Genomic DNA, 461,373 nt, shown 5'->3' with positions numbered 1-461,373 from the left:
CGCGATTGTGCTGTTCAGCATCGGCTCGCTGCTGTGCGCCTTCTCCGCCACGCTCGATGAGCTGATTATGGCGCGCGTGGTGCAAGGCATTGGTGGCGCGATGATGGTGCCGGTTGGCCGCTTAACGGTGATGAAAATTGTGCCGCGCGAGCAATATATGTCGGCGATGACCTTCGTCACCACGCCGGGACAAATTGGTCCGCTGCTTGGCCCGGCGCTGGGCGGGGTTCTGGTGCAGTACGCCAGCTGGCACTGGATTTTCCTGATCAACATTCCGGTTGGCATCATTGGTGCGATTGCCACGCTGACGCTGATGCCGAATTACACCATGCAGACGCGGCGCTTCGATTTCCTCGGTTTTGTGCTGCTGGCCGTCGGCATGGCGACCTTAACGCTGGCGCTGGATGGTCAGCGCAGCGCCGGCGGATCGCCGCTGTTGCTCGGCTTACTGATTCTGGTTGGGGTGTTTTCACTGTTGTTCTACCTGATGCACGGCCGCAACAACGATAACGCGCTGTTCAGCCTGAAACTGTTTGATAACCGCATCTATTCAATTGGCCTGATCGGCAGTTTTACCGGCCGCATCGGTAGCGGCATGCTGCCGTTTATGACGCCCATTTTCCTGCAGGTCGGCCTCGGCTATAGCCCATTCCACGCCGGATTGATGATGATTCCAATGGTGCTCGGCAATATGGGGACTAAGCGCGTGGTGGTGCGCATCGTCAACCTGTTCGGCTATCGCAATGCGCTGGTCGGCGCGACCCTGGCGCTGGCGCTGGTGGTGCTGCTGTTCCCGCTGGTGGCGCTGCTGGGATGGATTTGGCTGCTGCCGGTGGTGTTACTGCTGCAGGGCATGGTCAACGCCATCCGCTTCTCTTCGATGAATACCTTGACGCTAAAGGAACTGCCGGACGATCTGGCTTCCAGCGGCAACTCGTTGTTATCGATGATCATGCAGCTGTCGATGAGTATTGGCGTCACCGTGGCCGGTTTGCTGCTGGGCGCATTTGGCCACGGCGTGGTAACCGACAGCGCGGCGGCGCATCAAACCTTCATTTACACCTATCTGTGCATGGCGCTGGTGATTGCGCTGCCGGCGCTGGTGTTCTGGCACGTACCGAAGGATGTCAGTAAAAACGTTGACCTTAGAGGCAGGAGCAAAGGATGAAGCGGCCGGTAAAATGGGGCATTGGTGCCAAGCTGTTTGCGGCGATTTTTTCCACCTGCATGCTGGTGATCATCACCATGCATTGGGGCGTGCGGCTCAGCTTTGAGCACGGCTTTGTGGATTACATCAAAAAGGGCAACGAGCAGCGCTTAACCCTGCTGAGCGATGCGCTGGCCGATCAGTATGAACAGCACGGTAGCTGGGATTTTCTGCGCAGCAATGACAAGCTGATTTTTTCAATTTTGCGCTCGCTGGAGCAGAATCCGGGCAGCGTGAATCAGTTACCGCCGCACGGCTGGCGCACGCAGTTCTGGATTATCGATCAGCAATACAAAGTGCTGTCAGGGCCGCGCCAGCCGGTGCCGCCGGAAGGTACCCGGCGCAATATCACCACCAGCAACGGCAAAATTGTTGGCTGGGTGATTGCCTCACCGGCAGAACGTCTGACGCGCAGCACCGACATCAACTTTGATCAGCAGCAGCGACGCACCAGCTGGATGATTGTGGCGCTGACCGGGTTACTCGCCGCGCTGGTCACCTGGCTGCTGGCGCGCGGTTTACTGGCACCGGTAAAACGGCTGGTGGATGGCACGCACCATTTGGCGGCGGGCAATTTCGCTACCCGCGTGGAAGTCGGCAGCAGCGATGAACTCGGCCAACTGGGCCGCGACTTCAACCAGCTTGCCAGCTCGCTGGAAAAGAACGAAAGCAACCGCCGCGCCTTTATGGCCGACATCTCCCATGAACTGCGCACGCCGCTGGCGATTCTGCGCGGTGAGCTGGAAGCGATGCAGGATGGCGTGCGCAAGCTGACGCCGGAAGCCATCAGTTCATTGCAAAGTGAAGTGGTGGTGCTGACGAAACTGGTGGAGGATCTGCATCAGCTGTCATTATCTGACGCAGGCGCCCTCGCCTATCGCAAGCAGCCGGTTGATCTGGTCACTCTGCTGGAAGTGGTGGCCGGCAGCTTCGGCGAACGCTATCGCAGCCGCGGCTTAGCTCTTAATCTGGCGTTACCCGCGCAGGCGGAGAGCTTTGGCGATCCCGATCGCCTGATGCAGCTGTTCACCAATTTGCTGGAAAACAGCCTGCGTTACACCGACAGCGGTGGCGCGGTGCAGCTCTCGATGCAGCTGGCGGGCGAAAACTGGCAACTGCGGTTTGCGGATAGCGCGCCGGGCGTTGATCCGGCCCATCAGGCACAATTATTTGAACGATTTTTCCGCGCGGAAAGTTCACGCAATCGCGCCAGCGGCGGCTCTGGGCTTGGCCTGGCGATCTGTAAAAACATCGTGGAAGCGCATGACGGCAGCATCAGTGCGGATCACTCTGATTTAGGTGGACTGCAAATCACGCTAAACTTGCCGTATGTTCCTCACTAGACGCCACTTATGAGCCCGGAAAATAGCGATCCTCTGATCCTTGTTGTAGAAGATGAACCCAAACTGGCGCAGCTGATGATTGATTATCTGCAGGCGTCCAACTATCGCACGCACCACATTGCCGACGGTAACGCGGTGTTGAGCTATGTTCAGCACACGCCGCCGGACCTGATGCTGCTGGATTTGATGCTGCCCGGCCGCGACGGCTTAACGCTGTGCCGCGAAATTCGACGTTTCTCGGAACTGCCGATCATCATGGTGACCGCGCGCACCGAGGAGATTGATCGCCTGCTGGGGCTGGAAATCGGCGCGGATGACTACATCTGCAAGCCGTTCAGCCCGCGTGAAGTGGTGGCGCGCGTCAAAACCATTTTGCGCCGCGTCAAACGTTCGCCGGAAGAGGCGCAGCAGGAATCGCCTCTGCATATTGATGAGAGCCGCTTTCAGGCCAGCTGGCGTGAACAACAGCTGGAGCTGACGCCCGCCGAATTTCGTCTGCTGAAAACGCTGGCGCTGGAGCCGGGAAAAGTGTTCTCGCGCGAGCAGTTGCTCAATCATCTCTACGACGATTACCGCGTAGTCACCGATCGCACTATCGACAGTCACATCAAAAACCTGCGCCGCAAGCTGGAAAGCCTCGATGCGGAACAGCCGTTTATCCGCGCGGTGTACGGCATGGGTTATCGCTGGGAAGCCGACGTCTGCCGCTTGCTGTAGCCTGCAACGGCTTACATTGATCCAGGTCAATTTACATCGGGTGCGGGCCTGCCTACAATTCCCCACCTTTTGCAGGGCCGTATAATGCGGCCGCTGCACCTGCCATCCACGATGGCATGCTGACCTGACATCAGTGAGAAAATCCATGTTTAAACCTGAACTGCTTTCTCCAGCGGGATCGCTGAAGAATATGCGCTATGCCTTTGCCTATGGCGCTGATGCCGTCTACGCTGGCCAACCGCGCTACAGCCTGCGCGTGCGCAACAACGAATTCACCCACGAGATTCTGGCGCAGGGCATCAAAGAAGCCCATGCGCTCGGTAAGAAATTCTACGTGGTGGTCAACATCGCCCCGCACAACGCCAAACTGAAAACCTTTATCCGCGATCTGACGCCGGTCATTGCCATGCAGCCGGACGCGCTGATCATGTCCGATCCCGGCCTGATTATGCTGGTGCGTGAAGCCTTTCCGCAGATGCCGATTCATCTGTCGGTGCAGGCCAACGCGGTCAACTGGGCCACGGTGAAATTCTGGCAGCAGATGGGGCTGACGCGCGTGATTCTTTCACGCGAGCTATCGCTGGATGAGATTGCAGAAATCCGTCAGCAGGTGCCGGAAATGGAGATTGAGATCTTCGTGCACGGCGCGCTGTGCATGGCTTACTCCGGCCGCTGCCTGCTCTCGGGCTACCTCAACAAACGCGATCCTAATCAAGGGACCTGCACCAATGCCTGCCGCTGGGAATACAAAGTGGAAGAAGGCAAGCAGGATGAGATGGGCAATATCGTCGGTTTCCATGAGCCGGTTAAGGTGCAGGAGCCGACTTTGGGCGTCGGCGCCACCACTGACCGGGTGTTCCTGCTGGAAGAGAAGATGAAGCCGGGTGAGGTGATGAGCGCCTTCGAAGATGAACACGGCACCTACATCATGAACTCAAAAGATTTGCGTGCGGTGGCGCACGTTGAACGTCTTAGCCAAATGGGTGTGCACTCGCTGAAAATCGAAGGCCGCACCAAATCCTTCTACTACTGCGCGCGCACCGCGCAGGTTTATCGCCGTGCCATTGATGATGCCGCTGCAGGTAAGCCCTTCGATCCGACTCTGCTGGAGACGCTGGAAGGTTTGGCGCATCGCGGTTACACCGAAGGTTTCCTGCGTCGCCATACCCATGACAGCTATCAGAACTACCAGCAAGGTTTCTCCATCTCCGAGCGCCAGCAGTTTGTCGGAGAATTCACCGGCGAACGTCGCGGTGACTGGGCGCAGATTGCGGTGAAGAATAAGTTTATGCTCGGGGATTCTGTCGAGATCATGACGCCCGAAGGCAACCTCAATTGCACGCTGGAAACCATGCAGAACGATAAAGGATCGGCAGTGGACGTGGCGCCAGGCGATGGACACCGCGTGTGGATCCCGGTCCCGGAATCGGTCAACCTCGCCTTTGCCCTGCTGTTGCGTAATTTCACCGATGGCAACAGCACCTACGATCCACATGGGAAAAATCGCACATAAAGAAAAGAAAATGGCGAAGTTAGAGTAGGATCACAGACCCTTTCTTCGCCTCGCTTTAGAATCTCGCCTGCTGCTAACGAGTAAGAATAAAAGCAGGTAGTACCAGGAACCACCTCATTCACCCGCCCGGCTCCCCCGTGCGGGTTTTCTTTTTTGATCGCCCACCGATTTTTTCGTCGCCCGCCGATAAAGTTCTCTCCCCAGCTATGCTATAACCAGTGCTCTGTCTCTCGCATCAAGGAACTGATAATGCAAAACAAACCGCTGACGCTGCTGATCCTCAACGGGAAAGGCGCAGGTAATGAAGATTTGCGCGCTGCGGTGAATACGCTGCGTGATGAAGGCTTTAATCTGGCGGTGCGCGTCACCTGGGAAAAAGGTGATGGCGATCGTTATGTACAAGAAGCGGTCGCTTTGCAGGCAGAAACCGTGGTGGCTGGCGGCGGTGATGGCACCATTAATGAGATCGCCACCGCGCTGGCGGGATTACCCGAGCAGCAGCGTCCGGCGCTGGGCATTTTACCGCTCGGCACCGCCAATGATTTCGCCACCAGCGTCGGTATTCCCGAAGGGATGGAACCGGCTTTACGTCTCGCGCTGGTGGGAAAAGCCACGGCTATCGATTTGGCGCGCGTGAACGGCGATCGCTACTTTATCAATATGGCGACCGGCGGATTTGGTACACGCATCACCACCGAAACGCCTGAAAAGCTGAAATCGGCGCTCGGCGGCGTGTCGTACTTTATTCATGGTTTGATGCGCGTCGATGCGCTGAAACCGGATCGCTGCGAAATCAGCGGCCCCGGCTTTAACTGGCAAGGCGATGCGCTGGTGATTGGCATTGGCAATGGACGTCAGGCTGGTGGCGGACAAAAGCTCTGCCCGGATGCCTTAATCAATGACGGACAGCTCAACCTCAGCATCGTCACCTCGCAAGAGCTGCTGCCAACGTTGCTGCATTCGCTGACGCGTGATGATGAAAATCCGAATATCGTCACGGCGCAGCTGCAGTCGCTCACCATCCGTTCACCGCATGAGATGACGTTTAATCTGGATGGCGAACCGCTGACGGGAAGTGAGTTTGAGATTGAAGTGATGGCGGGCGCACTTAGCTGCCGTTTACCGCCTCAATGCCCGTTACTTGCTTAACGCACATTACCGTAGCGGCGCGCTTTCAACGGCGCGCAATACATTGCGCCGCTACGATGTTGTTCAGTTAAGTGTGATTACACTTTCATCCAGCGGCGTTCCAGTGAGGAAACCGCGACAGCTTCCAGCACCTTCTGCACCTGCAATCCTTCGGCGAAATCTGGCCACATGCGATCGCCAGCGGCAATGCCATTGATTAAATCGCGAATCTCGACGGTTTTCTGATCGTTGAAACCGATGCCGTGCCCGGCAGAGACGCAGAAGTTGGCGTAATCCGGATGCGCCGGACCGGTCAAAATGGTTTTGAAACCCTGGCGGCCTGCCGGTTCATCGTGAATATACAGCTCCAGCTCGGCCATACGTTCCTGGGTATAACGCAGCGTGCCTTTGGTACCGGTGACCACATACGTCAGGCCCATTTTGCTGCCGCAGGCGATTCGCGAGGTTTCAAACACGCCGTGCGCACCGTTTTTAAAGCGCAGCAAGGCGCTGGCCTGATCTTCGTTTTCCACCGGCAGCAGGCGTGAAGCATCCTTCGGATCCGGACGCTCTTTAATCACCGTCATCATATCGCCGCTGACTTCTTCAATATCACCGACCAAATAGTGCGCCATATTCACAATATGCGCAGCGAGGTCGCCAAGCGCGCCTAATCCGGCCAACGCTTTCTGGCAGTGCCAATCGAGCGGCGTTTCCGGCCGTGCCAGATAATCTTCATTGTGCGTGCCGTAGAAGTGCACCACATCGCCGATTTCACCACGCGCGATAATTTCGCGCGCCAGTTGGCTGGTGGGGTTTTTCATGTAGTTAAAGCCGACCAGCGTTTTAACGCCCGCCTGCTGCGCCGCTTGTACCATCTCTTCCGCATCGGCCACTGATAGCGATAGCGGTTTCTCAGAGTAAACGTGCTTGCCGTTGCGAATCGCTTCCAGCGCCATCTCTTTATGCAGGAAGTTCGGCGCGCAGATATCAACCACATCGATGTTCGGATCGCGCACCAGCTCGTGCCAGTCGCCGGTAGAACGGGCAAAGCCAAAAGTTGCCGCCTGTTTTGCTGCCAGCTCTGGGTTCACTTCCGCCAGCATTTCACGCACGATCTCGCCTTTCAGGGCAAAAACCGTAGGTGCCTGAGCGTAAGCAATCGCGTGACAACGACCGATGTAACCACTGCCAATCATTCCAATTCTGACTTTGTTCATGACTATTCCCGCATTCGCTTAAGAGTTGATCTGGAATATATGTTTCGCTTTTGGCCCCGACAACGGCGAAATGAAATATCTGTGATCATGCATGCGAGGTATCTGACAAAATCGACAAATCAGAATGTAATTTTGCATAGAGATGGTGATCATCGTCACAAAAGATGTTGTATCAGTTGTGATTTTGCCGCGCTGAGTCCGCTCATGGCGCGCAATTGACGCTTTATTCAGCAGTCAGAACGAATTGTGAAAAAGAGTTTTGACAAGGCGAGGGCCGCTCGATAATATGCGCCCCGTTCAAACGATTCCTCTGTAGTTCAGTCGGTAGAACGGCGGACTGTTAATCCGTATGTCACTGGTTCGAGTCCAGTCAGAGGAGCCAAATTCAAAAAACCCGCTCAGGGAAACCTGAGCGGGTTTTTGTCATTTCAGCGTCGCCATTTAAGGTGGCCGTGATTTCCTGGTCGCCATGAATGGCGCCCCTACGTAACTGTTCCTCTGTGATTCTCTTCACAACTCTTTAACGCCGACTTGTATGGTAGTATTAGTGCGCGTATTTTTTCATCATTGCATTCCCGTTGGAGTAGATGATGAAAAGTGTAGTGATTGAGCAACCGGGTGAACTGGTATTAGCAGAGCGTCCGCTGCCGCAACCCGCTGCCGGTGAAGTACGCGTGAAGGTGCAATTTGCCAGCATCTGCGGTTCGGACGTGCATATCTGGCACGGTCACAATCCTTTCGCTAAATATCCGCGCGTGATTGGTCACGAATTCTTCGGCCTGATTGATGCGGTCGGCGATGACGTTGCCGCCAGCCGCATTGGCGAACGTGTGGCGGTCGATCCGGTGGTCAGCTGCGGTCACTGCTATCCCTGCTCGATTGGTCGCCCGAACGTCTGCACAGCGTTGCAGGTGATTGGCGTGCACCGCGACGGTGGCTTTAGCGAATATGCCGTGGCACCAGCAAAAAACGCCTTCCGCCTGCCGGATAGCGTTCCCGACAAACTCGCAAGCATGGTCGAACCTTTCACCATCGCGGCCAATATCACCGCCTTCCTCAAACCACAGCCAAACGATGTGGCGCTGATTTACGGTGCCGGGCCAATGGGCCTCACCGCCATTCAGGTGCTGAAAGGCGTGTATGGCGTTGAACAGGTATTGGTGGTTGATCGTCTGCCAGAACGGCTGTCGCTGGCGCAGGAAAACGGTGCCGATCAGGTGTTCAACAACAGCGAAATTCCACTCGCCGCGCAGCTGGAAGGCGTGCAGCCAACGCTGATTATCGACGCCGCCTGTCACCCTTCGATCCTGGCAGAAGCCGCCGCCCTCGCCTCACCGGCGGCGCGTATCGGCCTGCTGGGTTTTTCTGGCGAGCCGTGCAGCATCACGCAGCAAAGTCTCACCAGCAAAGAGCTGTCGCTGTTCACCTCGCGTCTCAACAGCAATCGCTTCCCGCAGGTGATTGAGTGGATTGAGCAAGGCCAGATCCAGCCGGAGAAACTGGTGACGCACTATTTCCCGCTGGCAGACGTTGAGCAAGCCATGACGCTGTTCGAAAAAGATCCCCGCACCTGCTGCAAAGTGATCCTACAAATGGGTTAAGTTAACCCGCACACCAGGTGTCCCCATGCCGGTCCCTTACCCGCCGGCATTATTACTATAAAAAATGACGATGACGGAGTTTCTATGTTTAAGAACCTGCGCTGGACCCTCGTACTGCTGTTGTTCCTGGTGTTTATGATCAACTACCTTGATCGTATCGCCCTCTCTCTGACGGTACCGCTGGTGGAAAAAGACCTGATGATCAACGCCGAGCAGTTCGGCATGATTTTCGGCAGCTTCTTCTTCGGTTATGCCCTGTTTAACTTCATCGGTGGCCTGGCGACGGATAAATTTGGCCCGACCATCGTGCTCGGCACCGGCGTTGGCATGTGGTCGCTGTTCTGCGGCCTGACCGCGATGGCGACTGGCTTCTGGTCGATGATGATTCTGCGCGTGCTGTTTGGCATGGCGGAAGGCCCCATCTCTGCCTCAGCGAACAAAGCCATTAACGGCTGGTTCCCGAAAAAACAGGCCGCCACCGCAATGGGCTTACTCAGCTCGGGTTCACCGCTGGGTGGCGCAGTTGCCGGTCCGATTGTCGGTTATCTGGCGCTGTCGTTCGGCTGGCGTCCGGCGTTTGTGGTAATCGCCGCGATTGGCTTCGTCTGGCTGGCGCTGTGGTTCTTCTTCGCGTCAGATACTCCGGCGAAAAGTAAGCGCGTATCGGCAGAAGAGCGTGCCTTAGTAGAAAAACTGAAAGCCGAAGAACCGGCCGACGTGATCGACTCAAGCGGTGCCGCGCACGGTTTAGGCTTTTATCTGCGCCAGCCGATCATTCTGGTCACCGCCTTTGCCTTCTTCTGCTACAACTACATTCTGTTCTTCTTCCTGAGCTGGTTCCCGGCGTATCTGGTGCAGGCGCACGGCCTCGATATCAAAGCGATGAGCATCACCACCATGATCCCGTGGATTGTTGGCTTCGTGGGCCTGGCGCTGGGTGGCTGGATCTCCGATAAGATTTTCAACATCACCGGCAAGCTGCTGCTTTCACGAAAAATTGTGCTGGTGGTTTCACTTACCGCCGCGGCGATTTGCGTGGCGCTGGCAGGTACGATAAAAGAGGTCAACTCGGCGGTGATCATGATGTCGATCTCCATCTTCTTCCTCTACATCACCGGCGCAATTTACTGGGCGATTGTGCAGGACGTGGTGCACAAAAGCCGTGTCGGCAGCATCAGTGGCTTTATCCATCTGATTGGTAGCTTGTCCGGTGTGATCGGCCCGGTGGTGACTGGCTTCATCGTGCAGCACTCCGGTAAGTTTGACAGCGCCTTTATCCTCGCAGGTGCGGTGGCTGGCGTCGGCGCGCTGCTGGTACTGCTGGTGATTCGTGAACCTAAAGCCACCAATAAACCGGTTTCAGTGTAAATCTCATGGGGCGCTGAGCGCCCCATTTGCTAAAAGGAATGACTATGTTAGAGCTTGAACGCCTCACCGCTGATGTCCAACGCCCCGCTTACGATCGTAGCCAACTCAAGACCCGCATGGTGCACATCGGCTTTGGCGCCTTCCACCGCGCGCATCAGGCGCTGGCGACCGATAAGCTGGCCGCTCAGGGCAGCGACTGGGGCTATTGCGAAGTGAATCTCAACAGCGGCACGCTGATTCAGGCGCTGCGTCAGCAGGATCTGCTCTACACGCTAACCGAAATGGCGGATGAGAGTTTACACACGCGGGTGATTGGCGTGGTGACGCAAGCGCTGCATGGCAAAGGCGACGGCATTGAGGCGGTGATCGAGGCGATGAGCCAGCCGGACGTGGCGATTGTCTCGATGACCGTAACCGAGAAAGGTTATTGCTACATGCCGTCGAGCGGCAAGCTCAATCCCGATCATCCCGATATTGTGCACGACCTCGCTCATCCTGGTGAGCCACGTTCGCTGCCCGGCTTGATTCTGGCGGCCATTATCCGCCGCCGCGAACGCAATTTGCCGCCGTTTAGCGTGATGTCCTGCGACAATATGCCAGAGAACGGTCATGTCACGCGCAACGTGATCACCCAGTTGGCCGAGCGCCACAACCCTGCGCTGGCTGAATATATCCAGGCGCACATCACCTTCCCTTCGACCATGGTTGATCGCATCGTCCCGGCCATGACCGATGCCGCGTTCGACACGCTGGCGGAACGTTTGGGCAGCCGCGATCCGGTGGCGGTTGAAGCCGAACCGTTTTTCCAGTGGGTCATCGAAGACAACTTCGTTAACGGACGTCCGGCGTGGGAAAACGCGGGCGCTGAGCTGGTCAGCGATGTGCTGCCGTTCGAAGAGATGAAGCTGCGGATGCTCAACGGCAGCCACTCGTTCCTCGCGTATCTCGGTTTTCTCGCCGGTTATGAACACATCAGCGATTGCATGGCCGATGCCAGCTATCGTGCGGCGGCGCGCGCGTTGATGTTGCAGGATCAGGCGCCGACGCTGCGCACGCAAGGCGTCGATCTCGACGCCTACGCTGATTCCCTGATTGCGCGTTACGAGAATCGCGCCATCAAACATCGTACCTATCAAATCGCCACCGATGGCACGCAAAAACTGCCGCAGCGCCTGCTGGATAGCGCGCGCTGGCATCTGCGCAATGGCACCTCGTGCGATTTCGTGTTGCTGGGTGTGGTGGGCTGGATGCGCTATGTCAGCGGTGTGGATGAGCAAGGTCAGGCCATTGAGATTCGCGATCCGCTGAAAGATCAGCTGGCGGACATTGTGGCCAACAGTGAGGACGGTGCGCCACGCGTTAGGGCGTTGCTCGGCCTCAACGCCGTGTTCGGTGACGATCTGCAGCAGCAGCCCGCCTTTGTCTCACGCGTGACTGAACTCTATCAGCAACTGGTTAAACAGGGCGCGCGCGCCACCGTTCAAAGCCTCGTCACACAAGGCTAAGCGCCTGCACAAATGTGTAGCGCAGACGCAGCGTGCTGATTAGACTGAACCTTTCTTAACGGGCTGGCAGATGCCAGCCGTAATACGGATATTGCTGCATGTCGACTGCCTATACCATAACCACCAGCGAACCGGTAAATCAGCAGATCTATCGTTATCTGCGCAAAGATATTGTGACCTGCGTTATTCATCCGGGCTCGCTGCTGTCGGAGAAGGAAGTGTCGGCGCGTTTTAACGTGTCACGTCAGCCGGTACGTGAAGCCTTTATCAAGCTGGCGGAAGCCGGACTGGTGCAGGTGCTACCGCAGCGCGGCACCTTCGTGCGCAAAATCTCCGCTCAGCGCGTGGCCGACGGTCGCTTTATCCGTGAAGCGGTAGAGATCGCCGTGGTTCGCCGCGCCGCGCAGGAGATGGGTGCGACCGGATTGATGGCGCTGGAGCATAACCTGCAGCTGCAGCGTCTCGCCGCTGAACGTCATGACAGCCAGGCTTTCCTGGGGCTGGACGATGAGTTTCACCGCTTGATTGCTGAAGGGATTAATTGCCTGCTAGCGTGGGAAACGGTGGAGAACATTAAAGCTACCATGGACCGCGTGCGCTTTCTGACCCTGAGCGAAGTGTCACCGCCGGAGCGTTTGATTCAGCAGCATGAAGATATCTATAACGCCTTGAAAGCGCATGATGTTGACGCAGCTGAAAGCGCAATGCGCCGTCATCTGCAGGAGATGATTTTGACCATTACGCCGATTGCCGAGCGTAATAGTGAGTGGTTTGAGGCGCCTTGATTTAGTGCTCGCTGTCCCCCTCCTCGGTCCTCCCCCATTAATGGGGGAGGAAGATGCTGCAAAATGTAAGTGTTGAAGCAGCATGTGGCAGCATCTCCTTCCCCCGCTTGCGGGGGAAGGCCGGGATGGGGGACAGCGAGCACAGCCCCCACTCAATCAAGCAATCGTCACATCCTTCGACAAATACACATCCTGCACCGCATTAATCAACTGCACGCCCTCTTTCAACGTCTTCTTAAACGCCTTGCGCCCCAGAATCAGCCCCATGCCGCCGGCACGCTTATTGATCACCGCCGTACGCACTGACTCCGCGATATCCGTTTCGCCCGCAGAAGCGCCGCCGGAGTTGATCAAACCTGCGCGTCCCATATAGCAGTTCGCCAGCTGGTAACGCACCAAATCTATCGGGTTTTCCGAAGTCAACTTGCTATAGACGCGCTCATCGGTGTGACCAAACTTCACCGCGTTATAGCCGCCGTTATTCTCCGCCATCTTCTGCTTGACGATATCCGCACCGATGGTCGCCGCCAGATGGTTGGCCTGGCCAGTTAAATCGGCGCTGGCGTGATAATCGACGCCCTCTTTCTTGAACGCATCATTACGCAGATAGGCCCACAGCACCGTCACCATGCCCAGCTCGTGCGCACGTTCAAAGGCCGCCGAGATCTCTTCAATCTGGCGACGTGATTGTTCAGAACCAAAGTAGATGGTGGCGCCAACCGCCACCGCGCCCAGATTGAAGGCCTGTTCCACGCTGGCGTACAACGTCTGATCGTATTGCGTCGGATAGCTCAGCGTTTCGTTGTGGTTCAGCTTCACCATAAACGGAATGCGGTGCGCGTAACGACGAGAAACCGAAGCCAGCACGCCGTAGGTAGAGGCGACGCAGTTACAGCCGGCTTCAATCGCCAGCTCAACAATGTTTTTTGGATCAAAATAAGCTGGATTGGCCGCAAAGGATGCGCCCGCCGAGTGCTCAACGCCCTGATCGACCGGCAAAATCGACAAATAGCCGGTGCCGGCTAAACGTCCGGTGTTGTACAGCGTTTGCATGTTGCGCAGTACGGCAGGAGAACGATTGTTGTCGATCATTACGCGATCAACATAATCCGCGCCGGGTAAATAGAGGCTATCCGCTGGAATGGTCATGCAGCGATGTTGAAGAAGGCTATCCGCCTCTTTGCCCAATAACTGTACGATGTCCGTCATGTTCGCTCCTGATAAATGGCTGGATTGGAACCGGCCGTTGCCGATTCGCCCCCAACAGCCTGGACCGGAAAGCGCCAGGCTGGCAAATTGCTGACTCCATTTTTCAGACGGATGCGCAGTGAAAAAGCGGCAATCTGGCGTTACGCCCTACCACCATTGATGGAAATGGTGCACCGGCCCAATGCCTTTGCCGACCTCCAGCGAATCGGCGTGCAGCAGCGCCTGTTGCAGCCACGCCTTGGCTTCAGCGACCGTTGCCGCCCAGCAATCATGGCGCGGACGCAACGCCGCCAGCGCGGCTGAAAGCGAGCATCCGGTGCCGTGCGTGTGGCGCGTATTGACGCGCGGCGCGGTAAAGCGCTGACGTCCGTCGCGGGTAATCAGCCAGTCCGGGCTTTCGGCATCGCTAAGGTGTCCGCCCTTCATCAGCACCGCTTCGCAGCCAAGATCGAGCAGCGCATCGCCCTGCTGCAACATGGTTTTCTCATCCTGCGCCATCGCGCGTCCCAGCAGCGCGGCGGCTTCCGGCAGGTTTGGTGTGATCAGCGATACCTGCGGCAGCAGCAATTCGCGCACGCTCGCCACCGCATCCGGCGACAGCAGCGCATCGCCGCTTTTGGCAATCATCACCGTATCCAGCACCACAAACGGCAGGCTGGCCCGTTTCAGCCGCTCGGCGACCACCTCGACAATAGCGGTTTCGGACAGCATGCCTATCTTCGCAGCATCAATGCGCACATCATTCAGCACCGAATCGAGCTGTGCGCCAACAAAATCAGGTTCGATGCGATACACCGACTGCACGCCGCAGGTGTTCTGCGCCACCAGCGCGGTGATGACGCTGGTGCCATACGCGCCCAGCGCGGAGAAAGCTTTGAGGTCGGCCTGAATACCTGCGCCGCCGCTCGGATCGGTGCCAGCAATGGTCAATGCATTGATGCGTTTCATGCCTCGACCTCCAGCGTCCACAGCGTATCGAGGAAAGCAGCGGCAAAGCTGCCTGGCCCGGCGACCTGGCGCGCTGTCTGCTCACCCGCCAGCGACATCACGCGGCAGGCCGCAGCGACATGCTGCAGGCGATCGCCCGGCAAGCTGGTGCAGGCGGCAACCACCGCCGTCAACGCGCAGCCGGTGCCAACCACGCGCGTCATCAGCGGGCTGCCGCCGGGGATGGCGAATGTCTGCACGCCGTCAGTGACATAATCCACTTCACCGGTCACCGCCACAACGGTGTGGTAATCACGCGCCAGCTGCTGGGCAGCGCTTAACGCGATATCGGCCTGATGCAGACTGTCGACACCGCGTCCGCCGCTAGCCTGTTGCGCCAGTGCGAGAATTTCTGAAGCGTTACCGCGAATCGCCGCCGGTTGCAGGCTCAGTAACTGTTGACAGAATGCGGTGCGCAGCGTTAGTGCGCCGACCGCCACCGGATCCAGCGTCCACGGCGTGCCTGCGGTTTGCGCCGCTTGCACCGCCGCCCACATCGCATCACGACGTTCGCGCGTCAGCGTACCTACGTTTATCAACAACGCATCGGCAAAACCGGCAAACTGCGCCGCTTCTTCAGGATCGATCACCATCGCGGGCGAAGCTTGCAGTGCCAGCAGCACGTTGGCAGTAAAGGTTTGCACCACGTCATTGGTCATGCAGTGCACCAGCGGCGCTTGCTGACGCAGCAATTGCAGAGAGTGCGCGAGTTGCGCGGGGGAAAGAAGGTCAGGCTGTTTCATAAGGCTCCCAACCGGCGATCAAGAAGGCGAATGCGGTCAGGCATCTGACTTCCCTACGCTGGCATTATCCAGATCAGGTCGGCGGGTGTATCTCAGCCCTGTATTAAAGGGGCACCCCGAGTCAAAACTACGTTGGCGAGCATAGGGAACAAGTTGGGGTAAAGCAAGTAAACGCCGCTTTCCTGGAATCTGGCTCACAAAGCAACAAATTACACATTCATGTAACTTATTGATAAAACGCCTTAAAACGACGCTTTTTTGCGTGCTGCGTCATACTTTGTAATAAATTCCATTGATAATTCGCGTCGCGAAAAATAGCATCGCCGGCAACTTGTTTCATGACGAAACAATACGGATTTGTTAATTATTCATGGAAGCATCACGGAGGATTTGCTATGCGTCGGATTCCACGCGCGCCGCTCTCTGCGGCCATTGTCTCTGCCCTGTTTGCCGGCACTTTTGTGCCGGTTCCCTCCGCCCACGCCGTGGGTTTTGTCGAAGACGCCACTCTCTCTGGCAATCTGTTTTACTGGCAACGCCAGCGCGATCGCAAAGAGATGGATCCGCAAAAAGGCTCGTACGGTCAGTATGATGCCAATCTGCATCACGCCTCTGCGAATGCCAATCTCGACTTCTCATCCGGTTACGCCGGTGAGGTGATCGGCCTCGATCTGGCAGCGTTTGGCGCGCTGGAGTTAAGCAACGGCGGCCCGGCGGCACCGAATGAAATTGGTTTCAGCAATGCCCGTACGCGCTGGGATGAGGACTGGAGCGGAGATAAGAGCGGCTTAAGTCTCTATAAAGCCGCCATCAAGGCAAAATGGCAGGATAACTGGCTGCGCGCAGGCTATCTGCAGCCCACCGGGCAGACGCTGCTGGCACCGCACTGGAGCTTCCTGCCCGGCACCTATCGCGGCGTTGAGGCCGGCACCACCTTTGATTTTAGCGACGCCGGCGCCCTTTCCGTCTCCTGGATGTGGACTGACGAATACAAAGCGCCGTGGTATCGCGACATGTACAACTTCCGTAAAGCCGATGGCGTGACGGAGATTCCGTGGCTGCAATCCTTTGGTGCCAAATACGATTTTAAAAACGCGCTGGTGCTGGAAGGCGCCTACGGCCAGGCGGCAAATTACATGGATCAGTATTTTGCCAAAGCCTCTTATCAGCTGCCGCTGGCCGATGCACCGTTGCGCACCAGTTATCAGTTTTATGGCGCGAAGGATCGTGACAACAGCGGCATTGGCCAGGTGAACGATGTTTACGATGGCCTCGCGTGGCTGCAGGCGCTGACGTTCGGCTACACGCTCGGCGCGTTCGATTTCCGCCTCGAAGGCACATGGGTAAAAGCCGAGGGTAATCAGGGCTTCTTCCTGCAACGTATGACGCCGTCTTACGCCAGCTCGAATGGCCGCATGGACGTGTGGTGGGATTCTCGCTCAGACTGGAACGCCAACGGTGAGAAAGCGCTCTTCGCCGGTGTGATGGTGGATCTGGGACACTGGCAATTACCTGGCTGGCAAGTCGGTACATCGTACGCCTACGGTTGGGACGCGAAGCCTTCCACCAATCCCCTCTACGACCAAAATCAGCGCCTGAAAGAATCAGCGTGGAGCCTCGACCTGGTTTACACCATCCAGCAAGGCCGCGCCAAAGACACCCAATTCAAACTGCACTACACCCGCTACGACAATCACAGCGATCTTCCCAGCTATAGCGGCGGCTACGGCATCATCTTCCAGGACGAGAAAGACATCAAATTTATGGTCGTCGCGCCATTCACCCTGTTTTGACCCCGATCTGGCAGGAGCCAGAGACTTACCTCCGTGGAGAAGGATAACAACATGAAAAAGTTAAAAATCAGTTTACTGGCGCTGAGCGTGATGAGCCTTGCCGCCTGCAGTTCATCCCCGCGCAGTAATCAGCAGGTCGTCGATCAAATCAGTCAGTTCGGCGTGCAGTATCAGGTCACTGACAACCAGGCGGCCGATCACGGCGTGAACTGCGCGAAACTCGGTGCCGATTGGGCATCCTGCAACACCGCTACCATCACGCTGACCAACAACGGTCCGGCGCTCACCAGTAAAAACTGGGCAATCTACATGAGCAACGTGCACGAAACACTGCGGGTGGATAACGATCAGTTCAAAATGACCCATATCGTCGGCGATTTAACCCGTCTGGAACCGACGGAGAAATTCAAAGGTATCGCGGCGGGTGAGTCGATTGAGATCCCTATCGTCAATGAATACTGGCAGCTGTTTATCACCGACGTAATGCCGCGCTGGTATGTCACCGCCGCCAATGCTACGCCAAAAATTATCACCAGCACCGATACCGAAAACCTCAGCGACTTTGTTAAGCCGTTTGGCGGCCAATGGAAGCGCATTGCCGACGATAAAAACGTGCTAATGCTGCCGCAAAGTCGTTTCACAAAGAATGCCGATGTGGTGCAACTGCCTGCCAGCGCGCTGCGCGGACAAATCACCCCAACGCCGCGTTCGGTAAAAGTTCATGCGGCGGATGTCGATCTGAGCCGTGGCGTTGCCTTGCATCTTGAGGTATTGGCGGACAACCAGGCCGATGCGGTTAAACAGCGTTTCGATTTGATGGGGCTCAAACCGCAGTCAGCGGGTTATGACATTCATACCCGTATCGCCGTCAATCATTTCCACGGCGCAGAGGCGGTTTCCGGTGCGTATGAACTGCGCATCACACCGCGCGGCACCGATATCATTGGTTACGATCATGCTGGCGTTTACTACGGCTTGATGTCGTTGCTGTCGCTGGTGCCGGCTGAAGGTAAACCGATTATCGCCACGCTCGAAGCGAAAGATTCACCGCGCTTTGCCTATCGCGGTGCCTTCCTCGATGTGGCGCGTAATTTCCACAGCAAGCAAGCGGTGCTGCGCATGCTCGATCAAATGGCGGCGTGGAAGATGAATAAATTCCACTTCCACCTGACCGATGACGAAGCCTGGCGTATCGAAATCCCCGGTCTGCCAGAGTTGACCGACGTAGGCAGTAAGCGTTGTCACGATCTGACTGAGCAGCAATGCCTGCTGCCGCAATTGGGCTCCGGTCCGTTCACGAATAACAACGGAACCGGACATTTCAGCCGCGCCGATTATATCGAGATCGTCAAATATGCGCAGGCGCGCAACATCGAAGTGATCCCGGAAATCGATATGCCCGCGCATGCACGCGCGGCGGTGATCTCTATGGAGGCGCGATATCAGCAACTGATGAAAGCAGGTAAACCGCAGCAGGCCAGTGAATATCGATTGGTGGATCCCACGGATACCTCGAATACCCGTTCCGTGCAACTGTACGACCGCACCAGCTATCTCAATCCTTGCCTCGATTCCTCGAAGCGATTTGTCGATAAAGTGATGGGTGAAGTGCAGGCGATGCACCGCGAAGCCGGCCAACCGTTGACCACCTGGCACTTTGGCGGTGATGAAGCGAAAAACATTCGCCTCGGTAGCGGCTACAGCGATGTTAAGAACCCGAAAGCGGGAACGGGCATTTTAGACCAAAGCAAAGAGGACAAACCCTGGGCAAAATCTCAGCTCTGCCAGGCGGTGGTGAAATCCGGCAAGGTGGAAGATCTGGAGCACTTGCCAAGTCACTTCGCGCTGGAAGTGAGCAAGATGGTGAAAGCGCATGGCATTCCGGTGATGCAGGCCTGGCAGGATGGACTGAAAGATGCCGCTGACGCGCACGCCTTCGCCACTTCGCGCGTACGCGTTAACTTCTGGGACACGCTCTATTGGGGCGGCTTTGACACCGCCAACGACTGGACGCTGAAAGATTACGAAGTAGTAATTTCCAATCCGGATTACGTCTACATGGACTTCCCGTATGAAGTGAATCCTAACGAGCGCGGCTATTACTGGGGCACACGCTTCAGCGATGAGCGCAAGATGTTTGGCTTCGCGCCGGACAACCTGCCGCAGAACGCTGAAACCTCGGTGGATCGCGACGGGAAGACCTTTGATGCCACCTCGAATAAGCCGTGGTCAGGCGCATACGGCATTTCAGTACAGCTGTGGAGTGAAACCACGCGTACCGATCAGCAGATGGATTACATGGTATTCCCGCGCCTGCTGTCGGTGGCCGAACGCGGTTGGCATCGCGCGGAGTGGGAGCTGGATTATCAGCAAGGCCGCAGCTTTAAAGGCGGTGAAACCCACTTCGTTAACCAGCAGCAGCGCAATCAGGACTGGCAGCGTTTCGCCAATCTGTTAGGCCAGCGTGAGTTGGGCAAGATGGATAAAGCCGGTATTCACTACCGTTTACCGGTGCCGGGGGCGCGCGTCGAGAATGGCACACTGACCATGAACATTGCGCTGCCGGGTCTGCCGCTGGAGTACAGCCTGGATAAGGGTAAGCGCTGGCAGCGTTATCAACCACATGCTAAACCGGCGATTACGGCTAGCGATAAAGTCTGGGTGCGTAGCGTGAGTCCGGATGGCAAACGCTTCAGCCGCGCTGAAGCACTTTAAAAACTTTCTGCCCCTCGCTGGAGTGCCTGGGGCGAACACTGACAAGGATGTCGATGAAACACTCAACCTTCTCTTTTTATGTTGTTGCGCTGGGTGCCGGTTTAAGCGGCGCCCTGTTCATTCCGACGCTCAGCTTATTTCTAGCCAGTGAACTTAACGTGGCAGCCTGGAAAATCGGCGCCTTCTACAGCGTTAATGCGCTCAGCAGTATTGCGATGAGCTTACTGATTGCCCGTTATTCAGATCGTGTCACGCAGCGTCGCCCGCTACTGCTCTTGTGCTTATTCGCACAGGCGCTCAATGCGCTGCTGTTTATCTTCTGCCGCGATTATCTGCTGTTAATTTCGCTCGGTTCGCTGCTCAATGCTTGCGGCAGTGCGGCGATACCGCAACTGTTCGCGCTGGCACGGCAAACCCGCAGTGACAATGCTTTCAGCGCCATTTTACGCGCGCAATTTTCGCTGGCGTGGGTATTCGGCCCACCGCTGGCATTCTGGATTGTTCAGTTGGCCGGCTTCACCTGGCTGTATGCCGTCATGTTCTTGCTGTTACTGAGCGTGACGCTGCGGGCTATCAGCTTGCCGCCTGGCGAGCGGCTGGCAAGCGCTACTCCTGCAAAGCAACCGGACCGGCAGCCGCTGGGGCACAACCTTTGCTTCCTGATGTTTGCCACCTTACTGGTATGGAGCTGCAGCGCACTCTATCTGATTGCGTTTCCTTTGCATCTGGCAGAGCAGCCAAGCTTGTCTGCCGACTGGAGTGGCGTGCTTTTTGGCCTCGCCGCGGCGCTGGAAATACCGATCATGCTGCTCAGCGCCAGCATGCTCAAACGCTGGGGTAAGAAAACGCAAATGCAGGCAGCCATGCTGTGCGGCGTGATTTTTTATGCGGGGATTTTCTTCAGTCAAAGTTTTATCCCGCTGATGTTACTGCAAATTTTCAATGCCATTTTCATCGCTATCATCGCTACCGTTGGCATGTTCTGGTTTCAGGATTTACTGCAACATCGCCAGGGAATGGCGGCCACGCTGTATACCAATTCGATGTCCATCGGCGTGCTGCTGGCTGGCGTTTTACAGGGAATTATCACCACCGTCTCACCGCTGGCCATCTGGCCGGCAGCCTGTGTGCTGTTGGTGATGTCATTACTACTGATAACAAAGGTCGACAATGTTTAAACACCCTCATTCGTCGCGCACCGCTGCGCGCAACAAAACACATGGAGTGTACGTAAATGAATGTCTTAATTACTGGCGGTGCGGGCTATATTGGCTCACACATTGCCCTTAGCCTGCTGCAGAAAAACCATCGTGTGATCGTGCTGGATAATTTGTGTAATAGCTCACCGCTGGCCTTAACGCGTGTCGAAGCGTTAAGCGGAAAGAAAATGACGTTTCATCAGGGCGATATTCGCCGCCGCGCCGATCTAAATCTGGTATTTAGCCATCAGCCGATTGATGCGGTTATTCATATGGCTGGGCTGAAATCGGTAAATGAATCGCTGCAGAAACCGGTGAAGTATTATCAAAACAATATTGCCGGAACGCTAATGCTGCTGGAAACCATGAAGCAGCATCAGGTGAAAAAACTTATTTTCAGCTCATCCGCCACGGTTTATGGCATTCCGGTAAAGATTCCGCTGTGTGAGAACTGTGATACCGGCAATACCACCAACCCTTATGGCGCCTCCAAATATATGGTGGAGAAGATCATGGGTGAAGTGGTTGATGCACAACCTGAGTTAGCCATTACCGCACTGCGCTATTTCAATCCTGCCGGCGCACATCCCTCCGGCCAGCTTGGTGAGCATCCTGAAGGGATTCCCAACAATTTGCTGCCCTATCTGTTTCAGGTTGCCAATGGACTAAGAAGCCATCTGCCGGTATTTGGTGATGACTATGCAACGCCCGACGGCACCGGCGTGCGCGACTACATCCACGTGATGGATTTAGCCGAAGGTCATATTCAGGCGCTAAATCATCTCAAACCGGGCTATCGCCATTACAACCTGGGTACCGGACAAGGCTACTCGGTGCTGGAAATCGTGCAGATGTTTGAACAGGTGAGCGGCCGAAGCGTGCCGCTCGATATGCGCCCGCGTCGTCCCGGCGATGTCGCCATCTGCTTATCCGATCCCGGTCAGGCGAAAAAAGAACTGGGCTGGCAAGCAACTCGCGGCCTCGAAGACATGCTGCGCGACGCATGGCGCTGGCATACGCAGAATCCGCAAGGCTATGTTGCTCAACCAGCCGGGAGCGAAATCTGATGATGACGCGCGAAACGTTTTTACCTCACTACGAACGCCAACTCGCCGCGCTTAAAAAGCGCTTTACCTATCCCGCGACAGCAGACTGGCAACAAGCATTACGGCAGTTTAAACAGTGGCAAGTGGAACATCAGCCGCACGAGGTGTGCGTTGCGGAACTCTCTTCGATGTTCGCGGTGCCCACCAGCCGACTGACAGGTAATGAATGCACGCTCCATCGCATCTGGCTCGGCGGTCCATCACCACTCAACGTCAACCGCACCATTGCCCAATGGCAACGCGCGATAGAAGCCAGTCGCAGTGATTTCCGGCAAACGCTATGGGTGTGGAATGCACAGCAGCTGGCGGCAGAGGATCGCTTCGTCGCTCAGCAGGGAAACAGCCCCTTTCATGCTGGCACGCTGTTTCTGCCTGATGCGCTGGTGCAGGTCAACAGCTTGAGCGCACTGATCCAGTCATTTGATGGCGCGCTGATCGATGTGCTGCAGCAACTGCATGATAAGCGCTATTACGCTACGCTTTCTGACTTCTTCCGCCTGGCGATTCTCAATCGGTGCGGCGGCGTTTATATGGATGCCGATACACTTCCCGCTCAGCCTGCGACGCTGTTTCTCTGTCATCCTGAACTGCCTGATTTTAAGGCAGAACAGCAGCAAATAAACTGGCTGAATCTCTTCACCGATGAAACCGGCATGATCATCAGTCATCAAAACAATCCGGTGTTGCAGAACTTACAACGGCGGCTCAGTGCGGTGTATCGCGGCTGGCCTCAGCCAATTCCAGCTAAAACACCGGAAAGCGAACGCGCCATCTTCGAACCTTTTTACCAGTTATGGTGCGAGCAATTGCAGGTCACGCAGCTCAGCCATCAGGATTTCAGCCGGTTTGCCGTATGGGGTTTTGATGTTCAGCAGCATCGCGTGAGCGGGATTAAAGGCATGCGCCTGACTGAGGATATTCTCAGCGGTGAACGTCGCCCGCTGAGTGGTGAAGAGCAGCAGCATTATCAGCATACGATTACTCAGCTAGCACAACGCGACTGGCAATTAAGCGATCCTCTGCAGTTAGGTGAACTGGTACCTTTGCTTTCTGAATGCGATATCCTGCAAATTGCTTATGCGCCGCAGCTGCGTGCTGAAATTCCCTATTATCACTATTACGGCGTGCTCTCTCAGGATCCGCAACTGGATAAAGTGAATGCATTATTCAGCGATTTTTTAATTGCGCTTACCGCAAAGAATATTAAAGCAGGTGATTTCTGGCAGCCGATTGATGGTCAGAAAGTGTCGCCACTGATCTTCAAACCGGGAAGTATTACAGACAAGCAAGAACAGCTCGCGATGGCGAAATTAATTTTCACCACCAGCTATCTGGAATACTGCTCGGTCGAGAATATTTATGCCACTGATATAACCACCCTACAGCAGCGGCAAAATATCCAGCCTTTCCTGCAACAGATTGCCGTGATTTATAATCCGCAGGGAAAAATGGTGGGTTTCGTTAACGCTGCGCCGATTCAGGATTACGATCGCATCAAGGTGCAATATGGCTATCGTCAGGAGGTTTTTCCACTGGATGTGGCTTACGACAGTTTCGTGAATCAGCATCGCCAGCCGGACGATTTCTTCATTTGCAGCGTGGCGCTGCAGCCCGAGGAACAGGGAAAAGGCTATTTCAATCAAATTTTGTCAAAGCTTAAGGATCAAGCCAAACAGCAAAAAATGCGCCGCATCACCTTATGCGTCTGGCAATCGAACCCGGCAGCTATGATCTATCGCAAGAAAGGTTTTAAGGTGGTGAGCAGAATGAAACAGGAGGTTGCACGGTTTAGTGATGAAATCGTGTTTATGGCGCTAATGCTGTAATCCTTCCGCGATCAAATAATCCGGTGCGAATCTATTTTTATTCGCACCGGAAGCAACAGAAGCGCGGTGAAATAAGCAAAGTTTTAATCACCTTGATACTTATCAAATTTATTACGCCAGAAAACGGGCCTAATTGCGCTCCGGATTTGAAGATAAACACCGCCCACTCCATTCCGGTAGCGATAATGAAATTAAAATTCTTCAGCTTTATTCCGCATGCACACAAATGGCACAACATCCGTATTTCCCGCAAAGGCGCTATTTCTCCCACCGGGCGAGCCTACTTCTCAACTCATGTTGAAGCACAATGTAAAGGCTGTGGCGAACGGCTGCATAAAATCTATTACCGCGATATTAGCGATGCGCAAGCCATACGCTGGTTAGGCTAATCATTGTTTTTTCAAATAAAAAAAAGCCCCGCAACATGCGTTGCAGGGCTATTGCGTGGCTATCGCAAAACTTATTCAGCCGGTTTGGTGCGAATCAGATAATCAAAGGCGCTGAGTGAGGCTTTCGCGCCTTCACCGCTGGCGATGATGATCTGCTTGTACGGCACCGTGGTGCAGTCGCCTGCGGCAAACACGCCTTTCAGGCTGGTTTCGCACTTGGCATCAATGATGATTTCGCCCATCTTGTTGCGCTCAACCGCACCTTCCAGGAAGGTGGTGTTCGGCAGCAAACCAATCTGCACGAAGATGCCGCTCAGCGCGATTTCGTGGCTGCTCTGGTTGTTACGGTCAATGTAGGTCAGGCTGGTGACTTTGCTGCCGTCGCCTTTCACTTCGGTGGTCTGTGCGTTCAGAATCACATCGACGTTTTTCAGGCTGCGCAGTTTGTCCTGCAGCACTTTGTCGGCGCGCATTTCGCTGGCAAATTCCAGCAGCGTCACGTGCTCAACAATACCGGCCAAATCGATTGCCGCTTCCACGCCTGAGTTACCGCCGCCGATCACCGCAGTGCGTTTGCCTTTAAACAGCGGGCCGTCGCAGTGCGGGCAATAAGTTACGCCCTTGGTGCGATACTGCTCTTCGCCCGGTACGCCCATGTTGCGCCAGCGTGCGCCGGTAGCAATGATGATGCTGCGGGATTTCAGTACTGCGCCAGATGCGGTTTCAATTGCGTGCAGACCGCCCTCTTTCGCCGCCGGAATCAGCTTGATGGCGCTCTGGGTATCAATCACATCAACATCGTAATCATCAACGTGGGCACGCAGAGAACCGGCCAGCTTCGCGCCTTCGGTTTTTGGTACGGAGATGTAGTTTTCAATGTCTACGGTGTCCAGCACCTGACCACCGAAACGCTCGCCCATCAGGCCAGTACGGATGCCTTTACGTGCCGAGTAGATGGCCGCTGCTGCGCCCGCCGGGCCGCTGCCGACGATCAGCACTTCGTAGGCTTCACGTTTGTTCAGCTCTTCCGCCGCGCGCTTGTCGGCGTTGGTGTCCACTTTACCGACGATTTCCGCCAGGCTCAGACGGCCCTGACCGAACTCTTTACCGTTGAGGAATACCGCCGGCACGCCCATCACGTTGCGCTCGGTGATTTCGTTCTGGAACATACCGCCGTCAATCGCGGTATGGCTGATACGCGGGTTCAGCACCGCCATCAGGTTCAGCGCCTGTACCACGTCAGGACAGTTGTGGCACGACAGGGAATAATACGTTTCGAAGTGGAAGTCGCCTTCCAAAGCCACAACCTGATCCAGCAGGCTCTGCGATTCTTTCGAAGGGTGTCCACCGGTTTGCAGCAGGGCTAAAACCAGTGAAGTAAATTCGTGACCCATTGGCGAACCGGCAAAGCGCGGACCGCTCTGGCTGCCTGGGTTAGTGATCAGGAAAGAGGGTTTACGCACCGGACGATCGTTCTCTTCGCGGAAGCTGACTTTGTCTGACAAGCCCGCGATATCGGCCAACAGAGAGCGAATCTCTGCCGATTTGGCGCCATCATCCAATGTGGCAATCAACTCAACCGGTTTCGTTAGTTTCTCAAGGTAAGCCTTGAGTTGGGATTTTAAATTGGTGTCGAGCATAGTGAGTTCCTGTCATGAAAATCGGGTGCCGTAGCACCCGATAGAGAAAGATCGAATGGCAGCTAACTTAGATTTTGCCAACCAGGTCCAGTGATGGAGCCAGAGTTGCTTCGCCTTCTTTCCATTTTGCCGGGCAAACTTCACCTGGGTGAGAAGCAACGTACTGAGCGGCTTTCACTTTGCGGATCAGGTCAGATGCGTCACGGCCAATGCCTTCTGCAGTGATTTCGATCGCCTGGATGATGCCTTGCGGGTCAACGATGAAGGTACCGCGGTCTGCCAGACCTTCGTCTTCGCGCATGATTTCGAAGTTACGGGTCAGCGCGCCAGTTGGGTCACCGATCATTGCGTATTTGATTTTCGCGATGGTGTCAGAAGAACCGTGCCAGGCTTTGTGGGTAAAGTGCGTGTCAGTAGAAACAGAGTAGATATCTACACCCAGTTTCTGGAACTCTTCGTGATGGTCTGCAACGTCACCCAGTTCGGTTGGGCATACGAAGGTGAAGTCAGCCGGGTAGAAGAAGAAAACACTCCATTTACCTTCAACGTCTTTCTCGGTGACTTCGATGAATTCGCCGTTTTTGAACGCTGCGTTTTTAAATGGTTTGATCTTGGTATTAATGATGGACATGGTGACCTCCGTTAAAAGATGTGATGCAGGCTACAGAATTTTCGGGCCAACTTCTAATATGCAGACGTTATCAATCAGATAACCAAAAGCTATCAAAGCGCCGACACCAGATTTCATGCGGCTCGCGGAGGCATTCTACACAAAAAGGGCGCGGTTCTGTCAGGCTTTATCTTTTTGCGGTGAAACTGCTACTTTTATTCAAATACCTTACTGACGGAGCAAATAGGTGCACATACGTTTTTTTGACGAAGCCGATCGGCCTTTTCTGCGCACGCTGTATCTTGCCGCTCGACGCCATAACTGGACGTGGCTGGATGGCGATGATTGGCAGTTAGAAGATTTCGATGCGGTGATTTTGGGCGAAACCGTGCTGGTCGCTGAACTGAATGGGCATCGCGTGGGGTTTGCGGCGGTGCTGGATAATGACAACTTCCTGCATAGCCTGTATGTCGACCCCGATGCGCAGGGACAAGGCGTGGGCAGCGCGCTGTTAGAAAAAGTGCAATCGCGATTTAGCTCGACGGGCGCCTTGAAATGCCTGCAACAGAATCAGGCGGCGATGGATTTTTATCTCAAACACGGCTGGCGGCGCGAAGCGGTTGGCGAGAGCGAGCAGGGAAAATATGTGCTGATGCATTTTCCGCTGGCGACGCGCACCAGCGGAACTGGAAGGCGTTAAACGGCGCGGAACGCGATATCGCCAGGGATAATTTCTCCCTGCCAATAGAGCTGCGCCGCAACGCGACCCGCCAGTTGGCGGTAGAGCGCGGTGAAATCACTTTCCGGACGGCGCACCACGGTCGGTTCGCCATCATCCAGATCTTCACGCAGCGTAATGTGCAGCGGCAACTGGGCCAGCAAACGGGTGCTGTAATCTTCCACTAGCTTCTGCGCACCGCCGGTGCCGAAAATCGGCTCGTGATGTCCGCATTGGCTACAAATGTGCATGCTCATATTCTCGATCACGCCCAGCACCGGCACGCTGACTTTCTCGAACATCACCATCCCTTTACGCGCGTCAATCAAGGCGATGTCCTGCGGCGTGGTGACCACCAGCGCGCCGGTCACCGGCACGTTTTGCGCCAGCGTCAGCTGAATATCGCCGGTACCTGGCGGCATATCGAGGATCAGATAATCGAGATCCGGCCACAGGGTTTCTTTGAGCAACTGCATCAGGGCTTTGCTGGCCATTGGACCGCGCCACACCATGGCGTTGTCGTCGGTGACCAGATAACCAATCGAATTGGTTGCCAGGCCGTGCGCCATAATCGGTGCCATGTGCGTGCCATCCGGCGAGGTGGGACGCTGATTTTCGGTGCCGAGCATATTAGGGATCGACGGACCGTAAATATCCGCATCGAGAATCCCCACGCGCGCGCCTTCAGCGATCAGCGCCAGCGCCATGTTCACAGCGGTGCTGGATTTGCCCACGCCACCTTTGCCAGAACTCACGGCGATGATGTTCTTCACACCGGTCGCGCCCGGATGGTTTTTCACCCGCTTCAGCGTGGCGATGTCGTGGCGCAGTCGCCAGTCAATGGCGCTGGCATCCGTCAGGCGCAACAGTTCGGCGCTGGTTTGCGCTTTCAGCTCTTCAAAAGCGCTGGCCCACGCGAACGGCATCACCAGCTCGATATGCAGCTTGTCATCCAGCAGCGCGACATGGCGCAGGGCTTTCAGCGTGGTCAGGTTATGTTGCAGCGTCGGATGTTCAAAGTCACTCAACACGCCGATAACCAATGCTCGCAGCGCCTCAGGTGAATGATGTTGCTGGGATTGTGAAGTCATCCCCTCTCCTTGTTTATTCATCACGCCAGATTGCGGCGGTGTCTGTTCAATAATATCAGATAGGCGCTAAAAGTGACGTGGATGTCCAGCTGTGTTTACGCCAGAGGGTGCTTCGGTTAACATCTAACACCGATTTTTCTTCAACGGAACGCTACGCAAACATGACTCAAGTCGCTAAAAAAATTCTGGTAACGTGCGCACTGCCGTACGCAAACGGTTCAATCCATCTCGGTCACATGCTTGAACACATTCAGGCTGACATTTGGGTCCGTTACCAGCGAATGCGTGGCAACCAGGTTCACTTTATCTGTGCAGACGACGCTCACGGCACGCCTATCATGCTGAAAGCTCAGCAGCTTGGCATCGCGCCGGAGCAGATGATCGCGGAGATGAAGCAGGAGCACGAAACGGATTTTGCTGGCTTCAATATCAGCTACGACAACTATCACTCGACGCACGGTGACGAAAACCGTCAGCTGTCCGAGCTGATTTATGGTCGCCTGAAAGAGAACGGCTTCATTAAAAACCGCACTATTTCGCAGTTGTACGATCCTGAGAAAGGCATGTTCCTGCCGGACCGTTTCGTCAAAGGCACCTGCCCGAAATGTAAGTCACCGGATCAATATGGCGATAACTGCGAAGTGTGCAGCGCGACCTACAGCCCAACCGAGCTGATCGACCCGAAATCAGTGGTCTCAGGCGCGACGCCGGTGCTGCGCGATTCCGAGCACTTCTTCTTTGATCTGCCCTCTTTCAGCGCGATGCTGCAAGCGTGGACGCGTTCAGGCGCACTGCAAGAGCAGGTGGCTAACAAGATGCAAGAGTGGTTCGAGTCTGGCTTGCAGCAGTGGGATATCTCCCGCGATGCGCCTTACTTCGGCTTCGAAATCCCTGGCGCGCCGGGCAAATACTTCTACGTCTGGCTGGATGCGCCAATCGGTTACATGGGTTCATTCAAAAACCTGTGCGACAAACGCGGCGATATCGATTTCGACGAGTTCTGGAAGAAAGATTCCACTACTGAGCTGTATCACTTCATCGGTAAAGACATCGTCTATTTCCACAGCCTGTTCTGGCCAGCGATGCTGGAAGGCAGCAACTTCCGCAAGCCAACCAATCTGTTCGTACACGGTTATGTGACGGTGAACGGCGCGAAGATGTCTAAATCGCGCGGCACCTTTATTAAAGCCAGCACCTGGTTGCAGCATCTGGATGCCGATAGCCTGCGTTATTACTACGCAGCTAAGCTCTCTTCACGCATCGACGACATCGACCTGAATCTGGAAGATTTCGTGCAGCGCGTGAATGCAGACGTGGTGAACAAAGTGGTGAACCTGGCGTCACGTAATGCCGGCTTCCTGACCAAACGCTTTGGCGGCAAGCTGGCGAGTGAACTGGCCGATCCCGCGCTGTATCAAACCTTTGTGGCGTCCTCAGAGAAGATTGGCGAAGCCTGGGCCAGCCGCGAATATAACCGCGCGATCCGTGAAATCATGGCGCTGGCCGATCTGGCCAACCGCTATGTCGATGAGCAGGCACCTTGGGTGGTAGCAAAGCAAGAAGGCCGCGATGCCGACCTGCAGGCGATTTGCTCCATGGGCATTAACCTGTTCCGCGTCTTGATGACCTGGCTGAAGCCAGTGCTGCCATCTTTGAGCGAGCGTGCCGAAGCCTTCCTGCAGAGCGAACTGAGCTGGGATGCAATTGCCCAACCGCTGCTGGATCATGAAGTGGCGCCGTTCAAAGCGCTGTATGGCCGTATCGAAATGACCAAAGTTGATGCACTGATTGAGGCCTCGAAAGAAGATGCGGCGGCGGCGAATAAGCCTGCAGCAACTGGTCCGCTGGCTGATGCGCCAATTGGCGACACCATCACCATTGATGATTTTGCCAAGGTCGATATGCGCGTGGCGCTGATCGAGAAAGCGGAGCTGGTTGAGGGTTCTGACAAGCTGCTGCGTCTGGAGCTGGATTTGGGTGGCGAGAAGCGTCAGATTTTCTCTGGCATTCGCGCTGCGTATCCGGATCCGTCGGTGCTGGTTGGCAAGATGACCATCATCGTCGCCAACCTCGCGCCGCGTAAAATGCGCTTCGGTATTTCCGAAGGTATGGTGCTGTCAGCGGGTCCAGGCGGCAAAGACCTGTTTGTGCTGTCCGTTGATAGCGGCGCAGTACCGGGCATGCCGGTTAAGTAAGCTAACAAGCCGCCTCAGGGCGGCTTTTTTGTACCTGTTGATCCTGCGCATTGTGGGGTCACCATTAATGGCGACCAGGTCAGACAGTATTGTGATCGCTAGCACGCTAATCGCTTAATGCGTATGATAAAGCGCTACGAATACAGGAGTCTGACATGCCTGCCGTTCTCTCTGCTTGTTGGCGCTATGTGCGCGCCTTCGTCATCATCTATGCGGCGCTTTACGCCGGAATGGGGATTTCTGCCCTGCTCCCAATAACCATTCCCGGCAGCATCATTGGCATGCTGCTGCTATTCCTGCTGCTGGGTCTGCAAATCATGCCGGTTGAGTGGGTGAAACCCGGATGCCATTTACTGATTCGCTATATGGCACTGCTGTTTGTGCCGATTAGCGTTGGTGTAATGGGCTATACCGATATCCTCACCGCGCAGTTTGGGCCGATTGTGGTGTCATGCATTGTCAGTACTTTTATAGTGCTGCTGATTGTCGGGCTCAGCGCAGAGCGCCTGCAGCGCCCGCAGGAGAAGCCGAATGAGTGATGCATGGTGGTCGCTGCCGCTGACGATGATCGCCTATTTTCTGGCGCGTAAACTGGCGGCGAAAATCAATATCTCCATCGTTAATCCATTGTTAGTGGCGATGGCGATTGTCATTCCGATTCTGCTGCTGACTCACCTGCCTTACACGCGCTACTTTGCCGGCAGCAGCCTGCTCAATCAGTTGCTGCAACCGGCAGTCGTAGCGCTGGCGTTGCCGCTGTATGAGCAGATGCATCAGATTCGCGCGCGCTGGAAAACCATCATCAGCGTCTGCTTCATCGGCAGCATCACGGCAATGGTATCGGGCACCGCGATTGCGCTGTGGATGGGCGCAACGCCGGAAATCGCCGCCACCATCATGCCGAAATCTGTCACCACTCCAATTGCGATGGCGGTCTCCGCATCGCTGCACGGTATTCCTGCCATAAGCGCCATCTGCGTGCTTATCGCCGGCGTGCTGGGTGCGGTGTTTGGCCATATGCTGCTCAATCTGTTTAAGGTGAAAAACAAATCCTCGCGCGGGTTAGCAATTGGTAACGCATCGCACGCGTTAGGTACCGCGCGCGCAGCCGAGATCGATTATCAGGAAGGCGCGTTCAGCTCCCTTGCGCTGGTGATTTGCGGCATCATCACCTCGTTACTGGCGCCGCTGCTTTTTCCGCTATTAATGCATTGGTGGGGCTAAAACTTGCGAGAGATCTCGCAAAGTTGAAACAACCCAATCAGCTTGCATTGTCAGAGCGACTTGGATCACATATAAAACGTCAGGCGGCGCATCGCCGCTAACGCGTAACTGAGGTCATCCCATCATGCATTCACGATTCCTAACTGCTTTTTCTGCCCTGCCCGCTGCGCTGCAAGCTGCGATTCAGCCGCTGCTGGATGCGCCGGATTTCCATGGCGTATTGCGTCCGCAGGATGTCGCGCAACTGAAACAGCTTACCGGACTGGATGAAGATGCGCTGGCACTGGAACTGCTGCCGCTGGCGGCGAGCTGCGCCGTGGCAACGGTGTCTCACTTCAATGTCGGCGCGATTTCGCGCGGCGTCAGCGGCCACTGGTACTTCGGTGCTAACATGGAGTTTCTGCATACCCCGCTGCAGCAGACGGTGCACGCCGAGCAAAGCGCGATTACGCACGCCTGGCTGCGCGGTGAAGAGAAGCTGGCGGCGATTACCGTCAACTACACGCCGTGCGGACATTGCCGTCAGTTTATGAACGAGCTGAACAGCGGCACATCGATTCGCATCAGCCTGCCGGGACGTGCGGTTAGCACGCTGGGCGACTACCTGCCGGATGCGTTTGGCCCTGCCGATCTGAACATCACCGAACGTCTGCTGTCGCCGGTCGATCATGGTTTTGTGGTTGCGGGCGATGCATTGCAACAGGCCGCCATTGCCGCCGCCAATCACAGTCACGCGCCTTACAGCCAGAGTTACAGCGGCGTGGCGCTGCGCAGCCAGAGCGGCAAGGTCTTCACCGGTCGCTATGCGGAAAACGCCGCCTTTAACCCCAGCTTGCCGCCGCTGCAGGCTGCACTGATTTTGATGAACATGAGCAACGAAGCGCTGGAGACAATTCAGCAAGCGGTTTTGGCGGAATGTCAGGACAGCACGCTGAGTCAGCTTGACGCGACCCGCGCGACGCTTAAGGCGTTAGGATGTGAGGATTTCTCACTTACTTTAGTTTCGAAAACATCAGTTTAGTGATCCTTTTACCGCTTTTGTGACCTCCTGTTAACAAAAGCTGTACATCTGCAGGAATTTTCATAGGATCGGGCGCCAGAACCTCTTCACTTCAAGATGGACTGGCGTTACCTTTTCCCGGCGATACGTCAGAAAACACTGCAACCGGAGCAAGCACTGCATGGAACTCGACTACGAAAGTAAACGCCCGCTGTATATTCCTTATGCGGGTCCGATCCTGCTGGAATTTCCGCTGTTGAATAAAGGCAGCGCCTTCACCCTCGAAGAACGTAACGAATTTAACCTCAACGGCCTGCTACCGGAAGCGGTAGAAACCATCGAAGAGCAGGCAGAACGTGCCTGGCGCCAGTTCCTGGATTTTAAAAACAACAATGACAAGCATGTCTATCTGCGCAATATCCAGGATACCAATGAAACCCTGTTCTACCGCCTGCTCGACAATCATCTGGAAGAGATGATGCCGATCATCTACACCCCAACGGTCGGCGCGGCCTGTGAACACTTCTCTGAAATCTACCGTCGCGCGCGCGGCGTGTTCATCTCTTATAACAATCGCGACCGCATTGAAGACATGCTGCAGAACGCCACCAAGCAGAATGTCAAAGTTATCGTGGTGACCGATGGCGAACGTATTCTCGGCCTCGGCGATTTGGGTATCGGCGGCATGGGCATCCCAATCGGTAAACTGTCGCTGTATACCGCGTGTGGCGGCATCAGCCCGGCTTACACCCTGCCGGTGGTGCTGGATGTTGGTACCAACAACCAGCAGTTGCTGAACGATCCGCTCTATATGGGCTGGCGTCATCCACGCATTACCGGCGAAGAGTACGAAGAGTTCGTCAATGAGTTCATTCAGGCAGTGAATCGTCGCTGGCCGAACGTGCTGTTGCAGTTCGAAGACTTCGCGCAGAAAAACGCCATGCCGCTGCTGGAGCGCTATCGCGATGAGATCTGCTGCTTCAACGACGATATTCAGGGCACCGCCGCAGTGACCGTCGGTACCCTGATCGCTGCCAGCCGCGCTGCGGGCAGCCGCCTGTGCGAGCAAAAAGTGGTGTTCCTCGGTGCCGGTTCTGCCGGTTGCGGTATCGCCGAACAGATCATCGCGCAGATGAAGTCGGAAGGGTTGAGCGATGATGAAGCACGTGCCCGCGTGATGATGGTCGATCGCTTCGGTTTGCTCACCGACAAGCTGCCGAACCTGCTCAATTTCCAGAGCAAGCTGGTGCAGAAGAGTGACAGCCTGAAAGATTGGGACACCAGCAGCGACTCCATTTCTCTGCTCGACGTGGTACGCAACGCCAAGCCGGATATTCTGATCGGCGTGTCTGGCCAACCTGGCCTGTTCACCGAAGAGATCATTCGCGAGATGCACAAGCACACCAAGCGTCCGATTGTTATGCCGCTGTCGAACCCGACTTCACGCGTTGAAGCGACGCCAGCCGACATCATCGCCTGGACTGACGGCGCCGCGCTGGTTGCCACCGGCAGCCCGTTCTCGCCGGTCACCTGGAAAGGGAAAACCTATCCCATCGCCCAGTGCAATAACTCCTATATCTTCCCTGGCATCGGTTTGGGTGTTATCGCTGCGGGAGCCAGTCGCGTGACGGATTCGATGCTGATGACCGCCAGCCGCGCATTGGCCGACTGCTCGCCGCTGGTTAACGATGGCGAAGGCCCGGTTCTGCCGGAGATCAAAGACATTCAGGGCGTTTCCAAGCTGATTGCCATTGAAGTGGGTAAAGCCGCGCAGCTGGCGGGCGTGGCGGTGGTGACGTCGGAAGATGTGTTGTCGAAAGCCGTCAGCAACAACTTCTGGCTGCCGCAGTATCGTAATTATCGGCGTACTTCGATCTGATAAATCCGTTGCCGGATCATTTAGATCCGGCAACGTTTAAAAAAACGTCAGCCAACGGGCGTTTACTTGCTTCCCCCGCCCGCCTCAAGTAGCCTTTATCCATTCTGAATTCTGCCAACCGAGTGCCCGCGCGCATGATTAAACGCGTTTTCTTTGGTCTGTTTTTCATCATCTTACTGATGGTGGCGACCGCGCTCGGCCTGGATCGCTGGATCAGCTGGAAAACCGCGCCCTTTATATACGAAGATGTCACCTCGTTGCCACATCGTCAGGTCGGCGTGGTCTTGGGCACGGCGAAGTACTACCGCACGGGCGTGATCAATCAGTATTACCTCTATCGCATCCAGGGCGCGTTGAACGCCTATAACAGCGGCAAGGTCAATTACCTGCTGCTGAGCGGTGATAATGCGCAGCAAAGCTATAACGAACCGATGACTATGCGCCGCGATTTGATCAAAGCGGGCGTCGCGCCGTCGGACATCGTGCTGGATTACGCTGGCTTCCGCACGCTGGATTCGATTGTGCGCACGCGTAAAGTGTTCGATACCAACGATTTCATCATCATTACTCAGCGCTTCCACTGCGAGCGAGCGCTGTATATCGCGCAGCATTTGGGCATTCAGGCGCAGTGCTATGCGGTGCCGTCGCCGAAGAATATGTTGTCGGTGCGTTTCCGCGAAGTGGGTGCGCGTTTGGGTGCGCTGGCGGATTTGTATTTGATGAAGCGCGAGCCGCGCTTCCTTGGCCCGTTAGTGCCGATTCCTGCGGTGCATGAAGTGCCGGAAGATGCGCAGAGTTATCCGGCGGTGACGCCGGAGCAGCTTTTGGAGTTGGAAGAGAAACTACAGAAGTGATGTTTGTTCCCTCACGGTTCCCTCTCCCGCCTGCGGGAGAGGGTTGGGGTGAGGGGAAATCCACTACTTCTTACGTGCGTACTTCAATGAATCCAGCGCCACGGCGAAGATGATAATGCCGCCCTTGATGATGTACTGCCAGTAAGGGTTAACGCCGATGTAGGTCAAACCGTAGTTGATCACGGTGAAGATGATGACACCGGTCACCACGCCCGCCACCGAACCCACGCCCCCGGCAAACGACACGCCGCCGACCACACAAGCCGCAATCGCATCCAGCTCATACATAAAGCCGAGGTTATTGGTGGCGCTGCCGATACGGCCTGCTTCCAGCATCCCGCCGAACGCGTAGAACACGCCAGACAAGGCATACACCAGAATCAGGTTGAACGGCACGTTCACACCAGACACTTTCGCCGCTTCCGGGTTACCACCGATAGCGAAGATATTGCGACCAAAGCGAGTTTTATTCCACAGCACCCAAACAAAGACGATGGCAATCACAGCGTAGAAGGTGATAAACGACAGTTTGAAATCACCAAAACGCAGGAAGCCTTGGGCAAATTTGGAGAAGCCAGGATCGAAACCGGCAATTGGCGATGCACCCACAAAGTCGTAATAGAGCGAGTTGATACCGTAAACGATAATCATGGTGCCCAACGTGGTTATAAATGGCGTTACCTTGAGGTAAGCGATGATCACCCCGTTCACCAGACCAATCACACCGCCGATGATGCACACGGTCAGAATAACCACTGGAATTGGCACGGTATCCAGATGCGGGAACACCTTGTTCGCGTTATCCATTGCCTGCAGCAGCGTAGCTGCCACCACCGCCGCTAAGCCAACCTGACGACCCGCTGAAAGGTCGGTACCCTGCGTGACAATCAAACCGGCCACGCCCAGTGCGATAATAATACGCACCGAAGATTGGGTCAGAATGTTACTCAGGTTCATTAAACTTAAGAAGGTTGGATCCTGGAAAATAATAATTGCCAGCAGTACAAACAGGACAACGTAAATGCCGCCCTCTTTTAACCAGGTTAGCGCATTCTTTTTAGTAGTCGCTTTCATGTTAAAGCCCTTGCTTCATTAAAGGTGTAATGACGCTAAACGCAGGATTTCATTCTGCGAGGTCGTTTTGGTATCAACAATGCCTGCTACCTGGCCATTACTCATCACTAAAATACGATCGGTAATACCCAACAGCTCTGGCATTTCAGAAGAGATAATAATGATGCCCTTCTCTTTCTTCGCCAACTCGGCAATAAGTTGGTAGATTTCGAATTTCGCGCCCACATCAATCCCGCGCGTCGGTTCATCAAGCATCAATATTTCCGGCTGCGTTAATAACCAGCGACCAATAATCACTTTTTGTTGGTTACCACCGGAGAGCGAACCAATTTGCGTATGATGACCCGGCGTTTTCACGCGCATCGAATCAATGACCCATTGGGTATCGCTTTTCATGCGTTTATTATCGAGCAGCCCCATGCTGGATTTATACTTTTTAATATTGGAGATAAGCGAGTTAAAGCCTATATCCAGATACGCATAAATACCGGTGGAGCGACGCTCTTCCGTCACCAGCGCAAAGCCGTGGTTAATGGCTTCGTTGGCGCTGTGGTTATTAATACTCTTGCCGTGCAGCTTAATCGTACCGCCTGACTTCTCGCGAATGCCAAACAGGGTTTCGACGATGTCGGTACGCTTAGCGCCCACCAAACCGGCAATACCAAGAATTTCACCTTTACGCAGATCGAACGAGATATCACGAATCGACGGCTGACGCAGTGAGGTTAAATGGCGCACCTCAAGAATGGTTTCCCCCGGCACGTTGGTTTTGTCCGGGAAGCGCTGGTTCAATGAACGGCCAACCATCATCGAGATGATTTTGTCCATGTCCAGACCTTCCAGCGGCTGGGTGGCGATCCACTGTCCGTCACGCAAAATGGTGATCTCATCACACAGCTGGAATATCTCTTCCATCTTGTGCGAGATATACACAATGCCGCAGCCACGATCTTTCAGCTTACGAATAATCGTGAACAAGTGGTTCACTTCTTTTTCGGTCAGCGATGATGTCGGCTCATCCATAATGACGATTTTGGCATCATAGGAGAAGGCTTTGGCGATTTCGATCATCTGCATCTGCGACACCGATAAGGTGGCAACTTTATCGCGCGGATCGATATCAATATCTAATTCATCAAAGATCGCTTTGGTATCGCGATACATTTTATCCTGATCGACAAACACGCCTTTACGTGGATAACGGCCAAGCCACATGTTATCCATGACGTTGCGTTGCAGAACCAGGTTTAATTCCTGATGCACCATGGAAACGCCATTTTCCAGCGCTTCTTTGGAGCTCTTATAATCAATTTCCTCACCCTGAAACAGGATGCTCCCCGTATCCTTTTTATAAATCCCAAACAGACATTTTAATAATGTAGATTTCCCGGCGCCGTTTTCGCCCATTAATGCATGAACAGAGTGCGGCCGCACTTTTAAATTCACATTATCTAAGGCTTTAACTCCTGGAAATGATTTCGAGACATTCGTCATCTCCAGCAGATATTCACGCTGTGTGGTCGGATTCTCACTGGCCATAATTTACCTGGCTAAATAAAGCGTTGGTCAGATGCAATAAGGCGCGGCGAAATACCGCGCCCAGGATGAATTACTTCACAAACTGCGACAGATTTTCTTTATCTACTGGTACGTAAGGAACACGTACGATTTTGTTGTCCATTTTGAAGTTAGTGCCTGCAGTTGGCTCTTTGCCATTGGCCAGATTGTTAGCAATGTCCAGCGTCGCTTTCGCCTGGTTTTCCGCATCGTTCAACACGGTACCGGCCAGCGCGCCTGATTTCACCAGCGCCAGCGCTTCTGGCAGTGCATCGACACCAAACACCGGAATGCTGGTTTTGTTGTGCGCTTTCAGCGCTTCAACCGCACCCATCGCCATCGCATCGTTATTAGCGATGATCACTTCAATCTTGTTGGCGTTCGGGCCAGAGAGCCAGGCGTCAACTTTGTCTTTTGCCTGTGCGGTATCCCACATCGCGGTATCCATCGCCAGCTGCTGCGTTTTCAGGCCGTCTTTGTTCAGGGTATCGATCACGTATTTAGTACGCGCTTCGGCATCCGGATGGCCCGGCTCGCCTTTCAGCAGTACGAACTGGATGGTACCGTCTTTGTTTAGATCCCAGGCTGGCGTGGCTTTCCAGTGCTTCTCAATCAGCTGACCCTGGATGATGCCTGACTCTTTAGAGTCGGTACCGACGTAATACGCTTTCGGGTAGCTGGCCAGCACTTTGGCGTTAGGTTCTTTGTTGAAGAACACCACCGGCACATCGTTGCCACGCGCTTTATCAATCACCACTGCCGCAGCAGCCGGATCCACCAGGTTGATGGCCAGCGCTTTCACGCCTTTCGCCATCAGCACGTCAATCTGGTCGTTCTGTTTAGACTGGTCGTTCTGGGAGTCATTCATCAACAGCTGAATGCCGCCCAATGATTTTGCTTCTTTCTCAATGTCCTTACGCACCATCGACATGAAGTTGTCGTCGTATTTGTAGATGGTCACGCCAATGCGGGTATCGGCGGCGTGCGCAGTTGCACCAAACATCATGCTGGCAACCAGTGCTGTGAGCGTGAAAACCTTCTTATTCATGGTATCTCCGGTTTTTTATGTAGGGCATTTCATTGCGCTATTTGCCTGCGGGCAAACAGCGCCGTCGGTTGTAAACCTGATAATGGGCGGACGCGTAACGCAAAGCCGGGCCACCATCGCAATCCTGACTTCCCTGTAGGTAAACGCTTCCTGAAAAGTGTTGTGAACTATTTCAATCGGCTACTGAAACCGGCTGGGAAGAGGATTTCCCAGCGTTACATGATGTTTCAGTCCGGTAAGACGCTGCCATCATAGTGAGCGGCATGTTAATTAACTGTGAATGCAATCACAGATTGGAAACGGTTACACTGCGCTATCGCCTGAATTAGTGACCGACTCCACAATTTGCCGCTGGGCGACAGAATGGCGACGCACCAGCGTTGGCATAAAGCAGTGTACAGCCAGCTGATCCAGCTCACCTGCGGCACCTTTGAGCGCTAATTCCGTGGCGAGTTTCGCCATAGAAACAATAGGATAACGGACCGTGGTTAACTGCGGATCGGTATAGCGGGAGATGGGAATATCATCAAAGCCAATGACAGAGAAATGCTGCGGAACCTGGATGCCGTTGTCCTTTAAAGCGGTCAATGCACCCGCCGCCATGCCGTCATTGTAGGAAAACACCGCGGTTAAATGTAAGTTACGACCCAGCAACTCCACCATCGCTGCTTCGCCGCCTTGCATATCAGGTTCAGCATGCGCAATCCATGACTCCTGCGGGCGAATTCCCTGTTCTGACAAGGCCTGCAGCCAGCCTTCACGTCGTTGCGTTACATCCTCAATCGGGTGGCTGGAGCTAAGAAAGCCGATGCGTTGATGTCCCTGTTGTAACAACATGCGCGTGGCTACCTGAGCGCCGGTAACGTTATCCAGGCAGACGCAGCGGTGTTCGTAACCGGGAATTGTACGGTTAATCAATACCATACCGGGAACCTGATCCATAAACTGCATCAGTTCGGCGTCTGAAAGCGTTTTCGCGTGCACCACCAATGCGTTACATCGTTGACGTATCAGCACCTCAATTGCGTGACGTTCTTTCTCTTCCTGATGCCAGGAGTTGCTGATTAACACGTGTTTATGCACGCGCTGCGCCACGGTATCAACCGCTTTCACCAGCGCGCCAAAGAAGGGATCGGAAACATCCATCACCACCACGCCGATGGTGTCACTGATTTGCGTAGCCAGCGCCTGCGCGTTGGCGTTCGGGCGATAGCCTAACGCATCAACGGCAGCCAGCACGGCTTCCCGGGTATCGGCGGTGACTGCACTGCTGTTGTTGAGCACACGCGACACGGTGGCTACTGACACACCGGCCTGACGGGCGACATCACGAATCGTTATCATGCAGCTGTTCCACAGAGGCTGAAAATGCGCGACAAGCGCGTAACGGCGCTATTCTGTCAGGGCATGTGGAACGACTACGTGAATCACGTCACAGCAATGAAAACGGTTACATACAATTCTGCAACCTTTGTGATGAACATCATTATCTGAGCGAGGAGGAAGGGTCAGGTTTTCCCGCGGCAAGACGCGTCAGTTTGCGCCAAATCCACTCCATTGGGCCTTGCGGGAAGACGCGCAGCCACAGCACGGAAAACAGGATATTTACCAGCCAGATAGCCGGTACAAAGGCCAGCAGCTGCAGGCGATCGAACCTGAGGAACAGATCAAAGCGGTAGAACAGCGTGGTGCAAATCAGCGTCTGTAACAGGTAATTGCTCAATGCCATGCGGCCAACGCATTGAATGGCGTAGCTGATGCGCGTTGACGCAATTTGCGGCCAGAATCCCAGGCAAAGCGCGGCATAACCGAGGCTGATAAACGGGCTGGCAAGATCGCGCGGCACCTGCAGGAAAAAGCCGGTCCAGCGGAATTCCCAGCCAATCATCCACTGCGCGGCGATGCCGGGAATGGCGATCAGCCAGCCGATAGTCAGCAGCAGCGCCGCCGAACGGCGATAGTGCTGCACGCTAAATTGCCCGCTGAGCCAGCCGCTGCGCATCAATGCCGCACCAATCAGCATCAAACCCGCCAGTTGCCATCCATATTGTGACGCCAGTGCCATCAGGCCTGATGACAGATGATCCAGCCGGTTCTGCACCGCTTCCCAGCCGCCGAGCAGTTTCCAGTAGCTTTCATACTGCAGGTCCGCCGCACCCGGCAGCCAGGATCGCGTGGGATTGGGGCTGGAGACCGCGCCGAAAATCAGCAGCACGCCGCAGCCGACCAGATAGAGTAATGCGCCGGTTTGTAACAACGCGCGGTCGGAAGGCACATCACGCAGCATGCGCCAGATAATCAGCCCAATCAGGCCATAATCCAGCAGGATGTCGCCTTCCCAGAAAAAGATGCCGTGAATAAATCCGAGCAGCACCAGCAGCGTCAGACGCGCCGACATCCAGCGGCTGCCGCGCGGCGCCTGCATATAAAGACCGGCACCAAACAGCAAGGCAAACAGCGTGAGGAATTTCAGCTGCGCCAGGCCATCCATGATCGCCCACGTCCAGGCATCAGGCGTAGCAGCCTCGCCGCGCCACGCCGGATTGAGATAGGCGGCCGATGGCAACGCAAAGCCGACAATGTTCAGCAGCAAGATGCCGAGAATGGCGCAACCACGAATGAAATCCAGCGCGAGATAGCGTTGCATCGAGTGCCCTGACGGAGAGAGGAAATCGGGCAACAGGCTGTTGCCCAAACAGATTAGCTGTGACGAACCGCGCGCAAAAACTCCTGACGCGTGTTCTGGCTGGATTTGAACAAGCCACCCAGTGAAGTGGTGGTGGTGGCGCTGGTAGCATCTTTTACGCCACGTGCTTTCACGCAGTAATGCACCGCATCAATCGACACCGCAACGTTATTGGTGCCGAGCAGCGTTTGCAGCGCCACCAGCACTTGCTGCGTCAGGCGCTCTTGCACCTGCGGACGCTGGGCAAAGAACTGCACGATACGGTTGATTTTCGACAAGCCAATCACTTTCTCTTTCGGGATATAGGCCACGGTGGCTTTGCCATCGATAATCACAAAGTGGTGTTCGCAGGTGCTGGTCAACGTGATATCACGCACCGTTACCATCTCATCCACTTTCATCTTGTTTTCGATGACGGTGATTTTCGGGAAGTTGGCGTAATCCAGACCTGAGAAAATCTCATCCACATACATCTTAGCGATGCGGTGCGGCGTTTCCATCAGGCTGTCATCTTCCAGATCCAGGTTCAGCAGCTGCATGATTTGCGTCATGTGGCCGGCAATTTCGCGTTTGCGCGCGGCGTCATCCATTTCACGCACCGGGGCACGTAACGGTGTTTCCAGACCACGCGCCAACAGCGCTTCGTGAACCAAGGCGGCTTCCTGACTTAAGGTGCTCATTTACTCTTCTCCGACAGGTGATGCGCCCGCGGGTTTTCGCCCACGGGGGAAATTCTGAGCGCGTATTGTGAAATACTCCGCGCCCTTAATCCAGTAATCATTCTGATAAGCTTTTCATCACGTACGGCGACGTAAAACCAGCATTCCCGCAAGGATTAAGCTGGCGCCCGCTACCCATAGCGCGGGTTCCAGCTGATGCCATAGCATGCTGGAAATCCACGACAGCAGCGGACCGCCCAACTGCCCGACCGCATAACCGGTGGTGAGCAAACCGGCAAGATAGCGCGCATGCTGCGGTGCCAGCTCGCGCCCATATTGCAGCGTCAGCTGCACCACACACAGGAAGCCGCCGCCGATCAGCGCTGCGCCCAGCATCAGGCCATTCAAGCCGGGCAGCACAATCGCGGCGATGACGCCCAACGCCTGCGCCCACAACACTATGGCCAGCCGCAGATGGCTGCTGCCCCAGTGACGCGTCAGAATACCTAACACGATGCCGATCACCGCCGCGCCACCAAACACCGGCCAGACAAACTGGGCAAACGCGCTGTCGGGAAAACGCGCCGCCGCCATTTGCGACAGAAAAGTGGCGGGCAGAATGTAGCCAAAGCCAGCGAGGCTGTAACTCAGCATCAGGCGCTTGAGATTGCCATTCAGCACCAGCGGCGATGCAGCGTGATCGGGGCGATGTAACTGGCCGGTGCGCGGCAGGAATCGCGCAATCGCGGCAATCAACAACAGCGCCAGCAAACCGTAAGCCGCCCACGCAAAGGCCGCGCTGACCCCGCTGGCGTGCAGCGCCACCGCCAGCATGCCGCTGATAAAGATGCCGGTGCCGGGCCCGGCAAACACCGCCGCCAGCAAGCCGGGACGTCCGTGATGATGTAGCTGGTCGCTGGCCCATGCCGCCAGCAACACCATCGCCCAGCCGCTGGCCCAGCCAATCAGGAAACGAATCAGGCCATGTAACCACGGACCGCTGACGCAGGCCGAGAGCAGCGTTAAAATCACTGCGCCCCACACGCCCGCCTGTAAACGCCACTCGACGCGGTTGCGCGCACGCATCGCATCAAACGAGCCAAACAGATAACCGAGATAGTTGAGTGCCGCCACCAGACTGGCGCTGGTGAGCGTCAGTTGATGGTCCTGAATCATCAGCGGAACCTGCGGCGTGAAAGCAAATCGCCCAATCCCCATCGCAACCACTAAACTTAAGAACGCGCTAAGCGCGACACGAAACGCCATACCGACCTCAGAATGTTTTATCACTTGTCACTAGCATGCATGACGTTTAAACTCACGAAAAGTGAATAATACTAACCAAGTTGCTTACGAGAAGAGAATATGGATTTAGTACAGCTCCGCATGTTTTGCTCCGTCGCCGAATCCGGTTCGCTGGCGCGTGCCGCCGAGCAACTCCATCGCGTACCTTCTAATCTCACCACGCGTCTGCGCCAGCTGGAAGATGAAATTGGCGTTGATCTGTTTATTCGTGAGAAGCAACGCATTCGCCTGTCGCCGATGGGCCACAATTTTCTTAACTATGCGCAGCGCATCCTGGCATTGAGCGATGAAGCGCTGAACATGGCGCGCGCCGGTGAGCCGGGCGGTAACTTCGCGCTCGGTTCGATGGAGAGCACCGCCGCGACGCGCCTCCCTGCCCTCCTTGCGGCCTATCACCAGCGTTTTCCCGCCGTGGAACTGTCACTGATCACCAATACTTCCGGTGAAATCATCGACAAAGTGCGGGAAGGCACGCTGGCCGCTGCGCTGGTGGATGGCCCTGTGGCGCACGACGATCTCAACGGCTGCATTGCCTTTAATGAGCAGATGGTGCTGATCACCAGCCCGGAACATGCGCCGATTGCCAGCGCGCGCGATGTGCAAGGCGACACGCTGTTTGCTTTCCGCAACAGCTGTTCCTATCGCACCAAGCTGGAAGCCTGGTATCGCGAAAGCCAGACCGCGCCGAGCAGCGTAATGGAGATACAGTCTTACCACGCGATGGTGGCGTGTGTGGCCGGCGGCGCGGGCGTGGCGATGATTCCCGCCTCGGTGCTGGCGCAAATGCCAGCCCGCGCCCGCGTGCAGGAGCATGCGTTACCGCCAGCTTACCGCGATACCGCCACCTGGCTGATGTGGCGGCGCGATGCGTTTACACCCAATGTGGAAGCACTGAAATATTTGATTATTGAACTGTTTGACGATCGCCCGGTTAACGACGAGTTACGGCATCCGCTGCACGTTGCCGAGTGAATTTCTGTTTTATCGACATCACGACCATCGGGGCCACTTACCCCGCATCTACAGGAAGAGGGATTGCATGAAACATGATTAAAACCCGCGCCGCCGTTGCCTGGGCAGCTGGCGAACCGCTGAAAATCGAAGAAGTGGATCTGATGCCACCGCAAAAAGGTGAAGTGCTGGTGCGCATCGTGGCCACCGGCGTGTGCCACACCGATGCTTACACCTTGTCGGGACAAGATCCGGAAGGCGTATTCCCGGCGATCCTCGGCCACGAAGGCGGCGGCGTGGTGGAAGCGGTGGGCGAAGGCGTGACCAGCGTGGCCGTCGGCGACCACGTGATCCCGCTTTACACCCCAGAGTGCGGCAAGTGTAAGTTCTGTCTCTCGGGCAAAACCAACCTGTGTCAGGCGATTCGCGCCACCCAGGGCAAAGGTTTGATGCCAGACGGCACCACCCGCTTCTTCAAAGACGGCAAGCCGATTTTCCACTACATGGGCACCTCAACCTTCTCTGAATACACCGTGGTACCGGAAATCTCGCTGGCGGTGATCAGCAAAGAAGCGCCTCTGGAAGAAGTGTGCCTGCTGGGCTGCGGCGTCACCACCGGCATGGGCGCGGTGATGAACACGGCCAAAGTAAAAGAAGGCGACACCGTGGCGATCTTCGGCCTCGGCGGCATTGGTTTGTCGGCGATTATCGGCGCGAAGATGGCGAAAGCCGGTCGCATCATCGGTATCGATCTCAACACCAGTAAATTCGATCTGGCGCGCAAACTGGGTGCCACCGATCTGATCAACCCAAAAGATCACGATAAGCCGATTCAGGATGTGATCGTTGAACTGACCGACGGCGGCGTCGATTTCTCCTTCGAGTGCATCGGTAACGTTAACGTGATGCGTTCGGCGCTGGAGTGCTGCCACAAAGGTTGGGGCGAATCAGTGATTATCGGCGTGGCTGGCGCGGGCCAGGAGATTTCTACCCGTCCATTCCAGCTGGTGACCGGTCGCGTATGGCGTGGTTCCGCTTTTGGTGGCGTTAAAGGCCGTTCACAGTTGCCGGGCATCGTGCAGGATTACCTCGACGGTAAATTCGCCCTGAACGATTTCATCACCCACAACCTGCCGCTGGAAGAGATTAACGACGCCTTTGATCTGATGCATGAAGGGAAATCCATCCGTACGGTGGTGCATTTTACTAAGTAATCAGGAGACGTTATGGCTTCCACTTTGGAGCTGTTAGAAGAGCATCGCATTTTTGGTGGCTGGCAGCAGCGCTGGCGTCATCAGTCGGCCGTGCTGAACTGTCCGATGACCTTCAGCATTTTTCTGCCGCCGCCGCAGAGTGACGCACCGCCGCCGGTGGTGTGGTTTCTCGCCGGATTGACCTGCAGCGATGAGAACTTCACCACCAAAGCCGGCGCCCAGCGCGTGGCTGCGCAGCTGGGTTTGGTGCTGATTATGCCAGACACCAGCCCGCGCGGTGACGAGGTGGCTAACGACAGCGGTTACGATCTCGGCCAGGGGGCAGGTTTCTACCTCAACGCCACGCAGCAGCCTTGGGCGGCGAACTTCCGCATGTTCGATTACCTCAGCGCGGAGCTGCCGGAGTTGGTGGCGGATAACTTTAAGCTGAGCGATCGTCAGTCGGTGATGGGTCATTCAATGGGCGGTCACGGTGCGCTGGTGTTGGCATTGCGTCTCGGCGGACGTTTTGCATCTGCTTCTGCCTTCGCGCCAATCGTCAATCCTACCGAAGTGCCGTGGGGCCAGAAGGCCTTTGCCGCATACCTGGGTGAAGATCGTCAGACGTGGCGTGAATGGGATAGTTGCCTGTTGATGCGTGACGTGGAACAGCGCTTGCCGATTCTGATTGATCAAGGGGATAGCGATCAGTTCCTCGCCGATCAGCTGCGTCCAGAGCGACTGGAAGCGGTGGCGCGTGAGCAAGGTTTCCCGCTGGAGCTACGCATTCAGCCAGGTTATGACCATAGCTACTTCTTTATCGCCAGCTTCGTGGAAGATCATCTGCGTTTCCACGCGAAGCATTTGTTGGTGTGATGGTGCTGGCTGGCCTCTGGGTATGTGCTGGCTGTCCCCCTCCTCGGTCCTCCCCCATAAATGGGGGAGGAAGATGCTGCCACATGTCAGTGATGAAGCTGCATGTGGCAGCGTCTCCTTCCCCCGCTAGCGGGGGAAGGCCGGGATGGGGGACAGCGTGCACCTAACTACACCAACGTCTCCGCCAGCCCGTCGATCATCACCTGCGGCATGCCGCGAGAGCAGTGCTCGATACGGCCGCGCACGCCATACACCTGCGCCAGCGTCTCCGGCGTAATCACCTGCGACGGCTCGCCGTCCGCCAGCAGATTGCCATCCTTCAGCATCAGCGCGTGATCCGCATGACGCAGCGCGATGTTGATATCGTGCACCACCACCACCGTCACAATATTGCGCAACCGGGTTTCACGACGCACCAGATCCATCACGTGGAACTGGTAGTTAAGATCCAGCGCGCTAAGCGGTTCATCCAGCAGCAGAAGTTCCGGACGGCGAATCAGCGATTGCGCCAGACCCACCAACTGCTTCTGCCCGCCCGAAAGCTGATCGAGATAACGCATGGCTAAATGCGCGATGCCGAGCTGCTCGAGTAGATGCATGATCTCCGCTTCGCTCGAGGCGCTGTGCAAGCCACCCGACGCACGCTGCGCCACGATAATCGACTCCAGCACGTGCAGATGCACGCCCGCCGGCAAACTTTGCGGCAGATAAACCACACGCTGCGCCCGGCGCGCAAACGGCTGGCTCATCAGCTCTTCACCGTTCAGCCACAGCTCGCCCTGCCCTTTGCCCAAACCAGCCAGCGCGCGCAACAGCGTCGATTTGCCGCAGCCGTTGGGGCCAAGCAACACGGTGATTTTGCCCTGCGGCAGCTCCGGCACGTTGAGATCGTCAATCACCTTGCGCTTCGGATAACCGGCGGAGAAATGCTTGAGACGTAATCCCTGCTCCATTACACCGTCCCCCGATGACGCAGAATAATGCTGAGGAAGAACGGCACGCCGACCAGCGACGTCACAATTCCCACCGGAATGATCACGCCGGGAATCAGGTTTTTCGACGCCACCGAAGCCAGCGACAGCACCAGCGCACCGACCAGCGCGCTGGCTGGCAGGTAATAGCGGTGATCTTCACCAAACATCATGCGCGCAATGTGCGGCGCGACCAGACCGATGAAACCAATTGGGCCGACAAACGCCACCGCCAGCGCAGAGAGAATACTGATGCGCAGCAGCGTTGCCAGGCGCAGACGGCGCACGTCGATACCAAAACTCACCGCGCGATCTTCGCCGAGGCGCAGCGCGGTCAGCTTCCAGCTGCTGAGCATCGAGAACGGAATCAGGATGGCAAAGGCGGCGGTTAATACGCCGAGCTTTTCCCACGAGGCGCGCGCGAGGCTGCCCATGGTCCAGAACACCAGGCCCTGCAAAGTATCTTCGCTGGCGATGAACTGCATCATTGAGACTAATGCGTTGAAGGTGAACACCAGCGCGATACCAAACAGCACCACGCCAGAGGTCGAAACTTTGGTCCAGCGCGTCACGCCATCCAGCATCAAGGCGGCAAATAGCGCAAACACAAACGCGTTGGCAGAGATAAACCACTGATCCGGAACGCCAGGAATGCCGATACCGAGAACGATGGCCAGCGCCGCACCAAAGGCCGCCGCCGACGAAACGCCGAGCGTAAACGGGCTGGCAAGCGGGTTATTCAGGATGGTTTGCATCTCTGCACCGGCGAGGCCGAGCGAGAAGCCCACCACCACCGCCATCAAGGCGTACGGTAAACGAATATCCCAGACAATCACGCGCGTGCCCGCATCGACCGCATCGGGATGCGTCAGCGTTTGCCATAAGGTGTCGAGGGAGAGCCCAGCCGGGCCGAGGGTGAAATCAAGAATCACTGACGCTAATATCGCCAGCGCCAGCACGCCAATTAACATCAGTCGCTGGCGCAGTACCTGACGATAACGCGTCATGGTGTCGGTTTCGAGGCCGTTTTCCGCCAGCAGCGTGGCGTCGGTGGTACGCATTGTTCTACCCGTTTCTTGTCGAAATCATAACGGCAGCCACAATAGTGCAGGTGATAATAATTATCAATTCAATCTGAGTAACAAAATCCAAAACAATGCGCAATAAATTGCGCCGCTACTACACGTGCACCTTATTCGTAGCGGCGCGATTTATCGCGCAAGGGTATGACTACTCTTTAAACGTCGGGAACTCCATCTCGCTGTATTTCACGAAGCGCGAACCGCGTGTCAGCTTGTAGCCCAACCAAATAATCAGGAACAGCGGCAGACCAATATAGGTTGCGGCCACGCCATACCAATCAATGCGGTCAGCAAGGAACGCCTGATAGTTCTGACCCAGTGTGATGATCAAACACAGAATAAAGGCGAAAATCGGTCCCAGCGGGAAGAAGCCCGAACGGTACGGCAAATCGGCCAGGTTGTGACCCTGAGCGATATAACCGCGACGGAAACGGTAATGGCTAATGGCGATACCCAACCAGGCAATAAAACCGGTCATGCCTGAGGTGTTCAGTAGCCACAGGTAAACTTCCTGGTTACCAAATTTCGAGCTCAGGAAGCACAATCCCGCCACCACAGTGGTAGCAATCAGCGCGTTACGCGGCACGCCACCTTTCGACAGCTTGCCGAAAATGCGTGGCGCTTTACCTTCGCGTGCCAGGTTGAACAGCATACGCGTTGAGGCGTACATGCCGGAGTTACCCGCCGACAGTACCGCCGTCAGAATCACTGCGTTCATTACCGCTGCCGCCGAAAGCAGACCGGCATTCTGGAACACCAGCGTGAACGGGCTGATGGCGATATCGGTGACATCGTTATGCAGCAGCTTCGGATCGGTGTACGGCAGAATCAGGCTAATGATCAGAATAGCGAAGATATAGAACAGCAGAATTCGCCAGAATACCTGACGCACCGCGCGCGGAATGTTCTTCGCCGGATCCTCAGATTCACCGGCTGCGATACCGATCAGCTCGGTGCCCTGGAAGGAGAAGCCAACGATCATCGCCACGCCTATCATCGCGGCAAAACCACCGGCGAACGGCGCTTCACCCACGGTCCAGTTATGCCAGCCGGCGTTTTCTGCACCGCGCATGATGCCGGTGATCATCAACACGCCAACCACAATAAAGATGATGACGGTGGTCACTTTGATCAGCGAGAACCAATATTCCGCTTCACCGAAGCCTTTGACTGAGATGTAGTTGAGCAGGAACATCAGGCCAAGGAACAGTGCGCTCCAGATCCAGCCGGGCGTGTCCGGGAACCAGTAGTTCATGACGAGCTGCGAGGCGACGAGGTCAACGGCGATGGTCACCGCCCAGTTGTACCAATAGTTCCAGCCCAGCGCGAAGCCGAAGCCTTCTTCAACATATTTTGAACCGTAGGTGGAGAAGGAGCCAGAAACCGGCATAAAGGCCGCGAGTTCGCCGAGGCTGGTCATCAGGAAGTAAACCATCAGGCCGATGAGCGCATAGGAGAGCAGCGCGCCGCCGGGTCCGGCCTGAGAAATGGTGGCACCCGAGGCGACAAACAGGCCGGTACCGATGGAACCACCAATGGCGATCATGGTGAGATGACGCGCTTTTAATTCACGGCGCAATCCAGGTTGTTGTGTTGTTTTTGAGTCATTATGCATGTGTAAACGCTATGCTGGATAAAAATGAGGCGAGATTGTAGCAGCTAGCCCCAAGCTGTATAGCATTCACGTCGGGTTATTAGTTACCTTCATGATCGGCCGGGAATTATTAGCCGCAGCGTGATCAGCGCTGTGATTATTCACGGCAATACGACAGGAAACGGCTCAACGCTTTGGACACATGCTTCTGTCGATGATGGATGCGATACAGCGTGCGCGTCAGGCGCGGCAATGGGATCGCGACTTCCACCAGCGTGCCGGCTTCCAGCAGATCCTCAATCACCCGCCGCGACAAACAGCTGATGCCCATGCCGTGACGCACCGCGTGTTTAATCGCCTCTGAATTGCCTAGCTCCATGCCGAGCTGAAACTGTGGCAGATGCGACAGCAGCAGATAATCAACGATCTCGCGCGTGCCTGAACCGCGCTCGCGTAGAATCCACGGCGCGGCGGCGAGCGCTTCCAGCGTAATCGGCTGCTGCAGGATGGCGGCATCCGGCGCGGCAAACACCACCAGCTCATCTTCCAGCCACGGCTCGCTGATAATATCCAGCTCGTGGCACGGACCTTCGATCAAACCGATATCGACGCGGAAATCCGCCACCGCATTAATCGCATCCTGACTGTTGCCGACGCTTAGCTCCAGCGGCAACGCGGGGAAATCGCGGCGATAGGCGGCGATCATGCCCGGCAGCAGGTAATTACCAATGGTGCTGCTGGCGAACAGGCGAATCGCCCCGTTATCTTCCTTAAACAGCTGTTCGATTTCGCCCGCCTGCTCCATCAAACCCACGGCACGCGGATAGAGTAAACGGCCATGCTCATTCACCACCAGTCGCTTACCGACGCGGTCAAACAGCTGCACACCGAGTTGGTTTTCCAAATCCGCTAACGCGGCGCTCACCGCCGACTGCGACAGCGCCAGCACCTGCGAGGCCTGCGTCGTCGAGCCGCTCTTCAGCACTTCGGTAAACACTTCAATCTGGCGCAACGTGATGTGCATGCGGTTTCCTTTATATTACTTATTCTGGTTAATTATAAATATATTATCAATTTTACTTTTATACCAGCGCAGCGCAGGCTTAGAAAAGAACAGCATGAGATAAGCACACGGCATAAATCATCGCACATTCCGTAGCGGCGCGATTTATCGCGCAATAAATTGCGCCGCTACGGAATGTGCGCTCTTTAATTGTGGTTTTCGTCCGAACCACCGCCGTCCAGCGAGGAGAAAAGTATGGCTGAGTTAAGCGTGAATAAAACCCCGTTTCATCTACATCACTGGCTGCCGGGTTTGCTGTTGACCGTGGCGATTGCCGGTACCGCGGCGTGGTTAAGCAATCAGTCGTGGTTGGCCGGGGCCGGATTCGGTGCGCTGACATTAGCGATTATTTTGGGCATCGTGCTCGGTAACACCCTTTATCCGCAGATGGCCGGCGCCTGTGACAGCGGCGTAATGCTGGCGAAACAGCGTTTGCTGCGCCTCGGCATCATCCTGTATGGCTTTCGTATTACTGTGCAGCAGATTGCTGATGTCGGTCTTAGCGGCGTATTGATTGATGTGATGGTTCTCAGCTCCACTTTCCTGCTGACCTGTTTTATCGGCATTCGTCTGCTGAAGATGGATCGCGAAACCGTGTGGCTGATTGGAGCGGGCAGCAGTATTTGCGGCGCGGCGGCGGTGCTGGCGAGTGAACCTATCGTTAAGGCTGCGCCGTCAAAAGTGGCGGTGGCTGTTGCGACTGTGGTGCTGTTTGGTACCGTTGGCATCGTGCTGTATCCGATGTTGTGGTCGCTGCTGCCAACGGTCAGCGCGGAACATTTCGGTATCTTCACGGGTTCGACGTTGCATGAAGTAGCGCAGGTCGTTGCGGCAGGACACGCGATGGGTGCCGAGGCCGAAAACACCGCCGTGATTGCCAAAATGCTGCGCGTGATGATGTTAGCGCCCTTCTTGCTGATGCTGGGAAGCTGGCTGAAACGTCAGCCTAGCCACAACGCACAGCAACAAGCGATTCGTTTTCCCTGGTTCGCGCTGCTGTTTATTGTGGTGGCGCTGTTTAATTCGCTGCATCTGCTGCCTGCCAATATTGTTGGCACGTTGAATCAGCTGGCCAATCTGCTGCTGGCGATGGCGATGGCTGCGCTGGGTTTGACTACGCGCTTCAGCGCCCTGAAACAGGCCGGTTGTAAACCGTTGCTGCTGGGATTGGTGATGTTTGGCTGGTTAATTCTCGGCGGCGGAGCACTCAATGTGCTGGTGCAACATTTCATGGCGTAACCGCATCCGCTATGATGGGCAGCTTTGCAGCAGCAATCGCCCAATCAGGAGAGCGGCATGAAATATATCGGCGCACATGTCAGTGCATCAGGCGGCGTGGACCAGGCAGTTATCCGTGCCCACGAACTCGAAGCCACAGCCTTTGCGCTGTTCACCAAAAATCAGCGCCAGTGGAAAGCCGCACCGCTGTCAGGAGAAGTGATCGATGCGTTCAAAACCGCCTGCGATCGTTACAACTTCACCTCCGCGCAGATTCTGCCGCACGATAGCTATTTAATTAACCTCGGCCATCCGGTGATGGAAGCGCTGGAGAAATCGCGCGAGGCTTTCCTCGATGAGATGCAGCGTGCCGAGCAGTTGGGTTTGACCTTGCTGAACTTCCATCCGGGCAGCCATCTGAAGCAGATTGAAGAAGAAGCCTGCCTGAAGCGTATCGCCGAATCGATCAACATCGCGCTGGATAAAACCAGCAGCGTGGTGGCGGTGATTGAAAACACCGCCGGTCAGGGCAGCAATCTCGGTTTCCGCTTCGAGCACCTCGCCACCATTATTGAGCACGTGGAAGATAAGTCGCGCGTTGGCGTGTGCATTGATACCTGCCACGCCTTTGCGGGCGGTTACGACCTGCGTACCGAAGAAGCCTGCGCCGAGACCTTCAGCGACTTTGAGCGCATCGTTGGTTTCCAGTATTTGCGCGGCATGCACCTGAATGATGCCAAGAGTACGCTGGGCAGTCGCGTCGACCGCCATCACAGTCTGGGTGAAGGCAATATCGGTAAAACCGCGTTTAGCTGGCTGATGAAAGATAAACGTTTTGACGGCATTCCCATGATTCTGGAAACCATTAATCCGGATATCTGGAAGGATGAGATTGCGTGGTTGAAGTCGGAGCAGCAGGGTTAATTATCTGATTAAACAAAAGGGAGCCGCAGCTCCCTTTTTTTATGTCTGACGAAGATTACGCGGCTTTAACCAGCTCTTCTTCCGGACGTTTCAGGATGGCGTAACCAAGTCCCGCTACCGCAGTACCAATCACAATCGCCAGCAGATAACCCAATACTGGACTAATCGCGCCTGGAATCAGCAGGACGAACAGACCACCGTGCGGTGCCATCAGTTTCGCGCCAATCGCCATGGAAATCGCACCGGTTACCGCGCCGCCAATGATACAGCACGGCAGCACACGCATTGGATCACGCGCCGCAAACGGAATCGCACCTTCAGAGATGAAGCACAGACCGAGCACCAGCGCCGCTTTACCACCTTCCTGCTGACCTTTGTTGAACTTACGACGCGCAACCAGCGTCGCCAGGCCCATCGCCAGCGGTGGCACCATTCCGGCTGCCATAATGGCCGCCATCGGTGCGTAGGTTTGTGAACTCAGCAGACCAACACCAAACGCATAGGCCACTTTGTTCACCGGACCGCCCATGTCGGTACACATCATGCCACCGAGAATCGCGCCCAGCAGCACTGCGTTCGCGGTACCCATATTGGCCAGCCAGGTTGTCAGGCCAGTCATGATGCCCGCCACCGGCTTACCTACCACGTAAATCATCAGCAAACCGGTAATTAAACTCGCCACCAGCGGAATGATTAGAATCGGCTTCAGCGCTTCCATACTCTGCGGCAGTTTCACTTTGCTGCTGAGCATCTTCGCGGCGTAACCGGCAATGAAACCGGCGATGATACCGCCCAGGAAACCGGCGTTAATGCTGGTGGCGATCATACCGCCAATCAAACCAGGCGTCAGACCCGGACGATCCGCAATCGAGAAGGCAATGAAACCGGCTAACACCGGCACCATCAGCGCGAAGGCGCTGCCGCCACCGATCTGCATCAGTGCAGCCGCTAAGGTGCCCGGCTCTTTAAATGCGGTGATACCAAAGGCAAATGACAGCGCGATGCTTAAACCACCGGCAACCACCATCGGCAGCATGTAGGACACGCCAGTCAGCAGGTGACGATAGGCACCGGCTTTCTCTTTACTGTCGCCTTGTGCGCTGGCAGCCTGATTGCCGCTCGGCTGATAGGTTTTCGCTTCGGCCTGCGCTTTATCCAGCTCCTGCGCAGTTTTCTTCAGCGCCAGACTGGTTGAGGTGCGGTACATCGGCTTACCGGCAAATTTCGCCAGATCCACATCGATATCAGCCGCGACGATCACCAGATCGGCCGCCGCCACTTCTTCTGGGGTAATCGCGTTGCCTGCGCCCACAGAACCACGGGTTTCAACTTTCACCCACCAGCCACGCTTGGTCGCTTCGGCCTGAATAGCTTCAGCAGCCATAAAGGTATGCGCCACGCCGGTTGGGCAGGCGGTCACCGCCACGATGCGTTTCTGAGCAGCGCTCTGCGCAGCTACTGGCGCGGCAGCGGTTGCAGCCGCAGGCTGCCAGGTTTTGGCACTTGCTTTGGCTTGATTGATTGCCGCCAGCGGATCGCGCAGCGCTTGCTGCACATCAACCAGCGCCAGCGATTTACCGGCCAGCTCTACGTCGTGCGGCACATTGTGGCCAGCAACCAGCACCAGTTCAGCTTCGGCGGCATTATCGGTCAGCGTCAGGCCAGCTTGTGCCGCCGTCGCGCGTAAACGTTCCAGCGCCAGATGTCCTGACGCCAGTCCCAGTGAAGAATCTTTTATCAGCAGCGTTTTCATTATCGCTCTCCTGCTGTTAGTTAACGGGTTGTAAGTCGACGCGCGCCATCATCGCGGCCAACTGGGTACGATCTTTCACGCCAACGTTGCTTTGGCTAACGGCCATCGCCGCCACTGCCGTCGCCAGACGCAGCGTGTGCTCGCTGGATTCACGCATCAGCAAGCCGTAAATCAGGCCGCCGACCATCGAATCGCCGGCACCGACGGTGCTGACCACTTCGCAGGCAGGCGGTTTGGCGATCCATTCACCGGAGGCATTCACCCACAGCGCACCTTCCGCACCAAGAGAAATCACCACGTGCGCAATACCTTGCTCACGCAGTTCATGTGCAGCACCGATCACGTCCTGCAGCGCAGGCAGTTTGCGACCAGCCCAAATCTCCAGCTCGCGGCGGTTCGGTTTCACCAGCCACGGCGCGGCTTTCAGACCGGCGACCAGCGCTTCGCGGCTGCTGTCGAAGATGATGCAAGGGCACAGCGTGCGTAGATCGCTCATCCATTTAGTGAACGCTTCTGGTGCCACGCCGGCTGGCAGGCTGCCGCTGACGCACACCATATCGAACTGTCCGAGCCAGGTCAGAGAATCGGCGGTGAAGCGCTCCCAATCCTGCGCGGTGACCTCAAAGCCAGAGAAATTCAGGTCGGTCACATCGCCGTCTTTTTCGGTCAGCTTAACGTTGATACGCGTACGGCCCTGCACCACCTGAAAACGGTTGGCGATGCCGAGTTCGCTGAACAGCTGCTGAAAGCCGTCCTGATTCTCTTTGCCGAGGAAACCGCCGACGGTGACATCAATACCGAGATCCTTCAGCACTTTGGCAACGTTGATGCCTTTACCCGCCGCGTGCAGGCCGGTGGTTTTCACCAGGTTAACTTCGCCGCGCTCAATTTCTGGCGTGTATCCGACCAGATCGTAAGCCGGGTTTAAGGTAATTGTTGCGACACGACGGCTCATGCAACCCCCTCGCCTAAACCAGAATTGATCGCTTCTTCAATTGCGTTCAGCGCCTGCTGTGCATCTTCGCCGCTGGCGGTAAAGCGCAGGCGATGGCCTTTTTTCACACCGAGCGCAACGACTTTCATCAGGCTGCGGCCGTTAGCAGGCTTACCGCTGCCATCGAGATTAGTTACGGTGATGTCGCTGTTGAACTGTTTGATGACGGTCACCAGCGCCGTGCCCGGACGCGCGTGCAGACCGTGTTCGTTGCGGATGGTGAATTCAGCGGTCAGCAGCTCGGCAGCTTCATCGACTTCGCTGGTCAGCAGCGCCAGAATACCGGCGGCATCGGCCTTCAGCAGACGTTCAGCTTTGTTGCTCAGCAGCAGGTTGCTGAGATAGCCCAGCACTTCCAGCGGACGCTGATCGTTAGCCGCCACGGTCAGCAGCAGCGCGACGTTTTCGCCCTGATGCTGGAATGGCGCTGCCGCGCGGCTTACGGCCACTGCGCTGCCGAGATTGCCGTTGGCGCTGTCGCTCAGCCAGATGCCCTGACCGAGGCTCAGCGGGGCGCGGGAAATCACGTCAGCAATAAATGACGCGTCCACCGCGCCTGCAGCCTGCAGACGTCCGGCGTTCAGTGCCTGTAACGTGATTAAATCGCTGGCCGCCACATCAACGGCAATCAGCGAGGTATCGAATTTGAATTCTGCCGCCTGGTTTTCGCCCATCAGCAGCGCACGCAGATCTTCCGCCGAGGCGGTTTTTAGCTGTTCAGCAATGCTGTCATCACTTAATACGTGAGTGAGCTGGCGCAGCAACGCGAGGTGTTCATCCGATTTAGCGGCAATACCGATCGCCACATACGCCGTTTGCCCTTCGCCCCAATCCACGCCCTGCGGGAACTGATAAACCTGGACACCGGTTTTCAGCACCAGGTCGCGGGTGTCGGTGGTGCCGTGCGGAATGGCAATGCCGTTACCCAGGAAAGTGGTGGTTTGCTGTTCGCGCGCCAGCATGCCGTTAACGTAGCCTTCGGCCACATTGCCTGCAGCGGTTAACGCAGCGGCAACCTGACGAATGGCCTCTTCTTTATTCTGTGCGCTAGCACCGGTATGAATGGCCTGAACTTCGAGCTGGAACATATCTCTCCTCGCTTGCTGTATTGAATCGTTTCAGCTAGAGGGTGAAAAAATCTGCTGTGCATCGCGGACTTAGCCGGAGTGACAACGCTGAAACGTTTCAGGGAATATGGTACAGCCACGTACAGCAGGCAAGAAAATGCGCGATCTGAGTAGCAGATTTTTGACGTTCCGCACACTTCATGTTGGATTTAAGATTTTTACCGGCAGGCAGGCTGATGCTTTTGCTGTACAGACCAACGGCATTAAGCCCAATTCTTCAGCTAAGCGTCAGCAGTGCTTCAGGGCGCCGTCTCGGCTTCCAGTTTAAGCAGAAATGTCATGGCGCTATCACGGCTACTGCCGCACATTTCGGCGCTGGGCTGTAAGCCAGCACAGACCGCCGGACGCAGCGGTGAACCAAAGATTTTGCAACGCTGTTGCTCATCAAGCTGCACGCAACGCGTGTTGGCCGGCTTGCCGTGCGGCATGCCAGGAATCGGGGACGAGATTGAGGGGGCTGTGCAACAGGCACCGCACTGGTCACGACAAAACATCATGCGCTCCTGCAAGGAATTCGCCGCGACAATAACAGTCCCAGACCGCGAATGCCATGCACCGGCAACAATTTTACATTGGCTGACTTGCCAGTTTTTCGCCGCGCGAGTAACGTGACGCGCATTAACCTCCTGTCAGCGAGAAAACCACCATGCCAAAGGCAAATGAGATCAAAAAAGGGATGGCTGTCACCTGGAACGGCAAACTGTTACTGGTGAAAGACATTGATGTACAGAGCCCAAGTGCTCGCGGTGCCGCGACGCTCTATAAGATGCGCTTTACCGATGTCCGCACCGGCCTGAAAGTGGAAGAACGCTTCAAAGGCGACGATATTATTGACGCCATTTCGCTCAGTCGCCGCGCCGTCACCTTCTCTTATATAGATGGCGATGAGTATGTGTTTATGGATGACGAAGACTACACGCCGTACAACTTCAAAAAAGAGCAAATTGAAGAAGAGCTGCTGTTTATTCCTGAAGGTGGCATTCCCGGCATTCAGGTGCTGACGATGGATGGCCAGGTCTTGGCGCTTGAACTGCCACAAACCGTCGATATGGAAATTGTTGATACCTCGCCGGGCATTAAAGGCGCCTCCGCCAGCGCTCGCTCCAAACCCGCAGGCATGAGCACCGGCTTATCCATTCAGGTGCCGGAATACCTGAGCAATGGCGATCGCATCCGCATTCATATTGCGGAACGTCGTTATATGGGACGCGCTGATTCATAACGTGCTTCCGTCCGGCGCCCGGTGATTGTTATAGTATAACAAGGCCTTGCGCGCCGGATGCCTCTCATCCGCGTGCGATTTATTCTCTTTTTTTGGGAGACCTTTTGTGACGCGCGTAAACCTCATCACCGGATTTCTCGGCAGCGGAAAAACCACCACTCTGCTGCATCTGTTAGCCAATAAACCCGCGGATGAAAACTGGGCGATTCTGGTCAACGAATTTGGCGAAATTGGCATCGACGGCGCACTGCTCGCCGATCGCGGTGCCACGCTGAAAGAGATTCCCGGCGGCTGCATGTGCTGCGTTAACGGCTTGCCGCTGCAGGTTGGGCTGAACATGCTGCTGAAACAGGCTAAACCCGATCGTCTGATTATCGAACCCACCGGCCTTGGCCATCCCAAACAGCTGCTGAATATGCTGCGTGCTGCCGTCTATCAACCCTGGATTCAGGTGGATGCCACCTTAACGCTGCTCGATCCGCGCCAGCTTGCCGACGCACGCGTAGTGGAGAATGAGAATTTCCGCGATCAGCTGGTGGCGGCCGATATCATCGTGGCGAACAAAAGCGATCGCTGGAGCGATAATGATCGTCAGCGTTTGCAGGATTGGCAGCAGCAATTTTTGGGCGAACGTCAGATGGTGGAAGCGGCGTGGGGACACATCGATCCCGCGCTGTTGACTCAACCCGCCTTGGCGGATCGTGCGGTTCCCGATGCAGCACATCACCACCATAATTCACGTCCACAAGGCTTGGCCGCACTGAAACTGGATGGCCAGGCGCGCTGGCGTCGTGCGCTAAATGAAGGCCAGGGCTATGCTTCCTGTGGCTGGATTTTCGATGGTGAAACCGTGTTTGATACGATCAAAGCGCTAGAGTGGGCAAGGCATGCGCCAGTTGATCGCGTTAAAGGTGTGTTGCGCACTGCCGATGGTTTAGTGAATATCAATCGCCAGGGCGACGATCTGTTTATAGAAACCCGCCCTACCACACCGCCGGATAGCCGCATCGAATTGATTCATCATCAGCCTGCTGACTGGAACCTTTTGCAGACCGCTTTGTTGAAGATTCGTTTAAATTAGATGCGTTAGGTTGCCCCGTTGTTTTCACTTTGAGTCTATTTTCTATGCGCGCTTCTCGATTAGTCACCATCCTGCTGCTGAATGCGCTGGGTGTGATGCTTTTCCTTTCATGGTACCTGCCGCCGGATCACGGGTTCTGGTTTGGTATCGATAAAGCCATCTTTTATGGCTTCAATGACCAGATGGTTGATCATCACGGTTTCGCACTGTTAGTGGCCATCACTAACTTCCGCGGTTTCGATGTGGTTTCGCTGCTGGCCATGGGTTTGCTCTATTTAAGCTACTGGCGTCGCGAGACACCGCAAGGTCGCCGCCGTTTGCTGGCCATTGGCATCACGATGCTGCTGAGCGCGGTAGTACTGAACCAACTCGGTCATCTGCTGCCGGTACAGCACTCCAGCCCAACGCTGTTCTTTGAGAATGTGCATCGCGTAAGCGAACTGACCGGCATCCCGGCCAAAGATGCCTCGAAAGATAGCTTCCCTGGCGACCACGGCATGATGCTGATGATCTTCACCTGCTTTATGTGGCGCTATTTCGGCTTCCGCGCGTTTCTGGTGGGGTTGATGATTACCGTGGTGTTTGCTCTGCCACGTGTGATGGCGGGTGCGCACTGGTTTACTGATATCGCTGTGGGTTCGTTGTCAGTGGTGCTGGTTGGCATGAGCTGGTGCCTGTTAACGCCCTTCAGCGACAAGCTGGTGAATTGGCTGAACCGTTCGTTGCCGGGCAAATATAAGCCGCGCACGTAATTGTTAAGCGCGAGTGATCATAGAACAAAAAGTCAGTCGCTCGCGCTTATTTAAAACCTGAATAAACTATTAGCAAACTAACATTATTCAGGTAAAAGAAAAGATTATGATGAAAAACGCGGAACAATAGCCTTAATCCTAAGTTGTCCAGCCCGAACCCTCTTAAAATCGGCCTTAGCGCCAGAATTACCCCCTTATTGCACCGCTGTTTGGCTATTAAATCGCTGCCAATTGCTGATAAAGTCGCCATTGTGTTACAGATTGATTTCACATCGAAAAAACCTTTGAATATTTATATAAAAGCACTCGCCACGCGGTCTGTAATCGGTTAACCTCGAATCCGATTAGTAAGCAACAGCATAAAATGCGGTGCTGAAAGCGACAAAAATGTGTGCATTAACACATTTTAGTAATTAAGGATTTGTCTTAGACGGTCGTACTTATTAATCTCAACCCGTTTTGTCATCTGGCTGACGACATTCTGTCGTAAGGAAATCGAAGGAAAACACGTACAATGGTCAAGTCTCAACCAATTCTGAGATACCTCAGGCGGATCATTCCCGCGGTAGCACTCGCAACACTTTTATCAGCATGCAGCAGTACCCATAACGGTCAGAACGCGAATAACGAGAATCATGAAGTTAACAACCAGAATGGTTTTTTACTTCAAGCGTCTCAGGACGAATTTGAACAGATGGTGCAGAACGTGGACGTTAAGTCCCGCATCATGGAACAGTACAGTGACTGGAAAGGTGTACGTTATCGCTTAGGCGGCGACACCAAACGCGGCATTGATTGTTCTGCTTTTGTTCAGCGCACCTTTCGCGAGCAGTTCGGTTTAGATTTGCCACGCTCAACGTCAGAACAGCAAGACACCGGCAAAGAAATTTCACGCAATAAATTGCGCGCAGGTGACTTAGTGCTGTTCCGCGCCGGTTCTACCGGTCGCCACGTGGGCATCTATCTTGGCAACGATAACTTTGTTCACGCGTCCACCAGCAGTGGCGTAATGATTTCCAACCTGAATGACAGTTATTGGAAAAATCGTTACCGCGAAGCGCGTCGGGTTCTTGCTAAAAACCCAAGCTAACGTATTTCTTTGATGATCCTCTCAGCCAGAGAATCAGAAACGCTGCCCCGGCAGCGTTTTTTTTCGCCCGTAGTTTTTAACTCAAATCCAACCGATAAAAAGTAATTGAGAATCAAAAATATAACGAGACATTCTTCGCGCTCTCGTTATATTCTCGTTGACTTCCTGATACCCAGATATTGCGCTGCAGACACCGTTATCACCGTGGCTGCGGTCTGAAGTGGGTAGTGACCAAACGATAAACATAATAAAAAATGGCAAGACAAGGGGAATGCACTCCATGCCACTGTCAGGGACATTAAAACACCACAGCAGTTATTCACGCCGTATCGCCTGGCATAGTGCGATTATCGGCGCGGCATTCTTTCTGCTTTTTGTCACCGTGCTATTAACACTCACCTGGCAAAAACGCGTACAACAACACGAACAGCTTCTGGCACACAGCCGCGACGATTTACAACAGGTGATAGCAAGCCTGGTCGATACACTTTATCCCTTACAGCAATACACCCAGTTAGCCTGCAACAACGTCAGTCGTGAGCTCACTTCTCGCGCCGCCTTTGCCGGTAATATCCGCGCCATCCTGCTGGTGCGTGATGGCAACGCTTACTGCTCTTCTGCCACCGGCGCTTTTCTGATGCCGGCCAACGATATTTCTCCTGAGTCTGAACTGGAACGCGATCGCGATATGCGCTTGCTGGAAGGCACGCCATTGCTACCGAAGAAACCGGCGCTGGTGCTATGGGTGAAAAATCCAGGTTCAGCCGAGACCGGCCTTTTCGCCACCATGAACATCAGCCTGACGCCTTATCAGCTGCTGGCCTCTTATCATCCCGAAATCACTGGCATGGCGCTGGTGGTCGGCAACAAAGCGCTGTTGAGCGGCAGCAACAACGTGGTACGCGCGAGTGATTTACCGCCATCGCTGCATGAAATAGCCTTTAATAACAGCGATCTGCACTTCGTGCTATTTGGCACCACCTTAGCGCCACGCGATTACTCACTGACGTTGCTGACCGGCATACTCTTCTCACTGCTGATTTCCGCGCTAAGCGGGTTGTTGCTGACGCGACATCAGCGGCCGGGCAAAGAGATCATGCAGGGCATTAAACGCGGCCAGTTTCATGTTGAATACCAGCCGCTGGTCACCGCGCACGATGGACAACCCTACGGCGTGGAAGCGCTGCTGCGCTGGACGCATCCCACTGAAGGCATGATTCCGCCGGATGCCTTTATCAGCTACGCCGAAGCGCAAAACCTGATTATTCCGCTCACTCAGCATCTGTTCACGCTGGTGGCGCGCGATGCCCAGTTTCTCTGTAAACAGCTGCCGCGCGGCACGCGCCTGAGCCTCAATCTCTCGCCGCTGCATCTCGCTTCAGAGAGCTTCCGGCGCGATGTCCAGGCATGGATTAACATCATGCCCACCGATCACTTCAACTATGTGTTTGAAATTACCGAGCGCAGCATGGTCGGTGAAAAAAGCGCGGGAGAAATCTTCGCCTGGCTACATGAGAACAATTTTAAAATAGCGATTGATGATTTCGGCACCGGGCATAGCGCGCTGATCTATCTGGAAAAATATCCGTTCGATTACCTGAAAATCGATCGCGGCTTTGTGCAAAGTATTGGTACAGAAACCGTCACCTCACCAGTGCTTGATGCAGTGCTGCTGCTGGCGAAAAAACTCAATCTCAAAACCGTGGCTGAAGGGGTCGAAACGGGCGATCAGGCGGCGTGGCTGGTGAATCGCGGCGTGACGCATTTACAAGGCTATCTGTTTAGTCGTCCGTTACGCCCCGAAAACCTCGTCAGCTATTATCAACGCCAGCGCGCGCTGAGTTAACATCACGCGAACCCCATGAAACTGCTACCATAAAGTGCGGAACACCACAGGAGATCGCCCCACTTATGCTGCTGCGTCTTGTCACAGCGTTGTTCATTTGTAGCGCCACTGCGCCGCTGCATGCCGCCACCATCAATGAAAGCTATGCCTTCGCTAAGCTGGGCGAGCCGAAATATGCGGTGAATTTCACTCACTACGATTACGCCAATCCCGCCGCGCCCAAAGGCGGCAAGATCACGCTGGCGGTGGTGGGCACCTACGACAACTTCAATCGTTTCGCCTCGCGCGGCAATCCCGGCATCGGTACCGATACGCTGTATGACGGCTTGTTTACCACCTCCGATGATGAACCTGGCAGCTACTATCCGCTGATCGCGGAATCAGCGCGCTATCCCGACGACTATCGCTGGATGGAAGTGTCGATCAATCCTCATGCACAGTTTCAGGACGGAACACCGATTACCGCGCAGGATGTGGCTTTCACCTTCCAGAAATTCATGACGGAAGGTGTGCCGCAGTTCCGCGTGGCGTTTCGTGACGTGCAAGTGAAAGCGCTAAACCGTCTCACCGTGCGTATCGACATGCCGAAACCGGACAAAGATCGGATTCTCAGCTGGCTAACGCTGCCGGTCATCCCGGAAAAATTCTGGCAAAACAAAAAGTTTAACGAGCCGATTGGTTATCCGCCGCTGGCCAGCGGGCCTTATCGCGTCACCTCCTATAAATCGGGTCAGTTTATCCAGTACAGCCGGGTGAAAGATTACTGGGCCGCCAATCTGCCGGTGAATCGCGGGCGTTTTAACTTCGATACTTTGCGTTATGACTATTATCTTGATGACAACGTGGCGTTTGAGGCCTTTAAAGCCGGCGCTTACGATTTGCGCGAAGAGAGTTCAGCGAAGAAATGGGCGACACAATATCGCGGTCGCAACTTTGACAGTCACGCCATCGTCAAATCGACCATTCCCAACACCGTTTCCACCGACACGCAATGGCTGGCATTTAACAACGAAAAACCGCTGTTCGCCGATCGTCGCGTGCGTGAAGCCATCACGCTGGCGTTCGATTTCGAGTGGATGAACAAAGCCTTGTTCTATGGCGCTTATAAACGCACGCGCAGCTATTTCCAGAACACTGAATATGCAGCGCTTGGCTATCCCAAAGCCGAGCAGTTGATTCTGCTGGCGCCCTATAAAGCGCAGCTGCCGCCCGAAGTGTTCAACAATGAGTATGCCCCGCCACGTTCTGACGGCAGCGGTTTCGACCGCGGCAACCTGTTGCAAGCCATGAACTTGCTGAAAGCGGCGGGTTGGGAAATCAGAAATCAGCAATTGGTGAATGTGAAATCCGGCCAGCCGTTCCGTTTCGAATTACTGATGCGCAGCGGTACGCAAAACGACTGGGCGTTGCCGTTCCAGCACAGCTTGCAACGGCTTGGCATCCAGGTCTCGCTGCGCCAGATTGACAGCTCGCAATATCTCCGCCGTATGCGCGAAGGCGACTACGACATGATCCCATCGCTCTATTACGCCATGCCATGGCCCTCGACCAGCTTGCAAACGATTTGGCAATCTCAATTTATTGACTCTTCCTGGAACAGGCCGCGCGTGAAAGATCCCATAGTCGACCATTTTGTGCAGCAGATCGTTGAGCATCAGGGCGATGAGAAAGCGCTGCTGCCGCTCGGCCAGGCGCTGGATCGCATCCTGCTGTGGAATGCCTACATGATTCCGATGTGGTACAGCGCGGAAGATCGCATGGCGTATTGGGACAAGTTTTCCCATCCCGAGATTAAACCCGCGTTTGCTACCGGTCTGGAAAACTGGTGGTACGATGTGAACAAAGCCGGGCGATTGCCGGCCAATCGACGCTGAGGAGCACGGTTTGGCAGCCTATTTTCTTCGCAGGTTACTGCTGATCATCCCGACACTTTGGGCGATCATCACCCTGAACTTCTTTATTGTGCAGATTGCGCCGGGCGGCCCGGTGGATCAGGCGTTAGCCAACGTGCAGTTTGGTCACAGTACCGGCATTCCCGGCTCAGTCGGCGGCGACAGCGGCGCGCGCGGTGCGCTGATGCGTGACAATCCCGGCGACAGCCAATATCGAGGCGCACGCGGACTCGATCCGGAAGTGATCGCGGAAATTAAGCATCGCTATGGCTTCGATAAACCGCTGCTGCAGCGTTACGGTGAAATGCTGTGGAACTACATTCGTTTTGATTTCGGCGACAGCCTGTTCCGCAGCGCATCGGTGCTGCAACTGATCAAAGAGAGTTTGCCGGTCTCCATCAGCCTGGGATTGTGGAGCACCTTGATCATTTACCTGGTATCAATTCCGCTGGGCATCAAAAAAGCGGTGCGTAACGGCAGCGCTTTCGACATCTGGAGCAGCACTTTTATCATCATTGGCTATTCGATTCCGGCCTTCCTGTTCGGCATCATGCTGATTGTGCTGTTCGCCGGCGGCAGCTATTTCGACTGGTTCCCGCTGCGCGGCCTGACGTCACCGCAGTTTGATGCGCTGCCGTGGTACAGCAAAATCAGCGATTACCTGTGGCACATCACGCTGCCGGTGCTGGCTACGGTGATTGGCGGTTTCGCCACGCTGACCATGCTGACTAAAAACTCGTTCCTTGATGAGATCCGCAAACAATATGTGGTCACCGCGCGCGCCAAAGGGCTGGATGAGAAGCGCGTGCTGTACGGCCACGTGTTCCGCAACGCCATGCTGCTGGTGATCGCCGGTTTCCCCGCCACTTTTATCAGCATGTTTTTCACCAGCTCGGTGTTGATAGAGGTGATGTTCTCACTCAATGGTTTGGGCCTGCTCGGCTATGACGCCACTATTCAGCGCGACTATCCGGTGATGTTCGGCACGCTCTATATCTTCACCTTGATTGGCCTGCTGATGAACATTCTTAGCGATCTGACCTACACGCTGGTCGATCCGCGCATTGATTTTGAGGGACGCTGATGCGCTTATCTCCGGTTAACCAGCAGCGCTGGCAGCGTTTTCGCCATAACCGACGCGGTTACTGGTCGCTGTGGATTTTCCTGATCATTTTTGTTCTGTCACTGGGCGCTGAGCTGCTGGCTAACGACAAACCGCTGCTGGTGCATTATCAGCAGCGCTGGTATGTGCCGCTGCTGTTCAACTACAGCGAAAGTGATTACGGCGGTGATTTCTCTACGCCTGCCGATTATCAGGATCCCTGGCTGAAGCAGCGCATCGATCAACAAGGTTGGGCGATCTGGGCACCGATTCGCTTCAGCGACAGCACCATCAACTTCGCCACCGATGTGCCCTTCCCTTCGCCACCTTCGGCGCAAAACTGGCTCGGTACCGATGCTAACGGTGGTGATGTGCTGGCACGCTTGCTGTATGGCACGCGCATCTCATTGCTGTTCGGCATCATGCTGACGCTGTTCTCCAGCGTGATTGGCATCGTAGTCGGCGCGGTGCAAGGCTACTTCGGTGGCCGCATTGATCTGGTGGGTCAGCGTCTGATTGAAGTGTGGTCCGGCATGCCATCGCTGTTCCTGCTGATTCTGCTCTCCAGCGTGATTCAGCCCGGCTTCTGGTGGCTGTTGCTGGTGACAGTGGTGTTTGGCTGGATGAGCCTGGTAAGCGTGGTGCGCGCCGAATTCCTGCGCGCACGTAACTACGATTATATCCGTGCGGCGCGCGCGCTCGGCGTCAGCGATAGCCGCATTATGCTGCGCCACATGCTGCCCAACGCCATGGTCGCCACGCTGACGTTTTTGCCGTTTATCCTGTGCGGCTCAATCACCACGCTAACTTCGCTGGACTTCCTGGGTTTTGGTTTGCCAGTGGGATCGCCCTCGCTTGGCGAGCTGCTGTTACAGGGCAAAAACAATTTACAGGCGCCGTGGCTGGGACTGGCGGGCTTCTTTGCCCTCGCCCTGCTGCTGTCGTTACTGATCTTTATCGGCGAAGCGGTACGCGATGCCTTTGACCCGAGCCGAGGACGCTAAATGAGCCTGTTAACGGTGAATCATCTGGCGGTGGCCTTTCAGGATCGCCGCGTGGTAGAAGACATTTCGCTGCAGATTGACGCCGGCGAAACGCTGGCGCTGGTGGGCGAATCCGGTTCCGGTAAAAGCGTGACTGCGCTGTCGATCATGCGCTTATTGCCGCAGCCGCCGGTCAACTATCCGCAAGGCGAAATTCTGTTTAACGGCCAGGATATTTTGCAAGCCAGCGAACGCACCCTGCGCGGGCTGCGTGGTAACCAGATGGCGATGATTTTTCAGGAGCCGATGGTGTCGCTCAATCCACTGCATAACGTGGAGAAGCAGCTGTATGAAGTGCTGTCGGTGCATCGCGGCATGCGGCGCGAAGCCGCGCGTGGCGAAATGCTGAGCTGCCTGGATCGCGTCGGCATTCGCCATGCGGCATCGCGCTTGCAGGATTTTCCGCACCAGCTTTCTGGTGGTGAGCGACAGCGCGTGATGATCGCCATGGCGCTGCTAACCCAGCCGAAGCTGCTGATCGCCGATGAACCGACCACAGCACTGGATGTGACGGTGCAGGCGCAAATTCTGCAACTGCTGCGCGAACTGCAGCGTGAACTCAACATGGGCATGCTGTTCATCACCCATAACCTCAATATCGTGCGTCAGCTGGCGCACAGCGTCACGGTGATGCGCAATGGCCGCGCTGTGGAACACAATCGCTGCGATATGCTGTTCAGCCAGCCGCAGCAGCCCTATACGCGCGAACTGATCGCCGCCGAGCCGGATGGCGAACCGGTGCCGCTGCTGGATGCGCAACCGCTGTTACAGGTGAAAAACCTGCAGGTTGGTTTCCCGATCCGGCGGGGATTGCTGCGTCGCACCGTGGCAGAGAAGATGGCGCTTAAGGATCTTAGCTTTACCCTGCGGCGTGGCGAAAGCCTCGGACTGGTGGGCGAATCGGGTTCGGGCAAGAGTACAACGGGCCTGGCGCTGCTGCGTTTAATTAGCGCGCGCGGTGAGATCTGGTTTGACGATCAGCCGCTGCATCAGCTGTCGCCAAAGCAGTTATTGCCGCTGCGCCAGCGCATTCAGGTGGTGTTTCAGGATCCCAATTCGTCGCTCAATCCGCGCATGACGGTGCAACAGGTGATTGCGGAAGGTTTAGCGGTGCATCGCCCGGAACTGAGCAGTGCGGAGCAGGAAGCCAAAGTGATTGCGGTAATGCAGGAAGTGGGACTCGATGCCGACAGCCGCTCACGCTATCCGGCGGAGTTTTCAGGCGGTCAGCGCCAGCGCATCGCGATCGCCCGCGCGTTGATCCTGGAGCCGCAGCTGATTGTGCTGGATGAACCCACCTCGTCGCTGGACCGCTCGGTGCAGAAGCAAATTCTCACCTTACTGCGCCGTTTGCAGCAGCAGCATCAGCTCGCCTATCTGTTTATCAGCCATGATTTGCAGGTGGTGCGCGCGCTCTGTCATCAGCTGATTGTGCTGCGTCAGGGTGAAGTGGTGGAGCAAGGTGATTGCGAAACGCTGTTTAACGCACCAGCAGCCGATTACACGCGGCAGCTACTGGCGTCTGCGCAGGGAAAAGATCTAAGTCAGTGACCATCAAAGGTTTCGGCGATAGCGACACCCTGATTTTTCAGGCAGCAGTTGGTCGCGCTTTCGTCATCACGTTGAATCAGCAGGCAAGGCTGCCCTTCACACTCGGCGATTTTGCACTCGACCTGAATTTGCGCCAGCGTCTCCTTCAGCTGGTGCAGAATTTCCAGCGCCGGATGACCATCATGACTCAGCAGGCGCAGCACCACTAAATCTTCGGCATGCACGCCATTCGCTGCTTCCTGACGCACAATTTCACCCGCATGTTCCAGCGACCAGCGATAATGTTGTGGCAAGCGATGCACAACGGAAAGTTGCAGCATAGTTATACGGCCCCCAGAGACGTTAACTTTATTCACGACGACGGCACAACGTGGTGAATCCCAACCTGATTAGCTCTGAATACCAATTCAGTCTGCCTTCTCGTTTTAAACACAAAGCGTGTAGCCAATTTATAATTTGCGAGGCTTCTCACATTTATGCCTATGTTTACCGTGTTCGGCTGCGGTTAACAATCATTTTAGACGCATTATCGTTACTTTTTTATCTCTAAATTTTCACATAATGGAAACATTAAGCATAACGAATGAATGGGGATTAGCGAGTGAGGGAGAAGAATTAAGAGAGGCCAGGTCGCCATTTATGACGACCCTGGGGATGTCACGCCGGCTGTTGAGGCCGCGAAGCATAGGTGAACAGCACAATCGAAATTGTGGCGCACAGCGCAATGGTGGCAACCATCGGCCAGGCGCTGTTAATGCTGACTAATGAGAGCAGCGCGCCGACTAAAGCACCGACGCCAAAACGCAGCGTTCCCGCCAGCGAAGAAGCGGTGCCCGCCATATGCGGAAACTCATCCAGAATCACCGCCATCGCGTTCGACGACACCGTCGAGACGCAGCCAATAAACATCGCCACGCCAAACACCAGCGACAAGAAGCCCAAATCCAGCGCGCTGGAAATCAACAGCCAAACGCCCATCGCGAACTGAATCAACAATCCCATGCGGAACATTTTCACCGGACCAAAACGGCGCACGGCGCGGCTGTTGATCAACGTCATCACGAACAGGAACACCACGTTCAGGCCAAAGTAATAGCCAAAGTTCTGCGGGGAAACGTGGTTTACTTCGATGTAGACAAACGGACCGGCGTTGAGGAAGGTGAATAATCCGGCAAAGGAGAAACCGCTCGCCAGCATGTAACTGAAGGCGCGCTTGTGGCGCACCAGCGCCACAAAGTTGCCCAGCGTGGTCCGCAGATGAAAGCGCTGGCGCTGTTCGGGCTTGAGCGTTTCACGAATTTGCGTCACGACCAGCATGGTGGTGAACAGCGCGGCACCTGCCAGCGTCCAGAAAATAGCGTGCCAGTTCCACAGCAACAGCAGCCAGCCACCGATAATCGGTGCCAGCAGCGGCGCGATGGTGGTCACCAGCATCACGAATGACATCATGCGCGAGAAGTCCTCTTTCGAGTAGGTGTCGCGCATCAAGGCGTTGATCACCACGCTAGCAGCGGCGGCCGATAAGCCGTGCAGGAAGCGCATAAAGATCAGCTGATCGATGGTTTGTGACAGCGCGCAAGCCGCGGCGGCGCAGGCAAAAATTAGCGTTCCCAGCACAATCACCGGTTTACGTCCGTAGCTGTCTGCCAGTGGACCATAAACTAACTGGCCAATGGCGAAACCGAGGATGTAAAGGTTGAGCGTCATCTGCACGCTGCCCGCCGAAACCGCAAACTCATGGGCGATTTGCGGCATGGCCGGCAGATACATATCGATAGAGAGCGGCATCAGCATTGCCAGCAATCCGAGGATGACCACTAAACCGACCGGTGAATTCTTTTCCTTGCGCACCGCGTTCTCCCGCTATTTACGTTGTTTGAGTTCTTCTGGCAGGCCGATGCTGTCGACCTCTTGCTGGGTCAGTTCACGATATTCACCTTCGCCGAGATCTTCATCCAGCTCGATGTCACCAATACGTTCGCGATGCAGCGCTGAGACATGGTTACCCATCGCCGCAAACATGCGTTTGACCTGATGGTAACGCCCTTCGCTGATAGTCAAACGGGCGGCTTTCTCATCGAGAATCTCTAGCACGGCCGGCTTGGTGAGCTCTTTTTCATTGTGCAGTTGTACACCCGCAGCGAACTTCTCAACCAGGACAGGATCGATTGGCTCCTCCACTTCCACCAGATAGGTTTTTTCCAGGTGATGCTTCGGTGAGGTAATGCGGTGTGACCATTGGCCATCGTCGGTCAGCAGCACCAAACCAGTGGTGTCGATATCCAGACGGCCCGCCGCATGCAGCTTGAACGCTGCGGGTTCTTCGATAAAGAACAGCACGGTGGGATGGTCGGGATCGTCGGTTGAGCAGACGTAACCCTGCGGCTTGTTCAGCATGAAATAGCGCGGTCCTTGCTGCACCACCAGCGGATTGCCGTCGTATTCGACTTCATCGTCTGGCTGTACTTTGTATGCCGCATCGCGCACAACTTCGCCGTTGATGGTGACTTTTTTGGCGCGGATTTCGCGTCCGGCGATAGCACGACTAACTTCCAGTTGCTGAGATATGAATTTTTCGAGTCGCATGAATTCGTTTTGCCTGTTACTGCGGGGGAAACTGAAACGGTGTTTTTGTCCGTTAAGAAAGTGTGGGCAGTATAGCTTGATCCTTAGAGTGCTAACAGTAGTGAACCTGCGTTTAACTGGCTTTCATGGCATAATGCGCGTCCGTTCCAGAAAAAAGTTTGCCCCAATGTCATTCTCCCTGCGCCCATACCAACAAGAGGCGGTTGACGCCACCCTCAACCACTTTCGTCGCCATACCACGCCTGCGGTGATTGTGCTGCCGACCGGTGCGGGTAAGAGTCTGGTGATTGCTGAACTGGCGCGGCTAGCGCGTGGACGGGTATTGGTGCTGGCTCACGTCAAAGAGCTGGTGGAGCAGAATCACAGCAAATATCAGGCTTATGGACTTGAAGCAGACATCTTCGCCGCGGGTTTGCAGCGCAAGCAGAGCGAAAGCAAAGTGGTGTTTGGCAGCGTGCAGTCGGTGGCGCGCAATCTCAACCGCTTCGATAGCGCCTTTTCACTGGTGATCGTTGATGAGTGTCACCGCATCAGTGATAACGAAGAGAGCCAGTATCAGCTGCTGTTCGCCCACCTGCGGCAGCACAATCCGCAGTTGCGCCTGTTGGGTTTGACCGCCACGCCCTTCCGTCTCGGCAAAGGCTGGATCTACCAATACCACTATCACGGCATGGTGCGCGGCGATGAGAAAGCACTGTTCCGCGATTGCATTTATGAGCTGCCGCTGCGCTATATGATCAAACATGGCTTTCTGGTGCCGCCGGAGCGCTTAGATATGCCGGTGGTACAGTACGATTTCAGCCGCCTGATCCCGCAAAATAATGGCCTGTTTAGCGAAGCCGATCTCAACCGCGAGCTGAAACAACAGCATCGCGTAACGCCGCATATTATTCGCCAGATTATTGAGTTTGCTGAAGATCGCCGTGGCGTGATGGTGTTTGCCTCAACCGTGGAACATGCCCGTGAAATCCTCACGCTGCTGCCTGAAAACAGCGCGCTGGTCTCGGCGGAAACGGCAGTGAAGGATCGTGACCGCTTAATTGGTGCATTTAAAGCGCAGCAGCTGAAGTTCCTGGTCAACGTTGCCGTTCTGACCACTGGCTTTGACGCGCCCCACGTGGATTTGATCGCCATTTTGCGCCCTACCGAATCCGTTAGCCTCTACCAGCAGATCGTCGGTCGCGGTTTACGCTTGTCACCCGGCAAAACCGATTGTCTGGTGCTGGATTACGCCGGTAATCCACACGATCTTTTCACCCCCGAAGTCGGCGCGCCGAAAGGGGCCAGCGACAATCAGCCGGTGCAGGTTTTTTGTCCCGCCTGCGGTTTCGCCAATACCTTCTGGGGCAAAACTACCGAAGATGGACACATCGTCGAGCATTTTGGCCGCCGCTGTCAGGGCGTGCTGGAAGATGATGAAGGCGAGCGCGAACAGTGTGATTATCGCTTTCGCTTCAAAAGCTGCCCGGATTGCGGCGCCGAGAATGACATCGCCGCGCGGCGCTGCCATCAATGCGACAAAATTCTGGTCGACCCGGATGACATGCTGAAAGCGGCGCTGAAACTGAAAGATGCGCGCGTGTTGCGCTGCGCCGGCATGACACTGGAGCAAGGACGCGATGATAAAGGCGAATGGCTGAAAGCCACCTATTTCGATGAAGATGGCACCAGCGTCAGCGAGCGTTTTCGCCTGCAAACGCCAGGACAACGCAAAGCCTTTGAGCAGCTGTTTATGCGCCCGCATCAGCGCGCGCCGGGCGTGGAACTTGGCTGGCAAACCGCAGCGGATGTCATCGCCTTACAGCCTTTATTGCGTCATCCGGACTTTGTGGTGGCACGCGCAAAAGGCCATTTCTGGCAGATTCGCGAAAAAATGTTTGATTATCAGGGCCGTTATCGCCGTGCCAATGAGCTGCGTTAAGCGGCGGAATCATTTGCCCCTGCAGCATCATTGGGGCTATAATGCCGCCCGCTTTTGCATCCGTAAAAGCAGTTTGAATAACCGTCCTGTTGCTGGGTCGCCTGTAGCAGGAACTATTGAAGAGACATCAAATGTTCACTATTAACGCTGAAGTACGTAAAGACCAGGGTAAGGGTGCGAGCCGCCGCCTGCGTGTAGCAAACAAATTCCCAGCCATCATCTATGGCGGAAATGAAGCACCAATTGCTATCGAACTCGACCACGATGCAGTGATGAACGTACAGGTTAAACCTGAGTTCTACAGCGAAGTGCTGACCATCGCGGTTGATGGCAAAGAAGTTAAAGTTAAAGCTCAGGCGGTACAGCGTCATCCGTTCAAGCCAAAACTGTTCCACATCGACTTCGTTCGCGCTTAATCGCTGAATGAGTTGAAGGTAGAAGGGCCGGTTGCGAAACCGGCCCTTTTATTTTAGGTATAAAAAATAACCCGACATCTTCCCTTCCGAAAAACCCCTGTCTTTCATTTCTCTCTGCCTTCGTTTATTTGAGACTGTTCTTTACCATGAAGCTTGCACAAACCATGGAGAATGCCGTTTTAACATTTCTCCAGAATTTGTCTGCAAGGACTTTAAGTGAAAAAAATACCTGCCTTGGGCTATGGCATCATACTCATCTCATTTTCTGGCTATGCGGGCGTAATGCGTCATGACATTAACGTGCAAGAATACCGTGATTTTGCCGAGAATATGGGTAAATATCGTGTCGGCTTAAGCAACATTCCCATTTTTAAGAAAGATGGCGAGCTGAGTGGTTATCTTGATTTTGCCATGCCCGACCTTAGCAGTGTATCTCGTCGCGGGTTTGCCACATTGATTAATCCATCCTATGTCACCACCACACGGCACGTAACCGCTTTGGGTAGCGTTTCTTTTGGCGGTCCGTCTGCTTATTCCACCCGTTATCTTTTTATTAACCGCAATCAATCCGCCGTCCAGGATAATATCCTGCCACGGTTAAACAAAGTTGTAACCGAAGTCGCGCCAATAGATTATGTGGAACGTAATGAGCTTCAGAAAGGACATGGCTCTCGGTATATTGCTTATGTGCGCGCGGGTGCTGGTGAAATGACACAGATCTCGAATGATCTCACTGAGAAAGAGTTCCTGGCCAGTGCCTATAAATGGTTAGCGGGTGGAACAATTAATATTGACACCATTACCTTCAACAAAGAAAAAAATGACGATTTCTATTGGATTCAATATGAACCTGGCCATCAATATTCATCCGCTTTATCAATATCAACCGGCGGCGGTGACAGTGGCAGCCCTATTTATGTCTACGACAATGTTGATAAAAAATGGAAACTTGCTGGTGTACATTATGGTGGTTATGGTAGCGCAACGCCTTATGGTCGCAAAGTTATCTCAACACGTTTTAATGAAGAATATTTTAATGGGATTATTGCCAACAATATCTCTCCCGATGTCACTGATTTTGCAAATAACGGCCCGATTTACTGGAATGCAGATAAACTGGTTCAGGGTAGTAAAAACTGGGGATGGCAAGGTTTAGACAGCACATATCGTCATTTGGCGCCAGGCAAAGCCAGCCTTATTGAACTTGATGCAACCAAAGATATTCGCTTTAACGGCGCGGGCGGAGACATTATTCTTAATGAGGCCGTCAATCTGGGAGCAGGCAAACTACAGTTTTCTAATAACTACACCCTGAAATCTGCAGAGAATGTGGGCGCAACCTGGGTGGGCGGCGGCGTTGAAATCGATGAAGGGAAAAAAGTCATCTGGCAAGTGAATGGACTAAAAGATGATGATTTACACAAAATTGGCGGTGGCGTCTTACATATTACTGCTACGGGTGTCAATGAAGGCGGACTGAATATCGGCGATGGCACCGTTATTCTGGATCAACAAAAAGATGCGCAAGGAAATCGCCAGGCATTTTCTCGACTGTATTTAGCGAGCGGTCGGCCTACCGTTATTTTAGCGAGCGAAGACCAGGTTAATCCTGATAACATTTATTTTGGTTATCGTGGGGGGACATTGGATCTTAATGGTAATAATCTCATAATGCGAAAGATTAATCACACGGATAGCGGTGCGGCAGTGATCAATCAGAGTGAGTTAACCTCGGCCAGTCTAACGCTTACAGGGTACTCACGTAGCGATATCAACATTAACACCTGGAGCAGTGTCGACATTGGTAATATTGGTGATATTTATGAATATTATAATTCGAGAACGCAACGTAAAGAGTATTTTCAATTAAAAAAAGAGAAGTATTGGTACTTCCCCACAAATCAGCAGGACAATGAAGACTGGAAGTATCTGGGATATGATCTGGTTCAAGCCGTCGATTATCGACTATCGCAGTTAAATGATTTAGTTTTCCGCGGAGACATTGGCACGCGCTCGTCGGATAAAACTAACGGTGCATTGGATGTGAATTTATCTCCGGAGAGTGGAAATACACATTTCGCACTGAGCGGTAATATCCATTTAAATGGAAATATCAACGTCAATAAGGGGACTCTTCTGCTGTCCGGGCAACCCGTTCCTCATGCCGGCGGCCTGATCATTGACAACGATTGGTACACTTCCTCTTTCACCGCCAATAACATTGTAGTCAATGACAATGCACGTTTACAGGTCGGTGAATACGCGCAGGTTAAAGCCGATATCCAGGCGGGCGACAACAGCCAGGTTATCCTTGGCTACCATCCCGACGCTGCTGATGAGCAGCAAATTTTACGCTGCACCTCGCCGGTGCAAAGCACTAAGGGCAGTTGCAAAGTTGCACAGCGAAACGCGGAAGAGTTGCGTTTCCTTCCCGCCAGCTCGGTTGAGGGCAATATCACGCTGGGCGATAACGCATTGCTTCATCTTGGCAAAGTCGATTACCACGGCCACATCAACGACAGTCACTCAGCGATAGTCACCCTGAGCAGTGAAACATTCTGGAATATGAATGGTAACAGCCGCGTGCATCGGATGGATGCAGGTAAAGGCGGTATCATCTCGCTTCTTTCTGCAGATGAAATGGCCTGGACGCCGAAGCTGCTCTCTGTGGAACATCTGACGGCAAATCATCTGCAGCTTGGTTTCGGCATCGCGCCACAGTCCGCCATCAGCGACAGTTTATACATTGGGTCCAGCGTGCAGGGCGGCAGCAACATCCTCGATCTTGGTTTTATGCTGGGTGAAACCTTCCCCAACCGCATCGCGAAAGAGATCGTGCTGGTGAACGCGCCCGCCGGAACCGCGCACGACTATTTCACGCTACCTCCGGTCAAACGCGGGTTCTCGCTCTATACCGCTGATTATCAGGTTGTGGAAGAGAATGGTCGCGTGAAATGGATTATTGCCAAAACGCCTGATCCGGTGTTACCACCCGATCCGGTAATCGACCCCGATCCGGAGACTCATCCCGAACCCGGCATTACGCCTGAACCGGAAGTTAAGCCTGAGCCTGAAGTGAAACCTGAGCCCGAGATCACGCCAAATCCGGGTACTGCAGAAGACTGGTTTGAGATCATTGATAATCAGCCGCTGGTGCAGAGTACTCGCGCCCTGCTCGCTTCGCGCCACTACCTGTTCAGTGAAATCAGCAATATGCTGACCGATCGCGCTCAGCTACTGCGCGGTAACCATGAAAATAGCGGCGCATGGGCCAGCCTCAGCCAAAATCGCGGCAGAATGGATAGCGTAACGTTAAAAGACAGCAGGCTAGAGATCGGTGCCGATGCGCAAGCGGATGCCTGGCTTTATGGCGTGACCGCCAGTTACAGCCTGGGAAATGCCGGGGAAGAAGCCAGCATTAGCCATAAACTGAGCACTCTGGGCCTGTATGCGAGCGGAATGAGCGATGAAGGATGGTTTATGGATCTTGCTGCCAGCTACCTGCATCTGCGTCAGGACATTCACCTTGACCCGGTATTGGGAGTAAAAAGCACCTCAAAAACCAGCCATATGCTGGCAGGCAGTGCAAAATGGGGTAAATCCTACCCTCTGCTGGATGCGTCTTTCACGCTATCGCCTTACCTGAAAGCCAGCGCAGGCTATTTACCGGGATACACGCTGGAAAGCAGAGAGGCCAGCATTGCCCTGAGTTCAGCCATGCCGTGGGGACTCGCGCCGGGTATTGAAGTCAGCAAGCAGGGGCTCGGTACGCTGCTGCCACGCGTGCGATTCAGCGCCACCGTTGAAAAACAATTTTCATCGGGCCGTTCTGGCTCTTCACTAACCCTTGAGGATCGCCACAGCCGGCGCATTTATGGCGCGCTGGACGACGATCGTTATCGGGTTCATCTGGGTTTAGAGGGGAAAATCAGCGACAACTGGTCAGCGAATATTGGCGCGAAGCATAGCTTTGGTGGCAAGTTCCGTACCGATTCTCTCATCAGCAGTGGCATAAACTATTCGTTCTAATAGAAAAGCCGGGCACTTTGGTGACCCGGCTTTTTTCATTTACTGCTGGTGCGGCGTTGCAGCTGATCGCGCAAATTCGGTGGCGTGCCTTTAATGGTCAGCGTGTCGGTGGTGGGATCCCAGAAGATGCGCTCGCCGAGCAGCATGGCATCAAAGTTCAGGGTTAATCCGCCGCCGCTGCCCGCAAACTTGGTCAACTGGCGCAAGGTGCTACGATCCGCTGGGAAGGTCTCTTCCAGCTCGTAACCTTGCTCCTGGGTGAAGGCCTGAAACGTTTTTTCTCCCAGCGGCGGTAATTCACTGGAGAGATCGTGCAGCGCAATCTCTTCGCCGGCCTGCAGCTGATCGTTACAGTAGCTGTAAACCTGCTGACGATAGTTCTGACGCTCGTTTTTATCGAGATCCGATTCGGCGCAGTAATCATCAACCGCTTGCAGCAGCCCACGGTTTTGCGCTTTGGTGTCCAGACCGACGCTAGCGCCAAGGAAATCCATGAAGAAATCCGCTACTTTACGCCCCACGCGACCGCGCAGGAAGGTCAGATAACGGGTGGATTCCGGGTTAGTTTCCCACTCGGTGAGATCGATACGCGCCACAATATCCGCATGATTGATATCGAGATAATGGGTGCTGCTGATATCCAGCTGCTCGTTAACGCGCATGCTCGACTGGCTGTTGAGAACCGCAATCAGCAAATATTCCACGGCCAGATAGCGATAGTGTAAAAACAGCACCACGCCGCCTTCCGCAAACGGATATTTGCTCAGTTCATCACGCAGACGTCCGGTTGCCGCACGGCTAAACGCCAGAAAGTCATCTTCCCCTTTGCGGCAATTACGCAACGCATCGGCCAGTTCGCTATCTTCGTTAAACAGGCCGTAAGCTTTGCTTTTGGCGCTATATACCCGGTGCAGCTCTTCTGCCATCTCTTCAACCGCGCGGGTAGCAGGCAGCAAGGTGTCGCGCAGTACCAGTTCAAGCTGGTTTTCATCACGTTTAACTAACTGATGCAGGGCAATCTGGTCGATATCCAGACTCATGGTAGACTCTCCTTTTAGCTCAGGCGCGTATTCAAACACCGCCCGCAGCCGCTTTCAACTGCCAGCACAAACTGATCGCTCTGCTTGCGATAAAATTGCGGAAAAAAATGCGTTGTTACGGTAATATACCGCCTTTTCACCCTTGATTAGACGACGATATGCCACAATCATCCCGTTACAGTGACGAACGCGTGGAAAAGCTCCTCGCAGAGATGGCGCAGATTCTTGAAAAAGACAAAGCGCCAACCGACCTTTCCCTGATGGTATTGGGTAACATGGTAACTAACTTGATCAATACCAGCGTTTCACCGGCTCAACGCCGCACCCTGGCTCGATCTTTCGCGGATGCGTTGCAGTCATCCGTACGCGATGATAACGCTCATTAATATGCAGATTTGACCTCATAATATGGTAACCAACCGGCAGCGCTACCGTGAAAAAGTCTCCCAGATGATCAGCTGGGGGCATTGGTTTGCCCTGTTTAATATTATCTTCGCGTTAATTTTAGGCAGCCGCTACCTGTTGGTCGCCGACTGGCCCGCGTCACTCGCGGGACGTATCTATGCCTATACCAGCTGGATCGGTCATTTCAGTTTCATCGTCTTCGCCGGTTATCTGCTGATCATCTTCCCGCTCACTTTCGTGGTGATGTCACAGCGATTGCTTAGGGTGTTGTCGGCGATTGTCGCCACCGCCGGGCTGACGTTGATTATGGTCGACAGCGCGGTGTTCAGCCGCTTCCACTTGCACCTCAATCCGGTGGTGTGGGAGCTGGTGATAAACCCTGATCAAAGCGAGATGGCGCGCGACTGGCAGCTGATGTTTATCAGCGTGCCGCTGATTTTCCTCGTCGAAATGCTGTTCGCGACCTGGAGCTGGCAAAAGCTGCGCAGCCTTAATCGGCGCTCGTTCGGTAAGCCGCTGGCTGCGCTGTTTATCAGCGCCTTCTTCGCCAGTCATCTGCTCTATATTTGGGCCGATGCCAATTTCTATCGCCCAATTACCATGCAGCGCGCCAACCTGCCGCTCTCCTATCCAATGACCGCGCGTCGCTTCCTTGAGCGTCACGGTTTGCTGGATGCGCAAGAGTATCAGCGCCGTCTGGTGCAACAGGGTGATCCGGAAGCGTTGTCAGTGCAGTATCCACTGAGTGACATTACCTTCCGCGATGGCGGTACGCGCCACAATCTGCTGGTGCTAACCGTTGATGGTCTGAACAACGCCACGGTGGAAAAAGCGCTGCCGTCGCTTCATCAATTCGCCAGTGAGAACGTGCGCTTCACCCAGCACTTCAGCGCGGGGCTACAGCCGGAAAAAGGGTTATTTGGCCTGTTCTACGGCATCTCTTCCAGCTATATGGATGGCGTGTTAGCGTCGCGTACGCCTTCCGTGCTGCTGAATGCGCTGAACGCGCAAGGCTATCAGTTTGGCTTGTTCTCATCGGACGGCTTCAGCCAACCGCTGTATCGTCAGGCTTTGTTAGCCGATTACTCGCTGCCGCAGGCCGATACCCAACCGAATAGCACCACGGTGACGCAGTGGCAGAACTGGCTCAATGGCCACAAATCAAACAATGCGCCGTGGTTCTCGTGGATTGCCCTTAACGGTGTGACGGTCAATGGCGACAACCTAAAAGCGCGCCAGCGTAGCTATACGCGTCAGGCAAGCGGTGTCGACGAGCAGATTAAGGCGGTGCTGCAAACCTTGCAGGATCGCGATTTGCTGAAAAATACCGTGGTGGTGATCACGGCGCAGCGTGCGGTCAATCTGGATAGCAACGATGACAATCCAGGTAACCGTGCGACGTTACAGGTGCCGCTGGTGGTGCATTGGCCGAATACGCCAGCGCAAACCATCGATCGTCTGACCGATCAGCAGGATGTGATGACCACGCTGATGCAGCGCCTGCTGCACGTGCGCACCAATCCCGCTAACTTCTCGCAGGGTGAAGATCTGTTTGCCGCGCAACGTAGCCACGATTGGGTGGCGAGCAGCGAAGATGGCAAGCTGGTAGTGACCACGCCAACCGTGACGCTGGTGCTGAATAACAATGGCAGCTACAGCGCTTACGATGCACAGGGTAACAAACTGAAAGATCATAAACCGCAGCTGGCGTTGTTACTGCAGGTGCTGACGGAAGAGAAGCGTTTCGTCGCAAACTGATTAATTATGAGGCAGTTAAATGCTGCTCATATTGCAATCGTGCGTAGAAACAGTAATATTCTTCCACGTTCGGCACGTAGCGCAGCCTGGTAGCGCACGGTCATGGGGTGTCCGGGGTCGGAGGTTCAAATCCTCTCGTGCCGACCAAAATCCATAAAAAGCAGCCTTAACGGCTGCTTTTTTATTGTTTCTAATTCGGTCTAAACAAATCGATTTCCGTGCTTATCTATCACCTTCTCACCATCCTCCTTTCTGAATTCGCTCTGCTGCGCATCGGGAAGAATATCGAGCACGGCTTCTGAAGGCCGGCACAAACGCGTTCCCAGCGGGGAGACAACAATCGGGCGGTTAATCAGGATGGGATAATTCAACATCGCCTCGATGAGTTGCTCATCACTTAAACGCTCTTCAGCCAAACCCAATTGTTCGTAGGGTTCGACGTTTTTGCGTAATAAAGCGCGCGCACCGATCCCCATCGCGCTAATCAACGCCTTAAGTTGCTCACGATTTGGCGGAGTCTCAAGATAAAGAATAACGGTAGGTTCAACGCCGCTATTGCGTATTAACGCCAGCGTGTTGCGCGATGTGCCGCAAGCGGGATTGTGATAAATGGTGATGTCAGTCATGGTGCTCTCTTCTTAATGGGACAACGTCAGGCGCAGGGCCAGCGCGCTAAGGGTGACGAGCAGCACGGGCAATGTCATCACGACACCCACGCGGAAGTAATAACCCCAGCTAATGTTGATGTTCTTCTGGTCGAGTACGTGCAGCCATAGCAACGTGGCGAGACTGCCAATCGGCGTAATTTTTGGCCCCAGGTCGCAACCAATAACATTGGCATAAATCATCGCTTCCTTTATCACGCCCTGCGCGCTGCTGGCATCAATCGACAGCGCACCAATCAGCACCGTTGGCATATTATTCATTACTGAAGAAAGCAGCGCCGTCACCAAACCGGTACCCAAGGTGGCGGCCCATAAGCCGTGGCTGGCAATGAGGTTGAGTAAGTCAGAGAGATGTTGCGTCAGCCCGGCATTTTTAAGGCCATAAACTACCAGGTACATGCCGAGCGAAAAAATCACGATCTGCCAGGGCGCGCCGCGTAACACTTTACCGGTGTTAATCGCCTGACCTCTTTTGGCAACGATAAACAGAATTAACGCGCCCAGTGCGGCGATAGCACTGACTGGAATGCCCAGCGGTTCCAGCAGGAAAAATCCCACCAATAGCAACAACAGCACCAGCCAACCGGCTTGAAAGGTAGCGGGATCTTTTATGGCTTCAGCTGGTAGTTTGAGGCGTGAAACCTCATAGCTGGCGGGAATGTCTTTGCGAAAGAAAAGGTGCAGCACTATCAGCGTGGTGATAATAGCGGCAATATCAACCGGAACCATCACCGCCGCGTAAGCGTTGAATCCCAATTTGAAGAAATCTGCGGAAACGATGTTAACCAGATTGGATACGATCAGCGGCAAACTCGCGGTATCGGCGATAAATCCTGCTGCCATGACGAAAGCCAGCGTTGCACCTTTACTAAAGCCCAGTGCCAGCAGCATTGCGATGACGATCGGCGTCAATATCAGAGCCGCACCATCATTGGCGAAAAGCGCGGCAACGCATGCACCGAGCAACACGATATAGGTGAAAAGCAGCCGCCCTCGCCCACTTCCCCAGCGCGCTACGTGCAAAGCGCACCACTCAAAAAAACCGGATTCGTCCAGCAACAGGCTGATGATAATGACGGCGATAAAAGCCGCTGTCGCATTCCAGACGATATGCCACACAGCCGGAATATCGTTTAACTGGATAACGCCGGTCACCAGTGCCAGTAAAGCCCCTATCGTTGCCGTCCAGCCAATGCTCAGGCCGCGCGGCTGCCAGATGACAAACACGATGGTCAAAACAAATATTGCGCCTGCCAGAAACATCACGCCTCCAATGCATTCGAATAATCGAATGTGTTTAATGATTATTCACAACCCGTAGCAGCGGCGTTCTTCAGCGACTCACGCACTTCCTCACGCTGGCTATTCCAGGCCGTATCGATAATCGATGCAGCCCAGGCCGGCATATGCGGAGAAAGGCGATAGTGTATCCACTTGCCTTCACGTCGATCCAGAATCAGCTCAGCATCGCGCAGCAAGGCAATGTGGCGTGAAATCTTTGGCTGTGATTGTTGGGTAACTATGCAGAGATCGCAGACACACAGCTCTCCGGCCTCTCGTAATAATAAAACGATGGTCGTACGCGTTTCGTCGGCAAGCAGTTTGAAAAGTTGAACAGGAAGCATTGGGCCAGGTTCCGGTAAAAAATCTAACACATATGCTAATTCATATATATTAGAAGTAAAGGCAGAATTTAAAGTCTGGTGATTTCATATGTCTTTCATGCAGTAAAGCATTCTCAGATTATCGCCAAAGAAATGCTGTTTATTGGCTTTTAATCAGTAACTTACCGAAAGCAACTCAACCCGAGCCAGATCACATTTCTGGATAAATGTTACAGCGCTTCATCAATTTGAAACAAAACTGTCACAGACTTCTCTTACTCTTAGGGCTCTTGTTTTTTCGATGGAAACCATTATGGTCATCAAAGCAAAAAACCTGCAGGATGCGGAAGAACTCCTGCACTCGGGTATCAATAAAGTTGAACTGGCTTACGATATCGGCAGCGACGATTTCTTCCGTCTCGCCTCGCGCTGGTGCGATCGCGGTGCGCGCATCACCAAAGACCATCAGCACTTCGTGGTGCAGATTAAAGGCATGGCTATTCCGCCAAATAACTAAAAGTAGGCGAGCCCCTTTGGCTTGCTCTCCATCCGGCTGGCTGGTAAAACTACGTTTTCCGTCAGCCGTGATTTTTTATGTTCGCCTCTGAAACGCCGCTTGCCCTGCCCTCTTCCCCGTTTATCCGCGCTGCTGGCATGTCGCTGGATACATTGCCGATCGCCTGGTGCGAATTCGATCAACATCAGTGGCATGCTGAATTGCACCAGGCGTGGCAACTGCCGCTGCCCGCGTCGCTACAGAGCGCGGTGACGAAACGCAAAGCCGAGCATCTGGCGAGTCGCTGGCTGGTGCAGCAAAACTTTGCGCACTTCGGTTTACCGCACTTTGTGTTGTGTAATGCGCCCGATCGTTCACCGTTGTGGCCCGCCGGCATTCAGGCGTCGCTGTCGCATACGCACAGCGTTGCGGTGATGGCTGCGACGCGCGAGCCACTGTGCGTGGGTGTGGATGTTGAGCAGATTATGGCGGAGGAAACCGCCGATGAAACCGCTGGGATGTTGATGAGCCCGGCGGAAAAACAGCGCCTGCTGGCGCGGCCTATGCCCTTTGCCCAGGCCGCTACACTGCTGTTTTCATTGAAAGAGAGTGTGTACAAAGCGCTGTGGCCGCAATTGCATCAGCCAATGGATTTTCTTCAGGCGGAAGTGCTGGAACTGGACGTGCAGCAAGGCCGCGCAACGCTGCGGTTGTGTCAGGATTTTGATGCGTATTTCACCACCAAAGCGCTGCTGCAGGCGCGTTTCTGGCTGGCTGGAGATCGCGTGATTACGCTGCTGACGCATCCGCTCCCGACAAAATAAAAAACCGGCTCAGAAATAAACCTGAGCCGGTGACAACACAAGACGACAGAAAAGTGTTCCAGGGACGCAGAAACGAGGATTTCTGCTGGGAGTGACTTTACTCACTCCGCAACTTCTTGCCCAATAAGGGTTTTTGCTAAGCTTTCCCGGCTGGCGTTAATGGCCGGTATCGGTACGTTGCACCGCATCCAGCGTTGCCATCTCGCGTTCGTTACCAGTTAACTCACTTAGTTGACCTTCGCGCATCTCCAGCAAGCGATCGGCGTGAATAAAGTAGTGATCGTCATGACTAATAGCGAACACCGTTTTACCCGATTCCTGTAACCACGGCAGCAGCTCACGATAGAAGATGCGACGGAAATGCGGATCCTGATCCGCCGCCCATTCGTCGAGCAACAGAATATCGCGCTCTTCGGCGGCTGCCAGCAGCAGCGCCAGACGTTTGCTCTGCCCTTTCGACAGTTGCAGATTAAGCACTCTGTTGCCTTCCAGCTTGAGCTTGTCCTGCATCTTCAGACGCTCCAGCCACTGCTGCACCAGCGCAGGATTGGCTGGCTGCCCTTGATCGCCGATGAGGCGATCAAACAGATGCACGTCGGTAAACACCGCCGAGAAATGTTTGCGATACGCATCGAGGTTTTGCCAATCCACCACCTTGCCATCCAGCAGCAAACTGCCCGATTGCGGCTGATAGAGGCCGGTGAGCAGCATCGCCAGCGTCGATTTTCCGCTGCCGTTGCCACCAATCAGGAACACCAGCTCGCCGCGGCGCAGCGTCAAATTGATCGGCCCAACCTGGAATCCGTGCTCGCCGTAGTGGAAGCAGACGTCGCGCAGCTCCAGCGTTTGCCAGTCGCTGACTTTTGGCAGCGCCTTGAACGTTTCTTCATAGGGCGCCAGTTCAAACCTGTTGAGCTTGCGAAACGCCACCTGCGCGCTGAGCAGCGTTGGCAAGGCGCCGACCGCCGCCAGCAGCGGTGTGCGCAGGAACAGCAGCGTCAGCGAATAAGTTGCCGCCACCGCCGTATTTGCCCAGCCCAGCCCGTTCGCCATAAAGAACACGATGCCAATCGCGCCGAGCATCATGATATTCGACCAGTTCACCGCGCTGAGGTGGAAGGTATCGGCGCGCACGATGTGGTGGCGATAGCTTTTGGCATTCTCCTGATAAACGCTGTCGTAAATAAGCTGCGCACGTTCGCGGTTAAGCTGCAGCTCTTTACGCCCTTCGATAATGGTCTGGAAATCGCGATACAGGTCATCTTCGATTTCACGCAGCTTAGCCATGTGCTGATAAACGCGTGATACCAGCAACCAGCCGCCAACCAGCGTCACCAGCAGCCACAGGCAGGTGATCAACAGCATTTTTGGCGAAAGCCAGGCGAGATAAAGCGCCGAACCGAGCGTAATAATGATGCCCTGAATCAGCTCGGGTAAACGCACGAAGGCGATGGTGATGGCGCGCACATCGCTGGTGAGACCGGCCAGCAGTTGGGCATTGCCAATCTGTTCGATGCGCTCCACGCGCGTATCAAGAATCCGTTTGATGAATTCGCCGCGCAGCCGCCAGACAAAGTGATGGCCGAGCATAGTCAGCGCCAGCTGGGAGCCGAGCGTCACCGCCATTAGCAGGAACAGCTGGCCAAGGAAACTCGGCAGCACCGAAATCGAAGTATTCACCGCGACGATCAGCTCATTATTGATATAGGCAATCAAACCAATACCAAGCACGGCGCTTAACAATGTAAGAAGAATGACGCCAATAAAAGGCCAGCGGTACTGGCGAAAAACGACTTGCAGCAATGCCATCAAAGGGTTCCAGCGGTCAATAAAGCAGCCTGCAGTTTAATGTCGCCTTGGCTGATAGCAAGAATAATTCTCATCTCAAATTTGCCTGAGTAAAATGTTTCTCGCCGCTCGTTTGGTAGCGGCGCGATTTATTGCGAAATGCTTGTCAGATAAGAAGGTATTTTGTTTTGAAAATGCATTATCTGTGCGGGCTCTGACACGTCTGCGCCTCTGGCAAATGAGCCCTTTTCAATAATAAGCACTGAAGTTGATGAGCAGGCCGGGGCCGCTTTTGGGCTGGCAATCCGCAGCGCTGAACGAAGCGAGGAAGCCAGGAGAGCCCGCAGGATGCGGGCGAAAGGCGGAGCCGGGACATGGAAGTCCCGTCTCCGCCGGTCCGTCAGGCAGACGAACGAAGTGAAGGAACCGCGCTAGCGGCGCGAGGACCGCCGGCCCAAAAGTGGCACCGGCCAGCGCCCTCATCACTGGCTTAACTAACATGTATTACGCAATAAATTGCGCCGCCACAAAAATGCCTAAAATGCGCGGCGGAAAGTCAGGTTGAAACGGAAAGCGCCTGCCTGCGGATGAATGCCAGGTTTGAGCGGCAGAATGCCGTGATAACGCAGGCGCGATGGCCCGCCCCACACCACGATATCGCCATGTTCCAGCAGCACGCGCTGGGTGGCGTCGCCGCGTTCGAAACCGCCGAACTGGAATACCGCAGGCAATCCCAGTGAAACCGACACAATCGGCTGGCGCAGATCCTTCTCATCTTTATCCTGATGCAGCGTCAGTTTTGCGCCGGGTTCATAGCGGTTAATCAGGCAGGCATCCGGATTGAAACCGCCAAAGCCCGCTTCGCGCGCGGTTTGCTGCGCCAGCTCGCGGAACAGCGCGGGCATCGGCGGCCAATGGTGTCCGCTGTTGCTGTCTTGCTCGGTATATTGATAGCCGCGCGAATCGGTGGACCAGCCAAAATCACCACAGTTGGTCATCGCCACCGACATGCGATGGCCGCCGGGCGTGATGCGATGGGCAAAGGGATTTTTCGCGGCGATATCGTGAATCGCCGCCAGCAGCGCGTCGGCCTGTTCGCGGGCACGACGTCGCAGAATCACCGCGCCATCCGCCAGCGGTTCCTGCCACGGCGCTTCGTCACTAAATAAATCCAGCATGTGCGCCTCCTTTATTGAGATGCCTGATCGATGAGGAAGGTTTTAAACTGCGGCGACATCCAGTGAGTAAAACCGTCGCCCTGCTTGCTGATCAAATAGACCGCCAGATGCTCTTTTAACGCCAACGCTTTAGCACGTTCGCTGCCGAGCACCATCAAACCGGTATCCCAGCCATCCGCTTCCAGCGCGGTGGTGGCTATCACCGTTGCCGACACCAGCTTGTGCTCAATCGGTCTTCCGGTAGTCGGATCGATGACGTGCGAAATGCGTTTGCCATCCAGTTCATAATAGTTGCGATAGCTGCCGGAGGTGCTAATGCCGTGTCCTTGCAGATCGACGCGCGCTTCCACCGCGTTTTCGCGATCGGTGGGTTTCTGGATCGCCACGCGCCACGGCTGCTGATTAGCATTGACGCCACGGCTCAATACCGCGCCGCCCACTGAAACCAGATAATCGGTGATGCCTTGCTGCTCCATCAGACGCGCCAGATGATCGGTGGCATAGCCTTCTCCCATGGTGGAGAGATCGACATACAAGCCGGGCAGATCTTTCTGCAGCCATTGACCGTTAACGCCCTGAATCACGCGCAGATGCTGCAAACCGGTCCGCGCTTTAGCAGCGGCGATTTCTGCCTCGCTGGGGGTATGCGCCGGTTGCTTCGTCGGGCCAAAACCCCACAGATTGACCAGCGGGCCCACGGTGATATCCATCGCACCCGACGTTTTATGCCCGATTCGCAGCGCTTCAGTGACGATGTCCGCCATGTCAGCGCTTACCGGCTGCGGTGCGTTGCCTTGATACTGATTAAAGTGCGACAGCACCGAATCGCTTTTCCACGTCGAGAGTTCGCCGTCATCGCGATCCAGCTGTTGCTGGATCAGCTGTTGCAACGCCGCTTTACGCTGCGGATCAACGCCGGCGACGCTGACGCGCCACACGGTGCCCATGGTTTTGCCTTCAAGCACCATCGCGGGTTGGCTGCTGTTTTTTTCGCAACCGCTGAGTCCTAATGCCAGCAGGCTAATTAGCAGAATGTTCTGAAAACGCATCAATTCCTCATCTGTAACCCATTACTACAGCCAATTACAAAGCATAACTCGCTTGTAAAGCAGTCTAAAGCTGCTTGATGTTCGATAAACGCTGACACAGGATAACCGGTTCCTGCAACGTTATGCCTACAGGAGCATCAGATGATTTATATAATTATTGCCGTAACCGCCGGGCTGTTTTTTTATGGCAGTTTCAAATGTTGGCAGACGTACCGCCATCGCCTGATTCAGCACTATCCTGCACGCCGACGTTAAATTATTGCACCAGAAAATCACCCTTCTGCACCGCTTCAGCGCTGGCGCAGTGTAGCAAAGTCGCTGCAAGCCGCGTGGCGCTGAGAGCGGTGCGCTGGCATGAATGCTGCATTGTTGAAGATGAGTTGAACTTCAGCGAGGTGCAGAATGGAAAATAGCAAAACACAAAACAGTAAATGGCAGCACTGGCTGAGCTTCTCGGCCTTTACGCTGGCGGGCGTCGCGATGGAAGGTAGCCTGAGCGCCATCGCCAACCCGCCGCCGCAACCGGCGCCCAAAGCCAAAAAATGGCGTGGTATCCAGTAACCTTTACAGTCCCAACTCACTCAGGCCCGGATGATCGTCCGGGCGCGTGCCGGCTGGCCAGTGGAAAAGACGCTGATCTGCGCTGATCGGTAGATCGTTGATGCAGGCGAATCGCTGAATCATCAAACCATCGGCACCAAAGTGCCAGTTCTCATTGCCATAGCTGCGAAACCAGTTACCGCTGTCATCATGCCATTCATAGGCAAAGCGCACCGCCAGCTTATCTTCATGCCACGCCCATAACTCCTTGATCAGTCGATAATCCAACTCTTTGATCCACTTACGCTGCAGGAAGGTCACGACTTCTGCGCGTCCATTGACGAATTCACTGCGATTGCGCCAGCGCGTATCTTCGCTGTACACCCGCGAAACACGCTGCGCATCGCAGCTGTTCCAGGCATCTTCCGCCATGCGGACTTTCTGTAATGCGGTTTGTTGATTGAACGGTGGCACCAGCATGTTATTTCTCCCTATTATGTAGACAGGTCTGTCTACTTGATTCATCCTGCCGTATGTAGACAATTCTGTCTACATGCAAACACAGGAATTTTTATGCTTGAGCCTCTGATCTTTGATGCCACAGCCTCCGCGCGCGATCGTATCTTGCTATGCGCGCAACAGCTGTTTTACCAACAAGGCATTCGCGCCACCGGTGTGGATAAGGTGATTGCGCAAGCGGGGGTGACCAAAGTGACTTTCTATCGTCACTTTCCGGCGAAGAATGCGCTGGTGCTGGCGTTTTTACAGCAGCGCCATCAGCGCTGGATGCTGGCGTTTCGCCATGCGCTGAATCAACATGCGGCATTGATCGATGCGCTGCCCGCGGCGTTACTGAGCTGGTTCAGGGATGACGATTATCGCGGCTGCGCGTTTATCAATACCGCTGCGGAGCTGGGCGACACGTTAGCGGAAGCCAGCGAACTGATTTGTCAACATAAGCGTGAGATGGCGCAGGCGATCAGCGACAAGTTGATGCCCGATCAGCAGGTCAAAACGGCGCAGATTGTGTTGCTGGTTGAGGGCGCGATTGTGCAGGTACAGATTGGCGAGGAGGCGGAACGGGTGGTCGACGTGCTGCGTGCCGCGCTGGATGCGCTGCTGAAAACGGGAGCGTGACCGGCAAGTCACGCTCCATCACCCTTAGAACTGGTAAACCAAGCCCAGTGCTACGACGTCATCGGTATTGATACCGGCTGCGTCGGTGAAGTTGTTGTCGTCCAGCAGGTTGATCTGGTAATCAACGTAGGTCGACATGTTTTTGTTGAAGTAGTAAGTTGCGCCTACATCAATGTATTTCTTCAGGTTCTGGCTGCCGTAACCTTCGATGTCAGAGCCGCGAGAAGAGACAAACGCCAGAGATGGACGCAGGCCGAAGTCGAACTGGTACTGTGCCACCAATTCCCAGTTATCCGCTTTGTTGGCGTAACCGTAAACGGTGCCGCTATCGCTGGCGCCGAAACGCGTCGCGTTGTATGAACGGCTGTACATTGCGGCCAGGTAAACGTTGTTAGCGTCATACTTCAGCGCACCGCTGTAAGCTTCGGCTTTATCACCGCGACCCAGGATGTTGGCGGTACGTGGATTGTTACCGTTCTGGTTATTGGTACGGTCAGACTGGAACATCGCTGCACCAATACCGAAACCTGAACCCAGATCGTAAGTGGTGCTCAGGCCGTAGCCGTCACCGTTCTCGCCCAACACATCACGACCAGAGCCAGTAGATTCGGTTGGGTTATCGTTTTTGCCTTGATACTGAACCGCGAAGTTCCAGCCATCGACTAAACCGAAGAAGTTGGTATTACGATAGGTAGCGAGGCCGTTGCTGCGCTGGAACAGGAAGTTGTCCGCGCCGTAGGTATCGCCACCGAACTCTGGCAGAACGTCAGTCCATGCGCCGAGATCGTACATCACGCCGTAGTTACGGCCGTAATCGAATGAACCCGCATCACCAAATTTCAGACCGGCAAAACCAACACGCGTATAGCTGTTCGCGGTGCCTTCGCTTTCTGCGGTGTTCAGTGCAGCCTGGTATTCCCACTGGCCGTAACCGGTCAGCTGATCGGTCACCTGAGTTTCACCTTTGAAGCCAAAACGCAGGTAAGACTGGTCACCGTCTGAGCCAGAGTTGTCAGAGAAATAATGCAGACCGTCCACTTTGCCGTAGAGGTCTAATTTGTTGCCATCTTTATTGTAAATTTCAGCTGCGCTTGCTGATCCTGCCACCAGCAATGCAGGAATCATCAGGGAGAGAACGCGACGTTTCATTTTTATTACCCTCTTTAATGTGCCTTTATTTTTGCCACTGCGAACTGAATGATTAAAAATTCAGCCGGCAAGCCATTGTTATTTTATGTTGGGCAATAATCTATCACGAAAATGCTACTAAATTTCCAAAACTGTTTCAGTGTATTAAATAGTTATTTCAGGATGTAAATTCAGGGGAACTAATAACCAGCACAGATAGGTAAAAAATATAGCACTTTTTGACAACATATATTTTAATTGTTTAAAAACATCAAATTACATGAGTTACATTTCCGCACTGAATGACAAAACTCTAAGCCATCCAGAGCATACAATTATCCCCGCTATCATCATTTATTTCATTATTACCTTCATTCACCCCGAATGTTTTGATTTACCCTAATTTCCCGCCGGACCAGATGGTCCGGCATTTTTTTTGCCCGCAATTCAGACATCGCCTTATATTGCGTAAAGTTAATTACGCAGGTTAAATTAACCACAATAACTGCCGCGCATTATATGTCTCTTTTCGCACATTTCGTTAAATTCATAGTCTTAAATCGGCAATGTTAATTTCGGGGCGTAACAAAGATCGCTGCAATATTTGCCGGCGCATATTGTTAACGCTCACGCAGTGATTCCCTGGCTTTATTCAGCGGTTTAAGCAAATAATCCATCACGGTTTTCTGACCGGTTTTAATCTCAACATTCGCCACCATGCCGGGCATGATGGCGAACCTGCGGCCGCTTTTATTGGTCAGCTCGGCTTTTTGCGTGCGTACATAGACGCGATAGTAAAACTCGTCGTGCCGCACTTCGTCCTGCAGCGTATCAGGCGAGACGGTTTCGACTTCCCCGTGCAGATCGCCATAAATCGACGCGTCGTAGGCGGTGATCTTCACCACCGCGGGTAAACCCGGCCGGATATAGCCGATATCGCGTGGATTGATGCGCGTCTCAATCAGCAATTGATCCTCCAGCGGCACAATCTCCATCAGCTTGCCACCCGGCTCCAGCACGCCGCCCACGGTGGTGACGCGCACATCCTTCACAATGCCGCGCACCGGCGAAATCAGCGTAGTGCGCGTCAGCAGATCCTGTTTCCCTGCCGCCACCTGCAACTGCGCATCCAGCTCACCGTTGTTCTTCACCTGCTCTTCATGGGCTCGCACGTAATAATCGTTGCGCGCTTCGTCGATTTTGCCGCGCAGATCGCTAACCTGGCGACGCAGGCGAATCACATCCACCTTACCCGCCGCGCCGCGCTGCATCAGCGGCTCCGTCACGTTGAGTTCTGCCTGCACCAGCGCAAGGGATTGCTGCAAATTGCCGATGGTCTCGACAAAATTCTGCCGCCGCGCCTGATAGAGCTGCGTTTCGCGCGCCACCAGTTCGGGATGTTGCAGGATATCGGCGCTGAACCTCAGCGGCGTGTCGCTGAGCTCGGCCTGTAAACGTTCAGAGGAGGCACGCAGCGTACGCACCCGCGCAATCGCCTCACCAAAGTTGGTTTGAAAGCGCGTAGGATCGAGTGTTGCCAGCACCTCGCCGCGCTGCACGATATTGCCTTCGCGCACATTGAGCTGTTTGACGATGCCGCCATCAAGGCTATCAATGATCTGCGCGCGGCTGGAAGGCGTGACTTTGCCGATGCCGACCGTGACTTCGTCCAGCACCGCAAAGTACGCCCACAGCAGAAACAGCAGCAGCGCCACCACGCACAGCCAGATGATCGCCGAGGTGCGACGCTCACGCCGCGTCAGATCTTTATCCAACAGCACCACGCTCATGCCGCATCTCCTTTTTTACTGGCGGCGTGGCGCAGAATCTCGTCGCGCGCGCCATCGGCCACGATGCGGCCGTTATCCATCACAATGATGCGATCAACCATGCGCAGCAGCGCGGGACGATGCGTGACCAGTACCAGCGTGCGCCCGGTGACCCATTGCGCCAGCTGACGAATCACCTGCGCTTCCAGCTGTTCATCCATCGCCGCGGTCGGTTCGTCCAGCAAAACCACCTGCGGCTGGCGCAGAATCAACCGGCTGAGCAGCACCATTTGCCGCTGGCCGCCGGACAAGCCGCGTCCGCCTTCATGAATAATGCGATCAAGGCTGGCGGCGTCCTGCTGCACCAAAGCTAACGCGCCGCTAATGCGCAGCGCCTGCAGCATCTCCTGCTCGCTGGCGTGCGGATTCCCGAGCAGCAGGTTCTGGCGCAGCGTGCCGAAAAACAGCCGCGCATCCTGCGACAGCCAGCCAAGCTGACGCCGCAGATCGACCGGATCGATGCAGGTGAGATCGACGCCGTCCACCAGCACTTTGCCCTGGCTGGCGCGCGCCTGACCGGCCAGCATCTTCAGCAGCGTCGATTTGCCCGCGCCGACTTTACCGAGAATCGCCACGCGTTCGCCGGGCGTGATCTGCAACTGCGGAATGTTGAGCACGCTATTACCGCTCTCCTCTTCGTAGCGGTAATGCACATTTTGCAGCAGATAGTGGCCGCTGAGCACCGGACAGTGCGCCAGCGTGGCGTGATCGGGTTGGTCGAGCGGCTTCTTTAACAGTTCATCCAGCCCTTTCATCGCCGATTTCGCATGCTGCCAGCGCGAAAACACCATGGTGAGCTGCATCAGCGGCGCGATGGTGCGTGATGAGAGCAAGCTGCACGCCACCAGCGTGCCGGTGGTGATCTGATTGTCGAGCACCAGATAGACGCCGAACACCAACATGCCGGCATAGGTGAGCTGCTGCACGCTAGCCGACCAACCGGTGAGGCGCGCGCCCCACAAACGTTGCTGATTGCTGATGGATGCGCTGACTTCGTGTGTTTGCTCCCACTGGCGCTGAAAATAGGGTTCCGCTTGCAGCGCTTTGATATCCTCTACACCTTCTAAGGTTTCCACCAGCACCGCCTGACGCAGCGCGCTTTCGCGTAGCCCTTCCTGCGCCAGCCGCGCCATCGGGATCTGCACCAGCAAGCCAGGAATGACGATCAGCGGGATTGCCAGTAACGGAATCAGCACCAGCCAGCCGCCAATTGACGCCATGATCAGCAGAAACAGCAGCACAAACGGCAAGTCGGCGGCGGCATTCACCGTGGTGGACGTCAGCAGCTCGCGGACCTGATCAATTTCACGCAGTTGGGCAATAAAGGAGCCGGTGGAACGCGGACGCGCTTCGTTGCGGATGTTCATCGCCCGCGCAAACAGCATGGCGGATATTTTCAGGTCGATGCGTTTGCCCATCAGATCAGAAACCTGGGTGCGCATGAGGCGAATCAGATACTCAATGGCGGCCGCCAGCACCACGCCGGCGAACAACACCCACAACGTTGGCAGCGACTGCGCCGGAATCACCCGATCGTACACCTGCATAGAAAACAGAATGCCCGCCAGCGCCAGCACGTTGCCGACCAGCGAGGCCAGGCTGATCTCCGCGATGCGCCGCTTCATGCCACGAAAGTGATGCCAGAACCAGTGCGGCTGATACGGCTGTACAAACTCGTCGATGCGCGCATCACGCGCCCGCGCCGCCACACCAACGACGCCAACCTGTATGTCGGCCTGCATGAGCAAATCCTGCAGCTGACCTGCGCGCACCACATCACCACTTTCACTCAGCCAGTAACGCACGCCACCGTTGCTATCCACCTCTTCTATCAACGCCACGCTGCCGTTTTCCAGCAGCAGCAATACCGGCACAATTTCCTGCCGCCAGCGCAGTTTGCTGTGCGGCACCAGCATCAAATGCAGGCCTAACAGCCGGGCTAAACGTTCTAACTGTTGCGTCGGGGCCAGATGTTGAAACCAGCGCATCTGCTGGCGCAGCGTGCTGCCGTCCGCCGGTTTACCGAAGCGTGCCGCCACGCGCAGCATCGCCGCGATGCCGTTGTCGCTGTTAAAGGGTTGTGCTGTCATCCCTGTTGTCCCGTGAGCAATGAGAGTGGGCTGGCAACCGCTAGCCGATGTTGCTAGCGGTTGATGGCGGATTACGCCAGGTTCTGAACCTGATGTTGCTGCAGATGGTCGCCGAGGGTGTAACTGCTATCGCTGGCGTTGTAGTGACTCTCCGTGGCGCGCGCATCGCTGGGTTGAGCGGCGGCGCTGTCGCCTGCGTCGACCAGCAGCGTATTCAGCGGCTCGCTGCTGACGCTGGCGGCCACCTCATGGCTATCGATGGTCACCGGCTGCGTCGCCGTCGCCACATTGCCTGCTTTGTCCTGCGCGCTGACCTTCATTTGGTAGCTGCCATCATCCAGCGGTGCCAGCTGACCCGCCAAAATGGTCAGCGCCCAGTTGCCGTCGGCTTTAACCGTGGCGGTGTAACTCTGATCGCCCAGCGTCAACGTCACAAGGCTGCCCTGATCGAGATGGCTACTGCTGCCCTGAATCAGATGCCAGCTATTCAGCTCCGCCGCATCCAGCACCCCGTCGCCAAACGGTTGATTCAGCGTAATGGTCGGCACCTGATGCGTGGCAACGTTGAACAGGTTCTCAATAATCTGCGTGTCGTGGTTGCCGTACTCATCCCAGCGCGTGGCCAGCGCCGACACTTCGCCATCCGGCAGCGCCTGCAGGTCTTCGGCGCTGATGGTGACCATGCCGTTGACCGGCGTGTAGTTTTTGCCGTTGAGCGTCAGCTCCTTCACGCCTTCGAGATAGAAACTGAGATCGTGCTGCGCTTCCTGCTGATTCAGCGTGGTATCGCCGCCAATATTGATTTCGTAATAGATGTCTGGCAGTTGGGTAACCACGTTCAGTTCCAGCATTGCGTCGGTGCTGTTGCCAGCGCCATCCTGCGCATACACCCGGATTTCGCCCAATGAAATAAAGCTCGCCACTTCACTGGCCGGAATCGTTACCTGCCAGTGACCGTCGCTGCCAATCTGCGCGTGATAGACCGCATCTCCACTGCACAGCAACAGCTGCTGGCCCGGTACCACCACCGAGAGATCGCCGCTAAAGGTGAGATCGTTTTGGCTCTCTTCTTTATTGATCACGTTGTCTACTGTGACCTTATCGAAGCTGATGTGCGGCAGGCTGCTAACGTGGGTAATTAAGGTGACATCCTGCAGATAAGCGGTGGTTTTGCCGTTAGGATCGGTAGCGCTGACTTTCAGGCTGTAGACGCCATCCTGTAACGCCTGAAGATCCTGTGAAGGAATAGCGGCGGTCCATTCGCCTTTATCGTTAACGCCGCCAGAGTATTTTTTCCCGGCTAAAATCACCGTGATATGGCTGTTCGCCGGCATGTGCGTAACACTGCCGTGCACCTCCACGCCGTAAATGCCTTCTGCCACGCTGACCGCGTTATCACCGCTGATCGGATCCAACGTCAGCGTAGGCTTGATGGTTTTATCTACGTAAACCCCAAAGCCCACCTGCGTATCGGTGCTATTACCGGCTTTGTCGGTGAGGGTTAGCGTCAGCGAATAAGCACCGTCGGACAATCCGTTGAGCACCGACGGCGGCATCGAAGCATTCCAGTAACCCCATTTATTTACCGTGCTGTGCCAGACTTCGCCGTTAAAGGTCAGCGTTACGGTGGCGCCTGGCTCAGATTCGGCGCGACCTCGCAGGTGAATATTCCTGCCGGATTCCCATGCGGCAATCACGCCATCTTGTGCAATAGGTTCATAAGGACGTAACGGCGCGGGCGGCGTAGTATCCACGCTGCGCGTTTGCAAAGATGATGTGTCGTCTGCCAGCGGATAAAGAGTGACCGCAGAGTGCAGAATCGCCGCTAATTGTTGTTCGGATTGACGTGAAGACATAGGTAACCTCGTTACAGGGAAGGTATTGCAACGGTCATTAAGCTTATTAATGTTTTAAGCGTACCGGTGCGCCATACAGGCCATTAATCAATGGCCCGCTTCGCCTGATGAAAACGGGTTACCCGCAGGTAACAAGGACTAAAATAAGGCACAGCAAAATTCTCCCAAAGGGGGAGAAATAATCTCGATCTCGCTATATTCCGCATCGGGAGCTGATGGGATGACTAACATATCGGTTTTATGTGGTCGCTGCCTATTGGCGAAAATCCGGAAATGCATGCTTTGCGACAGCGCCAAAAAATTGACGTCCAGGCCGCATGTGGCGCGGAATCTTTCATCAGTATACTGCATCATTCGGCAGAAAAAATTTTACTTAAGTCACTCCAGTAATGATTGGCACATGCCAGGAAAGTTCTGGAAAAGCGCAGCGATGCGTAAAAAATCGGTAATATGCCTGTTTCTGGCGTTTAATCGCTGCCATCTGATAGGGTCTGATGCGCGGTGTGACATGCGCTTTGATGCTAAACTTCGTCGCTTCACCCGCTAATGAAAACTACTCCTTATGACAGCACTGGACGCCGCGCCGCAAAATAAATTGCATCACCGTGTCAACCTCGGGACACGTATCGTTTTCCTCATCGCTGGATTGGGCATGTCCGCATGGGCACCGCTGGTGCCGTTCGCCAGCCAGCGTCTGGCATTGAGCGGCGCATCATTGGGCGGTTTGCTGCTGTGTTTGGGAATTGGCTCGCTGGCGGCGATGCCGATTACCGGCGGTTTGATTGCGCGCTTCGGTGGTCGTCGGGTGATGTTGTGCTCCACGCTGGTGGTGCTGGCGATGTTACCGCTGCTGGCGACGCTTAATGTGATGTGGCTGATGGCCGCCACTTTAATGGTATTTGGTGCCGGACTCGGCATGCTGGATGTCGCAATGAACGTGCAGGCGGTCGAAGTGGAAAAAGCCGCACGCAAGCCGATGATGTCCGGTTTCCACGGTTTCTTTAGTCTCGGCGGAATTATTGGCGCCGGCTCCGTCAGCCTGTTACTCGGCAGCGGCCTGACGCCGTTGCAAGCGGTTGGCGCGGTGATGGTGCTGATTGTGCTGCTGCTGGTGTGGAGCCTGCCGACGCTGATGACCGAACGCCTGCATCAGCCCGATCAGCCGTGGCTGGTTATTCCGCGCGGTTGGGTGGCATTCCTTGGTTTACTCTGCTTTATCCTGTTTCTTGCCGAAGGTGCAGTGCTGGATTGGGGCGCGCTGTTGCTGCTGCAAAGCCCGGAGATGAGCCCGGCGCACGCCGGTTTAGGTTATGCGGTGTTCTCGGTGGCAATGACCATTGGTCGTCTGACCGGCGATAAAGTGATTCAGCGCTTCGGCCGTTATCCGGTGATGTTGACCGGTGCGTTAGCCGCTGCCGCAGGCATGACGTTGGCGGTGTTGCTGCCGTGGCCGCAAATTGCGCTGCTGGCTTTCCTGCTGGTAGGTTTTGGCCTGGCCAATACGGTGCCGATGTTGTTCAATGCTGCCGGGAATCAACACGATATGCCGTCGAATCTGGCGATTTCGGCCATGACAACGTTAGGCTATGCAGGTATTCTTTCAGGTCCGGCTTTAATCGGATTAATTTCCCAGTGGATCAGCCTGAGTGGTGCATTTTTGCTTATCGCTCTGCTGCTGCTGGCCGTCGCTGCCAGTGCCCGACGGGTTGCGCGCTAATTCCATGATCCTGAGACACTATGCTGCCTTATAAATTTCCACTGACATCCGGCAATGTAACGCGCTTTTTCGTGGTGTTTAACCTGGTGCTTTTTCTGGCGCTGGGCGCGATGGTGCACAACAGCGTGAATGCCTGGATGACAGAGAAGCGCTATGCGATGACCGATTTGGCGCGTGCGATGCAGAAACGCATCGATGCGTCGCGCTTCGCTACGTGGCAGATCTATGAGAACCTGGCCACCAGCGCCGCCGGTTCGTCGCCGAACAGTAATCTTCAGGAAACCCGCCTGCGCCCGGATGTCTATTATCTGGAAAAAACCCGCCGCAAAACCGAAGCACTGATTTTCGGTTCGCACGATAGCAGCACGCTGGATATGACCATGCGCATGTCCAACTATCTCGATACGCTGTGGGGCGCGGAAAATCCGACCTGGTCGATGTACTTCCTCAATGGTCAGGATAACAGCCTGATTATGATCTCCACGCTGCCGCTGAAAGACATGGCGACACGTTATAAAGAGAGTGCGATCAATTCGCTGGTTGATAGCCGCCGCGCCGAGATGCTGCAGCAGGCCAATGCGCTGGATGAGCGCGAAAGCTTCTCGCCGCTGCGTCACTTCGCCTGGCAGAACGATCACTACTTTACCCTGCGCACCACTTTCAATCAGCCGGGCCATTTAGCCACCGTGGTGGCATTTGATTTGCCGGTTAACGATCTGATTCCGCGTAATATGCCGCTGGAGAACTTCCAACTGCGTCAGGACGCGACGCAAACGTCGACCACCAACACCACCACCAGCGACGACACCAGCAGCGAAAGCACGCACGTGGCGCTGGTAAACCCGAATCTGGAGATCGCCGCCTCGCTGCCTAGCACTTCGCTGCAGCTGGTATATCGCGTGCCGCTCACCAGCCTGGCGCTGGATACGCTGCATAATCTGATGTGGCCGCTGCTGATCAACCTTGTGCTGTTTTTACTGTCGATTGCGGGCATTACGCTGCTGCGTCAGCAATCGCTGCGCCCGAACGAGAATCAGAGCGCCGAGCTGGATTCGCTGCGCATGCTTAACGAAGAGATCGTCGCCAGTTTGCCGGTCGGTTTGCTGGTGTACGACTTCGCCACTAACCGCACGCTGCTCAGCAATAAAATCGCTGAACATCTGTTGCCGCACCTGAATCTGCAGAAAATCATCAATATGTCCGATCAACATCAGGGCGTATTGCAGGCGACCATCAATAACGAAGTGTATGAAATTCGCCACGCGCGCAGCGTGCTGTCGCCGCATACTCAGCTATTTATGATGCGCGATCAGGACCGCGAATTACTGGTGAATAAGAAGTTGCAGAAGGCGCAACAGGTGCTGGATCGTAATCACCAGATGCGTCAGCAGTTAATGCATAACCTCGGTCACGCCCTTAATGGTCCACTGCAAAGCATGGTTAAGCAACTAGTACAACTTAGCCAGCGTGACGATGACGAAAGCGTGCTCGATCTGCTCGACGAGAGCCAGGGTTTGGCGCGCCTGGTGGATGACATCGTGCTGCTTAATCGCCTGGAAGCGCATGACTGGTCGCCTGATGCCAGCGTGTTCAACCTGCAGGATATGCTGGACGAAATCGCGCTGGAAAGCCTGCCGCTGCTGCGTCGCAAAGGTTTAGCGCTGGTGGTGAATAACCATTTAGCCAATGACGAGATGCGTTTTGGCGATCGTCGTGCGCTGCGTAAAGTGCTGACCACGCTGATGCACTATTCGCTGACCACCACGCGCTGGGGCAAGATTTCGCTGGAGATCAAAACCAGTGAAGACAAGCCCAATCAGGTCTTGCTGCAGCTGGTGGATACCGGCTCCGGCTTGAGCGTCGATGAACTGGCGAATGTCGATTTCCCCTATCTCGGCGACACCACGCAAGATCGTTTTGGCCAGGCGTCCGGCATGGCATTTTTCCTCTGTAAGCAGTTGTGCAAACAGATGGGCGGCCAGCTGGAGATCATCGCTAAACCCGATATCGGCACACGCTACAATATTCAGCTGCCGCTGGCGTTAGAGCAGCAAGGCGAGCAGGAAGAGAAACTGCTGGAAGGGGTGACCGCGTTGGTGGATATCGCCGTAGAAGACGTACACAAGATCGTTTGTCGCCACCTCGAAAACTGGGGAGCGAAATGCCTGACCTCGGATGAGCGTTTAACTGGTCAGGATCATGATGTGCTGGTGACCGACGATCCGGCGCGCCTGAACGGCTGGGCGCTGCTTCTGGCCGGTGACGAAATGGGTCATCACGCGTTGAACGATCAGCAATTCCGGGTCAACTTCAATCTCAGTAATGCACTGCTTGATGCGCTGCTGGCCCTGATTGAAAAGCAACTTTCTCATGATTTGTTAGAGGAGAGTCGCGAAGATGAAGAAGCCACGCCGCTAATGAGCGGAGGCTATTTCCAGCTGTTTACCGAGACAGTACCGCCAGATGTGAAGAGACTGTATACTGAAGCGGCGGAAAAGGATTATCCCTCGCTTGCTCAGACAGCACATCGCCTGAAAGGCGTGTTTGCCATGCTCAATCTGGGTTCAGGTAAACAGCTTTGTGAAGCGTTAGAACAACACATTAAAGTATGTGACGATTTAACCATTAAAAATACCACCAGTGAAATTGACGCTTACGTCAGCCAACTGCTGCAGCAAGGTAACCAATAAGATGAATAACTTGAACGTAATTATTGCCGATGACCATCCGATCGTTCTGTTCGGTATCCGTAAGTCACTGGAACAGATTGAATGGGTTAACGTTGTAGGTGAGTTTGAAGACTCAACAGCACTGGTAAACAGCTTGCCCAAACTGGACGCTAATGTCCTGATTACCGACCTCTCCATGCCAGGCGAGAAGTACGGTGACGGTATCACCCTGATTAAATACATCAAACGTCACTATCCGGACCTCTCGATTATCGTTCTGACCATGAACAATAACCCAGCGATCCTGAGCGCGGTGTTGGATCTGGATATCGAAGGGATCGTACTGAAGCAAGGCGCACCAACCGATCTGCCAAAAGCACTCGCGGCTCTGCAGAAAGGCAAAAAATACACGCCGGAAAGCGTGGCAAAACTGCTGGAGCGCATCAGCGCCGGTGGTTACGGTGACAAACGTCTGTCGCCGAAAGAGAGTGAAGTACTGCGTCTGTTCGCAGAAGGTTTCCTGGTGACTGAGATTGCTAAGAAACTTAACCGCAGTATCAAAACCATCAGTAGCCAGAAGAAATCAGCCATGATGAAACTGGGCGTGGAAAACGATATCGCGCTGCTGAACTATCTCTCTTCTGTCAGCGCCACTCAGGTCGACAAAGAGTAATACGAATGGGCGGCGTCTTCTGACACCGCCCATTTTTTAGTATCCGCTTTACGCCTCTACCCTGCCCTTTCTGACGCGTTCCGCATACACCGCCAGCGTACTTTTCAGCACATCCAGCGTGACCGGCTTCGACAAACAGTTATCCATGCCCGCATCCATACAGCGCTGCTTCTCTTCCGCTAACGCATTTGCCGTGACGCCAATCACCGGGAAAGTATGTCCCAGCTGACGCAGACGTTGCGTCAGGCGATAACCATCCATATTTGGCATGTTCACGTCGCTCAGCACAATATCGATATGGTTGCGACTCAGCACGTTCAGCGCATCAACGCCATCCTGCGCGGTTTTGGTTTGATAGCCGACGGTGCCGAGCTGTTCTGATAGCAGCATGCGGTTGATCGGATGGTCATCAACAATCAGCACGATAATATCTTCGAAGGTCGCGGCGGCTTTTGGCGCGGTTAACGGCAGCGGCGTGGCGGTTTGGCTATTAATGTTGATGCGGTAGATGCGGCCCAGCAGCTGCGGCAGATCGTGGAGCATCGCGCTGCTCTGAATCCATTGCCCCGGCGAGGTTTCGTGCGGCATATCGATGTGTTCACCACAGATACGAATATGTGCGCGTCCAGTTTGCGCGGCAGGTTCATCGTGATCGCTGATGATCACATCATCAGCCGCCGCCTGGCCGTGGTAATACGCTGCCTGAATGCCCTGCTGTTGCAGCAGACGCAGCAGGAAGCTGGCGAGATACTCATTACGCATATCCAGCCAGATGGCTTTTTCCTGCAAGCCGTCGAGCAGCGGTGGCGCCGCCAGCTGACGCGGAATAGATCGGAATACGCACGATAAACTGGCTGCCCATGCCCGGTTCGGAATCGACTTCGATATCGCCGTCCATCATGTTGATCAGCTTTTCGCAGATCGCCAACCCTAAGCCGGTTCCCTGGAAATTACGCTGCACGCCAGAACCCACCTGGAAGAACGGATCGAACAGGCGCGTTACCTCTTTGGCCGGAATACCGACGCCGGTATCGCGTACGCGGAATGCCAGATAACCCTCTTTAACGTAAGCATGCAGGATGATGCAGCCGGTATGCGTGAATTTAATGGCGTTGTTCAGCAGGTTGGATATCACCTGCTGCAGACGCATGGCGTCGCCATCCATAATCAGCGGCACATCGTTTTCGATAAACACATACAGCGCCAGGCGCTTACGCACCACCAGCGAGAGATAGTTGCTGGCAATATGATTGACCACTTCACGCGGCGAGAACGGATGCGGTTCAATTTTCAGCTGTTCGGATTCGATCTTCGAGAAGTCGAGAATGTCGCTGATGATCTTCAGCAACAGGCTCGACGAGTTGTTCATCGCCGTCACCAGTGAATCGACGCCTTTCGGCAGCACTTTGGTTTGCAGCAGATCGAGGTTACCGATAATGCCGTACAGCGGCGTGCGCAGTTCATGGCTGACGGTGGCGAGGAACATCGATTTCGACTGGCTGGCTTGCTCGGCCGAGTGCGCCATCTCCTGCAGCGACTGCTCCATACGCACGCGCGCCGAAACATCCACCAGCACGCAAATCGCCACGTTTTCATTACGGTAACGCGAATGCACAAAGCTGATTTGCAGGTTGGTGTTGCTGCCGGTCAGTACATCGACAAAGTTGACCTGCTGACCGCCAATGATTTCATTCAGACGCTGGCGATCTTCCTGCGTCAGCAGCGTCAGATAGTTATGCGCCAGTTCGTTACTCAGAATGTTGGTGCCGTCGCTGGTGCGCAGGATACAGATGCCGACCGGCGCCGAGGCGACAATCTTGCGGTTGAACTGCTCGTGCTCCTCCAGCCGATGCGCATTCTCCTCGGCCGGCAGGAACATGCGGCGCTCAAAAATCCACGCCAGCGTGAACAAAATCACCGCGGTTAAGATATTGAGTAGCAGCGCGTTGATCAGCATCAGCTTGAGCTGATCGGTTAACACGTCGGTGGAAAGCGACCACACCACATTGAGATTCGACGGCGGCAGCGGCTTTTTCAGCACCAGCTGGCGATAGCTGTCGAGATAGCCGAACCAGGTGCTGTTATCCGGCAGATCGTCGAGCGAGTAGCCCGGCCCGCCGCGACGCGAACTGATCAGCGGACGGTAGTTTTCATCGGTGATGGTGGCCACCAGCGGCAAACCGCCCGGCTGAATAAACTCATCAAGGCGAATATTCTGCTCCACGCCCAGCAGCGCCTGCAGCTTGTTCGCCACATATACCGGCATCACCATATAGAAGTTGCCGACGCCCGGCTGCGCGCTGCTGGTGATCCAATACATCGGCTGACGGCGCTCTTCTTCATTGCCGTTGCGATAGTGCAGCACGCGTTCGCGCAGCGCTTTCAGGCTACGTTCACGATCGACCGAATTGTTGCTGCCGATGGTGAAATCCGCCAGACACTGATTCTCTCCGCCAATGAAGAACACGCGGTTCAATTCATACGCCGAGGCAAAATTGCTTTTCCAGTAATTGATGTAGTAGCTGAGCGAGTCCAGCGAGTTACGCCAGGTATTGCTCATTGACGTGCAGTCGCCATCGGAAAATAGCGGCGTGAACTGCGGCAGCGCACCTTTGCCCGGCGGCAAACCGTTGAGCACATCCAGACCATTAGCGCTGCTGCTCAGGCGATTTTCGGTGATGTATTTCAGCTCGCGCATCACGTCCGCCGAATGGCGCACGTACCACTCAGCCTGACCATAATTGGCGGCAAACTCCTGACGCACCGCGTTCTCTTTCTCATGCAGCACGTTGATGATGTAGAAAGTGGTCAGCAGCGCACCCAGCGCCCAGAGCAGCAACGCCAGCGCACGAAACAGATAGCGCGAAATTCGAAGCGTAGTGCGAAAGGAGACAAGATATTTCAAAAGAGGCTCACTGGCGGTAAGAGGTTATCAGGATGTTGAAAAGCTTCCATACACTAGCTTTATCGGCCCTAAAAAGCCAGCTAGCCCGCGCCTTTAGGGGAAAACTCAGATAAAAAAACGGCAGGCCAGTTTCCTGACCTGCCGCTTATTAAAGCCGTTACGAATTACTCTTCGTCGTCAGCTTCTGGTGCATCGTCGTCGCTGTCCACTTCCGGCGCGGTATCCTCCTCGCCTTCCGCTACGCTGCCGTCGATGGCGTCGAGTTCTTCCTCTTCCACCGGCTCCGCGACGCGTTGCAGACCCACCACGTTTTCATCTTCCGCTGTACGGATCAGAATCACGCCCTGAGTATTACGGCCTACCACGCTGACTTCCGATACGCGAGTACGCACCAGCGTACCGGCATCGGTGATCATCATGATCTGATCGCCATCCACCACCTGTACCGCGCCGATAACCGGTCCGTTACGTTCGGTGACTTTAATCGAGATCACGCCCTGCGTCGCACGCGACTTGGTTGGATACTCGCTGTTGGCAGTACGTTTACCGTAACCGTTCTGCGTCACGGTGAGGATCGCGCCCTCTTCGCGTGGCACAATCAGCGACACCACTTTGTCGCTTTCAGCCAGCTTGATACCGCGAACGCCCGAAGCCGAACGGCCCATCGCACGTACCGCCGTTTCAGCAAAGCGCACCACTTTACCGGCGGCAGAGAACAGCATCGCTTCGTCGCTACCGTTGGTCAGCGCCACGCCAATCAGCTCGTCATCCTCACGCAGGTTGATGGCGATGATGCCCGCGCTACGCGGACGGCTGAACTCCTGCAGCGCGGTTTTCTTCACGGTACCGCTCGCAGTAGCCATGAAGATGTTGAAGCCTTCGGTGTATTCACGCACCGGCAGAATGGCGGTGATACGTTCGTTGGCTTCCAGCGGCAACAGGTTAACGATTGGACGACCGCGCGCACCACGGCTGGCTTCCGGCAGCTGATAGACCTTCATCCAGTAGAGACGGCCGCGGCTGGAGAAGCACAGAATGGTGTCGTGGGTGTTGGCCACCAGCAGACGATCGATAAAGTCTTCTTCTTTAATACGTGCGGCGGATTTGCCTTTACCACCGCGGCGCTGGGCTTCATAGTCGGTCAGCGGTTGGTATTTGACATAACCCTGATGCGACAGCGTCACCACAACGTCTTCCTGATTGATCAGGTCTTCGATGTTGATGTCTGCACTGTTCGCGGTAATTTCAGTACGACGTGCGTCGCCGAACTGATCGCGCATCAGCTCCAGCTCTTCACGGATTACTTCCATCAGGCGCTCAGCGCTTTGCAGGATGTGCAGCAGCTCAGCAATCTGATCCAGCAGCTCTTTGTATTCGTCGAGCAGCTTTTCGTGCTCGAGGCCGGTCAGTTTCTGCAGACGCAGATCCAGAATCGCCTGCGCTTGCTGTTCAGTCAGATAATATTGACCATCGCGAATACCGAACTCGGCTTCCAGCCATTCCGGACGTGCAGCGTCATTACCGGCACGTTCCAGCATCGCGGCAACGTTACCCAGATCCCACGACTGCGCCAGCAGGCCCAGTTTCGCTTCGGCTGGCGTTGGTGCACGACGAATCAGTTCGATGATCGGATCGATGTTAGCCAGCGCAATCGCCAGGCCTTCAAGGATGTGAGCACGATCGCGCGCTTTACGCAGTTCGAAAATGGTACGACGCGTAACCACTTCACGACGGTGACGCACGAAGGCTTCGATGATGCCTTTCAGCGTCATGATCTTCGGCTGGCCCTGATGCAGCGCCACCATGTTGATGCCGAAAGAGACCTGCAGCTGTGTCAGCGAGTAGAGGTTGTTGAGAACCACTTCACCCACCGCATCGCGTTTGATCTCAATGACAACACGCATGCCGTCTTTATCAGATTCGTCACGTAGTGCGCTGATGCCTTCCACGCGCTTCTCTTTCACCAGCTCGGCGATCTTCTCGATCAGACGCGCTTTGTTCACCTGATACGGCAGTTCGTGCACGATGATGGTTTCACGGCCGGTCTTGGCATCGGTTTCCACTTCGCCACGTGCGCGAATGTAAATCTTACCGCGCCCGGTGCGATAGGCTTCTTCAATACCACGACGACCATTGATGAAGGCCGCCGTCGGGAAGTCTGGCCCGGTGATGTGTTCCATCAGGCCTTCAACGGTGATGTCTTCATCTTCGATAAACGCCAGACAGCCGTTGATCACTTCCGTCAGGTTGTGCGGTGGAATGTTGGTTGCCATACCAACGGCGATACCGGAAGAACCGTTTACCAGCAGGTTAGGAATTTTAGTTGGCAGGACTTCAGGGATCTGCTCGGTGCCGTCATAGTTCGGCACGAAATCGACGGTTTCCTTTTCCAGGTCAGCCAGCAGCTCCGAAGAGATCTTTGCCATGCGGACTTCGGTATAACGCATCGCTGCGGCGGAGTCGCCGTCGACCGAACCAAAGTTACCCTGACCGTCAACCAGCATGTAGCGCAGGGAGAATGGCTGGGCCATACGCACGATACTTTCGTATACCGCGGAATCGCCGTGCGGGTGATATTTACCGATGACGTCACCGACCACACGGGCGGATTTTTTATAGGGTTTATTCCAGTCGTTGCCCAGTTCGCTCATGGCAAAAAGCACACGGCGGTGTACCGGCTTCAGACCATCACGCACATCGGGTAAGGCTCGGCCAACAATGACCGACATGGCGTAATCGAGGTAGGAGTTTTTCAACTCTTCTTCGATATTGACCGGTGTAATTTCTCTCGCAAGGTCGCTCATGGAGCCGCTATCCCTCTACATAATCCCGGATTTAAAGGTGCGAAAGTATATCACATTGCTTCCCTTCGGTGAACGTTAACCAGGCCTTAATCCCGCTTTTCCTTGAGCGTGAGAGATGCGTTCGCGTGAGTTAAGCGTTTATACTGAGGGAATATTTTGTCTGGAGTGATGATTCAATGAGTGAACAACCGCAGGAAAGCCGCCAGAACGTCGACCACGCCGAGATCGCCAAGTTTGAGGCCGTGGCATCCCGCTGGTGGGATTTAGAGGGTGAATTTAAGCCGTTGCACCGTATTAACCCCCTGCGACTTGGCTGGATAGCGCAGCACAGTAATGGCCTGTTCGGCAAGAAAGTGCTCGATGTCGGCTGCGGCGGCGGCATTCTGGCGGAGAGCATGGCGCGTGAAGGCGCTGAGGTTACCGGCCTGGATATGGGCGCTGAGCCGCTGGAAGTGGCGCGTCTGCATGCGCTTGAGAGCGGCGTTAGCGTTAACTACGTGCAGCAAACCGTGGAAGATCACGCCGCAAGTCACGCCGGGCAGTATGATGTGGTGACCTGCATGGAGATGCTGGAGCATGTGCCGGATCCGCGCTCGGTAGTCTTAGCCTGCGCGCAGCTGGTGAAGCCCGGCGGCGAAGTATTTTTCTCCACCATCAACCGCAATCCAAAAGCCTGGCTGCTGGCGGTATTTGGTGCCGAGTATGTGCTGCGCATGGTGCCGCGCGGGACGCACGACGTGAAGAAATTCATCCGTCCCGCCGAGTTGCTGAACTGGGTGGATGAAACCCCGCTGCGTGAAAGAAATATGATTGGCCTGCACTACAATCCGCTGACCAACCAGTTCCGTCTGGGTCGCGGTGTCGATGTGAACTACATGATTCATACGCATCGCCAGGAGTGATGTCATCCTTTGCCAGAGGCGCTGGCGCGTCTGCTGCGGCAAAAGGGCCATTCGCAGCGCTAAGGCTTTTACGTTGGGTCAGGAGCCTCACGCAGGGATGCGTGAGGCAGTTCGGGGCCGGCCAGGATGGCCGATCCGCGAACGGTCCGTTGGCACGACGTGGAAGCCGAAGGCACCGCGCTAGCGGCGCGAGGACGGCCCGTGACGCAGCAGATGTGTCAGAGCCCGCACCAGATTTCAAGCAAAATGCTTTCTTAACTAACAAACATTACGTCATTCATGGCGACCTCTTATCCCCTAATTTTGGCCCTATCCAGATCAATTTCCTTTTAGACGCGTACCAGCCTTTTTTATAGGCTAAGCAAGTCACAAAAAATTCATAAGCACTTTTAGATAAGTTCGCTGCTGGCGGCCTTGTCGGAGCTTTTTTTGTCTAAGAAAATTCCTGAAGCGCGGTGGTTGAGCAAGAAACACGCGTCCGATCATAAAGTGAAAAAAAAGTGCTGAGCGGTTGACACTAAGTGCAGGCCTTGCGGCATGCGGATCCAGGATTTTAGCCAGCCGGTAATGACGATTTTTTAGTGAAAATCAACTCTTGTTAAGAAGAGATTGCTGACTAGAATACTCACCATATTGTTGTTCAAACTTCCCGCACCCCCTATATATAGTGTTTATCCACAGGCTTACTCACAACGAGCGGCTTGTGCATAAACCTTGTGCATACATGGGGGATAAATACGTCATTCATGCATGGACAGGTAAAAACGCGACATGAACCAAAGTCTGCTCGTTACTAAACGCGATGGCCGCCAGGAGCGCATTGATCTCGACAAAATTCATCGTGTACTGGATTGGGCAGCCGAAGGGCTGAACAATGTTTCAGTTTCACAGGTTGAACTGCGCTCACACATTCAGTTCTACGATGGCATCAGAACTTCTGACATTCATGAGACCATCATCAAGGCTGCCGCAGACCTGATCTCGCGTGATGCGCCGGATTACCAATACCTGGCTGCGCGTCTGGCTATCTTCCACCTGCGTAAAAAAGCCTACGGCCAGTTTGAGCCGCCGAAGCTGTACGATCAGGTGGTGAAAATGGTTGAGATGGGCAAATACGACCGCCATCTGCTGGAAGATTACAGCACCGAAGAGTTCGAGCAGATGGACGCGTTTATCGACCATTGGCGCGACATGAATTTCTCCTACGCAGCGGTTAAGCAGCTGGAAGGGAAATATCTGGTGCAGAACCGCGTCAGCGGCGAAATCTACGAAAGCGCCCAGTTCCTCTACATTCTGGTGGCGGCATGCCTGTTCTCTGGCTATCCGCGCGAAACCCGTATGGATTACGTGAAGCGCTTCTACGATGCGATCTCAACCTTCAAAATCTCGCTGCCAACGCCAATCATGTCCGGCGTGCGTACGCCAACGCGTCAGTTCAGCTCTTGCGTACTGATTGAGTGCGGCGACAGCCTCGACTCTATCAATGCCACCTCTAGCGCCATTGTGAAATACGTTTCGCAGCGCGCCGGTATCGGCATCAACGCCGGCCGCATTCGTGCGCTGGGTAGCCCGATTCGCGGTGGCGAAGCGTTCCACACCGGTTGTATTCCGTTCTACAAACATTTCCAGACTGCCGTGAAGTCTTGCTCACAAGGCGGCGTACGTGGCGGCGCAGCGACGCTGTTCTACCCAATGTGGCATCTGGAAGTTGAAAGCCTGCTAGTGCTGAAAAACAACCGCGGTGTTGAAGGCAACCGCGTGCGTCACATGGATTACGGCGTACAGATCAACAAACTGATGTACACCCGCCTGCTGAAAGGTGAAGACATCACGCTGTTCAGCCCGTCTGACGTGCCTGGCCTGTACGATGCGTTCTTCGCCGATCAGGACGAGTTCGAGCGTCTGTACACCAAATACGAGAAAGACGACAGCATCCGCAAGCAGCGCGTGAAAGCCGTTGAGCTGTTCTCACTGATGATGCAGGAGCGTGCGTCAACTGGCCGTATCTACATTCAGAACGTCGATCACTGCAACACGCACAGCCCGTTCGATCCAAGTATCGCGCCAGTTCGTCAGTCGAATCTGTGCCTCGAGATCGCACTGCCGACCAAACCGCTGAACGACGTCAATGACGAAAGCGGCGAAATCGCCCTGTGTACGCTGTCTGCCTTTAACCTGGGCGCGATTAACAGCCTTGACGATCTGGAAGAGCTGGCCACCCTTGCGGTGCGTGCGCTTGATGCACTGCTGGATTATCAGGATTACCCCATTCCGGCAGCACAACGCGGCGCCATGGGCCGCCGTACGCTGGGTATTGGCGTGATCAACTACGCGTATTACCTGGCGAAAAACGGCGTGCGTTACTCTGATGGCAGCGCCAATAATCTGACGCACAAAACTTTCGAAGCCATTCAGTACTACTTGCTGAAAGCCTCGAACGAATTGGCGAAAGAGCAAGGTGCGTGCCCGTGGTTTAAAGAGACCACTTACTCGCAGGGCATTCTGCCGATCGATACCTATAAAAAGGATCTCGACGCGGTGTGCAACGAGCCGCTGCATCTGGATTGGGAAGGCCTGCGTAAGTCAATCACCACGCACGGTCTGCGCAACTCAACGCTCTCTGCGCTGATGCCGTCTGAAACCTCTTCGCAGATTTCGAACGCCACCAACGGCATTGAGCCGCCGCGCGGACACATCAGCATCAAAGCATCGAAAGACGGCATTCTGCGTCAGGTGGTGCCAGAGTATGAGCGTCTGAAAGACCAGTACGAACTGCTGTGGGAAATGCCGTCCAACGACGGTTATCTGCAGCTGGTTGGCGTGATGCAGAAGTTCATCGATCAGGCGATTTCGTCGAACACCAACTACGATCCGAGCCGCTTTGCGAATGGCAAAGTGCCGATGAAACAGCTGCTGAAAGACCTGCTGACCGCGTACAAGTTCGGCGTGAAAACCCTGTACTATCAAAACACCCGCGACGGTGCAGAAGATGCACAGGACGATCTGGCACCTTCCATTCAGGATGATGGCTGCGAAAGCGGCGCATGTAAGATCTAATCTCATCTTGTCAGGGCCGACATTGGTCGGCCCTCTTCACATTTGGACTCAAAATGGCTTACACCACATTCTCGCAGAACAAAAATGACCAGCTAAAAGAGCCGATGTTCTTTGGCCAGTCCGTCAACGTTGCCCGTTTCGATCAGCAGAAATATGACATCTTTGAAAAGCTGATTGAGAAGCAGCTCTCCTTCTTCTGGCGTCCGGAAGAAGTGGACGTCTCGCGCGATCGCATCGATTACCAGGCGCTGCCGGAGCATGAAAAGCACATCTTCATCAGCAACCTGAAGTATCAAACGCTGCTGGACTCGATTCAGGGTCGTAGCCCGAACGTGGCGCTGCTGCCGCTGATTTCCATCCCTGAGCTGGAAACCTGGATTGAAACCTGGGCGTTCTCCGAGACCATTCACTCGCGCTCCTACACGCACATCATCCGTAACATCGTTAACGATCCGGCGGTGGTGTTTGACGATATCGTCACCAACGAGCAGATTCTGGCGCGCGCCGAAGATATCTCGAAGTACTACGATGACCTGATCGAGATGACCAGTTACTGGCATCTGCTGGGTGAAGGTACGCATCAGGTCAACGGTAAAACCGTTACCGTTAACCTGCGCGATCTGAAAAAGCAGCTCTATATCTGCCTGATGAGCGTCAACGCGCTGGAAGCGATTCGCTTCTACGTCAGCTTCGCCTGTTCATTTGCTTTCGCCGAGCGCGAGCTGATGGAAGGCAACGCCAAAATCATCAAGCTGATTGCACGCGATGAAGCGCTGCATCTGACCGGCACCCAGCATATGCTGAACCTGCTGCGCACCGGTGAAGACGATCCAGAGATGAAAGCCATCGCCGCGGAGTGTCGTGATGAATGCTTCGATCTGTTCAAGAAGGCAGCCGAGCAGGAAAAAGAGTGGGCAGACTACCTGTTCAGCGGCGGCTCGATGATTGGCCTGAACAAAGACATTCTGTGCCAGTACATCGAGTACATCACCAACATCCGTATGCAGGCGGTGGGTCTTGATCTGCCGTTCCAGACGCGTTCCAACCCCATTCCATGGATCAACTCGTGGCTGGTGTCGGACAACGTACAGGTTGCACCGCAGGAAGTTGAAGTGAGCTCGTATTTGGTCGGTCAGATTGATTCTGAAGTGGGCGAAGACGATTTCGACGGCTTCCAGCTGTAAGCATGAGCCGCTCTGTTGTTATTCTGCGTAGCTCCGGCTCCAGGCTGGAGTGCGCAGAAGATCACCCTAATCTGCTGGCGACGTTGGAAGCCAATAATCTGTGCGTTGAGTTTCAGTGTCGCGAAGGCTACTGCGGCTCTTGCCGCATGCGTTTGCTGAAAGGCGAAGTGGATTATGCCGAAACCCCGTTGGCGTTTGTGCAGCAAGGCGAGATTTTGCCGTGCTGCTGTCGCGCCAAAGGGGAGATTGAGATCGAGCTGTGATTGACCAGGCCGCCATTGATGGCGACCTGGTGACCAATCAGCGTTTCACCGTTTCCAGCACATCAATCCAACCGTGACCGGTGCTGACTTCACTGCCGTGCAGCCAGCGACGCAACATGTTCATCGCCATCATCGCCACCACTTTCTGCCGCGTTTCCACGTTATGACGTCCATGAGTGAACTTTACGCGTTGGCCCCAGCTGGCTTCCGGCGTATGCAGCGCAATCGATACTTCGCCTTCCACTAAATTTCCCACCGACAACGCCAGCGCCGCGCCCTGCTGTTTCGCCCAGTCACGCGTGCGCGCAACCTGCGCTTCCAGATCTTCATGCTGCGGCGGCAGAATCTCTGCTTTGCTGAGCGCCACGTCCGCAGCGGCCAGCTGCCAGTTAAGTAAGCCGGCGGTGAACTGCTCGCTCAGCGCCAAATGGAAGCCACGCTGCTGCAACTCGCGCGCCAGCAGCGCCGGTAAACCTTCGGTGCCTTCAAAAATGGTGCATTCAGCCAGCAACAGTTTTACCTGCTGCCACACTTGCTCCATCGCCACGCGCTGGCTGGCGGGTCCGGTGAGTTTAATTTCAATAATCGGCATCGATGAGCGATAGCCCATCACCACGCCTTCCGGCAGCAGGAGCGGCTCCAACTCGGCGGCAATGTCACTTTCCCCACGCCCAAAGGTGGTGAGGCGCAAACACAATGGTGGCTCAGGCAGTTCAAAGCGTGCTTTGAGGCGCGGAATAATCTCCTGCTCAACCATCACTTTAAATTCCGACGGCACGCCAGGGGTGAAGAAAATCCAGCAGCGATTGAGCTGCAGCGCGAAGCCGCATGCGGTGCCGACCGGATTATCGAGCATCTCAGCAATGGCGGGGATTTCTGCCTGCTTGCGGTTGCTCGGCGCCATCACACGTCCGCGGCTGGCGAACCAGTCTTCCATTTTTTCCAGCCAGGCTTGCTGGATAACTAACTCGCTGCCGCTGGCAATGGCTGCGGCCTGCGCGCTGAGATCGTCACTGGTCGGTCCTAAACCGCCATTCACGATCAGCACGTCAGCAATCTGGCTGCGGCTCTGCAGCGCCTCCACCAGCGAGGTCATTGCATCACCGACGGTACTACGGCTGGTCATCGGCAAACCGTGCTGGAACAGCACATCGGCCAGCCACGCGGCGTTGGTATCGACAATCTGCCCATGTAACACTTCATCGCCCGTTGAGAGCATTTCTACACGTATCACGTTGCGTTCTCCTTTTCCCTGTCGCTTTACTGTAGGAAGCGCGCAGGCGAAACACAATTGCGGATGATGCGAAACAGGGATTTAGCGGGAAAAGCGGCGAGGCAATCAGGAAGCGGGCGCGAAGCGTGTCGCGCCCGTTGGAACTTAACGTCGAGCCAGCAGTAAACCGACAAACAGGCCAGCGGCAGCACCGATGCCAATCCCCTGCCACGGTTTTTCATGCACATAATCATCGGCGCGATAGGCCGCATTCTTGGCACGATAGTAATAGCTGTCTGACGCCTGGCTAACGCGCGATTTCACGTCTTCCAGCGCTTGTTCAGCTTTGAGTTTCAGCTCGATATATTTCTGATCGGCCGGATCGCCTGATGCGCGTAACACTTCTTCCAGCGTTTCCGTTAGCAGCGCCAGGTCGTCGTCAAGGTGCGTTTCAAATTGATCTGAAGATGACACTATGTAGTTCCTCCATGTTCCTTGCTCGTTGTGGTTTAACTATAGTCATAAATTGCAGATTTGCTGGGAGGCGATTGCAAGGTTTTCACCGAGTTTCATCCACCGCAGTGCAAAGTTGTGTCATGTACGCTGCCGCTACGCGAATTCTGCTTCGCTTATTTGATTAATCTGATAAATTTTCCGCAGACTGAATTATTTATTTTCACGACTGTCGTAACCCCCTGTAGTCAGACGCTTCTCGTCTTACGAGAGTCAAAATACACCCGAGCAGCTAAGGATTAGATTTCCGGCATGAATCGTAGAAAATTTATGAAAGCGTCCATGGCCCTCTCCGCTGTTAGCGGCATGACGGGTCTCTCCACGCTGTTTGCACAATCCGCCTGGGCCGATGATGGTATCGCCGACGGTACCGCGGTTCGCTTCGATTTCGACTCACTGAAAAAGAAAGCCTCCGCGCTGGCAAAACAGCCCTGGGGCGGCGCCCCCGGCCCCTTGCCCGACACCCTGGCCAATCTCACTCCGCAGGCCTATAACGAAATTCAGTACGACGCCAATCACTCGCTGTGGAATAACATCCCCGATCGTCAGCTGGACGTGCAATTCTTCCACGTCGGTATGGGCTTCAAGCGCCGCATCCGCATGTTCTCGGTCGATGCCCAGAGCCGTGAAGCGCGTGAGATCCACTTCCGTCCGGAGCTGTTCAATTATCACAACGCCAACGTTGATACCAGGCAGCTGGTCGGTAAAACCGATCTCGGCTTTGCCGGTTTCCGTGCGTTTAAGAAGCCTGAACTGGCGCGCCGCGATATCGTCTCTTTCCTTGGCGCCAGCTATTTCCGTGCGGTTGATGAAACCTTCCAGTACGGCCTCTCCGCGCGCGGCGTGGCGGTCAACACCTTCAGCAACGGCAAAGAAGAGTTCCCGGACTTCACCGCGTTCTGGTTCGAAACACCAAAAGCGGATGACACTACTTTCGTGGTCTACGCCCTGCTGGATGGCGCGAGCGTCACCGGTGCCTACAAGTTCACCATTCACTGCGAGGAGAAACGCGTAGTGATGGAGGTGGAAAACCATCTGTTTGCACGTAACGACATCCGCCAGCTTGGCATTGCGCCAATGACCAGCATGTTCAGTTGTGGCACCAACGAGCGCCGCATGTGCAACACTTACCATCCACAAATCCACGACTCCGATCGTCTGGCGATGTGGACCGGTGAAGGCGAATGGATTGCACGTCCGCTGAACAACCCGCAGCGTTTGCAGTTCAACGCCTATCAGGACGAAAACCCGCGTGGTTTCGGCCTGTTGCAGCTCGATCATGACTTCAAAAATTATCAGGATGTGATTGGCTGGTACGACAAACGTCCAAGCTTGTGGGTGGAACCGATTGGTAAATGGGGCAAAGGCGCCATTAACGTGATGGAGATTCCAACCACTGGTGAAACGCTCGATAATGTGGTGTGCTTCTGGCAGCCTTCAGAACCGGTGAAAGCCGGTAGCGAGTTCAGCTTCCAGTACAAACTCTACTGGAGCCAGTTGCCACCAGTGCGCAGTGGTTTGGCGCGTGTCGATGCCACGCGCACCGGTATCGGCGGCTTCCCGGAAGGTTGGGCGCCAGGCGAACACTTCCCGGATACCTGGTCACGTCGTTTTGCCATTGATTTTGTTGGTGGCGATCTGAAAGCCGCAGCGCCGAAAGGTATTGAGCCGGTGATTACCGTTTCAGAAGGCACATTCAAGCAGGTTGAGATTCTTTACGTCGAGCCACTCAACGGTTACCGCATTCTGTTTGACTGGTATCCAAACAGCGACTCGACCAAACCGGTTGATATGCGCCTGTTCCTGCGTACCAAAGATGAGACGCTGAGTGAAACCTGGCTTTATCAGTACTTCCCGCCGCCGCCAGATCAACGTAAATACGTTGATGACCGGCAGATGACGCCAGGCTGATGATTGACGGCGAGGAGCAATCCTCGCCGTTATGCTTTCTGCATGCCGATGTGGGGAATCTCATCTTCCATATACACTTCGGTCACCGCTTCAAAGCCCAGACGACCGTAGAAACCTTCCAGATGTGCCTGCGCAGAGAGATAAATAGCGCGCTGCGACCAATACTTTTCACAGCTCTCCAGCGCCTTCTCCATCAAGCGATAGCCCAGCTTCAAACCGCGTGCTTCTTCAGAAACAATCACACGACCAATCATTACCGGCGCAGAGTCTAGCGCTGGCGTTAACACGCGCGCATAGGCCAGCAGCTTACCGTCGAGAAATCCGAGAATGTGGCGATTTTCGGCAGCTAGATCCTGGCCATCAATATCCTGATAAGGACAGTTTTGTTCCACGATGAAGACATGATTGCGCAGTGCCAGCAAAGTGTAGAGTTGTTGCGCTGTCAGTTCACTGTGGTGGCAATCAAGCCAAAGCATTTCCATGGTGCTTCCTTGTCTGAGCGAAAAAAGGGATCCGATGAGAATATCACACCGGCTATGCCAAACGCAGTGAACAGCATCGGCAGCTGAAAACCTCGTGGTGACTCTGTGCTCAACCTCTCACTACGCTGTGAACTGCAGGCAAAAAAAATCAGGCCCGCAGGCCTGATTCAGTGATGACGCGTAACTGTCTTACATTAGCGGCTGAGCCATCTGCACCAGTGTAATCAGCGGCTGCGGATAAACACCGAGCAGCAGCACCAGAATCGCAGAGATCAGCACCACAACGCCGCCGGCCGTAAATGCCCAATTGGCTTGCGTATCGCGGTTGTGCAGTTCCGGCGGACTGAGATACAGACTCACCGTCACACGCAGATAGTAATAAAGCCCAATCGCACTACCCGCTACCACCGCACCACTCAACCACCACAGATGTGCGTTCACACTCGAGGCGATAACGTAGAACTTACCGATGAAGCCGAGCGTCATTGGGATACCCGCCAGTGACAACATCATCACCGTCATTACCGCAGACAGAATCGGACGATGCCAGAACAGACCACGATAGGAATAGAGCGTATCGGCATCCGGACCGCGATATGGGCTCGACATCAGGCTCACTACGCCGAACGCGCCAAGGCTGCTGAACAGGTAACCGGCCAGATAAACGCCTGCGGTTTCCAGCGACAGCTGATGGGTTTTCACCGCAATCAGCGCCACCAACAGATAACCAAGGTGCGCGATAGAGGAGTAACCGAGCAGACGCTTGATGTTGCTCTGGGAAATCGCCATCAGGTTGCCGAACAGAATCGACGCAAAGGCAATGATACCCAGCACGGTACGCACCGCTTCACTGTCAGTGACGGGCGCGTACATGAACAGGCGCATAATCACACCAAAGATGGCGATCTTGCTGGCGGTAGCGAGGAAGGTTGAAACCGGCGCTGGCGCCCCCTGATAAACGTCTGGCGTCCACAGGTGGAAAGGAACCAGCGACAGTTTAAAGCCCAGTCCGATAATCATCATGCCCAGACCGAGCAGCAACAGCGGCTCCTGAATCATGCTATCGCTCAGACTTTTACCCAGCTGCACAAAGCTCAGGCTGCCGGAATCAGCATAAATCAGCGCGATACCGAACAGCAGGAACGATGAGGCCGCCGCCGACAGAATGGTGTATTTCAGCGACGCTTCCAGCGAACGTTTCTGGCGGAAAGCATAACCAATCAAACCAAACAGCGGCAGTGACAGCAGTTCGATACCGATGAACAGCGCTGCCAGATGATTGGCGCTCGCCAGCACGATCCCGCCGAGTGCTGCAATCAGCACCAGCAGATAGAACTCATCTTTGTTGTCCGGGAAACCGGCCAGCCACGGATAAGCGAAGGTGCAGGTGGCTAAACTCGCCAGCACCACCAGCGCGGTGTAGAACATCGAATAGCCATCAACGCGCAGCAGCGGCGTGACGTCCATCGCTCCCGCCTGGCCTACAAACCACAGAGAAAACAGCGCAATGTTAAGTCCGATCACCGTCAGCGTGGCATTAACAAAGTGATTGCGTCGCCACGCAATGGACAGCATCACCACCACCACCGTCAATCCGACGATCAACAGCGGCAGTAACGCGATCAGATGTTGAGGAGTTATTGTCATGGCGAATTACGGCCTTGTAGTTGAAATTGAAGCGGTAAACCACTGCTGAATATTGCTCATCGCAGCATGGGATGTGTCGAGGATCGGCTGAGGATAAATCCCCAGCAGCACCAGCAACACCACCAATACGCCGATAGTCATGAACTCACGCGGTGACATGCCTGGCAGCGGATCTTTCGACTTTGCTTCGCCGAAGTAAGCGCGCTGCATCATGATCAGGGAGTAAACCGAAGCAAACACCAGACCAAAGGTTGCAATGACGATAATCACCGGCACCACCTGGAAGCTGCCGGTCAGAATCATAAATTCGCCAACAAAGTTACCGGTGCCCGGCATACCGAGGTTTGCAACCGCGAAGAACAGTGACAGACCCGGAATCCATTTGATACGTGACCACAAGCCGCCCATCTGACGCAGGTCGCGGGTATGCAGACGCTCATACAGCTGACCACACAAGATGAACAGTGCCGCAGCAGAGAGACCGTGCGCAATCATCTGAATCACCGCGCCCTGGAAGGCCAGCTGGCTGCCAGTGTAGATGGCGATGAGCACGAAGCCCATGTGCGAAATAGAGGTGTAAGCGATCAGTCGCTTGATATCAGTTTGTGAGAATGCCATCCACGCACCGTAGAAGATGCCGATGATACCCAGCCACATGGCAATCGGTGCGAACTCTGCTGACGCATTCGGGAACAGCGGCAGGCTAAAGCGCAGCAAACCGTAAGCCGCAGTTTTTAGCAAGATACCTGCGAGGTCAACTGAACCAGCGGTTGGTGCCTGGCTATGCGCATCGGGTAACCAACCGTGTAATGGCACCACCGGCATTTTCACCGCAAAGGCAATAAAGAAGCCAAGCATCAGCAGATATTCAACGGTGTGCGACATCGGAGTTTTCAGCAGCTCTTCGTAGCTGAAAGTCCATACGCCGGTGGCGTTGTAATGGACAAAGACCAGCGCCAGAATCGCCACCAACATGATCAGACCCGATGCCTGGGTGTAGATGAAGAACTTGGTCGCCGCGCTGATACGCGTTTTACCGTCGGATGCTTTATGGCCCCACAGTGCGATGAGGAAATACATCGGCACCAGCATCATTTCCCAGAAGAAGAAGAACAGGAACATATCGATGGAGAGGAACACGCCAATCACACCACCGAGAATCCACATCAGGTTGAGGTGGAAAAAGCCCTGATATTTCTCAATTTCGTTCCAGGAACACAGCACCGCCATCAAACCGAGCAGTCCGGTCAGCACCACCATCAGCAGCGACAGACCATCAATTGCCAGATGGAAGTTGATGCCAAAGCGCGGAATCCACGGTACGGAGAAAGTCGATTGCCATTGCGGAATGCCCGCAGCCTGCGTCAGTGAATAGCCTCCCTGCAACCACAGCTGCAGACCAAGCGCTAGCGTCAGGCCCATGGTGATCATGGCAATCCAGCGCGGAACTTTTGCGCCAAGACGCTCCGCAAGCCAGCAGAGCAAGCCACCGACAAAAGGTATGATAATTAGCCAAGGTAATAACACGGCAAACTTCCCTTTTTATTGCCTTACTTCAGGCAATTTTTGACATTCTAATTGGGCGAGCGAACCCGCCCCGCTCATCAATCTTTAAATCACCAGCAGCAGCGCCAGCACCACAACGGCACCCACACTCATCGAGGCCACGTACCAGCGCAGATAACCGTTTTCGCTCACCACCAAACCTTTGTTACCAACACGCGACAGCAGCGCAGGCAGGTTCATCAGTGAGTTAAGCGGATCGCGCTTCAGCAACCAGGCAATGCCGAGATAAGGTTTTACAAACACCTTGTCATACAGCCAATCGAAGCCCCAGGCCGCGAACCACCAGGTGCCGAAGAAACGACCCGGCGCGCTGTTAGCAATACTGGTCACCAGTTGACGTTTACCCAGCCACAGAGCTGCTGCGATCAGGATACCGACAATGGCCACCACGCCTGAGGTGATTTCCAGCATCACTTTGCCGCCTTCACCAAACTCGTTCTGCGGCAGAACACCCGCCAGAGGAGGCGTGATCAGCGCACCAATAAAGGTGGAGAGCACCATCAGAACAATCAGCGGCAGGTGATGCGTAATGCCTTTACCGGCGTGAGCATGAATTTTCTCTTCACCGTGGAACACGATAAAGATCATGCGGAAGGTGTAGATCGAAGTGAGGAATGCACCCACCAGACCCGCCACCATCAGATTGATGTGACCATTCGCCATCGCACCAAACAGGATTTCATCTTTACTGTAGAAACCTGCGGTGATCAGCGGCAGCGCAGCCAACGCGGCACCGCCCACCAGGAAGCAGACATACACCAGCGGGATGCTCTTACGCAGGCCACCCATTTTGAAAATATTCTGCTCGTGATGGCAGGCCAGAATGACCGAGCCTGAAGAGAGGAACAGCAAGGCTTTGAAGAATGCATGCGTCATCAGGTGGAAAATCGCCGCGTCCCATGCCTGTACGCCAAGCGCGAGGAACATGTAGCCGATCTGACTCATGGTGGAGTAAGCCAGCACGCGTTTGATGTCGGTTTGCACCAGCGCAGCAAAACCTGCCAACACCAGGGTAATCGCACCAATGATACCCACCAGATGCAGCACTTCCGGCGTCAACAGGAACAGACCGTGGGTACGTGCAATCAGGTAAACACCGGCGGTTACCATGGTCGCGGCGTGAATCAGAGCCGAAACCGGGGTTGGACCGGCCATCGCATCCGCCAGCCAGGTTTGTAATGGCAGCTGTGCAGATTTACCGACCGCGCCACCCAACAGCATCAGGGTTGCCCACTGCAGCATGTGGTTGTCTGCAGCGAAGTGCGCGGGTGCCAGTTCCACCAGTTCGCGGAAGTTTAGCGTGCCCAGCTCGTTGTAGAGGATGAACAAGGCGAAAGCGAGGAACACATCACCGACACGGGTGATGATAAAGGCTTTCATCGCCGCTTTGCCGTTCTCTGGATTGCTGTAATAGAAGCCAATCAGCAGATAGGAGCACAGGCCCACGCCTTCCCAGCCGAGATACATCAGCATCAGGTTATCGGCCAGCACCAACACCACCATGCTCGCGATGAACAGGTTGGTGTAAGCGAAGAAGCGCGAATAACCCTCTTCACCACGCATGTACCATGAAGCGAACATGTGGATGAAGAAGCCAACGCCGGTGACGACGGACAGCATGGTCAGAGAAAGACCATCCAGCACCAGATTCACTTTAATGTCAAAGTTGCCGACGTGAATCCAGGTCCACAGCGCCTGAGTGAACGGCTGCTGACCCTGATTGAAGAAGTCGAAACCGGCATAAATAGTGGTTAATGCGGCAAGACCAACAGAACCCATACCGATTGCTGCCGACAGGTTCTCCGACCAGCGACCGCGTGAAAACGCCAATAGCAGGAAGCCAATCAGCGGAAATAATACGGTTAAATAGAGAAGATTCATCCGCGCATCTCGCTCACTGTGTCAATGTTCAGCGTCTGACGACGACGATAGAGCTGGAGCAACAGCGCCAGACCAATACTCGCTTCCGCCGCCGCAAGGCTGATCGCCAGGATGTACATCACCTGACCATCAGCTTGTCCCCAATAGCTGCCTGCTACCACCAGCGCTAACGCGGAGGCATTGATCATGATTTCCAGACCAATCAGCATAAACAGGATGTTACGACGCAGCACCACGGAGGTCAGGCCGAGAACAAACAGCACAGCGGCCAGCATCAGGCCGTGTTGTAACGGGATCATGCGTGATCCTCCTTATTTGCTTGCGCATCAGCTTGACGATTGCTCAACACTTCGCCGTGACGCTCTTCACGTCCAATATGGAAGGCCACGACCAGACCCGCGAGCAGTAGCATCGATGCCAATTCAACCGCCAGAACATAGGGACCAAACAAGCTGATACCGACTGCTTTCGCGTCGATGACGGTGCCATCAATGCCCTGATCGGTTGCCGTGCTAATCGCGTAAATCATCACTGCCAGCAGCAGTAAAGAGACGATGCCCGGACCAATCCACAGCGAAGGTTTGAGCCACTCGCGCTCTTGATCCTGCTGAGTTTTGCCGAGGTTCAGCATCATCACCACAAAGACGAACAGCACCATGATGGCACCCGCGTAAACGATGATTTCCAGTGCACCGGCAAAGTAGGCGCCCATTGAGAAGAACACGCCGGCAATCGACAGCAGCGAAACAATCAGGTACAGCAGCGCATGTACCGGATTGGTGTGGGTGATGACGCGCAGCGTCGTCAGCACCGCCACCAGTCCGCAAAGATAAAACGCAAATTCCATACCTGGCTCCTTAAGGTAACAACCCTTTGACGTCGATCGGCTTGGCTTCGTTTTCCGCTTCGCCCTTCTCTTTTCCGTCGATCGCCATACCAGCCATACGATAGAAGTTGTACTCCGGATATTTACCCGGACCGGAAATCAGCAAGTCTTCTTTCTCATACACCAGATCCTGACGCTTAAACTCACCCAGTTCGAAATCGGGTGTCAGCTGAATCGCGGTGGTTGGGCAAGCCTCTTCACACAGGCCGCAGAAGATGCAGCGTGAGAAGTTGATGCGGAAGAACTCCGGATACCAACGTCCATCCTGCGTCTCGGCTTTCTGCAGTGAGATACAGCCGACAGGACAAGCTACCGCGCATAAGTTACAGGCAACGCAACGCTCTGCGCCGTCCGGATCGCGCGTCAGCACGATACGGCCACGGTAACGCGGCGGCAGATAAACCGGTTCTTCCGGATACATTTGGGTTTCGCGCTTGGCGAAGGCATGCATGCCTATCATCCAGATACTGCGCACTGTCGTGCCGAAGCCAACGACAATATCTTTTAAAGTCATCTCAATGTCCCTTACTGCGCGGTGTACAGAATCACTGCGGCGGTCGCCAGCAGGTTCAACAGCGTCAACGGCAGACACACTTTCCAGCCGAACGACAGCACCTGGTCATAGCGTGGACGCGGCAGCGCAGCACGAATCAGGATAAACATCACCATAAAGAACGCTGTTTTCAGAGCGAACCAGATGAATGGCGGCAGGAACGGGCCGTGCCAGCCACCGAAGAACAGCGTCACGATCAGCGCTGAAACGGTGGTGATCGCCACGTATTCACCGACGAAGAACAGGCCGAACTTCATACCGGCGTATTCGATGTGGTAACCGTCCGCCAGTTCCTGCTCCGCTTCTGGTTGGTCAAACGGATGACGGTGACATACCGCTACGCCCGCGATGCAGAAGGTAAGGAAGCCGAAGAACTGAGGAATGATGTTCCACAGATGCGCCTGGCTTTCGACAATGGCATTCATATTGAACGAGCCGGCTTGCGCCACCACGCCCATCAGTGAAAGACCAAGGAACACTTCGTAGCTCAGCGTCTGCGCCGATGCACGCATCGCACCCAACAGTGAGTATTTGTTGTTACTCGACCAGCCAGCGAACAGCACCGCATACACCGCCAGGCCCGCCATCATCAGGAAGAACAGCAGACCGATGTTCAGATCGGTGACCATCCAGGTCGGCGAAACTGGCACAATGGCGAAAGCCAGCAGCAGCGATACGAAGGCGATAACCGGTGCCAGCGTAAAGATGAAGCGGTCGGTAAACGGCGGAACCCAGTCCTCTTTAAAGAACATTTTGATCATGTCAGCAGCCAGCTGCAGCGAGCCGCCCCAGCCAACACGGTTTGGTCCATAACGGTTCTGCCACAAGCCGAGCAGACGACGCTCGGCGAAACTCATGAAAGCACCACAACCGACAACCACCAACAAGATGACCAGCGCTTTGCCGATGTTGATCAGGATTTCAATAACGTCCGGTGTCAGCCAACTCATTGCGCGGCCTCCTGCAGTTTGTCAATGTGCGCACCTGAGAGGAACGGCGGCACGCCCGGCATACCGAGCGGTAAACCAACCTGCCCTGCTTGCAGCGACGCAGAGAAACGTACCGGCAAGCGCAGTGTTTCGCCTGCACACACCAGCTCAACGGAAGCACCGCTATTAACGCCCAGTTTCTCAGCATCAGCCGGGTTGATCACCAGCGTGGCCGGTGACATGCGTTTCTGGAAGGTGGTTGAGCGCTGGGTCATCTCCTCGCTACCAAACAGCTGGTAGTAAGGTGCGACGCGCCACTGGCTGCCTTCAACGAAGCTTTCCGGAATGGCGGTAAACCACGGCAATGAACGATCGCTGGCTTCAAACAGACGCACACCCGGATCGCCATGACGCAGTTTGCCGCCCACTTCAGCCTGGAACTTGTTCCATGCCTGCGGTGAGTTCCAGCCCGGCGCCCAGGCAAATGGAATCTGCGAACGCGGTGCGCTGGGCTGGTTGTTCCCTTCCATCGAGAAGGCAAACATGGTGTCTTTATCTTGCGGCTGACGCGGTTCATGCACGCTGATGTTGGCGCGCATCGCTGTACGGCCACTGTTGCGGTGCGGTGAACGTGCCAGTTTTTGACCGCGGATACGGAAGCTGGCGTCTGGCGCAGCATCCTTAATGCCTTTCAGCTGTGGCAGCGCCGCAACGGTGGCATCAATCACGTGATCCAGCTGAGTCCAGTCGATGTGACGGCTCTCAACCGCGCTGTGCAGCGAACGCAACCAGCGCCAGCTCTCTAGCATCACTACGCTGTCATCGTAATAAGCGGGATCGTAAACCTGGAAGAAGCGCTGCGCGCGGCCTTCGTGGTTGATTGAGGTGCCATCGCTCTCCGCAAAGCTGGCGGTTGAAAGTACCAAACCGGCTTTTTCCAGCGTTGCGGTACGCTGATGATCGACCACAATCACGTTAGCGGTAGTATCGAGCGCCGCATCCACGTTGGCTTTCGGTGCATGACGATAGAGATCGTTTTCCAGCACCACCAGCGCATCGGCTTCGCCTTTGCTCAGCTGTTCCAGCGCGCTGTCCAGCGATTGACCGCCCATCAGGCCGAGGCCAAAGCTGTTCGCCGCACCCGCGAGGAAGGTAATACCGACATCGGCACCGCGCGCTTTCAGGGCTTTTGCCACGTTAGCAGCAGCTTCAATCATCGCGATGCTACCGGAATGGGTACCGGAGATAATCAGCGGTTTTTTTGCACCTGCCAGCGCCTGAACCACCACATCAACTTTGCCGTTGAGTTTGCTGTCGAAGCCGCTGACTGCCGGCGCGCTTTCATCCAGTGCATTGGCAATCGCGAAGCCGAGACGAGCTTGATCTTCCACCGGTGCGCGATAGCTCCACGCAGCGATATCATCCAGTCGGGTTTCGTCGACGTTGGTTACGAACAGCGGATGTTTGGCATGCTGACCGATGTTAAGGATTGCCGCGATCTGCCAGTCAGCCACTTTCTGTGCCGCAGCCATCTCACGCGCTTTACCTTTTACTGCCTGACGTACAGACAACGCCACGCGCGCGCCAACCTGAGTCAAATCTTCGCCCAGCACCAGCACCGCATCGTAGCTCTCAATTTCGCGCAGTGATGGCGTGTAGATGCCGCCGTCCTGCAGGACTTTTAGCATCAGCTCAACGCGAGCTTGCTCACCGGCTGGCATTCCGGTTGAGAAGTTTTCTGCGCCAACCAGCTCACGCAACGCGAAGTTGCTTTCAATGCTGGCGCGCGGAGAACCGATACCGATCACTTTTTTCGCCCGACGCAACACATCCGCCGCCGCATTCACCGCTTGTTCAGCATTCAGGCTGACCCAATCGTTGCCGCGTTGCTGTACCGGATGACGTGGGCGATCTTTGCGGTTGACGTAGCCGTAACCGAAACGACCGCGATCGCAGAGGAAATAGTGGTTTACGGTGCCGTTATAGCGGTTTTCGATACGACGCAATTCGCCATAGCGTTCGCCCGGGCTGGTGTTACAACCCACGCTGCACTGCTGACAGATGCTTGGTGCGAACTGCATATCCCATTTACGGTTATAGCGTTCGGAGTGCGTTTTATCGGTGAAAACGCCGGTCGGACAGATTTCCACCAGGTTACCGGAGAATTCGCTTTCCAGCGTGCCATCTTCCGGACGACCAAAATAGACGTTGTCGTGAGCGCCATAGACGCCAAGATCTTTGCCATCGGCATAATCTTTGTAGTAACGCACGCAGCGATAGCAGGCGATACAGCGGTTCATTTCATGAGAAATGAACGGGCCGAGGTCCTGATTCTGGTGGGTACGTTTAGTGAAGCGATAACGACGGAAACTGTGTCCGGTCATTACCGTCATATCCTGCAGATGGCAGTTACCGCCCTCTTCGCACACCGGGCAGTCGTGCGGATGGTTGGTCATCAGCCATTCCACCACGCTTTCACGAAACTCTTTCGCTTCGCCATCGTCGATGGAGATAAAGGTGCCGTCCGACGCTGGTGTCATGCAGGACATGACAAGGCGACCGCGGGTATCTTCGGCATTCTGGAATTGCTTCACCGCGCACTGGCGGCAGGCCCCTACGCTTCCCAGCGCCGGATGCCAGCAAAAATAAGGAATATCAAGGCCCAGAGAGAGACACGCCTGTAGCAGGTTGTCCGCTCCGTTCACATCATATTCTTTACCGTCTACATGGATTGTAGCCATAGTGAACATGCTTCCGTAAGGCTCGCCCTAAGACGAGCGTTAAACATCTAATTCTTTCCCCACGCCATGTCGGCATGAGGTGAATTCCGTGTACGGCGGCTGATTACCAGCGCGCTTTCAGCAGGTTGGGCTGAATACCGCCGATAGCTCGGGTATTGCCAAACACCTGCGGCGCAATGCCAGCTTCAAACTCTTCACGGAAATATTTAATCGCGCTCTGCAATGGTTCGACGGCGCCCGGTGCGTGGGCACAGAAGGTTTTGCCTGGGCCAAGCTGGCGGCAGAGTTGCTGCAGGGTTTCAATATCACCCGGCTGACCTTTCTTCTGCTCCAGCGCTCGCAGGATCTTCACGCTCCATGGCAATCCATCACGGCACGGCGTACACCAGCCACAGGATTCGCGCGCAAAGAACTCTTCCAGATTACGCACCAGCGAAACCATGTTGATTTCGTGATCAACCGCCATCGCCAGCGCAGTACCTAAACGGCTGCCAGCTTTGCCAATACTGGCAAATTCCATCGGCAGATCGAGATGCTGATCGGTGAGGAAGTCAGTTCCTGCGCCGCCTGGCTGCCAGGCTTTGAATTTCAGGCCATCGCGCATGCCACCGGCGTAATCCTCAAGGATTTCACGTGCGGTGGTGCCGAACGGCAATTCCCAGACGCCAGGATTTTTTACGCGGCCAGAAAAGCCCATCATTTTGGTGCCGGTGTCTTCGCTGGTAGAGATGTTTTTGTACCAGTCAACGCCGTTAAGGAAGATGGCAGGCACGTTCGACAGCGTTTCCACGTTGTTCACGCAGGTCGGCTTGCCCCACACGCCGGCACTGGCCGGGAATGGCGGCTTAGAGCGCGGGTTCGCACGACGTCCTTCCAGCGAGTTAATCAGTGCTGTCTCTTCACCGCAGATATAACGACCTGCGCCGGTGTGGACGATCAGCTCGAAATCAAAACCGGTACCAAGAATATTTTTGCCGAGGTAGCCCGCTTCGGTAGCTTCAGCAATCGCGCGACGCAGATTAACGGCCGCTTCGATGTACTCACCACGTAAGAAGATATAGCCACGGTAGGCTTTCAACGCGAACGCACTGATCAGCATGCCTTCCACCAGCTGGTGCGGCAGTTGCTCCATCAGCAAGCGGTCTTTGTAAGTGCCCGGCTCCATTTCATCGGCATTACACAGCAGGTAACGGATGTTCATGGATTCGTCTTTCGGCATCAAGCTCCACTTCAGGCCGGTGTTAAAGCCTGCACCACCGCGGCCTTTCAGGCCGGAGTCTTTTACCGCCGCGACGATTTCGTCCTGGCTGAAATCTTTCAACGCTTTTTCTGCGCCGACATAACCGTTTTTACTGCGATATTCATCGATCCAGATCGGCTGCTTGTCGTCACGGAGACGCCAGGTCAGTGGATGCGTTTCCGCAGTACGAATGATCTGTTTAATGGTCATTGATACTGCTCCAGCAAGTTGGCGATGCCTTCAGGCGTCAGATGAACGTGGGTATCTTCATCCACCATCATGGTTGGCCCTTTATCGCAGTTACCCAGGCAGCAAGTTGGCAGCAGCGTAAAGCGTCCATCCGCCGTAGTCTGGCCCGGCTTGATGTTCAGATTTTGCTCCAGCGCATCCTGAATCCCCTGATAACCCGTGATGTGGCACACCACGCTGTCACAGTAGCGAATAACGTGACGGCCAACCGGCGTACGGTAGATTTGGCTATAGAAAGTCGCTACGCCTTCAACATCACTGGCTGGAATCCCCAGAACATCTGCGATGGCGTTAATCGCGCCGTCCGGCACCCAGCCACGCTGTTTCTGCACGATCTTCAACGCTTCGATCGAAGCGGCGCGTGCATCTTCGTAATGGTGTTTCTCGTGCTCGATAGCGTGGTGCTCGGCCTCGCTCAGCACGAAGACCTCAGTAGGGTCGATGGTGTGAATAGCAATTTTTTGATCGTGCATAATTAGCGGTCCACGTCTGACATAACAAAATCGATACTACCGAGGTAAACGATCAAGTCGGATACCAGGCTGCCGCGGATCACCGATGGGATCTGCTGCAGATGCGGGAAGCTCGGCGTACGCACGCGGGTGCGATAGCTCATGGTGCTGCCATCGCTGGTCAGGTAGTAACTGTTGATCCCTTTGGTCGCCTCAATCATCTGGAAGGATTCGTTGGCCGGCATGATTGGGCCCCACGAAACCTGCAGGAAGTGAGTGATCAGGGTTTCAATGTGCTGCAGCGTGCGCTCTTTCGGCGGCGGCGTTGTCAGCGGATGGTCCGCTTTGAACGGGCCTTCAGGCATGTTGTTCAGGCACTGTTCCAGAATGCGCAGTGACTGCCACATCTCTTCCATTTTCAGCTGCACGCGGGTGTACGCATCACTGATGCCAGCGCCAACCGGAATTTCGAAATCGAAGTTTTCGTAACCTGAATATGGACGCCATTTGCGCACGTCAAAATCTAAACCAGTGGCGCGCAGACCTGCGCCGGTGGTGCCCCACGCCAGTGCTTCATCCATGTTGTACGCCGCAACGCCTTGCGAACGGCCCATCAACACGGTATTGCGCAGTGCGGCTTTGTCGTACTCTTTCAGACGCTTCGGCATCCAGTCGAGGAAGTCGCGCAGCAGACGTTCCCAACCTTTCGGCAGGTCATGCGCGACGCCGCCGATGCGGAACCACGCCGGGTGCATACGGAAACCGGTAATCGCTTCCACCACATCATAAATTTTCTGACGATCGGTAAAGGCGAAGAACACCGGCGTCATCGCGCCGACGTCCTGAATAAAGGTGGAGATATAGAGCAGATGGCTGTTGATGCGGAACAGTTCAGACAGCATCACGCGGATCACATTGACGCGATCCGGCACGGTAATGCCCGCCAGTTTTTCCACCGCCAGCACGTACGGCATTTCGTTCACGCAGCCGCCGAGGTACTCGATACGGTCGGTGTACGGAATGTAGCTGTGCCAGGATTGGCGCTCGCCCATCTTCTCCGCGCCACGATGGTGGTAGCCGACATCGGGAACGCAATCGACGATTTCTTCACCATCTAACTGCAGAATGATGCGGAAAGCACCGTGCGCAGAGGGGTGGTTCGGACCGAGGTTGAGGAACATGAAGTCCTCATTAGTGGTGCTGCGCTTCATGCCCCAATCTTCAGGCTTGAAGGTCAGCGCCTCCATCTCCAGATCTTCTTTCTGCTTGGTCAGCTCGAAGGGATCGAACTCGGTAGCGCGCGCCGGATAATCTTTACGCAGTGGATGGCCTTCCCACGTCTGCGGCATCATGATGCGCGTCAGGTGCGGGTGACCATTGAAAGTGATGCCAAACATCTCCCAGGTTTCGCGCTCATACCAGTTGGCGTTAGCGAAAATTTTGGTGATGGTTGGCACATTCAGATCGTTTTCAGATAAAGCGACCTTGAGCATGATGTCGCGGTTGCGTTCAATTGAAAGCAGGTGATAGAAAACGGAAAAATCCGCGGCGGGCAAACCGGCGCGGTTAGTGCGTAAACGCTCATCAAAACCGTGTAAGTCATACAGCATGACATAGGGCTTTGGCAGCTTGCGCAGGAATTCAACGATTTCTAATAGCTGTTCACGCTTCACCCAGACAACTGGAATCCCGGTGCGGGTAGCCTGAACGGTAAAGGCATCCGGCCCAAAACGGTTACGCAGCTCGCCGACCACTGGGTCATCCAGGTGATCGCGGGTTTGCCATGAAGGCTGAGCGAGATCTTGCGTGGTTAAATCAGTCATACGTTACTCACCATTCCGGCCTGTAATCAGGCGCTCAAAAGAAGGCGTCAGGATGGCGGCGCACATTAAATTGTGGTGTTTTGCTGTGGCCGTGGCTCCATCCGTGTACGGGAAGCTTAAACTTCGTCTGGCGATCTCAGGTTGGTGACGGCAATACGCTCGCCACGCTTTCTTTCACGCTCTGGCTGCATATTGGCGCGATAAACACCCTGATCACCGACCACCCAAGACAGTGGACGACGCTCTTTGCCAATAGACTCGCGCAGCAGCAGCAATGCCTGCATATACGCTTCTGGACGCGGCGGGCAGCCAGGAATGTACACGTCAACCGGCAGGAATTTATCCACCCCCTGCACCACCGAGTAGATGTCATACATGCCACCCGAGTTAGCGCATGCGCCCATGGAAATCACCCATTTCGGCTCTAGCATTTGGTCATATAAACGCTGAATAACCGGCGCCATTTTGGTAAATGGCGTACCGGCGATCACCATGAAGTCAGCCTGACGTGGCGAGGCGCGCATAACTTCGGCGCCAAAACGTGCCACGTCATGCACTGCGGTGAAGGATGTGGTCATTTCCACGTAGCAACAGGAAAGGCCGAAGTTATACGGCCAGAGTGAGTTTTTACGACCCCAGTTCACCATGTCATGCAGGGCGTGCTCGAGCTTGCCCATGTAGACGCTACGGTGAACGTGTTGCTCCAGCGGATCGGTAACCGTTTCCTGTTTCTGTAGAGGATAACGATCGTTATCGCCGCCCCCGTTCGGGTCTACGCGTGTCAGCGTGTAGTCCATCTTATTGCCTCGCTTTTACTGCTTATGAGGGTTGGTGTGGCTGTGACTGACCGGGACAGATTTGACCACTACGCGACGACGCGCAGGAGCCCAATCCAGCGCACCGATGCGCACCAGATAAACCAGGCCTGCCAAGAGCACCAAAATGAAAATTGCGGCTTCGACAAAGCCGACCCAACCGCTTTCGCGGATGGAAGTCGACCATGCGTATAAATAGAGGGCTTCGACGTCGAATATGACGAAGAACATCGCAACCAGATAGAATTTTGCAGAGAGGCGAATATGAGTGTCACCGACCGACTCAATACCCGATTCGAACGGGGTGTCCTTGTGTCGCGCACGCGCACGACCACCTAACAACCAGCCCCCGGTCAACATAAAGGCACACAGGCCGAATGCGATAACGATAAAAACAATAAATGCCCAGTGATGAGCGATCACTTCTGTAGTTGTCGACATACTCTTTGCTTACTCATCAAAAGTGGTGATGGCATCCTGCGCTGTTGCAGCAAACACACCACATCGATTCAAGGGAAGGATAAAAAACCTTATAAATTTTGCTGTCATTAGCAATAAAGCAGCAATTTTATAGGGGTTTTTACTCCTTTCTATAACCTTTTGTCAACTTTGACAAAAGTATCCAAACATTATTTTACAGCTGCATCATATTATTAACATTCAACCCTCTGAGCGCCAGCTAAATCGCTTCAGTTTGTGAGGTTAATTTTAGTGTAGCGGGTATTCACATGCGTGGATCGTGCATTTAACAATCATATTTTGACAGGTCTCGCCCGAGATTCCCCCCCCTTATCAGGGGTATTTTTTTGATCTAAAGCACATAACTGGGTTTTATGCTGCAAAAAACAGCGGAGTGGACGGGCAATTGCCCTGGGAAAGTTGGCACGAATTGATAAAATCATTCCATGTGGAGCAAAAATGGAACACATTTCATTTTTAAGATGTTGAGTGAAATCTTTTTCTGGAAATCGCTCTAAAAAGGATGTGTTAAAAGGCATAAAAAAAGCCTTAGCGGATAATTATCCAGCTAAGGCTTTTTTTTATCAGTTTTAACAATTAACCGGTATTCCAATTGAGAGGAATTACCAGTAACTGCAACCCTTACTCTTCATCATCCAGTAACAAGGTACCGTCTGGATTAGCACTCAGATTATAAGGATCGTTGGTGGACTGCATGGCATTGAAGATCGCCAGCGCCAGTTCGTTATCGCTGTCTGGATTACGGCACAGCAGATACTGGGTGTCAGGCAATACTGGCAAACCTTCTGCCGCGCCCATCACGCGCAGTTCTGGACTCATCATCTCAACAGGACGCGCTGTCACACCCAAACCGGCTTTAACCGCTGCACGGACGGCAGCCAGCGTTGAAGCAACATAGGAGATGCGCCACGGAATGCCAGCCTCGTTGAGGTGATCAATGGCCATATCACGATACGGGCTTGGCTCATCCAACAGAACCAAAGGAATGGCCTCTCCACGCTGGAAGATATAATCTGCCGCGCAGTACCACAATGTTGGTGAAGTACGCAGTACCTGATGAGTAAAGTTTCCTGGGCTGGACGTGGTCACAACCAGATCTACTTCACCTTGATTAAGCATTTCCATCATGAACGGGTTGCGCTTAACACGCACATCAATGGCCAGCTTCGGATAGACCGACGTTACGCGGTTAAGCAGGAACGGCAGAATGGTATCTGAGGTATCATCTGAAGCGCCAATGGTCAGAACGCCCTGGATGTTGCTGTACATTAAAGAGGTGCAAGCTTCGTCATTAAAACGAAGGATTTTCCTGGCGTAACCCAGCAGTTGAATGCCATGCTCCGTCAGCAATTTATTACGTCCATGTCTGGCAAACAGCTCTTTACCTACCAATTGTTCCAGACGTTGCATCTGCTGGCTCACTGCTGACTGCGTTCTGCACACGGCGGCAGCGGCTGCTGCAAAAGTGTTCAGATCGGCAACGGCAACAAATGTACGCAGCAGATCGAGGTCGAGATTCAGTATCGGACGATTTGCATTAGTCATGTTTTTTCTTCACTTATAAGATTTTTTAAAACTACTACCCTGGTGTATTACCCGACTTATCAAAGAGATAAGAGGCAATGGTGCTTAATGACAGCCCTGTGTGGAGCTGCCATGAAAAAAATTTTGTCAGGCGGATGCCGACGATCGCACCACTCTGAGATCAGAGCAGCGTCGTCATTATAGACAGCAGAACTTCTGGGCCGAAAACGTAAGTCGTACAGGTGCTGGAAGCTGCGTAGTTGTCTATGTATCCCGCGTAAAGTCCCTGCGGGTTAAAAAGAAATAACATCATGTTATGTAGATGCGAAGCGATAAAGTGCATCAAATAATAAATTATACTTAATCATTTTTACGCTATAAATGGAAATGTTTTTGTTCAAAACATCGCAATTTTTGACCAAAAGCCTTTTCGTACACATCCTGCCATAACGCTGCTCTTTTTTTAACCCCCCCAGGTTCTGAATCTCAAACACTTGCGTTAAAGATACAGCACAAATGCTATTTTACGCGTGTTTTACACTGCGTTGGAGCTAATGATGGTGCTTAATCCTGCTGATAAAAAGTGTATGAGAATGAACTCTATTTTATGACACCAGATAGCGCTTAATCATTACCAGACAATTTTTCGCCATCCAACAAGATTCATTTAACTATTTCGTCTGGTCGCTAATGTTTTTTTAAGCCAGTTTTGACTGAAAAATTTCTGAATAGTCTCGGATGTCGATGGAAGAAGGCATTTACACGTCAGGCACACCTTACCAGCGTTTAATATTAACATTCTTCACATTTGTGGACTAATGAACCAGATTAATCGATTTCCAATGACTTTTACGCCACGTGAAAGGGGAAAAAATGGCAAACACGCCAAAACCAAGCGCTGCCCTTCTTTTGTTAAGGTGAGAAGAGTAAATTGGGCGAGTTTGATTTTTGGTGGCAGGTTAAAGGACTCTGCCCATAAAGGCGGTAACAATGAATTTTCAAATTGATAAATCCGGCAAGCTGGAAAATGTCTGTTATGACATCCGTGGCCCGGTACTGAAAGAAGCTAAACGTCTCGAAGAAGAAGGCAACAAAGTTCTCAAGCTGAACATCGGCAACCCTGCCCCGTTTGGTTTCGAAGCACCTGATGAAATTCTGGTCGATGTCATTCGCAATCTGCCGAGCTCGCAGGGTTATTGCGATTCAAAGGGGCTGTATTCGGCGCGTAAAGCGATCATGCAGCATTACCAGGCGCGTGACATGCGCGATGTCACTGTCGAAGACATCTATATAGGTAACGGCGTATCCGAACTGATTGTGCAAGCGATGCAGGCATTGCTCAACAGCGGTGATGAAATGCTGGTGCCTGCGCCGGATTATCCGCTGTGGACCGCTGCCGTTTCATTGTCGAGCGGTAAAGCGGTGCATTATTTGTGTGATGAATCAGCAGGTTGGTTCCCTGACCTGGATGATATTCGCAGCAAGATCACCCCGCGCACGCGTGGCATTGTCATCATTAACCCGAATAACCCGACCGGCGCGGTTTACAGCAAAGAGTTGTTGCTTGAAATTGTTGAAATTGCGCGCCAGCACAATCTGATTATTTTCGCCGATGAAATCTACGACAAGATTCTCTACGACGAAGCACAACATCATTCGATTGCTGCGCTGGCCCCCGATCTGCTGACGGTGACCTTTAACGGCTTGTCCAAAACCTATCGCGTGGCGGGTTTCCGTCAGGGCTGGATGGTTTTGAATGGTCCGAAGAAACACGCCAAAGGATACATTGAAGGGCTGGAGATGCTGGCGTCGATGCGCCTGTGTGCCAACGTTCCTGCACAACACGCGATTCAGACCGCATTGGGTGGATATCAAAGCATTAGTGAATTTATCGCGCCCGGCGGACGTTTGTATGAACAGCGCCAGCGTGCGTGGGAATTGATTAATGATATTCCCGGCGTCAGCTGTGTGAAGCCGCAAGGTGCGCTCTATATGTTCCCGCGTATTGACGCGAAGAAATTCAACATCTTCGACGATCAGAAGATGGTGCTGGATTTCCTGTTGCAGGAAAAAGTGCTGCTGGTTCAGGGCACCGCGTTCAACTGGCCGTGGCCGGATCACGTACGCATCGTTACGCTGCCGCGCGTGGACGATTTGGAAATGGCCGTCAGCAAGTTTGGTCGTTTCTTACAAGGGTATCGCCAGTAAATTGTGACGCGTATACTGTTCGCATTTCGGGGAAAAGATATCTTCCCCGCCGTGCGAACAGGAACCTTCCATGACTCGTAGCCATTTTTTCGCCCACCTCTCCCGTCTCAAACTGATTAACCGCTGGCCATTAATGCGCAATGTGCGCACTGAAAACGTTTCCGAGCATAGTCTGCAGGTGGCGATGGTTGCTCACGCGCTCGCCATCATCAAAAACAAAAAGTTTAACGGCAACCTCAACGCCGAGCGCATTGCCATGCTAGCGCTGTATCACGATGCCAGCGAAGTACTGACCGGGGATTTACCGACGCCGGTGAAGTACTACAACGCGCAAATTGCGCACGAATATAAAAAGATCGAGAAAATTGCCCAGCAGAAACTCATCGATATGCTGCCGCCCGAACTGCAGGACGCTTATCGGCCGCTGATAGATGAACACATGCATAGCGAAAGTGAACAATCCGTGGTTAAGCAAGCGGATGCACTTTGCGCCTATGTGAAGTGTCTGGAAGAGTTGTCGGCGGGTAATAACGAGTTTTTGCTGGCCAAAGCGCGCCTGGAGAAAACCCTGACGCAGCGGCGCTCGCCGGAAATGGATTATTTTGTTGAGGTGTTTATTCCCAGCTTTAGCCTATCGCTGGATGAAATCTCACAGGATACGCCGCTGTAAAAAAACGGGCCGCAGCGGCCCGTTTTTTTATGCGGTGATAGAAAGGGTAAATTCACCGCTATCTTCTTTAGTGACATTTAACGGTTCAAGCGAAGCGACGCGGAAGGTGACTTCATCAATGCGCGGCGCATCGGCTGGCGCATTTATAGCGATCACCGCACTGCCCGCATCCAATCCTGAAATGATGCCCGCTGGCGCATCCTCAACCACCACGCATTGCGTCGCTGAAAGCCCCAAACGCTCGGCGCCCAGCAAATAAGGCTCGGGATTCGGCTTACCGTGCTTGATGTTCTCCGCAGTGATGAACACCTCTGGCATGGGTAGATTGGCGGCTTTATGGCGCGCATAGGCAACAGGGATCGACCCCGATGTGACAATCGCCCATGGGATCTGCAACTCGTTCAACGTTGACAGTAACGCTAATGCGCCCGGAATCGCCTGTACGCCATGCGTGTCTTCCGCTTCGAGGCGTTCAAGCCAGAGAAATTCCGCCTGAATCGCCTCTTCAGATTGTCCCGCCATGAAATGGCGCAGCGAGTTGATCGCAGGCTTCCCATGGATATAGCTCAGGACCTCTTCCGCAGACAAACCATGGCGCTCACCCCACAATGACCATGCGCGAATCACAGCAGGCAGTGAATCCACCAGCGTACCGTCTAAATCAAACAGAAAACCCCTGTACTTCACGCGTCGCTCCTTATTCAGGCATTGATAATCTGCGCGATCTCATTCGCGCTGAGATGATATTGACGCGGACAAGTGTGCCACACCGTAAGCATGCGTTGGTATTTTTCCCACATCGGCGTTTGGGCATTGAAGCCGTGTGTGCCGGAATCAAAATGGGTATAGCGCCCTTCAACGTTCACCATAAAACGCACGTAGCCGAGATAACGCGCTTCGGTGGCCGCATCAAAGCCGAGAAACGCCAGGCGACGCTCATCAATCGCGCTGCCATCTTTGAGGTTCGACCACGAAACATGCAGCGCATGATGCATTTCCATAATATCGATCAGTAAGCGACAGGTCGCTTCGGTTAGCTCGCCGAATTCCTTATCGAGCTCGCGTAACTGCAAGCCATAGCCGCGTTCAATAATGGTTTGATAACGACGATAGCGCTCGGCGTTATCGGGTTCCAGCATGGCCATCATTTTGTATTGATTGGAGAGGATCAATCGTTGTGCGTGGGTCATTTCCATGGTTTGCTCCCGGGCCAGGCGGCCGCTTAAGATTTAAACAATGAAGAAATGATTACACAAGGAGAGTGATGCGTGTATGTCCGCACCACTTTTCTTTGATTTGAACCGGGATTTGGCTCAAATTCTCTGGCAGGTAAAAGCGTCCGCGGATCAAAGATCGTCGAGGAAAGTGCGATCAAGCTGTTTAAACGCGCGCTTCAACACATCGGCGAGCGACTGATATGTCGGCTTACCGTCAACGGGTGCAATCGCCTGCCCCGCTTCTTGCAGTTTGGTACGCACTTCATGGAACCACTGCAGCAGCGTCGGCGGCAACGGCGTTACCGAACGTTTACCTAACCACCATAATCCTTGCATCGGCAGGCTGCAGGCAAACAGCGCGGTGGCAATTGCTGGACCAAGTTGTCCCCCCATCGCGATTTGCCATGTCAAGGTGAAAATCGCCAGCGGCGGCATAAAGCGAATGGCAAAACGCGTTGCATTCACCACGCGATTTTCAGGAAATACCGGCGCCAGGCGCTTGTCTGCAGGCCAGGTCTTCATGTATCGCTGTCCGCGCTGGAACAAGCCGAACCAGCCGGGTTTGTCTGTCTCATTCGCCATGATAGACCTCAACTAAATCTGCAATATTTAAAATAAACCGATAACTACACAACTTTACGTGACATCCTTCAAAAGTTTTTGTCTTTGCGGGTGACAGTGAGTATTCTGACGCCGTTTGAGTAACATTACCGGAAGCTTTAGCTCAATAAAAGAGCGGCCAGAGCCATGTTTCGCTAAGTGCTTATCAAAAATAAGCGTAAAATCACCAAAATTTTTTGCATGTCACTGAATTTTTGACTAGCACATGATGTTTATCATTAACCTACCAGCTTTCATGGGCTACGCTGTTAGTCTGATTGCGTTTTTTTTAGCCACTATTTAACAAAAATAGGTACTTCCATGTCGACGAAGTTAGTTCTGGTTCTGAACTGCGGCAGTTCTTCACTTAAGTTTGCCATCCTTAACCCTGTTACCGGCGACGAATACCTCTCCGGTTTGGCTGAATGTTTCCATTTACCGGAAGCACGTATTAAGTGGAAACTGGACGGCAGCAAACAAGAAGCTCAGCTTGGCGCGGGTGCGGCACACAGCGAAGCACTGAATTTCATGGTCAAAACTATTCTGGCACAAAAACCAGAGCTTTCGGCACAAATCGCTGCAATCGGCCATCGTATTGTTCACGGCGGCGAGCAGCTGACCAAATCAGTCATCATCGACGAATCTGTTATTCAGGGCATCAAAGACGCCTCTTCTTTTGCGCCGCTGCACAATCCTGCGCATCTGATCGGTATAGATGAAGCGCTGAAAAACTTCCCACATCTTTCTGATAAAAATGTCGCGGTTTTTGACACCGCATTCCATCAGACAATGCCGGAAGAGTCCTATCTCTATGCTCTGCCGTACAAATTGTATAAAGAGCACGGCGTTCGTCGCTACGGCGCACACGGCACCAGCCACTACTATGTGACGCAGGAAGCCGCGAAAATGCTGAACAAACCCGTTAGCGAACTGAACGTCATCACCTGCCACTTGGGTAATGGCGGTTCCGTTTCTGCTATTCGCAATGGTCAGTGTGTTGATACTTCCATGGGCCTGACGCCATTGGAAGGTTTGGTGATGGGCACGCGCAGTGGCGACATCGATCCTGCGATTATCTTCTTCCTGCATGATGCCCTGGGCATGAGCGTTGATGCCATCAATAAGTTGCTGACCAAAGAGTCTGGCCTGTTAGGTCTGACCGAAGTCACCAGCGACTGCCGCTATGTGGAAGACAACTACAGCACCAAAGAAGATGCTAAGCGTGCGATGGATGTGTTCTGCCACCGCCTGGCGAAATACATCGGCAGCTACACTGCGCTGATGGAAGGCCGTCTGGACGCCGTGGTCTTCACCGGTGGTATCGGTGAAAACGCGGCGATGGTGCGCGAGCTGGCGCTGCAGAAACTGGGTCTGCTCGGCTTCGAAGTCGATCACGAGCGCAACCTGGCAGCACGCTTCGGCAAATCGGGTTTCATCAACAAAGAAGGCACGCGCCCAGCCGTGGTGATCCCAACCAACGAAGAGTTGGTGATTGCTCAAGACGCCGCGCGTCTCACCGCTTAAAAACACTTCTCTCCGTCAGCTTAGGCTGACGGAGTTGTTTTAGACAGTCTGCAACACCTGAGAGGTTTCTATCGTGTCACGTACAATTATGCTCATTCCTACCGGCACCAGCGTCGGTCTGACCAGCGTCAGCCTCGGCGTGATCCGTGCCATGGAGCGCAAAGGCGTGCGCCTGAGCGTATTCAAGCCAATTGCCCAGCCACGTGCGGGTGGCGATGCGCCAGACCAAACCACCAGCATTATCCGTAAAAGCTCCGCAATTCCTGCCGCAGAACCGCTGCAGATGTCACGCGTTGAGTCGCTGCTTGGATCTAACCAGCAAGACGTGTTGATGGAAGAGATCATTGCCAACTATCACGCAAACGCTAAAGACGCGGAAGTGGTGCTGGTTGAAGGTTTGGTCCCCACGCGTAAACATCAGTTCGCATCTGCTCTGAACTATGAGATCGCTAAAACCCTGAACGCCGAAATCGTCTTCGTGATGGCGCTTGGCAACGATTCTCCGGCGCAGCTTAAAGAGCGTATCGAACTGACGCAAAGCAGCTTTGGCGGCAGCAAAAACAAAAACATCACTGGCGTGATCATCAACAAACTGAATGCGCCGGTGGATGAGCAAGGTCGTACGCGCCCGGATCTGTCAGAAATTTTTGATGACTCCTCTAAAGCCAGCATCGCCAACATCGATCCAAAGCAGCTGTTTGCCAACAGTCCGCTGCCGGTGCTGGGTTGTGTACCGTGGAGCTTTGATCTGATCGCCACTCGCGCCATCGATATGTGCCGTCACCTGAACGCCGATATCATCAACGAAGGTGAAATCCAGACGCGCCGTGTGAAATCTGTCACCTTCTGTGCGCGTAGCATTCCACACATGCTGGAGCACTTCCGTCCGGGTTCACTGCTGGTAACCTCCGCCGATCGTCCTGATGTGCTGGTTGCCGCCTGTTTGGCCGCGATGAACGGCGTAGAAATCGGTGCAGTGCTGTTGACCGGTGGCTATCAGATTGAAGCGCCCATCGCACGCCTGTGCGAACGCGCGTTCCAGACCGGCCTGCCGGTGTTTATGGTGAAAACCAACACCTGGCAGACGTCGCTTAGCCTGCAAAGCTTTAACCTCGAAGTCCCGACTGACGATACGCAGCGCATCGAGAAAGTGCAGGAGTACGTAGCTAGCTTCATCAATGAAGATTGGGTGGAATCGCTGACCGCCACGTCCGAGCGCAGCCGTCGCCTGTCTCCACCGGCATTCCGCTACCAGCTCACCGAGCTGGCGCGCAAAGCCGGCAAACGCATCGTGCTGCCAGAAGGCGACGAGCCGCGTACCGTCAAAGCGGCAGCAATTTGCGCCGAACGCGGCATCGCTACCTGTGTGCTGCTCGGCAATCCGGAAGAGATTCAGCGTGTTGCGGCGGCGCAGGGTGTTGAACTCGGCACAGGCATCGTGATCGTGGATCCAGAAGTAGTACGTGAAAACTACGTGCCACGTTTGGTTGAGCTGCGTAAGAGCAAAGGCATGACCGAAGTGGTGGCGCAGGAGCAGCTGGAAGACAACGTGGTGCTCGGCACCATGATGCTGGAGAGCGGCGAAGTTGACGGTCTGGTCTCCGGCGCGGTTCACACCACTGCGAATACCATTCGTCCACCGCTGCAGCTGATCAAAACCGCGCCAAACAGCTCGCTGGTGTCGTCAGTGTTCTTCATGCTGCTGCCGGAGCAGGTTCTGGTGTATGGCGACTGCGCCATCAACCCGGATCCCAATCCAGAACAGCTGGCAGAGATCGCGATTCAGTCTGCCGATTCAGCCAAAGCCTTTGGTATCGATCCACGCGTCGCGATGATCTCCTACTCAACCGGTAACTCCGGTGCCGGTAGCGACGTAGAGAAAGTGCGTGAAGCCACGCGCATCGCGCAGGAAAAACGCCCGGATCTGGTGATCGATGGTCCGCTGCAGTACGACGCCGCGATTATGGAAGACGTCGCCAAATCCAAAGCGCCAAACTCTGCGGTTGCCGGCCGCGCTACCGTGTTCATCTTCCCGGATCTGAACACCGGTAACACCACTTACAAAGCGGTACAGCGTTCTGCCGATCTGATCTCCATCGGACCGATGCTGCAAGGCATGCGTAAGCCGGTGAACGACCTGTCGCGCGGCGCACTGGTGGATGATATCGTCTACACCATCGCATTGACGGCGATTCAATCGCAGCAGGCCGAAGGCTAATCCCCTTTCCCGCCCACCAAAAAAGCATGCACTTCGGTGCGTGCTTTTTTTTTGCCCCGTACTTCACTGGCATAAACCTCACGCTGCGCTAACACTGATTGAAGTCTGCCGCTAATTGCGAGGTGAATAATGAGCAACAGTGATGTGCACCGCCGTCGTTTACAAGCCACGCCGCGCGGCGTAGGTGTGATGTGTGATTTCTATGCGGTGAAAGCCGAGAATGCCACGGTTTGGGATCAGCATGGCCGCGAATACACCGATTTTTCCGCAGGCATCGCAGTGCTTAACACCGGGCATCGTCACCCGAAAGTGATGGCTGCGGTGCAACAGCAGCTAGAATGCTTTACCCACACCGCATTTCAAATCATCCCTTATGAGAACTACATTCATCTCGCTGAGCGACTAAATGCGCTGGTGCCGATTAGCGGGCCGGTGAAAACCACCTTTTTCTCAACCGGTGCTGAAGCGGTCGAAAACGCGGTCAAAATCGCGCGTGCGGCCACCGGTCGGCCCGGCATCATCGCCTTCACCGGCGCGTTTCATGGCCGCACCAATATGACAATGTCGCTGACCGGGAAAGTGGTGCCGTATAAAACCGGCTTCGGCCCCTTCGCCAGCCCGGTGTTTCACGCGCGCTATCCCAACGCGCTGCACAAGGTCAGCGTGAGCGATGCGCTCGACAGCCTGGAAGCGATTTTCCGCAGCGATATCAGCCCGCAGCAGGTGGCAGCCATTATCTTTGAACCGGTTCAGGGCGAAGGCGGTTTCTACGATGCGCCGCCAGAGTTTGTCGTTGCGCTGCGGGAGTTGTGCGATCGCCACGGCATATTGCTGATCGCCGATGAGATCCAGAGCGGTTTTGCGCGCACCGGCAAGCTGTTCGCCAGCGACTATTACGCCGTGCAGCCCGATATCATCACCATGGCGAAAAGTCTGGCCGGCGGTTTCCCGCTCTCGGCGGTATCGGGACGCGCAGAAGTCATGGATGCGCCAGAACCCGGCGGCCTGGGCGGAACCTATGCTGGCAGTCCACCGGCGATTGCGGCGGCGCTGGCGGTGTTAGACATTATCGAAGAAGAGGCGCTGTGCAGCCGCGCCAACCAGCTTGGCAGCCGATTAAAACAGACGTTGCAGCAAGCAGATTGTAAAGCGCTGGCGGAGATTCGTGGTTATGGCTCAATGATGGCGGCGGAATTCAATGATGCGGCGGGCAAGCCGTCGGCGGAGATTGCCAAAGCTATTCAGCAGCAGGCGCTGGAAAAAGGTTTGATTCTGCTAACCTGTGGCGTGTACGGCAACGTGATCCGCTTCCTCTATCCGCTGACTATTCCCGATGCGCAGTTCGAGGATGCGTTAGCACTGTTGGCGGGGATTCTGCGGGAGCATTAACAATGGTGTGTATAAGGTCGCCAAAAATGGCGACCTTACGGCAGGATTACGCTTCGCTGCTCTGTTTACGACGTGCAGCATCACTGTTTCGGCTCAGCCACAGCGACAGCGCCTTAAGCGAATCATCGGTGAACTCGTCACAGCGCGCGGTGATCTCTTCCGGCGTCATCCAGAAGATCTCATCCACTTCCTCTTCCTGCATGGCAAACGGGCCATGGGAAACGCAGCTGAACAGCCCGCCCCATACGCGGCAATGCTGATCTTCAAAATAGAACTGGCCGTGTTCGGCGAATGGAACGGCCGCGATACCCAATTCCTCTTCCGCTTCACGACGCGCCGATTCCAGCAGGTCTTCCCCACTCTGCACCACGCCACCGGCAGTGGCGTCCAGCATACCCGGCATGAAGTCTTTGATTTCAGTACGACGCTGCACCAGAATTTTGCCCATGCCATCGTGCACCACAATATAAGTAGCGCGATGACGCAGACACTGCGCACGCATCTGCGCACGGCTGGCCTGCGCAATGACTTCGTTCTCTTCGTTAACGATATCAACCCACTCGATACCGTCACCTGCCGTTTGATCCACCATCCGTAACCCTTTTCTGTTTTCGGCGTGCCCAGCACGCGCCTGTTTGCCATGCTTTATTAGAATGAGCGGTAAGGTAAAGCGTTCTTTTCGCCATCGCAAGGCGCATCGTGCTCAGCGTGTTTTACCCGATTCCGCTAACCAGAGTTGCACCGAAGCACGCTGCCACTGGAACTCAGCATAGTGTTGTAGCTTCACCGGCAGCGCATCGCCGTGCAGCGCCAGGCGATTAATCATCACGGCTAAATCGGTATCCGCAATCGACCATTCGCCAAACAGATTTTGCTGTCCATCAGGCAAAAGGCGCTGCACCGCAGCAATGAGTTTGTTGGCAGCTTGCTCACCCGCCGGCGTAAGCGGCGCAAAGCGTTCGCCGGCGAACAGCACTTCGGTTGGACGCTCCGAGCGTAGCGCCATTAAGTCGCTGCGCAGCCATGCCTGCACTTCGCGCGCATGCGCCCGTTTCTCACGATCGCGCGGATAGAGCCGCTCGAACTCTGGCGCCGGAAAACGCTCTTCCAGATACTCAGCAATCGCTGAAGATTCCGTCAGCAGCACATCATCGATTTGCAGCGTCGGCACGCGGCAGGTCAGCGACAGCGCGCGGTATTCCTCATCCCACTGCGCATTCCGCGATAAATCGACGCGCTTGAGGGTGAAGGGAATGCCCTTCTCGGTGAGCGCAACATAAACCGACATGGCGTAAGGGCTGAAAAAGCAAGAATCTGACCACAAAGTAATGGTTGGATAATTCATTGGCTGCCTCAGAAAAGCGTCAGGTGTGCATCATGTTTACCGATTTTTATTTATTAAGGCAATGGTGCGCTGGTCGGATCTTTAGCGGCTAAGACCAGCGCTGACTTTTCCTTTTTCTTCATAAGCGTAAGCCGAGTCACGCCACGCGCACGCTTCTCTTCTATGCTCAATCTGAGCAGATAAAAAATGACAAGGAGGCTCAACATGCATTTACTGATCACCGGCGGCACCGGCCTGATTGGCCGCCATCTGATTCCGCGTCTGTTGCAGCTTGGCCATCAGGTGAGCGTCGTCACGCGCGATGTCGCCGCCGCACGCGAGAAACTCGACGCCAGCGTAGCGCTGTGGTCCGGCATCAATCAGCAAACCGATTTAAACGGTATTGATGGTGTGATTAATCTTGCGGGCGAACCGATCGCCGATAAACGCTGGACCGAACAGCAGAAGCAGCGGCTGTGCGAAAGTCGCTGGCAGATCACCGAGCAGCTGGTCTCGCTGATTCACGCCAGCAGCAATCCTCCGCAATTTTTGATTTCCGGCTCGGCTACCGGCTTTTATGGCGATACCGGCGACCTGGTGCTGACCGAAGAGGATCCGGGCCAGGATGAATTTACCCATACGCTGTGCGCACGTTGGGAACAATTGGCGTTAACTGCACAGAGCGATCGCACGCGCGTCTGTTTGCTGCGCACCGGCGTGGTGCTGGCGAAAGAAGGCGGCGCGTTATCGAAGATGAAACTGCCGTTTAAGCTTGGCGTAGGCGGTCCGATTGGTAGCGGCAAACAGTATTTACCGTGGATTCACATCGACGATTTGGTTAACGCGCTGCTGTGGTTAATCGATCACTCTGAACTGCGCGGCCCGTTCAACATGGTTGCGCCCTATGCGGTGCGCAATGAGCAGTTCGCCGCCACGCTCGGCCATGTGATGCATCGCCCAGCCTTTATGCGCACGCCCGCCAGCGCCATCAAGCTGATGATGGGGGAATCAGCGGTACTGGTGCTCGGCGGCCAACATGTGTTACCGAAGCGTCTGGAAGAGTCAGGCTTTGGTTTTCGCTGGTACGATTTGGAGGAAGCGTTGCGGGATGTCGTGTAGGGGCGCCATTAATGGCGCCCGCCTATCACAGATTAACTCCTTTGCTGCGCCACGCGTGATTTCACTGCCGCCGGTTCATGCGTATGTCCCGGCTGCGGCACGCGGATGATAAAGGTCAGCACGCCAGCAAACACGTACAGCGCGGTATACGCCCACACCACGCCGACGATATCGAAAAACGGCAGCAACACCGACGCAATCGCGGGCGCGACAAAATTACTCAGTCCGGCCGACAGGTTATAAATCGACACGGCGGCGCCTTTGTGATGCGGCTCCAGTGTCGGAAACACTGCGGTCATCGGCACGAAGGCGGCGACAAAAATTCCTAACATCACCGCCGGAATCAGCGCCACCCAGAAGTTATGTCCGGCATACAGCGGCAGGTAGTAAAACGCCAGACTGGAGATGGCCATACCGAGACAGCCAAACCAGCGCACCTGACGGATCCAACCCAGCTTCTCGCCGGTAATGCCCCAGAAGATGTTGGTAAAAATGGTAACGAAAAAGAACACCGCCCAGATTTGCAGCCATTCGGAAATGGTAAAACCAAGACGATCAACGAACAGCAGCGGCATGATAATGGCGAAACCAAACAGTGACAGCGTATTAATGATGCGAATCAGGCAGGCATAAAACACGTGCTGGTTGGTAAACAGAATAGTTACCGCCCGCGACATTTCGGTCATTTTATCGCGCATCGGCAAATTGACGCGCGAACGATCAACCGGCACATGGCGCAAGCTGAAATAGGCCAGCACGCCACCACAGGCAACCCAAATAATCGCCAGCCACAGCGTACCGGTTTCGCCGAGCATCGGGATGGTCAGACTCGGTAAATAGCTGCCGACCACACCGATACCGACGGAATACATTGCCCAGAACCAACCGGTGGCGGCCGCCAGTTTTTCACGCGGCAGCACCTGCACCAGCATCATCATGAATGAGTAAATGAATAGCGGATACGCCAGGCCGCGAATGCCGTAGAACAGCACCATCAGCGGATAGTTGCGCATGCCAAGACCCAACGACATAAACAGCGTGTGCATGACAATCCACAGCACGAAGCCAATCATCATGGCACGCTGGGGCGTAATCAGTTCCGCTACCACGCCCGATGCCCACGCCGCTAGCGCTGCCGCCAGTCCGTAGAAAGTAAATACTACCGCCGACTGCGCTGGCGTGAAGCCCATATCGGTGATGTGACGCGACAGAAATGCCATTTCAAAGCCGTCACCCGCCATAAAAATAGCGATGGCGAGGAAGCCCCAGAACATCTTTTTCGGTAAGCCAAACCAGTAATCATTCGATTGCATCTCATTCATCCTCTGTCTGGAATTATTCAGGCAACAACACTCGCGCCTGCTGCTGTTGTGCATAGAGCGTGCGGAACAGCTGCAATCGCTGCTGCAGCACCTTGCCGCGCGCAGCATCTGGTTGATATCGCGCCTGTACTGGCAGTTTGAGGCAAACTTCGCTCTCCACACCACCCGCAGCCAGCCACGCCAGACGCGCTGCCCCCAAAGCGCCGGACGCGCTGGCGGGATGCGTGACGATCGGCAGTTGCAGCACATCGGCGATCAACTGCGCCCACAACGTGCTGCGCGCCCCACCGCCGGTCAGGCTGCACTGCTGAATCTGGCGCTGCGCATCACCAAGCACCGCGAACCCGTCGGCCAGACCAAACGCTACGCCTTCAATTACTGCGTAGCCGAGCAGCGCACGCGGTGTTTCGTGGCGCAGATTGAAGAAAGAACCGGAGGCGTCAGGATCGTTGTGTGGCGTGCGTTCACCGGAAAGATAGGGCAGAAAAACCGGGGCATGACGCCGCTGCTCTTCACTGAGCTGTGCCATCTCTTCCATCAGTTGGCTTTCGGTAACGGAAAGCAGATTACACAGCCAGCGCAGGCAGCTGGCGGCACTGAGCATCACACTCATCTGGTGCCAGCGTCCGGGCAAGGCGTGACAAAAGGCGTGCACGCCCGATTGCGGATCGGCCAGCAAACGATCGTTGACGACAAAAATCACGCCGGAGGTACCCAGCGAGATAAAAGCATCACCCGGATTAACCGCGCCGACACCAACCGCCGATGCGGCATTGTCGCCACCGCCGCCCGCCACGCAGACCGCGGCCGACAAGCCCCATTCACTTGCCAGATCGGCTTTCAATGGGGCGCTCACCGCGCTGCCTTCCACCAGCGCCGGCATATTGGCGCGCGTAAGACCGGTGATGGCTAACAGTTCGTCGGACCAGTCGCGCTGAGCCACATCGAGCCACAACGTGCCTGCCGCGTCTGAAGGTTCACTGATAAATTGTCCGGTTAAACGCCAGCGTAGGTAGTCTTTCGGCAATAGCACTTTATCGATGCGACGGAAAATCTCAGGCTCATGTTCTGCCACCCAACGCAGTTTAGGTGCGGTGAAGCCCGGCATAATCATATTGCCGCTGAGCTGCATCATTTCCGGATGTTGGGCACTGAGCGCGGCACATTGCGGCGCGCTGCGCGTGTCATTCCACAGAATGCACGGGCGCAGCACCTTGCCCTGCGCATCCAGCAGCACCGCGCCGTGCATCTGCCCGGACAAACCCATCGCGCGAATCTCGCTCCAGGCCAGCGCGTCCTGCTGGCGCAATCCAGCAAGGACATCACTGCACGCTTGCCACCAGCGCTCGGGATCCTGTTCTGCCCAGTGCGCATGCGGGCGCTGCACGTTGAGCGTGGCGTGATTCGAGGCAATGATCTCACCCTGCGCATTGATGATCAGCGCTTTGAGCTCGGAGGTGCCAATATCAATCCCAAGATACATAACGCGCTCCTTACACCGCAGCCAGCATGCGTTCTGGCTGTTTCAGCCACAGTTGCAGATCCGCCACGCTGCGCGTCACCAGCGCATGAAACGCCTTGTCCTGTGCCAGTTCGCCAAATAGCGCGCTATCGCTGAGGAAAGCGTTCAGTGCATCGGAGCGGCTAAACTGCTGGCGCAGCGCATCGGCTTGCAGCACGCCATCCTGATAGGTGTAAGGCAAATCATCACTGGCCCAGCGTTGCAGGAACAGGAAGAACAGTGCAGGCAGCACGGCCGTGGCCGCCGGTTCTGCGCCACGCTGATAGCATTCGCGCAGTGTTGGCGTCACCATGCCGGGGATTTTCGACAAACCGTCCGCGCCAACACGTTGATTGGTGTCTTTAATGTAGGGATTGCTAAAACGCGCCAGAACCACATCGCGATAATCGGCTAAATCCAGCGGGCTCGGCGACAGCGATGGCATCACATCCTGGGTCACGTAGTCATAGGCCAGTTGGTAAATCGCCGGCTGACGCGTGCTGTCATCAATGTAATTGAGGCCAATCAGCGTGCCTGCCCAGGCAATCGCCGCATGCGTGGCGTTAAGGATGCGGATTTTCGCCTCTTCCCACGGCAATACCGATTCCACTAGCTCAACGCCAACCTTCTCCAGCGCCGGCCGACCGGCAATGAAGTCATCTTCAATCACCCATTGAATAAAGGATTCGGCCATCACCGATGCACCATCCTCTTTACCCGTAGCGGCTTTAACGCGCTCTGCCACATCCGGCGTTGGACGCGGCGTAATGCGATCCACCATGGTGTTGGGCGAGGTGGTATTTTCGCGCACCCAATTCGCTAAGGCGTTGTCACCTTTGGCGGTAAGAAACGCGAGGAAGCCGTGACGGAAACGTTCGCCGTTGTGGCGCAGGTTATCGCAGTTGAGCAGCGTAACGGGCGCGCCACCGTTGGCCACGCGCTGCGTGAGGATGCGTGCCAGCGCGCCATAAATCGTGCGGATGTCGCCTTTCACATCGGCCTGCACATCCGGTTGCGTCAGGTCCAGTTCGAATTCCGGTGTCAAATAGTAACCGGCTTCGGTGACGGTAAAACCTATCACGCGGGTTTCACTTTTCGCTCCCTGCTCCACCAGCGCGCTGATGTCGCTATCCCACGGCAGGATTTTGCGCAATGACGTGATGGTTTCATAGGCGCGTTCGCCATCGGGTGTAACGGTTTCCAGCACATATTCGCCCTCTTGCGCAGCGAGTTGCTTTAGCAACGGCGCGGCATCATTGCGGATATTGCCGAGGGCAATGCTCCAGCTGTCATCGCCCTGCTCGCGTAGTTTATGCAGATACCACGCCTGATGCGCGCGGTGAAAAGATCCTGCGCCGATATGCATCCACACTGATTGATTGGTCATAGTCGCCTCAAAATAAACATTTGCCACGATTAAGGGCATTTGCCCGATGAGGCGTAGCATAGTGCGAGCGAGCAGCCTTGTTCTGCGAGCTCAGTCACAATTAATACTTTTGCTCTTTTTTAGGGCTTTTGCTCAGTTAACACTTCATCGGCATCTCGCGTTAACATGGCGCACCGGTTTTGACGGAACAGCGCGATGAGCAGAGAAGAGAAAAAACAAGAACTGGCAGCACGTGCGGCCTGGATGTATTACGTGGCGGGCGTGACGCAGCAAGAGATTGCACGCGCGTTAGGATTGTCACGTCAGGTGGCGCAGCGATTGGTCTCCAGCGCGCGTGAAATGGGCATGGTGAGCGTAAAGATTGATCATCCGGTTACCCATTGCTTGCATCTGGCGCGCGACGTTCAGGATAAATTTGGCCTGCAACTGTGCCGTGTGGTGCCATCCGCTAATCTGGATGATGACGCTATTCAGCAGATGCTGGCAGTGGAAGGCGCGGCGGTGATGGCGCAATACATCAGCGAGGAGCAGCCGCAGGTATTTGGCATTGGTTCCGGTAAGACGCTGCGCTCGATGATTGATGCGCTGCCCTGGGTTGAGCGACCGCAGCATCAGTGCGTTTCGATGATTGGCGCGATTGCGCGGGACGACTCGGGTACGCGCTATGACGTGCCGCTGAAGATGGCGGAGAAGATGCAGGGCAAGTATTTCTTCATTCCTGCGCCGCTGTATGCGGATACGCCTGAAGATAAAGAGATGTGGATTCAGCATCAGGTTTATCAGCGCGTGACGTTACGCGCCTTGCAGGCGAATGTGGCCTTCGTTGGCATCGGCGAAGTGCAGCCCGGCTGCCCGCTGCATGCCGAAGGCTTTATCACCGATGCGCAAGTTGCTGCGCTCAACGCGCGCGGCGTGGTGGGCGAAATGCTCGGGCACTTTTTCAATCAGCAAGGTGAACGCGTGTGGGGTGAAACCGATGAACTGCTCACCAGCGTGTTGCTGGAGAGCCAGACGCAACGCCAGATTATTGGCTTTGCCGGCAGCGAGCGTAAATATCCGGCGATTCGCGCGGCGTTGCAGGGCGGCTGGGTGTCAGGTCTGGTGACCGATGAGGATACCGCGCTGAAGTTGTTGCGGGGGTAGAGGGTGCTCGCTGTCCCCCACCTCGGTCCTCCCCCATAAATGGGGGAGGAAGATGCTGCCATATGTTCGTTCTGGTGCTGCATATGGCAGCGTCTCCTTCCCCCGCAGGCGGGGGAAGGCCGGGATGGGGGACAGCGGGCACAAAACTACTTCAACGATCCCTTCAAAAACTGCTGCAAACGTGGGCTTTTTGGATTGCCGAACAGCTCATCCGGCGTGCCCTGCTCTTCAATTTTGCCCTGATGCAGAAAGATCACATGATTAGAGACGTGACGAGCAAACTCCATCTCGTGCGTTACCACCACCATGGTTTTGCCCTCTTCCGCCAGTTTCTGCATAATGCGCAGCACTTCGCCGACCAGTTCCGGATCGAGCGCAGAAGTGGGTTCGTCAAACAGCAAGACTTCGGGCTCCATCGCCAACGCCCGCGCAATCGACACGCGCTGCTGCTGACCACCGGAAAGGTGCACCGGATATTTGGCACGCGCACGCGCATCAATGCCGACTTTATCCAGATACTTGATCGCACGCTCACGCGCTTCCGCCTTGCTCAGCCCCAGCACCTGAATCGGCGCTTCGGTAACGTTGTCCAGCACCGTCATGTGGCTCCACAGGTTGAAGTGCTGAAACACCATGGTCAGGCGCGTGCGCAGCATACGCAGCTGCTCTTTGTTCGCGACTTTCAGTTGACCATCGGTGTCGCGCACCAGATTGATCTGCTGGTTGTTGACCGCAATGGTGCCTTCGCTCGGTTTCTCGAGGAAGTTAATGCAGCGTAAAAAGGTACTTTTCCCGGAACCGGACGAGCCAATAATGCTGATCACATCGCCGGCATTTGCCTGCAGCGATACGCCTTTCAGAACTTCATGTTCACCGTAACGTTTGTGCAGTTCGGTAACGCTTAATTTATTGTCAGCCATAGTGATACTCAATGCGATGAAGAAGGTTTTACGTGCGCCAGGAAGCGTTGTTCAGCTTTGCGGAACAAGCTAATCAGCCCGTAAGAGATAATCAGATACAGCACCGCAGCGATGCCAAACGCGGTAAACGGCTGATAGGTGGCCGAGTTGATATCGCGCGCGATTTTTAACAGATCCGGCACCGTCGCGGTAAACGCCAGCGCGGTGGAGTGCAGCATCAGGATCACTTCATTGCTGTACGCCGGCAGCGCGGTGCGCAGTGCCGAAGGCAGAATGATGCAGCGATACAATTTAAACGGCGAGAAGCCATAGGCGCGCGCCGCTTCGATTTCACCGTGCGGCACCGAACGAATCGCACCGGCAAAGATTTCGGTGGTATAGGCGCAGGTGTTCAGCGTGAACGCCAGCAGCGTACAGTTCAATCCACTGCGGAAGAAGGCGTTCAGCAGCTCGGTGCCCTTCACTACTTCCAGCGTGTACATGCCGGAGTAGAACACCAGCAGTTGCACATACAGTGGCGTGCCGCGAAACACATAGGTGAACAGCCAAACCGGCGTGGAGATAAAGCGGTTAGAGGAGACGCGCGCAATCGCCAGCAGCACCGCGAGCGAACCGCCAATCACCACCGAGATGATCAATAACCACAGCGTAATCGCGATGCCGGTAAAACGGTAACCATCGGTCCAGAGCAGCTGTTTCCAATACTCCTGAATAATCTCAATCATAGCTCTGCCCTTTTCACACCCACCGTGTAGCGACGTTCAAGCCACCACAGCACGCCATTCGACAGCGTGGTAAACACCAGATAAATCACACCTGCCACAATGGCGAAGTAGAACGGCTGCCAGGTACTTTTACCTGCCAGCTGCGTGGCTTTCACCACATCTTCCAGCCCCAGCAGCGAAACCAGCGCCGTGGCTTTGAGAATAACCTGCCAGTTGTTGCCGATGCCCGGCAGCGCAAAGCGCATCATGGCCGGGAACAGAATGCGACGGAAGGTTTGCGAGCCGGTGAAACCGAAGGCGGTTGCCGCTTCGATCTGCCCTTTTGGCACCGCGAGGAACGCACCACGGAAGGTTTCAGTGAAGTAGGCGCCGTAGATAAAGCCGAGCGTGATGATACCGGCGACCATCGGGTCGATATCAAATTGCGCCAGTCCCAGCGCATCAGTGAGAGTATTCAAGGCGATCTGCAGACCGTAGAAGATCAGCAGCATCAACACCAAATCGGGCACACCGCGGATTAAGGTGGTGTAGCCTTCAAACAGCATCGCCAGCGGGCGACTGCGGGAAAGTTTGGCGCCAGCGCCTATCAAGCCGAGCACCACCGCCAGCAACACGGAACTGAGCGCCAGCTCCAGCGTCACAAGGGTGCCCTTGAGGATTACTTCGGAATAGCCATACAACATGGGTTCAATCCTGTCGTGAGGGTAAGTTACAAACGCTGCCCAACTGACGGACAGTCCTAACCGGGGAATTTGAATCGCAGGATGGATGGCGGCAAGCGTATGAAGCCGGGCAGTTTACATAGGTAAGCGCCCGGAGTGAATACTTATGTGCAACCTTCCTGCCTTTCACAGACCAGGATTAGGAAACAGGATAATTAATCGCCGTACACGTTGAAATCAAAGTACTTCTTAGCAATCTTGTCGTAAGTGCCGTCTTTACGCATCTCAACAAAAGCTTTATCGATCGCGGCCTTAAGATCGGCATCATCTTTACGCAAGCCCATACCGGTACCGACGCCAAAGATCTTGTCGTCTTTCACTGCCGGGCCGGCAAACGCATATTTAGCGCCAACAGGCTGCTTCAGGAAACCTTCGCTCGCCTGCACTTCGTCCTGGAACGCGGCATCAATACGACCGGCATTCAGATCCTGATACACCAGATCCTGGTTAGCGTAAGGCGTAACGGTGACACCTTTTGGCTGCCAGTACTCTTTTGCATAGGTTTCCTGGGTGGTGCCCTGCAGCAGACCGATGTTTTTCCCTTTCAGGGATTCAATGGTCGGTTGCAGCGTAGAACCTTTCGGAGCCACTAAGCGCGCGTTTGCCGCGTACAGTTTTTCAGAGAAGTTAATCTCTTCCTGACGCTTTTCGGTAATTGACAGAGAAGAGATGATGGCGTCGATCTTTTTCGCTTTCAGCGACGGGATCAGCGCATCGAAATCACTTTCCACATAAGTACATTTAGTCTTGATACGTTTACAAATTTCGTTCGCCAGATCGATATCAAAGCCCACCAGCTGACCTTGCGCGTTCTTGGATTCGAATGGCGGATAAGTCGGGTCAGTTCCGATGCGCAGCGACTGCGGCACAGCGGCGAAGACGCTCGCGCTACTTACCATTGTCAGCATCAGAGAAAGAGCCAGAACTCGCTTTTTCATAGTTAACCCTCAAGTGAAGTGCTTATTGTTATGTGGTGCGTGATGTGTTGGTTTGCGCTGTAAGCTGTGCACGTTTCATGCCAGTTGTGCGAATTGGCTAAACGCTGCGCAAGCGCGCTAAATACTGCGCCGGTTAGCGGCGCAAGCACTTAGTTTGTGAGGGAAATATAACAGTGGTGTGAGGAAGAAAAAGCGACATTGTTAACTTTTGGTGCACAAGATGCACGAAGAGTGATCGCACACGCGAATTTGCACACGAGCAGTGCATTAATGCACCATTATGCGCCACTCCAGCGAGTGAAAAGATCTTCTGGCAGCTCAATATCGAACTGATCGAGCACACGATTCACCGTTTGATCGACTAAATCGCCGATCGATTGCGGACGATGATAGAACGCTGGCACCGGTGGCATGATCAGCGCGCCCAGCTCTGCGGCGGTGGTCATCATGCGCAGATGTCCTAAATGCAGCGGCGTTTCACGTACACACAGCACCAGCTTACGCTGCTCTTTAAGCACCACATCGGCGGCGCGGGTCAGCAAGCTATCACTGTAGCTGTGCACGATCCCTGACAGCGTTTTCATCGAGCACGGCGCGATCGCCATGCCGAGAGTCTTGTAAGATCCGGATGAGATGCTGGCGGCGATGTCGCGCACGTCATGCACCACATCGGCCATCGCTTGCACCTCGCGCAGGCTGAAATCGGTCTCCAGCGCCAGCGTTTGCCGCGCGGCGGGGCTGATCACCAAATGGGTTTCCACCTCCGCCAGCGGTTGCAGCACTTGCAACATGCGTACGCCGTAGATCGCGCCGCTGGCGCCGGAAATACCAATGATCAGTCGTTTCATAATTCAGCCTTGCAGGTTCAGATTGCGGCAATGATAGCGGCTCACTGAACAAAAATACAAAAACAAACAGGGCGGGATTGCGCCCGCCCTGCTTTTACTCTGCCATAACCTCTGGCTTAGCCTTCGTTGTGCAGCTCCAGACCTTCCACTTCTGTCTGACGCGCGATGGCTTTGGAATCGTCATTACGCAGCGACTGCAGATACTCAAGGTACTGTTGATCGACATCTTTGGTGACGTAGATGCCGTTGAATACCGAGCACTCAAAGTTGGCGATATCCGGGTTCTCTTCACGCACCGCTTCAATCAGGTCGTTCAGGTCCTGGAAAATCAACGCATCCGCTTTAATCAGCTGGCAAATCTCATTCACTTCACGGCCATGCGCAATCAGTTCGGTAGCGCTTGGCATATCAATGCCATAGACGTTCGGGAAACGGATCTCTGGTGCCGCCGAGGCGAGATAGACTTTTTTCGCGCCCGCTTCACGTGCCATCTCAATGATCTGCTCGGATGTGGTGCCGCGAACGATGGAGTCATCCACCAGCAACACATTCTTATCACGGAACTCAGCACGGTTGGCGTTCAGCTTACGGCGAACGGCGCTGCGGCGCTGCTGCTGGCCGGGCATGATAAAGGTACGGCCAACGTAGCGGTTCTTCACGAAGCCCTGACGATATGGCTTGTCGAGGATGCGTGCGATTTCCAGCGCGATATCGGTTGAGGTTTCCGGAATCGGGATCACCACATCGATATCCAGATCTTCCCACTCGCGGGCAATTTTGTTACCCAACTTGGTGCCCATACGCACGCGTGCACTGTACACCGAGATTTTGTCGAGGAACGAGTCCGGACGCGCAAAGTAGACGTATTCGAACAGGCACGGATTGGTTTTCGGGTTCTCGGCGCATTGACGCGTAGAGAGCTGGCCCTGCTCGGTGATGTACACGGCTTCGCCAGGCGCTACGTCACGAATGAACTCGAAGCCCAGCGTATCCAACGCGACGCTCTCTGACGCCACCATGTATTCGGTGCGGCCATCGGCGATAACGCGCTTGCCCAGCACCAGCGGACGAATACCGTTGGGATCGCGGAAGGCGACCATTCCGTGTCCAATAATCATTGAAACCACTGCGTAAGCGCCGCGCACCTGCTGATGCACAGCCGCCACCGCAGCAAAAATGTTGTCAGCTTCCAGCGGATAGTGCTGAAAACGGTCCAGCTCCTGCGCGAAGATATTCAGCAGGATTTCGGAATCTGAGGTGGTATTAACGTGACGGCGACCCGTTTCGAACAGCTGTTTACGCAGTTCGTGGGCGTTAGTCAGGTTGCCGTTATGCGCCAACGTGATGCCGTAAGGAGAGTTCACGTAGAAAGGTTGCGCTTCAGAGGCGCTGGAGCTGCCTGCCGTTGGGTAGCGCACATGACCAATCCCGATGTTGCCCTGCAGACGCTGCATATGGCGCGCTTCGAACACATCGCTGACCAGGCCGTTGGCTTTACGCAAACGGAAGCAGTTAATAGCATCGATGGTACAAATGCCGGCGGCATCCTGCCCGCGGTGCTGAAGCACCGTTAACGCGTCATAGATTGACTGGTTTACTGGCATGAAACCGGTGATACCAACAATACCGCACATATTGTCATTTCCTCATTAGCCGCACTCCCGATGGTGTCACCGGGGTAAAAAACTCGACGTGCTTTTCAGGTAATCGAAAAACCACCTGATGATGTAACTGAACTGGGGAATGAGTTGCGACTGTTGCCAGTCCGGGCTTTTAGAAAAGCCGGTGAATGTATCGAGAAAGAACAGCATAGCAGACACGATCAGCACACCGCGCAACGCCCCGAAACAGACACCCAACACCCTGTCGGTTCCCGACAAGCCGGTTTTTTCAACCAGCGAGCCGATCACATAGTTCACGATGGCACCCACAATCAGGGTGGCAACAAACAACACCGCGATAGCGATGCCGTTGCGAACCAGTTCGTCGTCAAAACCTGTAAACCAGACTGCAAGGTAGGCGTAATAATGACTGGCGACAAAAAACGCGCATCCCCAGGTAACGAGAGATAAGGCTTCCCGGACAAACCCGCGAATCAGGCTGACCAGAGCCGAAAAACCAACTACCGCAATAATGACGTAATCAATCCAGATCATGAACTCTTCCAGCCCAGTGCTATCGCACCCCTGCATCCAGTTCGGGGCGCATTCTAACAGAAAAAGAAAACGTTTGCGTAGGGTTTTCCGGTTCTGTTTCCGCAAAAAGGGCGATGAAAAAAACTTTCCTCGCCCTGTGTATTATCAGTGATTTAATCCACTGATATTCAATGATTTTCCTGTCGCGCTTCGCTACAAAAATTTTGTAAAGCCGCGCCTTTTTCTGCTATTGGCGCGGCTTATCAGCGCGTTATCGCGCGCTATACGGTTTCACCACGCCACCGAGGCCGGAGATGCTTTGCAACTCACTCAGCGAGCCTTGCAGCTTCGCTTTATTGGCATCCGGACCGACGTAAATGCGGGTGATTTGTCCCTGCACCGGCGTAGACGGCACGGTAAAGGCGCGATAACCGGAAAGACGCAGCTGCGCCACAATCTCGCTCACTTTCGCCGCATTCTTCAGCGCTCCGAGCTGCACCACGAATGCCTGACCAGCTGGCGCTGCCGGTTCACTCTGCTTCGGCGTTTCCACCGGTTTCGACTGCTCTACCGGTTTCGGCTGCTCGACGGGCTTCGGCTTAGCTTGCTCCACCGGTTTTGGCTTCGGCTGTTCAACCGGCTTCGGTTTCGGCTGCTCGACCGCTTTTGGCTTCGACTGTTCCACCGGTTTCGGCTGCACTTGCTGATGCACCGGCGGCGGCGTGACCACGCTGGGCTCGCTATTCTGCGTGGGCTGTGCGCTGCCGTTGGTGGCGGTTTTACCACCGTTCTGATTCTGGGCCGCGCCCGCCCCTTCCGGCGGCTGCGCCGGCAAGGGTTGCGTCACCGGCGGCACCATTTCGCTATCCTGCTGATCGTCCGGTTTTGGGCACCAGCGGAATGGCGGCGAACTCTTCTTTATAATGTTTCTTCTTACCGTCTAGCAGGCCGGGCAAGACGATGACACCAATCGCCACCAGAATGACCGTACCGACTAAGCGATTTTGGAACTTACTTGCCACTGCCGTTCTCCGCTGCCATCGATTCCATAACCTGCGCTACGGTGTGGAAAGAGCCACACACCAGAATCACATCTTCGGGACGCGCCTGCTGACGCGCCGCTTGCCAGGCTGCATCAACGTTGCTGTAAGCCACACCGCCGTCCAGATGAGCCAGCAGCTCATCGGCGGAGGCACCGCGCGGACCGTCGAGCGGCGCGCAGTACCAACGATCAACCTGTGGTGCCAGCGCCGCCAGCGTGCCCGCGATATCTTTGTCGTGCAGCATGCCGACCACCGCATGCACTTCACCGCTGTGCGGCTCTTCAGCCAGACGCGAAGCCAGATAATAAGCGGCATGCGGATTGTGCGCCACATCGAGAATGACGCGCGGCGCTTCGCTGACGGTCTGGAAGCGCCCCGGCAAAATCGCCAGCGGCAGATGCTGACGAATAATCGCTTCGCTTACCGTTAAACCCGACGCACGCAGCGCGGTCAGCGCGGTGGCGGCATTGGGTAACGGCACCTGCGGCAGCGGTAAATCGCGCAGCTCGCCGTGCGCATCCTGCAACGTCCAGCTGGTACCCGTTTGCTGCCACTGCCAGTCGCGATTGCGCTGCAGCAACACCGCGCCCTTCTCCGCTGCAACGTCGGCGATGGTGCCCGGCATATCGGCTTCACCGACAATTGCTGGTTTACCTGCGCGGAACACGCCGGCTTTTTCCCGGCCGATACTTTCACGATCCGGACCCAGCCAATCGGTGTGGTCGAGCGCGATGCTGGTGATCACTGCCACGTCGGCATCGACAATATTGGTGGCATCAAGACGTCCGCCCAGGCCGACTTCAAGGATCACCACGTCGAGATTCGCCGCGCGGAACAGATTGAAGGCCGACAAGGTGCCGAACTCAAAATAGGTGAGCGAAATATCACCGCGCCCGGCTTCAATCGCGGCAAAACTGGCGCTGTGCTGCGCTTCATCCAGTTCAGCGCCCTGCACCCGTACACGTTCGGTGTAACGCACCAGATGTGGCGAGCTGTAAACGCCCACGCGATAGCCCGCGGCCATCAATAGCGTTTCCAGCGTGCGGCAGGTGGTGCCTTTGCCGTTGGTGCCGGCGACGGTGAAGACAAAAGGAGCGGGTTTGAGCAGGTCGAGGCGTGCGGCGACGCGTTGAATACGATCCAGACCCAGTTCAATGGCCTGCGAATGCAGATGCTCAAGATAATGAAGCCACGTGGCCAAAGGCGACGTGGCTTGAGGAAGGAGAAGATTATCCATGTGTCCCGTTTACTGATTTACGGTGCATTGGTAAAAAGGCGCATCGCTGCGCCTTTCCGTTGCCTGTCAGGCTTCGTTGCTCTCCGGCTCAGCCACATTTGGCTGATCACCATCCAGCTGCGGCGCTGGCAGGTTCATCATTTTCGCCAGCAGGCTTGCCAGCTTAAAGCGCATTTCCGGACGACGGATGATCATGTCGATTGCGCCTTTCTCGATCAGGAACTCACTGCGCTGGAAGCCCGGCGGCAGTTTTTCACGCACGGTCTGCTCGATAACGCGTGGACCGGCAAAGCCAATCAGCGCTTTCGGTTCCGCCACGTTGAGATCGCCCAACATCGCGAAGCTGGCTGAAACGCCGCCCATGGTTGGGTCAGTCAGCACGGAGATATACGGCAAGCCGCGCTCCTGCATTTTCGCCAGTGCCGCACTGGTTTTCGCCATCTGCATCAGCGACTGCAGCGCTTCCTGCATACGTGCACCGCCTGACGCGGAGAAGCAGATCAGTGGGCAGTTGTCTTCCAACGCCTGCTCAACGCCACGCACAAAGCGCGCGCCAACCACTGAACCCATTGAGCCGCCCATAAAGGAGAACTCAAAGGCCACAGCAACAATTGGCATGCCGTGCAGCGTGCCTTTCATCGCCACCAGCGCGTCTTTCTCACCGGTGTCTTTCTGTGCGGCGACCAAACGGTCTTTATACTTCTTCGAGTCGCGGAACTTCAGTAGATCTTTCGGTTCCAGCTCGCTGCCCAGCTCAACCAGCGAACCTTCATCCAGCATGCTATGCAGACGCTCACGGGCGTGCATGCGCATGTGATGGTCGCACTTCGGGCAGACCTCGAGGTTACGCTCCAGCTCGGCGCGGTACAGCACCTGCCCACAACTATCGCACTTGGTCCACACCCCTTCCGGGATGCTGGCTTTGCGCGTTGGCGTGGCAGTGCTTTTATTCAGTATGCGTTCAATCCAGCTCATTGATGACCTTTCTATTTAATGCTGACCTGGTCCAGTCTTCTCATTGCTGCTGAAATCACCTTCAGCAGGCCGTAAATGTCGCTCATTAAACCACAACCCGTTCACGCTGTGGATAAAAATCTGGTAACGAGCTTACTGCGACTTCTGCTGGCGGCGATGACGCCACACTTCAATTACGCCTGGCAGTATAGAAACCACGATGATGCCGACGATCAGCAGCTTCAGGTTCTCCTGCACAACCGGCAGGTCGCCAAACAGGTAACCAGCGTAAGAGAACAGCAGCACCCACAGCAGTGCGCCCGTCACATTGTAGAGCGCGAAGTGGCGATAAGACATGTGTCCCATCCCCGCCACAAAGGGGGCAAAGGTTCGCACGATTGGTACAAAGCGCGCAAGTATAATGGTTTTGCCGCCGTGGCGATCGTAGAACGCGTGGGTTTTATCCAGGTAACTGCGACGGAAAATTTTCGAATTCGGGTTGCTGAACAGCTTCTCACCGAACAGACGACCAATCGTGTAGTTCACCGCATCACCGAGGATGGCGGCGATCACCAACAGCGTTACCATCAGGTGAACGTTGAGATCGTTACCCGGCAAGGCCGCCAGCGCACCGGCAACAAACAGCAGGGAATCGCCTGGCAGGAACGGCGTGACCACCAAACCCGTTTCACAGAACAGAATCAGGAACAGAATGGCGTAAATCCAGATGCCGTACTGCGCCACCAGCTCGGCCAAATGCACATCAATATGCAGAATAAAATCGACTAAAAAGTGGATGAAATCCATATAACCACAACTCCCCTAACACCCAACAATTAACGGTTAATCCGCGAGGAACAACGGTCCCAACGCAGGCTGAGGTAATGCAAAGTGGGATGGATAATCCACCGCTACCAGATAAAGGCCTTCGGCTTTGGCGGTCGCCGCCGCCAGCTTACGATCTTTGGCCGCGAGCAGCGTCGCCATCCACTCTTCCGGCTGGTTGCCGGTGCCGATTTCCATCAGGCTGCCGACAATATTACGCACCATGTGATGCACAAATGCATTGGCTTTGATATCCACCACCACATACGGCCCATGACGCGTGACGTTGAGATGCATCACGTTGCGCCAAGGCGTGCGTGACTGACACTGCACCGCGCGGAACGAAGTGAAGTCATTCTCACCAATCAGCGCCTGACCAGCGCGCTGCATCTTCTCTGCATCCAGCGGATGGTAATAATGGGTAATGCCATTGCCCAGAATCGCTGGACGCAGCCGATGGTTGTAAATCACGTAGCGATAGCGGCGTGCCGTGGCGCTAAAACGCGCATGAAACTCGTCCGGCACCGCTTTCACCCAGCGCACCGCGATGTCATCGGGCAGATTGGCATTCACACCCAACGTCCACGCTGCGTCAGCACGCGGTGAGGTGGTTTCAAAATGCACCACTTGTCCGGTGCCATGCACACCAGCATCGGTCCGGCCCGCGCAGAACACCACCACCGGATGATCGGCCACTTTCGACAGCGCCTTTTCCAGCTTTTCCTGCACGCTGCGCACTTCATTTTGCCGCTGCCAGCCGTAATAACGGCTGCCATCGTATTCAATACCCAACGCCAGCTTAAACGTTTTCCCTTCAGGCAACATTAATAGAAATACTCCTGCACCAGTTTCTCAGCCGTTTTCACCGCCATCAGTGCACCGCCGAAGCGGATATTGTCTGCCACAGACCAGAACTGCAGCAGCTCTGGAATGCCGTAATCGTTGCGCACGCAGCCAATGCTCAGCACGTCGCTGCCGGAGGCATCGCCCACCTGCGTGGGGTAATCGCTCTCTTCACTCAGGTTGATATCACCGGAGCGGCCCAGTTCATCGCGCGCTTCTTCAGCGGAAAGCGGACGCAGATTCTCCACGTGTACGATCTGCGCATTGCCGTAGAACACCGGCGCCTGCACGCTGCTTACCGCGATCGGCAAACCTTCGTCCTGCAGCACTTTACGTACCTGCTCAACCACGCGACGTTCGCTCTCGACGCTGCCATTGCTGTCCGCCAGCAGCGGCAAAATGTTGAACGCCAGCTGGCGGCCAAAATAGTGCGTTTCCGCCGGCACGCCGTTCAGCAAACGCGCACTTTCACCGGCCAAACCTTCAACCGCCGCTTTACCATGGCTGGAGGCCGCAATCAGGTTGGTAACCTGCAAACGGCTCAGACCAGCCAGATCCACCAGCGGTTTGATTGCGCACAGCAGCTGGCTTACCAGGCTGTCGGCAACGGTAATGATGTTGCGATTGCGGTAATCCGCCAGCACCTGTGGATTCACATCCGGCACCACCAGCGGCACATCCGGTTCGAGCGCAAACAGATCGCTGCTATCGATCACCAGACAACCCTGGCTGGCGGCTTCTTCGGCATAGCGCGCCGAGGCTTCACGACCCGCAGTGAAGAACGCCAGCTGCACTTGCGTCCAGTCAAATTCGGCCACGTCCTGCACCAGCACGGTACGTCCCTCAAAACGTTTGTTCTCACCGGCACCGTTTTCACTCGCCAGCAAATACAACTCACCAACCGGGAACTGGCGTTCAGCCAGCAGTTCCAGTACAGCGTTCCCTACTGCGCCTGTTGCGCCCAAAAGCGCGATATTCCAGCCGTCAGACATGTTGGTTACTCCAGAGATTGACACAAAAACAGAAGGCGATGAAAACATCGCCCGAGATTTAGGAATTATCCCCCGCAATAGTGCAGGTGATTGAAATTTCTTTACAAACTGGCGCGGAAGCCAAGCTGATTGAGCATCGCCGCCGTCTCCGCATCATCGCAATGCACCTGCAGCGATGACCACTCACGACGCTCTTGATATTGCTTGCGCAGGCGATCAAACTCGCCTGGCTTTGCCGCCACTTTACGCAGTGGCGCATCGTCGCGGCGCACATCATACACCAGATGCACTAAGCGTTTTAGCGTTGGCTGATCGAGCTTGCCGCGCAGGGTGACAGAACCGAATTCAGGTGCCGGCAGCAGGCTTTCCAGCGCCACCTGCTGCGGCTGGCCGATAAAGTCGCACCAGGCTTCAAACACTTGCGTGGTGCCGCGCGCTTTACCTTCCAGCGTGTAGCCAGCGATATGCGCGGTGGCGATATCCACTTTATCCAGCAGATCGAGCGACAGATCCGGCTCCGGCTCCCACACATCCAATACCACGCTAAGATCGTGGCGCATCTTCAGCACTGCCAGCAGCGCCGCGTTATCTACCACCGCACCGCGGCAGGCGTTGATCAGAATAGTGTTGGGTTTGAGCGCCATCAGCAGCGCCGCATCGGCCAAATGCCAGCTTTTATACGGGCCATCTTTAAACAGCGGCGTGTGGAAGGTCAGGATGTCGGCCTGCGCCACCAGATCATCCAGCGAATGGAAGGTTTCCTGATCGCCACGATCGGCGCGCGGTGGATCGCACAGCAGCGTTTTCACGCCCCAGGCTTGCAGACGCTTCTGCAGGCGGCCGCCAACATTCCCCACGCCAACAATGCCCACGGTGCGATCGCGCAGTGCAAAACCATCGCGCTCCGCCAGCAGCAGCAGCGAGGAGAACACATACTCCACCACCGCAATGGCATTACAGCCAGGCGCCGCAGAGAAGCTGATGCCTGCCGCCGCCAGTGATGCTTCATCAATATGATCGGTGCCGGCGGTCGCGGTGCCGACAAACTTCACCGGCGTACCGGCCAGCAGTGCCGCATTCACTTTGGTGACGGAACGCACCATCAATCCGCTGGCGTCCTGCAGCTCAGCTTCTGGCAACGGACGGCCGGGCACCGTGAGCACATCGCCGGTGCGGCTGAAGAGTTCACGGGCATAAGGCATATTTTCATCGACGAGAATTTTCACTGCGGCGGTCCTGTCTGCAAAAATTTAAGGCGCGTATTTTGCCATAAAGCCGGGGATTAACCTAACCGACTACGATAGCGATCGGGCGTGGTACCGGCCTGCTGCTGGAACATCACAATGAGCGCCGACGCCGAGCTGTAACCCAGCTCGTGAGCGATGCCCTGCACGCTGCAACCCTGCTCCAGCAGCGCGATAGCACGCAGAAAGCGTAAACGCTGCCGCCATTCGCTGAATGACATATTCAACTGCTGCTGACAGCGTCGCGCTAGCGTACGCTCGGTGGTGAACACGCGCTTCGCCCATTGTGCCAGCGTGGTGTTATCGCCGGGATGCGCTTCAAGCGCGCGCAGAATCGGCGCGAGGAATTTGTCATCCGACATCGGCAAATAGCTGTTATGCACCGGCGCCAGACGCAGGCGATCGATCAACACTTCACACATGCGCCAGTCGGCTTGCGTTTGCGGCTGCTCCAGTTCACGGCGGGCAAAATCATTCATGATGGCGTGCCCAATGGCATCGACATGCAATAAACAGGCTTTATCCGGCAGGCCCGCGCAGAGATCGGCGGCAAGATTAAAGGTGCGAAAACGCGCTTCGTTGTGGTTGTAACTGCTGTGACGATGGCCGGCCGGAATCCAGATTGGGATATCTGCGGGCGTCAGCAGACGTTCGCCCTCCACTTCCATCTCCAGCACGTGGCTGGTGACGAAAATCACCTGGCCCCAATCATGCGCATGCGTGAGGTATTCGGTTTTGGCGTTGACCTCGTCATAGCGCATGAAGAAGCGCAGCAAAGGCGCATCAATCGGCGGCTGGTATTCGACTTGTAGATTCATTCTGTCCGGTCACTAACAAATGTTGTCCGATTTTAACTATCTGCGTTAAACCGGTCAAACGTAAACTATTCGCGATTATTTGAGGAGCTGTATCATGAATTTACTGTTTCCGCTGATCGCAGTGCTGATCTGGTCGATCAACACTATCGTCAGCAAACTCTCGGCGGGAAGTATCGATCCTGCGGCGATCTCCTTCTATCGCTGGCTGCTGGCGCTGGTAGTACTAACACCGTTTTGCCTGCCGGGCGTGTGGCGCCATCGCCACACCATTAAAGCCAACGGCTGGCGATTGCTGTTCCTGGGTCTGCTTGGCATGGTGCTGTATCAAAGTCTCGCCTATTACGCGGCGCACAGCGTTTCTGCGGTGATGATGGGGATTCTCGGCGCGACCATTCCGCTGCTGACCATTCTGCTCAGTCTGGTTGTGCTGCGCCTCGCGCCAACGCGCGGCATTCTGATTGGCGGCGTGCTGTCGTTCGCCGGTTTGGTATGGCTGGTGAGCGAAGGCAATCCGGCGCAGCTGCTGAATCAACGGCTCGGTAATGGCGAATTGATGATGCTGGCGGCATCGACCTCGTACGCCTTGTATGGCGTGCTGACCAAGCGCTGGGCGATTCCGCTGCCGACCTGGCAAAGCCTGTATGTGCAGATTTTCTTTGGCGTGCTGCTATTGCTGCCTGGCTTCCTGCGCGCGCCGGATGTCACGCTCAACGAGCACAATCTGCCGCTGGTGCTGTATGCCGGGCTGTTTGCGTCGATCATCGCGCCGTTCCTGTGGATCCTTGGCGTGCAGCGTCTGGGCGCCAGCACCACCAGCATTTTTATGAACTTCGTACCGGTGTTTACGGCCATTATTGCCGTGATGTTCCTGCATGAGCAGCTGCATGGCTATCACTGGATTGGCGGCGGCATGACGTTAGTCGGCGTTATTCTGGCGCAACGGCTGAAAACCCCGCTGCGTAAGCCGCGTAGCGCGACCCTTCCCGATTCCGCCGCCTGACTTTATTATCCGGAAAGGCCGCAGCCCCCGTGGATTTCCTGGGGGCTTTTGCTATGATGTGGCCTCTTTTTTCCGGCGCACCCGGATCTGACCCGTTTTCAAGGATTCCGCCATGCAACCTCTCAGCGGTCCCGGTGTGCCCGCGGGCGATCGTTCCCCTTTATCTCAGGCCACTGGCCCAACGCGACCCGGCGGTCCAGCCGGTGAGCAGCCGCTCTCTCCTGCCCAGCGCACCACGCTGGAACGTCTGATTGTTCGCATTATGTCTTTGAGTACGCTGAAAGCGCCGGAACTCTGGGCTGGCGTGCGGCATGAAGTCGGGGTAAAGAGTGAGGCGGAGCTGCAATCGCGCCACTTTCCGGCGGCGGAGCAGCATCTCAACGGTCGCTTAACCCAGGTGCAAAATAGTCTTGCTACGCGCCAGCTGCTGCAACAGCTGCTGGAAAAATTGCCGCAGGGCAATAATCGCCAGGCGGTGAGCGATTTTATTCGTCAGCAGTTTAACCAAACGGTGTTGAGCGCGTTGTCGCAGGATCAGCTGCGTCAGGTGCTGACGATGTTGCAAAACGGTCAGATGGCGATCCCGCAGCCGCAGCAAACGCGCGTGTCCGATCGCAGCTTGTTGCCGGCAGAACAGCAGTCGCTGAATCAGCAGGTGACGCGCCTTGCAGCGAAAACCGGTGAATCGCCGGTGAAACTGCTGGCCGATACGCTGAAGCTGGTGAATCTGAAAAGTGGCGATCCGATTCCCTCACGCCACTTCCCGCTGCTGACGCAATATTTGCAGGTGCGCCAGACGCTGGCTCAGCACAGTGCGCCAACCTTGCAGATGCTGGAAACCTCACTGCGTCAGCCGTTAACCCATGATGAGCAGCGACTGCTGGAAGATTACAGCCAGCAACGTTTCCAGGTGCTGCCGACCACCGTGCTGACGCCAGCGCAGACGCAGGATCTGCTGAATCTGCTGTTTAGCCGCCGCGCCGAGAAACTGCACGAACAGCCGCTGGCCGATAGCGAAATTCGGCCGCAGCCAATCTGGTCGCCGTTTATTCAGATGTTGCCGCAACCGCTGGCGCAGCGCCCGGCACTCACGCTGATTGCCGGTATCTTCCTGTTTATCTTCCTGCTGTGGCTGTTTATCTAGCAGCCGCAGTTGGCAGCGGGCGTGGCGAGTGGCCACTCACCCGCTGCCGCGCCCCACGCCATCGGATGGCCATCGCGTTTCCAGAAATCCAGCCCGCCAATTAACTCTTTAACCTGAAAACCCAGCGACGCCAGCTTGAGCGCGGCTTTGGTTGAGCCGTTACAGCCGATGCCGTCGCAATAGGTGATGTAAACTTTGCTGCGATCGAGATGCGCCGTGGATTCCGCATTCATGGTGCGATGCGGAAACGAAAGTGCACCGCAAATGTGTCCGGCCTGATAAACCTCGTCAGAGCGCGCATCAATCACCACGATCGCCGTGATGCCCTGCGCCAAATCCTCTGCTAAATCCCACGCATCGGTGTAGTACGCCAGTTTATGTTGCAGATACGCCACGCTCTCGCTGGCGCTAACGGGGGCAATTTTTAAGACCGCTGACATCGCATTCTCCTGTTGTGATTTCCCCGCAGTTTACGGCAAAGTGGTCTGCCTGTTGATACCACTTCCACCATAGTGATAAGACCACCGTGACCACATCATTTCTCGCGCTGTTTAGCCATCAAACTCAGGGCGGTTTACGTGAGCGACTGTGCAATACCTTGCGCCAGGCCATCGCCAATGGGCATCTACGGCATGAGCAGAAACTGCCGTCCAGCCGCCAGTTAGCCACCGACCTATCGCTGTCGCGCGTTACGGTGGAGGCGGCGTATGCGCAGCTTGAAAGTGAAGGTTATCTGCAGCGTCACGGCGGACGCGGGACGTTTGTTTCGATTCGCATGGCGTCGCCCACCAGCAAAACCTGCACCGAACGCTCACCACACTTTTCTCAGCGTGGCCTGCAGGTTTTGGCAACGGGCGGCTGTCAGGATCCGCCCTTTCCACACGCCTTTGCCGCCGGTTCACCCGAGTTACGCGCCTTCCCACATACGCAGTGGCGTCGCATCAGCAATCAGGTGCAGCGCTCGCTGGGCAGCAAAGTGATGGGTTACGGCGATCCGCTTGGATTGCCATCACTGCGGCAGGCGGTGGCGGATTATCTGGCGCTGTCACGCGGCGTGCACTGCACGGCGGAGCAAGTGGTGATCCTCACCAGCTCACAGCAGGCGCTGTAGTTGCTGGCATTAATGTTCCTTGATACGGGTGACGAAGTGTGGCTGGAAGAGCCGGGTTATCCCGGCGCGCGCAACGCGTTTCTTGCCGCCGGTGCGCGCTGTCGCGCCATGCCGCTGGATGCAGAAGGCGCAGTGCCGCTCAGCGGCAGCGCGAAACTGGTCTATCTGACGCCGGCGCATCACTATCCCACCGGCACAGCAATGAGTCTGGCGCGGCGCTTGCAGTGGCTGGCGTGGGCACGGCAGCAGGATAGCTGGCTGATTGAGGACGATTACGACAGCGAATTTCACTACGAGGATCGCCCGGCTCCGGCGCTACAAGGATTAGCCGCGGATGGTCGGGTGATTTGCCTCGGCACTTTCTCCAAAACGCTGTTCCCGTCGCTGCGGCTGGCGTGGATGGTGGTGCCGCCACAACTGGTGGAACCATTGGGCCGCGCACGCAGCGTGATGGATGGTCACAGCGCGTTGCTGCCGCAGGCGATTTGCGCAGAGTTTCTGCAACAAGGCCATTTCGCCAGCCATTTGCGCCTGATGCGCCAACTCTATCGCAGCCGACGTGACTGCTTGCTGCAGCAGATCGAAACGCGCTTAACACCCTGGCTTGAGCCGCTGCCGGCGGCTGGCGGCTTACAGTTAGCGGTGCGGCTGATGCAAGGGGATGAAGCGCGCTTAACCGCCGAGGCGAAAAAGAGCGGATTATTGCTGCCGCGCCTGTCGCCACTTTATGCCGGTGACGTGCAGCAAGCGGGCTGGCTACTGGGCTTTGCGGCGCTGACACCCGGGGAGATTGTCAGCGCCTGCGATAAGCTGGTTACGCTGTTGTCGCAGCCCGCGCAAACCTCCAGGTAACCAGAATGCCCAGCGCCGCACAACAGGCTCCCGCGACATAGACCGAGCCGTAACCCAGCGCCGTCGCCAGTAAGCCGGTCAACGGGCCGCTGGCACCGTACGCGATATCCTGAAATGCAGAAAAACCGCCAAGCGCGGTGCCGCGAATCTGTGGCGATACGCGCTTGATCACTTCAACGCCCAGCGCCGGGAAGATCAGCGAGCAGCCGCAGCCGGTTAAAGCCGCGCCAATCAGCGCCATCCAGCCGGAAGTGGCGAACGCCAGCAGCAGCAGACCGGCGGTTTCCACCAGCAAAGAGATCATCGCCACTTTTACGCCGCCGTGACGATCCGGCAAGCCGCCAAAGAACACGCGCACCAGCACAAACGCACAGCCGAAGGCGGTCAGCGCGAAACCGGCATTGCCCCAGTTTTCCGCAGCAAAATAGAGTGACGTAAAGGTGCCGATCACCGCAAAACCGGTGCCCTGCAGCGCCAGCGCCAGTCCCGGCTGAAAGATGGTTTTCACTACGCTAAGCAGCGATGGCCGCTCGCCGCCCACCACCGGCACTTTGCGGATCCAGCCATTTATCGCCAACGACAGCAGCGGCAACAGCAGCGCAACCGCGCCGAGAGCAGCAAAGCCGCCGTGCTGATTGATCAGCAAGCCGAGCGGTGCGCCAGCCGCCAGCGATCCATAAATCGCCATGCCGTTCCATGACATCACTAATCCGGAACGTTTGCTGCCCACCAATCCCATGCCCCAGGTCAAATTGCCGGTCAGCAGCAGGCTTTCGCCGAATCCTAACAGCAAGCGCCCTACCGCCAGCAAACCAAACTTCATCCACGGAGAAGCTGGTAACAACGCGGCCGCCAGATACGCCACGCCCACCAGCGCGATGGCCAGCATGCCGTGCTGGGTGGTGAGTTTCGCACCGTGTTGATCGGCTCGACGCCCGGCAAAGCTGCGCGTCAACAGCGTGGCGAAGAACTGTATTCCCACTGCCACGCCAACCATCAGGTTGCTCATACCGAGTTCATGATGGACATACAGCGGGATGACCGGCAGCGCGAGGCCAGCGGTCAGATAGGTGAGGAATACCGCAAAGGAGGTGCAGGCCAGCGGCATAACGGATTGCGTTTGCGCGTCAGCAGTCGTGGTCATGGTGGGTCGAACTCCTTGTAATAACCAGACACGCGCTTGCTGCCAAAACAGAAACGGGATATTTGGTTCACACTAAGCTAAAAGTGATAATTTTGTTTCGTATGGAGTGGGAGTGTAGGCAAGCTGAAGGTGGAATGTCAAAACAACAAGGGCCGGATAACCGGCCCTTGTGATATTGCTAGCATAATCAGGTCTCCATGAATGGCGATCCTACGGGATTATGCTGGCAACTTACGCATGATACTTACGCATGGTCAGAGTGGCGTTAGTCCCGCCGAAGCCAAAGCTGTTCGACATCACGGTGGTCAGCGCTTTATCAGTCGGTTTGGTCACGATGTTCAGACCTTTGCCCGCTTCATCCAGCTCTTCCACGTTGATGCTTGGCGCGATGAAACCGTGCTCCAGCATCAGCAAAGTGTAGATCGCTTCCTGCACGCCCGCCGCACCCAGTGAATGACCGGTCATGGCTTTAGTGGCAGACAGTGATGGGCAGTTATCGCCGAACACTTCGCGAATCGCACCCAGCTCTTTCACATCACCAACCGGCGTAGAAGTGCCGTGGGTATTGAGGTAATCGATTGGGGTATCCAGACCTTGCATCGCCATCTTCATGCAGCGCACTGCGCCTTCGCCTGAAGGAGCTACCATGTCTGCGCCATCTGAGGTTGCGCCGTAGCCCACGATCTCAGCATAAATGTGTGCACCACGTGCCAGAGCGTGCTCCAGCTCTTCAACCACCACCATACCGCCGCCGCCAGCGATAACGAAGCCGTCACGGTTGGCATCGTAAGTACGTGAGGCTTTTTCTGGCGTTTCGTTGTATTTGGTCGACAGTGCGCCCATCGCATCGAACTCACAGGCCATTTCCCAGCTCAGCTCTTCACCGCCGCCAGCAAACACAATGTCCTGTTTACCCAGCTGAATCTGCTCAACCGCGTTACCGATGCAGTGTGCAGAAGTAGCACAGGCTGAACTGATGGAGTAGTTCACGCCGTGAATTTTGAACGGGGTTGCCAGGCAAGCAGAAACGCCTGAACCCATCGCCTTGGTCACCACATAAGGACCGACCGCTTTCAGGCCGCGTGGGCTACGCATGGCGTCAGCACCAAATACCTGATAACGCGGAGAACCGCCGCCAGAACCGGCAATCAAACCCACACGTGGGTTTTGCTGATACTGTTCTTCAGTCAGGCCAGAGTCTTTGATCGCTTCGGCCATTGAAAGGTAGGCATAAATAGAGGCATCACTCATAAAACGCACGATTTTGCGATCGATGAGCCCGTTGGTATCCAGTTTGACGTTGCCCCATACGTGGCTGCGCATACCGGCATCTCTCATCTCTTCAGAGAAAGTAATACCGGAACGGCCTTCACGCAGAGAAGCCAGCACTTCTTGCTGGTTATTACCAATGCTGGAAACAATACCCAGGCCAGTAATCACTGCACGTTTCATTCAATAATCCTCGTTCCACATATTTGGATGTGGTGCACTCTAGCGTACAGTTGTAAGCCGAACAAGTCCGATCAGCCATTTCCCTTTGTAAATTTGCGTCATGTGACGTCTATCGCTAAACTCGCGCCACTGCCTGAAATATGAGCCTTTCCCGTGAAATTAACCCCGGTTGAACACGCCCAAATAAACTGGAATGAACAGGGTACACCTGTGTCCCGAGCGTTCGGCGACGTCTATTTCTCCAACGATAATGGACTGGAGGAAACGCGCTATGTGTTCCTTGATGGCAACCATATTCCGCACCGTTTTGCTGAACATTCACGCGATTTATTTATTGTCGCCGAAAGCGGTTTTGGGACTGGTCTGAACTTTCTTACCCTGTGGCAAGCCTTCGATCGCTTCCGCAATGAGCAACCCAACGCCACTTTGCAGCGTCTGCACTTCATCAGCTGCGAGAAATTCCCGCTGACGCACGCCGATCTGGTGGCTGCGCATGCCCATTGGCCGGAGCTAAAGCCGTGGGCCGAACAGCTGCAACAGCAGTGGCCGCAGGCGTTGCCGGGTTGTCAGCGCCTGCTGTTTAACGGCGGCGAAGTCACGCTGGACCTCTGGCTTGGTGATATTAACGCGCTAATTCACACCTTTGATGACAGCCTCAATCGTCAGGTGGATGCGTGGTTCCTTGATGGCTTCGCGCCGGCAAAAAATCCGGAGATGTGGACGCCAGATCTGTTCGCCGCGATGGCGCGCCTCGCCCGGCCGGGCGGCACGCTGGCGACTTTTACCGCGTCGGGGTTTGTGCGACGTGGGTTGCAGGACGCCGGTTTCAGTATGCAGAAGCGCAAAGGCTTTGGTCACAAGCGTGAAATGCTGGTCGGCGTGCTGGAGCAAGCCGCTGCATTGCCGCACAGCCAGCCGTGGTATGCGCGCCCGCCGGCAGGCAGCAATGAAGTGGCGCTGATTGGCGGCGGCGTCGCCAGCGCAGTATTGGCGCTGGCGCTGCTGCGACGCGGTTGGCGCGTAACGCTCTACTGCGCCGATGACGCGCCCGCGCTGGGCGCATCCGGCAATCGTCAGGGCGCGCTCTATCCGCTGCTGAATCAGCACGATCCCGCGCTGGCCACCTTCTTCCCGGCCGCTTTTGGTTTTGCCCGACGTCTGTATGATCGGCTGCCAGTGGAGTTTGAGCATGACTGGAGCGGCGTGTTGCAACTGGGCTGGGATGATAAAAGCGCGGAGAAAATTGCGCAGATGCTCAACATGGCATTGCCGCATGACATCGCGTACGGCGTTAATAAAGAAGAAGCGCAACAGCTGGCGGGCGTTGAACTTGATGTTGGCGGGATTTTTTATCCGCAAGGTGGCTGGCTGTCACCTGCACAGCTGACCAGCAATCTGCTGGAGTACGCGCAATCGCGGGGATTACGCCTGCACTGGCTGCATCGCGTCACGCAATTAACGCGCGATGAAGATCGCTGGACGCTGCACTTTAGCGAGCAGCCGCCGGTGCAGCATTCCCAAGTGGTGCTGGCGAATGGTCACGCGTTGCTGGAACTTGAGCACAGCAAAACGCTGCCGGTGTACGCGGTGGCGGGACAAGTGAGCCACGCGCCGACTAATACGTCGTTGGGCGCGCTGCGCACCGTGCTGTGTTACGACGGCTATCTCACGCCGGTCAGCCCGAACTTCGCCACCCATTGCATCGGCGCCAGCTATCATCGCGGCGATACCGCCACAGATTTCCGCACCGACGATCAGCAGGAGAATCGCCAACGGCTGATTAACTGTCTGCCGCAGAGCCAATGGCCGCATCAGGTTGATGTGTCCGATAACCAGGCGCGCAACGGCGTGCGCTGTGCCACGCGCGATCATCTGCCGATGAGCGGCAGCGCGCCAGATTATGGAGCGACACTCACGCAATACGCCGATCTGCCAGAACAGCGTGCGCGCGGTGCAAGCGTAGCCGATGCGCCGGTGCATAACGGTTTGTTTGTGTTGGGCGTATTAGGTTCGCGTGGTTTGTGCAGCGCACCGCTGGCGGCCGAAGTGCTGGCGGCGCAGATGAGCGGCGAACCGCAGCCGCTGGATGCAGCCACGCTGGCGGCGATGAATCCAAATCGCTATTGGGTGCGAAAACTGCTGAAGGGTAAAAAAGCGGGTCGATAATCTGCGGGGCGAGCGATCGCCCCGAGACGTTAAGCGGTTTGACGTGCCTGCAGGAACAGATTGTCCCACATGCCGGTGACCAGCGCCTGATCGCGTGGTGACAGTTCGCCAGCAGCAATGGCTTTTTGCAGGCTGTTGGTGACGTGAGTTTGCAGCGCTTCCGGCGTGTGTTCACCGCTCAGCTCAATCTCCGCCACTGCCAGGGTCAGATGACCACGCAGATAGCCGCCTGCAAACAGCTCGTCATCGCTGGCGTGATCGACCATGTCATCAATCAGGGCCAGAATGCGGGTTTCAAATTCTACGATCATCTCTTCCTCTCTTCTTATAACCTTCGCGGATTACAGATCTTCCGGCCAGGGGAATTGTGCCGCCGTCAGTGGCGGCGTGCCGTAATAATTCGTCAGTGCATCGATGAAGCGAGCTGGTCGTGCCGGAATGCCCTGCTGCAGATACGTCATCACCTGTGCATGCACTTTGCGCTGAAACGCTATGCGATCTGGCTCACAATCGCCTTCGAGATTGTCACAACTTACGTTGAAGGGAAAGCCCGCCGCCACGCAGAATAACCACTCCAGCGCCTGCGGTTTTACCTCAACCGATTCGAACTGGCTCTGCGTTTGCGCATCGCGTCCGTCCGGACAATACCAATAACCAAAATCCACCAGCTTGCGGCGCGCTTCACCGGCAATGCACCAGTGGGAAATTTCATGCAGTCCGCTGGCGTAGTAGCCGTGCGCGAACACCACGCGATTCCACGGTGAGGTTTCATCCGCTGGAAGATAAATAGGTTCGTCGTCGCCTTTAATTAGACGGGTCTGAAAATCGTCAACGAAGCAGCCATCAAAGATGGCAATCAGCTGATCGTAATGGTGTGTTGTACTCATAATTTTTAATCTTTAAAAAAACCGGCGCCATTGTCGCATTGGCAGCCGGTCTTGACGAGTGTTGGATTACAGCGTGGCCAGCCAGGCCATCAGTTCTGCGCCATGACTGTCCCATAACAATTTAGCGCTCATTACCGCAGAAACGATCACTACCATGGGGCGAATCAGTTTCTGACCACGGCTCAATACCAGCCTGGCGCCGAGGCGAGCGCCGATAAAGGCGCCGAGCAACATAATCGCGCCGGTGCCCCACACCACTTTTCCGCCGAACATAAAGAACAGCAAACTGCCAAAATTCGAGGTGAAATTTAGGATTTTGGCGTGGGCGGTGGCTTTCGCCAGATTGAAGCCACACAGCGTAACAAAGGCCAGCGCATAGAACGAGCCGGCGCCGGGACCAAAGAAGCCGTCGTAAAAGCCGACGCAGCCGCCGCCTACCAGCGCATAGGGCAAACCGTGCAGACGACGTTCGCGATCGGCTTCGCCCAAACGCGGCATCAGCAGGAACCACAAACCGATGCAGATCAGCAGCAGCGGTAAGATTTGGCGCAGCACATCCGCTTGTAAGTGCTGAATCAGAATAGTGCCAGCAATCGCGCCGAGGAAGGTCATGGCGATATTCAGCCACTGCTCGCTCAGATTCACCGCACCACGTCGGATGAAATAGAGGCTGGCGGAGAACGATCCGCCGACCGATTGCAGCTTATTGGTGGCTAACGCCTGTGCAGGCGACAACCCGGCAGCCAGCAAAGACGGCACGGTAAGCAGGCCGCCGCCGCCAGCGATCGAATCGATAAACGCCGCCAGCACTGCCACAAAAAACAGCACGCCGATAATCAGCGGGCTGACAACGAACCAATCCATTGAAATACCTACAGAAGATGCTTATCAAGTAAAGCCTGGCAAGACGGCGGCAATGGCGGCGGCGTTTTCTTCACCGGCGGCGTGCTGCCTGGTTTTTTCGGCAGGAACCAGCTGTCCAGCTCAGCGCCACAGCCATCGCCCGCTGGTTGAGGTGCCTGGTCTTCACATTCAAGGCTCCCCGCCGGACAACGCAGACGCACGTGCATGTGCGCGCGATGGGCGAACCACGGACGCACTTTATTCAACCACGCGCGATCGCTGCCAGCATCGGCGCAAAGCTGCCTTTTGATTGCCGGATTGACGAAGATACGCGTCACTTCATCATCTTTCGCCGCCAGTTTAATCAGGCTATCGATTTGCGGCTGCCAGTGACGCGCAATCACCTGTTTATCATCGGCAGAAACCAGATCGAGCGGCTGCGGCTTGAGCAATTGCTGCGCCGTCCAGCGGGTTTTCGGCAGCTGCAGCCAGATATCGACGTCTAAACCCGTTTGATGGCTGGCGTGGCCGCTGCTAAAACGTCCACCCGCCGCCATGCCCATATCGCCAATCAGCACTTGTCCCAGCTGAAGCTGATGAACCTGGGTGCTGAGACGCTGAATAAAGGCGATCAGATCGGGATGGCCGAAATAGCGGCGCTGATCCTGGCGCATCACCTGATAATTGGGTGAGTTAAGCGGCAACTGCTGCGCACCCACAATACAGCCGTTGGCGAAACCGCCAATCGACTGCGGGCTGCCGGCAATCGGCTGATGAATTTGCTGCCACGGCGTGGCAGCAACGGCGGCCGCACTGCATAGCAGCGCGGCACAGATAATGAGCAGACGGCGCATCATCGGGTTTACCAGCGCGGAACGCTGCTGTTGACGTCACCGTTTTGCGCACGCTGGCGCAGCAGGTGATCCATCAACACAATCGCCATCATCGCTTCGGCAATCGGCACGGCGCGAATGCCGACGCACGGATCGTGACGACCTTTGGTGATCATCTCGACTTCTTCACCCTCGCGGGTGATGGTGTTGCCCGGCACGGTGATGCTGGAGGTCGGTTTCATCGCCAGATTGGCGCTAATGGTTTGGCCGCTGCTGATGCCGCCCAAAATGCCACCGGCGTGGTTGCTCTGGAAACCGTTGGCACGGATCTCATCGCGATGCTGACTGCCGCGCTGGTTGATCACCGCGAAACCGTCGCCGATCTCCACGCCTTTCACCGCGTTAATGCTCATCAGCGCATGCGCTAAATCCGCATCCAGACGATCAAATACCGGCTCGCCCAGGCCCGGCGGCACGTTCTCTGCCAGCACGGTAACTTTGGCGCCGATGGAATCGCCCTCTTTTTTCAGGCCGCGCATCAGCTCATCCAGCGCTTCCAGTTTGGAGGCATCCGGGCAGAAGAACGGGTTCTCTTCCACGATGCTCCAGTCTTTCAGCTCGCAGGCCACATCGCCAATCTGCGCCAGATAGCCGCGCACCACGATGCCGTGCTTCATCTGCAGATACTTCTTGGCAATCGCCCCTGCCGCCACGCGCATCGCGGTTTCACGCGCCGAAGAGCGGCCGCCGCCACGATAGTCGCGCAGGCCGTATTTCTGCTCGTAGGTATAATCGGCATGGCCAGGACGGAACAGATCTTTGATGGTGCCGTAATCCTGTGAACGCTGGTCGGTGTTCTCAATCAGCAAACCGATTGAGGTTCCCGTCGTCACGCCCTCAAACACGCCAGACAAAATTTTCACCTGATCCGGCTCGCGGCGCTGCGTGGTATAGCGCGAAGTGCCAGGACGACGACGATCGAGATCGTGCTGGATGTCGGCTTCCGTCAGCGGAATGCCGGGTGGCACACCGTCAACGATGCAGCCCAGCGCAATACCATGCGACTCGCCAAAAGTGGTTACGCGAAAAACTTGTCCGATGCTGTTTCCGGCCATGCTGGTTCCTTGTTGCGATGTTGCGGGCGAGCGCTCGCCCTCTTATTTAGTCTTTGTAAAATGAGAAGTGATGCTGTGCCGCCACGATTTGCTCGCGCGTCAGCATAAACACGCCGTCACCGCCGTTATCAAACTCCAGCCAGGTAAACGGCACGTCTGGATACTGATCGATCATGTGCACCATGCTGTTACCCACTTCGCAAATCAGCACGCCTTGTTCGGTGAGGTAATCCGGCGCACAGGCCAGAATGCGACGCACCAGTTTCAGGCCGTCGCTGCCCGCCGCCAGACCGAGTTCCGGCTCGTGGCGATATTCGTTCGGCAGATCGTCCATATCTTCCGCATCCACGTACGGCGGATTGGTGACGATCAGATCGTATTTCACCTGCGGCAAGTTGCGGAACAGATCGGCGCGGATTGGCGTGACGTGGTTCAGCAGGCCGTGCTCTTCAATGTTCTGCTCGGCGACAGCCAGTGCATCGGTGGAGATATCGACTGCATCCACTTCCGCTTCCGGGAAGGCGTAAGCGCAGGCAATGGCGATGCAGCCGCTGCCGGTACACATATCCAGAATGTGATGAGGCGAATCGCTGATCAAACCGGCAAAGCGGTTCTCAATCAGTTCACCAATCGGTGAACGCGGCACTAATACGCGCTCATCAACGTAAAATTCGTGGCCGCAGAACCAAGCTTTGTTGGTGAGATACGCCACCGGAATGCGCTCGTTGACGCGGCGAATCACGCGCTCAACAATGCGATGACGCTCGCTGGCAGTCAGGCGCGCATTGCGCATATCTTCTGGAATATCCAGCGGCAGCCACAGCGTTGGCAGAACCAGTTGGACTGCTTCGTCCCAGGGATTATCCGTGCCGTGGCCGTACCAAATGCCTGCCGCCGAAAAACGGCTGACAGCCCAGCGCAGCATGTCCTGAATGGTGTGCAGTTCATTCACTGCCTCATCGACGAATATCTTGTCCACGTAGCCCTCCGCAGGCCATAAAATCAATCGGCCGATAGTGTGCCACGAAGCCGGGCAGAATTCAGCGCAGCGAGGCGAAAAAGCTGACATTTGTTAACAGTAACGGTTAAGGTATGCCACCGGCTGTTTAACCAGCCTTTTCTGACCCAATCACAGAGCCATGAGTAAGAAAACGCCGCTAAGCCAGGACGATCAGGAGATGTTCCGCCAGTTAATGAGTGGAACCCGCAAGCTGAAACAGGACACTATCGTGCATAAACCGGTAGTGAAAACGCGCGAAGTACCGCTTAAACGCCTGCTTTCAGAACAGGTCGATAACAGCCATTATTTTTCAGACGAGTTTCAGCCGTTGCTGTCGAGCGAAGGTCCGGTGCGCTATGTGCGGGCGGATGTCAGCCATTACGAGCAGAAGAAATTGCGTCGTGGCGATTACACGCCGGAAATTTTTCTCGATCTGCATGGCTTAACACAGATGCAGGCCAAGCAGGAGCTCGGCGCGTTGATTGCCGCCTGTCGCCGCGAACATCTGTTCTGCGCCAGCGTGATGACCGGGCACGGCAAACACATCCTCAAGCAGCAAACACCGCTGTGGCTGGCACAACATCCGCATGTGATGGCGTTTCATCAGGCACCGAAAATGTTTGGCGGCGATGCCGCACTGCTGGTGCTGATAGAGGTAGAGGAGTGGCAGCCGCCTGAATTGCCGTGACGTGCCGCGCTACAAAAGGATAGGGCCGCGTTTGCGGCCCACAGAGAAATGTATAACTTTAGGGAATTAAATCGCTTTAGCCAATTTTGACGGGCTGACCTGCCACTCCAGCTTGCCTTCGCAGGCCTCTGCATCAAAGTTTACGCAGGCTATTGCCGAGGTCGCGAACATCGGCGGCGCTTCCTGCGGGCAGAGTTCAGACACCAGATAACCCACCAGCGGCAGATGCGAAATCACCAGCGCCGATTTAACCCCTTTTTGTGCCAGCGCCTGCAGATAGCAGGCCACCATGCCCGGATCGCCGCCCGGCGTCAGTTCCGGCAAAATATCCTGCCCTTCTGGCAATTTCAGGGTTTCGCGCACCGTGGCGAGCGTTTGCTCGGCACGCAGGTAAGGACTGACTAATACCCGATCAATTTCTGGTGTTTTGCCGTTGAGCCAGCTCGCCATCGCTCTCGATTCATCACAGCCACAGAGTGTGAGAGGTCGAACGGAATCACTCGCTGCTTCCAGAGCTGCATCGCCATGACGCATGATAAAAACTTGCATAAAGCACCGCTGTTGTTTGTCGATATCGGCCGGTACCACAGCACCAGACGCTTCATTCTGCGAATGAACGGTGTGTTTTACCCCAATGGCTTCAGTATAGTCAACCGGTTGTTTATTAAATAAGCATATCTCAGAATGGTGCCGCGCTTACCGCTGCACTGCCCGCTGACTAACCCGCTGAATCTGTGCGCCTATTCACGATTGTGCAGAAGTGTAAAAATTCGTTTGCTGTTCTGACATTGCGATCAGCGCCTCACTCGGCGCAAAACGCTCGCCATGTTGCTGCATTAATGACCTTAATGCTTTGACGATATCGCCAATGCCGCGCTGATCCATATAGCGGAACGGACCGCCAAGGAACGGCGGAAAACCGATGCCAAATACCGCCGCAATATCGCCATCACGCGCGTTGCGGATCACCGCTTCATCCAGACAGCGTGCCGCTTCGTTCAGCATCATCAATACGCAGCGATCTGCGATCTGCGCTTCGCTCTGCCTCGCCTGCGGTTTAATATTCAGCAGTGAATAAAGGGAAGCATCGACTTTGCGTTTTCCCGGCCAGCGCGAACGTTGATAGAGGTAAAACCCTTTGTGATTTTTGCGCCCTTTTCTGCCGTCGGCCAGAATGGCGTTCGCGGCGTTGGGGGCGCTGAAACGTAAACCGTAAGCCTGCTCAAGAATCGGGCTGATTTTGCTGCCAACATCAATGCCCACTTCATCCAGCAGCTGCAGCGGCCCAACCGGGAAACCAAACTTCACTAGAGCGCGATCGATATGCTCAATCGGCTCACCTTCCTGCAAGCAGTGCATCGCTTCATTTATATAGGGCGCGAGAATGCGGTTAACGTAAAAGCCGGGACGATCCGCCACCACCACCGCCGTTTTGCCCTGCTGACGCGCCAGCTGCACCGTGTTCGCCAGCGTTTGCGCCGAGGTATTGGCGTGAGGAATTACCTCCACCAGCGGCATTTTGTCCACAGGACTGAAGAAATGCAGACCGATTACGTTTTCAGGCCGCTGGGCTTTGGCTGCGATATCAGCAATTGGCAGCGACGAAGTATTGGAGGCGAAAATGGTGTGCGGCTGGCAATGGCTTTCGATTTCGCTGACCATCTGCTGCTTGAGCGCCAGATCCTCAAATACCGCTTCAATCACCAGATCGCGCTGGCTGAACCCTTGGTAATCGGTGCCACCGCTGATGCGCGCCATCTGCTGCTGGCGTTCGGCGGCTTTTAGCTGACGCCGCTTCACCTTGTTGCTCAGCAGATCCCAGCTGTATTGCAGCGCATGATTCACGCCGACCAGATTGATGTCTTTAATGCGCACCGGCAAACCGGCTTTCAGCGCCGTAACGCTGGCGATGCCGCCGCCCATCAAACCGCCGCCGAGCACGCCAATCTGCTTCAGCACTTGCGGCTCGACACTGGCCATCGACTCTTTCTTTAAGGCCGTTGAGGCGAAGAACAAACTGCGCAGCGCGGCCGATTCTGGCGTCATCGCCAATTGGCCAAAGGCGCGTGCTTCCGCTTCATGCCCGGCGCTGCTGCCCTGCTCCAGACCGATGCGCACCACGTCGAGAATACGGTCAGCCGCAGGATAGTTGCCCTGGGTTTTGCTGTGAGTCTGCCGCTGCGCCAGCGAGAACAGCACCTGACGCGCGATCGGTCCCTGCAGCAAACGATCGCGGCGCGAAAGCTCCCGGCGCGCGCCTTTTCCTTTATGTACGCGCGCAAGCGCCGTTTCCAGCAGAATTGATTGCGGCACCGCGTCATCGACAATCCCCAGCTTGAGCGCCTGTTTAGCGCGCAGCTGTTTGCCGGTAAGGATCAGCGGCAGCGCCTGCTGCGCGCCAATCAGGCGCGGCAAACGTTGTGTACCGCCTGAACCCGGCAGCAGACCGAGCTGTACTTCCGGCAAACCGAGGCGCGTTTTGTCATCCAGCGAACAGATGCGCGCATCGCAGGCCAGCGCCAGTTCCAGACCGCCGCCGAGGCAGGCACCGTGAATCGCCGCCACCACTGGAAACGGCAGCGCGGCAATCATCGCCATCACATCTTGTCCCTGCTTTGCCAGCGCCTCAGCTTCCTGCGCCGTTTTGCAGTTGGCGATCATGCTGATATCCGCACCAGCAACAAAGTTGTCTGGCTTGCCGGAGATCAACACTAATCCAGCCAACTGCTGATGGCTGCGCGCTTCGTCCAGCACCGCTTTGATCTGCGGCACAAACTCGGCCTTCAGCGTGTTCATCTTCTCGCCCGGCACATCGATGGTGATCACACCGACGTGGTCGAGGCGCATGTGTAAATGAAAGGCGGATTCACTCATTATTCGGCCTCCAAAACCATTGCCGTGCCCAGGCCGCCCGCCGCGCAGGCGGTGACCAATCCCAATCCGCCACCGCGCCGCCGCAGTTCCTGCAGCGTTTGCGTGATCATGCGTGCGCCAGTGGCGGCAAACGGATGACCATAAGCAATCGATCCGCCAAGCACGTTAAAGCGCTCTTCATTGACTTCACCTAACGCATGCGGACGATTCAGCACCTCGCGCGCAAAGCGTTCGTCACGGAACATTTTCAGGTTGGCTAAGGTTTGTGCGGCAAAGGCTTCGTGCATATCAATCAGCGTCAGATCGTTGAGCGTGATGCCGGCGCGCTCCAGCGCCAGCGGCGAGGCGTAGGCCGGTCCAAGCAGCATATCCTGCCAGACATCAATCGCCGTAAAAGCATAGCTGCGCAGATAGCCGAGCGGCTGAATGCCGAGTTCGCGCGCGCGCCCTTCACGCATCAGGATCACCGCTGCGGCACCATCGGTCAGCGGCGTGCTGTTGGCGGCGGTCACCGAACCGTGGCGACGATCAAACGCCGGGCGCAGTTTGGCGTAATCGGCGGCGCTGGCGTTGAAGCGAATATTGTTGTCCTGCTCGATGGGCGCTTTCCACGGCGGCACAAATGCGGGCATCACTTCCTGGCTTAACACGCCCGATTGCCAGGCGCGCGCCGCATGCTGGTGCGAACGCAGCGCTAACGCGTCCTGCTGTTCACGCGTGATGCCGTGACTTTTCGCCATCTGCTCGGCGGTATCACCCATGCGTAATCCGGTGGAATACTCCGTTACCGCCGGTGGCACCGGCAACAGATCGCGCGGACGCAAACGACGCAGGATGCTGAGTTTTTGACTAAAGCTGCGCGCTTTGTTGAGATCCACCAGCGCACGAGCCAGAGTTTTACTGACGCCAATCGGCAGCACCGAGGATGAATCCGCGCCACCGGCAATGCCGGCATCGATGGTGCCCGCCATTAAACTTTCCGCCACGTTTGCCACCGCCTGAAAACTGGTGGCGCAGGCGCGGCTAACGCTATAGGCATCGGTATGCACGCCTAATCCGCTGCTCAGAACAATTTCACGCGCAATGTTGGGAGCTTCCGGCATCTGCACCACCTGGCCAAACACCAGTTGATCGATAAACTCGACCGGTAATTCGCTGCGCGCCATCAGTTCGCTGATCACCATGCGCCCCAGCTCCAGCGCGGGAATGCCGTGGAAATCTGTAGCCTGGCGGGCAAAAGGGGTGCGTAATCCGTGGGTTATGGCGATACGTTCGCCCTGACGCGTCAGCAGCGGCTGCGCTTTGCTCATTGCAATCACCTGTATTTTTCGACCGGGGCATCATTGCCAAACAGGTCTGACCTGATCATCAGTGTTAACTAAGTGTTGCTAAGTAGCCAATAAGCAGAGGAAAAAAGTGCGAGGGAATACACGAAAATGAGTTAAGGCTGCCGAAGGGGTTTCGGCAGCGGCATGATTAGCGTAGGCCGAGCTGGAAAATCAGGGTTTCGGCCTGGCAGGCAAAGGTGAAGTCGATAGACAGGCGCACCGCGTCGCCTTCATTGGCAAAATCCGCGCGAATATCGCAAGGATCGGATTCCACCTGACGCGCGCGCTCAGTCAAATGCGCCAGCATCGCTTCCGCCGCATGACGGTCGGCAAATACGCCAGACCAGCTTGCGGTGCAATCGGTGTTATCCATCACGGTTCCCACATCGACACAGCAGCAGGCCGCCGTTTCGTTGGCATTACACTTTTTAATGGCATCAGTCATGATTCTCTCCTGACGATATTTTCAACATAATCGGATTATTTTCTGCCGCAAAGTGTACGCCTGCTGCGTTTTCACATCCACGATCAAGCCGCTAAGTGACGAATATCACACTAAAAATTGATCCACAGCAAAATTGAACGTTATGTTTAAGTCGAACCGCTAAGATTTTGTTAAGCAGATCTGATTTTATCGATCAAATCAGAAATATTTAAAAAACAATATTGCAACAAATACACAGGTCGGACCTATACTCGTCGCACTGGTCTGATATGTGGTTTTGCCATCAGTCCCTACAATTCGCCGCTCTTTGTTACGCGACGTAACAACGTTAAATAATAAATCTAGATGAGGTTGTGGTCATGAACCATAAAAACCTGTTTGCAAAGTCAGCTGTGGCAGCTGCAGTAACGCTCGTCTGTTCTCATGTTTACGCCGCGGGCTTTCAACTGAATGAATTCTCAGCAATTGGTTTAGGTCGTGCATATTCCGGCGAAGGTGCGATGGGTGATACCGCCGCCTCTGCCAGCCGTAACCCGGCAACCATGGCATTAATGGATCGCCCTTCTTTCTCTATCGGCGCGGTTTATATTGATCCCGAAGTGGATATTAGCGGTCAGAGCCCGACAGGTCGCAGCCTCGATGCCAAAAATATCGCCCCAAATCAGTGGATCCCTAATCTTCACTATGTGCACCCAATTAACGATCAGTGGTGGATTGGTGCATCTGCGACCTCAAACTATGGTTTAGCAACCGAATTTAATGACGGCTATACCGCAGGTGGTTATGGCGGCAAAACCGACCTGATGACCGGTAATTTTAATATCAGCACCGCTTATCGACTGAATGAGAATTTCAGCTTCGGTATCGGCTTTGATGCGGTCTACGCAAAAGCGAAAATTGAGCGTTATGCCGGTGAAGCAGGTGCCGTGGCAGGATTGCCAGCCGATACCCAGATTGCGCATTTAAAAGGTGATGAATGGGGTTACGGCTGGAACGCCGGCATCCTGTACGAAGTGGATAAAAATAACCGCTTTGGCTTTACCTACCGCTCAGAAGTAAAAGTCGACTTTGACGGTGACTACAAGAGCAACATCCCCACCGCCTTTAACGGTACACCGCAGGCCCTGGCTTTAGGCCTGCCTTACGGCACCAGCGGCACCACAATTCCGGGTTCTCTGACTTTGAATCTGCCAGAGATGTGGGAAGTGTCAGGCTGGCATAAAGTGGCGCCGCAATGGGCGGTTCACTATAGCCTGACTTATACCAGCTGGAGTCAATTCCAGGAGTTGAAAGCCACCGGCAGCAATGGCCAGACGCTGTTCTATAAGGATGAAAGTTTCCACGATGCCTACCGTATCGCGTTGGGTACCACTTACTTCTACGATGATAACTGGACCTTCCGTACCGGCATCGCCTTTGATGACAGCCCGGTTCCGGCCGATAAGCGTTCTATCTCTATCCCGGATCAGGATCGTCTGTGGCTGAGTGCCGGTGCGTCTTACGCCTTCAATGAAGATGCTTCTGTCGACCTGGGTATTTCTTACATGCACGGTCAGAAAGTCACCGTGAAAGAAGGCCCGTATACCTTTAACTCTGAAGGTAAAGCCTGGCTGTACGGCGCGAACTTTAACTACAAGTTCTGATACGTAGCTTGATAAAAAAAGGCGACTCATTGAGTCGCCTTTTTGTTTTATTCAGAATCGATATCTTTCAGATCGTCCTGAATCGCACTGGCGTTCGGATTATCTTCCGGCTTCAGCTTACCGCCGTTGGCAATAAAGTCATGTCGCTGGAAGTAGGCATTACGAATAAAGGCGTACGGATCTTGCTGCTGACGCAAAATGGCGTCCGAATCCAGCAACTGCGCACGGGTTTCAATCCCTTCCAGCGTCCATTTACCTACCGAGATCGGCCAGCTCAACCAGCTTAAGACCGGATAGAGCGTATCAACGAAGTCACCGCCATCTTCACGGATGGTGAAGCTACCGTAGGCCGGCAATTCAACATACGGGCCGTAACCGACGCCATAACGTCCCAGCGTGCTACCAAAGCGATGCGGCACTTCACGCGCCAGTGCCGGATTGGCTTTGCCCGCCACGTCGATAAAGCCACCCAGCCCTAACACGGTGTTCAGGAAGAAGCGGGTAAAGTGGATGCCTGCCTGGCGCGGTTCACCCACCAGAATGGCGTTGACCATGCTGGCGGGCTCTTCAACGTTGGATAACACATTACTGATGCCGCTACGTGCCGGCACCGGCACGTAATCGCGCCAGGCGACTGCCACCGGACGCAGAACATACGGATCCAGCACGTTGTAGTTGAAGTTAAACATCGTGCGGTTAAAGCCTTCCAGCGGATCGCTGCGCTGCGCAGGTTCCGTATTTTCAGCCGGTTTTGAGCTGGCACAACCCACCAGCAGTAAGCTGGCTAGCGCCAAACCGGTCAGGCGGTTATTCATTCTTCTCTCCCTGTGCGGATCAGTAAGGTATCGCTTCAGGGCTGCTGTTGATTAATTTCCACAGCCAGTTGCTGATGACCATCCCAGGGTGTGACCGCGCTTAAACCCAACCAGTCGCCAGACTGTGGATTGGCACTGCCATCGCGCGAAATGCGCACCCTGACTTGTACCTGATGCTGTGCCGAAAGCAGGCGATCGGGCATCATGGCATTGCTGTCATCGAGCGTGAGCGATAACGGAAAGTGGCTCAGCGGTAAACGCTTCACAGCCACAGGCACCGGTGAAACACCGTCAGACACAGAAATATACAACACTCCGCCTTGCGGTAACATTTTTTCTGCCGGCGGCGTCAAACTCACCGTCAATGCCAGGCTGCTATTTTGCTGTCCCGCGTCGGTTTTCGCTTGTTCAATGCTGCGCTCGATCATGGTGATGCGACGATCGCCTGCCGGTAACAGTTTCAGCATCACCTGCCATGCACCAATCGCCTCGTTGTACTGCTGCTGTTCAAAGGCGTTAAACGCCAGCAGACTCAGCGTGCGCACATCGCTGTGATCGCGTTTAAGCAGCGCTTTCAGCAACACGTTGGCCTGACGGTTATCCTGCGGATCGCTGGAGCGCGTCAGCACTTCGGCATAATCCTGCTGCAGTTCGATATTGTCTGGCGCCAGCTGTAGCGCATGTTCAAATGCCTGGCTGGCATCGGTAGCATTATTCAGCACCATCCCTAAGCGGCCCAGCATCGCCCAATCGTTGAGGTTCGTTGCGTCGTGCTGCAGCGAACTGCGCAGACCCAGTTGCAGACGCGCCAGCTCTTCCATGGTTAGCGGCTGAGCTTTAGGATCCATCACGCGCGCGCGTAACGCAGGATACTCCTGTTGTACGCTGACGAACGCGGTTTGTTGCGTGAGACCGCCGGTTTTCAGATACATGCCAACCGACACCACCAGCAGCACAATCACGCCCGGCAGCAACACCCAGCGACTGCTGCGATGAATGGTCGCGGCATCCTGCTGCGGCACATCGGTTAACAGCGTTTGTTGCAGTTCGCGCACCATTTCCGGGCGCTCAGCCACCACGCCCTCTTCTTCATCACGCTCCAGCTCGCGCAGGCGTTGCTGATAGAAATCGGTGTTGAGACGATCGCGATCGCCACTGCTGGCCTCGCGCTGACGCCAGCCAGCACGCAGAAACAGCGCGATAGCCGCCAGCAGTAAAATAATCAGGGTAATCCAGAATCCAGTCATTACGGCTTCCCGTCACGCTTGAGTAACGCCGCAAGGCGCTGTTGTTCACTGTCGTCGAGTTCGCTACGCGCTTTGCCGCGACGATTACGCAGAATAATGATCAGCGCGCCCAGCACCACAAACAGCGCTGGCCCCACCCACAAAATCAGCGTGGAAGGCGTTACCGGCGGCTCATACGTCACGAAATTACCGTAACGCGCCACCATGTAATCAATGATCTGCTGGCGGCTTTCGCCCTGCTTCATCAACTCGTAGACTTTGAGACGCATATCCGACGCGATCATCGCATTGGAATCGGCAATGCTGTTGTTCTGGCATTTCGGGCAACGCAGCGATGCGGTGAGATCGCGGTATTGTTCTTCCTGCTGCACCGAATCGAACTGATAAGTATCAATCGCCGCCCACAGGCTGGTGCTGAGCAGAATGCCCGCTAACAGTAGAAGCAGCCGTTTCATACGCCCGCCTCCTTGTTGTATTTGTCCCACAGCGGTTTCACTTCTTCGAGCCAGACGCGATCGTTCATGTCGCCTGCGTGGCGATAACGAATGATCCCTTTGCCGTCGATCAGGAAGGTTTCCGGTGCGCCGTAAACGCCGAGATCGAGACCGAGCATCCCGTTGCCGTCATACAGGCTGAGCGCATAAGGATTGCCCAGCGTATTCAGCCAGGTCACCGCTTTGGTGCGATCGTCTTTATAGTTGAGGCCAACCACGCGAATGCCTTTTTCCGCCAGCGTGTTGAGGTATTGATGCTCCGCGCGGCAGGTTGGGCACCAGGTTGCCCAGACGTTGAGCAGAATCGGTTTGCCGTCGGTCAGCACCTGCTGATCGTAGATTTTGCCCGGCTGATCCAGCGCTTCCAGTTTGAATACGGGTACCGGCTTGCCGATCAACGCTGATTCGAGACGCGTTGGATCATCGCCGTTGGCGTTGCGCGACAGCTGCCACAGCAGCGCCGCAGCCAGCAGCAAAAATAGAACTAACGGGATAAACAGGATTTTTTTGTTCATGCCAGCTCCTCGCGCTGCTCTTTTTTGCGTGAGCGATAGCGCGGATCGAACAGGCAGAACAAGCCGCCCACCGCCATAAACACGCCGCCGTACCAGATCCAGCGCACAAACGGTTTGTAGTAAATCCGCACCGCCCACGAACCGTCATCCAGCTCTTCGCCCAGCGCCGCATACAGATCGCGGGTGAAACCGCCGCTGATCGCCGCTTCGGTCATCATGGTGCGCGCGGCTGCATAGAAGCGTTTTTCCGCCTGCATCACCGCCTCCAGCTTGCCGTTGCGCGTCACTTCAATCACCGCCACGCCGCCGCTGTAGTTCGGCCCTTGCAGGTTGCGCACGCCGTGGAAGGTAAAGTGATAATTGTGGATATCAACGGTATCACCCGCCTTCATGCGCACATCACGCTCAACGCTGTATTGGGTGCTAAAGGCGATACCGACCACGGTCACCGCCACGCCTAAATGCCCCAGCACCATGCCCCAATGGCTGCGCGATAGATGGCGTAAACCTTTGAAGAAAGAGTGGCGATGGGTGGCGCGCTCGTGCAGTTCCATCAACGTCAGCATGATCACCCAGATCGACATCAGCAGGCCGATAACCGTCATCGCCTCAATGCGATCCTGCAGCAGCCACGGCAGGGCGATCGACAGAATCAGCGTCACCAACAGGCCCACGCCAAGGCGTTTCCACAGTTTCTGTGGTTGGTCACGACGCCAGCGCACCAGCGGACCGATACCGAGCATCAGCGCGAACGGTGCCATCAGCCAGGTAAACATGGTGTTGAAGAACGGCTCGCCCACCGAGATGCTGCCGAGACCGAGCTGTTTATGCACCAGCGGGCAGCAGCGTACCGAGTAACACCACCAGCATCGCGGCGATCAGCAGCACGTTATTACCCAGCAGGAAGGATTCGCGTGACCAGGCTTCGCTCTGTACGCGGCTGCGCACCTGACCACCTTTCAGCGCGTACAGCAGCAGCGAGCTGCCAATCACAATCACCAGGAAGGCGAGAATAAACATGCCGCGCGCCGGATCGGAGGCGAACGAGTGCACGGAAACCAGCACGCCGGAGCGCACGAGGAAAGTGCCAAGCAGGCTTAACGAGAACGCGGTGATCGCCAGTAACACCGTCCACGACTTGAAGCTGCCGCGCTTTTCCGTCACCGCCAGCGAGTGCATCAGCGCTGTTCCGGCCAGCCACGGCATAAAAGAGGCGTTTTCGACCGGGTCCCAGAACCACCAGCCGCCCCAGCCGAGTTCGTAATAAGCCCACGCCGAACCGAGCACGATACCGATGGTCAGGAAGACCCACGCGGCGGTGGTCCACGGACGTGACCAGCGCGCCCATGCGGTATCCAGACGTCCGGCCATCAGCGAGGCAATGGCAAACGCAAAGGCCACCGAGAAGCCGACGTAACCCATGTACAGCAGCGGCGGATGGAAGATCAGCCCGATATCCTGCAGCATTGGGTTGAGATCGCGCCCGTCAATCGGGAAGTTTGGTAAGGTGCGGGTAAATGGATTCGAGGTGAGAATGATAAACAGCAGGAAGCCGAGATTAATCATGCCCATCACCGCCAGCACGCGTGCTAGCGCATCCTGCGGCATCCCGCGACTGAAGATCGCCACCGCCAGCGTCCAGGTGCTGAGCAGCAGCACCCACAACAGCAGTGAACCTTCGTGCGCACCCCAGGTTGCCGCGATGCGATAATAGACCGGCAGCAAGGTGTTGGAGTTGGTGGCGACATAGCCAACGGTAAAGTCATTCACCACAAAGGCGTGCACCAACACCACAAAAGAGGCGGCGACACAGATAAACATGCCCCAGGTTAACGGGCGCGCCATGGCCATCAAACGCGCATCCTGCCGCGCAGCGCCCCACAACGGATAGACGCTCAACAGGAGCGCTAAAGCCAGCGCCAGACACAGCAGAAAGCTACCAATTTCTGGCATCATGATTGCGCACCCGACTGCTGATAGGCTGCTGCAGGTCCTGTGTGATTCTTCTTCATGGCATCTTCAATTTCGGGAGGCGTATATTTTTCATCGTGTTTCGCCAGCACTTCTTTGGCGTTCACCAGATTGCCCTCTTCCAGCACGCCTTGCGCTACCACGCCTTGCCCTTCACGGAACAGGTCCGGCAGAATGCCTTCATAGGTCACACTGACCACGCCGTTGGCGTCATACAGTTTGAAAGAGACGGCGAGCGTTTTCGGATCGCGCTTTACGCTGCCCGGCATCACCATGCCGCCAATGCGCAAGCGCTGGCCCGGCTCAGGCTTCTGATGATCTTCACCTTTGCCGTTGATAATTTCACTCGGGGTATAAAACAGGTCGATGTTGGAACGCAGCGCGTACATCACCAGCGCAGTCGCCAGGCCAAGCCCGATCAACACCGCGATCGCCACATAGAGGCGATTACGACGACGGATATTCACACGGATTCTCCCGCTGCTCCACTGGCAGCTTTTTTCGATTTAGCCGCGCGAATGCGGCGCTCCCTGGACTGACGCTGGCGAATTTCCGCCAGCAAACGGCGGCGGAACAGTATGGTGTGCAGCACCAGACCGAATAACGGGATCAACGTAAGGATAACGGCGAGCCAGACGTAAAAGGCATAGCCGCCCATGGCGAAGAAATCGCTCCACGATGCAAAGGCTGGCGTCATGATTTGCTTCCTCCCTGCGCCACATCAATCGCCCACGGACGATGACGCTCGGTGAATAGAATTAAATTGCGCAGGCGCATTAAGGTCAGCGCACCAAACACCAGCAGGTAACCGAGAATGGACCAGCGCAGCGGTGTGCGCATGCTTGGATCGATAGCCTGCTGCAGAATGCCTGATGAGCCCTGATGCAGCGTGTTCCACCATTGCACCGAGAAGTGAATGATCGGCAGATTAACCACGCCAACCAGAATCAAAATGCCGGCGGCGCGCCCGGCGATGCGGCGGTCTTCAAAGGAGTGATACAGCGCGATAACGCCCATATAGAGGAACAGCAGCACCAGCTCAGATGTCAGGCGTGCATCCCAGATCCACCAGGTTCCCCACATCGGTTTACCCCAGGCGGAACCGGTAATCAGCGCGATAAAGGTGAACACCGCGCCAATCGGTGCCATCGCCGCTGAGACCAGATCGGCCATCTTCATCTGCCACACCAGGCCGATAAATGCCGCAATAGCCATTGACGCGTACACGCCCATTGACCACATCGCTGCAGGCACGTGAATGTACATAATCCGGAAGCTGTTGCCCTGCTGATAATCCGCCGGTGCAAAGCCGAAGCCCCAGACCCAGCCGAGTAACAGCGTGCCAACACCCAGCACCGCGAACCACGGAATCAAGCGACCGCATAGCTGGTAAAGCCGCTCAGGCTTTGCCCACTGGTGTAACCATTTCCACATTTTGCATAGCTCACAATAAAGAGAATTCAGATTTCGACCGCTCTGGGGCGGCACGAATTAATGCAGACTGATACGCAAGGCCGCTGCCGTCGCGAACGGCGACAGCGTTGCGCTTACCGCCAGCATCGCGCCAAGAATCGCCAGATAACCCCCGATCGGCAATCCCATTGCGGCGGCATCAATCGCCGCGCTGGCAAATATCAAAACCGGTATCGACAACGGCAATACCAGCAAACTCAGTAATACGCCGCCGCGCCGCAACCCAACGGTTAATCCGGTACCAATCGCGCCGAGAAAACTCAGCGTTGGCGTGCCAAGTAATAACGTCAATGCCATCGCGCGCCAGCCGGCAAAATCCAGCGACAGCAACAATGCCGCCAGCGGCGACAATAAAATCAGCGGTAGCCCGGTAATCAGCCAGTGCGCAATCACTTTGCCCAGCACCGTGATCGGCAGCGGCGTCGGCAACAGAAGTAGTTGCTCAAGCGAACCATCAAGAAAATCGTCACGAAACAGCCGTTCCAGCGCCAGCAATGAGGCGAGTAACGCGGCAACCCACGCCACGCCCGGCGCAATCCGCGCCAGCTGCTGTGGCTCCGGTCCGATACCTAACGGAAACAGCGTGATAACAATCAGGAAAAACCACAGCGGATTGATCACTTCCCCGCCGCTACGAAAGGCGATTTTTAATTCACGCTGAATGACCCGGCCTAACATCAAGCCCACTCCGAAGTAAGACGAATTTTACGCACGCGCGCGCTGTGATCGGGCAGATCCTGATGCGTGGTCAGAATCACCGCTCCGCCGTTATCGGCATGGCTGACGAATCGCGCCATTAATTTTTCCACACCGCCTTTATCGATGGCGGTTAAGGGTTCATCGAGGATCCATATCGACGCTGGGCTAAGCCATAAGCGTGCTAATGCCACGCGCCGCTGCTGTCCGGCGGAGAGTTGTGCCACCGGCACCTCTTCAAAACCCAGCAGATCGACCTGCTCGAGCGCAGCAAAAATCGCGTCTTCTTTGCTGCTACCGTGCCAGAAATGCAGGTTCTCCAGCGGTGAGAGTACCGATTTCACGCCGGGGTGATGGCCAAGATAGAGCAGATTTTGTTGCCATACTTCGCGCTGTTGACGAAGGGGCTGTGACTGCCACGTTACGTCGCCCTCTTCCGCCCGGCTTAATCCGGCCAGCAGGCGCAACAGCGAAGTTTTCCCGGCTCCGTTTGGCCCTTCAATTTGCACAATGTCACCCGGTTGCACGCGGAAGCTCAACCCATGAAACAAGGTTCGCTCATCACGAACGCATGAGAGATTAATGACTTCGAGCATAGAAGGGAGAATCGCGGCAATGAATGAGGCGGGGATAATACCACATTGAATCTGTGGGCCGAAGTCTGTGAGCTGGCTCCCACTTACCCCAAATGGGGTATTCGTGCGCCCCAGATCAACAAATTGCTCAAAAATCCAACTCAGTTAAAATTTCGTTACTCTTAATTTGAATCTTCGTAACAAATCGACCTTGCAAAAACCAGCTACGCTTATGACGCAATGGCATTATCACCTGAGGAAAACATGAAACAATCACCATCGATTTCAAACAGTGACAACGATGTAGAGAGTGATGAGAAGGAGCAAGGCAAGGAGATAGAAGTCGATGAAGATGCCCTGCCCTCGCAGGCTGCGGCGATTCATGAAGAGATACGCCAGGATGGGGAAAAAGAACTCGAGCGTGACGGCATGGCGCTGCTCTGGTCCGCGGTTGCGGCGGGACTGTCAATGAGCGCTTCGCTGATGGCGAAAGGCATTTTTCAGGTCCATCTTAAAGGCGTGCCGGGCGCATTTTTACTGGAAAATTTGGGTTATACCTTTGGCTTTGTCATCGTGATTATGGCGCGCCAGCAACTGTTTACCGAGAATACCGTTACCGCCGTTTTGCCGGTGATGCACAAACCGACCGGCAGCAACTTTGCGCTGCTGTTACGGCTCTGGTGCGTGGTGCTGCTCGGCAATCTGATTGGCACTGCATTGGGGGCGCTGGCCTTTAATCATATGCCAATATTCGACGATGCGACGCGTCAGGCCTTTACCGCCATCAGTGAAAAAGTGATGGTGAACTCCCCAAGCGAAATGTTCGCTAATGCGGTGATATCAGGCTGGATTATCGCCACCATGGTATGGATGTTCCCGTATGCGGGTGGCGCAAAGATTGTAGTGATTGTGATGATGACCTGGCTGGTGGCGTTAGGTGATTTAGCGCATATCGTGGTCGGTTCAGTCGAGGTGCTGTATCTGGTGTTTGCGGGCACGCTGCCGTGGTACGAATTCTTTTGGCCATTTGCCTTGCCTACGCTGCTTGGCAACATCACGGGCGGTACGCTGATATTTGCGTTGATCAGCCATGCGCAGATTCGTAACGATATGAGTGAAGCGGCGAAAGCCAAAGCGCGTGCGGAACAGAAGCGGAAAGAGAAGCAAAAACAGGCGTAAGCCTGGTCTTAAATTGCTGATAGATTGAGCAAACAACCGCTGCATAGTTAAAATCAGGTTCGCGGTGCGCTATACTGCGCGCCCGGCGTCTCCTTAGTTAAATGGATATAACGAGCCCCTCCTAAGGGCTAGTTGCAGGTTCGATTCCTGCAGGGGACACCAGATTTTCATCGTTCTCCCGCCTAAAACAGCCATCTCGCCAGAGCAAGTGTCAGTCCAGCGGTGCTCATTATTCCCGCCACAATCCATTTCGTTTGTTGATTTATCGCCTGATGAAGATCGCTTTTAGTGGCGTAGTTCGATTTAATCTCCGCAATATCCGTTTTCATCAGCGCCATATCGGTTTTGATATCGTCGATATCCGCTTCAAGCTTTGAAACGCGCTTTTCCATGTTCACTCCTTGATCATCAATTCACTCAAAACAACCAGCGAGCCAGTGCCAGCGTCATACCTGCGGTACTCAGCATCCCCGCGACTATCCATTTTGTCTGTTTGCTCAACTCCTGATGAATTCTCCCAATATCCTGATGCACTTTGCCGATCTCCTGATAAAGATCGCTTTTGGTGACGTAATTCGATTTGATCACCGCGATATCCATTTTCATTTCATGAATATCCGCTTCCAGCTTTGACACGCGCTTTTCCATAATTATGGCTTCTCGTAACTTGTTATTTTAATCAATGGGATAGATTGAATTTCCTGCAAAGCATCCTACTCCGAAATCCATCGAAAAAATGCCTCACTGAGTGTGAGAATGCCTAATTGAGAGGTGTGTTCAGAAAAAAACAGGGGTTCTTGCAGCCGATTACAACGTTTTAAAAGTGAGATCGTAATTAGACGTGATCTTGGCGCCATGCCGATGGCGTCACGCCATGCAGCTGACGGAAGCGGTTACTGAAGTGACTCGAGGAGTGAAAACCGCAGCGCAATGCGATTTCTGTTAGCGGTAAACGGCTGAATTTCAGCAACTGCAGCGCCGCATCCATGCGGCGGCGCATCACATATTGATGCGGGGCCTCGCCAACGCTGCTGCGGAACATGCGGGCAAAATGGTATTCGCTCAGCGCCGCTTCAGCTGCCAGTTGCGCCAGCGTTAATGGCTGATCGAGCTGCGCATCAATATACGCCATGACTCGCCGCAACACGGCGGGCGCCAGTCCGCCACGCACCTGCGGCGCTTGCCATTGCACATCGCTGTAGCGTTGCAGCAGATGCGTCATCAGCAACGTTGATGCACTGCTGAGCATCAATTGGTTCGCTGGCTGTTGCCAGTCGGTGCTCAGCAAGAAGTGGCGATAAAGTTGGGTGATGCGATCGTCCGCCGCGAAGATCTTTTCATGCAGATTGAGCCGCGACGGACTGCGATCCCAAATCTGCTCGCCCAAATGCCGCAGATGTTCGTCGGTGCAATAGAGATGCACAAACGACAAATCGGCGCGAATATCCCACACCGATTCTACCCCGCTGGGCATCAGGCAAAAGCGATCCGGGCCGCCGCCGTTGCGCCAGCCGTTTTGGGTTTTATGCCAGGTTTCATAGCCGTCGGCGGTATACAGGCTCAGCGTATGATGATCGCTAAGATTGGTGACGCGATCGCCGCTGTTAAACCAGGCCGCCAGCTTAATGCCGCTCGACAACTGCACACTGTCGCGCAGCTGCGCTTTGTGGCGCTGCAGCATGTTGAAGGTCTGGTAATCGGCCATGGTTCATATCACTCGAAGTTCATGAGCGCCCAGTGTACGGATCTCCGCAGACAGAAAACAGGTCACAGCCGGACACAGAAGTAAAAAGCGCAAGATTTTGCAATTGCCGCGCAAAAACGTGCAAGCCGCAGGTTGCTTTTCACGCCACACTGCGGGCCAGATTATGTCGGAGAGTGCGCTATGAATGTGATGTTATACCTTGCCGTGGTGATGATTTGGGGAACCACCTGGATTGCCATTTTCCTGCAGCAGGAAGCGGGCGATACGCCCGTTTTAGTGGCGGTATTTTGGCGTTTCTTACTGGCGTCGCTGGTGATGCTGGTGATCCTTAAACTGTTGCGTCGCCTGCGAATACTGGATAAACGCGATCATCTGTTTTGTCTGCTGCAGGGCTGCTGCGTGTTTGGCTTCAACTTTGTCTGCTTCTATCATGCTGCCGCGTGGATCAGCAGCGGACTCGAGTCGGTGATTTTCTCGATGGCCGTGCTGTATAACGCGCTTAACAGCTGGATCTTCTTCCGTCAGCGCCCATCGTTTCGCCTGTTGCCAGCGGCGGTGCTTGGCCTGGGCGGTATTGTCGCACTGTTCTGGAATGATATTCAGGCGGCGCATCCGGCTCCACAGTTGCTGTGGGGCGTGGGCCTCAGCGCGCTTGGCACGCTGGGCTTCTCCTTCGGCAATATGATTTCGCTGCGCCATCAACGCCGTCAGCGTGATGTGTTGACCACCAATAGCTACGCGATGCTGTATGGCGCTTTGGTGATGGCCGCACTGGCATTAATCAACGGCGATTCGCTGGCGCCAGCGCTGAATATGCAGTGGTTAGGCGCGATGAGCTACCTGGCGATATTTGGTTCGGTCGTGGGATTTGGGGCCTACTTCACGCTGGTGGGCCGTATTGGTGCCAGTCAGGCCGCTTACAGTACTTTGCTGTTCCCGCTGGTGGCGCTAACGCTCTCCACGCTTTATGAAGGTTATCACTGGCATAGTAATGCGATTATCGGATTGGTGATGATTCTGGCGGGGAACATGGTGATGTTTGTACGCTGGCCGACGATGGGCCGATTACGGACTGCATAAATAACGAGAGCGGGCATTGCGCCCGCTCTTTTGTTCCTCTAGCGCCAGCCCTGAACGCCGATATTGAGCTGGTGAGGTTTAGTTATGGCTTTTCTGGCAATCCAGTAAAGCAGGACGCGTTCATCATCTTTGTCGCGGTCGGCCATTGCCAGTAATTTCAACGACAACGTGGATTTATTCACTGGTTGATGCTCATCGCTTAACTCGATCACCGCCTGACCGATAATGCAGCAAACCTCATCCTCATTTGACGCGGATTCATATGTTCGGTCTTTCATATTTCCTCCTTTTGAATGAATTTTAAGCCTGGCAAACATCCACAACTTTGCAGGCGATATGGCGTGATCGATACAAACACTTACAGATGGTTACCCGTAGCAACCGCTACGGCTTAAATGACATCACTTACTGTCATCACAATGTCATTCATACCCGCTTTACTGCATTTCGTTCCACCATCCGGTTCATTCACGCCTCTGCATCCCCCGCACGCGCGAGAGCAATTTATTATCTCCACAGATTCCGCTTTCTCGAGTGAGAGATAAAAATGACAACAGCAACCCCCGCGAATGACCAACGTACCCGCATGCTCACCCTTATCGGCACTATTATCACCCAGTTCGCTTTGGGCTCGGTTTATACATGGAGCCTGTTTAACGGCCCGCTGGCAAATAAGCTGAATGCGCCGATCAGTGAAGTGGCTTTCTCGTTCGGTTTACTCAGTCTTGGCCTGGCGATTGCGTCATCGCTTGCCGGGAAATTGCAGGAGCGCTTTGGCGTGCGCAACGTCACCATCGGTGCGGGCATGCTGATGGCGGTAGGTTTCTGGCTGACCGCGCATGCCGATAATCTGATGATGCTCTACCTCAGCGCGGGGATTCTGGTGGGATTGGCCGATGGCGCCGGTTATCTGATGACGCTCTCTAACTGCGTGAAGTGGTTCCCGGAGCGCAAAGGGCTCATTTCCGCCTGCTCGATTGGTGCGTACGGTTTGGGTAGCCTCGGCTTTAAATTCATCTGCGGCGCACTGCTGAGCGCACAAGGTCTGGAGAATACCTTCATGATCTGGGGCGTGCTGGCGATGAGCATGATCATTGTCGGCGCGTTGCTGATGCGTGACGCACCGATGCAGAAGAACAGAAGTAATACGCAGCTGGAAGCCAAAGATTACACGCTGGCGCAATCGGTGCGTTTACCGCAGTACTGGATGCTGGCGCTGATGTTCCTCACTGCCTGCATGAGCGGCCTGTACGTGATTGGCGTGGCGAAAGATATCGGTGAAGGCATGGTGCATCTGAGCGCGCAAACCGCCGCCAATGCGGTCACGGTGATTGCAATTGCCAACCTCAGCGGCCGTCTGATTCTTGGCGTGCTCTCGGATAAAATGGCGCGCATCCGCGTGATTACGCTGGCGCAAATCGTCTCGCTGCTGGGCATGAGCATTTTGCTGTTCACCCATATGAGTGAATCGACCTTCTTCCTCTCCTTAGCTTGCGTGGCCTTCAGCTTCGGCGGCACCATTACCGTGTTCCCATCGCTGGTCAGCGATTTCTTTGGCCTGAACAACCTGACCAAAAACTATGGTCTGATTTACCTGGGCTTCGGTATCGGCAGCGTGCTGGGTTCGCTGGTTGCTTCCGCCTTTGGCGGCTTCACCGTCACCTTCAGCCTGATTATGACCTTGCTGGTGATTTCGCTGGTGTTGTCGCTGAGCATCCGTCTGCCAAATCGCCAAAACGTGGCAGAACCTTTACTGCATAATTAAGTTCGCTGGGATGCCGCACGAATATGCGGTATCCCATTTCTCCACAATTGATCCACAATAAAACGTTAATTGAGAACCACTATTATTAAGCCTTGCCTTTCGGAGTAATCTCGTTATTATTATCAGGCATTCAGCTTATTCCGATTGGTTTATTTTACACCGCGACTTTTTTAGCATTTAATTGACACACTCCGTAATACATTCCGTAATAACTCTACATTTCCTGCATCTTCACTCCACTATTCCCCTGTAATCTGGCGTCATTGGAACAGAGGAGGACTCTCCATGAAGAAAGTGATTAAGCTTGCATCGGTTGTAGCCATTATGACGATGTTGAGTGGCTGTATTATCGATCATCATCGTGGAGGCGGCGGCCCAGGCTGGGGCCATCATGGTGGTGGCGGCGGCTGGCATCATGGGCACGGCGGTCATGGACACCGCAGATAGTTGGGCAAAGCACACACAGCAAATAATAAGAAAATAAAAAGGGCGGGAAATTATCCCGCCCTATTTTTTTAGCTTTTTACCGCGTAATTACATTGATACCAGGCTTTCTTAAGTCCGGGCAAATGGCTATTTTGCGACGGCAGTGATTCCACCTTATCAAATCCACGCTGGCTGCAATAATTCGCAAGGTCGATCTCCATTGCGTCTTTATTCAGCGTGTGCGGATCGTAACGATACTGCACGGTATTTGAGCTGGTATCTTCATCAACACGCTCAAATCCTCCTGGTTTGCTGACGCTACAACCCGCCAACATAAAAAGCGCCAATGCGCTAATAAGCATTTTTTTCATTAGGGTTTCCTCTTGAGCGTTGCAGTCTAAAAGGCAACGCCGCGCTTATCTATAGGAATAAAGCGCGAAATGTCCGGGATTAGTGAAGCTTTCGCCAATCAAATCGATAAAACCAAACGGTTTCACTTATCAAGGTAAGGGTGCGATTATCTGTTCAGACAAAACGAAGTCTGCACCACACCAGGTGAATTAATAATAAACATACTGATAATGACCTTCATGCCCGCGCTGAGCGGGCTTTTTTTTGCCTGCTAACCGGTAAGGCTGACCATCTTACGTAAAAGATTGGCCGCTTGTTTGTCAGGCAATGCGAGAATGCCGCTATAGAGATCAATCGACATCGCGCACATTGCGCCGCGATCAACCGCGGTATCCGCCGGCATATTCAGCTGTTGCAGCCGATCGCCCCACTTGCCATACAGTTTTTCCACCACGCTTTGTAAATCGCGCTGCGCCGCAGCCTGATCCAGCGGCTGTTCATTGCCGGTACTTTGCTGCAACAGCGTTTCGAGTGCTTGCGCATCGCGCTGATTCAGTTCCGGTGACAACACCTGTTGCAAATTGACGCCGCCATTCACCTGCGGATAGAGGAAACGGAAGCAGCGCTGCGGTTCCTGCTGCTGCAACGCCCGCATCTCCTCGACCGAGACGCGGATGTAATCAATGATCGCCGCATCGCTGGCGCGCGTCAGACGCTGATTAACCAGATCCATCAACCAGCCGCGCATATCCCCCAGCGCCTGATTGGCGGGCACACCTTCCAGCCGTTTATGCAGCAGCTCGCGATTAAGCAACTGCCACAATGCAGGTTCCTGAATTTTTAGCAGACGATAACCGGGCGCAAGGCTGAGTTGGGTTGCGACCTCTTCCATCAGCGCCTGCCGCTCCTGACGTGGATGAAGCCAGCTGAACCACAGTAAATTCGCCAGTATTAGCGGCAAGATAAACAACAGAACGCCTTGCCACAGTCGCAGCGAGGTGGTGCGCACCAGCAGAATAATAATGATCGCCAGCAGCGCGAACGCCGCTAGCGTAATCGGAAAAAGCGAGAGCATCGAGCGGGGTTAATCCTTACGTACATCAATTAAAACGGGGCAATTGGCGCGTTCAATCACCGCAGCGCTGACCGAACCTTTCAGCAGACGATTAAACGGCGACAGATGACGGCGTCCCATGATGATCATGCTGGCATGCAAAAGTGTGGATTGCGCCACAATGGTTTCCGCCGCTTCCCCCGCCAGAATCAAACCCTTTGCCGCCACGCCCGCACGCAAAAGCGGCGCCAGCGCGTAGCGCACCACCATTTCGGCGGTGTTCTGTTCATCTTTCGCCGCCACAAAATCATCCGGATCTTCACCGGCATCAATCTCTATCGGTTGATTACAGGAGGAGTATGCGGGATCAACGCAGCACAGCACCGTGACCTGTGCCTGATGCGCCAGCGCTTGTTCAATGGTCAACGCAATCACTTTTTCCGCCACCGGAGAGTTATCGATGGCCATCAGCAAAGTTTTCATCAGTTGGTTATCCTTCCACAGCGGTCATTTTGCCAATTTCACGAATCAAGGCGTCTTTGCACTTGATGATTTGCTCACGATAATGCGCTTCCTGCTTATGAAAACGCGCGGTCGGCACCAGTAATGAGATGGAGAAGCGGCCAAACAGCGTATCAATGGCGACCGCCATGGTCGAAATGCCCTCCAGCGTCTCACCGCGATCGATCGCCAATCCGCTGGCGCGTACCTCGGCAATCAGCTCCAGCAATTGCGGCAGCGTTTTCACCGTCATCTCGGTTAACTCTTTATAGGCTTCGCCCACCATCACGCGCACATCTTCATCGCTCTCCAGCGCCAGCAACGCGCGGCCGCCCGATGTGCTGTAAAGCGGCAAATTCAGCCCGATGCGCGGCACCACGCGCAGTTCGCGCGAGGCCACCACATAATGCACGATCGCCAGCTGCGTGCCGCTGGCCCGCGCCAGCGATACCGTTTCATTAATATCGGCAGAGAGTTGTTCGAGGAATGGACGCACGATTTCCACCACGTCGCTGTGCACGCTGGAGATCAGCTTGAGCAGCGCCGGACCGAGACGTAACCCGCCAGCACCGCTGCTGCGCACCAGCTGTGCACTGTCCAGCGCACCAATAATGCGCTGCACCGTCGAGCGTGGCAGATCAACCACCTGCGCAATTTCACCCAAACTCATGCCGCCGGGATGTTCACCCAGCGCATTCAGAATTTTTGCCGCACGCGCGATGACCTGAATGCCACCCGCTTTTTCATCCTCACGGCTTGAGGGAAGTTCAACCATGATGCGTTCCTTTTTGGCCTGCCCTACTTTAACGCGAATGATCGCACTTTTACACCCTGTATCACATTGCAATACAGCATATCGATATGTAAGATGCCACCTGTATCACATCGCAATACACTGCACCAACATTATAACGAGAAGCCTGCTATGAACGCCCAGCCCATTGCGGCTCCGGCCCCCCATCCGTTTACTCTGCGCCTGGCGCTGGGATTGGTTGGCGTGCTGATTGCCGCGCTCACATCGGGATTAAACGATCGCGTCACCGATATCGCGTTAGCCGATATCCGCGCTGCCATCGGCATCAGTTACGATCAAGGCAGCTGGATCATCTCCGCGTATCAGGCCGCTGAAGTGGCGGCAATGATGATTGCGCCCTGGTTCGCCGTCACCTTTTCGCTGCGCCGCTTTGCGCTCACCGTCTCCGCTGGTTTTATGCTGAGCGGTCTGCTGCTGCCGCTGATGCCTAACGCCACGCTGTTTATCGCCTTGCGCGTGGTGCAGGGGTTATTTGGCGGCGCGCTGCCGCCAATGCTGATGACCGTTGCGCTGCGCTTTCTTCCGCCGCCGATCAAATTATACGGTTTAGCCGGATATGCGCTGACCGCCACCTTCGGTCCGAATATGGCCGCTTCGCTGGCGGCGTTCTGGACCGATGACGTCAGCTGGCTGTTTGTCTTCTGGCAAGTGGTGCCCGCCATGCTGATTGCCATGCTGCTGATTAGCTGGGGTTTGCCGCAGGATCCGCTGCGCCTTGAGCGTTTTAAACAGATCGACCTGTTCGGCATGCTGACCGGCTGCTCCGGTATGGCGCTGTTGATTCTGACGCTGACGCAGGGCGAACGACTCGACTGGCTCGAATCGCCGTTATTTTGCGGCCTATTATTCAGCGCGCTGGCGTTGCTGACTGTGTTCTTTATTAATGAATGGTTTCACCCGCTGCCGCTGTTCAAATTGCAGATGCTGGGGCGGCGCAATCTCGCGCACGGCTTGCTGGTGCTGGCGGGCGTGCTGATTCTGTCGCTGTCAGGTTCGGCGTTGCCGTCGGCCTATCTGGCGCAGGTACAAGGCTTCCGCACACTGCAGTTCGCCCCGCTGGCGTTGACCATCGGATTGCCGCAGTTGCTGATCGCGCCTTTTGTTGCCGCGCTGCTGAATATTCGCTGGGTGGATTGCCGCTGGATGTTGACGGCGGGCGTAGCGCTGTTGGTGACGTCCTGCCTGATGGGCATGCACATCACCACCGATTGGGCGCGGCAGAATTTCTGGCTGATTCAGATTTTGCAGGCGTTCGGCCAGCCCATGGTGATTTTGCCGGTGCTGATGAGTGCCACCAGCGTGGTTGCACCACCAGAAGGCCCCTTTGCCTCGGCGATGTTCAACACGGTGCGCGGTTTCTCCAGCATCGCCGCCAGCACGCTGGTGGAATGGTTTATCAGCCACCGTGAAAAATTCCACTCCAACGTGCTGGTCGATAGCGCCGCCAGCCGTTCATGGCTGATGACGGCGCCGAACAGCGCACAATCCAGCAGCAGCATGCCATTGCTGCCGGACGGCAGCGCCAGCAGCGCGGAGAACCTCAGCGGCTTCGCCACCTTGCTAAAACAGCAGGCGATGGTGCTGAGCCTGAGTGATTGCTACCAGATGCTGATTGCCTTCGCCGCCCTGCTTGTACTGTTAACCGCCTGGCTGCCAAAACGCGTCTGGCCACCACAAACACTGATTCAACCTGTTACGACGACGTCGAGATAATTGATATGCAAGCTTTTGCTTTGAAGAGAACGGTGCTGTTGAGCGCCTTATTACTGGTGTTATTAGCGATGGCTTTTTTTGTCTGGTCATCAATGACCGGCAACGATCACCGCACCACCGATGCCTACGTGAATGCCGATTACACGCTGGTTGCGCCGAAAGTTTCCGGCTACATCGCCAGCGTCAACGTGCAAGACAACCAGCGCGTAAAGGCCGGCGAACTGCTGGCGACACTCGACGATCGCGATTACCGCGTGGCGTTAGAGACCGCGCAGGCCAATTTGCAGGTCAGCGAGGCGAAGCGTTTGAGTAGCCAGGCGCAGCTGGAACAGCAGCAATCCACTATCGACCAGGCGAAGGCCACGTTAGCGGCGAGCCAGGCTTCCGCGCAGTACGCCGGACAAAGCGCTGCGCGTTACAACCAGCTGTATAAAAGTGGCACCATCGCCGCAGACGATCAGCAAAAAGCCAACTCAACGCAGCGCTCCGCCTCGGCTACCGTCCGCCAGAGCGAAGCGGCGCTAGCTTCCGCCGTCAAGCAAGTTGGCGTGCTACAAGCTGCGGTGCGTCAGGCCGCTGCCGATGTCGCTGCCGCGCAGGCCAGCGTCGATCAGGCGCAGCTCAATCTTTCCTACACGCGGATTGTGGCGCCGGTGGATGGCATGGTCGGTCAGCGTTCGGTGCGCCTCGGCGCCTACGTTAGCGCAGGCACGCGTTTGCTGGCGGTGGTGCCGCTGCAGCAAACCTATATCACCGCTAATTATCTGGAAACCCAGCTGGCGGATGTGCAGCAAGGGCAGAAAGTGAGCGTGAAGGTGGATGCCTTGCCAGGCAAGGTATTTAGCGGCCGCGTCGACAGCATTGCTCCGGCGACGGGCGCGACCTTTTCCGCCATTTCGCCGGACAACGCCACCGGCAATTACACCAAAGTGGTACAGCGTTTACCGGTGAAAATTGTGCTCGATGAGAACCAGCCGGATCTGGCAAAACTGCGCGTGGGAATGTCGGCGATACCGGAGATTGAGACCCGCTGAAAATGTGAGCAATATCTCAGAAGTGGCCTATTTATTTTTGGGACAAATCCGCGTAAATTAGCCCTCGATCCTGTTTCGGGCTTGCCTGGAGCGACCTGAGAAGAAAGCGTGTAGCGATGATGAACTCCACCTTTCTCTTATTCTGTTCGGGTTACGCGGGTTTGGGATCGCCCGCCGGGTAGCCGCTCAGAGGAGTTGTTTTGTGAGATACGCTTTGATGGGAATATCTTTCTTCCTGTTGCTTTGGGTCGGTACTTTTGTACTGATGCTGTAGAGCCGCCAGGCGGGGCGACGCTGAGTCGCCCCACTTAATGGTTATTCCTCTTCTTCTTCCAGCGCTTTCACCGTTCCCGGCAAAATGCCATCGGCACGGAACATCGATTTAATCCCCCGCACCGCCTGACGAATACGATCGCTGTTTTCAATCAGCGCGAAACGCACGTGGGTATCACCGTAATCACCGAAACCGATGCCCGGCGAGACGCACACTTTGGCTTCCTGCATCAGTAATTTGGCGAACTCCAGTGAGCCAAGATGCGCGTAGTGATCGGGAATTTTCGCCCAGACGTACATCGACGCCTTCGGCAGATCGACCATCCAGCCCGCTTCGTGCAGGCCTTTCACCAGCACATCGCGGCGGCGTTTGTATTGTTCAGCGATATCGCGCACGCACTGTTGATCGCCTTCCAGCGCCGCAATCGCCGCGACCTGCAGTGGCGTGAAGGTGCCGTAATCGTGATAACTTTTGATGCGTGCCAGCGCGGAGACCAGCTCTTTGTTACCGACCATAAAGCCGATGCGCCAGCCCGCCATGTTGTAGCTTTTCGAGAGGGTAAAGAATTCTACCGCCACATCACGCGCGCCTGGCACCTGCATAATCGACGGCGCTTTCCAGCCATCGTAGGTGATATCAGCGTAGGCGAGATCGTGGATGACCAGCACGTTGTACTGCTTCGCCAGCGCGATGACGCGCTCGAAGAAGTCGAGCTCAACGCATTGCGCTGTAGGGTTCGACGGGAAGCCGAGAATCATCATTTTCGGTTTGGGATAGCTTTCGCGAATCGCCCGCTCCAGCTCGTTGAAGAAATCAACGCCCGCTACCAGCGGAACAGAACGCACCTGCGCGCCGGCAATGACCGCGCCGTAAATGTGAATCGGATAGCTGGGGTTCGGCACCAGCACGGTGTCGCCGTGGTCGAGCGTGGCCAGCATCAAGTGCGCCAAACCCTCTTTGGAGCCGATGGTGACAATCGCTTCCGATTCCGGATCGATCTCCACCTGATAACGGTCTGCGTACCAGCGCGAAATCGCGCGACGCAAACGGGGAATACCTTTCGAGGTTGAGTAACCGTGCGTGTCTTCGCGCTGCGCCACCTGGCAGAGTTTTTCGACGATGTGCGGCGGCGTTGGGCCATCCGGATTGCCCATCGAAAAATCGATGATGTCTTCGCCGCGCCGACGCGCAGCCATCTTCAATTCAGCGGTAATGTTAAAAACATACGGGGGAAGGCGTTCAATACGCGAGAAACGACGGGGTGTGCTGTTATCAGCCATGATGTCCTCTGGTTTACGTAAGCGCCCGGACCGTCCGAGCGACGTGGGTCACTGTGGTGACCGCACCAAGAACATAACGCGCTGATAACAAGATTGTCGAGAGCAGACGGAAATTTTTTTAATGTTGCGGATTCAGGCGGCCAAACACCCAATCGCTTACCCATTGGCCGTTTAGCAGATAATTATCCCGCAGCGTACCCTCAAGGACGAAACCATTCTTCTCAAGAATGCGGCGCGACGGCCAATTCCCCTCAATCACCATCGCTTTCAGCTTATGAAATTCTGCCTGTAGCAAAAACTGGCACAGCGCGTCGAGCGCTTCACTGCCATAACCCATTCCGGTAAACGCCGCGCGCAGCATGTAACCCACTTCGGCCTGACGATAAGGATGCCACTCGGCGCTACAGCCAAACAGGCCAATCGGCTCGCCGGTTTCCCGGATGCGCGCCACCAGACACAGCATATGAAAACTGCTCGCCTGCCATGGCGCCAGACGCTCAGTAAAGCGTTGACGAATATCGTTTTCATCCGGGATTTCACTGACCCACGTCATGGTCGCGCGGTCCTGATGTACCGCTTTGAAAATCCGCCAGTCTTCAGGTTGAAGCCGACTGAGGGACAAACGTGGCGTGAGTAATTGCATGGCTGAGCTCCCCTTTTTTATCCGGCAACATAGCAAACCGGCGTATTGACAACCAGCGGTCGGCGCACGCTTTCGCTAATCCTCTTTTTGTTACTCAAGTTTTCCTCTTTTGGCGGATGTCGCTATTTATGGCGACCAGGCATGCTCAAAATTGATCCCGGCTACGAGAAAGGTCTGCAGATTGCCGTGGCGCTGGCGGATCGTGACCACATTTTTTATCATAGCCTCCCGTTTCTTGCCTGAGAGATGCCCTTGCCTTCCCACTTCGACATGCTGCTGGCGGTTTTTGACCGCGCGGCGCTGATGCTGATCTGTCTGTTCTTCCTCACGCGCACGCGGGTGTTTCGTCAGCTGTTGCAAAAAGATGAGCATTCGGTGCGCGAAAAACTGGTGGTGACGGCAATATTCTCGCTGTTTGCGCTGTTCAGCACCTGGTCAGGCATTAACGTCGACGGCTCGCTGCTCAATGTGCGCGTGATTGCGGTGATGTCCGGCGGCATTCTGTTTGGTCCGTGGGTAGGCATCGCCACCGGCGTGATTGCCGGTTTGCATCGCTATCTAATTGATATGGATGGCGTCACGGCGGTGCCTTGCCTGATCACCAGCATCATTGCTGGCATCGCTTCGGGCGTGATTAATCGCCGGGTGAATAAAGAGCAGCGCTGGCGCGCCGGTATTCTTGGCGGCATGTTGTGCGAAAGCCTGACCATGCTGCTGATTGTGCTGTGGGCCAAGCCAATGACGCTGGGACTGGCGATTGTGTCCGAGATTGCGCTGCCGATGATTTTGGGCGCATCGAGCATCGGTTTAATCGTGCTGCTGGTGCAGAGCGTCGAAGGTGAAAAAGAGGCGATTGCGGCGCGTCAGGCCAAGCTGGCACTGGAGATCGCCAACAAAACATTGCCGCTGTTTCGCCAGGTTGATAGCCAGTCGCTGCATAAAGTGTGCGATATCATCCGCACCGACATTCACGCCGATGCAGTCGCCATCACCAATAACAAACAGATTCTCGCTTACGTCGGCTACGGCGAGCAGAACTATCACAACGGCGATGATGCCATCAGCCCGACCACCGCGCAGGCAATCGCTAGCGGTAAAATCATTATTAAAAACAACGACGAGGCGCATCGCACCAAAGATATTCACTCGATGCTGGTTATTCCCCTTTGGGAAAAAGGGGAAGTCACCGGCACGCTAAAAATCTATTATCGCCGTGCGCATCGCATCACCGGGTCGCTGAAAGAGATGGCGATTGGACTGTCGCAAATCATCTCCACCCAGCTGGAAGTCTCGCGGGCTGAACAGCTGCGCGAGATGGCGAACAAGGCAGAATTGCGCGCACTGCAGAGCAAAATTAACCCGCATTTCCTGTTTAACGCCCTGAATGCTATTTCCTCTTCGATTCGCCTTAATCCGGACACCGCGCGCCAGTTGGTGATCAATCTTTCGCGTTATCTGCGTTACAACCTCGAACTCAACGATGACGAGCTTATCGATATCAAGAAAGAGTTGTGGCAGGTGAAGGATTACATCGCGATTGAGCAGGCGCGTTTCGGCGATAAGCTGTCGATGATTTATGACGTGGATGAAGATCTGCACTTCACGCTGCCCAGCCTGCTGATTCAGCCGCTGGTAGAGAACGCGATTGTGCACGGCATTCAGCCTTGCCGCGGCAAAGGCGTAGTGACGCTGAGCGTGAAGGATTTAGGCGATCGGGTGCGCGTTGCGGTGCGCGATACCGGTGATGGCATCAGCGATGATGTGATGAGCCGCGTGGCGCGAAACGAGATGCCCGGCAACAAAATTGGTCTGCTGAATGTGCATCATCGCGTTAAGCTGCTCTCCGGCCAGGGTTTGGTCATCACCCGCCATCATCCCGGCACGGAAATCGCCTTTACGCTTAGCAAGAATGGCCAGCGGCTGCCTGCCCCGCTGCGCCCCACCACGGAAACCGCCACGTGAAAGCCATCATCGTTGAAGACGAGTTTCTCGCCCAGCAAGAGTTAAGCTGGATGATTCAGCAACACAGCCAAATCAGCGTTGAGGCCTGCTTTGATGATGGGCTGGAAGTGCTGAAATATCTGCAGAACCATCGGGTAGATGTGATTTTCCTCGATATCAACATTCCTTCGCTCGATGGCATGCTGCTGGCGCAAAACATCAATCAGTTTGCCCACAAACCGCTGATTGTGTTTATCACCGCGTGGAAAGAGCATGCGGTTGAAGCGTTTGAGCTGGACGCGTTTGACTACATTCTCAAGCCGTATCATGAGTCGCGCATCATGACCATGTTGCAAAAACTGGAAGCCAGCGCGCAACAGCAGTTGCAACCACAAAACGCAGCGGTCAACTCGCAACAAACCGTCAATCTGGTGAAAGATGAACGCATTATCGTCACCGATGTCAACGAGATCTATTACGTTGAGGCGCACGAGAAGTTGACGTTTGTGTATACGCGGCGCGAAGCCTATGTGATGTCGATGGTGATCAGTGAGTTTTGCAGCCGTTTACCGGAACAGCAGTTCTTCCGCTGCCATCGCTCTTACTGCGTCAACCTGAGCAAGATTCGTGAAATCGAGCCATGGTTTAACAATACCTATTTGGTGAAGTTGCGTGATTTGGATGCGCAGGTGCCGGTGAGTCGCAGCAAGGTGAAAGCCTTTCGGCAGTTGATGAGATTATAAGGCGAACGGCGGATGCCGCTCGCCTGCGTGTTTACAGCTCGCGGCCCAACACCTGACGCAGGTGCGCACCGGCGCCGAGTAAGCCCGGCTGATCGTGAGTGATCATATATACCGGAATATCGACCAGGTAATCGCGGAAGCGACCTTTATCTTCAAATGCCGCGCGGAAACCGGAGGCTTTAAAGAAATCGAGGAAGCGCGGCACAATACCGCCCGCGATATAAACGCCGCCGAAGGTGCCCAGATTCAGCGCCAGGTTGCCGCCAAAACGGCCCATAATCACGCAGAACAGCGACAGCGCGCGACGGCAATCAATGCAGGTATCTTTTAATGCGCGTTCGGTAACATCTTTAGGCTTGAGGTTTTCTGGCTCACGCTCATCAGACTTCACGATGGCGCGATACAGATTGACCAAACCGGCACCGGACAGCACGCGTTCCGCTGAAACGTGGCCAATCTCCGCGCGCAGCACTTCGAGAATTTCACCCTCTTCTTCGCTATTTGGCGCGAAGTCGACGTGACCGCCCTCGCCCGGCAAGCTGATCCAGCGCTTATCCACGTGCACCAAATGGCTGACGCCAAGGCCGGTGCCCGCACCATAAATCGCGATAGGCTTGCCTTCAACCGGCGCTCTACCGCCGAACTGAATCACTTCCTGTTCGCTCAGCATCGGAATCGCCATGGAAACGGCGGTGAAATCATTAATGATTTCCAGGCTTTCCAGCGCCAGATGCTCTTTCATCACTTTGGTCGAGAACGCCCAATCGTGGTTGGTCATCTCCACCCAATCGCCGGTAATCGGACAGGCAATGGCGATACAGGCGTGCTTAATGTCCTGTTTTTGCTCGTCCAGATAGTGGCGAATCACCGCTTCGAGATTGTCGTAGTCTGATGTTGAGAAAGTTTGGGCTTGCGAGATAGCGCCGTTTTCTACCTCACACAATGCGAGACGGGCATTGGTACCGCCCACATCGCCGACCAGGGCGTATGTTGTCATTCTTCTGCTGCTCCGCTTGGGTCATAAACAATTGCAGGACACTATAAAAGCCTGCCAATAAAACAACAACGCCCACCTGCACGATGGGCGTAATCCATTCAAAGATGCTGCACAGCCTACCGATCACCTGCCCGACTTCCCAGCGGCAACTTTCCGAAATTTAGCCACTATTACGCTGATGCAATGCGGCGGTGACCTTACGCAGCAGCGGCGGCAAGTCCTGTTTGTCCATCACCACTTCCACCAGCGACAGACGTCGATTCCGCATTAATTGTTCCATCACCGCGTCGAGTTGCACCGTTTCGCTGACGCGCCAGCTTTGCGCCGCACACTGCTGGCTCAGCGCCTGCGGTAGCGCGGTCCAGTTCCATTGCGCGATATCATTGTAACGTTGCTCAGCACCGTGAATCGCGCGCTCAACGGTATAACCCTCATTATTAATCAAGAAGATAATCGGCTGCTGGCCGTCGCGCAGCATCGAACCTAACTCCTGTATCGTCAGCTGCGCAGAGCCATCGCCAATGATCAGGATGACCCGCCGATCTGGCTGCGCGGTTTGCGCACCAAAAGTGGCGGGTAAAGTATAGCCAATCGATCCCCACAGCGGTTGCACCAACAGTTGTGCATCCTGCGGTAAACGCAGCGCCGCCGCGCCAAAGGCCGCAGTGCCTTGATCGGCAAGGATAATATCACCGGGTTGCAGGAAGCGCTGCATCGCCTGCCAGAATGCCTGCTGACTGATTACCGCCGCAGCAATTTGCTCACCTTCCTCGCACTCAGGCGCATCTGCCAGCCGCCAGTGCGCGCAGTGACGCTGATAAATCGGCGTCAGCGCCGCCAGCGCCTGCTGCATGCTCAACGGCGCAAACACCTCGCCAGCGACCGTGGCCTGAAACGGCTGCAGATCGATCACGCGCTCGGCGGGCAGATTTTGTGTGAAGCCAGCGGTTAAGGTGTCGGTAAACCGCACGCCGACGCAAATCGTAACGTCGGTATCTTCGATGGCCTGACGCACCGCATCGCTGCTGCCTTGCGCGGCATACGTACCGACGAAGCCCGGCTGCTGCTCGTTCAGCACGCCCTTGCCCATCAACAAGGTGGCGGCAGGAATCGCACGCAGCTGGCGCAACGCCTCAAGCTGCGGCTGCAACTGCCAGCGTGAGGCCAGGAAATCGGCCAACAGCGCCACGCGCTGCGCCGGTGCCAGCAAGCGTTCTGCCGCATCGGCAAAGGCCACGGCAACCTGCTGATGGTTATCTGCGGCTGTGGCTTTTTCCTCTGATAGCGAAATCTCAGCCGCCGCCACATCCACCGCCAGCAATAAATAGCCGGGACGATGTTGCGTTAGCGCCTCGCTGATAACGCGATCAATCTCAGTCACTGCGTTTTCCGCCGTCAGCACCGCCGATGCCACACTCACTTCCTGCGCCATACGCAGGAAGTGACCAAAATCGCCGTCGCCCAGCGAATGGTGCACACAATCGCCCTGCTGTTGCGCCTGACTGGCGGGCGCGCCAACGATATGAATCACCGGCACATATTCGGCATAGCTGCCGGCAATGCCGTTGATAGCGCTGAGCTCGCCGACGCCAAAGGTGGTCAGCAGTGCCGCCGCACCGTTGCAGCGCCCGTAACCATCCGCCGCATACGCCGCATTCAGTTCATTGGCACAGCCAACCCAGGCAATGTCGGGATGCGCAATCACGCTGTCGAGAAATTGCAGGTTGTAATCGCCGGGCACGCCGAACAGATGACGGATGCCAGCTTGCTGTAATCGGTGCAGTAAATAATCGCCAACGTTCGGGTTTTTCATCGACAGCTCCTTGTTAAGGGGATAATCACGAGTATTAGCGATGTGGCTGAATTGGCGAGATATTCATCATCGTGGCGTGGTGATTTGTGGCAAGCATTCGTTACGACGACAGATAATTCTGTAAGTTGCGATCTTCGGCGCGTTTCGCCTTAGTGTAAACGCATACACTGATATGCTGATGTCACTTTCTCCCCTATGAGACAGGAACGCTGCATGAGTGCTTTTCCCCATCCCGAACGTTATCAACAGATGCAATACCGCCGCAGTGGCCGTAGCGGCCTGAAGTTACCGGCGATTTCACTGGGTTTGTGGCATAACTTTGGCGACAGTACGCGCGTCGATAACAGCCGTGAACTGCTGCGCCATGCCTTTGATCGCGGCATTACCCATTTCGATCTCGCCAATAATTACGGCCCGCCGCCGGGATCGGCGGAATCCAACTTTGGTCGCATTCTGCGCGAGGATTTTCAGGGACTGCGCGACGAGCTGGTGATTTCAACTAAAGCCGGTTACACCATGTGGGACGGCCCATACGGCGATTGGGGTTCGCGCAAGTATCTGATTTCCAGTCTCGATCAAAGCCTGAAGCGCATGGGATTGGAGTACGTTGATATCTTCTATCATCACCGCCCCGATCCCGAAACGCCGCTGGAAGAGACCATGCGTGCGCTGGATCAGGTGGTGCGTCAGGGCAAAGCGCTGTATGCCGCCATCTCCAACTATCCGGCAGACAAAGCCGCCGAAGCGATTGCGATTCTGCGCGACCTCGGCACGCCTTGCCTGATCCACCAGCCGCGTTATTCGATGTTTGAACGTACGCCTGAGCAGGGTTTACTGGATGTGCTGGGCGACAACGGCGTTGGTTGCATCGCCTTCTCGCCGCTGGCGGGTGGCGTGTTAACCGACCGCTATTTGCAGGGTATTCCACAAGACTCGCGCATCGCCAGCGGCAGTAAGTTCCTGAATGAAAACCAGCTGACGCAAGAGAAGATGGAAAAAGTGCGTCAGCTGCAGGCGATTGCCCAACAGCGCGGCCAGAAGCTGGCGCAGATGGCGCTGAGCTGGGTGCTGCGCGATGCGCGTGTTACCTCGGTGCTGATTGGCGCCAGTAAAACCACGCAAATTGATGATGCGGTTGAGATGTTGAGCCAGCCGAAACTAAGCCAGGATGAGATCGACGCCATCCACAATATCTTAGTGTAAACGTTTACCCGCCCGGCATTGGTCGGGCGTTTTCCGCAGCAGAAAATTCTCATTTCAGATTTCCCTCAGCGTTTTCAGACGGATTCTCAAGGCTTCCCTGGTCCGATGTGGCAAACTAGCGCAACGGTGGCAGTTATAAGCTACTGAAAAGGAGAAGTTATGAAACGTGCCATTTTGTTTGCCGCCTTGCTGGCAACCTTATCCCCATTGGCTATCAGCACAGCACAAGCCGACAGCGCCACCATCAATTTGGGTCCGGGCGTTACGCTGCATCTCGGCGATCGCGATCGTCACGGTAATTACTGGGACGGGGGGCGCTGGCGCGAGCCGCGCTGGTGGAACGATCGTTATCAGTACAACGATCATCGCTGGTGGCGTCACGAAGAGTGGAAACGTCATCGCGCCTATGAACGTGAGCGCGAACGCCGCTGGCATGAGCGTGAACGTCGTGAACATCACCGCCACGATCATCGCCATGATGATCGTCGAGGTCACCACGATCACCATCATCACTAAACAAAAAATCCCGCACAATGGCGGGATTTTTCTTTTCTCTGGCAGTTACCAACCGAGCGCTTCGCCGACCAGCAAATAGAGATTGAGGGCGATCACCAGCACCACAATCAGCCGCCCGGCATTTTGCATCAGGCGTGAGTTCACCATCTCATCGCCCATCAATTCGCGGTTGCCGGTAAAGGAGAGCAGCGGAATCAGCGCCAGCGCGATACCGAAACTCAACAGCACCTGACTCATTACCAGAATGCGCGTGGGATCCCAGCCCGCCCAAATTACTATAAAAGAGGGCAACATGGTGATAGTGCGGCGGAACCACAGCGGAATGTGGAAACGGATAAAGCCCTGCATCACCACTTGTCCCGCCAGCGTGCCAACCACGGTTGAGGAGAGACCAGCAGCCACCAGACTCAAACCGAACACAATCGCTGCCGCTTCACCCAACAGCGGTTGCAGCGTTAGGTATGCCTGATCGAGATCGACGATGCTGGAGTGACCGCTAAAGTGAAATGCCGCAGCGGCGGTGGCCATCATCGCCAGATTCACAAAGCCAGCGATGGTCATGGCGATAGCCACATCCAGCTTGGTTGAACTGTAACGTTGCGCCTTGCTGCCTTTATTGCCGTGCTGCGTCAGCGCCGAGTGCAGATAAATCACGTGCGGCATAATGGTGGCGCCTAACACACCAGCAGCGAGGAATACCGCATCCGATGTTGGCAGCGATGGCAGCGCCATGCCAACCACCAGCTCACTCACTTTAGGCTGGGAGAAAAACAGCTCCACAATATAAGCCGCCGCTACAAACAACAGCAGACCGCCAATCACCAGTTCCAGCGGCTTCTGCCCGCGACTTTGCAGCATCAGAATCAGGTAGGTCGCGATACCGGTTAACACCGCACCCTGCAGCAGGGAAATGCCAAGTAATAGCTTGAAGCCGAGCGCCGCGCCGATAAATTCAGCGAGATCGGTGGCCATGGCGATGATTTCCGCCTGCACCCAATAGAACCACACCGCCGGACGCGGGAAGCGATCGCGGATGTGTTCTGCAAGATTTTTGCCAGTAGCAATGCCCAGCTTGGCGGACATCAGCTGGATCAGCATCGCCATGACGTTGGCCCACACCACCACCCATAACAGCTTGTAGCCGTAGGCGGCGCCGGCCTGAATGTTGGTCGCGAAGTTGCCGGGATCGATGTAGCCAATCGCCGCAATAAAGGCGGGGCCCAGCAGCGCGAGTTTGATCTTTCTGGCTCCGCGAGCGGCGCGCTCGGCGGTGCGGCTTTCTAGCATAGTTTTACCCTGTCCTAATGCTTGTTGACCTGTCCAGATTAAGGGTCATTCAAGGCAGATGAAATTTGGTTATAGTTATTGTAGTAATAGATGGTGCTATAAAGTATAGCCATTGCTATACATTGCGGTAAAGTCAGTTCTTGCTAAAAACAAGTGCAACGCAAAAGACTCTACTCTTGGGTTATTTTATAGACAATGTTTTTGTGGATATTTCTTGTGATGAATTTGTAATAGGGTTGTGAGCGGTCAGACTTATCTGAGAAAAAACGCGATAGCGAATACTTATAATGTGGTTTTGATCTCGTTTTTAAGTAACGCGTTACATAGAATACGCAACAAAATACAACCCTCCTCAAATTTGGAGCCGACATGTCCCATGTTTTGCATTTTCTTTTAGCACTAGTGGTGGTAGCGGTGCTGGCCTTGCTGGTCAGCCACGATCGCAAAAGCATCCGTCTTCGTTATATCGTTCAACTTCTGGTAATCGAAATTCTGCTGGCCTGGTTCTTCCTGAACTCCTCCGTCGGTCTCGGCTTTGTGCAGGGCTTCGCAGGATTCTTTGATCATCTGCTCAAATATGCCGCCGAAGGCACCAACTTCGTGTTTGGCAATATGAGCGAAAAAGGTCTCGCTTTCTTCTTCCTCAACGTGCTTTGCCCCATCATTTTCATCTCTGCGTTAATCGGTATTTTGCAGCATTTCCGCATCTTGCCGTGGGTGATTCGCGGCATTGGTACCGTGCTGTCCAAAGTAAACGGTATGGGCAAACTGGAATCCTTTAACGCCGTGAGCTCTCTGATTTTGGGACAGTCAGAAAACTTCATCGCCTATAAAGATATCCTTGGCAAAATGTCACAGCGCCGTATGTACACCATGGCAGCGACTGCCATGTCGACGGTTTCGATGTCAATTGTCGGCGCCTACATGACCATGCTGCAGCCAAAATATGTGGTGGCCGCGCTGGTATTGAACATGTTCAGCACCTTTATTGTGCTGTCGCTGATAAACCCTTACCGCGTGGATAGCGAAGAAGATCTGCAACTGCAGGACCTGCATAAAGGCCAGAGCTTCTTCGAAATGCTGGGCGAATACATCCTCGCCGGTTTTAAAGTTGCGATGATTGTTGCCGCAATGCTGATTGGTTTTATCGCCTTGATTACCGGTCTGAACGCGCTGTTCGACCTGATTTTCGGCATCAGCTTCCAGGGCGTGCTGGGTTATGTGTTCTATCCATTTGCATGGGTGATGGGTGTTCCTTCACACGAAGCGCTGCAGGTGGGCAGCATCATGGCCACCAAACTGGTTTCCAACGAATTCGTGGCAATGATGGATCTGCAGAAAATCGCCGGTCAGCTGTCGCCACACTCGGAAGGTATTCTCTCGGTGTTCCTGGTCTCCTTTGCTAACTTCTCCTCAATCGGGATTGTGGCGGGCGCGATTAAAGGTCTGCACGAAGAGCAAGGTAACGTGGTTTCACGCTTCGGCCTGAAACTGCTGTACGGCTCAACGCTGGTGAGCGTGCTGTCAGCCGCTATCGCTGGTCTGGTATTGGCCTTCTGATATATGGGGCGAGCTGCGGCTCGCCCTTCTCTTCTTAATTATTTCAATCGGTTCTAATCCGCGTCGCTTCCGCTTTTCCCCCGCTATTACCCGCTTCACTGTTAAACGCAAAACCTTTGCACAATATTGAATTTCCGTTCACACCGCCTGCGCCCGTAGTTTTTCTCCATGACGTCACTTCAGGAGAACCGCATGAGCATTCAATTCCTTGGCATGATTGGCCACCGCCTCGCTTCCGAAATCATTCCGGCTAGCGGCCCGCTGTTCGATAAAGAGTACATTGCGCGTTTTGCGCGGGCGCATGAAGACGCCGGTTTTGATCGCATTCTGGTGGGCTATTGGTCGGATCAGCCGGATGGTTTTCTGGTCACCGCGCACGCGGCGGCGCACACCTCGACGCTGAAATTTTTGCTGGCGCATCGTCCCGGCTTTGTCTCGCCGACGCTAGCGGCGCGCAAACTGGCTTCGCTTGATCACCTCACCGACGGTCGCTTAGCGGTGCACATCATCAGCGGCGGCAGCGATGCCGAGCAGCGCCGCGACGGTGACTTCCTCAATAAAGCCGAGCGCTATGCGCGTAGCGATGAGTTCCTCACCGTATTGAAGCAGAGTCTCGAATCCGCGCAGCCGTACGATCATCAAGGCCGGTTTTATCAGGCCGAGCAGGCGTTCTCAGCCATCAAACCGCTGCAGAATAAACTGCCCATCTATTTTGGCGGCTCGTCGCAGGAGGCGATTGATGTTGCAGCACGCCATGCCGATGTGTTTGCGCTGTGGGGCGAGCCGCTGAAAGGCGCGGAAGAGACGGTACGCAACTTGCGTGCCGCTGCCGCCAGACAGGGCCGGGAAATTAACTTCAACATTTCGTTCCGGCCGATTCTTGGCACTACTGAAAAAGAAGCCTGGGAACGTGCGGAGCACATCCGCGCCACGGCCGAAAAACAGCTTAACGAAAGTGGCTTTGCCTTTGGTAAGGCGAAGCCGCAGAGCGTTGGCGCGCAGCGTTTACTCGCCGCCGCCAATGAAGGCGATCGTCTGGATAAAGTGCTGTGGACCGGCGTCGCAAAACTGGTTCAGGGCGGCTACAACTCCACTGCGCTGGTGGGAACGCCGGAGCAAGTTTCCGATGCACTGCTGGAATATTATCGCCTTGGCATTCATAGCGTGCTGATTCGCGGCTTCGATCCGCTTAACGATGCGGTGGAATATGGTCGCGAGCTGATTCCGCTGACGCGCGAGAAAGTCGATGCGCTCTCAGCCGCCGATAAAAGGAGCGTCTGAAGCTTATGAGCCAGTATCAGCACCAGCGCCTGCGTGATTTTGTCACCAATCTTGCCAACTTGCTGGATGCACAGCCGGAGGAGGCCACGGTGTTGCAGCGTGGCAGCACGTGGCTTGGCGAGTTGATTCGCCACGACGACTGGCTGGACGACGCCTTTACCCAACCTCATCCCGAACACTATCAACAATATTTGTTGTATGCCGATGCGCAGCAACGCTTTTCGGTGGTGAGTTTCGTCTGGGGGCCAGGCCAGCAAACGCCGATTCACGACCATCGCGTATGGGGACTGATTGGCATGCTGCGCGGCGCAGAGATTTCACAATCCTGGCAGCCGGGGCCAAACGGATTGCAGCCGGAAGGCGCGCCAGTCCGACTCGATCCCGGCCGCGTTGAAGCGGTGTCGCCGACGGTAGGCGATATTCATCGCGTCAGCAACGCCTATGACGACCGCGTCTCCATCAGCATTCACGTTTATGGCGCCAACATTGGCGCGGTCAAACGCGCGGTCTACCGCGAAGACGGCAGTGAAAAAACGTTTATCTCCGGTTACAGCAACCGTTACTTACCGAACATTTGGGACCTTTCACATGACTAAACCGGTTTTCCCTTTACGCCAGGCGGCGGAAATTATTGAGGCCCTGCGTCAGCAGCAGGAAGTGGCGATTGTCGATGTGCGCGATGAAGCGCTGTTTGCCACCGCGCATCCGTTGTTTGCGGTGAATATTCCACTGTCAAAACTGGAGCTTGAGCTGCTGGACCGCATTCCGCAGCGCACCACCGCGATCACGCTGTATGACGGTAACGAAGGCCTGGCGCAAACCGCTGCCGAACGGATTGCCGCGCTGGGTTACAGCAATGTCGCGCTGCTGGCAGATGATTTGGCCGGCTGGCAAGCGGCGGGCGGCGAACTGTTTATCGACGTGAATTCACCCAGCAAAGCGTTTGGCGAACTGGTTGAGCATCACAATCACACACCTTCTTTATCTGCGGACGAGGTGCATCAGCTGATTAACAGCGATGCTAACGTGGTAGTGCTCGATGCGCGTCGTTTCGATGAATATCAAACCATGAGTATTCCAGGCGCCACCAGCGTGCCGGGCGGTGAACTGGTGCTGCGCGTGCGTGACATCGCGCCATCGCCGGAGACCACGGTGATAGTGAACTGCGCCGGCCGCACGCGCAGTATCATTGGTACGCAATCGCTGGTGAACGCCGGGATTCGCAATCCGGTGTTCGCACTGCGTAATGGTACCATCGGCTGGACGCTGGCCGGGCATGCACTGGATATAGGTCAGTCGCGCCGCTATGGTGAGGCCAGCGAAACCGCACAGCGTCAGGCGGCGAACAATGCGCGCATCATCGCCGATCGCGCCGGTGTGGAACGTATCCCACTCGCCACGCTGAAACGCTGGCAGCAGGAGACGCGCACCACTTATCTGTTTGATGTGCGTGGTGCCGACGAATACGCCGCCGGGCATCTGCCTGGCAGCCGCCATGTGCCGGGAGGTCAACTGGTGCAGGAGACCGATCATTACGCCAGCGTGCGCGGTGCGCGCATTGTGCTGATTGATGATGACGGCGTGCGCGCCAATATGACCGCATCCTGGCTGGCGCAGCTTGGCTGGCAGGTTTCGGTGCTGGAGGAGCTGCAGGCCAGTGATTTCAGTGAACGCGGTAACTGGAAAGCGCAGGTGCCGCCCGTCGCTCAACCCGAATTCATCTCACCGCAGCAGTTAGCGGAATGGCTGCAGGAAGGACAAACGCAGGTACTGGATTTCACCACGCGCGCGAACCATCTCAACAGCCATATTCCGGGCGCGGCCTGGTTGCTGCGCTCTACCCTGCAGCAGCAAGGCAAAGCGTTGTTGCCGGAGGCACGTCGCTATGTTCTGACCTGCGGCAGCAGCCTGCTAGCGGGTTATGCGGTGCAACAAGTGGCTGAGATGACCGACAAGCCGGTGTTTGTGCTGGAGGGCGGTAACGCTGCCTGGCGCGAAGCGGGTTTGCCGACGGAGCAAGGAGAGCAGCAACTGCTGTCCCCGGCCATTGATCGCTATCGCCGCCCGTATGAAGGCACCGATATTGAAGCGGGCGTGATGCAGGCGTATCTGGACTGGGAATACGGTTTGGTGGCGCAGCTGGATCGCGATGGCACGCACGGTTTCCGGGTGCTGCAATGGCAGCCGCAGGCGGTTTCGGCCTGAGGATAATTTGCGTGGTGAGTGATGAGGTCGCCAAAATGGCGGCCTTTCAAACGACAAAATCGCAATTTACTGCGTTGCGTTTAAGAAGGTGATTTTTTGAATGTGTTCAGAAAGAACAGAGATTTGGTGGAGATAAGCGGGATCGAACCGCTGACCTCTTGCATGCCATGCAAGCGCTCTCCCAGCTGAGCTATACCCCCACATCTGGAAATCATTTTTCGGTCAAACCGTTGGGAGCGGTTTGGTGGAGATAAGCGGGATCGAACCGCTGACCTCTTGCATGCCATGCAAGCGCTCTCCCAGCTGAGCTATACCCCCGAACCGAAAAACTGCCGAGTAAACTCGACGGACGGGATAATATGAAACCGCCCCTTGAGTGTCAACGTCAAATTCTCGTTCTGTGTTTGATCGCTGAAAAAGGCGTCAACCCCGCGTCAGCATGGCTTTTTTTTCAACACGCCATCCCGCTTCGCGACTATTTATATGCACCATCCGGCAATGCTTCCCCACTCCAACCTCAACCCTGCGTTAACTTTAGGTTAAAGATGTTAGAAGCAGTCTTGTTTTCGTTAAAAGTGCGTGTAAAACTTAGCGCGCTAATTAACCGGTCATCCTACCAGGGTGTTCTCTCAATGACCGGCCAGCAACGTCCCCATTAATCCATAAAAGAAAAGTGAACTATGTCGCTGCATACACCTAAAGAGATCGCCCAACTGGCGATTCAAGCTGGCGTGGCTAAAAGCCGCCTGCCTATCTCCACCTTGTTGATTCTTGGCTTTATGGCCGGTGCGTTTATCGCCACTGGCTTCCTGCTCGATCTGCATGTCATTAACCAACTGCCTGCTGAATGGGGTTCATTCGGCGTGCTGCTCGGCGCTGCGGTGTTCCCGGTCGGGTTGATCATGACGGTACTGGCGGGCGGCGAGCTGCTGACCGGCAATATGATGACGATGCCCATCGCCTGGTTCGCTCGTCGCATCAGTGGCTTCAGCGTTCTGCGTAACTGGTTTTGGGTTACCCTCGCCAATTTCATTGGCAGCGTTGCGGTTGCATGGTTCTTTGGTCACATGCTGGGCATGACCGAAGGCGATTACCTGAAAAAAACCGTGGCGATTGCGCACGCAAAAGTGAATGCCGATTTCCTGCACGCCTTTATTTCCGGCGTGGGCTGCAACTGGCTGGTGTGTCTGGCGGTGTGGCTCGCCTTCGCCAGTAAAGATGTGGTAGGTAAAATTTTCGGTATGTGGTTCCCGGTGATGGCGTTCGTGGCGATTGGCTTCCAGCACGTCGTCGCAAACATGTTTATTGTTCCGGCAGCAATTTTTGCCGGGCAGATGAGCTGGGCGGAATTTGCGCCAAACGTGATCGCGGTGTTCCTCGGTAACGGCGTGGGCGGTGCAATTTTTGTTGGCCTCACCTATTTCATCGCTTTCCGTCCGGAACAAGCCGCAGTGAGCCAGGCGCAATAACCTAATTTTGCCTTTTGTTGGAGAGCAGAAGGCATTTTCTGTTCAGGTTACTTTTCCCCGTTACGTTTTGTTGTAATATGTAGAACTAATGTATTTAACAGGGACAGCATCGTGAAAAAGGAATGGCTTACCCCCGAGGAGCTCGCGCAGGAAACGGGCTACAGTCGGCAAACGGTGAATAAATGGATCAAGCGTGAAAACTGGACAACCACGCCAAAGCCCGGTGTTCAGGGCGGTAAAGCGCGATTGATCCATATAGATGAGCGCGTAAAGAGCTTTGTTCAATCCACCCGCCACGCGAACGAACCGGCGGCTAATTACGGTGCACAACAAAATACGTTACCTGCGTTATTAATAAATTCTGTCCAGCAAATGACGGCAGCGGAGCAAGAGCAATTTGCGGCGTTGTTGTTGCGGGAGGGAATTCGAGGCGTACTGGAACGTCTGGGGATTCAGGAAGAATAAATAAGCCGGAAGCAGATGCTTCCGGCTTTTTCATATTATGCGTTTGCTTCGCGCTCCGCGATGAATGCCAGCGCTTTTTCGATTCGCGCAACGCTGCGGCTGCGACCAATCGCTTCCACTGTCACATCCAGCGCCGGTGACTGACCAGAACCGGTCACCGCTACACGCAGTGGCATACCGACTTTGCCCATCCCCAGCTCCAGCTCATCTGCCGCAGACTGAATTGCATGATGCACATTCTCTGCTTTCCAGTTGCTGTCGCTGATTGCAGCCAGTTTGTCGCGCACCACTTCCAGCGGCTGACGCGCGACCGGACGCAGATGCTTCTTCGCCGCGTCAGCATCAAAGGCTTCAAACTCTTCATAGAAGTAACGACAAGATGCCGCGATCTCTACCAGGGTTTTGCAACGCTCGCCCAGCAAGGTAACCAGCTTTGCCAGCTCAGGACCGGTGCGGGTATCAATCTTCTGCTGTTCAATATGCCATTGCAGCTGCGTAGCAACGTACTCCGGCGGCAGCGTATTAATGTAGTGATGATTCAGCCACTGCAGTTTTTCAGTATTGAAAGCACTGGCCGACTTACTCACGGCATCCAGAGTGAACAGCTCTGCCATTTCCGGCACGCTGAAAATTTCCTGATCGCCATGTGACCAGCCAAGACGTACCAGATAGTTGAGCAGCGCTTCCGGCAAATAACCGTCATCACGATACTGCATCACGCCAACAGCGCCATGACGTTTGGACAACTTCTTACTGTCATCGCCGAGGATCATTGATACGTGCGCGTAGGTTGGCACTTCTGCACCGATCGCTTTCAGAATATTGATCTGGCGTGGCGTGTTGTTGATATGGTCTTCACCACGAATCACGTGAGTGATGCCCATATCCCAGTCATCCACCACCACACAGAAGTTATAGGTGGGTGAACCGTCGGTACGGCGAATGATCAGGTCATCCAGTTCCTGATTGCTGAATTCAATCGGACCACGAATCTGATCGTCAAAGATGACAGAACCGTCCTGCGGGTTGCGGAAGCGCACCACGCACGGCTCATCAGCGGCGTGATGTTCATGGCTGTCGCGGCAGCGACCGTCATAACGCGGTTTTTCGCCTTTTTCCATCTGCTCTTCACGCAGCGCATCGAGACGTTCTTTGCTGCAGTAGCATTTATAGGCCGTGCCCGCTTCCAGCATGTCGTCGATCACCGCGTTGTAGCGATCAAAACGCTTGGTCTGATAATACGGACCTTCATCCCAGTTAAGGCTCAGCCAGTTCATACCATCCATGATGGCTTCAATGGCTTCCGGTGTGGAACGCTCCAGATCGGTATCTTCGATACGCAGAACGAATTCGCCTTTGTTATGGCGAGCATAAAGCCAGGAGTAAAGAGCAGTACGAGCACCGCCTACGTGCAGATAGCCCGTTGGGCTGGGTGCGAAGCGAGTTTTGATTTTCATTCAGCATTGCCTTAAATGCGCAGGTTTGATTGTCTGGATGACAAAAAAACGGGTTAACGCGAAAAAACAGTGCGCACATTCTAGCAGGTGAGGCTGATTCCTCAATGATTGTCGCGGTGGCATCCCGGTTTGCTGTGCGCTTTTCTGCTAATAAAACCAGCACATTGGCGAAAAGCGCCCCACGATGATTATTTTTAAAGCGAACGCACATTTAAGTTTTAAAAACCGTTGACTCACTTTGAAGGATCCCTATAATGCGACTCCACACAGCGGGGGTGATTAGCTCAGTTGGTAGAGCATCTCCCTTACAAGGAGGGGGTCGGCGGTTCGAGCCCGTCATCACCCACCACTCTTTAGAAGGTTTAAAGATGGCCCGCAGTGAACAAGAGATAAGATATGGGTGATTAGCTCAGTTGGTAGAGCATCTCCCTTACAAGGAGGGGGTCGGCGGTTCGAGCCCGTCATCACCCACCATATCTTAGTCAGATGACACTCTTGTTAAGCAGTACCGAAGTGGGTGATTAGCTCAGTTGGTAGAGCATCTCCCTTACAAGGAGGGGGTCGGCGGTTCGAGCCCGTCATCACCCACCACTTCGGGTCGTTAGCTCAGTTGGTAGAGCAGTTGACTTTTAATCAATTGGTCGCAGGTTCGAATCCTGCACGACCCACCAATGTAAAAAGGCGCCCTAAAGGCGCCTTTTTGCTATGCGTTAAATCTGTGGTTAATGCGTTAAATCCCAACGAACCCTTTTCGCAAGTTTAACACTCCCTGCCCTCAAGCCTCCTTATACTCTGACCGATAACGATAATGGTCTATTGCAAGGAGAAAACCATGTCTATATCCAGCGTAGGTAGTGTCAGCACCGCAAGTAGCGGCGGCGGTTCTACCTCAGAAATCGCCAGCCTCTATAAACAAATTCAATCCATCACTAAGCAGCTGAAAGATCTTTCCAGCGACGATACGCTCACCGATGAGCAAAAGTCTGAACAGGAGCAGATGCTGCAATCACAGATTCAAATGATTGAAGCGCAAATCGCGCAAATTGAGCAGCAGCAAGCTGAGAAAGCGCAACAGAAACAGGAAGCACAGCAACCTGCGGCCACCAAAGCTGATGGTATTAACCGCCCAACTGATACCAATCAAATCAACGTGTACGTTTAAAACGCCGGCTTTAGCATGCGTTGTTGCGTCAGCAGGGCTGCCTGCTGGCGCACTTCCTGCCAGATCGCTTCTGCGGCGGGTGTCAGCGAGCGGTTTTTGCGCTTTATCAGCATCAGGCTGCGATTAATTTCCGGATAAAGACGCCGCACCGTGAGTTTGCGTCCTGACGGCAACGGCAAGGCCAGCGCAGGCAGAATGCTGATGCCAATTCCCGCTTCCACCATCGGATAAAGCGTAGCGGGATGACCGATTTCCTGCACCACATGCACACTCAACGCCAGCTGTTGCAGCGCGGCATCAACTAACACGCGACTGCCGGAAGCATAATCCTGTAGCACCATATTGCGTCCCGCCAGCATCGACCATTGCGCCTGTTCAATTTGCGCCAGCTCGTCATCTTCATGACACAGCAGTAAAAAAGGCTCCTGCAAAATCTCTTCGCTGTCGAAATCAGTGTCGTTGAGCGGGCCAATTACAATGCCAAAATCAACCTCCGCATTGCGTACGCTTTGCAGCACCCATTGCTGTACGCGGTCATGCAGGATGACGCGGATATCCGGATAGCGCTGCTGGCTGCTGGCCAGGCACTGCGGCATCAGATGGGCAGAAGGCGTTTGGCTGGCGGCAACACGCACCGTGCCGCTGCGCTGTTCGCCATAGCTGCGCACATCCAACACGGTGGTATTGAGGTCGTCCAGCAGACGATTAAGCCGTGTGGCCAGCTGCTGCCCCGCCTCGGTCAGCATTACTTCCCGCGTAGTGCGATCGAGTAAGCGCACGCCCATTTCCGCTTCCAGCTCTTTAATGCTATGGCTGACCGCCGACTGACTTAAACCAATCGCTTGGCCGGCCAGACTGAAGCTGCCGTGATGCGCCACCGCGACAAAGGTACGCAACTGACGTAAGGTGTAATTCATCGATATCGCTCATAGATTGATGCAATAAATCAATTTTATTTCTAAACCCAGCAGGCGCACAATCAGCACCATCATTTTTTTAAATTTAACCGGATTTTAACAATGGGATTTTTACGCCTCGATCCGATGATGATTAAACTCATCATTACCGTGCTGCTGGCCAGCTTTATTCCTGCCAAAGGCGTCTTTGTCGATATCTTCGAATATCTGACCACCGCCGCCATCGCCCTGCTGTTCTTTATGCATGGCGCCAAACTGTCGCGCGAGAAGATCATTGCCGGCAGCAGCCACTGGCGTTTGCACTTGTGGATTATGTGCAGCACCTTTGTAATTTTCCCGATTATTGGTTTGCTGATTGTCTGGTGGCATCCGGTTAACGTCAGCCCGGAGATTTACACCGGCTTTATCTATCTGTGTATTCTGCCAGCGACCGTGCAATCCTCAATCGCCTTCACCTCAATGGCGGGCGGCAACGTCGCCGCTGCGGTCTGTGCAGCTTCAGCCTCCAGCCTGCTCGGCGTATTTGTCTCGCCGCTGCTGGTGAATCTGGTGATGAATGTGCATAGCGAAATGCCGGGCAACGGTCTGGAGCAGATTGGCAAAATTATGCTGCAACTGCTGGTGCCGTTTGTTTTAGGACATCTGTCGCGTCGCTGGATTGGCGCGTGGGTCGAGAAGCATCGCAGCCTGATTGGTAAAACCGACCAAACCTCGATTCTGCTGGTGGTTTACTCCGCCTTCAGTGAAGCGGTGGTGAACGGCATTTGGCATCGCGTGGGCGTGGATACCTTGCTATGGATTCTGGTTGGCAGCGTGCTGGTGCTGTTTATCGCACTGGCGATTAACCTGGCGGCATCGCGCCTGTTTGGCTTCAGCCGTGCGGACGAGATTGTGGTGCTGTTCTGTGGCTCGAAAAAGAGTCTGGCGAACGGTGTCCCGATGGCCAACATCCTGTTCCCGGCCAGTTCCGTGGGGATAATCGTGCTGCCGCTGATGATTTTCCATCAGGTGCAGTTAATGGTGTGTTCTTTCATTGCCCAGCGCTACAAAGCCGGCAATGAAAAACGGCTGGCGCAGCAGCAAGTAGAAGCGCAGAAGTCCTAAATATTACGGCCCGCAAAAGCGGGCCGTTTTGTTATTCATTGCGCTTGAGCGGTTTGATTAAACCTTCCAGCCCTTCGATCTTGATGGTCAGCGTCAGCTGCATCAATTCGCCTAACTTACCGGCCGGGAATTCATCTTTGCGAGCGAACCACAGCAAATACTCCTCCGGCACATCAATCAGCGCTCTGCCCTTGTACTTGCCGAACGGCATCACGGTATTGGCGATTTCAACCAGTTGCTGTTTATCCACATTACGCTCCGAGCAGGCGAATCATTTCCGCTTCGTCGATCACCGGAATGCCGAGCTCCTGCGCTTTCGCCAGCTTGGAACCGGCCGCTTCCCCCGCAATCAGCAAATCGGTTTTCTTCGACACGCTACCGCTCACTTTAGCGCCCAACGCTACCAGACGCTCTTTGGCATCATCGCGATTCATCTGCGACAGAGAGCCGGTCAGTACCACGGTTTTACCGGCAAATGGACTATCAATTTCTTCGACATTGACCACTTCAACCTGCGGCCAGTGCACGCCAATCTCTTCAGTAAGATCGCGAATAACGGCGCGGTTGCTCTCTTCATCCATAAAGTTACGCACATGCGTCGCTACCACTTTGCCGACATCCTGCACTTCAATCAGCGCATCGAGATCGGCGTTCATCACCTTTTCCAGCTCGCCAAAGTGATTGGCAAGGTTGGCGGCTGTGGCTTCGCCCACTTCGCGAATACCCAGTGCATAGAGGAAACGTGCTAGCGTGGTGGATTTGGCCTTTTCCAGCGCATCAACCACGTTCTGAGCCGATTTAGGGCCCATGCGATCGAGTCCGGTTAGCTTACCGGCAGTAAGGCGGAACAGATCGGCTGGCGTTAAGACGTACTCTTTCTCCACCAACTGATCGATGATCTTATCGCCCATGCCATCGACATCCATCGCACGACGCGAAACGAAATGTTTAAGCGCTTCTTTACGCTGCGCGCCACAAATCAGGCCGCCGGTGCAGCGCGTCACGACTTCACCTTCCACGCGTTCAACGTCTGAACCGCACACCGGGCAATGACCTGGGAAGACGATTTCACGCGTCTCTGCCGGGCGCTCCGATTCCACCACGTTGACCACTTGCGGAATCACGTCACCGGCGCGGCGAATCACCACCTTGTCGCCAATGCGCAAACCCAGTCGGGCAATTTCATCGGCGTTGTGCAGCGTGGCATTACTTACCACAACGCCCGCAACCTGAACCGGCTCCAGACGCGCGACGGGCGTAATCGCGCCGGTGCGGCCCACCTGGAATTCGACATCGCGCACGAACGTCATCTGTTCCTGCGCCGGGAATTTAAAGGCCACAGCCCAGCGCGGCGCACGCGCCACAAAGCCGAGCTGCTCCTGCAGCGCCTGCGAATCGACCTTGATAACCACGCCATCGATATCGAAGCCGAGCGACGGGCGCTCCTGCTCAACCTGACGATAAAACGCCAGCACCTCATCGGCGCTGTGTGCCAGGCGAATACGATCGGTGACTGGCAATCCCCACGCCTTAAACTGTTGCAGACGTTGCCAATGGCTGGCAGGCATTTCACCGCCTTCCAGCAGACCAAAACCGTAGCAGAAGAAGGTCAGTGGACGTTTAGCGGTGATGCGTGGATCGAGCTGGCGCAGTGAACCGGCTGCGGCGTTGCGTGGGTTAGCAAAGACTTTCGCGCCGGTGCGACGCGCTTCTTCATTCAGCTTTTCAAAACCGCTTTCGGTGATAAACACTTCGCCACGCACTTCAACGCGTGCGGGGATGTTATCGCCATGCAGACGCAGCGGAATGGCGTGAATTGTGCGCACGTTCGCCGTGATGTTCTCGCCGGTGGTACCATCTCCGCGCGTCGCCGCACGCACCAGCAGGCCATCTTCATACAGCAAGCTCACGGCTAGACCATCCAGCTTGAGCTCGCAGCAGTAAGTCAATTCGTCAGTGCTTTTAAGGCGATCCTGCACGCGTTTATTAAAGGCAAGGAAGCCCGCTTCATCAAAGGTGTTGTCCAGCGACAACATCGGCACTTCATGACGCACTTGCTCAAAAGTGGCTAGCGGTGCCGCGCCCACGCGTTGGGTGGGTGAATCAGGGGTAATCAAATCAGGATGTGCGCTTTCCAGCTCACGCAGCTGAACCATCAATCGGTCATACTCTGCATCCGGAATTTCCGGCGTATCCATCACGTGGTAGAGATATTCGTGGTGACGTAACGTGGTGCGCAGCGCGGTGATCTGCTCCTGAACCGATTTCATAGTCTCTTATCCGATAAAAAACCCCCGACAGGCGGGGGTTATATTTGTTTTGACTCAGCTAACGGCGATTAACCGATAACTTCGCGAATACGCGTTTTGTAGGTTTCCAGCTTCTGCGGCGTCATCATGCGACGCTCATCATCCAGCACCACGCCGCCTACATCATCAGCGATACGCTGCGCGGATTGCAGCATCAGCTTGAAGTTCTGATTCGCATCGCCGTACGACGGCACCATCATGAAGATCGAGACGCCAGGCGTAGAGAAATTCCCCATTTGATCCGGATCGAATGAACCCGGCTTCACCATGTTCGCCAGGCTAAACAGCACCGGACCGCTGCCGGCTGGGCTAAGATGGCGATGGAAAATGTTCATCTCACCAAACTGGAATCCGGCCTGCAGGATGCCCTGCAACAGCGCTTCACCGTTCAGTTCGCCGCCCGCATGTGCAGCGACGTGCAGCACTAATACGGCCTCTTTTTTACTGCCAGGCGCAGCAGCCGCTGGCTGTGGCGCTTCTGGTTGATGTGCAACTGGCGCTTCAGGTTCGAATTCTGGCTCTTCTGCGGCGAGGAATTCAGGTGCAGGTTGAGTCGCGAAAAGCGGTTCGTTATCCAGCAATGGATCGGCCTGAATTGGTTGTGGTGCAGGCGCTGGCGCTGGCTTCGCCACTGGCGCTTGCGGCGCAGCCGGCTTACGCACGTCTGGCTCGTTATCCAGCAGCGGATCGCCTAATAATGGGTCAGCCTGACGTGATGCCGGTTGACGTACAGGTTCAGGCGCACGCGGCGCGCTCGCTGGACGTGCAGTGAATTCAGGTTCTTCATCCGCATCACGAGGACGACGTACACGGACTTCGCCGACGCCATCATCTTCTTCGCTCAGCAGATCTTCATCGGCTTCTTCGCGCTGTTTCAGACGTTTGTGCGGGCGATCACGAAACACGGAGGAGCGCTCTTTACGGCTGGTCCACAGTCCATGAAGTAGCAGCGCTATTATGGCGATCGCGCCAACAACGATTAATATCAGACGCAAATCCTGCATCATTGTATTCTCTGTTGTTCCAATACCTTGCCACCACGGCAAACTTTATCCTCTAACTGTATTTGCCCAGCTAAACAAGTGCAAGTCTGTGCAGTATTTTCTGACAAATTAGATAGCTGCCCCACGCTTTTTTGCTGTTTTTTCGCGCAAACACTGCCTGAAGCCGATAAAAAGCCAGGTTATGATGGTCGCGCCGCTATATTTAGGAGAAAGGCTCGCTATGCCCGCAGGAAATTCGGTCTCAACATTTAATGGTGTTCACTACTTCGCTGAAGGATGGAAACTGGTGCGCCTGCCCGGCATTCGTCGCTATGTCATCATGCCGCTACTGATCAACATCGTGCTACTTGGCGGTGCCTTTATCTGGTTGTTTCAGCGCTTGGGGCAGTGGATCCCGGCTTTAATGTCACATATCCCTGACTGGCTGCAGTGGCTGAGTTATCTGCTATGGCCGCTCTCAGTGATTTCGATTGTGTTGGTATTCAGTTACTTCTTTTCGACTCTGGCAAATCTGATTGCCGCGCCCTTCTGTGGCTTGCTCGCCGAGCAACTTGAAGGGCGATTGACCGGAACGCCATTACCAGATAGCGGTTGGGTGGGCCTGATAAAAGACATACCGCGCATCATGAAGCGAGAGTTTCAGAAGCTCGGCTACTATTTGCCGCGTGCGCTTGGTTTGCTGTTGCTGCACTTTATCCCCGGCTTTGGACAAACGGTGGCGCCAGTTCTATGGTTTTTATTCAGTGCGTGGATGTTGTCCGTGCAGTATTGCGACTACCCATTTGATAACCACAAAGTGAGTTTCCAGCAGATGCGCCAGGCGTTGCGCCAGCACAAAAGCGCAAATATGCAATTTGGTGCGCTGGTTAGCCTGTTCACCATGATCCCGATTATCAATCTGGCGATTCTGCCGGTTGCGGTATGCGGTGCAACGGCCATGTGGGTGGATCGTTATCATGCACAACATGCACGCCGCTAAAGCTTTAAATCGTCTTATGCATTTTTGCGTAAGGCTTATGGTTGTGCGCTATATAGATATGCGATTTCTTTCCTTCCGCACATCATTAGAAAAGGTATGCTCTGAGGGTTCCCAATATTTCATACAGTTAAGGACGAGCTATGAGTAAGATCTATGAAGACAACTCTCTGACAATTGGTCATACGCCGCTGGTTCGACTGAACCGCATCGGTAACGGCCGCATTCTGGCTAAGGTCGAGTCGCGCAACCCGAGCTTCAGCATCAAATGCCGTATCGGTGCCAATATGATTTGGGACGCGGAAAAACGCGGTATTTTGAAGCCGGGCGTTGAGCTGGTTGAACCAACCAGCGGTAACACCGGTATTGCGCTGGCTTACGTCGCCGCAGCGCGCGGTTACAAGCTGACGCTAACCATGCCAGAAACCATGTCAATTGAGCGCCGCAAGCTGCTGAAAGCGCTGGGAGCTAACCTGGTGCTGACCGAGGGTCCCAAAGGCATGAAAGGTGCCATCGCGAAGGCGGAAGAGATTGTCGCCAGCGATCCGGACAAATATGTGCTGTTGCAGCAGTTCAGCAACCCAGCCAACCCGGAAATCCACGAAAAAACCACCGGTCCAGAAATTTGGGAAGACACCGACGGCGAAGTGGACGTGTTTATTGCGGGCGTGGGCACCGGCGGTACGCTGACAGGCGTGAGCCGCTACATCAAGAATACCAAAGGCAAGACCGAGTTGATTACCGTTGCCGTTGAGCCAACCGATTCACCGGTTATTGCTCAGGCACTGGCGGGCGAAGAGATCAAACCAGGCCCACATAAAATTCAGGGCATCGGTGCCGGCTTCATTCCTGGCAACCTTGATCTGGAATTGATCGACCGCGTAGTGGCGATCACCAATGAAGAAGCCATTAGCACCGCCCGTAAGCTGATGGAAGAAGAAGGTATTTTAGCAGGTATCTCTTCAGGTGCTGCCGTTGCTGCCGCGCTGAAGCTGCAAGAAGATGAAGCCTTCGCCAACAAGAACATCGTGGTGATTCTGCCCTCCTCTGGCGAACGTTATTTAAGTACCGCACTGTTTGCCGATCTCTTCACTGAGAAAGAACTCCAGCAGTGATGCTTAAAGTCTGAAACTGACGAAAAAAGCACCCGAATGGGTGCTTTTTTGTGGTGCAGATCTCACTTTTATCACCAGACAGATTGCTTTCAGTGATGCGGCTCTGGTATTTAAGCTTCCAATTATTTCGGTGCCTGAAATTAATCTGCCTTTGAAGTGGATCAAGCTGAATCGATTTACTGATTTGGCGAAACGGCGAATCACGGCATAATGAGAAGAGTGACGCATTCGTGCAGTTTTTGATCTGTCACTGTTAATGACGTACTCATTCGAGCGCATTTTATGGTGAGCTTAAAGCCATACCAGCGCACCTACACAGGCTAAAGTTACGGCTCCAGGCTAGACTTTAGATCCATAACACCAAACCTGATAAAGTTGGGGAAATAGAATGTTCCAGCAAGAAGTTACCATTACCGCACCTAACGGCCTTCATACTCGTCCTGCAGCCCAGTTCGTTAAAGAAGCAAAGGCTTTTAATTCAGAAATCAATGTGACCTCTAATGGCAAATCTGCCAGCGCGAAAAGCCTGTTCAAACTGCAGACTTTGGGTCTGACTCAAGGTACGGTTGTTACGCTGTCTGCTGAAGGTGAAGACGAGCAGCAAGCGGTTGAGCACCTGGTCAAGCTGATGGCTGAGCTGGAGTAACCGGCTCAGTTCGCAACTAAACCGACCCCTTTGCCCCATTGAGTGCAAATATCTTGATCGCGGACAATCTGTCCGCGTTATTGCATCTTTAGAGTACTGCTCCGCGACAGTGGCGACGCATCGGGTCAATGAGCCATCGTGATTAAAAGGTAGGGTTATGATTTCAGGCATTTTAGCATCACCGGGTATCGCTTTCGGCAACGCACTTTTGCTGAAGGAAGATGAGATCGTCATCAGCCGTAAAAAAATTACTGACGATCAGGTTGAGCAGGAAGTTCAGCGCTTCCTCGATGGACGCAGCAAAGCTGCTTCACAGCTCGAAGCCATTCGCATTAAAGCCGGTGAAACCTTCGGTGAAGAGAAAGCGGCGATCTTTGAAGGTCACATCATGCTGCTCGAAGACGAAGAGCTTGAGCAGGAAATCATCGACCTCATCAAGAAAGACCACGCTACCGCGGACGCCGCTGCTCACACCGTGATTGAAGGCCAGGCCGTTGCACTGGAAGAGCTGGATGACGAATACCTGAAAGAGCGTGCGGCTGACGTACGTGATATTGGTAAGCGTCTACTGCAGAACATTCTCGGTCTGCACATTGTCGACCTGAGCGCGATTGCTGACGAATCTATTCTGGTGGCGAAAGATTTAACGCCGTCAGAAACCGCACAGCTGAACCTGAAGAAGGTGCTGGGCTTTATTACCGATCTGGGTGGGCGTACTTCTCACACCTCGATCATGGCGCGTTCGCTTGAGCTGCCTGCGATTGTCGGCACCGGCAACGTGACTGCCACCGTGAAAAACGGTGATTTCCTGATCATTGATGGCGTGAACAACAAAATTTACGTCAATCCAACTGATGACGTGCAGGAAGAACTGAAAGCAATTCAGACTCAATATCTGTCTGAAAAGCATGAACTGGCGAAACTGAAAGATCTGCCAGCCATTACGCTGGACGGCCATCAGGTTGAAGTCTGCGCTAACATCGGTACCGTGCGCGATGTCGCCGGTGCAGAGCGCAACGGCGCGGAAGGTGTTGGCCTGTATCGTACCGAGTTCCTGTTTATGGACCGTGATTCACTGCCAACCGAAGAAGAACAATTCCAGGCGTATAAAGCCGTGGCTGAAGCCGTGGGTTCGCAGGCGGTTATCGTGCGTACCATGGACATCGGCGGCGACAAAGATCTGCCTTACATGAACCTGCCGAAAGAAGACAACCCGTTCCTCGGCTGGCGCGCGATTCGTATCGCCATGGACCGTAAAGAGATTCTGCATGCGCAGCTGCGCGCGATTCTGCGTGCATCCTCATTCGGTAAACTGCGCATCATGTTCCCAATGATCATTTCAGTAGAAGAAGTTCGCATTCTGAAAGGCGAACTGGAGCTGTTGAAAGCGCAACTGCGTGAAGAAGGCAAATCCTTTGATGAGACCATCGAAGTCGGCATCATGGTTGAAACGCCAGCATCCGCAGTGATTGCTCGCCATCTGGCGAAAGAAGTCGACTTCTTTAGTATTGGGACAAATGACCTGACGCAGTATACTCTGGCGGTCGATCGTGGTAATGATTTGATTTCACACCTCTATAACCCAATGACGCCGTCTGTTCTTGGCCTCATTAAGCAAGTGATCGACGCATCACATGCCGAAGGGAAATGGACCGGCATGTGTGGTGAGCTGGCTGGTGATGAACGTGCTACACTACTGTTACTGGGAATGGGGCTGGACGAATTCAGCATGAGCGCCATTTCAATCCCAAGCATCAAGAAAATCATTCGTAATACTAATTTCGAAGATGCGAAGGCATTGGCGGAGCAGGCTCTGGATCAACCAACAGCGGATGATTTGATGAATTTGGTCAACAAGTTCATTAAAGAAAAAACGCTCTGCTGATCCACGGACGCTAGCCTCAAATTACTGCTTAGGAGAAGATCATGGGTTTGTTTTCTAAACTTTTTGGCGAAAAATCAGAGAGCGCGTCAGGCACTATTGATATCGTTGCGCCTCTGTCAGGCGAAATCGTAAATATCGAAGACGTACCTGATGTGGTATTCGCTGAGAAAATCGTGGGTGACGGTATCGCAATCAAACCAACCGGCAACAAAATGGTTGCACCGGTTGATGGTACTATCGGCAAGATTTTCGAAACTAACCACGCATTTTCAATCGAGTCTGATAACGGTATCGAACTGTTTGTTCACTTCGGTATCGACACGGTTGAGCTCAAAGGTGAAGGTTTCAAACGCATCGCTGAAGAAGGCCAGAAGGTTAAGAAAGGCGACGTGGTGATCGAGTTTGATCTGGCACTGCTGGAAGAGAAAGCGAAATCCACGCTGACGCCGGTTGTAATCTCGAACATGGACGAGATTAAAGACCTGATCAAACTCTCCGGTCAGGTAACTGTGGGCGAGACTCCGGTTATCCGCATTAAAAAGTAAGCTTCGGCTGATTCGTGAGAATTGCAAAACGGCACCCAATGGGTGCCGTTTTTTGTTTACTTAACTCTGTATGTGCGAGGAGCGGTCAGGACGACGGGTCAGATCGTAAAGACGGCATAAACCGTCCCTGGGCCTCGGCCCGCGCCGTCCATGGCGCGGGACGCTTTACTCCTCTGCCCCGTCGTCCTGCCCGGTGTAGCAAATGTGCGCGTTATCAGGAAAAATCATTCCTGTTTCCAGCGCGGTAACCTTAACGTTAACTCCAGACCACCTTCCGGGCGATTTACCGCCTGAACTTCGCCGTGATGCGCCAGAATGACCTTACGCACAATCGATAACCCCAAACCGTAGCCTTTGCCCATCAGCGGAGAATTAACCCGTACAAAAGGATCGAAGATGCTCGAAAGCTTCTCATCGTCCACGCCCGGCCCTTGATCGCGCACGCTAATTGCCAGCCACTGATTTTCCGCCTGCAGCCGCACGTTGATGTGCTGCCCTTTGTGCGAGAATCGCAGCGCATTACGCAGCACATTCTCCACACCACGACGAATCAGTTCCGCATTGCCGTGAACAGTGTAATCCGCATTTTCATCCACCTGGAAATCGACAATCACGCCGGGAATCTGCGCTTCGTAGCGCACATCGGTCACCACCGCATGCAGCAGGCCGGTAAGGTCGAAATATTCTTCTCCCGGCATACTTTCGTGCTCAGCGCGCGAAAGCGTCAGCAGCTCGCCAATCATCTTGTCGAGGCGTCGGGCTTCCTCATCAATGCGATTGAGCGAGGATTCGACGGATTCCGGCGTCTGCCGCGCCAGGCCGGTCGCCAGCTGCAAGCGCGCCAGCGGTGAACGCAGCTCGTGGGAGATATCATGCAGCAGCTCCTCACGCGCTTTCACCAGCGTATCGAGGCGCTCCACCATCGCATCAAAATCCTGCGCAACGTTCGAGAGCTCATCATGGCGTTTGCGCATCACCGGATAGAGCCGTACCGACAAATCACCGCTGGAGACGCGCGCAAAGCCCTCACGCAGCTGCCGCATGGGTCGCGTCAGGTTCCACGCCAGCAGCAGGCTAAACAGCAGCCCCAATGCGCCAGCGAAGGTAAACATCGGTTCGGGGATATTCAGGATGCGGCGCGGGCGGCCGCCGCCCATTGAGCTGTCTTCGCGCAGACCTTTAACGTCGTAACGCAGCTCGTACTGTTTGCTATCCTGCCCTTTTACCCAACGCACAATTACATCAGGAAACGGTCCCTGAAAGGGTTCGTTGATGCTTTCTGGCGGCGCATTGTTGGGCGTCGCAGCGGGTTTTTCGTGCTGGATCACCGAGAAGAATTGCCGATCGTTCGGTTCCCAGTCGGCCATCATGTCATCAAGCGAGCTGGGACCACCGCGCTCCAGCACTGAAACCGCTGACGCCATTTGCAGATTAACGATACGCCGAATCGCCACTAGCTCTGGCGGCTCATGTCGATTACCGGAGAGCGTAAAGCCAAGCCACAACAGTTGGCTGATGATGACAAACACAATCCAGAAGCCCAGCAAAATTTTCCAGAACATGCGGCCGCGATAGCTGTGTTTCATCGAATGCGATAACCAATACTGCGCACAGTTTCAATGTTGACGCTGTCGGCGGTTAAGGCAGCCAGCTTTTGACGGATGTTGCTGATATGCACATCAACGCTGCGATCGTAAGCTTCGCGCGGACGGCCAAGGCCTTTTTCCGACAGCTCATCTTTCGACACCACGCGATCCGGCGCACGCAGCAGCAAATCCAGCAAGTTAAACTCTGAAGCCGTCAGATCGAACGCTTTGCCCTGCCATTCGGTAATACGCGTGGCGGGATTGAGGCTGAGATCGCCCCAGCGCAGCAGCTCTTTCTTATCCGGCAGCGGAGTCTGATCTTCAAAGCGACGCAGCACGGCGCGCAGACGGGCCACCAGTTCACGCGGATAGCACGGTTTCGGCATGTAATCATCCGCACCCATTTCCAGGCCGATCACCCGATCAATATTGTCGCCTTTCGCCGTCAGCATAATTACCGGTAATCGGCTGTTCTGCCGCACCTGGCGCAGCACATCGATGCCGCTCATATCAGGCAGCATGATGTCGAGAATCATTGCGGTATAGTTGCCCGATAACGCGCCTTCCACCCCGGCGCTACCGGTTAAAACCAGTTGTGTTTCAAAACCTTCAGCAATCAGGTATTGGCTCAACATGGTGCCAAGTTCTACATCATCATCAACCAGCAGAATTTTCATCGTTATCTCTCGTGTAAATTGCCGCTATTTTGTCCTGAGTCCACAACGAACGCAGCCGGTTTTACGCGATCCTTACGTTGCTTACGTCAGACGATTATTACGAAGACTATAGACAAAAATGGCCTGGACGTACCATCACAGTACGCGCAGGCCAAATCATCGGTGGGAAAGTGGGATCAGTGGAAAACGCCGGTTGAGAGATAGCGGTCGCCGCGATCGCACACAATCGCCACCACCACGCTGCCAGGCTGGGCCGTGGCGATACGCAATGCGCCGGCCACCGCGCCGCCAGAGCTGACGCCACAGAAAATCCCTTCACGCTGCGCCAGCGCGCGCATGGTCTCTTCCGCCTCGCGCTGCGCCATATCTATTACCTCATCCACTAACTCCGGACGGAAAATACCGGGCAGATAGGCTTCAGGCCAGCGACGTATGCCGGGAATGCTGCTGCCCTCTTGTGGCTGCAGGCCGATTATCTGCACCGCTGGCGCGAACTCTTTCAGGTAACGCCCAACGCCGGTAATGGTGCCGGTGGTGCCCATGCTGGAGACAAAATGCGTCATGCGGCCAGCGCTTTGCTGCCAGATTTCCGGGCCCGTGGTGAGATAGTGGCCCAGCGGATTATCGGGATTGTTGAACTGATCCAGCACGCGTCCTTCGCCGCGATCGGCCATCGCCTGCGCCAAATCGCGTGCCCCTTCCATACCCTGCTCGCGCGATACCAGCAGCAATTCAGCGCCATAGGCGCGCATCGCATCCTGGCGCTCCTGACTCATGTTATTGGGCATCAGCAGGCGCAGCTTGTAGCCTTTCATCGCGGCGATCATCGCCAGTGCAATGCCGGTATTGCCGCTGGTGGCTTCAATTAAGGTATCGCCCGGTTTAATGTCACCGCGCAACTCCGCCTGATGAATCATCGACCAGGCCGCACGATCTTTGACGGAACCGGCTGGATTGTTGCCTTCCAGCTTTAGCCAGATCTCGCTGCCGTTATCAGGCGTCAGGCGCTGCAACTTTATCAACGGCGTATTGCCGATGGTATTTTCCAGTGTGGTCACGGTTTAATTCCAGACGAAAGAGGGGCAAATAAAACGGGCGGGAAAGTCCCGCCCGAAGGAGTGTCAAAAATATCAGGCGCTCTCGGCAAAGGCAACCGGGCGCAGCGGCGTAGTGCCATGGTAAATTCGCGCCTGTTGCAGGCCAACGAACAGGCGTTCACCACGCACCGGCGCATGGTGATCGCCGTCGAACACCACGGAGAACACCTCGCCCTGCCAGCCGCTCGGCTGAACGACTAACTGCCAGAAGTGGCCGCGCGGGCTGATCTCCAGCACCTGCACCGGCAAAGGCGTTTCCAGGCTGCTCTGGCGTGAAATATCGATCTCCCACGGACGCAGGAACAGTTCAACTTCGCCCTGATGCGCAGGCGTGTAGCCCAGCGACCAGCGATGCGCGGCCACATGGAACTGCGAGCCGTGTACTTCGCCTGTAAAGCGATTCACTTCGCCAAGGAATTCCAGCACAAAGCGCGTCGATGGATCGCGCCATACGTCATCTGGCGTGCCAACCTGTTCGATGTTGCCCTGGCTCATCACCACCACGGTGTCCGCCACTTCCATCGCTTCTTCCTGGTCGTGGGTCACGAACACGCTGGTGAATTTCAACTCTTCATGCAACTGACGCAGCCAGCGACGCAACTCTTTACGCACCTGCGCATCCAACGCGCCAAACGGCTCATCCAGCAGCAGAATTTGCGGTTCTACCGCCAATGCACGCGCCAGCGCTACACGCTGCTTCTGTCCACCGGACAACTGTGCCGGGAAGCGGTTGCCCAGATGGGAAAGTTGTACCATCTCAAGCAGACGCGTAACGCGCTGTTTGATCTCAGCAGCACCTGGACGTTCGCGACGTGGCAGAACGGTAAGGCCAAAGGCGATATTGTCGAACACCGTCATGTGGCGGAACAGCGCGTAGTGCTGGAACACAAAGCCCACCTGACGATCGCGCGCATGGATGCGGCTGACGTCTTTGCCATTGAAATGGATCTGTCCGCTGTTCTGATGTTCCAGCCCAGCGATAATGCGCAGCAGCGTGGTTTTACCAGAACCGGATGGCCCCAGCAGCCCCACCATCTTGCCGGAAGGAATATCCAGAGAGATGTCGTTAAGAACCGATGTGCGGTCAAACGATTTATTGATTTGTTTAATCTCAATGCTCATGATTTTCCTCCTGTAGGCGCTTCTGCTGATGCTCTAATCGCCACTGCACCACGCTTTTCAGAAACAGCGTTACGATTGCCATCAGGGTCAGCAGCGCGGCGGCAGTAAAGGCGCCCACGGTGTTGTAATCCTGATGCAGTAATTCAACCTGAAGCGGCAAGGTATAGGTTTCGCCGCGAATCGATCCCGAAACCACCGAGACCGCACCAAATTCGCCAATCGCACGTGCGTTGGTTAGCACCACGCCATACATCAGCGCCCAGCGGATATTCGGCAACGTCACGCGGCGGAACATCTGCCAGCCGGATGCGCCAAGCAGCACCGCCGCTTCATCTTCGTGACTGCCCTGGCTCAGCATCACCGGCACCAACTCACGCACCACAAACGGACAGGTAACGAAGATGGTGGCCAGCACCATGCCCGGCCAGGAGAACATAATCTGAATATTATGCGCATCCAGCCAGCCACCGGCAGGACCGTTGACGCCCCAGAACAGCAGATACATCAAACCGGCAACCACCGGCGACACGGCAAACGGGATATCAAACAGCGTCAACAGCAGCTGGCGGCCGGGAAAGGTGAAGCGCGTCACCAGCCACGCCAGCAGCGTACCGAACACCATGTTGACCGGTACGGTAATCAGCGCCACCAAAAGGGTCAGCCAGATGGCGTGCAGCATGTCGCCATCTTTCAGGTTACTCAGCGAGGCAACCCAACCCTGGTTGAGCGCTTCCCAGAAGATGGAAACCATCGGCACCACCAGCAGCAGGATGGAAACCAGCGCACCGATGCCAATCAGCAGCCACTTGCCCCAGTTGATTGGCTGGCGGTCGGCGTGGTTGATGTGTGAAATCTCCGCCATCAGTGGCCTCCTAAGCGACGGCCGAAGCGGCTCTGCAAGGTGTTAATCGCGAACAGCAGCAGCAAAGAAGCCGCCATGATCACCGAGGCGATGGCGCTCGCCGCCGGATAATCAAACTCCTGCAGACGCACGAAAATCATCAGCGAGGTCACTTCCGTTTTCCAGGCGATGTTGCCGGCGATAAAGATCACCGCGCCGAACTCACCGATGCTGCGGGTAAACGACAGCGCAGTGCCGGCCAGCAATGCCGGCGCCACTTCTGGCAGCACCACGCGACGGAAGCTCTGCCAGCGCGTTGCGCCCAGCGTTTCCGCGGCTTCTTCATATTCCGGACCTAACTCTTCAAGCACCGGCTGCACGGTACGCACCACAAACGGAATGCTGGTAAAGGCCATCGCCACAGCGATGCCGAGCCAGGTGTAAGAGACTTTTATATCAAAATGCGCCAGCCACTGACCGTACCAGCCGTTGACCGAAAACAGGCCCGCCAGCGTTAAACCTGCCACCGCAGTCGGCAGCGCGAACGGCAGATCCATCAAACCATCCAGCAGCGTGCGGCCGGGGAAGCGATAACGCGTCAGAATCCACGCCATCAGCATGCCGAAGACGGCGTTGAACAGCGAGGCCACGCCCGCCGCCAGAATCGTCACTTTATAGGCGGCGATCAGCTGTGGATGGCTAATCACCGCCCAGTATTGCGCCAGCGTCATTTGCGACAGCTGCATCAGCAGCGCGCTGATCGGCAGCAGCAGAATCAGACAGGTGAAGAGTAAGCTGGTGCCGAGGCTCAGTCCAAAGCCCGGCAAAACACGTTTTTGAGCGAGCGCGAACATTAACCGCGCCCCGCTGCCAGTAATTTGTCCAGCTCACCGTCATTGGCAAAATGGACTTTCATCACGTTATCCCAGCCGCCAAAGGCGTCTTTGACGTTGAACAGTTCTGTCTGCGGGAAGCGATCTTTCTGCTCCGCCATCAGCTGCGGGTTATTCACGCGATAATAATAATTGGTGATGATTTTCTGCGCTTCAGGCGTGTAGAGATAATTCAGATAGGCTTTGGCCGCGTCGGTGGTGCCGTTGTGCTCGACATTTTTGTCGACCCACGCCACCGGGAACTCCGCCAGAATATTGGTTTTTGGCACGATCACTTCGTAGTCGTCTTTGCCGTACTGATTACGGATGTTATTCACTTCCGATTCAAAGCTGATCAGCACATCGCCCAGACCGCGCTCGGCAAAGGTGGTGGTCGCACCGCGACCGCCGGTATCAAACACTTCAACGTTCTTGAGGAACTTCGCCATAAAGGCTCTGGTTTTGGCTTTATCTTTGCCATCCGCCTGATCGGCAGCGCCCCACGCGGCGAGATAAGTGTAGCGGCCGTTACCCGAGGTTTTTGGGTTAGGGAAAATCAGCTTCACGTTATCGCGCGCCAGATCGGCCCAGCTGTGAATCTGCTTCGGGTTACCTTTACGCACCAGAAACGCCATGGTGGAGTAAAACGGTGAACTGCTGTTTGGCAGACGTTGTTGCCAGTCAGCGGGAATCAGTTGGCCTTTGTCGTGCAGCACCTGCACATCGGTCACCTGATTGTAGGTCACCACATCGGCGCGCAGCCCTTGCAGAATCGCCAGCGCCTGCTTAGAGGAACCGGCGTGCGACTGCTTGATGGTCAGCTTGTCATTAGGATGGGCAGCGTCCCACTGTTTTTCAAAGGGTGCATTCAGGGCAACGAACAGTTCGCGCGAAACGTCGTAAGAGCTATTCAGCAACTCGGTCGCTTGCGCCGCACCGGCTAAAGCACACGACAGCGCGATACCGCCAAGCCATTTTTTCGAAATCGGAAGTGTCATGCTGCACCCTGAAAGACGGCAGTTAAGCCAATGCCATTAGATGCTGTCAGTGTATTTATAACTCAGGGGAAAGCTGTAACGGTTTTATATATCGTTTAGGGATTTCAAAGTCTAAAAAGGCATAAGACGGCGGGAGAGTTTATGCGGCGAATGGAAATGTAAATCGGCATTAAGCGATTCATTGCGCAATAAATTGCGCCGCGACAAATAAGGGCTGATATCCGTAGCGGCGCGATGAATCGCGCCAGGTTGACCTTAATACAAAGAGGTTACAGCGTTTGCAAAGCATCCAGCGACGGCGCAAAAAAGTAGCTGCCGCTAACCGGTTTGGTGAAGCGCAGCATGGCGTCCATTTTGCCGTCGCGCTCGCCGAACATGCTCAGCAATTGCTGCTCAATATTGTAGAGACGATGACAGTAAGAGATGAAGTACAGCCCATGCGTGCCACTGGCGCTGCCGTATGGCAGGCTTTGGCGCAGAATTTTCAGCCCTTTCCCCTCTTCTTTCAGATCGACACGGCTGAGATGCGATGTCGCAGGACGCTGATCGCCCGGCAACTCTTCATCCGTCTCTTTAGTACGGCCAATAATCGCTTCCTGTTTCTCCACCGCCATGCGGTTCCACAGCTTAAGGTTGTGCTCCCAGCGCTGGGTAAACACATAGCTGCCGCCCGCATCCGCGCCTGCGCTGATAATCGCGACCTCCTTGCGCGCTTCGCCCTGCGGATTTTCCGTGCCATCGACGAAGCCCGACAGATCGCGATTTTCAATCCAGCGGAAACCGTGCGTCTCTTCTTCGATATTGACCGCAGCGGCAAAGGCGCTAAGTGCCGCCTGAGCCAGCGCGAAGTTCACGTCATGTCGTTGGGATTGAATATGGATCAGCAAATCGCGCTGCGTGGCAGGCGCAATGCCTTTACCAAGCGCGGCGAAAGCTTTGAGTTCAGGTGCAGAAGCGTTGCCTTGCAGATCGCGCCACAGCGCATCACCAAAGGCGATCACCGCGCCCAATCCGGCATCACTGAATTGCGTCTGCAGCGCTTCAAGCTGCTGTAAGAAGAATTTGCTGCCCTGGCGCAGCGCGTCAAGATCGCCCGTGACGCGGGCTTCGAGCCAAATGGCGAAACGGCGGTGCTCCAACAGGATCCCGCTCTGAAACTGAGACATTGCAATGCTCTCCGGCATGAAGGTTAGACGATGTTTTTTTCGCCCGCATCATACCGGAAAGCCTCACTCTTTGAGCGGGTTTTTAAGCAAGTTTTATCTGGTTTAACGCTGCCAAACGATCTTGCTGATTTTCCAGCTTTTCAGGGTATCGTCCGAAGGCATCAAACCTTCCGGGCCATGCCATTCACCGCTGTAAATGTAGGAGATGTGCTGGCTGCCCGGCGCACGGCACTCAACATCGCGAGCATCAAGACCGGTGACCATTTTGCAGTTATTAAAGGCTTTGCTGAACTTGTCGCTGAACAGATCGCCGATCTTGCTGCCGTCCGCCGCTTTGGCATCGGCATCCTGCACTTCAATGCGCTCAACGCTGCTGCTGCCGTTAATCACCAATTTAACCTTGTCGCCATCCAGCGCCTGCCAGAAATCCACCACCTGACCATTCTGCGTGCGCATGCCCTGACGCAATTTGTAATCGCCGTTCAGCGCTTTATGGATGGCGTCTTCCGACATTGAGGTGGTGCTCGTCAGGCCCGCAACGCCTTGCTCGGTGACCTCCAGCGATCCACCAAACCAGCCGAGTGGATTGAGCGCCGACCAGTGATAGCTAAGCGGATTGTACCAATGGCTTTCGCTATCGCTCGCGCTGCCAGAGGAACCCGAACTGGCGCAGCCGGCCAGAACCATGCTGCTAACCAGCAGTGCGTGACGAACAACTTTCATGAAAACTCCTTGATCTGCTAAGCCGATTGGCGTGCCTGTTGGAGTCACAAACCGGCAAAAAGTTTATTCGACCTGCTGATGTTCCGGCAGAAAGCAGTCGCGCAGGCGAGGTTGCGTTTGCAGCCAGAACAACGCCAGCAGGTCAAACAGCGTCAATAACAGCGGCAGCGGCGAGTCGGGAAAGGCGCCTTGCAGCAGGCTGGAACCCTGCCACAGCAGGCTGACAAGTAGCGATACGCTTAATACATGACGCCAGCTTTGCCACAGGCGCGGCCAGCGCTGGCGATAGCCGGTCAGCAATAAGCCGATAGCCGCCGGAATGCCTAACGCCAGCCCCAGCCAGAAGCTTTGGCGGTCGGGATAGAACAGCGCCAGCAAATCATTGCCCTGCTGGCGTGATGCGCCCGCCATCACCAGCAGCAGCCAGGTGCGCGCCTGCAATAATAGGATCAGCCAGAAAAGAAACGGCAGCCGCAGCTGCCCTTTCGCATCGTACTCTTCGGGAAGGTATTTCAAACCGACCCTCAATACTCGCGATCTTCAATCAAACGCTTGCCCAGCAGCAGCGAGTCCACCGGCTCGTATTCGAGCTTTTCGTAAAACGCCACCACCTGATCGTTCTCTTCGCGCACCATCAAATTGATTTTTGGGCAACCGCGCGCAATCAGCTTCTTCTCAAGACGATTCATCAACGCATTGGCAAAGCCACGGCCCTGATAATCAGGATGCACCGCCAGATAGTAGACGGAGCCGCGATGGCCGTCGTAGCCGCCCATCACCGTGCCGACCACTTCGCCACCGACTTCCGCGACCAGAAACAGTTCCGCGTCGTGGTTCATTTTGCGTTCAATGTCCAGCTCCGGATCGTTCCATGGGCGTAACAAATCGCAACGCTCCCAGAGCGTGATCACTTCTTCAAAATCTTCCTGGCGGAAAGAACGGATTTCCATCGACGTTACCCTGCTGTTAGGCACAATTCGCTGATTATCACGCATTCTTTGCCAGGCGCAACCCTCACGCGTGACAACGGAGCAAAAAAAGCGCGACATTGCTGTTAGTCTGTTGCAATAGAAAGTAAACACTTGAAATAGTTGCGAGGTCGCCGACTGGCAATTGTTACGCTATAACACGGGGCAGGATTTACCTGCCATGGCCCCGTAAATGAAGAAGATTTCACTGCTTAAGCGCCTTACCAATCGTCGCCAACTGATACTTTCCGGTTTAGCGCTGGCGGTGTTATCACCGCGTGCGGTGCAGGCCAAAGAACAGAACAGCGATTTGCGCGTCAGTCCGCGTCATACGCCACCGAAACCTGCCAGCAACGGCAAACGTATCGTGATGATTGATCCCGGCCACGGCGGCATCGATTCCGGCGCCGTCGGCGAAGAGGGTTCGGAAGAGAAACACATTGTGCTGGCGATCGCCAATACCGTGAAGACGCTGCTGCAATCGCATCCACGCATCGAAGTGCGCCTGACGCGCGACAGCGACCACTTTATTCCGCTCTATCAGCGCGTCGAAATCGCCCACCAGCACGGCGCTAACCTGTTTATGTCGATTCACGCCGATGGCTACACCAGCCCGGATGCTAACGGCGCATCGGTTTTTGCCCTTTCCAATCGCGGTGCCAGCAGCGCGATGGCGCGTTACCTTTCGCAGCGTGAAAACGATGCCGACAAAGTGGGCGGTGCTGAGGTGCAGGATAAAGATCATTACCTCAACCAGATTCTGTTCGATCTGGTGCAGACCGATACCATTCGCAACAGCCTGACGCTGGGTAAACACGTCCTCGATCAGATTCGCCCGGTGCATCATCTGCACAGCCAGCACACCGAACAGGCCGCGTTTGCGGTGCTGAAATCGCCGTCGATTCCTTCGGTGCTGGTGGAAACCTCCTTTATTACCAATCCGCGTGAAGAGCAGCTGCTTGGCACGCAGGCGTTCCGCCAGAAAATTGCCAGCGCCATTGCCGACGGCATCACCCGCTACTTCGATGAGGTCGATCGTCGCGAAGCATAGTCTTTATCCTGTGGTAGAATCGCGGCAAATTTCCGGAACGAGTGACTGATGAGCAATCCCGATATTTCCCGCGTCAAAGCCTTTTTGCTGGCGCTGCAAGATGATATTTGCGCCCAATTAGCGGCGGAAGATGGCAAGGCGAGCTTTGCCGAAGATGAGTGGCAACGTCCCGGCGGCGGCGGCGGACGCAGTCGCGTATTGCGTGATGGTGCGGTGTTTGAACAAGCCGGCGTTAACTTCTCGCACGTGCACGGCGATCAAATGCCCGCATCCGCCACCGCGCATCGTCCCGAACTGGCTGGCCGCAGCTTTGAAGCGATGGGCGTGTCGCTGGTGGTGCATCCATCCAATCCTTACGTGCCAACCAGCCACGCCAACGTGCGCTTCTTTATCGCGGAAAAACCGGGCGCCGATCCGGTGTGGTGGTTTGGCGGTGGTTTCGATCTCACGCCATATTACGGCTTCGAACAGGATGCGCTGCACTGGCATCAAACCGCGCACGATCTGTGCCAGCCGTTTGGTGAGGAGGTTTATCCGCGCTACAAAAAGTGGTGCGACGATTACTTCTACCTCAAGCATCGCGACGAGCAGCGCGGTATCGGCGGCCTGTTTTATGACGACCTGAACACGCCCGATTTCGATTACTGCTTCGATTTCATGCAGGCAGTCGGCAACGGTTTTGCCAACGCCTACCTGCCGATTGTGGCCAGGCGCAAAGCGCTGCCGTGGGGCGACCGCGAGCGCCAGTTCCAGCTCTATCGTCGTGGTCGCTACGTCGAGTTCAATCTGGTGTGGGATCGCGGCACGCTGTTTGGCCTGCAAACCGGCGGCCGCACCGAATCCATTTTGATGTCGATGCCGCCGCTGGTGCGCTGGGAATACGATTATCAGCCAGAAGCCGATTCCCCCGAAGCCGCCTTGTACCGCGATTTCCTGCCAGTCAAAGATTGGTTGAAGCTACATAATTAACAAACCGCACACCCCGTAGCGGCGCGATTTATCGCGCAATGAATTGCGCCGCGAAAAGGTTTGCAGAATTTCATTGCGGCGCAACACATTCGCCAATCAAGTCGTTACAACGGCTCGGTCTGCGCCTCCACCACCGCTAACGCCACCATATTCACGATGCGCCGCACCGAGGCGATACGCGTCAACACATGTACCGGCTTGCTGATCCCCATCAACACCGGTCCCACCGTGACACCTTCGGAGCAGGAGACGCGCAGCAGGTTATAGCTGATACGCGCCGCTTCGACGTTCGGCATAATCAGCAAATTCGCGGTGCCTTTCAGCGGGCTGTCCGGCATCAGTTCACGGCGAATGCTCTCGACCAGCGCCGCATCACCGTGCATTTCGCCGTCAATCTCCAGATCCGGGGCGCGTTGCTGAATCAACGCGAGTACGTCGCGCATTTTGCGCGCGCCCGGCGCATTTGAGGTGCCAAAGCTGGAGTGCGACAGCAGCGCCACGCGCGGTTCAATGCCGAAGCGTCGCACCGTTTCCGCCGCCAGCAGCGTGATATCCGCCAGTTGTTCTGCGCTGGGATCTTCATTAACGTAGGTGTCAGCTATAAAGGTATTGCCGCTCGGCAATAGCAGCGCATTCATCGCGCCCGCCACCTTCACGTCCTCTCGCAGCCCAAACACTTTCTCCACCACATCATAATGTTCCTGATAATCGCCGATGGTGCCGCAGATCAGCGCATCGGCCTCACCGCGATGCACCATGATCGCGCCAATCAGCGTAGGATTGCCGATCACCGCGCGCTGGGCAGTTTCCGGCGTCACGCCGCGCCGTTTCATGATCTGGTAATACTCATTCCAGTACTCTTTGAAACGTGGATCGGACTCGTTATTGACGATCTCAAAATCTTTGCCCGCCTCGATCTTTAAACCCTGCTTTTGCAGACGCATAGCGATGACATTCGGCCGGCCAATCAGAATCGGCTTCGCCAGCCCTAACGTCACCAGCTCCTGCGTGGCATGCAGCACGCGCACCTCTTCGCCTTCTGCCAGCACCACGCGATTGGGATCTCTACGCGCCTGCGAAAAGATCGGCTTCATAAACAGGTTGGTTTTATAGACGAACTCGGTGAGCTGCTCACGATAAGCATCAAAATCCTCAATCGGTCGCGTGGCGACGCCCGATTCCATCGCCGCTTTCGCCACCGCGGGCGCAATCTGCACGATTAAACGCGGATCAAACGGTTTGGGGATCAAGTATTCCGGGCCGAAACTCAGATCCTGATCGTCATACGCCGACGCCACCACATCGCTCTGTTCCGCCTGTGCCAGCGCCGCAATCGCGTGCACCGCCGCCAGCTTCATCTCCTCATTAATCGCCGTGGCACCCACATCCAGCGCGCCACGGAAGATAAACGGGAAGCACAACACGTTGTTCACCTGATTGGGGAAATCAGAGCGCCCGGTGCAGATAATCGCGTCGGGCCGCACCTGTTTGGCCAGCGGCGGCATGATTTCCGGCTCGGGATTGGCCAGCGCCAGAATCAGCGGATCCTGCGCCATCTTCTGCACCATCTCCGGCGTCAGCGCTTTGGGGCCGGAACAGCCAAGGAAAATATCCGCGCCGCCAATCACCTCGTCCAGCGTGCGTGCGCCGCTGTCGGCCACCGCATAGGCCGCTTTGGTCGGCGTCATATTCGGCTCGCGATCGCGATAGATCACGCCTTTGGAATCGCACACCACAATGTTGTGCTGCTGCATGCCGAGCGCCACCAGCAGATTCAGGCAGGCAATCGCCGAGGCACCTGCGCCGGAAACCACCAGCCGCACCTCGCTGATGGCTTTTTTAACGATGGTTAAGCCGTTGAGCACCGCCGCGGTACAGATGATCGCCGTGCCGTGCTGATCGTCGTGAAATACCGGGATCTGCATGCGCTCACGCAGCTGTTGCTCAATATAGAAACACTCGGGCGCTTTGATATCTTCCAGATTGATGCCACCAAAAGTGGGTTCCAGCGCGGCAATCACCTCAATCAACTTATCGGGATCGCGCTCATCGATTTCGATATCAAACACGTCAATGCCGGCGAACTTTTTGAACAGCACGCCCTTGCCTTCCATCACCGGCTTACTCGCCAGCGCGCCAATGTTACCCAGCCCCAGCACCGCGGTGCCGTTGGAGATCACCGCCACCAGATTGCCACGCGCGGTGTATTTGCGCGCCGCCAGCGGATCGGCGGCAATTTCCAGACAAGGCGCAGCGACGCCGGGCGAATAGGCCAGCGCCAGATCGCGCTGCGTGGCTAACGGTTTGGTGGGTGAAACCTGAATTTTTCCGGGCGTAGGGAATTGATGAAAATCGAGCGCGCTTTGCTTGAGTTGATCGTCCATTGGGCATCCTTTGGCATCGCTAAATAGGCATTCAGTATAGGAATGTGCGGCACAAAAGAGGGTGAAGGCGCTCAAAGAACGCACAGACTGAAAGGCACGGATTGCCACCGCTTCGCCTGCGGGATCGGCACAGCCTGCTATCCTTATTGATGGCAAAAAGCGTAGCTGAACCGTTTAGGCCAGTCCTCCTTTCACTATCGCACCTCTTAAGCGCCACGACGCCACAATCAGAGAAAACGCATTTTCTTCGTGTAACGTCTGTAGCACTGTGTTGGACCAATACTTAACAGGAATGGGTGCAACACCTTTGCCCACATTATTGCTAATCAAGGAGTTAAGTGATGAACCAGCTAGATGCATTGAAACAATACACCACCGTGGTGGCGGACAGCGGCGATATCGAATCCATTCGCCATTACAATCCAGAAGACGCGACCACCAACCCCTCATTGATTCTGAAAGCCGCCGGTCTTGAGGGTTATAAACATCTGATTGATGACGCCATCGACTACGCGAAAAAACAGGGCGGCAGCAAAGAGACGCAAATCATCAACGCCAGCGACAAAGTGGCGATCAACCTCGGTATGGAAATTCTGAAAAGCATACCGGGCCGTGTTTCGACCGAAGTGGATGCGCGCCTCTCCTTCGATCGTGGCATGTGTGTCACAAAAGCCGAGAAGCTGGTGCGTCTGTACGAAGAGCACGGCATCGACCGCTCACGCATTCTGATCAAACTGGCGTCAACCTGGGAAGGCATCAAAGCCGCTGAGGAGCTGGAGAAAAACGGCATTCAGTGCAACCTGACGCTGCTGTTCTCCTTCGCTCAGGCGCGAGCCTGTGCCGAAGCCGGTGTGTTCCTGATTTCGCCATTTGTTGGCCGTATTTACGACTGGTACAACACCCGCAAAACGATGGATCCGTATGTGGTCGATGAGGATCCGGGCGTGAAATCTGTGCGCCGTATCTACGATTACTACAAGAAGCACCGTTACAGCACCGTCATCATGGGCGCCAGCTTCCGCAAAGTGGAACAGATTCAGGCGCTGGCCGGCTGCGACCGTTTGACCATTTCCCCTAACCTGCTGGAAGAGCTGGCCAACAGCGACGCGCCGCTGGAGCGTAAGCTGGAGCCATCAACCGAAGGTTTCCATCAGCCGGCTTCACTTTCAGAAGCGGAATTCCGCTGGGAACACAATCAGGATCCGATGGCGGTAGAAAAACTGTCAGACGGCATCCGTCAGTTCGCCGTCGACCAGCAGAAGCTGGAAGACGTGCTCTCTTCTCGTCTGTAATCCGCACTCACTCTTATGGCGGATGGGCATTGGCTCATCCGCTATCGCCAAATCACAAGGGAGAACCTTATGTCTTCACGCAGAGAGTTGGCTAACGCAATTCGTGCACTCAGCATGGATGCGGTACAAAAAGCAAATTCCGGGCACCCAGGTATGCCGATGGGCATGGCAGATATCGCCGAAGTGTTATGGCGCGATGTGTTGAAACACAATCCCAACAATCCGGCGTGGGCCGATCGTGACCGCTTTATTCTTTCCAACGGTCACGGCTCGATGCTGCTCTACAGCCTGCTGCATCTCACCGGCTACGACTTGCCGATGGAAGAGTTGAAAAAATTCCGTCAGCTGCACTCTAAAACGCCGGGGCATCCCGAACTCGGTTACACACCAGGCGTGGAAACCACCACCGGTCCGCTCGGCCAGGGCCTGGCCAACGCGGTGGGTTTAGCGATTGCCGAACGCACGCTGGCGGCGCAGTTTAACCGTCCCGGCCACGACATCGTCGATCACCACACCTACGTGTTTATGGGCGATGGCTGTTTGATGGAAGGCATCTCGCACGAAGTGAGCTCGCTGGCCGGTACGCTCGGTCTCGGCAAACTGATTGGCTTCTACGATCACAACGGCATCTCCATCGATGGTGAAACCGAAGGCTGGTTCACCGACGACACGCACAAACGCTTCGAAGCCTACAACTGGCACGTCATCGGTAGCGCAGAAGGTATCGACGGCCATGATTCGGCAGCGATCGCTGCGGCGATTAAAGAGGCGCAAAGCGTTACCGACAAGCCGTCACTGATTATCTGTCGCACCACTATCGGTTTCGGCTCGCCGAACAAAGCCGGTAAAGAGGAGTCGCACGGCGCGGCGCTGGGCGAACAAGAAGTGGCGTTGACGCGGCAGAAACTGGGCTGGCACTATCCGCCGTTTGAGATCCCGAAAGAGATTTATCAGCAGTGGGATGCCAAAGAAGCGGGCGCGCAGCGCGAGAAATCCTGGGATGATAAGTTTGCCGCTTATAAAGAGGCACACCCCGAGTTGGCGCAGGAATTTACCCGTCGTCTGAGCGGTGAAATGCCGGCTAACTGGAGTAGCGAAGTGCAGAAGTTTGTTGAAGAGCTGCAGGCTAATCCACAGAAAATCGCCAGCCGTAAAGCCTCACAAAATACGCTGGAAGTGTTTGGCAAGCTGCTGCCAGAATTCCTCGGCGGCTCAGCGGATCTGGCACCCAGTAACCTCACCATCTGGTCGGGCTCAAAATCGATCAAAGAGGATACTGCCGGTAACTACATTCACTACGGCGTACGTGAATTTGGTATGACGGCGATCGGCAACGGCATCGCGCATCACGGCGGCTTCGTGCCATACACCGCTACCTTCCTGATGTTCGTCGAGTACGCGCGTAATGCGGTGCGCATGGCGGCGCTGATGAAGGCGCGTCAGGTGCTGGTCTATACGCATGACTCCATCGGCCTCGGCGAAGATGGTCCGACACACCAGCCGGTTGAGCAGATTGCCAGCCTGCGCGTTACGCCAAACATGAGTGTGTGGCGTCCGTGCGATCAGGTGGAAACCGCCGTGGCGTGGCAAGCCGCCGTTGAGCGCCATCATGGGCCAACCGCGCTGATCCTGTCGCGTCAGAACCTGCTGCAGCCAGAGCGTAGCAAAGAGCAGGTGGCGAATATTGCGCGCGGTGGCTATGTGCTGCAGGACAGCAACGGCACGCCGGATGCGATCATCATCGCCACCGGTTCGGAGATTGAAATCGCGCTGGGCGCGGCAGATAAACTCACCGCTGCTGGCCACAAGATTCGCGTGGTTTCGCTGCCGAGCACCGACGTGTTTGATAAGCAGGACGTTGCGTATCGCGAATCGGTGCTGCCATCCGGCGTGAAAGCGCGCGTGGCGGTCGAAGCCGGTATTGCTGATTACTGGTACAAGTATGTTGGTCTGGATGGCGCGATTGTCGGTATGACCACCTTTGGTGAGTCAGCCCCCGCCGGCAAACTGTTCCCGGAATTCGGTTTCACCGTCGAGAACATCGTCAGCCATACTGAAGCTTTACTCAAGCCGCACTAATCGATCTGGCCCTGCGTCTTTTTGGCGTAAGGGCCATTTTTTGATCACAGCCTGAAACTGAAAAAAATCCGCCCTGCCCCCTTCACGCCTCGCGCAAACTGATTACTATAAGCTTTCCTCCGATTCTTATAGCGGACGCTTTCCCGTTGAAAAAACGTACTCCTTTTTTACTGGCCTTAATGGTTACAGTGCTTCCATTAAAAAGCATGGCGCAGTCGTCGCCCGATCCGCTGTTGGCATCGCAAATTGTTGATCGCTACGCCGAGCACATTTTCTATGGCAGCGGCGCAACCGGCATGGCGCTGGTGGCGATTGATGGCAATCAGCGGGTTTTCGCCAGCTTTGGTGATACGCGCCCCGGCAACAACGTGCGTCCGCAGCCCGATTCGGTGATTCGTATTGCCTCGCTCAGCAAGCTGATGACCAGCGAAGTGATGGTGAAGATGGCCGAACGCGGTCAACTGCGTCTTGACGATCCGCTGAGCAAATACGCGCCGCCTGGCGCGCGCGTGCCAAGCTATAACGGCCAGCCGATTCGCCTGATTAACCTCTCCACCCACACCAGCGGCCTGCCGCGCGAGCAGCCCGGCGGTAAACCGCATCGTCCGGTGTTTGTCTGGCCGACCAAGTCCGATCGCTGGCAGTGGCTGAGCGGAGCGGCATTAAAGGCCGCGCCAGGCACCAATGCCGCCTATTCAAACCTGGGCTTTGATCTGCTGAGCGATGCGCTCGCCAAAGCGGCGGGCATGCCCTATCCAGCACTGTTCCAGCAGTTGATAACGCGTCCGCTGGGCATGAAAGACACCACCTTTACGCCGTCACCGGATCAGTGTCAGCGTCTGATGATTGCCGAGAAAGGTGCCAGTCCGTGTAACAACACGCTGGCGGCCATCGGCAGCGGCGGCGTTTACTCAACGCCAGACGATATGGGCCGCTGGATGCAGCAGTTCCTTAACTCGGCGGTGAATCACCGCACGCCGCAAATTGATCGCCTGCAAACGCTGATTTATCGTCGTGACCAGCTAACCAAAGTGGAAGGCATGGATGTGCCGGGCCGCGCCGATGCGCTGGGCATGGGTTGGGTCTATATGGGGCCGAAGGAAGGTCGTCCGGGGATTATTCAGAAAACCGGTGGCGGCGGCGGCTTCATTACCTATATGGCGATGGTGCCGCAGCACAACGTCGGCGTGTTTGTGGTGGTGACTCGCTCGCCGTTAACGCGTTTCACCCCGATGAGTGATGGCGTGAATAATATGCTGACCGAGCTGGTGGGTAATCAGTCGGGTTCACCGATGACGGTGCAAGCCATCCGCTAACTGGGTTGTGGTGCAGGCTGTAGCGGCGCAATTCATTGCGCGATAAATCGCGCCGCTACGGAATGTGCAATGATTTAATGCTGCACGTGGTATTAACGCGACTGCACCGGATTTTGCGATTCAGTAACCCATAATGTTGGCCAATCCTCACTACTGTGCCACGCATCGCAGGTCTTCTCTTCCGCATACTCCGCCAGCACAAACTCGTTGCCGTCATACTGCCAGCGCGTTGCCACGCCGCAATCCCCCAAACCACGTCCTTTACTGAAGGTGTAGAGCAATCCATGGCTGGCATCAAATTCCGCGTTCACCAACTCCAGCTGATTATCCCCGCGTGACGGCGGCGTAAACGGCAGCGTTAAGCTCAGACCGCGCGATACATAAGGCTGCGTGCGCGTCACTTCAAAGGCCAGATCGATCACGTTATACGCACCGGTTTCGCAGCTGATCAGCAGCAGCGCTTTGCTGTCGGTCAGCGGCGACACGCTCACTTCACGCCGCAGTGGATCGAGCGAGCAGTTATCGGTATTCACCCGCCAGGTACCAAAATCAATTAAACCGCTGGTCTCTTCCTGCGTCAGCGGTGGCGGCGGCGGTAATGGCGAAGGTAACGCCGGCAACGCTGGCTGCGGCGGCACATCCCACTGCACGCGGTCGCCACGCTTCACCCAGGCGCTGGCACCGTTGACGCGGCCCTGCACGTCATCCATCAACAGTAATGCCGCCTTCATACCGCTGAGCGGAATGGTGGCGTTGGCTTTATAGGTCAGCTGCAGATTTTGCGCATCCAGCGTCTGCGCCAGAAACTCGTCGATGGCGATAGCATTACTGGTCGCCAGATGATGCGGTTCCACCGTCCAGTGTTTAAGGTCTGGTGTGAGACGGCGTTGATCGAGTAGCAGGTTATCCTTGAGCGGGCCGCCCGGCAGCTCACCGCTGTAGGCGCTGCCGTAATCAATACGCAGCAAGGGACGATCGTTGACGCCAGCATGACGTGAGAGCGTCATTACTAAGCCGTTGTCACCGGGAAAACTGCGTGCCACGCAAAAAGCCGCGTTGTTACAAGTCAGTTGCCAGTCAGAAAATGACTTTTGCAGTGGCTGAGCCTGAACGCACGCGACAAAAAGAAAGGGCAATAAAAGCAGTAACTTCATCCAATACGACATCAAAAAATCGGTCCCCAAATTCCTGGAAAGAAAATAATAGCGCAACGGGAACGCTGTCAGCAGGCCTAAACTGTGAGCCGGCCCTAAAAGCGAGGTTAACCGCTGAAAAAGCCGTCACCTGTGGCGAACGGGTACTGGATGGGGCAAGCGCTCATCATCCGTTTTGACCGATTACTGCTCAATCGGATTCGTCGGACTCTTGTTAACTCATCACAAAACGGTCAAATACACACAAACGGTCACAAGCGGTCATGTTAGGTTAAATCCATGTTTTGGATATGCAACGCGCGTAGAACGCGGATTTCGCGCCATTAGGCTTATTTATGTGAGTCATATCACTTAATTTTGATAACCAGACATCTCATTTACATATAAGACAGATCCAGATCACTCTAATCAGCTAAGGCGTTTTGGTGACTGTGGACTCGTGCGCAGCCCACACTTTCTAAATGCGCTATCCAGTAATTTATAGCCATCGGAGGTTAGTTATGTTGCCGATTGAAAGACAGCAGCGAATTATTGACGAATTAAATTTAAATGGTCGGGTCATTGTCGCTGAATTAGTCACGTTATGTCAGGTTTCACAAGAAACTATTCGGCGTGATTTAACGCAGCTGGAGAAACGTGGTCTGTTACAACGCAGTCACGGTGGCGCGGTACCAGCAAAACGACAGGCCGCCAACATTCAGGGAAATACGCGAGGTGTTAACGAGTATGAATTATCTTTCCGCCAGAGAGTCAATGAACATGTTGATGCAAAAATGGCCATTGCCAAACGCGCACTCGATTTCATTAGCCCCGGCGATTGTATATTACTCGATAGCAGCACCACTTGCTGGTATTTAGCGCGACAGCTGCCGGATATTGAATTAACGGTATTAACCAATTCCATCAGGATTGTGCAAACCCTTGCGGCGCGCGGCAGCATCCGCACCATCTGTCTTGGGGGAGAATATTCTGACCGTTATGAAGATTTCCACGGCGTCGTCGCCGAGCAACCGCTCAGGGAATTTCAGATTAATAAGATCTTTTTCTCCTGTAGCAGTTTAGGCAATGATGGTTATTTACGTGAAGGTAACGAAAACAACGCACATTTAAAACAGCAAATGTTATTAGCAGCGGAAAGAAAACATCTGCTGCTGGACGGAAGTAAATTCCTGCGGCCCTCATTCGCGCGTATTTGTCATTATCGCGATGTGGACTTTCTCATTACTGACCAATTAAAAGACAAAGAGCTGGAACAAGAATTAGCGTGGAACGGCGTCAATATTATTGATTGCTCCCAGCGCAGCCATTCTATGCAGCTAATAAAAAATTAAATCGGAGTCTTTATGAAAAAACATCTTATCGCCTGTTCTCTGCTCGCCCTGTTTGCCGCCTCCGGCGCGCAGGCTGCTGACAAATTACGCATGGGCATCGTGGTGAAAATTGGCGGTATTCCGTGGTTCAACGCCATGGAAGCGGGCATCAAGAGTGAAGCGGCGAAACGCGGCATTGACGCGTGGATGGTGGGACCAACGGCGGCCGATCCGGCTCTGCAGGTGCGCGCTATCGAAGATTTGATTGCCCAGAAGGTCGACATCATTGGCGTGGTGCCAAATGACCCGAAAGTACTGGAACCGGTGCTGAAGCGCGCCCGTGATGCCGGCATTGAAGTGATCACCCACGAATCGCCGGATCAGAAAGGCGCTAACTGGGACTTCGAACTGGTGGATGCGCCGACGCACGGCATCAACCATATGAAAGCGCTGGCGAAATGCATGCATGAAGAGGGCAAATACGCCATGTACGTCGGCAGCCTGACCGTGCCGTTGCACCAGCAGTGGACCGACGCCGCGCTGAATTATCAGAAAGAACACTATCCGAAGATGCAGATGGTCACCGACAAGTTTGGCGTCGGCGAATCGCTGGATGACTCGATTCGCACCACTAACGAACTGATGTCCAAGTATCCGGATTTGAAAGGAATTATGGCCTTTGGTTCACAAGGTCCGATTGGCGCCGGTCGCGCGGTGATGAACCGTAACAAGATCGATCAGGTCTGCGTAATTGGCGCCTTTAGTCCTGGCCAGGGCGCATCGCTGGTGCAGCGTGGCGCGATCAAAGGCGGCTACATCTGGAATCCACAAACCGCAGGCGAAGTGTTCGTACGTATCGCCGACATGATGCAGAAGAAAGAGCCAATCACCGACGGAATGACCATCGAGGGTTTGGGCAAAGTGAAAGTTGACGAGGCGACCCACACCATCCTCGGCAACAACACCGAAAGCCTGGACAAAGAGAACCTGCCAAAACTGGTGAAAATGGGGCTGTAATGATGAATGAGGTGATCCCACAGACGCTGATTGCGCTCGACAACCTGTCGAAAACATTTGGTGGCAACCGCGCACTGAGCGATATCTCGCTGACCTTACTGGCTGGCGAAGTGCACTGTCTCGCTGGCACCAACGGCTGTGGCAAGAGCACCTTAATCAAAGTCATTTCCGGGGTGCACGCCCCGGATAGCGGCAGCCGCATCACGCTGGGCGACGGCCCGAGCTTTCCGCGTCTGACCACTCGCCAGGCGCGTGACTTTGGCATCCAGGTGATTTATCAGGATCTGTCGCTGTTCCCCAACCTCAGCGTGGCGGAAAACATCGCCTTCGAGCACAACCTGAATAGCCTGCTCGGCTGGCATCGCAAAGCCAAACTGCGTGAAACCGCGCAGCGCATCATTGATGAACTGAAGTTTGAACTCGATCTCGATGAGAAAGTGGCGTCGCTGTCAATTGCGCAGCGTCAGCAAGTGGCGATCTGCCGCGCGCTGGTCGCCGATGCGCGGCTGGTGATCATGGATGAGCCGACGGCGTCGCTGACGCGCACCGAAGTGAATCAGCTGCTGCGCACCGTGCGTTACCTGAAAGACAAAAACATCTGCGTGGTGTTTGTCAGCCATCGACTGGATGAAGTGCTGGAGATCTCAGATCGCGTGACGGTGATCCGCGACGGCCGCAAAATGGGCTGCTGGCCCGCCAAAGCGATGACGCCGCACCATCTGACCGAACTGATGACCGGCCTGAAGCTCGACTATCAGCTGAAAACGCCGACGCGCCATGACGATCGCCTGATCCTCGAAGTCGAAAAACTGACGCGCGCCGGACAATACCATGACGTTAATTTCAAACTCTATCAGGGCGAAGTGCTGGGCCTGTGCGGCCTTTTAGGCTCGGGACGCACCGAACTGGCGCTGTCGCTGTTTGGCATGACCAAACCGGATAGCGGCAAGATCTGGCTCGACAGCAAACCGGTGCGCTTCCGTGGGCACGAAGATGCGATCAAAGCCGGCATCGGCTACGTCTCCGAAGATCGCTTAACCCTGGGTTTGGTGCAGCAACAATCGGTGGCCGACAACATGGTGCTGCCGATCCTCGACAAGCTGCAAAACCGTTTCCACCTGATTGATGAATACCGCAAGAACAAGCTGATCCTGCAGTGGATTCAGCAGCTTGGTGTACGCGTCGCCGATCCCAATCTGGCTATCTCCACGCTCTCCGGCGGCAACCAGCAGAAAATCGTGCTGGCGAAATGGGTGCTGACCCAGCCGCGCATCCTGATCCTTGATTCGCCCACCGTTGGCGTGGATGTCGGCGCTAAAGCCAGCATCTATCAGCTAATTCATCTGCTGGCGAAAGAGGGTTTGTCGATCATCCTGATTTCCGACGAAGTGCCGGAGGTTTGGTACAACTGCGACCGCATCCTGCACTTCCGTGATGGCACCGTTCATGCCGAATACCAACCCGATACCGTTGAGCAACAGCAGCTGGCGGAGGTGATCAATGCCTGATTTTTCTCGTTTACGTCCGAGCTCCAGCCAGGGCTGGCTGGCCTGGGTTTTGCTGGCGTTCATTGTGTTTTTCTCTGCCGCCAGCGATCAGTTCCTGACGGTGCAAAACCTGCTGGATCTGGCAGAAAGCTACGCCGTGACCGGCATCTTTGCCCTCGGCCTGTTTGTGGTGCTGGTGACCGGCGGCATCGATATCTCCTTTGCTGCGGTGGCGTCGGTGGTGCAATACCTGATCGCCTCGCTGTTTGTGCAGTTCCAGTTTGATAACGCCCTGCTCAGCATCCTGCTGGCGGTGGTGTGCGGCACGCTGTTTGGCGTGATCAACGCCCTGCTGATCACCACGCTGCGCGTCGTCTCGATCATCATCACCATCAGCATGCAGTCGCTGCTGTTTGGCCTGTTGATGTGGGTAACCGGCGGCAAAAGCCTCTATTCGCTGCCGGACTGGTGGATCACGCTGCGCAGCGTGCTGCCATTCACCTGGCAAGGCAACAGCTTCCAGATTGGCTTGCCGCTGGTGACCATGCTGGTGATTGCCGGACTCACCGCGCTGCTGCTGAACAAAACCAATCTCGGTCGCCAACTGTATGCGGTGGGCGGCGATGCGGAATCGGCGCGCCGCATCGGTATTCGCGTCGGTCTGATTCATGTCTTCGCCTATGGCTGGCTGGGTGCCATGGCGGCGATTGGCGGCTTGGTGCAGGTCTATCGCATGGGCGAAGTGGTGCCAAATGCGCTGGTCGGCGGCGAGCTGGATGTGCTGGCCGCCACCGTTCTTGGCGGTGCCAGCCTGATGGGCGGCAAAGGCACGGTGAGCGGCACGCTGATGGGTGTCTTTCTTATCGCCATCCTGAAGAACGGCCTCAACCTGATTGGCGTCTCCAACTACTTCATGAACATCGTGGTGGGCGGCGTCATCATGGTGGCTATTGCCGTGACTCACTACAAAAAACGTAAAGAAACTGATGTCAGTTTCGTCTAACGGGAGCCGCATCAACATGAAATCACTCTCTGCTCTGCGTCCGGACGGCACCAATATCGGCCTGATGCTGTTAATCGCGCTGGCGCTGGCGATCTTTACCGTCATGTTGCCGGGTCGCTTTCTCACTGATTCTACCTTTATGAGCATGGCATTTCAGCTGCCCGAGCTGGGCTTGCTGACGCTGGCGATGTTTATCGCCATTCTCAGCGGCGGACTGAATCTGGCGATCATCGCCACCGCCAACCTGACGGCGCTGTTTATCGCCTGGACGCTGATGCGCGCCCTGCCCGCCGATGCCGGCACTGGCATGCAACTGCTGTGGCTGTTTATTGCGATTATCGGCGCGATGCTGATTGCGGCGGTGATCGGCGTGATTACCGGCGTGATGGTGACGCGCATCGGTGCGCACCCGATTCTGGTGACGCTCGCGACCATGATGACGCTGAACGGTATCGGCATCTGGCTGACCAAAGGCGCGGCCGTCAGCGGCATGCCGTCGGTGGTGCAGGCGCTCGGTTCCAACACGCTGCTTGGCGTTCCGCTGCCGCTGTGGGTGTTCCTGTTTGCCGCCGCGCTGCTGGCGCTGTTCCTCGGCAAAACCCGCGCCGGTAAATGCATCTATATGGGCGGCAGCAACATCAACGCCACCTGGTTTAGCGGCATCAATACGCATCGCATGGTGATTCTGGTGTACGTCATCTCCAGCCTGCTGTGCGTGTTGGCCGGTTTGATCATGATGGCGCGCTTCAACTCGGCGCGTATGGGTTACGGCGATGCGTATCTGCTGCTGACGGTGCTGGCCATTATCCTTGGCGGCACCGACCCGAATGGCGGCTTTGGTCGCGTGACCGGCGTAGTGCTGGCGCTGATCGCCCTGCAAGTGCTCTCCACCGGCTTCAACCTGATGAACATCAGCCAGCACGTTAGCCTGGCAATGTGGGGCGCGGTGCTGATTGTGGTGTTGGCCTTCAAACAATTCAAAACTCGCTTTAACGAACATCGTGCCGTCAAGCTCAGCAAACTGGCGGCGGCGCTTAACCCTTTGACCGAAAAAAAGGAAGTATGATGCGTATTCAAGTCTCCCCGTCGTTGATGTGTATGAATCTGATGGAGATCAAGCACCAGCTCGCCGTGCTGGACTCCCGCGCCGACTTCCTGCATATCGACATTATGGATGGTCATTACGTGAAAAATATCACGCTGTCACCGTTCTTTATTGAGCAGATTCGCCCGTTCACCAAAGTGGCGCTGGATGTCCATTTGATGGTCGAGCAGCCTACCGATTTCATAGAAGTGATTGCTAAAGCGGGTGCCGATTACATCTGCCCGCACGCCGAAACCATCAACCGCGATGCGTTCCGGGTAATCAATATGATCCGCAGCTTCGGCAAGAAAGTGGGTGTGGTGCTCAATCCCGCTACGCCGGTCTCCTTTATCCACCACTACATTCATCTGGTGGATAAGATCACCGTGATGACGGTGGATCCCGGCTACGCTGGACAACCGTTTATTCCGGAAATGGTGCAGAAGGTACAGGAGCTGAAAGCGCTGAAGCAGGCCAACGGCTATCAATATCTGATTGAGATCGACGGTTCCTGCAATACCCGCACTTATAACACGCTGGTCGGTGCGGGCGCAGAAGTGCTGATTGTCGGCACCTCCGGTCTGTTCAATATTCACGACGATCTGGAAACCGCCTGGAATATGATGCGCGAAAGCATTGATGAGGCTCAGGGATTGGCGCAGGTATCCGCATGAAAAAATGCTGGCTCGGTATCGACATTGGCGGCACCGGCACACGTCTGCAGCTGATGGAAGAGGAGCGCGTTTGGTCGAGCTTCCGTAAAGTGCCGACGGCCAGCTGGGCGCAGCAGCCTGATGCACTTAACGCGTTGGGCCAGTTAATCAGCGAAACGCTGGAGCAGCAGCCGGTTAGCGGCGTGATGCTCGGATTACCCGGCATTCTCAGCCGTGACCGCCAGCAGGTGATTTCGCTGCCGTTTATTCAGGCGCTGGACCAGCAACCGGTTGCCGCGCGGCTCACCGAACGCCTTGGCGTACCGGTGGCGATGGACAAAGATGTTAATCATCTGATGCTGTGGGATTTACTGCAGCTGGAGCAGCTGCCAGACAGCGCGGTGGGTTTGTATCCCGGCACCGGCATGGGCAACAGCCTGTGGCTTAACGGCCAGTTTTATCATGGTCAACACGGTGGCGCGGGTGAGCTTGGTCATGTGCCTGTTGCCGGCAACGATCTGCCCTGCCCGTGCGGCAATCGTGGCTGTGCGGAAACCGTGACGTCGGGCCATTGGCTGAGTCGCTGGGCGAGCACCCATGTGCCGGAAACCAACATGTCGGCGCTGTTTACCCAGCATCGTGAGCATCCGGAGCTGCAGGCTTTTGTACAGCGGCTGGCGCAACTGATTGCCACCGAGATGAACATACTCGATCCGGAATACCTGATTCTGGGCGGCGGCGTGCTGGCGATGGCGGACTTCCCGCTGGCACAGCTGCGCAGCCAGATTCAGCAGCATCTTCGTCCACCCGCCACGCGTGAGGGTTTGAAGATCGTGTTTAGCCAATCCACCGACCACACCGGTTGTCGCGGTGCCTGTTTAGCCGCCGAACGTCTGTTCAGGAGTGCATGATGAAAGGAAAAGTGTGTGTGTTTGGCTCGTTCAACCTCGACGTAGTCGCGGTAATGAACCGCTTTCCGATGCCGGGCGAATCGCTCACCGCCCATACCAGCATGATGGGACCGGGCGGCAAAGGCGCGAATCAGGCGACGGCCGCGCTGCGCGCCGGCGCGCGCGTGCACTATATCGGTAAGATTGGTAATGATGACTTCGGCATGTTTGCGCGTCGCCATCTGGAAAAGACCGGTTTCGATGCCATTACCTTGTTTACCTGCAAGGAGAAACCGACCGGCAATGCGCTGATTTATGTCGCCGGTGACGATGCCGAGAACATGATTTCGGTCTATCCCGGCGCGAACACCACCGTAACTGCCGCCGAGGTGACGCGCTGCCAACCCACCGTTGCGGCAGCCGATATTCTGCTGGTGCAGCTGGAGAATAATCTCAGCGCCATTCAGCGCATGATCGACAACGCGCGCGCCGGTGGCACCTTTGTGATTATGAATCCTGCGCCGTGGCAGAAGGTCACCGATGCGCTGCTGGCAAAAGTGGATTTGCTGACGCCTAACAGCACCGAAGCGATGCAGCTGACCGGCGTGAAGGTCACCGACTTCGCCAGCGCGCATCAAGCCGCAGAGAAGCTGCATCGCAAAGGGGCGCGTCAGGTGATTATTACGTTGGGGGTTTGCGGTGCGTTGCTGTCAGTAGCAGACCAGCCGCCGCTGCGTATTCCGCTGTTCCCGGCTCAGCCGCTGGATACCACCGGCGCGGGCGATGCGTTTAATGGCGCACTGGCGGCGCGGCTGGCTTCCGGCGATGAACTGCCACAGGCGGCGCTGTTTGCTTCAGCTTATGCTTCGCTGTGTGTGGAACGCTCCGGTGCAGCGCACTCGATGCCTTCGTATGCCGAAGCGCTGGCAAGATTGCAGGCGTATCCGCAATGTGTCCCGGAAACGTTGGGAGAGTGTGTGTAAGGCAAGATGGCCACACATTGCTGTAGCGGCGCAATTTATTGCGCATTTTCACCTCGATGAAAAGGTCAAAAGAGCGCAATAAATTGCGCCGCTACGGTCAAAACTACGCCTGCAACCAACCGGCGATCTGCGCATGCTGCAGCAGCATAATGGCTTTACCGTCACGAATGCGGCCATCTTTCACCATCGCCAGCGCCTCCGGGAAACTCAGCTCCAGCACGGTAATCTCTTCATCCTCAACGCCACCGCCCTTGTTGGCGCGCTGTGCATCGCTGTATTCCGCGGCGAAGAAGTGGATCAGTTCAGTCACGCCGCCCGGCGACATGTAGGCTTCAAAAACTTTATCGACCTTACCCACCTGATAGCCGGTCTCTTCTATCGCTTCTTTGCGGATGCAATCTTCCGGCGAGTCGTCATCCAGCAGCCCGGCGCAGGTCTCAATCAGTTCGCCACTTTCATTGCCATTGACATAAGTGGCAATGCGGAACTGACGCACCAGCAGCACGCTATTTTTTTCAGTGTTGTACAGCAGGATGGTGGCACCGTTTCCGCGATCGTACACTTCTCGCTTATGGCGCACGACTTCGCCGTTGTTGCGGGTGAGTTCGTAGGTGAAGTTGCGCAGCACAAACCAGTTTTCTGACAGCAACTTGTCTTTGATGATGTTGATCTTTAACGACATAACCGCTCCACTGCTAAATTGAGGGAGCCTGAGATGATAGGCCGAAGCGGTGGGGAAAACTATCTGAATTGTGAGGCCGGTCGCCGTGATGGGCGCTCCTGACTCAGTGCACAGATTGTAGCGGCGCAATGGGTTGCGCGTTAAATCGCGCCGCTACGGATTGTGCAGTGGTTTGATGCGCTGCGGTAGTGATCGGCATTACGCCAATTTATGCCGCGTTGTTAGGCCTCAAAAACCGTTGGGTTGGTCTTTCATATCGGGCAGATGGTGCGCGATACCTTTGTGGCAATCGATACAGGTTTTCCCTTCCTCAACTGCTTTGCTGTGCATCTTCGCGGCGACGGTTTTCTGCGCGGTGAAATCCATATAATCGAAGTTGTGGCAGTTACGACACTCCTGCGAATTATTGTTTTTCATCCTGCGCCACTCGTTTTGCGCCAGCTTGATGCGATGATCCTCGAACTTTTGCGGCGTATCAATGATGCCGAAAATCTTGGCATACACCTCTTTGCTCGCCTGGATCTTACGCAGCATTTTCGGGCCCCACTCGTGCGGCACGTGACAATCCGGACAGGTGGCGCGCACGCCGCTGCGGTTGTTGTAGTGCACCGTCTGCATATATTCCTGATAGACGTTATTACGCATCTCATGGCAGCCGATACAGAACTGCTCGCGGTTGGTCATCTCCATTGCGGTGTTGAAGCCGCCCCAGAAAATGATGCCGCCAGCAAAGCCCAGAATCAGTAGCGTACCGAGCGCCAGACGGCTCGGACGCCGCCACCAGCGCCAGATGCGCAGAAGTTTCTCTTTCATCATGTCCTCACTTACCGAAGCCGTCAGCCGGTTTGAAGGTGTTTTCCACCACCGGTTTGGCATCGGTTTGCGGTACGTGACACTGCAGGCAGAAGTAGCGACGCGGCGACACGGTGCTGCTCACCAGTCCATCGCGATCGGTGAAGTGCGTTGGGCTAACGCGTGGCGCGCCGGTGGTGAGATAGCTCTGCGTGCCGTGACACTGCAGACAACGGTTCACGTTTTTCGTCACCTGATAGCCATCGACGCTATGCGGGATCACCGGCGGCTGATTCACGTAGTTCAACGGCTTGCGGCTCTGCTCTTTGGGCTGATGAATGGTGCCCTGCTGCGTGGCCGTCACTTCCGGTGACTGATTGAGATCGACGCCGTTGTGGGCGTAAACCGTGCCGCCCAGTATCAGGGCGGCCAAAGTAACAAGTGTGATTAAGGGTTTCATTGCATCCTGCCTTAAATTTTAACCAGCTTGACGGCGCATTTTTTGTAATCGGTCTGCTTCGACAGCGGATCGGTGGCGTCCAGCGTGACGTTGTTGGCCAGCACGCCCGCATCAAAGAACGGCATAAATACCAGACCTTTGGGCGGCTGATTGCGACCGCGCGTTTCCACGGTGGCAAGGGTTTCACCACGACGCGACACTACGCGGACTTTCTCGCCGCGACGGAAATTGCGCTCTTTGGCATCCAGCGGATGTATATAGAGTAGCGCCTGCGGCACTGCGCGGTGCAGCTCCGGCACGCGACGCGTCATGGTGCCGGTGTGCCAGTGTTCCAGCACGCGACCGGTACAGAACCACAGGTCGAACTCTTCATCCGGCGATTCGGCTGGCGCTTCGAAAGGCAGCGCAAAAATGGTGGCTTTACCATCCGGCTTGCCGTAGAAACGCACGCCTTCACCGGCTTTGACGTAGCTGTCGTAACCTTCGCGATAGCGCCAGCGCGTCTCTTTGCCATCCACCACCGGCCAGCGCAGGCCGCGCGCCTGATGGTAAGCATCGAACGGCGCAAGATCGTGGCCGTGACCGCGACCAAAGCTGGCGTACTCCTCGAACAAGCCTTTCTGGATGTAGAAGCCAAACTCGCGCGCTTCATCATTCAACTGATCATCTGCCACTTCACTCAGTGGGAATTGGTTGACCTGGCCGTTGGCGTACAGCACATCAAACAGCGTTTTGTCGCGCAGCTCCGGATTCTGCGCCAGCAGCGCTTCCGGCCACACCTCCGCTACCTTGAAACGTTTGGAGAAATTCACCAGCTGCCACAGATCGGATTTTGCGTCGCCCGGCGCTTTCACCTGCTGATGCCAGAACTGAGTGCGACGCTCGGCGTTGCCATACGCGCCCTCTTTCTCCACCCACATCGCAGTGGGCAGAATCAGGTCAGCCGACAAGGCGCTGACGGTGGGATAGGGATCGGAAACCACGATGAAGTTGCGCTCATCGCGCCAGCCCGGCATACGCTCCTGCGTCAGGTTCGGACCGGCCTGCATGTTGTTGTTACACATCACCCAGTAGGCGTTGAGCTTGCCATCTTTCAGCGCGCGATCCTGCGCCACGGCGTGCAAACCAATTTTGGCCGGCACCGTGCCCTGCGGCAGCTTCCACAGCTTCTCGGCGGTGGCGCGGTGTTTGTCATTATTGACCACCATGTCCGCCGGTAAACGGTGCGAGAAGGTGCCGACTTCACGCGCCGTGCCGCACGCCGATGGCTGGCCGGTGAGCGAGAACGGACCGGTGCCCGGACGTGAAATTTTGCCGGTCAATAAGTGCAGGTTGTAGCACAGGTTATTGGCCCACACGCCGCGCGTATGCTGGTTGAAGCCCATGGTCCAGTACGACACCACGTTGACTTTCGGATCGGCATACAGCTCGGCGAGGGCGATGAGTTGATCTTTCTCCACACCGCTCATTGCGCTGGCTTTTTCCACCGTGTACTCAGAGACAAACTTCGCAAACTCGTCAAAGCTCATCGGCGTGGATTCGCCGCTGTCCGGGTTCTTCGCCGAAGCCTGACGCGGATCGGTGGGGCGCAAACCGTAACCGATGTCGGTCACGCCTTTGCGTAGCGTAACGTGGTTCTGCAGGAAGGTTTTATCGACCTTGTTGTTCTGAATAATGTAGTTGGCGATGAAGTTGAGGATCGCCAGATCGCTCTGCGGTGTGAACACCATCGCGTTGTCGGCCAGCTCAAAACTGCGATGACGATAGGTGGAAAGCACCGCCACTTTGACATTCTCACTGCTGAGACGACGCGCGGTAATACGTGACCACAGAATCGGATGCATCTCCGCCATGTTCGAGCCCCACAACACAAAGGCGTCGGCCTGCTCGATGTCGTCGTAGCAGCCCATCGGTTCGTCCATGCCGAAGGTGCGCATAAAGCCAACCACCGCTGAAGCCATGCAGTGACGCGCATTGGGATCGAGATTGTTGGTGCGGAAACCGGCTTTCATCAGCTTGGAGGCCGCGTAACCTTCCCACACCGTCCACTGACCGGAACCGAACATGCCGACCGAATCCGGGCCGTTGGCTTTCAGCGCCGCTTTGAACTTCTCTTCCATGATGTCGAAGGCTTGATCCCAGCTGACCGGGGTGAACTCGCCCTCTTTGGCATATTTACCGTCGGTCATGCGCAGCAGCGGCTGGGTCAGACGATCTTTCCCGTACATGATCTTCGGCAGGAAATAGCCTTTGATACAGTTCAGACCGCGGTTCACTTCTGCCTGCGGATCGCCCTGCGACGCCACTACGCGGCCATCCTGGGTGCCAACCAGCACGCCACAGCCGGTGCCGCAGAATCGGCACGGCGCTTTTTCCCAGCGAATTGGCGCAGCCAGCGAGGTCGCGGCTTTGGTGACGGTGGGAATGGTGAGTCCTGCAGCCGTTGCAGCAGCAGCCGCCGCATTGGCCTTCATAAAATCACGACGACTTATGCTCATGATGCTTCCTTACAAGGTTCTTCAATTTCGTCTTGCTGGTGATAGACCAGCGATACCGCCAACACGCCAGCGATGTTGCGGCTCTCTTCAATATTGCGCAGCAGCGCGGCGCTATCCGCGGCACCCAGCGTTACCGCCAGCGTGCCGCGCGCGGCGTCTTCCGCGGCGATGTCGCAATCGGCAAAGGCCAGCAGCGCACTTTTCACGGCGGGAATCGACGCCGGTCGCGCCTGAATCACCAGGCCGCAGACGTGCCAACTGTTTTCATGGTTCATGATGTAATCCTGTGGCTGAGACCGGGCAAGGCGCGATGCAGGCGCCGCAACCGGTGCAATGCTGCGGAAGGGTTTCAGGCTGTGCGATGCCGTTCGGCATCAGGTGAAAACGGATGGCTTGCTGTTCACAACTCTCCTGACAGCTGCGGCAATTCACGCCAAGGAAGGTGATGCAGCGGTTGTCGATGCGAATGCGCTGTGGAAACGGCTCGGTTTCACGCGCGTGGAACAGCGGCTGCGGGCAAGCGTCCACGCACGCGGCGCAAAACGTGCATTCATCCTGCAGAAAATCGAGGTGCGGCACTTCACCGACAGCCAGACGGATGATGTGGGTTTCGCAGGCCGAGACGCATGTGCCGCAGCCATCACAACCCTTCTCTCCCCGCCACCATGGCAAAGCGATGCCGTCAGCAGACGCTACGCGCTGCCCGGTAAAGAGTTCACGTCGCGACAGCGCCATCGGTTCACCTTAAACGGGGGAAAGAGAGATGGTGCGTAAAATAACCTGACGCTAAAGAGGGCTATATCACCCCAAAGGGGTAAATCCCGACGTGGGATCAAGTGAAGGGGAATTGAAATAAAAACGGGGGCCAAAAGGCCCCCGTAGATGAGAATCGCTACGATTAACGCGCGTTATCGTCCGCCAGTTTCGGCGATACATCATCCTGGTCGTCAGCATGATGTTCGTGCTCTTTCATCGCTTCGGCATTAACGCGTTTGCGCACGCCAAACCAACCCAGCACGAGCACCACGGCAATCAGGGGAATCGAGGCGATGGTGTAAGTGCCGTTCGGATAGTCGAACGCCATCAGCACCAGCACGCTCACCAGGAACAGCAGCGTCAACCAGGAGGTGAACGGCGCCCACGGTAGCTTAAAGCTGACATCTTCGGCTTTGCCCTCTTTGATCGCTTTGCGCAGACGCATCTGGCACACCACGATAAAGGCCCACGACGAGATGATGCCGAGTGACGCCACGTTCAGAACGATTTCAAACACCTGCGACGGCACATAGTAGTTCAGCACCACGCCGATGATGTAAACGGCAACGGTGACCAGAATGCCGGCATACGGCACCTGCTGCTTGCTCATCTTCGACATAAACTGTGGCGCAGAACCGCCCATCGACATGGAGCGCAGAATACGGCCGGTGGAATAGAGACCTGAGTTGAGGCTCGACAGCGCGGCGCTCAGCACCACGATGTTCATTACGCTACCGATATAAGGCACGCCCAGTTTGGAGAAGAAGGTCACGAACGGACTTTGCCCCGCCTGATAGGCATTCCACGGCAGCAGCAGTACCAGCAGCACCACGGAACCGACGTAGAACAGGCCGATACGCCAGATCACGCTGTTGATGGCTTTTGGCAGCATGGTCTTGGGATCTTTACATTCGCCTGCTGCGGTACCCACCAGCTCAATCGAGGCGAAGGCGAACACGACGCCCTGCACCAACACCAGCGCTGGCAGCAAGCCGTGCGGGAAGAAGCCGCCGTTATCGGTGATCAGATGGAAGCCGGTGGTATTGCCGTCCAGCGGTTTACCGCTGCCGAGGAACACCACGCCGACAATCAGGAACACCACGATAGCCAGCACCTTCACCAGCGCGAACCAGAACTCCATCTCGGCGAACCACTTCACGCCGATCATGTTCATGGTGCCGACAATCGCCAGCGCGCCTAGCGCAAACACCCACTGCGGCACATCGCCAAACGCGCCCCAATAGTGCATATAAAGCGCGACTGCGGTGATATCGACGATACCGGTCATCGCCCAGTTAACGAAATACATCCAGCCCGCAACGTAAGACGCTTTTTCCCCAAGGAATTCACGCGCATAAGAAACAAAGCTGCCGCTGGAAGGACGATGTAACACCAGTTCGCCCAACGCTCGGAGGATAAAGAAGGAGAAGATACCGCACACCAGATAAACCAGCGCCAGTGCAGGACCGGCCATTTGCAGGCGCGCGCCAGCACCGAGGAACAGACCGGTACCGATAGCACCGCCGATGGCGATCATTTGTACCTGGCGGTTACCCATTGCTTTGTGGTAACCGCTGTCGTGCGAGTTGAGCCAGCGTCTTTTCGCAGCGCGTTGTTCGGCTGCGGTTTTTTTAGTTGATTTCATAGCTATCCTGTTTGTCCTGACCATCAATCACCGCGTAACCAAACGATTGCGTATGGCGGTGCGAAATGGGGTAAAAACCCGGTGTCACAGCGGCGGAACGATGTCGCGTGGCGGGGTGGGAATTTACGGCGATGAATCCTACCCGTTCTGCAAGAACGAAGCAAAAAATACCGCCAGGCTGCACAAGATGAATTGTAATAATCCGTCGCGGTGCACAAAAAAACCGGCCAGAGGGTTGACCGGTAAAGGGATGGCTACAGGGATAACTACTGGAGGGAATTAACGATAAATCTCTGCGGTGCCGCTCCACAGGCTGGAATCACCTGGGGTTTGTACACCAATAACGCGATAGCCGCTGGCACCTTCCTCTTGCGCTTTTTGCGACAGATGGCGCGTTGCGTCATCCAGCGAGCCGCGTACGCCGCTGATGGAAACGGTGCCCGCGCTTTGCAGGTTTTGCGCTTGCGTAGCGCTTACAGGCTGGGCCGCCAGCGTCGAGAAACTTGCGGTGGCAAGCAGTGCAGCAGTCAGAACGGCATAACGTCTCTTCATGTGATGCTCCTGTTGTCTTCCGTTAAGGGTTAAGCGTTACAGGACTTATTATCACGCAGGGAATGAAAACCAGGTTGAGCAAGCCGTAAAGCCGTTTAATAATTCGCCAGCTTAGCGCGGGTTATTTAGAGAAAGGTAAAGAGAAAGAGTTTTCTCTGTTAAAAGTAACCTGATGTGACGAGATGTCACTCGCCGTCACCGCACGGCTGCCCTATAATCCCCCGCTCTTACAAGGGTTATTACTGTGATTGTGAAACGTCCCGTTACTCGTACCATTGCGCGCGCACTCAGCGTGATTGTGCTGCTGTCGCTGTTGACCACCGGGCTGGCGCTGATGACGCTCTCCAGCAGCCTGCGCGATGCCGAAGCGGTGAATGTCGCCGGATCGCTGCGCATGCAGATATACCGTCTGGCGTGGGACAGCACGCGCGATCCGCAGCAGTTGGATCATCACATCCAACTCTACCGACAAACGCTGGAATCCCCGGCGCTGCAGCATCTGGAGCGCGCGTGGGTACCGCTTGAAGTGAGTAGCCGCTATCGCTATCTGCGTCACAGTTGGCCGATGCTGCAGGAGACGTTGCAGCCCAGGCGAGCACAAATCTACCAGCAGCGTGTCGCGGGCTACGTCAGCGAGATCGACCGCTTCGTGCTGGCATTGCAGCATTATGCTGAACTGAAGATGCATCTGGTTGCCGCCAGCAGCCTGTTCGGTTTTCTGGCGATTGTGGCGCTGGCGTTGTGGACGATTCGCTTTATCCGCCGCAACGTGGTGCGACCGCTCAACGCGCTGGTGACCGCCAGCCAATATGTTGAGCAGGCGAATTTCGCTTTTCCGCCGCTGCCAGTGCAACAGCCGAATGAACTGGGTGTGCTGGCGCAGGCTTTTACTACCATGGCCGAACGGCTGCATTCGCACTATCGCCTGCTGGAGTGCGCGGTGCGTGATAAAACCGAAGATCTCACTCAGGCCAATCGCACACTTTCTCTACTGTATGAAAGCTCACAAATTCTCACCAGCAGCCCACCCAATCCCGAACTGTTTCAGGGATTGCTGCGTCTGGTACAGCGCCGTGAAGCGTTGACGGTGCTGAAAATTGATAGCGAAGGGATTGAGTTTCAGGCCGGTGTGGCGGCGGATGAGGTGAGCTGGCAGCGTTTGCCGTTGATGCAGGAAGAACAGCGGCTGGGCGAACTGTGCTGGCAAACCCACCGCGCACCGCCCGCCGACGAACTGATGCAGAGCCTGGCGAACATGCTGGCGCGCGCACTGTGGATTTGGCAGACGCAAAAGCAGTATCAGCAGATGCTATTAATAGAAGAGCGCGCCACCATTGCGCGCGAACTGCACGATTCGCTGGCGCAGTCGCTCTCTTTCCTGCGCATCCAGCTGGCGCTGCTGCGACGCAATGTCGATGGGTCGCAACCGCAGGCGCTGGCGATTATCGCTGATTTCGATCGCGCGCTGGCCGAAGCCTATCAGCAGTTGCGCGAACTGCTGACCACCTTCCGTCTGACCATCGAACAGGCTGATTTGGTGCAGGCGATGCAGGCGATGATTGCGCCGCTGCAGGAGCAATCGCAGGCGGCAATCGACTTCGATTATCAGCCCGGCTTGCAGATGCTGGATGCGCAGCAGCAAGTGCATGTGCTGCAGATTGCGCGCGAAGCGCTGCTCAACGCGATTCGCCATGCGCAGGCGCACAATATTCAGATTCACTATCAGCGTGTCGCTGATGAGGACCACTTACTGACCATCGAAGACGATGGCTGCGGCATCAGCAGCCTCGAAGAGCCGCCAGGACATTATGGTCTCACCATCATGGCGGAGCGCGCCGCGCGATTATCCGGCACGCTGATGATCACCCCGCAGGCGCAAGGCACGCGCGTCACGCTGCGTTTTCCACCGCGCCCGACGTACCGGTTGAGCTGACAGATTATAGAGCGCACCTGCTGTAGCGGCGCGATTCATCGCGCAATAAACTGCGCCGCTACGGCAGATGCGTTAATGAAAGAAAGTTGCCTTTGATACTGGAGATATTATGGCTAACCCTTCCCTGACTATTATGATCGTTGACGATCATCCACTGATGCGCCGTGGTATTCGCCAGTTGCTGGCGCTGGAGCCCCGGCTGGACGTGGTAGCGGAAGCCAATAATGGCACTGAAGCGCTGGCCGAAGCACGCCGTTTGTCGCCGGATGTCATTCTGCTGGATCTCAACATGAAAGGCATGTCCGGACTGGACACGCTGAAAGCGCTGCGTAATGAAGGCATCGCCGCACGCATTTTGGTGCTGACGGTTTCCGATGCGCGCAGTGATATTTATGCGATGGTGGATGCCGGTGCCGATGGCTATCTGCTCAAGGACAGCGAACCCGAACTACTGCTGGCGCAAGTGATGCGCGGCGCTAAAGGTGAAAACGTGTTTAGCGAGGTGGTGGCCGATTATCTGGCGACGCGCCAGCCGACGTCAAACCCGTTCAAACAGCTCACCGAACGCGAACTGGATGTACTGCAGGAAGTGGCGCGTGGCTTATCGAATAAGGAAATTGCTGCCACCTTGCATATCTCCGAAGAGACGGTAAAAGTGCACATTCGCAACCTGCTGCGCAAGCTGGATGTCCGTTCGCGCGTTGCCGCTACGGTACTGTGGCTCGAAAGCCGACATCTGTAGTCGCGCACAAAAAACCGTCACTATATTTACACTTTCTCCATAATTTACTCACGATTCTCTAATTTGTGCCGCGTAGAGTGTCTGCAGCAGGAGTCTTTCGAGAGAGCAGTTTGCACTCCGCCAGCGTGACGCCGTCCGCGCATCGCGCTCATCATAATAAAAGTAAAAAATACGCAGTTGAGGAGTGTCGGTTTCATGTCGAATTTCTTTATCGACCGGCCCATTTTTGCCTGGGTTCTGTCTATTCTGCTCTGCCTGTGCGGTACGCTGGCGATCATCTCGCTACCGGTTGAGCAATATCCCGACCTCGCGCCGCCTAACGTGCGTATCACCGCCAACTATCCCGGCGCATCCGCGGAAACGCTGGAAAACACCGTTACGCAAGTTATCGAACAGAACATGACCGGCATCGATAATTTGATGTACATGTCCTCCAACAGCAGCAACACCGGCCAAGCCCAGATCACCCTCACCTTTACCGCTGGCACTAACCCCGACGAAGCGCGCCAGCAGGTGCAAAACCAATTGCAAAGTGCGCTGCGTAAGTTGCCTGCGGCGGTACAGTCACAAGGTGTGACGGTGAATAAAACCGGTGACAGCAATATCCTGATGATTGCCTTCGTCTCTACCGACGGAAGCATGGACAAACAGGATATTTCAGATTACGTCGCCAGTAACATTCAGGATCCGCTCAGCCGTGTTGATGGCGTCGGCCAGGTGGATGCTTACGGCTCGCAATATGCGATGCGGATCTGGCTCGATCCCAACAAGCTGATTGCCTACGCGCTGACCACCGAAGACGTGGTGAGCGCGATTGAATCGCAAAATGCGCAGGTAGCGGTGGGTCAGGTAGGCGGATTGCCGTCGGTGGACAAGCAAGCGCTCAACGCCACGGTGAATGCGCAGTCGATGCTGCAAACCCCGGCGCAGTTCAAAGCGGTGACGCTGAAAACCAACAGCGACGGCTCGGTGGTGACGCTCGGCGATGTGGCGGATGTGGCGATGGGCGCGGAAAAATATGACTTCCTCAGCCGCTACAATGGTCAGGCGGCATCGGGGCTCGGCATTAAGCTGGCTTCCGGCGCCAATGAGATGAACACAGACAAACTGGTGCGTGAGCGTATTGCTGAGCTGTCGCACTACTTCCCGCACGGGCTGGAAGCCAAAGTCGCTTACGAAACCACGCCGTTCGTTAAGGCCTCGATTAAAGACGTGGTGAAGACCCTGCTGGAAGCGATCCTGCTGGTGTTCCTTGTGATGTATCTGTTCCTGCAAAACTTTCGTGCCACGCTAATTCCAACTATCGCCGTGCCGGTGGTGCTCCTCGGCACCTTTGCGGTGCTTTACGCCTTCGGCTACAGCATCAACACCCTGACGATGTTCGCCATGGTGCTCGCCATCGGCTTGCTGGTGGATGACGCTATCGTGGTGGTGGAAAACGTCGAGCGCATCATGAGTGAGGAAGGTCTGTCGCCGCGCGCAGCCACGCGTAAGTCGATGGGACAGATTCAGGGCGCGCTGGTTGGCATTGCGCTGGTGCTGTCGGCGGTGTTTGTACCGATGGCGTTCTTTGGCGGCACCGTCGGCGCCATCTATCGCCAGTTCTCGATCACTATCGTTTCGGCAATGGTGCTGTCGGTATTGGTGGCGATGATTCTGACGCCCGCGCTCTGTTCCACGCTGCTGAAACCGCTGGAGCAAGGCCATCATCACGGTCGTCGTGGCTTCTTCGGCTGGTTTAACCGCACCTTCAACGCCAGCGCGGAACGTTACGAGCGCGGCGTCGCCAAAATTCTGCGTAAAGGCGGCCGCTGGCTACTGCTCTATCTGGCGATTATCGGCGTGATGGCGTTCCTGTTTATTCGTCTGCCCACCTCGTTCCTGCCGCTGGAAGATCGCGGCGTGTTCCTGACGCAGGTGCAATTGCCGGCCGGTTCGACGCTGCAACAAACCTCGAACGTGGTGGCGAAGGTCGAGAATTATTATATGACTCAGGAGAAAGACAATGTGGTTTCGGTGTTCTCCACCATCGGAGCGGGTCCTGGCGGTAACGGTCAAAACGTCGCGCGCCTGTTCGTTCGCTTGAAAGATTGGGAGGAGCGTCCGGGCAGCAATCGCACCTCTTTCGCCATCATCGAGCGTGCGACAAAAGCCTTCCACAAGATCAACGAAGCGCGCGTTATCGCCAGCAGCCCGCCCGCGATTACCGGCATGGGCAGTTCGTCAGGCTTCGATATGGAGCTGCAGGATCACGGTGGCATCGGCCACACGCGACTAATGGCAATGCGCGATAAGTTACTGGAGATGGCTGACAGCAATCCGGCGCTGTCGCGGGTACGTCACAACGGCCTCGACGACAGTCCGCAGTTGCAGATTGATGTCGACCAGCGCAAAGCGCAGGCGCTTGGCGTGTCGCTGGATACCATCAATGACACCTTAACCACCGCCTGGGGTTCAACCTACGTTAATGACTTCCTCGATCGCGGCCGCGTGAAAAAAGTCTACGTGCAGGCAGCGGCTGAGTTCCGCATGCTGCCGGAAGACGTGAATAAGTGGTATGTGCGTAACAACAGCGGCAGCATGGTGCCCTTCTCTGCCTTCGCCACCAGCCATTGGCAAACCGGTTCACCGCGTCTGGAGCGCTACAACGGTTACTCTGCGCTAGAGATTGTTGGTGAAGCGGCGAACGGCGTCAGCAGCGGTACCGCGATGGACGAGATGGAGAAACTGGTTGGGCAGCTACCGCTGGGCGTAGGCTTCCAGTGGACCGGCGCCTCCTATCAGGAGCGCTTATCCGGTTCGCAGGCGCCGGCGCTGTATGCGATTTCGCTGCTGGTGGTATTCCTGTGTCTGGCGGCGTTGTATGAGAGCTGGTCAATTCCATTCTCAGTGATGCTGGTGGTGCCGCTCGGCGTGGTGGGCGCGCTGGTGGCAACCTGGATGCGCGGGCTGGAGAACGATGTCTATTTCCAGGTGGGCTTGCTCACGGTGATTGGCTTGTCGGCGAAGAATGCCATTTTGATTGTCGAGTTCACCAATGAGATCAACAGTAAAGGCCGCGAGCTGATGGAGTCGACGCTGGAAGCCTCGCGTCAGCGTCTGCGCCCGATCCTGATGACTTCGCTGGCGTTTATCTTCGGGGTGCTGCCGATGGCCATCAGCAGCGGTGCCGGTTCCGGCAGCCAGCACGCGGTGGGTACCGGCGTGATGGGCGGGATGATTTCCGCTACCGTGCTGGCGATTTTCTTTGTGCCGCTGTTCTTTGTGGTGGTACGCCGTCGCTTCCCGCTGAAAGAGAAGCCGCACGATTAAGCAGACCATTGCGCCGCTACGGTTTGTGCGGATATCAGGTTCCGCGCATATCAAGTGCACACACTTGTCGCGACGTGATTCATCGCGCGCGGTTAAATGAATAAAAAAGCCGCCATGAACATTCATAGCGGCTTTATTGTTGTGTGTGGTAAGAATTACAGCAAGTTGGGAAGTGCCCTGCTTTTCTCTTCACGCGTTACTTACGTAACATCGCTTCGATGAATTCTTTCCAGTTTCCCATTTCGGTGTCGACCATAAAACCCTCTCTTATTGTAGCGGCAATTCTACGCCGTTTTTTTCTGGTGGTGAATACGTTTCCACCTGTTATCACTATCGGCAAAAGCGTAGAAAAGCTTCAATCTTTTGAAATTGCGTACTGACGCACATTTCAGCAACTCTATAATGCGGCAGGAAAAATGGCTGACTTAAATCGGCTAGCAGAAATCTGCGCTTAAGATAATCCTTAGTGGCTTAATGATGTCGCAGGCAATTATTAAGTGTGTAAGTGAAAGCGCTTCCTGGCCCTAAGTAATAAAATTTATAACGGCTTAAGGGTCATGAAAAATGGGTGAATAAGGCCGGCTTTCACTGTCAGCGCTCACAGCCCTTAGAGCGCTGTGGTAAACTCGCGCTTTATTTTTTACTCAACGGGAATAAGCGATGACAGCGCAGTGGGTGATGTACGGAATTAAAAATTGCGACACGATTAAAAAAGCACGCAACTATTTAGCGTCTTCCGGTATCGACTACTGTTTTCACGACTATCGCGTGGAGGGCATTGACGACGCGCTGCTGCAATCGTTTATCGATCAACTCGGTTATGAGGCGCTGCTGAATACGCGCGGTACCACGTGGCGCAAGCTGCCGGAAGCCGAACGCGACGCGGTAAACGATGCCGCCAGCGCCAAAGCGGTGATGCTGGCGCAGCCTGCCATCATCAAGCGTCCGGTGTTAGCCGCGCCGAATGGCGATCTGCTGGTCGGCTTCAAAGATTCCCTTTATTCCGCCTTTATCCAGGAGAAGTCATAACATGTTCTGTCCGGTTATTGAGCTGGCTCAGCAGCTTATCCGTCGCCCGTCACTCAGCCCGGATGATGCCGGTTGTCAGGCGCTGCTGATTGCGCGTCTGGAAGCCATCGGCTTCACGGTTGAGCCAATGCACATTGGCGATACGCTGAACTTTTGGGCGACGCGCGGCCAGGGCGAAACGCTGGCGTTTGCCGGTCATACCGATGTGGTGCCGCCGGGCGACGCCAACCGCTGGATCAGCCCGCCGTTTGAACCCAGCATCCGCGACGGCATGCTTTTTGGCCGCGGTGCCGCCGATATGAAAGGTTCGCTGGCGGCGATGGTGGTGGCAGCGGAACGCTTTGTGGCCGCTAATCCGCAGCATAAAGGTCGTCTGGCGTTTCTGATTACCTCCGATGAAGAAGCCAGCGCGGTTAACGGAACGGTGAAAGTGGTTGAGCGCTTGATGGCGCGCAACGAACGCATGGATTATTGCCTGGTCGGCGAACCATCGAGCACCGAGATTGTGGGTGACGTGGTGAAGAATGGCCGTCGCGGCTCGATGACCGCGAATCTCACTATTCATGGCGTGCAGGGCCACGTAGCCTATCCGCATCTGGCGGATAATCCGGTGCATCGCGCCATGCCGGCGCTGAATGAGCTGGTAGAAACCGTGTGGGATGAAGGCAACGAATTCTTCCCACCGACCAGCATGCAGATCGCCAACGTGCAGGCCGGAACCGGCAGCAACAACGTAATTCCTGGCGAATTCTTTGTGCAGTTCAACTTCCGTTTCAGCACGCAGTTGACCGATCAGATGATTAAAGATCGCGTGGCGGAGCTGCTCGATCGTCATCAGCTGCGCTATACGCTGGAGTGGAATGTTTCCGGCCAGCCATTCCTGACATCACGCGGTAAGCTGGTGGATGCCGTGGTGAACGCTGTGGCGCACTATAATGAAATTAAGCCGCAGTTGCTAACTACCGGCGGCACCTCCGATGGGCGCTTCATTGCGCGCATGGGTGCGCAGGTGGTGGAACTGGGCCCGGTGAACGCCACCATTCATAAGATCAATGAGTGCGTGAAAGCGTCAGATTTGCAGATGCTGAGCCGTATGTATCAGCGCATCATGGAACAGCTGATCGCCTAAGCGCGAAAGGAGAAAGGGGATGGAATTCTTTAAAGAGTACTGGTGGATCCTGGTGATCCTGCTGATGGTTGGTATTTTGATGAACGTTTACAAAGACCTAAAACGTATCGACCATAAAAAATTCATGGACAACAAACCGACGTTACCGCCGCATCGTGATTTCAACGATAAATGGGATGACGAGGACGACTGGCCGAAAAAGAAATAATCGTCATATCGCAAACGGCGCGATAACTCGCGCCGTTATGCATCCTGCTACATCATCATCACCACATCATCATCGCCCGGCTTCGCACCGCTCAGCGCCTCATCGAAGTAACGACGCGGCACGGTATAACGCAGATGATTCAGCGCCAGCTCCATGCTGCGATCGTTAATCGCGTGCGGTAAATCTTCCACCACATCCAGCGTGACATCGCCGCCCAACGAAATCAGACGTTGCTTCGCCTCTTCGGCGTGCTGAAGCGGGATCTGTTCGTCGTAATCGCCATGAATCAGATGAATGGTGTTACGCGTGCTGGCCCGCAACGGCAACGTGGCATAGCGGCCGCTGAACACAATCGCGCGTCCCGCCAAATCCGGCTGCGCTTTCATGCCTTCCAGCACCATGATGCCGCCCTGGGAAAAGCCCACCAGCGCCGTGGCTTCGGCACGCACGCCGCTCTCTTGCTGCCAGTGACGGACCGATGCCACGAACTCAGGCATGATCGTATCCACGCCCTGCTGTTCCGAACGATCGTGCGGCGGAATATCGGCAAACCACTGACGTCCTTGCGGCACGCTGCCCGCGTAAGGTGCGCCGACCGACACCACCAGCGCTTGCGGGAACGCTTTCGCGAACCAGCTACCAATCTGCGCCATCGAATCCGGGTTGTCGTTGATGCCGTGATACAGCAGAAACAGCTGTGCTGCACTGCTGGGTTGCTGAACAATTACATATCGTAGTGCCATAAGATCCTCCTCAAATCACTATACGCCGCTGCTGGCACAGAGATATCGGGAAAATTTGAACGAGATAATGGATTTATTGCAATGAACGCAGCCGCTGCGCCGCGTCGGGATTGAGGCGAATCAATGCTGCGCCAGCTTCCGATCGCAGCTGGTTTATCAAGGCTTTACGCCCGCTGAGACCGGCATGTTGCGCGGCATCGGTTAGCGTCTGTTTTTGCAGCAGGATGGCATTCAACAACGGTGAAGGAGACTGGCGCACCAGCCGCTGTAGCGCCGCGTAGCTGGCTTCGAACGGGCGCTGCGCCCAGGCAAAACCGGCCAGCAGCGCCCAGTCATCCTCGTTTAGCTGCTGGCTGGCATCGCTTGCCAGCGTTAACGGCAGCTCAATAATCGCTTGCAGCCACGGCCAATCACGCGCCAGGCGCTGCGCTGCCTGCTGTTGTAGCACTTCACCTGCCGCCGAGATTGCCAGCATCGCCATCGCGGCATAGCAGCCGCTGCTGGCTTCGCGCTGCGAGCCAATCCGCACCAGCGTAAAACCGCAGGCGCGCCAGAAGCGCCACAAGGACTCGGTGTAGCCGAAACTCACCGAGAGATAATCACAATTCTGCGCCTGCTGACGCGCGGTGGCCACTAGCGCTTTGCCGATCCCACGCTGACGCTGTGACGCCTGCACCGCAATCCGGCTAATGCGCAGTGAGCGCAGCGTTGCCGCCTGCGCGAAACCGGCATGGGCCGCCAGCGATTGCGCCACCAGATTGCCACGCGGCCGACGATGACCGGCCCACACCGCGTCAGCCAATGGCTGATCCAATCCGCCCTCTTCCACCAGCCACAACGCGCCGGTTACCTGTTCGGCTGCACCCGCCAACCAAAAACGCATGCCGGGCGCATCCAGCATGCGCCGCAAATCCAGTGGCGAGGTGCGATAGTGCGCGCTGGCAAGCAGGCGATAGCCCGCTTCCAGCGCCGTTATGTTGTGTTCCGGCGTTGCCGGATAAATCGCGATCTCACCGCTTGCGCGGCTCTCCTGCGCATCTTCAAATAGCAATGCCTGGCTGAGCCATTGCTCCAGCGGATCGTTCGGCGACCAGCGCAAAGGCTCGTCGAGCTGGAAGAGGCGCACATCCGGCAAGGTGGCGCAGAAGCGCAGCATAAAGCCGCGTCCGGTGCCTTCGTAACCTTGCACGGTGGTGATAAGCAGCACGCGCGGGAAACGTTGCACCAGCTGTTGCAGGATGGGCGCGGGAATGGCGGCCGCTTCATCGACAATCAACCACTGCGCCTGAGGCGTCGCTTCCTGCGCGAGAACGGCATCGGGCGCCATGAAACTGAAATGCTCACCTGCAAACGCTGCCAGCACCGCCGTGGAGACTTTGGCCGGCGCCGTGACTAAACAGTGTTGATTGCGCTGCGCTAGCATGCCGGCCAACGCCGATTTGCCGCGACCGCGCGCGGCGGTGATCACTGCCACGCCCGGCGGCATCGCTTCAAGCTGTTCAAGGATTTGCATCTGCTGCTGCGGCGCCTGACAGCGCCAGTTGGGCAGATGCGTTTCCACAGGATAACGCACCGCTTGATGCTGACGTTGCAACATCACCTGCGCGTCTTGCCGCATCAGGGATTGCAGATGGTGGATAAAGTGCGGCGTGGCGATCGGTTCAGCGACATCCGCCCAGCGCAAGCTGTCGGCATCGGTTTGCCTGGGCCAGCTTTCCCAATCAGGCGTTAACAGCAATAACCAGCTGCCCGCGCGTAAGGTTCCGGCCAGTGCTGCAAAAGCTTCGGCGTGAAAACCGCGGCGGGCATCAAATATCGCATGCTGGAATTCACGCCCCAGCAAGGTGCGTAAAGCAGCGGGCGCAACGGCGTGCGGGAAATCGGCGCTGTCGCTCACCGTCAGCCAGTCGCCGGGCAGCGCGGTGTGCCAACCTGTGGCCTGCTGCTGCGCCCACTCCGCATCACCCGCTATCACGCAAAGGCGCCGAATGCCTGCACGCTGCATCGCCGCCGTTTGTTCAACCACGGAGATCACTTGCTAGCGAAGGTGTTGCACTGGCCGGGATCGCCGCTATCGAAACCGCGTTTCAGCCAGGTGTAACGCTGCTGAGAGGTGCCATGGGTGAAGCTATCCGGCACTACGCGGCCCTGACCTTTCTGCTGCAGACGATCGTCGCCAATCGCTTCAGCCGCGTTGAGTGCTTCCTGCAGATCGCCCACTTCCAGAACGTTTTGCTGCTCCATGTAATGGCCCCAAACGCCGGCGAAGCAATCCGCCTGCAGCTCCATTTTCACCGACAGCTGATTCACCTGCGCCTGGCTCGCGCCCTGCTGCATCTGGCGCACTTTTGGCTCAATGCCCAGCAGCTTTTGTACGTGATGACCCACTTCATGCGCAATCACGTAACCTTGCGCAAAGTCGCCACCGGCGCCGAGTTTGGTTTTCATGTCATCGTAGAATGACAAATCGATATACACGGTTTGATCGGCAGGACAGTAAAACGGCCCCATCGCCGATTGGCCGGTACCGCAGTTGGTACGCGTTGCCCCGCGATACATCACCAGCTTCGGCGGCACATACTGTTTGTTCATCTGCTGGAACAGCTTGCTCCAGGTATCTTCGGTGGTCGCCAGAATCACCGAGGTGAATTTGGCATCTTCGTTGCTCTGTGCGGTGTTTACCTGACGCTGCTGCGACGTTGGCGCGACACTGCCGCCGCCTTCCAATAACGCGGTGAGGTCGTAGCCGTAATAGCCGGCAACAGCGACCACCACCAGCAAGATAAGGCCGCCTTTGCCGCGTGGAATGCGGATTTGCCGTCCCCCGCCGCCGCCAAGGCCAGGTGAATCATTGCGTCGATCTTCTACATTGTCGCTTTCACGACGCCCTTGCCAGCGCATGGTCTAACTCCTTTAAACATGTTTGGCATGATTTTAGTTGGCGGCAGCGGTAAGCACCAGTGTTGTAGTGACAGCACGGTAAGAATGAGAGAAACGGTGTCGTGATAAAGGAGGAAAGAATTTGTAGGGGCGCGATTTATCGCGCAATGTCTGGAAGGTGCACCGACCGTAAAAGAGCGCGATAAATCGCGCCGCTACGGGCCGGTGCAAACAGGACTTAATCCAGCTTCACACCCAAACGCTGTGCAACTTCTTCGTACGCTTCAACCAGGCCGCCAAGGCTCTGACGGAAACGGTCTTTGTCCATTTTATCCATGGTGTTTTTGTCCCACAGACGCGCGCCATCTGGCGAGAACTCATCGCCCAGCACCACTTCGCCGTTGAACAGACCAAACTCCAGCTTGAAGTCGACCAGAATCAAACCTGCGTCATCAAACAGTTTGCTCAGCACATCATTGGCTTTAAAGGTCAGCTCTTGCATGCGTGCCAGATTCGCTTTGCTCACCCAGCCGAAGGTTTCGCAATAGGATTCGTTGACCATCGGGTCGTGTTTGGCGTCATCTTTCAGGAAGAGATCAAACAGCGGTGGATTGAGCACAATGCCCTCTTCCACACCCAGACGTTTTACCAGCGATCCTGCCGCTCGGTTGCGCACCACGCACTCCACCGGCACCATCTCCAGCTTTTTCACCAGCGCTTCGTTATCTGACAGCAGCGCTTCCATCTGGGTCGGAATGCCCGCTTCCTGCAATTTGGTCATGATGAAATGGTTAAACTTGTTGTTTACCATTCCTTTGCGATCAAACTGCTCGATTCGTGCACCGTCTCCTGCTGACGTATCGTTGCGGAATTCAAGTACCAGCAGATCCGGATTATCGGTGCTGTATACGGTTTTCGCTTTACCGCGATACAACTCAGCTCGCTTTTGCATCTTGTTAACTCCAAACATGAAAGAACCCGTGTTCAGCGGTGTTTCACCGCGCGCCGATTGCGTGACGCAATCGTTTACTTCGCCGGGCGCTATTATGCCAAATCCAAAACAAAAAGGCCGGAGAATCTCCGGCCCTTTGGCAATTTATTTCAGCGCACCTTGAATCACCTGCACCAGCGCGTCGTTCTGCGCCTGGGTTAGCACGTGACCTTTCGGATCGATGAACTGCAGACTGCTGCGGTTATCCAGATCGCCAACCTGCAACTTGTAATCGCCGTTTGGCAGTTCTGGATCTTTGGCGCCAATCTGATCCCACACGCCGCTGCCCGGCTGTTTGTAGGTCACTTTCAGGCTGCCCTGCGAACGGTTGTCATCTGTGATTTCCATGCCCACGCGTTTCAGCGCCGCAGGCAAACGCTGCCAGGTGACGTTAAACGGTGCGCGCAGAATCAACAGCGGTAAACCGGTGTCATCCGCGCCGCTCTGCACATCAATCTGTCCGGTGGCACGGTTGGCCGCCGCATCCTGGCTGGCAGAATCAACTTTATCCAGACCGGTGCTGATGTCGTTCAACATCTGGCCGGTATAGCGTTGAATCTGTGCCGGAGAAGTAACGGCTTGACCAGACTGCTGCAGTTCCAGCAAACGTACGGTCAGCACTTGCTGATAGCTCTGATTCTGCACGCTGATCTGATAGCGACCGCGATACTGGTTATCTTCGTCAGCACGGTTCCACTGCACCCAATCGGTGGTCAGCTGTTGCGAAGCGTCATCACGCTGGGCAATCGGGAACTTGTAAGACTGAATCACACCCACAACCTGCGACCAGATAGAACCGCGGCTGCTTTCCACGGCCAGCACGCCCGTGTTACCGGTGAACTGCGCACGCGTGCCGTTCAGCAGCGCCAGCGGCTGGGCTGGCGGACGAATATCCAGCTCTTTGCCAACCGCGCCTTTCGCCACGCTGTGCGGAACATCGTAATCGCCATTCTGCAACGGCAGAATCATGCCCGCGGGTGCTTTTAAATCATGCAGCTCAGGCGCCTGCAGGTAAGATTCATCCCCGCTGACCTGGCGCTTATAACGCTGATCGTTGGAACACGCTGTGAGCAGCATCAGGGTGGAAAGGCCCACTACCGTTGCCAGCGTCGAGCGCTTAACTGAATAACTCATTGATTCTCCCTAAATTATCGCAGACCTGCTTTAATCAGCGCTTGCGCCGTTTTCGTCTGACCGGCTTCGGTCAGTGGCGTCATTGGCAAGCGCAGCGTGTCATCCGCGATTAATCCTAGCTGTTTTGCTGCCCATTTCACCGGGATTGGATTGGGTTCACAGAAAAGCGTCTGGTGCAGGTGCATCAGACGCTGATTCAGGCGACGCGCTTCGGCGAATTTGCCCTGTTGCGCTAAGGCACAGAGTTCAACCATTTCACGCGCTGCAATGTTAGCCGTGACCGAAATTACGCCTTTGCCGCCCAGTTGCATGGAGTCCAGCGCCGTAGCGTCATCGCCGCTGACGATGATGAACTCATCATTAACCAGCTCTTGGATCTGTGAGACACGCGATAAGTTCCCGGTGGCCTCTTTGATTCCGATAATATTTTTAATTTCGGCCAAGCGCGCGACGGTTTCCGGCAGCATGTCGCAACCGGTACGCGAAGGAACGTTATACAGCATCTGCGGCAGATCGGTACTTTCCGCAATAGCTTTAAAGTGCTGGAACAGACCTTCCTGCGTCGGACGGTTGTAATAAGGCGTGACCGTTAAACAGCCCACCACACCGCTGCCGGTAAAGCGTTTGGTCAGAGAGATGCCTTCAGCCGTGGCATTTGCGCCGGTGCCGGCTATAACCGGAATACGGCCATCCGCCAGTTCCAGGGTTTGCATAACCACATCACCGTGCTCGTCATGGCTGAGCGTGGCTGATTCGCCGGTGGTGCCAACAGAAACAATCGCCGCGGTGCCGCTGGCAACATGATAATCAATCAGTTTTTTCAAACTTTCGCGGCAGACATTACCTTTTTCATTCATTGGCGTAATGAGCGCAACAATACTTCCGGTGAACATGGGCTATCCCCTCGACAAACAAGTGCCTCATGTTACGTTTTACATTGAAAGAAAAGCAAGCGAGCCACGCCATTCCCGCGCTTGTCAGCAGTTTTTTTTATGTTTACCTTATAGTTATTAGCGAACGTACAGGAAATGCCATTTTGTCGCAGTCACAGCCTCACCATCTGGTGATCACCGCACTGGGCGTTGATCGTCCGGGTATCGTCAATACCATCACCCGTCACGTCAGCAGCTGCGGCTGCAATATCGAGGACAGCCGTTTAGCAATGCTGGGCGATGAGTTCACTTTTATCATGCTGCTGTCCGGTAGCTGGAACGCGATCACCCTGATTGAATCAACGCTGCCGATGAAAGGTGCCGAGCTGGAGTTGCTGATTGTAATGAAGCGCACCAATGCGCGCGCCACGCCACCGATGCCCGCCACCGTATGGGTGCAAATCGAAGTGCCGGATTCACCGCATATCATTGAGCGCTTCACCGATCTGTTCGATAAACATCAGATGAACATTGCCGAACTGGTGTCCAGAATTAAACCGGCGCAGGATGGCGTGGCACCGACGCTCTATATTCAAATAACGGCGCACAGCCCGGCCAATCAGTTCAGTGCGCCCATCGAGCAGGCTTTCAATCAGCTGTGCGAAGAACTGCATGCACAAGGCTCAATTCGTCTTTATAGTGTCACCGACGATGCTAACAGCACCGTTTAATCAGGCTCCGGGTTATTTCGCCACACACTCTGCCGCTGCGGCAAACCGTGTGGTGAAATAACCCTGACGGTAAACACCACCTGGCACTTTTGCTCTTGATGGTGTATTACCCACAGCATGTAAAAAAATGGAGAGTTGTGATGAATCCACTGAAAGCCGGTGATACCGCACCGAAATTTAGTTTGCCCGATCAAGACGGCGAACAAGTAAATTTGGCCGACTTCCAGGGACAGCGCGTTCTGGTCTATTTCTATCCGAAAGCCATGACGCCGGGTTGCACCGTGCAGGCTTGCGGTCTGCGCGACAACATGGATGAGTTGAAAACTGAGGGCGTTGTTGTGCTGGGTATCAGCACCGACAAAGCGGAGAAGCTGTCACGCTTTGCCGATAAAGAGCTGCTGAACTTCACGCTGTTATCGGATGAAGATCATCAGGTGTGCGAGCAGTTTGGCGTCTGGGGCGAGAAAACCTTTATGGGCAAAACCTATGACGGCATTCACCGCATCAGCTTCCTGATTGATGCCAACGGCAAAGTTGAGAAAGTGTTCGACGATTTCAAAACCTCCAATCACCACGACATCGTGCTGGATTATCTGAAGTCAGCCTGAGGTAAACGGGTGCGCAGGCCGCACCCGGAGCGTTAATGCGTAATGCTGCTGACCAACGCATCCTGACCGGAGATCATCACGCAGTTGCGTCCGGCATTTTTCGCCTGATAAAGCGCGGCATCGGCCTGCTTGAGGCTCTGCTCCTGCGAACCACTTTCCGGCTGCCAGTCGGCAATGCCCACCGACAGCGTGACATTGCCAACCTGATCAATCCAGTTTTCTGCAATGCTGATGCGCACGCGCTCGGCCAGAATGCGTGCGTCTTCCACCGACGTCGCAGGCAGCAACATCAGGAACTCTTCCCCGCCGTTACGGCACACCACATCGGTTTGACGGGCGCTGCTGCGTAAGGTTCGCGCCACATGTTTAATCACCTCATCGCCGACGTCATGACCGAAGGTATCGTTGACCCGTTTGAAGTGATCGATATCCAGCGCCAGCACCGAGAACGGTTGGCGCATGGTGGCGAAGTAGTCGAGCACCGCGCTCAGGCCTCGACGGTTAAGCAGATTGGTCATGGGATCGCTCTGCACTTCCGATTTCAGGCGACCAATCTTATCCTGCACTAAACCAATACCTGTGAGCAGCGCGCGTTTGACCTGCGCCGCTTCGAAATACCAGGCGCGAATGCCGCCAATCTCGTTCGACACGCCCTGGGAATCCATCTGGCTGGCTTTGCGCGCCAGTTGCCACAGCGGCAGCGCAATCAGACGCGCCAGAATCACCGCCACCAGCAAGGTCAGCAGCGCAAATGGCACCGAGTTTTTCAACACTTTGAGCAGCAAGCCGGTGAGCGGCGCCAGCGTCACATCGGTGGGTTTCAACGCCACCACCATCCAGCCGGTGGTGGGCACGATGGCGTAACCGGCCAGCTTAGGCACGTTCTCTTCCGTCAGTTGCACTTCACCGTTGGTTTTCTCCTCGCGCTGGCGATCGCTAACGATGCCCGGCACGCTTTTACCAATCAGCTGGGTATTCTGGTGGTACAGCACCTGATTATTGCGATCCAGCACGTAAACATGCGTGCCATCGCGATAGAACTGCTCGCCGAGCAGCGCATTAAGGATGCTTTTCTTCTTCAGATAGATGGTGCCGCCGACGTAGCCAAGGTAACGTCCGTCTTTGCTCCAGATCGGCCAGGAGACAAACACAATCAAATTATTGGCGGCGGAGATGCTGGGTTTGCTGACCATCGGCTGACGCTGCGCCAGCGCTTCACGCGAAGCCTGGCTGGTGAGCTGCATGCCTTTCAGCATCAGCGATTCGGGTGAAATGGCTTTCACGATGCCGTTGCTGTCCACCACCGCCACCGAGTTAAAGCTATTAGTTTGCTCACGCAGGCGATTGACTTCCTGCTGCGCCAAATCGGCATCATCAAAATCATTGCCCAGCTGCGTCGCGCTGTAGTGCAGCTGCGACTGAGCCAGCTGAAAGAAGACCTCCGTCGTCGCCGCCAGTTTGGTGGCGTAAGCGCGATTGGCTTCGAGGGTGCTTTCGATCAGGACCATACGTTGTACGCGCCAGGTGGCGTACAGCGTGTTGGCAAGTGTGATGACGATGCTGGTGATCGCCAACAGCGCGATCAGCGTGCGCAGGTCAGTTTTTGGCCGCAGGCGCGTTAGCATAGCGCACCGACCTTAGTGAATAGATTCATCGATATGTGTGCCTGACAGTCTTGTTATAGTTGGATGCACTTGCCCTGGTGAGCTAACGGGCGATTGTACACCCACAACGCAAATTGAGCACGAAGCATCCTGTCAGCCACACACAATTCTTTCTCTACGCTGGCGCTAATCGATCAAACCGTTGGCATCGTAAAACGGCCACGGACCGGGATAATCGCCGATAGCACACAAATGCGTGCTCATGCCCTGCTGCGCATGCCAGCGATGCAGCAGAAAACCGGGCGGCTCCAGCACAAAATTCGCCGGTGCATTTTCCGCGAGATCAAACGCCACCTGATGCGATACACCCGGCGCCACGCACGCCAGCGTACCGGCAAAACGCGCCTGCACCGAGCGGTGCAGATGACCGCTCAGCACGCGTTCCACCTGTGGATGGCGCTGGATAATCGCCGCCAGCGCCGCCGGATTGCGCAGCGGCTGGTTATCCATATGTTCGATGCCGCAAAGAAACGGCGGATGATGCAGCATCACCAGCGTCGGCAACTGCGGCTGGCGCTGCAACTGCTCATCAAGCCAGCGCAGCTGCGCTTCATCCACATAGCCCCATGGCTGCTGCGGCACGCTGGAATCGAGCGCCAGCAGCTGCACGCCTTTCACCTGCATCTGCCAGTTCAGGGTTGCTCCGTGCTGCAGATAGTGATGATCCGGAAACGCCGCACGCAGCGCCTGGCGATCGTCGTGGTTGCCCGGCATCAGCAGAAACGGCAGCTGCAGTTGGCGCAGCGCCTGCTTTAACGTTTGATACTCTGCCGCGGTGCCGAAATCGACCAGATCGCCGGTAATCACCACCATGTCGGGGCGCGGCGCAAGGCGGTTTAGCGTCTCAATCACCCGCAGTAGCGCGGCTTGAGTGTCGACTTTTTTGTAGGATAAACGGCCGTTGGCCTTGATGTGTAAATCGCTGATTTGCGCGATGAGCGTCATTGCTTCAGACACGAATTTTTTCCTTTGGATGTTTAAGCGCGGCGGTCGCCATTTATGGCAACCGGGCCAATTAAGAAAACTGCAGCGCGGCGTCCTGCGCCAGCGTCCAGCTCACCGCTTGTCCGGCATGCCAGGTTTCACGCGCGTGGCGATCCACCTGAATGGGCGTCGCCAGCCCGATGTCGATCATCAACCGCTGCGACGCGCCCAGAAAAGTGCTGGCAACAATAAAACCCTGGCGCGGATAACGCTCATCGCTGGCCAGCAGTACATCTTCCGGGCGGCAAAAGCGCTGCGGATGGCCGCGCGTATCCACATCTACGCAGTTAATCGCACCCACAAAATCGGCGACAAATTTTGACGCCGGATGCTGATAAATTTTCTGCGGCGTATCGATCTGCACCAAACGTCCCTGCTCCATCACCGCAATACGGTCGCCGAGCGCCATCGCTTCCTGCTGATCGTGCGTCACGTAAACGGCGGTGATCGCCAGCTTCTTCAGTAGCGCGCCGATCTCCAGACGCAGACGATCGCGCAGGCGCGCATCCAGCGCCGCCAGCGGCTCATCAAACAGCAGCACTTTGGGCCGCGCGGCTAACGCGCGCGCCAGCGCCACACGCTGCTTCTGGCCGCCGGAGAGTTTGTCGATGCTACGCTGCGCCAGCGCGGTGAGATCCACCAGCGCCAGCATCTCCTGTACGCGCGCTTCCCGTTCGGCACGCGCCACGCCCTGCACTTTCAGGCCGTACGCTACGTTTCCCGCCACATTGAGATTCGGAAACAGCGCGTAGTTCTGGAACACCATGCCGACGTTGCGTTTTTCAATCGGTAAGGCGGTAACGTTGCGATCGTCAAACCACACTTCGCCGCCGACATCGCAGCTCTCCAGCCCGCTGATAATGCGCAGCGTGGTGGTTTTGCCGCAGCCGGACGGCCCCAGCAGCACCAGCGTTTCGCCGGCATGGACAGTAAGATCGAGCGGTTGCAGCGCCTGATGATGATTAAAATGACGTGCGCAGCCGCGCAGCGTCACGGTAACGGCCGCAGGGTTCATGCTGCCTCCTTGTGTTGGCGCGAAACCGCGCGGTTAAGCCAGTGATTCACGGCATTGAGCATCAGCAGCAGCGGCAGAATCATCAGAATGAAAATCAGCGTGTAGGCGGAACCCACTTCCAGCCGCATTGAGGCATAGCTGTCGGCAAGGCCAACCGGCAAGGTTTTGGTCAGCGGCGTGTGCAGCATCCATGTAATGTTAAATTCACCCACCGACAGCGTGATCACCATAAACGCGCCAGCAAGAATGCCGTTGCGGCAGTTCGGCACCACCACGGTAAAGAAGCGCTGCCACCAGCTGGCGCCGAGGCTGGCCGATGCTTCTTCCAGGCGCGGCATATCCACCGCCTGCATCACCGCCAGCACCGGCCGCATCATAAACGGCAAGGTAAACAGCACGTGACCAATCAGGATGAACAGCCAGCTGTCACGCAGGCCGGAAAACTGGCCGTAGAGCAGAATGATGCCAAGCGCGGTTGCCAGACCGGGCAGCGCCACCGGCAGCATCAAGCACTCTTCAATACGCGCCGCCCAGCGGCCCGGCGCTTTCAGCAATCCCCACGCAGCGGGAACGCCAATCACCAAGGTAACCAGCAGGCAGAACAGCGCGATCAGCAGCGACAGCCAGAAAGTATCGGCGTACATCAGCCACACTTGCTCCACCCACTTCAGCGTGAAGCCGCTGCGCAGGCCGATGAAATAGTTATTGGTGACGCCCGCCAGCATCGACAGCACCACCGGCACGATCATAAACAGCGCGGTGATGGCGGTGATCAGCAGTTGCAGGCTAAACAGTCCACGACGTTTCATGATTGCGCCTCCTTAGCCTGCGCCAGACGGCGCGCCAGCATCAGCGCCAGCCAGGCGAATCCGCCCATCAACACTGACAGCGCGGCGGCGGTGGCGAAGTTGGCGTAGTTGGTGAACTCGCCGTAAATGGTCAGCGGTAGCACCGCCAAATCGGTGCCGAGCGTAAAGGCGGTGCCAAAAGCGCCCATGCTGGTAGCGAAGCACAGCGCGCCGGTGGAGAGCAGCGCCGGTTGCAGGCCGGGCACAATCACATCCCAGGTGATGCGCCACTGGCTGGCGCCGAGCGAACGCGCCGCTTCTTCCAGCGAGCGATCGAGTTTTTCACTGGCTGCTACCAGCGTGACGATGGCGCGCGGCAGCGAGAAATAGAGGTAACCGATAAACAGACCCGCCAGCGAATAGGCCAGCGTCCAGCGCTCATGCAGCAAACTCATACTGATTTGCGCCAGCAATCCCTGACGTCCAGCCAGCATCACCACCAGAAAACCCACCACCACGCCGGGAAACGCCAGCGGAAAGGTCAGCAACGCCAGCAAGGTGCCGCGCCCGGCAAAGCGCTGGCGTGCCAGAAAGCAGCCGACGATAGCGGCGATGAGTAACGTCACCAGCGTCACCGCCAGCGACAGCAGCACGGTGTTCAGCAGGCTCAGCAGATAGTGCGGCTGCGTGATCACCGTCCAGTAACCGCTGTGCTGGGTGCTGCGATCGTCCTGCATGCCGATTTGCAGCAGGCGGGCAAACGGCAGCAGCCAGAAAGCACAGAAGAACAGCAGCGCGGGCAGCGTCAGCCACAACCAGCGGCTGCCCGGTTGCGTAGGTATCTGGCGGCGCGAGGCCGCCAGCGTGTCAGCCATCGACATTAACGCATCTCGCTCAGGTATTTCGCAGAGAAGGCCTTCTGCGCATCGGCCATCTGCTGATAGTTCACGGTGTGCGCACGCGCATAATCGCTGTCTGGCAGGAAGAATTTCTTCGCGTCAGCGGACATCGCCGAGGTGCGTACCGGACGCAGGAAGGCATTGGCCCAAATCGCCTGACCTTTATCCGACAACACGTAGTCGATCACTTTCTTGCCGTTGTCTGCGTGCGGCGCGTTCTTCACCAGGCTGATGACGTACGGCACCGTAACCGTGCCCTCTTTCGGGATCACAAAGGCGACATTGGCGTGATCTTTATATTTCGCACGGTAGGCGTTGAAGTCGTAGTCGAGCAGGATCGGAATCTCACCGGAGATCAGGCGCGCGTAGGCGGTCTGCTTCGGTACGATCGGCTGGTTAGCCTGGAGTTTTTTGAACCATGTCAGCGCGGGTGTAAAGTCCTGCATGTTGCCGCCCTTCGCCTGGTTGACCGCCACGGCCGCCACGTAACCGACAAAGGCGCTAGCCGGATCGAGGTAGCCAATCATGCCTTTGTATTCAGGCTTCAGCAGATCGTCCCAGGATTGCGGCACCGGTGCGCCGCCCAGCGCATCAAGGTTTACCATAAAGCCCATGGTGCCGGAGTGCAGCGCCACCCATTTGCCGTCGGGATCTTTCATTCCGGCTGGGATCTCGTCCCAATGCGCGGGCTTATAGGCGCTGATGACACCGGCGCTATCCGCCTGGATGCCAAAACTGACACCGTAATACACCACATCTGCCACCGGATTGCCCTGCTCCGCCACCAGCTGCGCCAGCGCCTGGCCGGAGTTTTTATTGTCCTGCGGCACCTGAATGCCAGTGTCTTTAGCAATAGCGTTAAGCTGGGTTCCCCAGTCCGCCCATTCGGGAGGACAGTTGTAGCAAATCGCCGTATCGGCGGCCTGCGCCAGCGAACTGAACAGCGAACCGGCGGTGAGTGCGAGCGCCCCGGCAATCATTGTGACTTTTTTCATGATGGTTCCCTGATAGTGGCAATGGAAGAAAAAGAGGTTGCTGGCGCGGCGATACTGGCGCCGAGCCTTAATCGATGTGGCAGCACGCGCGTGCCGCGGCTGGCTTGTTGTAACAGCATGTCGATCGCACCGGCGCCGAGCATGTCAGCTGGCTGGCTTACGCTCGCCAGCGACGGCGCGATGTGCTCGCCGATATCGATGCCATCAAAACCCATCACCGACAGCTGCTGCGGAATGCGCACTCCGGCGCGCGCCGCCGCACCAATCAGGCTGATGGCGAGCAGATCGTTGGTGCAGATCACCGCGCTGAGCGGCGTGTCGCCACTCAGCTGCGGCTGCAGCAGCGCGAAATCAGATTGGGTATGGCTGGGCATTTCGAGTACCGGCAGCGCGCGCAATCCGGCCTGCTGCATGGCATCGCAATAGCCCTGATAGCGCAGACGGGCGCGATCCGATTGCAGCATGGGACCGGCCACCATACCGATGTGGCGATGGCCGAGCTGCAGCAGGTGTTCGGTGGCTTGCTGCATCGCCTGGCGGTTATCGACGCAAATTGCGGGCCAGTGCGTGACCTGCGGCACGTTATGCGTCAGAACAAACGGCATGCTGGCTTGATGCAGCGTATGCAGGATGGCGCTGTTGTCGGCGTCGGCGACGGTAAGAACCAAACCGGCAACGCGCTGGTTCAGCATGTGCTCCACCATCGCCGCTTCCCGCTCGGGCTGATAATCGCTGGTTGCCACCAGCAGACCGTAACCGGCGGCACGCGCCTGACGCTCCATCGCTTGCAGTTGACGGGCGAAAATCGGATTCAGCAGCGACGGCAGCAGCACGCCGAAGGTGGTTGAACTTTGGGTACGCAGTTGGCGAGCAATGTGATTGGGGCGAAAGCCGAGCTGCTCAGAGGCGCTCAACACCTTTTCCAGCGTGTCAGCTCGCAGCAGATGCGGATCAGAGAATGCGCGGGCGGCGGTAGCGCGAGAAACGCCAGCCAGTTTGGCCACGCTGATTAAATCGGACATGTTCGCCTCGTAAAGTGCCAATGAGATCGATCTCATTGGCGCTTAAAGTAGCGGCGAACTGTGACAGCAACATCGCGGATAAATGACAGCGGGATGACAGCAGCGCGAACTGCTGTCAGGCAGAAATCAGAGCATCAGGAAGGCGTAACCTTCGTTCTGCAGCGACGCCACGGTGGTGCCGCTCGACAGCGTGTGGGTGACGCGCGTATCGATCCAGTTGCGCTCCAGCTGATGGAAAGCCACCGACTGATCGCAAATGGTCACCTTCACGCCAGCTTTTTTCAACTCATCAATCAGCTTGAGATTGGGGTTATCGGTGCCGTAGGTTTTGCGGAATTGCTCATTATTCAACGCCGCAGGAACCGCATCGCTGTTAATCGAGACCACAAATTTCAGCTGATCGAGCGGTACGCCCGCCGCGTAATAGAGGTTGGTGACGCGTGCCACGCGCTCCAGCCCAAGGTTCGGCTGACGCACATCGCCTTCATTACGGTTGATCTGGAAGACGATTTTATTGCTCAACCCTGGCGTGGTGGCCGGATTGTAGTCCGGCACATTCACAAAGTGGATTTTGCCGTAACCTTCGATCGCCGGCGTGCTCCAGAAATCAGCCGGTTCACTTTTCTTGTCAGCAAATTTGTCGCTAACCTTGTCGACCAAATCGGGGAGCTGTAATACATTGCCGCCGACAAACCCTGCCAGAGCCGCAATAACGATATAGGATGCTGGATGCATTTCACTTCTCCTGTGCCTGAAATTTACATCTGTAAGAGTGCATAACCTTGATTTTCCAGCGTCGACACGGTGGTCGGGCTGGAGAGTGCATGAATCACCGATGGGTCAATCCACGCTCTCGGGAAGTGATGGAACGCCACCGACTGATCGCATACGGAAACCTTCACGCCCAACTTATTCAGTGCGCCGATCAGCGCCAGATTGGGGTTGTCCGCCTGGTAGAACTGCTGGAAATGCGCGTTATCCAGCATCGCTGGCGTGGCATCACCGGTGACCGATACCACAAAGTGCAGGTCGTCAGCGGGCACGCCCGAAGCGATATAGAGATTGACCACGCGCGCTACGCGCTCCAGTCCAAGATTTGGGCGCGTCATCTCCCCTTCACTGCGGGTAATTTGAAACACCACTTTGTTGCTTAAACCGACCACCGGTTTGAAAGCCGCATCCGGTTCGTAATGGATTTTGCCGTAGCCGTCGACGGCGGGCGTGCTCCAGAAGCCGTCGGGATCGGTGGGTGCAGAGGAAAAATGGCTGACAACACGCTGATACAGGTCATCACCTTTACTCACGGTGGCGCCAACAAAGCCACCGACAATTGCGATAAGGGCGTATGAAACTACAGAACGCATAAAAACTCTCCGGCTTACACTGCGCGTCAATTCACAGTCCGTTTGAATAAAGTGCCTTATCTATACCACAGCGTGAGCAAGGCAAAAGTCCTGTAGTGACGGGCTGTCCGGCGTTTTCATTGCGTGAAAAATAATTAGCAAGGTTAATTGAAAAAGGGTTTCGATTGTCGCTTTGGCAGGAGTTGAGAAATGCGTGGCCGTGAAATTGTGATCCTAATACAGAGGGAATAAGTTTACGTGCGTTTAAAATCCGTCCGATGATAACTGTGTAGAATGCTCTGTGCGTCGTCTTCACGATTAAAAACACTGATGGATAAAGCGGGCCAACACCGCTGATTTGCCGCCGCTTTTCAGAGTAAACCTGGAAAAGTTCATGCCAAATTCAATAATTTTGAGCAACTTTACGTAACTTTAACTTCTGCGGATAAAGAAGCCTGTTTAAATCGCGGCGTGCTATTCAATTTTTTGCTGCAATTTCGTCATGCTGTAACCCTTTTTTCATTTAAAGCTCATGAATCTTCATCGTTTGCTTGTCGCCGCAGTCTGGTTAAGATAGAGCGCGTTCCGCAAAGGGAAAAATAGTGCAGAACATTTGAACCACTTACCTGTCCAATTTTGGGTGACATTTACAGGATCAAGGCATGTTTAATCGGTTGAAAAAATCAGTGCTGGCGGCCCTTATTCCTACGCTGCTGCTGACGCCTGCGCTGAGTGCGCGCGCTGACGTTAGTGATACGCTGCCCGACATGGGCACCACAGCAGGTTCAACGCTTTCGATTAATCAGGAACTGCAGATGGGCGACTTCTACGTGCGCCAGCTGCGCGCCAGTGCGCCTCTGATCAACGACCCGCTGTTGAATCAATACATTAACGAGCTTGGTCAGCGACTGGTGGCGCATGCCAACTCGGTGCGCACGCCGTTCCACTTCTTTTTGATCCAGAACGACGAACTCAACGCCTTCGCCTTCTTTGGCGGCAACGTGGTGCTGCATTCATCGCTGTTCCGCTATACCGATAACGAAAGCCAGCTGGCGTCGGTGATGGCGCACGAAATCTCGCACGTCACGCAGCGCCATCTGGCGCGCGCCATGGAAGAGCAGCGACGCACTGCGCCGCTGACCTGGGTCGGCGCATTGGGATCGATTCTGCTGGCAATGGCCAGCCCGCAAGCCGGCATGGCGGCGTTGACCGGTACGCTGGCGGGTGCGCAGCAAGGCATTATCAGCTTTACCCAGGGCAACGAGCAGGAAGCCGACCGCATCGGTATTCAGGTGCTGCAACGCGCCGGATTCGATCCGCAAGCGATGCCGACTTTCTTGCAGAAGCTGGCGGATCAGAGCCGCTTCTCCTCCAAGCCGCCGGAAATTTTGCTGACGCACCCGTTACCCGACAGTCGCCTTGCCGATGCGCGTAACCGCGCCAACCAGATGCGTCCGGTGGTGGTGCAATCGTCGCAGGATTTCTACATGGCGAAAGTGCGCTCGCTCGGCATGTACGCCACTGGCCGCAATCAGCTAACTGATGACCTGCTGAACGAATACGCCAAAGGCAACGTGCGCGAGCAGCAGGCGGCGCAGTACGGCAAAGCGATACAGTTCCTGCAGGCCAAAAGCTTTGATAGCGCCAAACGGGTGATCGCCCCGCTGCTGGCGAAGCAGCCGGATAACGTCTGGTTCCTTGATATCATGACCGATATCGACATCGGCCTGAATCAGCCGCAGCAGGCGATCGCCATGCTGAGCAGCGCCAAAGGCAGCAGCAGCAATCCGGTGTTGCAGTTGAATCTGGCTAATGCCTATGTCGAAGCGAAGCAGCCCGCCAACGCCAGCCGCATCCTCAATCGCTACACCTTTGCCCATCCAGACGATGTTAACGCCTTTGATCTGCTGGCGCAGGCCTCTGCGGCACAGGGTTTGCGCGATGAAGAACTTTCGGCGCGCGCGGAAGGTTTGGCGCTCAACGGTCAGCTCGATCAGGCGATCTCCACCTTGAGCAGCGCCAGCGCGCAGGTGCCGCTCGGCAGCCTGAAACAAGCGCGCTATGACGCACGTATCGACCAGTTCCGTGAACTGCAGAAGCGTTTTAAGGTTTATCAAAAAGGATAAGAAGATGGTCAGCATTTATCACAACCCGCGCTGCAGCAAGAGCCGCGAAACGCTGGCGCTGTTGCAGGAGCGAGGTATCGAGCCCGATGTGGTGCTTTATCTTGAGACGCCGCCCGATGTCCCCACGCTAAAACGTCTGTTGAAACAGCTCGGCATGCACAGCGCGCGCGAACTGATGCGGCGTAAAGAGGATTTGTATCAAGAGTTGGCTTTAGCGGATAGCGCGTTAAGCGAGGTTCAGCTGCTGCAGGCGATGGTGGATCATCCGAAACTGATTGAACGCCCGATTGTGATCAAGGGCGAACAGGCGCGTATTGGTCGTCCACCCGAAGCGGTGCTGGAGATTATCTAAAGCTCCAGCGCTTCTTTAACAAAAGGAATGGTGAGTTTGCGCTGGGCGCTGATGGAGGCGCGATCGAGACGATCCAGCGTATCAAACAGCGTGCGCATCTCACGGTCGAGGCGTTTCAACAGGAAGCGCCCGACATCTTCCGGCAACTCAAAACCACGCAATCCGGCACGCAGCTGCATCGCCTGTAATTTGTCGTCATCAGAAAGCGGCTGCAAACGGTAAATCTGTCCCCAGTCGAGACGTGAAGCCAGATCCGGTAAGCCGAGATTGAGCTGGCGCGGCGGTCGATCGCCGGTAATCAGCAAACGCGTTTTACCGATTTCCAGAATACGATTGTAGAGATCAAAGATCGCCATTTCCCACTCCGGATCGCCCGCGATGCACTCGATATTATCGATGCACACCAGCGCCAGATTCTCCATGCCTTCCAGGACTTCCGGCACAAACCAGGTGCGCTTATCCAGCGGCACATAGCCCACCGCTTCGCCGAGCGCCGAGAGTTCCGCACAGGCGGCATGCAGCAGATGACTGCGGCCACCGCCTTCGCGCGACCAGAAATAGAGATAGCTACCGTGTTGCTGAGAGAGTGCGCCTTGCAGCGCCGCCAGCAGAGACGTGTTTTCCCCCGGCCAGAAACTGGCGAAGGTTTCATCATCGGGTAAATAGAGTGGCAATGAGAGCTGTGCCGGCGTGTTCAGAAGTACCTCAACGGATGAGCGGGCAGAAAACCGCGCAAGTTTATCACGATCTTTGCCGGAGATGAACCGGGCTTCCCTGCCCGGCTTGCAGCCTTAACTTTCGCGCTTCTCTTCAGCGTCCAGCACCACCTCTTCCGGGCGCAATACGCTGATTAAACGGAAGATCAGCGCCAGACCCACGCCTACAATAGTCGCCAACGCCATGCCTTTCAGCTCGGCCGCGCCGATATGCACTTTGGCACCGCTCACGCCGATGATCAGGATCACCGAGGTCAGGATCAGGTTCTGCGCTTTGTTGTAATCCACTTTAGACTCGATCAGCACACGAATACCGGACGCGCCAATCACACCGTATAGCAACAGCGATACGCCGCCCATCACCGGCACAGGAACCGCCTGAATCGCCGCCGCCAGCTTGCCGACGCACGAGAGCAGAATGGCAAAGATCGCCGCGCCGCCAATTACCCAGGTGCTGTACACGCGGGTAATCGCCATTACACCGATGTTCTCGCCGTAAGTGGTGTTCGGCGTGGAGCCGAAGAAACCGGAGATCATGGTGGATAAACCGTTAGCGAACATCGAGCGGTGCAGACCCGGATCGCGGATCAGATCTTTCTTCACGATATTCGCGGTGACCACCAAGTGACCCACGTGCTCGGCAATCACCACCAGTGCGGCTGGCAGAATGGTCAGCATCGCCACCCATTCAAAACGCGGCGTGTAGAAGGTTGGCAGCGCAAACCACGGCGCATTTTCCACCGCGGTCCAGTCCACAATGCCCATCGCGTAAGAGAGCGCATAGCCGACCAACACGCCGACTAAAATCGGGATGATGGCGAGGAAACCACGGAACAGCACCGAACCAAACACGGTGACCGCCAGCGTCACCATCGAGATGATTACGGTTTTGCTGTCTGGCGATGTGCCGTCAGCAGGCAGTAAGCCGGCCATATTCGCCGCCACGCCCGCCAGTTCCAGACCGATAACCGCGACAATCGCGCCCATCGCTGCCGGTGGGAACATCACGTCCAGCCAGCCGGTACCGGCTTTCTTGACGATTAGCGCCACAATACAGAACAGCAAACCGCAGAGAATAAAGCCGCCCAGCGCCACTTCATAACCCAGCGGCAACAGCAGCAGCACCGGCGAAATAAAGGCAAAGCTCGAACCGAGATAAGCCGGGATTTTGCCCTTACAGATAAACAGATAGAGCAATGTTCCAACGCCGTTAAACAGCAACACCGTGGCCGGGTTGATGTGGAACAGAATCGGCACCAGCACGGTTGCGCCGAACATGGCGAACAGATGCTGTAAGCTGAGTGGGATGGTTTGTAACAGCGGTGGGCGTTCGCTAACGCCGATTGCACGACGAGTCATTATTATCCCCTATCCTCTTCGTTCTTCGAGCCATGGCTGCGTTGGCTGCTCTCGTTCACCCGAATCACTTACTTAAGTAAGCTCATCGGGATGAACTCGTTTGCCGCCTTGCCCTGGCTCGAATAACTCGAGGATGACAATGTTGTGTTTTTGCCAAAAAAAAGCCGACTCTCTGGCCGGCTGGTTTCTTTTATTTGGTTCCGAAAATCTTGTCCCCGGCATCGCCGAGTCCAGGAATGATGTAGCCCTTCTCGTTCAATCCCTGATCGATAGATGCGGTGTAAAGCTCCACATCCGGATGCGCTTTCTCCAGCGCGGCAATACCTTCAGGTGCGGCCACCAGCACCAGCACTTTAATGCTGGTACAACCGGCTTTTTTCAGCAGATCGATGGTGGCGATCATCGAACCGCCGGTTGCCAGCATCGGGTCGACCACCAGCGCCAGGCGCTCTTCGATGTTCGAAACCAGCTTCTGGAAATAAGGAACCGGCTCCAGCGTCTCTTCATCACGATACACGCCCACCACGCTGATGCGCGCGCTGGGAACGTGCTCAAGCACGCCTTCCATCATGCCAAGACCCGCACGCAGAATCGGAACCACGGTGATTTTTTTACCTTTGATCTGATCGATTTCAACCGGACCATTCCAGCCTTCGATGGTGACACGCTCGGTTTCCAGATCGGCGGTGGCTTCATAGGTCAGCAAGCTGCCCACTTCCGAGGCTAGCTCGCGGAAACGCTTGGTGCTGATATCATGCTCACGCATCAGGCCCAGTTTATGTTTGACCAGCGGGTGTTTGACTTCCACGATCTTCATGATTGTTCTCCCGGAATTGAGTTGAGCTAAAAAAAAATCGCCGGATTATACCGCCTTTTCGCTGCTGCGCCACTTGTCATCGGTCAATAGCCTGCCTCATCTAAGGATTGGCGAAAATCTGAGGCGATGCAAAGGCAGCATGAGATGGGACTCGCAAACGTTTGCCTGCGCTGTTAGAATTGCCGCGCTTAATTTTTGCCACCAACCGCAACTCGCGTGGGGATTCCGCAGTGACCGACAAAACCTCTCTCAGCTACAAAGACGCCGGTGTTGATATCGATGCTGGTAACGATCTGGTTGACCGTATCAAAGGCGTAGTGAAAAAAACCCGCCGCCCGGAAGTCATGGGTGGATTGGGCGGATTCGGCGCGCTCTGTGCGCTGCCGCAGAAGTACCGCGAGCCGGTGCTGGTCTCCGGAACCGATGGCGTCGGCACCAAGCTGCGTCTGGCGATGGATCTCAAACGCCACGACAGCATCGGCATTGATCTGGTCGCGATGTGTGTGAACGACCTAATTGTTCAGGGTGCTGAGCCGCTGTTCTTCCTCGATTATTACGCGACCGGCAAGCTGGATGTGGATACCGCGTCATCGGTGATCACCGGCATCGCCGAAGGTTGCTTGCAGTCGGGTTGTGCGCTGGTCGGCGGTGAAACCGCTGAAATGCCGGGCATGTACCACGGCGAAGATTACGACGTGGCGGGTTTCTGCGTCGGCGTGGTGGAAAAATCAGAGATCATTGACGGTTCGAAAGTGCAGGACGGCGACGTGCTGATCGCGCTGGGTTCCAGCGGCCCACACTCGAACGGTTATTCACTGGTGCGCAAGATTCTTGAAGTCAGCCAGACCGATCCGGCCACCAAACAGCTGGATGGCAAATCACTGGCCGATCACCTGCTGGCGCCAACCCGCATCTATGTGAAAAACATCCTTAGCCTGATCGAACAGGTTGATGTGCATGCGATTTCGCATCTGACCGGCGGCGGCTTCTGGGAAAACATCCCGCGCGTGTTGCCAGATAACACCCAGGCGGTGCTGGAAGAGAGCAGCTGGCAGTGGCCGTCAGTGTTCAGCTGGTTGCAGCAGGCAGGCAACGTTAGCCGTCACGAAATGTACCGCACCTTTAACTGCGGCGTGGGCATGGTGATTGCGCTGAGCCCGGCAGAAGCCGATAAAGCGGTACAGCTGATGACCGACGCGGGCGAAAAAGCGTGGAAAATCGGTGTGATTAAAGCGTCTGATTCAGAAGAGCGTGTGGTTATCAATCCATGAAAAAACTGGTTGTACTGATCTCCGGCAACGGAAGCAATCTTCAGTCCATCCTCGACGCCTGCGCAAGCGGGCGTATCAACGGCAGCGTCGCTGCCGTTTTCAGTAATAAAGCCAGCGCCTATGGTTTAACGCGCGCGCGGGAAGCCAATGTCCCGTCACATGCGTTAGCCGCCAGTGATTTTGCCGACCGCGAAGCCTTTGATCGCCAGCTGATGCAGGAGATTGATGCTTACGCGCCAGATCTGGTGGTGCTGGCCGGTTATATGCGCATCCTCAGCAGCGCTTTTGTCGCGCACTATCATGATCGTCTGGTGAATATTCATCCGTCGCTGTTGCCGAAATATCCGGGCTTACACACGCATCGTCAGGCGCTGGAAAACGGCGACGAGGAGCATGGCACCTCAGTGCATTTTGTCACTGACGAGCTGGATGGCGGACCCATTATTTTGCAAGCGCGTGTGCCGGTGTTTGCTGGCGACAGCGAAGACGAGATCAGCGCGCGCGTGCAGCATCAGGAACACGCGATCTATCCGCTGGTGATCAGCTGGTTTGTTGATGGGCGTTTGCAGATGCGTGAAGGTAAAGCATGGCTGGATGGTCAGTTATTACCGACGCAAGGCTATGCTCACGATTGAATGTTATGCATATTCCGAAGCGGCGCGATTTATCGCGCATTTCGATGGCAACATCGTGCCCATCCGGGCATTGCGCAATAAATTGCGCCGCTACAAATCGCAGACTTTTTTAACCAAATCTTCCCGTAATATAATCTTCGGTGCGCCGCGCTTTCGGTGAGGTGAAGATTCTGTCGGTTTCGTCAAACTCTACCAACTGACCGTTGTGCATAAACGCGGTGTAATCCGACACGCGTGCCGCCTGCTGCATATTGTGCGTCACCAGCACCAGTGTGAAATGCTGCTTCAGCGTGGTCATCAACTCCTCGATCACCAGCGTTGAGATCGGATCAAGTGCCGAAGTGGGCTCATCCAGCAGTAACACTTCCGGCTCGATGGCAATGGCGCGCGCAATCACCAAACGCTGCTGCTGGCCGTTAGAGAGCGTTAACGCGTTCTGCCCCAGCTGATCTTTCACTTCGCCCCACAACGCCGCCGCGCGCAGCGCACGCTCACAGGCTTCATTCAGCACGCGACGATCGCGCACGCCCTGCAAGCGCAGGCCGTAAACCACGTTTTCATAGATCGATTTAGGAAACGGATTCGGCCGCTGGAACACCATGCCAATGCGGCGACGCAGCGCGGGAAGATCCTGATTCGCCTGCATCACCGCGTAATCACCGAGCAGAATCTCGCCTTCAATGCGGCAGCGATCGATCACATCATTCATGCGATTGAAACAGCGCAGCAGCGTCGATTTGCCACAGCCGGAAGGACCAATCAACGCCGTGATGCGGTTCTTCGGAATCTGCAGATCAATGTTATTCAGCGCCTGGCGTTCGCCATACCACAGCGACAGCTGATTAACGCTAAGGGCAATGTCGTAATCGGGCGTCATCAGAAACCTTTTTAGTGCGTCATAATCCGGTAACGCTCACGCAGCCGATGGCGCAACGCCATCGCCAGCAGATTGAGCGACAGGATGATCACCACCAGCAGCAAAGCGGTGGCGTAAACCAGCGGTCGATCAGCATCGATGTTGGGGCTCTGGAACGCCAAATCGTAGATCTGAAAACCGAGGTGCATGAATTTGCGATCGAGGTGCAGATAAGGGAACACCGCATCAACCGGCAGCTCCGGAACCATCTTCACCACGCCCACCAGCATCAGCGGCGCGGTTTCTCCGGCCGCACGCGCCACCGCCAGAATCAAGCCGGTGAGCATGGCCGGTACCGCCAGCGGCAGCACCACGCGCCACAGCGTTTCTGCCTGCGTTGCGCCCAGCGCCAGCGATCCCTGACGCAGATTATCCGGAATGCGCGACAATCCCTCTTCGGTGGCAACGATCACCACCGGCAGCGTCAGCAGCGCCAGCGTCAGCGCGGCCCACAGCAATCCCGGCGTACCAAAAGTCGGATTGGGTAAGGCGCTGGAGAAAAACAGCTGGTCGAGGGTGCCGCCAATCAGCCAGACAAAGAAACCGAGGCCAAACACGCCGTAGACAATTGACGGCACGCCCGCAAGATTCACCACCGCGATGCGCACCAGCCGCGTCAACGCATTGCGTCCGGCGTATTCGTGCAGCCATACCGCCGCGATGACGCCGAGCGGCATGACGATGATCGACATCAACAGCACCATCAGCACGGTGCCAAAAATTGCCGGAAACGCCCCGCTCTCGCCGCCACCGGAAGTCGGTGAATCGCTGACGAATTGCCAAATCTGACCGAAGAAGTGCAGCGTTTTGTTGGTTAAGGTCATGGCATTCGGATACCACGCATCCACCACCTGCGCCAATGGGATGGTGTGATCCACGCCGTTCACATCGCGCAGCACCAGCGTATCGCGCTGACTTTCGTGCTGCAGATGAGTTAACTGCTGCGCCAGCGCGTTAAAGCGGCGCTGTAACGCCGTGCGATTGGCATCAAACTCAGACTGCACTTCCAGGCTGAAGCGGCCGTTACGCTGCTGCTCATCGGCCTGCTGCTGCAAGCTTTCCAGCTGTGCATTAAGGCGCGCCATCTCAATGCGGCGGATGTTACTCGCCTGGCGCAGCTGCTCATGTACCTGCTGCAAACGCTGATGCAGCAAGGCATCGCGGCTTTGAGCGGTCATGACTTCGTTATCCTGGCGCAGCTCCACCAGCCAACCATAGGCGTTGCCGCCGTTGCGGCGCTGCAGCACCAACACATCAGCAGGACGACGGGTTTTCGCCTCGCCCTGACTGTAGAGCACGCGGAAATCCGGCGCGGCAAAATCACGGTTGCCGGTTTTCACCACATAGCGCCACTGTTCGCCCTGCTGCTGCTTTTGCAAGGTTTCACCCAGTACCATCACCGGGCTGCCTTGCGGCGGCTGGAACTGATATTGATCGACCGGCTGCGGCCAGAAGGCACGCACGCCCTGCCAGCCGAGCAAACCAATCAGCAAGGTAAACGCCAGCAGGCAAACCGCGACGGCGCCGGCGGTGAGCCAGCGCCAGCGATCGTTTTGTTTCATTGCCGTCATCCGTGGCCCTCATGCTGGCTGTAGCGTTGGCGCAAGCGCTGACGAATCAACTCGGCGATGGTGTTGATCACCAAGGTGAAGATCAACAGCAACAACGCACTGAGGAACAGAATGCGATAATGCGCGCTGCCCGCTGCGGCTTCGGGCATCTCAATGGCAATGTTGGCGGAGAGCGCACGCAGGCCAGCAAATAAGCCGCCTTCACTAACCGGCGTGTTGCCAGTGGCCATCAGCACAATCATCGTCTCGCCGACGGCGCGGCCAAAGCCAATCATCAAGGCGGCGAAGATGCCCGCCGAGGCACCCGGCAGCACCACACGCGTCAGGGTTTGCCACGGCGTGGCGCCCAGCGCCAGCGAGCCCTGCCCGAGCGCGCCCGGCACGCTGAACAGCGCATCTTCCGATAAGGTGAAAATCAGCGGCACCAGTGCAAAACCCATCGCCAGCGCAGCAACTAATAAGTTGCGCTGTTCGTAATGCGCTAAACGCTCGCCAATCTCCGGCCAGAACAGCGTTGGCAGCCACAGCGTCAGCAACGTCACCACTAACAGTAGCGGCAGCAGCAGAATCACTTCAAAACCGGGACGTCGCCAGCTGGCCGGCAAACGCGGACTCAGCACGCCGCACAATAATAAGGTCGCGGCCAACACCGGCGGCAGTAGCAGCACGCCAACCAGCGCGGTGCTGATGTGCGGTGCCAGCCACACGCCAGCGATTAAACCAATTACCACGCTGGGCAGCGCGCCCATCATTTCGATCGCCGGTTTCACCCAGCGACGTAAACCCGGCGACATAAACCAGGCGGTATACATCGCGGCAGCCAGCGCCAGCGGCGTGGCAAACAGCAGCGCCAGACAGGCGGCTTTCAGCGTGCCCAGTACCAGCGGCATCAGGCTGAACTTGGCTTGATAGCTGTCGCCCGCCGCGGTGGATTGCCATACCCAATCGGCCTGCGGATAGTTTTCGTACCAGATTTTTTGCCACAGGTTGCGCCAGGTGAAGTCCGGCCACGGGTTATCCAGCGCAAACTGTTGCCATTCCCCGGCGCGTTCAATGATCAAGGCATCACCGTGCGGCGCGAAGGCCAGTGCCTGAATGCCCGGTGCCAGCTGACGCGTTAAAATCGCGCCCTGCTGCTTGCTGGCGAACAGCTGAACCGTGCCCTGCGCATCGTAAGTGGCAAACACGCGGCGCTGCGGCTCCGGCGTTATTCCGCGCGCCTGCTGGCTGCCGTTGAAGGTGTGAATCTGTTGTAAGCGCGGCCCATTATTACTGGCGATAGCGAACCATTGCTGCACGCCCTGCGCATCCTGAATCAGCAAGGTGCGTCCACCGGCCAGCATATGCAGGCTTTGCGGCGGCAGATTGAGGGTTTGCGTTTCACGTAACTGTGCGCCATCAGATGTGATTTGCCACACGCGCAGTAAGCGCCCGCTGCTGGCGTAGAGCAAGGTGCCATCCGGCGACAGCAGCAGATGATCGGCCTGCTGCTGGGGCAACAGGATCTGATTCACTTTTTGCTGATTTTCCAGCGTCAGCAGGCTGATGCCGGCTGCGGTTTGCGCCGCGATCAACCATTGATGGTCGTTGAGAGCGGTCAGCGCCATGTTACTGACCGGGCCTTGCGGTAAGCGCAGTGGACGATCGCCGAGCGGGAAGCCCCATTCGCCGCTGCCGTTGCGGATAACCGGTTGCATTAACAGCAGTTCGCCCTGCATATTGAGCAGCACGCTGCGGTTATCAAAGCTTGCGATCGCCGCATCGGGTTTGCCATTCAGCGCCAGTGCGGGAGCGGCAGGTTGACCATCAAGCGGAATAAAGCGCGCTTCGTTGCGGCTGATGCGCCAGCCTAAATGGCCGTCGCTGCCCATCGCCAGCATTGGGGCTTTGTCCCACAGCTGAATATTGGTGGTGGCATGCATTCCCGGCGCGCTAAACAGCGGCAACACCACCCAGATCAACCAGAAGAACAGCAGTAACATCAGCAGCAAAATTCCCACGCCGCAAGCTGTGACGACGCGGCGCACTAAATTATCAGTGGCGCGTCGACGACGGTCGCTAAAGTGGACGGGAATACGATTTATGCTCATGCAGGCCAGGTTACCGGTGGAAACAAGTCGCTATGTTGCCCGTAGCTGATTGATAAGACAACCTTTGACGTTGGACAAGCCTGCCATACTCTCGCCATAATGGTGACGGACACTGAGCGGTAACGCATTTTTGCGTCTTTTCCGCCGGACATTCCGTCCAGCATCAGCATCTCGGAGTCAGAATGGGTCAGGATAAGCTGTATATAGAAAAAGAATTAAGCTGGTTAAGCTTCAATGAACGTGTGTTACAGGAAGCCTCGGATAAAAGTAATCCGCTGATTGAACGCATGCGCTTCCTCGGGATTTACTCCAATAACCTCGAAGAGTTCTATAAAGTGCGCTTTGCCGATCTCAAGCGGCGAATTCTGATCAGCGAAGAGCAAGGCAAACCGACCTCTTTGCGGCATCTGTTAAAGAAAATTCAGCTGCGGGTGCAGAAATCGGATCAGGAGTTTGATGCGCTCTACAACGATCTGCTGCTGGAAATGGCGCGTAATCAGATCTTCCTGATTAACGAACGTCAACTGTCACCGAATCAGCAAGAGTGGCTGCGCTACTACTTCAAACATCAATTACGCCAGCACGTTACGCCGATTCTGATTAACCATGACACCGATCTGATCGAATTCCTGAAAGACGATTACACCTATCTGGCGGTGGAGATCATTCGCGGCGACGATATTCGTTATGCGCTGCTGGAGATCCCGTCAGATAAAGTGCCGCGCTTTATTAACTTGCCGGCTGAGTCGCCACGTCGGCGCAAGCCAATGATTTTGCTGGATAACATCCTGCGCTATTGCCTTGATGAAATTTTCAAAGGCTTCTTCGATTACGATACGCTAAATGCCTATTCAATGAAGATGACGCGCGACGCCGAATACGATCTGGTTACAGAGATGGAATCGAGCCTGCTGGAGCTGATGTCGTCGAGCCTGAAGCAGCGTCTCAATGCCGAGCCGGTCCGTTTTGTTTATCAGCGCGATATGCCGGATGCAATGGTGGAAATGCTGCGCCATAAGCTGTCGATTTCGAACTACGATTCGATTGTGCCCGGCGGCCGCTACCATAACTTTAAAGATTTCATCGGCTTCCCGAACGTTGGTAAAAGCAATCTGGAAAACCGTCCGCTGCCGCAGATTCGCCACATCGGCTTTGACGGCTTCCGCAACGGTTTCGACGCCATCCGCAATCGCGATGTGCTGCTCTACTATCCGTATCACACTTTTGAGCATGTGCTGGAGCTGCTGCGTCAGGCCTCGTTCGACCCGAACGTGCTGGCGATTAAGATCAATATTTATCGCGTAGCGAAAAACTCGCGCATCATGGATGCGATGATTCACGCCGCCTATAACGGTAAGAAAGTCACGGTGGTGGTGGAACTGCAGGCGCGCTTCGATGAAGAGGCCAATATCCGCTGGGCGAAACGCCTGACCGAAGCGGGCGTGCATGTGATCTTCTCCGCGCCGGGTCTGAAAATTCACGCCAAGCTGTTCCTGATTTCGCGCCGTGAAGGCGAAGAAGTGGTGCGTTATGCGCATATCGGTACCGGGAACTTCAACGAAAAAACCGCGCGCATTTATACTGACTATTCATTGCTGACCGCCGATGCGCGCATCACCAATGAAGTGCGTCGCGTGTTCAACTTCATTGAGAATCCGTATCGTCCGGTCACCTTCGAGCATTTGCTGGTGTCACCGCAGAACTCGCGCGACGTACTGTATAAGTTCATTGATGCCGAGATCGCCAACGCGCAGCAAGGCAATCCTGCTGGCATTACGTTGAAGATCAACAACCTGGTGGATAATGGTTTAGTTGATCGACTTTACGCCGCCTCGTCGGCAGGCGTGAAAGTGAATCTGCTGGTGCGCGGCATGTGTTCGCTGATTCCTGATTTACCGGGCATCAGTGAAAATATTCGCATTACCAGCATCGTTGACCGCTATCTCGAACACGACCGCGTCTATATTTTTGAGAACGGCGGCGAGAAAAAGGTGTTCCTCTCTTCCGCGGACTGGATGACGCGTAACATAGACCACCGCATTGAAGTAGCCGTGGCGATTCTTGATCCCCGCGTGAAGCAGCGCATATTGGACATCATCGCCATTCTGTTTAGTGATACGGTGAAAGCCCGCATCGTCGATAAAGAGCTGAGTAATCGTTATGTGCCGCGCGGCAACCGTAAAAAGGTGCGTTCGCAGCTGGCCATTTATGACTACATCAAGAAACTGGAACAACCCGAATAACGCCTATGCCAATCTCACATAAAAGTACGCCGAAACCTCAGGAATTCGCGGCAATCGACCTCGGATCGAACAGCTTCCATATGGTCATTGCCCGCGTGGTGGATGGCGCTTTGCAAGTGCTGGGACGCCTGAAACAGCGCGTGCATCTCGCCGATGGGCTGGATGCGCACAATCGCCTGAGCGAAGAAGCGATTGAGCGCGGGCTGAGCTGTCTGGCGTTGTTCGCCGAACGTTTGCAGGGCTTCAGTTCCGCCAACGTGACGATCGTCGGCACGCACACGCTGCGTATCGCCAGCAATGCGGAAGAGTTTCTGCAGCGCGCGGCCGAGGTGATTCCCTATCCGATCGAAGTGATCTCCGGCAACGAAGAAGCGCGTCTGATTTTTATGGGCGTGGAGCACACGCAGCCGGAAAAAGGCCGCAAGCTGGTGATCGATATCGGCGGCGGCTCCACCGAACTGGTGATTGGGGAAGACTTTGAGCCGCAGCTGGTAGAGAGCCGCCGCATGGGCTGCGTCAGCTTCGCCAATCTCTTCTTCCCCAAAGGCGAAATTACGCCAGAAAACTTCCGCCGTGCGCGCCTCTCCGCTGCGCAAAAGCTGGAAACCATGGCGTGGCAATATCGTTTGCACGGCTGGCAATATGCGCTGGGCGCGTCGGGCTCCATTAAAGCGGCCTGCGAAGTGCTGCTGGCGATGGGCGAAAAAGAGAAGCTGATTACGCCAGAAACGCTGGAATTGCTGACCAGCGAAGTGCTGAAGCATAAGTCGTTTAATGCGCTGAGCCTGCCGGGCTTGTCGGAAGAGCGTAAGGCGGTATTTGTACCGGGCTTAGCAATTTTGTGTGGCGTGTTTGATGCGTTAGCGATTCGCGAGCTGCGTCTCTCTGACGGCGCACTGCGTGAAGGCGTGTTGTATGAGATGGAGGGCCGTTTCCGTCATCAGGACATTCGCAGCCGCACCGCGCAAAGTCTGGCAAATCACTATGCGATTGATAGCGATCAGGCGCGTCGCGTGCTGGAAACCACCGAGAAGCTCTATTTGCAGTGGCAGGAGCAGAATCCCAAGCAAGCCAATCCACAACTGTCGGCGCTGCTGAAATGGGCTGCGCTGCTGCATGAAGTGGGATTGACCATCAATCACAGCGGTATGCAGCGCCATTCGGCTTACATCCTGCAGAACTCCAACATGCCGGGCTTTAATCAGGATCAACAGATGCTGTTGGCCACGCTGGTACGTTATCACCGCAAAGCGGTGAAGCAGGATGAGATGCCGCGTTTCACCTTGTTTAAAAAGAAACAGTTTCTGCCGATGGTATTCCTGCTGCGTCTTGGCACGCTGCTGAATAATCAGCGCCAGGCGACCACCAAACCGGATTCGCTCAAGCTCAGCACCGACGACGGCCACTGGACGCTGACCTTCCCTGCCGGCTTCCTGAGCCAGAATACGTTGGTGCAGCTGGATCTGGAGCGCGAGCAAGCTTACTGGAATGATGTCACCGGCTGGAAACTAATGCTGGAAGAAGAGGAGTAATGCGGGCAGCTGGCCCGCAATTTGGTTATGACGACACGCCCCGATAACTATTACGCTGAAAAATACGGCCTCACGCCGACCCATTCTGAAGTGCTGGCGGCCCTGCCTCATCTTGAAGTAGGGAAAGCACTGGATTTGGGCTGCGGCCAGGGCCGCAATAGTCTGTTTCTCAATCAGCATGGCTTTGACGTGACGGCCTGGGACAGCAATCCCGCCAGTCTGGAGCGCCTGAACAGCATCATTGCGGAAGAGAATCTACAGAACATTCACACCGAGCTGTGCGATCTCAATAGCGTGCGCTTCAACGGCGACTATCAGTTTGTGCTGTCGACCGTGGTGATGATGTTCCTGCAGCCGGCAACCATTCCGCAGCTGATTGCCGATATGCAGGCCAGCACGCGTAAATATGGCTACAACCTGATTGTGGCGGCGATGGATACCGATGATTATCCCAATACGCAAAACTTCCCGTTTGCGTTTAAATCCGGTGAACTCAGCCACTATTACCGCAACTGGCATATTGTGAAGTACAACGAAGAGGTCGGTGAACTGCATCGTCGTGATGAAAACGGTAACCGCATTAAAACCCGTTTCGCCACGCTGCTGGCGCAGAAAGCCAGTTACTGAATTAACGGCCGCTTTGTGCGGCCATTCGATTGTCTGATGTCGATCAGTGCGCTGAACCTTTTTCGCTCATTTTTCACACAGCGATTGCTTTAGCGATCTAAGTGTGACTAAATATTGCCTCCGCCCATCGGGCATTTACAGGAACCACCCCGCGTGAACAGCGCTATCTCTGCACGAAGACGTCCCAAAACTGGCACCATGACCCGCATTGTTTTACTGGTCAGCTTCTTAATTTTGTTCGGCCGCCTGCTTTTCATCATTCCCGGTGCCATCGAGCATCATCAGCAAAAGAAAGCCATCCCTGAACCGGTCACGCTGAGCACCAGTGATTCGCGCTAAATAATTTGCGGGTCGGCTGTCGCTGCTAAACATTGTCCTTTGAGACAATGCTGCTTTTTACGTCTTGTTACCCGCAACGCGCTACACTGTGAGCTGACTTTACAGACACAAGGAACGCGTTATGTCTGCTTCGCATTCACAAAAATTAGCTGAAACCCGTCATCACATTCTCAACCTGCTGCTCAACGAGCACGATCTGGTTGATGTTCTGCTGGATAAATCCGTCGATCTGAATGCCGCCGAACTGCGTGATATCACCGACTGGCGTCATGAATTAGAGCGTGAGCTGCAGCAATTGCACGCCGCGGATTTAGCCGACATCCTCGAAGCCTTGCCGGAAGAAGAGCGTCAGGCGCTGTGGCGTTTAGTGCCGACGGCGCAGCGCGGTCACGTTCTGGTTGAGGCTTCAGAAACCGTTTGGGCCAGCCTGACGGAAGAAATGTCTGATCGCGATATTCTGCACGCCATCGAGCCGCTGGATATCGACGATCAGGTATATCTGGCGCGCTACCTGCCGCGCGATTTAACCGGACGTCTGCTCACCACCCTTGAACCTAGCCTGCGCGCGCGACTGATGAGCGTGATCGAGCTGGATCGCGATCGCGTCGGGCAGATCATGGATTTCAATATCCTGACGGTGCGCTCTGACGTGACCTTAGCCACGGTGCAGCGCTATCTGCGTAAAGGCAAAAAAATGCCTGACGGCACCGATAAGATCTTTATCACCGACGAACAAAATCAACTGGTAGGTGAGTTAACGCTTACTGATATTCTGCTCAACAAACCGAAGATGCTGGTCGCAGAAGTGATGAATTCGCATCCCACCACGTTTCAGCTCAACGATAAAGCGGAAGACGCCGCCAGCGCTTTTGAACGTTATAACCTGATCTCCGCTGCGGTCACCGATGCTCAAGGCAAACTGATTGGCCGTATCACCATTGAAGACGTGGTCGATTTGGTGAACGAAGAGAACGAAAGCAACATCCGTAAAATGGGGGGTATCAGCCAGGGCGAAGACGTGTTTGCGCCGGTGCGCAAAGCGGTGGGCAAACGCTGGGCCTGGCTGGCGGTTAACCTGTGTACCGCATTTGTCGCTTCGCGCGTGATTGGCCTGTTCGAAGCCACCATATCGCAGCTGGTTGCGCTGGCGGCGCTGATGCCAATTGTCGCCGGCATCGGCGGCAACACCGGCAATCAAACCATTACCATGATTGTGCGTGCGCTGGCGCTGCATCAGGTTGAACCGGGTAATTTCTCGTTCCTGATCATGCGTGAACTCGGCGTGGCATTGATTAACGGCCTGTTCTGGGGCGGCATTATGGGCGGTGTCACCTGGCTGATGTACGACAACCTGCAACTCGGCGGCGTGATGATGCTGGCGATGGTGCTGAACCTGCTGCTGGCCGCGCTGATGGGCGTGCTGATTCCGTTAATCATGACCAAAATGAAACGCGATCCCGCCGTTGGCTCTAGCGTGCTGATCACCGCGATCACCGATACCGGCGGATTCTTTATCTTCCTTGGTCTGGCGACGATATTTTTGCTGCATCATTAAGGCTTTAAACAGTGTGCGTAACGTTGCAGCATCTGCTGTAAATTGAGTTGCAACGTTGCGCGCGCCAGTTCACTCAGTGCTGGATTGACCCGCGTTGAACCACGCTGATTTAACCACTCCAGCACATCGATTAAATGCCATATGGCTGTTTTTCCATCATGAATCGGACGCGGAAACTGCGGGCTATGGCTGAGCATCAGCTTGCGCATGTTCTGCCGCGAAACTCCTATCAACTCTGCGATATCCGTCAGCCCGACTAAATCTGGCGCGGCTTCAATCAGTTCCGCATCTGGCAATGCCTGAAAAACATCCTCCAACGCGCTGCGCACCGCGTCCTGTGCAGTGCTGGCTTCGCGGCAGAACGTCATGCTTAATTTTCCCGCCACACCCGCGCCAATTAACGCATCAGTGCAGCCTTGCGAACCGAGCCGTTCGATCACTTCATCGATGTCGCTCTCATCGTTGAGCTGAAAACGCAGCGTAAACTCAAATTCCATGTTTCACTCCTCGTCACTTAACCCGCTGAGGGTTTTCACTGCAGTTATCCACCACGCGCCGTAACAGTTTGGCATGGGTTTCAGGATTTTTTGGCGTACTCCAGATGCAGGTAATGCAGTAATCCCCACATCGACACTCTGTCGAATTATCTGGGCAGTACATCTTGCCCCACGCATGGTGACCGCCAACGGCAATCTTCCAACCTCTCGCTTCTGCATATCGCAAAGCCTCTTCGACCGCTTTATGCGGATGCCGCTTCCTCTCTGACATCGCTGGCTACCTTATGCTCACCGCAATAAGTTGTCAACTGACAACCGCGAAGTGTTTCGGTACTATTTCAGCGGCGAATGCTGCAGAAAATAACCAGAACGGTCTCAACGCGCTTTGATTCAGTTTTGTGCTGGAAGACAGCGCACAAAATCAAGCGCACAGCGCCTGAAGTGCATATAGACTCTGTTGTTATCACTGACCTGAAGGAGAAGAAGCATGTTTAACGTGGATGATTTTGTGCAGTCTAAGACCGGTGGCCCAAAGATGCAGGTGCTGCGCGTGGAAGGCGATATGCTGTGGTGCGCTCGCGTTGACGATCACATCAAGCGTGAAATTGAAGTCAGAGCCGATAGCGTGAATCTGTATCACGAAGACGGCGATTTCGGCGTCTGTTAAAAAAATGGCCCCAAATCGGGGCCATTTTTAGGGATTGTCTCGCTGCACATTATTCTGACCGATGCCGCCGATAAACGGCAGACGCAGCCTAAATGGTGTGAAATCCAGCCCCATGTTTAATCCCAGCAAGTTCACTTCCAGCCCCTCTTCCGCGCCAACCGTCACACCCAACACGCCCAGCAGGGAAAGCTGCACGCCGCGACCTGAAGGTGGTAAACCTACCGGATTAAGCAGCGAGCGATAATCTTTGCCGAGCGCGTTAGCCGGTAGATCCAACTTCAACGCCGGAACCTCGCGGCCGATATGCGCCATAAAAGTATTGCTGTTGGGTCCCGGCCAGGCGTGATACGTGGTCGGCCAGGGATAGGATTTAATGGCCGCTTCGATCTGCGGAATCATCGCTTCTGCGCTACTGCCGCGATGCTCAACCAGCAGACGCGGCTTCGCACCGTACCAGTAACCATCGGGAAGATTGCTGTTACGACGCACTTTATCGCCGCTGCCCCAGCTAATCACTTCGTAACGGTTATAGCGGGTTTCACCGGCGCGCTTGAAGATAATCCACGGATGCACCGCCACCGCGCCCTTCCAGCCATAAGTCGGCGCAGCATAAACCTGCACGATAGCTTCTGCCGCATAACGCTGCGGATCCGGTGCGATACCGGCCGAATCGCGCCTTGCGGATGCCCAGCCACCGCGTTCAGAGGTGAGCTCACCGCTTCGCGTTGCCTGCGCCAAGCTCGCGCCTAAGGAAAGCAAGATGATGCAAAGAAAAGAGATCAGTACGGCTTTAAAAGGCAACATCGACGGCATCCTGATGAGTAAAAATCAACCGCTATCTTGCATCGAAACGGTGGGATTTGTATTCACGAACTATGCGATACATTTAGCCGCATGATTTGCCATCAGAAGGTTTGAAAAAAAAGCCCGCAATTAAGCGGGCTTCGTTTTTACGCAGTGATCAAAGCAGGATTTATTCCCACTCAATCGTCGCAGGTGGTTTACCTGAAATATCATAAACCACGCGGGAAATGCCGTTAACTTCGTTGATGATGCGGTTAGAGACGCGGCCGAGGAAATCGTACGGCAGGTGCGCCCAGTGCGCTGTCATGAAGTCGATGGTTTCCACCGCACGCAGTGAAACTACCCAATCATATTTACGACCATCGCCCATCACGCCAACAGAACGTACTGGCAGGAACACGGTGAACGCCTGGCTGACTTTGTTGTACAGGTCAGCTTTATGCAGCTCTTCGATGAAGATGGCGTCTGCACGGCGCAGCAGGTCGCAGTACTCTTTCTTCACTTCGCCCAGCACGCGCACGCCCAAACCTGGACCTGGGAACGGATGACGATACAGCATGTCGTACGGCAGGCCGAGTTCCAGACCGATTTTACGCACTTCGTCTTTGAACAGCTCTTTCAGCGGCTCAACCAGGCCCATCTTCATCTCTTTCGGCAAACCGCCCACGTTGTGGTGCGATTTGATCACGTGCGCTTTACCGGTGGCAGAAGCCGCCGATTCGATCACGTCAGGATAGATGGTGCCTTGTGCCAGCCACTTCACGTCTTCCAGACGCAGCGCCTGCTCGTCAAACACCTCTACGAATACGCGGCCGATGATTTTACGTTTGGCTTCGGGATCGTTCTCGCCCGCCAGCGCATCAAGGAAGCGCGCTTCTGCCGCAACGTGCACGATGTTCAGACCGAAGTGGTCACCGAACATTTCCAGCACCTGCTCAGCTTCATTCAGACGCAGCAGGCCGTTATCCACGAACACGCAGGTCAGACGCTCGCCGATGGCGCGATGCAGCAGCATCGCGGTCACAGAAGAGTCCACGCCGCCAGACAGACCGAGAATCACTTTGTCATCGCCAACCTGCTGACGAATACGCTCAACCGCATCTTCGATGATTTTGGCTGGTGTCCACAGCGCTTCACAGCCGCAGATGTCACGAATGAAACGCTCAAGCATGCGCAGGCCCTGACGCGTGTGCGTCACTTCCGGGTGGAACTGCACGCCGTAGAATTTCTTCTCTTCGTTAGCCATGATGGCAAACGGACAGGTTTCGGTGCTGGCAACGGTTTCGAAACCGGCTGGGATGGCGGTGACTTTGTCGCCGTGGCTCATCCAAACGTCCAGCAGCGGTTTACCTGCTGCGCTAATCGCATCTTCGATGTCACGCACCAGCGCGCTCTGAGTCAGCACTTCAACCTGCGCATAACCAAATTCGCGCTCGTTAGAGCCCTCAACCTTGCCGCCCAACTGCATCGCCATGGTCTGCATGCCGTAGCAGACGCCCAACACTGGCACACCCGCGTTAAACACGTATTCCGGCGCACGCGGGCTGTTCAGCTCGGTGGTGCTCTCCGGACCGCCAGAGAGAATGATGCCGTTCGGGTTAAACTGGCGAATTTGCTCTTCGGTGACATCCCACGCCCAGAGTTCGCAGTAGACACCCAGCTCGCGCACGCGGCGCGCAACCAGCTGCGTATACTGAGAACCAAAATCGAGGATCAAAATGCGATGTTTATGAATATTTTCAGTCGTCATTGAGGCGTTTCCATTGGGATGGACTTAATAATAAAAGCGCCCGGCGGGTGCCGGGCGCTAAATTTTACGGGATTATGAACCCATGCGGTAGTTTGGTGACTCTTTGGTGATGGTCACGTCATGCACGTGGCTTTCATTGATGCCCGCGCCGCTGATACGCACAAACTCCGCTTTGGTGCGCAGATCGTCAATGGTCTGGCAACCCGTCAGGCCCATGCAAGAGCGCAAGCCGCCCATTTGCTGGTGCACGATCTCTTTCAGGCGGCCTTTGTAGGCAACGCGGCCTTCGATACCTTCCGGTACCAGTTTGTCAGCGGCGTTATCGCTCTGGAAGTAACGATCTGAAGAGCCTTTGGACATCGCGCCCAGTGAACCCATACCGCGATAAGACTTGAACGAACGGCCTTGATACAGCTCGATTTCGCCCGGAGACTCTTCGGTACCAGCCAGCATAGAACCGACCATGACGGCCGCTGCGCCTGCTGCAATCGCTTTAGCGATGTCGCCAGAGAAGCGGATGCCGCCATCAGCGATAACCGGAATGCCGGTGCCTTCCAGCGCGGCAACCGCATCAGAAACCGCGGTGATCTGTGGCACGCCAACACCAGTGACGATACGCGTGGTACAGATTGAGCCAGGACCGATCCCCACTTTCACCGCGCTCACGCCGGCCTGCGCCAACGCCAATGCGCCTGCGCCGGTGGCAACGTTGCCGCCGATGATTTCCAGGTTCGGATATTTTGCACGGGTTTCACGAATACGCTGCAGCACGCCTTCAGAGTGACCGTGTGATGAGTCAATTAGCAGCACGTCAACACCGGCAGCAACCAGCGCATCAACGCGCTCTTCATTGCCCGCACCGGCACCAACCGCAGCGCCTACGCGCAGACGGCCTTCCGCATCTTTACACGCGTTAGGTTTACGTTCGGCTTTTTGGAAGTCTTTAACGGTGATCATGCCCAGCAGGTGGAAGCTGTCATCAACAACCAGCGCTTTCTCAACACGTTTTTCATGCATTTTGTGCAGCACAACTTCGCGTGCTTCACCCTCTTTCACCGTTACCAGGCGCTCTTTAGGGGTCATCACTGCGGAAACTGGTAAGGTCAGGTCGGTAACAAAACGCACGTCACGGCCCGTGATGATGCCCACCAGCTCGTTGTCGGTGTTCACGACCGGGTAGCCGGCGAAGCCGTTACGTTCGGTCAGCTCTTTCACCGCCGCCAGCGCGGTAGTTGGCAGCACGGTTTGTGGATCGGTAACGACGCCGCTTTCGTGTTTTTTCACCTTACGAACTTCATCCGCCTGGCGCTCAATTGACATGTTTTTGTGAATAAAGCCCAAACCACCTTCCTGCGCCAGCGCAATTGCCAGACCGGCTTCGGTCACGGTGTCCATTGCAGCGGAGAGCATGGGGATGTTCAGACGGATGTTTTTCGTCAGCTGAGTGCTGAGATCAGCGGTGTTCGGTAAGACAGTGGAGTGAGCGGGAACGAGCAGAACGTCGTCAAATGTGAGGGCTTCTTTAGCGATTCTTAACATTGCAATATCTCCACCTGGGGGCGATTAAAACAGATAAAATATTGCCGCGGCATTATACAGGCCGAAACCGATTGCCTCCAGTGTTTTTTCAGAAAATGTCTTGATCCTCAGGGCAAGCAATGTAGTATCAGTTGATTAACCCTCTGATTTAAAATTTGATCTACATCACATGTCGCTACCGCCAACCGCCAATATTTTTACCGTCAGCCGCCTGAACACCACGGTGCGCCAACTGCTGGAAAATGAGATGGGCCTGGTGTGGCTCAGCGCTGAAATTTCAAATTTCACTCAGCCCTCTTCCGGTCATTGGTACTTCACGTTGAAGGATGATGGCGCACAAGTGCGCTGCGCGATGTTCCGCAACAGCAATCGTCGCGTCACCTTCCGTCCGCAACATGGCCAGCAAGTGTTAGTGCGCGCCAGCATCACGCTGTATGAGCCGCGCGGCGATTATCAGCTGATTATCGAAAGCATGCATCCGGCCGGTGAAGGCTTGCTGCAGCAGCAATTCGAGCAGCTGAAAGCGCGTTTAGCCGCGGAAGGCTTATTCGATCAACAGTTCAAACAGCCGCTGCCGGATCCGGCGCGTCAGGTGGGCGTGATTACCTCCGCCACCGGCGCGGCGCTGCACGACGTGCTGCGCGTGCTGCATCGACGCGATCCTTCACTGCCGGTGATTATCTATCCCACCGCGGTGCAAGGTGTGGATGCGCCGGCTGGCATTGTGCGTGCCATTGAGCTGGCTAACCAGCGCGATGAGTGTGATGTGCTGATTGTCGGTCGTGGCGGCGGTTCGCTGGAAGATTTGTGGAGCTTCAATGACGAGCGCGTGGCGCGGGCGATTTTTGCCAGCCGCCTGCCGATTGTCAGCGCCGTTGGGCATGAAACCGATGTCACTATCGCTGACTTCGTAGCGGATTTACGTGCGCCGACGCCGTCTGCTGCGGCAGAACTGGTGAGCCGTAATCAGCTTGAACTGTTGCGTCGTTTGCAGTCGCAGCAGCAGCGCATGGAGATGGCGATGGATTTCTATCTGGCTCAGCAGCAGCGTCGCTTCACGCGCATTCAGCACCGCTTGCAGCAGCAGCATCCACAGCTGCGTCTGGCACGCCAGCAAACCGCGCTCTTACAGCTGCAGCGCCGTCTCGGTGAAGCAATGGACCAGCGCATGCGTGTGGCCAATCGTCAGCAGGATCGCCTGCTGCAACGCCTTAACGCCCAGCAGCCGCAGGGACGTATTCTGCGCGCTCAGCAGCAGCTCCAGCAATGGCACTATCGCTTACAGCAGGGCATGGAGAAGCAGCTCAATCACAATCGTCAGCGCTTTGGCACGCTGGCGGCACAGCTGGAAGGCGTGAGCCCGCTGGCGACGCTGGCGCGTGGCTTCAGCGTAACCACCGACACCCAAGGTCAGGTGGTGAAGAAAACCCAACAGCTGAGCAAAGGCGACTTGCTGCGCACCCGGCTGGACGATGGCTGGGTGGAAAGCCAGGTTACCGCACTCGAACCGCAGAAATCCCGGAGCCGCAAAGCGCGTTCATAGCGGGAAAACTATACTTCTGGCATGTACCTAAACGGCCAGGAGTTTTTTTATGTCTTACAGCGTTATTCCTCCCTACATTCTGCGCAATATCATTGATAACTGCTCCGGCGCGCAACAAGACTACGCGCGCCCGCACCCTCACCCACGTCCAGCACTTGATGGGCGAACATAACGCTAAACCAGCAAGCACCGCCACCGCTCAGCCAGGCACGGTGCTGCGTGCTATCTATGACGCCGAAGGAACGCAAAATCTGCCCGGCACGTTGGTGCGCGAAGAAGGCCAGCCGGGAAATGGTGATGTTGCAGCCGAAGAAGCCTGGAACTATCTCGGCATTACCTACGATTTCTTCTGGCAAATCTACCAACGCAACTCGCTGGACAATAAAGGCCTCAAGCTCGATGGCACCGTGCATTACGGCAAGGAGTATCAGAACGCCTTCTGGAACGGGCAGCAGATGGTGTTTGGTGACGGTGACGGCGAGATTTTCAATCGCTTCACTATCGCGCTGGATGTGGTGGCGCACGAGCTGACGCACGGCGTGACAGAAACCGAAGCGGGATTGATCTATTTCCAGCAGGCAGGCGCGCTGAATGAATCGATGTCTGACGTGTTTGGTTCGCTGGTGAAGCAATTTCACCTCAAGCAGAGCGCCGATCAGGCCGACTGGATTATCGGCGAAGGTTTACTGGCGCAGGGCATCAACGGGCGCGGATTGCGCTCGATGTCGTCACCGGGAACGGCTTACGATGATCCGGTGCTGGGTAAAGATCCGCAACCGGCCGATATGGCGCACTACATCGAAACGCGTGACGACAACGGCGGCGTGCACCTCAATTCCGGCATTCCCAATCGCGCCTTTTACCTCGCCGCTAAAGCGCTGGGCGGCTTTGCGTGGGAACAGGCCGGTCAAGCCTGGTACGACACGCTGTGCGACAAAACGCTGCCGCAGGATGCCGATTTCAGCACCTTTGCGCGCTTTACCGTGCAGCACGCCAATCAACGATTCAACAGCTCAGTGGCGGAAAAGATTCAATCCGCCTGGCAGCAGGTAGGCGTAACATGGACATCCAACTGACCGATGACGCAATCATCGAGCTGGCGCGGGAAGGCGGAATCGCTTTTATCCCTAAACTGCGCGGCGAACGGCGCTTTGCGCTGGGGGAACTGCCGGAACCGCAAAAGCAGCGCGTCTGCGAAGTACTGGAACAGGCAATGCCGTTGGGGGAAACGGAAGATCAGGCGGCAAATGTCGGTCGTGGCGATCAGCGCTACTACCGCATTCAAATCACCTATGCTACCCATCGCGAAGCGGGAAGTTTCGTGATTTTAATTCCCGAACAACTGGCGCCCCCCGAGCTGCAATCGCTGTGGCGAGACGGTGAATAGGTTATCGGAGATCTCTCAAGGCAGAGCGTAACTGATTGACTATACTCATTATGTGGCTAGCTAGTCCACGTCGAAGAAAACACCCTTAGATGAGGTCTCTGCTATGACACAAAAAAAGCAACGAGGTGGTGCCGGGAACTTTGCAGAGGACCCGGAGCGCGCCAGGGAAGCCGGTAGCGCTGGCGGCAAAGTCAGTGGGGGTAATTTCAGAAACGATCCTGAAAGAGCCAGGGAAGCTGGAAGAAAAGGAGGTCAAAAAAGCCGTCGCCCTTCTAAGCAGCAGTAATTAAGGTGCCTTAAAGGAAGAGATGTGCCACGGAGGGTTATAAAAAAAGGCCGACATCATGATGTCGGCCTTTCTCTTTTTTTAACTTACTTGCTGTCTGGCAGCGCGTAAGCAATCACGTAATCACCACGGTCTGGCGACTGACGTGCACCGCCTGCGGAGATCAGGATGTACTGTTTGCCGGTTTTCGGCGAAACGTAGCTGATTGGACCGCCCTGGCTGCCGACCGGCAGACGTGCTTTCCACACTTCTTTACCGGTTGAGCTATCGAAAGCGCGCAGATAGTAATCCTGCGTACCCGCGATGAACACCAGGCCACCCTGCGTTGCCAGCGTGCCGCCTAAGGTCGGCATACCAATTGGCATTTTCGCGCGCATTTTGATACCAAACGGACCGGTATCTTCTACCGTACCCACTGGCACCTGCCACACGATCTGACGGGTTTTCATGTCAATCGCTGACAGCGTACCGAACGGCGGAGCCTGGCACGGAATGCCCAGCGGCGACATGAAGCGGTTTTTGTTCACCGCGTACGGTGTGCCTTTCAGCGGAACCGCACCCATACCGGTGTTGATAGCTTCACCACCGTTGCTGGCCGCCGTTTTGCTGGTGTCTTGTGGGATCATCTGTACCCACAGGCCCAGACGCATGTCGTTAACGAACATGTACTGGTTGTTCGGGTCAAACGAGATACCGCCCCAGTTCATACCGCCCAGTGAACCTGGGAAGCTGAGGGATTTATCGGTATCCGGCACGGTGAACAGACCATCGTAACGCATGCCTTTAAAGGCAATACGGCACGCCAGCTGATCAAACGGTGTTGCACCCCACATATCCGACTCCGTCATTTTCTGGTTGCCGATATTTGGCATTTCCACAGAGTGCGGCTGAGTTTTGGTGTACTGCTCGTTCGGGATGTGACCCTGCGGCATCGGCAGCTCTTCAACTTTGGTCAAAGGCTTGCCGGTCAGGCGATCCAGCACCCAGATCATGCCGGTTTTCGCGCCGATAACGACGGCTGGCTTGTTGGTGCCATCCTTCATCGGGAAGTCGACCAGGCTCGGCTGCATTGGCAGGTCGAAGTCCCACAGATCGTTATGCACGGTCTGATAAACCCACTTCTGCTTACCGGTGGTGGCATCCAACGCCAGGATTGATGCGCCGTAAGTGTGATCCAGTTTGGTACGGTTCGCACCCCACAGATCCACTGACGAGCTACCCATCGGCAGGAACACGGTGTTCATTGCCGGATCGTAAGACATTGGCGCCCACGAGTTTGGCGTACTGCGGGTGTAATTTTTACCCGGCATCAGCACCGCATTGGGGTCGTCGTTGCCTGGGTCAAACGCCCAACGCATCTGACCGGTGATGACGTCAAAACCACGCAGCACGCCGCCAGGCATGTCGGTCTGTACGTTATCGGCGACACGACCACCCACAACAACAGTGGTGCCGGCCATCGCTGGCGGTGACGTCAGCTGATATTGCGGATCTGGCGCACTGCCCAGACCGGTTTTCAGGTCAACCACACCGTGCGTACCGAAGGTGTCGCACAGCTCACCGTTGTCGGCGTTGATAGCAATCAGACGCGCATCAATGGTGTTCATCAGAATACGACGCTGACAGGTGTCGCCAGCAGGCAGCACAGCGGCAGTAACCGGCGTTGAACCCGGCTCGGTTGGCTGCTGCAGCGGTTTAGTCGCATCGAAATAGGCTAAGCCACGGCAGCGGTTCCACACTTCTGCCTGCGCGTTGATTTCGCGTTTCCAGATTTCCTTACCGCTGTCTGCGGCAACCGCAATCACATTGTTATGCGGGGTGCAAAGGAACAGCGTGTTGCCCACCTGCAGCGGGGTTTGCTGATCTTCCGCACCGTTACCGGTTGGGCTGATTGGCGTATCGCCAGTTTGGAAAGTCCAGGCGACCTGCAGGTCTTTCACGTTGTCGCGGGTAATCTGATCGATGGCAGCGAAGCGGTCGCCACCCGGCGTACGGCCGTAGCTGCTCCAGTCTTGCTGAGGTTTTGATTTATCGACCGGAATCAGCGGCAGCTGTTTACCGTCAAATGCCACGGTAGGATGCGGCTGGAACATCTGCACGAAAGTCGCCACCATGCCCACCACGATCACCGCAGACAGCACATAAGAGACTTTCGCCAGGGAGCTTTTGCCTTCGCTTTTACGCAGGGCTGGCCAGGTGAGGAATGCAAACAGCATCAAGCCGGCCGGCACCATCAAGCGCGAGACCAGCGGCCAGAAATGCAGGCCTGCATCAAACAGTGACCAAATCAGCGTGCCAGCAAACACCAGAATAAACAGGGTGACGGCGGATGATTTGCGACGGAAGAACTGAATGGCCGACAGCAACATAACGATACCGGCGATGAGGAAGTACCAGCTGCCGCCCAGCGCGACCAGCTTGCCGCCGCCGATTGCGAAGAACAAGCCGATTGCCAGCAAGACCAGGCCAAACAGTACGGACCAGATGCTCAGCCCTTTGCCGGGACGAGCGGAATTTTCTGCCATAACAAAAACTCTCCTGAAAAAATAAAGCGCTGGCGCCGATAAATCTGTGGCAGCCGATGACAAGGCCCCAGCCGCAGCGGGAGACAGGAACTATTCCGTTACGCTTTATTTTATATCTATTGATACGGGTGCAATGCCCGTGATTCGGCGCTTGTGAGCGAGGACACAACGTAGGTGAGAGTGATTCTCGCGACAAGGCGGCAGGATTGTACCACCTGGTACAATAAAAAGTGAATATCCATAACGCGGCAGTCACTGGTTAATAGCATTTTTGCTACAAATCCAGGCGTAACTTGTTAATAACTCTAGGCGTGGAATCCGGAGTTTTTAATCTGCGATGAAGTCAGGCGTAAATTCGACGCGCTTTTTCGAGATGAGACCGTCGCCGTGCTGACAAAAGTAGTCGACAGCGCCACAGGCTTTCAGCACTTGTAACGGCTGATGGCAATCCGGGCATAAGGCGATACGATCGAAATGACGTTCACAATTGGGGCAGTCAAAACCGGTTTCACTGAGAGTGAGTGGTTGCTGACAGGTTGGGCAGGAAAAGTTCATCCATTATCCTCTGCGCTTTGGATGGCGGTCGCCATAAATGGCGCCACTACAAGTTACAGGTGAAAAAAAAGGGCCCTGCTGGGCCCTTCTCATCTTAACGCTTGTTCTTCTTCAGATGCGACATCAGACGCTGACGTTTACGCTGCTGCGTTGGCGTCAACAGGTTGCGTTTGCCCGCGTACGGGTTATCGCCTTCTTTGAACTGAATGCGAATCGGCGTACCCATAACGTTGAGTGAACGACGGAAGTAGTTCATCAGGTAACGCTTATAGGAATCAGCCAGATCTTTCACCTGGTTGCCGTGAATCACCACGATTGGCGGGTTATAACCACCGGCGTGCGCATACTTCAGCTTCACGCGGCGACCCCGCACCAACGGCGGTTGGTGATCGTCGGCGGCCATGGTCATAATGCGCGTCAGCATTGCGGTGCCCACACGTTTGGTAGAGCAGTCGTACGCTTCGGTCACCGATTCGAACAGGTTGCCGACGCCGCTGCCGTGCAGGGCGGAAATAAAGTGGATGCGCGCAAAATCGATAAAGCCCAGGCGGAAGTCCAACATCTCTTTGACTTCATCTCTGGCTTCCTGCGTCATGCCATCCCACTTGTTGACCACGATCACCAGTGAGCGCCCACTGTTCAGGATAAAGCCGAGCAGCGAGAGATCCTGATCGGAGATTCCGGCACGGGCATCAATCACCAGCATTACCACGTTAGCATCTTCGATCGCTTGCAACGTTTTGATAACTGAGAATTTTTCGACGGTTTCGGTGATTTTACCGCGCTTACGTACGCCAGCGGTATCAATCAGGACATACTCACGTCCGTCACGTTCCATCGGAATATAGATGCTGTCGCGCGTGGTGCCCGGCATGTCGAAGACCACGACACGGTCTTCGCCAAGAATGCGGTTAGTTAGCGTTGACTTACCCACGTTCGGGCGGCCAACGATAGCGAGTTTGATTGGCAGTGTGGTTGGGTCGAAATCTTCTTCTTCCTCTTCCTCCAGCGCCTTCTCACTCTCTTCTTCTAAATCGGCCCAATAAGCAGCGTTCTCTTCTTCTTCAGTGAGCTCGACTTCTGGAACGATTTCTTCCATCCACGGCAACAGTGCGGTTTCCAGCAGGCTGTTAACGCCGCGGCCATGCGAAGCTGCAATGGCGTGAATCTCGCCTAAGCCCAGCGCATAGAAATCCAGCACCGCCGCTTCCGGGTCGATACCGTCAGTTTTGTTGGCGACAACAAAGGTGGCTTTCTCACGGGCACGCAGATGATTAGCGATTTGCTGATCCGCCGGCATTACGCCCGCGCGCGCATCCACCATAAACAGCACCACATCGGCTTCTTCAATCGCCAGCAGCGACTGCTCCGCCATGCGGTTTTCTACGCCCTCTTCGGTGCCATCAATACCGCCGGTATCAATAACAATGAATTCGCGCCCTTCCACTTCGGCGCGACCATATTTGCGATCGCGAGTCAGTCCAGGAAAATCCGCCACCAGCGCATCACGTGTGCGTGTTAAACGGTTAAATAGCGTAGATTTTCCCACATTGGGACGCCCAACCAGCGCGACCACAGGTACCATAACACTTGCCTCAGTTTTTAAAATAATTCGCCCGAATGGCGTGATTATAACGACATTTGACGCCAGGCGTCAGGCTGAAGGCGCAAAGAATACCATGCCTGACTAAAAACGAAACGGCCCCTGACGAATCAGGAGCCGTGTAAGCGAGCGGGAAACGCGTTCCCGCAGAGCCAAATCCTTAACGGGTGATGGCGTAAACTTCTCCGCCTTTCGCCTGGATCAGCAGCTTGTCACCGGCAACAACCGGTTCAGTCTGGAAGCCATCGCTGTCCAGTTTCTGCTGCGCCACGAAGCGGCCGTCAAGGGTGTTAATCCAGTGCAGATAACCTTCGCTATCACCGACAACCAGATAACCGTTGAACAGCACCGGCGAGGTCAGATTACGATGCAGCAGATCGCTTTGACGCCAGATGGCTACGCCACCATCAGCATTCAGGGCAATCACGCGGTCATCCTGATCGACCAGATAGATACGACCCGCATCCACCACCATGTCTTTCACGCCGCCAATCTCACGTTTCCACAGCACCTGACCAGAACGCAGTTCCAGCGCGGTGAGGTTACCGTTATACGCCAGCGCATAAACCACACCGTTTACCACGACTGGCGTAGTATCGACGTCGCTCAGGCGATCGATTTCCGTGGCGCCGCTTGGCTGCGAAATACGCTGCTGCCAAATCAGCTGACCTTGATTGACGATGACTGCGCTCACGCGGCCATTATCGCCACCCACAATTGCGCCACCAAAGGCCACGGTCGGGGCTGATTCACCGCGCAGTGACAGCGCAGGCATATCAAGATTAACGGTCCATTTGATCACGCCAGTGCTCTGATCAAGGCCTTGCAACATACCGTTGCTGGTGTGAACCAGCACTAAACCGTCGCTCACCACCGGACGCGACAGCGCTTCACCGGCGACCTTGGTCTGCCAGGCGATGCCACCATCGCTGGTATTCAACGCAAATACCTGACCACGTTCGCTACCGATGTAGATGCGGTCGCCGCTGGCGGTGACGCCGCCAGAGAGCAGTGCCGAGATGTTTTTCGAGAAGAAGCCGGTTTTCTCAGAGAGATCGACTTTCCATTTCTCTTTACCATTGCTGGCATCAAGCGCTTTAACCACACCAAAACGATCCGCAGCATACACGGTACCGTCCAGCCAGGCTGGATGCAGATTGGAATAGAAATCACCAACGCCATCGCCAACCGAGGTGCTCCACGCGGTCTGCGGCGTAAACTGGTTTTCCACTTTAGGCAGCGGGGCCATTTTCACTACATCTTCTTCGCCGCTGAACAGCGAGCAACCGCTGAGCAGAGTGACTGAAATCAGCCCTGGCAGCAGGTATTTACGTAATTCCATGTGCGCTCTCTTGACTGGCTTAACTTAAGTTATTCATCTTCATCTGCAGCATTTGCTTCAGCGCGGGAGAGGCCTGCGATTCAGCACCTTTGCTCCAGGCATCACGCGCGCCCTGCTTATCGCCTTTGCTCAGCAGTGCTTCGCCACGAATGTCCGCCACAATGGCTGTCCAGCCATCACCTTTAACATTGTTAAGGGTAGAAAGTGCGGCATCGGCCTGACTTTGCTGCAACTGAATGCGAGCCAGACGCAGGTTAATCACCGCCTGCAGGTTGGCATCTTTGGTATCTTTCAGCCCACTCTGTAACAGAGTGATAGCTTTATCGAGCTGATTAGTTTCAACATACTGCTTAGCCAGATCCAACGAAGCCAACGCACCATAGGTGTTGTTGTTTTCGCTGGCGAAAGTGGCGACCGCTTCCAGCGAATCAGGCTTGTCCGCCTGCATCGCACTGGTCAGCTGTTGATATTCGGCTGATGCCGCTTTATCGGTGCCTTCCTGATGACTGGACCAGAAACGCCAGCCACCCAGCGCAGCGATACCGATGATTACGCCAACGGCCAGAAATTTGCCATTGTTGGCAAAGAACTGACGCAGCGCGTCAACTTGTTCGTTTTCGTTGCTGTAAACTTCCACGCAATCCCTCTCTTTAAAATGGCTATTGCAGTGCTGCGCTTACTGCAGCAGCGTGCGCAACGTTGCTGCGGCGTCGCTCTGAGCCAGCGTCTGTTGATCGCCGGTACGCAGGTCTTTCACCACAACCTGGCCCGCTTTCACTTCATCTTCGCCCAGCACCAGCGCAATGCGTGCGCCCCACTTGTCTGCACGGGCAAACTGCTTCTTGAAGTTACCGCCACCAAAGTTGGTCATCATCTTCAGTGCCGGATCAGCATCACGCAGTTTTTCCGCCAGTTGCATCGCGGCGGACTGAACGCCCTGCCCCGAAGCGATAACATAGACATCAACAATGCGCGTCGGTTCAAATTCTGGATTAACTGCTTGCACCAGCAACACCAGACGCTCCATACCCATGGCAAAACCAACCGCTGGCGTGGCACGTCCACCCAGCTGTTCAACTAAACCATCGTAACGTCCGCCGCCGCACACGGTGCCCTGCGAACCGAGGCTGCTGGTCACCCATTCAAACACGGTACGGTTATAGTAATCGAGGCCGCGCACCAGGCGCTGGTTAATGCGATAGCTAATGCCCGCGTCGTCCAGCAAGGCACACAGGCCGCTGAAGTGCTCGCGCGACTCCTCATCAAGGAATTCGCCCAGCGTTGGCGCATCGTTTAACAGTTTCTGGATGTCAGGATTTTTGCTGTCGAGCACGCGCAGTGGATTGGTGTACATGCGGCGTTTGCAATCTTCGTCGAGTACGTCCTGATGTTGCTCAAGGAATGCCACCAGCGCGCTGCGATAGTTGGCACGCGCGTCCAGCGAACCGATAGAGTTCAGCTCCAGCTCAACATGCTCGGCAATACCCAACGCTTTCCACCAGCGCGCGGTCATCATGATCAGCTCAGCATCTACGTCCGGGCCTTGCAGGCCGAAGACTTCGACACCCATCTGATGGAACTGGCGATAACGACCTTTCTGCGGGCGCTCGTAGCGGAACATCGGGCCGGTGTACCACAGACGCTGTTCCTGATTGTACAGCAGACCGTGCTCGATACCGGCGCGCACGCAACCTGCTGTGCCTTCCGGACGCAGCGTCAGGCTTTCGCCGTTGCGGTCTTCAAAGGTGTACATCTCTTTCTCAACCACGTCGGTGACTTCACCGATTGCGCGGCTGAACAACGGGGTGTGCTCAACGATTGGCAGACGGATTTCACTGTAACCATAGCTGGCCAGCACCTGCTTAAGGGTGCCTTCAATACGCTGCCAAATCGCGGTATCCGCCGGCAGGTAATCGTTCATCCCGCGAATCGCTTGAATATTCTTCGCCACGTTAGAATCTCTTAAGACAAAAAAACCTGAGCGGCATCATACCTTATGAGGATGAAACCGCACAGGTTCAATCACAAACTGGCACGCGACAGGCGCGCACCACGATTATTTTTCCAGCTGCTGCACGTTGATACGGCGGCTTTCATCCAGCATGCTGGCTTTAGCGCGAATACGCGCTTCCAGCTGGTCGATCATGTCGTTGTTATCGAGACGATCGCGCTGGCGCACACCATCTTCGTAGAAGCCGCTTTTCTTGGCTCCGCCGGTCACGCCGAGGGTAGAAACTGTCGCTTCACCCGGACCGTTCACCACGCAACCGATAATGGAAATATCCATCGGTGTGATGATGTCTTCCAGCCGCTCTTCCAGCGCATTGACCGTACCGATGACATCAAACTCCTGACGCGAACAGGTCGGGCAGGCAATAAAGTTGATGCCGCGGGAGCGGATGCGCAGAGATTTGAGGATATCGTAGCCGACTTTCACTTCTTCAACCGGATCGGCCGCCAGCGAAATACGCAGCGTATCGCCGATGCCTTCGGCCAGCAGTAAACCTAAACCGATCGCCGATTTCACGGAACCCGCACGCGCGCCGCCCGCTTCGGTGATACCGAGGTGCAGCGGCTGATCGATGGCTTTCGCCAGTAAACGATAAGATTCAACGGCAAGGAAGACGTCAGAGGCTTTGACGCTCACTTTGAACTGATCAAAGTTGAGGCGATCAAGATGATCCACATGGCGCATCGCGGATTCGAGCAGCGCCTGCGGCGTTGGCTCGCCATATTTTTCCTGCAGATCTTTTTCCAGCGAACCGGCATTAACGCCGATACGGATCGGAATGTTGTAATGACGCGCACAATCCACCACCTGGCGAATACGCTCATTGTTGCCGATGTTGCCTGGATTGATACGCAGACAATCCACGCCATATTCAGCGACTTTCAGTGCGATGCGATAGTCAAAGTGAATGTCCGCGACCAGCGGCACGTTGACTTGTTGCTTAATCAGTTTGAAGGCTTCAGCCGCATCCATAGTGGGAACGGAGACGCGCACGATATCAACCCCGACGCGCTCAAGCTGGCGAATCTGGTTAACGGTGGCGTCCACGTCAGTGGTGCGGGTGTTGGTCATTGACTGAACGGCGATGGGCGCACCATCGCCAACTGGCACCTTGCCGACGTAAATCCGTGTTGATTTGCGACGGATGATGGGTGCTTCGTTATGCATATTCTCTCTCCACAATTACCCGGAAAGCGCGCTGCGCGTTATTGCGCACCCAGCGTCAGACGGGCAACCTGGTTATTACGGATAAAACGACTTAAATCAACGGGCTGATTCTGATATTGCACGTCAACCGCACCCGGTGCGCCAATTTTCAGACGATACGGAGCCGTTCCGGACAAACTCAGCTTACCGCCGCTACGTTGCAAACCGCTGAACAACTTCTTGCCGGTCGCATCGCTGACTTCCAGCCAGCAGTCGGCTTTGAAGTTCATTACGATGGCATTCGGATCGCCTGCCGGTTGGCTGACTGCCGCATTCGCGGTAGGCATTTGACCAGCAGGAACACTGTTTGCTGGCGCCGGAGAGGTCGCCGCTGGCGGCGCCGTATCAATCGGAGCCTGGCTTGGCGAAACCACGGCGTTGTCGCTGCCGGTGGTTTGCGCATTGTTGCTCATGCTCGACGCAGGTGCGCCGGCGTTGCTTTCAGGCGTGGCCACTGCGCCAGCACCGTTATCGACTGGCGTACCGGCAGCGTTAGTATCCGCATCGGTATTGCTGTCGGTGCTGTTGTCGCCCAATGGAATGGACTGGCTATTGTCGCCGCTGCCGTTTTGATCGGCCATCGACACCAAATCAGCCTGTGACGCTTTATGGTTCTGCCACCACCACGCACCGGTCAAACCGACTACGACGAAAATCACCAACCAGGTGAAGATCATCAGCCAGCCATCGCGCTTTTTACGACGCTTACCCAATGAGAAGCTCTGCATCGGCTCGATCCTGGCAGCGCGCACCGGAGCCTGTTTTGCCATCATCGGCAGCAGGTCATCTTCCGGCACATGCACCAGACGGGCATAGGAGCGAATGTAACCGCGCAGGAATGTCGAAGCCAAATCAGCAGGTGACTTATCCTCTTCAATATCACGCACGGTAGTAAGTTTCAGGCACAGGCGTTCAGCGACGTTTTGCTGGGTCAGCCCCATCTGCTCACGGGCCAGACGCAGGCGTTCACCTGTGGAATGTACTGCAGAATTCTCTTGAGTGGCTTCAGTATTCATTAGCTAAATAACGCTGGTACTGTATCGATTGTGGAAAACTTCGCGCCAACCGGTCGCCATAACGTGTAACGTCAGCAGCGTTTCCCTGTTGCGCGGCGAAACGTATCTGTAACCACAGGCTCTCTGCCGTTGCGGGCAAACGCTGGTGGTACACTTCTAAAAGCAGCGGAACCGACTGCTGTTCCTGCTGTTCAAGCCGCCTTTCCACTTCCCTCAGCAGTTGACTGCCCTGCTCCGGTGCGGCATCCAGCGCGTAACCTAACTGCTCGCGCGCTGAGGCACTCTCATCAGCCTGCAGGTAACAATAGCCCGAAAACAGGAATGCATCCTGACGAGCATCGATTTCCTGCGCCTCAATTGCCAGCTTAAACTGTTGATGCGCTTCGTCATACTGCCTTAAACCGCAGAGAAACGCACCGTAATTGTTAGCCACATAACCATTCAGCGGCGCTAACTGCTGCGCCTGCTGATAGTGCCAGCGGGTTTGTGCGCTGTTCAGCTGCGCCTGCGCCACACGGGCCAGGGCCAACGGCACGCGATAATCTTTCGGCGCTGCCTGCTGAGCACGCAATAAATTGCGCTGTGCAGCGGCATAATCCTTCACCGCCAGATAATGCAATCCGAGCTGCAGACGGATATCCGCTGCACTCTGCTTTGCAGGATGATTGACACAACCGGTTACAACAAAGCCAGCCAGAATCGCGGCGGGTAATCCTTTATGCATTTCAGTCTCTCCATGAAAAATATGCGGAGAGACTGACATGAGTTACGCCCGCTGAATATCAGCAGGCGCTGGCTTTCAGAGCGCCTTCACAGAGATGGCTTCGCCCGCCATTTTCTTACGCAGCGTACGCTTGGTACGGTCAATCACATCGCCCGCCAGCTGACCACAAGCGGCGTCGATATCATCACCACGGGTCTTACGCACGATGGTGGTGAAACCGTAATCCATCAGCACTTTGGAGAAGCGGTCAATACGGCTATTGGAGCTACGACCATACGGCGCGCCCGGGAAGGGATTCCACGGAATCAGGTTAATTTTGCACGGCGTCTCTTTCAGCAGTGCCGCCAGTTCATGCGCATTGTCGGTGCTGTCATTGACGTGATCCAACATCACATACTCGATGGTCACACGGCCCTGATTGGCGTTAGACTTGCCGATGTAGCGTTTGACCGCCGCAAGGAAAGTCTCGATGTTGTATTTTTTGTTGATCGGCACGATCTCATCACGAATCGCATCGTTCGGCGCGTGCAGTGAAATCGCCAGCGCTACGTCGATCATATCGCCCAGCTTATCCAGCGCCGGCACCACGCCTGAGGTTGACAGCGTAACGCGACGTTTTGACAGGCCGAAACCGAAGTCGTCCAGCATGATATCCATCGCCGGCACCACGTTGTTCAGATTCAGCAGCGGTTCGCCCATGCCCATCATCACCACGTTGGTGATCGGGCGCTGACCGGTAATTTTCGCAGCACCGATGATTTTCGCGGCGCGCCATACCTGGCCGATAATTTCTGATACGCGCAGGTTGCGGTTAAAGCCCTGCTGCGCCGTCGAACAGAATTTGCACTCCAGCGCGCAGCCTACCTGCGAGGAGACACACAGGGTTGCGCGATCCGCTTCCGGGATGTAGACGGTTTCAACCAGCTGGTCGCCCACGCGAATCGCCCATTTAATGGTGCCATCGGTGGAACGCATCTCTTCCGCCACTTCCGGCGCACGGATTTCAGCGCGCTGCATCAGCTTACCGCGCAGCACTTTGTTGATGTCGGTCATCTGCTCGAAATCATCGCAGCAGTAGTGGTACATCCACTTCATGACCTGATCGGCACGGAACGGCTTTTCGCCCATCTCAAGAAAGAATTCGCGCATCTGCTGACGGTTAAGATCCAGCAGGTTAATTTTTTCGTTTTTTGGGGAAACAACCACGGGGGAAGCGGACGACGGCGTCACAATCTGTTCGGACATAATGTTCTCTGGCCTCGTTGTTACACGTTACGGCTCTGGTTAATAGTAGGAAAAAAACAGCGCCCTCGCTGAGGCTGGCTCAACAAGGGCGCATAATTGTACTACATCTGCTGCATGATGCCAGGGGAACCGTTTAACAGAGGTTGAACAGCTGTAAAGACGGGTGTCCGCTCAGGCCATCAACGCACTTAGCGAGTGCGTGGGCAGACTTCGTTTTCTGCGAAGAAGTAGGCGATTTCGCGTGCTGCAGATTCAGCAGAGTCAGAACCGTGGGTCGCGTTCTCGGTGAAGCTGTCCGCGTAATCCGCACGCAGAGTCCCTGCCAGCGCGTTGTCTGGGTTAGTTGCACCCATCAGATCGCGGTGACGCTGAACGGCGTTTTCGCCTTCCAGTACAGAAACCACAACCGGACCAGAAGTCATGAATTCAACCAGACCATCAAAGAATGGACGGCCTTTGTGCTCAGCGTAGAAGCCTTCAGCCTGCTCTTTAGTCAGGTGCAGCATTTTTGCGCCAACGATTTTGAAGCCCGCGCTTTCAAAACGGTTATAAATTGCACCAATCACGTTCTTAGCGACGGCGTTTGGTTTCACGATTGAGAAAGTACGTTCGATTGCCATGTTGACCTCTAGTTAGCATCCTGAAGAATCCGGGAGCTCCTCCCGGTAAGAAAACGCGCCGATTATAGGGACATCATGGCGCGTTGCCTATTAGCGATTTGCGGAATTATTGAAAATAATTGATTTTTGTCGGGGCACGCAGGCAAAAAGTATGCCATATCCATGCACTCAACCGCGGATAAATGACACCGATGAGAGCTGCCCCGCTTCATCCATCACCACCAATTGATAACTGCCCGGCTCATCCAGCACCAGCGCGGCACTCTTGTTACTCACGTCACGCTCCAGCGGCTGCCCGTTTAAAAACCACCAGCGCTGCTCACCTTGCCCGCCCTGCACCGCGACCGGCATCACCAGCACCACCTTACCCGGCAGCGGCTGTAGGCGCTGTCCGTTAATCACACCGGTAATCACCATCGGCGGCGCATTGCCCTGATTGAGCGGCGGACAAGCAGGATCGATCGGCGGTAAGCGCTGCGCACGGCGTTCAGTAACCGGCAGCCAGGGTTCAAGCGGCAGCGGCCACATCAGGCGCTCCCGACTTTGTGCATCCGGGCAATCTGCCGCCACACGCCATCCCCGGCTGTTCTGCCAGTAGCGCTGACGCAAGCCATTGACGCCTTCCTGCCCCGGCGCCAGCAGCGTCGGTGGCACGGTTTGATTCAACACCCAACTCTGACGACGCTGGCGACAGTTTTCGTCGCCGGGAGGCAATGGCTGACCGCCAGGCCAGCAAATGCTCATGGCGCTGACCGAAAGCGGACGCGGATCGCGCGGCGCACCGCTCACCGGCATATGTCCCGCCAGCACATTATTGACCTGATTCATCACCGGCACCGCCGAGGCAAAACCAAATTGCCCGGCGACCGGCGTGGCATCCGGCCGCCCAACCCACACGCCAATCAGATAGCGCGGCGTGATGCCAATCGTCCATGCATCACGGTAGCCGTAACTGGTACCGGTTTTCCACGCCAAAGGCGCAATCTCCGCCACCGCGCCGCTGGCCGGAGGTTGCGCCGCGCCAGCCAGAATGCGCCGCACAATCCATGCCGCGCCCGGCGACAACAGCGGCCTCTCCTGCAGCGGCTGTGTTGTCAGCCAGCGCAACTGCGCCGCATTGCCGTGACGGGCAAAGGCGCTGTAGGCCGCCACAATCTCATCCATGCGTGCGCCGGTGCCGCCCAGCACCAGCGACAGATTGGGCTCTGCGCCAGCGGGAAAGCGCAGATTCAATTCCACGTTACGCAAGCGCGCGGCGACACTTTTTGGCCCCAGCGCATCCAGCAACTGCACCGCCGGGAGATTGAGCGACCGCTCCAGCGCAGCGCTGGCGCTCACCGGCCCGTGAAAGCCCGAGTCAAAGTTGCCGGGACGATAGTCACCGAAGCGGCGCGGCACATCCTGCAGCAGTGATTCGCCATGAATCAGCCCATCATCCAGCGCCATGCCATAGACAAAAGGCTTCAGCACCGATCCCGGCGATCGCACGCTGGAGATCATATCGACATGACCAAAACGGCTGTCGTCATTGAAATCCACCGATCCGACATAGCCGCGCACTTTCATGTTTTGGTGATCCACCACCAGCAGCGCCAGCGAGGTGCGCGGCGGTAAGTTGTTTTTCAGCGACGTCGCCAGATTCTCCAGTTCGCGCTGCAGCGACACATCAATGGTTGAGGTGATTTTGTTGTCGGGTGACAGCGACAATAGGCGGCGGGCCAGCAGCGGCGCACGTTGCGGCATCTGGCGCGGCGGCAGCCACACTGCTTCTTGTTTGATATCGGCGACATCCTGCGCTGACCAGACGTGATATTGCGCGAGGCGATCCAGCACTTTATTGCGTGCGGCTTCGGCGCGCTGTGGCCAGCGGTCCGGACGCAGGCGGCTCGGCGCCTGTGGCAACACCGCCAGCAGCGCCGCTTCACCTTGGGTGAGCTGGGACGGCGGTTTCCCCAGCCACATCCAGCTCGCCGCGCCAACGCCCTCAACCGTGCCGCCAAAAGGGGCGCGATTGAGATAGAGCGTGAGGATGTCGCGTTTAGAGAGATGATATTCGAGCTGCAGCGCGCGCCACGCCTGCACCACTTTTCCGCGCAAGGTGCGCGGTTGCGGATCGATAAGCCGCGCCACCTGCATAGTCAGCGTGCTACCGCCGGAAACCACGCCGTGATGCAGCACGTTCTGCCCGACTGCACGCATAATCGCCATCGGATTGATGCCGGGATGATGCCAGAACCAGCGATCTTCGTAGGTCAGCAGCGCCTCAATATAGGAAGGCGAGACATCCTCCAGCGTCACCGGATAGCGCCAAATGCCTTGCGGGTCAGCAAAGCGCCACAGCGGCGTACCGTCTTCGGCCACCACCACGCGCGCCGGCTGTAACTCATGCAGCGGTAGCGGTGTAAGGCGATCCAGCAGCCACAGCGCGGCCAGCAGCAGTAAAAAAAGCGGCAGCCAGCGCCACCGCTTTAGTCGCTTACTTCCAGACATCAATGCTTAGCGCACATTGAGTTTTTCCGGCGTGCTGCCAATCGCGCGCCATTCCGGCACATACATCGATTCCACCTGCGGCGGCGGCAGGCGATAGCTGCCCGGCGTCACCGCACGCGCCAGATACAGCAGCGTGCCCGGCGTGTAGCCATCGAGCGCCAGCGCGGCGACAAAGCGGTCGTCACGGAATTCGATGTGCTTGATGTTGGCTTGTTGCATATCCATCATGCTCTCTTTCAGCGCATCGGCACTGTCGCCTAAACTGGCGCTGCTGTCGCTCAGGTTCTGGTTTTCCAGCTCCAGTCCGGCAGGCAGCAGATCCACCACCAGCGCATCACTGACGCGCTCGCTGGCCGCGACTTTAAGCCGCACCACCAGCAGCTCGCCACTTTTCAGGTTGGTGAGATCCGCCGGCTTACCCTCCAGCGTGAAGTACTCACGACTGATCTGCAGCACGTTGCTCATCGGCGACGGTGCGGTGCGCGGATACCCCACCACATTCAGCGTGCCGTAAAGCGGCGATGCGTTGTCGCTTTTCACCGACACGCCCTGACGCAGCTGATCTTCCGTCATGCCAATATTGAGCGGCTGATCACTGCTGAGCGGTTCCGCTTTACCCTGCAGTGTCGCCTGCCAGCTTTCGCCTTTATGCTGCTGCAAGGTGCGGGCGGCGAGGAACAAGGCGTTGTTTTCCTGAGTCGAGAACCAGCGCTGTCCGTGTACGGCTTTCGCCAGATCGATCAGCAACGGACCTTGCATCTCCGGCAGCAGCTGGTTTTCTGTCAGCAGCGACAGAATCAGCGCGCGATCGCGCACCGGGCTGCCGTAATCGCCGAGCCAGCTGTTGGGTTTACGTTCCAGGCCAATGCCCTGCGCCAGCGCCAGTTGTGCGCGCTGTTGATCGCCCATCAGCTTCAATGCCACGCCAAGCTGCACCATCGCCAGGCCCGATTTAGCCCGATCGCGTTTTTCATACAGCGCACGCAACGCACCGAGCGGCGCCTGCTGCTGACGCGCCAGCACCAATCCGGCATAAGCCTGCACGCTGAAACGCAAGCCATCGGCATCGCTGCTCCAGCTGGTTTCGATCTGCGCGGGATCCTGCAGGTAGCGCAGCAGACGTTCGTCGGCACGGGTAATCACGCCATCCGGCACGCTGTACCCGGCTTCGCTGGCGCGCAGCAGGAAATCGGTGACGTAAGCCGTCAGCCAGAACTCTTCCTGACTCTCCTTGCTCCACAAACCAAAGCTGCCGTTGCCGCGCTGCATGCCGGCAAGACGCGCGATGCCGGTATCAATTGAGGCGCGACGCGCTTCATCGTTACTGGTTTTGATGCCCATCGCCGTCAGCTGCGCATGATTGGTGAACACCGACGGCCAAATACCGCTGGCGGTCTGTTCAAGGCAACCATAAGGATAGGCATACAGCGAACGGATATAGCTGGCGATATTCAGCGGTGGACGGTTACTGAGCGACAGCTGTCCGCTCAAGGTATCCTGCTGCAAGCCATTGAAGGCGCTGGCCATCACCTGCCAGTTCTGGCCGGTTTGCATCACGTTATCGAAACTCAGCGTTTGTGCCGGATACGCCGGTCGCACACCAATTTTCCATTTACGCTCGCTCGCTGCCAGCGTTTCACCCGGCAAACTCATGCCGGAAACCCTGACCTGTACCTCGCCTTCACCGAAGCCGCCCAGCGCTTTGACTGGAATTTGCAAGGTGGTGCGCGCGCCTTGCGCCAGCTGCACGCTGGCAGGGATTTTGCCGTTCAGGGCGATCTGGCCGCTGGCGCTGACGTTGATTTTCAGCGCTTGCGGTTGATCGGTGAGGTTAGTGAGATCCAGCGCCAGCGTGGATTGATCGCCGCTGGCCAGGAAGCGCGGCGTCGCCAGTTCACTGATCAATGGCGCGGCAACCACCAGCTTACGATCGGCCGACCCGAAGCTGTCGTCGCTCCACACCTGCGCCATCAAACGCAGTTCGCCGTTAAACGCCGGAATCGGCAGTTCCAGCGTGCCTTCGCCATTGGCATCCAGCGTTACGGGCTGCAACTGCTGCGCCACGATCTGCACATCAGTGACCGGTTTTTTGCCGCCGCGCGACAGCGCATCCGCATCGTCGCCGTCACCACCAAAGCGCAGCGCGGCCAGTTTGCCACCGCCTTCAATCAGTTGACCAAACACATCGTATTGATCGGCGTTATAACGCTTGCGGCCAAAGAACGCTTCCCACGGATTCGGGGTTTTGTAGTCAGTGATGTTAAGCACGCCGCTGTCCACCGCCGAGAGTAATACCTGAACCTGCTTCGGCAATGCGCCACCTTCACGGCTGGCTTTGACCTGCACTTTTAGCGTCTGCTCAGGACGGATCTTATCCGGCGCGTCGAGCGCTAAGCTGAGGCGGCGCGCTTCGGTCGCCATCGGCAGATGCAGCAAGCCCACCGCGCGTTTCGGCGTGACGCCGCTGGCCTTGTCGCCGTCGCGCACCACGATGGCGCTGAGATAGAGATCGTGTCGCTTCCAGCTGTCGCTAATCGGTACATCAATGGTTACGCCGCCCGCCGGAACCTCCAGCGGTTGCCACCACAGCGTGCCGCTGCTGGATTCCACCATCAGATAGCCTTTGCCGGCAGCAGGCGATTCCACCTGCACATGCGCGGTGTCGCCCGCCTGATAGGCGGTTTCATCAATTTTCAGTTTGACCTGATCCGGACGCAGCGCGCCGGTGCCGTTGGTATTGTCCTGCCACCCATATCCGGCCTGGAAGCGTACGCTGCTAATAATGTTGTCGCCGGCATGCACTTCCAGGCGATAGGTGCCCCACTCCACCGGGAAACTCACTTTTTGGTTGCCGCCCGCCGCAATAGAGATGCGCTGCTGATCCTCCTGCAGATCCTTTTGATCGAAGCGCGATTGCCAGCCTTCGCTATCAGAGAAGCTCCAGTAATAGTCGCGGCGTTCGTGGATCAGGCGCACATCAAGATCTGACGCCGCCAGTTTTTCGCCCTGCGGATTGGCGTAGACCACGTCGAATTCCGCGAGGCTGTTTTCTGCCACGGTCGGCTCATCGTGATAACGATCGCTGCGATAGTCATATACCGATTCACTGCTAAACAGCGGACGGATGCCGGGCAGCGCCGCTGCCGGCCAAATCGCCTGAGTCGCGCGGCGCGTCACCGGACGGCCGCCGGTTTCCAGCAGGCTGGCTTGCAGAATCAGATTGAGCGGCGAATGGCTCTCTTTCCAGCTGCTCTCAACGTTAAGCTGCAGCTTGCCGCTCTCATCCAGCTTCTCATCCACATCATCGAGCGAACGTTTCAGCTCTTCAGTGATGTCGCCAAATTGATAGCCGGGCAGCGCGGCCACCGCTTCACGCGCAGGACGCAGCAGCAGCTGCCCTTGCAGCTCGTTACCCGCAGCCGGCGCGCCGTACAGATAGCGGCCTTCAACAGCAAAGGTGACGTCGTCATCCGGCGCCAACGGCTGCGCGCTGTTGGTCAAATCCAGCGCCATGCGCTCCGGCAGGAAGTCTTCGACGTGGAACGGCCAGCTGCGCGGCTGGTTGTCGCCACTGTTCATACGCAGCGTCCATTCGCCGGTCATCGCCGCAGCCGGTATCGCGAAGCGATGTTGATAGACGCCGTTCTCCGGCTGCCAGACAAAGGTCTGCGACACTTCGCCATTCGGCTGCACCACGTCGGCTTTCACCGGCTGCGGCGGCAACGGTTTGCCATCTGCATCACGCAGCAGCGCGTTGACGATCACCGTTTCACCCGGACGATAGAGATCGCGCGGACCAAATACGAACAACTGTTTGTCGTAGCCTTGCGGTCCATCAATCGGGAACTCCGCCAGATCCAGCGCCGGACGATTAAGATCGATCAGCGAGGTTTGGTCCTTTTGTGTCGCCAGCAGCAGCTTGCCTTTAGCATTCGCCGGTAAGCGCAAATGACCGTTGCTGTCGCTGGTGCCACTGGCGAGTTGTTTGCCTTTTTCATCCAGCAGCTGCACGCTAACGTCACCAAGCGGCGCGCCATTGGTCAGGCTTTGGGCAAACAGTTCCAGCTGTTCAGGGAATTGGTGCAGCGACAAACCGATGTCGCTCAACGTAAACAGTGTCGCCGGTTGCGTGTAGTTGTAGGTTCCGGCCTGTTTCATCACCGCCAGATAAACGCCCGGCTGCTTCAGCGCATCGACATCGCCCAGCGGCAGCTGCATTTTCTCGCGCGTGTTGCGTGCCGGATTAAGATCGAAGCGGGCGCCGTAAACCAGATCGGCATTTTTCAGCAGCTCGCGTGATTCCCAGTACGACATATTGTTGCCGTAATTCCACTGCGCTAGAAAATCGGCCAGCGAGGCGTTTTTCACGCGGAAGAAATCGACGTCGACGTTATTCACATTCAGCGCCAGCACCGGCAATCCCTGCGTCAGACGCAGCGGCAGCAGCGATCCGCGACTGGCAAAACCCACCATCGGCTGGATATCGCGCGTGGTGAGCGATTGGCTAAACGATTTCGATAAGGTGCTGCCATCGGCCGCTTTGAGAGCGGCATCGACGTTAACCGTCAACTTGCGCGACGGTTCAGGATGACGAAAACGCAACGCTTTACCGTTTGGCGCCAGCTCCCAGCCGCCATCAACCTTGCCGCTTTTCTCATCGATAATCTGCACGCGCGCAGCGAAATCCTGCTTCGCTTCAAGCGGCGTGTTGAAGGTCAACACCAGCGCGGCGGCGCCGTCGAGTTGCAGCTCGGAGAGATCGATAACTGACAGCGATTTCTGCGTTGCTGTTGCGGTTGCCGCTTCCTCCGCGTGTATCGTCAAGGTCCCGCCGCCCAGTAATCCAGCACCGAACAGCGCGCTGAGCAGCAGCCGGTTAAAACGTTTTGCCATGGTAATTCCCTCACCAGTCCCAGAAGTTAAGAAAACGTCATTCCGCGCAATTTCACATCAACCCGCCAACTTTAGCAATCACACCCTTGAGATAGCGTTCACATTCCCGGAGACTGGTCGTTTCCCGTTTGCTGAGAAGAGGTTGCTATGACAGCCATGTTTGTGTCCGCTGATTGGTTGAAAGAACATTACATCGAGGAAACATTGCAGGTGCTTGATGCCCGCATGTTACCGCCTGGCCAGGAAGCCGTACGTGATGTGCAGGCTGAATATCTGGCTGGTCATCTGCCGAATGCGCCGTTCTTCAATATTGAAGCCTTGTCCGATCACACCAGTGCTTATCCACACATGATGCCCCGCGCCGAATCCTTTGCGGTGGCAATGCGCGAATTGGGCGTCAGCCAGGACAAACATCTGGTGGTGTATGACGAAGGCAACCTGTTTTCGGCTCCGCGTGCGTGGTGGATGCTGCGCGCCTTTGGCTGCGAAAACGTGTCGATTCTGGCCGGAGGATTACAGGGCTGGAAGGCAGCCGGTTTCGATGTCGCCACCGGACCGGTTAGTTTGCCGGAGGGTGAATTCGAAGCGACTTATGATAGCGCACAGGTGAAACGTCTGACCGATGTGCTGCTGATCAGCCACGAAGGCGGTGCGCAGATTGTCGATGCCCGTGCGGCGAACCGTTTTAACGCCGAAGTGGATGAACCGCGTCCGGGCTTGCTGCGCGGGCATATTCCCAACAGCCTGAACGTGCCGTGGAACAGTTTAGTGGTAAATGGTGAATTGAAACCGGCAGCGGAACTGCGCGATCTGTTTGCTCAGGCGGGGGTAAAACTGGATCAGCCGGTGATTGCCAGCTGCGGTTCGGGTGTCACGGCGGTGGTGGTGATTCTGGCGCTCACCTCGCTGGGTGTGCGGGATGTGACGCTGTACGACGGTTCGTGGGGCGAATGGGGCAGCCGCGACGATTTACCGATCGAGAAGTGATAGCAGGTCGCCATCAATGGCGACCGCGCATTATATAATCCGCTGACTGCCCTTAAAATCGCGCAGGAAACTGCCCCAGCGACGTTCATAGAACGGCGTGATGTGGGCAGTAAAGAAGTGGCTCACGCCGCGATCTTCATTAACCACTTCACAGATATCAATGGGCGCATCATCCGCAAGCGTATCCGTCGCTACACCGCCCGCCGCCTGAATAATCTCATCGATATCGCTATCAGCTTCGATACCAATCAGCAGGTTCGGTGCTGCGCTAGCGCTTTCACGAATGCTGGCGATGTAAGCACGGCGTACCTGTTTGTACTTGGCAAACAGTTGCGTTAACGAATCAATCATCTGCGCTGGCGGCTCGGCCACTTCGGACAACAGCAACGCATGACCGCCTTCCAGCACGGTTTGCTGGCTCAGCGCACTGCCCTCTTCGCCAATCAAATGGGCGATTTCACCCGGCGAAAACTCTTTACCCGCAGGCAGTTTCGGATTGAGGAACAGCGTTTCGCCTTGCGTGATTTCAAACAGCGTGCGCACCGGCATGCGCAGGTAAGGCTGTTCATCTTTGATGGCCTCGCCCATCGCCTCTTCCGAGGTGAAGAACGGGATCACGCTGCCGCCACCCTCTTTTTCCCAATGCTGTAATTCGACCGGCGAAGTCGCATCAAACTGTTCGGCGGGACTTTCGCCTGGCACCCACACATCGGCTTCCAGCAGCAGCTGGAAAAATTCCGGACGGTGCGCAGGCTCAGTAGCCGCCAGCTTCAGCACCTCTTCAAGACGGTTACTCATTTGTCGTATTCCAAAAAAGACGGCAAGCTTGCACCTGCCGTGATGAGGATTATTTCAGTAACAGATTGGCGACGGTGCGTACACCCAAACCGGTCGCACCCGCGGACCACTGATCCACCGCGCTTTTGCGGTACGTCGCGGAGCAGTCAATGTGCAGCCAGCCTTGCTGATATTTGCTGACGAAATGCGACAGGAACGCCGCCGCACTGCTGGCACCCGCCGCATGTGACGGGCTGGCGATGTTATTCAGATCGGCAAAGTTCGAAGGCAGATGGCTGCGATGGAACTCGGCCAGCGGCAGACGCCAAAATGCTTCGTTTTCGCCGGTCGCGCTGCCAAGCAGCGATTCCGCCAGCACATCGTCAAAGGTAAACAGCGCGTGATAATCGTTACCCAGCGCGGTTTTCGCCGCGCCGGTCAGCGTTGCCGCATCGATCAGCAGTTCAGGATTTTGCTCGCTGGCATCGATCAGGCCATCGGCCAATACCAGACGACCTTCCGCATCGGTGTTCATCACTTCCACGGTTTTACCGTTGCGATAGCGAATGATGTCGCCCAGACGGAAGGCGTTGCCGCTGACCATGTTGTCTGCGCAGCATAGATACAGCTTCACGCGCTTATTCAGACCGCGTGAAATCGCCAGCGCCAGTGCGCCAGTCAGCGTTGCCGCGCCGCCCATATCAGACTTCATTGAGTCCATGAAAGCGCTCTGCTTCAGGCTGTAACCGCCGGTATCAAAGGTGATGCCTTTACCGACCAGACAGGCGTAAACCGGCGCATCTTCATCGCCAGTTGGATTGAAATCCAGCGCCAGCAACACCGGTGCGCGCGTGGAGCCGCGGCCCACGGTGTGGATACCGGCGTAACCCTGAACACGCAAATCGTCACCTTTGGTGATGCGATAGCTGACTGCTTTGCCGCCCACTTCGTTGATCAGATCAACCGCGTTGTGCGCCAGCTGTTCCGGGCTAAGATCTTCCGCCGGCAGGTTGATGGTGTCGCGCACCCAGTCAACAATCTTCAGACGACGTGCAAATTCAGCCTGATCGTCCTCATTGAATTCCGGCCACTCGACCTGACGTTTGCCTTTCGGGCTGCGGTAGCCTTGCCAGAACGCCCAGCACTTTTCCACATCCCAGCCTTCGCCCTGCAGCGAGACGTGACGAATGCCCTGGCCGTCCAGCTTGCGCCCCGCGCGCTGGATGCTCATCAGCGCGTCTGCGCCAGTCAGGTGAACGGTCATGCCACTTTCGTTGCTGCTCAGCAGCGCTTTGTCACCCCAGCGCGCATCGGCGGCCTGGGAGCTGAGCGTAATTATCATCGGTTGTGTTGTCATCGCGTGGCTCCGTTTGCGTTAGGTGTCACCTTGCGCCAGAACCGGCGCAAGGGGTGCATGAATTAGCGGGCGTTTGCCGCAGGCGAAAGTGCCCGCAGACGTGTTACCGCTTTGTTGACCAGCTCGATAGCGTACTCAATTTCCTCTGCGCTGGTGAAGCGTCCGAGCGAAAAACGCAGCGAGCTGTGTGCCAGCTCCTGCTCAACGCCCATCGCGCGCAGCACATAGGAAGGTTCGAGACTGGCCGAGGTACAGGCGGAACCGGATGACAGCGCCAAATCTTTCAGCGCCATAATCAGCGATTCGCCATCGACGTGGGCAAAACTAATATTGAGGATGTTCGGAGCGCCCTGCTCCAGCGAACCGTTGAGGTTCACGTTACCCAATTGACTAATACCGCGCCACAGACGCTGGCGCAGCTCGGCCAGACGCGCCATTTCGCTGCTCATCTCTTCACGCGCAATCCGGTAGGCTTCGCCCATGCCGACAATCTGATGCACCGGCAACGTGCCCGAACGCATGCCGCGCTCGTGACCGCCACCGTGCATCTGTGCATCAATTTGCAGACGCGGTTTACGACGCACCCACAGCGCGCCGATGCCTTTCGGTCCATACAGCTTGTGCGCTGAGAACGACATCAAATCCACCGGCAGTTCAGTGACGTCAATCGGCAATTTGCCGACGCTTTGCGTGGCATCAACGTGAAACAGGATGTCACGCGCACGGCACAGCGCGCCGAGTACGGCGATGTCCTGAATCACACCGGTTTCATTATTGACGTGCATCAGCGACACCAGCACCGTGTCGTCGCGCAGTGCAGATTCGAGCATCTGCGGCGTAACGATACCGTCGCTGCCCGGCTGTAAGAAGGTGACATCAAAGCCTTCGTGCGCCAGTTGCTGGCAACTGTCGAGCACCGCTTTGTGTTCGGTTTGGCTGGTAATAATGTGTTTGCCGCGCGCCTGATGGAATTGCGCGGCACCTTTGATCGCAAGGTTGTCCGCTTCGGTCGCGCCGGAGGTAAAAACGATTTCACGGGGATCGGCATTGACCAGCTCAGCAACTTGATTGCGAGCCACATCAACAGCTTCTTCAGCCTGCCAGCCAAAACGGTGGGAACGGGACGCGGGGTTACCGAAAGTGCCATCCATTGTGAGGAACTGCATCATTTTGGTGGCAACACGCGGATCCGCAGGCGTAGTGGCTGCGTAATCCAGGTAAATCGGTAATTTCATTGCGCTAAAACTCCGTATAAAAAATCATACGTCTTTATAGCACATTCGGCCTCGCCCGTATGAACAGGAAAGGCCGAAGGAGAACGGATTAAGCGCGCAGATTAACGTTGATGGTTTCTTGCACACGATGCTGCTGGAAACGACGATTGTCGACGGTATTCTGACGATCGGCCACTTCGAGGATTTCCTGATTATTCACCAGTTCCGCCAGCGTGATGTTGTTGAGGAAGTCGCTGATGCGCTCACTCAGATCACGCCACAAAACGTGGGTCAGGCAACGCTCGCCGCCCTGGCAGCCCTCTTTGCCCTGGCATTTAGTGGCATCGACAGATTCGTCAACTGCGGTAATAACCGCGCCCACAGCAATCGCGCTTGAATCTTTGCCTAACAGATAACCGCCACCTGGACCACGAACGCTGGCCACTAATCCATGCTTACGCAGACGTGAGAATAACTGCTCCAGATAGGACAATGAGATGCCCTGACGCTCAGAAATGTCAGCTAGCGGCACCGGGCCCTCATTGGAGTGCAGTGCAACGTCCAGCATAGCGGTTACGGCATAACGTCCTTTGGATGTCAGTCTCATAGCATACAACCTCGTAAGCGTCCGTCCGGTTATCGGCGGGTTATCTGAAGAATTGACGCCAGTCTGACATTCCTGAGTAAAACGGTCAACTATTTAACCAAGTAAATTGCTCAACTATTTAACCAACTGTTTTACTCAACTATTATCCACATTACCTTTGCGCTTTTCGAACGATGCCATCATGCCGCGCAGGATGTTCAGTTCGTCGCGTTCGGGGCGCGCACGTGTATATAAACGACGCAGCTTGCTCATCACCTGACTTGGCGTGCCTTCACGGATAAAGCCGCTGTTCAGCATCATCTGTTCGATGTGCTGATAGAAGCGCTCCAGATCGTCAACCAGCGGATACGGTGATTCGACCGGCTCTTCCGTCGGCGCGGCTTTTTCCTGCGCGTCCAGCCAGGCCATGCGCACTTCGTAAGCGATAATCTGCACCGCCATCGCCAGATTCAGTGAGCTGTATTCGGGGTTAGCCTGAATCGCGACGTGATAGTGACATTTCTGCAACTCTTCATTGGTCAGGCCCACACGCTCGCGGCCAAACACCAACGCCACCGGCGCCTGCTGGCCCTCTTCCACGCTTTTAATGCCGCACTCGCGTGAATCCAACATGGGCCACGGCAGTGAACGTGAACGTGCGCTGGTGCCAACCACCAAACTACAACCGGCAATGGCTTCATCCATGGTATCGACAATGCGCGCATTACCAATGACATCGCTGGCACCGGCGGCGAGGGAAATGGCCTGTGAATCTGGTTTCACCAGCGGATTGACCAGATAAAGGTTGGTTAAGCCCATGGTTTTCATCGCGCGTGCGACGGAGCCCATGTTGCCGGTGTGCGACGTTTCTACCAGTACGATTCGGATATTCTGCAGCATAATTAGAGGCGGTCAGGGAAATGATGGCGCGCATCCTAACATAAAAAGAGGACATTTGCTGAACACGCTGATATACTCCGCGCCGTTTTCCCCGTTCTTTAACATCCAGCGAGAGATACCGATGCATCCGATGCTCAACATAGCCGTGCGCGCCGCGCGCAAGGCCGGAAATTTAATTGCCAAGAATTATGAAACCCCGGACGCTGTCGAAGCCAGCCAGAAAGGCAGCAACGACTTCGTTACCAATGTTGACCGTGACGCAGAACGTCTGATTATCGAAGTAATTCGTAAATCGTACCCGAAACACACCATCATCACCGAAGAAAGCGGTGAGCTGGCGGGCGAAGATCAAGACATTCAATGGGTAATCGATCCGCTGGATGGCACCACCAACTTCATCAAACGTTTACCACACTTCTCCGTTTCTATCGCTGTGCGCATCAAAGGCCGCACCGAAGTGGCTGTGGTTTACGATCCAATGCGCAACGAACTCTTTACCGCCGTACGCGGTCAGGGCGCTCAGCTGAATGGCTATCGCCTGCGCGGCAGCACGGCGCGCGATCTGGATGGCACCATCCTGGCGACCGGCTTCCCGTTCAAGTTAAAGCAGCACGCAACCCCTTACATCAACATTGTTGGCAAACTGTTCACCCAGTGCGCTGATTTCCGTCGCACCGGTTCGGCGGCGCTGGATCTGGCTTACACCGCTGCAGGTCGCGTTGATGGTTTCTTTGAGATTGGCCTGAAGCCGTGGGATTTTGCGGCGGGCGAACTGCTGGTGCGTGAAGCGGGCGGCCTGGTGACTGACTTTACCGGCAACCACGGTTACGTGATGTCAGGTAACATCGTTGCGGGTAACCCACGCGTAGTGAAAGCGATGCTGGCATCGATGCGTGAAGAGTTGAGTGAGGCGCTGAAGCGCTAGAAGCGAGAAGGCGGCTGAATCAGCCGCCTTTTTTTGTTACCGACGTTCGTGGCTTAATACCTGACGCGGTTGCGTCCTGCGACCCACGCGCCCCAGCAATGCTGCCAGTACTGCTTCAATCACCAGCATAAAGAAGGTGAACCAGCTCGCTTTCGCCGTTGCGGCCGCCGCTTGCTCAGCCACTTCACGGGCTTTTTGCTCCGCCTGCTGTTTCAACTCCTGATACTGTTGCACGGCTTTTTTATAGCTCTCCTCGGTTTGAGTTACTATCTGCTCAACCTCTTGATCGCTTTTACCGGTGCGCGCTTTGATAATATTTTTCAGCGCATCACGATCGGCAGCTTGCAATGTATCTGAGTGACGATTCATAACGCCTTTCAACCAATTAGCCAGATCATTATCAGCATTCTGTGGATTTTGTGCCGTTTGCTCTGCTTGATTTTGCGCGTTATTGGCTTCGTTATTTACATCCTTTTGCAGATTCTCAGGTTGTAATTCTGTCTTGCCGGTTTGACGCAGTGTAGTTTGTAATTCGTTTTTTAAATCATCTAAATTGATATTACTTTCCTGCAGCTTCTCTTTTGCCATATTGGTCAGTGATGGCGCCGCTGCGGAAATTCCATTACCCACGGCATTTACGCCGGCGCCTAAAATATTAAACGCACCGCCAATAACGCCAGTCGCCAGGGTAATCGCGAGCCATAATGTCAAAATGGTGCTAACACCAAACATCAACAAACCATGCATCGCCCCTTCGCGCTGCGCCAGACGCCCCGCAACGTAGCTACCTACGCCCATGGCAATCAGCATACTCACGCCGGTCCAGATTAACGCGCCGGTTCCCAGATGCTGCAGCGGATTTTGTTCCTGTTGTGGATCGATGGTTGTTGCACCAATCGCTGTACCCAATATCCCCAATAAAATATGAATGATTAGCGCAGCGATAACGCCGGCAAATACTGCGCTCCATGAAATACGTTTTAATGGTAGGCCGCCATGCACGTCGTGCACCGTATCTACGCTGCCATTATTAATCCGAGTTTCAGGCATCGTTTTCTCCTCGCAGAATATTTCGCTGAAATTTTATAATTGCTAATCCACCAGGATATTGACTGGTGTAATTGAGCTTAGACAGAGAAATCTATTTTCACCAGCGCGCTAAGCGGAGATATTTAATTAACTGTTGAGGGTGAGAATACTTGCAACAGTGGAATATTTACACTACCCAAATATCCTTAATGTCAGAAAGGACGAACTCCACCGCCGATGCCCGGCGAGGCACTTTGCCATAATGCAACGCCCGCAACGATTAACAGCACGCTACCTAACATGGCGAGCAGCGGCACCAGCAGCCTGGTCGCAGGATGAGTACCGCCGGCCTGCCCTAAGCGCTGAGCCAGCAGACGGGAGCGCTGCACTAACAAGCCGAGCGCCGAAACCGTCACAGCAGTGCCCAACGCCATCGCCACGGCAGAGGCGACGCCCCACGCATACACACCAATCACTTTGGCAAACAGCAGCATCATGATGGCGCCGGAACAGGGCCGCAGCCCCATGGAAAACACCACCAGCGCCTGCGTTTTAGCGCTAACTGCCTGATCCATCTGCGCAGCGCTGGGCAGATGCGCATGTCCGCAGCCGCAGTGTTCATCGTGCTGATGCGCTGGGCGAATAGCGTGGATCTGCAACTTTGGCTGAGGACGCCATTGCTGGCGCAGCGACCGCAATGCACGCCAACCGACCCAAATACCCAGCGCGACGACTAACAGATAACTGCCCTTTTCCAGCCAGTAACTGCCGAGATGCATCTGACGCGACGAGGTTTGCAGTACCACCAGCATCAGCGTTACCAAACCAATCGCCACGCCGCCCTGCAGCAAAGCAGCCAGCAACGTTAGCTTCATGCTGGTTTTCAACTTTGCCGGATGGGTGGCAAGAAAGGTAGTGATCACCACTTTGCCGTGTCCCGGCCCCAGCGCGTGCAGCACGCCGTAAGCGAGGCTGAACAGCATTAGCGCCACGCCCGCCTGCTGCGGTTGTTCAGCCACCTGCTGCAAAAGCTGCGTCATTTCGCGATTGAGGATTTTTTGCCACAGCACGCTTTGCAGCAAAATCTGCGACCAGTGCTGCCACAGCAGCACGCCCGCTAGCAGCAATAACGCCGCCATCAGCCACAGCGGCCATAAACGACGTGAACGGGAGGGAAGCGAAATCAGTGACATGTCAGTGTCACCGTTTGTGCGAATTGCTGGCCAAGATCCATATCCTCTGGCGGCGCATCGGCTTTATCCAGCGACAGCGCATATTGCTTCAGCGAGTCATCCGGTTTCGGCGTATGCAGATCGATCTGGCAATGCGATTTAACGGTGTCGTCCATGGTTAATGCCTGTGGATTATCGTAATACATATCAACAAAGTAGCTGGGATCAAAAGTCTGAATGCGATACTGCTTCGCGCTCAATAATTGCGGCTCGCCAAACGGCACGATAAACTCCAGCACCGCTTTGTTGCCGTTGCGCGATAAGTTGTACTCTTTCGGCAGATTGAGAAACTTGACCCGATTTCTGTCCTGCCACACTTCGGTGAAATAGTGCTGACCGAGCACATTTGCCATCACCTGCGCCGCCAGCTTTTTCCACACCACATCACCGGGCTTGGCTTTACCTGCGTCGTATAACAGATCGGCGGAGGTTATCTCATCCATGGTCCACACCATTTTCATGCCGCTAAGATGTTGGTTGTCACTGATGAACTCGGTTTTCATGTCAATGAAGCTATGCGGATGTGACCAGGCTGCGGTGCTGAACAACAGCGTAAACGTAATGAGTGCAATTTTCATGTGTTATAAAGTAACAATTTTAAAGTGAAGTGTAGAGTGGCCCAGAAAAATTGTGACCCGCCCTAAAGCTCTGAACAAAAGTCACGACAAAGTGCAAGGTTACCGCGTGGAGTTAGCTATTCTTAGCTCAAAAGTGACCTGCGGATAAACCATTGATGAGTTCTGCACCCTCCTCTGCACCACTCTTCAGCCGTTCCCAGCGTCGTTGTCATCTGTTACTGCTGCTATTTCTGCCCGCTCCCGCGTTGACGCTTGAAAAGCTCTGCCAGTTAAATGGCGTGGCGCCTGTTGTCGCCCGACAGGATATCGCGGATGTGGGAGAGGAGATACAGCGTTACCATCAACTGGAGCTACACCAGATGGTCGATGGCAGCTTTCGCATACACGGGACGGAACTGGACAGGCGGCTGTGCCTGATCCACTGGCTGCGACGCGCGCTGCGTTTGTCGCAGGATTTTGTCTGCGAGCATTTTGCCCCGGTGCTGCGTCAGCGCCTGAAAGTCCTGAAAATCGAGAAAGCGTTGTGGGATGAAACCAACCTGCAGGCGCTGATTCAGCACTGCAGCCTGCGTCTGGCGCGCGACTTCAGCCCGCGCGACCGCCTGTTTCTGCAAATATTCATGAAGTATGCGCTGTGCCAGCGCCAAAACGCCTTGTTCAATGACGGACAGCGCGCGTGGCTGGCGGAAAAAGTCGAACGTGCTGCCGCCGACGACGTCATCCATCACTGGCAGAAGCGCTGCCACTTAGCGCCGGATGTAAGCGAGACCGACTTCTGGACGCTGCTATTTAGCCTGATTCACGCGCCAACCGCTACGCAGCTGGAGCATCCGCAGGCAGTAAAGCTGATGCAGTCAGTGGAAGCGCTGATTGCGCGCTTTGAGCAGTTGGCACAAACCACCTTCAGAAATCGCGCCGAACTCACTCAGCAACTCTTTACGCATCTGGCGCAGGCGCTGGATCGCAGTCATTTTGCCATCGGCATCGATAACAGCGTGGCGCTGGATGTCGCACGGCTCTACCCGCGTCTGCTGCGTACCACGGAACGCGCACTTGAGCATTTCAGCCGTAACTTTGCCACGCGCTTTAGTGCTGAAGAGATAAGTCTGGTGGCGGTGTTATTTGGTGCCTGGCTGATGCAGGAGAGTGCATTGCAGGAAAAGCAAGTGCTGCTGCTGACGGGCGCGGATGCGGCGCTGGAGCAGTTGCTGGAGCAGCAGCTGCGGGAAATGACGCTGCTACCGATCAACATCAGCTATCAGGACGTCGTGCTTTTTCAGCGTGAAGGCGCGCCGCGCGATATCGCGCTGGTGATTACGCCGTATGCCATTTCATTGCCGCTGTTCTCACCGCCGCTAATTCAGGCGGAGCTGCCGCTGAGTCGTCATCAGCAGCAGCGTATTCTCCAGTTGCTGGAGAATTAAGCGGCGCGCGGACGCAGGAACAGCGCCGGCAGCGCCACTAACGCCATCACCCAGAACAGATGTCCTTGCAGATGCGTAAACAGCACGCCGCAAATCATGGTCATCACCGCAATACCGCCGCCCATGGCCAGCGCCGAATAGAGCGATTGCAGACGAATCACTTCCGCGCCTTTGCGCGCGGCAATAAACCGCATCGCCGCTAAATGGCAGACGGTAAAGCTGCCGCAGTGCAGAATTTGCGCCACGATCAGCAACGGCAACGCGGTGCTGGATCCCAGCATTGTCCAGCGGATAATGGCGCACACACCTGATAACAGCAGGAGATCGCGCGCACTCCAGCGGCGGAACAGTCGGCTGCTGAGAGCAAAAATGATGATTTCAGCCACCACGCCCAGCGACCACAAGTAGCCAATAATCGACGCGGAATAACCGCTCTCCTGCCACCAGATCGCGCTGAAGCTGTAGTAAGCCGCATGCGCGCCCTGCAACAATGTCACGCATAACATGAAACGCCACACCGCATTTTCGCGCAGCAAATCACGCCATGCCTGCCAGCCACCATCGGTTGACGTCTGACGTTCACTACCCTGCGGCTTCGTCGCTGGCGTTAACATCATCCCACCTAACATGCCGATCGCGCCCAGTGACAGCAGCACCAGAATCGCCTGCGATGAGAACGCCGTGACAAGCATGCCGGTTAAGGCAGAGCTGATGACAAACGCCAGCGAGCCCCACAAACGAACCGGGCCATATGTCAGACCAATTTGCTGCGTCCAGGTGGCGGCCAGCGCATCACTCAGCGGCACCAGCGGTGAGAAAAACAGGTTGAAGCCGATCATCACGAACAGCAGCCACATCCACTGTTGTCCCAGCCAATAACCGATAGCGAACAGGCACGTCATCAGCGCCAGCAAGCGCAGCGCAGTGATCAGCTGTGAGGGATTTTTTACCTGCGAGGCAATCAGCAAACTGCCGACAAAGCGCGCCACCATGCCGCACCCCAGCAGCAGACCGATTTTTTCTGCATCGAGTCCGGTGCCTTTGAGCCACACGCTCCAGAAAGGAAGGTAAATGCCGTAACAGAAGAAGTAAGTGAAGTAGCCCAAACCGAGCCATTTGGCGGAGCCGATTGCCATATTCCCTCCAGCAAAAATGCTGCTGAGCAGCACGAGTGGGCGCTACTTTGTCAGAGCACTGCTGCGACGGCAATAAAAAAGGATGGCTTGCACCATCCTTTTTTGCACTGCATCGAGAAGCGTAAAGCTTACGCGTACACCGGCAGACGGCTGCAGATTTCCAGCACTTTCTGTTTGGTACGTTCGATGGTCGCTTCGTCGTTGATGTTGTCCAGCACGTCAGCGATCCAGCCAGCCAGCTCGCGAACGTCAGCTTCTTTGAAGCCACGACGCGTCACCGCTGGGGTACCGATACGCACGCCAGAGGTCACGAACGGGCTCTTCGGATCGTTAGGTACGCTGTTTTTGTTCACGGTAATGTTGGCGCGGCCCAGAGCGGCATCGGCTTCTTTACCGGTCAGGTTTTTGCTGACCAGATCGATCAGGAACAAGTGGTTGTGTGTACCACCGGAAACGATGTTGTAACCGCGCTCCAGCAGAACTTCCACCATCGCTTTCGCGTTCTTAGCCACCTGCTGCTGATAAGTCTTGAACTCTGGCTCCATCGCTTCTTTGAACGCCACCGCTTTACCGGCGATCACGTGCATCAGAGGACCGCCCTGACCACCCGGGAACACCGCGGAGTTCAGTTTTTTATACAGCTCTTCGTCACCGTTTTTCGCCAGGATCAGGCCGCCGCGCGGACCCGCCAGGGTTTTATGGGTGGTTGAAGTCACGATGTGGGCATGAGGAACTGGGTTCGGATAGACGTCTGCGGCGATCAGGCCCGCAACGTGTGCCATATCGACGAACAGGTAGGCGCCAACGCTGTCTGCGATTTCACGCATTTTGGCCCAGTCGCACACGCCAGAGTAAGCAGAGAAGCCGCCGACGATCATTTTTGGCTTGTGGGTTTGTGCCAGCTCAGCCAGCTCTTCGTAGTTGATTTTGCCGGTTTCATCGATGCCGTAAGGGATAACGTTGTACAGCTTACCCGACAGGTTTACCGGGGAACCGTGCGTCAGGTGACCACCGTGCGCCAGGTTCATACCCAGAATGGTGTCGCCTGGCTGCAGCAGCGCGGTGTAAACCGCGAAGTTGGCCTGAGAACCGGAGTGCGGCTGTACATTAGCGAAATCTGCGCCGAACAGCTCTTTAGCGCGATCGATCGCCAGTTGCTCAACGATATCGACGTATTCACATCCGCCGTAATAGCGTTTGCCCGGATAGCCTTCGGCATATTTGTTGGTGAGCTGTGAACCTTGGGCCTGCATTACGCGTGGGCTGGTGTAGTTTTCAGAAGCAATCAGTTCAATGTGCTCTTCCTGACGCACTTTCTCTTGCTCCATAGCCTGCCACAACGCGGCATCATAATCGGCAATGTTCATATCACGCTTTAACATCCGGACTCTCCTGACTCAGCTAACTTTTTAACGGCAGTTTAGGCCCCGGCTAGGGGGCGAAGGCGAACAGTGTAAACGGTTTTGACAGGTGACGGTAGCGTCAATCCCCTCTTTTTGCGCAAACGATTGGCATGGCGCTGGAACGGGTTTTTTACGCTTTTTTGCAAGCCAGAAAATCACGAAATTTGCTCACTTTCATGGCGAAAGAATTTCAGCTTTGCGCGCCAGCCCGCACCTTTCTTGCTTAATCCTTAATCACAACAAGGGATTTACAGGCGCTTCGATTACTCATAAGATGTATTTAAAATACATGTTTAAATTCACTCTGAGGATTTCACCATGCTCGACGCGCAAACCATCGCTACCATCAAATCGACCTTGCCCGCCATTGCCCAGGTTGGACCGCAGCTGACCGGCCATTTCTACCAACGTTTACTGACGCAACATCCTGAACTGAAAAACGTGTTCAACATGAACAATCAGCGCAGCGGCAATCAGCAGGAAGCGTTGTTCAACGCCATTGTGGCTTACGGCAGCAACCTGGAAAATTTGGCCGTGCTGTTGCCGGCGGTGGAGAAAATCGCGCAGAAGCATGCCAGCCTGAACATTCAGCCCGAGCAGTATGCGATTGTGGGTGAAAATCTGCTGGCGACAATTGATGAGCTACTGCATCCGGGTGAAGAAGTGCTGACCGCATGGGGCAAAGCGTACGGCGTGCTGGCTGATGTGTTTATCCAGCGTGAAGAAGCCATCTATTCGGCCTCCGAAGAGAAAACCGGCGGCTGGCGCGGTGCGCGTGATTTTCGTGTTCGCGCTATCAATCAGGAGAGTTCGGTGATCAAGAGTTTTGAACTGGTGCCAAACGACGGTAAGCCGGTGGCAACCTTTCTGCCAGGGCAGTATCTGGCCATCAGCCTACAACCGGCAGGCTGTGAAAATATTCAGCATCGCCAGTATTCGCTGACGCACCAGCCAAATGGGCAATTTTATCGCATCGCGGTTAAACGCGAAGCGCTGGGCAGCGTGTCGGGCTGGCTGCATGATCGTGCGCAGGTGGGCGATATCGTGCAATGCGCGGCACCAGCCGGTGATTTCTTCCTGCAGGCTGAAGCCGCTACGCCGATTACGCTGATCTCTGCTGGCGTCGGCCAAACTCCAATGCTGGCGATGCTGGCTACTCTGGCGCAGCAGCAACATCCGGCGGCGGTTAACTGGCTGCACGCCGCGGAAGCTGGTTCGCAGCATGCGTTTGCTGAAGAGGTGAAATCCCTCGGCGCACGCCTGCCAAACTTCACCAGCCACGTTTGGTATCGGCAACCAGAAAGTGCCGATGTCGGACGTTACGACGCTCAGGGCTTGATGGATTTGGCGAGCGTGTCCTCCGCGCTGAACCAGGCCGATCGTCAATTCTGGATCTGTGGCCCGCTACCGTTTATGCAGTTTGTCGCACGTCAACTGGTCGATGCCGGCATCAATGCCGATCGCATCCACTACGAAGTATTTGGCCCGCACAAGGTGCTGTAAAACAAAAAAGCCTGCGCAAGGCAGGCTTTTACAGGCAATGCGCGAAGGGGCTTAAATCGCCTCTTCGTCCTCTTCACCGGTACGGATACGCACTACGCGCGCCACGTCAAAGACGAAGATTTTGCCGTCGCCGATTTTGCCGGTCTGCGCGGTTTTCATAATGGTTTCTACGCAGGTATCGACGATATCGTCACCTACCACCATTTCGATTTTCACTTTTGGCAGAAAATCGACCATGTACTCAGCGCCGCGATACAGCTCAGTGTGACCTTTCTGGCGACCAAAGCCTTTCACTTCACTGACGGTCATCCCGGTGATGCCTACTTCAGCTAAGGCTTCACGTACATCATCGAGTTTGAATGGTTTGATAATTGCATCGATCTTTTTCATGACAGATCCTTTTTTACTCCCTCCATGATGGACGGATACCGTTAGTATAATTGTTCCTGACGCTGCCGCAGCAAGCTACTCTTTAAATTCGCTGGCGTCCAATTCATGGCGCGACAGCAGCTTATAGAATTCAGTGCGGTTACGTCCAGCCAGACGCGCAGCGTTGGTGACATTTCCTTTGGTCATCTGCAGCAGTTTACGCAGATAGTTCAGCTCAAACTGATTTCGTGCTTCGACGAAAGTCGGCAGCGCGGTATTTTCCCCCGCCAGCGCCTGTTCAACCAGGGCATCACCGATGACCGGCGCGGTACTCAAGGCGACGCACTGTTCAATCACGTTGACCAGCTGACGTACATTGCCCGGCCAGACGGCGCTGACCAGCCGCTTCATCGCATCAACCGAAAAGCTACGCACGAAAGGTTTATGGCGATCGGCGGACTGACGCAGCAGATGATTCGCCAGCAGTGGAATATCTTCAGCGCGCTCGTGCAGCGCAGGAATTTTCAGGTTCACCACGTTAAGACGATAGTAGAGATCTTCGCGGAAACTCTTCTTCTCCATCGCTTTGGGCAAATCGCGGTGCGTCGCGGAAATAATCCGCACGTTGATATCCAGATCGCGGTTGCTGCCTAACGGCCGCACTTTGCGCTCCTGCAGCACACGCAGCAGTTTCACCTGCAGCGCCTGTGGCATGTCGCCAATCTCATCAAGAAACAGCGTGCCGCCTTCCGCTGCCTGGAACAGACCTTCACGTGCGCTGACCGCGCCGGTAAAGGCGCCTTTAGCGTGGCCAAACAGTTCGGACTCTAAAAGTTGTTCCGGCAGCGCACCACAGTTGATGGCGATGAACGGCTTGGTGGCGCGCGGGCTGGCGGCGTGAATCGCCTGCGCCAGCACCTCTTTACCGGTGCCACTTTGGCCGTTAATCAATACGCTGACGTCAGATTGCGCTACCATGTGCGACTGCTCCAGCAACCGCAGCATCTGCGGATTGCGCGTCACAATCGCTTCGCGCCAACCGTCATCGCTGATCGGTGCGCGCTGGGCCAGCGCTTCATCTATTGCTTTATACAAAGCGTCACGATCGACCGGTTTGGTCAGAAAACTGAACACGCCTTGTTGCGTGGCGGATACCGCTTCCGGGATGGAACCGTGCGCGGTGAGAATGATCACCGGCAAGCCAGCATGACGTTTCTGCACTTCGCCGAACAGCGCCAGACCATCCATTTCGTCCATGCGCAGGTCGCTGATCACCAAATCGACCTTCTCTTTCTGCAGATGGCGCAGGGCTTCCGGCCCGCTGGCGGCCGTCGCCACCTGATAGCCTTCGCTGCTCAGACGCATGCCGAGCAGTTTCAATAAGCCCGGATCATCATCCACCAGCAATAAACGCGCGGCTTGTTTCATGGTTACTGATCCTCACTTTGCACATCGCTGCCGCCGTGCGATGTGTCGCTGCTATCAGGCGCTTTACGCGACGACAGCTGGCGTTCAATGTCGGTTAAACGCTCTAACTTGCGTTGGGTATCGGCCAGCGACTGACGCATTTTGGTTTGCTGCTGGCGCAGGTTATCCATCTCCGCGTCATTGCTCTGCTGCAAAGCGGCGTAGCGTCCACGCGCTTCGCTCAGCTCCAGTTGGGCCGCCTGATTGCTGCGCCACAGCTGTAGCAACGGACGCACCGATGCCGGATAAGCCGCGCTGTAACCGTCTAAGGTAGTGACGAAATCACGGCGCTCAACTGGCGTGACGTTACCGTTCGCGAGCAAGATGCCCTGCTTGAAGGCGCGCGCCCAGCCTTGTACCGGCCAACGACGCGCTTCTGCACGCGCTTCGGCCGGCGATAAGCGCTCGGCGCAATCCATGGCGCGCTGCCAATAGAGCGGATTGCCTGCAGCGGCTGGCGTTTCGATTTGCCACACGTTTTGGCAATCGGTCGCCAGATAATCCGGCAGGCGTACCTCCGGTTCAGGCACGCTAACGCCATTATGCTGCGTACGATCTTGTGACGGTGCCTGGCAGGCGCTGAGGCCGAAAACCAGCACTGCACTGGCCACAAGTTTGAATAGGGTTAGTTTCATTAATCAGGCATTCCCGGCGCTGGTCGTCAGAATGATACGAAAACAGACATCCGCATCCTTGCGCGTTACCAACTGCAGATCGCCGTGCATCCTGCGCAGACAATCTTTGGCGATGCTTAAGCCCAGCCCGCTGCCTTTGACCGGCCCTTTGCGCTGTTGGCTGCCCTGATAAAAGGGCTCAAAAATCATCGCCTGCTCTTCAGCCGGAATCGGTGTGCCGGTGTTTGCCACCTCAATCCACACCTGGTTGCCCTTCTGCTGGCTCTGCAGCCAGATGTTACCGGATTCACTGCCGTAGTTCACGGCGTTCGAATAGAGGTTGTCGATCACCCGCTGCAGCAGCGTCGCTTCCGCCAGACAATGATGCACTTGCAGATCAACGTGGGTGGTCATCTCACGCGCATTGGCTGGCAACGAGTGCACTTTTACCACCGAATCAATGATCTCATTTAGCGCCACGGGCTTCAGCGCCATCGGTCCATCGGCCAGCTTGCGGTTGTAATCGAGCAACTGCTCAATTAGCCGCTGTAAATGACGGCTGCTGGTATCGAGAATCGCCACCACTTCCTGCTGCTCGGCATTCAGTGGTCCAGCGACCTGATCGGCCAGCAGTTCTGTGCCTTCACGCAGACTGGCAAGCGGCGTTTTCAGCTCATGCGACAGGTGGCGCAAAAATTCGTGGCGCTGCTCTTCCAGCCAGCTTAACCGCTCACTCAGCCAGACGATGCGCTGCCCCAACGAACGGATCTCACGCGGACCACGGAAACTGCCGCTATCGCCCAGCGCCTTACCTTCGCCCAATCGATTAATCATGCGTTCAACCCGCTTCACCGGACCGATGATCATCCCCGTGAACAGCAAAACCAGCACCAGGCTAATCAGGAACAGAATCAGCGCCTGCCAGCCAAAAAACTGACCGCGATCGGCGATTTCACGCTGCAGCTGTAAGCCGCGCGAAAATACCACTTCACGCGTTGCCTGCACCATTTGCGTGTTGGTATCGGAAAAACGCTCCAGCGCGCTGGCGGCTTGCGCCTCAGGATTGCCGTTATCGCACTGCAGTTGCTGCAGCGAAGGCAAGGTGGTTTGCAGCACTTTGAAGGAAGGCAGATCGGGCAAACTGGCAGCGTGACTGCTGAGCATTTGGCCGTAGCGCGTCCACTGCGTTTGATACAGCTTCGCCAGCGACGCATCGCCGAGCACGCAATATTGGCGGTAGCTGCGCTCCAGCTCCAGCGCGGTACGCGCCATCGCTTCGCTGCGACGCACATCGGTAAAGGTATTGCGGTTGGTATCCGCCGCCTGGTTGCTTAACGCCGAAAGACTTTCCCACGCTTGCCACGCCAGCACCAGTAACGGTAGCAGTACCAGCAGGAAAGCCATTAACACTAACTGCCGCAGGGATCGGGGAAACAGACGCCATTTCATCACAACCGCGCTTCCTTAAATGTGAGCTGCAGGCATGCTAGCGAAGTATCAAAACGGAAGAAAGGCCAGATATGAAAACGGCAGGCCTTTTGGCCTGCCGTGAGAGCGACGCCGCAGCATCGCTTGCAAAATAGGTGGAGCCTAACTCAACGTTGCGTCCGATGTTTGATAACGTTGCAAAGCAAACGATTATCGGTGAGGTGGACGACAGGCTCCGTTTGGTGCGTCATTCGGTTTTTATGAGCTCAGCCGCTGAAGCGGGGCAATCATAAACAGGTGAATGAGCCACTTAGGGATTATAGCAAGTATCGTGCCAATAAATAAATAGCGCTTATTATCAGAGAAATGCCTGAGATGAAGCGCTCTCCCAGAGAAAAGCGGACCGGACGGTCTGTGAAAAGTGTCGCTTATTAGCAACGTGTTTGTCGTGGCAATTTACTGGCCATATAAATCAATGAGTTAAATGTCACCTTTTGACGACAACGTATTGGCGGGATTGTCGTTATTTTCCGACAGTTTAGAGATTATGCGGATTTCAGTAAGGTCGCCATGAATGGTGGACCTGCAAAACGCGCAGAATAAAAAAGGCCGCTATTTAGCGGCCTTTGTTTTGCTTATCCCAACTGCTTACGCGCGTTGCGGAAGATACGCATCCACGGGCTGTCTTCGCCCCACTCTGCCGGATGCCAGGAGTTGCTCACGGTACGGAACACACGCTCTGGGTGCGGCATCATAATGGTGACGCGTCCGCTCTCGTTGGTTACCGCAGTGATGCCGTTAGGCGATCCGTTCGGGTTAGCCGGATAGCTTTCTGTCACTTTGCCGAAGTTATCGACGAAGCGCAGCGCCACCAAACCTTTGCTCTCCAGCTGTGCCAGATGCGCGCCGTCACGCACTTCGACAAAACCTTCACCGTGTGATACGGCGATTGGCATATGCGATCCGACCATGCCATCCAGCAGCAGCGATGGGCTCGCCGCTACTTCAACCAGGCTGAAACGCGCTTCGAAACGCTCGGACTGGTTGCGCACAAAGCGTGGCCACAGCTCGCTTCCCGGAATCAGCTCGCGCAGGTTCGACATCATCTGACAACCGTTACACACGCCAAGTGCCAGCGTTTGTGGACGATGGAAGAAGTTTTCGAACTCATCACGCACGCGACCGTTGAACAGGATGGATTTCGCCCAGCCTTCACCCGCGCCCAGCACGTCACCGTACGAGAAGCCACCGCAGGCGACCAGCGCCTGGAACTCTTCCAGACCGCGACGGCCCGCCAGCAGATCGCTCATATGCACGTCAACTGCAGTAAAGCCCGCACGATGGAAGGCGGCGGCCATCTCTACGTGTGAGTTAACGCCCTGCTCACGCAGCACTGCCACACGCGGACGTGCGCCCGTCGCAATCATCGGTGCCGCAACATCTTCTTCTGGCTTGAAGGTCAGATGGACGTTCAGACCTGGGTCGTTATCGTCTTTCTTAGCTTCATGCTCCTGGTCGGCACAGGCTGGGTTATCACGCAGACGCTGCATCTGCCAGGTGGTTTCTGCCCACCAGGTACGCAGCGTGCTACGGCTTTCGCTGTACACCGCGCTGTCGCCAGAGCGGATCACGAAGCGATCGCCTGGCAGGGCTTTACCAATCACGTGCAGGTTAGCGCTCAGACCGTGGTCAGCGAACACCTTCTCGACGGCTGCACGATCCGCTGCGTTGATCTGCAGCACCGCGCCCAGCTCTTCGGTGAACAATGCGGCTAACGCATCGCTGCCCAACGCGGCAATATCGGCTTCGATACCGCAGTGACCGGTGAAGGCCATCTCCGCCAGCGTGACCAGCAGGCCGCCGTCAGAACGGTCGTGGTAAGCCAGCAGTTTCTGCTCGGCCACCAGCGCCTGAATGGCGTTGAAGAAGCCCGCCAGCTGCGTAGCATCACGCACGTCGGCAGGCTTGTCGCCCAGCTGACGATAAACCTGCGACAGCGCAGTCGCGCCAAGGGTGTTCGCGCCGTTGCCGAGATCCACCAGCAGCAGCAGGTTGTCTTGATCCGCCTGCAGCTGCGGCGTCACGGTGCGACGCACATCTTCCACGCGCGCAAAGGCGGTGATCACCAGCGACAGCGGCGAGGTCATTTCGCGCTGCTCAGTACCTTGCTGCCAGCGGGTTTTCATCGACATCGAGTCTTTGCCCACCGGAATGGTGATACCCAGCGCGGGACACAACTCTTCGCCGACCGCTTTAACCGCCGCGTACAAGCCCGCGTCTTCGCCTGGATGACCGGCGGCGGCCATCCAGTTCGCAGAGAGCTTAACGCGTTGCAGCGAACCAATGGAGGTTGCGGCGATGTTGGTCAGCGCTTCACCGACGGCGAGGCGACCTGAAGCCGCGAAGTCGAGCAATGCGACGGGTGCACGTTCACCAAGCGAGAAGGCTTCACCGTGATAGCTATCGAGGCTGGCGGTGGTGACGGCGCAGTTCGCGACCGGAATCTGCCACGGTCCTACCATCTGATCGCGCGCCACCATGCCGGTTACGCTGCGGTCACCAATGGTGATCAGGAAGGTTTTTTCCGCCACGGTCGGCAGGTGTAGCACGCGATTCACCGCATCCGCTACGCTAATCCCGTCACGCTGCAGCGCTTCGCCGTTGGCCTGCTGGCTGGCAACATCACGCGTCATCTTCGGTGTTTTGCCCAGCAGTACGTCGAGCGGCATGTCGATTGGCTTGTTGTCGAAATGGCTGTCGGCGAGGTTCAGATGCAGCTCTTCGGTGGCTTCACCGATGACCGCATAAGGCGCGCGTTCACGCTGACACAGCTCGTCAAACAGCGCCAGTTTCTCCGGCGCGACCGCCAGCACATAACGTTCCTGCGACTCGTTACACCATACTTCCAGCGGACTCATGCCTGGCTCATCGCTTAGGATGTCGCGCAGGTTGAAGTTACCGCCACGATTACCGTCGCTCACCAGCTCTGGCATGGCGTTCGAAAGGCCGCCCGCGCCGACGTCGTGGATGAACAGAATCGGGTTGGCTTCGCCCAGCTGCCAGCAGCGGTCGATCACTTCCTGGCAACGACGTTCCATCTCTGGGTTGTCGCGCTGTACTGACGCAAAGTCGAGATCGGCATCCGATTGGCCTGATGCCATTGACGATGCCGCGCCACCACCCAGACCGATGTTCATAGCCGGGCCACCCAGCACGATCAGCCTGGCGCCGACCACGATCTCGCCTTTCTGCACGTGATCGGCACGGATGTTACCGATGCCGCCCGCTAGCATGATGGGCTTGTGATAGCCGCGCAGCTCCACGCCATTGTGGCTGTTAACGCGCTCTTCGTAGGTACGGAAGTAGCCGTTGAGGGCTGGACGACCAAATTCGTTGTTGAACGCCGCGCCGCCCAATGGACCTTCGGTCATGATATCCAGCGCAGTGACGATGCGATCCGGCTTACCGAAATCCTCTTCCCACGGCTGTTCAAAGCCTGGAATACGCAGGTTCGATACCGAAAAACCGACCAGACCGGCTTTTGGCTTCGCGCCACGTCCGGTTGCGCCTTCATCACGGATTTCGCCACCAGAACCGGTCGCGGCACCCGGCCACGGTGAAATGGCGGTTGGGTGGTTATGGGTTTCGACCTTCATCAGGATATGTGCGGCTTCCTGATGGAACTCATATTCGCCCTTCTGCGCATCGGCGTAGAAGCGGCCAACCTCAGAACCTTCCATTACCGCAGCGTTGTCTTTATAGGCAGACAGCACGTGCTCAGGATTGTGTTCAAAGGTGTTCTTGATCATTTTAAACAGCGACTTCGGCTGCTTTTCGCCGTCGATAATCCAGTCGGCATTGAAGATCTTGTGACGACAGTGCTCGGAGTTTGCCTGCGCAAACATGTAGAGCTCGATGTCGTTTGGATTGCGGCCCAGCTTAGTAAAGGCATCAAGCAGGTAGTCGATCTCATCATCGGCCAGCGCCAGACCCAGCGTGGTGTTGGCCTGCTCCAGCGCGCTGCGGCCTGCGCCCAGCACGTCAACGCTTTTCAGCGGCTGCGGCTGATGGTGAGCAAACAGCTGCTGCGCATCGTTGAGATCAGCGAACACCGTTTCCATCATGCGGTCATGCAGCAGGCTCGCCAGCTGCTGCCACTGTGCTTCCGTCAGCTCAGGTGCCTGCACATAGAAGGCCATACCGCGCTCAAGACGCAAGACCTGTGGCAGATCGCAGTTATGGGCGATGTCGGTGGCTTTCGATGACCACGGTGAAATGGTGCCGGGACGCGGCGTTACCAGCAACAGACGCCCTTGTGGCGCGTGTTCGGCGAGAGAAGGACCGTATTTCAGCAGGCGTTGCAGGCGGGCTTGCTCATCCGCGCTGAGCGGTGCACTAACATCGGCAAAATGGACGTACTCGGCGTAAATATCACTCACCGGAAGGTGAGCGTCCTGAAAGCGGGTCAGCAGTTTGTTTACACGAAATGCCGACAGAGCGGGCGAACCACGCAGAATTTCCATCATTAAAGATCTCTCGTCTTTGAAGTGCCGGGCGACGCTTCATTGGGCGCAACAGGGGAAAACGGGCGGTATTATAGAGAAACAGCTCGGGTTACGAAACCGTTTGCGCATAAATTCTGGCACCTGGCGTTTGGCTGAATTTTGCACAATTCTTGCTATAAAAGTTGCCCTGCCCCTTTTTGTTGCGCAAAATGCCCCTCGCTCTGGGAGTTAAAACAACATAAATACTGCCTTTAAAAGACAGAGGCCTGTGAGCCATTACGAGACAACTATTTGAAACGCCTAAAAATAAACTATCTGTTTATCGGTCTGATCACCGTGCTACTTGCGCTAGCATTGTGGCCTTCAATCCCGTGGTACGGGGGCGGAACAGACGCGCTATCACAGATCAAATCACGCGGAGTGCTGCGCATCAGTACCGTTAACTCTCCGCTGACTTACTACACCATTAACAATGCACCAGCCGGTATGGATTACGAGCTGGCGAAGCGCTTCGCCGATTACCTTGGCGTGAAACTGGAAGTTGAGGTGCGTCCTAATCTCGGCGATCTGTTTGACGACCTCGATGACGGTAAAGCGGATTTGCTGGCCGCCGGCTTGATCTACAACAGCGAGCGCCTCGCGCACTACCAAAGTGGCCCGAGCTACTATTCGGTGTCGCAGCAGTTGGTGTACCGCATTGATAAGCCTCGCCCGAAGAATCTTGGCGATCTCAAAGGCCGCCTGATTGTGCAGTCCGGTTCGGCATATCTGTCAACTTTACGTTCCGCCAAAGCTGACAGCTATCCCGATCTCGACTGGGCGATCTCCACCGATCAGGGCCAGAAAGCGCTGCTTGAAGCGGTTGCTGACGGCAAACTCGATTACACGGTGGGCGATTCGGTTACCATCGGCCTGCTGCAGCGCATTCATCCGCAGCTGGCGGTGGCGTTTGATGTGACCGACGAAGAGCCGGTCACCTGGTACTTACCGCGTAACGAAGACGACAGCCTGAGCGCGGCGATGCTCGACTTCTACAGCCAGATGGGCGAGGAAGGCACGATGGCGCGGCTGGAAGAGAAGTATCTCGGCCACGTTGGCACCTTCGATTACGTTGATACCCGCACCTTCCTGCGCGCCATTGATAACACGCTGCCGGATATCAAACCGCTGTTTGAGAAATATTCCGCCAGCATGGATTGGCGTTTACTGGCGGCGATTTCTTATCAGGAGTCGCACTGGAATCCACAGGCCACATCGCCAACCGGCGTGCGCGGCATGATGATGTTGACGCGTAATACCGCCGACAGCCTTGACGTCAACGATCGCCTCGATCCCGAACAGAGCATTCGCGGCGGCAGCGAATATCTCAAGCGCATGATGGAGAAAGTCCCGGAAACGATTCCTGAAGATGAACGTATCTGGTTCGCGCTGGCGGCATATAACATGGGCTACGCGCACATGCTGGACGTACGCAAGCTGACGGCGAAACAGGGCGGCAATCCGGACAGCTGGGCCGACGTGAAGCTGCGTTTGCCGATGTTGAGCCAGAAGCGCTATTACACGCAAACCACCTACGGCTACGCGCGCGGCCACGAAGCTTATAACTACGTGGAGAATATCCGTAAATATCAGATCAGTTTGGTGGGATATTTGCAGGAACAGGAGAAGCGTTTAGCGCAGCAGTCGGCACTGGAAGCGGAGTTAGGCGCCGGTTATCCGGCGGTCGAACCGAAAATTGCGATGAATTAACCGGTGCGCTGCGCCTGACGCAGCGCCTTCTTCTGCTCGCGACGCATGCGGAAAAAGTCACTCAGCATCCCGGCACACTCTTCCGCCAGCACACCGCAATCAATCTGAATTTGATGATTCATGCCGGGATGACCAATCACATCCAGCAGTGAACCGGCCGCGCCGGTTTTCTCATCTTTAGCGCCGTACACCAGCCGCGTGATGCGGCCGTGCACCATCGCACCGGCGCACATCACGCAGGGTTCCAGCGTGACATACAGCGTGGTATCCAGCAGACGATAGTTTTCCAGTACTTTGCCGCCCTGACGCAGCGCCATGATCTCGGCATGTGCGGTAGGATCGTGCTGGCCAATCGGCCGGTTCCAGCCCTCGCCAATCACCTTGTCGCCCTGCACCAGCACCGCACCAACCGGCACTTCGCCCTGCTCCCACGCGCGCTTCGCCAGTTCCAGCGCATAACGCATCCAATATTCATCAGTTTGTGGGTTCACCGGGCAACTCCTGCGGGCAATAAAGGCGGCGCATTATAGCGATGCTGCGGCTGGAATCGAAGCGTTATTCCAGCTGTTGCAGCTCACCGCGCGGCGTGACGCGCCAGCGGTGCTGACAGAAGAACAGCAGCGGGTTGTCCTGTTTGCTGTCGCTGTAGCCGCTATACAGTTGCAGCGGCGTGCCGATTTTCTCCTCCAGCTGTGCCACCTTTTCATGGCCGAGGCAGCGCATCGACAGCAAACGTCCGCCGCGGCCCGGTTTCATCTGGCTGGCAATCAGCTGTACGCGCGGTAAGAAGGCCGAGTCGAAATAGACTTGCTCTACCAGCGACTGCGGCGAACCGGTAATTAGCCAGACATCGGCATCGCTGCTGCTGAGATAGTCGGTGAGTCGCTGCTGCACCACCGGAAACGCAGTAACACGCTGGCGGAACCACTCAGCGAATTCAGCCTCGCGTTGGCGCAGACGTTTTTCGCTGTGGCCAAAGGTAATCGCCCACAGTAATAAACTCATTGGCCAGCGTGCGGCGCGGCCTTTGATCAGCATGCCAAGACCAATCACCGGTAACAGCGGCACCACCAGCAGCAGATTGATCGGCTGACGTCGCAGCAGATAGCGCATAAAGGTGCCAAACATGTCTTGCTGATGCAGCGTGCCATCGAGATCGAAAAACACCACGCGTCGTTGTGTACCCTTTGTCAAACAGCACTCCTTCTCTATCCTTCGTGGTTTCTGCACTACAGTGTAGCCAGCTTCGGCGTTCAGGGCGAAAGCTGCTATTTTTAATTCCAGTGACTACAATGCCATTTGAATAGTTTATTCTTCGCGTTTACGCGCTGTTTGCGGATAAAGGAATTAAGGATCGAACCATGAGTTCATTGCTGCGCATTCGTCAGCTCTACCCTCGACTGGCGCTAAATGAGCGCCGGCTGGCGGATTTTTTGCTGTCGCAGCCGGATCGTGCACGGCATCTCAGTTCACAAAAACTCGCTGAGGAATCGGGCGTTAGCCAGTCCAGCGTGGTGAAGTTTGCCCAGAAGCTGGGCTACAAAAAGGGTTTCCAGCGCTGAAGCTGGCGCTGAGCGAATCGATGGCCGATCGCGATGCGATTACCGTGCATAACCATATTCTCAGCGACGATCCGCTGAAAGTGGTCGGCGAAAAGCTGCTGACCGAAAAGATCTCGGCGATCCGCGCCACGCTGGACATCAATAGCGAAGAGAAGCTGCTGCAAACCTTGCAGCTGCTGAAAAATGCCAATCGTATTTTGCTGGTTGGCATCGGCGCGTCCGGTTTAGTGGCGAAAGATTTTTCGTGGAAGCTGATGAAGATCGGCATCAATGCGGTGGCGGAGCAGGATATGCACGCTTTGCTCGCCAGCGTGCAAGCGATGGCGCCGGGCGATGTGCTGCTGGCGATTTCCTATACTGGCGAACGTCGCGAAATCAATCTGGCGGCGCAGGAAGCGGCGCAGGTCGGTGCCGATGTGCTGGCCTTTACCGGCTTTACGCCGAATGCTCTGCAGCAGTGCGCCACGGTTTGCCTCTACACCGTGGCGGAAGAGCAGAGCACGCGCAGTGCGGCGATCTCGTCGACCAGCGCGCAGCTGGCGTTGACCGATCTGCTGTTTATGGCGCTGGTACAAAACGATCCTGAACGCGCCTCCAGCCACATTCGCCACAGCGAAGCGTTGGTGAAAAAGCTGGTCTGATGAGATCAGGCGCGTATAATACCCGCGCCTTTTCTGCTGTTATTGGACTTCTGCCATGGCCTTGCTCATCACCACCAAATGCATCAATTGCGATATGTGCGAACCTGAATGCCCAAACCAGGCAATCAGCTTAGGCGACGCGATCTATGAAATTGATGTCGACCGCTGCACCGAGTGCGTGGGCCATTATGATGTGCCGACCTGCCAAAGCGTCTGTCCGATTGATAACACCATCATTACCGATCCACAGCACCCGGAAAGCCGCGAGGCGCTGTGGGAGAAGTTCGTGGTGTTGCACCCTTAGTTCTCGATAATCACCGTTGCGCAGGCGTAATGGCGTTCATCCGCTAACGTCACATGCACATGCTTCACGCCGAGCTGGCTGGCAATCACCCTGGCCTGCTCAAAGAAACGTAATCCCGGTTTGCCCAGCGCATCGTTGTACACTTCGAACTGATTGAAGGCCAGGCCACCGCGAATGCCGGTGCCAAACGCTTTCGCTGCCGCCTCTTTCACCGCAAAACGCTTAGCCAGAAAGCGCACCGGTTGCTGGTGCGCCTGATATTGCTGCCACTCGGCTTCGCTTAATACGCGACGCGCCAGACGGTCGCCGGAGCGCTCAATGACGCCAGCAATGCGCTCGATCTCTACGATATCGCTGCCGAGCCCGAGAATCGCCATTAGCGACGCGCTTCCCGCATCAGCTGCTTCATTTCGCTGACCGCATCGGCCAAACCGCTGAACAGCGCGCGACCAATAATCGCATGGCCAATATTCAGCTCGTGCATTTCCGGCAATTCAGCAATCGGCTGCACATTGTGGTAAGTCAAACCGTGGCCGGCATTGACTTTCAGGCCCAGACTGGCGGCGAAAGTCGCGGCTTTGCGGATGCGCGACAGCTCAGCCTGGCGCGCGAGACCTTCGGGCGCTTCGGCATAGGCACCGGTGTGAATTTCGATATAAGGCGCGCCGCTGGCAACCGCCGCTTCAATCTGGCGGTGATCGGCATCGATAAACAGTGACACCAGAATGCCGGCGTCGCTTAACAGGCGCACCGCAGCATTGATTTTATCCTGCTGACCCGCCACATCCAGCCCGCCTTCGGTGGTCACTTCCTGACGCTTTTCCGGCACCAGACAAACGAAGTGCGGCTTGATTTCGCAGGCAATGTCGATCATCTCGTCCGTTACCGCCATCTCCAGATTCATGCGCGTCTGGATGGTGTCACGCAAAATGCGTACATCGCGATCGGTGATGTGACGGCGATCTTCACGCAGATGCACGGTAATGCCGTCAGCGCCGGCCTGCTCAGCAACAAACGCGGCCTGCACCGGATCGGGATAGTTTGTACCACGTGCGTTACGTACGGTGGCAATGTGGTCAATGTTGACGCCTAACAGCAACTCAGCCATGACAATCCTTAAATGTGTTCAGTGTGTTTGCAGTGTACTGCGCTGAATATATCAGGCGGTACGACCAGCGCTAGTCGTTTGCCACATCGGGTTTCTTTTTTGGCACAAACTGGCGAAACAGTTCCTGACTCTTCAGCGGTTTGCCACCAAGATAGGGCTTCAGCGCCATGCGCGTAAAGCGTTTAGCGGCGCGCAGAGTATCGGCATCGGGGAATTCGCGCTCCCACAACGCACGCAGCTGGCGGCCGGTAAAGCTGCGTTGATTGACCACCAAACTGGCGATAAAACCCTTCTCTTCCCGGTAGCTGTAGGTCATGCCATCAGCCACCTCTTCGCCGCTGCCGGCACAGTGCAGAAAATCCACGCCGTAACCGAGATGCCCGAGCAGCGCCAGCTCAAAGCGGCGCAGCGCCGGTTCAGGCGAGCCGTTGCCTGCCGCCAGCGTTTGGATGCAATTCAGGTAATCAAAGAACATATCAGAGAAGGGAATTTGCTGCTCCAGCACGCGCGACAGCAGCTCGTTGACGTAGAGCCCGCAATAGAGCGTAATGCCGCTGAGCGGCAATGCCAGCGAAACGGCTTCGGCATTGCGCAGCGTTTTGACATCACCGCGTCCACCCCAGCGCACCAGCAGTGGCGTAAAGGGTTGCAGTGCACCTTTTAGTTGTGAGCGGCGCGAGCGGGCGCCTTTGGCAAGGACGCGGACGCGCCCTTCGCTTTCGCTAAACAGATCGAGGAGTAGGCTGGTTTCGCTGTAAGGGCGACTATGCAGCACAAAGGCGCGTTGCCAGCCTTCCATTACTTAACCTTCGTCAGAGTAACCTAAGCTGCGCAGCGCACGTTCATCGTCCGCCCAGCCCGATTTCACTTTAACCCACAGTTCGAGATGCACTTTCGCTTCAAACATCTCTTCCATATCTTTACGCGATTCAATGCCGATGGTTTTGATCTTGGCGCCTTTATTGCCGATGACCATTTTCTTCTGGCCTTCACGCTCAACAAGGATCAGGCCATTGATGTCGTAGCCGCCGCGATCGTTCGAAACAAATTGCTCAATTTCGACGGTAACGGAGTAAGGCAGTTCAGCACCCAGGAAGCGCATTAACTTTTCACGGATGATCTCAGACGCCATAAAGCGCTGCGAGCGGTCGGTGACATAATCTTCCGGGAAATGATGCTCAGATTTTGGCAGGCATTTGCGCGCAATCGCCGCAATCGCGTCGACATTTTTGCCGCTTTCCGCTGAGATAGGGACGATTTCAAGGAAGTTCATCTGCTGGCTAAGGAACTGCAGATGCGGTAACAGAATGCTCTTATCCTGGATGTTGTCGACTTTATTGATCGCCAATACCACCGGAACTTTGTTATCACGCAGCTTGTTGAGCACCATCTCGTCGTCTGGTGTCCAGCGCGTGCCTTCAACCACAAAGATCACCAGCTCAACGTCACCAATGGAGCTGCTGGCGGCACGGTTCATCAGGCGGTTGATCGCCCGTTTCTCTTCCATGTGCAGCCCTGGCGTATCCACGTAGATCGCCTGATAAGCGCCTTCGGTGTGGATGCCCATAATACGGTGACGCGTGGTTTGCGGCTTGCGTGACGTGATCGACACTTTCTGCCCCAGCAACTGGTTCAGCAAAGTGGATTTACCGACGTTTGGTCGGCCTACAATCGCGACAAAGCCGCTATATGTTTCGAGTTCGCTCATTCGAGTCCTGACTTGGGCAGCGCCGCTTTCGACGCTGCAATGTGACTATTTATTCGAGGCCAAGCTTAATTAACGCCTGTTCGGCGGCTGCTTGCTCGGCTTTACGGCGGCTGGAGCCAATGCCCACCACCGGTTCTGCCATGCCACTCACCTGACAGTGAATGGTGAATTCCTGATCGTGGGCTTCGCCACGCACCTGTACCACCAAATACGACGGCAGCGGCAGATGACGTCCCTGCAAATACTCCTGCAGGCGCGTTTTCGGATCTTTTTGTTTATCGCCCGGACTGATCTGTTCCAGTCGTGAGTGATACCAGTCGAGAATTAACTTTTCGACGGTTTGAATGCTGCTATCGAGGAAGATGCCGCCAATTAAGGCTTCAACGGTATCCGCGAGGATCGATTCACGACGGAAACCGCCGCTTTTCAGCTCGCCCGGACCGAGGCGTAAACATTCGCCAAGGTCGAACTCTCGCGCCATCTCTGCCAGCGTATTGCCGCGCACCAGCGTGGCACGCATACGGCTCATGTCGCCTTCATCCACACGCGGGAAGCGGTGATAGAGCGCATTGGCAATCACGTAGCTGAGAATAGAATCGCCAAGAAATTCAAGACGTTCATTGTGTTTGCTACTGGCGCTACGATGCGTCAGTGCCTGCTGCAATAAATCCGGATGAGTAAAAGTGTAGCCCAGTTTGCGCTGCAGCTTGTTAATGACGATGGGGTTCATGCTATTCCAGTTGTTCTGTGCGCCTATCACTGCATACGAAACAGGGCTGAGGTTCCAACCTGTTCTGTTTCGTGTGCACTGGCCTCCCGAAAGAGAGGCCAACCTTTTTTGAAGCTAATTAGTGAATCCCACCAATGCGGCTAAAGCGCACGCCGGTCGGCCACTGTCCTTCTTGTTTCTCGAAGCTCATCCAGATGGCCACCGCTTTGCCGACCAGATTCTTCTCGGGCACAAAGCCCCAGTAGCGGCTGTCGGCGCTGTTATCGCGGTTATCACCCATCATGAAATATTGCCCTTGCGGCACAATCCAGGTCGATTGCGGCTGGCCCGGCTGCTGATAATACATGCTTGCCTGACTTTGCGCTTCGTTTACCAGCAAGATATCGTGCGTTACGTTGCCCAATGTCTCTTTGCGGGTGCCGAGACGCAGGCCGCCCTTCATGGTTTCGCCCTGTGGCGCCTGGAAGAAGCCGTTGCCGGTTTCATTGCCATCAAAGCCGCTGAAGGTTTGAATGAAGTTGCTTGGCTCAACGTTAGTGTAAGTCACTGGCAGCGCCGTGTCGCAACTGCCGCTGCTGCAACCCGGATTGATGGTCAGGGTTTTGCTGTAAGGATCAAACACCACTTTATCACCCGGCAAGCCAATCACGCGCTTGATGTAGTCCACGCTGGGATCTTTCGGGTATTTGAATACCGCGACATCACCGCGCTGCGGATGGCCAGTTGGAATCAGCGTGGTTTGGGTAATCGGATCTTTAATACCGTAAGCAAACTTCTCCACGAGGATGAAGTCGCCAATCAGCAGCGTTGGCATCATTGAGCCCGATGGAATCTGGAACGGCTCAAAAATAAACGAACGCACGATCAACACCACCGCCAGCACCGGGAACACCGATGCGGTGGTTTCAACCCAACCCGGCTGCGCGGCTACTTTCGCCAGCGTTTTACTGTCGAGTGCGTTGCCGGCCTGCGCTTGCGCGGCAGCCTGCTTCGCACGACGCGCCGGTGCCCATTTAAAGCGATCGATACACCAGATAACGCCAGTGATCAGCGTTGCGATCACTAAAACCAGGGCGAACATGTTAGCCATTAAAAATCCTTATTTGCTGTCTTTACCGACATGCAGAATGGCAAGGAATGCTTCCTGCGGCAGCTCAACGTTGCCGACCTGCTTCATTCGCTTCTTACCGTCTTTCTGCTTCTGCAACAGTTTCTTCTTACGGCTCACGTCACCGCCATAGCATTTCGCCAGGACGTTTTTACGCAGCTGTTTTACCGTTGAGCGAGCGATAATGTGGTTGCCGATTGCCGCCTGAATCGCAATATCGAACTGCTGACGTGGGATCAGATCTTTCATCTTCTCCACCAGGTCGCGGCCACGATATTGTGAGTTATCACGGTGAGTAATCAGCGCCAGCGCATCAACACGTTCTGAGTTAATCATCACGTCGACACGCACCATGTCAGAGGTCTGGAAACGTTTGAAGTTGTAATCCAGCGAAGCATAACCGCGCGAGGTTGATTTCAGACGGTCGAAGAAGTCAAGAACCACTTCCGCCATCGGAATCTCATACGTCAGCGCAACCTGCTTGCCGTGGTAAACCATGTTGGTTTGCACGCCACGTTTTTCAATACACAGCGTAATGACGTTGCCGAGGAACTCCTGCGGCAGAAGCATGTGACACTCAGCAATCGGCTCACGCAGCTCGGCAATATTATTCAGCGGTGGCAGCTTCGACGGGCTATCAACATAGATAGTTTCACCGTCGGTGGTTTCCACTTCATACACTACGGTTGGTGCAGTGGTGATCAGATCCAGATCGTATTCACGCTCCAGACGTTCCTGAATGATCTCCATGTGCAGCAGACCAAGGAAGCCGATGCGGAAACCGAAGCCCAGCGCCGTTGAGCTCTCTGGCTCGTAGAACAGTGACGCATCGTTCAGGCTCAATTTGCCCAGCGCATCACGGAACGCTTCATAGTCGTCAGAGCTGATCGGGAACAGACCGGCGTAAACCTGTGGCTTCACTTTCTTGAAGCCAGGCAATACTTTCTCCGCCGGATTGCGTTGTAAGGTCAGCGTATCACCCACGGGTGCGCCGAGAATGTCTTTAATCGCACACACCAGCCAGCCTACTTCACCGCAGTTCAGCTCGTTGCGATCAACACGCTTCGGCGTGAAGATGCCGAGACGGTCAGCGTTGTAGCTTTGACCGGAGCTCATGACTTTAACTTTGTCACCTTTACGCAGCGTGCCGTTCTTAATACGAATCAGCGATACCACGCCAAGGTAGTTATCGAACCAGGAATCGATGATCAGCGCCTGCAGCGGACCTTCCGGATCGCCTTCTGGCGGCGGGATGTCACGCACCAGACGTTCCAGCACGTCGGGCACGCCGACGCCGGTTTTCGCCGAGCAACGCACCGCATCGGTGGCGTCAATGCCGACGATATCTTCAATCTCTTCCGCTACACGTTCTGGATCGGCGGCAGGCAGGTCGATTTTGTTCAGTACCGGTACCACTTCCAGATCCATTTCCATTGCGGTGTAGCAGTTTGCCAGCGTCTGAGCTTCAACGCCCTGCCCTGCATCGACCACCAGCAATGCTCCTTCACACGCCGCCAGCGAGCGGGAAACTTCATAGGAGAAGTCAACGTGACCGGGAGTATCGATAAAATTGAGCTGGTAAGTTTCACCGTCCTGCGCTTTGTAATCGAGCGTCACGCTCTGCGCTTTAATGGTAATGCCGCGCTCGCGTTCCAGATCCATGGAATCCAGAACCTGCGCCGCCATCTCACGATCGCTCAGGCCACCACAAATTTGAATCAAACGGTCAGAGAGCGTTGATTTGCCGTGGTCAATGTGAGCGATGATGGAGAAATTTCGTATGTGCTTCATTTATATGAATATCTTCACGTAGAAAATCAGTGGGAAACTTGAGCACGAACACATTCAGGAAAGTGAGCTTAACCCGGAACCCTGTCGGCCTCATTAATGACGACGCATATTACACTGTTAACGCCGCGCGTTAAAGAATGGAACTGTGGGGAATCGCAACAGATTTCAGCGGTTAAGCTGATTGGGAAAGGCCGCATCAAACGCGGCCTGGACGGGGATCAAGCTTCGCTTTCCACGCGCAACGCATCAGGCGGTAACGCAACGCTGAGAATCACCGGCTGGAAAGCCTCGCGATCGCCGAAGAGTTTGGATACCCCTTTCGCCACGATAAAGCCGCCAATGCCGCCCAACAGCGCGCCACAGGCCGCAGCCAGATCGCTGGCGAACAGCATCTGGAAGATGCCAGCCACTAAAAACAGGCCAAACAGCGGCGTCATGTAAACCAGCAAGGCAGAGCCCAGCAGGCTGCTTTCGCGGATGCCTAACTCAATGCGCTGGCCGGGTTGCAACGGCTCCGCGCTGGCGATAGTCATCACGTGGGCATTTTTCGGCCCCAGCTGATTAAGCGCATGGCTGCCGCAGCCTTTACGCGCCGAGCAGCTGTTACAAGACGTTTTCGCTTCCGTGTGCAGAGTGGCAATGCCTTCTTTCCACGCCACCACGGTGGCCCATTCTTTCATCATTTTGGTGAACCCGAATCTATGCTGTCCGCAATACGTTTGGCAGTGGCTGGCGGTAACTCGCCCACCACCGTGATTTCGTTATTATTGCGCACTTCTGTCTGCACCGTGCGACGTCCAGTGCGCAATGCCTGCACGCTGCTGCTTTTATCTGCTGGCGTAACATTAATGGCAAAGCTAAACAGGCCATCGCTGTACAGGCGCGATTCGACAGTTTTGTTCATCGACGGAATATCGCGGCGACTTTGTGAGATCAGTTTCATGCCCGCCGGAAGCCAGTTTGGCTGCCAGCTGAGTTCCACTTTGTCACCGGCCGGTAACGACAGCGATGGCGGCAAGTTGGCCTTCTCCAGCCCTTGCATCAGATTGCGTACGCCTTCGTCGACGGCAAAGCTGATGACGCGGAATTGTTCCAGCGTTTCACCGTCCCGATCAAGCAGATCGATACGCAGCGGCAATTTAGTGTCCACATCCAGCCACACGACATAGCTGTAGCGCGTGCCATCGCGTGACACGATGCGCACCACTTCGCACATCTGATCGGCCATGCGCGAACGGCCCACCGGAATGAAATCGTAGGCCTCACCCAAACGGGAGAAGTCGGCGAACATCAAACCAGGTAAAGCATCGATAATGTGATTGCCCGGCAGCGAGAAGGGATCTAATCCCGGCTCGAAATAGCTGATGTCGTTTCCGCGCTGAATCACTTCACGGCGCGGCCCGTCCATCTGCAATAGTTGGGCGAAGATACGATTGTCGATAACCGCGTGGCGATAACGCAGAGATTCAATGCCGAGACGCGAGACATTGATGTAGGCAAATTCGTAGTTGAGGTTCTGGCTTGCCTGCTCCATCTGTTGCAACAACGCCCCGGACGCAGAGGTCTGCGCCGAGGCGATAGATGAGCAAAACAGGCTGCCTGCCAGCAGGCTAACGGCACACCAAAGCTGCTTCATTACTGCTGCTGAGTTCCTAACGACTGATTTCCGGGAACATTAGCCTGAGCCTGTTGCGGATCGTTTTTCTCAAACTGAACCTGATCGGCATGCAGACGACGTTGCAGTTCATAATCCTGCAGCATGGCATTCACGCGGCGACGCTGTTCCTGCACCTGCTGATTAGAGCTGTTGGTGTCGAAGGCTTCAGAAGGCACGCCTAAGCTGACCGGCGACGCTTTACCCATCATCGGCAAGGTATTGAATGCCGGTGAATCAGACGCTTCAGTCGCGCTGCCGGTTGGTGAACTGTTGTAGTGCTGAACACCGACAATCACCGCCAGTGAGACGCACGCAGCAACACCAACTTGCGTCAGCTGTGCCGCCCAGCTGCCACCACGACGCCAGAACGGCATCTTCTCGTAGCGTGACGGTTCAGGCTGCGCTTCAGGGATCAGCGAAGTGACTTTGCGTGCCGGCTCGTTTTCGATGGCCGCCGCCACACGTGCGGAGATATCAAAATGCAGCACTTCTCCGATATCACCGCGTAAGGTGTCGCGAATGAGATGGTAGCTTTCCCAGCTGTGCTGAAGATCCGCATCCTTCGACAACGATGCCAACAGCTCGTTATCTAAAGTTTCACCATCCATTAAAGCGGAAAGTTTTTCTTTCTGCATGCCTTGGTACCCTTCCAGTAGCCGTTATCACTGACGTTGGATAAGCGGTTGAACTTTATTATCAATAGCCTCTCGTGCACGGAAGATACGCGAACGTACGGTACCGACCGGACAATCCATGATGACGGCAATCTCTTCGTAACTCAGACCATCCAATTCCCTGAGGGTAATGGCCATACGAAGATCTTCGGGAAGCGCCTCAATGGTACGAAAGACGATTTGTTTCAGTTCTTCAGACAACATTAAGTTCTCAGGGTTCGAAATTTCTTTCAGTGCACCCGCACTTTCGAAATTTTCCGCATCGATAGCATCCACATCACTGGATGGCGGACGTCGCCCCTGAGCAACCAGATAATTTTTCGCTGTGTTTACCGCGATGCGGTACAGCCATGTATAAAAGGCGCTGTCGCCACGGAACGATTCCAGTGCGCGATACGCTTTAATAAAAGATTCCTGAACCACATCAGGCACATCGCCTGACGGAACATAGCGTGAAACCAGGCTCGCCACTTTATGCTGGTATCGAATCACCAGTAAATTAAAGGACTTTTGATCTCCCTTCTGAACCCGCTCAACGAGAACCTGATCCGTTAACTGCTCGCTCATCCGAGGTAATATCTCCCCAAAACTTTTTTATGCGTAAGTGAACTGCCAGCACATCTCATTGTTCTGAGCAAGCATGCGCTTAGAGTGGCCCTTTGGCCCGAAGTTCACTACGACCAGAATTTTCCGTATCGGAACCACGACATCATTGTTGTTGATTGTCTTTCAGTGTAGCGACTTGCCACGCTGGTGGTGTCTTTTGCGGCACCGATAATCGCTGGCAGAGTACCTTATGACGCCGTCATTTTCACCTTTATTCCCTGAATTTTCAGAGTGTTTGATATAAAAAACACATTGTGCTCAATTTCAGAGTTAACTCACTGAATACACGCTACTATCTCTACCCGCTGAATAATTTTTCCGCGCAGTTGGTTCAAAATACTTCACAGCACCCCCATCACGGCTTATGCTCAAGCCACCTTTTGTTTAGTAAATTAAACATCATGACTTCTCTCCCGGAATATCAGTGTGATGTCCTCATCGTCGGCAGCGGTGCGGCAGGTTTATCGTTAGCGCTGCGCTTAGCGCCGCATTATCAGGTTACCGTGCTGAGTAAAGCGCAGGTGAATGAGGGCTCAACGCTGTATGCGCAGGGCGGGATTGCGGCGGTGTTTGATGAAACGGACAGCATCGAATCACACGTTGAAGACACGCTGGTTGCGGGTGCCGGCTTGTGCGACCGCGATACGGTGAGCTTTATCGCCAGCAACGCGCGTCACTGCGTGCAGTGGCTGATTGATAACGGCGTTGCCTTCGATAAAGAGCCGCAGGCTGAGGGTGAAGCGCGTTACCACCTCACGCGCGAAGGTGGGCACAGCCATCGCCGCATTCTGCATAGCGCCGATGCCACTGGCCGCGCGGTGGAAACCACGCTGGTAAGCCAGGCGCTGAGCCATCCTAACATCCGAATTATTGAACGCACCAATGCGGTGGATTTGATCCTTTCCGATAAGCTTGGCCTGCCCGGCAAGCGCCGCGTAGTTGGCGCGTGGATCTGGAACCGTAAACGTGAACAGGTGGAAACCTGCCGCGCGCGCGCCGTGGTGTTAGCCACCGGCGGCGCAGCAAAAGTCTATCAGTACACCACCAATCCGGACGTGGCCTCTGGCGATGGCATTGCCATGGCGTGGCGCGCCGGTTGCCGCGTAGCGAACCTCGAATTTAATCAATTCCATCCCACCTGTTTATTCCATCCACAAGCGCAAAACTTCCTGCTGACTGAAGCGCTGCGCGGTGAAGGTGCCTGGCTGTTGCGTCCTGACGGCACTCGCTTTATGCCTGACTTTGATGAGCGTGCCGAGCTGGCACCGCGCGATATTGTGGCGCGCGCCATTGACCATGAGATGAAACGGCTGGGCGTCGATTGCATGTATCTCGACATTAGCCACCAGCCGGAAAGCTTTGTGCGCGCGCACTTCCCGATGATTTACGAAAAATTGCTGACCTTTGGCCTCGATCTCACTAAACAGCCGATTCCGATTGTGCCAGCCGCGCATTACACTTGCGGCGGCGTGATGGTCGATCAGCAAGGCCGTACAGATGTTGACGGACTGTATGCGATTGGCGAAGTGAGTTACACCGGCTTACATGGCGCAAACCGCATGGCGTCCAACTCCCTGCTCGAGTGCCTGGTTTACGGTTGGTCTGCTGCTGAAGATATGATCGCCCGCTTGCCGGACATCGCGGCGGTAGAACATCTGCCCGCGTGGGATGAAAGCCGCGTTGATGATGCCGATGAGCGCGTAGTAATCCAGCATAACTGGCATGAACTGCGATTATTCATGTGGGATTACATGGGAATTGTGCGTACTACCAAGCGTCTGGAGCGCGCACTGCGGCGCATTAATTTGCTGCAACAGGAGATTGACGAGTACTACGCGCACTTCCGCCTCTCTAACAATCTTCTTGAGCTGCGCAATCTGGTGCAGGTCGCCGAACTGATGGTGCGCTGTGCGCTGGAGCGCAAGGAGAGCCGAGGGTTACACTTTACCCTCGACAATCCCGATCTGCTGGATGAAGCGTTACCGACCATTCTGCAGCCCGAAGCTAGCGGAACAGGTAAAAGTCTTTCACCAGGCTGAGCCAGTCTGCTGAATAGCTTTTATCTTCATCACGAATGGCGAGACGTTCCAGCAAGGTTTCGCCGGCGGAGGGAGAAAAGCCTAACACCACGCGATTCGGCGGGCGCTGCGCATAGGCGGCGACATCGTAGCGATAACGCAAATGCCAGCCATCCGCCAGCGCCAGTGAAATCAATGCTTCGCCAGCTTCAGCCGGCAGCACCACGCAAAATAGCCCTTCTTCTTCAATCAACTGGGCGGCACAACGCAGCAGCGTCAGATGGTCGAGCGTGGCGGTGCTGCGTGCGGTATCGCGCGCGACACTGCCGGTTGCCATACCGGGCGCAAAAAAAGGCGGATTACTGACGATGAGCGAAAAGCGTTTTTCACACTGTTCGCTCCAGCTGACAATATCCTGATGGTGGACGTGGATGCGATCCGCCCACGGCGAAGCCTGCATATTTTCCTGCGCCTGCTGCGCTGCGCTGGCTTCCAGTTCGACGGCATCAATCTCTACCGAATTGGGCGTACGTTGCGCCAGCATCAGCGCAATCAAGCCACTGCCGCAGCCAATATCGAGGATGCGACGCGCGCCAGCTACTGGCGCCCAGGCCCCGATTAACACGCCATCGGTGCCGACTTTCATCGCACAGCGATCGTGCGCCACGAAAAATTGCTTAAAGGTAAAACCGTCTTTTCTTAACGTCGGCCGCGCATGCGGCTGGTCCTGAGACATACTTCACTACCATTGAATTTTTTACTGCCGGAAGTGTAACGTGGTGGCGATGGGAATTCACCTGCGCCGGTAATACCTACACAAACAGATGAAGATTATATTCGTTCTGTCTATAATCAGCGCCCCAAACTGAGGTAGACCATGACCGTAACCACATTCTCCGAACTCGAACTCGACGAAAGCCTGCTACAAGCTTTGCAGGAAAAAGGCTTCACTCGCCCTACTGTTATTCAGGCCGAGACCATTCCTGCCGCGCTGGAAGGCCGTGACGTTCTGGGTTCGGCTCCAACCGGGACGGGGAAAACTGCAGCGTTTTTGCTGCCCGCTTTACAGCATTTGCTCGATTTCCCGCGCAAGAAATCAGGCCCACCACGCATTCTGATCATCACCCCAACGCGCGAACTGGCGATGCAGGTTGCCGATCACGCGCGCGAGCTGGCTAAACACACGCATCTGGATATCGCCACCATCACCGGGGGCGTGGCGTATATGAACCATGCCGAAGTGTTCAGTGAAAACCAGGACATTGTCGTCGCGACCACCGGCCGTTTGCTGCAGTACATCAAAGAAGAGAACTTTGACTGCCGCGCCGTAGAAACGCTGATTCTCGATGAAGCTGACCGCATGCTCGATATGGGCTTTGCGCAGGACATCGAAACCATCGCCGCAGAAACCCGCTGGCGCAAACAGACGCTGCTGTTCTCAGCGACGCTGGAAGGTGAGCACATCAAAGACTTCGCCGAGCGTTTGCTTAACGAGCCTGTGTTTATTGAGGCCGACCCAAGCAAAAGCGAACGCAAAAAAATCCAGCAATGGTATTACCGCGCCGATAATTTAGAGCATAAGAACAAGCTGCTGATTCACCTGTTGAAACAGCCAGATGCCACGCGCGTCATTGTGTTTGTGCGCAAACGTGAGCGCCTGCATGAGCTGGTTACCTGGCTTCATGAAGCGGGCATCCGCACCAGCTATCTCGAAGGCGAAATGGTGCAGGTCAACCGTAACGAAGCCATCAAGCGTATGAATGATGGCCGCGTGAAGGTGATGATTGCCACCGACGTTGCTGCGCGCGGTATCGACATCGACGATATCTCGCACGTGATTAACTACGATTTGCCGCGCACCGCTGATACCTATCTGCACCGTATCGGTCGTACCGCGCGTGCGGGCCGTAAAGGTACCGCGATCTCGCTGGTTGAAGCGCACGATCACGTGCTGCTGGGCAAAATCACCCGTTACATCAACGAGCCGTTAAAAGCGCGTGTGATTGATGAGCTGCGTCCAGAAAGCCGTGCGCCAAGTGCTAAAGTGACGGGAAAACCGTCGAAAAAAGCACTTGCGAAGCGTCAAGAGCGTAAAGAGAAAGAACAAGAGAAACCGCGCGTCAAACAACGTCATCGCGATACCAAAAATGTGGGTAAACGCCGCAAGCCAAGCGGTAGCGATGCACCAAAGTCTGGTGCGGAATAAAACAGCACTCGTTGTAATTAATCGCCTCTTTTGAGGCGATTTTTTTGTTTTAAGCGTAGCGAAAACGCGCTTTCGCTATCATCCGCCCTGAAGAACCGTTCTTTTAAACTCGCCAGATAAAAAAAGCCGCGCCAATCAACATTGGCGCGGCTTGTATTGCTGTGTGTCTTTTCGTCAGCGCTGCAATTACAGGCTTTCGGTGAATGTACGTGTAATCACGTCACGCTGCTGCTCTGGCGTCAGCGCGTTAAAGCGCACGGCATAGCCGGATACGCGAATGGTCAACTGCGGATATTTTTCCGGATGATTGACGGCATCTTCCAGCGTTTCGCGGCGCAGCACGTTAACGTTCAGGTGCTGACCACCTTCGATGCGCACCTGCGGTTTCTGCTCAAGTGGAATTTCACGGTAAGCGATTTCGCCGAGATCGCTGATAGCAACAACCTGATCTTCTGCGAAATCCCCTTTGGCGCACAGGCAGCGCGCTTCGGCTTTATCATCGTCCAGCAGCCAGAATGAGTTCAACAGCTGTGGATTATTTGCCTGAGTAATTTGAATACCGGTAATCATAGTAGGTCTCCAGGGCTTTACGCTGTCGCAACTGGGCAGCGAGGTTCATAAGGTTTTGGAATGCTGTGGTATATCACTGCAGGAAAAGCGCCGTTTTGACCTGTATCAATTTCGTCCGGTCAGGATTACAAACTGAAAACCTAACAAATTGATTCATAAAAACTTCGCTAATTAAAATTTTACGTAAATATTCAAATTATTTTTACCCTTCTGCTGTTGAGTCCGACACGTTAAGCTAGGCGCACTATTTTGCAGGGAGTCAACGATGGCTGAGAAGCTGACCTGGCACGACGTGCTGGCTGAAGAGAAAGAGAAACCTTACTTCGTGGAAACGCTGAAAGCGGTGGCCAATGAACGCGCTGCCGGCGTAACGGTGTATCCGCCGCAGAAGGATGTGTTTAATGCCTTTCGGCTGACCGAACTGGGCGATATCAAAGTGGTGATTTTGGGGCAGGATCCCTATCACGGCCCGAATCAGGCGCATGGTCTGGCTTTTTCCGTTCTGCCCGGCGTGGCGATCCCGCCATCATTACTGAATATGTACAAAGAGCTGGAGCAAGATATGCCTGGCTTTGTGCGTCCTACGCACGGTTTTCTCGAAAGCTGGGCAACACAAGGCGTGATGCTGTTAAACACCGTGTTAACGGTGGAAGCCAGTAAGGCGCATTCGCACGCGCGCTTTGGCTGGGAAACCTTTACCGATAACGTCATCAGCGCCATCAATCAGCATCGCGAAGGGGTAATTTTCTTGCTGTGGGGTTCGCATGCGCAGAAGAAAGGCAGCATCATTGATACGCAACGTCATCATGTATTGAAAGCGCCACACCCTTCTCCGCTCTCCGCGCATCGTGGCTTTTTTGGCAGTAAACACTTCTCGCAGGCGAATGCGCTGCTCAGTCAATCGGGCCAGTCACCGATTGACTGGATGCCGGTGTTGCCTTAATAAACAAACGGCCGCATTAAGCGGCCGTTGTTATTACAGCGACAGATTAGCCTTTGGCTTTGGTCACTGCCACCATCGCCGGACGCAGCAGGCGACCATTGAGGGTGTAACCGCGCTGCATCACCATCAGCACGTGATTTGGCGCCATATCTTCTGATTCCATCATCGACATCGCCTGATGGATCTCTGGATTGAATGGCACATTGGTTTCGCCCACCACTTCCACGCCAAACTTACGCACCGCGCCCAGCAGCGACTTCAGCGTCAGCTCGATACCTTCGATCATCGAAGCCAGTTCAGCGTTCTCTTTGTCTGCCACTTCCAGCGCGCGCTCCAGGCTATCGATCACGGGCAGCAGCTCGTTGGCAAATTTCTCCAGCGCAAATTTATGCGCTTTTTCCACGTCCATTTCAGTACGGCGACGAATATTTTCGATCTCCGCCTGCGCACGCAGCTGTGCATCGCGCACGCCGGTTTGCGACACGGCTAACTCGGCTTCCAGTTGCGCGATACGCTCATCACGCGGATCCACCTCAGCGGTTGTCTCTGCGTCCACGTGCTGCTGATCCTGTTGAATTTCGTCTGAGACTTGCTCGTTTGGGGTGTTCTGTTCTTTACTACTCATGAATTTCTCCGCGTTTTGCACATTCATCTCGCTGGTTGGCTTATTATGGGGATCAGTTTGACGGTTTCAAGTAAACCCATCACATTGCCTGGCCGTTTTGGCTTATAAGGAACTCGCGCTAAATGAACAAACACTTTAACTGCATCGGGATTGTCGGCCATCCGCGCCATCCTACTGCGTTAACCACCCATGAAATGCTCTGGCGCTGGCTAACGGCAAAGGGTTATGAGGTGATTGTCGAGCAGCAGATTGCGCGCGAACTGGATTTGAAAAATGCCCAAACCGGCAGCCTTGCGGATATTGGTCAACGCGCTGATTTAGCTGTGGTGGTTGGTGGCGATGGCAACATGCTTGGTGCTGCCCGTGTGCTGGCGCGCTATGACATCAAAGTGATTGGCATCAACCGTGGCAACCTCGGTTTTCTCACCGATCTCGATCCGGACAATGCGCAACAGCAGCTGGACGATGTGCTGCAGGGCGATTACTTCGTCGAGAGCCGCTTCTTGCTGGAGGCGCAGGTATGCAAAGAAGCGTGCTCGCCGCGCATTGGTAGCGCCATTAATGAAGTGGTGCTGCATCCCGGTAAAGTTGCGCATATGATTGAATTCGAAGTCTATATTGATGAGGTGTTTGCCTTTTCACAGCGTTCCGATGGTTTGATTATCTCCACACCGACCGGCTCCACCGCCTATTCGCTTTCGGCGGGCGGCCCTATTCTGACGCCGTCGCTGGATGCGATTACGCTGGTGCCCATGTTCCCACATACGCTTTCTGCGCGTCCGCTGGTCATCAACAGCAGCAGCACCATCCGCCTGCGTTTTTCTTCCCTGCGCAGCGATCTCGAGATCAGTTGCGACAGCCAGATTGCCTTGCCAATTCAGGAAGGTGAAGATGTCCTGATCCGCCGTAGCGCCAATCATCTCAATCTTATCCATCCTAAAAATTACAACTATTTTAATACCTTAAGTTCAAAGTTGGGCTGGTCTAAAAAATTGTTCTGAAAATCAGCGCTGACTACTTTACTGTATAAAAAACCAGGATATACTGTACGTAAAACCATATCTGTTTTTACATACAGGTGATTCTATGCTGGCACAACTGACCATCAGTAACTTTGCTATCGTTCGTGAACTGGAGATCGATTTTCATCGTGGTATGACGGCGATCACGGGTGAAACCGGCGCAGGTAAATCTATCGCCATCGATGCGTTGGGCCTGTGTCTGGGCGGCCGCGCTGAAGCAGATATGGTGCGTCAGGGTGCCAGCCGCGCTGATATCTGCGCCCGCTTCCAGCTCAAAGCTTCGCCTTCCGCACAACGCTGGCTGGTGGAGAATCAGCTGGATGAGGGCAATGAGTGTCTGCTGCGGCGTGTGATTAGCGCGGATGGTCGTTCGCGTGGCTTTATCAACGGCACATCGGTGCCGCTGTCGCAGTTGCGTGAACTGGGCCAGTTGCTGATTCAGATTCACGGCCAGCATGCTCACCAGTTGCTGCTCAAATCCGATCACCAAAAACATCTGCTGGATGCGTATGCAGCCCACGATGATTTGCTGTCTGAAATGCGCCAGCACTATCAGCGCTGGCATCAGAGTTGCCGCGCGCTGGCACAGCATCAGCAGCTTTCGCAAGAGCGTGAATCTCGTCGCGAGCTACTGCAGTATCAGTTGAAAGAACTCAATGAATTTGCCCCGCAGCTGGGCGAATTTGAACAGATTGATGAAGAGTACAAACGCCTGGCGAACAGTGGCCAGTTGCTGTCCACCAGCCAGCAAGCGCTGCAAATTCTCGCCGATGGGGATGACACCAACCTGCAGAGCCTTCTTTATAGCGCTCGTCACATGCTGGGCGAACTGGTGACGCTGGATAATAAAGTCAGCGGCGTGTTCAATCTGCTGGAGGAAGCCGCGATTCAACTCAGTGAAGCCAGCGATGAACTGCGCCACTACTGCGAACGTCTGGATCTCGATCCCAATCGTCTGCATGAGCTGGAGCAACGTCTGTCACGGCAGATTGCATTGGCGCGTAAGCACCATGTCTCACCTGAAACTTTGCCGGTGCTTTATCAGCAGCTGCTGGATGAAGCGGAATTGCTTTCGCAACAAGAGAGCGATCAGGAAACTTTGCAGTCTGAAGTTGTCGCCCACCACAAAGCCGCGTTAGTCAGCGCTGAAAATCTGCATCAACTGCGCGAGCATTCCGCTCAAGAATTGAGCCAGCTGATCACGCAAAGCATGCGCACGCTGGCAATGCCGCACGGCCAGTTTGCGATTGTGCTGGAGTTCAATGCCGATCAACTCACCGCAGATGGTGCAACGCGCATTGATTTCCGCGTTACGACGAACCCAGGCCAGCCGCTCCAGCCGCTGGGCAAAGTGGCATCCGGCGGTGAGTTGTCGCGTATTGCTCTGGCGATTCAGGTGATTACCGCACAGAAAATGGAAACACCGGCAATGATCTTCGATGAAGTAGATGTTGGCATCAGCGGCCCAACCGCCGCTGTTGTCGGCCAAATGCTGCGTCAGCTGGGCGAGTCAACGCAGGTGATGTGTGTCACGCACCTGCCGCAGGTTGCCGGCTGCGGTCATCAGCACTTTTACGTCAGCAAAGAGACCGATGGTGCGGTGACAGAAACGCATATGCAACCGCTGGATAAACGCGCGCGTCTGCAAGAGTTAGCGCGTTTGCTGGGCGGCAGCGAGGTGACGCGCAACACGCTGGCCAACGCTAAAGAACTTTTAGCCGCCTGATACCGCACTTTTTTCCCGGCTGGTGGTCATATGCTTGCTCTGTAGAGGTTTCAAATAGCGAAAAGGTTTATTATCATCGGCAGTTATGTCGTCTGAGTAATAAAGCCTGCCGCAGGCAGAGTTCAGAATTTGATGGCAAAAAAATAGCCTGCTGAAAGGCGTTTGGCCCCAGAAAAGGAATGTATAGATGCGCTGTAAAACGCTGACTGCCGCGGCAGTAGTAATGTTGATGATGACCGCTGGATGTTCCACCCTTGAGCGCGTTGTGTATCGTCCGGATATCAATCAGGGGAATTACCTGGTCGCCAACGATGTGTCGAAAATTCACAACGGCATGACGCAGCAGCAGGTTGCCTATACGCTCGGTACGCCGATGATGCGCGATCCGTTTGGCAGCAACGTTTGGTATTACGTGTTCCGTCAGGAACCTGGCCATGAAGGTGTGAAACAGCAAACGCTGACGCTGACCTTTGACAGCAACGGAACGCTGACTAACATCGACAATAAGCCGAAGCTCTCTGGCAAAGAAGGCTAAGTGAACGGCAATAAAAAAGGCGCTTAAGCGCCTTTTTCGTTTTTACTTTCCGACTATTTCTTCTCAGCTGACCGCTCTGCGCGTTGACGCCGTAACTCTTTCGGGTCGGCAATCAGCGGACGATAGATCTCAATGCGATCACCATCCTGGACGGCATCACCCAATTTTACCGGGCGGCTATAAATCCCAACCTTATTCGAGTTCAGGTCAATATCTTTACGCAGTGACAGCAACCCCGAAGCCTTAATCGCTTGCTCCACAGTTGCGCCTTCTTCAAGCGTTACAGCACGCAAATACTGCTTATCTGGCAGTGCGTAAACCACTTCCACGCTGATATCAGGCACGATAAACCTCTTTTGCGCGCTGACTGAACGCCTGCACCATGCTATTTGCCAGCTCTTTAAAGATGCGGCCGAACGCCATTTCTACCAGCATATTGGTGAACTCAAAATCGAGGTTCAACTCAACCTTACAGGCATCATCACCTAATGAAGTGAAATGCCAGCCGCCGGTCAATTTACGAAACGGGCCATCAACCAACTGCATCAATATGCTTTGGTTGCTGATCAGCGTGTTGCGCGTGGTGAAAGTTTTACTGATGCCCGCTTTCGAGACATCAACGGCCGCGGTCATTTGATCTCCGCTGTTATCCAGCACGCGACTGCCGGTGCAGCCCGGCAGAAACTGAGGATAAGCATCCACGTCATTCACAAGACGGTACATCTGTTCAGCGCTATAAGGGACCAGCGCTGAACGGCTAATCTGGGCCATAATGGTTCCTGTTCATCACAAAACCATTGAATAATACCATTTTCAGTCACCAAACAAAAATTCACGGCTTTGCTTGCTGTGCTAAAATGGAGTGTTTTTTACCGCCCTGCAGGACAGGGGATGCGCCCATAAACTGAGTGATGTAGACTACGCCGCACTATGACAAAGAAAAAAGTTAACAAACCCGGTTCAGCCACTATTGCCCTCAATAAACGCGCACGTCATGAATACTTCATTGAAGAAGAGTTCGAGGCGGGTATGTCGTTGCAAGGATGGGAAGTCAAATCACTCCGTGCCGGTAAGGCTAACATCAGCGATAGCTACATTCTGTTGCGCGATGGTGAAGCTTACCTGTTCGGCTCTACTTTCCAGCCGCTGGCGGTTGCTTCAACGCATGTGGTGTGTGATCCCACGCGAAGCCGCAAGCTGCTGCTGAAACAACGCGAACTCGATTCGCTGTACGGTCGCGTCAACCGCGAAGGTTTTACCGTGGTTGCGCTGTCGATGTACTGGAAGAATGCCTGGGCCAAACTGAAGATCGGTGTGGCACGCGGTAAGAAAGAGCACGACAAGCGTGACGACGTGAAAGAGCGCGAATGGAAGATGGACAAAGCGCGTATTATGAAGAATTCAAAGCGTTAAGCGCTGGATTTTGGCGTCGCTTGTCTGTAGTATTGAAATTTCTTGGGGCTGATTCTGGACTCGACGGGATTGTGAAGCCTTAGGAGCATGCCGAGGGGCGGTTTGCCTCGTAAAAAGCCGCAAAAAAATAGTCGCAAACGACGAAAACTACGCTTTAGCAGCTTAATAACCTGCTTTGAAGCCCTCTCTCCCTAGCTTCCGCTCTTAAGACGGGGATCAAGAGAGGTCAAACCCAAAAGAGATCGTGTGGATGCCTTGCCTGGGGTTGAAGCACTAAATCTAATCAGGCTAGTTTGTCAGTGGCGTGTCTGTCCGCAGCTGGCCGGCGAATGTAAAGACTGACTAAGCATGTAGTGCCGACGGTGTAGTAATTTCGGACGCGGGTTCAACTCCCGCCAGCTCCACCAAAATCCTTCGAAGATGATTCCAGAGTCATCCGTAGAAGTCCTGAAAGCCCGCACGGCATAAGCCCTGCGGGCTTTTTTGTGTCTGTAACCTTCCGAGACGATCTGCCTGAATCCAGAGATAATTGGTACACGAATTGGTACACGCTATAATGTGTACCAAAAACGTGTACCAATTATGGACGGAAACCAGTCATGGCGCGGATGACACGCCCACTCACCAATAACGAAATCCTCAAAGCTAAGCCTCAAGAGAAAGACTTCACACTGCATGATGGCGACGGCCTTTTCCTACTCGTCAAAACATCAGGTAAGAAGCTGTGGCGTTTTCGCTATCAGCGACCAAATAGCAGCAGTCGCACAAATCTCAGCCTTGGCTCTTACCCTGCCCTAACGCTCGCTGTCGCACGCCAAGTGCGTGATCAACATATGTCGCTGCTTGCGCAAGGGATCGACCCGCAGAAGCAGCAAGAGGAAGTATCAGAACAACTGCAAATCGAGCTAGATAGTATTTTTTCCGTAGTCGCCGGAAGGTGGTTCCAGCTTAAGAGCAAAAGCGTTACCGAGGATTATGCAAAGGATATTTGGCGATCGCTGGAAAAGGACATCTTCCCTAATATCGGTGAGATCCCTGTTCAGACGCTTAAAGCCAGGACGATTGTTGAAGCACTAGAGCCAATTAAAGCTCGTGGCGCGCTTGAGACAGTTCGCCGGTTGGTGCAGCGCATCAACGAGATCATGATTTTTGCAGTCAACACAGGGTTGATTGACGCGAATCCTGCTTCGGGCGTTGGTATGGCTTTTGAAAGGCCAAAAAAACAGAACATGCCAACGTTGCGACCGGAAGAACTGCCAAAGCTAATGCGCTCATTAGTAATGTCCAATCTATCAATCACCACTCGCTGTTTAATCGAGTGGCAATTACTCACCCTGGTACGGCCGTCAGAAGCTTCAGGAACAAGGTGGGCTGAAATCGACTTCGATTTAAACCTTTGGGTCATTCCAGCGGAGCGCATGAAGGCAAAGCGCGAACATATCGTTCCTCTATCAAAACAAGCTCTCGATATTCTTGAGGTTATGCGGCCTCTGAGCGCCAACCGGCAATATGTGTTTCCGAGCCGAAACAAGCCCAAAGAGCCAATGAATAGCCAAACAGCGAATGCGGCATTAAAGCGAATAGGTTATGGCGGTAAGTTGGTTGCTCATGGTCTGCGTTCCATAGCGAGCACAGCTTTGAATGAGGCGGGTTTTAATGCAGATGTTATTGAATCAGCTTTGGCTCATTCAGATAAAAATGAAGTACGTAGAGCATACAATCGAGCAAACTATTTGAAGCAAAAGATTGAAATGACAGCCTGGTGGGGTAATTTTGTATATAGTTGATGTAGTCTAGGTTTCATGGCCTGCCAAGCAGGCCCAAAATTTAACAGAATATTTCACCAATTATAAAGTCTCTTAAATCTTTCAACTCATTGGCTTTTGCCATCAAATCCAATTTCTTCATTTCATTTAACCCCTTAATTACATCTGGAACTTTTTCATTGCTAAGCAACTCCTCACACCTCGTGATTTGTCGCTCAATCTCTGGTAGTCGCTCATTTATTTTCAGAAGTTTTAAAGAAGGATTTAATTGAGTTTCAAACCTGATAATCGCATCATATATCATTTTAATTTCATGGCTAGTTTTAGAGTGCACAATATTGTAGCTATTTTCATTGAAAGCATGATGTTCTTGATTTTGCACACTCCAGTTTAAAAGATTCCTTTTTATTATATTTACCTGTAGATCTCTTCCGTTCAAACTCTTGATCAAAGCATCATACATACTTTCCAAAGAAATTTTTATATAGTTTGGATCCTGAAAATTTCTAGATGAAAAATTACCCGTGATCCCCAATGAAAGATCTACGCAATGTTTTGCTGCTAGGGATTCAAACCAGATTCTACAATAAATCAGTGCTTGCCTGACATCATAATACTTGAGGCTTTCTGCTATTTTGTCTTCAAATGAAACCTTCTTATCTAATATGAATACAGATCCTTTATCACAACCCAAAACAAAACTTTTGAAATCCAATTTATCTTGACGACACCTGTTACTAAACATCTCCCAAAAGAAACGGTCATGAGTTGTAACTATTAGTTGAGCTTTCTTAATATAAGGATCATTAATAAAAGTATTGACTATATTGCTTCTATGTTCAGTATCTATAGCATTTACAACATCATCAAAAACGATGAAGCTTAATTTTTTCTTCTTAGCTAAGGATAACAATATTGATAAACCAAGTACTTTAAGATGCCCTTCTGATAGACATACAAATGCATCATGGACAATACTTTGGATGGTTATTTCAATTCTGTACTGTTTCATTGTATCGTCATAGTTGAAATTAACTGCCTGAATCAACTCAGAATCATCTTCATGGAAATTTATTTTATTGTAATAGTAAACCACATCTTCATTAAGCCCTGATATTATTGACTGCTCCCTTTCTTTTTTAAATTTATAAGCCTCAAAATATAGATTTGTATAATCAATTTTTAGGTTATCTAAAAAAGCGTTGTATTCAGTATCACATTCAGCTTGCTGCGTAACTAAAGATATCTGTCTATAATTTTCTTTAATAGCTTTAGATTCAATCAACATTGCACGTTTAAATCCACGAATATTATCCATGCATTCAGATATTTCTTCTTTCCTAGCCTTTATTTCAACCATATTACTTTCTATTCGTTTTAATACTTTATCTGACTCCCATACTGCTTTATTATGAACACTACAACGTTCGTTGTGTTTAATTATTTTAGATGAAAGACAACACACCTCCTCAATTATCAATATTGCTTTATCTATAGACTCCGTATCCAATTCATCAGTTATTGCCAAAGAGATTAAACTTTCGTGACTAACAATGCTTTCATCTTGAAGAGGTGAATGTTTATATAATTCCACTTGTTGTTTAATTGAATTAACACACTTGGATATATTTGAACTGACTTTCGCCTTTCTTTTTTGGAGGGAGGCGATACTCTTAAGCCGCTTTATGCAGTTTTTCGCATTTACCAGCGGATTTACGTAAACTTCACTAAGCTCTGTGCGACATAATGGACATTCATTAAAATCATTTTTTTCAAGCACACTCTCTGCCATCTTATATAGCTCTAAGTAATCAACTTCATCTCTAAGAGCTAAATACTGCTCATTTATTTTTTTAGAAAATAGTAAAACCTTTTTTAAGTGCGCTATAAACCTATTAATTGCAATGTCGTCAATTATATATGATAGCTTTCCTTTGGAGTAAATTTCTTTTTTCTCTTTATAAAAAGCACATCTTTCATCGAATCTATCAAGAAAATTTCTTGTTAGAGAACTAGCATATCTTACGGGCAACCCTGCTGACTTCATAATATTTAGTATATTTAAAATCTCGCTTCCGATTTTGTTTTGATATTCTTTATGTCTGGTTTTAGAAAATTCCACATCACGCTTTAAGTCATTTTTTTTGGATATATTTGAGTTCTTTTTCAGCTTTAACACATCGAAACTTTGGGGCTGAACTAACTTATCGAAAAATTCATCTAATTGTTCCAGCCCAACTAATGAGGCCAAAACATCTTTTTGTGCAAAACGAGTATCATTAGAACCTAATAAAGAAAACTCCTGAAGCCTATTTCTATCGATAAAACAAAAAAGATTTTCGCTTGATGAGTTTATCTTCTCACCATTATCCGCATTTGCTTCAAGTATGAGTTTACCATTTCTTTTTATATACTTAGCTAAAGATGTCTTCCTTCTCTCAGCTTCTTTAATTGTTCCCGTGCAAGCATATTCTATAGCTTCGCAAAGGCTAGTCTTCCCTCCACCATTAGGAGCAAAGAATATGTTTATTTCTTTATGGAATTGAACCAGTGCACCTTTATCCTCTAAAGATAATGCATTGAACCCTCTGAAGTTATTAACTTGCAGCGTACTGATCTTCGCCTCTTCTTTTTTAAATGCTTTTAAATCTAACCTGTCTTCTTCAAATCTTTTGTAACTTCTGAGCCAATGATTGTAACGCTCACTCATTATTGGCTCTTTTTTGGTAATTCTTTGCTGTAACATCTGGTTTATTTTTTTTGGGCCATTACGACAATTAATAAGTAACCATAGTAACAACCCTCTTTCGCGGCTTTCAAAAGCAGCAGAAGCCTTAATAAAATCAACGATATGAACATCCACTTTTCATTCCTCGACTGGTATCAATAAAGTCATATTTCTAAAATATTGATTAGATGTAAAGCTATCTTTTCTAGTAGTTGTAATTTTAAATACGGGTTCGCGCGCAATGCTATCCCCCCCTCGCCTGCCCGCTTTATGCACCGCTTTTCATGCAGGTGCATAAAGCCACCTGAGCCGCGCCCCGTATGGCTTCAACGCATCCCGCTGACGCATGGTGTTGCATGCGAATCCATGCACCTTATGCATGCACGGCTCTTTACAAATCGGCTTGCCAGAAAAAAGGCTCTCGAATGGCGAATAGCAGACACAAAAAAGCCGCTGTGTGATCAGCGGCTGTTAGGATTAATGAGTGATTCGAAATGCTGAGCCGTATCGGCCTAACGTCTGCCGTTCTTTAACCGGTATCGGCGCAACTTCCTCAACTGTTTCCGGCGGTGGCGGCGAGGTTATGACTTTCGTGATGCTCTCGTTCGTCTTAAACGTGCAGGAGCAATCCAGATTCGTGCACTGGTGATAACGCTCTTTTACCTGCTCGGACATATAGCGGCTGGATTTCGCGTGCGCCGGGCTTTTGCAGTAAGGACAGTGCATCATTTCTGGTCGTCCTCCTGAAGTTTTAAACGCTGCGCCCGGATTGATTCTGCCAGCTTCTGACGGCGTAAAGGACGCGAATAAAGATCCATATCAACGCCCGTTAGAGCCGGACGACGAACACCGATGGCTTCCAGTAATGGAGCTTCATTTAAAATACTTTCAGGCAGCGCGACCGCAGCTCGCGTCAAGGCTTCCCCAATCAGTCCAGCGATATCGCGGATCGGGTCGCGATCGTCTCCGACAAAGGTTGGGGCAATTTTTTCGCGCTGAATGCGCAGCTTGATCGACCATAGCAACGAAGGGCTGACGTTACGCAGTGCCGATTCCCAATGCGAGTCAGCAAACTCAGTAAAAGCATCTTTATGTGCTTCAACGTATTTTTTACCGCTGGTACAACAGCACAGCACGGCGTACTGCTTATCCAGCTCCAGTTCCTTCAACAGTCCCGCGAACTCATCAGCCAGCTCGCGGTTGGCAATACGCTGAGTATGCTCGGTGCGAAGCTCCTCCGTGAGATTACCACGCAATTTTCGAAAATTAGTGCGCCAGTTGCTCTCAGCCTCCTTGCCTGCCTCAATAGCGGCCTGACGCTCTTTTTCGCAGCGAGTGATGTTGGCGACAACGCTATTAAATTCCGTCATCTGCGCAGTGTGTTCAGCTCGCGCTTTTTCAAATCGAATCAGTGAGGTTGGTTTGTTTTCTGCTGTGCTCATCGTTGTCTCGCATCGTCTGTAAAGGATGAGGACATTCTGTCGTGCACCAACGGACAAATCATTTCATTGCTTTCTGCCTGTCGCTCAGCAAACAAACCCAAAATTGAGGCTGGAACATGCTTCAAAGACTTTTAGTTCTTATATAACTATTCACTACTGTTCACTAAAGAAAAAAAGATAGTAAATACAGTAAGTAAAGTGGTGAACAGTTACAAATAAAGTCTTCACTCAGTGTTCACTAGTCTTCACTCCCCTCATAATACAGCCTTTTTCTGGCGAGCTTTTTTTAGAATTTTTTCTTCTTAGGATCTTTTTTTGATAACCAATGTTCAGTGGATGGCAAATGTTGGCAATTCTTTGGCAAACGTTGGCAAACAGCAGGTTACAGAACGCTCAATTGCTCATTCATCAGCAAACAAGGGGTTGTTTACATTAGGTAAAATATTCTCAAAATAGGGAGTTACCCAAAGACACACCCGGAACCGGACAGCACCGGCCGGACTCATTATGAGGTAACACCATGCATGCAGTTTCAGCCCCTTCAACCCCAATGACGCCATTTACTGGTGATGTTTCTTATCCCCGCGATCGCTTTATGCGCCTGCCGGAAGTGATCAACACCTGCGGCCTGTCCCGCTCAACTATTTACGACTTAATCAGCCGTGAGCAGTTTCCGTCGCAGATTTCCCTAGGCGGTAAAAACGTTGCCTGGCTGGCCTCTGAAATTGATGGCTGGATGCAGTCACGCATCGCACAGCGCGCCGGAGGTGGAGCATGATCACGCTGAATTTCAACACCAGCTCATTTCCTCTGACCAAAGATGAAGCAGCCTTCATTGCTGAAAGCCTAACAAACGCACTCAGTGATAAGCCCCCAACCTCACCTTCTTTTAATAGCGGGATGCACGGCCATATTTCGGTAATGGGCAAAAAAGCTCACTCGAGAAAACACATAACGGGCAAAGCTGACAGCAAACGCCGATCAAATCCGCAGCAGTCCGATCAAGGCCTGACCGATTGCTAAGGAAAATGCACCAATGAACGAAAAAAGCCTTTTATCTGGCGAGCGGTCGTTATACAGTTTTCGCGCTGTCGCAAAATCGGCAGCCGGGCGTAGGAACCCGAGTTACTTCAAGGCGACAATACACGCGCCATGCGTGTTTTTTTATGTCGTTGCCTTAGTGCACCAGCTTTCAGCGTGGCGGTCTGTGAACCGTCATGCCTATCAGGCAATGGTGGCTCAGGCGGGGCAGCCTTCGGGCTGGCCGGTGTCCTTGAAGGCCGGTATTCCTACCCCCGTCTGGGCTACCACCATTGAGTGTAGGAACTCCGGTGGTAGTTATTACAACTACTTCAAGGAGACTGCCATCTTGGCTACGGTTATTAACACCGCTCATCCCAAATTCACCTTTATTTTCGCCGCTGTGCGCCGCACCGATCGCGCTGCCCGTCCCTGTATGCTGCGCTTTGCGGCAAAAGACGAGCGCACAGCCCGCGCCAACTTCATTCGCGACTATGTCCTGTGCTTCGCTGGCCGCGTGCCAGTAAAAGCGGTGATCGCATGAACACCCTTTCTCAGCGCCTAAATAATCAAGACACCTATCCCATTCCACACGCCGACTTTCTTCGTTTGCAGCACGCGCACTCTGTTGGAGTCACCGTTCTCGACATGTTCGAATCGGTTAACAGCATGAGCGCCAGCGACTGTGTTCCGGATGGTGTAGCACTCGCGTCGGTCGTTGCCCTTCTCACCGACCAGCTCGGCAAAGTTGTTGAAACCTGTGAATCCCTTATGTTTGCCACGGAGGCTCGCCATGATGACTGCTAATAATTCCTGCTTACCTGTTGAAGTCCGCACCGCCGTTTACCGTCGTGCGCTGGCACAGGGCTATCTCAACGCCTGCAAAACGCTGGGCATCACCGTTTCGGCCACGCTCGACGAACTACAGATGACGATAGCGCTCGAGCTGGAAGGATTTTACGTGCGTCGTCACGGCGCAGAGGCCGGAATGGAAATGGCCTGCACCATGCTGGGCGATATGGTTGAGCCTGACCTGCTCACCGCGCCGCCTCGCCTGACTCGTCTTGGCGCGACCATGATGGATGAACTGTTTTGCAGCCAGCTTGCCGCGACTCGTCGCGCCACGTTGCACTGAGGGAGATACAGCAGATGAAACACATTGTCTCTGACACGGTAAAAGCGGCGGCCGGATTCTGGCCGCAACTGCTGCCCGCACTCGGCATCAGCATTCACGCCAGCGGCAGACATAGCGCATGCCCGGTTTGCGGCGGTAAAGATCGTTTCCGTTTTGATAATCAGGACGGGCGCGGAACGTGGCACTGTAATCAGTGCGGAGCCGGTGACGGCCTGAATTTGGTCGAAAAGGCGCTCGACGTCAGCGCCAAAGAGGCGGCAATCAAAATCGCCGATATGCTTGGCGCGCTGCCACCGGTATCAAAAGCACCGGTGAACACCGTTGATAAAGCAGTCGCACAATCCGAGGCCGCCGCACGGGCGCAGAAGTTGCTCGCCGCCGCCGTTAGCCGCACGGATAACGCCTACCTTTTATCGAAAGGGCTGCACAGCAATCAGGCGTTAACGCTGGCTGCGAGTTTGCGCTGTGGCGGTATCAGTTTTGCAGTTGGCGATCTGCTTGTGCCGCTGACCGACGAAACCGGCAACGCCGTTAACATCCAGCTAATCAGCGCCGCTGGCGACAAGCGCACCTTGCCCGGCGGACAGGTGAAAGGCGCTTATCACCTTGCAGGCGAGCCGGACAGCAAAACGCTGTGGCTCACCGAAGGCTATGCAACCGGCCTCACGGTGCAGCGCCTGACCGGGCAACCTGTTTATGTGGCGCTAAGCGCCAATAATCTCCCAACACTTGCCGCGCAACTGCGCAAAACCAATCCTGATGCGCTGATGCTGATTGCCGCCGATCGCGACGACAACGGCACAGGCCATCTAAAGGCAGAGGAAGCCGCGAAAGTCTGCAAGGGTAAGGCCGCTTTACCACCGGAAACTGGCGACTGGAACGACGTCTGGCAGGTACAGGGCGACATCGCGACGCAGGCGCTACTCACCGCCTTCACTCAGCCTCATAAGCCAAGCCCGTTCGAGTCCGTGAGCGAGGCCGACCTTAAAGCCATGAGTGCCAGCGAAAAGGCGGAACTGCTGGTCGATCACTACGGGCAGGCACTAGCCGTGCCGCCCGTCGGAGAGGAAATTTGCCGCTATGAGAACGGCGCGTGGCAGGTGATGCCGGTGCAGATGCTGCGCCGCGAAATCGCCGCGCTGTTTCAGAAGGTGCGCGCACCGTTTTCAGCAGCCGGGATTGGTAGCGTACTCGATACGCTCAAGCTGATGGTGCCGCAGATGGGCGAACCGGCGCGCCGCCTGATTGGTTTTCGTAACGGGGTATTTGATACGACTAACGGCACATTCAGCCCGCACCGCCGCGAGAACTGGCTGCGCACGGTCAACAGCGTGGACTACTCCGCACCGCGTCCGGGTGAAAATCTCGCAGACCACGCGCCTCACTTTTACCGCTGGTTAACGCGGGCGGCCGGACATAATCACGACAAGCAGGAGCGCATCCTCGCGGCGTTATTCATGGTGCTGGCAAACCGCTATGACTGGCAGATGTTCCTTGAGGTAACTGGTCCAGGTGGAAGCGGGAAAAGCGTTTTAGCGTCGATCGCCACACTGCTCGCTGGCCGCGATAACACCACGTCAGCCACCATTGATACGCTGGAATCATCGCGGGAACGCGCCAGCGTTGTAGGCTTCTCGCTGATTATTCTGCCCGATCAAGAGAAGTGGAGCGGCGATGGCGCGGGAATTAAGGCGATTACCGGCGGCGATGCGGTAGCCATCGATCCCAAATATCGCGATCCATACTCAACTCAAATCCCGGCGGTGATTCTGGCGGTGAACAACAATCCGATGCGTTTTAGCGATCGCAGCGGCGGCGTGTCACGTCGCCGGGTAATCCTGACCTTCCCGGAGGTGATACCGGCGAAAGAGCGCGATTCGCAGCTACTGGATAAAATTAGCAACGAGCTGGCCGTCATTGTGCGTCATTTGATGCAGCGCTTCGCGTCACCTGACGAAGCGCGCGAGTTGTTGCAGGCGCAACAGTCGTCCGGCGAAGCGCTGGAGATAAAACGCCAGGCTGATCCGCTGGTCGATTTCTGTGGCTACCTTATGCCGTTGAGCACACCGAATGGGCTGTTTATTGGTAACGCCAACATTCGCCCGATTAACCCGAAGCGCTATCTCTATCATGCATATCTGTCATTTATGGAATCGCGCGGCCATCAGCACCCGCTCAGCCTGACGGCTTTTGGCCAGGCGGTGCCACAGACGCTTAAAGAGTATGAGCGCGTGCTGCTCAAGCGCCGGACGAATAACGGTATACAGACCAATCTCATCTTGCATGAAGACAGCGAGGCCGATTGGCTGCCAGGATTAAACTAGTGCTTCATTTAACATCGACCGGCTTAGGCCGGTTTATGCATTTAATGCAACTTAAAATATCAGGAAAACCAAAAAACAGAATCTTTAATGCCATTCCCTCACTTGTTTACACTCGTCATAGCTTAGTCAAAACAACTCAGTAACATTTACTTGAGTTTTCTATCGAGTGCAGGCATTGTTACTGCAAAAAATTAGGCCATAGTTAACTAGCACAGAGCATGTTAATTTAAATGTCATTGGACAACGCAGTGCGCTTTAAACGTCACCTTCAAAAAATCATTTTATAAATATTGAACATTAGAATCGCCATGCAAATTATATCTATCCAAATTCAGAAAAATAACAAGTAAGGGTTTTAAATGTCCGAAGAGCAGGATTTTTTTGATCGTATTTTGGCGGAAGCACCTAATGCGCGACGTGCTAGCCAAGGTGTATTGATTGAAAGTGGAAATGTTTTATTGCATTTAACAGGTGTAATCAAGCACTCTGACCTAGAAGGTTTAAGTGATGACGCTTCTTTCTATGCTTCATTTTGCAGCAGGGAAGATATAGAAAGAATAAAGAAGCCGAAGGTTTTAAGTGACTTCTTACTGCAAATTAGAGCAGAAGCAATTGTTGACAACCCTAGGTTAATTAGAGTATTCAGGAAAAGAAAAGGAAATAAAAAGGATTGGTCACTTGATGAATACTACAAGAGTAAATTCAAAGAGAGCATTTATCTAAAATCATTATCTAAAGGAAATCAAAAAAAATTAGAAAAGATACCCGCCGGAAGTGCTTATCTTGATAACGTAAACGCTACATGTATGAAAACTGTTTCCGGAAACATAATAGCAATATCTGAATCACTTGAAAATTACCTCTATTTTATGAATATATTTTTCTATGGAGATGATTTTGGTCTGGACCAAGCTGACACATTTAGTGCGTATTTAATTGCCCAAAGAATTATGGCAGGGCATGAATCTTATGATTTTGATTTGGATTCGAGAGGAGAGCTGCCCACGCACTTTGAGGATTTCTTACAGTCCCTAACTAATTTGCAATACCAGTTTATTCTTGGACATGAGTACGCGCACCACCTTCTAGGCCATTTGAACGACTCAAGATTATTTAAAGAAGATCTTTCTATTATGTTAAACGCATATCAAGGTGATATGAAGATTCAACACTATAAGTATTCACATAAACTTGAATATGATGCAGACTGGCATGCCATAAAAAACATAAAAGGAAACTCTCTTTACAAAGGAGATATTGCCAACGCTGCCTTTTTAACATTAATGTATTTTGAAACAAGCAGGCTAATTCTCGATTATACAAACCCCATGAGGGGTTCAATTCACTCGTCGCATCCAAGCCCTACAGACAGAATATTAAAATTAAGGTCAAGATTAAACAATAAAAGAGGTTTTTCAAGAGAACAACTTGAGAACAACATTGAGTACCTTACAAAATACACAGACCACTTTCTAAAAGAATATCTTGCTTTTAACTTTGATAGTTTTGAAAAGTATGGCTCAGTGTATCTACCGAATTACAAAAAGAAATTATTATTAGATAGAGTCGAATTTTAAAATAGTTAGGCCTTCTTTTTTAAATAGAAGGCCTAACTTATAATCCCTTCATATATCGCAAACATTACCGAAGAAATTAATATATTCGAAAAATATTTTCCTTTACCCATGATGGCCACTAAATTAATAATAGTATCTTTATGTGCGTTTTTTGTCTTTATGCTCTCAATAATATTATATGCACGCTCCGTAACTGGCTGCCCTACAATATACCGCACTAAATTAACTCCACTAGTCCAGTTTGGCGATTTTTTGAATTCTCAAGTGAAAGGGATCACCTACGGTGCACACTAGTGTACATCCACTCTAAAGCCCTTCACTATCTAACAATATGAATTTAATGAATAAATACCAAAAGTGAACAGTGTGAACACTTTTCCCTAAAATCATTTTTTTTGGATTTTAAGCTGGCCGTTGGTTATCCTAGCGCAGCCGTTCCGGGGTATGAGATCCAATAATTGGTACACGTTTAGGTACACGGAACAAAGTTGAATTAGATAAAAACATCTAAATACATGAGCTTGCGAGTTTTGTTCAGATTCCGCCAGCCCACCAAAATTCTCCATCGATGATCACCAGAGTCATTCGATGAAGTCCTAAGAGCCCGTATGGCGCAAGCCTTACGGGCTTTTTTGTATCTGGACTCTTTCAAGGCGACTCGCATGAAAATCCCAAACCGACTCCAGCCTCTCGTTGATGATGGCCTGGTAGATGAAGTACTACAAAGACTAAGAAGCGGCAAAGAAGCTGACGTTTATACCGTGTTAACGGGCGGCAAAATCCAGTGTGCCAAAGTGTACAAGGACGCCACACAACGAAGTTTCAAGCAGGCTGTGCATTATCAGGAAGGGCGCAAAGTGCGCAACAGCCGTAATTCACGTGCGATGCAAAAAGGGTCGAAATTCGGGCGCAAGCAGCAAGAAGAGACCTGGCAAAGCGCGGAAGTTGATGCGTTATTCCGCCTGGCGCATGCTGGCGTACGCGTCCCGCAGCCCTACATTTGCATCGACGGCGTTTTGTTGATGGAGCTGGTCACAGACGCAGAAGGTCTGGTTGCGCCACGCCTGAGCGATGTGTTCCTGACTGAAGAGAACGCCCTTAAGGATTTCGATACCATGATCCGCAATATCGTGCGCATGCTGTGCGCCGGCATTGTTCATGGCGATCTGTCGGAATTCAACGTGCTGCAGGATGCCAACGGACCGGTGATTATCGACTTGCCACAAGCGGTTGATGCCGCGGCAAACAACCACGCTGAATCGATGTTTGAGCGCGATGTGAACAACATCACCGCCTATTACGGGCAATATGCTCCGCAGATTTTGCAAACGCGCTATGCGAAAGAGATCTGGCAGTTATATGAAGATGGAAAGCTGACGCCAGAAACGCCGCTCACCGGTCTCTTCGTAGAAGAGGTGCATGAAGTGGATATGAACTCATTGATGGATGAGATCATCGCCGCCGAAGATGAGTTCTATGATCGTCAGCGCGCCGCTAAAGAGCGCGACGAAGAGTAGAGGCGGCTCCACAGCTCAGGCAGGCTGGCGATAAACGCCTCGACTATCGCGTGTTTATTGCCACCCGGATTCCACAACGTTACCAGCGTAACGTTCAATCCCTGATTGCCAACCTCGGTACGCAACCGTTGCACGTTGCGCCACTGCTATGCTGCGCCAGGCAGATAGCAGATTAATATTGCAGAGCCACCGCTCAGGTGGCTCTTATCCCTTCCTGCAACAACCTAAAATGCTATCTACTGGTGATTTTGCCAGCGAAACTAGACCTTTTTCATTCCTGGTTTATTCTTAAATCTTTCCATCCCGGCCTGTGCCAGGATGATTACCTGAGACGACATATTTCATGAAAGAGGGAATTATGAAAAAGACCATTATTGCACTGTCAGCCATTCTGATGGCATCTTCGGCTTTTGCCGCGACCACACATGCAACTGATGAAACTGTCGCTAACGCGCAGGCCGGTGCGAACACCGCTAAAGAAAAACTGCATCAGGCGCAGAACGAAGGTAAAGAGCAGCAGCTGAAAGCGAAGCATGCGGCAGAAGGTAAAAGCGATAACCTGACCAGCAAAGCCAGCGAAGGTACGCAGAAAGCCTGGAATAAAACCAAAGAAGGTTCTGAGAAAGGTTGGGATGCCACCAAAGAAGGCACGCAGAAAGGCTGGAATAAAACCAAAGAAGGTGCCAGCGATCTGAAAAAGAAAGTGACTGAATAACGTTCTTCGCTCAATCCAGAGGCCGCGTTTGCGGCCTTTTTTATTGCCTGTTTTTCCTCAACTTTGCATCTTTAACGCTATCCCCTTAGACTTTACCCAACACTCCATTAACCAATAATGCTCATGTCTGACAACTTTACCCGCCAGCCGCTGCCCTTACCCAACGGTCATAACAAAGTCCTGTTGCACTCCTGCTGTGCGCCCTGCTCGGGCGAAGTGATGGAAGCAATGCTGGCTTCCGGCATCGATTACACCATCTTCTTCTACAACCCAAACATTCATCCGCTGAAAGAGTATGAGCTGCGTAAAGAGGAGAATATCCGCTTTGCCGAGCAGTTTGGCGTGCCCTTTGTTGATGCCGATTATGATAAAGACAATTGGTTTGAGCGGGCGCGTGGCATGGAGTGGGAACCGGAACGTGGCGTGCGCTGCACCATGTGTTTCGACATGCGCTTTGAACGCACCGCGCTGTATGCACATGAAAACGGTTTCCCGGTGATCACCAGTTCACTCGGTATTTCGCGCTGGAAGAATATGCAGCAGATCAACGACTGCGGCGTGCGCGCGGCGGCGCACTATCCCGATATGCTTTATTGGGAGTTCAACTGGCGGAAAGGTGGCGGCTCGTCACGCATGATTGAGATCAGCAAGCGCGAACGTTTCTATCAGCAGGAGTATTGCGGCTGCATCTACTCGCTGCGCGACAGCAATCGCCATCGTGTAGCTAGCGGCCGCGAGCGCATTGAGATCGGCGTGCAGTATTACCAGCCCGACGAAGAGTGACGAAGAGTAAAGAAAAGGGCAGGAAATCCTGCCCTTTTTTCATTAACGAAACACCAGCGTTAACACCACCATGACAACCATCATCATTATCAGGTGAAACACCACCTTATTGAGATTGCGGTTACGCATTTCACCTCCATGTGTTTAAAACCACTGGCCAAAGCGCTTGATGTAGAGCATTTTCATGCCCTGCGCGACCACGCAATAACCGAGCAGCGTTGCCACCAGCCATGGGAAGTAAGACCATGGCAGCGGCACCAATCCCACCATCGCACCCAGCGGTGAGAACGGCAGCAGAATGCCGGCGATCATCACACACGCAGTGGTCAGCAGCACCGGCAGCGCCGCACGGCTCTGGATAAACGGAATCTTTTGCGTGCGCAGCATGTGCACCACCAGCGTTTGCGACAGCAAGCCTTCAATAAACCAGCCGGACTGGAACAGCGACTGCATTTCTGGCGTATTCGCCGCGAATACGTACCACATCAGCGCAAAGGTGGTGATATCGAAAATCGACGACGTTGGCCCAATCCACAGCATAAAGCGTTTGATATTACGCGCGTCCCATTTACGCGGCTTACGCAGGAACTCGCGGTCCATTTTGTCCCACGGCAGTGCCAGCTGAGACAGATCGTACATCAGGTTCTGAATCAGCAGATGAATCGCCAGCATCGGCAGGAACGGAATAAAGGCGCTCGCCACCAACACCGAGAACACGTTGCCGAAGTTCGAGCTGGCGGTCATGTTCAGGTACTTAATGATGTTGCCGAAGGTTTCGCGTCCCTTCATTACGCCCTCTTCCAGCACCATCAAATCTTTTTCCAGCAGGATGATATCGGAAGACTCTTTAGCGATGTCCGCCGCGCTATCGACGGAAATCCCGACATCAGCATCACGCAGCGCCGGCGCATCATTAATCCCGTCGCCAAGGAAGCCAACGGTGTGGCCCTGCTGCTGTAGCGCGCGCAGGATGCGTGATTTCTGCAGCGGCGTGAGTTTAGCGAATACCGCACTCTGTGCGGCGGCGTCTGCCAACTGCTCGTCGCTCATCAGGGCAATTTGGTCGCCGGTGACGATCGCGCCGCTGTCGATGCCAACCTGCTGGCAAATGCGCGCGGTCACCACCGGATTATCACCGGTCAGCACTTTGACGCTAACGCCATTGTCGCGCAGCGCACCGATAGCTTTGGCGGCGCTCTCTTTCGGTGGATCAAGGAAGGTCAGCAGCCCTTCTACCGTTAAGCCTTGCTCATCCGCCACGCTCAGCGGCTGCTGTAAACCTGGCTCCGCCAGCACGCGACTCGCCACCAGCAGCACGCGGAAACCCTGCTCATTGTATTGATGTGCCAGCGCCAGCAGTTCTGCACGACGCGTTTCGTTTAGCGACTGCACCAGTTTGCCTTCACGCTCGGCAGTCGCGATGCTCAGCATCTCTTCCACCGCGCCTTTGCAGATCAGCATCTGTTGATTGAGACGACGATCGCGCACCACCACCGAGACGCGACGGCGAATGAAATCGAACGGCAGCTCATCCACTTTGATATAGGTATCGCTTACCGCTTCGCTGACGCGGTTTTTGCCGTACTGCAAAATGGCGCGATCCATCAGATTCAGCGTGCCGCTTTGATAGTGGCTGTTAAGCCAGCTCAGCATCAGCACGCGTGAGTTCTCCACGCCAGCACAATCCAGATGATGCTCCAGAATGATGTTGTCCTGCGTCAGCGTGCCGGTTTTGTCGGTGCAGAGAATATCCATCGCGCCGAGGTTTTGAATCGCATTCAGACGTTTGACGATCACTTTACGCCGCGACATGGCGATGGCACCTTTCGCCAGATTGGAGCTGACGATCATCGGCAACATTTCCGGCGTTAAACCTACCGCTACCGCCAGCGCAAACAGTGAAGCATCCAGCCAGTCGCCTTTGGTTAGGCCATTAATCAGCAACACCACCGGCACCATCACCAACATGAAGCGGATCAGCAGCCAGCTCACGCTGTTGACGCCGCGGTCAAAGGCGGTTTGTGCGCGATTACCCACAATCGATTTCGCCAGGCTACCGAAGTAAGTTTCGCTGCCGGTTGCCACTACCACCGCTTTGGCGCTGCCGCTGGACACGTTGGTGCCCATCAGGCAGACGCTGCCCAGTTCCAACAGCGATGTGCCCTGTTCGCTGGCACCGCTGCTTTTGCTGGTGACGTGGCCGGTGACGTCATACTTCTCAACCGGTAACGATTCGCCGGTCAAAATCGCCTGGCTGATAAACAGATCGCGTGAATCCAGCAGCCGCACATCGGCTGGCACCAAATCCCCCGCCGACAGATAGATGATGTCACCCGGCACCAGCGTGGCGATATCGACTTCCTGTTTGAGCGGCGCTTGCTGCGCTGACTCACGACGCAGCACCGTGGCGGTGGTGCGCACCATCGATTTCAGCGCCTGCGCCGCTTTATTGGTACGGAACTCCTGCCAGAAGCGCAGCAAACCGCTGAGCGTTACCATCGTCACAATGATGATGACACCGGTCAGATCGGTCTCCTCGCCGTTGCGCAGCGGCAGCCAGAAATCAGTGAAAAAGCTCACCAGCGCCAGCGCCATCAGGACATAGATAAACGGATTGTTGAATGCCTGCAGCAACTGCAACAACGCCGGTGGCGCTTTGTCGTGTTCGACCTGATTGCGGCCGTATACATCCAGGCGCGCCTCGGCTTCACGTTCACTCAGGCCAAGCGCATCGCTGCGCAGACGCACCAGCGTTTCGTCGGCAGTAAAACCGGCTTCATCTTCAATCAGGTAACGCGGTGTTTTTTGACGCGGCTGGCGCGTGGTGTTCCAGGCTTTTTTGTCCTGGTTGAGTTTCATGTCAGTCATAGTGACATTCCTCTTTATTACGGCAATAAAAATCCCTGCGTGCGAGGCACACAAATTAAATTAACGGCAATGCGTTTGTTAAATTAAAAATAACCTGTCGGGAATTTCCATATCACCTCCCGGAAATTAAAGACGAAAAGAGTCGCTCGCAAAATAACGAGTAATAAATAAAGACGAAGGTAAACACCACGCAATCGAACAGCGAAAAGCCGTCTAATGTGCAGCGTCAATCAGCACGCTGAAGTTAAGCGCGCGTATCGAGGCGGAGGGAAAAGTGTGTTAAAAATCATGTGCATGATGATATCCCCACGGGCTTTGGCCCGTTACAATGTCGTTTAAAGGGAACAATCATCAGAAAAGAGAGGATTGCTGCCCGCCGTGTTGGCAAGCAGCGACAAAAAAGTTCGCGCGTCAGCTTGCCTTGTGATGCCAACTAAAAGGGTGACTGTCCAACTGAACTCTCCTGCTTTGAAATTGCGGCCATTATATTCTGGCAAGTAACGAAGTAAAGTTAAATATCGGTTAGTCACCAATCATTTATATTCCGTTGCAGTTGAGTTGATATTACCTCACATGCACATTCCGTAGCGGCGTGATTAATCGCGCGATTTTGCGTTAACGATCCTGCACCCAAAGCCCTTCCACACATTGCGCAATGAATTGCGCCGCTACGGAATGTGCGGTTTTCCCTTATAACTGAACCATGCGTCTTAGATCATTAATGCATATGCATAGCCTGAAATTGACTATTCTTCACTGCTGCGCTCTCGTAAACTCGCGTTACTTTTTTTAGGCAAGGAAACAACATGAAAAAAATTATTCCATCACTGCTGGCGTTATCGCTGGTAGCCGCCTTCTCGGTTCAGGCAGCGACGCCGAAAGATACGCTGGTGATCGCCCAGTCTACCGATGATGCCGACAGCTTCGACCCTGCGCAGGGCTTCGAGCTCACCACGGTGCAAGCGTTCACTAACATTTATCAGCGCCTGGTTCAGTCAGATCCCACCAATCCAACCGATTTGCAGCCAACGCTGGCCACGTCCTGGCAAGCGGGCAGCGATAATCGCAGCCTGACGTTTGAACTACGCAAAGGTGCTCAGTTCGCCAGCGGCAATCCGCTGCGTCCGGAGGATGTGATCTTCTCACTGGGTCGCGTGGTGAAACTCAACCTCGATCCCTCCTTTATTCTTACCCAACTTGGCTGGAATAAAGACAACGTCGATACCTTCCTGAAAAAGGTTGATGAGAACCACGTACAGATCAGCTGGAGCGCCAACGTCAGCCCGGCGTATGTGCTCAGCCTGCTCTCCGCGCCAGTCTCTTCAATTGTTGATGAGAAAACCGCGCAGGCCAACGCGAAGAACGGTGACTTCGGCCACGCGTGGCTCGGTACTCACTCTGCCGGTAGTGGCCCGTATCAGATTCGTAAAGTGGTGCTGCACGAAGCGATTCTGCTGAGCGCGAATCCAACTTCGCCAGCGGGTGCTCCGAAACTGAAAAATATCCTGATCAAAAACGTTCCGGAACCGGCTGCACGTCGTCTGCTGCTGGAGCAGGGCGATGTGGATATCGCGCGTAACCTCGGTGCGGATCAAATCGCCTCGCTGAAAGGCAAAGCGGGCGTGAAGACCGAAGCGATTCCGATGGCTTCTCTCTATTACATCCAGTTCAACATCGGTGAAAACCCGGTGCTGAAGAACCCGGCGCTGTGGGAAGCAGCTCGATACCTATTCGACTATAAAGGTATCGCTAACGACCTGCTGAAAGGCCAGTTCGATGTGCATCAAACCTTCCTGCCGAAAGGCTTCCTCGGCGCAATCAACGACACGCCATACACTTACGATCCTGAAAAAGCCAAAGCGATTCTGAAGAAAGCCGGTCTGACCAACGTCAGCTTCACGCTTTCCACCAGCAACCAGCCGCCTTACCTCGATATCGCGCAGGCGCTGCAGGGCAGCTTTGCCAAAGGCGGCGTGAAGGTGGAAGTGCAACCTGGCCTGAGCTCTGAAGTCTCGACCCGCGTGAAGGCGCACAAATATGAAGCCACCCTCAACGCCTGGGGCGCAGACTATTTCGATCCCAACACCAACGCCGCGTCCTTCGCTTACAACCCGGAAGATGGCAGCAAAACCGTGGCTTACCGTTCTGACTGGCACATCCCGGAGCTGAACAAGCAAACGCTGGCCGCCACCGCCGAGAGCGATAACAACAAGCGCGTCGAACTCTATCAGGCGATGCAGCGTGAAGTGCTGAAGAACTCGCCGTACGTGATTGGCTTGCAGGCGAAAAACCTGATTGCGCTGCGCGACAATCTGCAAGGCTATGTGCAGGGCATCAACCCGGACATGGTGTATTACTCGCAGGTTTCTAAGTAATGGCAGTGTCAGCTTCACAGGCCGGGTTCGCCCGGCCACTTTGGCAACGCGTTAGCCACATCGTCACCAGCCTGCTCTCGCTGCTGGTGACGTTGGTCGGTTTGTTAGCGTTCACTTTTATGCTGTCGCACCTTTCGCCAGTCGATCCGGTGCAACAGATCGCAGGCGATCACGCCAGCGAAGCCACCTACGCGCAGGTGCGACACGATCTCGGTCTTGATCAGCCGGTGCTGGTGCAGTTCTGGCGCTATATCAGCCATTTGGCGCGCGGCGATCTCGGCTTATCGCATCTGACCAATCAACCGGTCAGCGCCGACCTGATGCGCACCTTCCCGGCCACCATTGAGCTGGCCACCTGCGCGATGATTTTTGCCGCGGTGTTCGGCATTGCCTTAGCGCTGCTGGCGGCGTGGAAGCCGGGCAGCATCATCGATAACGTGGCGCGTTTTGTTTCGCTACTCGGCTACTCGGTGCCGGTGTTCTGGCTCGGCTTGCTGGGTTTGCTGCTGTTTTATGCCGTGCTGCACTGGTCCGCCGGACCGGGCCAGCTTGACGACATCTGGATCTACACGCTGGAGCCAAAAACCGGCTTTGTGCTGATTGATAGCTGGATGTCCGGCGATCCCGAGATGTTCCGCAATGCGATTGCCCACTTGTGGCTGCCGGTGGTGATTCTCGGCCTGCTGGCGATGGCGGGTATCACGCGCCTGCTGCGCGCGGCGCTGCTGGAAGAGAGCAGCAAAGAGTATGTGGTGCTGGCGCGTGCGAAAGGTGCCAGCCGTGGCCGCATTTTGCTGCGTCATATTTTCCCCAACGTGCTGGGCACGCTGATTACCGTTATCGCCCTCTCCTACGCCACGCTGCTGGAAGGTTCGGTACTCACCGAAACGGTATTTGCCTGGCCGGGCGTTGGTCGCTACATGACTAACGCGCTGTTTTCCTCCGATGTACCGGCGATTCTCGGCTCGACCTTGCTAATTGGCAGCTGCTTTATTCTGCTCAACGCGCTGGCCGATGCCCTGACCTGGTTAACCGATCCGAGAACCCGATGACTCAACAACTCTCTGAACTGGAAACGCTGCGTCCGCGTCGCCGACGCGCGCGCGTGACCTCGCTTACCATCGGCCTGACGCTGGTGCTGATTGTGGTGGCGATGGCGTTGTTCGCGCCATTGCTGGCGCCTTTCGATCCCAATGCGCAGATCATCTCCCAGCGTTTGCAGGCGCCATCGGCGCTGCACTGGTTTGGCACCGATGGCTTTGGCCGCGATCTGCTGTCACGCGTGATTTATGGCGCGCGCCCCACGCTGCTGTTGGTGTCACTGATTCTGGTGCTGACCATTCCGGTTGGCCTGCTGGTCGGCATCACCGCCGGTTACGTGGGCGGCTGGACCGAGCGCGTGTTGATGCGCATTACCGATATCTTCCTGTCGCTGCCAAATCTGGTGATCGCGCTGGCGCTGGTCGCCATGCTCGGCCCCGGCTTGATGAATGGCGCACTGGCGCTGGCGCTCACCAACTGGCCGCCGTTTACCCGTCAGGCACGTGCGGAAACGCTGGCGCTGCGCCGCAGTGATTACCTCGCCGCCGCGCGCATGCAGGGCATCACCGGCTTGCGCCTGATGTTTGGCCACATTCTGCCGCTCTGTATGCCAACGGCGGTGGTGCGCGCTGCGCTGAGCCTCGGCGGAATCATTCTTTCAGCGGCTGGCCTCGGCTTCCTGGGTATGGGCGTGCAACCGCCTACCGCCGAATGGGGTTCGATGGTGGCAGAAGGCAGTAAAGTGATCTTCGACCAATGGTGGGTTGCCGCCGCACCCGGCGGCGCGATTCTGTTCGCCAGCCTGGCGTTTAACCTGACAGGCGATGGCCTGCGTGACCGACTGGATACTCGTCATGCCAAATGATCTGTTAATTGATGTACAAGGCCTGACGATTCGCAGCGATGATGCGCTGCTGGTCGATAACATTGGCTTCCAAATTGGCCGCGAGCGCGTGGCGCTGGTGGGTGAATCCGGTTCCGGTAAATCACTCACCGCACGTACGCTGATGGGCTTGCTGTCACCTTCGCTGCACTTGCAGGCCGATCGTTTGCAGATTGTCGACACCGATGCGCTGAGCCTGCGCGAGCGTGACTGGATCCAGCTACGCGGCAGTAAAGTGGCAATGGTGATGCAGGATCCGAAATATGCGCTCAATCCCACGCGCACCATTGGCTGGCAGGTGGAAGAACCGCTGGTGCTGCACCACAAATTGAGCGGCGCTGAACGTAAAGAGAAAGTGTGCGAGATGCTGGATGCGGTGGGCTTGCCCGACCCGCGTCAGCTGATGAAACGCTATCCGCATCAACTTTCTGGCGGCATGGGGCAACGCGTGATGCTGGCGATCGCCCTGATCACCGATCCTGAACTGCTGATCGCCGATGAACCTACGTCGGCGCTCGATCACGCGATGCGCGATCAGGTACTGGCGCTGATTCGTCGTCTGGTTGAACAGCGCAACATGGGTTTGCTGCTGATCAGCCACGATCTGCAACAGGTTTCCGAGCACTGCGAACGTGTGATGGTGATGTATCAGGGCCGCGTGCTGGATACCTTGCCGGCGTCCGAACTCTCCAACGCCAGCCATCCTTACACCAGCACCTTGTGGGCCTGTCGTCCGAGTAAAGCCACGCACGGCGAGCGTTTGCCGGTGCTGGATCGTGCCGCGCTGGAGAAGAATTATGATTGAGTTAGCGAACCTCAGCGTTTCGCACAAGCAAGGTTACGAGCTGCGCACCGTGGTGCACGATGTGTCGCTGCAGGTCGCGGCCGGTGAGTGTTTTGGTCTGGTTGGTCCGTCCGGCTGCGGCAAGTCGTCGCTGCTGTGGGTGCTGGCGGGATTGAATCCGCACTGGAGCGGCAGCATGTCGCTGGCGGGCACCGCCGTGCAGCCCGGCAAAGCGTTTACCGGCCAGCTGCGCCGCGATGTGCAGATGGTGTTTCAGGATCCCTACGCTTCGCTGCATCCGCGCCATCGCCTGCGTCGCACGCTGGCGGAACCGCTGAAAATGCTCAAACGTGATAACATCAACGACCGCATTAATGCTGGATTCCGCCATGTCGGGCTCGATCCGGTGCTGGCGGATCGCTATCCGCATCAGCTTTCAGGCGGTCAGCGTCAGCGCGTAGCGATTGTGCGCGCCCTGCTGCTGGAACCGAAGATCCTGCTGCTGGATGAGCCGACCTCGGCGCTGGACATGTCGGTGCAGGCCGAGATCCTCAACCTGCTCAACGATCTAAAGCAAAAAGATGGTTTAACCATGGTGCTGGTCAGCCACGATCCGGATGTGATCGATCACATGTGCGATCGCGCGGCGCGTATGGCGCAGGGCCGCATCGTGGAGCAACATTCAACAACAAGGAACACCGTATGACGGTTAAGTTACGTCCGCTGGAGCGGGAAGATTTACGCTTTGTGCACCAATTAGATAACAACGCCAGCGTGATGCGTTACTGGTTTGAAGAACCGTACGAAGCGTTTGTCGAGCTTTCAGACCTGTATGACAAACATATCCATGACCAAACCGAGCGTCGCTTTGTGGTGGAGCATGATGGACACAAAGCCGGGTTGGTGGAGTTGGTCGAGATTAATCACGTGCATCGCCGCGCTGAGTTTCAAATCATTATCGATCCTTCCCATCAGGGCAAAGGCTTAGCCACCAAAGCGGCAAAGCTGGCGATGGATTACGGCTTTTCGGTGCTGAATCTCTACAAACTCTATCTGATTGTCGATGAAGAGAATAAGAAGGCGGTGCATATCTACACCAAGCTGGGTTTTGAGGTGGAAGGCGTACTGAAGCACGAATTTTTCATCAACGGCGAATACCGCAACACCATCCGCATGTGCATTTTCCAGCAGCAACATCTGGCGCAGCATAAAAGCGCCAATGCGATGGTGAAGCCTACCGCGCAGTAACTCAAACTGTTGAATGATTTGTAGCGGCGCAATTAATTGCGCTGTTTTTTTTCGCGGTAAGATTGCGCAATAAATTGCGCCGCTACGATCGGTGCGGGCTTATTAACCCCGCGCGCCGACGACGTTCAGCTTCGGCTGCGGATGTTCTGGTTTGAGATCGTACATGCCGCCGTAGAAGGGATCGACCAGCAGCCAGCCGGGGAAGCCCAACAGCGGAATATTGCCGAGCAAATACCACAGATTGGCATTGGCCTCGATCGGCAAGGTTAGCGGCACGTAGCCCGGACTCTCCAGCATCACCTGATAGTGCTTCTTACCAAAGTAATTCCCGGTCGATTTCGCCAGCTCGACGGTTTGCGGCGTATAGCCCTGCGCCACCGCGCGGCCGGTCTCATCCTGCACGGTGAAACGCGCGCCTTGAGGCAGGGAGTCGATTTTCACCGGTTGCGTTTCAGTGCCGACAATGGTGGCGCAGCCGCTCAGCAGCAGCGCACAGGCAGGAAAAAGAGGTCGCAGGTTCATAGCAGGTCCACTTCAGCATCAGATAGGACAGTGTAAACTGCCCTTCTGTGCTTAATCGCGCTATCACTGATGATTTTCTGCGCTTTATTGCGGTTGACAACAGGCAGCAATCGCCGCGATATCCTGCGGCGTGGTTCGGCAGCAGCCGCCAATCAGACGTGCGCCCGCCTGCTGCCATTCAGCGAATTTGTCATGCAGCGTGCAGCCCGACGGCGCGGAGTGCCAGGTTTTGCTGCTGGCATCGTACTGCTCGCCGGAGTTCGGATAGACCAGCATCGGCTTATCACACAGCGCCTGGAAGCGGCGAAGAGCGGGCGTTACGCTCTCCAGCGCCACGCAGTTGATGCCAACCGCCACCACCTGCGGTGCCGCATGCACCAGCTCAGCCACTTTGCTCAACGGCGTACCGTCGCTGATGTGTTCGGCATCGCGTAGGGTAAAGGAGAACCACGCGCTACTAGCAGGGAATTCGGCCAGTAAACTCACCAGCGCCTGCGCTTCGGTAAAGGACGGCAACGTTTCACAGGCCAGCAGATCGACACCCGCTTGCAGCAACGCCTTCACGCGCGGACGGTGGAACGCTTTCATCTCCTCTTCCGGCAGCGCGTAATCACCGCGATACTCCGCACCATTGGCCAGAAAAGCGCCATACGGCCCGACCGAACCGGCCACCAGCAAGGGCGCGGTGCTGGCGGAAGATGCGCGATAGTCATCACGCGCGCGCTGCGCCAGCTGTACGCTCTGGGTGATCAGTGCCAGCGCCTGCGCTTCATCTAAGCCGCGCGCGGCAAAACCCTGCGGCGTGGCTTGGTAGCTGGCGGTGATCGCCACATGCGCGCCGGCAGCAAAGTAGTCGTGATGCACCTGATAAATCAGCTCAGGATTTTCCATCAGCACTTTGGCCGACCACAGCGCATCGGTCAGATTGCAGCCGCGCGCCTCCAGCTCGGTCGCCAGCGCGCCATCCAGAATCAACGTGTCAGTTTGGGTTAGAGCCTGCGCGATAGGATTACGCGACATCGTTGGCCTCCTCAGCCTTAAGGGATGACTTGCGTCGTTGCGTGACATCGTATGCGGCATAGCAGAACAGCACAAACGGAATGCCGCACCACAGCGCGATACGCTGCGACGGATCGAACGCCAGTCCGACGCACGCCAGCAGGCATAACAGGAAGCCCAGAATCGGCGTCAGCGGATAGAGCGGCGCGCGATACGCCAGCTGTTGTAAGCTGCCGCCCGCCTGCAGATGGCGACGACGGAACACATAGTGCGAGGCGCAGATGCTGAGCCACACCGCCACCACGGCAAAACCGGAAATCGCCGACAGCGCCACAAACACTGTGTCCGGCGCAATCACACTGGAGAACAGCGCCAGCAAGCCGCCAATCATGCTCACGGTCAGCGCCAGCACCGGAATGCCACGACGGTTGACGCGCGCAAAACAGCGCGGCAGCGTCTTCTCATTAGCCAGCGACCACAACATGCGGCCAGAAGCATACAGGCCGGAGTTGGCGGCGGAGAGAATGGCGGTGAGGATCACGAAGTTGAAAATATCCGCCGCGTACGGGATGCCGATCTTTTCAAACACCAGCACAAACGGGCTTTTGACGATCCCGGCCTGATCCATCGGGATCAGCGCCGCCAGCACAAATACCGTGCCGATAAAGAAGATGATCAACCGTGCGACGGTGGTGCGGATCGCCAGCGGCAGCGCTTTTTGTGGCTGCTCGGTTTCACCGGCGGCGATGCCGATCAATTCTGTGCCCGAGAAAGCGAAGTTGACCGCTACCATGGTCATCAGAATCGGCAGCGTGCCGTGCGGCAGCCAGCCGGAAGCGGTGAGATTGTGTAATCCCGGCGCAGCGCTGCCGTCTTTCATCGGGATAAAACCAAAGATCGCACCCGCACCGAGAATGATAAAGGCGATGATGGTGATCACTTTGATGATGGAGAACCAGAATTCACCTTCGGCAAAAAAGCGCGTTGAGACGATATTCAGCAGATAAATAGCGATGCAGAACACCAGACACCACGTCCACACCGGCACGCTTGGGAACCAATACTGCATACAGAACCCGGCGGCGGTCAGGCTGGAACCCAGCGCCACCGTCCAGGTGAGCCAGTAAAGCCAGGCGACGGTATAACCGGTGGCCGGACTGAGATAGCGCGCGGCATAGACGTGGAACGCGCCGGTTTCCGGCATCGCTACGGCCAGTTCGCCGAGACAGACCATCACCAACCACACCACCAGCGCACCAATCAGATAGGCCAGCAAGGTGCCGGCTGCACCGGTGGTTGAGATGATGTAGCCGGTATTGAAGAACAGCCCGGTTCCGATCACACCGCCCAGCGACAGCATCACCAGATGCCGTACCTTCATGGTGCGCTTAAAGTTTTCCTGTGGAGGCGTATCCTGAGTTTGCATGATATTTATCCGTATGGACGTCTGAACATCTATATGGACACAAGGTTATACGCGTCAGCGTGCGGATTTGCAACGGGGCAGAAGGAGAGGATTGAGTCAGGGTTTGCGGCCCCGCGTGAAACGGGGCGCAAGTTCAGGCGCCAAATACGCCTTGCAGATAACGCTCAAGCGCAACGCGCGAGCTGAAGCCGTGCGGAATGCCGTAATGCTCCTGCGAATCGCCCATTAAATAGAGTGGGAATTGCGTGTAGTGATCGCAGGTTTTCATCTCTGAAGCCGGTTCAGCAAAGCTCTGGCTTTTCTCTTTCAGCGTCGGGTGAATGATTAAGGCGGTCCGTCCCATACGCGCTTCGCGATTGACGTACACATAGTTTTCGCCGCGACGATAACCGTAAATTTTTGGCGTTTGGGTATCCATTTCGAAGCCCACTTTCTCAAGTACGCGCGCTACCTCATCTGGTCGTAAATACATGCTTGCTCCTCTCTTCTCACAGCCCCGCAACCTTACAGCAGCAAGATGGCATGGGCATTCGGAATTTTCCCTAAAGCCTGGCACATCCCTGCGTTTAATCACGCTTCGTCTACACTAAGTATTACGTGTTAAATCAAAGGGAGCTAAAAAATGTTTAATCGAAGCGCAAAAAACGATGACATTGATATCAATCAGGATGTAAACGAACTGGCCGATTCGCTAGAGGCGTTACTTAAATCTTATGGCAGTGAAGCTAAAGACGAAGTTGATAATGCCCGTAGCCAGGCGCAGGCGCTGTTAAAGCAGACGCGTGCCAAACTGAGCGGCGGACAGAGTCGCGTATCGCAAGCGGCACGTGATGCGGGTACGCAGGTTGACGCCTATGTCCACGACAAGCCGTGGCACGGCGTGGGCGTCGGTGCGGCGATAGGCTTAGTGCTTGGCGCGTTGCTGGTGTCTTCACGCCGATAAGCATGTGTTCGTTGATGCAATGAGCCTCGCTGATGCGGGGCTTTTTTGTGGGCGCGAGATAGTGCGCGCTTTCCCTCACCCTAACCCTCTCCCGCAGGCGGGAGAGGGAATAGTTAGCTTGATTAGCGCCTTCTCCCGCAGGCGGGAGAGGGAATGTTTAGGTGGCGTTCAACTGTAACACCTATGCTGGATCGGCTCCTTCTCCCGCTTGCGGGAGAAGGCTGGGATGAGGGTCAAATCGCACAAAATCCAACCACCTCTCCCATCTCATTCCCTTTACAAAAAATTTTTCCGGCCTGGAAGGCGCATGATCTCTGGTCTTAGCGAATATCCGAAGATCAAAATCACAAAACCCTATATCTGGTGGGCTTGACCCTTTTACCCACTACATCTAGTATTCAACCCATCAACTAACTACCAAATGTCGTCAAGGACGAAGTTCGATGCAAACAGGAATTTGCTTCGTATCTCGCAATCTGACCGCAATCAAAGGGAAATACGAATCATGCGCATTATTATTTACACCAAAGACAACTGTGTCCAGTGCAATGCGACTAAAAATGCCATGGACCGCAAAGGTATCGACTATCAGCTGATCAACCTTGATACCCAACCTGAAGCCATCGACAACCTCAAATCTCTCGGCTATCGCCAGGTGCCAGTGGTGATGACGCAAGACGATCACTGGAGTGGCTTCCGTCCCGACAAAATTGCCAGCCTGCGCCAGCTCGCGGCCGTCGGGGGATAAGCCATGTTTCCACTGGTCTATTTCTCTAGCCAGTCGGAAAACACGCACCGATTCATCACGCGTCTTGGGCTGCCTGCCCGCCGCATTCCGGTTGACGGCAAGCAGCGCCTGCATATCGAACAGCCCTACATTTTAGTGGTGCCGAGCTACGGCGGCGGCAGTTCGCGCGGTGCGGTGCCGAGACAAGTGATTCAATTCCTCAATGATGATGCCAACCGACGCGGGATTCGCGGGGTGATCGCTGCCGGTAACCGCAACTTCGGTGAAGGCTATTGCCTGGCGGGCGACATCATTGCGCAGAAATGTCAGGTTCCCTATCTCTACCGCTTTGAGCTGATGGGAACCCCCGACGATATCGCTAATGTAAAAGCGGGAGTGACCCAATTTTGGCAACGACAGACACCCTAAACAGCTCGCTGACTGATTACCACGCGCTTAACGCGATGCTGAACCTGTATGACGCCGATGGCCGCATCCAGTTCAGCAAAGATCACGAAGCGACGCGCCAGTTCTTCCTGCAGCATGTACAACCCAATACCGTGCCGTTTGCCTCGGCAGGCGAGCGCCTGCGCTATCTGGTGGCCGAAGGCTACTACGAAGCCGAGGTGCTGAATCAGTACGCTTTCGATTTCCTGTGTCAGCTGCACGATGAAGCTGATGCGGCAGGTTTCGCCTTTCACACCTTCCTCGGGGCGTGGAAGTTTTACACCAGCTACACGTTGAAAACCTTCGACGGCAAACGCTATCTGGAAACCTTCGAACAGCGCGCCTGCATGGTGGCGCTGACGCTGGCACGCGGCAATGAAACCTTAGCGCGCGAGCTGCTGGCGGAAATGCTGAGCGGTCGCTTCCAGCCGGCTACGCCAACTTTCCTTAACTGCGGTAAGCAGCAGCGCGGTGAGCTGGTCTCCTGCTTCCTGCTGCGCATCGAAGACAACATGGAATCGATTGGTCGCGCGGTGAACTCGGCGCTGCAACTGTCGAAACGCGGCGGCGGCGTAGCGTTCCTGCTTTCCAACCTGCGTGAATCGGGCGCGCCGATTAAGCGCATTGAGAACCAGTCGTCCGGCGTAATTCCGGTGATGAAGATGCTGGAAGATGCGTTCTCCTACGCTAACCAGCTGGGTGCGCGTCAGGGCGCAGGCGCGGTATGGCTGAATGCCCATCACCCGGATATTTTCCGCTTCCTTGATACCAAACGCGAAAACGCCGACGAGAAGATCCGCATCAAAACGCTGTCGCTCGGCGTGGTGATCCCGGATATCACCTTCCAACTGGCGAAAGAGAATCGCGATATGGCGCTGTTCTCGCCGTACGATGTCGAGCGCATCTACGGCAAAGCCTTTGGTGATATCAGCATCAGCGAGCATTACGACGAGATGCTGGCGGACGATCGCATCACCAAAACCTACATCAAGCCGCGCGATTTCTTCCAGACGCTGGCGGAGATTCAGTTTGAATCGGGCTACCCGTACATCATGTTTGAAGACAGCGTGAACCGCAGCAACCCGATTGCCGGGCGCATCAACATGAGTAATCTCTGTTCCGAGATTTTGCAGGTTAACAGCGCCAGCGAATTCAATGACGATCTTAGCTATCGTCGCGTCGGCAAAGATATCTCCTGCAACCTCGGCTCTCTCAACATTGCGCATGCCATGGATTCGCGCAATCTGGCGCAAACCGTGGAAACCGCCGTGCGTGCACTGACCGCCGTTTCCGAGATGAGTGAGATCAATTCGGTGCCTTCGGTGGCGGAAGGCAATCGCCGCTCGCACGCGATTGGCCTCGGTCAGATGAACCTGCATGGTTATCTGGCGCGCGAAGGCATGGCGTACGGTTCAGAAGAGGCGCTGGATTTCACCAATCTCTATTTCTATTGCGTCACCTATCACGCCGTGCGCACCTCGAATCTGCTGGCGCAGGAGCATCAGAAGAGTTTCGACGGTTTCGCCGAGTCGAAATACGCCAGCGGCAGTTACTTCGATAAATATGTCGAACAGCGCTGGCTGCCGCGCACCGCGCGCGTGGCAAAGCTGTTCGCCGATGCCGGACTAACTCTGCCAACGCAGGCCGACTGGCAAGCGCTGCGTGCAGCGGTGATGCAACATGGGCTGTACAACCAGAACCTGCAGGCGATTCCGCCCACCGGTTCGATCTCGTACATCAACCATGCGACCTCCAGCATTCACCCGATTGTGTCGCGCATTGAGATCCGTAAAGAGGGCAAAACTGGCCGCGTCTACTATCCGGCACCGTTTATGACCAACGACAATCTCGACCTCTATCAGGATGCGTACTCCATTGGGCCGGAAGCGATTATTGATACCTACGCCGAAGCCACGCAGCACGTCGATCAAGGCCTGTCGCTGACGCTGTTCTTCCGCGACGACGTCACCACGCGCGATATCAACAAAGCGCAGATCTACGCGTGGAAAAAAGGCATCAAAACGCTCTATTACATCCGTCTGCGCCAGATGGCGCTTCAAGGCACCGAGGTGCAGGGCTGCGTCTCCTGCTCACTGTGATGAAAACTATGCAACTCAAACAAATTCAAGCGATTAACTGGAACCGCATCCAGGACGAAAAAGACCTCGAAGTGTGGAACCGACTGACCAGTAATTTCTGGCTGCCGGAAAAAGTGCCGCTCTCCAACGATTTGCCAGCGTGGCAGTCGCTGGACCACCAGCAACAGCAGCTGACTATTCGGGTGTTTACCGGATTGACGCTGCTCGACACCATCCAGAACGTGATTGGTGCGCCGGGTCTGATGGAAGATGCGATTACGCCGCATGAAGAAGCCGTGCTGTCGAACGTCTCCTTTATGGAAGCGGTGCATGCGCGTTCGTACAGTTCGATTTTCTCCACGCTGTGTAATACCGCAGATGTCGATGCGGCGTATCGCTGGAGTGAAGAGAATGAAGCGTTGCAGAACAAGGCGAAGATTGTGCTGGAGCACTATCGCGCCGAGGATCCGCTCAAGAAGAAAATCGCCAGCGTGTTCCTTGAATCATTCCTGTTCTACTCCGGTTTCTGGCTGCCGATGTATTGGTCAAGCCGTGGCAAGCTGACCAACACCGCAGATCTGATTCGCCTGATCATTCGCGACGAAGCGGTACACGGCTACTACATCGGCTATAAGTACCAAAAGTCGCTGGAAAACGTCGATGCTGGCCGCCGCGAGGAGTTGCAGCAGTTTGCGATTGATTTGCTGCTGGCGCTGTACGAAAACGAAGTGGTGTATACCGAAGCCTTGTACGGTGAAGTCGGTTGGGCGGAAGAGGTGAAAACCTTCCTGCACTACAACGCCAATAAAGCGCTAATGAACCTCGGCTACGAAGCGCTGTTCCCGGCCGAACTGACCGCCGTGAACCCGGCGATTTTGTCCGCGCTGTCGCCCAACGCCGATGAAAACCACGACTTCTTCTCAGGTTCAGGCTCCTCTTATGTAATGGGGAAAGCCGTGGAAACCGAAGACGAAGACTGGAATTTTTAATACGCGTCATAGTTCGCGTTGCCTGGCGGCACCTACTTTTGGCACAGCAGCGTTGACTGCGCCCACTCTTCCCAGTCCCATAGTTCACTATGCTGCTGGGTCGAGTGGGCTTGTCGCCTTGCTGTGACGCGAATTATTTAGCGTATTGATTCAGTGATAATTAATTTTTAAACCAATCTTATTTCCGCTCTTCTCACCCATTTATTTCACTTATATTTCTTCTTTTTGGATTGATTTTCGGCCGCTCTGCACCAGAAACAGTCTGAAACGCACATAAATTCACTTCTCAAATGCAAAAAATTAATCCGCGCGCATCCCTTGTGAGCACTGGCGATTTTAGCGATTGACTGCTGCGCGCGCCGCCGAATATCGCCCTTCAGGGTTGTCAGATAATTTCACTATGTTAGGGTATAGGGCGCTTAATTTTACTCAGGACCACAACAAGAAATAGTTAAACATTTAACCGGGAAATTAATTACTGCATGGCAATTAAACTCGAAGTAAAGAATTTATATAAGGTATTTGGGGATAATCCCGAAAAGGCATTTAAGCTGATCGATAAAGGCGAAAGCAAAGAGAGTATTCTGGCAAAAACCGGCCTCTCTGTTGGCGTCAAAAATGCCAGTCTGGCCATTGAAGAAGGCGAGATCTTCGTCATCATGGGGCTTTCAGGTTCAGGTAAGTCCACCATGGTTCGCCTTCTCAATCGTCTGATCGAGCCCACTCGCGGCCAGGTAATCATAGACGGTGTCGATATTGCCAAAATATCGGAATCGGAACTGCGTGAAGTCCGCAGAAATAAGATCAGTATGGTATTTCAATCCTTCGCGCTGATGCCACACATGACTGTGCTAAATAATGCCGCCTTTGGCATGGAATTAGCCGGCATTCCCTTAGCCGAACGTCAGGAAAAAGCGCTGGAAGCATTGCGTCAGGTTGGCCTGGATAATTACGCCCACTCTTATCCCGATGAACTTTCTGGCGGCATGCGTCAACGCGTTGGATTAGCCCGCGCATTGGCGATTAATCCTGATATTTTATTAATGGATGAAGCTTTCTCAGCACTTGATCCGTTGATTCGTACCGAAATGCAGGATGAACTGGTAAAACTGCAGGCCAAACATCAGCGTACCATTGTATTTATTTCTCACGACCTCGATGAAGCGATGCGTATTGGCGACCGTATTGCCATTATGCAGGGCGGCGAAGTGGTACAGGTCGGCACGCCGGATGAAATCCTCAATAATCCTGCCAACGATTATGTGCGCACCTTCTTCCGCGGCGTCGATATTAGTCACGTGTTTAGCGCCAAAGATATTGCGCGTCGCAGTGCGGGTTCTCTGATCCGCAAAGCCGCCGGTTTTGGTCCGCGATCCGCCATCAAGCTGCTGCAGGATGAAGATCGCGAATATGGCTACGTGCTGGAGAAACAGAAGTTTGTTGGCGTGGTGTCCACCGATTCATTGAAAGCCGCGCTGGCGGCCGGTGAAGGGCTGGATAGCGCGCTGCTCGACACGCCCTTAGCGGTTCCTGCCGATACCTCCCTGAACGATCTGCTGTCGCATGTGGCACAAGCGCCCTGCGCCGTGCCGGTAGTCAGCGAAGAGAATCAGTACGTCGGTATCATTTCGAAAAGCATGCTGTTGCGTGCTTTAGACCGTGAAGGAGCCTAATCATGAGCGAACAAACAGCGAATCCGTGGGAAAGCGCCAGCCAAACCACCCAGCAACCTGCCACCACTGATACCAGCCCCGCCGCCAGCAGCAGCGATCCCTGGGCGAGCGGCGGTGCCGCGCCTGCAGATAGCAGCTCCGGCAGCGCCGATGCATGGGGCGATCCCTCCGCCGCCAGCAGCGGTGGCCACGATGCCGCCAGCAATGCTGCCAGCAGCAGCAGCGACTGGCTGAGCAGCGCACCCGCTCCCGCGCCGGAACATTTCAACCTCATGGACCCGTTCCATAAAACCTGGATTCCGCTTGATAGCTGGGTGACTGAAGGCATCGATTGGGTGGTCAGCCATTTCCGTCCGGTGTTTCAGGGCATTCGCGTGCCGGTGGATTACATCCTCAGCGCGTTCCAGCAGTTACTGCTCGGCATGCCCGCGCCGGTAGCGATTGTGGTGTTCGCACTGATCGCCTGGCAGATTGCCAGCCCGGCGATGGGCGTTGCTACGCTGGTCTCGCTGATTGCCATTGGCGCGATTGGTGCCTGGTCGCAGGCGATGGTGACGCTGGCGCTGGTGCTAACCGCCCTGCTGTTCTGCATCATCATCGGCTTGCCGCTCGGCATCTGGCTGGCGCGCAGTGAACGTGCCGCGCGCATTATTCGTCCGCTGCTGGATGCGATGCAGACCACGCCAGCCTTCGTCTATCTGGTGCCGATCGTCATGCTGTTTGGTATCGGCAACGTGCCGGGCGTAGTGGTGACCATTATCTTTGCGCTGCCGCCGATTGTGCGCCTCACCATTCTAGGGATTAAGCAGGTACCAGCCGACCTGATTGAAGCGAGTGAATCCTTCGGTGCCAGCCCGCGTCAGATGCTGTTCAAAGTGCAGCTGCCGCTGGCGATGCCGACCATCATGGCTGGCGTAAACCAGACGCTGATGCTGGCGCTGTCGATGGTGGTGATCGCCTCGATGATCGCGGTTGGCGGTCTCGGTCAGATGGTGCTGCGCGGCATTGGTCGCCTGGATATGGGCCTCGCCACCGTCGGCGGCGTGGGCATCGTGATCCTCGCCATTATCCTCGATCGCTTGACGCAGTCGATGGGCCGCGACAGCCGCAGCCGTGGCAGCCGTCACTGGTACAGCACTGGCCCGCTCGGTCTGCTGATGCGCCCTTTCAGTAAAAAAGCCTGATTTCAATGGGCGGTCCGCTGCGGCCGCCCGTCTTCGACGTAACACGTAAAATAAGGAATGACTATGCGCAAGACAGCTCTCATCGCCGCCGTCCTGACGACGTTCGCCGCGACGCACGTGTCCGCCGCCGACCTGCCCGGTAAAGGCATCACCGTTAAACCGACGCAGAGCACCATCTCTGAAGAGACCTTCCAAACGCTGTTGGTGAGCCGCGCGCTGGAGAAACTCGGTTATACCGTTGAGAAGCCAAGCGAGATTGATTACAACGTGGCGTACACCACCATCGCAGCCGGTGATGCCACCTTTATTGCCACCAACTGGCAACCGCTGCACGACGATATGTATAAAGCCGCGGGCGGCGATGCGAAGTTTTATCGCCAGGGCACTTACGTCGGTGGCGCGGCTCAGGGTTACCTGATCGATAAGAAAACCGCCGAGCAGTATCACATCACCAATATTGAACAGCTGAAAGATCCCAAGATCGCCAAACTGTTTGATACCAATGGTGATGGCAAAGCGGATTTGACCGGCTGTACGCCAGGCTGGGGCTGTGAAGCGGTGATTAATCACCAGATTGATGCCTACAAGCTGAGCAACACAGTGGAGCACAATCAGGGCAACTACTCGGCGATGATCGCCGATACCATCACGCGCTTTAAACAGGGCAAACCGGTGTTTTATTACACCTGGACGCCGTATTGGGTCAGCGACGTGCTGAAGCCGGGTAAAGATGTGGTATGGCTGCAGGTACCGTTCTCTTCACTGCCGGGCGAGCAGAGCAAAGTCGATACCAAGCTGGCGAACGGGGCTAACTACGGTTTCCCGGTGAACACCATGCATATCGTCGCCAACAAAGCCTGGACCGAGAAAAATCCGGCCGCGGCAAAGCTGTTTGCTGAGATGAAGCTGCCGATTGGCGACATCAACGCCGAGAATGCGGCGATGCATGCGGGCCATGCTTCTGAAGCCGATATCAATGGCCACGTTGATGGCTGGATCAAAGGTCACCAGGCGGAATTCGATAAGTGGATTCAGGACGCACTGGCGGCAGCGAAGTAACGCATTTACATTAGCGTTGGTATTGTAGCGGCGCGATTTATCGCGCCGTTTTTCATGCAATCAATCCACTTTAAGAACTCAGCGCAATAAATTGCGCCGCTACGGCAAAACGGCTGCCTCCCCCTTTTCCTTTCCCCCGATAAGCGAAGCGTGCGCTATAGCGCACTGGTACGTCCTGTTAATTAACACACCATTGAAATAATTTTTTCGGTTACTATTACCTACAAATGATTATCTCTCTTATCCGCACGCAATGACTGCTTCCCGTTTAGCGATCAAATTCCATCACTTAGGCTGGTGTCGCATTCGCGCGGGCGTTGTTAAGAGCATGTTAATCAACACCTTGATTTACGTGGATAAGCGGCGCGCGAAAAGTGTTTAGAAATCGTAAAGATGGTTCTAAACCGCTGAGCAATACTATTCATTAATGATTGGGTTTGTTATGGTTAGCAGCGCAGTTATTCACCAGAGTTATTTTTTCTCGCGAAATTATTTATCTGTAAAAAGGTTTCCCGAGATGAATTGATGGCATCGGCTGCCTGTATGTTCAGGTGGGATGTCAGGGCAAAATGCCCAGGGTTAAGGAACAACCTGGAATGTCAGATGTTGACTATGTGATCGTGCTAACAATCACCTGCGGAAATTGTGACTACGCTTAATCTGTCACCATCATTACTATACCAGTTGCAACTAAGAGGTTTTTTTAAAATGGAAAGTTCGTTTACTCCCATTGAACAGATGCTTAACATCCGTGCTAACCGCCATAAAGATTTTCCGCTGCAGGAGATCATTTTGACCCGCTTGTGCATGCACATGCAGGGTAAACTGCTGGATAATCGCAACAAAATGTTGAAGGCGCAGGGAATTAACGAGACCTTATTCATGGCGCTGATTACCCTTGATGCACAGGAAAATCAGAGCATTCAGCCTTCAGAACTGAGTTCTGCCCTCGGCTCTTCACGCACCAATGCCACGCGTATCGCTGATGAGCTGGAGAAGCGCGGCTGGATCGAACGTCGTGAAAGCGAGAACGACCGTCGCTGCCTGCATCTGCATTTGACCGAAAAAGGCAATGAATTCCTGCGCCAGCTGCTGCCACCGCAGCATCAGAGCCTGCAATACCTGTGGTCTTCGCTCTCTACTAACGAGCAGGATCAGCTGGAATCGATTACCCGTAAGTTACTTAACCGTCTCGATAAAATGGACGAAGATCAGGTTATCGCTTCCCTGTCGCGCTAATAGCAAGAAGTGCGACACAATCACCTTCCGAAATCGCTATTTTAATCCCCTTTTGTCCGGCCAGCGCTTAAGTGCTGGCTTTTTTGACTCGGGCAACCGTGTTGAAGGATCGGCACATCCCGACTAAATGGAAAACGTGGAGAACGACATGAGTGCGACAGCGGAAGCTCAAAGCCCGCAACAGCCAGCGAATAAAAAGAAGAAGCGCAAAGGTGTGCTGATCCTGCTGGCTATCGTGTTTGTAATTATTGGTGTTTCGTATCTGGCTTACTGGTATTTGGTGCTGCGTCACTTCCAGGAAACCGATGATGCGTACGTGGCGGGCAACCAGGTGCAGGTGATGGCGCAGGTTTCTGGCAGCGTAAACAAAGTGTGGTTTGATAACACCGACGTGGTGAAGAAAGGCGACGTCCTGGTGTCGCTGGATAAAACTGATGCCGAGCAGGCGTTTGAAAAAGCGCAGACCGCGCTAGCTACCAGCGTGCGTCAAACCCACCAGCTGATGATCAATGGCAAGCAGTATCAAGCTACCATCAAACTGCAGCAAACTGCGCTGGAACAGGCCGAAGCTGACCTGAAACGCCGCGAGCCGCTGGGCGCGTCTAATCTGATTGGCCGCGAAGAGCTGCAACACTCGCGTGATGCCGTAGCGACAGCCAAAGCGCAGCTGGATGTGGCAGTGCAGCAATACAACGCTAACCAGGCGATGATTCTGAATACCTCGCTGGAAAATCAGCCCGCGGTACAGCAGAGTGCGGCTGAGCTGCGCGATGCCTGGCTGGCGCTGCAGCGTACTGAAATCCGTAGCCCGATTGATGGCTTCATTTCACGTCGCAGCGTACAGGTTGGCTCGCAAATCTCCACCACCACGCCGCTGTTGGCGGTGGTGCCGTCCACTAATCTGTGGATCGATGCAAACTTCAAAGAGACCCAGCTTGCGGGTGTACGTATCGGTCAATCGGCCACGGTGATCAGTGATATCTACGGCGATGACGTGGAGTATCACGGCAAAGTGGTGGGTCTGGATATGGGTACCGGCAGCGCCTTCTCGCTGCTGCCTGCGCAGAACGCCACCGGTAACTGGATTAAAGTGGTCCAGCGTCTGCCGGTGCGTATCGAGCTGGATCCGAAACAAGTGGCGGAACATCCGCTGCGTATCGGCCTCTCCACGCTGGTGAAAGTGGATACCCAAAATAAAGAGGGTGCCACGCTGGCCAGCACCGTGCGTTCGCAAGCCGCGTATGAAAGTAATGCGTTGGCAATCGACCTCGCGCCGGTTAACCAGCTGATTACTGACATCGTTCGTGCCAACGCTGACTAACGCCGCGGGAGGCTGTTATGGCACAAAAACCGCTTGAAGGTGCGCCGTTAGTCCTGATGACCATCGCCCTGTCGCTGGCGACGTTCATGCAGGTACTCGACTCCACCATCGCTAACGTGGCGATTCCGACCATCGCCGGTAACCTCGGTGCCTCGAACTCGCAGGGCACCTGGGTGATTACCTCTTTCGGGGTGGCGAACGCCATCTCGATTCCGATTACCGGTTGGCTGGCCAAGCGCATCGGTGAAGTGAAGCTGTTTACCTGGTCGACCATCCTGTTTGTATTGGCGTCCTGGGCTTGCGGCATGTCCGAAAGCCTGGAGATGCTGATCTTCTTCCGCGTCATTCAGGGCGTGGTTGCCGGTCCGCTGATTCCGCTGTCGCAGAGTTTGCTGCTGAACAACTATCCGCCAGCGAAACGCAGCGTGGCGCTTTCGCTGTGGGCGATGACGGTGATTGTGGCACCGATCTGCGGTCCGATTCTCGGCGGCTGGATCAGCGATAACTATCACTGGGGCTGGATCTTCTTCATCAACGTACCGATTGGTTTGGTGGTGGTGTTACTGACGCTGCAAACGCTGCGTGGACGTGAAACCAAAACCGAAATCCGTCGGATCGATATGGTGGGGTTGGTACTGCTGGTGGTGGGCATTGGCTCGCTGCAGGTGATGCTGGATCGCGGAAAAGAGCTCGACTGGTTTAGCTCAACCGAGATCATTGTGCTGATGGTGGTCGCCGTGGTGGCGCTGCTGGTGTTGCTGGTGTGGGAGCTCACCGACGACCATCCGATAGTCGATTTGTCGTTGTTCAAGATGCGCAACTTCACCATCGGCTGTTTGTCGATTAGCCTGGCCTATATGCTTTACTTCGGCTCGATAGTGTTGCTGCCGCAGCTGTTACAGGAGGTATATGGCTACACCGCTACCTGGGCCGGATTGGCGTCGGCACCGGTGGGGATTCTGCCAGTGATCCTGTCGCCGATCATTGGCCGCTTCGCCCACAAGCTGGATATGCGTAAGCTGGTGACCTTTAGCTTCATCATGTATGCCGTCTGTTTTTACTGGCGCGCCTACACGTTTGAGCCGGGGATGGATTTTGGTGCATCAGCGTGGCCGCAGTTTATTCAGGGCTTTGCGGTGGCGTGCTTCTTTATGCCGCTCACCACCATTACGCTGTCAGGCTTACCGCCAGAACGCATGGCGGCGGCATCAAGCCTGTCGAACTTCGTGCGTACGCTGGCAGGTTCCATCGGTACCTCGATTACTACCACCATGTGGAGTAACCGTGAATCGATGCATCATAGCTATCTGTCGGAGTCGGTGAATCCGTACAACGTCAATTCACAGCAGATGTATGACCAGTTGCAAAGCATGGGCATGACCCAGCAGCAGGCCTCGGCATATATCGCGCAGCAAATTACCAATCAGGGTCTGATTATTTCAGCGAATGAGATCTTCTGGGCATCGGCGGGCGTGTTCTTGATCTTGCTGGTGCTGGTGTGGTTTGCGCGTCCACCATTTGGTGCGGGCAGTGGCGGCGGTGGCGCTCACTAAGCGAGACAAACAAAAACGGGCCTTGCGGCCCGTTTTTTTATGCGTTCTGACGCCACCATTCGGCGAGCAGAATACCGGTTGCCACTGACACGTTGAGGCTTTCAACGTTGCCGGTGCCACCAATCGACAGGCTGAGATCGCCCTGCTGGAAAGCGCTGTCTGACAGACCTTCGCTCTCCTGACCCAACACCAGCACCATTTTGGCAGGCAGCTCAGCTTTCGCCAGCGGTGTGCCTTCGTGGCTTGAGGTGGTAACGATGGTGTAACCCGCTTTACGGAACGCTTCCAGGCCATCGGCAAAGCTTTCGCCGCTGATTGCCTGTACGTGTTCAGCGCCACCTTCGGCGGTACGTACTGCCGCACCTGACTCCAGCAGCGAAGCATCATTCACCAGCAAACCTTTCACACCGAAGTGCGCGCAGCTACGCATAATGCCGCCAAGGTTGTGCGGGTTGCTGACATCTTCCAGCGCCAGCACGCAATCTTTGGTGGGGGCCTTGGTCAGCCACTCGGTAACCGGCATGCCCATACGTTTTTTGATGATGAAGCACACGCCACCGTGGTGTTCAGTACCTGAAGCTTTGGTCAGCTCAGCATCTTCAACCACATGATAGGCTTTGCGGTTGGCCGCCAGCCAGCGCAGGGTTTCACGGAAACGCGGTGTTACGCTCTGAATAAACCAGGCGCGCACGATGCTTTCCGGACGGCTCAGGAACAGCGCCTGACAGGCATTTTCACCGTAGACGCGCGTCTCTTCCTGACGCTGACGGCGAATCTGCTCGGGATCGATGACCGGCTTATTCGCGACATCATCCAGTTGGCTATCATCCGCGACCGGCGGACGAGAAACGGTGCGCCACGGCGAATCACCGAAGCTGCGGTTGTCGTCACCACGATCGTCACGACGACCAAAGCTGCGACCGCGTTCGGTATTACTCGCACCGCGCGGTGCCGAGCTGCGTGCGCCGCTACGGCCACCTTCTTCATTATTACGTGCACCGCTGCGAGGACCAGAACGACGATTATCTTCCTGGCGCGCAGCAGGACGGCCGCCTTTGCCGGTACGGGGATTCGGCTTTTGACCACTCTCCTCATCACGTACGTACATCACTTTTACCTTGCCGCTTTTGCCTTTAAATTCGTCGTTCATCTGTTCCTCCAGCATTGAGAGCGCGAAGATTACCTGATGTGTCGGTGCTTAGCTATCAACTATTGAACCTATTGGGCAATCCAGATTGAGCATAGCACTCAACCTTTTCATAATGTCCGGCAATCATCAGATTTACAGGTCCGGGTTGAGGTAAATATGAATACAGTTTGTGCCTCCTGTCAGGCAACCAACCGCGTGCCCGAGTCGCGCATGGCTGATGGAGCAAAATGTGGTCGTTGCGGCGGCGAGCTATTCAACGGTGAAGTCGCCAACGCGACCGCAGCCACGCTGGATAAGTATCTGCAAGACGATCTGCCGGTGGTGATCGACTTCTGGGCGCCGTGGTGCGGCCCGTGCGTTAACTTCGCACCGGTGTTTAAAGATGTCGCCGACGAGCGGCGCGGCAAGGTGCGCTTCGTGAAAGTGAATACCGAAGCCGAACCCGCGCTTAGTTCGCGTTTCCGCATTCGCAGCATTCCTACTATTATGCTGTTCAAGAACGGCGAGATGGTCGACATGCTGAACGGCGCAATGCCGAAAGCGCCCTTCAACGAGTGGCTCGACGAATCGCTGTAAACCGCTGATGGCCAGCCGCGTGCTGGCCTTCCTTATTACCTTTCCCGGCTAATTCCATTACACTGGCGTTTTTTCTCCTGCCTGCGAATTTATGTTTGAAAATGCCGTTCTGCGCTTACGTGCGCAACGTTTAGCGCGCGCCACGCGCCCGTTTCTTGCGCGCGGTAATCGTGTCATTCGTTGCCAACGCTGCCTGCTGCCGCAGAAAAACTGTCTGTGCGCCACCATCCAGCCTCAGCAAGCGCGCAGTCGCTTCTGTCTGGTGATGTTCGATACCGAGCCGATGAAGCCGAGCAATACCGGAAGGTTAATCGCCGATGTTTTGCCGGACACCGAGGCGTTTGGCTGGTCACGCACCGAGCCGGATGCCGCGCTGCTGGCGGCGGTGAAGAACGCCCATTATCAGCCGCTGGTGGTTTTCCCGGCGTCTTACGCAGATGCCGATCGCGAAGTGCTCACCAGCCCGCCGCTCACCGGCAAACCGCCGCTGTTTATTATGCTCGACGGCACCTGGACGGAAGCGCGCAAGATGTTCCGCAAAAGTCCGTGGCTGGATGCGTTGCCGGTGATGTCGCTCAACGTGTCTGCGCCCTCGCGCTACACGCTGCGCGAGGCCCACGGCGAAGGCCAGCACTGCACCGCCGAAGTTGCTGCCGCGCTGCTGGAACAGGCCGGGGATCTCGCCGCCGCCGCAGAATTGCAGCACTATTTCGCCCGCTTCCGTCATGCTTATCTGGCGGGGAAACCGCATCATCCGATTCATGCTCTGGAAGAAGCATTGAGTAGCGGAATCTGAAGCTGGCTCTCAGCCTGCGATCGGCGAATCGGCACGCGCGCTAAAAAGCGTTTACAATCATGCCAATCTTGATAGCAGGAGCGGATGATGAGCCAACGCGGACTGGAAGCGCTGTTACGACCTAAATCAATCGCGGTAATCGGTGCGTCAATTACACCGGGGCGCGCCGGCTACTTTATGATGCGTAACCTGCTGGCCGGTGGATTTAGCGGTCCGGTATTGCCGGTAACGCCGAAGTATAAAGCGGTGAGCGGCGTGCTGGCCTGGCCGGATATCGCCAGCCTGCCCTTCGCGCCCGATCTCGCCATCATCTGTACCCACGCCAAACGTAATCTCGAACTGCTGCAACAACTGGGCGAAAAAGGCTGTAAGGCCTGTATTATTCTCTCGGCGCCATCCAGCCAGTTGGAAGAGCTGAAAGCCTGCGCCAGTCAGTGGCAAATTCGCCTGCTTGGGCCCAACAGCTTAGGTTTGCTGGCGCCGTGGCAAGGGTTGAATGCCAGCTTCTCGCCGGTGCCGATTGCTAAAGGTCGCATTGCTTTTATTTCGCAATCCGCCGCGGTTTCTAACACCATTCTCGACTGGGCGCAGCAGCGTAACCTCGGTTTCTCCTGGTTTATCGCCTTGGGTGATAGCCTGGATATCGACGTTGATGATCTGCTGGATTTCCTCGCGCGCGACGGTAAAACCAGCGCCATTCTGCTCTACCTCGAACACCTCAGCGATGCGCGTCGCTTTGTTTCCGCTTCGCGCAGCGCCTCGCGTAATAAACCGATTCTGGTGATAAAAAGTGGTCGCAGCCATCAGGCGCAGGCGATGATCGGTACTCACAGCGGACTGGACGCTGCCTGGGATGCGGCGATTCAGCGCGCCGGTTTACTGCGCGTACAAGATACGCATGAACTGTTTACGGCGGTTGAGTCGCTGAGCCATATGCGTCCATTACGCGGCGATCGACTGATGATCATCAGCAACGGCGCGGCCCCGGCGGCGCTGGCCCTGGATGAACTGTATGCGCGCAACGGTAAGCTGGCGACGTTAAGTGACGAAACCTTGCAGGCGCTGGCCACCCTGCTGCCAGAAGGCGTTGGCCGCGGCAATCCGCTGGATTTGAAAGATGACGCGACACCAGCGCGCTATGTCGCCTGCATTGAACGGCTGCTGGATAGCCATGAACTTGATGCACTGATGATCATTCATGCGCCAAGCGCCGTTTCACCTTCGAGCGAGACCGCCGAGCAGATTATCGCTGCGGTTGCCAAACATCCGCGTGGCAAGCAGGTTACTTTGCTGACGAACTGGTGCGGCGAATACTCTTCGCAGAGTGCACGACGCGCGTTTACTCAGGCTGGCATTCCCACCTGGCGCACACCGGAAGGTACCGTTACCGCTTTCATGCATCAGGTGGAATATCGCCGCAACCAGAAGCAACTGCGTGAGACGCCCGCGCTGCCGATTGGTTTGACGCAGAACAGCGCGCAGGCGCATCAGCTGATTCAGCAAGCGCTGGATAAAGGCATCACTACGCTGGACACCCACGAAGTGCAGCCGGTGTTGCAAGCTTATGGCCTGGCGACGCTGCCCACCTGGATTGCCAGCGACAGCGCCGCGGCTGCCAGCATCGCCGATCAGATTGGCTATCCGGTCGCGCTCAAGCTGCGTTCGCCGGATATTCCGCATAAGTCGGAGGTACAAGGCGTAATGCTGTATCTGCGCAGCGCCGCAGAGGTGGAACAAGCGGCTGAAGCCATTTTTGATCGCGTGCGTGAAACCCATCCACAGGCGCATATTGATGGTTTGCTGGTGCAGAGTATGGCGAATCGCGCCGGAGCGCAGGAGTTGCGTGTGGTGGTCGAACAGGATCCGCTGTTTGGTCCTATCATCCTGCTGGGCGAAGGCGGCGTGGAGTGGCAGCCCGACAAGCAAGCCGCCGTGGCTTTGCCGCCGCTGAATATGACGCTGGCGCGCTATCTGGTGATTCAGGCGATGAAAAGCGGCAAAGTTCGCAGCCGTAGTGCGTTGCGACCACTGGATATCACCGGGCTTAGCCAGCTGTTAGTGCAGGTTTCAAACCTGGTGGTCGATTGTCCGGAGATTCAGCGCCTGGATATTCATCCGCTGCTGGCATCAGCTGACGAATTCACGCTGCTGGATGTCACGCTGCAGCTGGCGCCTTTCAATGGTGATAACGAAACACGGCTGGCGATTCGTCCTTACCCGCATCATCTTGAAGAGCAGGTGCAGCTGAAAAATGGGCAATATTGCCTGTTCCGCCCGATCCTGCCGGAAGATGAACCGCAGCTGCGCGCCTTTATCGCCCAGGTAACGAAAGAAGATCTCTACTATCGTTACTTCAGTGAAATCAATGAATTCACCCATGAAGATTTGGCGAATATGACGCAAATTGATTACGACCGCGAAATGGCGATTGTCGCTATACGGCAGCACAACGGCGTCGACGAGATCATTGGCGTAACACGTGCGATCTCCGATGCCGATAATATCGATGCTGAATTCTCCGTGCTGGTGCGGTCTGACCTGAAAGGCTTGGGCATGGGCAGGCGCTTACTGGAGAAGATGATTCGCTATACGCGCGATCATGGCCTGCAACAATTGAACGGTATCACCATGCCAAACAATAGCGGCATGATTACGCTGGCGCGAAAGCTCAATTTTCGCGTGAATATTCAACTGGATGATGGCATTGTCAGCCTGAATTTGCCGCTCGGTGATGTCATCAGCTAACCTGTACAGAAAGGTAAAATTCCTCCTCTACAGGCCGGTTGATGGTATTATTTACCGTTAGGATCATGATTTGATGGCAAAAGGCCATGCAATGAACAGAGAAGAAGTGCACTGTGATGTTGTCTAAATTTAAACGTAATAAACACCAACAACACCTCGCACAGCTGCCTAAACTGTCACAATCCGTATCGGATCTGACGACGCTTTACTCGCCTGCCGAGTTTCGCGAAACCCTGCTGACGAAAATTGCCGCAGCAGAAAAGCGTATCTGTATCACCGCGCTGTATCTGGAGAATGATGACGGCGGTCGGGGAATAATGCAGGCGCTGTACGCAGCGCGTCAGGCACGTCCGGAGCTGGATGTATGTATTCTGGTTGACTGGCATCGTGCGCAGCGTGGTCGTATTGGCGCTGCTCGCGGCGTGACCAACGCTGACTGGTATTGCGAAATGGCGACTCAGCACCCGGATATCGCTATTCCAGTTTACGGCATTCCGGTTAACACCCGCGAAGCGCTCGGTGTGCTGCATCTGAAAGGGTTTATCATTGATGATACGCTGCTCTACAGCGGCGCGAGCCTGAACGATGTCTATTTGCATCAGCATGATAAATACCGTTATGACCGTTATCAGCTGATCCGCAATCCACAGCTTACCGATACCATGTATGCGTGGATCTGCGAAAATCTCAAGGATTCCGATGCGGTTAACCGGCTCGATAAAACTGAGCGCCCTTCCAGCCCGGAAATCAAAAACGAAACACGTCAGTTCCGTCAGGAGCTGCGCAGCTTTAACTATCAGTTTACCGGCAATGCAGATAATGATTGCCTTGCCGTCACGCCGTTGGTTGGCTTGGGCAAACGTAGCCTGCTGAACAAAACCATTTTCCATTTGATGCCCTGCGCTGAGCGCAAGCTGACGCTGTGTACGCCCTATTTTAACCTGCCGGCCATTCTGGTGCGTAACCTGATTCATTTACTGCGTCAGGGTAAAGAAGTTGAAATCATCATTGGCGACAAAACGGCCAATGACTTCTACATCCCGCCAGAACAGCCGTTCAAGATTATCGGGGCGCTGCCTTATTTATATGAGATTAACCTGCGTCGCTTCCTGAGCCGTTTGCAGTATTACGTCAATAATGGTCAGCTGACGGTACGCTTGTGGAAAGATGGCGAAAACAGTTATCACCTGAAAGGCATTTGGGTGGATGACGAATGGATGATGATCACCGGTAACAACCTCAATCCACGCGCGTGGCGACTGGATCTGGAAAATGCGGTGCTGATTCACGATCCGCTGAATCAATTGGCCGAGCAGCGCGAAAAAGAGCTGGCGCTGATTCGTGAGCATACTTCCGTAGTGCAGCATTATCGCGAGCTGGAAAGTATCTCCGATTATCCGGCAAAGGTGCGCAAGCTGATTCGTCGCCTGCGCCGTATTCGCATCGATCGCTTGATTAGCCGTCTGCTATAGCCGATGCGTGCGCCTATCCTCTGCGTGGTTTTGCTGTGTAGTGGATGTGCGCATGTCGCCCAGGATAACTGGACCGGCAAAGACAAAGCGCAACACTACTTCTCTTCTGCTGTTCTGGCTGCTGCAGGAAGCGAGATTTCTCAGCATCAAAATCACAGCCGCGGGCAGAATTTGCGTTTCGGCTTTCTGTTTTCGTTAAGTTTTGGTGTGGGGAAAGAGTTATATGACAGCCGCTCAGCGGGGAGCGGCTGGAGTTGGAAAGATCTTAGCTGGGATGTCGCCGGCGCCGCCAGCGGTATCGCACTGTGGAATCTCAGTCAGTAATTACAGCGCAATCCCCTTCCCTTTGCGATGCAGCATCAGCGATACCAGGAATGCTAAAGCGCCCATTGCCGAAACATACCAGAAGAAGCTGGTTTCGATACCTTCCCTTTTCAGCAGTAAGGCTACGTACTCTGCCGAACCACCAAAAATAGCATTCGCCACCGCATAGGAAAGCCCAACGCCCAGCGCGCGGACTTCCGGCGGGAACATCTCTGCTTTCAAAATGCCACTGATAGCGGTGTAGAAACTGGTGATGATTAGCGCCAGCATGATCAAGGCAAATGCCAGCCAACTGCTTTGCACATTTTGCAGCAGTAGCAGAATCGGAACCGTACAGATAGCTGCCCCCGCACCAAAAATCATCATTGAGGCACGACGACCAATCTTGTCTGACAGTGCGCCAACTATCGGCTGAATCAACATAAATACCAACAAGCAACCGGTCATTAATCCACTGGCACTGCGCGCATCCATCCCGGCAGTATTTACCAGATATTTTTGCATGTAGGTGGTGAAGGTATAGAAGCTTAGCGAACCGCCTGCGGTAAAGCCCAGCACCATCAGAAATGCACGGGTGTGATTGCGCAGTAATCCCGTAATGCTGCCGGCGTCACGATGTTCACGGTGTTTTTTCTCTGAAGTTTCGTTGAGAGAACGACGTAACCACAATGCCACCACAGCGAGTGCCGCCCCGAGGAAGAACGGAATACGCCAGCCCCAGCTGCGAAGTTCTTCATCGCTGAGAATTTGCTGTAAGACTACAACGGTAAGCACCGCTAACAGTTGGCCGCCGATGAGCGTCACATATTGGAAAGAGGCATAAAATCCTTTTCGTCCTTCCAGTGCTACTTCGCTCATATAAGTGGCACTGGTACCGTATTCCCCACCAACCGATAATCCCTGAAACATACGTGCCAGCAGAAGAATGACAGGCGCGGCAAGGCCAATTTCTCCGTAGCCCGGTAGACAGGCGATCACTAATGATCCCAGACACATCATGCACACTGAGATCAGCATTGAGGCTTTGCGACCGTGACGATCGGCAATATAGCCAAATAACCATCCGCCGATCGGGCGCATCAGAAAACCAGCTGCGAAGACGCCTGCTGTTTGCAGCAACTGGGTGGTGGTATCACCGCTTGGAAAGAAGACATGGGCAAAATAGAGTGAGAAGAAGGAGTAGACGTAGAAATCGAACCATTCGACTAAGTTGCCGGATGATGCGCCGACAATCGCCCAGATACGCTTTTTACTGTCGGCTGCCGTTTCAGATATAGCCACTTTTTGTTGTTGTGAGTCAGTCATGCTTACCTCTTTTCCTTGCGAATAATTAGCGCCAAAGGATTGAGTAAAGCATCTATTAACTGGTTGCGGGAATTGTCTCTGTTCCTGGATTACAAAATGTGATTGCCGCGAAGTTTTTAGTGCAATTTATTGCTGATTTTCATGCAAATTCAGCCATCTGCCGGCTTTAATTCGCTATATGCAGACGTAAAAAAGCCCCGGACTCTCGTCCGGGGCTTCTTCACTATTTGATGCCTGGCAGTTCCCTACTCTCGCATGGGGAGGCCCCACACTACCATCGGCGCTACGGCGTTTCACTTCTGAGTTCGGCATGGGGTCAGGTGGGACCACCGCGCTAAAGCCGCCAGGCAAATTCTTGCTGCACGAAACGAATATTTTTCACTGATGCCGCGTTGCTCCCCCTCGCGTAACTCAGTCACATACTTCAGTATGCTCCCTCGCTCCGTCTCGGTCGGCGCCTCGCCTCAGCGTAAAATCTTCGCTTCCGCTAATTCTTTATCCGGTAAAACAAGCTGAAAATCCGGTCTCTCAGACCAAAACGCCTCTGGCGTTGTAAGGTTAAGCCTCACGGGTCATTAGTACCGGTTAGCTCAACGCATCGCTGCGCTTACACACCCGGCCTATCAACGTCGTAGTCTTCAACGTCCCTTCAGGACTCTCAAGGAGTCAGGGAGAACTCATCTCGGGGCAAGTTTCGTGCTTAGATGCTTTCAGCACTTATCTTTTCCGCACTTAGCTACCGGGCAGTGCCATTGGCATGACAACCCGAACACCAGTGGTGCGTTCACTCCGGTCCTCTCGTACTAGGAGCAACCCCCCTCAATTCTCCAGCGCCCACGGCAGATAGGGACCGAACTGTCTCACGACGTTCTAAACCCAGCTCGCGTACCACTTTAAACGGCGAACAGCCGTACCCTTGGGACCTACTTCAGCCCCAGGATGTGATGAGCCGACATCGAGGTGCCAAACACCGCCGTCGATATGAACTCTTGGGCGGTATCAGCCTGTTATCCCCGGAGTACCTTTTATCCGTTGAGCGATGGCCCTTCCATTCAGAACCACCGGATCACTATGACCTGCTTTCGCACCTGCTCGAGCCGTCACTCTCGCAGTCAAGCTGGCTTATGCCATTGCACTAACCTCCTGATGTCCGACCAGGATTAGCCAACCTTCGTGCTCCTCCGTTACTCTTTGGGAGGAGACCGCCCCAGTCAAACTACCCACCAGACACTGTCCGCAGCCCGGATTACGGGCCTACGTTAGAACATCAAACATTAAAGGGTGGTATTTCAAGGTTGGCTCCACGCAGACTGGCGTCCACGCTTCAAAGCCTCCCACCTATCCTACACATCAAGGCTCAATGTTCAGTGTCAAGCTATAGTAAAGGTTCACGGGGTCTTTCCGTCTTGCCGCGGGTACACTGCATCTTCACAGCGATTTCAATTTCACTGAGTCTCGGGTGGAGACAGCCTGGCCATCATTACGCCATTCGTGCAGGTCGGAACTTACCCGACAAGGAATTTCGCTACCTTAGGACCGTTATAGTTACGGCCGCCGTTTACCGGGGCTTCGATCAAGAGCTTCTCCTTGCGGATAACCCCATCAATTAACCTTCCGGCACCGGGCAGGCGTCACACCGTATACGTCCACTTTCGTGTTTGCACAGTGCTGTGTTTTTAATAAACAGTTGCAGCCAGCTGGTATCTTCGACTGCCTTCAGCTCCATCCGCGAGGGACTTCACCTGATGACAGCGTGCCTTCTCCCGAAGTTACGGCACCATTTTGCCTAGTTCCTTCACCCGAGTTCTCTCAAGCGCCTTGGTATTCTCTACCTGACCACCTGTGTCGGTTTGGGGTACGATTTCGTGTTACCTGGAGCTTAGAGGCTTTTCCTGGAAGCAGGGCATCAGTTACTTCACCACCGTGGTGGCTCGTCGTCACGCCTCAGCCTTAAGATACCCCGGATTTACCAAAGATATCAGCCTACACGCTTAAACCGGGACAACCGTCGCCCGGATAACCTAGCCTTCTCCGTCCCCCCTTCGCAGTAACACCAAGTGCAGGAATATTAACCTGCTTCCCATCGACTACGCTTTTCAGCCTCGCCTTAGGGGTCGACTCACCCTGCTCCGATTAACGTTGAACAGGAACCCTTGGTCTTCCGGCGAGCGGGCTTTTCACCCGCTTTATCGTTACTTATGTCAGCATTCGCACTTCTGATACCTCCAGCATGCCTCACAGCACACCTTCGACGGCTTACAGAACGCTCCCCTACCCAACAACGCATACGCGTCGCTGCCGCAGCTTCGGTGCATGGTTTAGCCCCGTTACATCTTCCGCGCAGGCCGACTCGACCAGTGAGCTATTACGCTTTCTTTAAATGATGGCTGCTTCTAAGCCAACATCCTGGCTGTCTGTGCCTTCCCACATCGTTTCCCACTTAACCATGACTTTGGGACCTTAGCTGGCGGTCTGGGTTGTTTCCCTCTTCACGACGGACGTTAGCACCCGCCGTGTGTCTCCCGTGATAACATTCTCCGGTATTCGCAGTTTGCATCGGGTTGGTAAGCCGGGATGGCCCCCTAGCCGAAACAGTGCTCTACCCCCGGAGATGAGTTCACGAGGCGCTACCTAAATAGCTTTCGGGGAGAACCAGCTATCTCCCGGTTTGATTGGCCTTTCACCCCCAGCCACAAGTCATCCGCTAATTTTTCAACATTAGTCGGTTCGGTCCTCCAGTTAGTGTTACCCAACCTTCAACCTGCCCATGGCTAGATCACCGGGTTTCGGGTCTATACCCTGCAACTTAACGCCCAGTTAAGACTCGGTTTCCCTGCGGCTCCCCTATACGGTTAACCTTGCTACAGAATATAAGTCGCTGACCCATTATACAAAAGGTACGCAGTCACCCCATAAAGAGGCTCCCACTGCTTGTACGTACACGGTTTCAGGTTCTGTTTCACTCCCCTCGCCGGGGTTCTTTTCGCCTTTCCCTCACGGTACTGGTTCACTATCGGTCAGTCAGGAGTATTTAGCCTTGGAGGATGGTCCCCCCATATTCAGACAGGATACCACGTGTCCCGCCCTACTCTTCGAACTCACAATCTGTGCACTTTCGTGTACGGGGCTATCACCCGGTATCGCGCGACTTTCCAGACGCTTCCACTAACGCACAAACTGATTCAGGTTCTGGGCTGTTCCCCGTTCGCTCGCCGCTACTGGGGGAATCTCGGTTGATTTCTTTTCCTCCGGGTACTTAGATGTTTCAGTTCCCCGGGTTCGCCTCGCAACACTATGTATTCATGTTGCGATGATGCACTGGGTGCACCGGGTTTCCCCATTCGGACATCGTCGGCTGTAGCGGTTCATATCACCTTACCGACGCTTTACGCAGATTAGCACGTCCTTCATCGCCTCTGACTGCCAGGGCATCCACCGTGTACGCTTAGTCGCTTAACCTCACAACCCACAGGCGTTTTGCAACGCGCGCAGACTGCAAGCATTTGAGAGACTCGAACGCGCTGTTATTCATTTCTTATTACGGAGAAATGAACCAACGCGTCGTTTCAATTTTCAGCTTGTTCCGGATTGTTAAAGAGCATAATACTTCGCAGCACACCGTTTCCGGTTTGCTCTGAAGTATTGTTTTGAGTCACTGTAATGGTGGAGCTAAGCGGGATCGAACCGCTGACCTCCTGCGTGCAAGGCAGGCGCTCTCCCAGCTGAGCTATAGCCCCATACAGTTACTGCAGAGACCACTACTACCACTCACCAGGAGTTCCGTTTTTGACAAACGGTAATTTCTTTTCAGGCAAGGCAAAGTGGCGCGACGTATAGTTCACTATACGAGCGGCGCTTTAACGCAGCATGAGAAGAAATTTGGTAGGCCTGAGTGGACTTGAACCACCGACCTCACCCTTATCAGGGGTGCGCTCTAACCACCTGAGCTACAAGCCTGTAGAGGTTTTTTCTGCTCGTTACTTTCTATCAGACAATCTGTGTGAGCACTTCGCGGGAAGGTATCTTCAGGTAAGGAGGTGATCCAACCGCAGGTTCCCCTACGGTTACCTTGTTACGACTTCACCCCAGTCATGAATCACAAAGTGGTAAGCGCCCTCCCGAAGGTTAAGCTACCTACTTCTTTTGCAACCCACTCCCATGGTGTGACGGGCGGTGTGTACAAGGCCCGGGAACGTATTCACCGTAGCATTCTGATCTACGATTACTAGCGATTCCGACTTCACGGAGTCGAGTTGCAGACTCCGATCCGGACTACGACGCACTTTATGAGGTCCGCTTGCTCTCGCGAGGTCGCTTCTCTTTGTATGCGCCATTGTAGCACGTGTGTAGCCCTACTCGTAAGGGCCATGATGACTTGACGTCATCCCCACCTTCCTCCAGTTTATCACTGGCAGTCTCCTTTGAGTTCCCGGCCGAACCGCTGGCAACAAAGGATAAGGGTTGCGCTCGTTGCGGGACTTAACCCAACATTTCACAACACGAGCTGACGACAGCCATGCAGCACCTGTCTCAGAGTTCCCGAAGGCACCAAAGCATCTCTGCTAAGTTCTCTGGATGTCAAGAGTAGGTAAGGTTCTTCGCGTTGCATCGAATTAAACCACATGCTCCACCGCTTGTGCGGGCCCCCGTCAATTCATTTGAGTTTTAACCTTGCGGCCGTACTCCCCAGGCGGTCGACTTAACGCGTTAGCTCCGGAAGCCACTCCTCAAGGGAACAACCTCCAAGTCGACATCGTTTACGGCGTGGACTACCAGGGTATCTAATCCTGTTTGCTCCCCACGCTTTCGCACCTGAGCGTCAGTCTTTGTCCAGGGGGCCGCCTTCGCCACCGGTATTCCTCCAGATCTCTACGCATTTCACCGCTACACCTGGAATTCTACCCCCCTCTACAAGACTCCAGCCTGCCAGTTTCGAATGCAGTTCCCAGGTTAAGCCCGGGGATTTCACATCCGACTTGACAGACCGCCTGCGTGCGCTTTACGCCCAGTAATTCCGATTAACGCTTGCACCCTCCGTATTACCGCGGCTGCTGGCACGGAGTTAGCCGGTGCTTCTTCTGCGGGTAACGTCAATCGGTGAAGCTATTAACTCCACCGCCTTCCTCCCCGCTGAAAGTACTTTACAACCCGAAGGCCTTCTTCATACACGCGGCATGGCTGCATCAGGCTTGCGCCCATTGTGCAATATTCCCCACTGCTGCCTCCCGTAGGAGTCTGGACCGTGTCTCAGTTCCAGTGTGGCTGGTCATCCTCTCAGACCAGCTAGGGATCGTCGCCTAGGTGAGCCATTACCCCACCTACTAGCTAATCCCATCTGGGCACATCCGATGGTGTGAGGCCCGAAGGTCCCCCACTTTGGTCTTGCGACGTTATGCGGTATTAGCTACCGTTTCCAGTAGTTATCCCCCTCCATCGGGCAGTTTCCCAGACATTACTCACCCGTCCGCCACTCGTCACCCGAGAGCAAGCTCTCTGTGCTACCGTTCGACTTGCATGTGTTAGGCCTGCCGCCAGCGTTCAATCTGAGCCATGATCAAACTCTTCAATTTAAGTTTGATTTGCTGAAACCAGTTCAGCGATGCTCATCTGTAAAACGTCATAATGAATTTCATTATGTGTTCACTCGTGAGGCTTTGATATTTTTTTGCGTCCGGAGACGCGGATATCAATCCTGCGAGTGCCCACACAGATTGTCTGATAAATTGTTAAAGAGCGTTGCGAACAGCGACTGAACCGTCTGTCGCGAGGTGGCGTATACTACGCTACTCTCCTTCGGAGTCAAACACTTTTTTCAGCGTTTTCATCCGGCGGGATGAATTTCTTCACTCCCTGCCAAGCCGTCTGCGTTGCCGCTTTGCCGTCTCAGTGGTGGCGCATTATAGGGAGTTCATTTCAGCTGACAAGTGCTAATTTGAAGTTTTTGCGCGACCGCTCACTTTCCAGGCTATACGTTGCAAAAAGCAGCTAATTCTTGCATAAAGGCAAAAAAAACGGGCCCGCGGGCCCGTTTAAATCGGAAGGGATTACTGATGAGCAACGATCACATCGTCTTTTACATCCATTTCGATGGTTCTTCCCGGAACCAGGGCACCAGAAAGAATTTGCTGAGCCAGCGGGTTTTCAATCTGCTGCTGAATAGCACGTTTCAATGGACGCGCACCATAAACCGGGTCGTAGCCATTCTCGCCGAGCAGTTTGAGCGCCTCATCGGAGATATGCAGCTGATAGCCACGCTCCTCAAGACGTTTATACAAACGTTGCAGCTGAATCTGCGCAATTGAAGCAATGTGTTTTTCGCCCAATGGGTGGAACACCACCATGTCATCGATACGGTTGATAAACTCTGGGCGGAAATGCTGCCCCACAACCGTCATCACCACCTGTTTCATCTCCGCATAATCCAGAGAACCGAAACGTTCCTGAATAAGATCGGAGCCAAGGTTCGAGGTCATGATCACCACGGTATTGCGGAAATCGACCGTACGGCCCTGTCCATCGGTTAAGCGACCATCATCCAGCACCTGCAACAGAATGTTGAACACATCAGGATGCGCCTTCTCCACTTCATCCAGCAGAATCACCGAATAAGGCCGACGACGTACCGCTTCGGTCAGATAACCACCCTCTTCGTAGCCGACATATCCCGGAGGTGCACCCACCAGCCGCGACACCGAGTGTTTTTCCATAAACTCGGACATATCAATACGCACCATCGCGTCATCGCTATCGAACAGGAAGCTGGCCAGCGCTTTACACAATTCGGTTTTCCCTACTCCCGTTGGTCCGAGGAACAGGAAGGAACCAATTGGACGATTCGGATCGGACAAGCCGGCACGACTACGACGAATCGCATTCGAAACCGCTTCTACCGCTTCGTTCTGGCCAATGACGCGTGAATGCAAATCCTGCTCCATACGCAGCAACTTGTCGCGCTCGCCTTCCATCATGCGTGCGACAGGAATTCCGGTCCAACGCGCCAGTACATCGGCGATCTCCACATCCGTTACGCGATTACGTAACAGCTTCATGGTTTTACCTTCAGACTGCGTAGCGATGGCTAACTGTTTCTCCAGCTCCGGAATTTTACCGTACTGCAGCTCAGACATCTGACCCAGGTCACCAACGCGACGCGCTTGCTCCATCGTCAGGCGCGCTTGCTCCAGCTCTGCTTTAATGTTTTGCGTGCCGGTTAATGAGGCTTTTTCCGCTTTCCACTCCTCTTCCAGCTCAGCATATTCACGCTCTTTCTGGTCAAGTTCACTTTCCAGCATTTCCAGACGCTTCACGCTGGCGTCATCAGACTCTTTCTTCAGCGCCTGCTGCTCAAGTTTCAACTGGATGATGCGGCGCTCAAGGCGATCAAGGGATTCAGGCTTCGAATCCATCTGTAAACGAATGCTTGAGGCCGCTTCGTCTATCAGGTCGATGGCCTTATCCGGCAGCTGACGATCGGAGATGTAACGATGCGACAACGTCGCCGCAGCCACAATCGCCGGATCGGTGATCTGCACATGATGGTGCAGCTCATAGCGTTCTTTCAGTCCGCGCAGAATGGCAATGGTATCTTCGACACTCGGCTCAGCAACGAAGACTTTCTGGAAACGACGTTCCAGCGCCGCATCTTTCTCTATGAACTGACGATACTCATTCAACGTAGTTGCGCCGACACAGTGCAACTCACCACGCGCCAATGCGGGTTTCAGCATGTTGCCGGCATCCATGGCGCCATCGGCTTTACCTGCGCCCACCATGGTATGCAGTTCGTCGATAAACAGAATGACGTTGCCTTCCTGCTTCGCCAAATCGCTAAGCACGCCTTTGAGGCGCTCTTCAAATTCACCGCGGATATTTGGCGCCCGCCACCAGCGAACCCATATCCAGAGCCAGCACGCGACGGCCTTTCAGCCCTTCCGGTACTTCGCCATTGATGATGCGCTGCGCTAAACCTTCGGCAATAGCCGTTTTACCGACGCCGGGTTCACCAATCAGCACCGGGTTATTTTTGGTACGACGCTGCAACACCTGAATGGTGCGGCGAATTTCTTCATCACGACCGATAACCGGATCCAGCTTGCCGAGTTCGGCACGCTCTGTAAGGTCGATGGTGTATTTTTTTAATGCCTGACGCTGATCTTCAGCCCCTTGATCGTTCACGCTGTCTCCTCCCCGTATTTGCTCGATGGCCGCAGAGAGTTTTTCCGGAGTCGCGCCAGCTGATTTCAATAGATCAGCCAGCGAGCCACGTGAATTAAGGGCCGCCAATACAAATAATTCAGATGATATAAAGTTGTCGCCGCGCTTTTGCGCCAGCTTGTCGCACAGATTGAGTACCCGAATCAGATCGGCGGATGGCTGCACATCGCCGTCCGTGCCTTCAACCTGAGGTAGTCGATTAATCGCTTGTTCAATGCTGGTACGCAGGCCAGCCACGTCGGCACCCGCTGCGCTGAGCAACGGACGCACCGATCCGCCTTCCTGGTTGAGCAATGCGCTCATCAAATGAAGGGGTTCAATGAATTGATTGTCATGTCCCAGAGCAAGGGACTGTGCATCGGCAAGTGCCAGTTGAAATTTATTAGTAAGACGATCCAGACGCATAATTCCTCCCATTACAGGTCAAAATGCTACTGGAGATTAAATGAGGTCATCCCTCAAATTTTTCAAGGTTAATGACCTGAGTTGTGAGCAAAAAATACGCTAACTGGACCGTCTTGTGGCGTAAGGTTATCTCAGCCAAATCAAAGTTGCCATACGCCCGGTGATTCCGTCGCGTCGGTAGGAGAAAAAATCATCGCGCTCATGGAAGGTACATCGCGTTGAACCGCTGATGGAATGCACGCCGGCGGCCTGCAGACGCTGACGCGCCAGCAGCCAAATATCGGCGAAGTATTGGTTACCCGCCGGGCGGAAAGCCTCTTCCGCTTGTGAATCATGGGCCATAAATGCCGTTCTGACTTCCGAGCCAACTTCAAATGCCAGCGGCCCAATTGCCGGACCAAGCCATGCATGAATGTCATTTGGCGCGCAGTGAAACTGTGACAACGTCTGTTCCAGCACGCCATTACAGAGTCCACGCCAACCGGCATGTGCTGCCGCGACTTCACTGCCATCCTTGCTGCAGAACAGCACCGGCAAACAATCCGCCGTCATCACTGCGCAAACCACCCCGCTTTCACGCGTGATTGCGGCATCAGCGCGCGGCAGCGGATCGCTGGCGGGTAAACGCGCAACCACTTGACCATGGATCTGATCCAGCCATTGCGGCATTGCAGGTAACGTCAGTTGTTCAACCAGGCGTTGACGATTCTGAGCAACATGCGCCTCAGCGTCGCCAACATGCCCACCAAGATTCAACGAATCCCATGGAGCAGCGCTGACGCCGCCGTAACGCGTGGTGGAACATGCCCGAACATGCTGCGGCGCAGGCCAATCCGGGATGATCCATTCACTCATAGCCAATCCATCTGATCGCGGAATTCAAGGGTATCGGCTTTCAGCGCATCAATTAAATCGACCATATCCTGCGGCAACGGCGCGTGCCATTCCATCTCAATACCGGTGATTGGGTGATAGAGACGTAACATCGTGGCATGCAGCGCCTGGCGATCAAAACCCCGTAGCGTAGTGATGAAAGCTTCAGATGCCCCTTTTGGCGGACGTGGACGGCCACCGTACAGCGGATCGCCCACCAGCGGATGGTTGATATGCGCCATATGCACACGAATCTGATGGGTACGACCGGTTTCGAGACGCAAACGCAAACGCGTATGGGCACGAAAATGCTCCATGATGCGATAGTGCGTGGTTGCCGGTTTACCCATCGGGTGCACCGCCATGTGCGTACGTTTGGTTGAGTGGCGCGCCATGGGCTGATCCACCGTACCGCCCGCAGTCATGGTGCCAATAGCCACCGCTTCATATTCACGCGTGATATCGCGCAGCTGCAGCGTTTCAACCAGATGCGTTTGCGCAGGAACGGTTTTCGCGACCACCATCAAACCGGTGGTATCTTTATCCAGACGATGAACAATGCCTGCACGAGGTACGTCAGCGATCGGTGGATAGTGATAAAGCAGTGCGTTAAGCACTGTGCCATCAGGATTACCGGCGCCAGGATGTACCACCAAACCGCGAGGTTTGTTAATGACCAGAATGTCGTCATCTTCATAGACGATATTCAGTGGGATGTTTTGCGCTTCCCAGCGTTGCTCTTCTTCGATCTCAGCATCAATCGAGACATGCTCACCGCCAAAAACTTTTTCTTTTGGTTTATCGATGATAGTGCCGTTGACGCTGACTCGGCGCTCAAGAATCCATTCTTTTATGCGAGAACGTGAATAATCAGGGAACAATTCTGCCAAAGTCTGATCTAAGCGTTGTCCAAGCTGTGCTTCGGACACCGTTGCGGTGAGTTGAACTTGTTGTGCCATATACAGCTTCTTCGTTAACGTTGGGTTTTCACGGCGATGCCGTTTAATATAATGTGCTATCGTACCTGGTCATAACTGGGAGCTATACGGACAGCTTCTGCTACAACACTTTGAGGATAATCATTTCGTCATGACGCGTATGAAACATCTGGTGGCTGCTGCCACACTGAGCCTGAGCCTGGCGCTTGTGGGTTGTTCTGGCTCATCAGATCCAGTCCCGGACAGCCCGCCGTCTGAAATTTACGCCACGGCCCAGCAAAAGCTGCAGGACGGTAACTTTAAAGCGGCGATTAAGCAACTGGAAGCACTGGATAACCGCTATCCGTTTGGTCCTTACTCGCAGCAAGTACAGCTGGATTTAATCTACGCGTATTACAAAAATGCCGATCTGCCACTGGCGCAAGCCGCTATATCTCGCTTTATGCGTCTGAATCCAACCCATCCGAATATCGACTATGTCATCTATATGAAAGGCCTGACGGATATGGCGCTGGACGATTCTGCACTGCAGGGCTTCTTCGGTATCGATCGTTCCGATCGTGATCCGACGCACGCTCGTGATGCTTTCCGTGACTTCTCGCAATTACTGCGCGGTTATCCAAACAGCCAATATGCTGCGGATGCGCAGAAACGTTTGGCATTCCTGAAAGAGCGCCTGGCGAAGTATGAACTCTCGGTGGCGCAATTCTATACCAAGCGCGGTGCCTATGTCGCTGTTGTTAACCGAGTGGAAACAATGATGAAGGATTATCCGGATACTGAGGCGACCCATGAAGCGTTGCCGTTGATGGAGAATGCTTACCGCCAGCTGCAGTTGACGGCTGAAGCCGACAAAGTGGCAAAAATCATTGCGGCAAATAATCAGTCCTGATTATTACACCCACAAAAAAGCAGCCCATGAGGCTGCTTTTTTTATGCCACTTTGTGGATAATTCAGCAGTTTTACAGATTTATCGCTGCAGTTATCCAGTCAATCATGCGCCCTTCCCCAGTCGTCTTCAAGTATTTCCCGCCACTTTCCCGGCCTTTCTCACAATTAAGCGGCATTGACAAAAAGTGACATTTCAATGTGATTTAGATCACACATTTTCTTAATTTCCGCGGTATGCTGGACCTACCCACACGGAAATGACAGAGAGGTTTAACTATGATTCTGAACATTACCAGCAAACAAATGGAAATCACCGAGGCCATCCGTAACCACGTTGAAGAGCGTCTCGCCAAGCTGGAAAAATGGCAAACACATCTGATAAACCCTCACATTGTGTTATCGAAAGAGCCGAAGGAGTTTGTGGCTGATGCCACCATTAATACGCCTAACGGTACGCTGGTTGCCAGCGCGAAACATGATGATATGTATACGGCCATCAATGACTTGATTGCCAAGCTGGAGCGACAACTCAATAAAGCGCAACACAAACCCGAAGCCCGTCGCGCCAACAGCAGTGTGAAAGATTTTCTTCCTACGGAATAAGCAAACATCTTTAGTAACGCGCCTCCGGGCGCGTTTTTTATTGACAGCTTTAAATCACTGCGGTTACTCTCAAGCCACTTTATTTATGGAAACAATCATGAAACATCTGCCGTTCTTCTTCGCATTCTTTTTTACCTTCCCCTGATTGGGAGGCGATTCGTCATGTGAAAATGAATGCGAAGACGAACAACAAAGCCTCCCAAATGGGAGGCTTTTTTATTGGACATTTTACAGGTGAGCCCTATGAATCCCGAAAATCCGCTGCTGGCATTACGCGATAAAATCAGCGCCATTGATGAAAAACTCTTAGCGCTTTTGTCGGAGCGTCGCATACTGGCCGTTGAAGTTGCGCAGGCTAAACTGGCAACGCATCGCCCTATCCGCGATGTTGAGCGTGAACGCGCTCTGCTGGAAAACTTAATTTCACTGGGTAAAAAGCATCAGCTTGATGCGCATTACATCACTCGCCTGTTTCAGTTGGTGATTGAAGATTCGGTTCTTACTCAGCAAGCCTTGTTGCAAAAGAATCTCAACCATCCACATGCTCACGCACCGCGCATTGCATTCCTCGGTCCGAAAGGTTCCTACTCACATCTTGCGGCGCGCAAATACGCCACCCGACATTTTGATTCAATGGTTGAGATCGGCTGCCTGAAATTCCATGACATCATCCATCAGGTGGAAAGTGGACAAGCGGACTACGCGGTGATGCCGATTGAAAATACCAGCTCTGGTTCGATCAACGACGTTTACGATCTGCTTCAGCAAACCACGCTATCGATTGTGGGTGAACTGACCATTCCAATTGAGCACTGTGTGCTGGTCAACGGCAGCACCGATTTGCAGCAGATCGAAACGGTATATAGCCATCCACAGCCATTCCAGCAGTGCAGCCAGTTCATTAATCGTTTCCCGCAGTGGAAAATCGAATACACCGAAAGCACCGCTGCAGCGATGGAGAAAGTGGCAGCGATGAATTCACCAAAGGTTGCCGCATTGGGTAGCGAAGCGGGCGGTGAGCTGTATGGATTGCAGGTGCTGGAGCGCAATCTGGCCAATCAACAGCAGAACCACACGCGCTTCATCGTGCTGGCACGCAAAGCGATCGAAGTTTCGGGTCAGGTTCCAGCGAAAACAACATTGATCATGGCAACGGGTCAACAAGCAGGCGCATTGGTGGAAGCGCTGATGGTATTACGTAACCACGGCCTCATCATGAGCAAACTGGAAAACCGTCCCATCAACGGCAATCCGTGGGAAGAGATGTTTTATATTGATGTGCAGGGCAATCTGCAGTCAGAAAATATGCAGCTGGCGTTAACCGAGTTGAGCGGCTTAACCCGTTCATTAAAAGTTCTTGGCTGCTACCCAGGCGAGAATGTGGTGCCGGTTGAGCCGCGCCTCTAAGCAAAAAGGCATCCTCACGGATGCCTTTTTTTTTACTGCCGGCTGTCGTTCGCCGATCGCAGCATGCTTCTGCTTTCGACCAGGAAGCGTTTCGCGTAATCACCAAACCAGTGTTCGACGCGCTCAAAGCTATCGATAAAGGCTTGCTTATCGCCCTGCTCGAGCAGTTTGATCGCATCGCCAAATCGCTGGTAATAACGTTTAATCAGCGCCAGATTGCTCTCCGAGGACATGATGATGTCCGCGTAAAGCTGTGGATCCTGCGCAAACAGACGTCCAACCATTGCCAGTTCAAGGCGGTATATCGGTGAAGATAGCGCCAGCAGCTGATCCAGATTAACGTTCTCTTCCGCCAGATGCAGACCGTAAGCGAAAGTCGCAAAGTGACGCAGTGCCTGAATAAACGCCATATTCTGGTCGTGCTCAACGGCACTGATACGATGCAGCCGCGCGCCCCAAACCTGAATCTGCTCAAGAAACCACTGATAAGCTTCCGGCTGACGGCCATCACACCAAACCACAACCTGCTTTGCCAGGCTGCCGCTGTCCGGGCCAAACATCGGATGCAAGCCCAGAACCGGTCCGGTGTGCGCGGCCAGCATCGCCTGTAGTGGGCGATTCTTCACCGAAGCCAGATCGACCAGAATGCAGTCTTCTGGCAATTTCGGCAGCTCACCGATGATTTGCTCGGTCAGATGAATTGGCACACTGATGATCACCATGCCCGCATCTTTCAGCAGCTCGTCAGAGCGTTCCCAATCGCCTTTATCCAGAATGCGGACCTGATAGCCAGAAAGCGTCAGCATCTTTTCAAAAAGACGCCCCATCTGGCCGCGGCCACCTACAATCACCACCGGACGCAACGTCGGACACAGCGTTTTGAAGCCTTTGTCATTTTCATGTGCATAGGATTCACGCATCAAACGACGCAATACATCTTCAATCAAGTCCGGCGACACGCCGAGCGCTTCAGCTTCCTGGCGGCGTGAAGCCAGCATGCTGGCCTCACGCTCAGGAACATAGATCGGCAAACCGTAGCGGCTTTTAACTTCCCCTACTTCGGCTACCAGCTCCAGTCGTTTTGCCAGTAACCCAAGCAGTGCTTTATCTACTTCATCGATTTGATCGCGTAGCGCGGTCAGTTCAGCCACCATGACTCATTACACCTCGTGTGACAGACGCGCCGACAGCACTCCCTGCAGATCCTGATGGATTTCACGCAGCAATGTTTCAGTGGTTTCCCAGTTGATGCAGGCATCAGTGACGGACACACCGTATTTCATTTCGCTACGTGGCTGTTCAGAAGACTGGTTGCCTTCATGAATGTTGCTTTCCAACATCAGGCCAATGATGGAACGGTTTCCATCTTTAATCTGCGCAATAGCCGATTCGGCTACGCCAGGCTGGCGACGATAGTCTTTATTAGAATTACCATGGCTGCAATCTATCATTAAGGCCGGACGCAGTCCCGCTTTCAGCATCTCTTTTTCACACTGAGCGACATCTTCTGGACCGTAGTTAGGTGCTTTACCGCCGCGCAGAATCACATGTCCATCTGGGTTACCCTGCGTTTGCAGCAAGCAAACCTGGCCGGCCTGATTGATGCCAACAAAACGGTGCGGCATTGCGGCGGCGCGCATGGCGTTAATCGCGGTGCCCAGGCTGCCATCCGTACCATTTTTAAAACCAACCGGCATAGAAAGGCCTGAAGCCATTTCACGGTGGGTTTGTGATTCGGTGGTACGCGCACCAATCGCTGACCAGCTAAACAGATCGCCAAGATATTGCGGGCTATTCGGATCCAGCGCTTCGGTCGCCAGCGGTAAACCCATCTCCACGAGATTAACCAGCAGTTGACGCGCGATATGCAGGCCAGCTTCCATATCAAACGAGTTGTTCATGTAAGGATCGTTGATTAACCCCTTCCAGCCGACGGTGGTTCGAGGTTTTTCAAAATAAACGCGCATAACGATGTACAGCTGATCCTTCAACTGTGCAGAGAGAGATTGCAACTGACGGGCATAGGCAAGTGCGGCTTCAGTATCGTGAATCGAACAAGGACCACAAACCACCAACAGACGCGGATCGCGGCCCGCAATAATGTCGGCAATGGTTTGGCGAGAAGACGCAATTTGCGCTTCCTGCGCCGCAGTGAGCGGGAATTTGGCTTTCAGCTCTTGCGGGGTAATCAAAATTTGTTCGTCGGCGATATGCACATTGTTCAGCGCGTCTTTTTGCATGATTGCGATCCTTTTTACTCGTTTATGCGGTTTGGGATCCTCACTGAGGATGGCGCTTACTTTATCACACCCTGTACAGGTTGCAATCCACCCATGTACACATTTATTACCACATCAAATAAAAAACACAGGTAACATTAAAATAACCATCAAAATCAAATACATAATTGAATTGACGGCAGAGCGAAAGTGTAAACTAAAAGTTACATACAATTATGTTCTGATGATGCTCTCAAATAAAAGTTTGGTATAACATTTTGATTTTCATTATTTTCAGGAAACATACACTTTCCATCTTAGGGATGATCCTGCGCCCTTATACGCCCATAAAAAAAGGGGCTGGCCAAATGGCCAACCCCTTGTTTGCTATTAACTTTGAGAAGTCGCTTACGCGCCAAGACGCTCTTTGATACGAGCTGACTTACCGGTACGCTCACGCAGGTAATACAGTTTGGCTTTACGCACAGCACCACGACGTTTAACAGCAATGCTGTCAATTACTGGAGAGTGAGTCTGGAAGACACGCTCAACACCTTCGCCGTTAGAAATCTTACGAACAGTGAATGCAGAATGCAGACCGCGGTTACGAATAGCGATAACCACGCCCTCGAATGCCTGCAGACGCTTCTTAGAACCTTCTACGACCCATACTTTCACTTCCACGGAATCACCCGGACGGAATGAAGGTACGTCCTGCTTCATCTGCTCTTGTTCAAGTTGCTTGATAATGTTGCTCATAATTAAATCTCTTATCCTGGGTAAACTGATAGTGAGGGAAGATTACTCTCCCGCCTCATCGTTTTGTTGCTGCTGATGTTCACGCTGGAACTCATTTAGCAACCGTGCTTGCTCTTCAGTCAGAGCCAGGTTTTCCAGAAGTTCAGGTCTTCTTAGCCAGGTACGGCCTAACGACTGTTTCAGGCGCCAGCGGCGAATATCGGCATGGTTGCCCGACAGTAAAACTGGCGGAACTTCCATCCCTTCTAACACTTCAGGTCGGGTATAGTGCGGGCAATCCAGCAAACCATCCGAGAACGAATCCTCATCGGCTGACGCCTGTTTTCCCAGTACGCCGGGAATAAACCGGGCGACCGAGTCTATCAACGTCATGGCTGGCAGCTCACCGCCACTGAGCACGTAATCACCGATTGACCATTCTTCATCAATCTCAGTGTGAATCACGCGCTCATCTATCCCTTCATAGCGACCACACACCAGAATCAACTTCTGATGGGTCGCCAGTTCGCAAACGCCCTGTTGGTCCAGTTTGCGTCCCTGAGGTGAAAGATAAATCACCTTAGCACCTTCTCCCGCCGCTGCTTTCGCTGCGGAGATGGCGTCCCGTAAGGGTTGCACCATCATCAACATTCCCGGTCCGCCGCCGTAAGGACGATCGTCCACGGTACGGTGCCGGTCATGCGTGAAGTCACGAGGACTCCAGCTTTGAATGTCGAGCAGGCCATTTTTTACTGCCCGGCCAGTTACCCCGTACTCGGTAATAGCGCGAAACATCTCTGGAAACAGGCTAATAACACCAATCCACATCGCGTTCGCCGTTACGTTACCGGATTGTCCGGAGATCAAAAACCAGGATCCCAATCTACTTCAATAAGGCCAGTAGAGAGATCGACTTTCTTGATAACCTGTTCATCAAGAAACGGGATTAACCGCTCTTGCGCACCGAATGCATCCTTCAGGTTTGCCTTAACGACGAGAACGTCGTTCGATCCGGTTTCCATCAAATCAATGACTTTGCCCATCTCGTAGCCTTCGAGGTTCACTACTTTCATTCCCATAAGGTCTTTCCAGTAGTAATCGCCTGCTTCCAGCGCTGGCAGCTGCGTGGAGTCGACCGTAATTTCGCAATTGGTCAACTGTGCCGCAGCGTCCCGATCGTCAATGCCTTTGACTTTGATGATCAGGTCCTGATTGTGGTGCTTCCAGCCCTCGAGTTCGACCTGCTGCCATTTACCGGCGCGCTGGATGAACCAAGGTTGGTAGTCGAAGATGCTTTCAGCGTCTTCAGTGGAGGAAAACACTTTGAGCCAACCCCGAATTCCGTAAGCCGCGCCCATTTTTCCCAATACAATCGGGTTAACGGGAGGCTGCCCGGCAGGTTTAATGCTCATGCTCACCACCGTGACAGATTAAGCTGCTTTTTTTGCTTCTTTGATCAGCGCGTTAACGCGATCAGAAAGCGTTGCGCCCTGGCCAACCCAGTGCTCAATACGGTCCAGATCCAGACGCAGACCTTCAGCCTGACCAGAAGCGATCGGGTTGAAGAAACCTACGCGCTCGATGAAACGACCGTTACGAGCATTGCGGCTGTCAGTGACGACGACCTGATAGAACGGACGCTTTTTAGCGCCGTGACGTGCCAAACGAATTGTTACCATAACATCCTCATTAGTTAATAAAGCGCTCGGGCCCCATCGAGGAACGGGGCCCGAGCGCGATATAAAAAGCCCGAAAATTTTACTCATTTTGGCGCAAAAAGCAACCTAAGCGTGCCAAATTTCCGGCTTTATGACGGCCGCCTCAGCGACCAGGGAATCCAGGCGGCATCATACCTTTCATGCCACGCATCATTTTGGCCATGCCGCCTTTCTTCATTTTCTTCATCATGCGCTGCATATCATCGAACTGTTTCAGCAGTCGGTTGACATCTTGCACCTGCATGCCTGAGCCCAACGCAATACGACGTTTGCGCGACCCCTTGATAATTTCTGGCTTCTCACGCTCTTTACGCGTCATCGAATTGATGATGGCTTCCATGCGGACCAGCACTTTATCATCCATCTGCGATTTCACGTTGTCAGGCAGTTGCCCCATGCCCGGCAGTTTGCCCATCAGGCTCGCCATGCCGCCCATGTTACGCATCTGCTTCAACTGCTCAAGGAAGTCGTTGAGATCAAAACCGTCGCCGGTTTTCAGTTTCTTCGCCAGTTTCTCCGCCTGATCGCGGTCAACTTTGCTCTCAATATCTTCGATCAGCGACAGAACATCGCCCATGCCGAGAATGCGCGACGCAATACGCTCTGGATAGAAAGCTTCCAGCGCTTCGGTCTTCTCGCCCATCCCCATAAATTTGATTGGCTTGCCGGTAATGTGACGAATCGACAGCGCCGCACCACCGCGCGCATCACCATCGACTTTAGTCAGGATCACACCGGTCAGCGGCAGCGCTTCGTTGAAGGCTTTCGCGGTGTTGGCGGCATCCTGACCGGTCATGGCATCGACCACAAACAGGGTTTCCACCGGATTGATCGCGGCGTGTACCTGTTTGATTTCGTCCATCATCGCTTCATCGACGTGTAAACGACCGGCGGTATCCACCAGCAGCACATCGTAGAATTGCACTTTGGCTTGTTTTAGCGCGTTCTGAACAATATCGACCGGCTTTTGACTCAGATCGGACGGACAGAAATCCACGCCGACCTGGCCAGCCAGGGTTTCCAGCTGTTTGATCGCCGCAGGGCGATAAACGTCAGCAGAAACTACCAGCACTTTTTTCTTATGCTTCTCGCGCAAGAATTTACCCAGTTTCGCCACGCTAGTGGTTTTACCAGCACCTTGCAAACCTGCCATCAGCACCACGGCTGGCGGCTGAGCATTCAGATTGAGCGCATTATTTTCAGCGCCCATCGCCGCAACCAGTTCGTTGCGCACGATTTTGATGAACTCCTGGCCTGGCGTCAGGCTTTTGTTCACATCGTGGCCAAC

405 protein-coding genes, 11 tRNA genes, 3 rRNA genes, 1 other RNA gene, 7 pseudogenes, 1 riboswitch and 1 other annotated feature (2 of these 429 cut by a window edge) are annotated in these 461,373 nt (G+C 55.0%); of the genes and pseudogenes, 185 read left to right on the top strand and 242 right to left on the bottom strand.

What is annotated here, in order from left to right:
- The 5 genes from mdtD to yegS form a co-directional block, all read left to right on the top strand.
- Positions 1 to 1,168: the 3' portion of a multidrug transporter subunit MdtD gene (gene mdtD, locus Q3H59_RS06990; protein WP_309833978.1), read on the top strand. 239 nt of this gene lie to the left of the window's left edge; 1,168 of the gene's 1,407 nt are visible here — the last part of the coding sequence; its start codon lies beyond the left edge, outside the window; the stop codon is at positions 1,166 to 1,168.
- Positions 1,165 to 2,550 carry a two-component system sensor histidine kinase BaeS gene (gene baeS, locus Q3H59_RS06985; RefSeq protein WP_101763347.1) on the top strand — a complete coding sequence of 462 codons (1,386 nt, stop codon included), beginning with the start codon at positions 1,165 to 1,167 and terminating at the stop codon, positions 2,548 to 2,550. The genes mdtD and baeS overlap by 4 nt, the downstream gene beginning before the upstream one ends.
- Positions 2,551 to 2,559: 9 nt before the next feature.
- Entirely contained in the window at positions 2,560 to 3,267 is a 708-nt protein-coding gene (gene baeR, locus Q3H59_RS06980; RefSeq protein ID WP_101763346.1) for a two-component system response regulator BaeR, read from the top strand.
- A gap of 145 nt (positions 3,268 to 3,412) precedes the next feature.
- A complete protein-coding gene (yegQ, locus tag Q3H59_RS06975) occupies positions 3,413 to 4,780 on the top strand; it encodes a tRNA 5-hydroxyuridine modification protein YegQ (RefSeq protein WP_309833975.1) in 1,368 nt (455 codons plus the stop codon).
- 249 nt (positions 4,781 to 5,029) lie between these two features.
- Positions 5,030 to 5,929, top strand: a complete 900-nt coding sequence (gene yegS, locus Q3H59_RS06970) for a lipid kinase YegS (protein WP_101763344.1) — start codon at positions 5,030 to 5,032, stop codon at positions 5,927 to 5,929.
- A 77-nt stretch (positions 5,930 to 6,006) separates the two neighbouring features.
- On the opposite strand, the gene Q3H59_RS06965 is transcribed toward yegS, so the two are convergent.
- Positions 6,007 to 7,128, bottom strand: a complete 1,122-nt coding sequence (locus tag Q3H59_RS06965) for a Gfo/Idh/MocA family oxidoreductase (RefSeq protein WP_309833973.1) — start codon at positions 7,126 to 7,128, stop codon at positions 6,007 to 6,009.
- Positions 7,129 to 7,434: 306 nt separating this feature from the next.
- On the opposite strand from Q3H59_RS06965, the gene Q3H59_RS06960 reads away from it, so the two are divergent.
- From Q3H59_RS06960 to Q3H59_RS06940, 5 genes are all read left to right on the top strand, one after another.
- Positions 7,435 to 7,510, top strand: a tRNA-Asn gene (locus Q3H59_RS06960).
- Between the two features lie 208 nt (positions 7,511 to 7,718).
- Positions 7,719 to 8,729: a Zn-dependent oxidoreductase gene (locus tag Q3H59_RS06955; RefSeq protein ID WP_309836648.1), complete on the top strand. Its 1,011-nt coding sequence runs from the start codon at positions 7,719 to 7,721 to the stop codon at positions 8,727 to 8,729.
- A gap of 84 nt (positions 8,730 to 8,813) precedes the next feature.
- Positions 8,814 to 10,097 carry an MFS transporter gene (locus Q3H59_RS06950; RefSeq protein WP_309833971.1) on the top strand — a complete coding sequence of 428 codons (1,284 nt, stop codon included), beginning with the start codon at positions 8,814 to 8,816 and terminating at the stop codon, positions 10,095 to 10,097.
- 44 nt (positions 10,098 to 10,141) lie between these two features.
- Complete coding sequence (locus Q3H59_RS06945) at positions 10,142 to 11,602, top strand: mannitol dehydrogenase family protein (RefSeq protein ID WP_309833969.1); 1,461 nt, start codon at positions 10,142 to 10,144, stop codon at positions 11,600 to 11,602.
- 98 nt (positions 11,603 to 11,700) lie between these two features.
- A complete protein-coding gene (locus Q3H59_RS06940) occupies positions 11,701 to 12,387 on the top strand; it encodes a GntR family transcriptional regulator (protein WP_101763339.1) in 687 nt (228 codons plus the stop codon).
- A gap of 156 nt (positions 12,388 to 12,543) precedes the next feature.
- On the opposite strand, the gene fbaB is transcribed toward Q3H59_RS06940, so the two are convergent.
- From fbaB to thiM, 3 genes are all read right to left on the bottom strand, one after another.
- Positions 12,544 to 13,596, bottom strand: coding sequence for a class I fructose-bisphosphate aldolase (fbaB, locus tag Q3H59_RS06935; protein ID WP_101763338.1), 1,053 nt, complete (start codon positions 13,594 to 13,596; stop codon positions 12,544 to 12,546).
- 147 nt (positions 13,597 to 13,743) lie between these two features.
- Entirely contained in the window at positions 13,744 to 14,544 is an 801-nt protein-coding gene (gene thiD, locus Q3H59_RS06930) for a bifunctional hydroxymethylpyrimidine kinase/phosphomethylpyrimidine kinase (RefSeq protein WP_280171874.1), read from the bottom strand.
- On the bottom strand, positions 14,541 to 15,326 hold the full coding sequence (gene thiM / locus Q3H59_RS06925) for a hydroxyethylthiazole kinase (RefSeq protein ID WP_280171875.1): 786 nt from the start codon (positions 15,324 to 15,326) through the stop codon (positions 14,541 to 14,543). Before thiM ends, thiD begins: the two co-directional genes overlap by 4 nt.
- A gap of 33 nt (positions 15,327 to 15,359) precedes the next feature.
- Positions 15,360 to 15,455: riboswitch (TPP riboswitch) on the bottom strand.
- A gap of 266 nt (positions 15,456 to 15,721) precedes the next feature.
- On the opposite strand from thiM, the gene Q3H59_RS06920 reads away from it, so the two are divergent.
- From Q3H59_RS06920 to Q3H59_RS06895, 6 genes are all read left to right on the top strand, one after another.
- Positions 15,722 to 17,119, top strand: coding sequence for a chitoporin ChiP (locus Q3H59_RS06920; RefSeq protein ID WP_309833964.1), 1,398 nt, complete (start codon positions 15,722 to 15,724; stop codon positions 17,117 to 17,119).
- 51 nt (positions 17,120 to 17,170) lie between these two features.
- Entirely contained in the window at positions 17,171 to 19,834 is a 2,664-nt protein-coding gene (locus Q3H59_RS06915) for a beta-N-acetylhexosaminidase (RefSeq protein WP_309833961.1), read from the top strand.
- 53 nt (positions 19,835 to 19,887) lie between these two features.
- Positions 19,888 to 21,012 (top strand): sugar efflux transporter, encoded by a 1,125-nt coding sequence (locus Q3H59_RS06910; protein WP_309833959.1) that lies wholly within the window; start codon positions 19,888 to 19,890, stop codon positions 21,010 to 21,012.
- Between the two features lie 56 nt (positions 21,013 to 21,068).
- Entirely contained in the window at positions 21,069 to 22,100 is a 1,032-nt protein-coding gene (gene galE, locus Q3H59_RS06905) for a UDP-glucose 4-epimerase GalE (RefSeq protein ID WP_277973808.1), read from the top strand.
- Positions 22,100 to 23,965 carry a GNAT family N-acetyltransferase gene (locus Q3H59_RS06900; RefSeq protein ID WP_309833953.1) on the top strand — a complete coding sequence of 622 codons (1,866 nt, stop codon included), beginning with the start codon at positions 22,100 to 22,102 and terminating at the stop codon, positions 23,963 to 23,965. The genes galE and Q3H59_RS06900 overlap by 1 nt, the downstream gene beginning before the upstream one ends.
- 185 nt (positions 23,966 to 24,150) lie before the next feature.
- Positions 24,151 to 24,354, top strand: coding sequence for a hypothetical protein (locus Q3H59_RS06895; protein ID WP_101763330.1), 204 nt, complete (start codon positions 24,151 to 24,153; stop codon positions 24,352 to 24,354).
- Positions 24,355 to 24,425: 71 nt separating this feature from the next.
- On the opposite strand, the gene ahpF is transcribed toward Q3H59_RS06895, so the two are convergent.
- Positions 24,426 to 25,994 carry an alkyl hydroperoxide reductase subunit F gene (gene ahpF / locus Q3H59_RS06890; protein WP_309833947.1) on the bottom strand — a complete coding sequence of 523 codons (1,569 nt, stop codon included), beginning with the start codon at positions 25,992 to 25,994 and terminating at the stop codon, positions 24,426 to 24,428.
- Between the two features lie 67 nt (positions 25,995 to 26,061).
- A complete protein-coding gene (gene ahpC / locus Q3H59_RS06885; RefSeq protein ID WP_101763328.1) occupies positions 26,062 to 26,625 on the bottom strand; it encodes an alkyl hydroperoxide reductase subunit C in 564 nt (187 codons plus the stop codon).
- 226 nt (positions 26,626 to 26,851) lie between these two features.
- On the opposite strand from ahpC, the gene Q3H59_RS06880 reads away from it, so the two are divergent.
- Positions 26,852 to 27,304 carry a GNAT family N-acetyltransferase gene (locus Q3H59_RS06880; protein ID WP_110866620.1) on the top strand — a complete coding sequence of 151 codons (453 nt, stop codon included), beginning with the start codon at positions 26,852 to 26,854 and terminating at the stop codon, positions 27,302 to 27,304.
- Here the strand turns inward: Q3H59_RS06880 and apbC are convergent.
- A complete protein-coding gene (apbC, locus tag Q3H59_RS06875) occupies positions 27,301 to 28,413 on the bottom strand; it encodes an iron-sulfur cluster carrier protein ApbC (protein ID WP_309833945.1) in 1,113 nt (370 codons plus the stop codon). The genes Q3H59_RS06880 and apbC overlap by 4 nt on opposite strands.
- Before the next feature lie 161 nt (positions 28,414 to 28,574).
- On the opposite strand from apbC, the gene metG reads away from it, so the two are divergent.
- The 6 genes from metG to sanA all read left to right on the top strand — a co-directional run bounded on the left by metG (position 28,575) and on the right by sanA (position 35,565).
- Positions 28,575 to 30,608, top strand: coding sequence for a methionine--tRNA ligase (gene metG, locus Q3H59_RS06870; protein WP_309833943.1), 2,034 nt, complete (start codon positions 28,575 to 28,577; stop codon positions 30,606 to 30,608).
- 155 nt (positions 30,609 to 30,763) lie between these two features.
- Positions 30,764 to 31,147, top strand: a complete 384-nt coding sequence (locus Q3H59_RS06865; RefSeq protein ID WP_309833941.1) for a CidA/LrgA family protein — start codon at positions 30,764 to 30,766, stop codon at positions 31,145 to 31,147.
- Positions 31,140 to 31,832 carry a CidB/LrgB family autolysis modulator gene (locus tag Q3H59_RS06860; protein ID WP_222233708.1) on the top strand — a complete coding sequence of 231 codons (693 nt, stop codon included), beginning with the start codon at positions 31,140 to 31,142 and terminating at the stop codon, positions 31,830 to 31,832. Before Q3H59_RS06865 ends, Q3H59_RS06860 begins: the two co-directional genes overlap by 8 nt.
- Before the next feature lie 124 nt (positions 31,833 to 31,956).
- Positions 31,957 to 32,853 (top strand): cytidine deaminase, encoded by an 897-nt coding sequence (cdd, locus tag Q3H59_RS06855; protein ID WP_309833936.1) that lies wholly within the window; start codon positions 31,957 to 31,959, stop codon positions 32,851 to 32,853.
- Positions 32,854 to 33,013: 160 nt separating this feature from the next.
- Complete coding sequence (locus tag Q3H59_RS06850) at positions 33,014 to 34,711, top strand: NAD-dependent malic enzyme (RefSeq protein WP_176972365.1); 1,698 nt, start codon at positions 33,014 to 33,016, stop codon at positions 34,709 to 34,711.
- A 134-nt stretch (positions 34,712 to 34,845) separates the two neighbouring features.
- The gene (gene sanA / locus Q3H59_RS06845) at positions 34,846 to 35,565 is read left to right on the top strand and encodes an outer membrane permeability protein SanA (RefSeq protein ID WP_008104952.1); all 720 of its coding nucleotides are present in this window, start codon (positions 34,846 to 34,848) and stop codon (positions 35,563 to 35,565) included.
- Positions 35,566 to 35,628: 63 nt separating this feature from the next.
- On the opposite strand, the gene mglC is transcribed toward sanA, so the two are convergent.
- From mglC to Q3H59_RS06810, 7 genes are all read right to left on the bottom strand, one after another.
- Positions 35,629 to 36,639 carry a galactose/methyl galactoside ABC transporter permease MglC gene (mglC, locus tag Q3H59_RS06840; protein ID WP_007889502.1) on the bottom strand — a complete coding sequence of 337 codons (1,011 nt, stop codon included), beginning with the start codon at positions 36,637 to 36,639 and terminating at the stop codon, positions 35,629 to 35,631.
- A gap of 18 nt (positions 36,640 to 36,657) precedes the next feature.
- Entirely contained in the window at positions 36,658 to 38,178 is a 1,521-nt protein-coding gene (mglA, locus tag Q3H59_RS06835; RefSeq protein ID WP_110866613.1) for a galactose/methyl galactoside ABC transporter ATP-binding protein MglA, read from the bottom strand.
- Positions 38,179 to 38,248: 70 nt separating this feature from the next.
- Positions 38,249 to 39,244, bottom strand: coding sequence for a galactose/glucose ABC transporter substrate-binding protein MglB (mglB, locus tag Q3H59_RS06830; protein ID WP_101763715.1), 996 nt, complete (start codon positions 39,242 to 39,244; stop codon positions 38,249 to 38,251).
- A 303-nt stretch (positions 39,245 to 39,547) separates the two neighbouring features.
- Positions 39,548 to 40,588 carry an HTH-type transcriptional regulator GalS gene (gene galS / locus Q3H59_RS06825; RefSeq protein ID WP_101763714.1) on the bottom strand — a complete coding sequence of 347 codons (1,041 nt, stop codon included), beginning with the start codon at positions 40,586 to 40,588 and terminating at the stop codon, positions 39,548 to 39,550.
- A 142-nt stretch (positions 40,589 to 40,730) separates the two neighbouring features.
- On the bottom strand, positions 40,731 to 41,891 hold the full coding sequence (gene yeiB, locus Q3H59_RS06820; protein ID WP_309833930.1) for a DUF418 domain-containing protein YeiB: 1,161 nt from the start codon (positions 41,889 to 41,891) through the stop codon (positions 40,731 to 40,733).
- Positions 41,892 to 41,944: 53 nt separating this feature from the next.
- Complete coding sequence (folE, locus tag Q3H59_RS06815; RefSeq protein ID WP_049852430.1) at positions 41,945 to 42,610, bottom strand: GTP cyclohydrolase I FolE; 666 nt, start codon at positions 42,608 to 42,610, stop codon at positions 41,945 to 41,947.
- 117 nt (positions 42,611 to 42,727) lie between these two features.
- Complete coding sequence (locus Q3H59_RS06810; protein WP_309833927.1) at positions 42,728 to 43,855, bottom strand: YbfB/YjiJ family MFS transporter; 1,128 nt, start codon at positions 43,853 to 43,855, stop codon at positions 42,728 to 42,730.
- Between the two features lie 99 nt (positions 43,856 to 43,954).
- Between Q3H59_RS06810 and Q3H59_RS06805 the strand changes: the two genes are divergently transcribed.
- From Q3H59_RS06805 to fghA, 3 genes are all read left to right on the top strand, one after another.
- Complete coding sequence (locus Q3H59_RS06805; RefSeq protein WP_101763711.1) at positions 43,955 to 44,866, top strand: putrescine utilization regulator PtrR; 912 nt, start codon at positions 43,955 to 43,957, stop codon at positions 44,864 to 44,866.
- 74 nt (positions 44,867 to 44,940) lie between these two features.
- Positions 44,941 to 46,059, top strand: a complete 1,119-nt coding sequence (locus Q3H59_RS06800; protein ID WP_309833925.1) for an S-(hydroxymethyl)glutathione dehydrogenase/class III alcohol dehydrogenase — start codon at positions 44,941 to 44,943, stop codon at positions 46,057 to 46,059.
- A gap of 12 nt (positions 46,060 to 46,071) precedes the next feature.
- The gene (fghA, locus tag Q3H59_RS06795) at positions 46,072 to 46,914 is read left to right on the top strand and encodes an S-formylglutathione hydrolase (RefSeq protein ID WP_137386162.1); all 843 of its coding nucleotides are present in this window, start codon (positions 46,072 to 46,074) and stop codon (positions 46,912 to 46,914) included.
- 167 nt (positions 46,915 to 47,081) lie between these two features.
- On the opposite strand, the gene Q3H59_RS06790 is transcribed toward fghA, so the two are convergent.
- From Q3H59_RS06790 to yieE, 4 genes are all read right to left on the bottom strand, one after another.
- Entirely contained in the window at positions 47,082 to 47,867 is a 786-nt protein-coding gene (locus Q3H59_RS06790; RefSeq protein ID WP_110866609.1) for an ABC transporter ATP-binding protein, read from the bottom strand.
- Positions 47,867 to 48,946 carry an iron ABC transporter permease gene (locus Q3H59_RS06785; RefSeq protein ID WP_101763708.1) on the bottom strand — a complete coding sequence of 360 codons (1,080 nt, stop codon included), beginning with the start codon at positions 48,944 to 48,946 and terminating at the stop codon, positions 47,867 to 47,869. Before Q3H59_RS06785 ends, Q3H59_RS06790 begins: the two co-directional genes overlap by 1 nt.
- Before the next feature lie 169 nt (positions 48,947 to 49,115).
- A complete protein-coding gene (locus tag Q3H59_RS06780; protein ID WP_101763707.1) occupies positions 49,116 to 50,582 on the bottom strand; it encodes an amino acid permease in 1,467 nt (488 codons plus the stop codon).
- A 136-nt stretch (positions 50,583 to 50,718) separates the two neighbouring features.
- Positions 50,719 to 51,585, bottom strand: coding sequence for a DNA-binding transcriptional regulator YeiE (yieE, locus tag Q3H59_RS06775; RefSeq protein WP_101763706.1), 867 nt, complete (start codon positions 51,583 to 51,585; stop codon positions 50,719 to 50,721).
- A 234-nt stretch (positions 51,586 to 51,819) separates the two neighbouring features.
- Between yieE and Q3H59_RS06770 the strand changes: the two genes are divergently transcribed.
- Together Q3H59_RS06770 and nfo are read left to right on the top strand one after the other, a co-directional pair.
- A complete protein-coding gene (locus Q3H59_RS06770) occupies positions 51,820 to 52,863 on the top strand; it encodes a YeiH family putative sulfate export transporter (RefSeq protein WP_309833920.1) in 1,044 nt (347 codons plus the stop codon).
- 57 nt (positions 52,864 to 52,920) lie between these two features.
- Positions 52,921 to 53,766, top strand: a complete 846-nt coding sequence (nfo, locus tag Q3H59_RS06765; RefSeq protein ID WP_101763704.1) for a deoxyribonuclease IV — start codon at positions 52,921 to 52,923, stop codon at positions 53,764 to 53,766.
- A 55-nt stretch (positions 53,767 to 53,821) separates the two neighbouring features.
- Here the strand turns inward: nfo and fruA are convergent, their stop codons facing one another.
- The 4 genes from fruA to Q3H59_RS06745 form a co-directional block, all read right to left on the bottom strand.
- Positions 53,822 to 55,519, bottom strand: coding sequence for a PTS fructose transporter subunit IIBC (gene fruA / locus Q3H59_RS06760; RefSeq protein ID WP_309833916.1), 1,698 nt, complete (start codon positions 55,517 to 55,519; stop codon positions 53,822 to 53,824).
- Positions 55,520 to 55,535: 16 nt separating this feature from the next.
- Positions 55,536 to 56,474, bottom strand: a complete 939-nt coding sequence (gene fruK, locus Q3H59_RS06755) for a 1-phosphofructokinase (RefSeq protein WP_101763702.1) — start codon at positions 56,472 to 56,474, stop codon at positions 55,536 to 55,538.
- Positions 56,471 to 57,601 (bottom strand): fused PTS fructose transporter subunit IIA/HPr protein, encoded by a 1,131-nt coding sequence (fruB, locus tag Q3H59_RS06750; protein ID WP_101763701.1) that lies wholly within the window; start codon positions 57,599 to 57,601, stop codon positions 56,471 to 56,473. The genes fruK and fruB overlap by 4 nt, the downstream gene beginning before the upstream one ends.
- 278 nt (positions 57,602 to 57,879) lie before the next feature.
- Positions 57,880 to 58,134: a YkgJ family cysteine cluster protein gene (locus tag Q3H59_RS06745; protein WP_101763700.1), complete on the bottom strand. Its 255-nt coding sequence runs from the start codon at positions 58,132 to 58,134 to the stop codon at positions 57,880 to 57,882.
- 152 nt (positions 58,135 to 58,286) lie between these two features.
- On the opposite strand from Q3H59_RS06745, the gene yeiP reads away from it, so the two are divergent.
- The 9 genes from yeiP to yejF all read left to right on the top strand — a co-directional run bounded on the left by yeiP (position 58,287) and on the right by yejF (position 69,219).
- A complete protein-coding gene (gene yeiP / locus Q3H59_RS06740) occupies positions 58,287 to 58,862 on the top strand; it encodes an elongation factor P-like protein YeiP (protein ID WP_008105009.1) in 576 nt (191 codons plus the stop codon).
- A 106-nt stretch (positions 58,863 to 58,968) separates the two neighbouring features.
- Positions 58,969 to 59,943: a GTP-binding protein gene (locus Q3H59_RS06735; protein WP_309833911.1), complete on the top strand. Its 975-nt coding sequence runs from the start codon at positions 58,969 to 58,971 to the stop codon at positions 59,941 to 59,943.
- Between the two features lie 44 nt (positions 59,944 to 59,987).
- Positions 59,988 to 60,695 (top strand): phosphatase PAP2 family protein, encoded by a 708-nt coding sequence (locus Q3H59_RS06730; RefSeq protein WP_101763698.1) that lies wholly within the window; start codon positions 59,988 to 59,990, stop codon positions 60,693 to 60,695.
- Positions 60,696 to 61,209: 514 nt separating this feature from the next.
- The gene (gene mepS, locus Q3H59_RS06725; protein WP_008105015.1) at positions 61,210 to 61,785 is read left to right on the top strand and encodes a bifunctional murein DD-endopeptidase/murein LD-carboxypeptidase; all 576 of its coding nucleotides are present in this window, start codon (positions 61,210 to 61,212) and stop codon (positions 61,783 to 61,785) included.
- A gap of 280 nt (positions 61,786 to 62,065) precedes the next feature.
- Positions 62,066 to 63,631: a cyclic di-GMP phosphodiesterase gene (locus tag Q3H59_RS06720; RefSeq protein ID WP_309833908.1), complete on the top strand. Its 1,566-nt coding sequence runs from the start codon at positions 62,066 to 62,068 to the stop codon at positions 63,629 to 63,631.
- Between the two features lie 65 nt (positions 63,632 to 63,696).
- Positions 63,697 to 65,505, top strand: a complete 1,809-nt coding sequence (locus Q3H59_RS06715; RefSeq protein ID WP_101763696.1) for an extracellular solute-binding protein — start codon at positions 63,697 to 63,699, stop codon at positions 65,503 to 65,505.
- Positions 65,506 to 65,515: 10 nt separating this feature from the next.
- Positions 65,516 to 66,607: a microcin C ABC transporter permease YejB gene (locus Q3H59_RS06710; protein ID WP_101763695.1), complete on the top strand. Its 1,092-nt coding sequence runs from the start codon at positions 65,516 to 65,518 to the stop codon at positions 66,605 to 66,607.
- Positions 66,607 to 67,629, top strand: coding sequence for an ABC transporter permease (locus Q3H59_RS06705; protein WP_101763694.1), 1,023 nt, complete (start codon positions 66,607 to 66,609; stop codon positions 67,627 to 67,629). The genes Q3H59_RS06710 and Q3H59_RS06705 overlap by 1 nt, the downstream gene beginning before the upstream one ends.
- Positions 67,630 to 69,219 carry a microcin C ABC transporter ATP-binding protein YejF gene (yejF, locus tag Q3H59_RS06700; RefSeq protein ID WP_309833904.1) on the top strand — a complete coding sequence of 530 codons (1,590 nt, stop codon included), beginning with the start codon at positions 67,630 to 67,632 and terminating at the stop codon, positions 69,217 to 69,219.
- Here the strand turns inward: yejF and Q3H59_RS06695 are convergent.
- The 3 genes from Q3H59_RS06695 to rsuA form a co-directional block, all read right to left on the bottom strand.
- Positions 69,213 to 69,539: a hypothetical protein gene (locus Q3H59_RS06695; RefSeq protein WP_101763692.1), complete on the bottom strand. Its 327-nt coding sequence runs from the start codon at positions 69,537 to 69,539 to the stop codon at positions 69,213 to 69,215. The genes yejF and Q3H59_RS06695 overlap by 7 nt on opposite strands.
- 337 nt (positions 69,540 to 69,876) lie before the next feature.
- A complete protein-coding gene (locus Q3H59_RS06690) occupies positions 69,877 to 71,070 on the bottom strand; it encodes a Bcr/CflA family multidrug efflux MFS transporter (RefSeq protein WP_192233314.1) in 1,194 nt (397 codons plus the stop codon).
- A gap of 12 nt (positions 71,071 to 71,082) precedes the next feature.
- Positions 71,083 to 71,805, bottom strand: coding sequence for a 16S rRNA pseudouridine(516) synthase RsuA (gene rsuA / locus Q3H59_RS06685; protein WP_101763690.1), 723 nt, complete (start codon positions 71,803 to 71,805; stop codon positions 71,083 to 71,085).
- Between the two features lie 166 nt (positions 71,806 to 71,971).
- On the opposite strand from rsuA, the gene Q3H59_RS06680 reads away from it, so the two are divergent.
- The 3 genes from Q3H59_RS06680 to Q3H59_RS06670 all read left to right on the top strand — a co-directional run bounded on the left by Q3H59_RS06680 (position 71,972) and on the right by Q3H59_RS06670 (position 78,171).
- A complete protein-coding gene (locus Q3H59_RS06680) occupies positions 71,972 to 73,726 on the top strand; it encodes a DEAD/DEAH box helicase family protein (protein ID WP_309833900.1) in 1,755 nt (584 codons plus the stop codon).
- Positions 73,727 to 73,857: 131 nt separating this feature from the next.
- Positions 73,858 to 74,142, top strand: coding sequence for a 50S ribosomal protein L25 (rplY, locus tag Q3H59_RS06675; RefSeq protein WP_101763688.1), 285 nt, complete (start codon positions 73,858 to 73,860; stop codon positions 74,140 to 74,142).
- A 216-nt stretch (positions 74,143 to 74,358) separates the two neighbouring features.
- Positions 74,359 to 78,171 (top strand): S6 family peptidase, encoded by a 3,813-nt coding sequence (locus Q3H59_RS06670; RefSeq protein WP_309833897.1) that lies wholly within the window; start codon positions 74,359 to 74,361, stop codon positions 78,169 to 78,171.
- Between the two features lie 35 nt (positions 78,172 to 78,206).
- Here the strand turns inward: Q3H59_RS06670 and yejK are convergent, their stop codons facing one another.
- Positions 78,207 to 79,211 carry a nucleoid-associated protein YejK gene (gene yejK, locus Q3H59_RS06665; protein ID WP_101763686.1) on the bottom strand — a complete coding sequence of 335 codons (1,005 nt, stop codon included), beginning with the start codon at positions 79,209 to 79,211 and terminating at the stop codon, positions 78,207 to 78,209.
- A gap of 158 nt (positions 79,212 to 79,369) precedes the next feature.
- Here yejK and Q3H59_RS06660 point away from each other — a divergent pair, with 158 nt between their 5' ends.
- The 3 genes from Q3H59_RS06660 to Q3H59_RS06650 all read left to right on the top strand — a co-directional run bounded on the left by Q3H59_RS06660 (position 79,370) and on the right by Q3H59_RS06650 (position 81,521).
- Positions 79,370 to 79,597: a YejL family protein gene (locus Q3H59_RS06660; RefSeq protein WP_036648480.1), complete on the top strand. Its 228-nt coding sequence runs from the start codon at positions 79,370 to 79,372 to the stop codon at positions 79,595 to 79,597.
- Between the two features lie 22 nt (positions 79,598 to 79,619).
- Complete coding sequence (gene yejM, locus Q3H59_RS06655) at positions 79,620 to 81,374, top strand: LPS biosynthesis-modulating metalloenzyme YejM (protein WP_101763685.1); 1,755 nt, start codon at positions 79,620 to 79,622, stop codon at positions 81,372 to 81,374.
- Between the two features lie 70 nt (positions 81,375 to 81,444).
- Positions 81,445 to 81,521 (top strand) — tRNA-Pro (locus Q3H59_RS06650).
- Between the two features lie 53 nt (positions 81,522 to 81,574).
- On the opposite strand, the gene arsC (Q3H59_RS06645) is transcribed toward Q3H59_RS06650, so the two are convergent.
- The 3 genes from arsC (Q3H59_RS06645) to Q3H59_RS06635 are packed head-to-tail and all read right to left on the bottom strand — an operon-like array spanning position 81,575 to position 83,664.
- Positions 81,575 to 82,000 (bottom strand): glutaredoxin-dependent arsenate reductase, encoded by a 426-nt coding sequence (gene arsC, locus Q3H59_RS06645; RefSeq protein ID WP_309833892.1) that lies wholly within the window; start codon positions 81,998 to 82,000, stop codon positions 81,575 to 81,577.
- A gap of 12 nt (positions 82,001 to 82,012) precedes the next feature.
- Entirely contained in the window at positions 82,013 to 83,302 is a 1,290-nt protein-coding gene (locus Q3H59_RS06640; protein ID WP_309833890.1) for an arsenic transporter, read from the bottom strand.
- 41 nt (positions 83,303 to 83,343) lie between these two features.
- The gene (locus Q3H59_RS06635) at positions 83,344 to 83,664 is read right to left on the bottom strand and encodes a metalloregulator ArsR/SmtB family transcription factor (protein ID WP_271460839.1); all 321 of its coding nucleotides are present in this window, start codon (positions 83,662 to 83,664) and stop codon (positions 83,344 to 83,346) included.
- Between the two features lie 292 nt (positions 83,665 to 83,956).
- On the opposite strand from Q3H59_RS06635, the gene Q3H59_RS06630 reads away from it, so the two are divergent.
- Entirely contained in the window at positions 83,957 to 84,160 is a 204-nt protein-coding gene (locus Q3H59_RS06630) for a hypothetical protein (RefSeq protein ID WP_309833886.1), read from the top strand.
- Positions 84,161 to 84,237: 77 nt separating this feature from the next.
- Entirely contained in the window at positions 84,238 to 84,963 is a 726-nt protein-coding gene (locus Q3H59_RS06625) for a 4'-phosphopantetheinyl transferase superfamily protein (protein ID WP_309833885.1), read from the top strand.
- 156 nt (positions 84,964 to 85,119) lie between these two features.
- On the opposite strand, the gene Q3H59_RS06620 is transcribed toward Q3H59_RS06625, so the two are convergent.
- The 3 genes from Q3H59_RS06620 to apbE all read right to left on the bottom strand — a co-directional run bounded on the left by Q3H59_RS06620 (position 85,120) and on the right by apbE (position 88,978).
- Positions 85,120 to 86,772, bottom strand: a complete 1,653-nt coding sequence (locus Q3H59_RS06620) for a multidrug ABC transporter permease/ATP-binding protein (RefSeq protein WP_277973828.1) — start codon at positions 86,770 to 86,772, stop codon at positions 85,120 to 85,122.
- 515 nt (positions 86,773 to 87,287) lie between these two features.
- Complete coding sequence (gene alkB / locus Q3H59_RS06615; protein ID WP_277977191.1) at positions 87,288 to 87,929, bottom strand: DNA oxidative demethylase AlkB; 642 nt, start codon at positions 87,927 to 87,929, stop codon at positions 87,288 to 87,290.
- 11 nt (positions 87,930 to 87,940) lie between these two features.
- Positions 87,941 to 88,978, bottom strand: a complete 1,038-nt coding sequence (gene apbE / locus Q3H59_RS06610; RefSeq protein ID WP_277973829.1) for an FAD:protein FMN transferase ApbE — start codon at positions 88,976 to 88,978, stop codon at positions 87,941 to 87,943.
- Between the two features lie 141 nt (positions 88,979 to 89,119).
- Between apbE and Q3H59_RS06605 the strand changes: the two genes are divergently transcribed.
- A complete protein-coding gene (locus Q3H59_RS06605; RefSeq protein WP_309833880.1) occupies positions 89,120 to 89,233 on the top strand; it encodes a response regulator in 114 nt (37 codons plus the stop codon).
- Positions 89,234 to 89,380: 147 nt separating this feature from the next.
- Positions 89,381 to 89,539, top strand: coding sequence for a hypothetical protein (locus tag Q3H59_RS06600; protein ID WP_309833879.1), 159 nt, complete (start codon positions 89,381 to 89,383; stop codon positions 89,537 to 89,539).
- Between the two features lie 3 nt (positions 89,540 to 89,542).
- On the opposite strand, the gene Q3H59_RS06595 is transcribed toward Q3H59_RS06600, so the two are convergent.
- Positions 89,543 to 89,998, bottom strand: coding sequence for a nuclear transport factor 2 family protein (locus Q3H59_RS06595; protein WP_217548719.1), 456 nt, complete (start codon positions 89,996 to 89,998; stop codon positions 89,543 to 89,545).
- A 93-nt stretch (positions 89,999 to 90,091) separates the two neighbouring features.
- On the opposite strand from Q3H59_RS06595, the gene Q3H59_RS06590 reads away from it, so the two are divergent.
- Positions 90,092 to 90,655, top strand: a complete 564-nt coding sequence (locus Q3H59_RS06590) for a TetR/AcrR family transcriptional regulator (protein ID WP_222233727.1) — start codon at positions 90,092 to 90,094, stop codon at positions 90,653 to 90,655.
- Between the two features lie 24 nt (positions 90,656 to 90,679).
- On the opposite strand, the gene ompC is transcribed toward Q3H59_RS06590, so the two are convergent.
- The 4 genes from ompC to Q3H59_RS06570 form a co-directional block, all read right to left on the bottom strand.
- The gene (gene ompC / locus Q3H59_RS06585; RefSeq protein WP_101763675.1) at positions 90,680 to 91,804 is read right to left on the bottom strand and encodes a porin OmpC; all 1,125 of its coding nucleotides are present in this window, start codon (positions 91,802 to 91,804) and stop codon (positions 90,680 to 90,682) included.
- Between the two features lie 599 nt (positions 91,805 to 92,403).
- Entirely contained in the window at positions 92,404 to 93,573 is a 1,170-nt protein-coding gene (locus tag Q3H59_RS06580; RefSeq protein ID WP_309833875.1) for an HlyD family efflux transporter periplasmic adaptor subunit, read from the bottom strand.
- Complete coding sequence (locus Q3H59_RS06575) at positions 93,570 to 95,702, bottom strand: type I secretion system permease/ATPase (protein WP_309833873.1); 2,133 nt, start codon at positions 95,700 to 95,702, stop codon at positions 93,570 to 93,572. The genes Q3H59_RS06580 and Q3H59_RS06575 overlap by 4 nt, the downstream gene beginning before the upstream one ends.
- Positions 95,703 to 95,773: 71 nt before the next feature.
- Positions 95,774 to 97,558, bottom strand: a complete 1,785-nt coding sequence (locus tag Q3H59_RS06570) for an Ig-like domain-containing protein (RefSeq protein ID WP_309833871.1) — start codon at positions 97,556 to 97,558, stop codon at positions 95,774 to 95,776.
- A gap of 562 nt (positions 97,559 to 98,120) precedes the next feature.
- On the opposite strand from Q3H59_RS06570, the gene Q3H59_RS06565 reads away from it, so the two are divergent.
- From Q3H59_RS06565 to rcsB, 3 genes are read left to right on the top strand one after another with little or no spacing between them, the layout of a single operon-like run.
- Entirely contained in the window at positions 98,121 to 99,275 is a 1,155-nt protein-coding gene (locus tag Q3H59_RS06565) for an MFS transporter (RefSeq protein WP_280171899.1), read from the top strand.
- Positions 99,276 to 99,298: 23 nt separating this feature from the next.
- Positions 99,299 to 101,965, top strand: coding sequence for a phosphotransferase RcsD (gene rcsD, locus Q3H59_RS06560; RefSeq protein WP_110866697.1), 2,667 nt, complete (start codon positions 99,299 to 99,301; stop codon positions 101,963 to 101,965).
- 1 nt (position 101,966) lies between these two features.
- Positions 101,967 to 102,617 (top strand): response regulator transcription factor RcsB, encoded by a 651-nt coding sequence (rcsB, locus tag Q3H59_RS06555; RefSeq protein WP_007889370.1) that lies wholly within the window; start codon positions 101,967 to 101,969, stop codon positions 102,615 to 102,617.
- A gap of 48 nt (positions 102,618 to 102,665) precedes the next feature.
- Here the strand turns inward: rcsB and rcsC are convergent.
- Together rcsC and gyrA are read right to left on the bottom strand one after the other, a co-directional pair.
- Positions 102,666 to 105,522, bottom strand: a pseudogene (gene rcsC / locus Q3H59_RS06550) (two-component system sensor histidine kinase RcsC).
- Positions 105,523 to 105,686: 164 nt separating this feature from the next.
- The gene (gene gyrA / locus Q3H59_RS06545; protein WP_309833867.1) at positions 105,687 to 108,326 is read right to left on the bottom strand and encodes a DNA topoisomerase (ATP-hydrolyzing) subunit A; all 2,640 of its coding nucleotides are present in this window, start codon (positions 108,324 to 108,326) and stop codon (positions 105,687 to 105,689) included.
- A 176-nt stretch (positions 108,327 to 108,502) separates the two neighbouring features.
- Between gyrA and ubiG the strand changes: the two genes are divergently transcribed.
- The 4 genes from ubiG (at position 108,503) to yfaE (ending at position 113,732) form a co-directional block, all read left to right on the top strand.
- A complete protein-coding gene (gene ubiG, locus Q3H59_RS06540; RefSeq protein ID WP_061717833.1) occupies positions 108,503 to 109,228 on the top strand; it encodes a bifunctional 2-polyprenyl-6-hydroxyphenol methylase/3-demethylubiquinol 3-O-methyltransferase UbiG in 726 nt (241 codons plus the stop codon).
- 771 nt (positions 109,229 to 109,999) lie between these two features.
- Positions 110,000 to 112,285, top strand: coding sequence for a class 1a ribonucleoside-diphosphate reductase subunit alpha (gene nrdA / locus Q3H59_RS06535; RefSeq protein ID WP_101763666.1), 2,286 nt, complete (start codon positions 110,000 to 110,002; stop codon positions 112,283 to 112,285).
- 53 nt (positions 112,286 to 112,338) lie between these two features.
- A complete protein-coding gene (nrdB, locus tag Q3H59_RS06530; RefSeq protein WP_192411476.1) occupies positions 112,339 to 113,469 on the top strand; it encodes a class Ia ribonucleoside-diphosphate reductase subunit beta in 1,131 nt (376 codons plus the stop codon).
- A 2-nt stretch (positions 113,470 to 113,471) separates the two neighbouring features.
- On the top strand, positions 113,472 to 113,732 hold the full coding sequence (gene yfaE / locus Q3H59_RS06525) for a class I ribonucleotide reductase maintenance protein YfaE (protein WP_061717835.1): 261 nt from the start codon (positions 113,472 to 113,474) through the stop codon (positions 113,730 to 113,732).
- A 37-nt stretch (positions 113,733 to 113,769) separates the two neighbouring features.
- Here the strand turns inward: yfaE and Q3H59_RS06520 are convergent, their stop codons facing one another.
- Both Q3H59_RS06520 and elaB read right to left on the bottom strand, forming a co-directional pair.
- Positions 113,770 to 114,966, bottom strand: a complete 1,197-nt coding sequence (locus Q3H59_RS06520) for a nicotinamide mononucleotide deamidase-related protein YfaY (RefSeq protein WP_309833863.1) — start codon at positions 114,964 to 114,966, stop codon at positions 113,770 to 113,772.
- A gap of 144 nt (positions 114,967 to 115,110) precedes the next feature.
- Positions 115,111 to 115,419, bottom strand: a complete 309-nt coding sequence (elaB, locus tag Q3H59_RS06515; RefSeq protein ID WP_008105125.1) for a stress response protein ElaB — start codon at positions 115,417 to 115,419, stop codon at positions 115,111 to 115,113.
- Positions 115,420 to 115,710: 291 nt separating this feature from the next.
- Between elaB and Q3H59_RS06510 the strand changes: the two genes are divergently transcribed.
- Complete coding sequence (locus tag Q3H59_RS06510) at positions 115,711 to 117,369, top strand: glucan biosynthesis protein D (protein WP_101763662.1); 1,659 nt, start codon at positions 115,711 to 115,713, stop codon at positions 117,367 to 117,369.
- 29 nt (positions 117,370 to 117,398) lie between these two features.
- Here the strand turns inward: Q3H59_RS06510 and Q3H59_RS06505 are convergent, their stop codons facing one another.
- The 15 genes from Q3H59_RS06505 to lrhA all read right to left on the bottom strand — a co-directional run bounded on the left by Q3H59_RS06505 (position 117,399) and on the right by lrhA (position 134,658).
- Positions 117,399 to 117,851: a GNAT family N-acetyltransferase gene (locus Q3H59_RS06505; protein WP_309833849.1), complete on the bottom strand. Its 453-nt coding sequence runs from the start codon at positions 117,849 to 117,851 to the stop codon at positions 117,399 to 117,401.
- 189 nt (positions 117,852 to 118,040) lie between these two features.
- Positions 118,041 to 119,498: an NADH-quinone oxidoreductase subunit NuoN gene (gene nuoN / locus Q3H59_RS06500; protein WP_008105131.1), complete on the bottom strand. Its 1,458-nt coding sequence runs from the start codon at positions 119,496 to 119,498 to the stop codon at positions 118,041 to 118,043.
- Positions 119,499 to 119,504: 6 nt separating this feature from the next.
- Positions 119,505 to 121,025: an NADH-quinone oxidoreductase subunit M gene (gene nuoM / locus Q3H59_RS06495; RefSeq protein WP_101763660.1), complete on the bottom strand. Its 1,521-nt coding sequence runs from the start codon at positions 121,023 to 121,025 to the stop codon at positions 119,505 to 119,507.
- An 84-nt stretch (positions 121,026 to 121,109) separates the two neighbouring features.
- A complete protein-coding gene (nuoL, locus tag Q3H59_RS06490; RefSeq protein ID WP_137386193.1) occupies positions 121,110 to 122,945 on the bottom strand; it encodes an NADH-quinone oxidoreductase subunit L in 1,836 nt (611 codons plus the stop codon).
- On the bottom strand, positions 122,942 to 123,244 hold the full coding sequence (gene nuoK / locus Q3H59_RS06485; protein ID WP_007889334.1) for an NADH-quinone oxidoreductase subunit NuoK: 303 nt from the start codon (positions 123,242 to 123,244) through the stop codon (positions 122,942 to 122,944). The genes nuoL and nuoK overlap by 4 nt, the downstream gene beginning before the upstream one ends.
- Positions 123,241 to 123,792, bottom strand: coding sequence for an NADH-quinone oxidoreductase subunit J (gene nuoJ, locus Q3H59_RS06480; protein WP_008105138.1), 552 nt, complete (start codon positions 123,790 to 123,792; stop codon positions 123,241 to 123,243). Before nuoJ ends, nuoK begins: the two co-directional genes overlap by 4 nt.
- 10 nt (positions 123,793 to 123,802) lie before the next feature.
- The gene (nuoI, locus tag Q3H59_RS06475; RefSeq protein WP_007889332.1) at positions 123,803 to 124,345 is read right to left on the bottom strand and encodes an NADH-quinone oxidoreductase subunit NuoI; all 543 of its coding nucleotides are present in this window, start codon (positions 124,343 to 124,345) and stop codon (positions 123,803 to 123,805) included.
- Positions 124,346 to 124,356: 11 nt separating this feature from the next.
- On the bottom strand, positions 124,357 to 125,334 hold the full coding sequence (nuoH, locus tag Q3H59_RS06470) for an NADH-quinone oxidoreductase subunit NuoH (RefSeq protein ID WP_008105140.1): 978 nt from the start codon (positions 125,332 to 125,334) through the stop codon (positions 124,357 to 124,359).
- Positions 125,331 to 128,054 (bottom strand): NADH-quinone oxidoreductase subunit NuoG, encoded by a 2,724-nt coding sequence (gene nuoG / locus Q3H59_RS06465; protein ID WP_277973836.1) that lies wholly within the window; start codon positions 128,052 to 128,054, stop codon positions 125,331 to 125,333. The genes nuoH and nuoG overlap by 4 nt, the downstream gene beginning before the upstream one ends.
- Before the next feature lie 103 nt (positions 128,055 to 128,157).
- Positions 128,158 to 129,498, bottom strand: coding sequence for an NADH-quinone oxidoreductase subunit NuoF (gene nuoF, locus Q3H59_RS06460; RefSeq protein ID WP_176519213.1), 1,341 nt, complete (start codon positions 129,496 to 129,498; stop codon positions 128,158 to 128,160).
- 2 nt (positions 129,499 to 129,500) lie between these two features.
- Positions 129,501 to 130,016 (bottom strand): NADH-quinone oxidoreductase subunit NuoE, encoded by a 516-nt coding sequence (nuoE, locus tag Q3H59_RS06455; protein WP_101763655.1) that lies wholly within the window; start codon positions 130,014 to 130,016, stop codon positions 129,501 to 129,503.
- 2 nt (positions 130,017 to 130,018) lie between these two features.
- A complete protein-coding gene (gene nuoC / locus Q3H59_RS06450; protein WP_008105149.1) occupies positions 130,019 to 131,818 on the bottom strand; it encodes an NADH-quinone oxidoreductase subunit C/D in 1,800 nt (599 codons plus the stop codon).
- Between the two features lie 116 nt (positions 131,819 to 131,934).
- Positions 131,935 to 132,615, bottom strand: coding sequence for an NADH-quinone oxidoreductase subunit B family protein (locus Q3H59_RS06445; protein ID WP_008105151.1), 681 nt, complete (start codon positions 132,613 to 132,615; stop codon positions 131,935 to 131,937).
- A 15-nt stretch (positions 132,616 to 132,630) separates the two neighbouring features.
- Positions 132,631 to 133,074 carry an NADH-quinone oxidoreductase subunit A gene (locus tag Q3H59_RS06440; RefSeq protein ID WP_007889316.1) on the bottom strand — a complete coding sequence of 148 codons (444 nt, stop codon included), beginning with the start codon at positions 133,072 to 133,074 and terminating at the stop codon, positions 132,631 to 132,633.
- A gap of 660 nt (positions 133,075 to 133,734) precedes the next feature.
- Positions 133,735 to 134,658: a transcriptional regulator LrhA gene (gene lrhA, locus Q3H59_RS06435; RefSeq protein ID WP_007889314.1), complete on the bottom strand. Its 924-nt coding sequence runs from the start codon at positions 134,656 to 134,658 to the stop codon at positions 133,735 to 133,737.
- 969 nt (positions 134,659 to 135,627) lie between these two features.
- Here lrhA and Q3H59_RS06430 point away from each other — a divergent pair.
- Both Q3H59_RS06430 and yfbR read left to right on the top strand, forming a co-directional pair.
- Positions 135,628 to 136,845, top strand: a complete 1,218-nt coding sequence (locus Q3H59_RS06430) for a pyridoxal phosphate-dependent aminotransferase (RefSeq protein ID WP_008105154.1) — start codon at positions 135,628 to 135,630, stop codon at positions 136,843 to 136,845.
- Between the two features lie 70 nt (positions 136,846 to 136,915).
- The gene (gene yfbR / locus Q3H59_RS06425) at positions 136,916 to 137,515 is read left to right on the top strand and encodes a 5'-deoxynucleotidase (RefSeq protein ID WP_110866568.1); all 600 of its coding nucleotides are present in this window, start codon (positions 136,916 to 136,918) and stop codon (positions 137,513 to 137,515) included.
- A gap of 27 nt (positions 137,516 to 137,542) precedes the next feature.
- Here yfbR and Q3H59_RS06420 read toward each other — a convergent pair whose 3' ends face one another.
- The 3 genes from Q3H59_RS06420 to yfbV all read right to left on the bottom strand — a co-directional run bounded on the left by Q3H59_RS06420 (position 137,543) and on the right by yfbV (position 139,314).
- Positions 137,543 to 138,202: a sugar phosphatase gene (locus Q3H59_RS06420; protein ID WP_192233271.1), complete on the bottom strand. Its 660-nt coding sequence runs from the start codon at positions 138,200 to 138,202 to the stop codon at positions 137,543 to 137,545.
- Between the two features lie 14 nt (positions 138,203 to 138,216).
- Complete coding sequence (locus Q3H59_RS06415) at positions 138,217 to 138,711, bottom strand: YfbU family protein (protein ID WP_008105160.1); 495 nt, start codon at positions 138,709 to 138,711, stop codon at positions 138,217 to 138,219.
- Positions 138,712 to 138,861: 150 nt separating this feature from the next.
- On the bottom strand, positions 138,862 to 139,314 hold the full coding sequence (yfbV, locus tag Q3H59_RS06410) for a terminus macrodomain insulation protein YfbV (RefSeq protein ID WP_101763650.1): 453 nt from the start codon (positions 139,312 to 139,314) through the stop codon (positions 138,862 to 138,864).
- Positions 139,315 to 139,653: 339 nt separating this feature from the next.
- Between yfbV and ackA the strand changes: the two genes are divergently transcribed.
- From ackA to Q3H59_RS06395, 3 genes are all read left to right on the top strand, one after another.
- On the top strand, positions 139,654 to 140,856 hold the full coding sequence (gene ackA / locus Q3H59_RS06405; RefSeq protein ID WP_101763649.1) for an acetate kinase: 1,203 nt from the start codon (positions 139,654 to 139,656) through the stop codon (positions 140,854 to 140,856).
- Positions 140,857 to 140,929: 73 nt separating this feature from the next.
- On the top strand, positions 140,930 to 143,074 hold the full coding sequence (pta, locus tag Q3H59_RS06400) for a phosphate acetyltransferase (protein WP_176971183.1): 2,145 nt from the start codon (positions 140,930 to 140,932) through the stop codon (positions 143,072 to 143,074).
- A 129-nt stretch (positions 143,075 to 143,203) separates the two neighbouring features.
- Positions 143,204 to 144,463 (top strand): 4-aminobutyrate--2-oxoglutarate transaminase, encoded by a 1,260-nt coding sequence (locus Q3H59_RS06395; protein ID WP_309833840.1) that lies wholly within the window; start codon positions 143,204 to 143,206, stop codon positions 144,461 to 144,463.
- A 46-nt stretch (positions 144,464 to 144,509) separates the two neighbouring features.
- On the opposite strand, the gene yfcD is transcribed toward Q3H59_RS06395, so the two are convergent.
- Positions 144,510 to 145,055: an NUDIX hydrolase YfcD gene (gene yfcD / locus Q3H59_RS06390; RefSeq protein ID WP_007889295.1), complete on the bottom strand. Its 546-nt coding sequence runs from the start codon at positions 145,053 to 145,055 to the stop codon at positions 144,510 to 144,512.
- Between the two features lie 111 nt (positions 145,056 to 145,166).
- Positions 145,167 to 145,808: a glutathione transferase gene (gene yfcF / locus Q3H59_RS06385; protein ID WP_309833836.1), complete on the bottom strand. Its 642-nt coding sequence runs from the start codon at positions 145,806 to 145,808 to the stop codon at positions 145,167 to 145,169.
- A gap of 204 nt (positions 145,809 to 146,012) precedes the next feature.
- Here yfcF and Q3H59_RS06380 point away from each other — a divergent pair, with 204 nt between their 5' ends.
- Positions 146,013 to 146,906, top strand: a complete 894-nt coding sequence (locus Q3H59_RS06380) for a TIGR01777 family oxidoreductase (RefSeq protein ID WP_101763646.1) — start codon at positions 146,013 to 146,015, stop codon at positions 146,904 to 146,906.
- Between the two features lie 32 nt (positions 146,907 to 146,938).
- On the opposite strand, the gene Q3H59_RS06375 is transcribed toward Q3H59_RS06380, so the two are convergent.
- From Q3H59_RS06375 to dalD, 3 genes are read right to left on the bottom strand one after another with little or no spacing between them, the layout of a single operon-like run.
- On the bottom strand, positions 146,939 to 148,219 hold the full coding sequence (locus tag Q3H59_RS06375) for an MFS transporter (RefSeq protein ID WP_192233267.1): 1,281 nt from the start codon (positions 148,217 to 148,219) through the stop codon (positions 146,939 to 146,941).
- Between the two features lie 22 nt (positions 148,220 to 148,241).
- Positions 148,242 to 149,711, bottom strand: a complete 1,470-nt coding sequence (gene xylB, locus Q3H59_RS06370) for a xylulokinase (protein ID WP_309833835.1) — start codon at positions 149,709 to 149,711, stop codon at positions 148,242 to 148,244.
- A 10-nt stretch (positions 149,712 to 149,721) separates the two neighbouring features.
- Positions 149,722 to 151,116 carry a D-arabinitol 4-dehydrogenase gene (gene dalD / locus Q3H59_RS06365; RefSeq protein ID WP_217548736.1) on the bottom strand — a complete coding sequence of 465 codons (1,395 nt, stop codon included), beginning with the start codon at positions 151,114 to 151,116 and terminating at the stop codon, positions 149,722 to 149,724.
- A gap of 195 nt (positions 151,117 to 151,311) precedes the next feature.
- Here dalD and Q3H59_RS06360 point away from each other — a divergent pair, with 195 nt between their 5' ends.
- The gene (locus Q3H59_RS06360) at positions 151,312 to 152,259 is read left to right on the top strand and encodes a sugar-binding transcriptional regulator (protein ID WP_101763642.1); all 948 of its coding nucleotides are present in this window, start codon (positions 151,312 to 151,314) and stop codon (positions 152,257 to 152,259) included.
- Between the two features lie 146 nt (positions 152,260 to 152,405).
- Here Q3H59_RS06360 and hisP read toward each other — a convergent pair whose 3' ends face one another.
- From hisP to Q3H59_RS06285, 15 genes and pseudogenes are all read right to left on the bottom strand, one after another.
- Positions 152,406 to 153,179 (bottom strand): histidine ABC transporter ATP-binding protein HisP, encoded by a 774-nt coding sequence (gene hisP, locus Q3H59_RS06355; protein WP_101763641.1) that lies wholly within the window; start codon positions 153,177 to 153,179, stop codon positions 152,406 to 152,408.
- Between the two features lie 8 nt (positions 153,180 to 153,187).
- Positions 153,188 to 153,904, bottom strand: a complete 717-nt coding sequence (locus tag Q3H59_RS06350) for an ABC transporter permease (RefSeq protein ID WP_008105190.1) — start codon at positions 153,902 to 153,904, stop codon at positions 153,188 to 153,190.
- A complete protein-coding gene (locus tag Q3H59_RS06345; protein WP_008105192.1) occupies positions 153,901 to 154,587 on the bottom strand; it encodes a histidine ABC transporter permease HisQ in 687 nt (228 codons plus the stop codon). The genes Q3H59_RS06350 and Q3H59_RS06345 overlap by 4 nt, the downstream gene beginning before the upstream one ends.
- Before the next feature lie 194 nt (positions 154,588 to 154,781).
- Positions 154,782 to 155,564, bottom strand: a complete 783-nt coding sequence (gene argT / locus Q3H59_RS06340; protein ID WP_101763640.1) for a lysine/arginine/ornithine ABC transporter substrate-binding protein ArgT — start codon at positions 155,562 to 155,564, stop codon at positions 154,782 to 154,784.
- A 278-nt stretch (positions 155,565 to 155,842) separates the two neighbouring features.
- Positions 155,843 to 156,412 (bottom strand): UbiX family flavin prenyltransferase, encoded by a 570-nt coding sequence (locus tag Q3H59_RS06335; RefSeq protein ID WP_061717852.1) that lies wholly within the window; start codon positions 156,410 to 156,412, stop codon positions 155,843 to 155,845.
- 116 nt (positions 156,413 to 156,528) lie between these two features.
- A complete protein-coding gene (gene purF, locus Q3H59_RS06330) occupies positions 156,529 to 158,046 on the bottom strand; it encodes an amidophosphoribosyltransferase (protein ID WP_101763639.1) in 1,518 nt (505 codons plus the stop codon).
- A 36-nt stretch (positions 158,047 to 158,082) separates the two neighbouring features.
- Positions 158,083 to 158,568, bottom strand: a complete 486-nt coding sequence (gene cvpA / locus Q3H59_RS06325) for a colicin V production protein (RefSeq protein ID WP_064739347.1) — start codon at positions 158,566 to 158,568, stop codon at positions 158,083 to 158,085.
- 250 nt (positions 158,569 to 158,818) lie between these two features.
- Positions 158,819 to 159,569 (bottom strand): annotated as a pseudogene (gene dedD / locus Q3H59_RS06320) (cell division protein DedD).
- On the bottom strand, positions 159,559 to 160,827 hold the full coding sequence (gene folC, locus Q3H59_RS06315) for a bifunctional tetrahydrofolate synthase/dihydrofolate synthase (protein ID WP_309833834.1): 1,269 nt from the start codon (positions 160,825 to 160,827) through the stop codon (positions 159,559 to 159,561). The pseudogene dedD and the gene folC overlap by 11 nt, the downstream one beginning before the upstream one ends.
- Before the next feature lie 66 nt (positions 160,828 to 160,893).
- Positions 160,894 to 161,802 carry an acetyl-CoA carboxylase, carboxyltransferase subunit beta gene (gene accD / locus Q3H59_RS06310; RefSeq protein ID WP_008105205.1) on the bottom strand — a complete coding sequence of 303 codons (909 nt, stop codon included), beginning with the start codon at positions 161,800 to 161,802 and terminating at the stop codon, positions 160,894 to 160,896.
- 132 nt (positions 161,803 to 161,934) lie between these two features.
- On the bottom strand, positions 161,935 to 162,588 hold the full coding sequence (locus Q3H59_RS06305) for a DedA family protein (RefSeq protein ID WP_101763636.1): 654 nt from the start codon (positions 162,586 to 162,588) through the stop codon (positions 161,935 to 161,937).
- A 36-nt stretch (positions 162,589 to 162,624) separates the two neighbouring features.
- Positions 162,625 to 163,431 (bottom strand): tRNA pseudouridine(38-40) synthase TruA, encoded by an 807-nt coding sequence (gene truA, locus Q3H59_RS06300; RefSeq protein ID WP_309833833.1) that lies wholly within the window; start codon positions 163,429 to 163,431, stop codon positions 162,625 to 162,627.
- Complete coding sequence (locus Q3H59_RS06295) at positions 163,431 to 164,441, bottom strand: aspartate-semialdehyde dehydrogenase (protein WP_309833832.1); 1,011 nt, start codon at positions 164,439 to 164,441, stop codon at positions 163,431 to 163,433. The genes truA and Q3H59_RS06295 overlap by 1 nt, the downstream gene beginning before the upstream one ends.
- Positions 164,442 to 164,542: 101 nt before the next feature.
- On the bottom strand, positions 164,543 to 165,667 hold the full coding sequence (pdxB, locus tag Q3H59_RS06290; RefSeq protein ID WP_309833831.1) for a 4-phosphoerythronate dehydrogenase PdxB: 1,125 nt from the start codon (positions 165,665 to 165,667) through the stop codon (positions 164,543 to 164,545).
- A 56-nt stretch (positions 165,668 to 165,723) separates the two neighbouring features.
- Positions 165,724 to 166,503 (bottom strand): helix-turn-helix domain-containing protein, encoded by a 780-nt coding sequence (locus tag Q3H59_RS06285; RefSeq protein WP_192411461.1) that lies wholly within the window; start codon positions 166,501 to 166,503, stop codon positions 165,724 to 165,726.
- A gap of 94 nt (positions 166,504 to 166,597) precedes the next feature.
- Here Q3H59_RS06285 and Q3H59_RS06280 point away from each other — a divergent pair, with 94 nt between their 5' ends.
- Positions 166,598 to 167,503 carry an EamA family transporter gene (locus Q3H59_RS06280; protein WP_309833830.1) on the top strand — a complete coding sequence of 302 codons (906 nt, stop codon included), beginning with the start codon at positions 166,598 to 166,600 and terminating at the stop codon, positions 167,501 to 167,503.
- Positions 167,504 to 167,615: 112 nt separating this feature from the next.
- On the top strand, positions 167,616 to 168,647 hold the full coding sequence (gene flk, locus Q3H59_RS06275; RefSeq protein ID WP_309833829.1) for a flagella biosynthesis regulator Flk: 1,032 nt from the start codon (positions 167,616 to 167,618) through the stop codon (positions 168,645 to 168,647).
- On the opposite strand, the gene Q3H59_RS06270 is transcribed toward flk, so the two are convergent.
- A complete protein-coding gene (locus Q3H59_RS06270; protein WP_210081323.1) occupies positions 168,644 to 169,087 on the bottom strand; it encodes a rhodanese-like domain-containing protein in 444 nt (147 codons plus the stop codon). The genes flk and Q3H59_RS06270 overlap by 4 nt on opposite strands.
- 86 nt (positions 169,088 to 169,173) lie before the next feature.
- Between Q3H59_RS06270 and Q3H59_RS06265 the strand changes: the two are divergent.
- Positions 169,174 to 170,610 (top strand): annotated as a pseudogene (locus Q3H59_RS06265) (PLP-dependent aminotransferase family protein).
- Here the strand turns inward: Q3H59_RS06265 and Q3H59_RS06260 are convergent.
- Positions 170,573 to 171,754 carry an MFS transporter gene (locus Q3H59_RS06260; protein ID WP_309833828.1) on the bottom strand — a complete coding sequence of 394 codons (1,182 nt, stop codon included), beginning with the start codon at positions 171,752 to 171,754 and terminating at the stop codon, positions 170,573 to 170,575. The pseudogene Q3H59_RS06265 and the gene Q3H59_RS06260 overlap by 38 nt on opposite strands.
- Before the next feature lie 231 nt (positions 171,755 to 171,985).
- Entirely contained in the window at positions 171,986 to 173,206 is a 1,221-nt protein-coding gene (fabB, locus tag Q3H59_RS06255; RefSeq protein WP_192411457.1) for a beta-ketoacyl-ACP synthase I, read from the bottom strand.
- Between the two features lie 153 nt (positions 173,207 to 173,359).
- On the opposite strand from fabB, the gene mnmC reads away from it, so the two are divergent.
- The gene (mnmC, locus tag Q3H59_RS06250) at positions 173,360 to 175,372 is read left to right on the top strand and encodes a bifunctional tRNA (5-methylaminomethyl-2-thiouridine)(34)-methyltransferase MnmD/FAD-dependent 5-carboxymethylaminomethyl-2-thiouridine(34) oxidoreductase MnmC (protein WP_309833827.1); all 2,013 of its coding nucleotides are present in this window, start codon (positions 173,360 to 173,362) and stop codon (positions 175,370 to 175,372) included.
- A 29-nt stretch (positions 175,373 to 175,401) separates the two neighbouring features.
- Here the strand turns inward: mnmC and Q3H59_RS06245 are convergent, their stop codons facing one another.
- The 6 genes from Q3H59_RS06245 to prmB all read right to left on the bottom strand — a co-directional run bounded on the left by Q3H59_RS06245 (position 175,402) and on the right by prmB (position 180,029).
- Entirely contained in the window at positions 175,402 to 175,683 is a 282-nt protein-coding gene (locus Q3H59_RS06245) for a YfcL family protein (protein ID WP_008101252.1), read from the bottom strand.
- Between the two features lie 30 nt (positions 175,684 to 175,713).
- A complete protein-coding gene (locus Q3H59_RS06240) occupies positions 175,714 to 176,259 on the bottom strand; it encodes an elongation factor P hydroxylase (protein ID WP_110866550.1) in 546 nt (181 codons plus the stop codon).
- A gap of 66 nt (positions 176,260 to 176,325) precedes the next feature.
- Positions 176,326 to 177,123 carry a sulfite exporter TauE/SafE family protein gene (locus tag Q3H59_RS06235; protein WP_210081319.1) on the bottom strand — a complete coding sequence of 266 codons (798 nt, stop codon included), beginning with the start codon at positions 177,121 to 177,123 and terminating at the stop codon, positions 176,326 to 176,328.
- 8 nt (positions 177,124 to 177,131) lie between these two features.
- The gene (mepA, locus tag Q3H59_RS06230; RefSeq protein ID WP_370579096.1) at positions 177,132 to 177,959 is read right to left on the bottom strand and encodes a penicillin-insensitive murein endopeptidase; all 828 of its coding nucleotides are present in this window, start codon (positions 177,957 to 177,959) and stop codon (positions 177,132 to 177,134) included.
- A 5-nt stretch (positions 177,960 to 177,964) separates the two neighbouring features.
- Positions 177,965 to 179,050 (bottom strand): chorismate synthase, encoded by a 1,086-nt coding sequence (gene aroC / locus Q3H59_RS06225; RefSeq protein WP_101763624.1) that lies wholly within the window; start codon positions 179,048 to 179,050, stop codon positions 177,965 to 177,967.
- Positions 179,051 to 179,096: 46 nt separating this feature from the next.
- Positions 179,097 to 180,029, bottom strand: a complete 933-nt coding sequence (gene prmB, locus Q3H59_RS06220; RefSeq protein ID WP_137386216.1) for a 50S ribosomal protein L3 N(5)-glutamine methyltransferase — start codon at positions 180,027 to 180,029, stop codon at positions 179,097 to 179,099.
- Positions 180,030 to 180,189: 160 nt separating this feature from the next.
- On the opposite strand from prmB, the gene smrB reads away from it, so the two are divergent.
- The gene (smrB, locus tag Q3H59_RS06215) at positions 180,190 to 180,738 is read left to right on the top strand and encodes an endonuclease SmrB (RefSeq protein ID WP_101763622.1); all 549 of its coding nucleotides are present in this window, start codon (positions 180,190 to 180,192) and stop codon (positions 180,736 to 180,738) included.
- 66 nt (positions 180,739 to 180,804) lie between these two features.
- Here smrB and sixA read toward each other — a convergent pair whose 3' ends face one another.
- From sixA to Q3H59_RS06195, 4 genes are all read right to left on the bottom strand, one after another.
- Positions 180,805 to 181,287, bottom strand: a complete 483-nt coding sequence (gene sixA, locus Q3H59_RS06210; protein WP_309833824.1) for a phosphohistidine phosphatase SixA — start codon at positions 181,285 to 181,287, stop codon at positions 180,805 to 180,807.
- A gap of 195 nt (positions 181,288 to 181,482) precedes the next feature.
- Entirely contained in the window at positions 181,483 to 183,612 is a 2,130-nt protein-coding gene (gene fadJ, locus Q3H59_RS06205) for a fatty acid oxidation complex subunit alpha FadJ (protein WP_309833822.1), read from the bottom strand.
- Complete coding sequence (gene fadI, locus Q3H59_RS06200; RefSeq protein WP_309833820.1) at positions 183,612 to 184,922, bottom strand: acetyl-CoA C-acyltransferase FadI; 1,311 nt, start codon at positions 184,920 to 184,922, stop codon at positions 183,612 to 183,614. Before fadI ends, fadJ begins: the two co-directional genes overlap by 1 nt.
- 166 nt (positions 184,923 to 185,088) lie before the next feature.
- Positions 185,089 to 185,385: a YfcZ/YiiS family protein gene (locus Q3H59_RS06195; RefSeq protein ID WP_101763619.1), complete on the bottom strand. Its 297-nt coding sequence runs from the start codon at positions 185,383 to 185,385 to the stop codon at positions 185,089 to 185,091.
- Between the two features lie 359 nt (positions 185,386 to 185,744).
- Between Q3H59_RS06195 and fadL the strand changes: the two genes are divergently transcribed.
- A complete protein-coding gene (fadL, locus tag Q3H59_RS06190) occupies positions 185,745 to 187,028 on the top strand; it encodes a long-chain fatty acid transporter FadL (RefSeq protein WP_101763618.1) in 1,284 nt (427 codons plus the stop codon).
- Between the two features lie 47 nt (positions 187,029 to 187,075).
- Here the strand turns inward: fadL and mlaA are convergent, their stop codons facing one another.
- From mlaA to ccmA, 10 genes and pseudogenes are all read right to left on the bottom strand, one after another.
- Entirely contained in the window at positions 187,076 to 187,843 is a 768-nt protein-coding gene (mlaA, locus tag Q3H59_RS06185; protein WP_101763617.1) for a phospholipid-binding lipoprotein MlaA, read from the bottom strand.
- 35 nt (positions 187,844 to 187,878) lie between these two features.
- Entirely contained in the window at positions 187,879 to 189,090 is a 1,212-nt protein-coding gene (gene ccmI / locus Q3H59_RS06180; protein ID WP_280171911.1) for a c-type cytochrome biogenesis protein CcmI, read from the bottom strand.
- Positions 189,090 to 189,545: a cytochrome c-type biogenesis protein gene (locus Q3H59_RS06175; RefSeq protein ID WP_101763615.1), complete on the bottom strand. Its 456-nt coding sequence runs from the start codon at positions 189,543 to 189,545 to the stop codon at positions 189,090 to 189,092. The genes ccmI and Q3H59_RS06175 overlap by 1 nt, the downstream gene beginning before the upstream one ends.
- Positions 189,542 to 190,099, bottom strand: coding sequence for a DsbE family thiol:disulfide interchange protein (locus Q3H59_RS06170; RefSeq protein WP_101763614.1), 558 nt, complete (start codon positions 190,097 to 190,099; stop codon positions 189,542 to 189,544). Before Q3H59_RS06170 ends, Q3H59_RS06175 begins: the two co-directional genes overlap by 4 nt.
- Positions 190,096 to 192,055, bottom strand: a pseudogene (locus tag Q3H59_RS06165) (heme lyase CcmF/NrfE family subunit). The gene Q3H59_RS06170 and the pseudogene Q3H59_RS06165 overlap by 4 nt, the downstream one beginning before the upstream one ends.
- A complete protein-coding gene (gene ccmE, locus Q3H59_RS06160) occupies positions 192,052 to 192,537 on the bottom strand; it encodes a cytochrome c maturation protein CcmE (RefSeq protein ID WP_008101293.1) in 486 nt (161 codons plus the stop codon). The pseudogene Q3H59_RS06165 and the gene ccmE overlap by 4 nt, the downstream one beginning before the upstream one ends.
- Positions 192,534 to 192,767 carry a heme exporter protein CcmD gene (ccmD, locus tag Q3H59_RS06155; RefSeq protein ID WP_137386222.1) on the bottom strand — a complete coding sequence of 78 codons (234 nt, stop codon included), beginning with the start codon at positions 192,765 to 192,767 and terminating at the stop codon, positions 192,534 to 192,536. The genes ccmE and ccmD overlap by 4 nt, the downstream gene beginning before the upstream one ends.
- Positions 192,764 to 193,504 carry a heme ABC transporter permease gene (locus Q3H59_RS06150; protein WP_309833815.1) on the bottom strand — a complete coding sequence of 247 codons (741 nt, stop codon included), beginning with the start codon at positions 193,502 to 193,504 and terminating at the stop codon, positions 192,764 to 192,766. The genes ccmD and Q3H59_RS06150 overlap by 4 nt, the downstream gene beginning before the upstream one ends.
- A 57-nt stretch (positions 193,505 to 193,561) precedes the next feature.
- Entirely contained in the window at positions 193,562 to 194,221 is a 660-nt protein-coding gene (ccmB, locus tag Q3H59_RS06145) for a heme exporter protein CcmB (protein ID WP_192411449.1), read from the bottom strand.
- Positions 194,221 to 194,835: a cytochrome c biogenesis heme-transporting ATPase CcmA gene (gene ccmA, locus Q3H59_RS06140; RefSeq protein WP_192411448.1), complete on the bottom strand. Its 615-nt coding sequence runs from the start codon at positions 194,833 to 194,835 to the stop codon at positions 194,221 to 194,223. The genes ccmB and ccmA overlap by 1 nt, the downstream gene beginning before the upstream one ends.
- 243 nt (positions 194,836 to 195,078) lie before the next feature.
- Here ccmA and Q3H59_RS06135 point away from each other — a divergent pair, with 243 nt between their 5' ends.
- Together Q3H59_RS06135 and Q3H59_RS06130 are read left to right on the top strand one after the other, a co-directional pair.
- Complete coding sequence (locus tag Q3H59_RS06135) at positions 195,079 to 195,993, top strand: formate/nitrite transporter family protein (RefSeq protein ID WP_137386225.1); 915 nt, start codon at positions 195,079 to 195,081, stop codon at positions 195,991 to 195,993.
- Positions 195,994 to 196,080: 87 nt separating this feature from the next.
- Positions 196,081 to 196,155: transfer RNA gene (locus tag Q3H59_RS06130), tRNA-Arg, on the top strand.
- 20 nt (positions 196,156 to 196,175) lie between these two features.
- On the opposite strand, the gene Q3H59_RS06125 is transcribed toward Q3H59_RS06130, so the two are convergent.
- The 3 genes from Q3H59_RS06125 to Q3H59_RS06115 form a co-directional block, all read right to left on the bottom strand.
- Entirely contained in the window at positions 196,176 to 196,385 is a 210-nt protein-coding gene (locus Q3H59_RS06125) for a hypothetical protein (RefSeq protein WP_192411441.1), read from the bottom strand.
- A 25-nt stretch (positions 196,386 to 196,410) separates the two neighbouring features.
- Positions 196,411 to 196,641, bottom strand: coding sequence for a hypothetical protein (locus Q3H59_RS06120; RefSeq protein WP_137386900.1), 231 nt, complete (start codon positions 196,639 to 196,641; stop codon positions 196,411 to 196,413).
- 187 nt (positions 196,642 to 196,828) lie between these two features.
- A complete protein-coding gene (locus Q3H59_RS06115) occupies positions 196,829 to 197,698 on the bottom strand; it encodes an AraC family transcriptional regulator (protein ID WP_277973918.1) in 870 nt (289 codons plus the stop codon).
- A gap of 180 nt (positions 197,699 to 197,878) precedes the next feature.
- On the opposite strand from Q3H59_RS06115, the gene Q3H59_RS06110 reads away from it, so the two are divergent.
- A complete protein-coding gene (locus Q3H59_RS06110) occupies positions 197,879 to 198,778 on the top strand; it encodes an EamA family transporter (RefSeq protein ID WP_309833806.1) in 900 nt (299 codons plus the stop codon).
- Positions 198,779 to 198,816: 38 nt separating this feature from the next.
- Here Q3H59_RS06110 and Q3H59_RS06105 read toward each other — a convergent pair whose 3' ends face one another.
- Entirely contained in the window at positions 198,817 to 199,056 is a 240-nt protein-coding gene (locus Q3H59_RS06105) for a hypothetical protein (protein WP_008101313.1), read from the bottom strand.
- A 269-nt stretch (positions 199,057 to 199,325) separates the two neighbouring features.
- Between Q3H59_RS06105 and Q3H59_RS06100 the strand changes: the two genes are divergently transcribed.
- Entirely contained in the window at positions 199,326 to 200,543 is a 1,218-nt protein-coding gene (locus Q3H59_RS06100; protein ID WP_309833803.1) for an MFS transporter, read from the top strand.
- A gap of 515 nt (positions 200,544 to 201,058) precedes the next feature.
- On the opposite strand, the gene Q3H59_RS06095 is transcribed toward Q3H59_RS06100, so the two are convergent.
- The 4 genes from Q3H59_RS06095 to Q3H59_RS06080 all read right to left on the bottom strand — a co-directional run bounded on the left by Q3H59_RS06095 (position 201,059) and on the right by Q3H59_RS06080 (position 203,650).
- Positions 201,059 to 201,340 (bottom strand): membrane lipoprotein lipid attachment site-containing protein, encoded by a 282-nt coding sequence (locus Q3H59_RS06095; protein WP_008101319.1) that lies wholly within the window; start codon positions 201,338 to 201,340, stop codon positions 201,059 to 201,061.
- Positions 201,341 to 201,591: 251 nt separating this feature from the next.
- Entirely contained in the window at positions 201,592 to 202,395 is an 804-nt protein-coding gene (locus Q3H59_RS06090; protein ID WP_101763603.1) for a hypothetical protein, read from the bottom strand.
- A 9-nt stretch (positions 202,396 to 202,404) separates the two neighbouring features.
- Complete coding sequence (locus Q3H59_RS06085; RefSeq protein ID WP_309833799.1) at positions 202,405 to 202,857, bottom strand: universal stress protein; 453 nt, start codon at positions 202,855 to 202,857, stop codon at positions 202,405 to 202,407.
- Between the two features lie 7 nt (positions 202,858 to 202,864).
- Positions 202,865 to 203,650 carry an IclR family transcriptional regulator gene (locus Q3H59_RS06080; protein WP_210081308.1) on the bottom strand — a complete coding sequence of 262 codons (786 nt, stop codon included), beginning with the start codon at positions 203,648 to 203,650 and terminating at the stop codon, positions 202,865 to 202,867.
- 150 nt (positions 203,651 to 203,800) lie between these two features.
- Here Q3H59_RS06080 and Q3H59_RS06075 point away from each other — a divergent pair, with 150 nt between their 5' ends.
- From Q3H59_RS06075 to ypdK, 3 genes are all read left to right on the top strand, one after another.
- Complete coding sequence (locus tag Q3H59_RS06075; protein ID WP_309833796.1) at positions 203,801 to 205,402, top strand: MFS transporter; 1,602 nt, start codon at positions 203,801 to 203,803, stop codon at positions 205,400 to 205,402.
- 5 nt (positions 205,403 to 205,407) lie between these two features.
- Entirely contained in the window at positions 205,408 to 206,436 is a 1,029-nt protein-coding gene (locus Q3H59_RS06070; protein ID WP_101763599.1) for an HlyD family secretion protein, read from the top strand.
- Positions 206,437 to 206,638: 202 nt separating this feature from the next.
- Complete coding sequence (gene ypdK / locus Q3H59_RS06065; RefSeq protein ID WP_099686956.1) at positions 206,639 to 206,710, top strand: membrane protein YpdK; 72 nt, start codon at positions 206,639 to 206,641, stop codon at positions 206,708 to 206,710.
- 41 nt (positions 206,711 to 206,751) lie between these two features.
- Here ypdK and alaC read toward each other — a convergent pair whose 3' ends face one another.
- Both alaC and Q3H59_RS06055 read right to left on the bottom strand, forming a co-directional pair.
- Positions 206,752 to 207,990: an alanine transaminase gene (gene alaC, locus Q3H59_RS06060; RefSeq protein WP_008101332.1), complete on the bottom strand. Its 1,239-nt coding sequence runs from the start codon at positions 207,988 to 207,990 to the stop codon at positions 206,752 to 206,754.
- Between the two features lie 118 nt (positions 207,991 to 208,108).
- Entirely contained in the window at positions 208,109 to 208,633 is a 525-nt protein-coding gene (locus tag Q3H59_RS06055; protein WP_101763598.1) for a GNAT family N-acetyltransferase, read from the bottom strand.
- Between the two features lie 270 nt (positions 208,634 to 208,903).
- Here Q3H59_RS06055 and Q3H59_RS06050 point away from each other — a divergent pair, with 270 nt between their 5' ends.
- Positions 208,904 to 210,595 (top strand): sensor histidine kinase, encoded by a 1,692-nt coding sequence (locus tag Q3H59_RS06050; protein ID WP_110866529.1) that lies wholly within the window; start codon positions 208,904 to 208,906, stop codon positions 210,593 to 210,595.
- Positions 210,592 to 211,317, top strand: coding sequence for a LytTR family DNA-binding domain-containing protein (locus Q3H59_RS06045; RefSeq protein ID WP_309833791.1), 726 nt, complete (start codon positions 210,592 to 210,594; stop codon positions 211,315 to 211,317). Before Q3H59_RS06050 ends, Q3H59_RS06045 begins: the two co-directional genes overlap by 4 nt.
- A 31-nt stretch (positions 211,318 to 211,348) precedes the next feature.
- On the opposite strand, the gene glk is transcribed toward Q3H59_RS06045, so the two are convergent.
- Both glk and Q3H59_RS06035 read right to left on the bottom strand, forming a co-directional pair.
- Positions 211,349 to 212,314: a glucokinase gene (gene glk / locus Q3H59_RS06040; RefSeq protein ID WP_101763595.1), complete on the bottom strand. Its 966-nt coding sequence runs from the start codon at positions 212,312 to 212,314 to the stop codon at positions 211,349 to 211,351.
- Positions 212,315 to 212,474: 160 nt separating this feature from the next.
- Positions 212,475 to 214,127, bottom strand: coding sequence for a thiamine pyrophosphate-binding protein (locus tag Q3H59_RS06035; protein WP_309833789.1), 1,653 nt, complete (start codon positions 214,125 to 214,127; stop codon positions 212,475 to 212,477).
- A gap of 213 nt (positions 214,128 to 214,340) precedes the next feature.
- Here Q3H59_RS06035 and mgrA point away from each other — a divergent pair, with 213 nt between their 5' ends.
- Together mgrA and Q3H59_RS06025 are read left to right on the top strand one after the other, a co-directional pair.
- Entirely contained in the window at positions 214,341 to 215,330 is a 990-nt protein-coding gene (mgrA, locus tag Q3H59_RS06030) for an L-glyceraldehyde 3-phosphate reductase (RefSeq protein ID WP_309833786.1), read from the top strand.
- A 159-nt stretch (positions 215,331 to 215,489) separates the two neighbouring features.
- Complete coding sequence (locus Q3H59_RS06025) at positions 215,490 to 215,846, top strand: DUF2502 domain-containing protein (RefSeq protein WP_101763592.1); 357 nt, start codon at positions 215,490 to 215,492, stop codon at positions 215,844 to 215,846.
- A gap of 45 nt (positions 215,847 to 215,891) precedes the next feature.
- Here the strand turns inward: Q3H59_RS06025 and Q3H59_RS06020 are convergent, their stop codons facing one another.
- The gene (locus Q3H59_RS06020) at positions 215,892 to 217,133 is read right to left on the bottom strand and encodes an Nramp family divalent metal transporter (RefSeq protein WP_008101352.1); all 1,242 of its coding nucleotides are present in this window, start codon (positions 217,131 to 217,133) and stop codon (positions 215,892 to 215,894) included.
- 369 nt (positions 217,134 to 217,502) lie between these two features.
- Here Q3H59_RS06020 and Q3H59_RS06015 point away from each other — a divergent pair, with 369 nt between their 5' ends.
- From Q3H59_RS06015 to Q3H59_RS06000, 4 genes are all read left to right on the top strand, one after another.
- Entirely contained in the window at positions 217,503 to 218,693 is a 1,191-nt protein-coding gene (locus Q3H59_RS06015; RefSeq protein ID WP_309833783.1) for a NupC/NupG family nucleoside CNT transporter, read from the top strand.
- A 192-nt stretch (positions 218,694 to 218,885) separates the two neighbouring features.
- Positions 218,886 to 219,974 (top strand): LLM class flavin-dependent oxidoreductase, encoded by a 1,089-nt coding sequence (locus Q3H59_RS06010; RefSeq protein WP_309833782.1) that lies wholly within the window; start codon positions 218,886 to 218,888, stop codon positions 219,972 to 219,974.
- A 5-nt stretch (positions 219,975 to 219,979) separates the two neighbouring features.
- Positions 219,980 to 220,570, top strand: a complete 591-nt coding sequence (locus tag Q3H59_RS06005) for a cysteine dioxygenase (RefSeq protein WP_192411429.1) — start codon at positions 219,980 to 219,982, stop codon at positions 220,568 to 220,570.
- Positions 220,563 to 222,179: a rhodanese homology domain-containing protein gene (locus Q3H59_RS06000; protein ID WP_309833779.1), complete on the top strand. Its 1,617-nt coding sequence runs from the start codon at positions 220,563 to 220,565 to the stop codon at positions 222,177 to 222,179. The genes Q3H59_RS06005 and Q3H59_RS06000 overlap by 8 nt, the downstream gene beginning before the upstream one ends.
- Before the next feature lie 124 nt (positions 222,180 to 222,303).
- Here Q3H59_RS06000 and Q3H59_RS05995 read toward each other — a convergent pair.
- Both Q3H59_RS05995 and Q3H59_RS05990 read right to left on the bottom strand, forming a co-directional pair.
- Positions 222,304 to 222,379: transfer RNA gene (locus Q3H59_RS05995), tRNA-Ala, on the bottom strand.
- Between the two features lie 42 nt (positions 222,380 to 222,421).
- Positions 222,422 to 222,497 (bottom strand) — tRNA-Ala (locus Q3H59_RS05990).
- 362 nt (positions 222,498 to 222,859) lie between these two features.
- Between Q3H59_RS05990 and Q3H59_RS05985 the strand changes: the two genes are divergently transcribed.
- Complete coding sequence (locus Q3H59_RS05985) at positions 222,860 to 223,648, top strand: formate/nitrite transporter family protein (RefSeq protein ID WP_222184561.1); 789 nt, start codon at positions 222,860 to 222,862, stop codon at positions 223,646 to 223,648.
- Between the two features lie 111 nt (positions 223,649 to 223,759).
- Positions 223,760 to 224,113, top strand: a complete 354-nt coding sequence (locus Q3H59_RS05980) for a YfeC-like transcriptional regulator (RefSeq protein WP_110866524.1) — start codon at positions 223,760 to 223,762, stop codon at positions 224,111 to 224,113.
- Between the two features lie 35 nt (positions 224,114 to 224,148).
- Here Q3H59_RS05980 and gltX read toward each other — a convergent pair whose 3' ends face one another.
- On the bottom strand, positions 224,149 to 225,570 hold the full coding sequence (gene gltX / locus Q3H59_RS05975) for a glutamate--tRNA ligase (protein ID WP_309833773.1): 1,422 nt from the start codon (positions 225,568 to 225,570) through the stop codon (positions 224,149 to 224,151).
- A 273-nt stretch (positions 225,571 to 225,843) separates the two neighbouring features.
- On the opposite strand from gltX, the gene Q3H59_RS05970 reads away from it, so the two are divergent.
- The 5 genes from Q3H59_RS05970 (at position 225,844) to Q3H59_RS05950 (ending at position 226,732) form a co-directional block, all read left to right on the top strand.
- Positions 225,844 to 225,919: transfer RNA gene (locus Q3H59_RS05970), tRNA-Val, on the top strand.
- Positions 225,920 to 225,968: 49 nt separating this feature from the next.
- Positions 225,969 to 226,044: transfer RNA gene (locus tag Q3H59_RS05965), tRNA-Val, on the top strand.
- Positions 226,045 to 226,085: 41 nt separating this feature from the next.
- Positions 226,086 to 226,161 (top strand) — tRNA-Val (locus Q3H59_RS05960).
- Between the two features lie 4 nt (positions 226,162 to 226,165).
- A tRNA-Lys gene (locus Q3H59_RS05955) sits at positions 226,166 to 226,241 on the top strand.
- A 161-nt stretch (positions 226,242 to 226,402) separates the two neighbouring features.
- The gene (locus tag Q3H59_RS05950) at positions 226,403 to 226,732 is read left to right on the top strand and encodes a FlxA-like family protein (protein ID WP_101763584.1); all 330 of its coding nucleotides are present in this window, start codon (positions 226,403 to 226,405) and stop codon (positions 226,730 to 226,732) included.
- Here Q3H59_RS05950 and Q3H59_RS05945 read toward each other — a convergent pair.
- Positions 226,729 to 227,649, bottom strand: coding sequence for a LysR family transcriptional regulator (locus Q3H59_RS05945; RefSeq protein ID WP_101763583.1), 921 nt, complete (start codon positions 227,647 to 227,649; stop codon positions 226,729 to 226,731). The two genes, Q3H59_RS05950 and Q3H59_RS05945, sit on opposite strands and share 4 nt — an antisense overlap.
- A 102-nt stretch (positions 227,650 to 227,751) precedes the next feature.
- Between Q3H59_RS05945 and Q3H59_RS05940 the strand changes: the two genes are divergently transcribed.
- The gene (locus Q3H59_RS05940) at positions 227,752 to 228,753 is read left to right on the top strand and encodes a bile acid:sodium symporter family protein (protein WP_101763582.1); all 1,002 of its coding nucleotides are present in this window, start codon (positions 227,752 to 227,754) and stop codon (positions 228,751 to 228,753) included.
- A 31-nt stretch (positions 228,754 to 228,784) separates the two neighbouring features.
- Here the strand turns inward: Q3H59_RS05940 and Q3H59_RS05935 are convergent, their stop codons facing one another.
- The 3 genes from Q3H59_RS05935 to zipA all read right to left on the bottom strand — a co-directional run bounded on the left by Q3H59_RS05935 (position 228,785) and on the right by zipA (position 232,069).
- Positions 228,785 to 229,003, bottom strand: coding sequence for a DUF3820 family protein (locus Q3H59_RS05935; protein WP_101763581.1), 219 nt, complete (start codon positions 229,001 to 229,003; stop codon positions 228,785 to 228,787).
- 1 nt (position 229,004) lies between these two features.
- Positions 229,005 to 231,023 carry an NAD-dependent DNA ligase LigA gene (ligA, locus tag Q3H59_RS05930; RefSeq protein ID WP_137386241.1) on the bottom strand — a complete coding sequence of 673 codons (2,019 nt, stop codon included), beginning with the start codon at positions 231,021 to 231,023 and terminating at the stop codon, positions 229,005 to 229,007.
- Positions 231,024 to 231,091: 68 nt separating this feature from the next.
- Complete coding sequence (zipA, locus tag Q3H59_RS05925) at positions 231,092 to 232,069, bottom strand: cell division protein ZipA (protein ID WP_309833766.1); 978 nt, start codon at positions 232,067 to 232,069, stop codon at positions 231,092 to 231,094.
- 217 nt (positions 232,070 to 232,286) lie between these two features.
- Here zipA and cysZ point away from each other — a divergent pair, with 217 nt between their 5' ends.
- The 5 genes from cysZ to crr all read left to right on the top strand — a co-directional run bounded on the left by cysZ (position 232,287) and on the right by crr (position 237,233).
- A complete protein-coding gene (gene cysZ, locus Q3H59_RS05920; protein WP_101763578.1) occupies positions 232,287 to 233,045 on the top strand; it encodes a sulfate transporter CysZ in 759 nt (252 codons plus the stop codon).
- 140 nt (positions 233,046 to 233,185) lie between these two features.
- Positions 233,186 to 234,157 (top strand): cysteine synthase A, encoded by a 972-nt coding sequence (gene cysK, locus Q3H59_RS05915; RefSeq protein WP_101763577.1) that lies wholly within the window; start codon positions 233,186 to 233,188, stop codon positions 234,155 to 234,157.
- A 388-nt stretch (positions 234,158 to 234,545) separates the two neighbouring features.
- Complete coding sequence (gene ptsH, locus Q3H59_RS05910) at positions 234,546 to 234,803, top strand: phosphocarrier protein Hpr (protein ID WP_137386243.1); 258 nt, start codon at positions 234,546 to 234,548, stop codon at positions 234,801 to 234,803.
- A 157-nt stretch (positions 234,804 to 234,960) separates the two neighbouring features.
- Entirely contained in the window at positions 234,961 to 236,688 is a 1,728-nt protein-coding gene (ptsI, locus tag Q3H59_RS05905) for a phosphoenolpyruvate-protein phosphotransferase PtsI (protein ID WP_110866519.1), read from the top strand.
- Positions 236,689 to 236,729: 41 nt separating this feature from the next.
- Positions 236,730 to 237,233: a PTS glucose transporter subunit IIA gene (crr, locus tag Q3H59_RS05900; protein WP_008107804.1), complete on the top strand. Its 504-nt coding sequence runs from the start codon at positions 236,730 to 236,732 to the stop codon at positions 237,231 to 237,233.
- A 224-nt stretch (positions 237,234 to 237,457) separates the two neighbouring features.
- Here crr and Q3H59_RS05895 read toward each other — a convergent pair whose 3' ends face one another.
- From Q3H59_RS05895 to Q3H59_RS05845, 11 genes are all read right to left on the bottom strand, one after another.
- Positions 237,458 to 238,819 carry an ATP-binding protein gene (locus tag Q3H59_RS05895; protein ID WP_309833760.1) on the bottom strand — a complete coding sequence of 454 codons (1,362 nt, stop codon included), beginning with the start codon at positions 238,817 to 238,819 and terminating at the stop codon, positions 237,458 to 237,460.
- Positions 238,816 to 239,496 carry a response regulator transcription factor gene (locus Q3H59_RS05890; RefSeq protein WP_008107810.1) on the bottom strand — a complete coding sequence of 227 codons (681 nt, stop codon included), beginning with the start codon at positions 239,494 to 239,496 and terminating at the stop codon, positions 238,816 to 238,818. Before Q3H59_RS05890 ends, Q3H59_RS05895 begins: the two co-directional genes overlap by 4 nt.
- Positions 239,497 to 239,672: 176 nt before the next feature.
- Complete coding sequence (cysM, locus tag Q3H59_RS05885) at positions 239,673 to 240,554, bottom strand: cysteine synthase CysM (RefSeq protein WP_271460886.1); 882 nt, start codon at positions 240,552 to 240,554, stop codon at positions 239,673 to 239,675.
- A 72-nt stretch (positions 240,555 to 240,626) separates the two neighbouring features.
- On the bottom strand, positions 240,627 to 241,715 hold the full coding sequence (gene cysA, locus Q3H59_RS05880) for a sulfate/thiosulfate ABC transporter ATP-binding protein CysA (protein WP_309833755.1): 1,089 nt from the start codon (positions 241,713 to 241,715) through the stop codon (positions 240,627 to 240,629).
- Entirely contained in the window at positions 241,705 to 242,577 is an 873-nt protein-coding gene (gene cysW / locus Q3H59_RS05875; RefSeq protein ID WP_309833753.1) for a sulfate/thiosulfate ABC transporter permease CysW, read from the bottom strand. The genes cysA and cysW overlap by 11 nt, the downstream gene beginning before the upstream one ends.
- The gene (gene cysT, locus Q3H59_RS05870; protein WP_064739484.1) at positions 242,577 to 243,410 is read right to left on the bottom strand and encodes a sulfate/thiosulfate ABC transporter permease CysT; all 834 of its coding nucleotides are present in this window, start codon (positions 243,408 to 243,410) and stop codon (positions 242,577 to 242,579) included. The genes cysW and cysT overlap by 1 nt, the downstream gene beginning before the upstream one ends.
- A complete protein-coding gene (locus Q3H59_RS05865) occupies positions 243,410 to 244,426 on the bottom strand; it encodes a sulfate ABC transporter substrate-binding protein (RefSeq protein WP_217548928.1) in 1,017 nt (338 codons plus the stop codon). The genes cysT and Q3H59_RS05865 overlap by 1 nt, the downstream gene beginning before the upstream one ends.
- A 269-nt stretch (positions 244,427 to 244,695) precedes the next feature.
- Entirely contained in the window at positions 244,696 to 245,592 is an 897-nt protein-coding gene (locus Q3H59_RS05860; protein WP_309833751.1) for a Dyp-type peroxidase, read from the bottom strand.
- Positions 245,593 to 245,694: 102 nt separating this feature from the next.
- The gene (locus Q3H59_RS05855; protein ID WP_309833749.1) at positions 245,695 to 246,315 is read right to left on the bottom strand and encodes an RpoE-regulated lipoprotein; all 621 of its coding nucleotides are present in this window, start codon (positions 246,313 to 246,315) and stop codon (positions 245,695 to 245,697) included.
- 63 nt (positions 246,316 to 246,378) lie between these two features.
- Positions 246,379 to 246,831, bottom strand: a complete 453-nt coding sequence (locus tag Q3H59_RS05850; RefSeq protein WP_309833747.1) for a DUF2919 domain-containing protein — start codon at positions 246,829 to 246,831, stop codon at positions 246,379 to 246,381.
- Positions 246,832 to 246,839: 8 nt separating this feature from the next.
- Positions 246,840 to 247,265, bottom strand: a complete 426-nt coding sequence (locus tag Q3H59_RS05845; RefSeq protein WP_061717913.1) for a GNAT family acetyltransferase — start codon at positions 247,263 to 247,265, stop codon at positions 246,840 to 246,842.
- Between the two features lie 211 nt (positions 247,266 to 247,476).
- On the opposite strand from Q3H59_RS05845, the gene amiA reads away from it, so the two are divergent.
- On the top strand, positions 247,477 to 248,334 hold the full coding sequence (gene amiA, locus Q3H59_RS05840; RefSeq protein ID WP_217548935.1) for an N-acetylmuramoyl-L-alanine amidase AmiA: 858 nt from the start codon (positions 247,477 to 247,479) through the stop codon (positions 248,332 to 248,334).
- A 48-nt stretch (positions 248,335 to 248,382) separates the two neighbouring features.
- Complete coding sequence (gene hemF, locus Q3H59_RS05835; RefSeq protein WP_217548937.1) at positions 248,383 to 249,303, top strand: oxygen-dependent coproporphyrinogen oxidase; 921 nt, start codon at positions 248,383 to 248,385, stop codon at positions 249,301 to 249,303.
- A 104-nt stretch (positions 249,304 to 249,407) separates the two neighbouring features.
- Here the strand turns inward: hemF and maeB are convergent, their stop codons facing one another.
- Positions 249,408 to 251,687, bottom strand: a complete 2,280-nt coding sequence (maeB, locus tag Q3H59_RS05830; RefSeq protein ID WP_309833743.1) for an NADP-dependent oxaloacetate-decarboxylating malate dehydrogenase — start codon at positions 251,685 to 251,687, stop codon at positions 249,408 to 249,410.
- Between the two features lie 341 nt (positions 251,688 to 252,028).
- Between maeB and tal the strand changes: the two genes are divergently transcribed.
- The 3 genes from tal (at position 252,029) to ampH (ending at position 256,374) form a co-directional block, all read left to right on the top strand.
- Positions 252,029 to 252,979: a transaldolase gene (gene tal, locus Q3H59_RS05825; RefSeq protein WP_309833741.1), complete on the top strand. Its 951-nt coding sequence runs from the start codon at positions 252,029 to 252,031 to the stop codon at positions 252,977 to 252,979.
- A 69-nt stretch (positions 252,980 to 253,048) separates the two neighbouring features.
- Positions 253,049 to 255,058: a transketolase gene (gene tkt / locus Q3H59_RS05820; RefSeq protein ID WP_309833740.1), complete on the top strand. Its 2,010-nt coding sequence runs from the start codon at positions 253,049 to 253,051 to the stop codon at positions 255,056 to 255,058.
- 146 nt (positions 255,059 to 255,204) lie between these two features.
- Positions 255,205 to 256,374 carry a D-alanyl-D-alanine-carboxypeptidase/endopeptidase AmpH gene (gene ampH, locus Q3H59_RS05815; protein WP_101763549.1) on the top strand — a complete coding sequence of 390 codons (1,170 nt, stop codon included), beginning with the start codon at positions 255,205 to 255,207 and terminating at the stop codon, positions 256,372 to 256,374.
- A 92-nt stretch (positions 256,375 to 256,466) separates the two neighbouring features.
- On the opposite strand, the gene Q3H59_RS05810 is transcribed toward ampH, so the two are convergent.
- Positions 256,467 to 257,540 (bottom strand): DUF1176 domain-containing protein, encoded by a 1,074-nt coding sequence (locus Q3H59_RS05810; protein WP_277973940.1) that lies wholly within the window; start codon positions 257,538 to 257,540, stop codon positions 256,467 to 256,469.
- Positions 257,541 to 258,028: 488 nt separating this feature from the next.
- On the opposite strand from Q3H59_RS05810, the gene Q3H59_RS05805 reads away from it, so the two are divergent.
- From Q3H59_RS05805 to Q3H59_RS05770, 8 genes are read left to right on the top strand one after another with little or no spacing between them, the layout of a single operon-like run.
- Positions 258,029 to 258,859, top strand: a complete 831-nt coding sequence (locus tag Q3H59_RS05805) for a DeoR/GlpR family DNA-binding transcription regulator (RefSeq protein WP_101763547.1) — start codon at positions 258,029 to 258,031, stop codon at positions 258,857 to 258,859.
- A gap of 12 nt (positions 258,860 to 258,871) precedes the next feature.
- Complete coding sequence (locus Q3H59_RS05800) at positions 258,872 to 259,855, top strand: substrate-binding domain-containing protein (RefSeq protein ID WP_110866506.1); 984 nt, start codon at positions 258,872 to 258,874, stop codon at positions 259,853 to 259,855.
- Between the two features lie 2 nt (positions 259,856 to 259,857).
- Positions 259,858 to 261,363 carry a sugar ABC transporter ATP-binding protein gene (locus tag Q3H59_RS05795; protein ID WP_110866694.1) on the top strand — a complete coding sequence of 502 codons (1,506 nt, stop codon included), beginning with the start codon at positions 259,858 to 259,860 and terminating at the stop codon, positions 261,361 to 261,363.
- Positions 261,356 to 262,345, top strand: coding sequence for an ABC transporter permease (locus Q3H59_RS05790; RefSeq protein WP_101763545.1), 990 nt, complete (start codon positions 261,356 to 261,358; stop codon positions 262,343 to 262,345). Before Q3H59_RS05795 ends, Q3H59_RS05790 begins: the two co-directional genes overlap by 8 nt.
- A gap of 16 nt (positions 262,346 to 262,361) precedes the next feature.
- Complete coding sequence (locus Q3H59_RS05785) at positions 262,362 to 263,411, top strand: ABC transporter permease (RefSeq protein WP_101763544.1); 1,050 nt, start codon at positions 262,362 to 262,364, stop codon at positions 263,409 to 263,411.
- The gene (alsE, locus tag Q3H59_RS05780; RefSeq protein WP_061717928.1) at positions 263,411 to 264,103 is read left to right on the top strand and encodes a D-allulose 6-phosphate 3-epimerase; all 693 of its coding nucleotides are present in this window, start codon (positions 263,411 to 263,413) and stop codon (positions 264,101 to 264,103) included. Before Q3H59_RS05785 ends, alsE begins: the two co-directional genes overlap by 1 nt.
- Positions 264,100 to 264,993: an allose kinase gene (alsK, locus tag Q3H59_RS05775; protein WP_101763543.1), complete on the top strand. Its 894-nt coding sequence runs from the start codon at positions 264,100 to 264,102 to the stop codon at positions 264,991 to 264,993. The genes alsE and alsK overlap by 4 nt, the downstream gene beginning before the upstream one ends.
- The gene (locus Q3H59_RS05770; RefSeq protein WP_309836642.1) at positions 264,993 to 265,955 is read left to right on the top strand and encodes a ribokinase; all 963 of its coding nucleotides are present in this window, start codon (positions 264,993 to 264,995) and stop codon (positions 265,953 to 265,955) included. The genes alsK and Q3H59_RS05770 overlap by 1 nt, the downstream gene beginning before the upstream one ends.
- Positions 265,956 to 266,058: 103 nt before the next feature.
- Here the strand turns inward: Q3H59_RS05770 and nudK are convergent, their stop codons facing one another.
- The 8 genes from nudK to Q3H59_RS05730 form a co-directional block, all read right to left on the bottom strand.
- Positions 266,059 to 266,637: a GDP-mannose pyrophosphatase NudK gene (nudK, locus tag Q3H59_RS05765; RefSeq protein WP_101763541.1), complete on the bottom strand. Its 579-nt coding sequence runs from the start codon at positions 266,635 to 266,637 to the stop codon at positions 266,059 to 266,061.
- Between the two features lie 228 nt (positions 266,638 to 266,865).
- Entirely contained in the window at positions 266,866 to 267,450 is a 585-nt protein-coding gene (gene napC, locus Q3H59_RS05760; RefSeq protein WP_101763540.1) for a cytochrome c-type protein NapC, read from the bottom strand.
- Between the two features lie 7 nt (positions 267,451 to 267,457).
- The gene (gene napB, locus Q3H59_RS05755; protein ID WP_280171946.1) at positions 267,458 to 267,889 is read right to left on the bottom strand and encodes a nitrate reductase cytochrome c-type subunit; all 432 of its coding nucleotides are present in this window, start codon (positions 267,887 to 267,889) and stop codon (positions 267,458 to 267,460) included.
- Positions 267,890 to 267,900: 11 nt separating this feature from the next.
- Positions 267,901 to 270,387 (bottom strand): nitrate reductase catalytic subunit NapA, encoded by a 2,487-nt coding sequence (napA, locus tag Q3H59_RS05750; RefSeq protein WP_309833729.1) that lies wholly within the window; start codon positions 270,385 to 270,387, stop codon positions 267,901 to 267,903.
- A complete protein-coding gene (locus tag Q3H59_RS05745) occupies positions 270,384 to 270,662 on the bottom strand; it encodes a chaperone NapD (protein WP_176971097.1) in 279 nt (92 codons plus the stop codon). The genes napA and Q3H59_RS05745 overlap by 4 nt, the downstream gene beginning before the upstream one ends.
- Entirely contained in the window at positions 270,652 to 271,122 is a 471-nt protein-coding gene (gene napF / locus Q3H59_RS05740) for a ferredoxin-type protein NapF (protein WP_309833727.1), read from the bottom strand. Before napF ends, Q3H59_RS05745 begins: the two co-directional genes overlap by 11 nt.
- Positions 271,123 to 271,285: 163 nt before the next feature.
- On the bottom strand, positions 271,286 to 272,788 hold the full coding sequence (gene ansP, locus Q3H59_RS05735; RefSeq protein WP_101763535.1) for an L-asparagine permease: 1,503 nt from the start codon (positions 272,786 to 272,788) through the stop codon (positions 271,286 to 271,288).
- A gap of 279 nt (positions 272,789 to 273,067) precedes the next feature.
- Positions 273,068 to 273,340, bottom strand: coding sequence for a YdgH/BhsA/McbA-like domain containing protein (locus Q3H59_RS05730; protein ID WP_101763534.1), 273 nt, complete (start codon positions 273,338 to 273,340; stop codon positions 273,068 to 273,070).
- Positions 273,341 to 273,584: 244 nt separating this feature from the next.
- Here Q3H59_RS05730 and narQ point away from each other — a divergent pair, with 244 nt between their 5' ends.
- From narQ to acrD, 3 genes are all read left to right on the top strand, one after another.
- Positions 273,585 to 275,273 (top strand): nitrate/nitrite two-component system sensor histidine kinase NarQ, encoded by a 1,689-nt coding sequence (gene narQ, locus Q3H59_RS05725; RefSeq protein WP_309833724.1) that lies wholly within the window; start codon positions 273,585 to 273,587, stop codon positions 275,271 to 275,273.
- A 109-nt stretch (positions 275,274 to 275,382) separates the two neighbouring features.
- Positions 275,383 to 276,015: a response regulator gene (locus Q3H59_RS05720; RefSeq protein ID WP_110866498.1), complete on the top strand. Its 633-nt coding sequence runs from the start codon at positions 275,383 to 275,385 to the stop codon at positions 276,013 to 276,015.
- A 195-nt stretch (positions 276,016 to 276,210) separates the two neighbouring features.
- The gene (acrD, locus tag Q3H59_RS05715; protein WP_309833720.1) at positions 276,211 to 279,327 is read left to right on the top strand and encodes a multidrug efflux RND transporter permease AcrD; all 3,117 of its coding nucleotides are present in this window, start codon (positions 276,211 to 276,213) and stop codon (positions 279,325 to 279,327) included.
- A 196-nt stretch (positions 279,328 to 279,523) separates the two neighbouring features.
- On the opposite strand, the gene ypfM is transcribed toward acrD, so the two are convergent.
- Positions 279,524 to 279,583 carry a protein YpfM gene (ypfM, locus tag Q3H59_RS24685; protein WP_137386901.1) on the bottom strand — a complete coding sequence of 20 codons (60 nt, stop codon included), beginning with the start codon at positions 279,581 to 279,583 and terminating at the stop codon, positions 279,524 to 279,526.
- Between the two features lie 404 nt (positions 279,584 to 279,987).
- Between ypfM and Q3H59_RS05710 the strand changes: the two genes are divergently transcribed.
- From Q3H59_RS05710 to Q3H59_RS05700, 3 genes are read left to right on the top strand one after another with little or no spacing between them, the layout of a single operon-like run.
- The gene (locus Q3H59_RS05710; RefSeq protein WP_101763530.1) at positions 279,988 to 280,356 is read left to right on the top strand and encodes an ArsC family reductase; all 369 of its coding nucleotides are present in this window, start codon (positions 279,988 to 279,990) and stop codon (positions 280,354 to 280,356) included.
- 1 nt (position 280,357) lies between these two features.
- Positions 280,358 to 281,485, top strand: coding sequence for a succinyl-diaminopimelate desuccinylase (dapE, locus tag Q3H59_RS05705; protein WP_179449927.1), 1,128 nt, complete (start codon positions 280,358 to 280,360; stop codon positions 281,483 to 281,485).
- A 19-nt stretch (positions 281,486 to 281,504) separates the two neighbouring features.
- Positions 281,505 to 281,693, top strand: a complete 189-nt coding sequence (locus Q3H59_RS05700; RefSeq protein WP_008108368.1) for a YpfN family protein — start codon at positions 281,505 to 281,507, stop codon at positions 281,691 to 281,693.
- A gap of 47 nt (positions 281,694 to 281,740) precedes the next feature.
- Here Q3H59_RS05700 and ypfH read toward each other — a convergent pair whose 3' ends face one another.
- The 6 genes from ypfH to dapA all read right to left on the bottom strand — a co-directional run bounded on the left by ypfH (position 281,741) and on the right by dapA (position 288,334).
- Positions 281,741 to 282,436: an esterase gene (gene ypfH / locus Q3H59_RS05695; RefSeq protein WP_309833717.1), complete on the bottom strand. Its 696-nt coding sequence runs from the start codon at positions 282,434 to 282,436 to the stop codon at positions 281,741 to 281,743.
- Positions 282,437 to 282,509: 73 nt separating this feature from the next.
- Positions 282,510 to 284,441, bottom strand: a complete 1,932-nt coding sequence (locus Q3H59_RS05690; RefSeq protein ID WP_405042198.1) for a tRNA(Met) cytidine acetyltransferase TmcA — start codon at positions 284,439 to 284,441, stop codon at positions 282,510 to 282,512.
- A gap of 26 nt (positions 284,442 to 284,467) precedes the next feature.
- Positions 284,468 to 285,337, bottom strand: coding sequence for a neutral zinc metallopeptidase (locus Q3H59_RS05685; RefSeq protein ID WP_309833715.1), 870 nt, complete (start codon positions 285,335 to 285,337; stop codon positions 284,468 to 284,470).
- Between the two features lie 217 nt (positions 285,338 to 285,554).
- Complete coding sequence (purC, locus tag Q3H59_RS05680; RefSeq protein ID WP_007884822.1) at positions 285,555 to 286,268, bottom strand: phosphoribosylaminoimidazolesuccinocarboxamide synthase; 714 nt, start codon at positions 286,266 to 286,268, stop codon at positions 285,555 to 285,557.
- Between the two features lie 144 nt (positions 286,269 to 286,412).
- Positions 286,413 to 287,441 carry an outer membrane protein assembly factor BamC gene (bamC, locus tag Q3H59_RS05675; protein WP_101763526.1) on the bottom strand — a complete coding sequence of 343 codons (1,029 nt, stop codon included), beginning with the start codon at positions 287,439 to 287,441 and terminating at the stop codon, positions 286,413 to 286,415.
- A gap of 14 nt (positions 287,442 to 287,455) precedes the next feature.
- Positions 287,456 to 288,334 carry a 4-hydroxy-tetrahydrodipicolinate synthase gene (dapA, locus tag Q3H59_RS05670; protein ID WP_101763525.1) on the bottom strand — a complete coding sequence of 293 codons (879 nt, stop codon included), beginning with the start codon at positions 288,332 to 288,334 and terminating at the stop codon, positions 287,456 to 287,458.
- A gap of 143 nt (positions 288,335 to 288,477) precedes the next feature.
- Here dapA and Q3H59_RS05665 point away from each other — a divergent pair, with 143 nt between their 5' ends.
- Both Q3H59_RS05665 and bcp read left to right on the top strand, forming a co-directional pair.
- Positions 288,478 to 289,044 (top strand): glycine cleavage system transcriptional repressor, encoded by a 567-nt coding sequence (locus Q3H59_RS05665; RefSeq protein WP_101763524.1) that lies wholly within the window; start codon positions 288,478 to 288,480, stop codon positions 289,042 to 289,044.
- Positions 289,045 to 289,184: 140 nt separating this feature from the next.
- A complete protein-coding gene (gene bcp / locus Q3H59_RS05660; RefSeq protein WP_101763523.1) occupies positions 289,185 to 289,652 on the top strand; it encodes a thioredoxin-dependent thiol peroxidase in 468 nt (155 codons plus the stop codon).
- Positions 289,653 to 289,684: 32 nt separating this feature from the next.
- Here the strand turns inward: bcp and Q3H59_RS05655 are convergent, their stop codons facing one another.
- The 9 genes from Q3H59_RS05655 to Q3H59_RS05615 all read right to left on the bottom strand — a co-directional run bounded on the left by Q3H59_RS05655 (position 289,685) and on the right by Q3H59_RS05615 (position 298,383).
- The gene (locus tag Q3H59_RS05655) at positions 289,685 to 291,277 is read right to left on the bottom strand and encodes a sensor domain-containing diguanylate cyclase (RefSeq protein ID WP_101763522.1); all 1,593 of its coding nucleotides are present in this window, start codon (positions 291,275 to 291,277) and stop codon (positions 289,685 to 289,687) included.
- 165 nt (positions 291,278 to 291,442) lie between these two features.
- A complete protein-coding gene (locus tag Q3H59_RS05650; RefSeq protein ID WP_405042196.1) occupies positions 291,443 to 292,261 on the bottom strand; it encodes a phosphodiesterase in 819 nt (272 codons plus the stop codon).
- A 70-nt stretch (positions 292,262 to 292,331) separates the two neighbouring features.
- On the bottom strand, positions 292,332 to 293,315 hold the full coding sequence (locus Q3H59_RS05645; RefSeq protein ID WP_309833705.1) for an ABC transporter ATP-binding protein: 984 nt from the start codon (positions 293,313 to 293,315) through the stop codon (positions 292,332 to 292,334).
- On the bottom strand, positions 293,312 to 294,124 hold the full coding sequence (locus tag Q3H59_RS05640) for an ABC transporter permease (protein WP_309833702.1): 813 nt from the start codon (positions 294,122 to 294,124) through the stop codon (positions 293,312 to 293,314). Before Q3H59_RS05640 ends, Q3H59_RS05645 begins: the two co-directional genes overlap by 4 nt.
- Positions 294,121 to 294,984 (bottom strand): ABC transporter permease, encoded by an 864-nt coding sequence (locus tag Q3H59_RS05635; protein ID WP_309833700.1) that lies wholly within the window; start codon positions 294,982 to 294,984, stop codon positions 294,121 to 294,123. The genes Q3H59_RS05640 and Q3H59_RS05635 overlap by 4 nt, the downstream gene beginning before the upstream one ends.
- Positions 294,984 to 295,997, bottom strand: coding sequence for an ABC transporter substrate-binding protein (locus Q3H59_RS05630; protein WP_309833698.1), 1,014 nt, complete (start codon positions 295,995 to 295,997; stop codon positions 294,984 to 294,986). Before Q3H59_RS05630 ends, Q3H59_RS05635 begins: the two co-directional genes overlap by 1 nt.
- Entirely contained in the window at positions 295,994 to 297,019 is a 1,026-nt protein-coding gene (locus tag Q3H59_RS05625) for a substrate-binding domain-containing protein (RefSeq protein ID WP_309833696.1), read from the bottom strand. The genes Q3H59_RS05630 and Q3H59_RS05625 overlap by 4 nt, the downstream gene beginning before the upstream one ends.
- 126 nt (positions 297,020 to 297,145) lie before the next feature.
- Positions 297,146 to 297,754: a DsrE family protein gene (locus Q3H59_RS05620; protein ID WP_309833694.1), complete on the bottom strand. Its 609-nt coding sequence runs from the start codon at positions 297,752 to 297,754 to the stop codon at positions 297,146 to 297,148.
- A 23-nt stretch (positions 297,755 to 297,777) separates the two neighbouring features.
- A complete protein-coding gene (locus Q3H59_RS05615; protein ID WP_192411400.1) occupies positions 297,778 to 298,383 on the bottom strand; it encodes a DsrE family protein in 606 nt (201 codons plus the stop codon).
- Positions 298,384 to 299,024: 641 nt separating this feature from the next.
- On the opposite strand from Q3H59_RS05615, the gene Q3H59_RS05610 reads away from it, so the two are divergent.
- A complete protein-coding gene (locus tag Q3H59_RS05610; protein ID WP_309833692.1) occupies positions 299,025 to 300,488 on the top strand; it encodes a M48 family metallopeptidase in 1,464 nt (487 codons plus the stop codon).
- A 4-nt stretch (positions 300,489 to 300,492) separates the two neighbouring features.
- Entirely contained in the window at positions 300,493 to 300,840 is a 348-nt protein-coding gene (gene arsC, locus Q3H59_RS05605; RefSeq protein WP_309833690.1) for an arsenate reductase (glutaredoxin), read from the top strand.
- Here the strand turns inward: arsC (Q3H59_RS05605) and hda are convergent.
- From hda to upp, 3 genes are all read right to left on the bottom strand, one after another.
- Entirely contained in the window at positions 300,837 to 301,538 is a 702-nt protein-coding gene (hda, locus tag Q3H59_RS05600; protein ID WP_309836638.1) for a DnaA inactivator Hda, read from the bottom strand. The two genes, arsC (Q3H59_RS05605) and hda, sit on opposite strands and share 4 nt — an antisense overlap.
- 93 nt (positions 301,539 to 301,631) lie before the next feature.
- A complete protein-coding gene (uraA, locus tag Q3H59_RS05595) occupies positions 301,632 to 302,915 on the bottom strand; it encodes a uracil permease (RefSeq protein ID WP_110866483.1) in 1,284 nt (427 codons plus the stop codon).
- 190 nt (positions 302,916 to 303,105) lie between these two features.
- The gene (upp, locus tag Q3H59_RS05590) at positions 303,106 to 303,732 is read right to left on the bottom strand and encodes a uracil phosphoribosyltransferase (RefSeq protein WP_008108331.1); all 627 of its coding nucleotides are present in this window, start codon (positions 303,730 to 303,732) and stop codon (positions 303,106 to 303,108) included.
- Positions 303,733 to 303,962: 230 nt separating this feature from the next.
- On the opposite strand from upp, the gene purM reads away from it, so the two are divergent.
- Together purM and purN are read left to right on the top strand one after the other, a co-directional pair.
- A complete protein-coding gene (gene purM / locus Q3H59_RS05585) occupies positions 303,963 to 305,003 on the top strand; it encodes a phosphoribosylformylglycinamidine cyclo-ligase (protein ID WP_008108330.1) in 1,041 nt (346 codons plus the stop codon).
- Positions 305,000 to 305,638 (top strand): phosphoribosylglycinamide formyltransferase, encoded by a 639-nt coding sequence (gene purN / locus Q3H59_RS05580; RefSeq protein WP_309833687.1) that lies wholly within the window; start codon positions 305,000 to 305,002, stop codon positions 305,636 to 305,638. Before purM ends, purN begins: the two co-directional genes overlap by 4 nt.
- Before the next feature lie 109 nt (positions 305,639 to 305,747).
- Here the strand turns inward: purN and pstB are convergent, their stop codons facing one another.
- Genes pstB through Q3H59_RS05565 form a run of 3 tightly spaced genes read right to left on the bottom strand, consistent with a single transcriptional unit; the run spans position 305,748 to position 310,215 of the window.
- Positions 305,748 to 306,515: a phosphate ABC transporter ATP-binding protein PstB gene (pstB, locus tag Q3H59_RS05575; RefSeq protein ID WP_101763509.1), complete on the bottom strand. Its 768-nt coding sequence runs from the start codon at positions 306,513 to 306,515 to the stop codon at positions 305,748 to 305,750.
- 11 nt (positions 306,516 to 306,526) lie between these two features.
- Positions 306,527 to 308,125, bottom strand: a complete 1,599-nt coding sequence (gene pstA / locus Q3H59_RS05570; RefSeq protein WP_101763508.1) for a phosphate ABC transporter permease PstA — start codon at positions 308,123 to 308,125, stop codon at positions 306,527 to 306,529.
- On the bottom strand, positions 308,122 to 310,215 hold the full coding sequence (locus tag Q3H59_RS05565) for an ABC transporter permease subunit (protein ID WP_309833684.1): 2,094 nt from the start codon (positions 310,213 to 310,215) through the stop codon (positions 308,122 to 308,124). The genes pstA and Q3H59_RS05565 overlap by 4 nt, the downstream gene beginning before the upstream one ends.
- A 182-nt stretch (positions 310,216 to 310,397) precedes the next feature.
- On the opposite strand from Q3H59_RS05565, the gene ppk1 reads away from it, so the two are divergent.
- The 5 genes from ppk1 to mgtE all read left to right on the top strand — a co-directional run bounded on the left by ppk1 (position 310,398) and on the right by mgtE (position 316,511).
- A complete protein-coding gene (gene ppk1 / locus Q3H59_RS05560; protein WP_101763506.1) occupies positions 310,398 to 312,458 on the top strand; it encodes a polyphosphate kinase 1 in 2,061 nt (686 codons plus the stop codon).
- 5 nt (positions 312,459 to 312,463) lie between these two features.
- The gene (gene ppx, locus Q3H59_RS05555; RefSeq protein WP_101763505.1) at positions 312,464 to 313,990 is read left to right on the top strand and encodes an exopolyphosphatase; all 1,527 of its coding nucleotides are present in this window, start codon (positions 312,464 to 312,466) and stop codon (positions 313,988 to 313,990) included.
- Between the two features lie 21 nt (positions 313,991 to 314,011).
- On the top strand, positions 314,012 to 314,617 hold the full coding sequence (gene tehB / locus Q3H59_RS05550; RefSeq protein ID WP_405041644.1) for a tellurite resistance methyltransferase TehB: 606 nt from the start codon (positions 314,012 to 314,014) through the stop codon (positions 314,615 to 314,617).
- A 153-nt stretch (positions 314,618 to 314,770) separates the two neighbouring features.
- Entirely contained in the window at positions 314,771 to 314,956 is a 186-nt protein-coding gene (locus Q3H59_RS05545) for a YfgG family protein (protein ID WP_110866478.1), read from the top strand.
- 121 nt (positions 314,957 to 315,077) lie between these two features.
- Positions 315,078 to 316,511 (top strand): magnesium transporter, encoded by a 1,434-nt coding sequence (gene mgtE, locus Q3H59_RS05540; protein ID WP_137386276.1) that lies wholly within the window; start codon positions 315,078 to 315,080, stop codon positions 316,509 to 316,511.
- On the opposite strand, the gene Q3H59_RS05535 is transcribed toward mgtE, so the two are convergent.
- Positions 316,508 to 317,008: an AlpA family transcriptional regulator gene (locus Q3H59_RS05535; RefSeq protein WP_192233019.1), complete on the bottom strand. Its 501-nt coding sequence runs from the start codon at positions 317,006 to 317,008 to the stop codon at positions 316,508 to 316,510. The two genes, mgtE and Q3H59_RS05535, sit on opposite strands and share 4 nt — an antisense overlap.
- 13 nt (positions 317,009 to 317,021) lie before the next feature.
- Positions 317,022 to 317,279, bottom strand: a complete 258-nt coding sequence (locus tag Q3H59_RS05530) for a hypothetical protein (protein ID WP_309833676.1) — start codon at positions 317,277 to 317,279, stop codon at positions 317,022 to 317,024.
- A 216-nt stretch (positions 317,280 to 317,495) separates the two neighbouring features.
- On the opposite strand from Q3H59_RS05530, the gene Q3H59_RS05525 reads away from it, so the two are divergent.
- A complete protein-coding gene (locus Q3H59_RS05525; RefSeq protein ID WP_101763499.1) occupies positions 317,496 to 317,675 on the top strand; it encodes a DUF2158 domain-containing protein in 180 nt (59 codons plus the stop codon).
- A 27-nt stretch (positions 317,676 to 317,702) separates the two neighbouring features.
- Here the strand turns inward: Q3H59_RS05525 and Q3H59_RS05520 are convergent, their stop codons facing one another.
- A complete protein-coding gene (locus Q3H59_RS05520; RefSeq protein ID WP_309833673.1) occupies positions 317,703 to 318,479 on the bottom strand; it encodes a DUF3750 domain-containing protein in 777 nt (258 codons plus the stop codon).
- Here Q3H59_RS05520 and Q3H59_RS05515 point away from each other — a divergent pair.
- Positions 318,436 to 318,573 (top strand): hypothetical protein, encoded by a 138-nt coding sequence (locus Q3H59_RS05515; RefSeq protein WP_192411982.1) that lies wholly within the window; start codon positions 318,436 to 318,438, stop codon positions 318,571 to 318,573. The two genes, Q3H59_RS05520 and Q3H59_RS05515, sit on opposite strands and share 44 nt — an antisense overlap.
- A 75-nt stretch (positions 318,574 to 318,648) precedes the next feature.
- Here Q3H59_RS05515 and guaA read toward each other — a convergent pair whose 3' ends face one another.
- Both guaA and guaB read right to left on the bottom strand, forming a co-directional pair.
- Entirely contained in the window at positions 318,649 to 320,229 is a 1,581-nt protein-coding gene (gene guaA / locus Q3H59_RS05510; protein ID WP_101763498.1) for a glutamine-hydrolyzing GMP synthase, read from the bottom strand.
- Between the two features lie 72 nt (positions 320,230 to 320,301).
- Positions 320,302 to 321,768: an IMP dehydrogenase gene (guaB, locus tag Q3H59_RS05505; protein WP_101763497.1), complete on the bottom strand. Its 1,467-nt coding sequence runs from the start codon at positions 321,766 to 321,768 to the stop codon at positions 320,302 to 320,304.
- A 169-nt stretch (positions 321,769 to 321,937) separates the two neighbouring features.
- Between guaB and xseA the strand changes: the two genes are divergently transcribed.
- The 4 genes and pseudogenes from xseA (at position 321,938) to Q3H59_RS05485 (ending at position 324,984) form a co-directional block, all read left to right on the top strand.
- Positions 321,938 to 323,311 carry an exodeoxyribonuclease VII large subunit gene (gene xseA / locus Q3H59_RS05500; protein WP_101763496.1) on the top strand — a complete coding sequence of 458 codons (1,374 nt, stop codon included), beginning with the start codon at positions 321,938 to 321,940 and terminating at the stop codon, positions 323,309 to 323,311.
- A gap of 49 nt (positions 323,312 to 323,360) precedes the next feature.
- A pseudogene (locus Q3H59_RS05495) lies at positions 323,361 to 324,387 on the top strand (M4 family metallopeptidase).
- Entirely contained in the window at positions 324,372 to 324,698 is a 327-nt protein-coding gene (locus Q3H59_RS05490) for a protealysin inhibitor emfourin (RefSeq protein ID WP_192411393.1), read from the top strand. The pseudogene Q3H59_RS05495 and the gene Q3H59_RS05490 overlap by 16 nt, the downstream one beginning before the upstream one ends.
- Positions 324,699 to 324,801: 103 nt before the next feature.
- Positions 324,802 to 324,984, top strand: coding sequence for a general stress protein (locus tag Q3H59_RS05485; protein WP_045814915.1), 183 nt, complete (start codon positions 324,802 to 324,804; stop codon positions 324,982 to 324,984).
- An 86-nt stretch (positions 324,985 to 325,070) separates the two neighbouring features.
- Here Q3H59_RS05485 and Q3H59_RS05480 read toward each other — a convergent pair whose 3' ends face one another.
- The 13 genes from Q3H59_RS05480 to Q3H59_RS05420 all read right to left on the bottom strand — a co-directional run bounded on the left by Q3H59_RS05480 (position 325,071) and on the right by Q3H59_RS05420 (position 345,214).
- On the bottom strand, positions 325,071 to 327,509 hold the full coding sequence (locus Q3H59_RS05480) for a glucose/quinate/shikimate family membrane-bound PQQ-dependent dehydrogenase (protein ID WP_309833665.1): 2,439 nt from the start codon (positions 327,507 to 327,509) through the stop codon (positions 325,071 to 325,073).
- Positions 327,510 to 327,836: 327 nt separating this feature from the next.
- Positions 327,837 to 328,064: a zinc ribbon domain-containing protein gene (locus Q3H59_RS05475; protein ID WP_210081469.1), complete on the bottom strand. Its 228-nt coding sequence runs from the start codon at positions 328,062 to 328,064 to the stop codon at positions 327,837 to 327,839.
- A 94-nt stretch (positions 328,065 to 328,158) separates the two neighbouring features.
- Positions 328,159 to 329,649 (bottom strand): ribosome biogenesis GTPase Der, encoded by a 1,491-nt coding sequence (der, locus tag Q3H59_RS05470; RefSeq protein WP_101763491.1) that lies wholly within the window; start codon positions 329,647 to 329,649, stop codon positions 328,159 to 328,161.
- Positions 329,650 to 329,827: 178 nt separating this feature from the next.
- Positions 329,828 to 331,009: an outer membrane protein assembly factor BamB gene (bamB, locus tag Q3H59_RS05465; protein ID WP_110866466.1), complete on the bottom strand. Its 1,182-nt coding sequence runs from the start codon at positions 331,007 to 331,009 to the stop codon at positions 329,828 to 329,830.
- Positions 331,010 to 331,028: 19 nt separating this feature from the next.
- Entirely contained in the window at positions 331,029 to 331,646 is a 618-nt protein-coding gene (locus Q3H59_RS05460) for a YfgM family protein (protein ID WP_101763489.1), read from the bottom strand.
- 39 nt (positions 331,647 to 331,685) lie between these two features.
- Positions 331,686 to 332,960 (bottom strand): histidine--tRNA ligase, encoded by a 1,275-nt coding sequence (gene hisS / locus Q3H59_RS05455; RefSeq protein ID WP_280171966.1) that lies wholly within the window; start codon positions 332,958 to 332,960, stop codon positions 331,686 to 331,688.
- Positions 332,961 to 333,065: 105 nt separating this feature from the next.
- Positions 333,066 to 334,187, bottom strand: a complete 1,122-nt coding sequence (gene ispG / locus Q3H59_RS05450; protein ID WP_101763487.1) for a flavodoxin-dependent (E)-4-hydroxy-3-methylbut-2-enyl-diphosphate synthase — start codon at positions 334,185 to 334,187, stop codon at positions 333,066 to 333,068.
- A gap of 38 nt (positions 334,188 to 334,225) precedes the next feature.
- Complete coding sequence (rodZ, locus tag Q3H59_RS05445) at positions 334,226 to 335,242, bottom strand: cytoskeleton protein RodZ (RefSeq protein WP_137386283.1); 1,017 nt, start codon at positions 335,240 to 335,242, stop codon at positions 334,226 to 334,228.
- Positions 335,232 to 335,966 (bottom strand): type IV pilus biogenesis/stability protein PilW, encoded by a 735-nt coding sequence (gene pilW / locus Q3H59_RS05440; RefSeq protein ID WP_277973964.1) that lies wholly within the window; start codon positions 335,964 to 335,966, stop codon positions 335,232 to 335,234. The genes rodZ and pilW overlap by 11 nt, the downstream gene beginning before the upstream one ends.
- 75 nt (positions 335,967 to 336,041) lie before the next feature.
- Positions 336,042 to 337,211 carry a bifunctional tRNA (adenosine(37)-C2)-methyltransferase TrmG/ribosomal RNA large subunit methyltransferase RlmN gene (locus Q3H59_RS05435; protein ID WP_007884898.1) on the bottom strand — a complete coding sequence of 390 codons (1,170 nt, stop codon included), beginning with the start codon at positions 337,209 to 337,211 and terminating at the stop codon, positions 336,042 to 336,044.
- Between the two features lie 188 nt (positions 337,212 to 337,399).
- Positions 337,400 to 337,831, bottom strand: coding sequence for a nucleoside-diphosphate kinase (gene ndk, locus Q3H59_RS05430; protein ID WP_007884899.1), 432 nt, complete (start codon positions 337,829 to 337,831; stop codon positions 337,400 to 337,402).
- 168 nt (positions 337,832 to 337,999) lie between these two features.
- Entirely contained in the window at positions 338,000 to 340,321 is a 2,322-nt protein-coding gene (gene pbpC / locus Q3H59_RS05425) for a peptidoglycan glycosyltransferase PbpC (protein WP_309833655.1), read from the bottom strand.
- Between the two features lie 6 nt (positions 340,322 to 340,327).
- Entirely contained in the window at positions 340,328 to 345,214 is a 4,887-nt protein-coding gene (locus Q3H59_RS05420) for an alpha-2-macroglobulin (protein WP_192411386.1), read from the bottom strand.
- 147 nt (positions 345,215 to 345,361) lie between these two features.
- On the opposite strand from Q3H59_RS05420, the gene sseA reads away from it, so the two are divergent.
- Positions 345,362 to 346,201 carry a 3-mercaptopyruvate sulfurtransferase gene (gene sseA, locus Q3H59_RS05415; RefSeq protein WP_192411385.1) on the top strand — a complete coding sequence of 280 codons (840 nt, stop codon included), beginning with the start codon at positions 345,362 to 345,364 and terminating at the stop codon, positions 346,199 to 346,201.
- A gap of 30 nt (positions 346,202 to 346,231) precedes the next feature.
- Here the strand turns inward: sseA and sseB are convergent, their stop codons facing one another.
- From sseB to trmJ, 5 genes are all read right to left on the bottom strand, one after another.
- A complete protein-coding gene (gene sseB / locus Q3H59_RS05410; RefSeq protein ID WP_192411384.1) occupies positions 346,232 to 346,999 on the bottom strand; it encodes an enhanced serine sensitivity protein SseB in 768 nt (255 codons plus the stop codon).
- Positions 347,000 to 347,048: 49 nt separating this feature from the next.
- The gene (gene pepB / locus Q3H59_RS05405; RefSeq protein ID WP_101763480.1) at positions 347,049 to 348,335 is read right to left on the bottom strand and encodes an aminopeptidase PepB; all 1,287 of its coding nucleotides are present in this window, start codon (positions 348,333 to 348,335) and stop codon (positions 347,049 to 347,051) included.
- Between the two features lie 62 nt (positions 348,336 to 348,397).
- Entirely contained in the window at positions 348,398 to 349,570 is a 1,173-nt protein-coding gene (locus Q3H59_RS05400; protein ID WP_309833652.1) for an IscS subfamily cysteine desulfurase, read from the bottom strand.
- Positions 349,571 to 349,658: 88 nt separating this feature from the next.
- Positions 349,659 to 350,156 carry a Fe-S cluster assembly transcriptional regulator IscR gene (gene iscR / locus Q3H59_RS05395; RefSeq protein ID WP_008108287.1) on the bottom strand — a complete coding sequence of 166 codons (498 nt, stop codon included), beginning with the start codon at positions 350,154 to 350,156 and terminating at the stop codon, positions 349,659 to 349,661.
- Between the two features lie 135 nt (positions 350,157 to 350,291).
- Positions 350,292 to 351,035, bottom strand: coding sequence for a tRNA (cytosine(32)/uridine(32)-2'-O)-methyltransferase TrmJ (gene trmJ, locus Q3H59_RS05390; RefSeq protein WP_110868266.1), 744 nt, complete (start codon positions 351,033 to 351,035; stop codon positions 350,292 to 350,294).
- Between the two features lie 121 nt (positions 351,036 to 351,156).
- On the opposite strand from trmJ, the gene suhB reads away from it, so the two are divergent.
- A complete protein-coding gene (suhB, locus tag Q3H59_RS05385; protein ID WP_008108283.1) occupies positions 351,157 to 351,960 on the top strand; it encodes an inositol-1-monophosphatase in 804 nt (267 codons plus the stop codon).
- Between the two features lie 36 nt (positions 351,961 to 351,996).
- Here suhB and Q3H59_RS05380 read toward each other — a convergent pair whose 3' ends face one another.
- The 3 genes from Q3H59_RS05380 to Q3H59_RS05370 form a co-directional block, all read right to left on the bottom strand.
- Positions 351,997 to 353,010: a hypothetical protein gene (locus Q3H59_RS05380; RefSeq protein WP_101763476.1), complete on the bottom strand. Its 1,014-nt coding sequence runs from the start codon at positions 353,008 to 353,010 to the stop codon at positions 351,997 to 351,999.
- Between the two features lie 191 nt (positions 353,011 to 353,201).
- Positions 353,202 to 354,182, bottom strand: coding sequence for a nickel/cobalt transporter (locus tag Q3H59_RS05375; protein WP_309833648.1), 981 nt, complete (start codon positions 354,180 to 354,182; stop codon positions 353,202 to 353,204).
- Positions 354,173 to 354,799, bottom strand: a complete 627-nt coding sequence (locus Q3H59_RS05370; RefSeq protein ID WP_137386294.1) for a DUF1007 family protein — start codon at positions 354,797 to 354,799, stop codon at positions 354,173 to 354,175. Before Q3H59_RS05370 ends, Q3H59_RS05375 begins: the two co-directional genes overlap by 10 nt.
- A 155-nt stretch (positions 354,800 to 354,954) precedes the next feature.
- On the opposite strand from Q3H59_RS05370, the gene csiE reads away from it, so the two are divergent.
- Positions 354,955 to 356,223: a stationary phase inducible protein CsiE gene (csiE, locus tag Q3H59_RS05365; protein ID WP_309833645.1), complete on the top strand. Its 1,269-nt coding sequence runs from the start codon at positions 354,955 to 354,957 to the stop codon at positions 356,221 to 356,223.
- On the opposite strand, the gene Q3H59_RS05360 is transcribed toward csiE, so the two are convergent.
- Together Q3H59_RS05360 and glyA are read right to left on the bottom strand one after the other, a co-directional pair.
- A complete protein-coding gene (locus Q3H59_RS05360) occupies positions 356,220 to 357,359 on the bottom strand; it encodes a 3-phenylpropionate MFS transporter (protein WP_222233811.1) in 1,140 nt (379 codons plus the stop codon). The two genes, csiE and Q3H59_RS05360, sit on opposite strands and share 4 nt — an antisense overlap.
- Before the next feature lie 128 nt (positions 357,360 to 357,487).
- Positions 357,488 to 358,741, bottom strand: a complete 1,254-nt coding sequence (gene glyA, locus Q3H59_RS05355) for a serine hydroxymethyltransferase (protein WP_101763471.1) — start codon at positions 358,739 to 358,741, stop codon at positions 357,488 to 357,490.
- Positions 358,742 to 359,080: 339 nt separating this feature from the next.
- Between glyA and hmpA the strand changes: the two genes are divergently transcribed.
- Complete coding sequence (gene hmpA, locus Q3H59_RS05350) at positions 359,081 to 360,265, top strand: NO-inducible flavohemoprotein (protein ID WP_309833642.1); 1,185 nt, start codon at positions 359,081 to 359,083, stop codon at positions 360,263 to 360,265.
- Positions 360,266 to 360,316: 51 nt separating this feature from the next.
- On the opposite strand, the gene glnB is transcribed toward hmpA, so the two are convergent.
- The 5 genes from glnB to purL form a co-directional block, all read right to left on the bottom strand.
- Positions 360,317 to 360,655: a nitrogen regulatory protein P-II gene (glnB, locus tag Q3H59_RS05345; protein WP_007886217.1), complete on the bottom strand. Its 339-nt coding sequence runs from the start codon at positions 360,653 to 360,655 to the stop codon at positions 360,317 to 360,319.
- Between the two features lie 75 nt (positions 360,656 to 360,730).
- Positions 360,731 to 362,062, bottom strand: a complete 1,332-nt coding sequence (gene glrR / locus Q3H59_RS05340; protein WP_309833640.1) for a two-component system response regulator GlrR — start codon at positions 362,060 to 362,062, stop codon at positions 360,731 to 360,733.
- Positions 362,063 to 362,064: 2 nt separating this feature from the next.
- Positions 362,065 to 362,736 carry a two-component system QseEF-associated lipoprotein QseG gene (gene qseG / locus Q3H59_RS05335; protein ID WP_101763468.1) on the bottom strand — a complete coding sequence of 224 codons (672 nt, stop codon included), beginning with the start codon at positions 362,734 to 362,736 and terminating at the stop codon, positions 362,065 to 362,067.
- A gap of 3 nt (positions 362,737 to 362,739) precedes the next feature.
- Positions 362,740 to 364,167, bottom strand: coding sequence for a HAMP domain-containing sensor histidine kinase (locus tag Q3H59_RS05330; RefSeq protein WP_101763467.1), 1,428 nt, complete (start codon positions 364,165 to 364,167; stop codon positions 362,740 to 362,742).
- 611 nt (positions 364,168 to 364,778) lie between these two features.
- The gene (gene purL / locus Q3H59_RS05325) at positions 364,779 to 368,669 is read right to left on the bottom strand and encodes a phosphoribosylformylglycinamidine synthase (protein ID WP_137386297.1); all 3,891 of its coding nucleotides are present in this window, start codon (positions 368,667 to 368,669) and stop codon (positions 364,779 to 364,781) included.
- A gap of 270 nt (positions 368,670 to 368,939) precedes the next feature.
- On the opposite strand from purL, the gene mltF reads away from it, so the two are divergent.
- Positions 368,940 to 370,397, top strand: coding sequence for a membrane-bound lytic murein transglycosylase MltF (gene mltF / locus Q3H59_RS05320; protein WP_110868275.1), 1,458 nt, complete (start codon positions 368,940 to 368,942; stop codon positions 370,395 to 370,397).
- On the opposite strand, the gene tadA is transcribed toward mltF, so the two are convergent.
- Positions 370,394 to 370,888, bottom strand: a complete 495-nt coding sequence (tadA, locus tag Q3H59_RS05315) for a tRNA adenosine(34) deaminase TadA (RefSeq protein ID WP_192411380.1) — start codon at positions 370,886 to 370,888, stop codon at positions 370,394 to 370,396. The genes mltF and tadA overlap by 4 nt on opposite strands.
- A gap of 64 nt (positions 370,889 to 370,952) precedes the next feature.
- Positions 370,953 to 371,591 (bottom strand): phosphatidylglycerophosphatase C, encoded by a 639-nt coding sequence (yfhb, locus tag Q3H59_RS05310; protein WP_192232985.1) that lies wholly within the window; start codon positions 371,589 to 371,591, stop codon positions 370,953 to 370,955.
- Between the two features lie 167 nt (positions 371,592 to 371,758).
- On the opposite strand from yfhb, the pseudogene Q3H59_RS05305 reads away from it, so the two are divergent.
- Positions 371,759 to 372,600 (top strand): annotated as a pseudogene (locus Q3H59_RS05305) (MurR/RpiR family transcriptional regulator).
- Positions 372,601 to 372,655: 55 nt separating this feature from the next.
- Positions 372,656 to 372,904, top strand: a complete 249-nt coding sequence (locus Q3H59_RS05300) for a YfhL family 4Fe-4S dicluster ferredoxin (RefSeq protein ID WP_101763461.1) — start codon at positions 372,656 to 372,658, stop codon at positions 372,902 to 372,904.
- On the opposite strand, the gene acpS is transcribed toward Q3H59_RS05300, so the two are convergent.
- The 11 genes from acpS to rpoE all read right to left on the bottom strand — a co-directional run bounded on the left by acpS (position 372,901) and on the right by rpoE (position 382,247).
- Entirely contained in the window at positions 372,901 to 373,281 is a 381-nt protein-coding gene (acpS, locus tag Q3H59_RS05295) for a holo-ACP synthase (protein WP_101763460.1), read from the bottom strand. The genes Q3H59_RS05300 and acpS overlap by 4 nt on opposite strands.
- The gene (pdxJ, locus tag Q3H59_RS05290) at positions 373,281 to 374,012 is read right to left on the bottom strand and encodes a pyridoxine 5'-phosphate synthase (protein ID WP_007886179.1); all 732 of its coding nucleotides are present in this window, start codon (positions 374,010 to 374,012) and stop codon (positions 373,281 to 373,283) included. Before pdxJ ends, acpS begins: the two co-directional genes overlap by 1 nt.
- Positions 374,013 to 374,082: 70 nt before the next feature.
- Entirely contained in the window at positions 374,083 to 374,811 is a 729-nt protein-coding gene (recO, locus tag Q3H59_RS05285) for a DNA repair protein RecO (protein ID WP_008101510.1), read from the bottom strand.
- 3 nt (positions 374,812 to 374,814) lie between these two features.
- Complete coding sequence (gene era / locus Q3H59_RS05280; protein WP_008101512.1) at positions 374,815 to 375,720, bottom strand: GTPase Era; 906 nt, start codon at positions 375,718 to 375,720, stop codon at positions 374,815 to 374,817.
- Positions 375,721 to 375,769: 49 nt separating this feature from the next.
- On the bottom strand, positions 375,770 to 376,450 hold the full coding sequence (gene rnc / locus Q3H59_RS05275; protein WP_036620136.1) for a ribonuclease III: 681 nt from the start codon (positions 376,448 to 376,450) through the stop codon (positions 375,770 to 375,772).
- 118 nt (positions 376,451 to 376,568) lie between these two features.
- Positions 376,569 to 377,540 (bottom strand): signal peptidase I, encoded by a 972-nt coding sequence (gene lepB, locus Q3H59_RS05270; RefSeq protein WP_101763459.1) that lies wholly within the window; start codon positions 377,538 to 377,540, stop codon positions 376,569 to 376,571.
- Between the two features lie 9 nt (positions 377,541 to 377,549).
- On the bottom strand, positions 377,550 to 379,349 hold the full coding sequence (gene lepA, locus Q3H59_RS05265) for a translation elongation factor 4 (protein ID WP_101763458.1): 1,800 nt from the start codon (positions 379,347 to 379,349) through the stop codon (positions 377,550 to 377,552).
- 218 nt (positions 379,350 to 379,567) lie between these two features.
- The gene (gene rseC / locus Q3H59_RS05260) at positions 379,568 to 380,032 is read right to left on the bottom strand and encodes a SoxR-reducing system protein RseC (RefSeq protein WP_061718009.1); all 465 of its coding nucleotides are present in this window, start codon (positions 380,030 to 380,032) and stop codon (positions 379,568 to 379,570) included.
- A complete protein-coding gene (gene rseB / locus Q3H59_RS05255) occupies positions 380,029 to 380,985 on the bottom strand; it encodes a sigma-E factor regulatory protein RseB (RefSeq protein WP_110868278.1) in 957 nt (318 codons plus the stop codon). Before rseB ends, rseC begins: the two co-directional genes overlap by 4 nt.
- Entirely contained in the window at positions 380,985 to 381,641 is a 657-nt protein-coding gene (gene rseA, locus Q3H59_RS05250; RefSeq protein ID WP_101763456.1) for an anti-sigma-E factor RseA, read from the bottom strand. The genes rseB and rseA overlap by 1 nt, the downstream gene beginning before the upstream one ends.
- Positions 381,642 to 381,668: 27 nt before the next feature.
- Entirely contained in the window at positions 381,669 to 382,247 is a 579-nt protein-coding gene (rpoE, locus tag Q3H59_RS05245; protein WP_007886161.1) for an RNA polymerase sigma factor RpoE, read from the bottom strand.
- 440 nt (positions 382,248 to 382,687) lie between these two features.
- Here rpoE and nadB point away from each other — a divergent pair, with 440 nt between their 5' ends.
- On the top strand, positions 382,688 to 384,325 hold the full coding sequence (gene nadB / locus Q3H59_RS05240; protein ID WP_101763455.1) for an L-aspartate oxidase: 1,638 nt from the start codon (positions 382,688 to 382,690) through the stop codon (positions 384,323 to 384,325).
- Here nadB and Q3H59_RS05235 read toward each other — a convergent pair.
- The gene (locus Q3H59_RS05235) at positions 384,291 to 385,040 is read right to left on the bottom strand and encodes a tRNA(1)(Val) (adenine(37)-N(6))-methyltransferase TrmN (protein ID WP_309833622.1); all 750 of its coding nucleotides are present in this window, start codon (positions 385,038 to 385,040) and stop codon (positions 384,291 to 384,293) included. The two genes, nadB and Q3H59_RS05235, sit on opposite strands and share 35 nt — an antisense overlap.
- A 141-nt stretch (positions 385,041 to 385,181) precedes the next feature.
- Here Q3H59_RS05235 and srmB point away from each other — a divergent pair, with 141 nt between their 5' ends.
- On the top strand, positions 385,182 to 386,510 hold the full coding sequence (gene srmB / locus Q3H59_RS05230; protein WP_137386305.1) for an ATP-dependent RNA helicase SrmB: 1,329 nt from the start codon (positions 385,182 to 385,184) through the stop codon (positions 386,508 to 386,510).
- 186 nt (positions 386,511 to 386,696) lie between these two features.
- Here the strand turns inward: srmB and grcA are convergent, their stop codons facing one another.
- The gene (gene grcA, locus Q3H59_RS05225; protein WP_008101535.1) at positions 386,697 to 387,080 is read right to left on the bottom strand and encodes an autonomous glycyl radical cofactor GrcA; all 384 of its coding nucleotides are present in this window, start codon (positions 387,078 to 387,080) and stop codon (positions 386,697 to 386,699) included.
- A 265-nt stretch (positions 387,081 to 387,345) separates the two neighbouring features.
- Here grcA and ung point away from each other — a divergent pair, with 265 nt between their 5' ends.
- Complete coding sequence (gene ung, locus Q3H59_RS05220) at positions 387,346 to 388,023, top strand: uracil-DNA glycosylase (protein WP_008101537.1); 678 nt, start codon at positions 387,346 to 387,348, stop codon at positions 388,021 to 388,023.
- 46 nt (positions 388,024 to 388,069) lie between these two features.
- Here ung and grpE read toward each other — a convergent pair whose 3' ends face one another.
- Positions 388,070 to 388,648 (bottom strand): nucleotide exchange factor GrpE, encoded by a 579-nt coding sequence (grpE, locus tag Q3H59_RS05215; protein ID WP_101763451.1) that lies wholly within the window; start codon positions 388,646 to 388,648, stop codon positions 388,070 to 388,072.
- A gap of 122 nt (positions 388,649 to 388,770) precedes the next feature.
- On the opposite strand from grpE, the gene nadK reads away from it, so the two are divergent.
- The 3 genes from nadK (at position 388,771) to bamE (ending at position 391,931) form a co-directional block, all read left to right on the top strand.
- A complete protein-coding gene (nadK, locus tag Q3H59_RS05210; RefSeq protein ID WP_061718023.1) occupies positions 388,771 to 389,649 on the top strand; it encodes an NAD(+) kinase in 879 nt (292 codons plus the stop codon).
- Positions 389,650 to 389,734: 85 nt separating this feature from the next.
- Positions 389,735 to 391,396 carry a DNA repair protein RecN gene (gene recN, locus Q3H59_RS05205; protein WP_309833618.1) on the top strand — a complete coding sequence of 554 codons (1,662 nt, stop codon included), beginning with the start codon at positions 389,735 to 389,737 and terminating at the stop codon, positions 391,394 to 391,396.
- 187 nt (positions 391,397 to 391,583) lie between these two features.
- On the top strand, positions 391,584 to 391,931 hold the full coding sequence (gene bamE, locus Q3H59_RS05200) for an outer membrane protein assembly factor BamE (protein ID WP_101763449.1): 348 nt from the start codon (positions 391,584 to 391,586) through the stop codon (positions 391,929 to 391,931).
- A gap of 53 nt (positions 391,932 to 391,984) precedes the next feature.
- On the opposite strand, the gene Q3H59_RS05195 is transcribed toward bamE, so the two are convergent.
- Together Q3H59_RS05195 and Q3H59_RS05190 are read right to left on the bottom strand one after the other, a co-directional pair.
- Entirely contained in the window at positions 391,985 to 392,275 is a 291-nt protein-coding gene (locus Q3H59_RS05195; RefSeq protein WP_137386307.1) for an RnfH family protein, read from the bottom strand.
- The gene (locus Q3H59_RS05190) at positions 392,268 to 392,702 is read right to left on the bottom strand and encodes a type II toxin-antitoxin system RatA family toxin (protein WP_008101549.1); all 435 of its coding nucleotides are present in this window, start codon (positions 392,700 to 392,702) and stop codon (positions 392,268 to 392,270) included. Before Q3H59_RS05190 ends, Q3H59_RS05195 begins: the two co-directional genes overlap by 8 nt.
- 159 nt (positions 392,703 to 392,861) lie before the next feature.
- Here Q3H59_RS05190 and smpB point away from each other — a divergent pair, with 159 nt between their 5' ends.
- The 3 genes from smpB to Q3H59_RS05175 all read left to right on the top strand — a co-directional run bounded on the left by smpB (position 392,862) and on the right by Q3H59_RS05175 (position 395,131).
- Entirely contained in the window at positions 392,862 to 393,344 is a 483-nt protein-coding gene (gene smpB, locus Q3H59_RS05185; protein WP_007886141.1) for an SsrA-binding protein SmpB, read from the top strand.
- Between the two features lie 44 nt (positions 393,345 to 393,388).
- Positions 393,389 to 393,751, top strand: a transfer-messenger RNA (tmRNA) gene (ssrA, locus tag Q3H59_RS05180).
- Positions 393,752 to 393,943: 192 nt separating this feature from the next.
- Positions 393,944 to 395,131: an integrase domain-containing protein gene (locus tag Q3H59_RS05175; RefSeq protein WP_309833612.1), complete on the top strand. Its 1,188-nt coding sequence runs from the start codon at positions 393,944 to 393,946 to the stop codon at positions 395,129 to 395,131.
- Positions 395,132 to 395,171: 40 nt separating this feature from the next.
- Here the strand turns inward: Q3H59_RS05175 and Q3H59_RS05170 are convergent, their stop codons facing one another.
- From Q3H59_RS05170 to Q3H59_RS05160, 3 genes are all read right to left on the bottom strand, one after another.
- Complete coding sequence (locus Q3H59_RS05170) at positions 395,172 to 397,973, bottom strand: AAA family ATPase (protein ID WP_309833611.1); 2,802 nt, start codon at positions 397,971 to 397,973, stop codon at positions 395,172 to 395,174.
- 342 nt (positions 397,974 to 398,315) lie between these two features.
- A complete protein-coding gene (locus Q3H59_RS05165; protein WP_309833609.1) occupies positions 398,316 to 398,567 on the bottom strand; it encodes an ogr/Delta-like zinc finger family protein in 252 nt (83 codons plus the stop codon).
- On the bottom strand, positions 398,564 to 399,280 hold the full coding sequence (locus Q3H59_RS05160) for a hypothetical protein (RefSeq protein ID WP_309833605.1): 717 nt from the start codon (positions 399,278 to 399,280) through the stop codon (positions 398,564 to 398,566). Before Q3H59_RS05160 ends, Q3H59_RS05165 begins: the two co-directional genes overlap by 4 nt.
- Before the next feature lie 520 nt (positions 399,281 to 399,800).
- Here Q3H59_RS05160 and Q3H59_RS05155 point away from each other — a divergent pair.
- The 8 genes from Q3H59_RS05155 (at position 399,801) to Q3H59_RS05120 (ending at position 406,853) form a co-directional block, all read left to right on the top strand.
- Positions 399,801 to 400,058, top strand: a complete 258-nt coding sequence (locus tag Q3H59_RS05155) for an AlpA family transcriptional regulator (RefSeq protein ID WP_309833603.1) — start codon at positions 399,801 to 399,803, stop codon at positions 400,056 to 400,058.
- Positions 400,055 to 400,303 carry a hypothetical protein gene (locus Q3H59_RS05150; RefSeq protein ID WP_309833601.1) on the top strand — a complete coding sequence of 83 codons (249 nt, stop codon included), beginning with the start codon at positions 400,055 to 400,057 and terminating at the stop codon, positions 400,301 to 400,303. Before Q3H59_RS05155 ends, Q3H59_RS05150 begins: the two co-directional genes overlap by 4 nt.
- Positions 400,304 to 400,316: 13 nt before the next feature.
- Entirely contained in the window at positions 400,317 to 400,844 is a 528-nt protein-coding gene (locus Q3H59_RS05145; RefSeq protein ID WP_309833600.1) for a host cell division inhibitor Icd-like protein, read from the top strand.
- Complete coding sequence (locus Q3H59_RS05140) at positions 400,841 to 401,107, top strand: hypothetical protein (RefSeq protein ID WP_309833598.1); 267 nt, start codon at positions 400,841 to 400,843, stop codon at positions 401,105 to 401,107. The genes Q3H59_RS05145 and Q3H59_RS05140 overlap by 4 nt, the downstream gene beginning before the upstream one ends.
- Positions 401,094 to 401,435: a DUF5375 family protein gene (locus tag Q3H59_RS05135; protein WP_034896820.1), complete on the top strand. Its 342-nt coding sequence runs from the start codon at positions 401,094 to 401,096 to the stop codon at positions 401,433 to 401,435. The genes Q3H59_RS05140 and Q3H59_RS05135 overlap by 14 nt, the downstream gene beginning before the upstream one ends.
- Before the next feature lie 14 nt (positions 401,436 to 401,449).
- The gene (locus Q3H59_RS05130; RefSeq protein WP_309833595.1) at positions 401,450 to 403,759 is read left to right on the top strand and encodes a primase-like DNA-binding domain-containing protein; all 2,310 of its coding nucleotides are present in this window, start codon (positions 401,450 to 401,452) and stop codon (positions 403,757 to 403,759) included.
- A 359-nt stretch (positions 403,760 to 404,118) separates the two neighbouring features.
- Positions 404,119 to 405,336, top strand: a complete 1,218-nt coding sequence (locus Q3H59_RS05125) for a M48 family metalloprotease (RefSeq protein ID WP_309833594.1) — start codon at positions 404,119 to 404,121, stop codon at positions 405,334 to 405,336.
- A 662-nt stretch (positions 405,337 to 405,998) separates the two neighbouring features.
- Positions 405,999 to 406,853, top strand: coding sequence for a PA4780 family RIO1-like protein kinase (locus Q3H59_RS05120; protein WP_309833593.1), 855 nt, complete (start codon positions 405,999 to 406,001; stop codon positions 406,851 to 406,853).
- Here Q3H59_RS05120 and Q3H59_RS05115 read toward each other — a convergent pair.
- Entirely contained in the window at positions 406,820 to 406,987 is a 168-nt protein-coding gene (locus Q3H59_RS05115; RefSeq protein ID WP_192411362.1) for a hypothetical protein, read from the bottom strand. The two genes, Q3H59_RS05120 and Q3H59_RS05115, sit on opposite strands and share 34 nt — an antisense overlap.
- A 224-nt stretch (positions 406,988 to 407,211) precedes the next feature.
- Here Q3H59_RS05115 and Q3H59_RS05110 point away from each other — a divergent pair, with 224 nt between their 5' ends.
- Entirely contained in the window at positions 407,212 to 407,568 is a 357-nt protein-coding gene (locus tag Q3H59_RS05110; RefSeq protein WP_110868297.1) for a hypothetical protein, read from the top strand.
- Between the two features lie 123 nt (positions 407,569 to 407,691).
- Positions 407,692 to 408,351, top strand: coding sequence for an epoxyqueuosine reductase QueH (locus tag Q3H59_RS05105; RefSeq protein ID WP_309833591.1), 660 nt, complete (start codon positions 407,692 to 407,694; stop codon positions 408,349 to 408,351).
- Between the two features lie 144 nt (positions 408,352 to 408,495).
- On the opposite strand, the gene mgtA is transcribed toward Q3H59_RS05105, so the two are convergent.
- On the bottom strand, positions 408,496 to 411,219 hold the full coding sequence (gene mgtA, locus Q3H59_RS05100) for a magnesium-translocating P-type ATPase (protein WP_309833589.1): 2,724 nt from the start codon (positions 411,217 to 411,219) through the stop codon (positions 408,496 to 408,498).
- An 806-nt stretch (positions 411,220 to 412,025) separates the two neighbouring features.
- On the opposite strand from mgtA, the gene Q3H59_RS05095 reads away from it, so the two are divergent.
- The 6 genes from Q3H59_RS05095 to speG are packed head-to-tail and all read left to right on the top strand — an operon-like array spanning position 412,026 to position 417,550.
- On the top strand, positions 412,026 to 413,594 hold the full coding sequence (locus Q3H59_RS05095; protein ID WP_280171994.1) for an ABC transporter substrate-binding protein: 1,569 nt from the start codon (positions 412,026 to 412,028) through the stop codon (positions 413,592 to 413,594).
- Complete coding sequence (locus tag Q3H59_RS05090) at positions 413,594 to 414,646, top strand: ABC transporter permease (protein WP_110868285.1); 1,053 nt, start codon at positions 413,594 to 413,596, stop codon at positions 414,644 to 414,646. Before Q3H59_RS05095 ends, Q3H59_RS05090 begins: the two co-directional genes overlap by 1 nt.
- On the top strand, positions 414,643 to 415,500 hold the full coding sequence (locus Q3H59_RS05085) for an ABC transporter permease (protein ID WP_309833586.1): 858 nt from the start codon (positions 414,643 to 414,645) through the stop codon (positions 415,498 to 415,500). The genes Q3H59_RS05090 and Q3H59_RS05085 overlap by 4 nt, the downstream gene beginning before the upstream one ends.
- Positions 415,490 to 416,323 (top strand): ABC transporter ATP-binding protein, encoded by an 834-nt coding sequence (locus Q3H59_RS05080; RefSeq protein ID WP_280171996.1) that lies wholly within the window; start codon positions 415,490 to 415,492, stop codon positions 416,321 to 416,323. The genes Q3H59_RS05085 and Q3H59_RS05080 overlap by 11 nt, the downstream gene beginning before the upstream one ends.
- A complete protein-coding gene (locus tag Q3H59_RS05075; protein WP_110868286.1) occupies positions 416,316 to 417,008 on the top strand; it encodes an ABC transporter ATP-binding protein in 693 nt (230 codons plus the stop codon). The genes Q3H59_RS05080 and Q3H59_RS05075 overlap by 8 nt, the downstream gene beginning before the upstream one ends.
- Entirely contained in the window at positions 417,005 to 417,550 is a 546-nt protein-coding gene (speG, locus tag Q3H59_RS05070; RefSeq protein ID WP_008101618.1) for a spermidine N1-acetyltransferase, read from the top strand. Before Q3H59_RS05075 ends, speG begins: the two co-directional genes overlap by 4 nt.
- 102 nt (positions 417,551 to 417,652) lie before the next feature.
- On the opposite strand, the gene Q3H59_RS05065 is transcribed toward speG, so the two are convergent.
- From Q3H59_RS05065 to Q3H59_RS05050, 4 genes are all read right to left on the bottom strand, one after another.
- Positions 417,653 to 418,072 (bottom strand): hypothetical protein, encoded by a 420-nt coding sequence (locus Q3H59_RS05065; protein ID WP_008101619.1) that lies wholly within the window; start codon positions 418,070 to 418,072, stop codon positions 417,653 to 417,655.
- A gap of 84 nt (positions 418,073 to 418,156) precedes the next feature.
- Positions 418,157 to 419,092, bottom strand: a complete 936-nt coding sequence (gene mmuM / locus Q3H59_RS05060; RefSeq protein WP_309833582.1) for a homocysteine S-methyltransferase — start codon at positions 419,090 to 419,092, stop codon at positions 418,157 to 418,159.
- The gene (mmuP, locus tag Q3H59_RS05055) at positions 419,082 to 420,497 is read right to left on the bottom strand and encodes an S-methylmethionine permease (RefSeq protein ID WP_309833580.1); all 1,416 of its coding nucleotides are present in this window, start codon (positions 420,495 to 420,497) and stop codon (positions 419,082 to 419,084) included. Before mmuP ends, mmuM begins: the two co-directional genes overlap by 11 nt.
- Positions 420,498 to 420,630: 133 nt before the next feature.
- A complete protein-coding gene (locus Q3H59_RS05050; protein ID WP_008101622.1) occupies positions 420,631 to 420,969 on the bottom strand; it encodes a DUF2002 family protein in 339 nt (112 codons plus the stop codon).
- 150 nt (positions 420,970 to 421,119) lie between these two features.
- Here Q3H59_RS05050 and Q3H59_RS05045 point away from each other — a divergent pair, with 150 nt between their 5' ends.
- The 11 genes from Q3H59_RS05045 (at position 421,120) to emrB (ending at position 433,710) form a co-directional block, all read left to right on the top strand.
- Positions 421,120 to 421,440, top strand: coding sequence for a DUF883 family protein (locus Q3H59_RS05045; protein WP_008101623.1), 321 nt, complete (start codon positions 421,120 to 421,122; stop codon positions 421,438 to 421,440).
- Positions 421,441 to 421,945: 505 nt separating this feature from the next.
- Positions 421,946 to 422,188, top strand: coding sequence for a glutaredoxin-like protein NrdH (gene nrdH / locus Q3H59_RS05040; protein ID WP_008101624.1), 243 nt, complete (start codon positions 421,946 to 421,948; stop codon positions 422,186 to 422,188).
- Positions 422,189 to 422,191: 3 nt separating this feature from the next.
- Positions 422,192 to 422,596 (top strand): class Ib ribonucleoside-diphosphate reductase assembly flavoprotein NrdI, encoded by a 405-nt coding sequence (gene nrdI, locus Q3H59_RS05035; protein ID WP_061718050.1) that lies wholly within the window; start codon positions 422,192 to 422,194, stop codon positions 422,594 to 422,596.
- Positions 422,575 to 424,713 carry a class 1b ribonucleoside-diphosphate reductase subunit alpha gene (nrdE, locus tag Q3H59_RS05030; protein ID WP_309833574.1) on the top strand — a complete coding sequence of 713 codons (2,139 nt, stop codon included), beginning with the start codon at positions 422,575 to 422,577 and terminating at the stop codon, positions 424,711 to 424,713. The genes nrdI and nrdE overlap by 22 nt, the downstream gene beginning before the upstream one ends.
- 8 nt (positions 424,714 to 424,721) lie before the next feature.
- Positions 424,722 to 425,681, top strand: coding sequence for a class 1b ribonucleoside-diphosphate reductase subunit beta (nrdF, locus tag Q3H59_RS05025; protein ID WP_110868298.1), 960 nt, complete (start codon positions 424,722 to 424,724; stop codon positions 425,679 to 425,681).
- A 482-nt stretch (positions 425,682 to 426,163) separates the two neighbouring features.
- Positions 426,164 to 427,354 carry a glycine betaine/L-proline ABC transporter ATP-binding protein ProV gene (gene proV / locus Q3H59_RS05020; RefSeq protein ID WP_101763437.1) on the top strand — a complete coding sequence of 397 codons (1,191 nt, stop codon included), beginning with the start codon at positions 426,164 to 426,166 and terminating at the stop codon, positions 427,352 to 427,354.
- Between the two features lie 2 nt (positions 427,355 to 427,356).
- Complete coding sequence (proW, locus tag Q3H59_RS05015) at positions 427,357 to 428,538, top strand: glycine betaine/L-proline ABC transporter permease ProW (protein WP_309833572.1); 1,182 nt, start codon at positions 427,357 to 427,359, stop codon at positions 428,536 to 428,538.
- Positions 428,539 to 428,601: 63 nt separating this feature from the next.
- A complete protein-coding gene (proX, locus tag Q3H59_RS05010; RefSeq protein WP_101763435.1) occupies positions 428,602 to 429,597 on the top strand; it encodes a glycine betaine/L-proline ABC transporter substrate-binding protein ProX in 996 nt (331 codons plus the stop codon).
- Between the two features lie 708 nt (positions 429,598 to 430,305).
- Positions 430,306 to 430,836, top strand: coding sequence for a transcriptional repressor MprA (gene mprA / locus Q3H59_RS05005; RefSeq protein WP_008101638.1), 531 nt, complete (start codon positions 430,306 to 430,308; stop codon positions 430,834 to 430,836).
- 148 nt (positions 430,837 to 430,984) lie between these two features.
- A complete protein-coding gene (emrA, locus tag Q3H59_RS05000) occupies positions 430,985 to 432,157 on the top strand; it encodes a multidrug efflux MFS transporter periplasmic adaptor subunit EmrA (protein ID WP_110868299.1) in 1,173 nt (390 codons plus the stop codon).
- 17 nt (positions 432,158 to 432,174) lie between these two features.
- On the top strand, positions 432,175 to 433,710 hold the full coding sequence (emrB, locus tag Q3H59_RS04995; protein ID WP_101763434.1) for a multidrug efflux MFS transporter permease subunit EmrB: 1,536 nt from the start codon (positions 432,175 to 432,177) through the stop codon (positions 433,708 to 433,710).
- Positions 433,711 to 433,747: 37 nt separating this feature from the next.
- On the opposite strand, the gene Q3H59_RS04990 is transcribed toward emrB, so the two are convergent.
- A complete protein-coding gene (locus Q3H59_RS04990; protein ID WP_137386321.1) occupies positions 433,748 to 434,860 on the bottom strand; it encodes a tRNA/rRNA methyltransferase in 1,113 nt (370 codons plus the stop codon).
- 156 nt (positions 434,861 to 435,016) lie between these two features.
- Between Q3H59_RS04990 and trxC the strand changes: the two genes are divergently transcribed.
- The 5 genes from trxC (at position 435,017) to Q3H59_RS04960 (ending at position 440,773) form a co-directional block, all read left to right on the top strand.
- The gene (trxC, locus tag Q3H59_RS04985) at positions 435,017 to 435,436 is read left to right on the top strand and encodes a thioredoxin TrxC (protein WP_110868290.1); all 420 of its coding nucleotides are present in this window, start codon (positions 435,017 to 435,019) and stop codon (positions 435,434 to 435,436) included.
- Between the two features lie 91 nt (positions 435,437 to 435,527).
- Positions 435,528 to 436,232 carry a tRNA-uridine aminocarboxypropyltransferase gene (locus Q3H59_RS04980; protein WP_110868291.1) on the top strand — a complete coding sequence of 235 codons (705 nt, stop codon included), beginning with the start codon at positions 435,528 to 435,530 and terminating at the stop codon, positions 436,230 to 436,232.
- Between the two features lie 87 nt (positions 436,233 to 436,319).
- The gene (locus Q3H59_RS04975; RefSeq protein WP_101763430.1) at positions 436,320 to 438,977 is read left to right on the top strand and encodes a bifunctional acetate--CoA ligase family protein/GNAT family N-acetyltransferase; all 2,658 of its coding nucleotides are present in this window, start codon (positions 436,320 to 436,322) and stop codon (positions 438,975 to 438,977) included.
- Between the two features lie 116 nt (positions 438,978 to 439,093).
- The gene (gene pssA, locus Q3H59_RS04965; RefSeq protein ID WP_101763429.1) at positions 439,094 to 440,449 is read left to right on the top strand and encodes a CDP-diacylglycerol--serine O-phosphatidyltransferase; all 1,356 of its coding nucleotides are present in this window, start codon (positions 439,094 to 439,096) and stop codon (positions 440,447 to 440,449) included.
- A 3-nt stretch (positions 440,450 to 440,452) separates the two neighbouring features.
- Entirely contained in the window at positions 440,453 to 440,773 is a 321-nt protein-coding gene (locus Q3H59_RS04960) for a YfiM family lipoprotein (RefSeq protein ID WP_101763428.1), read from the top strand.
- Here the strand turns inward: Q3H59_RS04960 and Q3H59_RS04955 are convergent, their stop codons facing one another.
- The 9 genes and pseudogenes from Q3H59_RS04955 to rluD form a co-directional block, all read right to left on the bottom strand.
- Positions 440,774 to 442,078, bottom strand: coding sequence for an MFS family transporter (locus Q3H59_RS04955; RefSeq protein WP_309833566.1), 1,305 nt, complete (start codon positions 442,076 to 442,078; stop codon positions 440,774 to 440,776).
- A 232-nt stretch (positions 442,079 to 442,310) separates the two neighbouring features.
- A 5S ribosomal RNA gene (rrf, locus tag Q3H59_RS04950) occupies positions 442,311 to 442,426 on the bottom strand.
- A gap of 206 nt (positions 442,427 to 442,632) precedes the next feature.
- Positions 442,633 to 445,537: ribosomal RNA gene (locus tag Q3H59_RS04945) — 23S ribosomal RNA — on the bottom strand.
- Between the two features lie 202 nt (positions 445,538 to 445,739).
- Positions 445,740 to 445,815: transfer RNA gene (locus tag Q3H59_RS04940), tRNA-Ala, on the bottom strand.
- 143 nt (positions 445,816 to 445,958) lie between these two features.
- Positions 445,959 to 446,035 (bottom strand) — tRNA-Ile (locus Q3H59_RS04935).
- A 73-nt stretch (positions 446,036 to 446,108) separates the two neighbouring features.
- Positions 446,109 to 447,648: ribosomal RNA gene (locus Q3H59_RS04930) — 16S ribosomal RNA — on the bottom strand.
- The 16S, 23S and 5S rRNA genes sit together here with 2 tRNA genes alongside, the layout of an rRNA operon.
- 474 nt (positions 447,649 to 448,122) lie before the next feature.
- Positions 448,123 to 450,697: pseudogene (clpB, locus tag Q3H59_RS04925) on the bottom strand (ATP-dependent chaperone ClpB).
- Positions 450,698 to 450,823: 126 nt separating this feature from the next.
- A complete protein-coding gene (yfiH, locus tag Q3H59_RS04920) occupies positions 450,824 to 451,552 on the bottom strand; it encodes a purine nucleoside phosphorylase YfiH (RefSeq protein ID WP_192411984.1) in 729 nt (242 codons plus the stop codon).
- Positions 451,549 to 452,529 (bottom strand): 23S rRNA pseudouridine(1911/1915/1917) synthase RluD, encoded by a 981-nt coding sequence (rluD, locus tag Q3H59_RS04915; RefSeq protein ID WP_309833564.1) that lies wholly within the window; start codon positions 452,527 to 452,529, stop codon positions 451,549 to 451,551. Before rluD ends, yfiH begins: the two co-directional genes overlap by 4 nt.
- Before the next feature lie 130 nt (positions 452,530 to 452,659).
- On the opposite strand from rluD, the gene bamD reads away from it, so the two are divergent.
- The 4 genes from bamD (at position 452,660) to pheA (ending at position 455,410) form a co-directional block, all read left to right on the top strand.
- Positions 452,660 to 453,400, top strand: a complete 741-nt coding sequence (gene bamD, locus Q3H59_RS04910) for an outer membrane protein assembly factor BamD (protein ID WP_008109011.1) — start codon at positions 452,660 to 452,662, stop codon at positions 453,398 to 453,400.
- A 276-nt stretch (positions 453,401 to 453,676) separates the two neighbouring features.
- Positions 453,677 to 454,003 (top strand): ribosome-associated translation inhibitor RaiA, encoded by a 327-nt coding sequence (gene raiA, locus Q3H59_RS04905; protein ID WP_008109009.1) that lies wholly within the window; start codon positions 453,677 to 453,679, stop codon positions 454,001 to 454,003.
- 96 nt (positions 454,004 to 454,099) lie between these two features.
- Positions 454,100 to 454,224 (top strand) — a sequence feature (Phe leader region).
- Positions 454,101 to 454,148: a pheA operon leader peptide PheL gene (gene pheL, locus Q3H59_RS04900; RefSeq protein ID WP_100703679.1), complete on the top strand. Its 48-nt coding sequence runs from the start codon at positions 454,101 to 454,103 to the stop codon at positions 454,146 to 454,148. It overlaps the preceding feature by 48 nt.
- A gap of 22 nt (positions 454,225 to 454,246) precedes the next feature.
- Positions 454,247 to 455,410 (top strand): bifunctional chorismate mutase/prephenate dehydratase, encoded by a 1,164-nt coding sequence (pheA, locus tag Q3H59_RS04895; protein WP_277973998.1) that lies wholly within the window; start codon positions 454,247 to 454,249, stop codon positions 455,408 to 455,410.
- A gap of 32 nt (positions 455,411 to 455,442) precedes the next feature.
- Here the strand turns inward: pheA and tyrA are convergent, their stop codons facing one another.
- From tyrA to ffh, 7 genes are all read right to left on the bottom strand, one after another.
- Positions 455,443 to 456,564, bottom strand: a complete 1,122-nt coding sequence (gene tyrA, locus Q3H59_RS04890; protein WP_061719956.1) for a bifunctional chorismate mutase/prephenate dehydrogenase — start codon at positions 456,562 to 456,564, stop codon at positions 455,443 to 455,445.
- A 6-nt stretch (positions 456,565 to 456,570) separates the two neighbouring features.
- Positions 456,571 to 457,650 carry a 3-deoxy-7-phosphoheptulonate synthase gene (locus tag Q3H59_RS04885; protein ID WP_101762625.1) on the bottom strand — a complete coding sequence of 360 codons (1,080 nt, stop codon included), beginning with the start codon at positions 457,648 to 457,650 and terminating at the stop codon, positions 456,571 to 456,573.
- Between the two features lie 387 nt (positions 457,651 to 458,037).
- A complete protein-coding gene (gene rplS, locus Q3H59_RS04880; RefSeq protein ID WP_007893316.1) occupies positions 458,038 to 458,388 on the bottom strand; it encodes a 50S ribosomal protein L19 in 351 nt (116 codons plus the stop codon).
- 42 nt (positions 458,389 to 458,430) lie between these two features.
- On the bottom strand, positions 458,431 to 459,195 hold the full coding sequence (trmD, locus tag Q3H59_RS04875) for a tRNA (guanosine(37)-N1)-methyltransferase TrmD (RefSeq protein WP_192236546.1): 765 nt from the start codon (positions 459,193 to 459,195) through the stop codon (positions 458,431 to 458,433).
- 35 nt (positions 459,196 to 459,230) lie between these two features.
- Positions 459,231 to 459,779: a ribosome maturation factor RimM gene (rimM, locus tag Q3H59_RS04870; RefSeq protein WP_008108998.1), complete on the bottom strand. Its 549-nt coding sequence runs from the start codon at positions 459,777 to 459,779 to the stop codon at positions 459,231 to 459,233.
- 18 nt (positions 459,780 to 459,797) lie between these two features.
- A complete protein-coding gene (gene rpsP / locus Q3H59_RS04865; RefSeq protein WP_007893313.1) occupies positions 459,798 to 460,046 on the bottom strand; it encodes a 30S ribosomal protein S16 in 249 nt (82 codons plus the stop codon).
- Between the two features lie 142 nt (positions 460,047 to 460,188).
- Positions 460,189 to 461,373 carry the 3' portion of a signal recognition particle protein gene (gene ffh / locus Q3H59_RS04860; RefSeq protein WP_101762624.1) on the bottom strand. Its footprint extends 177 nt past the window's final position, so 1,185 of the gene's 1,362 nt are visible here — the last part of the coding sequence; its start codon lies off the right edge, out of view; the stop codon is at positions 460,189 to 460,191.

The sequence above is a fragment of the Pantoea sp. SORGH_AS_0659 genome (genome assembly GCF_031453915.1).
Classification (GTDB): Bacteria; Pseudomonadota; Gammaproteobacteria; order Enterobacterales; family Enterobacteriaceae; genus Pantoea; species Pantoea leporis.
Note: the sequence above shows the minus strand (reverse complement) of the source record. Positions and strands in the feature narration are given on the sequence as shown.

Excerpts from the sequence above, each read along its gene's own strand:
- baeS (WP_101763347.1), top strand. The coding sequence starts at position 1,165 with ATGAAGCGGCCGGTAAAATGGGGCATTGGTGCCAAGCTGTTTGCGGCG.
- baeR (WP_101763346.1), top strand. The coding sequence starts at position 2,560 with ATGAGCCCGGAAAATAGCGATCCTCTGATCCTTGTTGTAGAAGATGAA.
- yegQ (WP_309833975.1), top strand. The coding sequence starts at position 3,413 with ATGTTTAAACCTGAACTGCTTTCTCCAGCGGGATCGCTGAAGAATATG.
- yegS (WP_101763344.1), top strand. The coding sequence starts at position 5,030 with ATGCAAAACAAACCGCTGACGCTGCTGATCCTCAACGGGAAAGGCGCA.
- Q3H59_RS06965 (WP_309833973.1), bottom strand. The coding sequence starts at position 7,128 with ATGAACAAAGTCAGAATTGGAATGATTGGCAGTGGTTACATCGGTCGT.
- Q3H59_RS06955 (WP_309836648.1), top strand. The coding sequence starts at position 7,719 with ATGAAAAGTGTAGTGATTGAGCAACCGGGTGAACTGGTATTAGCAGAG.
- Q3H59_RS06950 (WP_309833971.1), top strand. The coding sequence starts at position 8,814 with ATGTTTAAGAACCTGCGCTGGACCCTCGTACTGCTGTTGTTCCTGGTG.
- Q3H59_RS06945 (WP_309833969.1), top strand. The coding sequence starts at position 10,142 with ATGTTAGAGCTTGAACGCCTCACCGCTGATGTCCAACGCCCCGCTTAC.
- Q3H59_RS06940 (WP_101763339.1), top strand. The coding sequence starts at position 11,701 with ATGTCGACTGCCTATACCATAACCACCAGCGAACCGGTAAATCAGCAG.
- fbaB (WP_101763338.1), bottom strand. The coding sequence starts at position 13,596 with ATGACGGACATCGTACAGTTATTGGGCAAAGAGGCGGATAGCCTTCTT.
- thiD (WP_280171874.1), bottom strand. The coding sequence starts at position 14,544 with ATGAAACGCATCAATGCATTGACCATTGCTGGCACCGATCCGAGCGGC.
- thiM (WP_280171875.1), bottom strand. The coding sequence starts at position 15,326 with ATGAAACAGCCTGACCTTCTTTCCCCCGCGCAACTCGCGCACTCTCTG.
- Q3H59_RS06920 (WP_309833964.1), top strand. The coding sequence starts at position 15,722 with ATGCGTCGGATTCCACGCGCGCCGCTCTCTGCGGCCATTGTCTCTGCC.
- Q3H59_RS06915 (WP_309833961.1), top strand. The coding sequence starts at position 17,171 with ATGAAAAAGTTAAAAATCAGTTTACTGGCGCTGAGCGTGATGAGCCTT.
- Q3H59_RS06910 (WP_309833959.1), top strand. The coding sequence starts at position 19,888 with ATGAAACACTCAACCTTCTCTTTTTATGTTGTTGCGCTGGGTGCCGGT.
- galE (WP_277973808.1), top strand. The coding sequence starts at position 21,069 with ATGAATGTCTTAATTACTGGCGGTGCGGGCTATATTGGCTCACACATT.
- Q3H59_RS06900 (WP_309833953.1), top strand. The coding sequence starts at position 22,100 with ATGATGACGCGCGAAACGTTTTTACCTCACTACGAACGCCAACTCGCC.
- Q3H59_RS06895 (WP_101763330.1), top strand. The coding sequence starts at position 24,151 with ATGAAATTAAAATTCTTCAGCTTTATTCCGCATGCACACAAATGGCAC.
- ahpF (WP_309833947.1), bottom strand. The coding sequence starts at position 25,994 with ATGCTCGACACCAATTTAAAATCCCAACTCAAGGCTTACCTTGAGAAA.
- ahpC (WP_101763328.1), bottom strand. The coding sequence starts at position 26,625 with ATGTCCATCATTAATACCAAGATCAAACCATTTAAAAACGCAGCGTTC.
- apbC (WP_309833945.1), bottom strand. The coding sequence starts at position 28,413 with ATGACTTCACAATCCCAGCAACATCATTCACCTGAGGCGCTGCGAGCA.
- metG (WP_309833943.1), top strand. The coding sequence starts at position 28,575 with ATGACTCAAGTCGCTAAAAAAATTCTGGTAACGTGCGCACTGCCGTAC.
- Q3H59_RS06865 (WP_309833941.1), top strand. The coding sequence starts at position 30,764 with ATGCCTGCCGTTCTCTCTGCTTGTTGGCGCTATGTGCGCGCCTTCGTC.
- Q3H59_RS06860 (WP_222233708.1), top strand. The coding sequence starts at position 31,140 with ATGAGTGATGCATGGTGGTCGCTGCCGCTGACGATGATCGCCTATTTT.
- cdd (WP_309833936.1), top strand. The coding sequence starts at position 31,957 with ATGCATTCACGATTCCTAACTGCTTTTTCTGCCCTGCCCGCTGCGCTG.
- Q3H59_RS06850 (WP_176972365.1), top strand. The coding sequence starts at position 33,014 with ATGGAACTCGACTACGAAAGTAAACGCCCGCTGTATATTCCTTATGCG.
- sanA (WP_008104952.1), top strand. The coding sequence starts at position 34,846 with ATGATTAAACGCGTTTTCTTTGGTCTGTTTTTCATCATCTTACTGATG.
- mglC (WP_007889502.1), bottom strand. The coding sequence starts at position 36,639 with ATGAAAGCGACTACTAAAAAGAATGCGCTAACCTGGTTAAAAGAGGGC.
- mglA (WP_110866613.1), bottom strand. The coding sequence starts at position 38,178 with ATGGCCAGTGAGAATCCGACCACACAGCGTGAATATCTGCTGGAGATG.
- mglB (WP_101763715.1), bottom strand. The coding sequence starts at position 39,244 with ATGAATAAGAAGGTTTTCACGCTCACAGCACTGGTTGCCAGCATGATG.
- galS (WP_101763714.1), bottom strand. The coding sequence starts at position 40,588 with ATGATAACGATTCGTGATGTCGCCCGTCAGGCCGGTGTGTCAGTAGCC.
- yeiB (WP_309833930.1), bottom strand. The coding sequence starts at position 41,891 with ATGCAACGCTATCTCGCGCTGGATTTCATTCGTGGTTGCGCCATTCTC.
- folE (WP_049852430.1), bottom strand. The coding sequence starts at position 42,610 with ATGAGCACCTTAAGTCAGGAAGCCGCCTTGGTTCACGAAGCGCTGTTG.
- Q3H59_RS06810 (WP_309833927.1), bottom strand. The coding sequence starts at position 43,855 with ATGGCGTTTCGTGTCGCGCTTAGCGCGTTCTTAAGTTTAGTGGTTGCG.
- Q3H59_RS06805 (WP_101763711.1), top strand. The coding sequence starts at position 43,955 with ATGGATTTAGTACAGCTCCGCATGTTTTGCTCCGTCGCCGAATCCGGT.
- Q3H59_RS06800 (WP_309833925.1), top strand. The coding sequence starts at position 44,941 with ATGATTAAAACCCGCGCCGCCGTTGCCTGGGCAGCTGGCGAACCGCTG.
- fghA (WP_137386162.1), top strand. The coding sequence starts at position 46,072 with ATGGCTTCCACTTTGGAGCTGTTAGAAGAGCATCGCATTTTTGGTGGC.
- Q3H59_RS06790 (WP_110866609.1), bottom strand. The coding sequence starts at position 47,867 with ATGGAGCAGGGATTACGTCTCAAGCATTTCTCCGCCGGTTATCCGAAG.
- Q3H59_RS06785 (WP_101763708.1), bottom strand. The coding sequence starts at position 48,946 with ATGCGTACCACCGACGCCACGCTGCTGGCGGAAAACGGCCTCGAAACC.
- Q3H59_RS06780 (WP_101763707.1), bottom strand. The coding sequence starts at position 50,582 with ATGCATAATGACTCAAAAACAACACAACAACCTGGATTGCGCCGTGAA.
- yieE (WP_101763706.1), bottom strand. The coding sequence starts at position 51,585 with ATGCACATCACGTTGCGCCAGATTGAAGTGTTTACCGAAGTGCTGAAG.
- Q3H59_RS06770 (WP_309833920.1), top strand. The coding sequence starts at position 51,820 with ATGGCTGAGTTAAGCGTGAATAAAACCCCGTTTCATCTACATCACTGG.
- nfo (WP_101763704.1), top strand. The coding sequence starts at position 52,921 with ATGAAATATATCGGCGCACATGTCAGTGCATCAGGCGGCGTGGACCAG.
- fruA (WP_309833916.1), bottom strand. The coding sequence starts at position 55,519 with ATGAAAACGCTGCTGATAAAAGATTCTTCACTGGGACTGGCGTCAGGA.
- fruK (WP_101763702.1), bottom strand. The coding sequence starts at position 56,474 with ATGAGCCGTCGTGTCGCAACAATTACCTTAAACCCGGCTTACGATCTG.
- fruB (WP_101763701.1), bottom strand. The coding sequence starts at position 57,601 with ATGTTCCAGCTCGAAGTTCAGGCCATTCATACCGGTGCTAGCGCACAG.
- Q3H59_RS06745 (WP_101763700.1), bottom strand. The coding sequence starts at position 58,134 with ATGTTTTGTCGTGACCAGTGCGGTGCCTGTTGCACAGCCCCCTCAATC.
- yeiP (WP_008105009.1), top strand. The coding sequence starts at position 58,287 with ATGCCAAAGGCAAATGAGATCAAAAAAGGGATGGCTGTCACCTGGAAC.
- Q3H59_RS06730 (WP_101763698.1), top strand. The coding sequence starts at position 59,988 with ATGCGCGCTTCTCGATTAGTCACCATCCTGCTGCTGAATGCGCTGGGT.
- mepS (WP_008105015.1), top strand. The coding sequence starts at position 61,210 with ATGGTCAAGTCTCAACCAATTCTGAGATACCTCAGGCGGATCATTCCC.
- Q3H59_RS06720 (WP_309833908.1), top strand. The coding sequence starts at position 62,066 with ATGCCACTGTCAGGGACATTAAAACACCACAGCAGTTATTCACGCCGT.
- Q3H59_RS06715 (WP_101763696.1), top strand. The coding sequence starts at position 63,697 with ATGCTGCTGCGTCTTGTCACAGCGTTGTTCATTTGTAGCGCCACTGCG.
- Q3H59_RS06705 (WP_101763694.1), top strand. The coding sequence starts at position 66,607 with ATGCGCTTATCTCCGGTTAACCAGCAGCGCTGGCAGCGTTTTCGCCAT.
- yejF (WP_309833904.1), top strand. The coding sequence starts at position 67,630 with ATGAGCCTGTTAACGGTGAATCATCTGGCGGTGGCCTTTCAGGATCGC.
- Q3H59_RS06695 (WP_101763692.1), bottom strand. The coding sequence starts at position 69,539 with ATGCTGCAACTTTCCGTTGTGCATCGCTTGCCACAACATTATCGCTGG.
- rsuA (WP_101763690.1), bottom strand. The coding sequence starts at position 71,805 with ATGCGACTCGAAAAATTCATATCTCAGCAACTGGAAGTTAGTCGTGCT.
- Q3H59_RS06680 (WP_309833900.1), top strand. The coding sequence starts at position 71,972 with ATGTCATTCTCCCTGCGCCCATACCAACAAGAGGCGGTTGACGCCACC.
- rplY (WP_101763688.1), top strand. The coding sequence starts at position 73,858 with ATGTTCACTATTAACGCTGAAGTACGTAAAGACCAGGGTAAGGGTGCG.
- yejK (WP_101763686.1), bottom strand. The coding sequence starts at position 79,211 with ATGAGTCTGGATATCGACCAGATTGCCCTGCATCAGTTAGTTAAACGT.
- Q3H59_RS06660 (WP_036648480.1), top strand. The coding sequence starts at position 79,370 with ATGCCACAATCATCCCGTTACAGTGACGAACGCGTGGAAAAGCTCCTC.
- yejM (WP_101763685.1), top strand. The coding sequence starts at position 79,620 with ATGGTAACCAACCGGCAGCGCTACCGTGAAAAAGTCTCCCAGATGATC.
- arsC (WP_309833892.1), bottom strand. The coding sequence starts at position 82,000 with ATGACTGACATCACCATTTATCACAATCCCGCTTGCGGCACATCGCGC.
- Q3H59_RS06640 (WP_309833890.1), bottom strand. The coding sequence starts at position 83,302 with ATGTTTCTGGCAGGCGCAATATTTGTTTTGACCATCGTGTTTGTCATC.
- Q3H59_RS06635 (WP_271460839.1), bottom strand. The coding sequence starts at position 83,664 with ATGCTTCCTGTTCAACTTTTCAAACTGCTTGCCGACGAAACGCGTACG.
- Q3H59_RS06630 (WP_309833886.1), top strand. The coding sequence starts at position 83,957 with ATGGTCATCAAAGCAAAAAACCTGCAGGATGCGGAAGAACTCCTGCAC.
- Q3H59_RS06625 (WP_309833885.1), top strand. The coding sequence starts at position 84,238 with ATGTTCGCCTCTGAAACGCCGCTTGCCCTGCCCTCTTCCCCGTTTATC.
- Q3H59_RS06620 (WP_277973828.1), bottom strand. The coding sequence starts at position 86,772 with ATGGCATTGCTGCAAGTCGTTTTTCGCCAGTACCGCTGGCCTTTTATT.
- alkB (WP_277977191.1), bottom strand. The coding sequence starts at position 87,929 with ATGCTGGATTTATTTAGTGACGAAGCGCCGTGGCAGGAACCGCTGGCG.
- apbE (WP_277973829.1), bottom strand. The coding sequence starts at position 88,978 with ATGCGTTTTCAGAACATTCTGCTAATTAGCCTGCTGGCATTAGGACTC.
- Q3H59_RS06605 (WP_309833880.1), top strand. The coding sequence starts at position 89,120 with ATGATTTATATAATTATTGCCGTAACCGCCGGGCTGTTTTTTTATGGC.
- Q3H59_RS06600 (WP_309833879.1), top strand. The coding sequence starts at position 89,381 with ATGGAAAATAGCAAAACACAAAACAGTAAATGGCAGCACTGGCTGAGC.
- Q3H59_RS06595 (WP_217548719.1), bottom strand. The coding sequence starts at position 89,998 with ATGCTGGTGCCACCGTTCAATCAACAAACCGCATTACAGAAAGTCCGC.
- Q3H59_RS06590 (WP_222233727.1), top strand. The coding sequence starts at position 90,092 with ATGCTTGAGCCTCTGATCTTTGATGCCACAGCCTCCGCGCGCGATCGT.
- ompC (WP_101763675.1), bottom strand. The coding sequence starts at position 91,804 with ATGAAACGTCGCGTTCTCTCCCTGATGATTCCTGCATTGCTGGTGGCA.
- Q3H59_RS06580 (WP_309833875.1), bottom strand. The coding sequence starts at position 93,573 with ATGAGCGTGGTGCTGTTGGATAAAGATCTGACGCGGCGTGAGCGTCGC.
- Q3H59_RS06575 (WP_309833873.1), bottom strand. The coding sequence starts at position 95,702 with ATGACAGCACAACCCTTTAACAGCGACAACGGCATCGCGGCGATGCTG.
- Q3H59_RS06570 (WP_309833871.1), bottom strand. The coding sequence starts at position 97,558 with ATGTCTTCACGTCAATCCGAACAACAATTAGCGGCGATTCTGCACTCT.
- Q3H59_RS06565 (WP_280171899.1), top strand. The coding sequence starts at position 98,121 with ATGACAGCACTGGACGCCGCGCCGCAAAATAAATTGCATCACCGTGTC.
- rcsB (WP_007889370.1), top strand. The coding sequence starts at position 101,967 with ATGAATAACTTGAACGTAATTATTGCCGATGACCATCCGATCGTTCTG.
- gyrA (WP_309833867.1), bottom strand. The coding sequence starts at position 108,326 with ATGAGCGACCTTGCGAGAGAAATTACACCGGTCAATATCGAAGAAGAG.
- ubiG (WP_061717833.1), top strand. The coding sequence starts at position 108,503 with ATGAGTGAACAACCGCAGGAAAGCCGCCAGAACGTCGACCACGCCGAG.
- nrdA (WP_101763666.1), top strand. The coding sequence starts at position 110,000 with ATGAACCAAAGTCTGCTCGTTACTAAACGCGATGGCCGCCAGGAGCGC.
- nrdB (WP_192411476.1), top strand. The coding sequence starts at position 112,339 with ATGGCTTACACCACATTCTCGCAGAACAAAAATGACCAGCTAAAAGAG.
- yfaE (WP_061717835.1), top strand. The coding sequence starts at position 113,472 with ATGAGCCGCTCTGTTGTTATTCTGCGTAGCTCCGGCTCCAGGCTGGAG.
- Q3H59_RS06510 (WP_101763662.1), top strand. The coding sequence starts at position 115,711 with ATGAATCGTAGAAAATTTATGAAAGCGTCCATGGCCCTCTCCGCTGTT.
- Q3H59_RS06505 (WP_309833849.1), bottom strand. The coding sequence starts at position 117,851 with ATGGAAATGCTTTGGCTTGATTGCCACCACAGTGAACTGACAGCGCAA.
- nuoN (WP_008105131.1), bottom strand. The coding sequence starts at position 119,498 with ATGACAATAACTCCTCAACATCTGATCGCGTTACTGCCGCTGTTGATC.
- nuoL (WP_137386193.1), bottom strand. The coding sequence starts at position 122,945 with ATGAATCTTCTCTATTTAACCGTATTATTTCCGCTGATTGGCTTCCTG.
- nuoK (WP_007889334.1), bottom strand. The coding sequence starts at position 123,244 with ATGATCCCGTTACAACACGGCCTGATGCTGGCCGCTGTGCTGTTTGTT.
- nuoJ (WP_008105138.1), bottom strand. The coding sequence starts at position 123,792 with ATGGAATTTGCGTTTTATCTTTGCGGACTGGTGGCGGTGCTGACGACG.
- nuoI (WP_007889332.1), bottom strand. The coding sequence starts at position 124,345 with ATGACTTTAAAAGATATTGTCGTTGGCTTCGGCACGACAGTGCGCAGT.
- nuoH (WP_008105140.1), bottom strand. The coding sequence starts at position 125,334 with ATGAGTTGGCTGACACCGGACGTTATTGAAATCCTGATCAACATCGGC.
- nuoG (WP_277973836.1), bottom strand. The coding sequence starts at position 128,054 with ATGGCTACAATCCATGTAGACGGTAAAGAATATGATGTGAACGGAGCG.
- nuoE (WP_101763655.1), bottom strand. The coding sequence starts at position 130,016 with ATGCACGATCAAAAAATTGCTATTCACACCATCGACCCTACTGAGGTC.
- nuoC (WP_008105149.1), bottom strand. The coding sequence starts at position 131,818 with ATGACTGATTTAACCACGCAAGATCTCGCTCAGCCTTCATGGCAAACC.
- Q3H59_RS06445 (WP_008105151.1), bottom strand. The coding sequence starts at position 132,615 with ATGGACTACACGCTGACACGCGTAGACCCGAACGGGGGCGGCGATAAC.
- Q3H59_RS06440 (WP_007889316.1), bottom strand. The coding sequence starts at position 133,074 with ATGTCGACAACTACAGAAGTGATCGCTCATCACTGGGCATTTATTGTT.
- lrhA (WP_007889314.1), bottom strand. The coding sequence starts at position 134,658 with ATGACTAATGCAAATCGTCCGATACTGAATCTCGACCTCGATCTGCTG.
- Q3H59_RS06430 (WP_008105154.1), top strand. The coding sequence starts at position 135,628 with ATGAATTTTCAAATTGATAAATCCGGCAAGCTGGAAAATGTCTGTTAT.
- yfbR (WP_110866568.1), top strand. The coding sequence starts at position 136,916 with ATGACTCGTAGCCATTTTTTCGCCCACCTCTCCCGTCTCAAACTGATT.
- Q3H59_RS06415 (WP_008105160.1), bottom strand. The coding sequence starts at position 138,711 with ATGGAAATGACCCACGCACAACGATTGATCCTCTCCAATCAATACAAA.
- yfbV (WP_101763650.1), bottom strand. The coding sequence starts at position 139,314 with ATGGCGAATGAGACAGACAAACCCGGCTGGTTCGGCTTGTTCCAGCGC.
- ackA (WP_101763649.1), top strand. The coding sequence starts at position 139,654 with ATGTCGACGAAGTTAGTTCTGGTTCTGAACTGCGGCAGTTCTTCACTT.
- Q3H59_RS06395 (WP_309833840.1), top strand. The coding sequence starts at position 143,204 with ATGAGCAACAGTGATGTGCACCGCCGTCGTTTACAAGCCACGCCGCGC.
- yfcD (WP_007889295.1), bottom strand. The coding sequence starts at position 145,055 with ATGGTGGATCAAACGGCAGGTGACGGTATCGAGTGGGTTGATATCGTT.
- yfcF (WP_309833836.1), bottom strand. The coding sequence starts at position 145,808 with ATGAATTATCCAACCATTACTTTGTGGTCAGATTCTTGCTTTTTCAGC.
- Q3H59_RS06380 (WP_101763646.1), top strand. The coding sequence starts at position 146,013 with ATGCATTTACTGATCACCGGCGGCACCGGCCTGATTGGCCGCCATCTG.
- Q3H59_RS06375 (WP_192233267.1), bottom strand. The coding sequence starts at position 148,219 with ATGCAATCGAATGATTACTGGTTTGGCTTACCGAAAAAGATGTTCTGG.
- xylB (WP_309833835.1), bottom strand. The coding sequence starts at position 149,711 with ATGTATCTTGGGATTGATATTGGCACCTCCGAGCTCAAAGCGCTGATC.
- dalD (WP_217548736.1), bottom strand. The coding sequence starts at position 151,116 with ATGACCAATCAATCAGTGTGGATGCATATCGGCGCAGGATCTTTTCAC.
- Q3H59_RS06360 (WP_101763642.1), top strand. The coding sequence starts at position 151,312 with ATGAGCAGAGAAGAGAAAAAACAAGAACTGGCAGCACGTGCGGCCTGG.
- hisP (WP_101763641.1), bottom strand. The coding sequence starts at position 153,179 with ATGGCTGACAATAAATTAAGCGTTACCGAACTGCACAAACGTTACGGT.
- Q3H59_RS06350 (WP_008105190.1), bottom strand. The coding sequence starts at position 153,904 with ATGATTGAGATTATTCAGGAGTATTGGAAACAGCTGCTCTGGACCGAT.
- Q3H59_RS06345 (WP_008105192.1), bottom strand. The coding sequence starts at position 154,587 with ATGTTGTATGGCTATTCCGAAGTAATCCTCAAGGGCACCCTTGTGACG.
- argT (WP_101763640.1), bottom strand. The coding sequence starts at position 155,564 with ATGAAAAAGCGAGTTCTGGCTCTTTCTCTGATGCTGACAATGGTAAGT.
- Q3H59_RS06335 (WP_061717852.1), bottom strand. The coding sequence starts at position 156,412 with ATGAAACGACTGATCATTGGTATTTCCGGCGCCAGCGGCGCGATCTAC.
- purF (WP_101763639.1), bottom strand. The coding sequence starts at position 158,046 with ATGTGCGGTATTGTTGGTATCACCGGTTTCATGCCAGTAAACCAGTCA.
- cvpA (WP_064739347.1), bottom strand. The coding sequence starts at position 158,568 with ATGATCTGGATTGATTACGTCATTATTGCGGTAGTTGGTTTTTCGGCT.
- folC (WP_309833834.1), bottom strand. The coding sequence starts at position 160,827 with ATGGATAATCTTCTCCTTCCTCAAGCCACGTCGCCTTTGGCCACGTGG.
- accD (WP_008105205.1), bottom strand. The coding sequence starts at position 161,802 with ATGAGCTGGATTGAACGCATACTGAATAAAAGCACTGCCACGCCAACG.
- Q3H59_RS06305 (WP_101763636.1), bottom strand. The coding sequence starts at position 162,588 with ATGGATTTCATCCACTTTTTAGTCGATTTTATTCTGCATATTGATGTG.
- truA (WP_309833833.1), bottom strand. The coding sequence starts at position 163,431 with ATGTTGCCTGAAGGGAAAACGTTTAAGCTGGCGTTGGGTATTGAATAC.
- Q3H59_RS06295 (WP_309833832.1), bottom strand. The coding sequence starts at position 164,441 with ATGTCTGACGGCTGGAATATCGCGCTTTTGGGCGCAACAGGCGCAGTA.
- Q3H59_RS06285 (WP_192411461.1), bottom strand. The coding sequence starts at position 166,503 with ATGAATCTACAAGTCGAATACCAGCCGCCGATTGATGCGCCTTTGCTG.
- Q3H59_RS06280 (WP_309833830.1), top strand. The coding sequence starts at position 166,598 with ATGAATTTACTGTTTCCGCTGATCGCAGTGCTGATCTGGTCGATCAAC.
- flk (WP_309833829.1), top strand. The coding sequence starts at position 167,616 with ATGCAACCTCTCAGCGGTCCCGGTGTGCCCGCGGGCGATCGTTCCCCT.
- Q3H59_RS06270 (WP_210081323.1), bottom strand. The coding sequence starts at position 169,087 with ATGTCAGCGGTCTTAAAAATTGCCCCCGTTAGCGCCAGCGAGAGCGTG.
- Q3H59_RS06260 (WP_309833828.1), bottom strand. The coding sequence starts at position 171,754 with ATGACCACGACTGCTGACGCGCAAACGCAATCCGTTATGCCGCTGGCC.
- fabB (WP_192411457.1), bottom strand. The coding sequence starts at position 173,206 with ATGAAACGTGCAGTGATTACTGGCCTGGGTATTGTTTCCAGCATTGGT.
- Q3H59_RS06245 (WP_008101252.1), bottom strand. The coding sequence starts at position 175,683 with ATGATCGTAGAATTTGAAACCCGCATTCTGGCCCTGATTGATGACATG.
- Q3H59_RS06240 (WP_110866550.1), bottom strand. The coding sequence starts at position 176,259 with ATGAGTACAACACACCATTACGATCAGCTGATTGCCATCTTTGATGGC.
- Q3H59_RS06235 (WP_210081319.1), bottom strand. The coding sequence starts at position 177,123 with ATGGATTGGTTCGTTGTCAGCCCGCTGATTATCGGCGTGCTGTTTTTT.
- mepA (WP_370579096.1), bottom strand. The coding sequence starts at position 177,959 with ATGATGCGCCGTCTGCTCATTATCTGTGCCGCGCTGCTATGCAGTGCG.
- aroC (WP_101763624.1), bottom strand. The coding sequence starts at position 179,050 with ATGGCCGGAAACAGCATCGGACAAGTTTTTCGCGTAACCACTTTTGGC.
- smrB (WP_101763622.1), top strand. The coding sequence starts at position 180,190 with ATGAGTAAGAAAACGCCGCTAAGCCAGGACGATCAGGAGATGTTCCGC.
- sixA (WP_309833824.1), bottom strand. The coding sequence starts at position 181,287 with ATGCAAGTTTTTATCATGCGTCATGGCGATGCAGCTCTGGAAGCAGCG.
- fadJ (WP_309833822.1), bottom strand. The coding sequence starts at position 183,612 with ATGAGTGAATCCGCCTTTCATTTACACATGCGCCTCGACCACGTCGGT.
- fadI (WP_309833820.1), bottom strand. The coding sequence starts at position 184,922 with ATGAGCAAAGCGCAGCCGCTGCTGACGCGTCAGGGCGAACGTATCGCC.
- Q3H59_RS06195 (WP_101763619.1), bottom strand. The coding sequence starts at position 185,385 with ATGACTGATGCCATTAAAAAGTGTAATGCCAACGAAACGGCGGCCTGC.
- fadL (WP_101763618.1), top strand. The coding sequence starts at position 185,745 with ATGAACCATAAAAACCTGTTTGCAAAGTCAGCTGTGGCAGCTGCAGTA.
- mlaA (WP_101763617.1), bottom strand. The coding sequence starts at position 187,843 with ATGAATAACCGCCTGACCGGTTTGGCGCTAGCCAGCTTACTGCTGGTG.
- ccmI (WP_280171911.1), bottom strand. The coding sequence starts at position 189,090 with ATGACTGGATTCTGGATTACCCTGATTATTTTACTGCTGGCGGCTATC.
- Q3H59_RS06175 (WP_101763615.1), bottom strand. The coding sequence starts at position 189,545 with ATGAAACGGCTGCTTCTACTGTTAGCGGGCATTCTGCTCAGCACCAGC.
- Q3H59_RS06170 (WP_101763614.1), bottom strand. The coding sequence starts at position 190,099 with ATGAACAAAAAAATCCTGTTTATCCCGTTAGTTCTATTTTTGCTGCTG.
- ccmD (WP_137386222.1), bottom strand. The coding sequence starts at position 192,767 with ATGACGCCAGCCTTTGCATCGTGGAGCGATTTCTTCGCCATGGGCGGC.
- Q3H59_RS06150 (WP_309833815.1), bottom strand. The coding sequence starts at position 193,504 with ATGTGGAAATGGTTACACCAGTGGGCAAAGCCTGAGCGGCTTTACCAG.
- ccmB (WP_192411449.1), bottom strand. The coding sequence starts at position 194,221 with ATGTTAGGCCGGGTCATTCAGCGTGAATTAAAAATCGCCTTTCGTAGC.
- ccmA (WP_192411448.1), bottom strand. The coding sequence starts at position 194,835 with ATGCTCGAAGTCATTAATCTCTCATGCGTTCGTGATGAGCGAACCTTG.
- Q3H59_RS06135 (WP_137386225.1), top strand. The coding sequence starts at position 195,079 with ATGAAACAATCACCATCGATTTCAAACAGTGACAACGATGTAGAGAGT.
- Q3H59_RS06125 (WP_192411441.1), bottom strand. The coding sequence starts at position 196,385 with ATGGAAAAGCGCGTTTCAAAGCTTGAAGCGGATATCGACGATATCAAA.
- Q3H59_RS06120 (WP_137386900.1), bottom strand. The coding sequence starts at position 196,641 with ATGGAAAAGCGCGTGTCAAAGCTGGAAGCGGATATTCATGAAATGAAA.
- Q3H59_RS06115 (WP_277973918.1), bottom strand. The coding sequence starts at position 197,698 with ATGGCCGATTACCAGACCTTCAACATGCTGCAGCGCCACAAAGCGCAG.
- Q3H59_RS06110 (WP_309833806.1), top strand. The coding sequence starts at position 197,879 with ATGAATGTGATGTTATACCTTGCCGTGGTGATGATTTGGGGAACCACC.
- Q3H59_RS06105 (WP_008101313.1), bottom strand. The coding sequence starts at position 199,056 with ATGAAAGACCGAACATATGAATCCGCGTCAAATGAGGATGAGGTTTGC.
- Q3H59_RS06100 (WP_309833803.1), top strand. The coding sequence starts at position 199,326 with ATGACAACAGCAACCCCCGCGAATGACCAACGTACCCGCATGCTCACC.
- Q3H59_RS06095 (WP_008101319.1), bottom strand. The coding sequence starts at position 201,340 with ATGAAAAAAATGCTTATTAGCGCATTGGCGCTTTTTATGTTGGCGGGT.
- Q3H59_RS06090 (WP_101763603.1), bottom strand. The coding sequence starts at position 202,395 with ATGCTCTCGCTTTTTCCGATTACGCTAGCGGCGTTCGCGCTGCTGGCG.
- Q3H59_RS06085 (WP_309833799.1), bottom strand. The coding sequence starts at position 202,857 with ATGAAAACTTTGCTGATGGCCATCGATAACTCTCCGGTGGCGGAAAAA.
- Q3H59_RS06080 (WP_210081308.1), bottom strand. The coding sequence starts at position 203,650 with ATGGTTGAACTTCCCTCAAGCCGTGAGGATGAAAAAGCGGGTGGCATT.
- Q3H59_RS06075 (WP_309833796.1), top strand. The coding sequence starts at position 203,801 with ATGAACGCCCAGCCCATTGCGGCTCCGGCCCCCCATCCGTTTACTCTG.
- Q3H59_RS06070 (WP_101763599.1), top strand. The coding sequence starts at position 205,408 with ATGCAAGCTTTTGCTTTGAAGAGAACGGTGCTGTTGAGCGCCTTATTA.
- alaC (WP_008101332.1), bottom strand. The coding sequence starts at position 207,990 with ATGGCTGATAACAGCACACCCCGTCGTTTCTCGCGTATTGAACGCCTT.
- Q3H59_RS06055 (WP_101763598.1), bottom strand. The coding sequence starts at position 208,633 with ATGCAATTACTCACGCCACGTTTGTCCCTCAGTCGGCTTCAACCTGAA.
- Q3H59_RS06050 (WP_110866529.1), top strand. The coding sequence starts at position 208,904 with ATGCTGCTGGCGGTTTTTGACCGCGCGGCGCTGATGCTGATCTGTCTG.
- glk (WP_101763595.1), bottom strand. The coding sequence starts at position 212,314 with ATGACAACATACGCCCTGGTCGGCGATGTGGGCGGTACCAATGCCCGT.
- Q3H59_RS06035 (WP_309833789.1), bottom strand. The coding sequence starts at position 214,127 with ATGAAAAACCCGAACGTTGGCGATTATTTACTGCACCGATTACAGCAA.
- mgrA (WP_309833786.1), top strand. The coding sequence starts at position 214,341 with ATGAGTGCTTTTCCCCATCCCGAACGTTATCAACAGATGCAATACCGC.
- Q3H59_RS06025 (WP_101763592.1), top strand. The coding sequence starts at position 215,490 with ATGAAACGTGCCATTTTGTTTGCCGCCTTGCTGGCAACCTTATCCCCA.
- Q3H59_RS06020 (WP_008101352.1), bottom strand. The coding sequence starts at position 217,133 with ATGCTAGAAAGCCGCACCGCCGAGCGCGCCGCTCGCGGAGCCAGAAAG.
- Q3H59_RS06015 (WP_309833783.1), top strand. The coding sequence starts at position 217,503 with ATGTCCCATGTTTTGCATTTTCTTTTAGCACTAGTGGTGGTAGCGGTG.
- Q3H59_RS06010 (WP_309833782.1), top strand. The coding sequence starts at position 218,886 with ATGAGCATTCAATTCCTTGGCATGATTGGCCACCGCCTCGCTTCCGAA.
- Q3H59_RS06005 (WP_192411429.1), top strand. The coding sequence starts at position 219,980 with ATGAGCCAGTATCAGCACCAGCGCCTGCGTGATTTTGTCACCAATCTT.
- Q3H59_RS06000 (WP_309833779.1), top strand. The coding sequence starts at position 220,563 with ATGACTAAACCGGTTTTCCCTTTACGCCAGGCGGCGGAAATTATTGAG.
- Q3H59_RS05985 (WP_222184561.1), top strand. The coding sequence starts at position 222,860 with ATGTCGCTGCATACACCTAAAGAGATCGCCCAACTGGCGATTCAAGCT.
- gltX (WP_309833773.1), bottom strand. The coding sequence starts at position 225,570 with ATGAAAATCAAAACTCGCTTCGCACCCAGCCCAACGGGCTATCTGCAC.
- Q3H59_RS05950 (WP_101763584.1), top strand. The coding sequence starts at position 226,403 with ATGTCTATATCCAGCGTAGGTAGTGTCAGCACCGCAAGTAGCGGCGGC.
- Q3H59_RS05945 (WP_101763583.1), bottom strand. The coding sequence starts at position 227,649 with ATGAATTACACCTTACGTCAGTTGCGTACCTTTGTCGCGGTGGCGCAT.
- Q3H59_RS05940 (WP_101763582.1), top strand. The coding sequence starts at position 227,752 with ATGGGATTTTTACGCCTCGATCCGATGATGATTAAACTCATCATTACC.
- ligA (WP_137386241.1), bottom strand. The coding sequence starts at position 231,023 with ATGAAATCGGTTCAGGAGCAGATCACCGCGCTGCGCACCACGTTACGT.
- zipA (WP_309833766.1), bottom strand. The coding sequence starts at position 232,069 with ATGATGCAGGATTTGCGTCTGATATTAATCGTTGTTGGCGCGATCGCC.
- cysZ (WP_101763578.1), top strand. The coding sequence starts at position 232,287 with ATGCCCGCAGGAAATTCGGTCTCAACATTTAATGGTGTTCACTACTTC.
- cysK (WP_101763577.1), top strand. The coding sequence starts at position 233,186 with ATGAGTAAGATCTATGAAGACAACTCTCTGACAATTGGTCATACGCCG.
- ptsH (WP_137386243.1), top strand. The coding sequence starts at position 234,546 with ATGTTCCAGCAAGAAGTTACCATTACCGCACCTAACGGCCTTCATACT.
- ptsI (WP_110866519.1), top strand. The coding sequence starts at position 234,961 with ATGATTTCAGGCATTTTAGCATCACCGGGTATCGCTTTCGGCAACGCA.
- crr (WP_008107804.1), top strand. The coding sequence starts at position 236,730 with ATGGGTTTGTTTTCTAAACTTTTTGGCGAAAAATCAGAGAGCGCGTCA.
- Q3H59_RS05895 (WP_309833760.1), bottom strand. The coding sequence starts at position 238,819 with ATGAAACACAGCTATCGCGGCCGCATGTTCTGGAAAATTTTGCTGGGC.
- Q3H59_RS05890 (WP_008107810.1), bottom strand. The coding sequence starts at position 239,496 with ATGAAAATTCTGCTGGTTGATGATGATGTAGAACTTGGCACCATGTTG.
- cysA (WP_309833755.1), bottom strand. The coding sequence starts at position 241,715 with ATGAGCATTGAGATTAAACAAATCAATAAATCGTTTGACCGCACATCG.
- cysW (WP_309833753.1), bottom strand. The coding sequence starts at position 242,577 with ATGGCGGAGATTTCACACATCAACCACGCCGACCGCCAGCCAATCAAC.
- cysT (WP_064739484.1), bottom strand. The coding sequence starts at position 243,410 with ATGTTCGCGCTCGCTCAAAAACGTGTTTTGCCGGGCTTTGGACTGAGC.
- Q3H59_RS05865 (WP_217548928.1), bottom strand. The coding sequence starts at position 244,426 with ATGACACTTCCGATTTCGAAAAAATGGCTTGGCGGTATCGCGCTGTCG.
- Q3H59_RS05860 (WP_309833751.1), bottom strand. The coding sequence starts at position 245,592 with ATGTCTCAGTTTCAGAGCGGGATCCTGTTGGAGCACCGCCGTTTCGCC.
- Q3H59_RS05855 (WP_309833749.1), bottom strand. The coding sequence starts at position 246,315 with ATGAAAGTTGTTCGTCACGCACTGCTGGTTAGCAGCATGGTTCTGGCC.
- Q3H59_RS05845 (WP_061717913.1), bottom strand. The coding sequence starts at position 247,265 with ATGGAAATCCGTTCTTTCCGCCAGGAAGATTTTGAAGAAGTGATCACG.
- amiA (WP_217548935.1), top strand. The coding sequence starts at position 247,477 with ATGAAGAAGATTTCACTGCTTAAGCGCCTTACCAATCGTCGCCAACTG.
- hemF (WP_217548937.1), top strand. The coding sequence starts at position 248,383 with ATGAGCAATCCCGATATTTCCCGCGTCAAAGCCTTTTTGCTGGCGCTG.
- maeB (WP_309833743.1), bottom strand. The coding sequence starts at position 251,687 with ATGGACGATCAACTCAAGCAAAGCGCGCTCGATTTTCATCAATTCCCT.
- tal (WP_309833741.1), top strand. The coding sequence starts at position 252,029 with ATGAACCAGCTAGATGCATTGAAACAATACACCACCGTGGTGGCGGAC.
- tkt (WP_309833740.1), top strand. The coding sequence starts at position 253,049 with ATGTCTTCACGCAGAGAGTTGGCTAACGCAATTCGTGCACTCAGCATG.
- Q3H59_RS05810 (WP_277973940.1), bottom strand. The coding sequence starts at position 257,540 with ATGTCGTATTGGATGAAGTTACTGCTTTTATTGCCCTTTCTTTTTGTC.
- Q3H59_RS05805 (WP_101763547.1), top strand. The coding sequence starts at position 258,029 with ATGTTGCCGATTGAAAGACAGCAGCGAATTATTGACGAATTAAATTTA.
- Q3H59_RS05800 (WP_110866506.1), top strand. The coding sequence starts at position 258,872 with ATGAAAAAACATCTTATCGCCTGTTCTCTGCTCGCCCTGTTTGCCGCC.
- Q3H59_RS05795 (WP_110866694.1), top strand. The coding sequence starts at position 259,858 with ATGAATGAGGTGATCCCACAGACGCTGATTGCGCTCGACAACCTGTCG.
- Q3H59_RS05790 (WP_101763545.1), top strand. The coding sequence starts at position 261,356 with ATGCCTGATTTTTCTCGTTTACGTCCGAGCTCCAGCCAGGGCTGGCTG.
- Q3H59_RS05785 (WP_101763544.1), top strand. The coding sequence starts at position 262,362 with ATGAAATCACTCTCTGCTCTGCGTCCGGACGGCACCAATATCGGCCTG.
- alsE (WP_061717928.1), top strand. The coding sequence starts at position 263,411 with ATGCGTATTCAAGTCTCCCCGTCGTTGATGTGTATGAATCTGATGGAG.
- alsK (WP_101763543.1), top strand. The coding sequence starts at position 264,100 with ATGAAAAAATGCTGGCTCGGTATCGACATTGGCGGCACCGGCACACGT.
- Q3H59_RS05770 (WP_309836642.1), top strand. The coding sequence starts at position 264,993 with ATGAAAGGAAAAGTGTGTGTGTTTGGCTCGTTCAACCTCGACGTAGTC.
- nudK (WP_101763541.1), bottom strand. The coding sequence starts at position 266,637 with ATGTCGTTAAAGATCAACATCATCAAAGACAAGTTGCTGTCAGAAAAC.
- napC (WP_101763540.1), bottom strand. The coding sequence starts at position 267,450 with ATGAAAGAGAAACTTCTGCGCATCTGGCGCTGGTGGCGGCGTCCGAGC.
- napB (WP_280171946.1), bottom strand. The coding sequence starts at position 267,889 with ATGAAACCCTTAATCACACTTGTTACTTTGGCCGCCCTGATACTGGGC.
- napA (WP_309833729.1), bottom strand. The coding sequence starts at position 270,387 with ATGAGCATAAGTCGTCGTGATTTTATGAAGGCCAATGCGGCGGCTGCT.
- Q3H59_RS05745 (WP_176971097.1), bottom strand. The coding sequence starts at position 270,662 with ATGAACCATGAAAACAGTTGGCACGTCTGCGGCCTGGTGATTCAGGCG.
- napF (WP_309833727.1), bottom strand. The coding sequence starts at position 271,122 with ATGGCGCTGTCGCGACGTGAACTCTTTACCGGGCAGCGCGTAGCGTCT.
- ansP (WP_101763535.1), bottom strand. The coding sequence starts at position 272,788 with ATGAAATCAACTAAAAAAACCGCAGCCGAACAACGCGCTGCGAAAAGA.
- Q3H59_RS05730 (WP_101763534.1), bottom strand. The coding sequence starts at position 273,340 with ATGAAGAGACGTTATGCCGTTCTGACTGCTGCACTGCTTGCCACCGCA.
- Q3H59_RS05720 (WP_110866498.1), top strand. The coding sequence starts at position 275,383 with ATGGCTAACCCTTCCCTGACTATTATGATCGTTGACGATCATCCACTG.
- acrD (WP_309833720.1), top strand. The coding sequence starts at position 276,211 with ATGTCGAATTTCTTTATCGACCGGCCCATTTTTGCCTGGGTTCTGTCT.
- Q3H59_RS05710 (WP_101763530.1), top strand. The coding sequence starts at position 279,988 with ATGACAGCGCAGTGGGTGATGTACGGAATTAAAAATTGCGACACGATT.
- dapE (WP_179449927.1), top strand. The coding sequence starts at position 280,358 with ATGTTCTGTCCGGTTATTGAGCTGGCTCAGCAGCTTATCCGTCGCCCG.
- Q3H59_RS05700 (WP_008108368.1), top strand. The coding sequence starts at position 281,505 with ATGGAATTCTTTAAAGAGTACTGGTGGATCCTGGTGATCCTGCTGATG.
- ypfH (WP_309833717.1), bottom strand. The coding sequence starts at position 282,436 with ATGGCACTACGATATGTAATTGTTCAGCAACCCAGCAGTGCAGCACAG.
- Q3H59_RS05690 (WP_405042198.1), bottom strand. The coding sequence starts at position 284,441 with ATGCAGCGTGCAGGCATTCGGCGCCTTTGCGTGATAGCGGGTGATGCG.
- Q3H59_RS05685 (WP_309833715.1), bottom strand. The coding sequence starts at position 285,337 with ATGCGCTGGCAAGGGCGTCGTGAAAGCGACAATGTAGAAGATCGACGC.
- purC (WP_007884822.1), bottom strand. The coding sequence starts at position 286,268 with ATGCAAAAGCGAGCTGAGTTGTATCGCGGTAAAGCGAAAACCGTATAC.
- bamC (WP_101763526.1), bottom strand. The coding sequence starts at position 287,441 with ATGAGTTATTCAGTTAAGCGCTCGACGCTGGCAACGGTAGTGGGCCTT.
- dapA (WP_101763525.1), bottom strand. The coding sequence starts at position 288,334 with ATGTTCACCGGAAGTATTGTTGCGCTCATTACGCCAATGAATGAAAAA.
- bcp (WP_101763523.1), top strand. The coding sequence starts at position 289,185 with ATGAATCCACTGAAAGCCGGTGATACCGCACCGAAATTTAGTTTGCCC.
- Q3H59_RS05655 (WP_101763522.1), bottom strand. The coding sequence starts at position 291,277 with ATGCTAACGCGCCTGCGGCCAAAAACTGACCTGCGCACGCTGATCGCG.
- Q3H59_RS05650 (WP_405042196.1), bottom strand. The coding sequence starts at position 292,261 with ATGACGCTCATCGCGCAAATCAGCGATTTACACATCAAGGCCAACGGC.
- Q3H59_RS05645 (WP_309833705.1), bottom strand. The coding sequence starts at position 293,315 with ATGAACCCTGCGGCCGTTACCGTGACGCTGCGCGGCTGCGCACGTCAT.
- Q3H59_RS05640 (WP_309833702.1), bottom strand. The coding sequence starts at position 294,124 with ATGAAACGTCGTGGACTGTTTAGCCTGCAACTGCTGATCACCGCCATC.
- Q3H59_RS05635 (WP_309833700.1), bottom strand. The coding sequence starts at position 294,984 with ATGTCGATGGCTGACACGCTGGCGGCCTCGCGCCGCCAGATACCTACG.
- Q3H59_RS05630 (WP_309833698.1), bottom strand. The coding sequence starts at position 295,997 with ATGAAAAAAGTCACAATGATTGCCGGGGCGCTCGCACTCACCGCCGGT.
- Q3H59_RS05625 (WP_309833696.1), bottom strand. The coding sequence starts at position 297,019 with ATGTCCGATTTAATCAGCGTGGCCAAACTGGCTGGCGTTTCTCGCGCT.
- Q3H59_RS05620 (WP_309833694.1), bottom strand. The coding sequence starts at position 297,754 with ATGCATCCAGCATCCTATATCGTTATTGCGGCTCTGGCAGGGTTTGTC.
- Q3H59_RS05615 (WP_192411400.1), bottom strand. The coding sequence starts at position 298,383 with ATGCGTTCTGTAGTTTCATACGCCCTTATCGCAATTGTCGGTGGCTTT.
- Q3H59_RS05610 (WP_309833692.1), top strand. The coding sequence starts at position 299,025 with ATGTTTAATCGGTTGAAAAAATCAGTGCTGGCGGCCCTTATTCCTACG.
- arsC (WP_309833690.1), top strand. The coding sequence starts at position 300,493 with ATGGTCAGCATTTATCACAACCCGCGCTGCAGCAAGAGCCGCGAAACG.
- uraA (WP_110866483.1), bottom strand. The coding sequence starts at position 302,915 with ATGACTCGTCGTGCAATCGGCGTTAGCGAACGCCCACCGCTGTTACAA.
- upp (WP_008108331.1), bottom strand. The coding sequence starts at position 303,732 with ATGAAGATCGTGGAAGTCAAACACCCGCTGGTCAAACATAAACTGGGC.
- purN (WP_309833687.1), top strand. The coding sequence starts at position 305,000 with ATGAAAAAACTGGTTGTACTGATCTCCGGCAACGGAAGCAATCTTCAG.
- pstB (WP_101763509.1), bottom strand. The coding sequence starts at position 306,515 with ATGACGCCCGATTACGACATTGCCCTTAGCGTTAATCAGCTGTCGCTG.
- pstA (WP_101763508.1), bottom strand. The coding sequence starts at position 308,125 with ATGACGGCAATGAAACAAAACGATCGCTGGCGCTGGCTCACCGCCGGC.
- Q3H59_RS05565 (WP_309833684.1), bottom strand. The coding sequence starts at position 310,215 with ATGAGCATAAATCGTATTCCCGTCCACTTTAGCGACCGTCGTCGACGC.
- ppk1 (WP_101763506.1), top strand. The coding sequence starts at position 310,398 with ATGGGTCAGGATAAGCTGTATATAGAAAAAGAATTAAGCTGGTTAAGC.
- ppx (WP_101763505.1), top strand. The coding sequence starts at position 312,464 with ATGCCAATCTCACATAAAAGTACGCCGAAACCTCAGGAATTCGCGGCA.
- mgtE (WP_137386276.1), top strand. The coding sequence starts at position 315,078 with ATGTCTGCTTCGCATTCACAAAAATTAGCTGAAACCCGTCATCACATT.
- Q3H59_RS05535 (WP_192233019.1), bottom strand. The coding sequence starts at position 317,008 with ATGGAATTTGAGTTTACGCTGCGTTTTCAGCTCAACGATGAGAGCGAC.
- Q3H59_RS05530 (WP_309833676.1), bottom strand. The coding sequence starts at position 317,279 with ATGTCAGAGAGGAAGCGGCATCCGCATAAAGCGGTCGAAGAGGCTTTG.
- Q3H59_RS05525 (WP_101763499.1), top strand. The coding sequence starts at position 317,496 with ATGTTTAACGTGGATGATTTTGTGCAGTCTAAGACCGGTGGCCCAAAG.
- Q3H59_RS05515 (WP_192411982.1), top strand. The coding sequence starts at position 318,436 with ATGATGCAAAGAAAAGAGATCAGTACGGCTTTAAAAGGCAACATCGAC.
- Q3H59_RS05520 (WP_309833673.1), bottom strand. The coding sequence starts at position 318,479 with ATGTTGCCTTTTAAAGCCGTACTGATCTCTTTTCTTTGCATCATCTTG.
- guaA (WP_101763498.1), bottom strand. The coding sequence starts at position 320,229 with ATGACGACTGAAAATATTCATAAACATCGCATTTTGATCCTCGATTTT.
- guaB (WP_101763497.1), bottom strand. The coding sequence starts at position 321,768 with ATGTTAAGAATCGCTAAAGAAGCCCTCACATTTGACGACGTTCTGCTC.
- xseA (WP_101763496.1), top strand. The coding sequence starts at position 321,938 with ATGTCGCTACCGCCAACCGCCAATATTTTTACCGTCAGCCGCCTGAAC.
- Q3H59_RS05490 (WP_192411393.1), top strand. The coding sequence starts at position 324,372 with ATGGACATCCAACTGACCGATGACGCAATCATCGAGCTGGCGCGGGAA.
- Q3H59_RS05485 (WP_045814915.1), top strand. The coding sequence starts at position 324,802 with ATGACACAAAAAAAGCAACGAGGTGGTGCCGGGAACTTTGCAGAGGAC.
- Q3H59_RS05480 (WP_309833665.1), bottom strand. The coding sequence starts at position 327,509 with ATGGCAGAAAATTCCGCTCGTCCCGGCAAAGGGCTGAGCATCTGGTCC.
- Q3H59_RS05475 (WP_210081469.1), bottom strand. The coding sequence starts at position 328,064 with ATGAACTTTTCCTGCCCAACCTGTCAGCAACCACTCACTCTCAGTGAA.
- der (WP_101763491.1), bottom strand. The coding sequence starts at position 329,649 with ATGGTACCTGTGGTCGCGCTGGTTGGGCGTCCCAATGTGGGAAAATCT.
- bamB (WP_110866466.1), bottom strand. The coding sequence starts at position 331,009 with ATGGAATTACGTAAATACCTGCTGCCAGGGCTGATTTCAGTCACTCTG.
- ispG (WP_101763487.1), bottom strand. The coding sequence starts at position 334,187 with ATGCATAACGAAGCACCCATCATCCGTCGCAAATCAACACGGATTTAC.
- rodZ (WP_137386283.1), bottom strand. The coding sequence starts at position 335,242 with ATGAATACTGAAGCCACTCAAGAGAATTCTGCAGTACATTCCACAGGT.
- pilW (WP_277973964.1), bottom strand. The coding sequence starts at position 335,966 with ATGCATAAAGGATTACCCGCCGCGATTCTGGCTGGCTTTGTTGTAACC.
- Q3H59_RS05435 (WP_007884898.1), bottom strand. The coding sequence starts at position 337,211 with ATGTCCGAACAGATTGTGACGCCGTCGTCCGCTTCCCCCGTGGTTGTT.
- ndk (WP_007884899.1), bottom strand. The coding sequence starts at position 337,831 with ATGGCAATCGAACGTACTTTCTCAATCGTGAAACCAAACGCCGTCGCT.
- pbpC (WP_309833655.1), bottom strand. The coding sequence starts at position 340,321 with ATGTCTGGAAGTAAGCGACTAAAGCGGTGGCGCTGGCTGCCGCTTTTT.
- Q3H59_RS05420 (WP_192411386.1), bottom strand. The coding sequence starts at position 345,214 with ATGGCAAAACGTTTTAACCGGCTGCTGCTCAGCGCGCTGTTCGGTGCT.
- sseA (WP_192411385.1), top strand. The coding sequence starts at position 345,362 with ATGACAGCCATGTTTGTGTCCGCTGATTGGTTGAAAGAACATTACATC.
- sseB (WP_192411384.1), bottom strand. The coding sequence starts at position 346,999 with ATGAGTAACCGTCTTGAAGAGGTGCTGAAGCTGGCGGCTACTGAGCCT.
- pepB (WP_101763480.1), bottom strand. The coding sequence starts at position 348,335 with ATGACAACACAACCGATGATAATTACGCTCAGCTCCCAGGCCGCCGAT.
- Q3H59_RS05400 (WP_309833652.1), bottom strand. The coding sequence starts at position 349,570 with ATGAAATTACCGATTTACCTGGATTACGCAGCCACTACGCCTGCGGAT.
- iscR (WP_008108287.1), bottom strand. The coding sequence starts at position 350,156 with ATGAGACTGACATCCAAAGGACGTTATGCCGTAACCGCTATGCTGGAC.
- trmJ (WP_110868266.1), bottom strand. The coding sequence starts at position 351,035 with ATGCTGCAGAATATCCGAATCGTACTGGTAGAAACGTCGCACACCGGC.
- suhB (WP_008108283.1), top strand. The coding sequence starts at position 351,157 with ATGCATCCGATGCTCAACATAGCCGTGCGCGCCGCGCGCAAGGCCGGA.
- Q3H59_RS05380 (WP_101763476.1), bottom strand. The coding sequence starts at position 353,010 with ATGCCTGAAACTCGGATTAATAATGGCAGCGTAGATACGGTGCACGAC.
- Q3H59_RS05375 (WP_309833648.1), bottom strand. The coding sequence starts at position 354,182 with ATGTCACTGATTTCGCTTCCCTCCCGTTCACGTCGTTTATGGCCGCTG.
- Q3H59_RS05370 (WP_137386294.1), bottom strand. The coding sequence starts at position 354,799 with ATGAAAATTGCACTCATTACGTTTACGCTGTTGTTCAGCACCGCAGCC.
- csiE (WP_309833645.1), top strand. The coding sequence starts at position 354,955 with ATGAGTTCTGCACCCTCCTCTGCACCACTCTTCAGCCGTTCCCAGCGT.
- Q3H59_RS05360 (WP_222233811.1), bottom strand. The coding sequence starts at position 357,359 with ATGGCAATCGGCTCCGCCAAATGGCTCGGTTTGGGCTACTTCACTTAC.
- glyA (WP_101763471.1), bottom strand. The coding sequence starts at position 358,741 with ATGTTAAAGCGTGATATGAACATTGCCGATTATGATGCCGCGTTGTGG.
- hmpA (WP_309833642.1), top strand. The coding sequence starts at position 359,081 with ATGCTCGACGCGCAAACCATCGCTACCATCAAATCGACCTTGCCCGCC.
- glnB (WP_007886217.1), bottom strand. The coding sequence starts at position 360,655 with ATGAAAAAGATCGATGCAATTATCAAACCATTCAAACTCGATGATGTA.
- glrR (WP_309833640.1), bottom strand. The coding sequence starts at position 362,062 with ATGAAACAAGCCGCGCGTTTATTGCTGGTGGATGATGATCCGGGCTTA.
- qseG (WP_101763468.1), bottom strand. The coding sequence starts at position 362,736 with ATGAAACTAACCCTATTCAAACTTGTGGCCAGTGCAGTGCTGGTTTTC.
- purL (WP_137386297.1), bottom strand. The coding sequence starts at position 368,669 with ATGATGGAAATTCTGCGTGGTTCGCCCGCTCTGTCGGCATTTCGTGTA.
- Q3H59_RS05300 (WP_101763461.1), top strand. The coding sequence starts at position 372,656 with ATGGCCTTGCTCATCACCACCAAATGCATCAATTGCGATATGTGCGAA.
- acpS (WP_101763460.1), bottom strand. The coding sequence starts at position 373,281 with ATGGCGATTCTCGGGCTCGGCAGCGATATCGTAGAGATCGAGCGCATT.
- pdxJ (WP_007886179.1), bottom strand. The coding sequence starts at position 374,012 with ATGGCTGAGTTGCTGTTAGGCGTCAACATTGACCACATTGCCACCGTA.
- recO (WP_008101510.1), bottom strand. The coding sequence starts at position 374,811 with ATGGAAGGCTGGCAACGCGCCTTTGTGCTGCATAGTCGCCCTTACAGC.
- era (WP_008101512.1), bottom strand. The coding sequence starts at position 375,720 with ATGAGCGAACTCGAAACATATAGCGGCTTTGTCGCGATTGTAGGCCGA.
- rnc (WP_036620136.1), bottom strand. The coding sequence starts at position 376,450 with ATGAACCCCATCGTCATTAACAAGCTGCAGCGCAAACTGGGCTACACT.
- lepB (WP_101763459.1), bottom strand. The coding sequence starts at position 377,540 with ATGGCTAACATGTTCGCCCTGGTTTTAGTGATCGCAACGCTGATCACT.
- lepA (WP_101763458.1), bottom strand. The coding sequence starts at position 379,349 with ATGAAGCACATACGAAATTTCTCCATCATCGCTCACATTGACCACGGC.
- rseC (WP_061718009.1), bottom strand. The coding sequence starts at position 380,032 with ATGATGAAAGAATGGGCCACCGTGGTGGCGTGGAAAGAAGGCATTGCC.
- rseB (WP_110868278.1), bottom strand. The coding sequence starts at position 380,985 with ATGAAGCAGCTTTGGTGTGCCGTTAGCCTGCTGGCAGGCAGCCTGTTT.
- rseA (WP_101763456.1), bottom strand. The coding sequence starts at position 381,641 with ATGCAGAAAGAAAAACTTTCCGCTTTAATGGATGGTGAAACTTTAGAT.
- rpoE (WP_007886161.1), bottom strand. The coding sequence starts at position 382,247 with ATGAGCGAGCAGTTAACGGATCAGGTTCTCGTTGAGCGGGTTCAGAAG.
- nadB (WP_101763455.1), top strand. The coding sequence starts at position 382,688 with ATGACTTCTCTCCCGGAATATCAGTGTGATGTCCTCATCGTCGGCAGC.
- Q3H59_RS05235 (WP_309833622.1), bottom strand. The coding sequence starts at position 385,040 with ATGTCTCAGGACCAGCCGCATGCGCGGCCGACGTTAAGAAAAGACGGT.
- srmB (WP_137386305.1), top strand. The coding sequence starts at position 385,182 with ATGACCGTAACCACATTCTCCGAACTCGAACTCGACGAAAGCCTGCTA.
- grcA (WP_008101535.1), bottom strand. The coding sequence starts at position 387,080 with ATGATTACCGGTATTCAAATTACTCAGGCAAATAATCCACAGCTGTTG.
- ung (WP_008101537.1), top strand. The coding sequence starts at position 387,346 with ATGGCTGAGAAGCTGACCTGGCACGACGTGCTGGCTGAAGAGAAAGAG.
- grpE (WP_101763451.1), bottom strand. The coding sequence starts at position 388,648 with ATGAGTAGTAAAGAACAGAACACCCCAAACGAGCAAGTCTCAGACGAA.
- nadK (WP_061718023.1), top strand. The coding sequence starts at position 388,771 with ATGAACAAACACTTTAACTGCATCGGGATTGTCGGCCATCCGCGCCAT.
- recN (WP_309833618.1), top strand. The coding sequence starts at position 389,735 with ATGCTGGCACAACTGACCATCAGTAACTTTGCTATCGTTCGTGAACTG.
- bamE (WP_101763449.1), top strand. The coding sequence starts at position 391,584 with ATGCGCTGTAAAACGCTGACTGCCGCGGCAGTAGTAATGTTGATGATG.
- Q3H59_RS05190 (WP_008101549.1), bottom strand. The coding sequence starts at position 392,702 with ATGGCCCAGATTAGCCGTTCAGCGCTGGTCCCTTATAGCGCTGAACAG.
- smpB (WP_007886141.1), top strand. The coding sequence starts at position 392,862 with ATGACAAAGAAAAAAGTTAACAAACCCGGTTCAGCCACTATTGCCCTC.
- Q3H59_RS05175 (WP_309833612.1), top strand. The coding sequence starts at position 393,944 with ATGGCGCGGATGACACGCCCACTCACCAATAACGAAATCCTCAAAGCT.
- Q3H59_RS05165 (WP_309833609.1), bottom strand. The coding sequence starts at position 398,567 with ATGATGCACTGTCCTTACTGCAAAAGCCCGGCGCACGCGAAATCCAGC.
- Q3H59_RS05160 (WP_309833605.1), bottom strand. The coding sequence starts at position 399,280 with ATGAGCACAGCAGAAAACAAACCAACCTCACTGATTCGATTTGAAAAA.
- Q3H59_RS05155 (WP_309833603.1), top strand. The coding sequence starts at position 399,801 with ATGCATGCAGTTTCAGCCCCTTCAACCCCAATGACGCCATTTACTGGT.
- Q3H59_RS05150 (WP_309833601.1), top strand. The coding sequence starts at position 400,055 with ATGATCACGCTGAATTTCAACACCAGCTCATTTCCTCTGACCAAAGAT.
- Q3H59_RS05145 (WP_309833600.1), top strand. The coding sequence starts at position 400,317 with ATGAACGAAAAAAGCCTTTTATCTGGCGAGCGGTCGTTATACAGTTTT.
- Q3H59_RS05140 (WP_309833598.1), top strand. The coding sequence starts at position 400,841 with ATGAACACCCTTTCTCAGCGCCTAAATAATCAAGACACCTATCCCATT.
- Q3H59_RS05135 (WP_034896820.1), top strand. The coding sequence starts at position 401,094 with ATGATGACTGCTAATAATTCCTGCTTACCTGTTGAAGTCCGCACCGCC.
- Q3H59_RS05130 (WP_309833595.1), top strand. The coding sequence starts at position 401,450 with ATGAAACACATTGTCTCTGACACGGTAAAAGCGGCGGCCGGATTCTGG.
- Q3H59_RS05125 (WP_309833594.1), top strand. The coding sequence starts at position 404,119 with ATGTCCGAAGAGCAGGATTTTTTTGATCGTATTTTGGCGGAAGCACCT.
- Q3H59_RS05120 (WP_309833593.1), top strand. The coding sequence starts at position 405,999 with ATGAAAATCCCAAACCGACTCCAGCCTCTCGTTGATGATGGCCTGGTA.
- Q3H59_RS05110 (WP_110868297.1), top strand. The coding sequence starts at position 407,212 with ATGAAAAAGACCATTATTGCACTGTCAGCCATTCTGATGGCATCTTCG.
- Q3H59_RS05105 (WP_309833591.1), top strand. The coding sequence starts at position 407,692 with ATGTCTGACAACTTTACCCGCCAGCCGCTGCCCTTACCCAACGGTCAT.
- mgtA (WP_309833589.1), bottom strand. The coding sequence starts at position 411,219 with ATGACTGACATGAAACTCAACCAGGACAAAAAAGCCTGGAACACCACG.
- Q3H59_RS05095 (WP_280171994.1), top strand. The coding sequence starts at position 412,026 with ATGAAAAAAATTATTCCATCACTGCTGGCGTTATCGCTGGTAGCCGCC.
- Q3H59_RS05090 (WP_110868285.1), top strand. The coding sequence starts at position 413,594 with ATGGCAGTGTCAGCTTCACAGGCCGGGTTCGCCCGGCCACTTTGGCAA.
- Q3H59_RS05085 (WP_309833586.1), top strand. The coding sequence starts at position 414,643 with ATGACTCAACAACTCTCTGAACTGGAAACGCTGCGTCCGCGTCGCCGA.
- Q3H59_RS05080 (WP_280171996.1), top strand. The coding sequence starts at position 415,490 with ATGCCAAATGATCTGTTAATTGATGTACAAGGCCTGACGATTCGCAGC.
- Q3H59_RS05075 (WP_110868286.1), top strand. The coding sequence starts at position 416,316 with ATGATTGAGTTAGCGAACCTCAGCGTTTCGCACAAGCAAGGTTACGAG.
- speG (WP_008101618.1), top strand. The coding sequence starts at position 417,005 with ATGACGGTTAAGTTACGTCCGCTGGAGCGGGAAGATTTACGCTTTGTG.
- Q3H59_RS05065 (WP_008101619.1), bottom strand. The coding sequence starts at position 418,072 with ATGAACCTGCGACCTCTTTTTCCTGCCTGTGCGCTGCTGCTGAGCGGC.
- mmuM (WP_309833582.1), bottom strand. The coding sequence starts at position 419,092 with ATGTCGCGTAATCCTATCGCGCAGGCTCTAACCCAAACTGACACGTTG.
- mmuP (WP_309833580.1), bottom strand. The coding sequence starts at position 420,497 with ATGCAAACTCAGGATACGCCTCCACAGGAAAACTTTAAGCGCACCATG.
- Q3H59_RS05050 (WP_008101622.1), bottom strand. The coding sequence starts at position 420,969 with ATGTATTTACGACCAGATGAGGTAGCGCGCGTACTTGAGAAAGTGGGC.
- Q3H59_RS05045 (WP_008101623.1), top strand. The coding sequence starts at position 421,120 with ATGTTTAATCGAAGCGCAAAAAACGATGACATTGATATCAATCAGGAT.
- nrdH (WP_008101624.1), top strand. The coding sequence starts at position 421,946 with ATGCGCATTATTATTTACACCAAAGACAACTGTGTCCAGTGCAATGCG.
- nrdI (WP_061718050.1), top strand. The coding sequence starts at position 422,192 with ATGTTTCCACTGGTCTATTTCTCTAGCCAGTCGGAAAACACGCACCGA.
- nrdF (WP_110868298.1), top strand. The coding sequence starts at position 424,722 with ATGCAACTCAAACAAATTCAAGCGATTAACTGGAACCGCATCCAGGAC.
- proV (WP_101763437.1), top strand. The coding sequence starts at position 426,164 with ATGGCAATTAAACTCGAAGTAAAGAATTTATATAAGGTATTTGGGGAT.
- proW (WP_309833572.1), top strand. The coding sequence starts at position 427,357 with ATGAGCGAACAAACAGCGAATCCGTGGGAAAGCGCCAGCCAAACCACC.
- proX (WP_101763435.1), top strand. The coding sequence starts at position 428,602 with ATGCGCAAGACAGCTCTCATCGCCGCCGTCCTGACGACGTTCGCCGCG.
- mprA (WP_008101638.1), top strand. The coding sequence starts at position 430,306 with ATGGAAAGTTCGTTTACTCCCATTGAACAGATGCTTAACATCCGTGCT.
- emrA (WP_110868299.1), top strand. The coding sequence starts at position 430,985 with ATGAGTGCGACAGCGGAAGCTCAAAGCCCGCAACAGCCAGCGAATAAA.
- emrB (WP_101763434.1), top strand. The coding sequence starts at position 432,175 with ATGGCACAAAAACCGCTTGAAGGTGCGCCGTTAGTCCTGATGACCATC.
- Q3H59_RS04990 (WP_137386321.1), bottom strand. The coding sequence starts at position 434,860 with ATGAACGACGAATTTAAAGGCAAAAGCGGCAAGGTAAAAGTGATGTAC.
- trxC (WP_110868290.1), top strand. The coding sequence starts at position 435,017 with ATGAATACAGTTTGTGCCTCCTGTCAGGCAACCAACCGCGTGCCCGAG.
- Q3H59_RS04980 (WP_110868291.1), top strand. The coding sequence starts at position 435,528 with ATGTTTGAAAATGCCGTTCTGCGCTTACGTGCGCAACGTTTAGCGCGC.
- Q3H59_RS04975 (WP_101763430.1), top strand. The coding sequence starts at position 436,320 with ATGAGCCAACGCGGACTGGAAGCGCTGTTACGACCTAAATCAATCGCG.
- pssA (WP_101763429.1), top strand. The coding sequence starts at position 439,094 with ATGTTGTCTAAATTTAAACGTAATAAACACCAACAACACCTCGCACAG.
- Q3H59_RS04960 (WP_101763428.1), top strand. The coding sequence starts at position 440,453 with ATGCGTGCGCCTATCCTCTGCGTGGTTTTGCTGTGTAGTGGATGTGCG.
- Q3H59_RS04955 (WP_309833566.1), bottom strand. The coding sequence starts at position 442,078 with ATGACTGACTCACAACAACAAAAAGTGGCTATATCTGAAACGGCAGCC.
- yfiH (WP_192411984.1), bottom strand. The coding sequence starts at position 451,552 with ATGAGTGAATGGATCATCCCGGATTGGCCTGCGCCGCAGCATGTTCGG.
- rluD (WP_309833564.1), bottom strand. The coding sequence starts at position 452,529 with ATGGCACAACAAGTTCAACTCACCGCAACGGTGTCCGAAGCACAGCTT.
- bamD (WP_008109011.1), top strand. The coding sequence starts at position 452,660 with ATGACGCGTATGAAACATCTGGTGGCTGCTGCCACACTGAGCCTGAGC.
- raiA (WP_008109009.1), top strand. The coding sequence starts at position 453,677 with ATGATTCTGAACATTACCAGCAAACAAATGGAAATCACCGAGGCCATC.
- pheA (WP_277973998.1), top strand. The coding sequence starts at position 454,247 with ATGAATCCCGAAAATCCGCTGCTGGCATTACGCGATAAAATCAGCGCC.
- tyrA (WP_061719956.1), bottom strand. The coding sequence starts at position 456,564 with ATGGTGGCTGAACTGACCGCGCTACGCGATCAAATCGATGAAGTAGAT.
- Q3H59_RS04885 (WP_101762625.1), bottom strand. The coding sequence starts at position 457,650 with ATGCAAAAAGACGCGCTGAACAATGTGCATATCGCCGACGAACAAATT.
- rplS (WP_007893316.1), bottom strand. The coding sequence starts at position 458,388 with ATGAGCAACATTATCAAGCAACTTGAACAAGAGCAGATGAAGCAGGAC.
- trmD (WP_192236546.1), bottom strand. The coding sequence starts at position 459,195 with ATGTGGATTGGTGTTATTAGCCTGTTTCCAGAGATGTTTCGCGCTATT.
- rimM (WP_008108998.1), bottom strand. The coding sequence starts at position 459,779 with ATGAGCATTAAACCTGCCGGGCAGCCTCCCGTTAACCCGATTGTATTG.
- rpsP (WP_007893313.1), bottom strand. The coding sequence starts at position 460,046 with ATGGTAACAATTCGTTTGGCACGTCACGGCGCTAAAAAGCGTCCGTTC.